Here is a 450297-nt window from a genome sequence, read left to right on the forward strand (position 1 = left end):
GACATTGCGCGGTTTTGTGAAGGGTTTTATCGATTTGATCGTGGAACACGAAGGGTGCTTCTGGATCGTCGACTGGAAGTCGAATCACCTGGGCCTGACACCGGCCGATTACGGCGCGGCGTCGCTTGCCGCTGCAATGGCTTCGCATGCGTACCATTTGCAGGCGCTGTTTTACGTCGTCGCGTTGCATCGTTATTTGCGCTTACGCTTGCGTGATTACGCGTTCGAGCGGCACATAGGCGGCTATTTGTATTTGTTTGTTCGCGGCGTGCGCCCACACTGGCGCGATGGCGGCGAACCCGCGGGAGTTCATGCCGGCAGGCCGTCCTTTGAACTGATCGAGGCGCTCGACCGCCTGATGCAGGGAGTCGCCGCATGAACGCGCCAGATCTGAATCTGATCCCCGACGAAAGCCTGGCGCTCGCCGATGGGTTTGCCCGCAGGATCGGCATGCTGTCAAAGCGCCTGCAGGCCGACGCGAACCATACCCGGTGGGCGCAGCGTGCGGCGTTCGCGGTCAGCCGGGCGACGGCACAAGGCCACGTATGCATCGCGCTCGGCGCCTTGGCGCGGCGCTACGGCGAACAGCCCGGCGCTGTGCGTGCGGCCTTGCTTGCGAGCGGCGTCGTTTGTGATGGCAAGGAAGTCGCGGCAGACCTTCTGCCGCTTGTTATCGATTCCGGCGAGCGCATTTATCTCGCGCGTTATTTCGATTATGAACGCCGGCTCGCGCAGGCGTTGGTCGAACGGTCGCGAACCGATTTCGCCGCGGTCGCGCCGGAGGAACTGAAAGCGCGTATAGGGCGATATTTCGCGGCTTCGAAGAGTCCGGACAATGGCATCGACTGGCAACGCGTGGCGGCGCTGGTGGCGTTATCGGGGCGCCTGACCATCGTCAGCGGCGGCCCCGGGACCGGTAAGACAACCACGGTCGTTGGCGTGCTTGCCTGTCTGCTCGATCAGAACCCCGCCTTGCGTGTCGCACTTGCCGCGCCGACAGGGAAGGCGGCGCAGCGCATGCAGGAGGCGCTGGCCGAGCGCGCCGGCGGTCTGCCGCCAGAGGTCGCCGCGCGCTTGCCCAACACGTCGTTCACATTGCAGCGGCTGCTCGGCACGCAGACGAACGGGCGCTTCCGTCATCACCGGGACAATCCGTTGCCGTTCGACGTAATCGTGATCGACGAGGCATCCATGATCGACGTCGCGCTGGCGGCGCATCTTCTGGAAGCGGTTGCGCCGGATGCGCGGCTCATCATGCTCGGAGACAAAGACCAGTTGGCGGCCGTGGAAGCGGGTGCGGTGTTCGCGGAATTGAGCGCGCGGCCGGTTTTCAGCGAGGCCGCCGCCGCGCGGATTGCCACAGCGCTAGCGGTGCCGGTGGAGCGGTTTATCGGCGAGTTGCCCGGTGCTGAAGAAGATCGGGCGCCATTCACGCCAGACCCCGAACCCGCATGGTTCGATGAACCAGGTTATTTGGTTCCCGAGGGCGATGCCTATGCTGAACTCAAGTGGCAACCGCCCGCGCCCACTGTCGTTATGGCAGATATCCAAAGTCCGCTCACCGATTGTGTTGTCTGGCTGCAGCGCAACTACCGGTTCGGACTGGAGTCGGATATCGGCAGATTGTCGGTTGCCATTCGCGGCGGTTCGGTGGACGAAGCACTTGCCACGTTGACGGAAGCGGGCACTGCAACGCTTATCGAAGATTCTGGGCAGCATCTCGCCGACCGCACGCTCGCGCGCCTGAACGCCGGATTCGAACCTTACGCCCGCGCGCTCGCCCAAGCGCTTGCGGCAGGTAGTGACGCAACGCCGCTATTCGATGCGCTCAACCGGTTTCGCGTGCTTGCAGCAACGCGCCACGGACCGCGTGGTGTCGATGAAATCAACGCTCGCGTGTCGGCGTGGGTGAGGGCGGCGGCATCGGTGACATTGGGCGCGGGCGCGCAATGGTTCGCGGGACGCCCGGTGATTGTCACGCGCAACGACTATGCGCTCGGTGTATTCAATGGCGACATCGGTATTGCATTGCCAACGGCGAGTGGCGCCATGCAGGTCTGCTTCCGCATGGCCGACGGGACGCTGCGCGCCATCTCGCCCGCCGCCTTGCCGCCTCACGACACAGCCTTCGCGCTGACGGTCCACAAATCGCAAGGCTCGGAGTTCGATCACGCTGCGCTCGTGCTGCCGAGCACTTTTGGCCGGGTATTGTCGCGGGAACTGGTTTATACGGCGATCACGCGGGCGCGCAGCCGCGTGGACGTGATTGGATCGGCGGCCGTGTTTGCACAGGCCGTCCAGACGCCAACGCGACGCGACTCGGGTCTGGCTGCGCGCATTGTGGAGGCAGCATCGTGAATCATGTGATCGGCCATGCGATCCAGCCGAACGAGGTCGAACTTATCGCCGTGCGCTCGCAGGGCGCGGGCGGGCAGAACGTCAACAAGGTATCGAGCGCAATCCACCTGCGCTTCGACATCCGAGCGTCGTCGCTGCCGGAAGCCATCAAGATGCGCCTTCTCGCGTTGCGCGACAACCGTATCACGCGCGACGGCGTGATCGTCATCAAGTCGCAGGAACACCGGACGCAGGACATGAATCGCGCCGCCGCGCTCGCGCGGCTCGACGAGATGGTCCAGCGCGTGAGTATTGTCCGGCGTACACGCGTCGCGACAAAACCGACGCGTGCATCGCAGCTGAGAAGGGTGGAGGGAAAAGTGCGCCGCGGCGCCGTCAAGGCGACGCGCGGCCGAGTGGTCGGGGAGTAAGGCGCCAGAGAGCCTTCAATGCGGGATCATCCAGGTCAGCAGGTTTTGCTGCAGCCAGACGAGGACGCCGAGCAACACAGTCAGCAGGATCGAGTGCTTGAAGGTCTTCGCGAACACCACGCCTTCCTTGCCTTTGAGTTCGGTTGTGGCAACGCCCGTCGAGATGTTTTGCGGCGAGATCATTTTCCCCATCACGCCGCCGGACGAGTTGGTCGCCGCCATCAGGATCGGGTTGAGATTGAGCTGGCGCGCCGCGACCACCTGCAAGTTGCCGAATAGCGCATTGCCGGATGTATCGCTGCCGGACAGGAACACGGCGACCCAACCCAGGAACGCCGATACCAGCGGGAAAAACGCGCCTACCGACGCCACGCCCAGGCCAAGCGTGTAGTTCATGCCGGAGTAGTTCATCAGGTACGCGAGGCCTACGATCGTCGCCACGGTCAGGATGGCGATGCGGGTCTGAATCCATGTGTCGGCGATCGATGCCCCGAACTCACGCGCCGGCAGCCGCACGATCAACGCGGTGATGATCGCCGCGACCAGGATCGCCGTGCCTGTGGCGAGCGGCTGGAAATCCCAGATTGCGGCGTACGGCTGATTGTAAAGCGTGATGAAGACGGCTTTATCGAGTCCGGGCCAGGCGACCTTTACATCGCCGATCATGAAGATCTTGGCGACCGTCCACACGATCACGACCACCGACACCACAATCCACGGCACCCAGCCATGCCCACCGGAAAGTTTCCCGCGCGTCTGGGCGACGCGGTCCACGTTCACGGCGAAGCGCTCGTCCGGCGCGGGTTTCCAGACGCGCAAGAACGCAATGGTGAGGATGAGCGAGACAAGCGACGACAAAACGTCGGTGAGCGAATAACTGATGAAGTTCGACGTCACGAATTGCGTAAGCGCGAATGACCCGCCGGCTACCAGAAGCACGGGCCAGATCTTGAGCATGTTGCGAAAGCCCGCGTACACGCCAATCACATAGAACGGCAGCAGCAGCGCGAAGAATGGCAACTGGCGACCAACCATCTTGGCCAAGGCATCGGTCGGAAGATGGGTAACAGCGCCGAGCACGGTGATCGGCACGCCCAGCGCGCCGAATGCGACAGGCGCCGTGTTGAAGATAAGGGTGAAGGTCAGCGCTTCCAGCGTGGGAAAGCCGAGCAGGATCAACAATGAACTGGTGATCGCGATCGGCGTGCCGAACCCGGAAATGCCTTCCAGCAGCGCGCCAAAAGAAAAACCGATCACCACGAGCACGATGCGGCGGTCGTTCGGCAGGTTATCGATCATCCACGTGCGGAACGCTTCGAAGCGCCCGGAGCGCTGCGCGATGTTATAAAGCAGGATGGCCGCAAAGACGATCCACATCACGGGCCAGACGGCGAACACAGCGCCTGCCGCCACGGAGTCGATCGCCAGTCCCACTGGAAAATGCCATACGGCAATCGCCACGACGATTCCAACGATGAGTCCCGCGAGCGATGCCTGCCACGCGGGCCTGCGCGCCCATCCGAGTAACACGAGCACTACAACGATGGGCAACGCCGCCACAAGAAAAGACCAGCCGAGCGAACCGCCGACTGGCGTCAGAATCTGATGAAACATGAAAGTCTCCTGGTTTTTATTGTGAATAAGGCGCAGCGGTCCCGATTCTGGCGATCGGTATTGCGGTTTCAAACGTCAGCGCCTCTGGACGCTTTAGACAAATTGGCTTTAAGCAAGCGACCTTAAGCAGGCAACCTTAAGTAAGCGGTCGCCTAATGTGCATCGACTAAGAATAGAGCGATGTGGACAGAGGTCAAGGAATGAATACCCATGCCCTAATGGCTTCAGCGACCGGCCGGTTCGCGTGCAGGACTGGTCGGCGAGACGTCGTCCGCCGACGCATCGCGCAGTACCCAGACAGAAAGCACGCCGAGACAAGCTGCAAGCCAGAGCAGGATCAGCGCGAAGACAAGCATATGAGGATTTCCCTGACAGAGCGCGCAACGCGGCGCTTTCGTGGGTGGCATAAGCCAAAAACGTGCCAGATCAAGCCGAATGACATACAAGGCGCTTTGGCGAGCGAAAGGCTTTCTGCAAACAAAACAGGCCGCGCTGCTGCAGCGGGGCCTGTGTGAAAGCCTTACATCGATTGCGTAAAGGGTACGTAATACAAAGGTGGGTAATGCAAGGGTGCTAATGCAGCACTTGAATTACCCGTTACTTAGTGATGGTAATGACCGTGCCCACCGCCGCCGCCCCACCATCCAAAGCCAATCGACACCGAGGGGCCACCATAACCATAGCCATACGGATAACCGTAATACGCTGGGTAGGGCGCATAGACCGGGTAACTCGGATAGTAGGCCGGCGCGTAGACCACGGGCGGGGGCGCAGCGACGGCATATGTGCCGGAGCTTGATTGAGCGTTGGCTTGCGTGTCGGCCTGAGCGTTGTCATATGCCTGCGCGGACGCCGCATCGGAAGCGCCGTTGGGCGCAACGGGAATTTCTCGCTGCGTTTGTGCTGTGCTGACCACGGGCGCGCCGGGATAAGCGGGGTATGCCGTCGGATAATAACCGTAAGGGACGTAATAACAGCCGCTCAGACTCAAAGCGCCAATAAGGGCAGCGGCTGCGAGCTTCGGGTTCATGATGCCACTCCTGGGTTGCGTCGAACGCGATGTTCGGAAGAACAATGACTGGTATCAGGAGCCTAGCGCATCGAAGAAATGCGGGGAAGCATTCACGCAGATGCCAATATTTCGACGTGTTTCAATATCGTGAAGGGTTTGCGGGAAAAGGGCGCACGGCCGCCTATAGGGAAGGGAAGCAGGCCGCGCGGCGGATACGAAGAACCGTCTCCTCAGGCTTACTTGCCGACCTGATTGCCAATAATCCCACCAGCGGCGGCGCCGCCGACAGTCGAAAGCGCATTGCCGCCAATGGCCGCGCCCGCAACGCCGCCAACGCCGGCGCCGATGGCTGTATCGCGTTGACGGGTACTCATTTGATCGCAGGCAGACAGGCCGCCGAGAAGTGCGACAACGAGAGCAGCAGCGCCAATCTGTTTGATCTTGTCCATTTCAACTCTCCAAATCGATGATCCACGAAGATGTGACAGGGTGTTGCGGAAACGGCTCGCTCCGGTCTTGCGTCCACCCCGGGCGACGAGACCGGTTTCTGCCGATTCTTTCAATCATTAAGCAGAAACAGTGCCTGATCGCCGTATTCCGCAGACATTAGCCAAATCGCGCGCGTGCCAATCTAAAACGGCCCGCCACACGCAACGTACGGCAGGCCGTTTCTTACGTAGCCCGGAGCAGGCTTGAGCGTCAGCGTTGAGGCACGCGTCTTTCTTACGTGCGCTGGTAAATCTCCGCGCCCTTCTTCACGAACTCAATCGCCTTGGTCTGCATGCCCTGCTTCAGCGCCTCGACATCCGATACCCCTTGTTTCGCCGCATATTCACGCACGTCCTGGGTGATCTTCATCGAGCAGAAATGCGGGCCGCACATCGAGCAGAAATGTGCGACCTTGGCGGAATCCTTCGGCAGGGTTTCGTCATGGAATTCGCGGGCCTTGTCCGGATCGAGTCCGAGATTGAACTGGTCGTCCCAGCGGAATTCGAAGCGCGCCTTGGACAGCGCGTTGTCCCGGACCTGCGCGCCCGGATGACCCTTCGCCAGGTCGGCGGCGTGCGCGGCGAGCTTGTACGTGATGATGCCGGTCTTCACGTCGTCCTTGTTCGGCAAGCCAAGGTGTTCCTTTGGCGTCACGTAGCACAGCATGGCGGTGCCGAACCAGCCGATCATCGCAGCGCCAATGCCTGACGTGATGTGGTCGTATCCCGGCGCAATGTCCGTTGTGAGCGGTCCGAGCGTGTAGAACGGCGCTTCGTCGCACCATTCAAGTTGCAAATCCATGTTTTCCTTGATGAGTTGCATCGGCACGTGGCCCGGGCCTTCGATCATCACTTGCACATCGTGCTTCCACGCAATCTGGGTCAGTTCGCCGAGTGTCTTCAGTTCGCCGAGCTGGGCTTCGTCGTTGGCGTCGTAGATGGAACCCGGGCGCAGGCCGTCGCCAAGCGAGAAGGCCACGTCGTAAGCCTTCATGATTTCGCAGATGTCCTCGAAATGCTCGTACAGGAAGCTTTCCTTGTGGTGCGCGAGACACCATTTGGCCATGATCGAACCGCCGCGCGAGACAATGCCGGTCATGCGGTTCGCGGTCATCGGCACGTAGCGCAGCAGGACGCCCGCGTGAATGGTGAAGTAGTCCACGCCCTGTTCGGCCTGTTCGATCAGCGTGTCGCGGAAGATTTCCCAGGTCAGGTCTTCAGCCTTGCCGTTGACCTTTTCGAGCGCCTGATAGATCGGCACGGTCCCGATCGGTACCGGGCTGTTGCGGATGATCCATTCCCGCGTCTCATGAATGTGCTTGCCGGTGGACAGATCCATCACCGTGTCGCCGCCCCAGCGGATCGACCACGTCATCTTGTCGACTTCCTCGCCAATGGACGACGTCACCGCCGAATTGCCGATATTCGCGTTGATCTTCACCAGGAAGTTGCGTCCGATGATCATCGGCTCGCTTTCCGGGTGGTTGATGTTGTTCGGGATGATCGCGCGTCCGCGGGCAATTTCCTCGCGCACGAATTCAGCGGTGATCTCCTTCGGCGCGCCTTCACCGAACGCCTTTGCGCCGAACGCCTGGCCGGGATGCTGGCGGCCCATCATCGCGGCGAGTTTTTCACCGTTCGGGCCGCTTTTCTTAAGCGACTCGAGATATTCGGCGCGGCGCTGGTTTTCGCGGATCGCGACGAACTCCATCTCCGGCGTGATGATGCCCTGACGCGCGTAGTGCATCTGCGTGACGTTCTTGCCCGCAGCGGCGCGGCGCGGCGTGCGGTGCAAGCCCTTGAAACGCAGGTCGGCCGTGGCGGGATCGGCGGCGCGTTCACGGCCGAAATCGCTTGAGAGACCGCTCAGCGATTCGGTATCGCCGCGTTCTTCAATCCACGCCTGACGCAGCGCCGGCAAGCCCGAACGGATGTCGATGTGCGCTTGCGGGTCGGAGTAGGGACCGGAGGTGTCGTAGACGTAGACCGGCGGGTTCTTCTCGCTGCCGAAGCTCTCGTTGGTGTCCGATTGCGTGATTTCGCGCATCGGCACGCGGATGTCCGGGCGCGAACCCGTCACATAGATCTTGCGCGAGTTGGGCAGCGGCGCGATGGCGGCGGCATCGACGACGGCGTCGGCGGACAGGAATTTCGGGTTGGCATTCATGCGGTTTCTCCTGTGTCGGCCGGAGTTGGCGCGTGCGCGCCTGACTCCGGTCCCATGCAGATGGTTGCGGGGACGGCTGTTCCCAGCCGCCGGCGTGAATGCATACAGATGCACGACGCACGAAAAACGGCTGGATCAAACGCTAGCTACGGGAGACCGAAGAAAAAGCAGAGAGAGGAGGCGGCGGATTCGGCGAGGATGCGCGAGAAGAAGAGAAAAGACCCCGGCGCGGCAAAATCCGAACGCTTCCCTGCGCTGGCATTATCCAGATCAGGTTCAAAGGGTATTTCTCACCCGCGACACACGGACAATCCAGACAGACGGATTGCGATGTGCAGCGCAGGACCCCCGCGTTAGCAGCCGCAACAATACACCTCGGCGTAGCGAGTTGGCAACCATCTGTAACGTTCTCGCGTGTGCGTACTGCGCTTACTGCATAATGGCGTCCACCGCGTGGCGGCCACGGTGTTTTCCCGGATGCGCATGGATTTTTTTCGTGCTGTCCGGCCCGGGCCCGTTGATCGCGGCGGTTCGCGCCGGTTTTCAAGCTGGTATCGAGCTTCGGCATGGTGATGCCCGACCCTTTTCTGCTGCTTCCGACATGTTGTTCTGCCTTGCCCGTTTTGCCGCGATGTCCAGGCGGCATGCGTGCCGTTCATCGGTTCACCGGTTGCCGGCCGGGCCGGTTCCGGCTGTCCTGAACGCTGTCCCGGGCGTTTTCTCGCGCTTGGCCGCCTGGCCAGCCAATTTTGCTGTTGGTACGGAGTAACGGATGTCTACGTCGTTGCCGCCGCCGCAGTCGTCCTCGTCGTCTCCGCAATACATTCCGCCCGCGCCGCAGGCTTCGGCGGAGGTGTTGCCGTTCCCGCAGCCAGCGACTGACGCACAAACGCCGGACGCCATACAGACGAATGCGTTCCCGCCCGGCGCAACGCAGCCGCAAGCAGGAATCGACGTCCGCCCGCGCCGGCCATTCAATCTTCCTGGCTATTTCCCTTTCCGCCTGCCGGCAACGCGCGGCGGCAGGATCGCGCTTGCACTGTGCGTGGTTTATCTGGTGTGGGGCTCGACCTATATGGCCGTGCACTTGTCGCTGGAGGCCTTTCCGCCGCTGATGCTTTCCGGCTTGCGCAACCTGTTCGCCGGAATCGGCTTGTTTATCTTCGCCGCGCGGCGCAATCCGGTCTGGCCAAAGGCTGCGGAAGTCCGCAATGCGGCGCTGGTCGGCACGCTGCTCGTGGGGTTATCCAGCGGGATGCTCGCGTTCGGCATGCGGACCGTCGAAACCGGAACAGCCGCTGTCATGGTCGCGACCGTGCCGCTGTTCGCCACGGTGATCGCCGCGATTGCCGGGCGCAAGGTGGCGAAGGGCGAATGGGTCGCGGTCGGGCTCGGGCTGGTCGGTATTGCGTTGCTGAATCACGGCGATCCGTCGTCCGGTTCCACCGCCGGCAGTCTCGCGATTCTATGCGGCGCAATCTTCTGGGCCGGCGGCTCTCATCTTGCGAGCCGGCTCAAGCTGCCTTCGGACCTGCTGGTGTCGACGGCTCTTCAAATCGGGCTCGGCGGCCTGATGGCGACAATCGTTGCATGGGTGTCGGGCGAGCGCATCGTGAGCATGGCGTTCACGCCGTTCCTGTCGTATCTCTACTTGATGCTGGTCGGTTCAATGGCCGCCTACGTGGCCTATGCGTACCTGATTCGCCACACGAGCCCGATTATCGCGAGCAGTTGCATGTACGTGAATCCGGTCGTGGCCGTGGTGATCGGCGCGCTGTTCCTGGGCGAGGTAATCACGAAATGGACGGTGATGGCGACGCTGATCATCCTTGCTAGCGTGGGTTTGTCGTTCTGGTTCGATTACAAGAGGCGCGGGCTGGTTTGACACATGGATGCATGAAAAAGAGCCTCCCTTGGGAGGCTCTTTTTCATGCATCCGGACGCGTTTCAATTACTCGGGGTTGTGCTTGTCGGCCGAATTCGTGATTGCATTGCCGGCCTTCGAGATGTCCTGGCCAGCGCCAGCAGTCGTATTGCAGCCTGCAAGCGCGGCGGTTCCTGCGATCAGCAACAAAGCGATGAGTCGAGTCATGAGCAATTCCCCTTGAGTATGCTGCGATTGATATGGGCATTGCGGCGTATGCCGCACATGCCCGAAGTTCGAATCCCCGCCACGCCGCGCTGATGAAAAAGCGCGTTCCAGCGAAATACATCGTGGCTTTTGGTTACGACCGATCACGAAACGTCTTCGCCTGAATCAATTATTGGCTGGACAGTTTCCATCGACCGCACCGGTCTGAAGAATCTTAAAAAATTGCCAGTCGCGAGGCTGTAGGCGCGAATGTTTTAATTGTGTAGGAGCGCTCTGCAACCGATGTCGGCGCACTCCTACGCGAACGATCACTGCGCAAAGTTGCGCACGCGGGGCATGGTCACGCGGATGTCCGTGCCGTGCGGCTCACGCCGCTCTATCTCGATGCGCCCGCCGCGTGCGCTGACCCGCTGCCGCATGCCCAGAAGCCCATGCGTATGCGTGCGCAGCAAATCCTGCGGGCGAATACCGACGCCGTCGTCCGCAACATGCATGGACACACGCTCCTCATCCAGCGCCAGCGCAATGGAAACACGCGATGCGCGTGCGTACTTCGCTGCATTCGTCAGCGACTCCTGCGCGACGCGAAACAACGCGATTTCCACTTCTTCGCCGAGCTTGATGTCGTCCTCGGGCAGGGCGAGTTCCAGCGTCCAGCCGGTGCGCTGCGCGGTTTCGTCGGCAAGGGTGCGCAGCGCCGTGACGAGGCCGAAGTTGGCGAGCACTGTAGGCCGCATGTCTTCGATGATCCGCCGCTTCAACGCAATACCCTGATCCAGATTGGCCAGCGCGCGGCCGAGCTTTTCGGCCACGGCGGGTTCTATCGCGGGCTTCACGTTCCTCAGCTTGTTGTTGACCCAGGCTACGTCCATCTTGCTGGCAGTGAGTATGGAGCCCAGTTCGTCGTGGAGTTCACGGGCGAGTTCCGTCTTCTCGTTTTCACTCACCGATTGCAAATGCCAGGCGAGCGCTTCGAGTTGCCGCGTACGCTCGAACACGAGTTGATCCAGTTCTTCCTGTTGCGTAATCAGCTTTTGCTGCACGCGATCCTGCTTGTCGAGTTGAATGCCGAGGTTGCGAAACAGCAGCAGGAACAACACGATGTTCAGCGCGCACAACGCGCCCACGCAGAAGGTGGAGATACGCTGGTCGGCGCGGCTTGCCTCGAGCGCGGCTTGCGCCCGGCGCTCTTCGTTAAGACGCAACAGGGCGAGGCTGGGCGCGAGCGTGTCCGGATTTGCGGCGGCCTGCGCGGTCGGTCCAGCATTGATGCGGGTATCGAGGATCGTGCTGAGTTGCTGGAAACTGGCGAGCGCGGTGTCGTCGGCCTTGCGGCGGTAATAGGCGTCAAGCGACGTCACCGCGCTGCGAATGCGGCTTGCCGCAGCCTTGTAATCCGCGATAGCCGCCGCGTCCGGCGCCGAAGCGAGCGCCCGTCCGTCGGCGCTGAGCGACGCAATATCGCCATTCAGCGCCGTCAGCAGCGTGGTCGCGCCCTTGGCTTCGAGCGCGGTCTCGTATTCCGCCGCAATGCGCATGCGTCCCGACTCGAGGATCACGAGTCCGCCGACCGTAATCACAATGGCCACGGTCATGGCGACGGCCCAGCTCCAGCGGCGCATCCAGCCGTTGATCCGCAGGTTGAGCCGGGCGGCGTGGCGCGCGACGTTCCGGGGCGGACTCGCTGCGCTGCGATCATGCAAGGAGGAAGTCATAGGGATCGTCGTGTTTTCATGCAGCCAGTGTAGCTTTTCAATCCGATGCAAGGCCTTCGAATCGATACCGATCAATACGAAACGCAGCAATCCAAGACGTTTGAAAGCAATTGTCGGCGCTGTCCTACAACAAAAACGGCCAGCGTCCGGATGGAAGTCAGCGGCGCCGCCGCTACCATCCGGTTAGTAATCAACTCTTTGGGGTAGCGATCATGTTGAAATGGGCACTGTTTTTCGCCATTATCGCCGTCGTTGCGGGTTTGCTCGGCTTCACCGGCGTTGCAGCGGGCGCGGCCAGCATTGCGAAGTTCCTGTTCGTGCTGTTCCTGATCCTGTGCGTTGTGTTCCTCGTGCTCGGCTTTGTGGTGACAAAGAAAATAGTCGATTAGCGACGCGCGTTCCTTTGGTTTTGCCCGCTGATTTTTTTATGCGGTTTGTGGGTTGAATGGAACGCTCAATTGAAGCGTTCCGTTCGCGCCCTGTCAGGCAAAGCAGTCCGACGCCTGAAAATTCGTCCAGACGGAGAGGCCACCATGCTTCATTACGCCGTCATTTTTTTCGTCATTGCGATTATTGCCGCAGTGTTCGGATTTACAGGAATTGCCGCTGGCGCGGCTGAAATCGCGAAAATCCTGTTCTACATTTTCCTGGTGGTGTTTGTCGTGACCTTGTTGCTTGGCGTGTTCCGAACGTGATGACCGGTCACGTTCGATGAAGACCAGGCACGCCGTATGCGGACGATGAAAAGAGCGCCGCATACGATCTGCCCCGGCCATCTGCAAGCCCCGATATCTGTTCGGTATCCGTCAGTCGCTGAACGCAAAACCCTCAATCTGGAGTACATCAATGTCGAAATCGTCTGCTGTCAAAGCCGCACCGGTCCAGTCGAATCAAGCGGGTCAGAAGTCCGATCCGTTCGTGCTGGACGTGGAAAAGATTCGAGCCGACGCCCGTCAGCACATGGACGATGGTCCGATCACCTCGACCTACGGCGCCGACAAGGAAGTCGTGCTCAAGCTGCTGAACGACGCGCTTGCCACTGAAATTGTGTGCACGTTGCGCTACAAGCGCCATTACTTCATGGCAAAGGGCATCCATTCGGAAGCCGTCGCCACCGAATTCGCGGAACACGCGACCGAAGAGCAGGAACACGCCGATACGCTCGCTGAACGCATCGTCCAGTTGGGCGGCGAGCCGAATTTCGCGCCGGAAAGCCTGGCTTCGCGTTCGCATTCCGAATACAAGGAAGGCGGCAATCTTATCGACATGATTCGCGAGAACCTGATCGCCGAACGCATCGCCATTGATACGTATCGGGAAATTGTCCGGTATCTGGGCGAGAAGGACGTCACCACACGCCGGATCTTCGAAGAAATTCTGGCAGTCGAAGAAGAGCACGCTGACGACATGGCCGATCTGCTCGACGGCCTTGACGGCTGATATTGAATTTCGATTGCAGGCGGCCGGAAGCAATGACCGGAAGTAATACATGACGCGCGGCGGGATGATTCCCGCCGCGCGTCGTCAGTACAATGAGTCGTTATTAATCGATACCAAGGGGCCGCGGGCAGCGCAGATGATTCGAGTGTTGATAGCGGACGATCACGCCATTGTGCGAAGCGGGTTCCGGCAGTTTGTTGCCGATGAACCCGATATGGAAGTGGCCGGCGAAGCGTCCACCGGGGACGAGACCATCGCGCTCGTGCGCGAAAGCGCATTCGACGTGGTGCTGCTCGATATTGCAATGCCGGATAAGAATGGCATCGACACGTTGCGCGTAATCAAGCAGATTCGTCCGGAGCAGGGCGTGCTGATGCTCTCCGGTTACCCGGAAAGCCAGTACGCGATCAATCTGCTGCGCGCCGGCGCGAATGGTTACCTGAACAAGGACGCGGCGCCCGACGAGATCGTGCGCGCCATTCGCACGGTTGCGCGCGGGCATAGGTATCTGTCGGAATTCATCGCCGATGCGCTCGCGGACAAGCTGGAAAAACCTGCTGCCGAGCGTCCGCACGAAACATTGTCGGAGCGCGAATTCCAGATTTTCTGCAAGCTCGCCGGCGGACAACTGCCGACAGAAATAGCGGACGAGCTGCATTTATCGGTTAAGACGATCAGCACGTATCGCGCGCGGGTGCTCGAAAAAATGCGTCTTGCGAACAATGCCGATCTGACGTATTACGCCATCAAGAACGGGTTGATCGAGTAGGAGGATGCCCGCCGTGGGCCAACAAACAATCGCCGACGAAACCGGCCTCGCGCAGAAGCGGCCGCTGAGCGTCTTGCTGATAGAGGATTCGCCGCTGATCCGGCGTAGCCTCGTGGAGGCTATTGATGCGTCGGGCGAGCTGAAGGTGAGCGCCTGGGCCGATACGCCCGAGGGCGCGATTGCGTTGCTGGCATCGGCGAGATTCGACGCGGTGATCGTCGACCTGCAATTGAAAAGCGGCTCTGGCATAGAAGTGCTGTCCTACTTGCAACGTACCGGTATCACCGATTCAACTTTCGCCGCCGTGTTGACCAACCATGCGTTGCCAGCTTATCGCGAGCGCTGTTTGCAATATGGCGTGCGCCATTTCTTCGATAAATCCCTCGAATTCGATCGCGTTCTCGACGCGCTGCATCTTTACGCGCGCGCCCGGGCCTGAACGCGTCTGCGCGCCATCATTGCGCGTCGGCCTGATCGGGTTGCAACGGATATTTCTGCGCGAGACTGGCGGGTGTCAGCCATTGAAACGTGCGTAGTTGGTCACCGGCAAAAGTGCACTCGACAGCGGCCGGTACGGCGGACTTCGTGGTTTTGATCGGGGTCGCGCCCGCCGGCGCAACTTTCATTGTGTATGTGCCTTCCACCACCACGCGTGTGCCGCGATAGGACACGCGCGGGATTTCGTAGGTCAGCTTCGGGCTGGAGGCAGGATAGGTCTCGACCATCTTCGCCTTGCATAGCTGGGCGTTCTGGTAGGCCGTGGTGCAGCCGGCGGTTCCAACGAGAATGGCCGCGGCGGCGACGGTATAGAAGCTTCGATATTTCATGTGGGCTCGCGCCAATAGAGAAGCTTGATGAAACGCGCAGTCTACTTCAGTCGGCGGGCATTGGCAGATTGACCGGAGCACAGCGCGCGGACTCGGGCGCCCGCCCGTCCCTGCCCGTTATTTCGAAGAAGTTTCGGGTGGCTGGTAGCGGGGACCGGACTTGAACCGGCAAGCCGTTAGGCGGCGGATTTTAAGTCCGCTATGTTTACCAATTTCATCACCCCGCCAAGCGGACGGCATTCTACCATCGGACGGCGCGGGGGCCAATCCGGAGCATTGCCGAACGCTTGCGGCGTGTCCGTTTCACGTGCTTTACCGCTTGCGCTCATTAAATCGAAGAAACCCGTTCAAGGGTTGACCCGCCCCCGCTTTAAGAAAGAAACAGAAATATATTCGCAACCGGATGCATCCATTCAATTGCAGCTTCGCGTATCTAGCTTTGTGAAGATCAGCCGTCCTGATGGCATTGGGATTCCTCGCTCCGGCCTGTCTTCATTACCTCGTCCTCATGTTTCATGCATCACGGCACCTTGTTCCAGGGCGCAGCCGCTGCTTTCGCTCGGCTGTGGACGACGCGGTGTCGTACGGTCAATTACTCAAAGTGCAGGTAAGGAGATAGTCATGGCAGAAGAAATTGCGATCCTCGATATCCTCGAACGCCGAGCCAGCAAACTGGCCAAACGCAGGCAGTTTTTCAGAAGCGCGGGCGGGCTGGGATTGGGGCTCGTCGGCGGCACGATACTTGGCGCGTGCGGCGGGAGTTCCGGCGATAACGCCAATGCCCAGACAGGTCCGAGCGATGCCGATATTCTCAACTTCGCGCTCAACCTCGAATACCTCGAAGCCAGCTTCTACGCCTATGCAGTGACGGGCGCGGGTTTGCCGGCTAACTTGATGAGCGGCGCGGGCACGCCCGGCACGGTGATCCCGGGGCAAAAGGTCGATTTCACCGGCGACCCGCTGGTCGGCGCCTACGCTGCCGAAATCGCCCGCGATGAACTCGAACACGTCACCTTCCTGCGTACGGCGCTGGGCGCCTCCGCCGTGGCAATGCCGGCGCTCGACGTCGGCGGCACCAGCGCGACGGGCGCGTTTTCGCTGGCGGCGCAGGCAGCAGGCGTGATCGGCCCGGGTCAGGTGTTCAATCCGTACTCGAGCCCGACCAACTTCCTGATCGGCGCATTCATCTTCGAAGACGTGGGTGTGACGGCTTATAAGGGCGCATCGCCGCTGATCACGAACAAGACGTATCTGGAAGCGGCCGCCGGCATTCTCGCGGCCGAGGCATACCACGCGGGCCTTGTGCGCACCGTGCTGTTCTCGCGTGGCATGACGACGCCTTCCATCTATACGACCGTGCAGCAGATTTCCGACGCCCGCGATTCCCTCGATGCCTCCACGGACGTGGATCAAGGCATCACCGGCGCGACGGCGGGAAGCTCGAACATTGTGCCGCTCGATGCGAACGGTCTCGCGTTCAGCCGCAGTTATGACGATGTCCTTAACATCGTGTATTTGAACAAGGGCGCGGTGACGCAGGGCGGGTTCTTCCCGGCGGGCGTCAACGGCACGCTGCACATGAGCAGCGCGTTCGCCTGAGCGTTGAGTTGTGGTGTGGGGTGTGCTTAGGTGAAGTGAGCGGCGCCGGTTCTCGCATGTGGGGTCATGCGGAACCCGGCGCTTCTTCGCGATGAACATCGGATTTCAGGAGGCGATCATGAAAAACGTTTCTATTGGCGCATGGCGCGAGCGTACGCGGCTCGGACTCGGCTTGTCGATCATCGCGGCGGGTGCGGGCCTGCAACTGCTTCAGTGGCTTCATACCGCGATGCCCGGGTAAAACCCGTGCGGTCATCGCACGCTTTACCTCCTTCACGTTAAATCGACAATGCCGGCACGCTCGCGCATAATTTGCAGCGCGCGCGTGCGCCGCCGTACAGCGCCACGCTGCGCGTTCAGGTCGGTTCAGTCATGTAACGAGCGAGGACGCAGATGGGTACGAACCGGATCGAAGCATTCAGCGACGGCGTGATCGCCATCATCATCACGATCATGGTGCTGGAACTCAAGGTGCCGCATGGCGCCGATCTCGCCGCACTCGGCACGCTGATTCCCGTTTTTTGCGCTTATGTGCTGAGCTTCGTGTATGTCGGGATCTACTGGAACAATCATCATCACCTGATGCACGCGGCCAAGCGGGTCAATGGCGGCGTCCTGTGGGCGAACCTGCACGTATTGTTCTGGCTGTCCCTGCTTCCGTTCACCACCAACTGGATGGGCGAGAATCACCTCGCGTCCTGGCCCACCGCGCTATACGGTTTCGATCTCTTCATGACGGCGGTCGCGTGGTTCATCCTCACGCGTGCACTGATAGGCTTGCATGGCGCGAACTCCATGCTCGAGCGCGCAATCGGATCCGACATCAAGGGCAAGCTCTCGGTAGTCCTTTATCTCGTTGCAATCGCGGCGTCCTTTGGGGAGCCATGGATCGCGGCAGCCTTGTACGCGATCGTGGCTATCGTCTGGCTCGTGCCCGATCGCCGGGTGGAAAAAGTGCTGATGACCGAGGAGCCATGAGAGCCGCTGAGACCGGCATGATCGGTGCTACGCTTCGGGCGTGAAGTCCTGTGAGCGAAGCCCATGTCATCTACCGTTCGTGCCATTCGCATCGGCGTCATCTCCGATACTCACAACCTCGTGCGCCCCGAAGCGCTTCACGCGCTGCGGGGCTGCGAGCACATCATTCACGCGGGCGACATCTGCAGTCCCGCCGTGCTCGATACGCTCAACAAACTCGCGCCTGTCACCGCCGTTCGCGGTAACAATGACTCAGGCGCGCGTATCGATGAACTCCCGGAAGCCGTGACCCTGCGCTTGGGCGAGACGGCGATTCATGTCGTGCACGATATCGCCGATGTCCCCAGGCGGCTCGACGGCATCGATGTTGTTATCACCGGTCATTCGCACAAGCCGCTGGTCGAGCGCCGTGGCGCGACGCTTTTCGTCAATCCGGGCAGCGCCGGTCCGCGCCGCTTCAAATTGCCGATAACGCTCGGGATCATGGTGTTAGAAGGCGGCGCGGTGGACGTCGAGATCGTGACGCTGGTGGAGTGACACCTGCGCCGCTGGATTTCTCTTACGCGTGCGCGGTCGCGTCCGTCAAGCGCTCGTCCATCTCGGCGGCTTGCCGCACCCCACGTAACACGGCGTGCGCCTCCGAGCGCGAGCCAACCGACGGCGGCGAACCCTTCAACGGCTTTCTTGCGGTTTCGTGCAGCGCGAGGACCGAAACAACGCCGATCACCGACGCGCCCATCAGATAGTACGCGGGCATCATCAGGTTTCCGGTCGATGAAACCAGCCACGCCGTCACGAGCGGCGTCGTGCCGCCGAAAAGCGACACCGAGACATTGAAGCCGATTGCGAGCGCGCCATAGCGGATCTTCGTCGGGAACAGCGCGGGCAGTGCCGAGGGCATCGCGCCGGTAAAGCACGACAGCAGTACGCCCAGAATCAGCATGCCGCTGAAAATCGGCAGCACGTCGCCCATGCGGATCAGCGTGAGCGCGGGCATCGAAAGCAGCAGGAGTCCGACGCATCCGAACAGCATCACGGGCTTGCGGCCAATCTTGTCGGAAAGATGACCGGCGAACAGCGTCATCGGCATCATCAGCACCATCACGATCAGCACAATGAACAGGCCGTGCGTTTCGTTGAATTTGAGCGTGGCCGACAGATAGCTCGGCAGATAAGACAGCGCCATGTAATCCGTGACGTTGAAGATCAGCACGAGCCCGACGCATTGCAGCATTGGCTTCCAGTTTTGCAGCAGCATGTCGCGGAACTGGTCTTTCGGCGTGCTGTGCGCCTCGGTTTCGCGCTTGTCGGCTTCGCGTTGAAACGCTGGCGTTTCCTCAAGCTTCAGCCGGATATACAAGCCGATCAAACCAAGCGGCCCGGCGATCAAAAACGGAATGCGCCAGCCCCACGAAAGCAGCGATTGCTCGGACATGGTCGCGGTCAGTATCGCCACGCAACCGGCGCCCAGCACATAACCCACAAGCGTGCCGAATTCCAGGAAACTGCCGAGGAAGCCACGCCGCTTGTCCGGCGCGAATTCCGCGATGAAGGTCGCCGCGCCGCCATATTCGCCGCCGGTCGAGAAGCCTTGCAGCAGCCGCGCGACGAGCAACAGGATGGGCGCAAAGATGCCGATGCTGCCATAAGCTGGAATCAGGCCGATGCAGAAGGTGCCAACGGCCATCATTATCATGGTCATGGCGAGTACGCGCTTGCGGCCGATGCGGTCTCCAAGCGGCCCGAACACCATGCCGCCGAGCGGGCGCACGAGGAACGCGGCCGCGAAAGTGCCGAAGGTGGCGATCAGTTGCGCACCCGGATTGCTCGACGGAAAGAACACCTTGCCGAGCGTCACCGCAATGTAGCTGTACACGCCAAAGTCGAACCATTCCATAGCATTGCCGATCGCCATGGCGCCGACAGCGCGCTTGAGAAGCGCCTTGTCGACGATGGTGATATCGGCGAGCGCCAGGTCTTTTTCGGTTTGAGGTTGTCGCCAGAGGCCGTCGTTCGGTGTTGCCATGAAGAAAAGCTCCAGGTGTGTCGCCGATCCGCCCCGCGGACGGTCAGCCTGTGCGCTTGGGCGCACGTTGCCGGGAAAGTGCAGTTTCGCGACGAGGCGAGGGGCAGTGCCTTGGATTTCGCCAACGGATTGAGGCGCTGTGCATGCGCCGACAATGCTCTTGAGCCAAGCTCATGACCCGCAACGATGGTCGCGAAATGACACTTCGTGGTACCGCTTGAATTGAAGGCTGGACGCAACGAAACCCGTTCAGGCGCCGCGTTTTTTGCGGCGGTACGGCGGTTTGCTGTATCGCGGATTGAGAAGGCCTGGGAACAACGTCCACGGACAGATCAGGACCCGTGGAAGCCTCCAAAATCACTTGCCGGTATCTCTTGAATGACGCTTGGGGCAAAGGCTTCAGCGCTTTGCTTCGGGCTCGGTCTTGAGAAATTGACTTTGAATTGCAGTTGGAAAGAAGGAGATGTTAGCACGATGCAAGAAGATGCGCAAATGGCCACGCAGCGGGACCTTTTTCGAGACAGCGTTCCGGGCGTCCTGAAATGGAAAAGCCGGTCTCGGGAGACCGGCTTTCATCACGCACTTTCCGCCTCGGGCAAGGCGGCCGTGGACTAGCTTTGCGCAGGCGGAACGTAGCCTTGAGCGGTATCGGCGCCTTCACCGAAGAAGTACTTTTCCGTCTGCTTCAACAAATACTGGCGCGCGCGCGGATCGGCCATGTTCAGGCGGTTCTCGTTGATCAGCATGGTTTGCTGCTTGAGCCAGCCTTGCCACGCTTCCTTCGATATCGTTTCGTAGATCCGCTTGCCGAGTTCTCCCGGCAGCGGCGGAAAGTCGAGTCCTTCGGCTTCCTTGCCGAGCTTTGCGCATTGAATCATTCGAGCCATCTGTCATTCTCCTGTAGCGGGTTATCTGGACGCTTCGTTTTGCGGCGCGTGACTTGCGCTGGCAGCCGGTGCAAAGCGTCTCTGATTAAAGTTGTTAGAGCTGTTTCATCAATACGAGCGATTTGCGTTGCCAGTTGTAGAGGCGGCGCCGGTCTTCCGGCAAATCGTCGACGGTCACCTTCACAAAACCGCGCTTGAGAAACCAGTGTTCGGTACGCGTCGTCAGCACGAAAATATGCGTGAGACCGCGCGCCCGCGCGCGTTGTTCGACGCGCTTGAGCAGCCGCTCGCCGTCGCCCGCGCCTTGCGCTTCGGGCGAAACGGTGAGGCAGGCCATTTCGCCAATGCGTTCCTGCGTGTACGGATACAGCGCCACGCAGCCGAACAGCACGCCGTCGTGCTCGATCACCGAGAAATGATCGATGTCGCGCTCGATCTGATGCCGGCCACGCCGCACGAGCGTGCCGTCCATTTCCAGCGGCTCGATGAGCGTCAAAATCCCGCCGACATCATCTGGCGTGGCTTCGCGCAGGCTTTCCAGATTCTCATACGAGATCATCGTGCCAACGCCGTCGTGCAGGAACAGTTCCAGCAGAATGCTGCCGTCGAGCGCGTAGGGAATGATGTGCGCCCGCGCCACGCCGCCGCGGCACGCGCGAATGGTGTGCTTCAGGTAGAACGCGGCGTCGCCCTGCAATTCACCGCTTTCGTGCAGGCGGTAGGCGTCATCGAGCGACATTTCCCGCACGAGCTCGTTGTTTTCATCGACCAGACCCGGGGTTTCGGTCAGGAAAATGATCTTGTCGGCCCGCAGTGCGATGGCTGCCGCCGAAGCGACATCTTCCATCGATAAATTGAATGCCTCGCCCGTGGGAGAAAAGCCGAGCGGCGAGAGCAGGACAAGCTTGCTGCTGGTGAGCGAATGGCGGATGGAATCGCCGTCGATCTTGCGGACCACGCCCGTATGCTGGAAATCGACGCCATCCAGAATGCCGACCGGCCGCGCTGTCACGAAATTGCCCGATACCACGCTGATGTGCGCGTGCGCCATGGGCGTATTGGGCAAACCCTGGCTGATCGCCGCTTCGATATCGAGGCGCACTTCGCCAGCCGCTTCTTTCGCGGATTCGAGCGCGCGGGCATCGGTGATTCGCAGGCCGTGCGAAAACTCCGACTCCACGCCATGCAGGTTCAATTGTTCTTCGACCTGCGGTCGCGAGCCGTGCACGAGCACGACGTGAATACCCATGGCGTGCAACAGTCCGACGTCCTGAACCAGGGCGTTCAGCCTGCCTTCCTGCACCAGCTCCCCGCCGAACGCGACCACGAAGGTCTTATTCCGGAACGCGTGGATATAAGGGGCGACGGAACGCATCCAGTCGACAAACTGGGCGTGTTGATCAGGCGCTTCTGGCTCGGCGGAAACCGGCGGCTGCGCGGCGGGGAGGTCGGTCTGAGTATTCATGCCGGGATTATAATGCTGCGCTATGCCGAATGTTTCTAAACGTCCCGCCGATGCGGACAAGCTTGACCCCCAGGAGCAGTTGAAAAAGCTGCGTGAAGCCCTGCTGCGCGATGCCGCGGCACGCGAAGGCGATGGGGAAAACGACGTGGAAGATTCTGCCGGTAACGCCCAGAACCGCAAGAAGGAAGCGGCCGCGCGGCGGTTTGCGGGGGCATCGGGGACGTCTGGCGGTAGCGGAAAACCGGCTGCGGGACCAGGAACGACTCGGGCGGTATCGAAAAAAAATGTTGCGACAGTGGCGACAGGTGGAAAGGGGCCGGGAAATTTGCCGGCCGTTTCGACCGGTAAGCCGAAAGGATCGCCGGCTTCCGCCCAGAAAAATGAAGTGCGCGGCGGGTTGTCGGTGTTGTCGTCTTTGGCGGAGCTGGCTGGGTTGACCAGCAAGGCGGCATTGCCTGAGTCCTCGACGGCTAGTGCGCGAGGACTCGCGGAATCGGCGGAAAAGCCAGCCGCAAAAAAAGTAGTCCGGCCACCCTCGACTCCACCAGCCGTGCGGCAAGCTCCCAGCACGATCGATTCTTCGCCGCCTCGGCGCGAACATGCGCCTGCGGGCGAGTCGGCACGTGGGAAACAGGTGTCGCGCGGCCGCGAACACGACGTTACCGAGAGAAAAGAACCAAAAGTTTCGCTCGGAACCGAGAGGAAGCAGGGCGCTTCCGTGCCTCCCATGGTGGAGCGCGTGCACGAGTTTCGAGCAGCGCCGCCGAGGCGCGACGCGAAGCCGGATAGCAACAACAGCGGTGATCGCCGTCATGCCACGTCGCTGCAGAGCGCAGGGGCGATTGCAACTCACAATCCGCGGCCCGGGTCGGCCGAGAATTCTTCCGTCGTTGATCAGAGCAAACGTACCGCCGCGGATGCTGTAGCCGGAGACGACTTCTCGGCAAAGCGCAGCCAGCCCAGGGGCATCGTTCGCGATCGCACTGAAACCGGTGCTGGCCAACCGCGTGCGACTCATAACGCCCCGCGAAGCACGCGGCCCGACCTTACTCCTGCGCGTCCCAACGCCCGCCCGCAAAACCACGACAATCCGCGCCCGGTCCGGGTGATCGCGCCGAATCCGATTCCACCGATTCATTTTCCTGAAGCGCTCCCCGTTTCGGCCCGACGCGATGAAATTGCCGCCGCGATCCAGGCGAACCAGGTCGTGATCGTCAGCGGTGAAACAGGATCGGGCAAGACCACTCAATTGCCGAAAATCTGTCTCGCGCTCGGCCGTGGCCTCGGCGCGGGCGGAACGGGCCTGATCGGACATACGCAGCCTCGACGGATCGCGGCATCGGCGACGGGACGGCGGATCGCCGAAGAACTCGGCACGCCTTTTGGCGAGGTTGTCGGCTACAAGGTCCGATTTACGGACAACCTGTCGCCCGGCGCCTCCGTGAAACTGATGACGGACGGCATCTTGCTGGCGGAAACGCAGACCGACCCGCTGCTCGCCGCATACGACACCATCATCATCGACGAAGCGCACGAGCGCAGCCTGAACATCGATTTCCTGCTTGGCTATCTGCGCGAAATCCTGCCGCGGCGACCGGATTTGAAGGTGATCGTGACATCGGCAACCATCGATGCCGATCGGTTCGCGCGGCACTTCGGCAGCGATGAAAAACCCGCGCCGGTGATTGAAGTAAGCGGGCGCCTGTATCCGGTGGAAGTGCGGTATCGGCCGATTGAAGAGACAAGCGCCGCGGTGAAGTCGGCGCAGGGAACGAACGGCCCAAATCCAGGCGCGACTAGTGCCAACGCTCAGAAAGACCGTCCGAAAAACCAGCGTGAAAACGATCGCGACCTGATGGAAGCCATCGTGGACGCCGTCGACGAACTGTGTCGCGAAGGTCCTGGCGACGTCCTCGTTTTCCTGCCCGGGGAGCGCGAAATTCGCGAAGCCGCCGAGGCGTTGCGCAAGCACCATCCGCCGCACACGGAAATCCTGCCGCTGTTCGCGCGCTTGTCGGCGGCCGATCAGGAGCGGGTGTTCAAGGCGTCGAACGCGCGGCGCATCGTGCTGTCGACAAACGTTGCGGAAACATCGTTGACGGTGCCGGGGATTCGTTATGTCGTCGATACCGGCCTCGCTCGCGTAAAACGCTATTCGTATCGCAACAAGGTGGAGCAGTTGCAGATCGAGCCGATCTCGCAAAGCTCGGCGAATCAGCGCGCGGGCCGCTGCGGTCGGGTGGCCGACGGCGTGTGCATTCGCCTTTACGAAGAAGACGACTACGCCCTGCGCGCGCGATTCACCGATCCGGAAATCCTGCGCTCGTCGCTCGCGTCGGTGATCTTGCGGATGAAGTCGCTGCACCTGACGGCCATCGAAACGTTTCCGTTTCTCGAGCCGCCGCCCGGCCGCGCGATCGCCGATGGCTATCAGTTGCTGAACGAACTCGGCGCTGTCGACGACGACAACGCGCTCACGCCGCTTGGCCGCGAACTCGCGCGTTTGCCGCTCGACCCGCGCGTTGGCCGGATGATCCTGGCCGCCCGGGATCACCAGTCGTTGCGCGAAGTGTTGATCATTGCGAGTGCGTTGTCCGTGCAGGACCCGCGCGACCGGCCGATCGAGGCGCAGGAGCAAGCCGATCTCGCACACAAGAAATTCGCCGATGAACGCTCGGAATTCCTGCAGTGGACGAAAATCTGGGCATGGTTCGACGACGCGATCGCGCACAAGAAGTCGAACAAGCAACTCACCGACGCCTGCCGCGCAAACTTCCTGAACCACGTGCGCTTGCGTGAATGGCGCGACGTGCATTCGCAACTGCTGACTGTCGTGCGCGAACACGGCTGGCGGTTGAACGAACCGGAAGCCACGTTCGAGCAGATTCATCTCGCGCTGCTGACGGGTTTGCTCGGCAACGTCGGTCTTAAGGCCGACGACGAGCCGTATTATCTCGGCGCTCGCGGCATCAAGTTTTATCTGTGGCCGGGGTCAGCGCTTTTGAAGAAGGCAGGGCGGTGGGTCGTCGCGGGTGAACTTGTCGAGACGAGCCGTTTGTACGCGCGCTGCATTGCGAAGATCGAGCCCGAGTGGCTTGAACAAGTCGGCGCACATTTGTTGCGCAAATCGATCGCCGAGCCTCATTGGGAGAAAAAAGCCGCTCAAGTTGCGGCCTTCGAGCGCGCCACGCTGCACGGCCTGACGGTTTACGCCCGTCGCCGTGTGAGTTTCGGCAAACAGGATCCGGAACGTGCGCGCGAGTTGTTCATTCGCGGCGCGCTGGTTGATGGCGAGTTCGAAACGCGTTTGCCCTTCTTTGCGCATAACCGCAAATTGCTCGCGGATATTGAACAGTTGGAGCACAAGTCGCGCCGTCAGGACGTGCTCGTCGATGACGAACTGATCTTCGGTTTCTACGATTCGCTGATTCCCAAAGGTATTTATTCGGGCGCGGCATTTGAACGGTGGTACCGGGACGAAGAGAAAAAAGAAGGGTCATCGCGCCTGCTGTTCCTGTCTCGCGACGACCTGATGCGTCACGAAGCTGCAGGCATCACGACTGATCTGTTCCCGAAACGGATGACCATGGCCGGTATCGAAATGACGCTGACCTATCACTTCGAGCCTGGTTCTCCGCGCGACGGCGTGACGCTGACGGTGCCTTTATTCGGCTTGAATCAAGTCGATGCCCGGCGTTCCGAATGGCTCGTGCGTGGCATGCTGAAAGAGAAAGTGCAGCTGCTGCTGAAGTCGTTGCCGCAAAAACTTCGACGCCATCTTGTGCCGCTGCCCGAATTTTCGGCGGGCGTGGTCGAGCGGCATAGCGGAAAGACATTCGGCGCGGGTGGATTGCTCGAAGCGCTGATCACCGATATTCGCGAACAGACGCAGATCGCGATGAAACCGTCGGACTTCAAGCTCGAATCGCTGCCGGCGCACTTGTTCATGAATTTCAAGGTCATCGACGAACACGGCCGGCAACTCGCGATGGGCCGTAACCTCGCGCAGTTGCGCTCGGAACTCGGCGGCCAGGCTCAGCAGCATTTTCAAAAGCTTGCAGCGGCCGCGACGCTGGACATCGGCAGCGACGCAGCCGTACCGATTACGCGAAACACCGCCGCATCGGATTTGTCGGGCAGCAGTTCGAGTACCGCGCTGTACGAAAACCTGACCACTTGGGACTTCGGAAAACTCCCTGAACTACTCGAAATTCGACGGCGCGGGCAGACACTTTTTGGGTATCCCGCGTTGGTCGATCGCGCGACGCATTGCGACGTCGAGGTATTCGATTCGCCGGAAGAGGCAGCGAGAATTCATCGCGCGGGTTTGCGCCGACTATTCGCGCTGCAGTTGCGCGAGCCGATCCGCTATCTCGAGCGCAACCTTGGCGGCTTGCGCGAGATGTCCTTACATTACATGGCGCTCGGGACGCAGGAGGAGCTGGCGAGCCAGATCATTGAAACAGCATTGGATCGCGCGTGCCTGCAAGACCCGCTTCCCGATAACGACGTGGATTTTTATGCACGGCGCGATCAGGGGAAAAACCGGCTGACGCTGCTGGCTCAGGAAATTGCCCGGCTCGCCGCGCAGATTCTGATGGACTACGCAATGGTGACGAAGAAGCTGGCGCAGGCCAAATCGTTCGGCACGCCGTATGCGGATATGGCCACGCAGCTGAACGCGTTGATAGGCAAGCGTTTTATTATCGATACGCCTTATGCGCAGCTATCCCATTTCCCGCGATACCTCAATGCAATGGCATTGCGTATCGACAAGTTGAAGGCGGATGCGGCGCGAGACGCGCGGTTGTCGGCGGAGATTGCGCCGCTGCTGCAAAATTATCAGAGGGCGATTGCACAACGCGGCGGGGTAGCGGATGCGCGACTGAGCGAATACAGATGGTTGCTGGAGGAACTGCGGGTGTCGCTATTTGCGCAAGAGCTTCGCACGCCCATGCCAATATCAGTCAAGCGCTTGTATAAGGTCTGGGATTCAATGCAGCGATAAGCGATAGGGAAAATAAAAAGCGCGAGACACGGCTGAATGCCGGCTCGCGCCTTGAAAGTCCTGCAGAATTATTTTGCTGTTTCCACTTCAATACTGAGTGGCGCGCCGGAAAGAACAACAGGTTCGGTGCTAACCGGACCGCTTGCCTGCGTGCTGACTTGCGCTACAACGTACTTCTGCCATTTACCATCGGCAAGCGTTTCCACGTTGTCACCGCATTTCCGATAGAAATTACGAGCTTCATCTCGCGAAGTGAACACCGCTTTCAACTGACACACCATTTGCGGCGCGCCGGCGTCATTTGTGACGTTCAACACATAGTCCCATTCGCGAACGCCGAAGAAACCCTCGCTGAATTGCGGATTACCGAGAAGGCTCGCAACCTGGTTCTTGGTCATGCCGGGCTTGAGTTTTCGCAACGCTTCGGTCAGGGGGTAGCTGCCGCCGATATTCGACGCCGACGAAGGCGCCGGAAACACCAGTTGGTCTTGACCGCCGTTGTTCGAAAGGCGGCTGCCCGTGCCGCACGCTGACAACCCAAGCGCCACGACGAGCGCGGCTGCGAAGGGAAGTGCACGCGATGGTTTGCTGAGAGTGAGGTTCATCTCTTGATCGGATTCCGTTGTTTTCGTTAATTCGATGTCGCGGGCTTCCAGCCTGCCCGCGACACACATCCTTTTACTGACTGGCTTTACCAGTGCATGCCTGCGCCCACCGACACGCCGAACTGACCGCGCGTGCTCGTGGTGCCGCTTACCTTGTAAGCCCAGACGCCGTTGTCAGAAAGCTGCGATACACCGATCGCCACTGCCGACTGCCCGCCATACGTACCACCGCCGATCGCTACCATGCCGCGGCCGGGCAACACGGCTTGCGGCAAACCTGCGACCGCGAGTGCCGATGCCGTGCCAGCGTAGGCGTCGCGGCGCGTGCCTTCGGTCTTCGAGTCGGTGTAGTCGTTGGCCGACTTGAGCGTGCTGCCGGTGCTCTGGTTCAACTGATTCACGTTGACCGCGTCGGTACCCTGCGTGCCGGCCGCGACGTTCGTGATCTGACGTTCGCTGCCGGCGGCGCCGACCGAGACCGTATTCGCGCGATCTGCAACCGAGTTCTGGCCGAGCGCCACGGTGTTTGCGGCCGATGCTTGCGCGCCGTTGCCCATTGCCACCGAACCGGAGCCGCTCGCCAAGGCGTTTTGGCCAAATGCTGCTGCGTTGTCAGCGGTAGCTTGAGCGCCGCTACCCACGGCGACGGAACCCGCTCCTGTAGCGACTGCCTGTGCGCCCACAGCAATCGAGTGCACGCCGGTTGCCGATGCTGCGTCCGTGTCTCGCGAACCGTCGGCGCTGAATAGCGGATCTTTTGCATCGATGACAGCGTTATTGACCGCGCTTGCGACTGCGTTGTTGACTGCGTCGCCCATGGACGCATTCACTTGACCGATGGCGTCGTTCAACTGGCCAACGTTCACAGCGTCGGTTGTATCCACGCCTGCCGCGACGTTGTGGATACTCGTGCCGCCATTGCCTTCCAGCGTCGCGTTTTGATGGTCCACCGAGCCGTCCGCGTTTCGGTCGTACTTGACTGCACCGTCGCTCGCTGCCGTCGCAGCCGCGATCGCCGCAGAAGACTGGTCGCTTACTGCCTTCAATTGGGCGACGTTGACGGCGTCATTGTCTGCGGCACCGGGCGCAACACCGCTGATGGTTCGGCCACCAACGTTGACTTCACCGGTCGAGCTCTGCGATCCGGACAAGCCGTAAGCCGCGTAACCGGACTGAGCGCCGATGATTGTCGCTGATCCCGCACCGAGCGCTACGCTGTTGTCGTGATTTGCAATTGCGTTGTTGCCAATTGCAATGGAGTTCGCGAATGCTGCGTTCGCGGCGTTGCCGACTGCGACAGCATTCTCTCCCGCTGCATTAGCCTTGTTGCCGGCAGCGAATGAATTAAAGCCCTGTGCTTGTGCAGACGTACCAAGGGCAACGGCATCGGCTGCGGAAGCAACAGCAGAGCGACCGACGGCGATCGACTCAGTTTGGCTCGCCGATGCACTGGGGCCTACCGCGATCGCGTTTTCAGCGGCTGCTGAGTTGGTGCCGACGGCAACTGCTCCGATTTGGGCAGCATATGCAAACGAACCAACCGCGACGCTGCTCAGACCGGCGGCGGTAGCACTGGTGCCAAGTGCGCTTGATTGGAGGCCGGATGCCACGGCATTCGAACCCAGTGCGGCGGAATTGGTGCCGGAGGCGATCGACGACACACCTGCTGCGACTGCATTGTCGCCTGCTGCGTTTGCTTCATAACCTGCAGCAAACGAGCTTGCGCCCTGCGCTTGTGCAGAAGTGCCGAGGGCAACCGCATCGGCTGCCGAAGCAACGGCAGAGCGCCCGACGGCGATCGACTCTGTTTTAGTCGCCAATGCACCGGCCCCTACCGCGACAGCGTCTTGGACAGCTGCTGACATGGTGCCTACTGCAACAGCCCTGTCTTGGGCTGCATACGCGAACGATCCGACCGCGACGCCGCCGACACCGCTGGCCGTAGCACCGGTACCAAGTGCGCTTGACTCGACGCCGGATGCCAGAGCGTTCGAGCCCAGCGCGGTCGCGATTGGGGCTTGGGCCTGAGCCGAAGCCCCAATCGCCGTTGCCCCCTGGCCAGCCGCAGTGGCGTTAGCGCCCAGCGCGGTCGCGATTGGGGCTTGGGCCTGAGCCGAAGCCCCAATCGCCGTCGCTCCCTGGCCAGCCGCAGTGGCGTTAGCGCCCAGCGCATTGGAAGCTTCTCCTGAAGCCACGGCGTTCATGCCTATCGCGCTCGCCTGTGCTGCTGAAGCTGTGGCTTTGCTTCCAAGAGCAACGGTGTAGTCACGCTGTGCCAAGGTGTTATCGCCGATAGCCACCGAGCTAGTTGCCGATGACATTGAATAGTTACCAACAGCCACCGCGTTGACGCCTTGAGCTGTAGAGTAGGTGCCGGCAGCTGTACCGTTTGCACCGTTCGCTCGTGCTCCCGTTCCGATGGCGGTTGCTCTGCTCGCGGGAGCTGTGGCCTCGTTGCCGATCGCCGTGGAGCGGTCGCCGGCAGCTACTGCATCTTCCCCGGCGGCATACGCGTTAGCTCCCGTCATTACGGGGGCAGCCGCTAATCCTACTGACGGGGAAGTCCAGTCGTCGCTGACCTGCGCATGTGCGGACGACGCGACCATCAGGCCGCCGATCATCGCGACTTGCGCAATAACCAGCTTGCCCGCTGTTGACGAGCGCTTGCTCTTCGATTTCGATGTCTCGGAGGCCGCAACCCATGTCCCCGAGGTTTCGTTCCAGACCGCTTTAAAAATTCTATTCATAAAAGAAGGATGTCTAACAATTTGACAAATACATGTCGGATTGATTGGTAGAACATTCGCGTTTGTGCCCGCACTCCTGGGGCACTGAACGTGAGCATTCCCGATGACGGGGATTTCCCGTCTGCAAATTCTGGCCCGCTTGGGCGTTAAACAGGGTGCCTACGTTGCTGCGCTTCGGACTCAGAAGCTCAGGATCATCCGTGTTGTAGCGCTGGCGATATACACGATCTTTCCTAAATTGATCGAGTAATCCAATAATCGATTCGGATTACAAAACAAATGAAATTAGTGTGGAATTTGATGGTTTTTGATGGATTTTTGTCACAACTTTTCGGTCCCACCCAACTTCTTTTTCAAAGCCAGTGGCCGGGCGATGTGCGCCGCGTTCCGCGAAGCAGCGCCTCAAAATCGGGCCACCGTGGCATTCACGCAGCATTGCTGAAAAAATGCGCGAAACCTGCGCCGGCTCAACCTCTTGGAAGCGCAATCGTTCTACAATGGTGGCTGTTTTTCGACTTGAGTTTTCATGCGTAATCCTTCCCGTATTCTTTTCTCGCGCTGTTCTTCTCGCGCGACTGCTGCAACTGCCGTATTGATCGCTGCCTTTTCAATGGGCGCGCCGGCCCACGCCAACAACGTGATCGTGCTGAATTCCGGCGAAGCCACGCTGAGTCTCATCGACGAGGCTACACGTCAGGTCGTGTCCACCATTCCGACCGGCAAGGAACCGCACCACTTGATGGCGACGCCCGACAACGCGTCGCTGATCGTCGCGAACTCGGTGTCGAATAACCTGATGTTCGTCGATCCCAAGACGGGAAAACCGCAGCGCTGGGTCGAAAACATCGAGGACCCGTACCAGGTTGGGTTTTCGCCTGACAACAAGTGGTTTGTGTCGACCGGCTTGCGGCTCGACCGGCTGGACATCTACCACTATGACGGCAAGAACATTTCGATCGCGAAGCGCATCCCGCTCGCCGTCATGCCGAGCCATATCGCGTTCACGAACGACAGCAAGACCGCCATTATTTCGCTTCAGGTATCCGGCGAGATAGCGGCGATCGATCTGCCCACGCAGACGGTGAAATGGAAGATGAAGGTCGGCCCCGTGCCTGCCGGCGTCTGGATGACACCCAACGACAAATACCTGCTGGTCGGCATGACGGGCGCGGACTATGTCGCGGTGGTTGACTGGCGTAACCAGAAGGTCGTCAAGACCATCAAGACGGGTAATGGCGCGCACAATTTCCGCTCGATGGCGGACGGCAAGCACGTCCTGGTGTCGAACCGGGTTGCGAGCACGATCAGCATCATCGACCAGGATTCGCTCACGAACGCGGGGGACATCACCGGACTGCTTCCAGGTCCGGACGACATGGAACTTTCCGCGGACAAGCGCTATCTTTGGGTTACGTTCCGGTTCGCAAAGAAGGTCGGGATTATCGACCTGACAAATCGTAAGCTTATCCAGACAATTGCAGTCGGCCGATCACCGCACGGGATTTATTTTTTCGACCGGGCTCCGGTGTTTGGCCCGAATGGCGGCTGAAACGGTGGACGGATTCACCGCCTGCATTGAAGATTGAATGGCGGTCTTTTGTTAGGGCGCCTGGTAACGATTGCGGAGTTTCATGTTTCATTCCATCCTTTCCATGCTCGACACGGTCGTCTCGACAATGCAGACATGGCTGTACATAGACGTGGTGCAGCCATTCCTGTTCAAGGTCGGCCTGATGGGTTACGACGAGGACACATATGACGCGCTTTATTGGGTGATCGTCGGTGTGCTCGAAGTTCTGGTCATGTACGCCATCCTTCGGCCGCTGGAGGCGCTGCGTCCCGCTGAAAAATGGCCGGACCGCAAAGGCGTTCGCGTGGACGCGCTGTACACATGGATTGTCAAGCTGGGCATCCTGAACCTGTTTTTCTTCTTCACGTTCCAGCCGTTCTTCGACAGTTTTCAAAGTTGGCTGCGGCTGCGCAACATTTCCAATATCGAACTCGATAATCTGTGGCCGGGCGTGACTTCCCAGCCGATTGTCGCGTTCTTCATCTATCTGCTCGTGCTCGATCTCGCCGGTTATTGGTATCACCGGATGGAGCATCGGATCGGCATCTGGTGGGAATTGCACGCGGTTCACCACAGTCAGCAGAAAATGTCGCTATGGACCGACGACCGCAACCATCTGCTCGACAATATCCTGCAGGCGGGTTTCTTTGCCGCGGTCGCATTGGTGATCGGCGTGCAACCGTCGCAGTTCGTGGTGCTCCTGGCGATCACGAACCTGATGCAAAGTGTCCAGCACGCAAACATCCGGGTGCATTTTGGGTGGCTTGGCGAGCGTCTCCTTGTCAGCCCGTCGTTTCACCGGCGGCATCATGCGATCGGCTACGGTCACGAAGGCACAACGTACGGGTGCAACTTCGGCGTACTGTTTCCGTGGTGGGACATGCTTTTCCGAAGCGTGTCGTGGAATCGCGATATCGAGCCCACGGGCATTCGCGATCAGTTGCCGGTGGCCGACGTCCCAGGGCGCGATTATGGCGATGGCTTCATCGCGCAACATCTGCTCGCGTTTAAACGCATTGGTGGGCGCATCAGGTCGCACCGCGCGACTCGTGCTCCAAATTCGGATTCGGACGCTGCTGCCGTCTGATTGCCGATTGATCGCGCCTCCCTCGGTAAGGCATTAGGTCTTGTTCGCCGGCTCTCGCCGGCGAATTGCGTTTCCGTCCAGCGTTAGCCATCCGGACGAGCAGCGCGTCATGCGCTCTCTGGTTTATCCTGTCTTCTTTCCATCTCAAACGACCTTTGCATGAATGACTTGTTGCGTTCGTTCGTGCGCGCTCTCGCGAACGCTTTTCATCCGAGAATGCTTTGGCTTACCTTCATGCCGTTCGCCGTGGCGTCGGTTGCATGGGGCGCTGTCCTATGGTTTTTCTGGCAGACGCTGACGGGTGCCGCGCGTAACTGGCTTGACGGCTGGGCGCTTACATCGGCCATGTACCGGCTTTTCGACTCTGTCGGTTTTTCGTCGCTGCATGCGGTGATCGCGCCGTTTTTTATCGTGGTCATGGCAATTCCGTTGATCGTCGTGACCATTTTGTTGCTCATTGCGACGCTTTCGATGCCTTCAGTGATCAAGTTACTGACACGGCATCAATACGCATCGCTTGAAATGCGGCGTGGCGGATCGTGGTACGGCAGTCTTGGGCATTCGGTCATTACCACGGTCGTTTGTCTCGTACTGTTGATCGTCACGCTGCCGCTTTGGCTGATTCCGCCGTTTTTCGCGATCATTCCGCCTGTATTGTGGGGATGGCTTACGTACCGTGTAATGACTTACGACGCACTCGCATTGCACGCGAGCGCTACAGAGCGGCGCGCTATTGTGCGGCGCGCACGTTGGCCGTTGTTCGGTATCGGCGTGATCAGCGGTTTGCTCGGGTCTCTGCCAACCATGCTGTGGGCCTGGTCGGTCTGGCTGTTGCCGTTGTTTCCGGTCGTGGCCGCGGCGACGATCTGGATCTATGCATTCATTCTAGTTTTTTCGGCGCTCTGGTTTGGGCACTATTGTCTGCACGCCCTCGAGCGCCTGCGGGCGGAAACCACGTCCGCGTCGCCTCCGCTGAGCGGTTCCAGCGCGCCTGCCGAGCTGCGAATTTCCGGCTAATTTCTAAGATCAGGGAGCATTCATGGGCTTTGGCGTGATCATCATTGGCGACGAAATATTGTCCGGGCGAAGATCCGACAAGCATCTGCCAAAAGTTATCGAATTGTTGTCGGCGCGCGGATTGTCGCTGGATTGGGCGGAATACATCGGCGACGACCGCGAACGCATCACGGCCACGCTCAAGCGGGCGTTTGCGTCTGGCGACATCGTGTTCTCGACGGGCGGTATTGGCGCCACACCCGACGACCATACGCGTCAGTGCGCGGCTGCGGCCTTGGGTGTACCGCTTGAATTGCATCCGGAAGCGGCGGAGCTGATCCGTGCGCGCATCCGGGAAACGGCCGGCGACAAACCCGCCGACCTGAATGCGCCGGACAACCTGCACCGGTTGAACATGGGCACGTTCCCGAAGGGCGCGAGCATCATTCCGAACAGCTACAACCGCATTCCAGGCTTCTCGGTCGGCAATATCCATTTCGTGCCTGGATTTCCGGTCATGGCGTGGCCCATGATCGAATGGGTGCTCGACACCCAATACGCCCAATTGCATCATGCGACGCCTTATGTCGAGCGGTCCTTGTTCGTTTTTGGCTTGCCGGAGTCGCGGATTACGCCGCTGATGGAATCCATCGAACGTGATTTCGCGGGCGTGCGCGTTTTCAGCTTGCCAAGCGTAGGCGATACCGCCCGCGGCGCCGTGTTTGGGCGTGCCCACATCGACCTGGGCGTCAAGGGTGAGCCGGAGACGGCGAATGCGGCGTTTGAACGATTGCGCGAAGGCGTAACGGCGCTGGGCGGCGAGATAGTGGAAGTCGAGCCGGGCGCGGCGCAATAAGCCTTGCTGACGGTCCGGCCGATATCGCTTATGCGCCGAGCCAGGGCAAGCCGCGAAAGCACCATCCGGAAATGGTCTTGCGGTGACCTTGTCCGTCCTTGTCGCCCTCGAAGCCTTCGAGCAGGTCGAATGCCTTTGTGAAGCCTGCCTTTTGAGCAGCTACGGCTGCGAGCTTCGAGCGTGCAGCACTTCGGCAGAGAAACAGAATCGGTGTATCGGGTGCGGCGAGCTCGCCTAGCTGCTGAATAAAGGCGGTGTTGGGAACAGAGCCCGGATATTGAATCCACTCGATATGCGCGTATTGGGCGGTGTCGATGGCGGGTCGCCCGACCCAGTCTAATTCAGCGCGTGTGCGGACGTCGACGAGGCGTACGGAAGGATCGAGTTGCAGTAGTTCGAAGGCCTCGGCAGGAAGAACAGCGCCAGCGTACGGAAGCTGGTTCTCGACTGCGCGGGCGGTACTTCTGGCATACAACTGTTCGAGTGTGCTCATGGACGAAGGTCTCCAACCGGACATTTTAATCAGGCATTCTAGCGTGCCAATCACTGGTTGATAGATGCATCAGCATGGTGCGCAGAGTTTGAATCGCCCTGAATCAGTGCTAACGTTATGGGTCGCACCGCCGCATGCACGAAATTGGTGCGTTATGGCGAGTGCACGGATTCCAAGAGAATCTCGGGTCCCCGAAAAAGCGCGCAGCTTCAATCGCTTAGCGCAATAATGGTGCGTTTGGCATGGAAGCTGCTTTTGACTGTACCGATGGTTTCGAATCGGTTAGGCGGCGAATGAGTGTTCGTCGATTTTGTTAATCAGGAGATAGGTAATGAGCAAATCCGTGGCCGACGTCATGCAACTCGTCAAGGACGAGGACGTCAAGTTTGTCGACTTCCGTTTCACCGACACGCGCGGTAAAGAACAACACGTTTCGGTGCCGGTCTCGGCATTCGACGAAGACAAATTTGAAAGCGGCCACGCTTTCGACGGTTCGTCTATCGCCGGATGGAAGGGCATTGAAGCGTCGGACATGCTGTTGATGCCGGATGCGGATACTGCTTTTGTCGATCCGTTCTACGAAGAGTCGACGCTCGTGATGTCGTGCGACGTCGTCGAGCCGTCGGACGGCAAGGGTTACGAACGCGATCCGCGCTCGCTCGCGAAGCGCGCTGAAGCGTATTTGAAGAGCTCGGGCCTGGGCGACACGGCTTTCTTCGGTCCGGAACCTGAATTCTTCATTTTCGACTCGGTGCGCTGGAGCGCGGACCAGTCGGGCTGCTTCGTCAAGGTCGGTTCGGAAGAAGCGCCGTGGTCGTCGTCAATGGAATTCGAAGGCGGCAACACCGGTCACCGTCCAGGCACGAAGGGCGGCTACTTCCCGGTTGCTCCGGTCGACACGTTCCAGGACATCCGTTCGGAAATGTGTCTGCTGCTCGAGCAGATCGGCATTCCGGTCGAAGTGCATCACCACGAAGTGGCGGGTCAAGGCCAGAACGAAATCGGCACGAAATTCTCCACGCTGGTTCAGCGCGCAGACTGGACGCAACGACTGAAATACATCGTTCAGAATGTGGCGCACACCTATGGCAAGACGGCGACGTTCATGCCGAAGCCGATCGTTGGCGACAACGGTTCGGGCATGCACGTTCACCAGTCGATCTGGAAGGACGGCAAGAACCTGTTTGCCGGCGACGGATACGCAGGCCTGTCGGAATTCGCGCTGTTCTATATCGGCGGGATCATCAAGCACGCGCGCGCGCTGAACGCCATCACGAACCCGTCGACGAACTCGTACAAGCGGCTCGTTCCGCACTTCGAAGCACCGGTGAAACTGGCTTATTCGGCCAAGAACCGTTCGGCGTCGATCCGCATTCCGCACGTGGCGAATCCGAAGGGCCGCCGCATTGAAACGCGTTTCCCGGATCCGATGGCGAATCCGTACCTGTGCTTCTCCGCGCTGATGATGGCCGGTCTGGACGGCGTGCAGAACAAGATTCACCCGGGCGAAGCAGCGGACAAGAACCTGTACGACCTGCCGCCGGAAGAAGATGCAAAGATCCCGACCGTGTGTGCCGGCCTGGATCAGGCGCTCGACGCACTCGACGCTGACCGCGAGTTCCTGACGGTGGGCGGCGTGTTCACGGATTCGATGCTCGACGCGTATATCGAACTGAAGACGACGGAATTGCAGCGCTATCGCCAGGCTGTGCATCCGATCGAATTCGAGATGTACTACTCGCTGTAAGCGGATGGCGCGCGCACTTCGTTTTCCGGCAGCCGGGGAAGTGCGCCGCTCGACGCGAAGCAGAAGTGTCAGGTGAACAAAAAGGGACGGCGCGCCGTCCCTTTTTTTAATCGCCGGATCTTCGTCTCACAGTTTCAAGACCGGGTCTCACAGCACGATGGTTCTCAAGAATCTCATCAAGGCGAGAAAGAGTCCTCCCGACAATTCGCTGTCCGACGACGCCACGCTCGTCGCCACCAATCTGCTGCCGGGCATGGAAGCATTGCCTACGGTCGTGCTTGTGCTGGACAAGTCGACGCTGAAGATCGCATTTGCGAATCCGTCGGCCGAAGCCATGCTCGAACGTTCGCGCAAGCAGTTGGCTCAAACCGCGTGGCCCGAATTGTTCGCCAATGCGGACGAACTGGTATCGACGATTGCGTCGATTGCCGATCACAGGTTCAACGCGACCCATCTGGATGCCGTGCTGGAACGTCCCGGCCGCGAGCCGCTGCATGTACATGCAATCGTCGCGTATCTGGAGGCCGCGCCCAATTACGTGCTGCTCGAACTGTTCGAAAACGAGCGGCATCTGAAGACCGATCGCGAAGAGCGCATTCATGATCTGACCGCGGTCAACAAACAACTGATTCGCAACCTCGCGCACGAAATCAAGAATCCGCTTGGCGGCATCCGGGGCGCGGCGCAACTGCTCGAGTTCGAGCTGGGCGCGCGTGAACGTGACGAACTGCGCGAATACACGCAGGTCATCATCAAGGAATCGGACCGGCTGCAGACGCTTGTCGACCGGTTGCTGGAGCCGCATCGTCATCCGCATATCGTGGGCGATGTGAACATCCATGAAGTCTGCGAGCGCGTGCGCGCCGTGATCCTTGCCGAGTTTCCCCGTGGCCTCACGCTCGATCGCGACTACGACGTGAGCGTGCCCGACCTGCGCGGTGACAAGGAGCAGTTGATCCAGGCGTTGCTCAACATCGTTCGTAATGCAGCGGAAGCGTTGCGCGAACGCATTTCACAAGGCGATGCGCGCATCGAACTGCGCACGCGTATTGCACGCAAAGTGACGATTGGCAAACGCTTACACAAACTGGCACTGGACTTGCATATCACTGACAATGGTCCAGGCATTCCGGAGGAAATACGTGACAGGATCTTTTATCCGCTCGTATCCGGGCGGGAAGACGGCAGCGGGCTTGGCCTTACGCTCGCACAGACCTTCGTGCAGCAGCACGATGGATTGATTGAAGTGGAAAGCAAGCCGGGCTGCACCGAGTTCACCATCCTGTTGCCGTTTGAAGGATAAGCGGCCCTGCCCGGCAATCGTGGCCAATCATTCAACGATCAATCACGAGGGTTCATCGATATTTTTGAAGCGCTGATGCGCCTGACCGTTTCGACGGGCTTAAACCGAACCACACGAAGATATCTCGCCGAACTTTTATGAAGCCGATCTGGATAGTAGACGACGACCAATCCATCCGCTGGGTGCTTGAAAAAGCCCTCGCAAGAGAGAACTTCGCGACGCGCAGTTTTTCCGGTGTCCGCGATGCGCTGACCGCGCTCGAACAGGAAAGCCCGCAAGTGCTCGTGTCCGACATCCGCATGCCGGGTGGATCGGGTCTTGAATTGCTGCAAACCGTGCGCGACAAGCTGCCCGGTCTGCCGGTCATCATCATGACTGCGTTCTCCGATCTCGACAGCGCGGTTGCCGCATTTCAGGGCGGCGCGTTCGAGTATCTTGCCAAGCCTTTCGATGTCGACAAAGCGGTGGAACTGATCCGCCGTGCTGTCGACGAAAGCATGCGCGGCGAAGCGGCCTACGACAACAGTGTCACGGAAACGCCTGAAATGCTCGGCCAGGCGCCGGCGATGCAGGATATGTTTCGCGCTATTGGCCGTCTGTCGCATTCCGCCGCCACTGTGCTCATCACGGGCGAATCAGGCACCGGAAAGGAGCTTGTGGCGCGCGCGCTGCACCGCCATAGCCCGCGCGCGAACGGACCCTTCATTGCGTTGAACACGGCGGCGATCCCGAAGGATCTGCTCGAGTCCGAGTTGTTCGGGCACGAACGCGGCGCGTTCACGGGCGCGCAGGCCATGCGTCAGGGACGTTTTGAGCAGGCGGAAAACGGCACGCTGTTCCTCGATGAGATCGGCGATATGCCGTTCGATCTTCAAACGCGCTTGCTGCGGGTGCTGTCCGATGGGCAGTTTTATCGCGTGGGCGGGCATAACCCGTTGAAGGCGAATGTTCGCGTGATCGCGGCGACGCACCAGAATCTCGAATCGCGCGTGCGCCAGGGTCTGTTTCGCGAGGACTTGTATCACCGGTTGAACGTGATCAGATTGAGGTTGCCCGCTTTGAGGGAGCGCAGCGAGGACATTGCGCTGCTCACGCGCCACTTTCTGCAAAAGAGCGCGCGCGATCTGGGCGTGGAACCGAAGCGTGTATCCGAAGATGCGCTTGCGTTTCTTGCATCGCTGCCGTTTCCCGGGAATGTCCGGCAGTTGGAGAATCTATGCAACTGGCTGACCGTGATGGCGCCGGCGCAGACCATCGAACGCAAGGACCTGCCGCCAGACCTTACGCCGACGCAGGAATATGCGGGCGAAAGTACGTCCTTGACGGCTTCCGCGACGGAGGGCGGGGCGTCGAGCGCAGCCGTGGCGAGCGGTTCGAATGGCTTGCCTGTTGCGCTCGGCAGTGCGCCTGCAGGCATTCCCGCGAGTATCTGGGAGAACGGCTTGCGCACGGAGGTCGCGCGCCTGCTGCGGGAGAACACCGCCGACGTCATGGATGAACTCGCGCGGCGGTTCGAGGCTGCAGTGATCCGCGAAGCGCTCGATTTCACGCGTGGCCGCAAGGTCGAAGCGGCCGAACGTCTGGGTATTGGCCGGAATACGATCACGCGCAAGATCCAGGAATTGCATCTGGATGCTTGACGTATAGCGGGAACGGCAACGTTCCCGCTTCCTCTAGCCAATGGTCGCAATCACCGGCGCATGATCCGATGGTTGCTCCCACGTCCTCGGCACTTTATCTACTTCACAGGCCGTGCAGCGCGCGGCGAGTTCGGCCGTCACCAGAATGTGATCGATGCGCAATCCCGCGTTGCGCCGGAACCCGAGCATGCGGTAATCCCACCACGTAAAGAGTTTTTCCAGTTGCTCGAATTTGCGAAAGGTATCAGTGAGACCGAGTTCTATGAGTTGCACGAAATGCGCGCGTTCATCGGGTGAAACAAGGTTCTGGCCTTCCCATGCTTTCGGGTCGTGCACGTCGCGATCTTCCGGCGCGATGTTGTAGTCGCCGAGCAGGGCCAGTTGCGGATAGCTTTTCATTTCGACTTGTATCCAGTCGCGCAGCGCTTCCAGCCAGCGCATCTTGTAGGCAAATTTCTCGGTGCCCGGCGCCTGTCCATTTGGGAAATAGGCTGAGATGATCCGGACGCCTTCTACCGTCACGGCAATCACGCGCTGTTGCGGATCTTCGAAAGCGGGGATATTGCGCACGATTGTGGTTTCGTCGACCGTGAGACCGCTGCGCACCAGGATGCCCACGCCGTTGTAGGTCTTCTGTCCGGCGTACCAGCTCTTGTAGCCCGCGGCCTCCAGTTCGGCGACGGGGAATTTGTCGTCGGTCAGCTTGAGTTCCTGTAGGCACAGCACGTCGACGCCGCTCGTCGCCAGCCAGTCGATGACATGTTGCTGACGGACTTTGAGCGAGTTGACGTTCCAGGTGGCAATTTTCATTTAGTGGATGCTCGGAATGTATTCTGTACGGTGATGAGTTCTAGCGCGAACGCAGCTTCGTGCATACGTAGCTTGAGCTTCAAGTCACTTTGACTCAAGACGCCATTCTATGACGTGCCGCGCTTAAATCATCCGAAGCCGTAGTTTCGCGTGCATCGTCTGGCGCTTGAAGTAGACCGAATGGCTAACGTGCTTCACGCGCTCGAAATTCCGTTTTCCGGGCCGCTACAATGTCCCGAATACATCAGCAAAAGGACAGCCCCATGGACCTGATCATTCGGCGAGCCGTGCTCGCACATTCGCGCGATCCTGTGGATATCGGCGTTAAGGATGGCCGGTTTGCCGCCATCGAACCGCGACTTGACGCGACGGCCCCCGAAGAAATCGAGGCTGCGGGCTCACTTGTCACAGCGCCGTTCGTGGATGCGCATTTTCATATGGACGCCACGTTGTCCTATGGGCTGCCGCGCGTGAACGCGTCGGGAACGCTGCTGGAAGGCATCGCGTTATGGGGAGAACTGAAACCCGTGCTCACCCAAGAGGCGCTGATTGACCGGGCAATGCAGTATTGCGATTGGGCCGTCGCACGCGGCTTGCTCGCGGTCCGCTCGCATGTCGACGTGTGCGACCCGCGTCTGCTCGCAGTGGAGGCGCTGCTCGAAGTGAAGCGTCGAGTAAAACCGTATCTCGACTTGCAACTTGTTGCGTTCCCACAAGACGGCGTTCTGCGCAGCGAGGGTGCGTTTGAGAACCTGAAGCGTGCGATATCGATGGGTGTCGACGTCGTTGGAGGAATTCCGCATTTCGAGCGCACGATGGCCGATGGAGCGCAATCCGTGCGACTGCTATGCGAGTTCGCGGCGCAGAAGGGTTTGCGCGTGGACATGCATTGTGACGAGTCTGACGACCCCATGTCGCGGCACATTGAAACGCTGGCGGCAGAAACGCATCGGCTAGGTTTGCAGGGCCGTGTCACCGGTTCGCACGTTACATCGATGCATTCCATGGACAACTATTATGTGAGCAAGCTGATTCCGTTGATCCGCGATTCCGGCGTGGCTGTGATCGCCAATCCACTGATCAACATCACCCTGCAAGGACGCGCCGACACATACCCGAAGCGCCGCGGCATGACGCGCGTGCCTGAACTGATGGCAGCAGGCGTCGACGTGGCGTTCGGCCACGATTGCGTGATGGACCCGTGGTATAGCCTCGGTTCGGGCGACATGCTTGAAGTCGCGCATATGGGATTGCACATCGCGCAGATGACGGGCGTGGATGCAATGCGTGCCGCATTCGAGGCAGTGACCACAACGCCCGCGAAGATTCTGGGTATTGAAGGATATGGAATTGCGGTGGGCAACAACGCGGACTGCGTGATGCTGGATGCGCGCGATCCTATTGAAGCAATCAGATTGCGGGCTGCCCGTACCGCCGTACTTCGGCGCGGCAAGGTAGTCAGCCGAGCGCCTTCAATGCGAGCAAGCCTGAGCCTGGAAGGGCGTCCGGACCAAGTCGATTTCCGGCTGGACAGATAGGAATGTCGGGGTAAAAAAAGCGGTCCCGGCTTGCGCCGGAACCGCCCTGCGAACTCGGGAGGCCTGCTCGATCAATGCGCAGCGGCAGGCGACATGCCGTTATGCCTCAACAGCGCGTCGATATTCGGCTCACGGCCGCGGAATGCCTTGAACGAGTCCATCGCTGGCCGGCTGCCGCCAACTTCGAGTATCTCGCGACGGTAGCGGATTCCAGTCTCAGCATCCAGCACCGATCCGCCGCCAACCTTCGCGGCTTCTTCAAATGCTGCATACGCATCGGCCGACAACACTTCCGCCCATTTGTAGCTGTAGTAACCCGCGGCATACCCGCCTGCGAAAATGTGCGTGAAGGTGTTGGTCCAGCGTGAGAACGGCGCTTGTGGCACGACGTGGAAACGTTCGTTGATCTCGCGTGCGAAATCGTTGACGTTCGTGGCGCCTGCCGGATCGTAGTTGCTGTGAAGCTGGATATCGAACACGGAAAGGACGATCTGTCGCAAGGTGCCGAGGCCGCTCTGGAAGTTCTTTGCGGCCAGCATCTTGTCGAAGAGCTCACGCGGCAAGGTGGCGCCGGTGTCGACGTGACCGGACATGTCGGTGAGAACGTCCCATTCCCAGCAGAAATTTTCCATGAACTGCGACGGCAGTTCGACAGCATCCCATTCCACGCCGTTGATGCCGGATACGCCGAGTTCATCGACGCGCGTGAGCATGTGGTGCAAGCCATGGCCGAACTCATGGAACAGGGTGATGACTTCGTCGTGCGTGAAGCAGGCTGGCTTGCCACCCACTGGCGCCGAAAAGTTGCAGGTCAGGTACGCAACCGGCGTCTGTACCTTGCCGTCCTGATTCTTGCGGCGCGAGCGGGCGTCATCCATCCATGCGCCGCCGCGTTTGCCTTCGCGTGCATACAGGTCCAGGTAGAACTGCGCGACGAGCGAGCCATCCTTGTTTTCCACGCGGAAAAAGCGCACGTCCGGATTCCAGACGGGGGCTTCGTCGCGACGAATCGAAACGCCGAACAGGGTCTCCGTGACCTTGAACAAGCCCTTCAACACCGCCTCCTGAGGAAAATACTGCTTCACTTCGTTTTCGGAGAACGAATAGCGTTGCTGGCGCAGCCGTTCGGCGGCGAAGGTCGAATCCCACGGTTGCAGTTCGGGCATGCCCAGCTCGGTCGCGGCAAACGCGCGCAACTCCATCCAGTCCTGTTCCGCGTGGGGCCGCGCGCGCACTGCGAGATCTTCGAGGAACGAGACCACTTGGGCGGGCGACTCGGCCATCTTCGGCGCGAGCGAAACCTCGGCGAAGTTCTGGTAGCCGAGCGCGTGCGCTTCTTCGTCGCGCAGTTTCAATTGCTCGACCACGTTCGCCGTGTTGTCCCATTCTGGCTTGCCATGGCCGTAGTTCGGCCCCAACTCGGACGCCCGCGTCACATAGGCGCGATACATCGCTTCACGCAGCGGCCGATGTTCGGCGTATTGCATGACCGGAAAATACGACGGAAAGTGCAATGTGAATTTCCAGCCTTCGTTGCCTTCTTTTTGCGCGGCTTCGCGCGCCGCCTGGATCACGTCTTCCGGCAAACCTGCAAGCTCGCTTTCATTCGTCACGATGTACGAAAACGCGTTAGTGGCATCGAGGACGTGATCGGAAAATGCTTTCGATAACGCCGCCTGTTCTTCCTGCAAGCGCGCAAAGCGGGGCTTCTTGTCTTCCGGCAATTCGGCGCCCGACAAGCGGAAGCCACGCAACTCGTTGCTGAGCAACTTCTTTTGTTCGGCCGTCAGCGCCTCATGTTCCTTGCTCGCGGCGATCGCCTTGTATTTCTCGTAGAGCGCCAGATTCTGTCCAACGCTCGCGGAAAACTCCGTAACGCGTGGCAAATTTTCCGCGTGGGCGGCGCGCAACTCGGGGGTGTCGGCGACGGCGTTCAGGTGGCCGATGACGCCCCACGCGCGCGAAAGCCGTTCGCTCGCGCGCTCCACGCTTTCCACAATGTCATGCCACGTCGCTGGCGTGTCCGGTGCGGCGGCGTGATCGACGGCGGCTTTTGCATCGGCGAGAAGCACGTCCAGCGCGGGCGTGACGTGTTCCGGCTTGATGTCGTTAAAAAGGGGCAGGTCGGAGAAGTCGAGCAGCGGGTTGCCGTGGACTTGGGACTGAGCGTGATTCGCGGTATTCGATGGTGTCGAACTGGACATGACTCTCCCGGTCTCGGATGAAAATTTCAAAGAAGAAACGCGAAGACGCGCCGCGAAACACGACGCGCCAAATCGGCGGTGACAAGTCTATTGTGGGGATGCCTTGGCCGATTCTCAAATCGTTTCTGACTACGGCCGCGATTGACGCAATGCGCGCGATCGTTGCGCGGAAGGAAATCAGTCGCGCTCTTGCTGCATGGCGCGCTCGGCGGCTTCGATGGTATTCACGAGCAGCATGGTGATGGTCATTGGCCCAACGCCGCCTGGCACAGGCGTGATGAATCCGGCGACTTCCTTCACGTTTGCGAAATCCACGTCGCCGCACAGCTTGCCATTTTCGTCGCGGTTCATGCCCACGTCGATTACCGTGGCGCCTGGCTTGACCATGTCCGCGGTCAGGATGTTGCGCCGGCCGGTTGCCGCCACGACCACGTCTGCATTGCGGGTGAGCGCCGCGAGATTGTGCGTTTTGCTGTGCGTGATGGTGACGGTCGCGCCGGCTTCGAGCAGCAGCATGGCCATGGGTTTGCCGACAATGTTCGAGCGTCCGATCACCACGGCATTAGCGCCTTCGAGCGGGATCTGGTGGGCTTCGAACATTTTCATTACGCCGTATGGCGTGCAGGGGCGGAACAATGGCTTGCCGGTCATCAGGGCGCCGGCGTTCTCGACGTTGAAGCCATCGACGTCTTTGGCAGGCGCGATTGCTTCGATGACTTTATGGCTATCGATATGTTTTGGCAGTGGTAACTGAACCAGGATGCCGTGAATATTGGGGTCGTTGTTCAGGTCATCGAGACGGGCGAGCAGTTCGCTTTCCGTGAGCGATGACGGAAAGCGGTCGAATACGGAATGCAGCCCGTTGTCCTGACACGCCTTCACTTTGTTGCGCACATAGACTTCGCTGGCCGGATTCTCGCCGACAAGAACGACGGCCAGGCCGGGTTGCTGTCCGCGGGCGGTCAGGGCGGCGGCGCGGGAGGCGACATTGGCGCGAAGGGTTTTGGAGAGGGCGTTGCCGTCGATGATTTGGGCGGTCATGGAAGATTTCGGCGGGGGAAAGTCCGCCGCTTTTCGGAAAAGTGCGGGAGGGCAGGCTGCGTGACGCAGGACTGCATCAAGCTCAAATTATACCGGACAGCGTTTTACTGGCACGAAGGCTGCCGCTGACAAGGTGCTCAACGAGCCGGTTGATCTAGCCCGAGAACGCTGGTGGCGAAGCGTGTGGATGTAGTGATACGGAGGGGGAGGGTTTCAGCTAACGGTGATTACGGCGGCAACCGTTCTTTTGAAGTCCCAAGCAGATATCACTGCACGCTTGGTCCACTTAAGAATTAGCGGTTGGAAGGCGTTTTCTTTGCTTCGTTTCTTTTTCGCCGTTGGAAAAAGAAATGAAGTCCCGCCACGGACAGTGGCTAACAGTGCTAAAGAGGAACAACGAACAGGGAATGCGCAAAGCCCTAAAAAGCAACCTTGGCCTAGGGCTGCCCAAGTCCATCAAAGCACCTGGGCGCCCATAAAACCCCCTACTGAGCCTGCTGGGTCTGCGGCTTATTAGAAAGCGCGAGTCTCAACAAATCGGCGACGGTATTCACAGAAAGTTTCTCCATGATATTAGCCCGATGGGCCTCAACCGTCTTGATACTAATCCCCAGATCATCGGCGATCTGCTTATTAAGCCGCCCCGCGATAATCCGCTCCAGCACCTGATGCTCCCGCGCCGTAAGCTTGCCCAAGCGCTCTGCCGCGGCGCGCTGCTGCTGCACGCTTGAACTCTCGGTCCGCGCCTTATCCAGCATGCGTTCGACCAGCTTCCTCAACTCGGCTTCATCGAAAGGCTTTTCGATAAAATCCATCGCACCTTTCTTCATGGTCGACACGGCCATTGGCACGTCCCCATGACCCGTGACAAAAATGATCGGCAGCAGCGAATTCTCCGCAATCAGCTTTTCCTGCAACTCGAGCCCGCTCATGCCCGACATGCGCACATCGAGTATCAGGCACGAGATCGCGCCGGAATGGGCGATCGGGAGGTACGCATCGAGGTACGCTTCGGCGCTCGCAAAACACGAGACGCGGTAGCCATTGGCTTCAAGCAGCCAGCGCAAAGAATCACGCACGGCTTCGTCGTCATCGACGACAAAGACGGTTTCCTGAGTGGTGACTGTGCTCATAGCTCTCCCGTAACAGTTTGTTGTGTGGGTTGATGGCTGAGAGCCTCCGGTCCGCTATTACCCGGACCATCGGCTTCTCCGATTGGCAAACTGCAATGGAATGTCGCGCCCGTGACGTTTCCGGCGGTGTCGATATTGTTCACCACCCAAAGTCGTCCACGATGCGACTCGATGATCGACCGGCAAATATTCAGGCCCATGCCCATGCCGTCGGACTTCGTGCTGTAGAAGGGCTCGAACAGGCGTTCCGCAGTGGCTTCGTCCACGCCCGGACCCTGATCGACCACGCTGATGCAGACAAAACCGCCATCGGTACGCTGCACGATCACGCGGATCACCGGGTCGATGGCATTCGGCTTGGCGTCATGCATGGCTTCCGCGGCATTCTTGAGCAGGTTCACAAGTACCTGTTCGATCAGCACCGGGTCCACATGGATCACCGGCATACGCGAACGGATCTCGGTCAATATCCGGATCTTGCGTTTGCGCGCTTCGATTTCCGCGAGACCGACGGCGTCCGCGACGATATCGCTGACACGCGTGGGCTGACGCTTCGGCTCGCTGCGCTTCACGAATTCACGAATGCGCTTGATGATCATGCCCGCGCGCACGGCCTGCTGCGCGGTTTTTTCAAGTACCGGCAACAGCGCGTCCTGCGTCATGCGGCCCGATTTCACGAGCGCGACGCAGCCCGAACAGTAATTGTTGATTGCGGCGAGCGGCTGATTCAGCTCGTGCGCGAGCGACGACGCCATTTCCCCCATCGTCATCAAACGGCTGGTGAACTGGAGCTTTTCTTCTTGCTGGTCGGCGAGTTCCTGCGCCTGCTTGCGTGTGGTGATATCGGTCGCGATCTGCATCTGCGCGAGATGACCGTCGACCCATTGAATGTACTGGCGGCGCACTTCGAACCACTTCTGGATGCCTTCCACATAGACTTCCTGCGCGTCCGACGTACTTTCGGTCAGCGCGGTGGCGGGCAGGCCGGCGTAGGTATCGACCATGTCGATGGAATCCGACGACGCCTGCGCCGTATCGAAACCCGCGCCCGCAAGCTCGAGGTGACCGTCCGGACGAATCCCGAACAAGTGCCGGTAATAGCGGTTTGCGAACAGCAGTTCGGCTTCGTCGGCTGCAAGCACGGACACGGCCGCGTCCAGGCTTTCGAGCACCGTCGTGAAGCGCTCGTGCGCGGCGGCGAGATCTTCGCGCGCGCGGCGCGGCTCGGTAATGTCGGTCATCGACGACATCCAGCCCGTCTGGCGTCCCGAACTGTCGATCAGCGGCGACACGTAGAGCCGTGCGTGGAAGAACGAACCGTCCTTGCGGCGCACGCGCAGCTCGAACCCGGACGAAGGCGCCTTGCCGCGCAGCGTCATGTCGAGTTGCCGCTGCATTTCCGGATAAGCGTCTTTCGGCCAGTACGGAAAGGGCGCCACCTTGCCGACGAGATCGCTTTCGTCCCAGCCCGTCATGCGGCAAAACGCGGGATTCACGTGCGTGATCCGGCCGTGCATGTCCAGCACACGCATGCCGATCAGCACCGAATTTTCCATGGCGCGGCGAAAGAACGCCTCGGCGTACAGGGCTTGCTGCGCTTCAAAACGCTGGCGCGTGTGTTTCCACAGGCTCCACAAGCTCCACAACACAAAACATGACAATCCGGCCACAAGCCAGACAAGCGTGTTGTTGGTGAAATTCGTCAGTTGGGGATACGAATAAACGCGTACCGATACCCCTTGTCCCGGCGGATCGAGCGGCAAGTCGTAGAACATGTCGCGCGGCAGACGCGGCCGGGTGGAGGTCGTGGCGAGTTCGCGATTGTTCAGGTCGGTAATGGAAATCTTGTACTTCGCCGAAAGCTCGCCGGGAATGTCGTGCTTGAGAATCCCTTCGATGGAAAACACCGCCGCGATCGAGCCCAGGAATTCGCGGTCACGATAAACCGGCGTTTGCAACGTGATGTAGCCGTTGCCAATATCGTCGTAGAGCAGCGGGGAGTAGATCTGGCGGCGCGTGGTGCGGGCTTCGTCGAAGGCGGCCTGGACCGCGTCGTCCATTTGCGCGTCGGTCGGTTTCGCAAGCCGCGAGCCCAGCACGGGCAAGGGCGTATTGGGCCAGCGCGGCTTGTGCTGCGCCGTGTACCAGTTCATGTAGAGGATCTCGGGATGCCCCTGCATGATGTCGCCAGTCGAACTCTGGAATGACTGGGGATCGCCGTGACCCGACGCAATGTCGCGTGCAAGCGCCTGGATCTGTTCCTGCGCGCCGGTCATGGACAGCCGGATCTGCTGCTGTGCCCATGCGACATTTCGATACAGCGTGTCCTCTTGCTGCTGCTGCTCGCGCCGGTTGAGACTCCATAAAATGAGGCTCATCACGACGAGAAAGACCAGAATGGATATCAGCGGCGTGAGCAAATACGAGTTCGACCACCACGGTCCGTGGTGCCAGCGGGTCGGCGCCGTGTCGTTGAGTTTCTTCGACGAGCGGGCCGAGCGTGCGAAAAGCCGGTCGGTCAACATGCGCGCAATTGTAACGCAGCGAAGGACTGTTAAAAGGCGTAAAAAGGCTTCAAAACCTCGGCATTTGATCGCAAGGACACTAAACCTCTCTCAAAAAGTCCTTATCCCACGGTGCGTTGCAGCATTTTTCCGTATTATGAGATTGACTCTCATGATTCGAAAAATTGCTTGCTTTACCGTTTAGAGCCTCTTTAGAATTGCCGCACGCGCGCTTGTCCCCATCGTTTTCCGCGGTTGATCCTGCGGTTTTCAACAAGGCTCGCGTCGACTGTTCACAGAGCGTTCCTCAAATCAGGAGACGAGCATGTCAGCTGTACCCGACGAAGTGATGAAATATGTCGCCAACGCCAAGGACGACGAAGATCCCCAGGAAACTGCCGAGTGGCTCGAGGCTCTCGATGGCGTGATTTCGGCGGAAGGCCCGGATCGCGCGCATTACCTGATCGAAAAGCAGATCGAATTCGCTCGCGTGCACGGCGAACATCTGCCGTTTTCAGCCAATACCCCATACATCAATACGATCCCGGTTGCTGCGCAGGCGAAGATCCCCGGCGACCAGGACATCGAGCACAAGATTCGCTCGTACACGCGGTGGAACGCCATTGCCATGGTGCTGCGCGCGGGCAAGGACACGAACGTGGGCGGTCATATCGCTTCGTTTGCCTCCGCCGCGACGCTGTACGACGTCGGCTTCAACCATTTTTGGCACGCGCCGTCGCCCGAACACGGCGGCGATCTGGTGTTCGTACAAGGCCACTCGTCGCCGGGCGTATATGCCCGCGCTTTCCTGCTCGGCCGCCTGAAAGAAAGCCAGCTCGACAACTTCCGTCAGGAAGTGGGCGGCGAGGGCATTTCGTCGTACCCGCATCCGTGGCTGATGCCGGACTTCTGGCAGTTCCCGACTGTATCGATGGGTCTTGGCCCGATCATGGCGATCTATCAGGCGCGCTTCATGAAGTACATCGATGCGCGCGGTATCGCGAAGGCGGGCGACCGCAAGGTCTGGGCGTTCCTCGGCGACGGCGAGACGGATGAACCGGAATCGCTCGGCGCGATCGGCATGGCCGGACGCGAGCGCCTGGACAATCTGGTCTTCGTGATCAACTGCAATCTGCAGCGTCTTGACGGTCCGGTGCGCGGCAATGGCAAGATCATCCAGGAACTCGAAAGCGAATTCCGTGGCGCCGGCTGGAACGTGATCAAGGTGGTGTGGGGCAGCCGCTGGGACTCGCTTTTCGCCCGCGATAAAACCGGTGCGCTGATGCGCCGGATGATGGAAGTGGTCGACGGCGAATATCAGACCTACAAGTCGGAATCGGGCGCGTACGTACGCGAGCATTTCTTCAACACGCCGGAACTCAAGGCGATGGTCGCGGAATGGTCCGACGAGGACATCTGGAACCTGAATCGCGGCGGCCATGATCCGCACAAGATCTACGCGGCTTACACGGAAGCATCGAAGACGAAGGGCCAGCCGACCGTCATCCTCGCCAAGACCATCAAGGGTTATGGCATGGGCGAAGCCGGACAGGCCATGAACATCACCCATCAGCAGAAGAAGCTGCACACGGATCAGCTGAAGAAATTCCGCGATCAGTTCAAGCTGCCGATCCCCGACGACCAGATTGCCGACGTGCCGTATCTGACGTTCGAAGAAGGGTCGAAGGAACTCGAGTACATGCGCGCCCGCCGCCAGGAACTCGGTGGATATCTGCCGGCGCGCCGTCAGAAAGCCGAGTCGCTGCCGGTGCCGGATCTGTCGGTGTTCGAACCGGTGCTGAAGGGCACGGGTCCGGGCCGCGAGATCTCCACGACCATGGCGTTCGTGCGGATTCTGAACATCCTGTTGAAAGACAAGGCGCTCGGCAAGCGGATCGTTCCGATCGTGCCCGATGAATCGCGCACGTTCGGCATGGAAGGCCTCTTCCGCCAGATCGGTATCTGGAATCAGGACGGCCAGAAGTACGTGCCGGAAGATTCCGACCAGTTGATGTTCTATCGTGAATCGGAAACCGGCCAGATCCTGCAGGAAGGGATCAACGAAGCGGGCGGCATGTGCGACTGGATTGCGGCGGCGACGTCGTACTCCACGCATAACGAGATCATGATCCCGTTCTACATCTTCTATTCCATGTTCGGCTTCCAGCGCATTGGCGACCTGGCGTGGGCCGCCGGCGACATGCGCTCGCGTGGCTTCCTGCTCGGCGGCACGGCCGGACGCACGACACTGAACGGCGAAGGCCTGCAGCACGAAGACGGCCACTCGCTGATGTGGGCGGCATCCGTGCCGAACTGCGTGAGCTACGATCCGACCTTCGGCTACGAACTCGCGGTGATCATGCAGGACGGTCTGCGCCGCATGGTGGCCGAACAGGAAGACGTGTACTACTACGTCACGGTCATGAACGAGAACTACGAGCATCCGGCGATTCCGCAGAGCGATTCCGTCGCAAGCGATATCGTCAAGGGCATGTACGCGTTCCGCAAGTCCGATGCCGACGCAAATGCGCCGCGCGTTCAACTGTTGGGCGCGGGCACGATCTTCAATGAAGTGATTGCCGCCGCCGACCTGTTGAAGAACGACTGGAACGTCGCTGCCGATCTGTGGAGCGTCCCGAGTTTCACCGAACTGGCGCGCAATGGCATGGACGTGGAGCGCTGGAACCTGTTGCATCCGACAGAAGAGCGCCGTGTCGCTCACGTGACGAAGTTGCTGAAGGACGCGAAGGGTCCTGTGGTTGCATCGACGGATTATGTGCGTGCACTTGTCGACCAGATTCGCGGTTTCGTGCCGAACAAGTTTGTCGTGCTCGGCACGGACGGTTATGGCCGTTCGGACACGCGCGAAAAGCTGCGCCATTTCTTCGAAGTCGACCGCTACTGGGTCACCGTCGCGGCGCTCAACGCGCTTGCCGACGAAGGCACGATCGACCGCAAGGTCGTCGCCGAAGCGATCAGGAAGTATGAGCTCGACCCCGCCAAACCCAACCCGATGACGGTTTAACGCATCGGCCCCCGAGTGTTGTTGCGCGAAGTCGCCCGGCCTTTGACTGGGCGATTTTCGTGTCGCGACCCAGGAGACAATAAACAATGAGTCAAGCGATCGAAGTCAAGGTGCCGGATATCGGCGATTACACGGACATTCCGGTAATCGAAGTGCTGGTGAAAGCGGGTGATACGGTTGAGAAAGAGCAATCGCTCGTTACGCTCGAATCGGATAAAGCGACCATGGACGTGCCGAGTTCGGCAGCCGGCGTGGTGAAGGAAGTGAAGGTCAAGGTGGGCGACAACGTGTCGGAAGGATCGTTGATCGTCGTGCTGGAAGGCGGTGAAGCCGCAGCTCCCAAGGCCGCCGAAAAGCCCGCGGAACCGGCCGAGGAAAAGGCGCAGGAAAAAACTACGGAAGCCGCTGCGCCCGCAGCCGCGTCAGGTGGCGGAGCGGTCGAAGTGAAGGTGCCGGATATTGGCGACTTCAAGGACATTCCGGTTATTGAAGTGAACGTGAAGGTCGGCGACAAGGTCGAGAAAGAGCAATCGCTCGTCACGCTCGAATCCGACAAGGCCACCATGGACGTGCCGTCGCCCGCGGCGGGCACGGTCAAGGAACTCAAGGTCAAGGTCGGCGACGCCGTGTCGGAAGGCACGCTGATCCTGGTGCTGGAAGGTGGCGCTTCGTCGCCCGCGCCGGCACCTGCTGCAGCGCCTTCTGCGACAAAACAGGAAGCACCGAAGGCGGCCGCGCCTGCTCAAGCTGCGCCGGCGCAAAAAGAAGCGCCGTCCGCGCTCGCGCTCGCGCCGGCGATTCCTGCAGGCGAAGGCGGCACGCGCACGTCGAGCCATGCGTCGCCGTCCGTGCGCAAGTTCGCGCGCGAGCTTGGCGTCGACGTGTCGAGCGTTACGGGCACGGGCCCGAAGAACCGCATCACGCAAGCGGATATCACCGCGTTCGTGAAGGGCGTGATGACGGGCCAGGGCAAGGCGCCTGCGGCAACCGCGGCCGCCGCGCCGGCCGGTGGCGGCGAGCTGAACCTGCTGCCGTGGCCGAAGGTCGATTTCACGAAGTTCGGTCCGGTCGATCCAAAGCCGCTCTCGCGCATCAAGAAGATTTCGGGCGCCAATCTGCATCGCAACTGGGTCATGATTCCGCACGTCACGAACAACGACGAAGCCGATATCACCGACCTCGAAGCGTTGCGTGTGACGCTGAACAAGGAAAACGAAAAAGCCGGCGTGAAGTTCACCATGCTCGCGTTCGTGATCAAGGCGGTTGTTGCCGCGCTCAAGAAATTCCCGACGTTCAATACGAGCCTTGACGGCGATGACCTCGTGTTCAAGCAGTATTACAACATCGGTTTTGCCGCCGATACGCCGAACGGTTTGATGGTTCCGGTGATTCGCGACGCCGACAAGAAGGGTCTCGCCGATATCGCGAAGGAAATGGCCGAGCTCTCGAAGGCCGCGCGCGAAGGCAAGCTGAAGCCGGATCAGATGCAGGGCGGATGTTTCTCGATTTCGTCGCTGGGCGGGATCGGCGGAACGCATTTCACGCCGATCATCAATGCGCCGGAAGTGGCCATTCTCGGCTTGTCGCGCGGCGCAATGAAGCCGGTTTGGGACGGCAAGGCGTTCGTGCCGCGATTGATCCTGCCGTTGTCGCTGTCTTACGATCATCGGGTGATCGATGGCGCCGAGGCCGCGCGGTTCAATGCCTATCTTTCCGCTGTGCTGGCGGATTTTCGCCGGGTAAGTCTGTGATTTTTTAGTGCCTGGCAGGCCGCTGATTGTGTGGTCTGCCGCGCTTCTCATTGAACTTGCCTCGCACTGCATCTTGTCAGTCGCCCTTCGCGTGGGCGGCACTTGTTTTCTTTAGCGATTGCCAAAAGAAGATAAGCAAAGAAAGGCAAGTCTGCCGACGGCAGAACCGATCGCTACGCTTTGCGTTTCAAGAGGGTTCTGCCAGCTTCCTATTTAGGGGACAACATGAGTCTCACCGAACTTAAAGTACCCGATATCGGCGATTTCAAAGACGTCGACGTCATCGAAGTCAATATCAAGGCCGGCGACGCCATCGAAAAAGAACAAGGCGTGCTGACACTCGAATCCGACAAGGCGTCCATCGAAGTGCCCAGCGATCTTGTCGGCACAGTCAAGGAAGTCAAGGTCAAAGCCGGCGATAAAGTCTCGCAGGGCACCGTGATCGCAATCGTGGAAACCGCCGACGCAGGCAGCGAGAAACCGGCCGAAAAACCCGCTGCTCCGGCCAAGGCCGAAGCTGCTGCGCCCGCGCCGAAAGAAACGGCTGCCGCCGCACCCAAGTCCGCAGGCGGTGGATCGCAGGACGTCAAGGTGCCCGACATTGGCGATTTCTCGGACATTCCCGTTATCGAAATCCATGTGAAGGCCGGCGATACGGTCGAGAAAGAGCAGTCGCTCGTCACGCTCGAATCCGACAAAGCCACCATGGACGTGCCGTCGCCCGTGGCGGGCACGGTCAAGGAAGTGAAGGTCAAGATTGGCGACAACGTCTCCGAAGGCTCAGTGATCCTCACGCTCGAAGCCCAGGGCGGCGGTGTCAGCCAGGTCGAGGAAAAGCCGCAGACCGCCGCGCCGCAGCCCGCCGAAAAGGCGAGCGCCGCGCCCGCGCCAAAGGCTGCATCGTTCGCAGGTTCGGCCGATATCGAATGCGACATGCTCGTGCTCGGCGCTGGTCCCGGCGGGTACTCCGCCGCGTTCCGCGCGGCCGATCTGGGCATGAACACGGTCATTGTCGAGCGGTATGCGACGCTTGGAGGCGTGTGCCTGAATGTGGGCTGCATTCCGTCGAAAGCCTTGCTTCACGCCGCATCCATCACCGAAGAAGCGAAGGCGCTCGCGCATCACGGCATCTCGTTCGGTGAACCGACGATCGATCTCGACAAGCTGCGTGACTTCAAGTCAGGCGTCGTCAAGAAACTGACGGGCGGTCTCGCCGGCATGGCGAAGGCGCGCAAGGTCCAGGTCGTGACCGGCGTTGGCAAGTTTGTCGGCCCGAATCACATGGAGATCGAAGGCGAGGGCGGAAAGAAGGTCGTGCAGTTCAAGAAGGCGATCATCGCGGCCGGTTCGCAAGCCGTGAAGCTGCCATTCATGCCGGAAGATCCGCGTGTGGTCGACTCGACCGGCGCGCTCGAATTGCGGCAGATTCCGAAACGCATGCTGGTGATTGGCGGCGGCATTATCGGCCTGGAAATGGCAACGGTATATGCGGCGCTGGGCGCGCAAATCGACGTGGTCGAAATGCTCGATGGCCTGATGGCCGGCGCGGATCGCGACCTGGTGAAGGTGTGGGAGAAGTTCAACGCCAAGCGCTTCTCCAACGTCATGCTCAAGACGAAGACGACCAAGGCGGAAGCCAGGGACGACGGCATCTACGTGAGCTTCGAGGGCGAAAAAGCGCCCGCCGATGCACAACGCTATGACCTCGTGCTCGTGGCCGTCGGGCGCAGTCCGAACGGCGGCAAGATCGGTGCGGACAAGGCCGGCGTGGCGGTGACGGATCGTGGTTTCATCAACGTGGACAAGCAACTGCGCACGAACGTGGAGCATATTTTTGCTATCGGCGATCTGGTAGGTCAGCCGATGCTCGCGCATAAAGCCGTGCACGAAGGCCATGTTGCCGCCGAAGCGGCGCATGGCGAGAAGGCGTACTTCGACGCGTTGCAGATTCCGTCGGTTGCCTACACCGATCCGGAAGTGGCATGGGCTGGCAAGACCGAAGACCAATGCAAGGCCGAAGGCATCAAGTACGGCAAGGCGGTGTTCCCGTGGGCTGCATCGGGACGCGCGATTGCCAATGGCCGCGACGAAGGCTTTACCAAGCTCATCTTCGACGAAGAGACGCACCGGATCATTGGCGGCGGTATTGTTGGAACGAGCGCGGGCGACCTGATTAGCGAAGTGTGCCTCGCGATCGAAATGGGCGCGGACGCGGAGGATATCGGCAAGACGATCCACCCACATCCGACGCTCGGCGAGTCAATCGGCATGGCCGCGGAGTTGTACGAAGGCGTGTGTACGGACTTGCCGCCGCAGCGCAAGAAATAAACGCTGGCGGTTGAACAATAGAAGCGGAGCATTCTGTGAAGAATGCTCCGCTTTTTGTTTGTCCCAGGGCGCGCACGCAGAGGCGACGGCACGTAAAAAAGCCGCTCCAACACAAGCTGGAGCGGCTTTTGACTTCTACGCCAGATTCATTTATTCACACCGGATTTTCCATGCGTGAATGCTTGAAAGACAGGTTTAGACGGTCTTCTTTACAGCAGCGCGCGAAGCTTGAGCTGTTGCTTGCGATGCAGCCTTCGTGGCGGCCGTAGCGGCTGCGTTGAAGTTGCTTTCCGCGATCTCAACGGCTTGCTTGCTTGCCTTGTGAATCGTTTCGTACGTGGTGTTGGCGGCGGTGATAGCCGACTTCATCACGGCGACAGCCGTTTCCGAACCTGCAGGTGCGTTCTTGGCGACGTTGTCGACAAGTGCCTGAACCTTGCGGTTTTGGTCTTCATATTGAGCTTCGGCAACGCGCGCAAATTCAGCTTGCGTGGACGATGCGATTTCGTACAGATGACGGCCATACGACAGGGCCTTCTCCGCGACCGGCTGAGCCAGGCTGGCTTGCAGTGCGAGCAGTTCTTGCGCATCTTTCACCGACAACACGCGTTGCGTATTTTCCTGGCTCTCGGCCAGCGTCGACTTCACGACTTGCAAATTCAGCTCAAGCAGCTTTTCCATGCCTTCGAACGCCTTGTTCGTCAGACCGAACAGCGTGTCGAATTGAGCTTTGTTGGCGGCGGCGAATTGTTCCGGGGTCAAAAGGGTCATATCACGCTCCTGAAGGTCGACCCATCATCAACGCGGGTCGTGGGTTTTGTGGTGCCCGAGACCGGGCAACCTTATGAGGCGAACGGCTATTGGTGCGTCGCAACATGGAACCCATTTTAGGCATATTCCTAAAGTTGTCAAGTATCTTTTTGTGCGTCGCAACATCAGATGAAATCTTATTAAACAAAGGCTTACGTGAGCTCCCGGCCAGATATGGAACTATATTTCATTATCGCCTGCACCAGATTGGGGCGGGGTGCACTTGCGATTCAGATGCTAGGATTGCGTCTCAAAAAATTGGAATTTCATTTCAGTGAAGGGTTGTCGCGGTAACTGTTCGTGCTTCCATTTGCGCGCGAACGCCGCGCCAATGCGCACGGCGCGCTTGGCTGTCGCGTCGTCATGGCGAATGGCTGTGACATCGTCTGCATCACCCCGACCACTCGGTCGCGGCGAGGTCGGAGAGTGGTGGAGCACGCCGCGCTTACCGGTTAACACCGGTATTTGAAAAGGTTTGAAACGCGGTACACCAAAAATGTTAAACAAACGTTAACATCCGGGATCGGCTGGATATCGTGAAATTTTGTATGAACAAAATGGGATGAGCACGGTCGAATTGCCGGTTGAGCTGCGGTACGTCACATCCAAAAGCTTCACTTCTGTCGTCGCACTCGCCTTTTACGAAATTATTCGCTTTCAACGTGGACGCCATGTTTTAGTGGACCCCTTTCGGGCTGCCTCAAAAAGTGTCTCAAGTTTCACCAACTATTGCCGTTAGCCCGCTGATAGTCATGGCTTGGCAATTGCTTATGGCGATCGCATCGATTGTGCTGATTGTCATGTTTTTTTACGCTTAGACCTGAAACGGTATTGCCCTTTCGACCCGTCTCTTACAATCCGGTTTAAGTACTGCCTATAAGTGCTTAATATTGCTAATTTTTCGAAGCTTTACTACACTGGCGACACTCTCTCGCCGGTCCAGAAAAGAACACTAATGAAAACCGAAATGTTTTCGTCGCTCAGGGTGATCCACGGCGTTGCAGTCCGCACCGCGCTGTCGGTTGCCGTATCGGTAGCGCTCGCGACGTCTTTCGCGGCCGCACCGGTCGACGCTCTCGCCAAGACCTCCACTTCCAAGTCTTCCAAGAAAGCCGCAAAACCGGTTACCGCACCGCAAGCGAAACCCGCCAAGCCGTTAAAGGTTGCGGCGCGCGCGCCGAAGGGTGCGAAGGCCGCGAAAGCTGCCGTCGTTGCGGCCGCGGCTGATGACGAGGCGGCGCCCGCCGCACGCGGTGCGCGCCGGCATCGGGTGAGTTATCGGATGGACGCTCACGGCCGCCGCGCCGCTGTGCGTTCGGTGGCGTATCAGCCGCGTCCGCCGACTGTCGGGCAGGCGTTCGGATTGCACGAAACGCCGGATAGCCTTGCGTTGCGTTCGAGCGTCGCCTACGTGGTAGACCAGAATACGTCGGAAACCCTGTTCGATAAAAACTCGCGCGCCGTTGTGCCCATTGCGTCGATCACGAAACTGATGACCGCCATGGTCGTGCTGGATTCGAAAGCGCCGCTGACCGAGGAAATCAGCGTCACGGACGAAGACCGCGACTACGAGAAGTACACCGGTTCACGTCTGGCCGTTGGCTCCGAATTGAGCCGCGAAGACATGTTGCATATTGCGTTGATGGCGTCCGAGAATCGCGCCGCTGCGGCGTTGTCGCGTTATTACCCGAATGGCCGGCCTGGCTTTATTGCCGCCATGAACGCAAAGGCGAAGATGCTCGGCATGACCGACACGCACTTCGAAAACTCGACGGGATTGACGAGCCTGAACGTGTCGAGCGCGCGTGATCTCGTAAAGATGGTCAATGCTGCCTATCAGTATCCGTTGATCCGCAAGTTCTCGACCGACCGCAGCTACGACGTATTTACCGGCAAACGCAATCTGGCCTACAACAGCACGAATGCGCTGATCCGCAATCCGAATTGGGACATTGGCTTGCAGAAAACGGGCTTCATCAACGAAGCGGGCGAATGCCTTGTGATGCAAACGACCATCCATGGCCGTCCGGTCGTCATTATTCTGCTGGATTCGTCAGGCAAGTATTCACGTTTCGCCGATGCCGGCCGTCTGCGTGGTTTCCTTGAAACTGCCGGCGAGCCGCATATCACGAGCGCGGATGTGGGCGGCGGGGGCACCTGAGCGGCACGTGAATCCGCAAATGTAAAACCCGGTTTTATCGAAGGATAAAACCGGGTTTTTACTTTGGCGAATTCAAGATAGCAGACGTCTAACGCTGCTGAGAGTCGGCGCCCGGTTCCGGCCGATAACCCAGCGAACGCGAAATTTCGAGCGCGGTGCCGCTCAGTTGGCTTAGCCAGGAATCCTGCAGCCGGTCTGCCGGTGCCGATAGCGATAAACCCGCCACCAGCCGCCCCGTATCGTCATAAATGCCGGCTGCGATGCAGCGCACGCCGAGTTCCAGTTCCTCGTTATCCCGCGCGCACGCCTGACTGCGCACGAACGACAATTCCCGTTCGAGCTTGGCGAGATCCGTGATGCTGTTCTGCGTGTGGCCTGAAAGACCTGTGCGCGTGGCGTACGCGCGCACTCGCGCAGATTCGTCGGCGGCGAGAAAGAGTTTTCCTACCGATGTCAGATGCAAAGGCGCCCGTCCGCCAATGGCCCGCACGACCTGCATGCCCGAGCGCTCCGAATAAGCGCGCTCTATATAGACGATCTCGTCGCCTTGGCGCACCGACAGGTTTACCGTCTGTCCGGTTTCGCGATGCAGCTCGCGCATAGGCGGCATGGCGGCTTCACGAACCGATAACCGCGCCTTGACCAGATTGCCGAGTTCCAGCAGACGCATGCCGAGCCGGTACGTGCCCGGGTCGGAGCGGTCGACAAGACGACAGGTCACCATGTCGTTCAGGATACGGTGCGCAGTCGAGGGGTGCAGCGACGTGCTCTGCGAGAGTTCCTTGAGGCTGACGGGGTCGGTGTGCGCGGCAAGCGCGTCGAGCAGGCGCATCATGCGCTCGATCACCTGTATGGACGTTCTGGATTCCGGGTTCGTATCGCTCATGGAAAAAATCAGTTGATACGTCAAACAGCGGAAATGTGATTGTATCTCGTATTGTGAAAAGTGCGAAAGACGGGCGGCATCGTCCGTGGTCGCGTTTTTTGGAACGAATACGGCGCTACATGGAACAAGCCGTCCTGGACCAGATGATTGGGGACGGCTTGCTGAGAAATATGCGATAGGTGTTAGTGGTTTCGTTCCGAGCCTTGCGGTCCCTGAACCGGCGACGGCTTATTCCAGTTCGAGCGGCCGACGTAAGGCGTACGCGCCTGCTGCTGTTGCGGTGGCGGCGACGCCACCGGCTGGCCAGCCTGAGGCGGCCGGCCGCCTTGCGGACTACCACCACCGGCTTGCTGGCCGCCGCGGCCGCCGTGGTCTCCTCTGTCGCCGCCACGGTAATTGCCACGATCACCGCCACGGTCGCCCCATCCACCCGGCGGTGGACGGCGATATCCGGGACCGTCATCCCAGTATCGCGGGCCGGGACCACCGTAATATCCGCCGCCGATGACCACGCCCGATTGCACGACCGGAGCGCCGTAGTAGCCGGGATCGTATCCGCCCGGATACGCTGGATAAGAAGAATAACCGCCGGTCGCGTAGGCAGGCGTGCCGTCGGGATAAACGGCACAGCCCGCAACGAGTGCGGACGAAACGAGGACCAGGCCTGCAGCTACGAGTTTCATGGTGGATTACAAACGGTGATTGATTACCGTATCTGACAGCATTGAAGGCAGGATGTCGCAAGAAGTTTGTAAAGTTTTATCTTTTCGGTAACGGGCACGCGCGAGCTGAAATCTATTGACGGCGCGGGTTACATAGAAACTCAACGCCGATCCGGCATGCGCTGTTGACACAACTGCAACAATGCTTTGTATTGCAGCGCCTTTATCGGATCAGGACTAACCCTTAAAATTCAAACATCCTGCAGTGGGCCCGTCAGCCCATGGGATACAAGAAAGGGTTAGAAATGAAAAAGACAATATCGACCTATTGGCCCGTCGCCATGCTTGTGCCGCTCGTGCTTGCGAGTTATTGCCATGCGGTTCATCCGGTGGCCCGGACTGCGACGCATCCTCAAAGCGCTGCGACCGTCAGCGCTGAATTTGCGCGTGCTATTTCTTTAGGCTTGGTTGAGCCAGATGGTGCGGTCCCGGCGAACTCGTCAGCAGGCACAGTCTCACAAACGTTCTGAACGCATGGTTTGGGCGTGAAAGCGTGGTCCTTTGTATAATTCGGGACTGTTCGCGTACGCTTGCCTGGCAACATGCGGGAAGGTAGCGAAGCTGGATCGATGCTTCTGTTGAAGCCTGTCGACGCCTGATGCCAACGTTGCCTGGAATCCGATGAACACTATCGCCATCTGCTTTGTGTGCCTTGGCAACATTTGCCGTTCGCCCAGCGCTGAAGTGGTGATGCTGCATCAGGTAGGGAAGGCGAAGCTTTCCGACCGTGTCGTCGTTGATTCAGCCGGAACGGGCGACTGGCATGTTGGTCAACCTCCCGACGAACGCGCCCAGCGTGCGGCCAAAGCGCGTGGTTACGACTTGTCGGTCCTGCGCGGCAGGCAGATTTGCGAGGAAGACTTCGCGCGATTCGACCTGTTGATCGCAATGGACGACGCCAACGCCGCCGCACTCGCGAAAGCGTGTCCGCCTGAGCACCGCGACAAGATTCGCCTGCTCATGGAATTCGCCACCCGTGACGACAGTCGCGTTGTCGTGGATCCGTATTTCGGCGGCGACGAAGGCTTCGAGCGCGTTCTCGATCAGTGCGAAGACGCTTGCGAGGGATTGCTCAAGGCGCTTCGGACGCAACTGGTGGCTTGAAGCCGCGCGCGAGCCGCATGCAGATTCTGTCGGGCAAACATCTCAGTAATTTCCTAATAAAAAGAGCTTGAGATACTTGACTAAATCCGTAGGTTATTTATACTTGAGCAAAATCATCGAGTATTAGCAGTCGCCCCCGGTAGCTTACAAACTATGAGACTCACCACGAAAGGCCGTTTCGCCGTCACGGCGATGATCGACCTGGCATTGCGCCAGGAGCAGGGCCCGGTGACGTTGGCCGGAATCAGCCAGCGCCAGCACATCTCGCTTTCCTATCTCGAGCAGTTGTTCGGCAAGCTGCGCCGCCACGAAATCGTGGAGTCGGTGCGGGGTCCGGGTGGCGGATACAATCTCGCGCGCCGTGCCGAGAACGTGACGGTGGCGGACATCATCATTGCGGTGGACGAGCCTATCGACGCCACGCAGTGTGGCGGGAAGGGCGCATGCGAAGGCACGAAGCAGCATGACGGCCACTGCATGACCCACGAGCTCTGGTCCACGCTCAATCAGAAGATGGTCGAGTATCTCGACTCGGTATCGCTGAAAGATCTTGTCGACCAGCAGCGCGCACGCGATGGATCGCCGGCGGTACTGCGCGATCGCCGTGCCGACACCGCTGGAGTAGAGCCTGCGCGCGTGGCGCCGAAAGGACCGAATTCCGTTTTCAACCTGGCTGGCTGACCGTTGCCGCATGCCTGAAGAACCGGCGCGGCTGTGTCGCCTGAAAGAGCCAATTGAGTTAATCCCCGGAGCAACTGATGAATAACGACATTCCCCACCTGCCCATCTACATGGACTACAGCGCAACGACTCCGGTCGACCCGCGCGTGGTGGACAAGATGATCCCGTATCTGCGCGAGCAGTTCGGCAATCCGGCATCGCGTAGTCACCAGTACGGCTGGGATGCGGAGCGGGCGGTCGAAGAGGCGCGCGAAAACGTGGCGAAGCTGGTCAATTGCGACCCGCGTGAAATCATCTGGACGTCGGGCGCAACGGAATCGGACAACCTTGCCATCAAGGGCGCGGCGCATTTCTACCAGAGCAAGGGCAAACACATCATCACGGTGAAGACCGAGCACAAGGCCGTGCTCGATACCTGCCGCGAACTCGAACGCGAAGGATTCGAAGTCACGTACCTGGATGTCAAGGACGACGGTTTGCTCGATCTGGAGAAGTTCCAGGCCGCGATCCGGCCCGACACCATCCTTGTGTCCGTGATGAACGTGAACAACGAAATCGGCGTGATTCAGGACGTCGCGGCCATTGGCGAGATCACGCGGGCAAAAGGCATTGTGTTTCATGTCGATGCCGCGCAAGCCACCGGCAAGATCGAAATCGACCTGCAGAAGCTGAAAGTCGACCTGATGTCTTTTTCGGCGCACAAGACGTATGGCCCGAAGGGTATCGGCGCGTTGTTCGTGCGTCGCAAACCCCGCATCCGTATTGAAGCGCAAATGCATGGCGGCGGTCACGAGCGCGGCATGCGCTCGGGTACGCTCGCGACCCATCAGATTGTCGGGATGGGTGAGGCTTTCCGCATCGCGCGTGAAGAAATGGCGACAGAAAACGAACGCGTGCGCATGTTGCGCGACCGCTTGTTGAAAGGCCTGTCTGAGATGGAAGAGGTGTATGTGAACGGCGACATGGAAACGCGCGTCCCGCATAACCTCAACATCAGCTTCAACTTTGTTGAAGGCGAATCGCTGATCATGGCAGTGAAGGATGTGGCGGTGTCTTCCGGTTCGGCTTGTACATCGGCTTCGCTGGAACCGTCGTATGTGTTGCGCGCGCTTGGCCGCAACGACGAACTCGCGCACAGCTCGATCCGCTTCACGGTCGGGCGCTTCACGACCGAGCAGGACGTCGACTACGTGATCAATTTGCTGAAGGGCAAGATTCAGAAGCTGCGCGATTTGTCGCCGCTTTGGGAAATGCATAAGGACGGCATCGACATTTCGTCGATCCAGTGGGCTGCACACTGAGCAACGAGTTGCGCCCGCGTTCGAGCGCACACGCATACGAATTCAAGGAGTTTGAATCATGGCTTATAGCGACAAGGTTCTGGACCACTACGAAAACCCGCGCAACGTCGGTTCGTTCGGCAAGGACGACGATACGGTCGGCACCGGCATGGTCGGCGCGCCCGCGTGCGGCGACGTCATGAAGCTGCAGATCCGCGTGGGCGCGGACGGCGTGATCGAAGACGCGAAGTTCAAGACGTATGGCTGCGGTTCGGCCATTGCTTCAAGCTCGCTCGTGACCGAGTGGGTCAAGGGCAAGACGCTGGATCAGGCGCTGACGATCAAGAACACCCACATTGCTGAAGAACTGGCATTGCCGCCGGTGAAGATTCACTGTTCGATCCTCGCTGAAGATGCAATCAAGGCCGCCGTTGCCGACTACAAGCAACGTCACGGTGCGGGCGCTGCCGAAACCGCTCCGGTTGAAGCGAAGCAACACGCGGCGTAAGCGCTTCACGCAGTCAGTTATCAGGGAAGGGCGCTGTGGTTTCAAGAATGCTCAGGCGCCCTGGTTTTCGATTCAAAGCAAGGCTGCAGCGTACGAGACCGGAAATTGGTTCACCGGGCACAACCGCTGCCGATGAGAGACTATGGCAATCACGTTGACGGACAAGGCAGCACAGCACGTGCAGAAGTATCTGGTTCGACGCGGCAAGGGCCTCGGCCTGCGCCTTGGCGTGCGCACGACCGGCTGCTCGGGCCTCGCCTACAAGCTCGAGTACGTGGATGAACTCGCGCCGGAAGATCAGGTGTTCGAGTCGGCGGGCGTGAAGATCATTGTCGATCCGAAGAGCCTGGCTTATATCGATGGCACCGAACTGGACTTCGCGCGCGAAGGGCTGAACGAAGGATTCAAGTTCAACAACCCGAATGTGAAAGACGAGTGCGGCTGCGGCGAATCGTTTCGCGTCTAGCATCTTGAAAGAACAGCAAAGAGGCGGCGCGTGCCGCCTTTTTCTTTAGCGTCACTGCTTTTTGAGTCTATCAACTTCTCCTTCCATGGCTACGCTCAACGACAGTCACTTCGACCTGTTCGGTCTTCCGCCGGCTTACGCCATCGATTCCGCCAAGCTGGACGAAGCGTATCGCACGGTGCAGGCGCAGGTTCATCCCGACCGGTTCGCAGCGGCGGGCGATGCGCAAAAGCGCGTTGCCATGCAGTGGGCCACGCGGGCGAACGAGGCCTACCAGACGCTGCGCGATCCGCTCAAACGGGCGACGTACATTTTGTCGCTACGTGGCGTACACGCCGACGCCGAGAGCAACACGGCGATGGAACCCGCCTTCCTGATGCAGCAAATGGAATGGCGCGAGAATATTGAAGACGCGGCGGCCGCAAGGAACGTAGGCACGCTCGAAACCCTGCTTGACGAACTGCGCGACCAGGAGCGTATCCGCTTCGAAAAACTGGCGGCTTTGATCGACGGTCACGCCGATCAGGCCGCGAGCGAAGCGGTGCGTCAGCTCATGTTCATTGAGCGCGTGGCGAGCGAGATCGGCAACCAGATCGAAAAGCTCGACTGATCCAGACGCGCAGCCTCGCATTAAAACCAGACGACACCAACCCCATAGATCAACGATGGCTTTACTCCAAATTTCAGAACCCGGCATGGCGCCGGCGCCGCATCAGCGACGCATCGCCGTGGGTATCGATCTCGGTACGACCAATTCGCTGGTGGCCGCCATGCGCAACAGCGTGGCCGAAGTGCTGCCCGACGAAGAAGGTCATTACCTGCTGCCTTCGGTTGTCCGGTATCTGGAGAAGGGCGGACGGCGTATCGGCCGGATCGCGAAGGAAGAAGCGGCGCTCGATCCGCGCAATACGATCGTGTCGGTGAAGCGCTTCATGGGCCGCGGCAAGAGCGAGGTGGAAGGCGCCGAAAACGCGCCCTACGATTTCGTCGATGCGCCGGGCATGGTGCAGATTCGTACTGTCGATGGCGTGAAAAGTCCGGTGGAAGTGTCGGCGGAGATTTTGGCCACGTTGCGGTATCGCGCGGAAGATTCACTTGGCGACGACCTGGTCGGCGCGGTGATCACGGTGCCCGCCTACTTCGACGAAGCGCAGCGCCAGGCCACCAAGGACGCCGCGAAACTCGCCGGCCTGAACGTGTTGCGCCTGCTCAACGAACCGACTGCCGCTGCCATTGCTTACGGGTTGGACAATGCATCGGAAGGTTTGTACGCGGTCTACGATCTTGGCGGCGGCACCTTCGACCTGTCGATTCTCAAGCTCACTAAAGGCGTCTTCGAAGTGCTCGCGGCGGGCGGCGACTCGGCGCTCGGCGGCGATGATTTCGATGTCGCGGTGTATCGGCACGTGTTGGCGAAAACCAATGTGAAACCGGCAACGCCCGAAGACGTGCGCCTGCTTCTGGATCACGTGCGCACGGCCAAGGAGGCGTTGTCGTCCGCGCCCGAAGCGCGGGTCGAGGCTACGTTCTCCGACGGTCAGAAGATCGATTTGACGATCACCGAAAGCGAGTTCGCCACGCTCACCGCCGCACTGGTCGCCCGCACGTTGACCCCGACGCGTAAGGCGCTGCGCGACGCGAAGGTCTCGGCGTCGGAGATCAAGGGCGTCGTGATGGTCGGCGGCGCAACGCGCATGCCGGTGATCCGGCGCGCGGTCGAGGAGTATTTCGGCCAGCCGCCGTTGATCAATCTCGATCCCGACCAGGTCGTGGCGCTCGGCGCCGCGATCCAGGCCGATATGCTCGCGGGCAATCGCAGCGCGGAGGGTGATGACTGGCTGCTGCTCGATGTCATTCCGCTGTCGCTTGGCGTCGAAACAATGGGTGGCTTGACGGAAAAAATCATCCCGCGCAATTCGACCATTCCAGTCGCGCGCGCGCAGGATTTCACGACGTTCAAGGACGGCCAGACCGCGATGGCAATTCATGTGGTGCAAGGCGAACGCGAACTCGTGTCCGATTGCCGGTCGCTTGCGCGTTTTGAACTGCGTGGCATCCCGCCGATGGCCGCTGGCGCCGCGCGTATTCGCGTGACCTATCAGGTGGACGCCGATGGTTTGCTGTCCGTATTCGCGCGTGAACAATTGTCGGGCGTGGAGGCGTCGGTGGTGGTCAAGCCTTCCTACGGTCTCGCCGACGACGACGTCGCCCGCATGCTGGAAGAAAGCTTCACCACGGCCGAAGTCGACATGCACGCCCGCGCGCTGCGTGAAGCGCAGGTCGATGCACAGCGTCTGGTCGAGGCATCGCAAGCCGCGTTGAGCGCCGACAGCGAATTGCTCGATGCGGCCGAGCGCGCGAATATCGAAGCATTGATTACCCGACTCGCGACCGTGACGACAGGCGACAGCACCGACGCCATCGAAGCGGCGACCAAGGAACTGGCTGCCGCCACCGATGAATTCGCCGCCCGCCGCATGAACAAGAGCATTCGCCGCGCGCTCGCCGGCCGCAGGCTCGACGAAGTCTGAGCCCATAACGACATAGAACGGAAAGAAGTCATGCCCCAGATCGTAGTTTTACCCCACGTCGAGTTGTGCCCGGATGGCGCGGTGATCGACGCGGATACATCGAAGAGTATTTGCGACAATTTGCTGGATAACGGCATCGAGATCGAGCACGCGTGCGAGAAATCGTGCGCGTGCACGACGTGCCACGTAATCATTCGCGAGGGCTTCAACGCGCTGGTTCCGTCGGAAGAAGACGAGGACGATTTGCTCGACAAGGCATGGGGACTCGAACCGACGTCGCGGTTATCATGTCAGGCGATGGCGCCCGCTGACGAGGATCTCGTGGTTGAGATCCCGCGCTACACCATCAACCACGCAAAAGAGAATCACTGAACGTATCAGGGACCTTGAGACAGGAGCGCTTGCCATGAAGTGGACAGACACGCAGGACATCGCGATGGCATTGACCGACGCGCATCAGGACGTCGATCCGCAGTTTGTGCGGTTTACGGATTTGCATCGGTGGGTGACGGAGTTGGTGGGCTTCGACGACGATCCCGAAAAATCCAACGAGCGCATTCTCGAGGCCATCCAGGCAGCGTGGATTGAAGACGCGGATTATTGAATTCAGTGCTCGCTGGAAAATAAAACGGCGGCTCCAAGTGGAGTCGCCGTTTTGCTTTTGCAGCGGTGTGGGTTAGCCAGCCGCAAGCGTGCCGTTTTCGATGCGCACGCGTTGGCCCTGGCTGAACGGCGGCGGCTGACGATACGTGAAGTAGCGGGTCTTGCCGTTTTCCATGTGTACGCGTACCGAATAATCGGTTTCGCTGCGCAGATGTTTTTCGACCGCGTTGCCGCCGAGACCGCCGCCGAGCGCGCCGAGAATCGTCATGCCGGTACGACCGCCTCCGCGGCCAAACTGGTTACCGATAAGGCCACCCGCCACCGCACCGCCGACTGCGCCGATACCCGTGCCGTGACCTTCGCGCTTTACTGCCGAGATGGCTTCAACGGTGCCGCACGTCGAGCAATACGCAGGTTGCGCCGGTTGCTGTTGCGCGTAGTTTGGCTGTTGCACGGGCTGTTGCTGCGCTACCTGGCGAGCCTGCTGCTCTTGCGCGGCTTGCTGCTGAGCAAGCTGCGCCTGTTGGGCCTGCTGTGCTTGCTGCTGAGCGGCTTGTTGCTGCGCTTGAACCTGAGCAGCCGTGGGCGCGGCTGGCTGCGTTGCGACTTGCGCCGCTTGCGTCTGGTCGTTCACGGGCGACGTGCTGGACGCTTTCGGAAACAGGCCGGTTACGGCAGCCGTTGCAGCCAGACTGGCGATGATGACCGCGCCCGCAGCGGTGGCGACCAATGGATGAATCTTGCGGTTCGGCGAATTGGGTGTGGTCATGTTGTTGCTGCTGTTATCCATTTTTGAACCTCCGTCTCAAGGCAGAGTGTGACGTTGCTCGATGTGACAATAGAAGTGTGGCGCACATCGGAATGCCAGGTTTATCAATTTGTAACGTTTTAGATGTGAACGGATAATGCAAGAAACGCACCGGGAGCGCGGTGTGCTGAGAAACTCGCTCCGCCAAGGGTTTTCGCCCATATAAACTCATTGACGCAGCCGCTCAAATGTCAGTTTTTACCTATAGTTACAAACTCTGCCGCATGCCATGACGCAAAAAAGGCGCTTTCGCGCCTTTTTTACAAACGTGCTGTCACTAAGCGGATCAGTCTTCCCGGCGCAAATGCGGGAACAGGATCACGTCGCGAATGCTTGGGCTATCGGTGAGCAGCATCACCAACCGGTCGATACCAATTCCGCAACCGCCGGTTGGCGGCATGCCGTGTTCGAGCGCGCGAATGTAGTCGGCGTCATAGAACATGGCCTCTTCGTCGCCGGCATCCTTCTGGTCGACTTGCTTCTGAAAACGCGCGGCCTGATCTTCGGGGTCGTTCAACTCGGAAAAACCGTTCGCAATCTCGCGCCCAGTGATGAACAACTCGAAACGCTCGGTGATGCCCGGAGCCGTATCCGACGCCCGCGCCAGCGGCGACACCTCCAGCGGATAGTCGACAATGAACGTCGGCTCCCACAATTGCGACTCCGCTGTTTCCTCGAACAACGCAAGCTGCAGCGATCCAACGCCGGCATTCAGGAACTGCGGCTGCGACGCATCCACGCCAAACTTCCTCAACTCCGTGCGCAGGAACGCGGCATCGGCGAGTTGTTCGTTCGTGTATTGCGGCGCGTACTTCTGAATCGCTTCGCAAATCGTCAGCCGGTGAAACGGCTTCCACAAATCGAGTTCGCGCCCCTGATACGTGATATTCGCGGTGCCGCGTGCGTCAATAGCCGCCTGGCGAATCAGCGCTTCGGTGAAGTCCATCATCCACGTGTAATCCGTGTACGCGGCGTAAAACTCCATCATGGTGAACTCGGGGTTGTGTCGCGGCGACACCCCTTCGTTGCGGAAATTGCGGTTGATCTCGAACACGCGTTCAAAACCGCCGACGACCAGCCGCTTCAAATACAGCTCAGGCGCAATACGCAGGAACATTTGCATGTCGAGCGCGTTGTGATGCGTGACGAACGGCTTTGCCGCCGCGCCGCCCGGAATCGGGTGCAGCATGGGCGTTTCCACTTCCATGAAATTCGCCTTCGCCATGAAACTGCGGATCGACGCGAACGCCTTCGTCCGAGCAATAAACGTCTGGCGCGTTTCCGGCGTCACGATCAGATCGACATAACGCTGGCGATAGCGCATTTCCTGATCGGCAAGACCGTGGAATTTGTCGGGAAGAGGGCGCAGCGCCTTGGTCAGAAGGCGCAACTCCGTACACCGGACGGACAATTCGCCCTTGTTGGTGCGAAACAGGACGCCCTTCGACGCGACGATGTCACCCAGGTCCCACTTCTTGAACGCGTCGTAGACATCCTGGCCCACGTCGGCGGGCGTGATGAAGAACTGGATCTGGCCGCTGCCGTCCTGCACCGTCGCAAAGCTCGCCTTGCCCATTACGCGTTTGAGCATCATCCGGCCGGCTATCGCGACTTGCAGCGGCTCGGCTTCGAGCGCCTCCTTGTCTTTGCTGGCGTAGTCGGATTGCAGCGCGGCGGCTTGATGCGTCGGACGGAAGTCGTTCGGATATGCGACGCCAAGCTCGCGCAGCGCACGGAGTTTGTCGCGACGCTCGGCGAGGATCTGGTTCTCTTCCAGTTCGGGAGCGACGCCCGGCTGAGTCGGTTCGGTCATGATGTCTTCGGCGATGAATGCGGTGAATGCGACGGTGAATGCGGCCGGCCTGGGAATGTGTCGCGATGGCAAACGTGGTCCGGTGGAGGGCCGCAAAAAAAAACGCTGTGAGGCTGCCTTGAATCAGGCGCCTCGCTTACACGCCCTGTTTCAGGCTGGCGCTGATGAAGTCGTCCAGATCGCCATCGAGCACGGATTTCGTGTTGCTGATTTCCACGTTCGTGCGCAGATCCTTGATCCGGCTGTTATCGAGCACGTACGAGCGAATCTGGTGACCCCAGCCCACGTCGGTCTTGCTGTTTTCCAGGTTGTCTTTCTCGACCTGGCGCTTGCGCATTTCGAACTCGTACAGCTTGGCCTTCAACATCATCATGGCTTCGGCGCGGTTCCGGTGCTGCGAGCGGTCGTTCTGGCACTGCACGACAATGCCCGTCGGCCCGTGCGTCAAGCGCACCGCGGAATCGGTCTTGTTGATGTGCTGGCCGCCGGCGCCCGACGCGCGATACGTGTCCGTGCGAATGTCGGCCGGGTTGATATCGATTTCGATGGAATCGTCGACTTCCGGATAAACGAAGATCGATGAAAAAGACGTATGGCGTCCGCCCGACGAATCGAACGGCGACTTGCGCACGAGCCGGTGAACGCCTGTTTCCGTGCGCAGGAAACCGTATGCGTACTCGCCTTCCACCTTGATGGTCGCGCTTTTGATGCCGGCTACGTCGCCGTCGGATTCTTCCAGCACTTCGGTCTTGAAACCCTTGCGCTCGCAGTAGCGCAGATACTGGCGCATCAGCATGGCCGCCCAGTCGCACGCTTCCGTGCCGCCGGCGCCTGCCTGGATGTCGATAAAGCAATTGTTCGGGTCGGCCGGATTCGAGAACATCCGGCGGAATTCCATGTCTTCGACACGTTTTTGGAGCGCCGCCGCGTCTGTTTCGCACGAGACGAGCGTGTCTTCGTCGTTTTCTTCGCGGGCCATGTCGAAGAGATCCTGCGTGTCGCGAAGATCGTTATCGAGGTCCGTGATGGTAGTGACGACACCGTCGAGCAGTTTCTTTTCGCGCCCTAGCGCCTGGGCGTTTTTCGAATCGTTCCAGACGTTCGGGTCTTCCAGAACCCGGTTGACTTCGTCCAGGCGTAAAGCCTTGGCGTCGTAGTCAAAGATACCCCCGGAGCTCGCCAGCGCGATGGCGCAGGTCGGCGAGGAGGTTCTCGATTGCGTTTAGGCGTTCCGCTTCCATTTGATCGTTTTCAGGTTTTTTGGCTAAGAGCGAAATTATAACTTAGCCGCAACGCGTGCCGGGCGGGCGCGCAGGATGGGCATACGCGTTTCATCCCAGCGCATGTTCCACGATCATCTGCACGCGCGCCACGCCGTTCCACGTGTCGGAAACCAGCCGGTATGCCACCATCGCCCGGTTCGGCAACGTGTCCGTGTGGTTGAACCAGATGGCGTTGAAGCGCTGCTGGCCGCGCCGCAATTGCAGCTTGAGATGCTTGTCCTTTACCAGCGCCTGCGACGCCACCTCGAACTCGCCGGAAAACACGGGCGCGGGAAAGCCTTGGCCCCACACCGCGTTATCGATCAGTTCGACGAATTGCGGCGTGAAATAGGCGTCTTCGAGTTCGCCGTCCGTTTCAACCACGCGCGATAAAGCGTCCGTTGTCAGCCACTCACGCCCGACTGTTTCAAACGCGGCGGTAAAGCGCGGGATATCGGCCGTGACAATGGTCATTCCCGCGGCCATCGCGTGACCGCCGAATTTCACGATCATTCCCGGTTCGCGTTTGGAAATCAGGTCCACCGCATCGCGCAGGTGAAATCCGGCGATCGAGCGCCCCGATCCCTTCGATAAAACCCCGCTTTCGTCCGCATGGGCAAACGTGAACGACGGTCGATGAAATTTCTCCTTCAAACGCCCGGCGACGATCCCGATCACGCCTTGATGCCACGCCGGATTGAAGAGCGTGAGCGTTGCCGAATCGGCTGGATCGATACTCGCCAGTTCTTCCAGCGCCTGCTCCTGCATGCCGGCTTCGATTTCGCGCCGCTCGCGGTTGATGGAATCCAGTTGCTGCGCGAGTTCCCACGCGCGGCCAATGTCGTCGGTGATCAGGCATTCAATGCCGAGCGACATATCGGAGAGCCGTCCGGCCGCATTCAGCCGAGGGCCGAGCGCAAAGCCAAGATCGAAGCTCGATGCGGCGCGCGCGTCGCGTGCCGCCGCGCGAAACAGCGCCGCGATGCCCAGCTGCATGCGTCCCGCACGAATCCGCTTCAGGCCCTGCGCCACCAGGATCCGGTTGTTCGGATCGAGCTTGACCACGTCGGCGACCGTTCCGAGCGCGACCAGATCGAGCAGGCCGTCAAGGCGCGGTTCGGGCGCGTCATCCGTGAACGCGTTGCGACGGCGCAATTCTGCGCGCAACGCGAGCAGCACGTAGAAGATCACGCCCACGCCCGCGATGCATTTACTCGGAAATCCGCAACCTGGCTGGTTGGGATTCACGATGGCGCGCGCAGGCGGAAGCTCGTCGCCGGGCAGGTGATGGTCAGTGACGAGGACATCGATACCCAGTGCATTCGCCGCTTGCACGCCGTCCACGCTGGCAATGCCGTTGTCCACGGTAATCAGCAAATCGGGCTTGCCGCCCGGGCCACTGGCAGCCAGCGCAACGATTTCGGGCGTCAAGCCGTAGCCGTATTCGAAGCGATTTGGCACCAGATAATCGATCTGCGCACCGAACATCCGCAGACCGCGAACGGCGACCGCGCAGGCGGTCGCGCCGTCGCAATCGTAATCGGCTACCACGAGCATGCGGCGTTTCGCCGTGAGTGCATCGGCGAGAACGAACGCAGCTTCATCGCAGCCCTTCAGTCCCACAGGCGCGTGCAGTTTCTTCAGTTCGGTTTCGATTTCCTCCGGCGAACACACGCCGCGCGACGCATACAGGCGCGCAATAACCGGGTGAACGCCGTGGCGCACGAGGACGGCGGCGTCGGCGGGAGAGGGGGCGCGGGTGACGATTCGGGTCATTCGTTTGAACTTCTTATTCGATGAAAAGCGCGGCAATCGGGCGTCGCCGCCAGAATTTGCGCAGCGCGCCGCGGGTGACGGTGAGGGAAACGGAGCCTGTATCGCTGCACAAGGTCAGGCGCAACGTGCCGAGCGCGCCGTTTTCAAGCGCAGCAAGGGCCGGCGCGAACCAGTCACGTTCAAGCGTTCCGAGAGCGTCATTCCAGCGCGCCCAGTCCTGTTCGATAAACGGCGCCGAGAACGGATCGAGTTCGACGAGCGTGCGTCCGTCGGGCTGGAGTTGAGCGGTTTCCAGCGCTGCGTACGAAACCGGTGGCGCTTCAGGAACCATGCCGGCGGCAAGCGCCAGACCGCGCGTGGCCGCCGCGTTCGACATTACTCGCGCGAACGGGCTCCTTACGTTGTGCATGGCGCCCTGCGCGTGCAGCCAGATCGAGTTGATCGCCGGCAGGCCGCGGGCTTCGCGCGCTTCGTTGAGCGGATGCTCGAACCACGCCATCTGAACTTCGTTCTGCAACTTCATCCATGCCCGCGAGCGCTCGCCGGTGCCGGCCTCGTGCGGCAGCCAGATCTCGATGTTGCGCCCGCTCGCGCGTAATGGTGATGCTCCGGCGAGCGTGCCGAGACTTTCCCCGCTGACGTACCAGCGCACCGGCTGCGGCGCCTGGATGGTCAGGCCGAGATCTTCTATCAGGGGCTTGACGACATCGAATAGCGTGCGTGCTTCGTGATCCTCGACACCCAGCGTCGCCGGGTCGATCAGCACCAGATGATCACGCGCAATTCGCACATGCACCGGCTCGACGCACGCCCACGTCATGTTGCCGGGAGAACCTCCGTCGGCGAGCAGCATGTAGGGCGCGAGCGGCGCTTCATCGCTGGCGGACTTAGACGAAGCGCGATTCGAGGGCGCGTGCGAGAGCTCGTTCACCACGCCGAATTGCCGCGCAATCCAGCGTTCGTGCGGCAAGGTGCGCTGGAAATCCTCGCCGATCACGCGTTCGTCGAGCGTCGCGCGTGCGAGCAGGCGATCGAGCGCGGGGCGCGCGAGGGTATGCAGCGCAGTTGCCGCGTCAGCGGCCGATGGCAGCGCGAACGGCAGTAGAAGGTGGAGATCGTGGAGCTTGGGCGTAGGCATGATGCTGGGCATTGTAGGGCAAAGGGCCCGGCGCTTCTGCTGCCTGGATCAGAGCTTCACGCGCGAGTGGCCTCGCGCGGTTCGACCTTGCGATCGATTTCACTGCGCGTTGGCAGGGTCTTGAGGTCGTACATGGCCTGAAGATTCAGCCAGAATTCGGGCGTTGTGTCGAAGTAGCGTGCGAGGCGATAAGCCGTGTCCGCCGTGATGCCGCGCCGCTCCTTCACGATTTCATGCAGCCGCGTGGCGGGCACGTTGAGCGCCAGCGCCAGCGCGTTCACGCTCATTTCCAGCGGGACCAGATAATCTTCCCGGAGGATTTCGCCTGGGTGGACTGCGCGCATTCCGTTCTTGGACATGGTGAATAAACCTGCTCAGTGATAGTCAATGATTTCGACGTCGACCGGACCTTTCGTCGTCCATTTGAAACAAACGCGCCACTGGCTGTTGATGCGGATGCTGAGCTGGCCGCGGCGATCACCGGAGAGCCGTTCGAGGCGGTTGCCAGGCGGCGATTTCAGGTCACGCAGCTCGTGCGACGCATCCAGCGCCGAGAGCCTTCTGGTCGCCATGTCCGCGATTGCCTGAAACCGTTTCGGCGTTTGGCCTTCGTACAGTGCCTGAGTGTCCTTGCATCGGAACGTTTGAATCATTATGGTCATCGTATTACGTTTTGCGTAATACGTAAAGAGTTAAGTTGGTGGATCCACGTGAAAGCCGGGATGGGTGTTTGAAGGCAATCGTGCGGCGCAAGAGCCAGACGAGTATGAACGGCGGCGCGAAGGCGCGAAATCGTCCGAGTGGCCTGATTGACGCGTTTCGCACGCGTTTGCGCATGCGCTGGGTGCTTCGCGCTAAAGGAGTGCCTAAGAATTGTGTGGCAAACTTCGCGCTTGATCGATGCGCAAGGATTCAGGAGGCGACGTTGCCGCCGGCCTGAAAAACAGTATCGGGTTATAAAAACGGCGCGAATCACGACGGTTCCGGCCTCGGATCGAATGCGCGATGTGAAGATCGAAGAACGTTAGACGCTGAAAGGAATCGCTTGAAACTTCCCTATGAATGGCAGATCGGCTGGCGTTACACCCGCGCCGGCAAACGCACTACCGGTAACGGCTTTATTTCGTTCATCGCGCTGGTTTCGATGTCCGGCATCGCGCTCGGCGTGGCCGCGCTGATCGTGGTGCTTTCGGTCATGAACGGTTTTCAGAAAGAGGTTCGCGACCGCATGTTGTCGGTGCTCGCGCACGTGGAAATCTTCTCGCCGACCGGCTCCATGCCGAACTGGCAACTGACCGCGCAGGAAGCGCGCAAGAACCCGGAAGTGATCGGGGCGGCGCCCTATGTGGACGCGCAGGCGCTGCTCACGCGGCAAGGCTCGGTCAGCGGCGTGGCGTTGCGCGGTGTGGAACCGTCGCTCGAACCGCAAGTATCCGATATTGGCCGCGAGATGAAGGGCGGCAAGCTCACCGATCTCGTGCCGGGCGGCTTTGGCATCGTGCTCGGACGCGATCTCGCGAGCAATCTCGGGGTGGGCACGGGCGACAAGATCACGCTGGTCGCCCCCGAAGGGACGATCACGCCGGCCGGCATGTTGCCCCGGCTCAAGCAGTTCACGGTCGTCGGCGTGTTCGAGTCAGGGCATTACGAATACGATTCTTCGCTCGCACTGATTGCCATCTCGGACGCGCAGGCGCTTTTCCGCTTGCCCGCGCCCACGGGCGTGCGCCTGAAGTTGAAGGACATGCAGCGCGCGCCGGAAGTTGCACGCCAGCTTTCGCGCACGCTCTCCGGCGACCTTTACATCCGCGACTGGACGCAGCAGAACAAGACGTGGTTCTCGGCCGTGCAAATCGAAAAACGCATGATGTTCATCATCTTGACGCTGATCATCGCGGTCGCGGCGTTCAACCTGGTTTCGTCGCTTGTGATGACCGTGACCGATAAACAAGCGGACATTGCGATTCTTCGCACGCTCGGCGCGCAGCCCGGATCGATCATGAAGATCTTCGTGATCCAGGGCGTGACGATCGGGTTTATCGGCACGGCAATCGGCGTGACGCTCGGATGCCTGATCGCGTGGAGCATCCCTTGGCTCGTGCCGGGTATCGAACATCTGTTTGGCGTGCAGTTCCTGCCGCCTTCGGTGTATTTCATCAGCGAATTGCCCTCCGAACTCGTCCCCGCCGACGTGATCCGGATCGGGCTGATTGCGTTTGTATTGTCATCGCTCGCGACGCTCTATCCGAGCTGGCGCGGAGCGAAGGTCCGGCCGGCGGAGGCGTTGCGGTATGAGTGATGTGTCGAACAACATCGTGCTGGAAGCATCGGCTATTTCGAAGACGTTCGTGCAGGGCGGCTTCAACGTGCAAGTGCTGGACAATGCCGAACTGCAGGTCCATCGCGGCGAAAAGCTGGCGATTGTCGGCGCGTCGGGATCAGGAAAGAGCACGCTGCTTCACGTGTTGGGCGGTCTCGACGAACCCAGCGCTGGCAAGGTCTCGCTGCTCGGCAAGCCATTCACCGCGTTGCGCGAACGCGAGCGCAACGAACTGCGCAATCGCGCGCTTGGATTCGTGTATCAATTCCATCATCTGCTCGCCGAATTCAGCGCGCTCGACAACGTCGCCATGCCACTGCGCATCCGCCGCATGACCGAGGCCGATGCACGCAAGCAGGCCATGGACGTGCTGGAACGCGTGGGCATAGGGCATCGGGCGAAACATCGGCCGGGCGAGTTGTCCGGAGGGGAGCGCCAGCGCGTGGCGATTGCACGGGCGCTGGTGACGCACCCGGCCTGCGTGCTCGCCGACGAACCGACCGGCAACCTCGACGGCGGCACGGCCGATACGGTGTTCAACCTGATGCTGGAGTTGTCGCAGACGCTCGAAACGAGTTTCGTGATCGTCACGCACGATCCCGACCTGGCCGCGCGCTGCGACCGCATCATGCGCCTGCGCGACGGCGTGCTGTTCGAGGAGCCGGTCGTTCCTGTCTAGCTGTCCGGAGGCGTTCATGTGGATCGATACGCACTGCCATCTCGATGCTTCGGAATTCGATGCCGACCGCGATGACGTTGCGGCTGCGGCGTTGAAAGAGGGCGTCAAGCGCATCGTGATTCCGGGTGTCGAGCGCCAGAATTTCGACACTGTGCGTGAGCTTGCGCATCGGATTGAAGGCGGGGCGTACGCGCTTGGCATTCATCCACTGTTCACGCCGCGCGCGCAAGACGACGACCTGCACTTGTTGCGCGAGCGGATCGCGGCAAGCATGGATGACCCGCGGTTCGTGGGTATTGGTGAGATCGGACTGGATTACTTCGTGCCCGGTCTCGACGATGCACGCCAGACCTTCTTCTACTACGAGCAGCTCAAGCTCGCGCGTGATTTCGATCTGCCCGTCATCTGTCACGTGCGCAAATCGCAGGACAAAGTGCTGAAAGGGCTGCGCATGCATGGCGTGAAAACCGGCATCGCGCACGCATTCAACGGCAGTTTTCAGCAGGCCGAGGCGTTTATTGCGCACGGCATGCGGCTTGGTTTCGGCGGCAACCTCACGTTCGAACGCGCGCGGCAGATTCGGCGTCTGGCAGTTGACTTGCCTATCGATGCAATCGTGCTCGAAACCGATGCGCCGGATATCGCGCCCTCGTGGATCTACAAACGCCGTAATGCGCCGGATCAGGTCGCGGGTATTGCACGCGTGCTGGCTGAGCTTCGCGGCATCAGCGAGGAGACGCTTTCTCTCGGTACAACGGCTAGCGCACACGCCGCGTTGCCGCGGCTTGCGCTTATCCCGGCATAAACGGGTCCATTATCAAAGTTTATAGAGATGCCCCGGCGTGCATTGCATCCCGACCGCTTGCGTAACCGCCATTCCGCGTTCATACGAGAAATTCTTGTCGGTCGTTGGATGGAAGAACTCGATGAAATCAAGACTTCTCTTGCCAAGTACAAACCCGCCGACCAGCGGTGCGTTGACTGCGTACATGTACGGCATTAACGCCATCATTGATGACGCGGGAACGCCGATCAAATGTTCCTCCAGGTCGCCGCTCTGTATGTTCCCTTGCGGGTAGAACCACAAAGGCGTACTGATAAACAGGTAGGAGTCTTCTCCCATGCCTGTGAGCAATGTACGCAAAAGCCACCGGGCTGTATCCAGCGTGAGGTGCTCGATTACATCCAGAAGGCAAATAATCTTGTATTTTGAAAACATATCCGACGGCATTGACTGCGCTAGTCCATGCCAGACATTTCGGTATAGTTTTTTCCCAAATAAATTCTGGTTATGGCAGTTCGGAAGAAATCCGTCTATGCCATCGACCGACCAATGTGAAGTGTCCGGATTACGTCGAATCATTTCGCCCAAATTGCCGCCCCCGAATCCAATGTCAAGCACCTCGGTATCGATTTTATTGTCCTGCAGGATGTGAAAAATCACTTCTTTCGGCGAGGCGGAGTCTCCACGCGCGACGAGATTCGAATCCGCGATGTGCGAAATGACAGAATAATTTTTAACAGTTTGATGGAGCATTGTGTTCTTTGATGTAGATTCTGATCGGACCAATCAGGGGAATTCTATTAAGCTTTACTACATTATTCGCAAAATCTGGAGGATTGGAAATATCCTAAAAATCACGCGAAGCGCACTCACACTATATCCGCTCACTGCTCGCGGTTTCCGTTACTTTCCCGTTAAAAATTGTGTGAACGTGTAGGTGTCAATTGCATACGCGTCCGAAGCCTGTTGATGTCGGCTTCGAGTTGCAAATGTTGGGTTGCCCGCAATTTTCTAGGCACAACGGCTAACGCGGTCGGCGTGCTGTCCCGGCACGCGTTTATCTCAGCATAATCAGTTTTTATAATTGTTCGATTGCAGGCATCGGAGGGAATGCGCCCTTCGATGCATTTGCGCTCGCATCAAGGTTCTGAGGAGCGGGCGTGCGGAGAATGCTGGTCGGATTTGCTCTTGGCATTGTGTGGCTGCAACAGCGGACTGCGTTGCCGAGCATGTTGTTTATTTGCGCCGCTTTATGTGCTTTTGCGTGCACCTGTCTGCTCTCGTTTTACGTGCCGCGCTCGCGTAACACCTGCTTGATCGTCGCCGCGTTTATCGTGGGTTTCACCTATGCCGCGTGGCGCGCCGATGCGCGTTTGCAATACACGCTGCCCGTGGCGTTCGAGAACCGCAATATCGAGTTGACTGGGTTTGTGCGTGGTTTGCCGCTGGAGGGCGAGGACGGAACGCGTTTTCTATTCGAAGTCGAGTCGAATGAAACGGAAATCGCGAATTTTCCGCGCGTTGTGCAGTTGTCCTGGATGGCAGTCGACGCATCCAGGCGAGGGCCGGCCGCCGCGCCGCCTCCGCCGCTCTGGGCAGGCCAGCGCTGGACGTTGGTCGCGCGGCTCAAGCGCCCGCATGGGAACGCAAATTTCCGTGGCCGTGATGCTGAAGCGGCGTTGCTTGCCCGGAACATTCGTGCGACCGGCTATGTATCGATGCCGGAGTCGGCCCGCCGCCTGAGCGCCGACGCACGCGGTTTTGCATTGACCATCGACCGCTGGCGTGCCCGGTTGCGTGAACGCGTGCTGGCGGCGCTGGTTGGCGCGCCGCATCGGGGAATCGTGGTCGCGCTTGCGGTTGGCGCACAAGACGTGGTCAGCGACGCCGACTGGGCCTTGCTGCGCGCAACGGGCACGAGCCATCTGGTGGCGATCTCCGGACTGCACATTGGATTTGTCGCGGGGCTTGCGGCGTCGATCGGCGGATGGTTGTGGCGACGCTTGCGATGGCGCGGCATGCCGTTACCGCTGATCGTATCGGCGCAAAAAGCGGCTGCAGCGACCGCGGCCGCATTCGCGGCCTTTTATGCCGCGCTGGCGGGCTTCAACGTGCCCGCGCAACGGTCGATGTGGATGCTGTGCTTCGTTGCGCTCGCTGTGTTGAGCGGGCGCAGGCCTGCTTCGTCGCTGGTGCTCGCGTGGGCATTGGCGCTCGTGCTGCTGCTCGATCCATGGGCGGTCACGGCGGCGGGATTCTGGCTGTCGTTCTGCGCGGTGTCCGCTATTTTGTTTGCGATTGCATCGAGAGGAAGGAGGGCGTCGGTCGGCATTGCGGACGAGCCGGCCGAATCCGGGCGTGACGAAGACCTGATCCCGGATATTGCGCATAGTCAGCCACGAGCGCGCCGGCTTTGGCGCGACCGGATCGTGGATGCGATTCATCGATCAAGCGCTCGTTCGAGATCGTGGCTCAAGCGTGCCGCGCGGAGCGTTGGCCGCCGGATTGCTGCAAGTGCGCGCGTGCAGTACGCCATCACCATCGGGCTTGCGCCGCTTACGGCGTACTGGTTTTTTCAGATCCCGTTGCTTGGTCCGCTCGCCAATGCGTTCGCGATTCCGTGGGTCAGTTTCCTGGCTACGCCAACAGTTTTGATCGCCGTACTGCTGCCTGCGCCATTCGATGGTTTCGCCTACCGTGCCGCCCACAGTTTGCTGACGCTCATGTGCGACGTGCTCGCGCATATGTCGGGCCCTCAATGGACGCTCTGGCGCCTGCCGCAGCCAGATGCCTTCGCTATGACCGCCGCTGCTTTCGGCGTGGCCTGGGCACTGGCCCCACGGGGCTGGCCGTTGAGATTTGCCGCGCCGCTGACGTGGCTGCCGCTGGTTTTTCCTCCGTCGCACGCGCCTCAAGGCGGCGCGTTCCGCGTGACGGCGCTCGATATTGGACAGGGATCATCGGTCGTCGTGGAAACGGCGCGTCACACCTTGCTCTTCGATGCAGGCCCGGGTCCGGAATCGACCCGCGCCGGCGAGCGGCTGGTCGTGCCATACCTTCTTGCTCATGGTCTTTTCACGCTCGATACACTGATGATCAGCCACTCGGATTCCGACCATTCCGGAGGCGCGCCTGCCGTGCTGGAAAGCATTCGTGCGCGTCAGTTCGTGGCATCACTGCGACCGCACGAGACTCTCTGGCAGACGGCTCGTGAAAAAGGCAGCGACTCTTTGCGATGCGTCGCGGGTCAGCGCTGGCAATGGGATGGCGTGGTCTTCGACGTGCGGTGGCCGCGCGCCGGCCCGCTTGCCACGAAGCCGAATGCGACTTCGTGCGTACTGAAAATAACAAGCGCGGCAGGGCGCTCGGCGCTGCTTGCGGCGGATATCGAGTCAGACGTCGAGCGCCAGCTATTGCAACAAGATCCGGCGTTGCTTCGGGCGGATGTGTTGATCGTGCCGCATCACGGCAGCAAGACGTCTTCTTCCGAGCCTTTCCTCGACGCTGTCGCGCCGCGCGTCGCTGTATTTCAGGTAGGCTACCGCAACCGTTTCAATCACCCAAACCCGACTGTGTTCGAACGATACCGGCTGCGTCATATCGAGTTGTCTCGCAGCGACGAAGACGGAGCGGCGCGCATGGAGGTCTCGGCGGACGTTTCCATCGAACGGTTCCGGCAAACGCACGCGCGCTACTGGATGGGGCGGTAATAAAAGAAGAGGGCACGAGGCTTGAAAGACATCCTGCATTTTTCACACGCCAACGGATTTCCGGCGTCGACGTATCGCACGATCTTCGCCGAACTCTCGGACGACTACGTGATTCGCGCCGTCGAACGCTTCGGCCACAATCCGCGGTTGCCGGTCACGCGCGACTGGCCTCATCTCGTGGACGAACTCCTTGAAGATATCGAAGCGACCCGCCCTCACGACGTCAAAGTCTGGCTGGTGGGGCATTCGCTCGGCGGCTATTTGTCGTTGATGGCGGCGCTCAAACGGCCGCACTGGGTGAAGGGCGTCGTCATGCTGGACTCGCCCGTGATTGCGGGCTGGCGCAGCCATCTACTGCGGATATCCCAATGGACCGGGCTCGATACACGGTTGTCACCCGCCGCCGCCACAAAAAATCGCCGCGTGCAGTGGTCAAGCCGCGAAGAAGCGTGGCGCCATTTCCATGCAAAAAGAGCGTTCGCGCGATGGGACGAGCGGATGTTGTCCGACTACATCGACTTCGCTATTCCGGCTGACCACGAAAACCTGGGTGCTTCAGGCAGCCCGCGCAGGCTCGCTTTCGATCGCGAGGTCGAATTTCGCATTTACAAGACCTTGCCGCGCACGTTGGGCGCGCGGGTGGCGCATGGCGTGCCGGTGCCCGTCGGGTTTATTGCAGGAACGCATTCGCGCGAAGTGAGGCAGGTCGGGCTGGATATGACGCGGCGGATCGTGGGCGGCCATCTGGAATGGATGGAAGGCAGTCATCTGTTTCCAATGGAACATCCGGTGGAAACCGCGCGTGCAGTGCAACGCGTGCTTAACAGGCTGCGGACATAGGAACTGCGAACACCGGTTGGACTTCGCCGGGCCGGCATTTAATTCGCCCGTAAATATGCGTCGCACAATGTAATTTGGCCGATCCGGCGCTGGGTCCGGAGGCGCCTTTCGGGTATAATCCGTTTTTCCCGCGAGCACCTAGCGATGACCAAATATGTATTCGTCACCGGCGGCGTAGTGTCTTCCCTCGGCAAGGGTATTGCCGCCGCTTCCCTCGCCGCGATCCTCGAATCGCGCGGTCTGAAAGTCACCCTCCTCAAGCTCGATCCCTACATCAACGTCGACCCCGGCACGATGAGCCCGTTCCAGCACGGCGAAGTGTTCGTGACGGAAGATGGAGCGGAAACGGACCTCGACCTCGGCCATTACGAGCGCTTCATCAGCACGAAGATGCGCAAGGCCAACAACTTCACGACCGGCCAGATTTACGAATCGGTGATCCGCAAGGAACGCCGCGGCGAGTATCTCGGCAAGACGGTGCAGGTCATTCCGCATATTACCAACGAGATCCAGGCGTTCCTGCAGCGCGGCGCGGCTGCGGCCACCTGCGGCGAGCCGGATGTGGCTATCGTGGAAATTGGCGGGACAGTGGGTGACATCGAATCGCTGCCGTTTCTCGAAGCCGCGCGCCAGATGAGCCTGCGCCTCGGACGCAACAGCGCGTGTTTCGTGCACCTGACGCTCGTGCCGTACATTGCCACGGCGGGCGAACTGAAGACCAAGCCAACGCAACACAGCGTGCAGAAGCTGCGCGAGATCGGTATCTCGCCGCACGTGCTGCTGTGCCGCGCGGATCGTCCGATTCCCGTTGACGAATGCCAGAAGATTTCGCTGTTTTCCAATGTGCCGGAAGACGCGGTCATTTCGGTGTGGGACGTGGACAGCATCTACAAGATTCCGCAGATGCTGCACGACCAGGGTCTCGACAACATCATTTGCGAAGAGCTCAAGCTCACGGCAAAACCGGCCGACCTCAGCATGTGGGCGGGACTCGTGCAGAAGCTCGAGAATCCGCAGAGCGAAGTCACCATCGGCATGGTCGGCAAGTATGTGGAACTGACCGAGTCGTACAAGTCGCTGATCGAGGCGTTGAAGCACGCGTCCATTCATACGTCGACGAAGGTCAACATCGAATACATCGATTCAGAACAGATCGACACGGACGGCGTTGCGGCCTTGAAGCACCTGGACGCCGTGCTCGTGCCGGGCGGTTTTGGCGCGCGCGGCACGGAAGGCAAGATCAAGGCGATCCGGTACGCGCGTGAATCGAAGACGCCGTACCTCGGCATTTGTCTCGGCATGCAGTTGGCCGTGATCGAATTCGCGCGTGACGTGGCGGGGCTCGCGGACGCAAACAGCACGGAATTCGATACCTCGACCGCGAACCCGGTCGTCGCGCTCATCACCGAATGGTATGACCGTGCTGGCCGCGTCGAAAAGCGTACGGAAGAGTCGGATCTGGGCGGCACAATGCGCCTTGGTTCACAAAAATGTCCGATCAAGCCGGGCACCATGGCGGCGCGCATCTACGGCACGGATGTGAACGAGCGTCATCGTCATCGCTATGAAGTGAACAACCGGTTCGTGCCGCAACTCGAAGCGGGCGGGCTGGTGATCAGCGCGCGCACGCCGAGCGAGGATTTGCCCGAAATGATGGAACTGCCGCAATCCATGCATCCGTGGTTTGTCGGCGTGCAGTTTCACCCGGAGTTCACGTCGTCGCCACGTGACGGCCACCCGCTTTTCAAGGAATTCGTCGAAGCGGCGCGCGCCCGTCATCAGGCGCTCCAGGCGAACGGTCAGGCCGCAATCGCGGCCGATCCGGCTCCGGCCGTTGCGGTCTCTGTTGGAGCGCAAGCATGAAGCTGTGTGATTTCGAGGTCGGTCTCGACCAGCCGTTCTTCCTGATCGCGGGCACGTGCGTGGTCGAATCGGAACAGATGACAATCGACGTTGCCGGGCGGCTGAAGGAAATCTGCGCCAAGGTTGGCGTACCGTTCATCTACAAATCGTCGTACGACAAAGCCAACCGCAGTTCCGGCAAATCGTTTCGCGGCCTGGGCATGGACGAAGGCTTGCGGATTCTCGGCGAAGTAAAAAGACAACTCGGTTTGCCCGTTCTCACCGACGTCCATTCGGAACACGAGATCGAAGCGGTGGCATCGGTCGTCGACGTGCTGCAGACGCCCGCGTTCTTGTGCCGTCAGACTGACTTCATTCACGCCTGCGCGCGCTCGGGCAAGCCGGTCAATATCAAGAAGGGCCAGTTTCTCGCGCCGCACGACATGAAGAATGTCATTGACAAAGCCCGCGACGCCGCGCGCGAAGCCGGCTTGTCCGACGACCGTTTCATGGCCTGCGAACGCGGTGTGTCGTTTGGTTATAACAACCTGGTTTCCGATATGCGCTCGCTTGCGATCATGCGGGAAACCCATGCGCCGGTTGTTTTCGACGCCACGCATTCCGTCCAGTTGCCGGGCGGACAGGGCACGAGTTCCGGCGGCCAGCGCGAATTCGTTCCGGTGCTCGCGCGAGCGGCGGTCGCAACGGGTGTTTCGGGCGTGTTCATGGAAACTCATCCGGATCCGGCAAACGCAAGGTCCGATGGTCCGAACGCCGTGCCGCTGCACAGAATGGAAGCGCTGCTGGAGACGCTCGTCGCGCTGGATCGCGCCGTGAAGAGCGGCCCGTTCCTCGAGAACGATTTCAGCTAAAAGAACAAGGCAAGGCGTCACGCTTGGATATTCAGGTGCGGCGCCTGTATCGCATCGGGAGGAAAGGAAATGGCAAAAGGCTATGTCATCGTGAACGCCAACGTTACGGATCCGGAGAAATACGCGGCGTATCGGCCGCTGGCGGCTGCGGCAATCGAAGCATTTGGCGGGCGCTACCTCGCTCGCGGCGGTAAGAGCGAAACCCTCGAAGGTTCGCTGCTCCCGCGCGGTGTCGTGATCGAATTCGACGATTACGACAGCGCCGTCAAGTGGTACCACTCAGCCGGGTATGAAGCGGCGCGAAGCGTGCGAGACGGCGCGGCCGAGATGCACATGATGGTTGTCGAAGGCGTCTGAGGCGCCTGGCACAATCTTTCCGCGCGCAAACTGTTGAACCCGACCTGCTGTCTGACCTGATTCAACGTCATTTCTTGAGGAAACCATGAGTGCTATCGTAGATATCATCGGTCGCGAGATTCTCGACTCGCGAGGCAACCCCACCGTCGAATGCGACGTCCTGCTTGAATCCGGCACGATGGGCCGCGCAGCGGTGCCATCCGGCGCATCGACCGGATCGCGTGAAGCAATCGAACTGCGCGACGGCGAAGCCGGCCGCTACGGCGGCAAGGGCGTGCTGAAAGCGGTCGAGCACATCAACACCGAAATCTCCGAAGCCATTATGGGCCTCGATGCATCGGAACAGGCGTTTCTCGACAAGACCCTGCTCGAACTCGACGGCACCGACAACAAGTCGCGCCTCGGCGCCAACGCCATGCTGGCCGTTTCCATGGCCGTAGCCAAGGCTGCGGCCGAGGAAGCCGGCTTGCCGCTGTATCGATACTTCGGCGGTTCGGGCGCCATGCAATTGCCGGTTCCCATGATGAACATCGTGAACGGCGGCGCGCACGCCAACAACAGCCTGGACATCCAGGAATTCATGATTGTTCCGATCAGCCAGCCGACGTTCCGCGAAGCGTTGCGTTGCGGCGCTGAAGTGTTCCATGCGCTCAAGAAGATCCTGAGCGACCGCGGCATGAGCACGGCCGTGGGCGACGAGGGCGGTTTCGCGCCCAACTTCGGCAGCAATGACGAGTGCCTGTCGACTATCGTGCAGGCGATCGAAAAAGCCGGTTATCGCGCGGGGGAAGATGTCGTGCTGGCGCTCGACTGCGCCGCGAGCGAGTTCTATCACGACGGCAAATATCAGCTTGCGGGCGAAGGCCTGCAGTTGTCGTCGGCGGAATTTACCGACTATCTGGCTACGCTCGCCGACAAATTCCCGATCGTGTCGATTGAAGACGGCATGCACGAAAGCGACTGGGACGGCTGGAAAATCCTCACCGACAAACTCGGCAAGAAGATCCAGCTGGTGGGCGACGATCTGTTCGTGACGAACACGCGCATTCTGAAAGAAGGCATTGAAAAGGGCATCGCCAATTCGATCCTGATCAAGATCAACCAGATCGGCACGCTGACGGAAACTTTTGCAGCAATCGAAATGGCGAAGCGCGCGGGTTACACTGCGGTTATCTCGCACCGGTCGGGTGAAACGGAAGATTCGACGATTGCGGATATCGCAGTCGGTCTGAATGCCGGCCAGATCAAAACGGGTTCGTTGTCGCGTAGCGACCGTATCTCGAAGTACAACCAGTTGCTGCGTATTGAAGAAGATCTCGGCGATATTGCCAGCTATCCTGGCAAGTCGGCCTTCTACAATTTGCGTTAAAGCTTTCATCAAAACGGACGATAGTCACGCAGTAGTCCGGAAGTAGCCGATTGATTCAGTCCGCCGCCCCGGGTTTTAGCAAACCCGGGGCGGCGCCGAAATACCCGTTGAGTTCCAGCGTTTTTCTCTCGCCTCTTAAATGCGGATTGTCACCTTTGTCCTGATCCTGCTGCTGGCGATGATCCAGTATCCGTTGTGGTGGGGACACGGTGGCTGGTTGCGCGTTCACGAACTGCAGCAGCAACTGGTGAATCAAACGAAGAAGAACGCTGATTTGAAGCTGCGCAACGAACGCGTGCAAGGCGAAGTCGCGGATCTGCAGAATGGCACGGCGGCCGTTGAAGAACGCGCGCGTTACGAGATGGGCATGATGAAGGACAGTGAGGTATTCGTGCAGTTCGTCTCGCCGAATTCTCCTGCGCCGGCCAACTCGGTGAACGCACAATCGAATGCGTCGACGCGTGGACAGGTATCGGCTGCGCCGTTGCGTGTCGTGCCGAATCCAGTGTCGCGGTCGAAGGAAGAACGCCGCGCGTTCGAACGGCAAGCAACCAAGGACAAGCAGGACGCAGCGAAGAAGAAAGCCGGCGGTTGAACAGGTCTGGACGATTGAAAAAAAGCCGTTTCAACGCGAGTTGAAACGGCTTTTTCTTGTCGGTGCAGCGCTTATGAAGCGGTCAAGAACCGCTCGTGCTACCAGTAATATCCCGGATAACCGAACCCAATACCCGTGCCCCACCGATTACCCCATCCGCCGCTCGAATACCCGCCGTACACCGTCACAGGCGGCCGATAGTACTGCGAGTACGCCTGGGCCGCAGCCTCCGCCGCCATGGCTTGCTGCTGTTCGGCAAGCACCTGCCGGTCGATCTGGTTGTAGCGCTGCTGCTCTTCTGCTGAAAGCGGTTGCGCCGCCTGATTCTGTGCGGCGGGCAAACGGCTATAAACCGGCGATGGTCCCGGCGGATCCATCATGCATCCGGCAAGCGAGAACACCGCAACGCCACACATCACAACAACCAGTTTCTTCGATACACATCCAAGGGGTTTCATGTCGACCTCCAGCGGGCCGGGCTACTAATCGGACAGGGATCATGCCACGTCGAAGAACGGCCAGGCGCTATCCCGCGACGTCTTGTTACAGACAACAAAACTCTTGCCCCATCAACCTTGTTCAGTGCCGCTGATCTGGCGCGGGGCTTACACCCTGTGAGATTTCTCCCGCGACAAAAAGTTGCGCCACGTCCACCGGATCGAATTCGTAGCGCTGGTTGCAGAATTCGCAGTGCACTTCCACGCTGCCTCGCTCTTCAATCACGCTGTCGACTTCTTCACGACCCAGCATCTTCAGCATACCGCCGACTTTTTCGCGCGAGCACGTGCATTCGAAACGCGCCTGGGCCGGCTCGAAATGCTGCACGTTTTCCTGCCAGAAGAGGCGCTTGAACACAGTTTCCGGTTCTTCCTTCAGCAATTCCTCGTTGGACAACGTGCCTCCGAGATGACAGACGCGCTGCCACGTATCGGCATCGTGCTCGCCCGGATGCGGAACGATACCGCCATCGCCCGGAAGTTTTTGCAGCAGCATGCCGACAGCACGTTCGGTGTTCGCGGCAAGCCACATGCGCGTGTCGAGCTGCTCGGAATGATGCATATAGTGTTCCAGCACTTCGGCCATCGACGCGAGCGGGCCGTGCTCGCCGCTCAACGGCACAATGCCCTGGTACGCCTGCTGTCCGGGCTGCTTGTCCCGCGGATCGAGCGTGATAACGCAACGGCCGCGGCCGTTGCGGTTCAGCAGCTCGGGCAGCGTCATGTCGTCGGTGATGGGCACGGGCGTTTCGCTCGCGCCTTCGATGGATTCCGCCAGTTTCGCCGTCGCCCGCAGCGACAGGTCGGAATTGCACTGCACGACGAGCATGGTCACCGGCCCGTCGCCGTAGATCTGCATGATCAATGTGCCGTCGAACTTGAGATTCGCCGAGAGCAGCGCGCAAGCGGCCATCATTTCGCCCAGCACATTGCGAACGGGCGCCGGATAGGAGCGGCGCGTGAGCACTTCCTGCCAGGTGTCGCGCAACGAGACGATCTCGCCGCGCACCGGCGCCGCATTGAACATGAATTTTTGCAGTTGATCGTTTACCACGCTGAGTCCTTTGATCGATTTCGCGCGAGGCGTACAAAGCGGCGCTCAGCCGATCCGTACGAGTTGCGCCTTGTAGTATTCGCGGCGTTCCACGTAACCACGCGTGCCGGCCTGCATCTTTGCAATATCCGCGTCCGTCAGTTCACGCACGGCTTTCGCGGGCGCGCCAAGGATCAGGGTGTTATCGGGGAAAATCTTGCCCTCGGTCACCACGGCGCCTGCACCAACTAAGCAGTTGCGGCCAATGACCGCGCCATTCAAGACCACGGCCTGAATTCCGATGAGCGCGCCTTCCTTGATCGTGCATCCGTGCAGCATCGCCTGATGGCCTACGGTTACGTTCGCCGCAATGTTCATGGGAAATCCGGGATCGGTATGAAGCACCGCGCCTTCCTGAATGTTGCTGCCGTGGCCGAGCACAATGGGTTCGTTGTCCGCGCGCAGCGACGCGCCGAACCAGACACTCGAGTTCTCTTCGAGCGTCACGTGGCCGATGATGGTCGCCGTATCGGCAACGAACACGCTTTCATGAATGGTCGGGGCGGCGTCGCCGAGCTTGTAGATTGCCACTGTGTCTCCTGTTGGCTGAACGCGGGATTGGCCGGCAGGCCTGGTGCCGCGGCTGGACAATACAACCAGTTTCAAACTGTTGAAGATCGCTGCCGTCGATGCTTTAGACTGCGGCCCCGGCGCGCTTCATGCCGAAAAAACGGAAAATTGCTGCGGAAAAGCGCTATTTTAGCCGGTTGCGGCGAACCTACGCGCGAGCGCGGGTGACCGGCGGGATCGCTTGATTTCAGCGGTTCATCGGCTTGCATGTCGCGCGCCGTCATAAGCCATGTCAAAACACACGGGAATCATGTCCGAACAGTTCGACCTTTCCACCTGCAAGAGCGTGCGCCACGCCGCGCTGGCGCTGCTGCGGGAACACGATCCTGTCACCAAGGCCGGCGCTGCACAGCGGTTTTATGAACGCGTGCTGTCCGGTGCGGGCGAAACAGCGCTGGACACAGAAGCTGTAATCGCCGAGCCACTCGATCTGCCGGGACGGCCTACGGTGCCCGAACTGGTCGCACCTTCCTCGCTGAAACGGCGCAGCATGCAGTCCGACGCCGGCCGCGCCGTGCTTTTGCACGCGCTTGCGCACATCGAGTTCAACGCGATCAATCTGGCGCTCGATGCCGTCTGGCGGTTCTCCTCGATGCCCGAGGCGTTTTATTTCGACTGGTTCAAAGTGGCGGCGGAGGAAGCGCGGCATTTTTCATTGCTCAGCGCCAGGTTGGCGGAATTCGGCCACGCGTATGGCGATTTCCCCGCCCACGATGGCCTCTGGGAAATGGCCGAACGCACACGCGGCGACGTGCTGGCGCGCATGGCGCTCGTGCCGCGAACGCTGGAAGCGCGCGGCCTCGACGCAGCGCCGCCCATCCGCCGCCGTCTGGCGCAGGCGGGCGACCACGCATCGGCGGCGATTCTGGACGTGATCCTGCACGATGAAATTGGCCACGTGCTCATCGGCAATCGCTGGTTCCGGCACTTGTGCGACGAAATCAGCGCCGACCCGCACGTCACGTACGAGCAACTCGCCGAGCGTTATCGCGCGCCGAAACTGCGTGGACCGTTTAATTTCGAAGCGCGCCGCGACGCCGGTTTCGACGAAATCGAACTGCGCGTCCTGGCTGGCCTTGACGATTCCAACTCCCCATGAACTCTCCGATGAAAGCCTCCGTTTCCGATTTTGTCGCCGCACGCGGCACGCGCCTTCATGTGCGCCGCTGGGGCCGGCCCGACGCGCCCACCCTGTTCATGCTGCACGGATGGATGGACGTTTCGGCATCGTTCCAGTTCGTCGTCGATGCGCTTGCCGGCGATTGGCAGGTCATTGCGCCCGACGCACGCGGTTTTGGGCTGTCGGACTGGCCGGTGGCGCAAGGCAGGAGCGGACATTACTGGTTCCAGGATTATCTCGCCGACCTCGACGCGCTGATTGACCACTACGTGACCACTACGCGCCCCCGCGCGAGCCGGTGAATCTGGTCGGCCACAGCATGGGCGCAAACGTGGTTTGCCTGTACGCGGGCGTGCGGCCGGAACGTGTGCGTCGGGTGGTCGATCTCGAAGGCTTTGGAATGGCCGCAACGAAGCCTGCACAAGCGCCCGCGCGCCTTGCGCAATGGCTGGACGATTTGCGCGCGCCGCCAGCGCTCAGCACATACGCCACGCTCGACGCCGTCGCCCAGCGCCTGATCCGCACGAATCCGCGGTTGCCGCTTGCGAAAGCGCGTTTTTTGGCGGAGCACTGGTCGAAACCGGACGATGCCGGCCGTTTCCATCTTCTCGCCGATCCTGCCCATAAGCTGCGCGGGCCGCTGTTGTATCGGCTGGATGAGGTGATGGCCGTCTGGTCGAAGGTCGCGGCGAAAGTGCTGCACGTGGAAGCGGTTGGATCGCCGACGTTGGCTGCGATCGCGGCGGACGTGCCCATCGATGAGTTCAAGCAGCGTTTTACGGCTTTCCCGGACTGGCGCGAGGAATTCATCGATAACGCCGGTCACATGTTGCACCACGATCAGCCCGAGCGCGTTGCGGCGCTGGTCGAGGCGTTTTGCGCCTGAATTTGACGGTTCGGCGTCCCGAACCGCGTTGACGCGTTGCAGTAGAATGAACGTATGACTCCAGAGTTCTCACGATGAACGCCGACCTGCATTGCCATTCCACCATTTCCGACGGCCAGCTCGCTCCAGCCGAGGTTGCCGCGCGTGCGCACGCGGGTGGTGTGACGCTGTGGTCGCTTACCGACCACGATCAGCTTGGCGGCCAGCGCGAGGCAAGCGAAGCGGCCAAGGCGCTCGGCATGGACTACGTTGGCGGTGTCGAAATTTCGGTTACCTGGGCGGCGCGCACGGTACACGTTGTCGGGCTGAATGTGGACGCGCAATGCCAGGCGCTTATCGACGGCCTGATTGCCACCCGCAGCGGGCGCGCTGCGCGCGGCGAGGCAATAGGCGAGGCGCTCGCCGGTATCGGCATTCCGGGCGCATACGAGGGCGCGCTGACATACGTGAACGACCCCGCCATGATTTCGCGTACCCATTTCGCCCGTTTTCTCGTCGATAAAGGCTACGCGGAGTCCACCTCGGACGTGTTCTCGAAATATCTCGGAGAGGGAAAGCCGGGTTTTGTCGGACATCGCTGGTCGAAACTCAGTGACGCCATGAAATGGATCAAGGCGGCCGGTGGCGAAGCGGTCATCGCGCATCCGGGGCGCTACGATTTCTCGCAGGTCGAGTTCGCCGCGCTTTTCGACGAATTCGTTCAACTTGGCGGCCGCGCCATTGAAGTGGTGACAGGCAGCCATACGCCGGATCAGTATCGCGAATATGCGGACGTCGCGCGCCGTTATGGTTTCTATGCGTCGCGCGGTTCGGATTTTCACGCGGCGGGCGAAGGTCGCATCGATCTGGGCCAACTGCCGCCGCTTCCCGCCGATCTCAAACCCGTTTGGGAATGCTTTCGCTAGGCGTTCAAGTGTCTTGCGCTGAGCGGACAGACCCAATCTCCCAGATCATCGTTCCGGCTCGGACGCGGTGGCGTGCCGCGCGATGAAGCACGGCACGGTTTGTCGCGCAACTGCATTCATTTGCGAGTATTCTGCCGAGTTCCCATGGAAACCTTGGGCGAACCGGCGGACGGTCCGCCGAGCAATTTTTCAAGTCCTTTGGTCATGTCTCAATTCTTTCGCATTCATCCGGATAATCCGCAGCCGCGCCTCATCAATCAGGCGGTTCAGATCATCAACGACGGCGGTATCGTCGCGTTGCCGACCGATTCCAGCTACGCGCTCGCCTGTCATCTCGACGACAAGAATGCCGTCGAGCGCATTCGCCGGATTCGCGGGCTCGACGAGAAGCAACTGCTTTCGCTGCTGGTGCGGGATTTGTCGGAATTGTCGAATTTCGCAATTGTCGATAACCGGAATTATCGTCTGATCAAATCCGTGACGCCGGGTCCATACGTTTTCGTCCTGCAGGCGACGAAGGAAGTGCCGCGGCGTCTTTCGCACCCGTCGCGCAAGACGATCGGCCTGCGCGTGCCGAATCACGCCATCACGCTGGCGCTGCTTGAAGCGCTCGGCCAGCCGCTCCTGGGTTCCACGTTGATCATGCCGAACGACACGCATCCGCTCAATGACGCCGAAGAGATCCGCGAAAAACTGGAGAAACAGATCGACTTGGTGATCGATGCCGGAGCCTGCCCGATGGAACCATCGACTGTGATCGACCTGACCGGTGAAGAGCCGGTGCTCGTGCGGCCGGGGCGCGGCAGCCTGGAGCCGTTTGGCCTCACGGAAGACAGCGCGCAATGAAGCAGATTCGTCGCGTTTCCTTCACTTCATTTTCAGCGTTTTGACACAATGGGCGCCGCTGCGCTTCGCCCGCGAATGCTCGCAAACACCCGCCATGGGTGGCGCCGCAACTGCTTGATACAATAGCGAGCTATGGATTCCTCCCTGATACAAACCATCGCGGTCTACGCGCTCCCCGTGATCTTCGCGATCACGCTGCATGAGGCCGCGCACGGTTATGCAGCGCGCCTGCTGGGCGACAATACGGCGTACGTGCTTGGCCGCGTTTCGCTCAACCCCATGCGCCACATCGACCCGATCGGCACGCTGGCCATTCCGTTGGTGCTGTATTTCGTCACGAGCGGCGCATTCATGTTCGGCTACGCGAAACCCGTTCCGGTTGCGTTCGGCAACCTGCGCAATCCGCGCTGGGGTAGCCTGTGGGTCGCGGCCGCCGGTCCGGCGAGCAACTTCGTGCAGGCGCTGATCTGGGGCGTGGTCGCCGTGCTGCTCGCTGCCTTCGGTGTCCATGAACCGTTTTTCACGCGCATGGCCCAGGCGGGCGTTGGCGTGAACCTCGTGCTCGGCGTGCTCAACCTGTTCCCCCTGCCGCCGCTCGACGGCGGGCGTGTGCTGATGGCGTTGCTGCCGGTGCGCGCGTCGGTCATGCTGTCGCGGCTCGAGCCGTATGGATTCTTTATCGTGATGGCGCTGGTCATGACCGGCACCCTGACGCGTTTCTGGCTCGGACCGCTGGTGAGCGCCGGGTATGTCGCGGTGTCGGCTGTCCTGAATCCCCTTGCTTCGCTCTTTCAATAAAACCATGTTCCCTGACCGTATCTTCTCCGGCATGCGGCCTACCGGCTCGCTGCACCTAGGCCACTATCACGGCGTGCTCAAGAACTGGGTGCGGCTGCAGTCCGAATATCCGTGCTTTTTCGCGGTCGTCGACTGGCACGCGCTGACGACGCACTATGAAACGCCCGAGGTGATCGAGAAGAACGTGTGGGAAGTGCTGATCGACTGGCTCGCGTCCGGCATCGATCCGGCGCAAGCCACGCTGTTCATCCAGAGCCGGGTGCCCGAACACGCCGAGCTGGCCTTGCTGCTCGGCATGGGCACACCGCTTGGCTGGCTCGAACGCGTGCCGACCTACAAGGAACAGATCGAGAAGCTGAAGGAAAAGGATCTGACCACGTACGGTTTTCTCGGTTATCCGGTATTGATGGCCGCCGATATCCTGCTGTATCGCGCGTCGCTTGTGCCGGTGGGCGAGGACCAGGTGCCGCACGTCGAAATGACGCGCGAAATCGCGCGGCGTTTCAATTACCTTTACGGTCGTGAAGCGGATTTCGAAGAGAAGGCGCTCGATGCCGCCAAGAAGCTCGGCGGCAAGCGTTCGAAGCTTTATCACGAGTTGCGCGTGGCGTACCAGCAGGAAGGCGACGACGAAGCGCTCGAACAGGCACGCGCGATGTTGCAGGAATCGCAGAGCTTGTCCATGAACGATCGCGAACGGCTCTTCGGCTATCTCGAAGGCGCGCGCAAGATCATCCTGGTCGAACCGCAAGTCTTGTTGACCGAAGCGTCGCGCATGCCCGGCCTCGACGGCGCCAAGATGTCGAAGTCGTATGGCAACACCATCGGCTTGCGTGAAGATGCCGAAAGCATCACGAAGAAAGTGCGCACCATGCCAACCGATCCGGCGCGCGTTCGCCGCACCGATCCAGGCGATCCGGACAAGTGCCCGGTGTGGCAACTGCATCAGGTCTACACCGACGAAGCCACGCACGAATGGGTACAGAAGGGTTGCCGCACGGCGGGAATCGGCTGCCTTGAATGCAAGCAGCCGGTGATCGAAGGGATCTTGCGCGAGCAGCAGCCCATGCTCGAGCGCGCCCAGAAGTACATGGACGATCCTTCGCTGCTGCGCGCAATCGTCGCCGACGGTTGCGACAAGGCGCGCAAGTTCGCGACCGAAACCATGCGCGACGTTCGCGACGCGATGGGCTTGTCCTACAACTGACGCTTCAGAGATGTCGACTTCCGCGCCGCATACGCCTCCGACCACCGCCAGTGCATGGATCGAACAATGGTCCCATCTGGTGGAGCGGGGCGGCGCGGTGCTCGATGTCGCAGCTGGAAATGGCCGTCACACGCGCCATTTCGCATCGCGCGGACACGACGTTCTCTCACTTGATCGCGATGAAGTGGCCCTTGCGAATCTTGCTGCCCTGCAACATGTAAGCACGCGCTGCGCCGACCTCGAAAATGCGGCTTGGCCATTACGCGACGACGAGAAGTTCGCCGCCGTGGTGGTCACGAACTACCTGCATCGGCCGCTGTTTCCATTTCTTATCGATGCCCTCGCGCCCGGCGGCGTGCTGCTCTACGAGACCTTCGCGGCAGGCAACGCACGCTTTGGCAAGCCATCGAATCCGGACTTCCTGCTCACTCCCGGCGAACTGCTCGACGCTGTTCGCGGACGCCTGCGGGTCGTCGCTTTTCAGGATGGTTTCATCAGCGTGCCGCGTGCATCCTGCGTACAGCGCATCTGTGCTGTAGCCGAGCCGGCGCACGAGTCCACATGCCTTACGGACCGTAACAATGCCGTACCCCCGGATCGTTACGTTCTGCAGGGCTAATCCGCTACAATCGCGGTTTACCGACCAATTTCATAGCGTTTCATGACAAACGGAACACACGGCGGCATCCAGATCCGCGGCAGCATTCCTGCCATCGTCACCCCGATGCACGAGGACGGTAGTCTCGATCTGCCGGCGTTTCGAAAACTGATCGACTGGCACGTGGAAGAGGGTTCGAACGGGCTCGTCGTCGTTGGCACGAGCGGCGAATCGGCCACGCTCTGCGTTGAAGAACATGTGCTGATGGTGAAAACAGCCGTCGAGCATACGGCGAAGCGTTTCCCGATCATCGCGGGCGCGGGCGGAAATTCCACGTCGGAAGCCATCGAACTGGCGCGTGCGGCAAAGGAAGTCGGCGCGGACGCCACGTTGCAAGTGGTTCCTTACTACAACAAGCCCACGCAGGAAGGCATGTATCAGCACTTTCGCAAGATTGCGGAATCGGTTGACCTGCCGGTGATCCTGTACAACGTGCCGGGCCGCACCGTTGCGGACATGAACCACGACACCGTGCTCCGCCTGGCGAACGTGCCGGGGATCATCGGCGTGAAGGAAGCAACGGGCAACATCGACCGTGCGGCCAACCTGATCAAGGAAGCGCCCGACCATTTCGCCATCTATAGCGGCGACGATCCGACCGCCATCGCGTTGATGCTGCTCGGCGGCCACGGCAACATCTCGGTGACCGCCAATGTCGCGCCGCGAGCAATGAGCGAACTCTGCCGTGCGGCGCTCGCGGGTGACGCCATCACGGCACGCAGGATCCACCTGAGCCTGTTGTCGTTGCATAAAAACATGTTTTGCGAGTCAAACCCGATTCCCGCGAAGTGGGCGCTGACTGCGCTTGGCCGCATGGAAAGCGGGATTCGCCTGCCGCTGACGCCGCTCGACGCGCGTTATCACGACGTCGTGCGTAACGCGTTGCGCGAGACAGGGCTTTTGGCCTGACTTTCCGCGGACGTACGTGCCCGAATACGCGCATGTACGTCCGCAATGCAGTGCATCCCGGCCGCGCTACCGTTCGGCCAGCCAGCGAGTGTCATCAACCCGTCGTTCATCGACCCGTTCCCGGCTTAGCTTCCAGGCAACGCGCATTCAGCATCACGAAGGACCTCATGAAACGTTCCGCCTTATTCAATAACGCTCGCAGCCTGGGTGTGCTGTCGCTTGGAATCGGCACGCTGATCTCGCTTGCCGGCTGTGACACCCTGAACGACTGGCTCGCGCCGGACCGTGTGAACTACAAGGGCGCTGAAACCGCGCCTGCGCTGGCGGTGCCGTCGGATCTGACTACGGCCGACATCAGCCAGCGTTACGCTGCCCCGCCCAAGCTGAATTCGCTTGGCGGCGCCGCGCCCCGTTCGCTGACGCCGGCAGGCAACGCGACGGTTGGTTTGCCGACGCCACAGGATCCGTTCGGCATGCACGTGGAACGCGATGGCGATCGCAGGTGGTTGGTGGTCGACGGCCGTTCGCCCGACCAGCTCTGGCCGCAGTTGCAGGAGTTCTGGGAAGAAAACGGCTTCACGCTCAAGACCGATGCGCCTGCCACCGGCATCATGTCGACGGACTGGGCGGAAAACCGTGCCAACATTCCGGACGACTGGTTCAGGAAAAGCGTGGGCAAGCTGATCGACTTTGCGTATTCGTCGGGTACGCGCGACCAGTTCCGAACGCTGGTGGAGCGTGGTTCGAACAACTCCACGGATATTTCGATCAGCCACAGCGCAATGGAAGAAGTGCTGACCGGACAGGACAAGACGTCGTCGAAATGGGAAGAGCGGCCGCGCAATCCGGCGCTTGAAGCCGCGTTCCTCGCGAAGCTGATGCAAAAGTTTGGTCTCACCGACGACCAGGCCAAGCAACTGCTGACCGACGCACGCCCGGCCGAGCCGGCGGTCGCGCTGGATCAAACGGGCGGCACGTCCACGCTCGATATCTCCGAGCCATTTGATCGCGCATGGTTGCGCGTGGGTCTGGCGCTCGACCGCACGAACTTCACCGTGGACAACCGCGACCGCGAAAAAGGTGTGTACTACGTGCGTTTCTCCGACTCCATGGCGGAATTGAAGAAGGAAGGGCTGCTTGGCAAGTTGTTTAGCGGCGGGACGCCAAAGCCCTCGCGTGAATTCATGGTGAATGTGCGTCCGAAGGCGGATACCGTAACGCAGATAGCCGTGGTCGATGCGAACGGTCAGGTCGATACCTCCACCGACGCGCAACGAATCGTCGCGTTGTTGCACGCGCAGTTGAACTAGGCGTATTGCCAATGCGTTTTGCCAGTCTTGGCAGCGGTAGTGAAGGCAACGCGCTGCTGGTCGAGTCGACGAGCGGCACGACCACCACGCGCGTGCTGCTGGATTGCGGTTTCTCCGCCAGGGAGGTCGAGCGGCGCCTTGCGCGGCTCGAGCTTCGCGCCGATCAGATCGACGCCATTTTCATCACGCATGAGCACACGGATCACATTGGCGGCGCGCTGACGCTGGCGCGCAAATGGTCCATTCCGCTGCACATGAGCTGGGGCACGGCGCGCGCGGTAGGCGCCGACGACGCGCCGGTCGATCTGCACGTTGTCTGGGGCGACGAGAGCGTCGCGGTGGGCAACCTGCACATATTGCCCTACACCGTGCCCCACGACGCGCGCGAACCGCTTCAGTACGTGTTTTCCGACGGCGCAAGCCGGTTGGGCGTCCTGACGGATGTGGGCGTTGCCACGCCGCACATCACCAGCACGCTGAGCGGTTGCGATGCGTTGGTGCTCGAATCCAATCACGACGTGGAGATGCTCGCGACGAGCCGGTATCCGGCGTCTCTGAAAGCCCGCATTGGCGGCATGCACGGGCATTTGAACAACGATGCGGCGGCCGCCATCCTTGCGTCGCTGGATCGATCGAAACTGCGGCATCTGGTCGCCGCGCATTTGAGCCAGCAGAACAACCTGCCCGAACTGGCGCAGGCGGCGCTTGCAGCGGTCCTTGGCGCTACGGCAGCCGATGTGATGGTCGCTACACAGGCTGATGGCTTCGACTGGCTCTCCCTTTGACGCCCGTTCGTTTATAGCGCCTGATGCACCTGATCCAGCCTGTACGCAGCGCGTGATCTCATCAATCCAGCAGACATAAAAAAACCGGCCCGAAGGCCGGTTTTTTCGTAAGCCTACAAAATCGTCCTTGTGGGCTTACTGCTGAGGCTTCGTTTCCTGCTGGATGTGTACCGCCAAGAGCAGGAAACTAGGCCTCTGACTGTGTTGCTTACTGGCTCGCGCCCGAAGCGGCAGCAGCCGGAGCAGCAGCGTCCGATGCCGTTGCAGCAGCCGAAGCTGCGTCGCTTGCAGCAGCCGTAGCGCTCGATGCTGCGTCCGTTGCGGAAGCCGCAGCGTCCGAAGCAGCAGCAGCCGGTGCCGAAGCAGCCGACGTATCGCTAGCAGCGCCCGGAGCAGCCGTATCGCTAGACTTGTTGCATGCAGCAAGAGCAACAGCAGCCAACAGGGATGCTACGAGGAGAGATTTCTTCATGATCACGTCCTTTTATGGTTAAAGGTAAGCAACAGCGCAAAGTACCGGTAATGTGTGCTCCAACACCGACCCAGGCCGTTGTGGACTCACATTATGTATGGTTGTGAGACTTCCTACGGCTTGGGCGGAAATTATATGCACTTTCGTATCGACCGTCGATCAAAGCGGGGACAATACGTTGTCTTTCTCATACATTTTTAAAGCGTGGAACAGCAAGACAGCTCAAACAACACTAGGCGTCTGCGTCGACTTGTATCCAGCCCGCACAATACCACTCGTGCAGTAGCACTGTCATTGACGAATCCCCAGAGAGTGTTACAAACCGTTTCCCCTCCAGATATCGCTTGTCGGCCAGTTCCGGCAGCCATTTTCTGGCTTTCGGCGACATTAATGCGCGTTCGCCATTCAGAAAATAAGCGTGCTTGTCATAAAGCAGCACGGTTTTTTTATCGAGCTTCAAACCGGACTGCTTCGCACGCTCGATAAACCGTTTTTCATTCAACGGGCGCTGCGGCGGATCAAATACGACATTCGCCTTCGGTTCACTCAGGTAACTCCCGAGAAAATCGGCAACGTCTTTTTCATTCCATTGAATATCCGCAAGGATCGCGCCTACCCGCTCCACGAGCAGCGGCGGCAATAGGGCGGGGTTCACCACGGCCGGTTGCGACGGATCCCGGTAACGTTGTTCGCTCTTGCCACGCAAGCCGGTCACGTCTTCCATGCGCTCGGCCAAGTGATACAGGAACTGCCCGGACAGTTCGGCCGCTGACGGCGCCCGAAAGCCGATGGAGCAGGTCATGCATTCGCCCTCGGCCACGCCGTCGTGAGCAATATGGGGCGGCAAATACAGCATGTCTCCGGGTTCCAGCACCCATTCTTCGGTCGCTTCGAAGTGCTGTAAAACTTTCAATGGCAATCCCTCTTTTAGCGAAAGATCGCGCTGCGCACCGAAGCGCCAGCGCCGTTTGCCATGAACCTGGAGCAGGAAGACATCGTAGGAATCGAAATGCGCGCCAACGCCGCCCCCGTCGGTCGCGTAAGAAATCATGAGGTCGTCAAGGCGCGCGTCGGGAATAAATCGGAAGCGGTCCAGCAGCGCGCGGGCGCGGTCGTCGTGCAGGTTCACCCCTTGCACGAGTAATGTCCAGTCACGCTTTTTTACGGATGGCAATTCATCCGGTGCGAACGGGCCGTGCTCCATTGCCCAGGATTGGCGAAAATGGGTGATCAGGCGCGATTCGGCGTCGTCGTTGTCGGCGAGTTCGAACAGTTCGTCGCGGGACAAGGGCGCTTGAATGCCGGGAATCGCCTGACGGATCAGCAGCGGCTTTTTCTGCCAGTGCCGGCGCATGAACTGGGCGGGCGTGAGGCCGCCAAGAAGGGTTGCAGGTTCGTCGGGAAGCGGCACCGCGAAAGGACTTGAGGGAACGTTAGGGGACCGCGCTGGCATCGTATAATTGAGGCTTGTATCTTGGAGAATCCAATGAAAATCGCAAAAGACACCGTCGTATCAGTCGCCTATAAGCTCTCTGACGCACATGGCAACCTGATCGAGGAAAGCGACGAGCCGATGGTCTATCTGCACGGCGGCTATGATGGCACGTTCCCCAAGATCGAGGAAGCGCTCGACGGTCAGGAAGCCGGCTATCAGACGCAATTGCAGCTCGAACCGCAAGATGCGTTCGGCGAGTACGATCCTGACCTCGTCAAGGTAGAGGAACGCGGCCGCTTTCCAGAGCCGCTCGAAGTTGGCATGCAGTTCGAAGGAACGCCGGAAGATGGCGAGGACGAACTCGATTCGCTGATCTATACGGTCACCGACGTCGCGGAAGATAAAGTCGTGCTCGACGGCAATCATCCGCTTGCCGGCATGGCGTTGCGCTTTGCATTGAACGTGCAGGAAGTGCGTGAAGCCACCGAGGACGAAAAAGAGCATCAGCATGCGCACGGCCTGGACGGTCTCGAAGTCCTCGACGAGGACGACGAAGAACCCGGCAAGGACGCGGGTCCCACCTTGCATTGAGGCGCTGATCTCGTCAGTAAAAGTGCGGAATAGAACAGGGCGCAGGCATGATGCTGCGCCTTTGTTTCATTGCGCGCCGCCTGGATTGGATGTGCTGCTTGCTGGCGTCGCCGCATTCGAAGGCACGCTCAGGATTGGAGGCAAAGCCGGCGCTGGAGTAGCGGGAGTCAGCAGGGGCGGAACCTGAGGTGCGGCGTTGGACGCCGGGTTGTCATTGTTCGGTGCAACTGACGGATGTTGCTGCAGGGGTTGCGCAGGCTGGACAGGTTGCATTTGCTGAAAAAACGATGATGGTCCCGGCGCACCGTCCTCTACGGCTGGAAAAGACGACACAGCCGGAGTCGACGCCTGGCTTGCACCCTGGACGGTTGCCGGAGCCTGCGTATTCGGCCGGGCGATCACGTCGCGCACACGAACGCGAAAGGGTGGTCGCCAATTCAGATCGGACTCCACCTCAAGCCATTGCGAGTGCGGGTTTTTCAACCCGATTGCTATACGTGTCAGATTCGTGATCACGGCGCCCTTGTCATTGCGCAAGGGCTGATCGATACGAAAGCCTTTGGGAAGAGGCGTGTCGGAACCGTGAATCACGATCATCGGACCACGAAACGACTCGGCGGCTTTTACCAGGCTGCGCTTAAGTTCGAGAAAACCATCGCGTGTGGTGTCGCCCCGGGAAAAGCGCAACCACGCGAAACGATCGCGCCGTTCGTAGCGTGCGAAATCCGGGTCGCCTTGAAGGATCACCACGATTGCGTGCATGTCGGCGCGACGCGCGTTTTCGACTGCGTGTTCGATCCAGAAAGCATTGGCGACCGAGCGATCCTCGAACTCGCCGTTGCGTCCGCCGGCAGTCAAATAATGATTGTTCGGTGAGGGCGCGTTCAAGCCTATGAACGCAATCCCGTTCGCCTGCCATCGGACATTTTCCCGGAAGGGGCGAAAGCGTGCGACGTCACTTTCGCGGATCACGTTCATGGGCGTCTGGCCGAGGGAATTCGAATCGCCAAAGAACAACTGGCGGATAAAGTCGAGCCGTTCGACCGGATCGTAACTGCCTGCCCGGGGCAGATTGCACGATGCCCAGTCGTTGCCGCCAGGCAGCAGGATGACGGGTTTGCGCGAGCTATCGAAGACTTGTTGGCGCGCGTTGTACAAGGCGTCCCGGCAGGGCTCCGCTTCGCTCTTGAGATTGCCGTCGTAGACCACGAACGACGTATTTCGCTCGCGTCCGATCGCATCGAGCATCTGTTGCAGCGCGGTTTCGCCGCCCGGTTTGTCGAGCACGTTCGAGGCAATCGCGAAGCTCATGGGCTGGGCTTCGGCATGCGCGGACTGCGATGCCACGGCTGCCCCGATAGCCGCGATGCAAACGACCACACGAGCGGCGATGAACGTACGCGACATGTGCCGCGTGCGAAGCCACTGAGCGCGAACCCCGCAGTTATCGAGATGCATCCGGAGCGTGCGACGCCAGCTCATGTAGTTCGTACAGCAGATCGAGTGCGTCGCGCGGGCGCACGTCGTTAGGATCGATTGCGCGGAGCCGGTCGAGCGCCGGATGAAGCGCCGCTGGCTCATCGCGCGCCTCGGCCTCAGTGAGATCGGCGTGGCTGGCGAGATCCACAGGCGGCGGTGCGAACAAGTCGAATTGCGGCGAAGCCTGTCCAATGGACTGCTGCTCCAGATGCGCCAGATGCTTTCTGGCAGCCTTGATCACCGCTGGCGGGACGCCGGCGAGTTGCGCCACTTGCAAGCCGTAACTCTGGTTCGCCGGCCCCTCGTTGACCGCGTGCAAGAACACAATGCCGTGATCGTGCTCGACCGCCGAGAGATGCACGTTCGCGGCATGCGCAAACTCGGCTGGCAACTGTGTCAACTCAAAGTAATGCGTGGCGAACAACGTGTGGCAACCGTTGTGCGAGAGAAGATGCCGCGCAATTGCCCAGGCGAGCGCGAGGCCGTCGAAGGTGGACGTGCCGCGGCCAATCTCGTCCATCAGCACGAGACTCGAGGGTGTTGCGTCGTTGAGAATGGCCGCGGCCTCGGTCATCTCGACCATGAAGGTCGAACGTCCGCCCGCGAGGTCGTCGGCCGCGCCAATGCGCGTAAAAATCCGGTCGACGGGACCAAAGCTCGCACGTTTCGCCGGCACATAACTGCCGACATAAGCGAGCAGCGCGATCAACGCCGTCTGGCGCATGAACGTCGATTTACCGCCCATGTTCGGGCCGGTGATCAGCAACAGCTTGCGCTCGGTGTGCAGGCAACAATCGTTGGCGATGAACTGCTCGACCTGCGCTTCGACGACCGGATGACGGCCCTGTTCAATATCGATTCCGGAGTCGTTTGCAAAGTCTGGTGCGACCCAGTCGAGCGCAAGCGCGCGTTCGGCGAATGCGCTCAGCAGGTCCAGTTCAGCGAGCGCCGCGGCCACGCGCTGGCAATCGCCAATATGCGGCAGCAGCGTTTGCAGCAGCGCGTCGTAAAGCATGCGCTCCCGGGCAAGCGCACGGTCTTGCGCGGACAGCGCCTTGTCCTCGAAAGTCTTCAGTTCCGGCGTGATGTAACGCTCGGCGTTCTTGAGCGTCTGGCGGCGCCGGTAATCGTCCGGGACCTTTTCCGTCTGGCCGCGCGTGACTTCAATGTAGAAGCCATGCACCTTGTTATATTCGACGCGCAGGTTTGCGATACCCGTACGTGCGCGCTCACGCGTTTCCAGGTCGATCAGGAACTGGTCGCAGTTCTCCGAAATGTCGCGCAATTCGTCGAGGTCAGCATCATAACCGCGTGCGATCACGCCGCCGTCGCGAATCAAAACGGCGGGTTCGCGGGCGATTGCGCGAGTCAGCAGTTCGAGACATTCCGGCGGCGGCTCGAGCGAGGTATCGATATGATCAAGCCGTTCTGCATGAATCTTGACCGGAGCAAGCCGTTCGCGCAATTGCGGCAGGGCCGCAAACGTATCGCGCAGGCTCGAGAGATCACGGGGCCGCGCCGACAGCAGCGCAAGCCTGCCCGTGATTCGTTCGATATCCGAAATCTGGCGCAGCGCCGCGCGCAGTCCGTCGAGGCTCGCGTTGGGAGGTGCGTCGAGCAATGCGCCGATTGCACGCTGCCGTGCCTGTGCGATGGCCGAATCGCGCGGCGGATGATGCAGCCAGTGACGCAGCAAACGGCTGCCCATGGTCGTGCAGCAGGTATCGAGCAGAGAACACAGCGTCGGCGATTCCGTGCCGCGCAGCGTCTCGGTCAATTCGAGATTGCGTCGCGTGGCGGGGTCCAGTCCGATGTACTCTGACTCGTACTCGACCTTCAGGCTACGGACGTGCCGCAGTTGCTGACCTTGTGTCGCGGCGGCGTATAACAGCAACGCGCCGGCTGCCCCGCATGCACACGTCAGTGAATGGGCGCCGAAACCGTCGAGACCCGCGACATCGAGTTGCTCGCACAGGCGCTGGATACCGGAATTGATATCGAAATGCCACGCGGGCACGCGCGTGGTCGCGCCAATGTTCGGTACCTGGAATGGCGCGTTCGCTTCCGAAAAGGAATCCGCCATCAGCGTCTCGGCTGGCCGGATGCGTTCGAGCGCGGCGCTCAACTGGTCCGGTGCGACTTCGGCAAGACGCAACGCACCGCTCGCAAGATTAAGCCACGCGAGCCCGACGCTCGTCACTACACCACGACGGTTGTGCGTGGGACACAGCGCCAACAGGAAGACGTCGTTCTTGTCGGAAAGGAGGGCGGCGTCCGTCAGCGTGCCGGGCGTCACCACGCGCACGACCTTGCGTTCGACCGGTCCCTTCGATGTCGCCGGATCGCCGATCTGCTCGCAAATGGCGACCGATTCACCCAGCTTCACGAGTTTCGCCAGATACTGCTCGCACGAGTGATGCGGGATGCCGGCCATCCTGATCGGGTTGCCGCCGGACGCACCGCGCTGGGTCAGGGTCAGGTCCAGCAGGCGTGAGGCTTTTACGGCGTCGTCGAAAAACAGCTCGTAGAAGTCGCCCATGCGATAGAACACGAGCGTACCCGGATGCTCCGCTTTTATGCGCAAGTACTGCTGCATCATGGGCGTGTGATGCGACAGGTCGACTGTCGCAGCGGAGTCGGGGCCGATGCGATGCGAGTCGTGTGCCGAGGAGGAAACGGAGGTTTGAGTGCCCATCGTGATTGCGTGATTTTGCGAATGTCCAAGGGCACGAGTGTACCGCGTTGGGGGCGGCACGAACCCCTGACCAGGTGGCTAACGAAGACATTCATTCACTCGTCACGAGCGTTCGCTGGCCAGATCTGCCGTCGCGTCAAGACGTTCTCATCGCGTTTACGCAAAAACGCCGGCAAGCCGGCGTTTTTTCCTCGATTTGGCTTCTGCTTTTACGAACGTCCCGCCAGGAAACCGACCAGCAGCGCCAGACCCGCGACCGCGCCCAGCGTATGCCACGGCTTTTCGTGGACGAACTCGTCGGCGTAACCGGCGGCGTCGTTCAGACGCTCCGCAATCGCCGAGGACGAGCCGTCGAACTGCGAACGTGCCGCCTTAAGCTTCGCCTGCAAATCCTTGCGCAACTGGTCCACATTGACATCTTTCGCATCGCGGATCGAACTGTCGAGCTCGTCGAGCAATCCACGCAGCTGCGTGCTGGCCGAATCGACCACGTCGCTTGCGCCACGCACAGCACGTCGGCCGACTTTGGCGGCGTCATTGATGTTGCTATCGAGTGTAGAACGTGTAAACAGACCCATTTGCAGCTCCTTTGACGTATCCCTGGTTTGTATCGGTCCGCGCATCCCGCTGCGCGGCTTTTAGGCAATCGAACAGAGCATCCAGCACATATCGTTCCCGCACCTTGCGTTTTATCACTCTTCGACCAGTGAGCCAAGGTCCACTGTGCGCTCGTTGCGAGCGTGCCGCCGCATTGCCAGTCCCATCATCAGGCAAATAAAGACGCCGAAGACCACGATGATCCATTCCACCGGTAATCGGGTCGTGAGCAGGAGTGCGTAAGCGCCGAGCATCGATAAAACCGCAAGGTTCTGGTTGAAGTTCTGCACGGCGATCGACGCTCCCGCGGACAAAAGCGTCGCGCCACGATGCTGCAGGATCGCATTCATTGGTACGATAAAAAAGCCCGACAACGCGCCAAGCAGGATCATCAGCGGGTATGCACCAAGGATATAGAGCGGCGCAAACAGCGGCCCGATGTGCACGCCGGAACCGGCCGGGAACAGATCCTTGTTGTAGAACGCCATGCAGATGGCGACCGCGCCGGTCACCAGTCCCACCGGCAGCACCTTGAGCGAACTGCGCAACGGCACCCACGCCGCCGCCGCGCCCGCGCCGATCGCAATGCCCAGGCCCGTCACGCCTTGCAGCACGGCCGCTTTCGATAAGGACAGGCCCAGGTTCGCGTCAGCCCATTTGAGGACGAGCAGTTGCAGCGTCACGGCGGCGCCCCAGAGCAACGTGGTCACCCACAACGCAATCTGCGCGAGCTTGTCGCCCCACAAGACCTTGAACGCATGCGTGAAATCGCCGACGAGTTTCGACGGCTCCTTCAGCCGGTTCCGATACCGCGCGCCGGTGTCGGGAATGCCGATGTTGATCACGGCGGCGAGCGCATACACCACCATGACCGCGAACATGGCGGCGTCGGCGGCGGAGCGGATCAGCACGAGGTGCGCCGCGCTGACGATATGCCCGACATACTGGCTGACGAGCGCCCCTCCGATCACCGTCCCGAGAATGGTCGAACCCACAGTCGCCGATTCCAGCCACGCGTTGGCCGGGATAAGCTTCTCGGGCGGCAGAAGTTCGGTGAGGATGCCGTATTTGGCGGGTGAATAGGCGGCCGCACCGAGACCGACGACACCGTACGCGATCATCGGATGCACGCCGAGGATCATCAGCGCGCAGCCTCCAGCCTTCAGCGCATTCGAGATGAACATGACGTGGCGTTTTTGCATGGAGTCGGCGAACGCGCCCACGAACGGCGCGAGCAGTACATACGATATCGTGAAGAAAATTTGCAGCAGCGGCGTGACCCATGACGCGGAATGCATCACCGAAAGCATTGCGATGGCGGCAATGAGCAGCGCGTTGTCGGCAAGCGACGACACGAACTGCGCGGCTATGATCGTATAAAAGCCTTTTTTCATGTGGCGGGCAGGGCGGCAGCAAAAGAGGAGGGAGTGCCGCGAGCGGCCGAACGGAACACTTTAGCGGAGCCGGCCGCCGTGCGCAGGAACGCCGGCGAACCGGGGAGCAAACCTCATTGCCTGTACGCCGACAGAATTCCCTGCGCCAACGAAAAAGGCGGCCACAGCCGCCTTTGTTTCTCAACCGTTACGCGTTGGTTCGCGTGGTGGTGAACGGATCAAGGATCTTGATCATTTGCGCATAGACCTTCGGGTTTGCCGCGACGATCTCGCTCTTGTGCAGGAAGTCCGACTCGCCCGTGTAGTTGCCGACCAGTCCGCCAGCTTCGGTGATCAGCAAGCTGCCTGCGGCCACGTCCCATGCGCTGATGCCTTGTTCGAAGAATGCGTCGAGGCGGCCCGCCGCCACGTTTGCCAGATCCAGCGCGGCCGCACCCGGGCGTCGCAGTCCGGCGCACGCTTCGGTCATCTCCTTGAAGAGCTTGCCGTATGCGTCGAGTCCGTCACCATTACGAAACGGGAAACCCGTGCCAACGAGGGCATCGGCGAGACGATCCAGCTTGCCCACGCGAATACGCCGCTCGTTCAGGTAAGCACCGGAGCCGCGCGAGGCGGTGAACAGGTCGTTGCGGGTGGGATCGTAGACGACTGCCTGCGTGATGATGCCCTTGTGGACGAGCGCAATGGAGACGCAGTAGTACTGGAAGCCGTGAATGAAGTTGGTCGTGCCGTCGAGCGGATCGATGATCCACTGGAACTCGGAGTTTTTGTCCATTTCGCCCGATTCCTCGGCAAGAATGGAGTGCTTCGGATAAGCGGTCGTCAATGTTTCGATGATCGCGGCTTCGGAAGCCTTGTCGACTTCCGTCACGAAGTCGTTGTGCTGCTTCTTGCTGACCTCGATCCGGTCAAGGTCGAGCGACGCGCGGTTGATGATCTGTCCGGCGCGGCGGGCGGCCTTGACAGCAATATTGAGCATTGGATGCATGAATAGAGTCCTTTGCCCGGCGGCTGCGCTCCACGCAATGCGCGTGAAGCCGGAACCCCGAGCGGAACATGCCCAACCGGCGGGCAAAAATACACGTGCAATGACGTGTATTGACGGCAACGAATTGAAGAAGAGCGATGCACGTGCCTTTTTCAAACCGCGATTCTGGTTGAAAACCCGCAAATTGCAGCAAAAAGCGCGTGCGAACAGCGTATTTTACCCGAGTTGGCCAACGCGCGGGTCGGGAGCGTTTCGAATAAATGTGACCGCATCCGGCGGTATCCGAGGTCGTCCCAAATGCGTTGTGGCGATACCATGACGTTTTCCCGTTCTCTTTTGCAAGCGTTCACCCTCTTGAACACGAACCTTTCCCCGGCCCGACCTTCCGATCAACCCGTCGATACATTCGCATCGACCCGTTTCGTGCTTGTCGAGCCGAGCCATCCGGGCAATGTCGGCGCGGCGGCGCGCGCGCTCAAGACCATGGGATTTTCCCGGCTGATCGTGGTCGCGCCGAAAATCCCGTTCGTCACACGCGAGCCGGAAGCCATCGCGATGGCTTCCGGCGCTGACGACGTGCTGGCATCGGCGCAAGTAGTCGAAACACTCGCCGATGCACTTAGCGGCGTTCATTGGTCCATCGCGCTCACGGCCCGCACGCGGGAATACGGACCGCCGCAGATGGCTCCGCGCGCGGCCGTGCAGAAAGCGTGCGAGCAGGGTGAGGGCGGCGGCGCGATTGCGCTCGTATTTGGCAATGAACGCGTGGGGCTATCGAATGCGGATGTCGAGCGATGCAGCGCGCTTGCCCATATTCCGGCCAACCCGGCGTATAGCTCGCTCAATCTGGCGCAGGCGGTTCAGGTTCTGGCCTATGAGTTGCGGCTTGCGTTGCTCGACCGGGCCGCGGCAACGCCGGCAACGTGCGCCACTTCTGCTGCGAGCACCACGGCGAGCGCGCCGATCGACGAGATCGAGGGCATGTACAGTCATCTCGAGCAGGCGCTCGTTGCGCTCGATTTCCTTGATCCGGCCAATCCGAAGAAGCTGATGTCGCGGTTGAGGCGCCTCTTTTCGCGCTCGGGCCTGGAGCACGAGGAAGTCAATATCCTGCGCGGAATTGCCAAGCACATTCTTTTGCGGATCAAGCGGTAGCGAATCGCTGACCGCTTTGCCAGCGTGGGCATAAAAGCGCGCCCCGGCAGCTCGTCCTACAATCTGCAAAAGCAAGCTATCGATTCCCGAATTCGTGCTGAGCCGAACGGCGGCGCACGTTCGCGATAAACCCCCGCAGATCACTGACCGAGCCACCGCCATGTTCAACCGACTTCGCGAAGACATTGCCGCCATCCGCGAGCGCGATCCCGCCGCCCGCAGCGGTTGGGAAGTCGCGACGTGTTATCCGGGCTTTCACGCGATCGTCCTGCACCGGATTGCTCATGTGTCATGGATGTCGGGCGCGCGCTGGCTCGGACGCTTCGTCTCGCAGTTCGCGCGATTCATGACGGGCATCGAAATTCATCCGGGCGCGACGCTTGGGCGGCGCGTGTTTATCGATCATGGCATGGGCGTCGTGATCGGGGAAACAGCGGTGATCGGCGACGACTGCACGATCTACCAGGGCGTCACGCTTGGCGGCACGTCGCTCGCGCGCGGGGCCAAGCGGCATCCGACGCTCGAACAAGGCGTGATCGTCGGCGCGGGTGCAAAAGTGCTCGGCGCATTCACGGTCGGCGCGCAGGCAAAGATAGGTTCGAACGCGGTGGTGGTGAAACCCGTTCCGGCAGGCGCCACGGCAGTGGGCAATCCCGCGCGTGTGGTCATGCCCGCGGCCGCAAGGCCAGCTCAAAAGGACTGCGCGCCTGAGCGCCCGGCTTTTTGCGCCTATGGCATTACGCCGAACGCCGATGATCCCGTATCGCTCGCAATCCACGGCCTGATCGATCATGCATCGACGCAAACGCATCGCGTGGATGAGATCGTTGCGGCGCTGGAAAAGCTGGGTACGCGCATTGATGCGATCAGCGGGGTGGAGAACGCCGCGTTCATTGACCTGAAGCGGCTGTCCGATGTCATGAAAGGCGAAGCCGCGCGCCGTTAGACGCTTGCTTCCAGCGGCAGCGCCCGAATCCCGTTGGCGTCCACGCGCAAATAACCGCCGCGTGGCTCGCCATGATCGAGTTCCCAATCCGGTATGACCCACCGGACGCCATCGTTTTCACGATGCCGCGCGGGCAGATGCGTGTGGCCGTGAATCATCGTGCGCGTGCCCGTGTTCGCAAACAGTTGCGCCACGGCTTCCCGGGTCACGTCATATTTGGCTTGCGCGGGACGCATCCGTCCATCTTCGCTGGTCGAGCGCATGCGCTCCGCAATCGATAAACGCAGCTTCAGCGGCAAGCTCAGGAACATCCGCTGCGCGACCGGGTTTCGCGCGAAGCGTCGAAAACGCTGGTACGCGGGGTCGTCGGTGCACAGCGCGTCGCCATGCGCGATCACGATGCGTGTTCCGAACGCGGTGATCACGAACGGATCGGGCAACGGCATCGCGCCGGCCGCGCGCATGAAGCGCTTGCCGAGCAGGAAATCGCGATTGCCGTGCATCACATACAAGCCGATGCCACGCTCGGACAACGTGTGCAGCAGCGCCGTCATGCGCCTTGCAAATGCAGCGCGCGGACCGGGAACGGATGCATCCAGCACGTCGTCTCCAACCCAGAATTCGAACAGGTCGCCGAGGATGAACACCGAGTCGGCGTCGTTCGCCGTCACTTCCATGAAATGTTCGAACGCTGCCACGGTATGTGGAATGGCGTCGCTCAAATGGAGATCGGAAATGAAAAACAGCGGGCGCGCTGTAGCTTTCGCGCCCGCTGTTTCCAATGAATCGATCACACCGTGCGTCAAGTCAGTCATTAACCAACGACGACAGCCTTCTCGATTACGACGTCATCCGCCGGCACGTCCTGATGAAAGCCCTTCGAGCCGGTCTTCACCTTGCGGATCTTGTCGACAATGTCCATGCCGTCCACGACCTTGCCGAACACCGCGTAACCCCAGCCTTGCGACGTCGGCGCAGAGTGGTTCAGGAACTCGTTGTCGCCCACGTTGATGAAGAATTGCGCGGTCGCCGAATGCGGATCGTTGGTGCGCGCCATGGCGACCGAACCGACTTCGTTTTTCAGGCCATTGTTGGCTTCGTTGTCAATGGGCGCGTCCGTCGGCTTTTGCTTCATGCCCGGTTCGAAGCCGCCGCCCTGGATCATGAAGCCGTCGATCACGCGATGGAACACGGTGTTGTCGTAGTGGCCTTTCTTCACGTAGTTCAAGAAATTCTCGACTGACTTCGGCGCCTTCTCGGCGTTCAGTTCGATCTTGATGATGCCGTGATTCGTATGGAGTTCGACCATGATGAATTACTTTCCTGTTCAAGAGTTGATGGAGCATTACGCGACGCGCACGGCGTATGCCTGCCGCTACTGCTTTTACTTGCCGACCACGCTCGCCGACTCGATCACGACATTCGATTGCGGCACATCGCCCATGGGTCCGCGCGTGGTGGTGGGTGTGGCTTCGATCTTCTTGACCACGTCCATGCCCGAGATCACCTTGCCGAATACGGCATAACCGTTGCCGTCGCCGTTGGGGTAATCGAGGCCGGTGTTGTCGACGGTATTGATGAAGAACTGCGACGTGGCCGAATTCGGATCGCTCGTACGGGCCATCGCGAGGGTGCCGGTGCTGTTCTTCAAGCCGTTCTTGCTTTCGAGCGGAATGGGCGCGCGCGTGGGCTTCTCAGCAAAGCTCGTGGTGTACCCGCCGCCCTGGATCATGAAGCCCGGAATCACACGATGAAAAATCGTGCCGTTGTACTGCCCGGACTTCACGTAGTCGAGAAAGTTGGCGACGCTCTTGGGCGCCTTCTCAGGATAAAGCTCGACCTTGATGTCGCCTTGCGATGTCTTGAGCAGCACGTTCGGATGCGCGGCTGCCGGTGACGACTGGGCAAAAGCAGGCGCCTGGGCGATAAGTGCGGCGCTGCCGAGCGCCAACAACAAACTTTTCATGAGCAATCGATCCTCTGGTTGGAGCTGCATCGTGTGATGGCTCGTACGGGTTTTCAGACCTCGCGGCCTGGAAGTCCGTACAGGCCGGATCACGGTTTCGCGGAAGGTGCGAAGTAAGGCGTGTTCGAGAGCGGCACGCTCGGTCCACCGAAAGGCGAATAGAGCGGGGCGGACATGTCGGTCGAGGACGAAGACGAGCCGGTTGTGCCGGTATTCGGGCCGCTCCAGTCGCTGTTGCTCGATGTTCCCGACGACGCCACCGGCGCGGAAGCCGCTGACGTTGACGACGCCGAGGAAACGCCCGATGCGCCGGAAGCCGCCGCCGCGGCTGCAGCAGCGGCCGCTTCCGGACGACGTCGCGGCGGCGGCGAGACGATCTGCTGAATGCTGTTCACGCGCTGCGCGGTCAGCGGGCTTCTCGATCCCAGCGTCTGAGCGCGCTTGTACGATTCGCTTGCGAGCCGCAGATACAGGTCGCCGAGATTCTCGTACGCGAGCGCATAACTCGGATTTGCCTTCGTGGCGGTTTCGAGCGCGACGCGTGCTTCGTCGTAGCGGCCTTTCTTTGCGTAGAGCGCGGCAAGGTTGTTGTACGGCTCCGGCAACTCCGGATACGTTTGCGTGAGCTCCGTGAACGCAGTAATGGCTTCGTCGTCGCGATTCAGGCGAGCCAGCACGGTGGCGCGCTTGAATTTCGCCTGCACGTCGCGCGGATTCGTCTTGAGGCGCGCGTCCAGTTGCGCGAGCGCGCTCGGCCATTGCTTCTGCGCAATGGCGGCGTCGATGGCGGGCGTGTCATCGGCGGTGGCGGTGGAGACTTGCGCAAGTGCCGGCATGGTCGGCCACAACGTTGCGCCAACTCCGAATACGATGGTGGCGGCGGTTGCAAGTGCGGTCGCCGCGAGCTTGGCAACGCTTGGTACGCGGCGGCTTGAAGGTTTCATAGGCTCGTTTCTGAATGTTATACTCCGGCCCATTCTAACAAAACGTCCGCAACGTTCCGACGAACGTCAGGACAGTCTTTACGCCACTCGCGGCCGCCTCCGTTTCGATTCGCATGACCGGGGTGTTGTTGCGGTGCTGCGATCCTGGTTCCCGGGCTTCTCATCCGGTCGCCATCGGGTTCCCATCGTTCCGGTTTCCAGCCGAACATGTCTTCGTCCTTATGCGTTCGTCATTATGTTGTTGCCGGTCAAGCTGTCGTTCTAGTTCTTGTCGCTGGTCGACGGCTACCTGTAGCATGATCGTCTCGGTGCCGACCTTGCGGTTCGCGCGGTTTGTGCAGGCACTTGTGTGACTCGCAGCAACGCCAAGGCGCGCTGACGAATCTGTGGAAACTGTGGAATCTATGATTACGCAGCATGCTCGCCAAATCGGCCAGCAATCGAAACATTCGGATGTCCCGGCCCACGCACCATCGTTTATGAACTCATTGCGCATCTACAACACGCTCGCGCGTGACAAGCAACCTTTTGTGCCGCTCCGTGCCGGAGAAGTGCGCATGTATGTCTGCGGAATCACGGTGTACGACTACTGTCACGTCGGGCACGCGCGCATGATGATCGTGTTCGACATTGTCCAGCGGTGGCTTCGCACGATTGGTTACGACGTGACATACGTGCGCAACATCACGGACATCGACGACAAGATCATTCGCCGCGCCGTGGAGAACGGCGAGCCGATCAAGACGCTGACCGCGCGGTTCATCCAGGCCATGTACGACGATCTCGACGCCCTGGGTGTCGAGCGTCCCGACCATGAACCGCGCGCGACCGATTTCGTGCCGCAGATGCTCGGCATGATCGAGACGCTCGTGAACAACGGTTACGCGTATCAGGCGAGCGATGGCGACGTGAACTACGCCGTGCGCAAGTTCGAGGGCTACGGCAAACTGTCCGGCAAGTCGATCGAAGACCTGCGCGCGGGCGAGCGCGTGGCCTCCAACGATGCGAAGCAGGACCCGCTCGACTTCGTATTGTGGAAGCGGGCGAAAGAGGGAGAACCGCCTGATACGGGCTGGGACTCCGCCTGGGGGCGTGGGCGGCCGGGCTGGCACATCGAGTGTTCTGCTATGGGATGCACGCTTCTGGGCGATCGCTTCGACATCCACGGTGGCGGCCAGGACCTGCAGTTTCCGCACCATGAGAATGAAATTGCGCAGAGCGAGGCGGCAACCGGCGTTCAGTTCGTGAACTACTGGATGCATAACGGCTTTGTGCAGATCGACAGCGAAAAGATGTCGAAGTCGCTTGGCAACTTCTTCACCATTCGCGAAGTGCTTGAAAAATTCGATGCGGAAGTCGTGCGCTTTTTTATTGCGCGGGCACACTATCGGTCGCCGCTCAACTACAGCGACGTTCATATAGATGATGCACGTGGGGCGCTCACGCGCTTGTACACCGCATTGAAAGACGTGAGCCCGGACACGGACCCGCTCGACTGGAACGAAGTGCATGCGCAACGTTTCCAGGCCGCCATGAACGACGACTTCAATACGCCTGTCGCGATTGCGGTGCTGTTCGAGCTGGCAAGCGAAGTGAATCGCTCGCAGGACGCGGTACTTGCGCGGCAGTTGAAAGCGCTTGGCGGCGTGCTCGGCTTGTTGCAGCGCGAGCCGCGCGCGTTCCTTCAGGATGCGCCGGGCAGTAGCAGGAATAACGGCGAGGAAGGCGCGGTCGGCCTCACGCCTCTCGATATCGAGACGAAGATCGCTGCTCGCGTTGCTGCGAAGCAGGCGAAGAACTATGCCGAAGCAGACCGGATTCGCGCTGAGTTGCTCGAAGCCGGAATTGCACTTGAAGACAAACCGGGTGGGTCGACCGAATGGCGTCGCAGTTGAACGTCTTTCGTATTCTCTGATCGACTCACCAGGCAGGAGGCATGATGGCAACGGCCAGAAAGACGCCGGCTAAACGAGCCGCGTCCGGAAGTACCGCAGCGACCGAAACGACGGTCGCGCGGCGTGCAAAAGTGAAGACGGCGACGGCGTCCAAACCCCTGGGCAAGCGGCTCAATGGTACGGCTGACGATGTGCCGGTCAAGGCGGCATTGAAGAGACGGGTCGCCAATGGCGCCGCGCATGATGACGCGCCAGCACCCAACGGCACCGTGCGCGCGCGCAAGACGGCGCGTGCGGCCGTGTCCAGGACATCGCTCAAGAAAGGGAACGGCGAGGGCGCAAAGGCACTCGACGTGAAAGCCACCGAAGCCGATGTCACTGCTGACGCCGCGCAAGCGCTCGTGCGCGACCCGCAGGCCGATGGCGAAATCGTCCGCAAATCGCGCGCGATCACGACCGATAAAGCTGTCGCTGCGAAGACGGTGCCGGTGCAGACACCTGGGCTTTCGCCCGAAGCGGCACGTCCCGAGTATTGGGACAAGGCGTGCGCGGATCTCGTCAAGCGCGACCGGATTCTCAAGAAGCTGATTCCGAAGTTCGGCCCGGTGCATCTGGTGAATCGCGACGATCCGTTCACTACATTGGCGCGTTCCGTTGTCGGTCAGCAGATTTCGGTGGCCTCCGCGCAAGCCATCTGGAAGCGCGTGGAAGGCGCATGTCCCACGCTCGCGCCGCAACAGTTCATCAGGGTGGGGCCGGCGAAGCTGCAGTCGTGCGGCTTATCGAAGAGAAAGTCCGAATACATTCTCGATGTCGCGCAGCATTTCGTGTCGGGCGCATTGCACGTCGACAGCTGGACGTCAATGGAAGACGAAGCGGTGATCGCGGAATTGACGCAGATCCGCGGTATCGGGCGGTGGACCGCGGAAATGTTCCTGATCTTCAACCTGTCGCGCCCTGATGTCCTGCCGCTCGACGACCTGGGCCTGATTCAGGCCATCAGCGTCAACTATTTCAGCGGTGAACCCGTCACGCGCAGCGAAGCACGCGAAGTCGCGGCCAACTGGGAGCCGTGGCGAACCGTCGCGACCTGGTATATGTGGCGCAGCCTCTATCCCGTGCCAGCCGACCACTGACGTGCGCGCCCACGGTCGTCACGCTATTAATATCCTATAATCGATAGTTTCGACCCGAAATTTAGTGAGGCCGGCGCGGTTAGAATACGCGCTGCCCGATGCTCTAGGATTCGAACATATGAAGACCACTTTTCTGGATTTCGAACAGCCGATCGCTGAACTCGAAGCGAAGATCGAAGAATTGCGCTTCGTTCAGGACGATTCCGCTGTCGATATTTCGGAAGAAATCGAGCGGCTGTCGAAGAAGAGCCAGCAACTCACCAAAGACTTGTACGCGAACCTGACTCCGTGGCAGGTTTCTCAGATCGCGCGCCATCCACAGCGCCCGTACACCCTCGACTATGTGAACGAACTCTTCACCGATTTCCACGAACTGCATGGCGACCGTTCGTATGCTGACGACCTGGCCATCGTCGGCGGTCTGGCGCGGTTCAACGGTCAGGCCTGCATGGTGATCGGACAGCAGAAGGGGCGCGACACGAAAGAGCGCGCAGCGCGCAATTTCGGCATGCCGCGCCCTGAGGGATATCGCAAGGCTGAGCGCCTGATGCGTCTGGCGGAGAAGTTCGGCCTTCCGATCTTCACGTTTATCGATACACCCGGCGCGTATCCCGGAATTGGCGCCGAAGAGCGCGGCCAGTCGGAAGCAATCGGCCGCAACCTGTACGTGATGGCTGAACTGAAAACGCCGATCATCGCTACCATCATTGGCGAAGGCGGTTCCGGCGGCGCGCTGGCGATTGCCGTGGCGGATAGCGTATTGATGCTGCAATTTTCAACGTATTCGGTGATTTCACCTGAAGGCTGCGCATCCATCTTGTGGAAAAGCGCGGCGAAAGCGCCCGAAGCGGCCGAAGCGCTGGGATTGACTGCGCACCGGTTGAAGGCGCTGGGGCTGATCGACAAGATCGTAAATGAGCCGCTTGGCGGCGCGCATCGCGATCCGAAAGGCATGGCCGCATTGCTGCGCCGTGCATTGGCCGACACGCTGCGCCAGTTCCACGGCATGAACGCACTCGATGTCCGTGCGCGTCGTTTCGACAAGCTCATGGCGTACGGCAAGTTCAAGGAAAACCTGCCGGGCGCGTGAGGTGAAAACCTTCGCTCACCGTGGTGCAGGAAAGCGATTCCTGTGACTTCCGATTCCGAAACGCCCGCCAGCCGCCTCGTGATCGATGCGGTGCGCGCGGCGTTGGCCAATCTGCCGGCATCGGCTGACAGTCCCATAGCCGTCGCGTTCAGCGGCGGTCTCGATTCCACCACGTTGCTCGATGCCGCCGTCCGTTGTGCGGGCGAGGCGCGCGTGATCGCGTTGCACGTTCATCACGGCTTGAGCCCGAACGCCGATGCCTGGGCCGCGCACTGTCACGCGTTCGCCCGGGCGCTGGGCGTGCGGTTTGCATCGCGTCAGGTCGATGTCGTGCGTGAAGGTGGCGAAAGTCTTGAAGCGGCGGCGCGTGATGCGCGGTATCGGGCGCTTGACGCGCTATGCGACGAGCAGGGCGCCACCACGTTATGGCTCGCGCATCATGCTGACGATCAGGCGGAGACCGTGTTGCTGCAATTGCTGCGCGGCGCGGGCGTGGCGGGGCTCGCCGCCATGGCGCCGCAGCGCGCCGACGGACTGTCCGTGCCGCGCGTGCGCCCCTTGCTGCATGTATTGCGGGCGCAACTGGAGCATTACGCACACCAGCGCGACCTGCGCTGGATCGACGACGAATCCAACACCGATACCCGCTACGCCCGCAACGCGTTGCGTCATGATGTCCTGCCGGCGCTCGCCGTGCACTTCCCTGGTTTTCGCGATGCGCTTGCACGGACCGCATCGCACGCGGCGTCGGCGCAACGGTTGCTGGATGAGCTTGCGCGCATCGACTTGCAGTCGGTCACGCAAACGGACGATGAAAACGCGCTGACGTTGCCGGCCGTGCTCGCCCTCGACGACGAACGCGCGGTCAACCTGCTGCGCTACTGGATGCGTGCGCTCGGATTGCAGGCGGCGTCGGCGGCGCGCATGGGCGAGATCTTGCGTCAATTGCGCGATGCCGCCACTTCCCGCAATGGCCATGCGTTGCGTATCGATCATGCGGGACATTGTTTGCGGGTGTATCGCGAGTGCATCTTCTGGGAGACGGGCGACAGCGCCGATCCCATGGATCTGGACAATGGCGTTGAAGCGCCGCGTACTGCGAGCAGACTCGACTGGACCGGTGAAACCATCTGGCGTTTGCCCGAGTGGCGCGGCACTTTCGTGTTTGCGCCGGTGACTGAAGGAGACACCGAAGCCAGCGCTCTTGCCGATGCTGTTCCCGAAGCCACGCTGCGCGCGGAGCCGCTTACCGTGCGTTCGCGTGTGGGAGGCGAGCGCGTGCGCTTGTCGGCGCAAGGACCGAGCCGCACGCTCAAGAACCTGTTTCAGGAGCAGGGCATACCGGGCTGGAAACGCGATGTGCCGCTTCTGTTCTCGGGCGAGACGCTATTGTTCGTGCCGCTGATCGGAGTCAATCGGGCGTGCTGGCAACCGGACCATGCAAGCGGTCCTTGGCGGCATATAACGTGGCAGCCGGATCTCGTGATCGCCTGAAGCGAGGCGTCTCTGCACAGGGGCCGGATCGTGAAATCAACCGGTAAAATTTTACTTTTGCAGGCGTCGGGAAGCTGCCGATCCAAGTCGGTTTGCCCGTTTTGGCTTGTGTTTTAGCCCCCGATCGGGTACGTTTACCGGTTTCCCGCATCGCCTTTCAAGCAGCTTTTCCGTCCAGAAGACGCGTTTTTAGCCGCTGGAATTGCATTTTGCGCGTGAGCGAACCTTGCGCGCGCGGCAACCGCGTTTCGTCGTCACGCTTAAGTCGTCGATCGCACCAGAGCAGATTTCGCCCGAACCCAGGCTCGAGGCCGACTTCTGACGCAATACGTGAACCACGTGCGGTACGCGGCGCATTACACGGCGCGCAGCGCGGCTTTTCCTCCAGTTCAAAACGACAATGGCACTCATCGTACATAAATACGGCGGCACTTCGATGGGCTCGGTCGAGCGCATCAAGAACGTCGCCAGGCGCGTCGCCAAATGGCACAAGGCCGGGCACAAGATGGTCGTGGTCCCGTCGGCCATGTCCGGCGAAACGAACCGCCTGCTTGGCCTCGCGCGCGAAATCACCACGAACCCCGACCCGCGCGAACTCGACATGATTGCCTCGACGGGCGAACAGGTCAGCGTCGGCCTGCTGGCCATCGCGCTGCATGCCGAAGGGCTCGAAGCCGTCAGCTATGCGGGCTGGCAAGTTCCCATCAAGACAGATAGTGCGTTCACGAAAGCGCGCATCAGCGACATCGACGGTACGCGCGTGCTTGCCGATCTCGACGCGGGCAAAGTCGTCGTCATCACCGGCTTCCAGGGCGTCGATCCGGAAGGCCATATTGCAACGCTCGGCCGCGGCGGCTCGGATACGTCGGCGGTGGCCATCGCGGCCGCAATGAAAGCCGATGAATGCCTGATCTATACGGACGTCGACGGTGTCTACACCACCGACCCGCGCGTGGTGGAAGAAGCGCGCCGTCTGGATCGCGTGACGTTTGAAGAAATGCTGGAAATGGCGAGCCTCGGATCGAAGGTGCTGCAGATCCGTTCGGTGGAATTTGCCGGTAAATATCAGGTGAAGACGCGTGTGCTGTCGAGCCTGACAGACCCGATGATTCCTCTCGAAACCGAAATGCGCTCGGGCACCCTGATTACTTTTGAAGAAGACGAGACCATGGAAAAAGCTGTTATCTCGGGCATCGCATTCCAGCGCGACGAAGCGCGTATTGCCGTAATGGGCGTGCCCGACAAGCCGGGTATTGCGTACCAGATCCTGGGTCCGGTGGCGGATGCGAACATCGATATCGACATGATCATCCAGAACACGAGCGTGGACGGCAAGACCGACTTCACGTTCACGGTGGGCCGCGGCGATTACGCGCGCGCCATGGAGATCCTGACGAACCAGGTGAAGGAACACGTGAAGGCCGAGCAGGTTCGCGGCGACCCGAAGGTGTCGAAGGTATCGGTAGTCGGCGTTGGCATGCGGTCGCACGTGGGCATTGCCAGCACGATGTTCCGTACGCTGGCGGAAGAGGGCATCAATATCCAGATGATCTCGACCTCCGAGATCAAGATTTCCGTGCTTATCGACGAAAAGTACACCGAGCTTGCGGTACGTGCGTTGCACAAGGTGTTCGAGCTCGATCGCGCCTGATGGCCCGGGCTGGTCCCGACAGGAACGAATAGCAGTAAACCCGGTTCTTTGTTGCAGTTGAAGCCATGATGCGTGCTGCTTTTGATGCGCATCTGCAAGCAGTCAGCAACACGAAAAATTTTGTCTCATGAAATTGACCGGTAGCTGCTAACCCGCTATCATCTTGGCTTCGTCGCGCTGACTCCCGCGCGGCAGAAAGTGCAGGAGACGTGGCCGAGAGGTTGAAGGTACTCCCCTGCTAAGGGAGCATCTGGGCTAAAACCTGGATCGAGGGTTCGAATCCCTCCGTCTCCGCCAGAAGCATGCAAACCCCCGTAAGTTTTTGACTTACGGGGGTTTTGTTTTAAGTCACGGATTCTTCCTCTTCGTGCTGCCAGCCTTTTTCAGTCTCACGCATGACGATTGTCAGTGCCCTTTCGGTCACATTGAGCGCTTCGACAAGATCTTTGACTTTCTGATTGCCTCCGGCGTGTTCCATGTAGATAGCGCGCATGGCGAACTCAGCGAGCTTGGGCAGTGGCACTTGTTTCTTTTCCCATTTCGCAACCGCTTGGTCGGTTATGCCCATCAAGCGTCCAACCGACGTTTGCGATAGACACAGCGCTTGTCGCAGATAACGGAACTCCTCTGCGCTCAGCGGTGAACGCTTGCTTGCAAGTGCGAGGCAGATGGCCTTGATCAGGCCATCCAGATCGTGAAACGAAACGCCTGGGCCAAATTCGGTGTCGTGCTCTTCATAGCCGTTCGCCAAGACAATGTTGGTCAAGCCGCCATCGGTGTAGCTGTACATTGTTATTCCTCTCTGTCCCTGTCAAATGCCGTGACGACTACGGTGCGCGTGGCGTTCATATCCGTCACGGCGGCAATGACCTTGATTTCGTCCCCGCCGCAGTCGTACTCCATCCGGCACTTTGTATGGCCGCTTGGTGTAAGTGCAGGAGGACGGACAATACGCCCACGACGCAGCGTTTCCAGCACCATGGCTTTCGTAATGCATCGTGCTGCCATCATCTCGTCCGCATGCCTCGTGAAGATCACATTGATGGTGTTTTGCGCTATCTCATGAATGAGGTTTTCCCAATCCCGGTTAGTTGCCATAATCTATAAAAAGTATAGGTTGTTGTGGTTGAAAACACAACCGAAACTTTCATGTCGGTTGCCTCACCCGCGCCGAGGCTTGACCTATACACTCGCCTGCCCGATGCGATTCTGGCAAGTCACCAATGTGCACATTGATGAGATTTGACGCGCGTGTACGCTCAAGGGGCAGCGCCCGGGTCTTGAGCGCGACTCCTTGAATACTGGGGCAATTGGTTAGTTAAGCTATCGAGCGCTACCGTTTCAATGCTGCGGCCGTGGCTTCGTCGGCGGGGAAAAACATCTCGATGGCCAATTCCGAGAGCGTCACATCAATCGGTGTGCCAAATATCAGGGTGGTGCTGATGAACGACAAGTTTCCCGCCGCCGTGCTCAGCACAAATGGAATGGCAATAAATGATGTCATCGTCCGTTCGTCACTGACTTCCCCTGGATAGCTCGACAACTCTTCGCGTAACGCGACCAGTTGTGTATCGCCACTCGCTCGTATCTGGCCGTCGAGACGTTCGAGCAAGTGCCTTCGCCATTGTCCGAGATTCACGATCTTCGACGCCAGCCCCAGCGGATGAAGACTCAAGCGCAGCACGTTGACAGGTGGCTTGAGCAGGGCCGCGTCGGCATCGGCGATAAGCGCCGCAACCGCACCATTCGCCAATATCAAATTCCAGTGCCGGTCGATCGCAAGCGCGGGATACGGCTCGTGTCCCTTTAACACCTGCTCCATGGCGAGTCGCGCGGGCGCCATCGATTGATCGTCGAGCGAACGTTCCTGGAAGACGGGCGCGAAACCGGCTGCCGCAAGCAATTGATTACGCTCGCGCAGCGGGACATCGAGGTATTCGGCCAGACGCAATACCATCGCGCGGCTAGGCGCGGCGCGCCCGGTTTCGATGAAACTAAGATGCCGGCTCGAAATCTCCGCTTCATTTGCGAGCAAAAGCTGGCTCATGCGCCGCCGTTCGCGCCAATGCTTGATCAAGCTGCCGATAGACACGGCCGTCGAGGTCAGTGTGTTCATGTGCTTACCTTAGCAAAGCGCCGTGCGCGCAGCCATTACCTCGCGCGTAATCGACACGCGGCATGTCTCTCCCGATGATGACTTCCAGACCGCGCCGCGCCGACTCGGCCCGGTCCCACTCAATAAGTCGATTACGTTTAAATGGAGAGCATCATGACCGAGCATGAGATTCTGGTGGGCCGTTATTTCGATGCCTGGAACGAGGCGGATGCGTCCCGCCGCGAAGCGCTCGCCGCGCAGCTTTTGACGGAGAACGGCCGCTACCTTGACCCGATGATGAACAGCACCGGCCCGATGGAATTCGCCGACATGATCGGCGCGTTTCGGTCGGCCATGCCGGGTATGCGACTCCAGCCCGTTGGCGGTATTGACGCGACGGGAAAGATGGTGCGCTTCAGTTGGCGTTTGATCGATGCAACCGGGCGGCAGTTTGCGAGCGGCACAGATATCGGCGAATTCAGCATTGACGGGCGCTTCGCCAGCATTACGGGTTTTATCGACAGTGCGCTGACAGGGCGCGACTGGAGCGTCGAGAAATACGCGGCGTTCTGGGCGGCGCCGGATTTCAGCAAGCCGACGAACGAACTGGCTGCGAACATCGAGGGATATTGGCCGGGACTCGATACGCCGTTAAAAGGCGTTGAAGCATATGTTCGTCCGCTGCACGAATTGCTGCGTCGCATCCCCGATTTCAGGCTTCAAGTCGCCGATCACGCAAGCCGCGGCGACATGGTCTTCATTCGATGGATAGCGACAGGCACGCACGGCGATACGCCGCTGCGGTTCGAGGGCGTGGACTGCGTGCGCCATGAGAACGGACAGGTCTACGAGAACCGCATTTATTGCGACCATCCGTTGGTGCATGCGCTCAATCGCTGAAAAAAACCGTTGCCGCGTTATTCGTCATCGTCCGGGGCATCGCGCGGATCCTCGCCACCCTCTGGCAGGCCCCGTACGGTGCGACGCTTTTGCTTTGCGTGGTAAGCGCTCAATACTGCGTGGACGACCATGTCGAGCGCGGGCTTTGCATTGCCTTGCTTGTCGGTCCATACCTTCGGCGTCAATGCGCCGGCAAGCGCTACGCTATCGCCGTCGTCAAGCGCCTGCAGTGCTTCCTTGGGGGAATCGTCGAAGGCAATCACGTTTATGAACAGACTTTCGCCGTCGCCCGCAGTGGCGCGAACGCGGCAGGTTACGAAGTGCGTGCCATGCTGGCCGGTGCGCACTTGCGCCGTACCGTAAAGTCGCCCGGAAACGAGGCCGTCGATCATCGTTTGCTCCTTCGAAATCGCGGATTGTCTCATCGGGAGCGAAGACGCGCTTCGGGCTATGCAGGTCTGTCAAGGCAACGAAATTTTCTCGGCCCGATCAGCCTTGTTTGCGCTTTGCTTCTTCCAGGCAGTCGGCGAGTTTCTCGAAATAGTCGAGCGCCTTGCGCGTGGGAATGACGGTCTTGGTTCTCAGGTCGGTACTCGATTCGTCGACCGAAACCAGCCCTTCCTGCCGTAACCGCGTGAGTTTCCGGTGCACCGTCGCAGGCGCGCCCGCTGCCGACAGCGCCATTGTTTCCGTTACGGTAAGGGAATGCCCTGCGTGCCAGGCGGCAGTCAATGCTTCAAGCAAGCGTTCTTCGGCGGCATCGAGTTTTGGAACGGAGGGTAACGCCTGAACGGCCTGAGCCAGGTTCAGAAAGCGGAAGTAGGTATCAACCAGATGTTTTTTTGCCATTGCTGCGGACTCGGGAAACGTCCGGCAATCATAGCATCGGCTGTGGACGAGGCTTGCGCGTTGCTTACTTGATGGCTTGAGAAAGCGGGTGCGAGCGTTCATGAAAGAGATACTGAAATCGCTTATCACTTTGATAATAAAATGATAGGATTATCGAAAGAGGGCGCTCTATTGACGTAATAGGGCAACGCCACTAGACCTGAGAGTATAAAAAGAGCGCGTTACCCTGCTTAGAAAAGGAGGGTAACGACGCTTGTATAAATTGGGGCTGATTCATAAGAATGTTCGAATATGGCATTAACTGGAACTCAATCGTTCGCCATAAGCGCCAGATATTGATAGACCATTGCCTCGCGGTGAACAGGAGCGAAGAAGCGAAACCGCCTTCAGCGAGAAGTTCCGTGAGCCGCCCCATGCATTCTGGTAATCAGCCACAGGCTCAGCTTCAGCGTATAGACCACAATGAGCGTACCGCCCAGATCGCCGATCATCATTACCACGAACCGCTCGCCCGCATTTTCCGCGTTGTCAGTCAACATGCTCCATGATTGCTGCATCGCGGGACCCACAATCGAATAAAGCAAAACAAGCAGGAGCAGGCGCTTTGCTGTGAGGTTATCCAGCGAAGGACGAATGCCCAGTTTGCGTATGGCGAATAGATAGGCCAGATAGGGTGCGAGCGCCGAGATAATCCCGGCGAACAGAGCGTGTACCGGGTCGTTCGGAAAATAATAGAAAAAGCAGCTAATCAGCGATGCCATCAATATACCGATTGCGCCCACGCCCCCGAATACCAATGTGCAGAGCAGCCGCATCCCCGCTGGCAGATAGACCCAGTTCACGCCACGAACGTACTCGGAATGCCGGAAGATCCACTCATTCGCCACCAGGGTCAGCAGAAAAATGAATGCAGTGCCGAAAATCACCGCAAGATAATGGCGGACAGCGTTGGGTAGCGTTAGCGGCAAAGCTTACTTACCTCTGGCACGATGCATAAACTCGAAGCTGTCTGCGCGCGCAGCTGTGGCGCGTGTCAGGCAGAGTTGTTGAAGCGGTGGCGGATGTTGGCCATATTCTATCAGTGAGCAGGCGTGCAACCGCGCTTGCGCGCGTCTGTTTGTGAGCTCGCGTTCGCGCTCAATTGGCTGATTGAAATTTTGCGTCACATTCAGTCGTCGGTCGTAATTCTGGGTTACCGCCTTGAAACAATACCGCCGGGCCATTCGGCTAAGATTATCTCAACGAAACTGAATCCGTTGAGGTACACGTCAAATGAACAATAAGCTCAAGACCATGTTTGCCGGGGCAGTCGCCTTTGGGGCGCTGGGATTATCCGGCGCGGCAATCGCGCAGGTGCGTCTGGGTGTCAATATCGGCGTTCCTGCCCCCGTGTATGTTGCACCGCAGCCTGTCTACGCACCGCCTCCGCCGCCCGCTGTCTATGCACCGCCGCCACCGCCGGTTGTCTACGCGCCGCCTCCGCCTCCGGTCTATGCGCAACCCGCTATCGTTATCGGCTGGCACGGTGATCGGTATTACGACGGCCATCGCTACTGGGCTCGTGACGACTGGTATCGCCATCACGGCGGACCGCGGTACGGCGATCATCGTGGCTGGCATTGAGCGATGAAAACCGCGCAATAGTCTGGAGCCTGCATTGAACGATGGCCATCCGGCGCAAGCCGGATGGCTTTTTATATAACCGGGTTGGCCCTCCGATTGGCGCTCATTGGCCGCTTTTCTTCATGTAACAAAGAGTAAGCTTTCGGCAGACGATAACGCCCCGTCGATGAACAACTTACAAAGTTGAAATACTGGATCGTGCGTGATCCGCTATATTCGCTTCCACCTGAACAATGACGGCCCGAGGCGCGCCTTTACATGAAAACGATCAAAAGCATTCGCAGTCTTGCTGGCATTGCCGGCATATGCCTCGCCACAGTCTCCGGCGCGGCCCACGCGGGTCACGTGAACCTGGGTATCAATATTGGAATTCCCGCGCCGGTATATGTGGCGCCCCAGCCATACTACGCACCGCCTCCGCCGCCCGTCGTCTATCAGCCCGCGCCCGTGTATGTGCGCCCGCCTGTAGTGATTGGCTGGTACGGCGACCGATACTACGATGGCCGGCGCTATTGGTCTCGTGACGACTGGTATCGCCACAACGGCGGACGTGGTGGCTATTATGGTTCGCCGCGTGGTCATGGCGGCCCATCGCACGGTGGTGGCAACGGTCATGGCGGCGGTCACGGAAACGACCACCACCGGTAAGCACCCGTAACCGCGCATCGAAATAAGGCCGTCCTGCATGCGCAAGACGGCCTTTTGATTTGGTGCAAGCCTGGCAGGAGCCACGCGGCGCGTGTTTCGGCGGTCTTTATTCCGCTGCGCTCGGGACCGTCATGCCGCCAACGACTGCATTAAAGCCGCTGTCCACATGAATGATCTCCGCGCTCACGCCACTCGCCAGATCCGACAGCAGGAACGCCGCCACGTTACCGACCTGATCGATGGTCACATTGCGTCGCAACGGCGCGTTATTCTCAACGAACTCCAGAATCTTGCCGAAACTCTTGATGCCGCTTGCCGCCAGCGTCTTGATCGGACCGGCCGAGATGCCATTGACGCGCACGCCTTTGTCGCCCAGCGATTCGGCCAGATATCGCACGCTGGCTTCAAGCGATGCCTTCGCCAGACCCATGGTGTTGTAGTTCGGGATTGCGCGCTCGGCACCCAGGTAGCTCAGCGTGAGCAGCGAAGCGTCCGGAGAAAGCATGGACTGTGCGGCCTTGGCGAGCGCCGGGAAGCTGTACGCGGAAATATCGTGGGCGATGCGGAAATTCTCGCGCGTCATGCCATCGAGGAAATTACCGGCAATCGCATCGCGCGGCGCAAAGCCAATGGAATGCACGAGACCGTCGAGCGTGTCCCAGCGTTCTTTCAACGAGGCGAAGAGGGCGTCGATGTCCTCGTCGCTTGCCACATCGCAGGGAAATATCAGATCGCTGCCGAATTCCGTCGCGAACTCAGTGATGCGATCCTTGAAGCGCTCACCCACGTAGGTGAAAGCGAGTTCGGCGCCTTCGCGCTTGCACGCCGCCGCAATGCCATAGGCAATCGACCGGTTCGACAACAAGCCCGTCAGCAGAATCCGTTTTCCAGCGAGAAATCCCATAGATGCTCCTTAATAAGTCAGTATCGCGCTTGGCCCGGATGAATGCGCGAGAAGCGTGTGCGCCTCGTTACAATGCCCGGGGCAATTGTTTTAAGTAGAATTCTCTCACACTGCGGGGTCAGGGCTGCAGGCCAAGGCGGCGTTGCGGGCGATGCTGGCAACATGTTTTTTCAATCATCGTGGAATGGTACGCATAAAGGCACTCATGACGACTGGCTCCCGACGGGTCCTCGGTCCACTGCTCGCGAGCCTGGCTATTGGTTTCGGCGGGTTCGCGGTTTCTAATCCGGCATGTGCCGTGTATGCCATCGCGCAATATGGCGAACCAAAATATCCGGCTGGTTTCACGCATTTCGATTACGTCGATCCCAACGCGCCGCGCGGCGGCACGCTTGTGCTGGCCAATCCGAACCGGCTGACCAGCTTCGATAAATTCAACCCCTTCACGCTGCGAGGCAATGCGGCGCCCGGGCTCGGCTATCTTTTCGAGAGCCTGACAACGGGCAGCCTCGATGAGGTATCGACGGCATATGGTCTTCTTGCTGACGATATCAGCGTGGCGTCCGACGGACTTTCGGCCACTTTCCATATCAATCCGAAAGCGCGGTTTTCGAACGGCGACGCGGTCACGGCCGAAGACGTCAAATACTCGTTCGAAACGCTCAAAAGCCCACAGGCCGCGCCGCAGTATTCGGTGTACTTCGGGCAGATATCGCGGGCTGTCGTGGTGGATCCGTTGACCATTCGTTTCGAGTTCAAGGAGCGCACGCGCGAAATGCCGTTTATTGCGGGCGGAATTCCGGTGTTTTCGCGCAAGTGGGGCATGAAGCCGGACGGCAGTCACGTGCCCTTCGATCAACTTGCGTTTCAGAAGCCCATAGGCAGCGGACCGTATCTCATCGAGCAATACGACAATGGCCGCACCATTACGTATAAACGCAATCCTGCCTATTGGGGCAGCGCGTTGCCCGTGCGCGTGGGCACCTACAATTTCGAGCGCATCAGTTACAAGCTGTATTCGGATGGCGTCGCGCGGCTGGAGGCCTTCAAGGCCGGCGAATATGATGCGCTCGTGGAATATATTGCGCGTAACTGGGTGCGTCGTGATATTGGCAAACGCTTCGATAATGGCGAACTGATCAAGCGCGAATTCCGCAATCACAACGGCACGGGCATGCAGGGATTTTTCATTAACCTGCGCCGGCCCTTGTTCAAGGACGTGCGCGTGAGACAGGCGCTCGATCTCGCCTTCGATTTCCAGTGGCTCAACCGGCAATTGTTTTTTAACCAGTACACGCGCATCGACAGTTTTTTCGCCAATACGGATCTGGCGGCGACCGGCACGCCAAGCGCGGGGGAACTCGCGATCCTTTCGCCATTGCGCGCGCAACTCGATCCCGCTGTCTTCGGTCCGATGGTCAGGCAGCCAAGTACCGACGCGCCCGATTCGCTGCGGGCAAACTTGATCAAGGCGCGCCAGCTTCTTGCCGACGCGGGCTGGACTTATCGCGACGGTGCGTTGCGCAATGCGAAGGGCGATCCGTTCGTGTTCGAGATACTCGATGACTCGGGCAGCGGCGCTTCCATGGAGCCCGTGGTCGCCACTTTCCAGCGCAACTTGCAGAAGCTCGGGATCGTGGCGAACTTTCGCACGGTGGATTTCGCGTTGATCCAGAAGCGGCTCGACGCCTACGACTTCGATGTCACCAGCATTCGCATGCCCGACGTGCAGATACCCGGCACGGAACAGGAAACGCGTTTTGGCAGCAAGTCGGCGGACCAGCAGGGCTCGGACAATTACATCGGCCTGAAGTCGCCGGCGGTTGATTCGATCGTGCATACGCTGATCGGCGCGCAGACACGCGAGCAACTTCTCGATTCCACGCATGCGCTCGACCGGGTCCTCATGCACGGCTACTATGTGATCCCACATTGGTACACGGCGTCGCACCGGGTGGCGTATCGCAACACGCTCGCGTATCCGGCGACCTTGCCGCTGTACTACACCGCCGAGGACTGGATCACGTCGACATGGTGGTTCAAGCCAGACCCGGCCGCGCCGGCCGCCGCGACAAAATAATTCGAAGCATTCAACCGGAACGCCGCCCATGTGGAGCTACATCCTCAAACGCATTCTGCTGATGATCCCGACCTTGCTCGGCGTCCTCACGCTCACGTTTGCCGTGATCCAGTTCGTGCCGGGCGGACCAGTCGAGCAGGCGGTGCACGAACTGCGCCGCGGCGAGCAAGGCACGAGCTTCGGCATGCGCCAGCATACGGGCGTGGACGCGCAGCAGATCGCCCAACTTCGCGCGCTGTATGGCTTCGACAAACCGCCGCTCCAACGCTACTTCCTGATGCTCGGCCGCTTCGCGCGCTTCGATCTCGGCGACAGCTACTTCCGGCATCAAAGCGTGTGGTCGCTGATTGTGTCGAAGCTGCCTGTATCGATCAGTATTGGCTTGTGGACGTTTTTTCTGACCTACCTGATTTCGGTGCCGCTCGGCATTGCGAAGGCGATACGCAACGGTTCCACTTTCGATGTCACCACGAGCCTGCTTGTACTGATCGGATTCGCGATTCCGGGGTTTGTACTCGGCGTGTTGCTGCTCGTGCTTTTCGGCGGCGGTTCGTTCTGGCAACTGTTTCCGCTGCGCAATCTCACGTCCGACAACTGGGCAACGCTCAGTCTCGGCGGCAAGATCGCGGACTATCTGTGGCATATCACGTTGCCGATCGTCGCTTCGGTGGTGGGCAGTTTCGCGGTGATCACCATGCTGACCAAGAACGCATTCCTCGATGAAATCCGCAAGCAATATGTTCTGACCGCGCGGGCCAAGGGGTTGTCGGAACGAACGGTGCTGTGGAAGCACGTGTTCCGCAATGCGTTGCTGCCGTTGATCGTGGGATTTCCCGGCGCGTTTATTGGCGCGTTTTTTACGGGCAGCCTGCTGATCGAAACGCTGTTTTCACTCGATGGCCTCGGACTGCTTTCCTATGAATCCGTCGTGCGGCGCGATTATCCGGTCGTGCTGGGCACGCTGTATCTGTTCACACTGATCGGGCTTGCAACCAAGCTGGTGTCCGACCTCTGCTACGTGTGGGTCGACCCGCGCATTCAATTCGAACAACTGGAGCGTTGAGTTGAACCAGTCCATGCTCCGCACGCCCCGCGACAGCGACGCACAACCGTTGAGCACACCCGTTTCAGTCACGCCAGGCCGGCGCGTCTGGCAGCGATTCAAGCGCAACCGGCTCGGTTACTGGAGCCTCGTGATCTTCGTGATCGCATTCGCGATCAGTCTGGCGGGTCCCTTGTGGTCCAACGACAAACCGCTCGTGGTCCGCTATCAGGGACACCTCTATTTCCCGCTGGTGAAGACGTATGCGGAAACCACGTTCGGCGGCGATTTCCCGACGCCCGCCGATTATCTCGATCCCTACATTCGCGACCGCTTCAGCGAGGGGGGCAACTTCTCTGTGTATCCGCCGAATCATTATTACTACGACACACTGAACTATTTTTCGAAGGGCTCGAATCCGGCGCCGCCATCGCGTGAAAACTGGCTCGGCACCGACGACCGCGGCCGCGATGTCTTCGCGCGGCTGCTCTACGGCTTTCGCGTCTCGGTGATCTTCGCGCTGGTGCTCACTGCAATCGGCACGGTGCTCGGCATGCTCGCCGGCGCGGTCCAGGGCTATTTTGGCGGACGTACCGACCTGACCGGACAGCGCCTGATCGAAATCTGGAGCGCGCTGCCCGAGTTGTATCTGCTGATCATCTTCGCGTCGATCTTCGAGCCGAGCTTGTTGCTGCTGGTTGTGCTGCTCTCGCTTTTCGGATGGATTGGCCTGTCCGACTACGTGCGCGCCGAATTCCTGCGCAACCGCACTCAGGACTATGTGCGCGCGGCGCGGGCGATGGGTTTGTCGAATGCGCAGATCATCTGGCGGCACATCCTGCCCAACAGCCTCACGCCCGTCATCACGTTCCTGCCGTTTCGCATGAGCGGCGCCATTCTCGCGCTGACGAGCCTGGACTTTCTTGGCCTTGGCGTCCCCTCGCCGACGCCATCCCTGGGCGAACTGCTCGCGCAAGGCAAGGCAAACCTGGACGCCTGGTGGATATCGTTATCGACGTTCGGCGTGCTGGTTGCAACCCTGTTGCTGCTCACGTTCATGGGCGACGCGCTGCGTAACGCCCTCGACACGCGCATCTCCGATGCCATCAAGGCCGGAGGTGGAAAATGAGCGCGCCGCTGCTGGACATTGCCGATTTGCGCGTGCGTTTTGGCGACACCATGGCGGTTGATGGCGTCAATCTCAGGATCGAGGCCGGCGAGCGCGTGGCGCTGGTCGGCGAGTCGGGATCGGGCAAAAGCGTGACCGCGTTGTCCATACTGCGGCTTCTGCGAGACGCCGATCTCACCGGCTCGATCCGCTTCGATGGCGAGGAACTGCTCTCGAAGAGCGAAGGCGCGATGCGCAAGCTCCGCGGCTCCGACATCGCGATGATCTTTCAGGAGCCGATGACCGCGCTCAACCCGCTTTTCACCATTGGCGACCAGATCATCGAGACCATCGTGCTGCACGACGGCGTATCGGTGCGCGACGCGCGCCGCCGTGCAATCGACCTGCTTGCGCGCACGGGCATCACGGAGCCGGAAACGCGCATCGACCGGTATGCGCATCAGCTCTCGGGCGGACAACGCCAGCGCGCGATGATCGCCATGGCGCTCGCATGCCGCCCGCGCCTGCTTCTCGCCGACGAACCCACCACCGCGCTCGACGTCACGATTCGCGCGCAGATCGTGGAGTTGCTGCTCGAACTCCAGCGCGACGAAGCCGCATCGCGCGGCATGGCGGTGCTGCTGATCACGCACGATCTCAACCTCGTTCGCAAATTCGCACAGCGCGTGGCGGTGATGGAGCAGGGCGTGCTGGTCGAAAGCGGCGCGGTGGAATCGATTTTCGCGTCGCCGCAGCATCCGTACACCATTCGCTTACTGGAGAGCAAACCGGAGCGCACCGTCTTGCCGGTGCTGCCGTTGTCACCGGTTCTGCTCGATGCAAAAGAAGTATCGGTGGAATTCGCCACGAAGATCGCGGGCGTTGGCGGCTGGTTCCGGCGCGGCGCGTTCAAGGCTGTCGACGGCGTTTCGGTGACCGTGCGCCAGGGCGAGACGCTTGGCATTGTCGGCGAATCGGGTTCAGGCAAATCCACCCTGGCCATGGCGTTGCTTGGTTTGCAGCGCATATCGCACGGAAAGGTCGAATTCCAGGGGCGTCAGCTCGCTGATTACCGTGGCCGCGAGCAAACCGTGCTGCGCTCGAACATGCAAGTGGTGTTTCAAGACCCGTACAGTTCGCTCTCGCCACGCCAGACCATCGAGCGGATAGTTGGGGAAGGGCTCGCGCTTCACCGTCCCGAACTCGACGCCGCCGCCCGCCACGCAAAGGTGATCGCGGTCCTGCGCGAGGTCGGCATGGACCGGACGTGCCTGAATCGTTACCCGCACGAGTTTTCCGGCGGCCAGCGTCAGCGCATTGCAATTGCGCGTGCGCTGGTGCTCGAACCGCGCATCCTGATCCTCGATGAACCCACGAGCGCACTCGATGTCTCAATTCAGCATCAAGTTTTGCGTCTGCTTGCCGATATACAACGGAAGTACAACCTGGGCTACGTTTTCATCAGCCACGACCTGGAAGTCATCGGCGCGATGGCGCATCGGGTGGTGGTCATGCAGAACGGAACTGTCGTGGAAACCGGCGATGTGGAGAATATTTTTGCAATGCCGTCCCACGAATACACAAGAAAGTTACTGAAAGCCGCGATCGTGGCCTAATTTTCACCAATTAGGTGCGCATCTCAATTGTATTTTTCTATGCCTTTTGACATGTAAATAATATCTGGCTAGTATCGAGCAAAGTTTTCTCGCATGATCCTGATTTTTCAGACTTTTTTACCCAAACCTACCGACCGATGCAGCCATTAACCTTGACTCAGACATGCGCGCGCGCAGCAGCCAGCATGTTGATCGGCCTGATGATGACAGCAGCTAGCGGTGCGTTCGCCGACGAAGTCAACAGTTCAAGTCAAAATGCCAGCAATGGCATTTTTTCGTCGCCGAAAGCAGCTAATGACATCTATCCCGTTGCCGGTTCAGGCAATGTGACAAGCACCTCTTCAGCAACCCCGACCGCTACGCGTTCTTTCCTCTCCGGCATGGCGAGCAAAGCGGGTGACGTGGTTGTCGGCGCGCTCAATATGATTGGCGTGCGGTATCGCTGGGGCGGTAATACACCCGATTCCGGCCTGGATTGCAGCGGTTTTGTGCGCTACGTATTCCAGGACACGCTCGGCATGACGCTGCCGCGCCGTGCGGAAGAAATGAGCCGCGTTGGCGAGAAGGTTCGCGTGAGCGAGCTCAAACCGGGAGACCTCGTGTTTTTCAACACGATGCGCCGTTCGTTCTCCCATGTCGGCATCTACATTGGCGACAACAAGTTCGTCCATTCGCCTTCCACGGGCAGCACCATCCGTGTTGACGACATGGACAACAGCTATTGGGAAAAGCGCTATACGGGTGCTCGTCGAATAGAAGCGACGTTCCCGATCGATGGCGTCGATCTGCGTCAGCGTGTCAGCGCCACGATCGGTGGCAATCCCGACAACTAAATCGTTCTAATGAACTGACCAGCCAGTCACGCTGCGCGCCGGTCAGCTACAAAGCCTGCCTTCCAACAGAAGGCGGGCTTTTGTCGTTGGTCAAGCATAACCATGCATGGTTATGCATTCAGCACAAAACTTGACACCCTGATCGCTGCTCACAGGCAACCTTGCCACGTACAATCGCCAGCTTTCCGTGGTGACTGCGGCCTCCCGCCGCAGTCCATTGCGTGAACGCAGCCAAGGTGTTTCGAAGTGAACAACAGCGCGCGTTAAACCCCGAAACAGGCTGCTGCAAATCCCTGCACCCTGACCACTCGAAGTGCGTTTAGGATCGGAACGCGCCAGGATCCGTCGTAACAAGTCATTCTCTTCAATCAAAACGAAGAACACGGCTGTTTCAGAAAGTTAATAGTTTCGGAATCCGAAATAAATTTTGGGATTCGAATGAATGTGACCTGGGGGTGAAAAGCCGCCCGGGTGAGGAGAGTGATATGGGAGAACTCGACCGATCGCGTCGCGGTTTTCTTAAGGCGAGCACCATTGCAGGACTGACTGTCATTATCGCGCCGCTTGGCAGTCGTGCTTTCGCCGCGTTGTTTGAAGAGAAGGTTCTCACGCCGATCCAGTGGGATACGGCTAGCGGCCGGGCGAAATTCCGTATCGACGGAATCGCGAAGGTGACGGGGTCGAAGGTGTTCGCCCGCGACGTGCGCGCCGCCGACATGCCGCACTGGCCGAAACAGCAATCCCATGCGTTCATCTTGCGTACGACGCAAGCCGACAGAATCTATGAAGGTATCGACCTCGGTCTTCTCGGCGACGAACTGCAACCGGACCGGATTGTCACGGCAGAGGATCTGACGCGCGATGGCCTCGCATTCCCGGCGTTTTATGGTGACGACATGCTCTTGCCCGCGGGCAAGACGCCGGCTTATCTGGGTCATGCGGTCGCAATATTGATCTATCACGACTTCGCGCGTTTTCGATTCGCGAAGGACACGCTTCAGTTCCACGATGAAGTCATTCGCTACGGCGCCAAGACCGGGCCACTCGAGCGCGATCCGTGGGGCACGTTTCGCTTCGTGCGGGTCGGCGGCGCGACGCCGTATGACGACGATACCTTCTCGAGCCTGAAGAACACCATGCTGTTCCCGAGCGCGATGCGCAAGCACGAGCCTGTCTGGGCTGCAGGTAATGCCAGCGGCAAGCTCGATCAGCAGGGCATGTTCCACGCCGAAAAGCTGCGCGACGAACTGGACCATCCGCCCGCGGATTGGCTCGTGCTCGATCGCAACTACACGACTCAGTCCATCGATACCGCTGCGCTCGAAGCCGACAACGCGAACTGCTGGTATGACGCGTCGACGCAATCGCTGCACATGGTCGTGCCAACGCAAGGTCCGAGCGAAGTCGCCCAGAGCGCGGCGGGCATGGCGGCGAAGTGCCGTTTTCCGGTGAAGAACCTGTTCGTGCATCCGGTTTCGACTGTCGGTTATGGTTCGAAGGATCACTACAACGTGCCGTTCTACGGCCTGGTTGCAGCCATGTATGGCGACGGCCGGCCAGTGCGGCTCGCCTTTGACCGCTACGAGCAGTTCCAGACATCGATCAAACGGCATGCATCGAAAATGCATTACCGGATTGGCGTCGATAAAAAAACCGGCCTGCTGCAATCGTTCAATGCAGAGCTTGAAGTCAACGGTGGCGGGCGCTCCAACTTTTCTCCATCGGTGGCAATGGTGGGCGCGTCGGCCGCGCAATCCATCTATTACTTCCCGAAAAGCGATCTGACGGGCATCGCTACGGCGTCGCGTGCAATCGACGCCGGCTCCGCTCGTGGCTACGGCACCTTGCAGACCATGGCCGCAACGGAAATGCTGATCGACGAACTGGCCGGCCAGCTTGGACTCGATGCTATCGACTTGCGGCTGAAAAACGCGCTGCGCTCCGGCATGAAGAACACGCAGGGTGCGATCCCGGCAGGCGCGATCCGCGTCGATGAAATCCTTCAGAAGGCGAAGGTTCATCCGCTGTGGACCGATCGCGCGAGGAAGAAGGCCGAGTATGAGCTGACGCATCCGGGCAACCGCTATGGCGTGGGCTTCGCATGTGTGCAAAAAGACTTCGGGACGGGCGCGGAGGCATCGTTTGCGAAGGTCGAAGTCGCGGCCGACGGCAAGATCACGCTGCATCACACCGCCGCTGAAATCGGCACGGGAGCGTCGACGTCTCAGGCCATTGCGTGCGCGAAGTGGCTCGGCAAGCCGGCTGCGGAAGTGCGCATGGCGATTGTCGACTGGCCGGAGTTGCCGATGATCACGAGCGGCGATCCGTACACGATGTCGCAAGCGGAGCAGGACAAATTGTCGGCGAATCCACGATGGTCGCCGGGGATGGTATCGCCATCGAGCGCGACGAATTCGGCGTTCTATTTCACTCACAGCACGCACGAAGCGGCGCGCGTTGTCTTCACGCAAGGCCTGTGGCCGGCAGCCATGTCGATCTGGAGCGCGGGCATTGGCGGCGGTCAGGCGGCGCCTTTGGTCGTTCGCCGCGAGGATGCGCGCTGGGTCGACGGCAAGCTGACGGCAGCAGGGCTTGAGCCCTTGCCGCTTGAACAACTTGCGAAAAAAGCGCACGAACTCGGGGTCGTCACGGGTGCGGTCGTGCACGTGTTCAACCGCTGGCAATGGACCGAGGCGGAGTTCGATATCCGGGGCGTGACAGAGCGCTTGCCGATTGACGGTTTGTCACTGCTTTATGGCGCGGGGAAACCCAAGGATGATGGCAAGGGCCCCGCTCCAGTTGCTCCGGCGTATCGCGCGCTCGATCGCAAGCGGGTTTTCATCCCGCCGGTCCAGCGCAACAACGCGGCCGTGACCTATTACAGCGCGGTGGCAACGCTGGTCGAACTCGCGGTGAACGAAGCGAGCGGACGTGTCGAATTGCTCTCGCATCACTCCATTGTGGAGTGCGGCAACATGCTCGCGCCGGAACTCGTGTCAGGTCAGTTGCAGGGCGGACTGGCGATGGGCATCGGCCATGCGCTGCACGAGTACCTGCCGCTTTACGAAGAGGGCCCCGGCAACGGCGCGTGGAACTTCAATCGCTATCACCTGCCGCGCGCAAGCGATGTCGCCGTCTGGACCCAGACCGGCGAACTGCTGCCGCCGCTGTCCGAAACGGATCCGCCGAAGGGCATCGCAGAAGTGGTGATGATTCCGGTAGTGGGCGCCATAGTCAACGGCATTGCGCACGCGATCGGACGCCGGTTCAACGACTTGCCTGTGACGCCTCAAACCATTCAGGAGGCGCTCGCATGACGGCCCCCAATCAAGCAAAGCCTGCCATGATCCAGATGAAGCCTCTTTCGCTCACCATCAACGGCGTGGCAACCGGTCCGATCCAGACGCCCGACGGTCTGATGATGATCGATTTCCTGCACGAATACGTGGGCCTGACGGGTTCGCGCCTTGGCTGCGGGCAAGGTGTCTGTCACGCATGCGTGGTGATTCTGGACAAGCAGGACGGAACCAGCGAAGAAGTGCGCTCCTGCATCACGGGCGCGCATTTTTTCGATGGCAAGAAGATCCGGACCATCGAAGGGCACGGCACGCGCAATGAGCAGGGCGAAGTCGTCGAACTCACGCCGGTGCAGCAAAAATTCCTGGAGCACTTCAGTTTTCAGTGCGGCTATTGCACGCCGGGATTCGTGAACGCGGCGACGGTCTTCATTGAGCGGCTGAAGCGCGAGCCCATTGCGAAGGCGTCGGTGGACAGCGAGATCATGAAGGCGCTCGACAGCCATCTGCCGATGCACGGGCTATGTCCGCTATTACGAAGCCGTAAAAGACGTCGTGATGAACACGCCCGGACTCGTGAAGGATTCCGCATGAGCTACGCATCGACACTTCGTATCGGCGCGCTCGCCTTGTGTATTGCGGCGTTATCGGCGTGTAGCAAGGGTCCCGACAATGCGCCGGCGGACGCGCGCACATCGACCCCCGAACAGATCGCGCGCGGCCGTTATCTCGCGAAAGCCGCCGATTGCGCCGCCTGTCACACGATCCCCGGCGGCGCGCCGTTCGCGGGCGGCGTGAGACTCGGTTCGCCTTTCGGCACGTTCTATGGCACGAACATCACGCCCGATCCTGAACATGGCATCGGCAAATGGACCGCCGCCGAGTTCTACAAGACGCTGCACGACGGCGTGACGCCCGATAAGCAGCTTTATCCGGCGATGCCCTACACGTCATACCGGACCATGTCGCGTGCCGACAGCGACGCCATCTACGCGTACCTGATGGCGCAAAAGCCGGCCGCCGTGCCTGACCGCAAGCCCGATCTCAAATTTCCGTTCAACGTCCGGTTTGCCGTCATGTTCTGGAACATGCTGTTCCTGAAAGACAGCTTGCCGGATGCATCGGTTGGAACGTCGGCGGACTGGACACGCGGGAAATATCTCGCGAACGCGCTTGGCCATTGCGCTGAATGCCACACGCCGCGCGGCCTGTTCGGCCAGATGAACGGGGCAAAGGCGCTCCAGGGGTCGGATCTGGGCCGTGTGATTCCGCCGGATATCACGCCTGCCGGACTTGCCGCGCGCGGATGGACGGGCGCCGACCTGCAGACTTTCTTCGCAACCGGAATCAGCCGTCAGGGACCCGCGTTTGGTGAAATGCATCCGGTGGTCTTTCTGAGCACGCAATACTTGTCGCCGGGCGACTTGCGCGCGATGTCCGTCTACCTGCTCGGCGATGCACCGCCGCCGCCCACGTCCGTACAGCCGGTTTCCGCCGACGCCGCTCAGGTCAACAAGACGGCTGCCGGCCGTAACACCTACATTGCCGTGTGCGCGGGATGTCACGGGCTGGGAGGCGAGGGCAAGCCGCACGTGGCGGTGTCGATGCGAGGCAGTTCCACGCTGCGCCAGACCGATCCGCATAACCTGATCGCCGTGATGCTCGATGGCATGGCCGCCGCGGATTTCGCCGGCACGGAGAGCTTGCAGGCAATGCCTGGCTTCGCTGCTACGCTCGACGACGAGGAACTCGCGCAACTGGCGAACTATCTGCGCTCGAACTGGGGCGGCCAACCGGGCGACGTCACCGCGGCAACAATCAAGGCGCTGCGTGACTCGACGCCTCATGTGACATCTCACGCGCCGTCCTACTAGGATCCCGAGGCGTTGCCGTTTTCCTAAACGGCAACCCCCTTGGTCGCCATTTGGCGTTGCAGATCGGGCCAGATTCTGGCTACGGCTTCCTCGCCGGCCAGAATGGCCGCGTTACGCTGGCTGAAGTCGCTGCCGCTCATGGCGGCAAGATTCGGGCGGATGACGAAGTCGGCGTATTTATCGAGTTCGTAGGCCTTGATGGTCTGGCCCATGATGGTGAAGGTCTGCATCAGGACGTCGAACGAATTTTGCGTCAGCGCCGTCTCCGGGCGTGCCGAGATGTCCACCGCGATCACAAAATCCGCGCCCATCTTGCGCGCGAATGCGGCCGGCACCGGGCTCACCAGGCCGCCGTCAACGTACTCGTGGCCGCCTATCTTCACCGGTTCGAAGATGGACGGCACGCTGCACGACGCACGCACGGCAACGCCCGTATTGCCGCGCTGAAACAGGATCGGCTGACCGGTTTTCAGATCCGTTGCGACAATCCCGAGCGGTTTCGCCATCTTCTCGATTGGCCTGTTGTCGAGCGTCTTGTTCAGGTAGTTCTGGAGCGCCACGCCTTGCAGAAAACCGCGCGTGCGAAACGGCATGGCCCAGTCGCTGATCGACGCTTCGTCCATGGTCAACGCAAGCTTGTTGATCGCAATCCCGTTCATTCCCGACGCCGATAACGCCGCGATCACCGATCCCGCGCTCGTCCCGCTCAAAAGATCCACCTTGACGTTGCGCGCTTCGAGCGCCTTGATCACGCCGATATGCGCAAACCCGCGCGCCGCGCCGCCACCGAGCGCGAGACCGATCCGAACCGGGCGCTGCGGTGAAGCGGCGACAGGGGAGGCGGGCGTCGCGTTCGAGGCTGACGGCGAAGTGACCGTCGGAGCCGTTGTGCATGCACTGAGCAAGGCGGACGCGCAGCCGAGGGAAAACGCCCGGCGCGACAATGCAGGCAGGCGAGGCAAAGGACGAAGCGGCGATTTCAAGAAATTCTCCTGCAATACGGCGGACGAGGCGAATGAGACGGGACGGAACAACCCACGGGCGAACCTGACCATTCGGATAAGTCTTCCCGTAGCGGCGGACATGATAAAACATGATGGCCCCGCGCGAAGGGTCGAAGGCTCCTGGCGGGTATAATTCCATCTCGTATTGACCGCTTGCAGTGTTATCCGCACAGGGCGCAGAAGCACGCTGCCCCAAGCCGTTCCCCGATCTATCGCCTGCCTGGCAGTCCGTGCCGGCACGCGCATTTGAGCTATCGAGCACACCGCACATGACCCAAGTCCGTACCCGTTTCGCTCCCAGCCCCACAGGCTTCATCCACCTCGGCAACATTCGCTCCGCGCTTTACCCGTGGGCGTTCGCGCGCAAGATGAAGGGCGTTTTCGTGTTGCGCATCGAGGACACCGACCTGGAGCGTTCCACCGACGCATCCGTGGACGCCATCCTTGAAGGCATGGAATGGCTCGGCCTAGACTACGACGAAGGCCCGATCTACCAGATGCAGCGTATGGACCGGTATCGCGAGGTGCTCAAACAGATGCTCGACAAGGGCCTCGCGTACCCCTGCTACATGTCGACGGAAGAACTCGACGCATTGCGCGAACGCCAGCGCGCGGCCGGCGAAAAACCGCGCTACGACGGCACGTGGCGTCCCGAAGAAGGCAAGGTGTTGCCGCCCGTTCCAGAAGGCGTGTCTCCGGTCATTCGCTTCCGGAACCCGATTGGCGGCGTGGTCAGCTGGGATGACGCGGTGAAGGGCACCATCGAAATTTCGAACGACGAACTCGACGATCTGGTGATCGCGCGCCCGGACGGCACGCCCACGTACAATTTCTGCGTGGTCGTGGATGACCTCGACATGAAGATCACCCACGTGATTCGCGGCGACGATCACGTGAACAACACGCCGCGCCAGATCAACATCCTGCGCGCGCTGGATGGCGACGTGCCCGTATATGCTCATTTGCCGACCGTGCTCAACGAGCAAGGAGAGAAGATGAGCAAGCGCCACGGCGCGATGAGCGTGACGGGGTATCGCGACAGCGGATACTTGCCGGAAGCGGTGCTGAACTATCTGGCGCGACTTGGCTGGTCGCATGGCGACGCGGAAATATTTTCGCGGGAACAGTTCGTGGAGTGGTTCGATCTCGACCATCTGGGCAAGTCGCCGGCGCAATACGATCCGGACCGTTTGAACTGGCTGAATGCGCACTACATCAAGGAGGCCGACAACGCGCGGCTCGAGATGCTCACGAAGCCGTTCCTGCTCGAATTGGGTATCGACGCCGCCATGGTCGAGCAAGGGCCGCCGCTGGAACTGGTGATCGGCTTGTTGAAAGATCGCGCCTCGACGGTGAAGGAAATTGCCGACAACGCCGCCATGTTCTATCGCGAACCGGTGATCGACCCGGCCGCACTCGCGCAGCACGTCACTGAAGCCGTACGTCCGGCGCTGGCCGATCTGCGACAAGCGCTGAGCGAAGCCGAATGGAGCAAGGAAGCAATCTCGGCAGCGTTCAAGGCCACGCTGACAAGCCACAAGCTCAAGATGCCGCATCTGGCCATGCCGGTGCGTCTGCTCGTGGCGGGCACCACGCATACGCCTTCTATCGACGCCGTGTTGATGTTGTTCGGGCGGGAAACGGTGCTGGCGCGGTTGGAAAAAGGCATTGCGTGAACCAGGGAGGCGCTCGGGTTGGCAACACGGCGTGCATAGCAAAGGCGACCGGCTCGCACCCTGAAGACCATTTATTTTTAGAAGCGGCGGCAAAAGGTATTTACAACTTCAAAAGCGCCCTTTAAAATCTCGTTTCTGTTCTGCAAGGGGGTATAGCTCAGCTGGGAGAGCGCTTGCATGGCATGCAAGAGGTCAGCGGTTCGATCCCGCTTACCTCCACCACCTAGTGGGCCGCAGACAGTCAAGAAGTCCGAAAAGCCTTGAGAAATCAAGGCTTTATCTTTTTCTGCGATCGCTGATTACGCATGCCTGTTCCGGCAAATTCCGCAACGCGCAAATACCCCGCTCGTACTCCAAGCCGAATCGTGTGATTCCGGTGTTGCTTGTCGTCGTCCCGACGTAGTTCCATCCATCTGCTTCCTCTCCGAAACACCTCGTTCATCTTCATCTCCGCGTTTTTGCCCCGGGCTGGCTGCGCCGGTTAGCTCGACCTGTTAATCGCCGGACCAGAGTGTTTGTCCCAATGGTCCTTGGCTGATTGTGCGTGGCCGCTCCATGCCAAAGGGCTCGCCGACGTGCTTGCTGATCGTCAATGGGCTCATTCAAATAATGAATTTTCTCAAGCTTACGCGCGCAACTAGCATCGTTTAAACACGAAGCCGAGCCATAGAGCCATAAGGAGGCTGTTTGCACGCAGGAAAAATGACGCAATGGATCAAGGTTGCGCGCGCGGAAGATATCGAAGAAGGCGACGTGCAACGGTGCGACGCAGCCGGAACCTGTATAGCGGTCTTTAACGTCGGGGGGGCATTCCATGCAACGAGCGATATCTGCACCCACGCTTACGCTCATCTGTCCGACGGGTACATAGACGGCGAAACCGTTGAATGTCCATTGCACCAGGGACTGTTTCACATCCCCACCGGACGGGCGATGTCACCGCCCGTGACCGAGAACCTGAAGACGTTTGCGACGCGGCTGGAAAATGGAAATGTTTTCGCTGAAATAGAAATAAAGGAGGATCGCTAAGTTAATAGAGGTGGTTAGTGCAGCAAATGAATTGCCATAAATAGACAGACCGCCGACCTGGCGGCATTCCATCGAAGCATGGAGGAGCACAACAATGATTGGCTATAAGAAAAGCGCCTTGCGCATGGCTGCGGCGCTGGCTGGGTATGCGTGCGTGTCCTTTGCCAGCGTGAGCGCAGATGCGCAGGAATCCGTCCACACGCAGTTAAACGGGATCATCAAGCAATATAGCGGCGTGACAGGCGCGTCGATGACGAACCCCGACGTCAAGAAACTGTTCGACAAAGACGGTTTCTCCGACTATCTGGCCGACTATCCGGTGGGCAATCTCGCCCTCGGTTATGTTTGGAAGGTCGGGATGGGCGCGACCTTCACGGGCCACTACAGCAAGGTCAAGATCAAGGCGCCGTTCACGGATTATGTGCCGTTGCCCGACGGCCCGGTTTTCAATCCCAAGAAGACCTATCGCATTGGCTTTGTGTTTCACGGCTTCAACAACCCCTGGCTGATGAGCCTGGCGGACACCGCTGCATGGGAAGCCGCGCGTCATCCGAACGTGCAGATCGATATTGTCGACGCACAATTCGACGATAACCGCATGTCCCAGGTCATCGACGGATGGATCGCGAAAAAATACGACGGCATCGTGCTATGGCCCAATCGTGAAGCGCCGATGGGACCGCCCGTGGACCGCGCGATCGCTGCGGGTATTTCGGTGGTCAGCGTGGACCGTAGGACATCGTCGACCAAGATCAGTTCTGAAGTGATGGGTAACTTCTACGCGAACGGCGTGCAGCAGGGCATCTATCTTCAGCAGGCGACGGGCGGACAGGGCAACCTCATCATGAACCGGAAGGATCTCGGCAGCACGGCCGACGCAATCCGTTCGGGTGCGTTCCTGCAAACCATTGGCAAGAGTAACGGTTATCACATTCTCGCCTCTTATCAGGTGAACAGCGACCGCACGCTCGCGTTCAAGGCGACGGCCGACGCGCTGCAGGCGTACAAGAATATTTCCGTGGTGTTCAACGCGGGCGGCGAGGAAGCCATGGGCGCCCTCGATGCAATCCGCGAAGCCAAGCGGCTCAACAGTGGACCGGGCGGCAAGAAACTCGTGATTCTCGCGGACGACGACGCCAACGAAGTCCTCAAGGAAGTGAAGGACGGCAATATCGATATGGTGGCGCCCTACACGCCGCTTATTGGCGATGTGGGCGTGCGCGTCGTACTCGAACACATAGGCTTCAAGGAAGGCCTGATCAAGCAGGCGCCGCCCAAGCTGGTGCTCACTCCCAATCTTCCCATGATTACCAGGACGAAGATGAAGATTGGCGGTATTGAAACGGTGACGCCTGACGAATGGCCCTACGGCTACGGCCCCGGGAAATGAGTACCTGACCTATAGCAGCGTTCGCCCTATGCGCCACGGTGAACCGGGCGTATATGGCGCGATCACCGCGCGCATATTGCGGGCAATTGCAGGAGACAAACAATGAATCAGCCCACTGTCCCGGCTGCGGCCTCATCGTTCAGGCGGCGCCATGGCGGCCATGCGATCGCGCCCGCGGTGCCGCGGCTCGGACTGCTCGCGCTGCTCGTGCTCGCTGGATATCTGATCAATCCGCATTTTGTCAGCAGCGACAACCTGCGGGTCGTGCTGCTGGCGGTATCGACGGTAGGTGTGATGGGACTCGGAATGACGCTGGTGCTGCTCGCCGGTGAGATCGATTTGTCGGTCGGTGGCGTCGCAGTGCTGGCAGGCGTCGTGGGCGGCCAGTTCGTGCCGGGAGGATCGGTGGCCGCCGTGCTTGCGGCGACGCTGTTGACCGGCGTTGGACTCGGCCTGATTAATGGGCTGTGCGTCACCGTATTGCGGGTGCCGTCGCTTATTGTCACGCTCGGTTCGCTCGGCATTTCCCGGGCGCTCGCCAACCTGCTGTCCGGCGGACAGGCTATCTTCCCATCGAAGCTCGACGGTTTCATATGGCTCGGACGCGGCTCCATTGCGGGCGTTCCCGTGCCGGTCATTATTCTGATCGTGGCAATCGTGCTTGCGCTGGTGGCCACGCGCCATACGGTCTTTGGACGCGCGCTTTATGCGGCGGGTGGCAACCCTCGTGCGGCGGCTCTTTCAGGCGTGAACGTAGGCGGGATCAAGCTGCTCGTTTTCGCGCTGAGCGGCGCTGCCGCGGCGCTCGCGGGCATGCTCGAAAGCGCGCGGCTTTCGTATATTGATCCGGCGGCGTTCGGCGGCATCGAGCTGAGTGTGATCGCGGTCGCGACGCTTGGAGGCGTGTCGCTTGCCGGCGGCCGCGGCACGATAGGCGGCATGGTTGTCGCGGCGTTGATTATCGGCGCCATGAACAATGCGCTCAACATGCTCGGCATGAGCAGCTACTTGCAGCAGATCGTGACAGCCGGCGTCATTCTTGCCGTCGTGCTCCCCGACAGCCTGCAGCGCAAGGAGCGTGAAGCATGAGCAGCGTCTCCGATACCGAACGCGGCGCCGCCCGCCGCTTCGTCAGTTTGCCGGTGAGGCAGACCGTGCGCGCCGTTATCGCGCAACCGTTGATCTGGCTGCTCGCTGGCTTGCTCGCGCTCGCGTATTTCACGTCGGAGTATTTTTTCAGCTCCGCAAACCTCGATACGCTGATGCGCGATATCGCCGTATTCGGCTTTCTCGCGATGGGCATGACGCTCGTGCTGCTGACGGGGCGCATCGATTTATCGGTGGCGGCCGTGATGATTTTCAGCGTGATCGGCGCAATCCAGTTGATGTCGCTGATCGGTTCGCTCTTCGATGTCCGTATGATCGCGCGTGGCGGCACGTATGTAGGGCCCGCACTGCCGCTGATCGGACTCACGCTGTTGCTGGGCGCGCTCGCTGGGCTCGTCAATGGGGTGGGTGTCGCTTATGGGCGGGTCGCGCCGTTTGTCATGACCCTCGTCACCTTGAGTGCGCTGCGCGGACTGAGTTACACGCTCACTAACGGGCACGCGTTTTATGTGCGCTCGGACGCGTATCAATGGCTCGGCGAGGCGCATCTTCTGGGTATTCCACTGGGTACTGTCGCTTATTTTGCGCTCTTTCTGGCGCTTGCATGGCTGCTTCACATGCATGTGATCGGCAAGCGCATCTATGCAATAGGTGGCGACGAGAAAACCGCGCGCTTCGCCGGCATCAATGTGCGCGGCTGGATCGTGCTGGTGTATGTGGCGAGCGGCCTGTGCGCCGCCTGCGCGGGTGTTCTGTTCACATCGCGGCTGATGTCGGTCGACGCACCGCTTGCCAACGGGTACGAACTCAACGCGATCGCGATCGCCGTGCTCGGCGGTACGAGTCTCGCGGGCGGCTACGGCTCGCCGTTTCGCACGTTGTGCGGCGGTCTCATCTTCGCGATCGGCCTGAGCCTGCTGAACATGTGGGGCGTGGGCGCGTGGTACCAGAACCTGATCGTGGGCGGCGTGCTGATTGCGGCGGTGGCGCTGGTGCAATGGCTGCGGCGCGGCGCAGGCTGAACGCGCGCCTCGGCCGGTAACGCTGATTTCCATAAAAAACCAAGGAGACGAAGATGGCGGCGAACCTTACTCTCGGTATCGACATTGGCACGACCAACGTCAAGGCAACGATCCTGGATACAGACACGGGCAAGATCGTCGCGCATGCTTCGCGCGAACACCCGCTATTTCATCCGCGGCCAGGATGGGCCGAACAGGACGCCGACAACTACTGGGGCGCGGTAACTGCCTCGATTCGCGCGTGCCTGGAGCAGGGCGCGTTTGCCAACGCCATTCGTGGCGTGGCCATGTCGGGCCTTGTTGGCGTGACGATTCCGGTCGATCAGAACGGCAAGCCGCTGCGTCCCGCGCCGATCTGGATGGACGCGCGTTCCGAACGCGAATGCGCCGAGATTCGCGAGCGGGTAGGCGAGGAAACCATCAATCGCAACAACGGCAACCGGATTGCGCCGTGGTTCATCGAACCGAAGGCGCTATGGATCAAGAAGCACGAGCCGCACATATTCAACGCAACGCACAAGTTCGTTTCGCCGACCGGCTATTGCACGTTGAAGATGACCGGGACGTTTTCGATCAATACGGGTGACGCGGGCCTGTTCTATCCGTTCGATTACCGGCGCGAATGCTGGAATGAAGACGTGGCGGCGGCGATCGGGATTCCTGTCGATAAATATCCGCGAATCTATCGTTCGCATGAAGTGGTCGGAGAAGTGACGCGCCAGGCGGCGGCCGAGACCGGCCTGAGTGCGGGCACGCCCGTGGTGGCGGGCGGTACGGACATCAGTTCGGCCGCGCTCGGTGCAGGCGTCACCGAGGCGGGGCAGGCGTATTACTCGATGGGCACTGGTTCCAATCTCGGCATCATGATTCCGACGGAGCAGGACGTCGACGAGTTCCGCATTCTGAAGTGGCCGCACGTGCTGCCCGGCCTCACGATGTTCGACGCTCCCATGGCGTTCACCGGCGCCTCGCTCAAGTGGTTTCGCGACCAGTTTGGCGACTATGAGTGGCGGCTCGCGGAGCGCATTGGACAGAATGTGTTCGACCTGTTCACGGCCGAAGCTGGGCGCATCGCGCCCTGCGCCGACGGCTTGCTGTATCTGCCGTATCTCGGCAACTCGCTCGCGCCCAACTGGAATTCGAACGCATGCGGCAACTTCTTCGGCGTGCGCCCGGATACCACGCGCGGGCATTTCATTCGCGCGCTGGTTGAAGGCGTGGCGTTCGACCTGTATTCGAACGTGAAGATCGCGCAGCAGGCGGGGGTCAAGCTCGATCGCCTGATCCTGAACGGCGGGCCGGCCAAGAGCCGGCTGTGGACGCAGATCACGGCGAACGTGGTCAACCTTCCGCTGGCGATTCCGGACATTGGCGAAGCGGCGCCTTTTGGCGATGCGATTCTGGCTGGCGTTGGCGCGGGCATCTACCCGGATCCGGTGACGCCGGTCAAGACCATCGTCACGATTCGCGAGACCATCGAGCCGGACGCGCGGATTCATGACCGGTACGACGAATTCTTCGGACTCTGGAGCCGCGTCTACGAGAACCTGCGCGGTTCGATGGACGAGCATCGGGCATTGCTCGAGCGTTATCAGATCGGGCAGGAGCACTGATTCATGCAATCGGACATTTCCCCGCAACCTCCGCTGCTCGAAGTCTCGAACATCTGCAAGCAGTTCGGCAGCGTTGTAGCGCTGGATAAAGTCAGCTTCGACATTCGCGCGGGAGAAGTGCATGCGCTGGTTGGAGAGAACGGCGCCGGCAAGTCGACGCTGCTCGCCATCATGAATGGCCTGCAGCGTCCCGACCGTGGAGAGATGCGGCTGGACGGGACCGCGCTGGCGCTCGATGGCCCTGCGGCAGCGCGCGGCCATGGCGTCGTGCTCGTTCATCAGGAACTGGCGTTGTGCCCGAACATGACGGTTGCGGAGAACATCTTTCTTGGCAACGAACCGCGGTCACGGCTTGGCAATATCGACACCGCGCAGATGGAAGAGCGCGCAAGACAGTTGTTGAGCGCAATGCATGTTGCCATCGACTGCCGTGCGCAAGTGTCGTCGCTCGGATTGAGCCAGCGGCAACTCGTGGAGATCTGCAAGGCGCTGGCGTCCAAACCGCGTGTCCTGATCCTCGACGAACCCACCGCTTCGCTTACGAGCGAGCATGTCGATACGCTGCTTGCCATGCTGGATCGCCTGCGCTCGGCGGGGCTCGGGATTGTGTACGTGTCGCATCGGCTGGAAGAAGTGCTGCGCGTGGCCGACAGAATCACGGTGCTGCGTGACGGAAAATCGGTCGCGCACTTTGGCGCGCACGGCACGACGCCCGAACAACTCGTGCAGGCAATGGTAGGCCGCGAACTCGGCGAACGCTTTGCGCCGCGCCGCGCGAACGCGCCCGGCGCATTGTTGCTCGAAGTGGATGGACTGGGCGCGAAAGGACGATTCAGCGATGTGTCGCTCCATTTGCGCGAGGGCGAGATTGTCGGGATCGCGGGGCTGCTTGGCTGCGAACGCGAATCGGTGATTCGTGCGCTGTTTGGATTGCAGCGCGTGGACAAGGGAGAAATCCGGATTGGCGGCGTCATGCAACGGCTAACCACGCCGAGGCGCGCGATCGCTTGCGGACTGGCATACCTACCGGCGGACCGCAAGGCCGAAGGCCTGGTTCCCGCCATGTCCGTGCATGACAATCTCGCGCTCACCACGTTGCGCCGGATCACGCGCGCGGGGCTGGTGTCGAGGCGCCGGCGCGACCTGCTCAGCCGCGGCCTGATCGAGCGGCTTGCGATCAAGGCACGAGACCCGAATCGAGGCGTGGTCAATCTATCGGGCGGCAATCAGCAGAAAGTCGTGCTTGGAAAATGGCTGGCACGGGACGCCCGGCTGTTTGTCGTAGAAGAGCCCACCCGCGGAGTGGATGTGGGCGGCAAGCCGCAGATCTGGGAAGCGCTGCAATCGGTGACCGACGAAGGCAAGGGCATCTTGCTGGTATCGAGCGAATTGCCGGAATTGATGGCTTTGTGCGACCGGATCGTGGTCATGAGCCGGGGCCGCGTCACCGGCCATTTCGCGCGTGCCGATTTCGATGCCGAAGCCATCGCGCACTGCGCCGTGAGCGCCGTGAACGCGATTTGAGCCGCGCGCGCGGCGCGCATTGACGCGTCCGGTCCCTCTTAAGGCTTCATGAATGGACGCGTTCAAACAATGAATTGGTCAGAGGTCAAGCGAATCCCTACGATGACATCAATGGCGCCGGGCGCGATACAAGCGTCCGGCGAAAGTGAAATCAAGTGTCTCGCAGGTGGACGAATGACAAACGATGGATTGAACGCAAGCAGACTGGGCAGCGAGGAATGGCCGCTCACTGGCGGCGCGATGGTGCCGAAGAAAAGCCTTAAGGTGCTGCGCGAACGCAGCAACGTTCCCGGCTTGCTGCATCTCGTGGCTCACATTGGCGCGTTGCTTCTGACAGGCAGCATGATTTACCTGTCGATCGGAACGCTGTGGATCATTCCTGCAACCTTGCTGCACGGCGCGATCATCGTCCTTCTGTTCGCGCCCTTGCATGAATGCTCGCACGGCACCGCGTTTCGCTCGCGCTGGCTGAATACGACGGTCGGCATGTTCGCCGCGGTGGTCAGCATGAGGCCGTTCCTGTATTTCAAATATCGTCATACGGCGCACCATACCTACACGCAGCACGAACATCTGGACCCGGATATCGTGCCGTTTCCGTCCACGCTGCGCGAGTATGCCCTGCTGATCCTTGGCGTGTCGTTCTGGCCGAAGATGATCGGAACATACTGGCGCGGTTTGACTGGCCGGTTTTCGCCAGTGGAACTCAGCTTCATTCCCGCGAGCGATATTCGCCGCGTGCGCCGCGAGATCGTCCTTACGCTGGCTTTGTATGTTGCCGTGGCCATGATTTCTATCGCGCTTCATTCGTGGGCCGCGGTGATCTACTGGCTTCTGCCGCGCTTTGTCGGCGAACCGGTGTTGCGCGCAATCCGCATGGCCGAACACACCGGCGCAGAAGAAAGTCCGGACCTGCTGGCGAACACCCGCACCACGCTCGCCAATCCGGTTTTCCGGACGCTGTACTGGAACATGCCGTTTCACGCCGAACATCATGTGGCGTCGTCGGTGCCGTTTCATGCGCTGGCGCGCTTGCACAAGGAAATGCGCCCGCATCTGAATTGCGTGGCGAACGGTTACGTTGAAGTGCATACGCAGATCATCCGGGAAATCCTGGCCCGCAGGCGTTTTGCACGGCAGTCGTCCACAGGCGGTCCGGCATGACGGATGGGACATCGCAGGCGGTCGTGATAGTCGGTGCGGGACACGCGGGCGGCCGCGCCGCGATCAATCTTCGCCAGCACGGTTTTACCGGGCGCATCACGCTTCTTGGCGACGAAACGCATCCGCCTTATGAGCGCCCGCCTTTATCGAAAGACGTGCTGACCGGCGTGGCGCAGCCGCAATCGACGCATCTCGTTGCCGCAGGTGGCTGGGATGCCATTGACGTGCAGCTGAAATCCGGCGATGCGGTTGTCGAAATCGATCGTGGACGCGGTGTGGTACGGCTCGACGGCGGCGAAAGCATTCCATACGACACGCTGATTCTCGCAACCGGCGCGCGAGCGCGGACTTTCCCAGGCCGCATTGAAGCAGGCGCGCCGGTGTATACGCTGCGTACGCTCGCAGATGCCGCCGCGCTCGCGCCTCGCCTGCGCCGCAACGCGCGAATCGCTGTGCTCGGCGCGGGTTTTATCGGACTGGAAGTTGCGTCCAGCGCGCTGCAAAAGGGCGCGCGCGTGACGGTGATCGAAGCAGCGCCGCGTCCGCTCATGCGCTTGCTGCCCGCCGATTTCGCATATTGGATGACGTGGCTTCACGCGTCCCATGGAGTCGATCTTCGGTTCGATAGCCGCGCCGCGCGGCTGCGCGCGAATGGAATCGAGATGGAGCAGGGCGCCGCGATTGCCGCCGACGCGATCGTGGTCGGAATCGGTGCTCAGCCAAATGATGAACTTGCGGCGCTCGCGGGTCTGGATGTAGAGGACGGCGTGCTCGTCGACGAAGATTGCCGCACGGAAGATCCACGCATCTTTGCCATTGGCGATGTTGCGCGACTGCGCGCCACGCAAGCGCAGCCGACATCGCGGATCGAATCGTGGCGCAAAGCCGAAGACGATGCTGGCAGGGTAGCAGCGGTGCTGTGCGGCGTGCCGGCGCGCACACGCGATGTTCCCTGGTTCTGGACGGATCAGTTCGGGCGCAACATCCAGTTGGCGGGCGAACCGTCCGACCGCTTCACGCCCGTGTTGCGAGGCAATCCCGACTGCGGTTCGTTTGTGATCTATTACCTCGAAGGCGACGTGCTGCGCGGCGTGATCGGGGTGGATTGCGGACGCGACGTGCGCTCGGCCCAGAAGCTGATTCAGTCTCGCGCCGGCATCGATCCGTCGACGCTTCCTGCGCCGAAAGCGAAGGCCGCCAAGACCGTTTCAGCGTGATATTTCCCTCTAGAGATCCATGATAAAAAGTCTTGCCGCAATTTGCGTGGCCCCTCATTTGCCTTTTGTCATCGATGAAATCCTGGTCGATGGTCCAGGAGCGGGCGAAGTGCTGGTCGAAATAGCGGCGAGTGGCTTGTGCCACACGGACCTCACTGCAATCGAAGGCAGCAATTCGAGTTGCGTATATCCGGCTGTGCTGGGACATGAAGGCGCGGGACGGGTGATCGAAACGGGGCCGGGCGTCGGCACGCTGCGTCCAGGCGATCACGTGATCCCGCTCTATGGTCCGGAATGCGGCGTATGCAAGATGTGCCTGAGCCGGCGCACGAACCTGTGCTGGTCGATCAAGTCCACGCGCGACCGTGGCGTCATGCCCGACGGCTCGCCGCGCTTTCGATGGCAAGGCGAGCCGTTGCACCATTTCATGGGAACGTCGACGTTCTCGCGCTACACGGTGGTGCCCGAGATCGCACTGTGCAGAATCCGCGAGGACGCGCCGCTCGACACCGTCTGCCTGCTGGGTTGTGGCGTAACCACGGGCGTTGGCGCTGCGCTCGCCGACGTCCGCGAGGGCGACAACGTGGTGGTGTTCGGCCTGGGCGGTATCGGCGTGAATATCGTGCAGGGTGCGCGCATTGCAGGGGCACATGCAATCATCGGCGTGGACCTGCATGCGTCGAAAGCGCAAATAGCGCGGGAGCTTGGAATGACGCATTACGTCGATGCCAGCGCGGGACGGGTTCTCGAAGAAATCCGCGATGTGTGCGACGGTGGCGCCGACGTCGCTTTTGAATGCACGGGTCATGTGGCCGTGATGCGCCAGGCGCTCGATTGTTGCCATGCCGGATGGGGTACGTGCGTGCTGCTCGGCGTGGAACCGCGCGACGCGCTTATGCAGGTGCCACCGGTTGCCGTGCGCTATGGGCGCACCGTGAAGGGCAGTTATTTTGGCGGCGTGCGCGGGCGTACGGGCCTTGGACGCATTGTCGATCTATACATGGACGGGCATATCGACATCGACCGTCTCGTCACCCATCGCCTGCCATTCGAGCAGATCAACCGCGGCTTTGAACTGATGGTTTCGGGCGAGTCGCTCAGAAGCGTGGTGTCGTTCACGTGACGACGGATCCTGCTGCAGATCCCGAAATCGAGTCGCAATATTTCTTCTCCGCGCGCTATCCCGAGAGGCAACGAGTGTATGACGCGATCGACCGCTTGAGTGCGGATGTTCGCGACACGCACGCGTGCACGCTCGACGTACCCTATGGCGGCCACGAACTGGAAAGGGTGGATTTGTTCGGAGGCCGACCCGGCGCTCCCTTGCTCGTTTTCATTCACGGCGGTTACTGGCGTAGCATGGACAAACGTTCTTTCTCGTTCGTCGCCGGGCCGTTCACCAAGCTGGGTTATTCTGTCGCGGTGTTGAATTATCCGCTTGCGCCTGAAACGCCCTTGCCGGGCATTGCGGCAAGCATCGACCGTGCGCTTCGCTGGTTGAACGACGCAGGGCGGCTACGGTTGCCGCGTTTTTCCTCGATCGTGCTGGCGGGACATTCCGCGGGCGGACACCTTGCCGCGCTGGCTGCGACGTTGTTCGAAAGCTCGGCCCGCGATGCTTCGCCCGTCGCGGGATGTGCTTGCATCAGTGGGATCTTCGACCTTGAGCCTTTGATGAAAACAAGCCTTGCTTCACACATAGGGTTGGCATCGGCCGATGTCGAAACGCTCAGCCCGATCGCATTGCAGCCTTTCGAGGGCTGGATGATTCTCGGCGTGGGGGCAGAGGAGACGGCCGGGTTTATCGACTCGCAGACCAAGCGCTTTGCGGCCTGCCGTGATTCACACGGGCTGGAGACCACGGTCACGTTGCTCGCCGCCAGCAACCACTACACGGTACTCATGGACCTCGCCCGCGACGACGGGCTGATCTTGAGTGCTATCGAAGCCCGCGTGAACGGGGCGAATCATACGGGGTGCGAACCGGCATGACGCCCGAACGGCCGCGCGAGCGTAAGCTCGCTTTCGTCAACTTCAACCAGCTACGGTCTTTTTACGCTGTTGCTCAGGAGATGAGCTTCACGAAAGCGGCGTTGCTGCTTCATATTGGCCAGCCGACCCTGACCGTCCAGGTCAAGCAACTCGAAGAAAATTACGGCGTCGAACTTTTCATTCGTTCTTCGAAGGGCTTGCAGCTCAGCGAAACGGGAATGGCGCTGTTCGCTGTTGCACGGCAAATTTTCGAACTGGAGGAACAAGCGGTCGACCTGCTGTGTTCGACTGGCGAAGCGGTGTCGGGATCGATACGCATCGGCACCGTTGGCCCGTTTTTTGTGATGAAATTGCTGGCTAAGTTCACGCAACGATATCCGCTGGTTCAGGTTTCCATCGACAGCGACAATTCCGATGGCGTGCTCAGGAAGATCCTGGATTCAAGTACGGACGCCGCGATCACCGGCAGCATCATTAACGATGCGAGGCTTTACTCAAGACACCTCGGTTCTCACGAGATTCTCGTCTTTGTGAATTCTTCTCATCCGTGGGCGCTCCTTGACAGTATCAAGCTCGCGCAACTCGACGGCCAGCGCATGATCATGCGCGAGCGCGGGTCGATGACACGTACCGCTTTTGAAAAGGAACTGACGCAACATCGCGTGAACCCGAAAATCGTCATGGAGGTGTCGCGTGACGCAGTCCGGGAGGCGGTGATGGAGGGCCTGGGCATTGGCATCGTGTCTCAGGCGGAGTATCGGTCCCACGACAATCTTCACGTCCTGCACATTTCAGATCACAAGAGCTTCACGCATTCCTATGTTGTGTGCTTGCGGTCGCGAAGAGGCGCGAAAGCGATTGCTGCCTTTACGGATCTCGCGGAGTCCAGCATCGAAGCCCGGTGATTTTGTAGTACGAGTAATTGCTATAGCCGCCGCAGCGTTCACCGCGCACGCGAGGTACTTGAACCGCCGATTGCGCGGGCAGTCTCGAGGACTTGCGGTCCAATCTCGTCGATGACTTTTGACAGCGTCCAGCGGCTCGAAGGCGCGGAGACGTTCACGGAGCCGACGGGTTTGCCGTTGGGCGCCAGAATTGCCGCGCTGACATTGATATCGCCGTTGTAATACTCGCCGTTCGCCCAGGCGAATCCGTTCGTGCGCGCCTCGGCCAGCAGAGCTTCGAGTTTTGCCAGGTCGGTGATGGTCTCCGTGGTGTAGGCGACCCGCGTGCACGCCGCCAGCATCTCCGACGCGCGCTCCGGCTCGAGCCGTGAAAGCAGGGCGCGTCCCGACGCCGTGCAATAGACCGGCAGCCGCATGCCGATCGGCATGTTGACGAACATTTCTTTTTGCGCCGGAAACCGCGAAACGTACACCATGTCGAGACCGTCGAGTTCGGCAAGGCTGCATGTTTCCTGACATGCCCGATTCAACGAATGCAGATAAGGGTTCGCATTACTGATCAACTGGCTGGTTTGCAGATAACGCAACCCAACTTCCAGCGAGCGCGGCGCGAGTGAATACTCCTTGCTGACATCGTTCTTGCGTAGGTAGCCGAGCGTGACGAGCGTATGCGTGAAGCGTTGGGCTGCGCTCTTGCTCATGTTCGCGGCAAGCGCCAGGTCGGCGAGTTTCATCGACGAATGGTCTTCCCGGAAGGCTGCCAGTAGATGCAATCCGCGTGCGAGCGACGTAATAAAAAGACGCGAATCTTCTGGATTGTCCTGTTCGCTCATGCTAGTTCCGTGGTCAAGGTCATACCAGGATCTGGCCGAGAAATTCGCGGGCGCGCGGTGTCTGCGGAGCGCGGAAGAAATCCGCGGGCGTGCCCGTTTCCACCACCTCCCCGCGGTCCATGAAGACAACGCGGTCGCCTACCTCGCGTGCAAAACCCATTTCGTGTGTGACGCATACCATGGTCATGCCGTCGCGCGCGAACTGAACCATGGCGTCCAGTACTTCCTTCACCATTTCCGGATCGAGCGCGGAGGTCGGCTCATCGAACAGCATGACTTTCGGCTCCATGCAGAGGCTGCGCGCAATCGCTACACGCTGCTTTTGGCCACCCGACAACTGGCCTGGGTATTTGCCTGCGTGCTGCGCGATTCTAACGCGCTCGAAATAGCGCATGGCGCGCTCTTCGGCTTCGCGAACGGGCATCTTCTTGACGAGCCGCAGCGCCACCGTGCAGTTCTGCAGCGCGGTCAGGTGAGGAAATAGATTGAAGTGCTGGAACACCATGCCAACGTCGGCGCGAATGCGCTGGATGTTGCGGATGTCGCTGTTCATCTCGATGCCGTTCACCCTGATCTGTCCTTCCTGATGTTCCTCGAGCCGGTTCAGCAGCCGGATGGTGGTCGACTTTCCCGAGCCGGACGGTCCGCAAAGGATCAGCTTTTCGCCTGGCTGCACATGCAGGTCGACCCCGTTCAGCACCTTGAAGTCGCCATACCATTTCGACACGCCTTTCATCGCGATCATCGGATCTTGCATGGCGTCGCTCATATCTTGGTAATGGGGTTGTGTTCGGATGCGCCGTCCCAGTAACCGGGTACGGTCAGGCGCTTCTCAATACGGCGAAACACGTACGACAGCACGCTGCACATCAGAAAGTAGATCGCACCGACCATCGAATAGACGAGCAGCGAGCGGAACGTGGCGCCAGCCAGCATCTGACCAGCGCGCATCAGTTCATACACGCTGATTACGGCGACGAGTGACGTGTCCTTGACGAGGACGAGTGCGTAATTGCCCAGAGCGGGGAAAATCGTGCGCAGCGCTTGCGGCATGACAATCACACGCAGCCGCTGGATGCGCGTAAGGCCGAGCGCGCGCGAAGCCTCGAACTGGCCGTTATCCACGGACTGAATCCCGCCACGGAACAACTCCGCGAGATAAGCGCCAAAGTTGATCGTAAGCCCGAGCACACCGGCGGGAAAACCGGGCATGACAATACCCAGTTCGGGCAAGCCGTAATAGATGAAAAAGAGCTGCACGAGAAGGGGCGTGCCACGCACGATTTCGATGTACGTCTTCGCCGACGTGCGCAGCCATGCATGCCCGGACATGCGGGCGAAACAGACCAGAAGCCCGACGGCGACCGCAAGCAGCGCTGACGCAAAGAACAGCGCCAGCGTCCACGTCGCGCCTTCGGATAGTGGCTCCAGATAGGTTTTTAACGTATCCCAGGTCATCGGATGCCTTTGTTCTTGTCCTGCCACGTGCACCAGATCATTTCGCTTCCAGATTGGCGACGCCCCATTTAGTGAGGATGGCACGCAGTTCGCCATCCTGCTTCATCGTGGCGATAGCGTGGTTGATCGCATCCAGCAGGGGCTGATTGTTCTTTTGCACCGCGCCAGCCACAAACCAGCTCTTTTGCGGGTGGTAGGCGTCGTCCAGCTTCACGCCCGGAATGGACTTCAGCTTGATCTGGTACAAGACGCTAGGCGGATCCACCACGCCGAGATCCACCCGGCCTGCGCGAATGTCCGCGAGCAGCGAAAAGTAATCGGGATAAGTCGATACCTGCGTGCCCGGCAGATCCTTGATCATTTTGTACTGCACACTGTCCACGAGCGTGCCGACCTTTTCACCCTTGAAGTCATCGAGGCGGCCGAAGTGCTTCGGCTGTTTGTCGCTGACTACCACGCCTTCGCCCCAGCCATATACGGGTGTCGTGAAATCGACCACCTTGCTTCGTTCATCGGTTACGAAAAGAGGGGCCGACATCAAGTCCGCGCGACCCGAAGTCAAGGTCGGGATGAGGCCGTCGAAGGGCACATCGATGAGTTTGACCGTCACGCCCATCTGCTTGCCGATCCCTTGCGCGAGATCGACCATGATGCCCTTGAGCGTGTTCGATGCCGGATCCATGAAGCCATGCGGCGGACTTGATGCAGTCGTGACGACAGTGAGCGTTTTGCTTGCGAGCACTTCGTCGAGCGAATGAGCGTGCGCTGCATGAGCAAGCAGGCTCGCCGACACGACGATGACGGACGCCAAAATTGATTCGGATTTTCTCATGAAAGATCCTGTTGATCGGTCAAGGGCATTGGAAGAGGGCTTCACGAAGCGTGGCGCGTTGCAGCCAGCCGCGGCGTTTGCGCAGCCAGCGCGCAGCATTCATGCATGACGGTTGCGGCGAGGAAGGCTGTGGTCTCGCCGATATCCTGTGCGGGAGAGACGGTATTCACGTCGAAGGCGACGAAGTTCAAGCCAGCGAGCGCACGAAGCAGCGCCAGTCCTTCCTTCGCATTCAGTCCGCCCCATTCGGGCGTGCATACGCCTGGCGCACATGACGGATCGAAGATGTCCATGTCGAAGCACAGGTAGACCGGTCGTGTCCCGATCCGCTGCCGGATCCGCTCGATACATGCTCGCGGGTCGGCATCGAATTCGGCGAATGGAATCACGTTATATCCAAGGGACCGGCCGAACCCGAGTACGCCGTCCATGAATGTCGTGCCGCGTGCGCCAACGTGAAAGCTGCGTTCGACATCGAGCAGCTTTTCTTCCGCCGCGCGGGTGAAGGTCGTGGCTGTGTTGAAACCTTCAATTGCGTAGGTATCCGTATGAGCGTCGATATGAAGCACCACGAAATCGGGGTGATGCTTCGCGACGGCGCGAAGCTGCGGAAGCGTGACCGCACCATCGCCTCCCATCGAAATGGGTACGGCGCTGGCCGCGATGATCGCGTCGATTGCGGACTCGATCAGCGGGTAGCTCCTCTCGATTTCTCCAGGATGGCAGTTGACATTGCCGAGATCGATCAGGCGCAGGAAGTCGACTGCGTTTGCGTGAGCTCCCGCTGCGTCGACAAAGAACGGGCGAAGCAGATGGGACTGACGGCGAATGGCGTCGGGGCCTTCGCGTGAACCGACCCGAAACGGATGCGTCCCGCAGTCGAAAGGAATGCCGATCACGCATGCGAGCGCGGGCGATTCGTCCGCACCGCGCCGCGTGGGCACGTTCATGAAACTGCGATGGGATGTGAGGTGTTCAATGTCGTTTGGAAACATCAGGTTCGGTCCTTTCGCGTTGCGGCACACAACAGAAAAGAGCGTATCCGCGCCTAATTAATTGCACAACGGATCATAATTATCGCTATGCGATACAAATTCCCTGATTTGCCGATGTCCCCTCGATTTCCACTGAGAATAGGCGAAGATTTTCACGCCGGTAGAACGGCGTTCAAGGAGCGGTGTTCGAGTAACTCGCGAACAAGGGTTCCGCTTTAAATCGCGGGAATACAAGACTTGCGAAGGGACATTGTCATCAAAACTCTTCGCCGACCACTTCGATGGGAATCCTGATTATTTATTTGCGCCGGCAAGCATGGACTTACCACGCACTAAAGCATCGACACGCGATATCGAGAAAGCATTCCCGCGTCAGAATGTTCCATCGATACCACGCGACAGCAGCATTGCCATGTCATCGGCTGTTGGATAGCGCGGGTTGACTGCAACGTTGCCTGAAGTCATCGCTTCGCCGATGACTGCGTCAAAGCACGCCGGCGTGACGCCGAAGTCCGCGAGCGTCTGCGTGATGCCGATATCCTGCCTGAGCACGTGTACCGCCTGCGCTGCGTGATTGGCTGCCTCGCTGTTCGACAAGCCCGCAACGTCATGACCGAGCAAAGCCGCGACGCGGGCATATGCGTCCGGATTGGCGGAAGCGTTGTACGCCATTACCGCGGGAAGCATGATCGCATTCACCAGACCGTGCGGAATTCCGAACTTATTACCGAGCGGCAATGCAAAAGCGTGTACCAGTCCCAAACGGGTTGCATTGAAGGCAATACCGGCCATGGCGCTGGCGAGCAACATGTCGCCGCGTGCATCGATGTCGTCTCCGTGATGCGTGGCTCGCCGCAGGCTTTTGTGGATCAGAGCGATAGCCTGGTATGCCAGTGCTTCGGTGAACGGTTGATTCGCCTTGTTGACACACGATTCGATTGCATGAGTAAGCGCGTCCATGCCAGTGGCCGCAGTAAATTTCGCGGGCAGACTGACCGTGAGTTCAGGATCAAGCAGGCCGATGCGCGGCAGGTTGTGAACGCTTCCAATTGAAATCTTGACGTCGGCGTCGGTGTCGGAAAGAACCGACCAGATTGTCAATTCACTTCCGGTGCCGGCCGTCGTCGGTATGGCAATGACAGGCGCACCGGCATGCGGCACCTTGCCAATGCCGACGTAGTCACGAATAGTGCCCGCGTTACGCAACATCAAGCCAATCGCCTTTGCCGTATCGAGCGCACTTCCACCGCCGACGCCAACGATCAGGTCGCACGACTTGTCGCGTGCCAGCGCAATGCCATCCGTTATGGACTGGACTGCCGGGTCGCTCTCGACGTCCGTAAAAGCGAAGGCAGCAATGTTGGCTGCTTCGAGCGTGCTCGTGACCCGCCCGACAATTCCCGCGGCCTTGACACCGGGATCCCCAACCACGAGCACGCGCTTACCGCCAAGCTGTCTGACGAAGTCCGGCAACCTGGCCAGATTGCCGCGACCGTATTCAATGATGGTCGGCACGTTGAAACTGAACGATGCACCTTGAAGCATGGTTTTTTCCCGAACCTTGAGTTTAAACAGTTGCGTCGGCACGGTCGCGCAGCGCGGCTATCCACAAAAGACCGTTGAGCGCGGCTGAAGCCAGTAGGGCGTATCCAGCCACATAGAAACCGCTGCCCGCGTTTCCGCCACGCGCAGCCCAGCCAACCAGAATAGGTCCGACCGCGCCGCCCCAGTTGCCGATGAAATTCACCAAGCCTGCTGACGAGCCGATCTGGTTGCGGGGTACGAGGCTCAGGGTCCACGACCACCAGATACCGATACCGGAGTAAAGACAGATGCCGGTCACGACCAGCATGGCCATGGACGCGAAGAGGTTGTCGCGAATAAGCGGCTGCAACAGGATGGCGATACCGCCAATGACCAGCGGAACAATGAAATGCCAGTTGTCCGCGTGGCCGGCACGGTTCGACCAGCGAGTGTTCAGATACAGGCCGAGCGCGGCGAAAGCAAATGGAATCGCCGTCAGGACTGAAACATTGCCAATGCCGGTCGCCGACAACTGTTTGATCAGTGCCGGAAGCCACAATCCAAAGCCGTATAGGCCTGTAAGCCAGAGGAAATACGCTGCGCCGATACCCCAGATCAGCGGGCGGCGCAGCACTGCGGAAAACGGAGCGGCATCTCCGGTCGACACATCGCGGCTCGACAGGATCATGCTGCGTTCAGCGGCGGAAATGCGCGTGTCATGCTCGGGTGCGCTATTGCCGAGCCACGCCCAGGCGAGAGCGAGCGCAAGCAGCGGAACGCCCTGGACAATGAACATGACGCGCCAGTCCGTCAGATGGATCAGTGCGCCTGCGATTGGCGCCATCAACGCTGACGAGAGAGGCAGTACGTACTGCGCGAGATTGACCGCCCGGCTGCGTTCGCTGCTGGGAAACCATCGCATGATGATGGTCGCGAAGCTCGGCCAGATTGCGCCTTCGGCCACGCCCATCACAAAGCGAATGCCGACGATCTGGTCGTAAGTGCTCGCCACGCCAGACGCTATGCCCGTGACGCCGACAACCGCCAGACTCGTCACGATGACCCATTTCGGGCCAAAGCGATTCGCCAGCCAGCCGCCGGGTATCTGCATCACCACGTAGCCCCAGAAGAAGGCGGCCAGCAGAAAGCCGGTGACCACGCCAGTCATTCCGAACTCGCGGATCATCTCGGGTGCAGCCACGCTGATATTGCTGCGGTCAACGTAGCAGCCAAGATAGGCGAGAAAGATCAGTGTGCCCATTCTGATCCAGCGCGCACGCGCAACGCGTGTGCCGGCTGCGGAGGCAAGCGCACCGTGCCGGGTCATATCGGCGTCCGCCGGTTTAGTGAGGGTGTCTGCCATGACGTCTCCAGATAACTATTTTTTGTAGGTGCGACGCGAATCGTGGATGAACGGGAGGTTAATCGAAGAGGTCAGGCTCATTGCGCGCAATGGCGTCATAGATCGGCTGAAAGTGCAGCCATGCCATGAATGGCGTTGCAAGATGATTGCGCGAATGGATCGCCGCCTCGCGGCCGATTACCTTGAGCGGTGAGCCCGTGGACTCGGCTTTGATCTGTATCTCGCATGCCCGCTCAAGCGCGATGAACCACCAGGCGGCTTCATCGACACTTTCACGGCCCGCGGAAAACAGGCCGTGATTCTGATGAATGGCGGCCTTGTTGTCGCCGAATGCGGCCGCAACCGCTGCGCCGGCGTCGCGCTCGACCACCACGGCGCCCGCTTCCTCGGTAATCACGACATGGTCTTCAAAAAAGCTGCATGCGGTTTGCGTGATGGGATCGAGCGGACGTCCGAGCGCGGCCCACGCCATGCCGTTGGTCGTGTGAGCGTGGCAGGATGCGACGATATGCGGGTTCGCCTGGTGAATGGCCGAATGCAGCACGAAGCCGGCGCGGTTGACCGCCCATGTCCCCTCTACGACGTTGCCCTCGTGATCGACTAGCAGAAGATCCGAAACCCGCACCCGGCCGAAGTCCATGGCAAATGGATTGGTCCAGTAGAGGTTGGTGTGCTCCGGGTCGCGAACGGTGATGTGCCCGGCGAAGCCGTATTCGTACCGGTATTTGGCGAAGACCCGGCACACGGCGGCGAGACGTTGCTTACGGTGGAGGCGCTCTTCGGCCACGCTCGCAAATTCCGGGTATTGCGGAAAATACAGGCCCTTTTGATCCGGGCGGTAGACGGTGCTGGGTTCGGCGCGTTGAAGCATGAATGGACTCCGCTTTGATGGGTCCGTTCAGTTTAAAAAAGCGCGAGGGGATTAACTAATCACCAAATCGCGCCAGTCCATAAGCGCAGGTAATGTCTCAGGGTTCACCCTATTACTTTTGCCATGCCGCCTTCGCCGGCGAGCTCGCGAACGTGATCGATAAAGTCGAGCATGAGCTGCGAGCGCGGCGCGGACCGGTTGATCATTAAAAGACTCTTGAATTCGACACGCGGAATAAGCGGACGGCTGACGAGACCCGGTAGCGGCAGTTCGCGAAGCAGATCGGGCTCGACCAGCGCGATGCCTGCGCCATTGAACGCCAGCATGATTCCGGTTATCGACAGGCCGACGCCCACCGTGATGTTCAGTGCGACCCCGGCGTCGCTCATTGCCTTATCCACGTAGGGCCGCAAAAGGGCCTGCGGAAGGTACGTGATGATGGGGTAGGGCATCAGATCATGCGGTGAAATGGACTCCAACGCCGCGAGCGGATGAGAGTCTTTAAGCACGCAGGCGATGCTTCCGCTTGAAAGCACTTCCGTCTCCACGTATGCGCTGATTACCGGTTCGTAGGACACGCCAATGTCCGCCTCGCGATTGATGACGCGCTCCAGAACCACGGGCGAGCCGAGTGCCTGGATTGCGATGCGTGCGTGAGGCCGGTCGTGCAAAAAGCTCGCCACTGCCCGCGCAAGGAGACCGTTGGCAAGCGGCGATGTCGCGGCAACAGATAGCGAGCCGCGCAGGCCGCCTGCCAGATCGCGTGAAAGCCGTTCGACCGCTTCCAGTCGATTGAAAATCTCGGCGACGTCGGGTAGCAAGGCCTCGGCTTCCGGTGTGGGGCGTAGCCGACCATTGACCCGGTCGAAAAGCGACATCTGCAGCCGGCTTTCGAAGTGCTTGAGCACGGCGCTGACCGCAGGCTGAGTCACGTTGAGTGACTCAGCCGCGCCCGTGATCGATCCCGTTCTCATGATTGCGTGAAAAACCTCGACGTGCCGCAGATTGAGCATGATTAGTCGCGCGGGGAAGTGGGGTGAAAGTCAAATTCTAATGTTTCACAATGCCGCCTCTTTCGGAATTGCGAAATAGATTCGTTCAGTAACCACCATGCCGCGCTCGCAACAATGCTCGATCACTCTCTTCGGCCCCGCTTGGCTCCCGAGCTTTATGCCTATAGGGAATGAGTGTTATCGACAGCACGTGCCTTCTGGAAGGATGGCAAGCCCTCCATCATTTGCTCACGTTATTCAACACCAAGGAGCAAAACGATGAGCACATTCCAAACCTACACGATCGAAACCGCACCCGATGGATCGAAGGCCGGTCTCGACGGCGCAAAGCGGGCTTTCGGCTTTGTGCCGAACCTTCAGGCGCATATGGCCGAGTCACCGGCACTTCTCGCTGGCTACTCGGCGCTGTGGGATCTGTTTTCGAAAAGCTCGCTGACACCGCACGAGCAGCAAGTCGTCTATCTGACCTCCAACTTCGAAAACAACTGCCATTACTGCATGGCGGGTCACAGCGCGCTCGCCAAGATGATCAAGATGGACGCGGGCGTGATTGCGTCCCTTCGTGCAGGGACGCCGTTGCCCGATGCGAAACTTGAAGCCCTGCATCTGTTCACCACGCTCGTGGTCCGTCAGCGGGGCTTTGTTCCTGATGCAGATGTCGATGCCTTTCTCGCTGCCGGGTACACCCGCCAAAACGTGCTCGAAGTCGTACTGGGCGTCGCGACGAAGGTGATGAGCAATTACACGAACCATATCGTCCATACCGAACTCGACGCCTTCATGAGCGGCAACGAGTGGACGAAGCCGGCTACGGTCGCCGCGTAACCCATCCTGCTCAACCGGAGAATGCTCATGTCACTGCAAGACAAGCTCGACGCCTTCAGGGCCGACTTCAAGGCGGGAAAACCGCCGTTCAACGCGCCGCCGGAGATTCATCCCGTCATGGAGCGGGCCACGGCCGAACTGATCGCGAGCGGCCAGGCGAGCCGCGCCATCAAGGCGGGAGACCGTGCGCCTCAATTCATCCTGAAAGATCAGGACGGCAACGATGTTTCGTCAGCCGCGTTGCTCGGGAAGGGGCCACTGGTGGTCACGTTTTATCGTGGCGTGTGGTGTCCGTATTGCAATATCGAATTGCAGGCAATCAACGAAGTGCTGCCCAAGATCCAGTCATACGGCGCGAACGTCGTGGCCATCTCGCCGCAGATCGCCGTCAACAGCCGAAAGTCCGTGCGGACCAACGATCTGGGATTTCCTGTATTGAGCGACGCGAAAGGCCAGACGGGCGCTGACTTCGGACTGCGGTTTGCGTTGCCGGATTATCTGATCGATCTGTACAAGAAGCTCAAGAACGATCTACCGGCTTTCAACAACGACCCCGGCTGGACGTTGCCGATGCCCGCACGTTACGTCATTGGCCGCGACGGCATTGTGTTGTATTCGGAAGTCAATCCGGACTACACGCGGCGTCCCGATCCATCGGACATGTTTCCGGTTCTGGAAAAGGCCATAGCCAGGGCGTGAACGCATGTCTTCCCGCGCCGCTCGATGCGGCGCGGCCCGGACTGCTCAAAGCAAGGGAGATAATTAATGACGCATCGAACCTTTTTGATCACCGGCGCGACCAAGGGCATTGGCCGCGCATTGACCGAGCGCCTGCTTCATGCCGGCCACCATGTTGTCGGGCTCGCGCGCGAAGCAACCGAATTTCCGGGCGAACTGATTCGTGTCGATCTCGCTGACCGCGCCGCAACAGCCGCCGTGCTGCAGGATGTGTCGGCCCGCTACACGTTGGACGGCGTTGTCAACAATGTCGGATTGGTAAAACCGCAGCGTCTTGGCGAGATCAGTCTCGACGACCTCGACGATGTCTTCGCGCTCAACCTGCATCCAGCGGTGCAGATCGTTCAGGCGCTGCTGCCCGGCATGCGCCAGCGTGGCTGGGGCCGGGTCGTCAACATATCGAGCCTGACGGTGCTCGGCATGACGCAGCGCACGGCCTACGCCGCCGCGAAAAGCGCGTTGGTAAGCTTTGCGCGCACCTGGGCGCTGGAGCTTGCAGATAGCGGTATTACGGTCAACTCGGTGTCTCCGGGTCCCACCGAAACTGAATTGTTCCGAGCGAACAATCCGGTAGGCAGTGAAGGTGAGCAGCGATACCTCTCGGCCGTTCCAATGGGCCGTTTCGGCAAACCCGATGAGATCGCGGCGGCCATTGCGTTCCTGCTCTCGGACGAGGCCGCATTCATCACGGGGCAAACGCTTTACGTCGATGGCGGCGCGTCAATCGGCAAGCTCGGTTTCTGACGGACCGGCAGCGTTTTTGGCCGACGCATTGCTTAGTATTTCTTCCACGAATGCGACGAAGGCCCGGGCCTTCGCGCTTACAAGGCGGCCAGCGGGGAACACGGCCCATAGGTCTATCGATGGCAACTCCCAGTCGCTGAGCACTTCCTTGACTGTGCCATTTCCGAGTTCAGGGGAGAACATCCATTCCGAAGCAATGGCAATTCCCATATCTCCCAGCACGGCGGTACGCATGCCCTCGGCAGCGCTCACGCTGACACGGCCGGACACGACCACGGCAACCTCCTTGCCGTCCTGGCTGAACGACCACGATTCCCCGCCGCCGCGCAACGAATACACGATCGCCTGATGCTGACTCAGGTCAGCCGGTGACTTTGGCAATCCCGCGCCGGAAAAATAGGCCGGCGTACCCACCACCACGCGCCGGCTTCGTGAAATCCGGCGCGCGGTCATGGCGGAATCGTCGAGCGAGCCCATGCGCAAGGCGACATCCACCCCGTGTTCAAGCAGGTCGATAGTGCGATCGTCGAGCACGATATCGATTTGCAGCCTCGGATGGCGCTGCAGAAAAATCTTCAGGGCGGGCAAAATGTGCAGCCGTGCGAACGTCACGGCGGCGCTGACGCGCAGCGTGCCAGACAGTGCCGCCGACGTTTCGCGTACGGCCTGTTCGGCGAATTCCACCTCTTCGATGGCACGCCGCGCATGTTCATAGAAGCGCTGGCCCGCGTCGGTTGGCGTGAGGCCGCGTGTCGAGCGCAGCAGGAGGCGCACGCCTAGACGTGTCTCAAGTTGTGCAATCGACTTCGACACAGCCGGCTGGCCAAGCTTGAGCCGCTTGGCGGCGGCGGAAAACGAGCCGGCTTCCACGACGCTGACGTATGTTTCCATTGCTGCCATCCGGTCCATGCGAGTGTCTCTCCTTCAGCGGCTTGCAGATATATGGAAAGTCTAGCGCGCTTGCGCGACAGGGCTTGCCTCCCGTGTTTGCGCGATGCTCATGCGCGTAGGCTGCAATTCGAACCAAGCCAACCCACGATAGAAAATTCTTGCGCGGTGAAAAGGTCACTGCGTATAATTGCGTTCTTCGCTGCCGTGACTTTCCGAGATGGGTTGTTCAAGACTGTTTCAGCGCGAGATGTTGCTGGAAAGAGGCAATTCGTAGATCAAGTACTGCGCTCGCACGAGATGGACTACCGGGTCCGCGGGAGCCGAGTGGATCTGCTTCAAACTCCAAGGCATCGGATAAAAAAGGCTTCACAAGATTCAAAAAGCTGTTTATAATGTCGTTCTTCGCTGATCACTGAAACAAAACTGATTAAGCAATTCGAATGATCAAGAAGTTTTTAATCTCGATTAATCGGAAAATAGTCAGGTGTTAAGCGGAAGTAGTTAAAGACATTAACTGAAAAGTTTATGTCCCCTTCGTCTAGAGGCCTAGGACATCACCCTTTCACGGTGAGTACAGGGGTTCGAATCCCCTAGGGGACGCCAAAACATCGGCGGCTGCTAGAAGCGCTGCAAGCTTGATGAGTCGACCAACCTCTCAAGCCGATGAAAAGAAGTGGAGCGGTAGTTCAGTTGGTTAGAATACCGGCCTGTCACGCCGGGGGTCGCGGGTTCGAGTCCCGTCCGCTCCGCCAACGCGTTGTAAAGAAAAAATCCAGCTTATGCTGGATTTTTTTCGTTGGGCGTCAGGTTTTCGGGTTGGCGCGCTTTACGTTGCGTGGCGTCGTGGGGCATGCACATGCGGCGCCTACGTCAACAAAATTACGTGCCCGGAAAACTCTCCATTGCCAGCGCGCGCCGCCTGACTTAGTGTGATGACCTGATTCAGTGCTTTCATCGCGCAATGCTCGACCCCACCGAAGCCCTCTCGCCATTCATGTTGCGCCTTGCGTCGATGGACGATTTTTCGTTCGCCGAAGCGCTCACGCGCAGCAACATGAACGGGTACTACCGCCGTCACAATCTCGTGTGGCGCAGCGATCTGTTCCTCGGGAGCTGGCGGGAATCCGAAAACTTCGTGCTCGAGTGCGATGGAAAAGCCATCGGCGTGATGCGAGTGACCGAAGAAGACGAATCGCTTCATATCCGCGATGTCCAGGTCATCGAAGGCTGGCGCCGGACCGGTGCAGGGACGTTTCTTCTGGACACGGCGCATCGATGGGCGCGTGCACGCGGATTGAAGGAAACGCAGTTGCGTGTTTTCGTCGATAACCCCGCGGCCCGGCTTTACATTCGCATGGGATACAAGCCCGCGGGTTCGCGGCTCGCGCAGTTTGGCGCGATCCGGCATATGGTGCGCAGCGTCTGACGGACCGTGTCAGCGTTCGTGCGGTTCGCTATCGCGGACGAAAAACGCGCGCGGACTTTCACCGAACGCACGCCTGAACATCGCGGAAAATGCGCTCTGGCTCTGGTAGCCCAGTAGCAGCGCGACCTGTGCGAGCGGTCTGCCCTGGCTCAGCAACGGAATGGCGCGCGCCAGCACTGCCTGTTGCCGCCATTGCGAAAAACTTACCCCCAGTTCCCTCCGGAACAGCCGCGCGATCGTGCGCGTACTCGCGCCCACCAACGTTGCCCAATGTTCGAGCGAATCGGCGGAGGCGGGATCTTCCAATACGGCTTCGCATAGCGCGAGCAGGCGCTTGTCGGTGGGCATTGGAATGGAAAGCGGAAGCGGGCGGGAGCGCGTGATTTCATCGAGCGCGAGTGTTCCCAGCAGCCGCTCGCGTTCACGCGAAATGGATGTGTCGTTCAGCGCCACCGCCACTTCCCGCAAGAGCGGCGACACCTCGACTACGCGACACGCATCCAGACCTTCGGGTACGACGCTTTCATCGATATAAAGCGTGCGCAAGAACGCATCTTCCACAATCACCACTTCGTGCGTGACGTTCGGCGGAACCCAGATCGCCCGCGATGGCGGCACCATCCACGTGGAACCTTCCGCGGCGATCCGCAACACGCCGCGTGTTGTGCACGCGACCTGCGCCCAGGCGTGCGTGTGGCGCGCTATCCTCACGCCTGCCGGCACCGGTCGCGAGCGAACACGGATCGGGTGCGCCGGCGTAGGCGACGACTCGGCCGGAATGTCGAGGTGCTCGACTTCCTCGGTAGCGGGTCCTTCAGTCTGCTGGCTAGTGGAAATGAGCATGTGGTGTCTCGGCGAATATCGTCATGATAGTCAATGCGTTGCGGTTTTTGCTCTTGGCATAATGCGCGCTGACTTGTTCGCAATCGTTCGTTCGAGGAATCAAGCGCATGCAACACGTATTCGTATACGGCACGCTGCGGGCCGGGGAGAGCAATGACATTCGCCAAGCGGCCAGGCGCAGCGGCATCTCGGATCCTGTGCTGATCGGCTCGGGCCATATCAATGGCCGGCTTTATGATTTCGGCGCATATCCCGGCGTCGTTCCCGATGCCGGTGCTTCACCGGTTCATGGCGACGTTTATCGGATAGAAGATACGCTTGTTCCCGTGCTCGATGAAATCGAGGAAGTCGTGCCGGGTATCAGCGGGCTTTTTCGTGGGGAGCATATGCATGTGACGGTCGAACTCGATGGACGCGCCGAGAAGATCGAATGCCTGGTTTATCCAGTGAGCGACGCGGCCGTGCAGGGATTGCCGCGAATCGATCATGGCGACTGGGTGAGTTATCGGCGCTCGCGATAAACACCGGCATGGGCCACGCGTAAGCCGATTCCGTTACTACAATGGAAGAGCGTACACACGCGCGCCAAGGGAGCCTGCCATGTTCAAGCACATTCTTGTCCCGACAGACGGGTCGGTTCTGTCGCAAAAGGCAATTGATGGCGCGATCGACCTTGCGCAATCGGTGGGCGCGCGGATTACGGCATACGCGTGCTTGCCGCTCTATCCCTATTCCCCTTTCGCCGATGTCGCCGTCGAGCCGCCGAGCGATTTTCACGAGCGCTCGGAAAAAGAAGCGCGCGAGCATCTGGCCGCGGTTGAAGCGGCGGCTGCCGCCGCCGGTGTTTCCTGCGATGCGGTGACAAGTGTCGAATCGGCGCCGTATATCGGAATCATCGATATTGCCGAACGCGACGGATGTGACGTGATCTTCATGGCGTCGCACGGACGCCGTGGATTGGGAAGCTTGTTGATCGGAAGCGAAACGCAGCGGGTGCTCACGCACACCAAGATTCCGGTCATTGTGTATCGGTAAATAAAATGAAAAAGGGCATAAGGCTTTTGACCGTATGCCCTTCGCCAGCATCAAACCAATCGCAGCCGTTTAAGCCACGTTCGCTTCGAAGAACTGCTCGTCTTCGGTCGAGCCATGCAACGCCGTGGTCGACGCTTCTTTCTCAACCGCTTGCGTTACAGCATCGAAATAACCCGTGCCCACTTCACGCTGGTGCTTCACAGCAGTGAAGCCCTTTTCGGCGGCAGCGAACTCTGCTTCCTGCATCTCGACGAACGCGCTCATCTGGTTGCGAGCGTAGCCGTGGGCGAGGTTGAACATCGAATAATTCAACGCGTGGAAGCCGGCGAGCGTAATGAACTGGAACTTGTAGCCCATCGCGCCCAGTTCCTTCTGGAATTTGGCGATGGTCGCATCGTCCAGGTTCTTCTTCCAGTTGAACGAGGGCGAGCAGTTATACGAGAGAAGCTTGCCCGGAAATTCACGATGAATTGCCTCGGCGAATTTCTTCGCATACGCGAGATCCGGCTTGCCGGTTTCGCACCAGATCATATCGGCGTACGGCGCGTATGCAAGGCCGCGCGATACCGCTTGTTCCAGACCCGGTTTGGTACGGAAGAAACCTTCGACCGTGCGTTCGCCGGTCAGGAAGGGCCTGTCGTTTTCGTCCACATCCGATGTCACCAGATCGGCCGCTTCCGCATCTGTCCGGGCAAGCAGGATGGTACGCGTGCCGGACACGTCGGCGGCGAGCCGCGCGGCCGTAAGCTTGGCAATGTTTTCACGCGTCGGCACCAGCACCTTGCCGCCCATGTGCCCGCATTTTTTCACCGATGCCAGTTGGTCCTCGAAGTGCACGCCCGCAGCGCCTGCTTCGATCATCGCCTTCATCAGTTCGAACGCGTTCAACACGCCGCCGAAACCTGCTTCCGCGTCGGCCACGATCGGCTGGAAGAAGTCGAGATAACCATCGTCGCCGGGATTCTTCCCTTCCGACCACTGGATCTGATCCGCGCGCGTCAGCGTGTTGTTGATGCGCTTGACAACCAGCGGCACCGAATTCGCCGGATACAGCGACTGGTCCGGATACATCTCGCCCGCGACGTTGGCGTCGCCCGCGACTTGCCAGCCGGACAAGTAGATTGCCTTCAAACCTGCTTTCACCTGCTGCATGGCCTGATTACCCGTCAGCGCGCCGAGTGCATTGACGAACGGCTCTTCATGAATCGATGCCCACAGCTTTTCCGCGCCGCGCTTGGCGAGCGTATGTTCCACCGGCACCGAGCCGCGCAAACGCACGACATCGTCAGCCGAGTAACTGCGCGTAATGCCTTTCCAGCGCGGATCGGTATCCCATTGCTTCTGAAGTTCCTGAGCTTGCTGTTGGCGCGACATGGCGTTTCTCCTTTGATTGCCTGACTAATGAATAAGCAGTTGGTCGTCTGGTTGAGCGCGTTGTTTTTTGTTTGCTCAACTCTTATATAAGAGTCTATGGAACCAGGAGCGTACGATCCAGCCATTAGTTGAAGTTTATGGAGAAAAATTGCTGTTTAAATTCAATTAATTACTGGATAAATTTCACATTAAGAAAAGTCCTTTTTCATCCTGATATGACATGATTTGTGCCTTGCACCAACGATTTCGTCGCCCGCAACCACTTTCCACATCGTGAAACGCCGACAGCGGACGAAAAAAAACCGATGCTCGGAGGCATCGGTTTCTTCACTCAACGAAGCGCGCAAGTCACGCGCCGCGCTTTAACTATATTTAGCTGCCACGACGCGGAGCACGCGGACCGTCGTTGCGACGTGCTGCATAACCGTCGCGCGAACCGCCGCCGAAGCCCGAACCGCCGTCACGCGATCCACCGCCGCTGCGGTATCCATCACGCGAACCGCCGTCACGCGAGTCACGCGCACCCGCGCTTGCCGGCTTGTTGCCCCAGCCGCCCGGCTTGCCCGAACCGCTGCTGCCGCCGCCATTGCCAAAACGACGGCCTGCGCCAGCGCCCGCTCCGCCGCCCGGACGGCCACGACCGCCAAAGCCCGGACGACCACCGCCAGCCGGCGCCGAACGGCGCGGCTCGAAGCCTGCAATAACGCTCACTGCCAGCGGCAGACGCACGAAACGCTCGATGCGCTTGAGCGCCCCTTGTTCAGCGTGGTGCACAAGGCTGATTGCCGTGCCTGTGCGGCCCGCGCGGCCCGTACGGCCGATACGGTGAACGTAGTCTTCCGCAAACTTCGGCAGATCGTAGTTGAACACGTGCGTGATGCCGGGAATGTCGATACCGCGAGCCGCGACATCGGTCGCAACCAGCACGCGCACCTTGCGTTCACGCAGCGCACGAATCGTGCGGTTACGCGCGCCTTGCGGCAGATCGCCGTGCAGGGCGGCCGATTCGAAACCCGCGTCCGACAAACGGATAGCCAGTTGATCGGCGTCGTTCTTGGTTGCCGTGAAAACGATAGCCTGGTCGAGGCCTGCGTCGCGCAACAGATGGTCGAGCAGACGATCCTTGTGATCGCGGTCGTCGACGTAATGCACGGTTTGCGCGATGTTGTTCTGCGCTTCGAGCTTTTGAACGATCTCGATACGTTCCGGGTTCTTCAACAGGCGGCCGGTCAGCGAGCTGATCTTGCCGTCGATGGTCGCCGAGAACAGCAGCGTCTGACGCGAAGCGGGCGTAGCGGCGACAATGGTTTCGATATCGTCGATGAAACCCATGTCCAGCATGCGGTCGGCTTCGTCGAGCACGAGCATTTGCAGTTGCGACAGGTCAATACGGCCGCGTTCCAGGTGATCCAACAAGCGGCCAGGCGTAGCAACCAGGATTTCCGGGTTCTTCGCGAGCAGCATCAATTGCTGGCCATAAGCCACGCCGCCCAGAATGCTGACCGTGCGCAGCCGGCGCAGATGCTTGCCGTACGTGGTCGCGGCGGCGGTCACCTGCATGGCTAGTTCGCGAGTCGGCGTCAGAACCAGCATGGTCGGACGGGCGACCGGCTGCTGGCGGCGCGCCGGACGTGCGTTCGGGTCATGCGGTTCGCGCGGAGCCGTAGCCTTGGCTTTTTCAAGCTGCGAAAAACGTTCGATAGCCGGGAGCATGAACGCTGCCGTCTTGCCCGAACCGGTCGGGCTGGAAACCAGCAGGTCGCGGCCGGCGAGCGCTGCGGGGATCGCGCGCTGCTGAACCGGCGTGGGCACCTGATAGCCAGAAGCGGTCAGCGCAACCACGATCTCCGGCGACAGGCCGAGCGATTCGAAGCTCGGGCCGGTCTGGACCGCGATCGCGGCGCCAACGGGCGCGACTGAAGAAATGGGGGCGGGGATAGCGGGCGAAACAGATGCTGTCGGCGCCGGGGGTACGTCCGTACCGAGTGCCACTGCAGCGATGGAGTCCAGCGGGCTATGGGTGTTGCTCGAAGTCATGTCGATCCTTGAAACGGGGAATAAGGCGTGTGGCGCCAATCGGCATACCCAAGTCGTCAGATTCAGCGAGCAAAGAAGCAGCGAGCAAATCGAAAAACGGGGGCAGCTCGCAACAATAAAGGCGAGCTTTTCGTTAGAAGCTGTATCGGATTCGACAGGCCGAGGCGGCGTTGTCGTCAGCCTGATGCATGATCGGCCGAAGAAGGCCTAGCAGGGAGGGGACAGTTTCTAAACTGGATTGGAGCAAAACGCTACGAGGCGCCGCGCTGCGTGCGATGAACCGACTTTCAACGTCAATCCACCCGGTCACAGTGAAGCGCAGGCGACAGTATATCGGGAATTGTTGCGCTGCGCCAGATTTTAAGACAGATTGATTCGATTATTTTACGGCGTCCCGTCAAGTCGATGCGCCGGTTTTCAGCGAATCGACCAGTTCCACATAGTGCTGCTTGGCAGTGTCTTGCGGCGTGCCGGCGAGTGCGGCCCATGCGTCATATTTGTACTTGCCGACAATATCGGCGAAGCCGGGTTTATCGCCGCTGGCGTCACCTTCGCTGGCCTGCTTGAAGAGCGCGTAGAGTCGCAGCAGCGTGAGATTGCCTGGACGTTCGGGCAATTCCTTGACATCGGCCTGGGCTTTTGCAAACTGCGCGTCGAGATCGCTCATTCGTTTCTCCGTAAATACGTGAACAGGATGGACGATCATAGCAAGCGCGCGCCGCGTGAATTTCGAAGGTTTCTTCCAGATTTGTCCGTGAGCCAGGGCAGTTCGACGGTTCGCCAACCGAGCCCCGTGCGCGTTCAGCCATTACATCAAGCATTACAATAGCGGCCATGACACGTACTGTTCTGCTCGCCCTCGATACATCGACCGAATTCTGTTCGGCCGCGCTGCTGGTCGCCGGTCCGGCGGCCGCCACGGATCATCGAAACCCTCCGCAGCATGATTCTGGCGAAATCCGCGTGTGGTTCATCCATGAGCCAACGGGACCGGTATCCAGCACGCGCTTGCTGCCCGCCATCCGCGAACTGTTCGATCAAGCCGGTCTCAAGCTCGCCGATTGCGGCGCGGTCGCCTTTGGCGCCGGGCCGGGATCGTTCACGGGCTTGCGCACGGCGACCGGCGTGGCGCAAGGCCTTGCGTTCGGCTTGAAACTGCCGGTCGTCCCGGTAAGCACGTTGCTCGCGTGCGCCGAATTCGCGCGCCTGCACGATGCATCCGTTTCGCGCGTGCTCGCCGCGCTCGATGCGCGCATGAACGAGGCGTATTGGGCCGATTTCCGCTGGGATGGCATTGCGGGCGAATGGATCACGGTCCAGGCGGCATCGCTGGACGCACCCGGCGTGATTCCGGCTCCCGACGCCCCGTTCACGCTCGCGGGCAATGCGGCCGCAGCGTTCGGCGAGCTGTTGCCTATCCAGCATTCAGCCGCTTGCCATGTCGACTCCGACGCGGTTCCGCACGCCTTGCCCGTGGCGCTCGCCGGCCTTCGCGCGTTTCGCGCTGGACGCACCGTGGCCCCGGACCAGGCCGCGCCGGAGTACGTGCGCAACAAGGTCGCCCAAACCACTGCCGAGCGCCTGGACGCGCGCGCGGCCAAAGACGCCGCCGCCCAGGCCGATTCCGCCGCGGAGCCCTTACGGTGAGCGGCGTATTGCTCGCCGATCGATATCTGTCTCCCATGACGGAGGCGGATCTCGATGAAGTCGCCGCTATCGAGAAGATTGCGTACGAATTCCCGTGGAGCCGCGGCAATTTTCAGGACTCGTTGCGCAACGGCTATTTCGGCGTGTGCTTGCGGCACGTCACCGGCATGCTGCTGGGATACTGCGTGCTGATGCCCGTCGTCGACGAAATGCATCTGCTGAACCTTTGCGTCGCGCCGCAAGCGCAACATGCCGGCGCCGGGCTCACGCTGTTGCGCGAGGCGGTTCGCATCTCGCGGCATCAGAAGCTCGATGGCGTGCTGCTGGAAGTGCGGCCATCGAATCCGCGCGCCATTGCGCTGTATGAGCGCTTCGGATTTGCGACCATCGGGCGGCGGAAGAACTATTACCCCGCGCGCCACCGGTCGCGCGAGGATGCGCTCGTGATGCGTCTCACGTTTTCAAAGGAGCCAGCCGATGGCGCTGCGTAAGTCGATGCTCGACGAGTTCGGACTCGGAACGATCTGGGTAAGGCGGGGAGCGCAGCCGGTTGAATCGGCGGGGGGCGCGGATTCTGTCGTGGAAGCCGCTTCGAGTGCGCCGAGGCACAATGCGGGCGAGGCCAGCGAGACGCTGGGCGCACTCGACGCCGCGCTCATGGCCGCGCAACAAAGCCATGGCATCGCGCGGCAAGCGCCGCCGGTCAAACCCCGGCCTGCGCCGCAAGAAACGCCGGTCGTCAAATCCGACTCGCTGGAACCTCCCGTCTTCGATGACATCCCGTGGCTCGACGATCTTCCCGTGCACAAGCCGCCGGAACCGGAAATCACTGATGACACCGCGAACGACATCGCATCGCTCGACTGGGATGCACTCGCCAGCCGCGTCTCCGTGTGCGAGCGTTGCAAGTTGTGCGAGCGGCGCACGAACGCGGTGTTCGGCGTGGGCGACCGCGACGCCGACTGGATGCTGATCGGTGAAGCGCCGGGCGAAAACGAAGACAAGCTGGGCGAGCCGTTCGTCGGGCAGGCGGGCAAATTGCTCGACAGCATGCTGCATGCGGTGGCGTTGTCGCGCGAGGACAATGTGTTCATCGCGAACGTGATCAAGTGCCGGCCGCCCGGCAACCGTAATCCTGAAGTCGATGAAGTCGCGCGTTGCGAGCCGTACCTGAAGCGGCAGGTCGAACTCGTCAAGCCGAAGCTGATCGTCGCGTTGGGACGTTTCGCGGCGCAAAGCCTGCTCAGGACCGAAGCGAGCATTGCGTCCCTGCGCGGCCGCGTGCACGACTATCAGGGCGTGCCGGTGATCGTGACGTATCACCCGGCGTATCTGCTGCGCAGTCTCCCCGACAAAGCCAAGGCCTGGGCCGATCTGTGCCTGGCGCAAGCTACTTATCGCGAGTCGCAGAAGGTAGCGGGCGGCGCGTGAACGTCCCGGACACGGCTTCGCAATTCAACGATCCAGCCGTCCGGGATCTCGCGTGGCTGCTGTTTTCGCCCGGCTTGCTGAACGCATTGCATGCGGGGGCGCCGCTCGCGCGCCCTGTGGCGGAAGATGAGCGCGAGAGGACGTTGCAGTGGCTCGCGGCGCTCGATCGCAAGCCTGTCGCGCTGCACGCGCACGTTCACAAGCCATCGCTTAAACGTCTTGGTCTTTATGCCGAAGCCTTGCTCGAATACTTCCTTCAGCATGGGCCCGGCGCGCGGCTGATCGCGGCGAACGTGCCGTTGCGCGCGTCCGGAACGACATTGGGCGAAGTCGATTTTCTTTTGCAAAGCGCTCGACGTGAGCGATTGCATTGGGAGCTTGCGGTGAAGTTCTATCTGCACATCGGCGAAGGCAGGGCGGCGCTATCGGATTATGTCGGTCCGAATCTGCAGGATCGATTCGATCTGAAGCACGACCGGCTCTTGAATCACCAACTGGGATTGAGCGCGAGAGATGAATTCGCATCGCTCGGTTTTGAAGGTCCGTGGCGCGCCGAGTTGTTCGTCAAAGGCCGGCTGTTTTATCGGCGAGAAAGCATGCCAGCGCTGCCTTCCGAACTCGCGGAAGATCACTTGCGCGGCTGGTGGATGACGGTGTCGGAGTGGCGCGAGTCGAAAGGCGACGGCGCCTTCGCTGTGGTGCCGCGGCTCGCCTGGCTGGCCGAACGGAGCTTATTCAAGCAAGACGCCGAAGCGTTGAAGCTCCACGCCGGCACGCTTGCCAAACTGACGTCGCCGATAATGGTCGCGAAGTATGACATCGGCGCTGGCGATGTCTGGCCCGAGCATTCACGCGGTTTTGTCGTGCCGGATGAGTGGCCCGAGCGCGCATTGCACTATGCGCGCCTCACCACCACCTGAAGAAATGATGCACCGGTCCTACACCGCGCCCGACGTCAAGCCGCGCACTCTGTTCTATCGCGCCCGTCAGATAAAGCTTGGCATCGGCGGTGGCGGTGGCGAGCGACTCGCGTTGCGGCAGCAATGCGGCGATGGCCGACGACAACGTGCAACCCGTGCCATGCGTGTTTTTCACCGCCACGCGCGGACCGCCCAGCCGCAATGAACCGCTGGCTTCAATAAGCCAGTCGGGACTGTCGGCGGCGCTCAGGTGGCCGCCTTTCATCAGCACGGCTCGCGCGCCCAGCGCTCGCAGCGCTTCGCCCTGGCGCACCATCGTATCTTCGTTTTCTGCGGACGCGTCGTTCAAAAGCGCTGCGGCTTCCGGCAGATTCGGGGTAACCAGCGTGGCCAGCGGCAACAGTTCGTCGCGTAACGCGGCGACGGCTTCCGGTGCGAGCAACGCGTGATGGCTCTTGGAAATCATGACCGTATCGAGCACGACATGCGCCGGCTTATATCGACATAACGCTGCCGCCACCGCGCGCACTACATCGGCGTTCGCTAGCATGCCGATCTTCACGGCATCGATACGGATGTCGTCGAAAACAGCGTCCAGTTGCGCCTTGACGAACGACGCGTCCGGCGTGTGGATGGCCGTCACGCCGCGCGTGTTTTGCGCGGTGAGGGCGGTGATTGCGGACAAACCGTACGCGCCGAGCGCCGAAAACGCCTTGAGGTCAGCCTGTATGCCCGCGCCGCCGCCCGAATCGGAACCGGCGATGGTGAGAACGTTGGGTATGGAATGGGTCATGTTTTCAGAGGGTTTGCATCACGTGATTTCACGCAATTGCCGCGTGGCAAGACGTGGATCGGCGGCTCTGCAAATCGCCGATACCACCGCAATTCCGCCGGGTCCGGCGCGTTTGACATCGGCGGCGTTGCCGAGCTGGATTCCACCGATCGTCACTGCCGGATGCAACGATCGCGCGCATAGCGACGCAGTGCCGTCAATGCCTAGCGCCGCTGATGCATCGGGCTTCGTGGGGGTATCGAACACCGGTCCCACGCCCACATAATCGATCACGGAGCCGAGCAGATTCGCGTCATCGACTTCGCGCTCATTCGATACCGACAAGCCAATCAACGCCTCCGGCCCGAGCAACTTGCGCGCGAACTCCGGCGGCAGATCCTTCTGGCCGATATGAACGCCGTCTGCACCACAAGCAAGCGCAACATCCACGTGATCGTTGATGATCAACGGCACGCCATGGCGGCGCGTGATCGGCAGCAGATCGGAGGCAAGCGCGAGCCATGCGCGCTTGTGCCATTCGGGCGCGCGCAGTTGCACGATCGTCGCGCCACCTTCGAGCGCGGCCTGCGCCACTTCCAGCGAACGCGCATGACCGCCGCACTGAACGGGATCGAGCACGAGATAAAGCGAGAGATCGAGGTCCATCATCAGGCGGCCGGAATATCACGATGCACGAGCGTCGCGGCAAACGTGTTTTCATCGAGCGAGGCCAGCTTGTCCAGATAAGCCACCGCGAAACTGCCGGGCAACGCGGCATCGCGGGCGGCGAGTTCGCCCGCGATGCTCGAATAGGCGACCGCCGCAACGGTGGCGGCCCAGAAGTCTTCGGCCTGCGCAATGCCGACGAACGCCGCCACCGTGGCCGACAACGCGCAGCCCACGCCGGTCACGCGCGTCATCAAGACCGATCCATTCGATAACGCCACCGTGCGGCGGCCATCGGTCACGTAGTCGGTTGCGCCCGTCACGGCCACCACCGCGCCCGTTTTCAACGCGAGCAATTGCGCGGCATCGAGTGCGGTTTCGGCCAGCGCCGTGCTGTCCACGCCGCGTCCGCTCGACACACCGCCCGACAAGCTGATGATTTCCGACGCATTGCCACGGATCACGGCAGGACGTGCATCGAGCAGATCCAGCGCGAATTCGGTGCGAAAGCTCAACGGGCCGACCGCGACCGGATCGAGGATCCACGGTGTGTTCGCGGTGTTGGCGGCATCGACAGCTGCGCGGATCGCCCGGCTTTGCGGCAGGTCGAGCGTGCCGAGATTCACCGATACCGCGTTTGCCATCGGCGCGAATTCGCTGACTTCCTCGCGCGCCACGACCATCGCCGGCGCGGCGCCGAGCGCGAGCAGAACGTTGGCCGTGAAGTTCGTGACGACGAGATTCGTCAGGCAATGGACGAGCGGCGCGCGTTCGCGCACGCTGCGTGCGAACAAAAAGAGATCGGCGGCGAGCATGGAATCTGACGTGAGGGAAATAGATAATCGGATTATCGCGCGTTGGCGGCGAAGCCGTTCCGCGAGTCTCGCCTAGTGTCCGGATGGATGCCTTGACTCGCCGATCAGCGCGACCGAATCGAAGGCGCGCTGGTTGGCCTGATGCCGTCGCATGACGAAATACATCATCAGGCAGACGAAGGTTCCGAACAGCACGATGACAAACTGGATCGGCACGTCGAGCCAGACAAGCACCGCGTAGAGACACAGCATCACGAGCACGGAAAGATTTTCGTTGAAGTTCTGCACCGCGATGGAATGTCCCGCCGAAAGCAACACGTGTCCGCGATGCTGCAGCAACGCGTTCATGGGCACCACGAAAAAGCCCGACAGGCCGCCCACGATCATCAGGAAGATGTACGCAACGATCAGATATCCCGGAATGTGCATGCGGCCAAAATAGATGCCCCAGTGCACAGGGAAAAGATGCTTCGAATAGAACGCGAGGAGCATTACCGCGACGCCCATCATGATGCCCACCGGCAGCACCGAGAGCGACTTCTTCAGCGGCACGCGCGCGGCCGCCAGAATTGCGCCGACTGCAACGCCGACCGCGATGATTGCCTGCAGGATCGCCGCTTCCGACAGCGACATGCCAAGCGACACTTCCGCCCACTTCAGCACGATGAATTGCAGGGTCGCGCCCGCGCCCCAGAAGAGCGTGGTCACGGCAAGCGAAATCTGCCCGAGCTTGTCGCGCCATAGCGCGTTGAAACAATCGGCGAAGTCGGTGATGAGTTTGAGCGGACGGTGTTCCTGCTTCGGATAACGCGCGCCGGTATCGGGGATTCGCAGGTTGAAGATTGCCGCGACAATGTACATGAGCACGATCACGAGCATGGCCGCTTCGGCGGGTGTATCGACTTTCGGAATATGAAGCGCTAGCAAATGCGAAGCAATGTGCGGACTGATCAGCGCGCCGCCCATGACCGTGCCTAGAATGATCGACCCGACCGTGGTGCCTTCAATCCAGCCGTTGGCCGCGACCAGGCGGTCGGCAGGCAGCAGTTCGGTCAGAATGCCGTACTTGGCGGGCGAGTATGCCGCCGCGCCGAAACCGACAATGCCGTACGCGAGCAGCGGGTGCGCGCCGACGAGCATGGTGAGGCAGCCGACCACCTTGATGGAGTTGGTGACGAACATCACGTGGCCCTTCGGCCGCGAATCGGCGAAGGCACCCACGAAAGCAGCCAGAACCACGTATGACAGCACAAAAAACAGCTTGAGCAGCGGCGTCATCCAGTTCGGGGCATGAAGATCTTTCAGCAGGGCGATCGCAGCGATCAGAAGGGCGTTGTCGGCCAGCGACGAGAAAAACTGCGCGGCCATGATGGTGTAAAAACCTTTTTTCATCTGATCCGATGCTAGTCCGCACTGCGGGTGATCCGCCCCGTATCCGCACTCAGGCTCCCGTTCAGGCAATTTCTGTTTGAAATGGGTTGTGTGCACGGCTTTATAACACGAAAATAGGCGCATTCTGACTAGCAGTAACCTCCATGACAGTCACCTGGCGCTCATGTGACATTCGTTCTGCAATGTCGACTGGCAGCAGGGTGACGATAAAGTATTGATTCGAAACATGTGTTCTTTTCGAATTTCGTGCCGGGTTCGTGGTCTCAGGTTTGCCGGCGTACCGGACGGCTCGCGCACAGATTTTTCCGATCAGCCGTAGCGCGGCAGCCGGTTACCGCCGGTTCAACGAAGAGAAGAGTGAGAACACGAGCCGTGCACTTCCGCTGCCGCCTCGCCGACCCTGACACGCACCGTCTGCCTTGACGGCCAGCTCCGCGGAATCATCCGTTTCATCCAACAGAACCTTCCATGCCGCGCCCTTTATCCGCTACCGTCCACACCGCCGCACTCGCCAGCAACCTAGCCATCGCGCGGGCCCACGCGCCGAAATCCAAGATATGGGCCGTCGTCAAGGCCAATGCTTATGGCCACGGATTGGCGCGAGCGTTCCCCGGATTGCGCGCAACAGATGGTTTCGGTCTTCTCGACCTCGAGGAAGCGGTCAAGTTGCGTGAGCTGGGCTGGGCCGGTCCCATTTTGCTGCTGGAAGGCTTTTTTCGTCCGACAGATGTCGATGTAATCGACCGGTACAGCCTCACGACCGGCGTTCATTGCGAAGAGCAGTTGCGCATGCTGGAAATGGCGCGTCTGTCGAAACCGGTCAATATCCAACTGAAAATGAACACGGGCATGAACCGTCTCGGCTATACGCCGGAGCGTTTTCGCGCAGCGTGGGAAAGGGCGCGGGCGGTGCAGGGTATTGGGCAGATCACGCTGATGACCCATTTCTCCGACGCCGATGGTCCGCGCGGCATCGATCATCAAATGGAAGCGTTCGAGCGTGGCGCCGAGGGCATTTCCGGAACGCGAAGCCTGGCGAACTCGGCGGCCACGCTCTGGCACGCGCGGTCGCATTTCGACTGGGTGCGCCCGGGGATCATGTTGTATGGCGCGTCGCCCACGGGCAAGACCGCGGATGTGGCGAACATCGGCTTGCGGCCGGCCATGACGCTCGCCTCCGAACTGATCGGCTTGCAGAACGTGGCCGCGGGACAGACGGTGGGCTACGGTTCGTCGTTTTCCGCCACCGGGCCTATGCGCATTGGCGTAGTGGCGTGCGGTTACGCGGACGGTTATCCTCGATGCGCGCCCGAAGGCACGCCCATCGTGGTCGATGGCGTGTTGACACGGATTGTCGGGCGCGTCTCCATGGACATGATCACGGTAGATCTGACGCCGGTTCCGACCGCGAGCATCGGGACGCGCGTGGAATTGTGGGGCGCGAAGCTGCCTATCGACGACGTTGCCGCCGCGTGCGGCACGGTCGGCTACGAGTTGATGTGCGCGGTTGCGCAACGCGTACCGATGAGAGCCGAATAAGCGCGTTGAACCCAGGCGTATTGGTGTTTGTAAATGATATTCAGGAAGGCGAGTGGCGAAACTAGCGAAGGTCAAAACGCTGTACGTATGCACCGAATGCGGCGGCCAAGCGCCGAAATGGCAAGGTCAGTGCCCGGCTTGCGGTGCGTGGAACACGCTGGTTGAATCCGTGGCGGAGTCGCCCTCCGCGCATCGCTTCCAGGCGCTGGCGAAGACATCGCCCGTGCAGCGTTTGTCGGAGATCGAAGCGGCGGATGTGCCGCGTTTTACCACGGGTATCGGCGAATTCGACCGGGTGCTGGGCGGCGGCCTGGTCGCGGGCGGCGTGGTGCTGATTGGCGGCGATCCGGGTATTGGGAAGTCGACGTTGCTGCTGCAATCCCTGGCGGAAATCGCGCGCGAAAGGCCCGCGCTTTATATCAGCGGCGAAGAGTCCGGCGCGCAGATCGCATTGCGCGCGCAACGGCTGGGTTTGCTTGGCGACTCGGGCAACGCCGCGCCCGACTTGCGTTTGCTCGCGGAAATCCAGCTTGAGCGGATTCAGGCGACCATCGATGCCGAACGCCCGGAAGTCGCGGTCATCGATTCCATTCAGACCGTGTACTCCGAGGCGCTGACGTCCGCGCCGGGATCGGTTGCGCAGGTGCGCGAATGCGCGGCGCAGCTTACGCGGATTGCAAAGCAGACGGGAACGGCCATCATCATGGTCGGGCACGTGACCAAGGAGGGCAATCTCGCAGGTCCCCGGGTGCTGGAACATATCGTGGATACCGTGCTGTATTTCGAAGGCGATACCCATTCGTCGTTCCGGCTCGTGCGCGCATTCAAGAACCGCTTTGGCGCGGTGAACGAACTCGGCGTGTTCGCAATGACGGAGCGCGGTTTGCGCGGCGTGACCAATCCGTCCGCGCTGTTTTTATCGCAGCATGAGCAGAGCGTGCCCGGATCCTGCGTGCTCGTCACGCAGGAGGGATCGCGGCCGCTGCTGGTGGAAGTGCAGGCGCTTGTTGATACCGCGCATGTTCCCAATCCGCGGCGTCTGGCCGTGGGGCTGGAGCAGAACCGGCTGGCGTTGCTGCTGGCGGTGTTGCATCGGCATGCGGGCATTGCCTGTTTCGATCAGGACGTGTTCCTGAATGCCGTAGGCGGCGTGAAGATCACGGAGCCCGCCGCCGACCTGGCCGTGCTGCTCGCAATCCAGTCTTCGCTGCGCAACAAGCCGTTGCCGAAGGGCCTGATCGTATTTGGCGAAGTGGGTCTGGCGGGCGAAATCCGGCCGTCGCCGCGAGGTCAGGACCGGCTCAAGGAAGCCGCCAAGCTCGGGTTTTCTGTCGCGCTGATTCCTAAGGCGAACGCTCCGAAGCAGCCTATCGATGGGCTGGAAGTGATTGCGGTGGACCGGATCGAAGAGGCGATCGACCGGGCGCGTTCGTTCGACTGATAATGCGCAAATGATGCGGTTGGATCAGGCCCTTTCGTAATGTTGCGTAAAAATCGGTGCAGTCCCTGTAACCCACGCGGCGCATCCTTTTTCTATGCTTCTATCGCGACAAACCCCGATACGAGCGGAAAAGGACGGCGCCTTGAAACACGCAAATCAAACTTCGTCAGCCCCTTCATTTCATCTGCGTGGCTGCCGTGTGTCGGCGCCCATTCCGCAGCCGTGGGGCGGCGGCTGCCGGATCGTCGAATGGATCGATTCGGAAGGGCAGATATCCCGTCGCGTGGTGGCTGAAAACGTGACGGAGGACGAGGTCGTGGCTACGATCCGCTGCCACGTAAAAGGCCGCAAGCACATGCTGCACGACGACGAAGGCATGCCACGGCAGACCTTGCCACGCCGCTAGCCGATCTGTTCGAGTTCTTCGTGCGCCTCGAGCCATTGTGCTTCGAGCGTCTCCAGTTGTGTGTTCACGTCTGCCTGACGGCGAATCGACTCCGTCAGCTGGGTTTTCATCGACGGTTCGTAGCTGGCGGAATCGGCTACGAACGCGTCGAGCTGCGTCTTTTCGGCGTTCAACTTGTCCATTTCTTTCTCGATCCTGGAAATCCGCGATTGCAGCGGTTTTTTGAGGTGCGAGAGCTTTTGGCGTTCCTGCGCTTCCTGCCTGCGCTGTTCCTTGCGATTCTGGCCGGAATCGAGCGTGTCGTCGGCGCCGTTCGTCCCATTCGCGCTGGCCTCCCTGGCTGCCGCCCGTTGCTCGGCCGCGTGCTGGAGCAGCCAGTCGCGGTAATCGTCGAGATCACCATCGAATGGCTGAAGCCTGTGCTTTGCCACCAGCATGAATGTGTCCGTTGTTGCACGCAGCAAGTGGCGATCGTGCGAAACCAGGATCAGCGTGCCCTCGAATTGCGCCAGCGCCATGGTCAGCGCGTGACGTGTTTCGAGGTCCAGGTGGTTGGTCGGTTCGTCGAGCAGCAGCAGATTCGGCTTTTGCCAGATGATCAGCGCGAGCGCGAGCCGGGCTTTTTCCCCGCCGGAAAATGGGGCGATCTTCGTTGTCGCCATCTCGCCCGAGAAATTGAATCCGCCCAGAAAATCGCGCAATTCCTGTTCGCGAGTATCGGGTGCGAGCCGGGCGACGTGTTGCAGCGCCGAGTCATCGGGACGCAAGGTTTCGAGTTGATGCTGCGCGAAATAGCCAATCCGCAATCCCTTGCCTTCGCGCACTGTGCCGCTCAATGCTTCCAGCGTGCCGGCAAGCGTCTTGATCAGGGTCGACTTGCCCTGGCCGTTCGCGCCGAGCAAGCCGATCCGCTGGCCGTTCTGAATGGACAGCGTGACGCCTTCCACAATCGGCACTTCGCCCGCGTCCGTGTGGTATCCGCAGCGTACGCCCTCCATCACCATCATGGGATTGGGGGCGGAGTCAGGCGTGCGGAATTCGAACGTGAACGGGGAAGAAGCGTGCGCCGGCGCGATGATTTCCATGCGTTCGAGCGCTTTCACGCGGCTTTGCGCCTGCTTGGCCTTGGTCGCCTGCGCCTTGAAACGGTTGATGAAGCTCTGCAAATGCTCCACCGTTTTTTGCTGCTTCTCGTACGCGCTTTGCTGCAACGCGATTTGCTGCGCACGCAGGATTTCGAACTGGCTGTAATTGCCGCCGTAGCGCTTGATCTGGCGGTTTTCCAGATGCAGCGTGACATTGCACACCGAATCAAGGAACTCGCGGTCGTGCGAGATCACGATCAACGTGCCCGGATACCGGTGCAGCCAGTCTTCCAGCCAGATGATGGCATCGAGATCCAGGTGGTTCGTCGGTTCGTCGAGTAGTAGCAGGTCCGAACGGCACATCAGCGCCTGCGCGAGGTTCAGGCGCATGCGCCAGCCGCCCGAAAAGCTCGTGACCGGCTCCCTGGTCTGCGCGAGCGTAAAACCCAGACCGATCAGCAGGGTCTCGGCGCGTGCGGGCGCCGTGTAACCGTCGGCATCGGCGAAAGCGGCGTGCGCTTCGGCTTCGGCCGCGCCGTCGTGAGCCGCCGATGCCGCCGCGATCCGCGCTTCAATGCCGCGAAGCTGCATGTCGCCGTCGAGCGTGTATTCGAGCGCGGTTCGGTCCACGGCCGGCGTTTCCTGCGCGACGTGAGCGATCTGCCATGACGGCGGCATCGAAAAATCGCCGCCGTCTGCATGCAGATCGCCCCGCAGCACGGAGAAAAGCGTGGATTTGCCCGCGCCGTTCGCGCCGACAAGGCCCGCTTTTTCGCCTGGATTGAGCGCGAACGTGGTCTGTTCGAAGAGCGGTTTCGTGCCGCGGGCAAGGCTGAACTGATTGAAGCGAATCACGGCGTGACGACCCAGGCGAGTACGGGAAAACGCTATTTTAGACCGCCGCCGCCGCGTGCCGCGCGCTCATTCATCTGCGGTGCGCCGTTGGCAACGTCAGAGTCGCCATTAGCCATTTGGCCGAATGTTCTTTGTGCGGCGTTTCGCTTAGACTGACTTTTTTAAAGCGGAGCTTCGAATGAACCCTATCTATTCGTTTTCGGCGGAAACCCTTGGCGGTGAAACCGTCAGCCTGGAGCAATTTCAAGGCAAGGTATTGTTGATCGTGAATACCGCAAGCGAGTGCGGATTCACGCCGCAGTACAAGGGTTTGCAGGAGCTTTATGACAGGTACAAGGACCGGGGTTTCGCGGTGCTCGGTTTCCCATGCAATCAGTTCGGCAAGCAGGAACCGGGCGACGCGGCCCAGATCAGCAGTTTCTGCGAAAAGAACTTCGGCGTTACGTTCCCGATGTTCGCCAAGGTCGATGTGAACGGCGCGAACGCGCATCCGCTGTTTCGTTATCTGACCGAAGAAGCGCCGGGCGTGCTCGGAACCGAGGGCATCAAATGGAACTTCACGAAATTTCTGGTCGACAAGGAAGGCAACGTGACCAACCGGTTTGGCTCGGTAACAAAGCCTGACGCGCTTTCCGGCGATATCGAAAAGCTGCTTTGATTGCTGGGGCTGCGGCGCGCGCCCTGGTCCAAGCCTAAAGAATCGGCGAAAACAGCCGCGCCACATGCATTGCCATGCGTCGCAATGCGGGCGCACCGAGGTAGTCGTCGCGGCTGATTTCCCATGATTGGGCGAAATCGTCGAGCAGCATTTTTTCGACTTCTGCGGCAAAGCTCTGGTCCACCATCAGCACCATGATTTCGAAGTTGAGGCGAAACGAGCGGTTGTCCAGGTTCGCGCTGCCAATAGCCGCAGACATGTCGTCGACCAGCACCACTTTCTGGTGCAGGAAACCCGGCTTGTAACGGAAAATCCGCACGCCGGCGAGCAACGCATCGTAGGCATAAAGCGTCGATGCAGCGAACACCACGCGGTGATCGCGCCGGCTTGGAATCAGGATGCGCACGTCCACACCGCGCAGCACGGCAAGACGCAGCGCGGAGAACACGGCTTCGTCGGGGATGAGGTACGGCGTAGTGATCCAGATTCGCGAACGCGCCGCGTTGATCGCTTCCACGAAGAACATTGAACATGTTTCCTGCATGTCGGCGGGGCCGCTTGCGAGCACGAGGCAACTCATGTCCTTTTCGGAAGTTTTCGAGGCTTCCACTTCGGGAATGCGTTGGGTCGCCCAATACCAGTCTTCAATAAAGACAAACTGGATACTCGCTACCGCAGGCCCGCGCACTTCTATGTGCGTGTCGCGCCACGGTGACAAGCGTGGATTGCCGCCGAGATACTCCACGCCAACGTTATGTCCGCCGACAAACGCACATTCGCCGTCCACCACGACGATTTTTCGATGATTGCGGAAGTTGATCTGAAAACGATTGACGAATTTTCGCTTGGTGGCGAATGGATGCGTCCGCACGCCACCGGCGCGCAGCGCGTTCACATAGCGATGCGGCAAATCGAAACTGCCAATGCTGTCGTAGAGAAAATAAACGCGCACGCCTTCTTGCGCCTTTTTGATAAGCAGGTCTTTCAGCTTCAGCCCGAGTTCGTCCGCTCGAACGATGAAAAACTGCACGATCACATAGGTCTTGGCGCTTCCGATGGCTTCGAAAATGGCATCGAAGGTGGTGGTGCCGTTGATCAGCACACGTACCGCATTGCCGCGCAGGAACGGCATGCCGCTCAAGCGCGTCAACGCACGGATGGTCGGATGTCCGAGGTATTCGGCCGGATCTCCCGGCGCGACGCCGCGAAGCCGGGCGGCTTCATCGGGGAAATTCCATTCCGTCGGATGCGCGCTCTTGCGCAGGATTTCATTCTCGAGCCGCCGCGCGTCTATGTACCCGGCGAACTTGCTGCGCCCAAGAAACAGATACGGGATCAGCGTGAAGTAGGGCATGGCGACGAGCGACACCGCCCACGCGACCGCGCCTTGCGACGTGCGGGTGTTGAGCACCGCGTGGCACGCCGCCGCCACGCCCAGCAAATGGGCGATGATGACAAACGTGCCAAGATGAAGCCAGTCCTGCCATTCGATGTGCATGTGCGCAGTCGGCCCGTAGTCGTGCGTTGCGCGTTCAGGCCGGCAAGTCTGCGGCCTGGATGAGGAACACGTTGTCGTCGCCGGCGCTGGTCGAGAGCCAGACCATGTCGAGGCCTCCAAGGGTTGCTTCCACGTTCGCCCGTTCGTTGCCGATCTCGACCACGAGAACGCCGTCTTCGGTCAACCACTTGCGCGCTTCGCCAACAATCCGCTTCACGATATCCATGCCGTCCGCGCCGCCGGCGAGCGCCAGTTCCGGCTCGTGGCGATATTCGGCCGGCAGCGACTGCATGGCGAGCGCGTTGACATACGGCGGGTTCGTGACGATGACTTCGTAGCGGCCGCCGGGCAGCGGCGCGAACAAATCGCCTTCATAAAGCGCAATGCGCGAATCCAGATCGTAGTCGTCCACGTTCCGGTGCGCGACTTCCAGCGCGGGCGCGGAGATATCGACGGCGTCGATGTCCGCGTTCTGGAACGCCTGCGCCGCGAGAATCGCGAGGCAGCCCGAGCCCGTGCAGAGTTCGAGCACGCGCGAGACTTCGTCCGGATCCTGCACATAGGGCTGCAAGCCGTCCTGCAACAATTCGCCGATGAACGAGCGTGGCACGATCACGCGCTCGTCCACATAGAAACGCTGCCCGTGCATCCACGCTTCGTTCGTAATGTACGCTGCGGGCACGCGGTCTTTTGCGCGCCGCTCGATGACTTTCATGATGGCGTCGATTTCGGTGTCGAGCAGACGTGCGTCGAGGAACGGGTCAAGCGTGTCGAGCGGCAGGTGCAACGTGTGCAAAACGAGATACGCGGCTTCATCGAATGCGTTCGACGATCCATGACCGAACGACAACTTTGCCTCGGTGAATCGCGAGACGGCAAAGCGCAGCAGATCGCGGACGGTGGTAAAGGGAAGCGCCATCGCAGGCTCCTTAAAGAATGAGTTTGTTCAGGCGAGCAGCGTTTCGAGCACGCGCCGGTACACGTTTTTCAACGGATCGATAAACGCGATTTCGACATGCTCATCGATCTTGTGGATGCTTGCGTTCGGCGGCCCGAATTCGACTACTTGCTCGCAAATCTGCGCGATGAAGCGGCCATCGGACGTGCCTCCAGTAGTCGAGAGTTCGGTGCGCACGCCGGTTTCGTCGAAAATGGCCTGTTCCACTGCGTTCGACAACGTGCCGCGCGGCGTGAGGAACGGCAGGCCGCTGACATTCCAGGTGAGGTCGTACGTGAGCGCGTGTTTGTCGAGGATGGCGTGGACGCGGCTTTGCAAGCCTTCCACTGTGCTCGCCGTGGAAAAGCGAAAATTGAACATCAGCTCGATGTGACCCGGGATCACGTTCGTTGCGCCCGTGCCGCTGTGCAAGTTGGAAACTTGCCACGTGGTCGGCGGAAAATACTCGTTGCCGTTGTCCCAATGCGTCTGGACGAGTTCGGCCAGCGCTGGCGCAAGCAGGTGGATCGGGTTGTTCGCGAGATGCGGATAGGCAATATGACCCTGCACGCCTTTCACGATCAGCTTGCCGGACATCGATCCCCGCCGGCCATTCTTGACCATGTCACCGAGCGTGGCGCTGGACGTTGGTTCTCCGACGATGCAGTAGTCCAGGCGTTCGCCGCGTGCCTTCAGCGCTTCGATCACCTTGACGGTGCCGTCCGTGGCGGGACCTTCCTCGTCGCTCGTGATCAGGAATGCGAGCGAGCCGCGATGCGCCGGATGGGCCGCGACGAATTCTTCGCTCGACACCACGAAAGCCGCTATGGACGTCTTCATGTCCGCGGCGCCGCGGCCATATAGCTTGCCGTCGCGATGCGTCGGCTCGAATGGCGGCGAAGTCCATTGTTCGAGCGGGCCGGTCGGCACCACGTCGGTGTGGCCAGCAAACGCGAGCAGCTTGCCGCCGGTGCCTTGCGTGCCGCGTTTTACGGCCCACAGGTTCGTCACGCCGCCCGACGCAATGGTTTCACACTCGAAGCCAATTGCCGACAAGCGCTCGATGAGCACGTTCTGGCAATGTTGATCGTCTGGCGTGACGGACGGCCGCGCGATAAGTTGTTCGGAAAGAAGAAGGGTGCCGGACATGGATTCGAGCCACTTTCAATAAAAAATGCCGGCGCGGCGGCCGGCAGGAATCAAACATTACACTCATGCAAAAAAGCGGCGATGCTGTGTTCAAGCTGAGACTTCAACCAAACAGCGTTTCGTACTTTTCTGCGTCGAAACCGAGCGACTTCACGCGGCCATTCACCACGAGCACGGGCCGCTTGATGATCGACGGCTTGTGGATCATCAACGCAATCGCGCCGGCGGTCGAGCCCGCTTCGTCCTTGTACGTATCCGACAAGCCACGCCAGGTCGTGCCGCGACGGTTGATCAGTTCGTCGAGCGTGACATCCTTCAGCCAGTCCTGCAACAACGCCGTCGATACCCCGGCCTTCTTGAAGTCGTGGAATTCGAATGGCACGTCATGTTCTTCCAGCCACACGCGCGCTTTTTTTACGGTGTCGCAATTCGGAATCCCATATACGACGATCTTTTTCGCGGTCATGGATCAATCGCCTCGCAGCAACTCGTTCAAGCCGACCTTGGCGCGCGTCTTCGCGTCCACCTTCTTCACGATTACCGCGCAGTACAGGCTGTGCGAACCGTCTTTGGAAGGCAGGTTGCCCGCGACGACTACAGACCCCGCCGGAATGCGTCCGTAGGTGACCGAGCCCGTTTCGCGGTCATAGATTTTCGTGCTCTGGCCGAGATACACGCCCATGGAGATAACCGAATTCTCTTCCACGATCACACCTTCAACCACTTCCGAACGCGCGCCGATGAAGCAGTTGTCTTCAATGATCACGGGATTTGCCTGGAGCGGTTCCAGCACGCCGCCAATGCCCACGCCGCCCGACAGGTGCACGTTCTTGCCGATCTGCGCGCATGAGCCAACGGTGGCCCAGGTGTCGACCATCGTGCCTTCGTCCACATACGCACCAATGTTCGTGTACGACGGCATCAGTACCACGTTCTTCGCGATGAACGAACCGCGGCGCGCAATAGCGGGCGGCACGACGCGAAAACCGCCGGCCGCGAAATCCTCGGCGGTGTAGCTGGCGAACTTCGACGGCACCTTGTCGTAGAACTGGCTGTAGCCGCCAGCGGGCATGGGCGCATTGTCTTCGAGCCGGAACGACAGCAGTACGGCTTTCTTCAGCCATTGATTGACCACCCATTCGCCATGTTGCTTTTCGGCCACGCGCAGCGCGCCTTTATCGAGTTGCTCGATTGCGTGAGCAACGGCTTCGCGCACCTCGGCGCTTGCCGCTTTCGGCGACAGCTCGGCGCGGTTGTCCCAGGCGGTATCGATGATCTGCTGAAGTTGTTGCGACATGGTCGTGACTTGAAGTGAGTGCTGTGATTAAGGAGGGGTTACCGGGACAGCGAGCGGCAGAATTCGACGATCCGCTGCGCGCCTTCGACACATTCGTCGAGCTCGGCGACGAGCGCTATGCGGATGAAACCGCTGCCGGGGTTCGTGCCGTGGGCATCGCGCGCCAGGAACGAGCCTGGCAAAACCGTCACATTATAGTCGGCGTAAAGGTGTGCGGCGAACTCGGTGTCCGAGAGGCCGGTGCGCAGTACGTTTGCCCAAAGGTAGAACGCGGCGTCAGGCAGACGCACATCCAGCACCTCGGCAAGCATGGGCGTCACCGTGGTGAATTTCTTCAGGTACAGCGCGCGGTTCTCGCGAACGTGGACTTCGTCCTTCCATGCCACTACGCTCGCCGCCTGGAACATCGGCGAAAGCGCCGCGCCGTGATACGTGCGGTAGAGCAGGAATTGTTTGAGAATGGATGCGTCGCCAGCGACAAAACCCGAGCGCATGCCGGGTACGTTTGATCGCTTGGACAAGCTCGACAGCATCACCAGCCGCTCGAAACCGCGCCCAAGCCTGTGCGCCGCTTCGAGACCGCCGAGCGGCGGCGTATCTTCGTTGAAATAGATCTCGGAATAACATTCGTCGGACGCGATCACGAAGCCGTGCCGGTCCGACAAGGCGAACAATTCGCGCCAGTCGTCAAGCGTAAGCACCGCGCCGGTCGGATTGCCCGGCGAGCAAACGAAGAGCAGTTGCGTGCGCGCCCAGATGGCGTCGGGCACGGTCGCGTAATCGCAGGCGAAATTGCGCGCCGGATCGCTGTTCACGAAGTACGGTTCGGCGCCAGCCAGCAACGCCGCGCCTTCGTAGATCTGATAGAACGGATTCGGGCACACCACAGTGGGCGGCTCGGCGCCTCCGCGGCTGTCTACCACCGTTTGCGCCAGCGAAAACAAGGCCTCGCGCGAACCCGAGACCGGCAGGACCTCCGTGGCCGCATCCACGGCGGGAAGCGCGTAGCGCTGCTTTGTCCAATCCGCGATTGCCCGGCGCAGCGGTTCGCTTCCGGCCGTGGCGGGATATGAAGCGAGGCCGGCCATGGCGTTCACAACGGCGTCGCGGATCAGTGCAGGCGTTGCGTGTTTCGGCTCGCCGATACCGAAGCTGATTGGCGCAAAGTCCGCTCGCGGCGCGATGTCCTTGAACAGCGCGCGCAGCTTTTCAAACGGATACGGCTGAAGTTTCTGGAGTAGTGAATTCACGGCTTGGGTCGCGGCTGAAAAAGGGGGCGGCAAAGGGGACGGCAAGAGGACAACAAGGCTGCGATTATATCCCCGTGCGGTTTGCCAGCGGCCGCGGAACTTCAACGTGGGGGCCATTCGGCCGGTAAAAACGCCGGTAAGGAAAGCCGTCCGGTTGCGAATAAAACACAGACAGAACCCGCATACAAAACGCCGGCCGCAAGCGAAAAGAAATCATTCCGGGCGATGGTATGATTGTCACCGTTCGCTGGGCAGCGTGCTTGGGGTCGTTGGCAAGGTCGTCGAGCAGGCCCGCCGCGGTTCCACCCGGATCAACGGGCCCGATCCGCACCGCCCGAGCGTTTTCGACCGGCGTTTGATGCCTTCCGCTGCACGAACATGCGTGCATACGAGGTTCGCCGGCCCGTTTCCAGCATTCATTCCAATCAGCGATATCGCCGTGCGTCTGACCTCGATAAAACTCGCTGGCTTCAAGTCCTTCGTCGATCCCACCCATTTCCAGGTCCCAGGCCAGCTTGTCGGCGTGGTGGGCCCGAACGGCTGCGGAAAATCCAACATCATTGACGCCGTGCGCTGGGTGCTGGGCGAATCGCGCGCCTCGGAACTGCGCGGCGAGTCGATGCAGGACGTCATCTTCAACGGCTCCACGGCGCGCAAGCCGGGCAGCCGGGCCAGCGTTGAACTGATCTTCGATAACGCCGATGGCCGCGCCGCCGGCCAGTGGGGCACCTACGCCGAAATCGCCGTCAAGCGCGTCCTCACGCGCGACGGCACCTCGAGCTATTACATCAATAACCTGCCGGCCCGCCGCCGCGATATCCAGGACATTTTCCTGGGCACGGGTCTCGGGCCGCGTGCATACGCGATCATCGGGCAGGGCATGATCGCGCGGATCATCGAGGCGAAGCCCGAAGAACTGCGTGTGTTCCTGGAAGAAGCCGCGGGTGTATCAAAGTACAAGGAACGTCGCCGCGAGACCGAAAACCGCCTGCACGACACGCGCGAAAACCTGACGCGCGTTGAAGATATCGTGCGCGAACTGAGCGCGAATCTCGAAAAGCTGGAAGCGCAGGCGATCGTCGCGACGAAATATAAAACGCTGCAGGCCGAAGGCGAGGAAAAGCAGCGGCTCTTGTGGCTCTTGCGCAAGAACGAAGCCGGCAATGAGTCGGAGCGCCAGCAACGCGCCATCAGCGACGCACAGATCGAACTCGAAGCGCAAACCGCGAAGCTGCGCGAAGTCGAAGCGCAACTTGAAACGCTGCGCGTGGCGCACTACAGCGCCAGCGACGCCATGCAGGGCGCCCAAGGCGCGCTCTACGAAGCGAATTCCGAGGTCAGCAAGCTCGAAGCGGAAATCCGCTTCATTGTGGAATCGCGTAACCGCGTGCAGGCACAGATCGCCGCGCTGACCGCGCAACGCGAACAATGGCAGATGCAGGCGGAGAAAGCGCGCGGCGAGATTGACGAGGCCGAAGAAGCGCTGGCTGTCGGCGAGGAAAAGGCGGCCATCGCGCAGGAAACGGCCGCCGCGAAGCAGGACGAATTGCCCGCGCTCGAAGCGCGTTTTCGCGATGCCCAGAATGAGCTGAACGACGAGCGCGCGACGATCGCGCGCACGGAACAAGCCTTGAAACTGGAGGCCGCGCATCAGCGCAATGCCGACCAGCAACTGCAGCAACTGCAGCAGCGCCACGAACGCCTGAAAGGCGAAGCAGGCGGCCTGGATGCGCCCGACGAAGCCCAGCTTGAAGAGTTGCGCATGCAGATGGCCGAGCACGAGGAAATTCTCGCTGAAGCTCAGGCCCGTCTCGCCGACGCACAGGACACCGTTCCGCGTCTGGACGGCGAGCGCCGCGCCGCGCAAGAGAAGGTGCAGGCCGAAAGCGCGCAGATTCACCAGCTCGAAGCGCGCCTCGCCGCGCTCAAGCAGTTGCAGGAAAATGTGCAAACAGAGGGCAAGATTCAGCCCTGGCTGGATAAGCACGAGCTGGGCTCGCTGCCGCGCCTGTGGAAGAAACTCCACGTGGAAGCGGGTTGGGAAACGGCGCTGGAATCGGTTCTGCGCGAGCGGATCGCGGCGCTGGAGGTATCGAATCTCGATTGGGTGAAGGCGTTTGCGACCGATGCGCCGCCAGCGAAGCTCGCGTTCTACGCGCCGCCCAATGCCGGCCGGCTGCATGAAGCGCCGGCGGGCTTGCGCCCGCTGCTGGCGTTGATCCGTATCGACGATGCGGGTTTGCGTGCGGTGCTGACCGACTGGCTGGGCCAGATGTTTGTTGCTGATGACATCGCCCAGGCGCTTTCTTCGCGTGCTCAATTGCCCGATGGCGGCGCGTTCGTGGTGAAGGCCGGCCATGTGGTGACGCGGGTCGGCGTGCAGCTTTACGCAGCCGACTCCGAGCAGGCGGGCATGCTCGCGCGCCAGCACGAAATCGAGAACCTCACCAGGCAGGTCCGCGCGCAAGCACTGCTCGCCGACGAAGCCAAGGCCGCCGCCGTTCGCGCGGAAGCGGCGCATACGCAGGCATCGGGTGCGCTGGGCGACGCGCGTTCTGCCGCCGAACGCGCGACCCAGCGCGTGCACGCATTGCAGATGGACGTGCTGAAGCTCACGCAGGCGCACGACCGATACATGCAGCGCAGCACGCAGATCCGTGAGGAACTCGCGGAAATCACGGCTCAGATCGACGAACAACGCGCGTTGCGTGCTGAATCGGAGGCGAACTTCGAGCGTCACGATGGCGAGCTGGCCGAATTGCAGGCGCGTTTCGAAGATCATCAGCTTGCGTTCGAAGCGCTGGACGAAGCGTTGACCGATTGCCGGCAGGAAGCCCGCGATCTGGAGCGCGCGGCCACCGACGCCACCTTTGCCGCACGAGGACTCGCGGCGAAGATCGAGGAATATCGTCGCAATATCGAAACGGCGAAAGAGCAGAGCGAACGTGTGGCAGGCGCGCTCGAAGACGCGCGCGCCGAGCTCGAAACCATCAACGAACAGACGGCGCATACCGGCTTGCAGGACGCGCTCGAACTGCGCGCGGCCAAGGAAGAGGCGCTGCAGTCGGCGCGTATCGAACTGGACGATCTCACCGCGCGCCTGCGTCAGGCCGACGAGTTGCGGCTGATCGCCGAGCGTTCGCTGCAGCCGCTGCGTGACAAGATCGGCGAATTGCAATTGAAGGAGCAAGCCGCGCGCATCAGCGGCGAGCAGTTCGTCGAACAACTGGCGGCGGCGGGCGTGGACGAAGCCGAGTTGCAAGCCAAGCTCACGCCGGACATGAAGCCTTCGTACCTGCAAGGCGAAGTCACCCGGCTGAACAACGCGATCACGGCGCTTGGCGCCGTCAACATGGCGGCGCTCGACGAACTCGCGGCAGCCACCGAACGCAAGTCGTTCCTCGATTCGCAGTCGGCGGATCTGAACGACGCCATCGGCACGTTGGAAGACGCGATCCACAAGATCGACCAGGAAACGCGCTCGTTACTGCAAGGCACGTTCGACGAAGTGAACCGTCATTTTGGCGAGCTGTTCCCGCGTTTGTTCGGCGGCGGTCAGGCGAAACTCGTCATGACCGGCGACGAAATTCTCGATGCGGGCGTGCAGGTTCTCGCGCAGCCGCCGGGCAAGAAGAACTCGACCATTCACCTGCTTTCGGGCGGTGAAAAAGCGCTGACGGCGACTGCGCTCGTGTTCGCCATGTTCCAGTTGAATCCGGCGCCGTTCTGTCTGCTGGACGAAGTCGATGCACCACTCGACGACGCCAACACGGAACGTTTTGCGAACCTTGTACGGGCAATGTCGGAGAAGACGCAATTTCTCTTCATCTCGCACAACAAGATCGCGATGGAGATGGCGCAGCAACTGATCGGCGTGACAATGCAGGAACAGGGGGTATCGCGCATTGTTGCCGTGGATATGGAATCCGCGGCGGGTTTTGCCCAGAATGCTTGAATGTTTCGCCGGATCAACGCAATTCCGGCGATAAAAACAGTGTGAAGAACCGGGCCGGGAGGCCGGTTCCGGCGCGCCAGGCGCGGAGTGACGCATGAGGGTTTCGCATTCGAAATGTCATGCAACGCAGATCGCGCGGCGTAACTTAAAACAAGCGCTCGGCACCGATTCGGCAACCATAAACGATCGCGAGCGAGCGCAAAACAGAAAGTATGACGGAGCGTGCATGGACGAGTTGACACTCGGGTTGATTGGAGCGGGAGCCGTGGTGGTGGGCGGCGTGGTGGTCTATAACGCATGGCAGGGCGCAAAAGTGCGCCGCAGAATGCCCCGTCCCATGCCCGACGAAGCGGCGGAATCGCTCGCCCGTCAGGACGCGGAGGACGAGCAGCCGTTTATTGAACCAACGCGTCCGGTCAGGCGCGAACCCGCGCTGGGCGAGGGCGACAAGTCCGACCCTTCGGACTCGCGCGTGGAACCGAGCTTTGGCGGCGCGCCCATGTCCACGGTGGCGCCGGCGGACACCGCGGTGGATATCCAGGCGGAATCGACTTCGGTAAATGGGGATTTCGATGAACCGGATTCCCCTCCCATCATTGCCGATGACGACGAACCGGTGCTGCCGGCCGCGACCACGATTTCATCGGCGCCGCCGGCAATCGTGGATCGGCGGATCGACTGCGTGGTGCCGATCCGCCTGGTTGCGCCCATACCCGGCGACAAGCTGATTCCGAGCGCGCAGAAGTTGCGGCGGGCGGGCGCGAAGCCGGTGCACATAGAAGGCAAGCCGGAAGGCGGCACGACCTGGGAATTGCTCAAGAACGGTGCGCGTTACGAAGAACTGCGCGCGGCGGCCCAGCTTGCGAATCGAGGCGGCCCGCTGAACGAACTGGAGTTCTCGGAGTTCGTGACGGGCGTGCAGCGTTTCGCCGATGGTATCGACGGTTCTCCCGAGTTTCCGGACATGCTGGAAACGGTCGGCATGGCGCGCGAACTCGACGCGTTCGCGGCCCAGTGCGACGCCCAGTTGTCCATCAACATTCTCTCCGACGGCGCGCCGTGGTCGGCCAACTACGTGCAGGCGGTGGCGTCGCAAGATGGCTTGCTGCTCTCGCGCGACGGCACGCGCTTCGTCAAGCTGGACGCGCGGCAGAACCCGGTCTTCATGCTGCTTTTCGGCGATACCAACTTTCTGCGCGACGACCTGACCTACAAGGGCGGCCAGATGATCACGCTGGTGCTGGACGTGCCGGTGGCCGACGAAGACATCCTGCCGTTTCGCCTGATGTGCGATTATGCAAAATCGCTGTCCGAGCGCATCGGCGCCCGGGTCGTGGACGACCAGCGCCGGCCGTTGCCGGAAAGCTCGCTGCTCGCCATCGAAAAACAGTTGATGACGCTCTACGCGAAGCTGGAGCAGGCTGGCATTCCGGCCGGATCGCCCGCCACGCGGCGCTTGTTCAGTCAATAGATAGGATCGTACGGCAGCCGTGCGGAATCAGTGAACGAATTCGCAGGCATCGGCCGTTTGGCCGATGCCACGTTCCGCCGTTCTCTGAGACAATCGACAGGTCAGTTTCTCTTAACTCTTTAGCCTGTCCTGCCGCATGTCCGCCAAACCTAAAGCCGCTGCCAAAGCAGAGAAAGCAGCGCCCGCTGTTTCCACTGCGCCCATTCCGGGCGCCGATCGGCCCGCCGAGCGCGCCGAATGGTTGCGCGCGGAACTCGAGCGCGCGAACCACGCGTATTACGTGCTCGACCAGCCGGACCTGCCCGACGCCGAATACGACATTCTGTTCAAGGAACTACAGCAGATCGAAGCGGCCGAGCCCGAACTGATCACGCCGGATTCACCTACCCAGCGCGTTGGCGGACAGGTTTCAACGGGTTTTCAGCCGGTCACGCACGACGTGCCCATGCTGTCGTTGAATAACGGTTTCGCTGACGAAGACGTTGTTGCATTCGATAAACGCGTCGCTGACACGCTTGGCCACGCGCCAGTTGAATACGCTTGCGAGTTGAAATTCGACGGGCTCGCCATCTCGCTGCGTTACGACGACGGCGTATTTGTGCAGGCAGCCACCCGCGGCGACGGCGCGACGGGCGAAGAGGTGACGGAAAACGTCCGTACCATCCATTCGATCCCACTCAAGCTCAAAGGCAAGAACATCCCGAAGCGGCTCGACGTGCGCGGCGAAGTGCTGATGTTCAAGCGCGATTTCGAGCGGTTGAACGCCCGCCAGCGCAAGGCGGAACAACGCGAATTTGCGAATCCACGAAACGCGGCTGCGGGAGGTCTGCGCCAGCTCGATCCCAAGATGACCGCGCAGCGGAAGCTATCCTTCTTTGCTTATGGCATCGGCGTTCTGGAGGGCGCGGAGATGCCTTCGTCGCACTCGGCGCTGCTCGACTGGTATAAGGAGATGGGCCTGCCGGTCAACGCAGAACGCGGCGTGGTGCAGGGAGCGGACGGGCTGCTGGAATTTTTCCACAAGACGGGCGAGAAACGCGACGGTTTGCCGTATGACATTGACGGCGTGGTTTATAAAGTCAATCAGCGTGAGGAACAGGACAAGCTCGGCTTCGTCTCGCGGGCTCCGCGCTTCGCGCTCGCGCACAAGTTTCCGGCGCAAGAAGCGTTGACGCAATTGCTTTCCATCGACGTGCAAGTCGGACGTACCGGCGCGATCACGCCGGTCGCACGCCTTACGCCGGTGTTCGTTGGCGGCGCGACGGTGACGAATGCGACCTTGCACAACGAAGACGAAGTGCGGCGCAAGGACATCCGGATTGGCGACACCGTGATCGTGCGGCGCGCCGGCGACGTGATTCCTGAAGTGGTCGGCGCGATCCTCGACCGGCGTCCTGATGACGCGCGCGAATTCGTGATGCCGACCGAATGCCCGGTGTGCGGGTCGAAGATCGAGCGGCTGCCGGACGAAGCTATCGCGCGCTGTACGGGTGGGCTGATTTGCCCGGCTCAACGCAAGCAGGCGTTGTGGCATTTCGCGCAGCGGCGCGCGCTGGATATCGACGGGCTGGGTGAGAAGATCATCGACCAGTTGGTCGAGCAGAACATTGTGCGCACGCCGGCGGATCTGTTCAATCTGGGCGTCGCGAAACTCGCGGCGCTAGACCGTTTCGCCGATAAATCCGCTCAGAATCTCTACGATTCCATCGAAAAGGCGAAGCACACGACCTTGCCGCGTTTTCTCTATGCGCTGGGCATCCGGTACGTGGGCGAATCCACGGCGAAGGATCTGGCCAAGCATTTTGGCTCGCTCGACCCGATCATGACTGCAAGCGTCGAGGAATTGCTGGAAGTGAACGACGTGGGCCCGGTCGTCGCCGAATCGCTGCACAACTTTTTCAGCGAAGAGCACAACCAGATGGTGATCGAGCAGTTGCGTGGCTCCGGCAAGGTGACGTGGCCCGAAGGCCCGCCCGCGCCCAAGGCGCCGCAGGGCGTGCTGGCCGGCAAGACAATCGTGCTGACTGGCACGTTGCCCACGCTCTCGCGCGAAGACGCCAAGGAAATGCTCGAGGCGGCGGGTGCGAAGGTGGCAGGGTCGGTATCGAAGAAAACGGATTACGTGGTGGCTGGAGCGGAGGCGGGCAGCAAGCTCGTCAAAGCCGAGGAACTCGGTGTCCCAGTGCTCGACGAAGACGGTATGCGCAAGCTTTTGGAGGGAGAAACCCCATGATTCGCGAAATCCTCAAGATGGGCGATCCGCGTTTGTTGCGTATCGCAGAGCCTGTCGATCATTTCGATACCCCCGAACTGCACGCCCTGGTGGAGGACATGTTCGACACCATGCGCCATGCAAACGGCGCGGGACTCGCGGCGCCGCAGATTGGCGTCGACTTGCAGGTCGTGATCTTCGGCTTCGCTCACAACGAGCGTTATCCAGATGCGCAACCCGTGCCGGAAACGGTGCTGATCAACCCGATCATCACGCCCGTGTCGCATGACATGGAAGAGGGCTGGGAGGGCTGTTTGTCGGTGCCGGGATTGCGCGGGGCCGTGCAGCGGTATTCCATGATCCGCTATCAGGGCTTCGATCAATATGGCTCGCCGATCGAACGGCTCGCTGAAGGTTTTCATGCGCGGGTCGTCCAGCATGAGTGCGATCATTTGATCGGCAAGCTTTATCCCATGCGGGTCACGGACTTTTCGAAATTCGGATTCACCGAGATCCTGTTCCCTGGACTGGATCCGAATACCGACGACTGAGGAAGGCGGCGCGTCGGAGGGACCGATCCAAATTCATAGGTCTATGCGCTGCGTCAACGCTTCAATCACGAACGAGCCGCCGCAACTGGCGGCTTTGTCGTTTTGGCTGCTTGATATGCTTCAGGCGAAACTCTTGCTGCCCGAAGCGGCCTCCGGTTGGCGAAACAGCTTGATGTGTTCCGGGTTTGCCGATGCCTGCAAACGTCCATCCGGCAAACGCGCAATGACTACTTCACCAATGCCAGGGCTCATCACCACGACTTCGTCGCGCAAGGCGAGCAGTGCGTCGAGGCGGCGTCGGCCGCTGACGATTTCGAGGCCGGTTTTTGTTTCGCGAACAATGATCTCAACGGACATGGCAATTCTCCAGTAGCTTTCGCAAAGCACACGCGGCGTAAAACGGTAAATTGCACGTGTACCTGCCTATCGGTCATGGGTCATATTTTCTTTAACCAAAAATCGGTCAAAAAAATCGATGTGTTCGGCAGGTGCCGTTCACATCGATTTGTGCCAATTCCGTCGTTTTTCCGCGACGCCCTTATCAGATCGCTGGCGCCGCGTGTCTCGTAGATTCGCCTAAAACGCCTCGTCTGCGCCGAGATAACGCCATTGTCCCGGCGGTAGTGCACCAAGAGTCACGCGTCCCATCCGGATCCGTTTCAAGCCGACCACTTCCAGGCCAACCAGCTCGCACATCCGCCGAATCTGGCGTTTTTTGCCTTCCCGCAAAACAAAGCGCAGTTGTTCACCGTTTTGCCAGCTTACTTGTGCGGTCTTGAGCGGAACATCGTCGAGCGCCAGTCCGTGGCGCAACAGGGCCAGACTTTCAGGCGGGAAATGCGATTCAATATCGAGTTCGTGCTCGCCGAATTTCACCCGCACGAGATATTCTTTATCGACTTCCGAATGGCCCCCAATAAGCTGCTTCGCCACACGGCCATCCTGTGTCAGCACGAGAAGACCCGTGGAATCGATATCCAGACGTCCCGCGGGTGCGAGCGTGCGCAGATGCGCAGGCGAGAAGCGGATGCCGGACTGGTCATCGGCCCAGTGGTTCGACGGGTTGACCAGCGTGACTGCCGGTTGATATCCGTCTTCCGCCTGGCCCGAAACATAGCCGACCGGCTTGTGAATCAGGATGGTCACCTGCTGCATTTGCGCGGCGTGCGCGGCTTGAGCGATCTCGATGTTTTGATCCGGACGGATCTTGGTGCCGAGCGTATCAATGACTTCGCCGTCCACCAGCACCCAGCCTTTTTCGATCCATTCGTCGGCTTCGCGACGTGAACAAAGGCCAAGTTCCGACATCACCTTCGACAATCGCACGAGCCCGTCTTCACCTTCGCGTGCGATGCGTGCCGGAGAGGGTGGTGCGTCGGCGGCGCGCGGTTTCGAGGGTTTTGCTGCCGGCTTGCGTACTGGCTTGCGCTCGTCGCCAAAGCGTTCCGGCGATGCCGCGCGTTTTGCAAACGGCCGATCGCCTGCGGGACGCTGGCGGTCGAAGGAGGCTGGACGCGGGCTGCCGTCGTGCGCGTGGTTGCGCTCGCGGCGTGGTGCGCCATTGTCGTTGAATGAGGGTCGCGGCGCGCGATCGCTGCCGGGGCCGCGAGAATCTTCGCGAGGCTTGAACGGGCGTCGCTCGCCTCCGCCAGCCGGACGATCGCTGCGTGGAGCGCTTCGATCGCCGAAAGATGGACGTGGTCCGCGATCGGTGCCCGGGCTGCGCTGACCACCACGGTCGTTGAATGCCGGGCGGGGCGTGCGGTCACTGTTCGCACCACGCGGTGCGTCGTCGCGAGGGCTGAACGGACGGCGCTCGCTGTTGCCCGAAGGACGGTCGCCACGCGGCGCGCCACGATCGCCAAACGAAGGACGCGGCCCGCGATCACCGCCCGCACCGCGCGGCGCATCGCCACGAGGTGTGAACGGCCGGCGTTCGCTGTTGCCCGAAGGACGGTCGCCACGCGGCGCGCCACGATCGCCAAACGAAGGACGCGGCCCGCGATCGCCGCCCGCACCACGCGGCGCATCGCCACGCGGCGTAAACGGTCGACGCTCGCCATCTCCCGAAGGACGATCACCACGCGGAGCGCCGCGATCACCAAACGAAGGACGCGGCCCGCGATCACCGCCCGCACCGCGCGGCGCATCGCCACGCGGCGTGAACGGACGGCGCTCGCCATCTCCCGAAGGACGATCACCACGCGGAGCGCCACGTTCACCAAACGCAGGACGCGGTCCACGATCCCCGCCGGCACCACGCAATGTAGAAGGCCGATCCATCTTATCAACCCTCACAGGCCGGTCTCCGCCCGGCGCTTCCGCACGAGGCGGTTTTTTCCGTCCAACGGCACTGCCGGTACGAACGGGGGAACGCGCCGGCGAAGCCGGTCGCGGATGTTTCGCTGTCAGTTTGACGCGCATAGATTCTCAGGCTGCGATCGCGCGCAGCAGCTCGGTTTCGACCTGGATTTGCGTCCGGTTGTCGGATAGGGTTTTGCCGTCGAGCAGGAACACGTCTTCCACGCGTTCGCCAAGCGTGTTGATCCGCGCCGCATGGACGCCGATCCGGTGCTGGGCGAGAACCCGCGCGATCGAATAAAGGAGGCCCTGCCGGTCGTTGGCCGACACGGACAGGATGTAATACTGACCACGTTCGTCGGGACGCAAATCCACGCGCGGCGTGATCGGGAAAGTGCGCACCAGCCGCGAAACCCGTCCTTTCGACGGCTCCGGCAAGATGCCCTCGGCGGTCAGCAACGTGCTCAGTTGCTGTTCGACGAGGTTTGCAATGTCGCGATAATGCCCGTCATGATCCGGATGCGCGACCAGAAAATTGTCGAGCGCGTAGCCATGACGGGTCGTCGTGATGCGTGCATCGAGGACTGAAAGACCGTTTTTATCGAAATAAGCGCAAATGCCGGCGAACAGATCCGGCCGGTCTTTTACGTACACGAGCACCTGAAGCGCTGCGCCAATGGGCGACGGCCGCGCCCGCACGATCGGCTTTTCGCTTTCCACATGCTTGTAGAGCACGCGGGTTTGCCAGGCAATATCGGCGGCGTCGTGGCGCAGGAAATAGCCGACATCCAGCTTGTCCCACAGCGCCTTTTCAGCGTTTTCCGGCACGGTCTCAAGGCGCAGCAAGGCAAGCGCGTCTTCTTGACGCGACTTAAGTTCCGAGTGTGCATGCATTTCCGCGCCGCCGAGCACGGCACGCGTGGCGCGATACAGATCCTCGAGCAGCTTGCCTTTCCACGCGTTCCAGACTTTGGGACTGGTGCCGCGGATATCGGCGACTGTCAGCAAATACAATGCTGTCAGCCTGCGCTCGGTCTTGACCAGCGCGGCAAATTGCTTGATGACTTCAGGATCGCTCGTGTCCTGTTTTTGCGCGACCTGGCTCATGGTCAGGTGCTGCTCGACAAGCCATACGACCAGATCGCCGTCGTCGGCATTCATATTGTGATCGCGGCAAAAACGCCGGGCGTCGGCCATGCCGAGCGTGGAGTGGTCGCCGCCGCGCCCCTTCGCAATGTCGTGGAAAAGCGCCGCAACGTACAGCACCCAGGAGCGCTCGAAATTGCCCATCAACTGGGTGCAGAACGGATATTCGTGCGCGTGCTCGGCCATTGCAAAGCGCCGGATATTGCGCAGCACCATCAGGATGTGCTGGTCGACGGTATAGACGTGATACAGGTCGTGCTGCATCTGCCCGACAATGCGCCGGAAATTCAGCAGATACCGCCCGAGCACGCTCGTCTGGTTCATCAGCCGAAGCGCGTGGGTAATGCCTTCCGGCGCTTGCAGGATCGCCATGAACAGGCGCCGGTTCTCGGGGTCGCGCCGCCAGTCGCGGTCCATCAGGTCGCGCGCGTTGTAGATTGCCCGCAGCGTTCTCGCCGATAACCCCTTCACCCCGCGCGTCTGCTCGTACAGCAGGAACGCTTCCAGAATCGCGTTCGGCTGGCGTTCGAAGACGTCGTCGCTGGCAATTTCGAGCATTCCCTGCTTTTCGACAAAGCGCTCGTTCAGCACGCGCGTAACGCCGCTGGTCGATGGAAACAGTTGCGCTTCCACGTTCTGGATCAGGATGGTGGCGAGCTGCGTCACCGCTTTCGCGGCCCAGTAATAACGGCGCATCAGTTGCTCGCTCGCGCGCTTCGACGACGTCGCCTTGTACCCAAGACTTTCCGCGAGCGCGGTCTGCAGGTCGAATACAAGGATGTCCTGCCGCCGCCGTGCAATCACGTGCAGGCGCGCGCGCAGCGTCTTGAGAAAGCCCTCGTTCCGGCGCAGCTCGCTCGCTTCCCGTTCGGTGATGAGTCCGCGTGAATCCAGTTCGCGCCAGCTGCTGCCAAAGCCCGCCGCATGCGAAATCCACAGGATCAGTTGCAGGTCGCGTAAGCCGCCCGGGCTTTCCTTGATGTTTGGCTCCAGGCTGTACGGCGTGTCCTGATATTTCGCGTGACGCTGGCGCATTTCCAGTACCTTGGCCTGAAAAAATGCACGTGGATCAAGCGTTTCCTGATAGCGCGCCTCGAACGCACCAACCAGTTTCTCGTTGCCCACGATCCGGCGCGCTTCGAGCAGCGACGTCCGGATGGTGATGTCGTTGTTCGCTTCATCAATGCATTGCGACACCGAGCGCACGCTGCTGCCAAGCTCGAGTCCGAGATCCCACGCCATGCCGATCAGCTTTTCGATGCGCTCGCCGAGCGTTTCCACCTGATCCGGCGTTTCGTGATCGGGCAGCAAGACAAGAATGTCGATGTCGGAATATGGCGCGAGCTCGCCGCGCCCGTAGCCGCCGACCGCCAGCAACGCTGCCGATGCCGGCATCCCGCACGCGTCCCACGCGCCCTTGAGGGCGTCGTCGGTGGCGCGCGCGAGGGCGTGCATGAGGCCATCGACATTGGTCGCGCTCTTGAAGCGCTCGAGCAATGTGGCTTTCGCCGTCCTGTAAGAGGCTTTCAGCGAGTCGGCGATAGGCGGGGCGTCGGCAGGTACGCTCATGGGCAGGCGGATGGTGAGGTCAGTGGTAGAACGTTGTATTCGCCGAACCGCGGGGTTCGCCGTCTTTCATTGCACCGGGTCACGCTGGACGATCCCGCGGGCCCGGCGACGCGCAATGTCGAAAATGCCCCGGAGACGAGAGCCCTCGCGGTTTATGGCCGGTTGGACTGAACTCAGGCTGTTGCCGCGATCAGTTCGGACGGCGCCTGCGTTCCCGCGGAAACTGTCAGCACTTCATACCCTGTTGGCGTGACGAGCACCGTGTGCTCCCACTGCGCCGACAGGCTGCGGTCGCGCGTCTTGACAGTCCATTGATCCGGCATGGTGCGAATATCGCGTCGACCGGCGTTGATCATGGGTTCGACGGTAAAAATCATTCCCGCCTGCAACTCGACGCCCGTGCCCGGTCGGCCGTAATGCAGCACTTGCGGGTCTTCGTGGAACACCTTGCCCACGCCGTGACCGCAATATTCGCGAACCACGCTGTAACCCTGTGCTTCGGCGTGTTTCTGGATGGCGTGCCCGATATCGCCCAGATGCGCACCTGGCTTGATCTGATCTATGCCAAGCCACATGCAGTCGAACGTGGTCTGCACCAGGCGCTTCGCCAAAATTGAACCTTCGCCGACCAGGAACATGCGGCTTGTATCGCCGAAATAACCGTCCTTGATCACCGTGATATCGATATTCAGCGCGTCGCCGTTCTTCAGCGCCTTGTCGCCCGGAATGCCGTGGCAGATGACGTCATTGACCGAGATGCACGTGGCCTTGGGGTAGGGCGGGTAGCCCGGCGGCTGGTAATTCAGCGGAGCCGGCACGGTGCCCTGTTCCTTCACCATGTATTCGTGGCAAAGGCGGTCCAGTTCGCCTGTGGTTACGCCCGCGACAATATGAGGCGTGATGAAATCGAGCACTTCGCTCGCGAGCCGGCAGGCGATGCGCATTTGCGCGATATCGTGATCGTTTTTCAGCGTGATGGACATAACAGGTATCGAAACTGCGTGTAAGCGGCTGTTTTGCGCTGAACGCGCGTAGCCAATCGCGCATTATCGCACCTTAGGCGGGGCGCCGCAGGGAAAAACCGCCGCTCGTACCGCCAAAAGTACCGCCCGGCTTGGGTCCAGCGGTGTTTTTATCGCCAAAAAACTGGCTTTAACCGACTCCTTCCGGGTGAGTCTGGCAACTTGAAACGCGACATTGGTGCGTGATATACTCGCTGGCTAAGTCTGCATCTACTTTGCAATCGTCTTTTCAATCCGGCTTTTCTGAAAACCACGCGTTTTCAGAAAAGCTGATGCGCAAAGGCCGTCAAAAAGGGATCGGACTTGAATCGCAAGCCGGCGCACCCAGGGTGTCCGGCGCCTCGTGGCGGGGAAACCCGGTCAAGAAACACGAGGCGCCCGATGCGGCAGCCGGCTTAAGACCCCAACCCTCGCGGAGAACTCTCATGGCAGTAACAATGCGTCAAATGCTGGAAGCCGGTGTCCACTTCGGTCACCAAACGCGCTTCTGGAACCCGAAAATGGCTCCGTTCATTTTCGGTCATCGCAACAAGATTCACATTATCAACCTCGAAAAAACGCTGCCGATGTACAACGACGCGCTGAAGTACGTGCGTCAACTGGCAGCGAATCGCGGCACGATCTTGTTCGTGGGCACGAAGCGTCAGTCGCGCGACACGGTGGCAGAAGAGGCGCAACGCGCCGGCATGCCTTTCGTGAACGCACGCTGGCTCGGCGGCATGCTGACCAACTTCAAGACGCTGAAAGTATCGATCAAGCGCCTGAAGGACATGGAAGCAGCGCTGGAAGCCGGTGAAACGGAACGCATGAGCAAGAAGGAAGCGCTCCTGTTCGAACGTGAAATGGCCAAGCTGGTGAAGTCGATTGGCGGCGTGAAGGACATGGGCGGCATTCCGGACGCAATTTTCGTGGTCGACGTGGGTTACCACAAGATTGCAGTGACCGAAGCCAAGAAGCTTGGTATTCCGGTTATCGCCGTGGTCGACACGAACCACTCGCCGGAAGGCATCGACTACGTGATCCCGGGTAACGACGACGCCAGCAAGGCTGTCGCGCTGTACACGCAAGGCGTGGCCGACGCAATCCTGGAAGGCCGTTCGAACGCGGTGAACGAGGTGGTGCAGGCCGTTCGCAGCGGTGAAGGCGACGAGTTTGTTGAAGTCAACGCAGAAGCGTAATTCACGGCAGTTGACGCCGATGTGATGTGTCCGGCAAGAAAGGGGGCTTTGCGAAAGGCCCCCTTTTTTTAGCCAGCCGAAGTCGCTGCAGCAAAAGTGGTCGGCGACGCATTGCGCGGCGCAACATGCGGGTCATCGAATAGTGTTGAAGTAGTGGCAGTACCCCATTCTGGCCGCGGGTGTTTTTCGCCGGCGGCGCGTGTCAATAGTGCGTTTTACGTGCCTCAGGCACGGCACAGACTCAAGGAGCAAATGATGGCGGCAATTACCGCAAGCATGGTGGCAGAACTGCGCGCAAAGACCGACGCGCCCATGATGGAATGCAAGAAGGCGCTGACGGAAGCCGACGGCGACATGGATCGCGCCGAAGAACTGCTGCGCGTGAAGCTTGGCAACAAGGCGAGCAAGGCAGCGTCGCGCGTGACGGCTGAAGGCATTATCGCGGCGCATATCGCCAATGGCGTGGGCGTTCTGGTCGAACTGAACTGCGAAACTGACTTCGTTGCCAAGAACGACGACTTTCTCGCATTCGGCAAGACAGTCGCCGAACTGATCGCGAAGAACCATCCGGCTGACGTGGCTGCCTTGTCGGCGCTGCCGCTCGAAAGCTCGACGGTCGACGCCGTGCGTCTCGCGCTGATCGGCAAGATTGGTGAAAACGTCTCGGTGCGCCGTTTCGTGCGTTTCGAATCGGCCAACAAGCTGGCTTCGTACTTGCACGGCACGCGTATTGGCGTGCTGGTCGAGTTCACGGGCGCGGACGAGCAGGTCGGCAAGGACGTCGCCATGCACGTCGCAGCAATGAAGCCGGTTTCGCTGTCGTCGAATGACGTTCCGGCCGAGTTGATCGCCAAGGAACGCAGCATCGCCGAGCAAAAGGCTGCCGAATCGGGCAAGCCGGCTGAAATCGTCGCGAAAATGGTCGACGGCAGCGTGCAGAAGTACCTGAAGGAAGTGTCGCTCCTGAACCAGACGTTCGTTAAGAACGACAAGCAGACGATCGAGCAGATGCTGAAGGCAGCGGGCGCGTCGGTGCAGAAGTTCGCGCTGTTCGTGGTCGGCGAAGGCATTGAAAAGCGTACGGACGACTTTGCGGCTGAAGTGGCTGCGCAAGTGGCCGCCGCCAAGCAAGGTTAAGGAAGCAGGTTTCAGGTCTCAAGCTTCAAGCAGCGGCGAATGTTCGTAATCGAAGGTCAGCCGGTCCTTTCAATCGGGCCGCTCGACCATTGAATAGTTCGCCGCCGTGTTGTCATCGCGTCAAAAACGCAGCAAAAAGCAGTCGGATGCGGGTCTGGCGTTCCCATCGAGGACCGTTCGTTCCGCACCCTCATAGCGGCCAGAACCGCGCCGGATGGGCAAGCCGGGGTCACCCCGTCATGCCGCCGCGGCTTGCCCAATATGGGATGCTTGCCGTAAATATCGTTTCACCCCTACAGTTCTACGTTGTTGCACTCCCTCTCGGCGCGAAACGGAAATCTCATATGCCCACAGCCTACAAACGCGTACTCCTCAAACTCTCCGGCGAAGCACTAATGGGCGACGATGCCTTCGGCATCAATCGCGCGACAATCGAAAGGATGGTGGCAGATGTTGCGGAAGTGGTGCGCATGGGCACGCAACTCGCTGTCGTGATCGGCGGCGGTAATATCTTCCGCGGCGTTGCGGGCGGCGCAGCCGGCATGGACCGGGCAACGGCCGACTACATGGGCATGCTCGCCACCATGATGAATGCGCTGGCGCTTCAGGACGCCATGCGTCACGCCGGTATCGAAGCGCGTGTGCAGTCGGCGCTGCGCATGGATCAGGTGGTCGAGCCGTATATCCGGCCGCGCGCCATTCGTCAGCTTGAAGAAGGCAAGGTCGTGATTTTCGCGGCCGGCACGGGCAATCCGTTTTTCACGACCGATACCGCCGCCGCCTTGCGCGGTGCGGAAGTCGGCGCGGAGGTCGTACTCAAGGCAACCAAGGTGGACGGTGTATATTCCGCCGATCCCAAGAAAGACGCGAGCGCCACGCGCTACAGCACGATCAGCTTCGACGAGGCGATCGGCAAGAACCTGCAGGTCATGGACGCGACGGCGTTTGCGCTGTGCCGCGACCAGAAACTGCCTATTCGCGTGTTCTCGATCAATAAACCGGGGGCGCTCAAGCGCATCATCCAGGGCGACGACGAAGGTACGCTCGTCCACGTGTAAACTCTCGCGGTAAGCAAGGCAAGCAGGCTTGAGGCGTGCGCGGGTTCTACGGGACCGGCGCCTCTCATGCCTGCACCGCGTGTAACAAGGCAAGTACGGAGGCTGAAATGAGTGTGGCTGACATTAGGAAAAGCGTCGATCAGAAGATGCAGAAGTCGATCGAAGCGTTCAAGAACGATCTCGCCAAGATTCGCACGGGCCGCGCCCATACGGGCTTGCTCGACCATATCCAGGTGGATTATTACGGCTCGAGCGTACCTATCTCGCAAGTCGCGAACATGACGCTGATCGACGCGCGCACGATCGGCGTGCAGGCATGGGAAAAGAAGATGGTGCCGGTGGTCGAAAAGGCCATTCGCGACTCGGATCTCGGCCTGAACCCGTCGAACCAGGGCGATCAGATCCGCGTGCCAATGCCCGCGCTGACCGAGGAGCGCCGTCGCGAACTGACCAAAGTGGTAAAGAGTGAAGGCGAAAACGCCAAGATCGCGATTCGCAATCTGCGCCGCGACGCGAACGAGCAACTCAAGAAGCTCGTGAAAGACAAGGAAATCTCCGAGGACGACGAGCGTCGCGCAAGCGATGACGTCCAGAAACTCACTGACAAAAACGTCGCGGAAATCGACAAGCTCGTAGTGTCGAAAGAAGCCGAAATCATGACGGTTTGAGGCCGATAACGGTCTCTTGCGTCGTGCCGGCGCGTCACTCTGTCGATACTAAGATTCAGCGGCCATGACCTATACCAGCTCTACCGTTCGCGTGCCCGATGTCGCGGCTGTCCCGCGTCATATCGCGATCATCATGGACGGCAATGGCCGTTGGGCAACGCAGCGGCGCTTGCCGCGCGTAGCCGGCCACACGCGCGGCGTCGATGCCGTGCGGGCAACGGTCGAAAGTTGCGCGCGCCAGGGCGTCCAGTTCGTGACGCTGTTCGCTTTCAGTTCCGAAAACTGGCGGCGTCCGACCGACGAAGTCTCGTTCCTCATGCGCCTGTTCGTCACGGCGCTGGAACGGGAAGTCGGCAAGCTGCACGCAAACGGCATCCGTTTGCGCGTGGTGGGCGACACCTCCATGTTCGACGACCGCATTCGCGCGCTGATCCAGCGCGCGGAGACCAAAACGGCGCGCAACACGCGCCTGACGCTGACCATTGCCGCGAACTACGGCGGCCGCTGGGACATCATGCAGGCGGCGAAAAAGCTCGCCGAGCAGTCGGTGGCGGAAGGCCGCGTGGTCCCGGTCGACGAAGCGGCATTCGAGCAGCATCTGGCCATGGCCTACGCGCCGGAGCCGGATCTCTTCATTCGCACGGGCGGCGAGCAGCGCATCAGCAATTTCCTGCTGTGGCAACTTGCCTACACAGAGTTCTATTTCACCGACACCTACTGGCCCGACTTCGACGCGGAGGCGCTTGCACGCGCGATCGAATCGTACGGCGAGCGTGAACGCCGTTTCGGACGCACGAGTGCGCAACTCGAACCGCAATCGCAGAAGGCCGATACCCTTTCATGCTAAAGACCCGTGTCATCACGGCAATCGTCTTGCTGGCAGTGCTTCTGCCGATCACCTTTCTCGCGCCGGTCGGCGCTTTTGCGGCGCTGATCGCCGTCGTCGTGATTTTCGCGGCCTGGGAATGGGCGCGGCTGCTGAAGCTTACAGGCGGGTCGCCTGTGGTGTACGCGGTGATCGCGGGCGTCGCGCTCGTGGCCAGCACGCGGCTCGGCCTCGGTTACAAACCTTTGTACCAGATGGCCGCGATTTTCTGGGTCCTGGCTGGTCCGTTTGCACTTGCTCGCAAGCCCATGCTGGCCGAAGGCGCGTGGCGCGTTTTCCTGCTGTTTGCGGGAATTGTTACGTTTATAGCCTGCTGGCATGCACTGGTGGCGGCGCGCACGGTTGGCGTAGCATTCGTGCTATCGCTTCTCCTAGTCGTATGGCTGGCTGACATTGGCGCATACTTCGCCGGAAAAGCGTTCGGGCGTCGCAAGCTTGCGCCGTCCATCAGTCCGGGCAAAACCCGCGAAGGCGCGCTGGGCGGCTGGCTGGCGGTGATGATAGTAGGTTCCGCGGCGGCTGCGACGATGGTTTTCGCGCCAACCCTTTATACGGCGCTCGTGGAGCATCTCGGCTGGCCCGGGGCGCTGCTCTCATTGACGGTGCTGACCGCGTTCAGCGTGATCGGCGATCTGTTCGAGTCGCTGCTCAAGCGCCAGGCCGGTGTGAAGGATTCGAGCGGCTTGCTCCCAGGGCATGGCGGCGTGCTTGATCGGATCGACGCGTTGTTGCCGGTCTTGCCGATCGCGCTGCTGCTGCTCGGATCGTTTGGCCGTTGAGTGGCCAGGAAAGCGGCTTGACGGTGGCCAAACGGGCGTGGCCAAAGACGGGGCTACATGCGCCAAATCGAAGCTAAATCGGCGGCCGGTTGATCGGGCCGCCAGCTAAAGAAGGATTTATGCAAAAACGTCTGACTCTGCTCGGCTCGACGGGCTCGATCGGCGAGAGCACCCTCGATGTGGTGGAACGGCATCCCGACCGTTTCAAGGTCTATGCGTTGACAGCACATCGCAATGGCGAAAAGCTCGTTGAGCAATGCGTACGATTCCAGCCCGAAGTCGCCGTTGTAGGCGACGCCAATACGGCCGCGAAAGTCGCTGCCGCCCTGCAAGCGAAGGGCTGCAAGACCGAAGTGAGCCACGGCCCGCAAGCGCTCGTGGACGTCTCGGCGAGCGCGAGTTGCGACACCGTGGTCGCCGCGATCGTAGGCGCCGCGGGTTTGGCGCCAACGCTGGCCGCGGCTCGCGCGGGCAAGCGCATTCTGCTCGCGAACAAGGAAGCGCTGGTCATGTCGGGGCAAATTTTTATCGATGCAGTGCGCGATAACGGCGCGGTCCTGCTGCCGGTCGATAGCGAGCACAACGCTGTGTTCCAGTGTCTGCCACGTGAAGTGGCGTTGCACGGCGGGGTATCGAAGATCATCCTGACCGCGTCGGGCGGCCCGTTTCGCACCCGCGAGCCATCCTCGCTCAGACACGTCACGCCCGACGAAGCCTGCAAGCACCCGAACTGGGCGATGGGCCGCAAGATTTCCGTCGATTCCGCCACGATGATGAACAAAGGCCTCGAAGTGATCGAGGCGCATTGGCTCTTCAACGTGCCGGGATCGCGCATTGAAGTGCTGATTCATCCGCAAAGCGTGATTCATTCGCTCGTGTCCTACGCCGATGGTTCCGTGCTCGCGCAACTCGGCAATCCGGACATGCGCACGCCGATCGCGCACGCCCTGGCGTTTCCGGATCGTGTCGATTCCGGCGTGGCGCAGCTCGATCTCGCGCAAATCGCAACGCTTACCTTCGAAAAACCCGACTTGAAGCGCTTCCCGTGTCTCGCGCTCGCGTTGAAGGCGCTGGAAGCCGGCGGCACCGCGAGCGCTGCGCTCAACGCGGCCAACGAAGTAGCGGTGGAGGCGTTTCTGGATCACCGTATCGGCTTCATGTCGATTGGCGAAGTGGTCGAGCGCGTGTTGAGCGCGATGCCGAATGGCAGTGCATCGACACTCGACGAAGTGCTTGCAGCCGACGCCGAAGCGCGCCGTCTCGCGAGCGAGTTCTCAGCCCTGCTGACCATGGACGCGCCGCAAGCCGAACGCGTCCTGCATTGAGGCGCACATGAACTTCCTGACTGAAATCGTTGCGTTTGTCGTGGCTATCGGCGTGCTGGTCGTCGTCCACGAATTTGGTCATTTCAGCGTTGCGCGGTTGTGCGGCGTGAAGGTCCTGCGATTTTCGGTCGGCTTTGGCAAGCCGCTCGTTAAATGGGTCAGCAAGACCACCGGCACGGAATGGACGATCTCGGCGCTGCCGCTTGGCGGCTACGTGAAGATGCTCGACGAGCGTGAAACGGAAGCAACCATTTCCGAAGCCGACTTGCCGCACGCGTTCAACCGCCAGTCCGTGTTCAAGCGTATTGCTATTGTTGCGGCCGGCCCGGTCTTCAACTTCATTCTCGCTATTCTCCTGTTCGCGGGCGTGTTCGCTGCGGGCGTCTCGGAGCCAGCCGCCATTGTCGCCACGCCAGCGGCCGGTACGGTGGCGGCGAAAGCCGGATTCGAAGGCGGCGAAACCGTTATTTCGATGCGCGACATGACGCCAGGCGGCGGCGCTACCGGCGACACGCTGCCGATCCGCTCGTGGTCCGACCTGCGCTGGAAACTCCTCGATGCATCGTTCGACCAGCGGCGCGTCGTACTCGCGGCGAAGACCAGCGAAGGCACGTTCGACTTCCCTGTGACGGTGGGCCAGGTCGACGACCAGGACATCGACCAGGACTTCATGGACAAGCTCGGCTTCGAGCCGGGCGGCGGCACGTTGTCGGTGGCGGGCGTGGAAGCGGGCAGCGCGGCGGCGAAAGCCGGTCTCCAGGCGGGCGATGTGCTGCGCGCAATCGATGGAAAGAAGATCGATAACGCCATGGGTTTTATCGACTATGTGCAGCATCGTCCGGGTACGCCGGTTTCGTTGACAGTCGAGCGCAACGGCGCGCAGCGCGCCGTGCAGATCGTGCCGGAACTCAAGGCCGATGCAACGACGAACCGCAATGTTGGCCGTATCGGCGCGTCGCTTGCCACGCGCATTCCGTCGGTCGATGTGCGTTACGGTCCCCTCGAAAGCCTGCAGCTTGGCGCGAAACGGACCTGGGACATCAGCATTTATTCGCTGCGCATGTTCGGCCGCATGATTACGGGCGAAGCGTCGCTCAAGAATCTTTCGGGACCGGTGACGATCGCGGACTACGCGGGCAAAAGCGCGCGGCTCGGTTTGTCGGCGTTTCTCTCTTTCCTCGCACTCGTGAGTATTAGCCTCGGAGTGTTGAACTTGTTACCGATTCCGGTTCTTGACGGTGGGCATCTGTTATATTATTTGGTTGAAGCCGCAACAGGCAAAGCCGTGTCGGATAAATGGCAGATGGCTTTGCAGCGAGCGGGTCTGGTTTGCATCGTCGCCTTGTCGATGATTGCGCTCTTTAACGACCTGGCTCGCCTGATTCGCTTTTGATCCGGTTTCTGATTCACCTTGATCCTTTCCATCTTGTCCGGCGGCGCTTGAACGAACGCGGTCCGGCTCGATGCAGCTATACACACTGGGGAAGCACGTTGTTCAAACCTCATCGCTTTGTTCCTAAGTCGGCTGTGGCCGCAGCATTGGCCGCTACCGGCATGGCGGCGCACGCGACAACGCCGTTTGTCGTGCAGGACATCCGGATTGACGGCCTTCAGCGCATCGAACCTGGCTCGGTTTTCGCCTATTTGCCTATCAAGCAGGGCGACACGTTCACCGACGACAAGGCTTCCGAAGCCATTCGGGCGCTTTATGCAACGGGCTTCTTCAACGATGTCCAGATCGCAACACAGGGCAACGTGGTAGTCGTGCAGGTGCAGGAACGTCCGGCCATTTCGCAGATCGATTTCTCCGGCATCCACGAGTTCGAGAAAGACAACCTGATCAAGGCGTTGCGCTCGGTCGGCCTGTCGCAAGGCCGCTCATATGACAAGGCGCTGGTGGACAAGGCCGAGCAGGAACTCAAGCGCCAGTACCTGACGCGCGGGTTCTATGCGGCGGAAGTCACGACCACGGTCACGCCGGTTGACCGCAACCGCGTGCAGATCCTGTTCTCGGTGGCAGAAGGTCCGAGCGCGAAGATCCGCCAGATCAACTTCATCGGCAACAATGCGATCAGCACGAGCACGCTGCGCGACGAAATGCAGCTTTCCACGCCGAACTGGTTCTCGTGGTACACGAAGAACGACCTGTACGCGAAGGAAAAGCTGACAGGCGACCTCGAAAATGTACGTTCGTATTACCTGAATCGCGGCTACCTCGAGTTCAATATCGACTCGACGCAGGTTTCCATCTCGCCGGACAAGAAGGACATGTATCTGACGGTCACGCTGCATGAAGGCGAGCCGTACAAGATCAGCGCCATCCAGCTTTCGGGCAATCTGCTCGACCGTCAGGCCGAGTTGAACAAGCTCATCAAGATCAAACCAGGCGATCGTTTCTCGGCAGAAAAGCTGCAGGCGACCACGAAGGCGATTGTCGACAAGCTGGGCGAATACGGTTATGCGTTCGCGCAGGTCAATGCGCAGCCGCAGATCAACCAGGCCAATCACACAGTCGACCTCACGCTGAACGTGGACCCGAGCCGCCGCGTGTATGTGCGGCGCGTGAATATTGTCGGCAACACGCGTACGCGCGACGAAGTCGTGCGCCGGGAAATGCGCCAGCTCGAAAGCTCGTGGTTCGATTCGAGCCGCCTCGCGCTCTCGAAGGATCGGGTGAATCGTCTCGGTTACTTTACCGACGTCGACGTGACGACCATTCCGGTCGAAGGCACGAACGACCAGGTGGACGTGGACGTGAAGGTCGCCGAAAAACCGACCGGCGCGATCACGCTGGGTGCGGGTTTTTCATCGACGGACAAGGTGGTGCTCTCGGCCGGCGTGTCCCAGGACAACGTGTTCGGCTCGGGAACCAGCCTCTCGGTGAACATCAATACCGCCAAGACGTACCGGACGTTGACGGTGACCCAGGTCGATCCGTACTTCACCATCGACGGCATCAAGCGCATTACCGACCTGTATTACCGTACATATCAGCCGCTCTATTACTCGACCGATTCGAGCTTCAAGATCGTGACGGTGGGTGGCGACCTGAAGTTCGGGATTCCGTTCTCGGAGCAGGACACGGTGTACTTCGGCGCGGGCCTGGAGCAGAACACGCTCGACGTCGACGCATCGACGCCGCAAAGCTACAAGGACTACGTCAACGAGTTCGGCCGTGTCGTGAACAACGTGCCGGTGACAGTGGGCTGGTCGCGGGACAATCGCGACAGCGCGCTGGTCCCGAGCCGCGGTTACTACACGCAGACGAATGCTGAATATGGCACTCCCGCGGGTAACACCACTTACGTCAAGGTCGACGCGCAAGCCCAGTATTACTATTCGTTCGCCCGCGGCTTCGTGCTGGGCCTGAACCTGCAAGGCGGCTACGGTAAGGGCCTGAAGGGCCAGACATACCCGATCTTCAAGAACTACTATGCGGGTGGTATCGGCTCGGTTCGAGGCTATGAACCAAGCTCCCTCGGTCCTCGCGATACCACCACGGGTGACCCGATCGGCGGCTCGCGCATGGCGGTGGGTAATATCGAGTTGACGTTCCCGTTGCCGGGTACCGGCTATGACCGGACGCTGCGCGTGTTCACGTTCCTCGACGGTGGTAACGTCTGGGGCGATCCGGGTCAAGGCGGCACGACCACTGGGGCGAACGGCCTGCGGTATGGTTACGGTGTGGGTCTGGCGTGGATTTCGCCAATTGGTCCGCTCAAGCTGAGCCTGGGTTTCCCGCTGCAGAAACATGAAGGCGACCAGTATCAGAAGTTCCAGTTCCAGATTGGTACGGCGTTCTAATATCGGGTCAAGCGGCTTTGGCGACCCGGTTCGAAGTGAGAGCAGGAACCGGGTCGAGACGGGACAAATCTTGCTGCAACATAAATCAAGTGGTGTAAATAAGTAACGTGAGGAAGACTTTGCGAACCGGTAAGCTTTCGAAACATGTGGCGTTGGCGCTTTTGATGTCGGTGACATTTGGACTGATGGGCGTAGCTACCGCAGACGCGCAAGAGGCCCGGATTGCCGCCGTCAATTCCGATCGTATTCTGCGCGAGTCGGCGGCGGCCAAGGCGGCGCAATCGAAGCTCGAACAGGAGTTTTCGAAGCGCGACAAAGCCCTGCAGGACATGGCCGCGCGTTTGAAGTCCATGTCGGACGCCATGGACAAGAACGGAGCGGGCATGGCGCCCGCAGATCGCGCCGCCAAACAACGTGACCTGTCGCAACTGGATCAGGATTTCCAGAGGAAGCAGCGCGAGTTTCGTGAGGACCTGAACCAGCGCCGCAACGAGGAACTTGCGGGCGTGCTGGACCGGGCCAACAAGGTCATCAAGCAGATTGCCGAGCAGCAGCATTACGACCTGATCGTGCAGGAAGCGGTGTACGTCAGTCCGCGGATAGATATCACCGACCAGGTGTTGAAGGCGCTGGCCGCGAATCAGTCGAGCCTGTCGACCAATCCGGGTACATCTAACTAAGTATCACTGAAGTTACTGAATTTGCACTGATTTGGAGCGGTAGAGCGGATGGCATCAGATAGCGCGATCACGTTGGGTGAATTGACACAGCGCTTCGGCGGAGACATTGCAGGCGATGCCGGATATCGTGTGAACGGCCTCGCGCCGCTGGATAAAGCGGGGCCCGAACAACTCGCGTTTCTCGCCAACCAGAAATATTTGTCGCAGGTAGAGAGTACGCAGGCGGGCGCCGTGCTGATCTCGCCGGCCGACCTGGAAAAAGTGGCGTCGCCGGATGGACGCAACTTTATCGTCACACCCAATCCCTATGCTTATTTTGCCCGTGTGGCGCAGGTCTTCATTGATCTTGCCACGCCGCCAGTCTTGCCTGGCGTGCATCCCACGGCGTTTATCCATCCGGCGGCCAGGGTCGCGGCGAGCGCCGTGATTGGTCCGCACGTGAGCGTGGAAGCGGGCGCGGTGATCGGCGAACGCGCGAGGCTGGATGCGGGCGTCTCGGTAGGCCAGGGCGTTACGCTCGCCGAGGACGTGCACCTTTACCCCCATGTGACCATTTATTATGGCTGCAAGCTCGGTGCGCGCGCGATCGTGCATGCAGGTGCGGTGATCGGCGCGGACGGTTTCGGATTTGCGCCTGATTTCGTGGGCGATGGCGCAGCGCGTACCGGCAGCTGGGTCAAGATTCCGCAGGTCGGCGCGGTGGTCATTGCCGAGGACGTGGAAATCGGCGCAAACACCACTATCGATCGTGGCGCCATGGCCGATACGATTATCGAGGAATGCGTGAAGATCGATAATCTCGTGCAGATCGGGCATAACTGCCGGATTGGCGCGTACACGGTGATAGCGGGTTGCGCCGGCATTGCGGGCAGTACGAACATTGGGCGGCACTGCATGATCGGTGGCGCCGTAGGTATTGCCGGCCATGTCACGCTCGCGGATTACGTGATTGTCACGGCACAGTCGGGCGTATCGAAATCGTTGTTGAAGCCTGGCATGTACACCAGCGCATTCCCCGCCGTGAATCACGCTGACTGGAACAAGAGCGCTGCCATTGTGCGTAATCTGGACAAGCTGCGCGAGCGCATCAAGACGCTGGAAGCTGCGGTTGATAAACCGCAAGGCTCGCCGTACGGCAAGCCGCAAAGCACGCCTGACGCACACTAAGACGGTAAAAACCGCCATCCCATGCGAAGTCGCCCGAGACGAAATCCACGAGCGCCTTCGCAGTCAACACCCGCGCTGTGAAGCGCGCGAGCAGAACGACTATGAGCACCGAAAAAATCAATTTAGACATTCACAAGATTCTCACGCTGCTGCCGCATCGGTATCCGATCCTGCTCGTGGATCGCGTGCTCGAAATCACGCCGCACAAGAGCATCAAGGCGCTCAAGAACGTGTCGATCAACGAACCCTATTTCCAGGGCCATTTCCCGAAGCGGCCGGTGATGCCCGGCGTGCTGATTCTCGAGGCGCTTGCGCAGGCAGCGGCGCTTTTGACGTTTGTCGAGGAAGACGAGCCGCATGATCCGGAGACGACGTTGTACTACTTCGTTGGTATCGACAAGGCGCGCTTTAAGCGCGTGGTCGAGCCGGGCGACCAACTGATCCTGAACGTGAATTTCGAGCGCTATATGCGCAGCATCTGGAAGTTCAGCGCCGTGGCGGAAGTGGATGGCGTGGTCGCAGCCGAAGCCGAGCTGATGTGCACAATAAAGAACTCGGCTACCGAAAAATAATGGCCGCAGTTCGATCGGTACGAGCAGTGCAAGCGACGCAGGCAGCACAATCCGCGCGGCAGACAAGCAACAGAACACATAGCGAGGGCGCATGAGCAAGATTCACCCTACCGCGATTATCGAACCGGGCGCGCAGCTCGACGAATCCGTTGAAGTCGGTCCGTACGCGATCGTCGGCCCGCACGTGCAGATCGGCGCGCGCACGACCATTGGCTCGCACAGCGTGATAGAAGGCCACACGGTGCTCGGCAGCGATAACCGCATTGGCCATTACTCATCGGTTGGTGGCCGGCCGCAGGACATGAAGTACAAGGACGAGCCCACCCGGCTCGTGATTGGCGATCGCAATACGATCCGCGAATTCACCACCATTCACACGGGCACGGTGCAGGATACGGGCGTGACCACCATTGGCGACGACAACTGGGTCATGGCCTACGTGCACATCGGCCATGACTGTCAGTTGGGCAGCAATATTGTCATGTCGAGCAACGCGCAGCTTGCGGGCCACGTGATCATCGGTGACTACGCGGTCGTGGGCGGCATGTCGGGCGTGCATCAGTTTGTGCGGATTGGCGCGCATTCCATGCTTGGTGGCGCTTCGGCGCTCGTGCAGGATATTCCGCCGTTCGTGATCGCGGCCGGCAACAAGGCCGAACCGCATGGCATCAACGTGGAAGGGCTGCGTCGACGCGGCTTTTCGGCTGAAGCCATCTCCGCGCTGCGCTCGGCGTACCGGCTGGTCTACAAGAGCGGCGCGACGCTCGAAGAAGCGAAGGTGCAGTTGCGCGAACTCGCGTCCGCGGGCGGTGACGGCGATGCGCCGGTCACCGCATTGGCTGATTTCATCGACGCGTCGCAACGCGGCATCATCCGTTGATCGAGCGGCCAATGACGCTCGCGCCCGCACCGTTGCGCGTTGCGATGGTCGCAGGCGAGCCGTCGGGCGATCTGCTCGCGGCTTCGCTGCTCGACGGCCTGAACGCGCGTTTGCCCGCGGGTACGCAGTTCAGCGGTATCGGCGGTCCGCGCATGACGGCCGCGGGTTTCGATGCTCACTGGCCCATGGAAAAGCTCAGCGTCCGTGGCTATGTGGAAGCGCTCAAGCACATTCCCGAGATCCTGGGCATTCGCAACGAGCTCAAGCGTCAACTGCTTGCGGAGCCGCCGTCGGTGTTTATCGGCGTGGATGCGCCTGATTTCAATTTTGGTCTGGAGCACGCGTTGCGCGATGCAGGCATTCCAACCGTGCATTTCGTGTGCCCTTCCATCTGGGCATGGCGCGGCGGCCGGATCAAGAAGATCGTGAAAGCTGTCGATCACATGTTGTGCGTATTCCCGTTCGAACCCGCGCTGATGGCGAAGGCAGGCGTGGCGTCCACCTACGTGGGCCATCCGCTCGCCGACGAAATCCCGCTGGTTCCCGACGTGGATGGCGCCCGGCGCGAGCTTGGGCTGCCTGCCGGTGGCCCGATTATCGCCGTGTTGCCGGGCAGCCGGCGCTCGGAGATCGGGCTGATTGGCCCGACGTTTTTCGACGCAATGGAACTGATGCAGCAGCGCGAACCCGGCGTGCGTTTCGTGATGCCGGCTGCGACCGCCGCGTTGCGCGAACTGCTGCAGCCGCTCGTGGCGGCGCATCCGAACCTTGCGCTGACCATCACGGAAGGCCAGGCCCAGCGTGCGATGACCGCCGCCGACGCCATTCTGGTCAAGAGCGGCACGGTGACGCTCGAAGCGGCGCTGCTGAAAAAGCCGATGGTCATCTCGTACAAGGTGCCCTGGCTCACGGGCCAGATCATGCAGCGCCAGGGTTATCTGCCGTATGTTGGCTTGCCGAATATCCTGGCGGGGCGCTTTGTCGTGCCGGAAATCCTGCAGCACTTTGCCACGCCCGAAGCGCTCGCCGACGCAACCCTCAAACAGTTGAACGACGAAGCGAACCGAGCGACACTGACGGAAATCTTCACTGAAATGCACCATGTGCTGCGCCAGAATACAGCGCGACGCGCGTCGGATGCGGTGGCGCAGGTGCTGGAAACGAGGAGGCCGCGGTAATGGCGAAGATCGTCGTCAAGGGTGTAGTTCGGCGCGCGAAACAGCCGGAGTTCGACTTCGATTCCCCGGCCGACATCATTTGCGGCGTCGATGAAGCCGGCCGCGGTCCGCTGGCCGGTCCGGTGGTTGCGGCGGCGGTGATCTTCGATCCATCGAAGCCGAAAATTCGCGGCCTCGATGACTCGAAAGTATTGAGCGCCAAGAAGCGTGAAGAGCTTTACGAGAAGATCGTCGATCGCGCGCTCGCGTACTGCGTGGCGTCGGCGAGCGTCGAGGAAATCGACACCATCAACATTCTCCATGCCGCCATGCTTGCCATGAAGCGTGCGGTGGAGGGGCTATCGGTCGCACCGACGGTCGCTAAAATCGATGGCAACCGGTGTCCGGTCTTATCGATGCGTTCCGTGGCTGTAATCGGCGGCGACGCACTGATTGCACAGATATCGGCGGCGTCGATCCTGGCCAAGGTCACGCGCGATCGGATGCTGCTGCAATTGCACGGCACCCATCCCGTTTATGGCTTCGATGCTCACGCCGGTTACGGCACGCCACAGCATCTGAAGGCCTTGCTCGAACACGGGCCTTGCGAGCATCATCGGCGATCTTTTGCGCCCGTGCGCGAGGCTCATGCACGACTCGGCTCGCCGCTGCCAGCCGTTGCTCCGGAATTGCTTGCGGCAGCCGCTGCCGAGCAGAGTGTCGACGCACCTCCGTTTTGATTCCCCTCAAGTGAAATCCATAACCTCGCGGGACAACCCGCTTTACAAGCGGTTGAAGGCGCTCGCCGGATCGACGGCGCAGCAGCGCCGCAGCGGACACGCGTTGCTGGAAGGCCTGCATCTCGCCGATGCCTATTTGCAAGCGGCCGGGCAGCCCGAAACGTGCGTGGTGACGGAGGGCGCGTTGCGGCACGATGAAGCGCGCGAGATTGTCGGGCGAATCGATCCGGCGCGGGTTTATACATTGCCCGATGCGTTGTTCGGGCAGTTGTCGGGCGTCGTGCATGGGGTGGGTATGGTGTTGCTGGTCGAGAAGCCTACACTTGTGTTGCCTGAGCGCATGGATCAAACCTGCATGATCCTCGACGGCGTTCAGGACGCTGGCAATGTCGGTTCTATTTTGCGCAGCGCGGCCGCCGCGGGCATTCAGCACGTGTTTTGCGTGCCCGGAACGGTGTACGCATGGTCGTCGAAAGTGCTGCGCGCCGGGATGGGAGCGCATTTTCTGCTGAGCATTTATGAAGATGTCGATACAGCGGATCTGGCGTCGCGACTGGATCCCAACGTGCTCGTGACCATCACGGATTCGCACGGCGCAAAGGCAATCTACGATGCTGATTTGTCCGGTCCGCTTGCGTGGGTGATGGGCAACGAAGGCGCGGGCGTTTCACCCTTCTGGCGTAATAACGCGGCGCTTCGCGTGACCATTCCTCAACCGGGCGGAATGGAATCGCTGAATGTGGCGGCGGCGGCGGCGGTGTGCGTCTTCGAGCAGTGCCGGCAGCAACGCGCATAAAAAAGCCGTTTCAACTCGCGTTGAAACGGCTTTTTGCCTACGGTCACTCAACCTAATAATACGAAGGCCGTTCCAGCCGAATCTCTTGCAGGATCGTCGTGGCAATTTCCTCGATCGACTTGTGCGTCGACGATAACCACTTGACGCCTTCGCGCTTCATCATCGCTTCCGCTTCGTTGATCTCGTACCGGCAATTCTCCAGCGCCGCGTATTTGCTTCCCGGCCGGCGCTCGTTGCGAATCTCCGCGAGCCGTTGCGGATCGATCGATAAACCGAACATCTTCTCCCGATACGGAAGCAGCGGCGTAGGCAAGCGCCCTCGCTCGAAGTCTTCCGGTATCAACGGATAGTTCGCCGCCTTGACGCCGTATTGCATTGCCAGATAGAGCGACGTCGGCGTCTTCCCGCTGCGCGATACGCCAACCAGGATCACGTCGGCGTCGACAAGATTGCGGTTGGACTGGCCGTCGTCGTGCGCGAGCGAAAAGTTGATTGCCTCGATGCGGTTCTTGTACTCGTCCGTATCGGCGTTCTGGTGAACGCGGCCCATTGCGTGCGTGGACTTGATGTCGAGTTCCATCTCGAGCGGTTCGATGAACGTCTGGAACATGTTCAGCACGAGCGCATTCGAACGCTGCACGATCTCGTTCGACTCACTGTCGACCAGCGTGGTGAAAACGATCGGACGACGGCCGTCGAGCGACACAGCCTCGTTGATTTTCGCGATCGTTGCATGCGCCTTGTCGGAGGAGTCGACAAACGGGACGCGCACAAGCCTGAATTTCTGGTCGAACTGGGAAAGGATCGAATGCGCGAAGGTCTCGGCAGTGATCCCGGTGCCATCTGAAACAATGAATACGGTTGGCGGCATCGGCGTGGGGAGCGTTGAATGACGTGAAAGAATGAGGGCGATTATCGCCGATGTATCGCCCGTGTGCGCCAGCGCGCGGAGCACGTGTGAAGGGTCTCATTGCGCAGCGGATTTGTGCCCCGTAATGAAACATTTCGAGAGCCATCACGGTAGAATAGCGACAACCTGTTCGATAAGCAATTGCGAACGATCTGGCAAGTAATCACACGAAGTTGCATATAAATCGTGTGTTTTGCGAGAAATTCCTCGATTTTATGAGCGAAGCGGATCGTTGGCGGCGAGTTTGGAAGGCTGGTTTCCGGGCATTGCAGCGTGCGTTGGGACGCCGCCCGGACAGCTTCATCGGTCTTATGCGGCTGCTTATCAAACAGGTTATGCAGGTTGCGGTATGTGCTGCCAATCGGCGCTGCCGCTATGAGCCCACTTGCATGATCGTGAATTCCATCCACCTTAGGGGCTTGTATGACTAACGAAGCTAACGTTGCAAAGGACCAGGCGTATGTAGTTCCGTTCGAGCAGTTGCGAATGACCGACGTCGACATTGTCGGCGGCAAGAATGCCTCACTCGGCGAGATGATCAGCCAGCTCGCCGAAGCCGGCGTGCAGGTGCCGACCGGTTTTGCGACCACGGCGCAGGCGTTTCGCGATTTCCTGCATCACAACAACCTGACTGAGCGCATCGCCAAGCGTCTGGAACTTTTTGACGTGGACGATGTGAAAGCCTTGGCCGAAGCCGGCAAGGAGATCCGTCAATGGATCGTCGACGCGCCGCTTCAGCCGCGCCTGGAAGAACTGATCCGCAAGGGCTTCGACACGCTTCAAGCAAGCTCGCCTGAAGAACTGTCGTTCGCCGTGCGTTCCTCGGCGACGGCTGAAGATTTGCCGGACGCATCGTTTGCGGGTCAGCAGGAAAGCTATCTGAATGTGGTCGGCATTGACGAAGTGCTCGATCGCATGAAGCACGTGTTCGCGTCGCTCTATAACGACCGGGCTATCTCGTACCGGGTGCACAAGGGCTTCACGCACGCTGAAGTGGCGTTGTCGGCGGGCGTGCAGCGCATGGTGCGCTCGGACGTGGGCGCGGCCGGCGTGATGTTTACGCTCGATACCGAATCGGGTTTCAAGGACGCGGTGTTCATCACGTCGAGCTACGGTCTGGGCGAAACGGTCGTGCAGGGCGCCGTGAATCCGGACGAGTTCTACGTCTTCAAGACCACGCTCGAACAGGGCAAATACCCGATCATTCGCCGTTCCATTGGCTCGAAACTCATCAAGATGGAATTCACGCAAGCCGGCGAAGCGGGCCGCGTGAAGACGGTCGATGTCTCGCACGAGCAGCGCAACCGCTTTTCCATCACCGACAATGACGTGATCCAGCTCGCGAAGTACGCGGTGATCATCGAAAAGCATTATCAGCGTCCGATGGACATCGAGTGGGGCAAGGACGGCCGCGACGGCAAGATCTTCATCCTGCAGGCGCGTCCTGAAACGGTGAAGAGCCAGAACGCCGGCAAGGCCGAAATGCGCTTCAAGTTGAAGGGCCAGTCGAACGTGCTCGCAACGGGCCGCGCGATTGGCCAGAAGATCGGCGCGGGTCCGGTGCGCGTGATTCACGATCCGTCGGAAATGGATCGCGTGCAGCCGGGTGACGTGCTGGTCGCCGACATGACCGACCCGAACTGGGAACCGGTGATGAAGCGTGCATCGGCAATCGTGACCAATCGCGGCGGGCGCACTTGCCACGCGGCCATTATCGCGCGTGAACTCGGCGTGCCGGCAGTCGTGGGTTGCGGCGACGCCACCGACCTGCTGAAAGAAGGGCAACTGGTGACGGTGTCGTGCGCGGAAGGCGACGAAGGCAAGATCTACGACGGCCTGCTCGAAACCGAAGTGACCGAAGTCCTGCGCGGCGAATTGCCGGAGATTCCGGTCAAGATCATGATGAACGTCGGCAATCCGCAACTGGCGTTCGACTTCTCGCATTTGCCGAACGCGGGCGTGGGTCTCGCGCGGCTCGAGTTCATCATCAACAACAACATTGGCGTGCATCCGAAGGCGATTCTCGAGTATCCGAACATCGATGCCGATTTGAAGAAAGCCGTGGAAAGCGTCGCGCGCGGTCATGCGTCGCCGCGTGCTTTTTACGTCGACAAGCTGACGGAAGGTATCGCGACGATCGCGGCGGCGTTCTATCCGAAGCCGGTGATCGTGCGTCTGTCGGACTTCAAGTCGAACGAGTACAAGAAGCTGATTGGCGGTTCGCGTTACGAGCCGGACGAAGAAAACCCGATGCTCGGCTTTCGCGGCGCGTCGCGTTATATCTCGGAGGACTTCGCTGAAGCCTTCCAGATGGAATGTATCGCGTTGAAGAAAGTGCGCGAAGAAATGGGCCTCGATAACGTCGAGATCATGGTGCCGTTCGTGCGGACCTTGAAGCAAGCCGAGAAGGTCGTTGGCCTGCTTGAGAAGTTTGGCCTCAAGCGCGGCGTGAACGGCTTGCGCCTGATCATGATGTGCGAGATTCCGTCGAACGCGATTCTTGCCGAAGAGTTTCTGGAATACTTCGACGGCTTCTCTATCGGATCGAACGACCTGACGCAGCTTACGCTGGGTCTGGACCGCGATTCGGGCATGGAATTGCTCGCGGTCGATTTCGACGAACGCGATCCGGCTGTGCAATTCATGCTGAAGCGCGCGATTGAAACCTGTTTGCGGCTGAACAAGTACGTGGGCATTTGCGGCCAGGGTCCTTCGGATCATCCGGACCTGGCCGAATGGCTGGCGAAGGAAGGCATCGCGTCGATGTCGCTTAATCCGGACACGATCATCGACACGTGGAAGACGCTTGCAGCCGCTTTGAACAAGTAGCGTCACAGCAGGTCACGCAGTGGCCAAGAAGGCGATGACCAAGCTTTCAAAACCGTAAGCGTGCTATAACACCCCGGACACCATCCGGGGTGTTTTTGTTTGGAGGTAGGCCATGGCTGCTAACGGATTTTTCTGGTGGATTGGCGCCGGCGCGCTCGTCTTGCTCGAATTGATGTCCGGCACGTTTTATCTGTTGATGATCGCGCTTGGATTTGTCGCGGGCGGCATCGCGCATTTGGTGGGAGCGGAACTTGAGATTGAATTGCTCGTGGCCGCATTGGTCGCGGTCATTGCGGGAGCGGTGTTGCGTCGGTCGAAACTCGGGCATACGGCGCGGCGCGATGCCTCGCATGACCCGGGCGTGAACCTGGACATAGGCGAGACGCTGAAGGTCAACGAATGGCATGAAGGCCGTGCGCGGGCGATGTATCGCGGCGCGGAATGGGATATAGAACTGGCGCCCGGCGAAACCGAAGGCGCGCAGCTTTACAGGATCACGGCGTTTTCCGGCAACACCTTGGTGGTGGCCGCGAAGCGCTAGGACGTTGGACCGGGGTTTGAGCTTCCGTTAGCGGAACACGCATTGTTAAGGAGTGGAGATGGACGTGACTATCATCGGGGCAATTTTGTTGATTATCGTTATTGCGATTGCCGCGCAGACGATCAAGATCGTGCCGCAGCAACACGCTTGGGTGCTTGAGCGGCTCGGGCGATATCACGCAACGCTGACACCGGGGATGACGATTGTGTTGCCGTTCATCGACCGGGTGGCGTACAAGCACGTGCTGAAAGAGATTCCGCTCGAAGTGCCGAGCCAGGTCTGTATCACGCGCGACAACACGCAGCTTCAGGTAGATGGCGTGCTGTATTTTCAAGTGACCGACGCGATGAAAGCGTCGTACGGCTCAAGCAACTTTATCTATGCAATCACGCAGTTGTCACAAACCACGTTGCGTTCGGTGATCGGCAAACTGGAACTCGACAAGACGTTTGAAGAGCGCGATTACATCAACCACAGTATTGTCACGTCGCTGGATCAGGCCGCCGCGAACTGGGGCGTGAAAGTACTGCGCTACGAGATCAAGGATTTGACGCCGCCAAAGGAAATCCTCCACGCAATGCAGGCGCAAATCACCGCCGAGCGTGAGAAGCGCGCGGTGATTGCTGCGTCCGAAGGTCGCAAGCAGGAGCAGATCAATATTGCGTGGGGCGCGCGCGAGGCGGCCATTCACAAGTCCGAAGGCGAGCGGCAGGCGCAGATCAACCAGGCCGAAGGCGAGGCGGCGGCCATTCTGGCGGTGGCCGCGGCGAATGCTCAGGCGATCGAGAAAATCGGCACGGCGATCCAGACGGCCGGTGGTATGGAAGCGGTGAACCTGAAAGTGGCCGAGCAATACGTTACGGCGTTCGGAAATATTGCGAAGCAGGGCAATACGCTGATCGTTCCGGGGAATTTGTCGGAGATGAGTTCGATGATTGCGTCCGCGCTGACAATCATCAAGGGCGACGCCGCCCCGGGCGGTGTAATCCGCAAGGGTTGACGCTGGATTGACTTGAAAGCGGGATAAATTCAAAAGGGCGTCGACTCAAGCAGTCGACGCCCTTTTTGTTTTGACATACTGATGGCGATTGACGGTCATTCGCACGGCGCTTAGTGCTTGGCGCCGCGCATGATCTGCGCTTTTTCGCGTTCCCAGTCGCGCTTTTTCTCGGTTTCGCGCTTGTCGTGCAGCTTCTTGCCCTTGGCCAGGCCGATCTCGCATTTCACGCGGCCGCCTTTGTAGTGGAAATTGAGCGGTACGAGCGTATGACCCTTTTGCTCGACTTTGCCGATGAGTTTCGAGATCTCTTCGCTATGCAGCAGCAGCTTGCGCGTGCGCACCGGATCCGGATGGATGTGGGTCGAGGCTTCCGGCAATGGGCTGATGTGCGCACCGATCAGGAACAGCTCGTTGTCACGAATGATGACGTAGCCTTCCTTGATCTGGCCGCGGCCGGCCCGCAGGGCCTTGACTTCCCACCCTTCCAGCACGAGCCCCGCCTCGTAGCGATCTTCGATGAAGTAATCGAAGAAGGCTTTTCTGTTGTCGATGATGCTCATGAATGAAAAGTGCCCAACTCGTTTAAAATCCTGATTTTAGCAGCGCGGGCGCGGTAAAGCCCGCAATGCTTCCCACTCTTGCCACGCGTTGCGCCCTTTATGGCAGATGTTCAGAAAACTGTATTGATCCGGCATTCTGCAGAGCAGATGTTCGACCTCGTCACCGATGTCCCCGATTATCCGAATTTCTTGCCCTGGTGCGGTGGCGTGGAAGTAGGCCACCACGACGAACACAGCATGGAAGCGAAGATTCACATCAATTTCAAGGGTATCAAGCAGCATTTCGCGACGCGTAACGTGCATACGCGCCCGACCAGTATCGATATGGAGTTCCTTGACGGTCCTTTCAAGAAGTTCACCGGCTACTGGCGATTCACGCCGTTGCGGGCGGACGCCTGCAAGATCGAGTTCGCGCTGCACTACGAGTTTTCGAACATCATTCTCGAGAAGATCATCGGGCCGGTTTTTAGTCATATTGCGCACACGTTCGTGGATTCGTTCGTGAAGCGCGCCGATCAGCGGTATGGGAAGTGATGACGCTCTCCATTGAGGTGTGTTACGCGTTGCCGGATGGCGAAGGGGCGGTTCGTGCGCTGTCTCTTGCCGAGGGCGCGACGGTCCAGCAGGCCATTGACGCAAGCGGGTTGCTCGCGATGTTTCCCGAGATCGATCTCGGAATGCAGAAAGTGGGCGTTTTCGGAAAGATCCAGCCGCTCGACGCAATGCTCGCCGATCACGACCGCGTGGAGATTTACCGGCCGTTGAAGGTCGATCCGAAAGTTGCGCGACAACGGCGGGTCGAAAAAACGCGGCGCGGCGGCTCGATTGAAGGGCGGCGGTGGACGCGCAAGGAAGCACGGTAAGCCGGCAACTTCGCATTTCTTTGCGTAGCGGCCGAGCGCGAGGCATTCCGCAAAACCGAACTTTGATCGAACTCGAGTCGAGCGAAAAACCGAAACAGCGAGGTTAAACCGAGGCCCACAAATTGCAAGACAAAGGGCAAACTCGACCTAAGCCGCTGTTCGGGCAGTGAAAATCCGGGGAACTATCGGTATAATTCGGTTTTGCGCCCATAGGATTTGCCATGCGTCTGATCCAGAAAGCACTCACGTTCGATGACGTGCTCCTCGTGCCCGCGTTTTCCAACGTTCTTCCGCGCGACACCAGCCTGAAAACCCGGGTTACCCGCAAGATTTCCCTGAATATGCCCCTGTTGTCCGCCGCCATGGACACGGTCACCGAAGGCCGCCTCGCCATCGCGATGGCCCAGCTTGGCGGCGTCGGCATCATTCACAAGAACCTCACCGCCGCAGAACAAGCCCGCGAAGTCGCCAAGGTAAAGCGCTTCGAATCGGGCGTCGTGCGCGATCCGATCACCGTTCCGCCGCAAATGAAAGTGCGCGACGTGATCGCGTTGACGCAACAGCACGGCATCTCCGGTTTTCCGGTTGTCGAAGGGCAGCAACTGATCGGTATCGTGACGAACCGCGATCTGCGCTTCGAGGAACGTCTCGACGACGAAGTGCGCAAGATCATGACGCCGCGCGAACGTCTGGTGACGGTCAAGGAAGGCACGCCGCTCGCGCAAGCGAAGGCGCTGATGCACAGTCACCGGCTGGAACGCGTACTGGTGGTCAACGACGCGTTCGAACTGCGTGGCTTGATGACGGTGAAGGACATCACCAAGCAGACCGAGCACCCGGACGCCTGCAAGGACGAACACGGCAAGCTGCGCGCTGGTGCGGCAGTCGGCGTAGGTCCCGAAAATGAAGAGCGCGTGGATTTGCTGTCGGCGGCGGGCGTGGACGTGATCGTCGTCGATACAGCCCACGGACACAGCCAGGGCGTGCTCGAACGCGTGCGCTGGGTGAAGCAGAACTATCCGCACATTGAAGTGATTGGCGGCAATATCGCTACGGCGGCAGCGGCCAAGGCGCTGGTGGAATACGGCGCGGACGGCGTGAAGGTCGGCATTGGCCCGGGTTCCATCTGCACCACACGGATCGTGGCGGGCGTTGGCGTGCCGCAGATCACGGCGGTGGCGAATGTCTCGGATGCGCTGCGCGGTTCGGGCGTGCCGGTGATTTCGGACGGCGGCGTGCGTTTTTCCGGCGATGTCAGCAAGGCGCTCGCGGCAGGCGCGGACGCGGTGATGATGGGCAGCATGCTGGCCGGCACGGAAGAATCCCCCGGCGACGTGTTCCTGTTCCAGGGGCGCCAGTACAAGGCGTATCGCGGCATGGGTTCGGTTGGCGCAATGAAGGACGGCGCGGCGGACCGGTATTTCCAGGACAACTCGGCGAACATCGACAAGCTGGTGCCGGAAGGGATCGAAGGGCGCGTGGCCTATAAGGGCTCGGTCAACGCCATTTTGTTCCAGGTGATCGGCGGCGTGCGAGCGAGCATGGGATATTGCGGTTGCCGCAATATCGGCGAAATGCACGACAAGGCCGAATTTGTCCAGATCACGGGTGCCGGCATGCGCGAGTCGCATGTGCACGACGTGCAGATCACGAAGGAAGCTCCCAACTACCACGTGGATTGATCATGAAACCGCTGCTGCGCGTTGTCCTTGTCATCAATGCACTGATTTTCCTCGCTTTCGGCGTGCTGTTTCTGCTGACGCCGTGGGCAGCGTTATGGGAGTCGATGCATCTCGTGAACGTGCAGCCGCCTCTGGTCGGCCAGTTGTTTGGCGTCGCGCTGCTCGGAATGTCGTGGCTTGGATTTCACGCGGCTATCGACGGCGCGCTTACCGCTACGACTGCAAAGGTTTCGGGCCATGTGGAGTGGTTGTCCGGCCTGATCCTCATTGTGTGGCTCGGGCTGCGCATGTCGGAAGTGACGGGCTTCGGCCAGTTGCTTGGAGCGTTGATAGGCGCGGCGTTGCTGATCCTGGGCCTTGGCAGCGTGCGGCTTTCCGGTGCCGTAAGACGGCGTGAGCGTGCCGCGATTGCCGGTGCGGCTGCCGCTGAACGGGCCGAGAAGCAGGCAGCGAAGACGCGGGCGGAGGAGCGTGCGGCGTCGCCCGTGGTTGTGCCTGTGCGGCCGCCCATGACGTCGGATCCTGTCGCGCCGGCAAATCCCCGGTGGGATGCGGAGCCGGTTGTAGGCGAACCGATTCCCCCGCTGTCATCCGCATCGCGGCCAGCGGCGCCCGCACCGGGTGCGACCGCGTTCGATCCAGCGACTGGACATGCCATCGATCCCATCACAGGCCGTCCGCGCGATCCGGCGACCGGCCGCGCATTCGAGCCCGTGAGCAGCGGGCATAAGATCGATCCCGAAACCGGCCGCGCGATTGACCCGGTGACCGGGCAAATCATCGATCCCGTGACGGGCGCGCGAACAGGGCCCGGTTACAGCGCCGATCCTGCTCGCCGCGATCCGCATTAAACGCTTTGAGCGGCAAATGCGCCGCTCGATCAAGTATCGGGGAACTGAGGGTGTGTTCCATCGATAAAACCTGTTTTGCCACGGTCGGCATCCTGCGCCGGCCGTTGATATTTCTGCGTGACGCGACGTGCGGGACCTCGGGCCCGCGGCTTCGCGTTTCTGTTTTGCCAACCGTTTCCGCTTACTCGCCTTCTGGCCGCTGCCATGCACGACAAGATCCTGATTCTCGATTTCGGCTCCCAAGTCACTCAATTGATCGCACGACGCATCCGCGAATCGCACGTGTATTCGGAGATTCATCCGTACGACGTCGACGAAGCGTTCATTCGCGACTTCGCGCCGAAGGGCATCATTTTGTCGGGCGGTCCGAACTCCGTCACCGAACTGGATTCGCCGCGTGCTCCGCAAGTCGTCTTCGATCTCGGCGTGCCGGTGCTCGGCATTTGCTACGGCATGCAGACGATGGCCGAACAACTCGGCGGCAAGGTCGAACTCGGTAACGTGCGCGAATTTGGCTATGCGGAAGTGTGCGCGCATAACCATACGAGTTTCCTGAACGGCATCGAAGACTTCCAGACGTCTGAAGGTCACGGCATGCTCAAGGTGTGGATGAGCCACGGTGACAAGGTGGCCGACATGCCGCTGGGTTTCAAGCTGATGGCGTCCACCCCAGCTTGTCCGATTGCGGCGATGGCCGACGACGAGCGTCATTTCTACGGCCTCCAGTGGCATCCGGAAGTCACGCACACGGTGCAGGGCCGCGCGATGCTCGACCGCTTCGTGCTTGAGCTGTGCGCGGCGCGCCCGGATTGGGAGATGGGTCATTACATCGATGAAGCCGTCGAGAAAATCCGCGCGCAAGTTGGCGATGAGCACGTCATTCTTGGGCTGTCGGGCGGCGTGGATTCGTCGGTGGCGGCGGCGCTTTTGCATCGCGCGATTGGTGCGCAACTTACCTGTGTGTTCGTTGATCACGGCTTGTTGCGATTGAACGAAGCCGAGCAGGTCATGACGACGTTCGCCGATCATTTGGGCGTGAAGGTGATCCACGTCGATGCCAGTGAAGTGTTCTTGTCGAAACTTGCTGGCGTGACGGACCCCGAGGCGAAGCGGAAGATTATTGGCGCTGAGTTTGTTGAAGTGTTCCAGACGGAAGCGAACAAGCTAAAGGACGCGAAGTGGCTCGCGCAAGGGACGATTTATCCGGACGTGATCGAGTCGGCGGGCAAGGGCAAAAAGGGTCATACGATCAAGAGCCATCACAATGTGGGCGGCTTGCCCGAAACGTTGAATCTCAAGTTGCTCGAGCCGTTGCGGGAGTTGTTCAAGGACGAAGTGCGGGAACTGGGTGTGAAGCTTGGGTTGCCGCCGGCGATGGTTTATCGGCATCCGTTCCCGGGCCCGGGGCTGGGCGTGCGCATTCTTGGCGAAGTAAAGCGCGAGTTCGCGGATTTGCTGCGTCACGCGGATGCGATTTTTATCGAGACGTTGAGGAATACGTTCGATAAGGAATCGGGCAAGTCTTGGTATGAGCTTACGAGTCAGGCTTTTGCGGTGTTTTTGCCGGTGAAAAGCGTGGGGGTGATGGGGGACGGGCGGACTTATGAGTATGTTGTTGCGTTAAGGGCCGTGCAGACGCTGGACTTTATGACGGCGCAATGGGCACATTTGCCGCATGAGCTGTTAGGGCATGTTTCTAACCGGATCATTAATGAGGTGCGCGGGATTAATCGCGTTGTTTATGATATTTCGGGGAAGCCGCCGGCTACGATTGAGTGGGAGTGAATTGACGTCCTTCGAGGACTATCGCCGGCTATCGAAAAACTGCCGTAACGTGTTGATTTTCAAGTAAATACGTCGCGGTATCTATCGGTGGCTATCGACGGCCAGCAAAATAAGTTGGCGGTAGAGCTGACGGTAAAAATCGAGGCCGGATTAAGACATTCTCGTTCACTATTCAGACTTTTACCGTCTTTGACGGTAAAAGTCTTCTCGGGAAAGCTTGTTTTACGCGGCTTTCCGGGCATCAACAGGTCTCCTGAAATCCGTTCAGCTTTTGATAAAAGTTAGTATGTCGAAGTACTTTGAGGCTAACGCTTTTAACGTGACAACGCCCCGTTCACCTTCGACGTTAATGTAGGTCTTATTCATTTGCCAACTTCGACTGACCTTTTTATTGCCCGGTCCGAATACCTTGCCGAGCGCAGGCAGCAGCTTGATAGTCCAGCCGTGCGCTGTCGAGTGATCGACTGACACTGCGGTTCAGACATTATTTCTTCCAGATGACGCCGACTCAACGGATACACCACGTGCCAACGCACGCACGGCAGCATTACATCAAGCGGTAATGCAGTCGTTGAGCGCCTTGTTCACGGTGCCGTTCGGCGCCTCGATCATTCGTGATCGTTCGTTTCAGGACCGATCACCATAGCAGATCGGTTTACTGCGACAAGACCGCCTTCGCTGCGTGCGGGCGACTCACGAGACTTTGCGCCCTGACTCTTGGCTATCTTGTCCTAGCCACCGCTTGGAAACCGCGAACTTGCGGCGTTCCTCTCGGATAAACCGGAAGTTGATAGAGATCAAAGACCGAGGTCTAGATTACCTTAGCGTATACGTTAAATACATGCTTCATGGTTGATTCTTAGTGATGGTCACAGGCGATTTCCAGGGGTGAGTCTGCGACTGGGCAACGCTCGTAGCTGTAATCAGAGGACCGATGCGGTAGAGAGTGGTCTAGATCTCGAAAGTGAACAAATCAGCCTTTTGATTGAGGATAAACAATGACGGACAGCACCGACGTAGCTGGACTTCCGCGCTCCTGGTTTCAACGCAGCGATGCCAAACAAGAGAGATTGAAAGCCGCGCGGCCCTTCAGAAGCGGCAAGATTCTCAACTCTGCGCGTCTGGTTGATGCTCTTCAGGCGATCATCAAACCGGGCGACCGCGTCGCTCTGGAAGGCGACAATCAGAAACAAGCGGACTTCCTCTCACGTTCCCTGGCAAAGGTCGATCCGGCGGCGATTCACGACGTGCACCTGCTCATTTCGACCATCAGTCGACCAGAACATCTGGATATCTTCGAGACAGGCATCGCCCGCAAGCTCGACTTTTCCTTTGCCGGACCGCAGAGTCTGCGGGTTGCCCAACTGCTCGAGGACGGCAAGCTGGAAGTCGGCGCCATCTACACGTACATCGAGCTGTATGCACGCATGTTCATTGACCTGACGCCGGATGTTGCGTTGGTCTGCGCCGTTCAGGCCGATCGCGAAGGCAACCTGTACACAGGCCCCAATACCGAGGACACGCCGACGATCGTCGAGGCAGCCGCTTTCCGGCACGGAGTCGTCATTGCGCAGGTCAATGAAATCGTCGACGTGCTGCCGCGCGTGGACATTCCGTCGTCGTGGGTGGACTTTATCGTCGAGGCAGACCGCCCGTTTGCGATCGAGCCGCTGTTCACACGCGATCCGCGACATATCACCGAGTTGCAGATCCTGATGGCCATGATGGTGATTCGCGGCATTTACGAGCGCCATAGCGTGACCGCGCTCAATCACGGCATCGGCTTCGACACGGCTGCAATCGAACTGCTCTTGCCCACCTACGGCGAGTCACTCGGCCTCAAAGGCAAGATCTGCCGGAATTGGGCGCTCAATCCCCATCCGACGTTGATCCCCGCGATCGAGAGCGGATGGGTGCAGAGCGTTCATTCGTTTGGCAGCGAGGTCGGCATGGAGGAGTACATCCGTGCCCGATCCGACGTCTACTTCGTCGGTCACGATGGCAGCCTGCGCTCGAATCGCGTGCTGTGCCAACTGGCCGGCCAATATGGTGTGGATCTTTTCATCGGATCGACCTTGCAGATGGATTCGGACGCCAACTCATCGACCGTCACCCTCGGCCGGCTGGCCGGGTTTGGCGGAGCGCCGAACATGGGGCATGACCCGCATGGCAGGCGGCATAGCAGCACGCCGTGGCTTGAGATGATCACCTCAAAGGCGCCTATTGTCAGGGGTCGCAAACTGGTCGTTCAGACCGTAGAGACGTTCAGGGAGGGCGGGGTTCCGTCATTCGTCGAACGGCTAGATGCAATTGAGGTCGGCAGGCATAGTGGAATGGCGGTCGCGCCGGTGATGATCTACGGTGACGACGTCACCCACGTCGTCACCGAGGAAGGCATTGCCTATTTGTACAAGGTTGAAGGGGAAGAAAGAAAGGCTGCCCTGGCAGCCGTCGCGGGTGTCACCGACATAGGGCGCCAGGCGGATCCGAAACGCACGGCTCGGTTGCGTGAGCGCGGCGTGGTTGCCTACCCGGAAGATCTCGGCGTGAAACGGACCGACGCCAAGCGCTCGCTGCTGGCGGCAAGAAGCATCGACGATCTGGTCGCATGGTCCGGCGGACTGTACGAGCCGCCGTCGAAATTCCGTAGCTGGTGAGCCGATGGAGTTCGCCACGCAACACGCCAGGTGCTTTGCCTTCGAAACCGGGCGACCTGCTCTTTCCGGCACCGCGCGAGCAAGTTGCCTTTTGCCTGAGGCCATGCCGTCGAAGACCCGCAGCGATGCGTCGGACTATCTCGCCCGCACCGCGGTGCGAGCACTGATCGATGAAGCAGAGCTGACACCCAAACCGGCTTTGGTGGACCGCAGGGGGAACGGTGCCCATGCGGATCTCGACCTCGCGCTGATGGTGCGCTCGGCCCGTTCGTTGCACCCTGGGTTTGCAGCGATGGCGACGGCGGCGGCCGCTGACGGCCCCACCCAGGTGTTGCGCGAAACGCTGGGTCGAATAGGCCGGGAAACAGAAAACGCAATGCTCGCCGTCACGCATGGCAGCAATACTCACCGAGGCGCGGTCTGGGTGCTCGGCTTGCTGGTGGCAGCCGCGGCCCGCGAACGCACGTGCTGCCCCCTCGAGGTGGCGGCGATCGCGGCAGACATTTCGCGCCATCGCGATCCGTTTGCAACGCTTTCTTTGTCCAACGGCTTGCGCGTCAAGCGCCGATATGGCGTTCGCGGGGCGCGTGGTGAGGCGGCAGACGGCTTTCCACACGTCGTGTCCCTTGCTCTTCCGATGCTAAGGCAGTCACGTTCGAGTGGCGACGACGAGGATGCGGCAAGGCTTGACGCGCTGCTGGCGATCATGTCGTCGCTTGACGATACCTGCCTGTTGCATCGAGGCGGCTACGAAGCGCTGTCCATCGCCAAGCGCGGCGCCGCCGAGGCGCTTGCTGCCGGAGGCGCGGGCACGCTGACGGGAAGGGTTCATCTCCACCGTCTCGACTGCGCATTGGTTGCCTGTAACGCATCTCCCGGTGGAGCGGCCGACCTGCTCGCCGCCACGCTTTTTTTGGACCGCATCGAGCGAGACGGCTCATTGTCGATATCGCCATCTTAAGGGGAACAGGTAATGGAAGTACTCAACTACGAATACCCGGCATCGAGGATAGTGAACCGCCGTGTCCATGTGGGTGTGGTGGGATCGGGCGATCTTGAAGTCCTTATCGAGCCGTTGGAAGGCAAGGTCGCGAAGATCGTGATCAACACCTGCGTAGATGGATTCGGATCGGTATGGAAAGCGGTGGTCGATCGGTTTTTTTCTCGCTTTGACGCTTGCGTGGCCATCGAGGTCAACGATTTCGGCGCGACACCTGGCGTCGTGCTATTGCGGCTTGAACAAGCCGTTGAGGAACTCGGACAATGAACGCATCAACGGATTGGAAACACTTCCTGGCTCGCAAAAGCTTTATCGAACTCAATGCGCGCGAACGTACAGTTGCTGTGCTCGATGCCGGTTCGTTTCGCGAGATCGTGGGCCCATTCGACCGGCTGAAGTCACCGTGGCTTCCCATGCAGGGCATCGTGGCGGAAGCCGACGACGGAGTTGTGATCGGTCGGGGAACGATTGACGGCGCCCCGGCTGTTGTCGCTGCTTTAGAGAGCGCTTTTCAAGGCGGCAGCATGGGCGAAGTGTCGGGTGCGAAGATAGCCGGCGCGCTCGAGCGGGCGCTCGTCGACAACCAGAGCGGCATTCCAACGCGCGCCGTCTTGCTACTCGAAACCGGCGGTGTTCGCTTGCAGGAAGCGAACCTTGGCCTTGCCGCGATCGCGGAGATTCACTCGGCCATCATCGCGTTGCGTGCCCACGTGCCTGTCGTGGGGGTTGTCGCGGGCATGGTGGGTTGCTTCGGCGGTATGTCGCTCGCGGCGGCGCTCTGCAGCTACCTGATCGTAACGCGCCAGGCCCGCGTCGGCATGAACGGTCCCGAGGTGATAGAGCAGGAAGCCGGTATCGCTGAAATCAATGCTGCCGACAAGGCGCTCATATGGAGTCTGATCGGAGGCGAGCAACGTTCGCGAGTAGGAATGGTCGACATGCTCGTGGAAGACGACGCGACGCAGATCGCGAATCACGTTCGCAAGGCTTTCCAGTGCGGCGTCCCCGGCAAATACCGCAGTGAAGATATCGACACTTATCTGCCGCGTATCAAGAACGTCGATACCGGCACGCAACTCACGGGCGCGCAACTGGCGACGCTTTGGGGCAAGGGAGATTCGAAATGAGCAACGAAGTGCCGATGCAGGATGCGTCTGCCGTCAGCCGTGGGCGAACATGGTTCGACGGGTTGACCGAACAGGCTCCGAAACGCCCCGGCGTGGCGGAATCCATATTGGTAGCGGACGCCACGCTGGGCAAGCACAACGCGCGCTTCATCGCGGTCGTGCCTGATCCGCAGAATCGTTTTCCCCGCGCGCGCCACGGCGAAGTGGGCCTCGAGCAAGGCTGGGCGCTTGCCCGGCAAGTACGCGAGACGATCGATGAAGCACAGGCAGCCGGGAGCGGCGACCATATTCCGATCATTGCGATCGTCGACGTGATCGGTCAGGCCTACGGACGTCGCGAAGAACTGATGGGCATTCACATCGCCTGCGCTGCAGCCGCCAATGCCTATGCAGACGCGCGCATGGCGGGCCACCCGGTCATTGCGCTCATCGTGGGGCACGCCATGTCGGGCGCCTTTCTCGCTCACGGCTATCAGGCCAACCGCATCATTGCTCTCGACGCGCCGGACGTGCTGGTTCATGCGATGGGGCAGGCGGCGGCGGCCCGCATCACGCGTCGTAGCGTGGAGGAGCTCGTGAAGCTGGGAGAACGCATCCCGCCGATGTCCTACGACATACGCAATTATCACAAGCTCGGGCTGCTCGATCGCCTGATCGAAAACGTCGACGCTGATGCTCCGGACGCTGCGGCGTTGGCCACAGTAAGACAGGTTCTGACCAATACGATCGAGTCAGTGCTGGCCGAGAGCACGCGCGATCTGTCTGCGCGTTACCGCTCCAAGGAGGCGCAGACGGCGCGTGCGGCTTCCATCGAAGTGCGAAAGCGTATCGCTGAACAGTGGTAGCGAGGACGTCCGCGTCAGCAAGGGCAAGAAGCACGCCGGGGATTCTTTTGGGGGCTGCAGGCCGCTCCTGCCCTTTGTGATGACCGGGACAAAAAAGTCCACACGAAAGAACCGAAAGTCCGATGGACCGCAGCGAGAATTGCATGCGCAGGCGCGGCGCGGTCCTGACAATGTCAAACCAACGGAAATCACGTGCTCAACCTTATCGTCACGGCATTGTTGCCGGTATTTCTAGTATTGGCATTAGGATATTTTGCCGGCAAACGCAAGCTGGTCGACAACCAGAACGTTTCGAGCCTGAATGTTCTTCTGATGCAGTTTGCGCTGCCGCTCACGCTATTCGTATCGATCGCGAAGACGCCGCAAACGGTGATTTTCCAGAACGGACCGCTTGCTCTGGTGCTTGCATTGGGTCTCGTCATCACCTACGCGGTCGTCGGCTGGACGCAGCGCAAGTTCTTCGGCCTGTCGCTGGGCGACGCGGCAGTCGAGACGCTCACTATCGCGTTTCCCAACTTCGCGTCGATTGGGCTTCCTTTGCTGCTACCTATCTTCGGCCCGCAGGCCGCACTTTCCGTGGCCATTGCAATCGCGGTAGGTTCAGTCACCATCTCGCCGATGACCCTGGCGCTTCTCGAACTCGACAAGGCCCGCAAGGCGGACACCGGTCATTCGGTGTCCGCCAGCCGCCAGTTTCTCATCGCGCTTGGACACTCGGTGCGAAAGCCGATTTTCGTCGGACCGATGCTCGGTCTGGTGGTCGCACTCATCGGGTTTCATCTTCCAGCGCTCGTTGCCACGGCACTGGGGCCGATCACCGCCGCGACCGCAGGCATTGGTCTATTCCTGACGGGTCTGATGCTGTCGGCACAAACGATCAAGATAACCGGTGACGTGGTGTTCGGCACGACCGTCAAGAACGTACTGCAACCGCTGCTCGTATTCGGTCTCGCGAAACTGCTAGGGCTCCCGCCGGCGATTGCGGCACAAGCCGCACTCCTCACGGCCATTCCAGCGGGCTTCTTCGGTTTGGTTTTTGGCGCCAGTAGTGGAACGAAGACCCCGGTTGCCGGCGCGACCCTGATTATCTCGTCGGTTTCAGGAATCGTCACGCTGGCGGTCGCCATCATGTTGCTCGCGCCAAAGTGAGGCGCCACGATCCTGTGCCGCGCCAGGTCGCGGCCATCAGGTGCATGGCATCGTCAAGGACAGACCATGAACATCGCATTTCTGTTTCCAGGCCAGGGAGCGCAGACCCCCGGCTTTCTGGCGCGTTTGCCGGCGCATCGCACCGTGACCGCCACGCTTGACGAGGCGAGCGATGTCCTCGCGCTCGACGCCCGCGGGTTGGATACTGAAGTGGCACTCGCTTCCACCGTCGCGGTGCAACTGTCAGCGCTCATTGCCGGGGTCGCGGTATCGAGGGCGCTGAACGAAGAAGGGGTAGAAGCGCAGGCGGTTGCCGGTTTGTCCAGCGGCGCCTACACGGCTGCGGTAGCCTGCGGTGCATTGGCATTCTCGACGGCGCTTTCGCTGATGAAGCTGCGTGCCGAGTTGATGCAAAGCGCTTATCCCCATGGCTTTGGCATGGCCGCACTCGTCGGCCTTGACGAAGCCCGTGTGGTCCGTTTGGTGAATGAACTTCATCGCGAAGATCGGCCACTGTATGTCGCCAATCTGAACGCGGAGAGGCAAATCGTGCTCGCAGGTAGCGACCAGGCGCTGGAGGTCGCCATCGAGGCTGCAAAGCGCGCCGGGGCGAGAAAGGCACAGAGGATGGCAGTCAGTGTCCCTTCGCACTGCGCGCTGATGAATGGCGTGGCCGCGAAGATGAGCGAGGCATTTGCGGGGGTGACTCTGATGCAACCCCGGATCCCCTATGTCGGCAATGTACGCGCGCGAGTCTTGCGCGACCCGCAAGACATTGCTCGCGATCTTGCAGGCAATGTTGCGCACACGGTGCGCTGGCACGACTCTATGACGATATTGTACGAGAGGGGAACACGTTATTTTGTCGAGTCTCCGCCGGGAAGCGTGCTGACCGGGCTCATTCACGAATCATTCGATGACGCGCAGGCTAGAAGCGTTGCCGATACTCCGATGGCGACCATTGCTTACCTGACCGGCCGCACCTGACTGGCTCGCGGGTTTGATCGAGTCTCACAAGAAACATGACGGTGAAGGCTAATTGCAAAGAAAACCTTTTACAGTGAATGCAGCCCTGACTTGGTCCGAGAGGTGTCAAAGTCCGGGCATTCGGCGGCGAAATTGCAATTCCAGCATGGAGATGTTTGATGAGTCATCCGCCACGCAAAAAGACATCGATTCCGGCGTTGCCTTTCTTTTGGCCAATAGTGGCTGCTTCCGCGATGTTTGAAGCAGGCGCAGCATTGACGGCGAGGAACCTTGCGTTTTTAGCCGAGGAAGAAAAGCTCCACTCGGGCCTTCAACCGTCGTTCGCAACAGCCAACCGGCCTCTATTGGATCTGCGAACGATGGTGCTACGCGATTACTCCAGTTTGGGTGCCCAGGGGCTGCCGACCATTGTGGATGCGCCTTACGCTGGCCATCGCGCAATGATCGCCGATTATCAGCCCGGTCAAAGCCTCATGGAGACGCTGCGCAATAACGGGATTTCGCGGCTCTACCTGACCGACTGGAAGTCCGCGACCGACGACATGAAAGATCTGGAGATCGACCAGTATCTGGCCGAACTCAATGTGTGCGTCGACGAGGTGGGCGGCAGGGTGAATCTCGTTGGCCTGTGCCAGGGCGGCTGGATGTCCGCGATGTATGCCGCACGCTTCCCGGAGAAAGTGGCCTGTCTCGTTTTGGCCGGTTCGCCCGTGGATACCGATGCAGGTGATGGTCCCATCAAGCGGATGGCTCATACCTATCCGGAATCGTTTTACGAGGAACTGGTCAAGCTTGGCGGCGGCCTGATGCGCGGTCGCTTTATGCTTCGTGGGTGGAAAAACATGCACCCGGAGCAGCACTACATCTCAGAACATGTCGATCTGTATGAGCACATTGATGATCCAGCGTACTTGAAGAAGGAAGAGGCGTTCGAAAGCTGGTACGAGAATCCGCTCGACCTTCCAGGGCGATGGTATTTGCAGGTCATCCGGCAGATTTTCAGGGAAAACCGGCTGGCGAAAGGTACGTTCGTAGCGCTGGGTCGCACGCTGAGCCTGAAAGCGATCACGTGTCCGGTCTACCTGCTCGCTGGAGAATCGGACGACATTACGACGCGGGAGCAGGTGTTAGATGCGACGAAGTATCTGGGTACGCCAGCCGAACACATCGTGCAGAAACTTGTGCCGGGCGGCCATATCGGTCTGTTCATGGGCTCGCGTACGCTGAAAGAGACTTGGCCCGGTATCGCTGCGTGGATTGCCGCGACCGTGTAAAGCGAGTCAATAACTGGAAGCATGCTTCCCGAGGGCTCAGGGCACGCGTGTTAGGTGCCTAAACTCGATTAACTCGATTCCGTCACGAATGGTGACAGCCTACATGATCGCACTTGCAAAGCTCGTAACGTTGTTCCTCCCCGGATCAGAGGCAGACTTCAGAGTTAAAAGCGTGCGCGGCTATTTTTGGCTTAGGACGCGTGCGGCCGACGTGCGCTACTCATATTGTCCAAGGACCGCGAGTTGGGATAAAACGCCGTCCCGAAAAAATTTCGTTGTGTGGAGACAATATGACTATCTATGTTGCAGACATCATGAATTCACCCGTCATCGGAATCGAGCCCAGCGCGGCAATCGTTGACGCCGCGAAGCTCATGCTTGGCAGCCGAATCAGCGGGTTACCCGTGGTTGATCGGGCAAAGGGACTGGTGGGCATAGTGACCGAAGGTGACTTCTTGCGCCGCAGTGAGCTGGGTACTGAGCGCCGCCGCCCGAGCGGGTTGGAGCTTTTCACCAGTCGGCCAAAAAAGCCGACGAGTACGCACGTGCCAGGGGGCGCAGGGTTGACGAAGTGATGACAACGGACGTCGTGACCATTTCGCCAGACGCTCCGCTTGACGAACTCGTCAGGCTCATGGCGTCGCACAAGGTTAAACGGGTGCTCGTTATCGAGAACGGCAAGCTGGTCGGGGTCGTTGCGCGGGCGGACCTGATGCGTGCGCTGCTGAAAGCGCTCCCAGACACGCAATCGGCGTCCACCAACGATGAAAAGATTCGCCAAGGGGTAATCGCCGGCTTAGCGAAGCAGCCCTGGTCCGGACTTGTCCGGGTCGATGTTCATCTTGGGATAGTGGACCTCAGCGGCATCATCTTCGATGAACATGCACGTGAAGCGGCGCGTGTGCTCGCCGAAAACGTCCCGGGCGTCAGGTTGGTGACCGACCAACTGGCCTGGGTTGAGCCGATCTCGGGTGTGTATCCTGCCGCTGCGCCGGCAACCGACATATAGCGACATCTGCAGACCGGGAAGTGCCCTGAGCGGATGAATTCAGGAAGGAAAGGGAAAGCGAATGGGCACGCTCATTCCATCCCGCGGGGAAAAGGGATGTCGATGTGAGCGGCGATAAAGAAATTTCGAAGGGATCATCGGCCGGGGCGACGACGTCGAACGGCGTTGGCCTGCCTGCAGGGCTGTCCAGCGCAGAGGCGGCGAGACAGCTGGCCGAAGCAGGGCCGAACGAAGTTGCAGCGGACAGGGAGCGCCCGGTCCTTCGCATATTGCGCCATTTCTGGTCGCCGGTCCCGTGGATGCTCGAGGCGACGATCGTCCTGCAAATCGTGGCGGGTGAGTGGCTGGAGGCGGCCATGGTCGTCACGCTGCTTCTGGTCAATGTTGCGATGGGCATCGTCCAGGAAGGGCGCGCGAACGCGACCCTTGCGCTTCTTCGCCAGCGTCTCGCACCGAGGGCACGCGCCCGACGCGACGGCACCTGGCAGGACATTGCTGCATCCGGTCTGGTCGTGGGCGACACCGTTCAGCTGACCCTCGGCGCGATTGTTCCAGCGGATATTCGCATTGTCTCAGGCTCGATGCTCCTTGATCAGTCGATGTTGACCGGGGAGTCGGCGGCCGTTGAACAGACGGCTGGAGCATTGGCCTATGCAGGCGCCCTGGTTAGACGCGGTGAAGCAGTGGGCGAAGTTGTGGCAACCGGCACACATACCTACTTTGGTCGCACAGCCGAACTGGTGCGTAGCGCGGACGTCGAAAGTAGTGAGCAGAGGGCCGTGCTGAGCGTGGTCAAGGCACTGACTGCGGTGAACATGACGATCGTCGTGGCGATGGTCATTTATGCACACGCTATTGGCATGACGGTGACGCAGATTATTCCGCTCGTGCTGGCCGCATTGCTTTCCGCGGTTCCGGTTGCCATGCCGGCTGTCTTTACGCTGTCGGCGACTCTGGGTGCTCGACGTCTTGCGCAGGAGGGTGTGCTGCTGGCCCGGCTTCCGGCCCTGCAGGAGGCGGCGATGATCGACGTGCTTTGCGTCGACAAGACTGGCACGTTGACGGAAAACAGTCTCGGGGTGGGCGAGGTAGTACCCCTGGTCGAACGGATGACTGCCGCCGAAGTGTTGTCCCACGCAGCAGCGGCCAGTTCCAGTGACGGGCAGGACCCGGTCGATGTTGCCATCCGTGCGGCCGCCTCGTCGAAGGATATGCCTGCGCTAGCGGTCCTGCGATTTGTGCCATTCGATCCTGCCGCCAAGATGTCCGAAGCGCGAATCGCGGGATCCAATGGGCAGGAGGTGCGTATTGCGAAGGGCTCTCCCTTTGCCATCTCCGCACTCGCACCGATGCTGGCGAAGGGCGATGCAGCACTGTCGCGTCTGAGCGCGGCTGGTTATCGGGTGCTGGCCGTCAGTGCCGGTGAACCCGGAGCTATGGCGGTCATCGGCCTCATCGGGCTAAGCGATCCACCGCGCAAGGACTCGGCGCCTTTGTTGGCCCAGTTGAAAGCGCTCGGCATCGTGCCGGTCATGGCCACGGGTGATACAACGCTTACGGCTGAAACCGTGGCTAGGCAGATCGGTCTGGATGGACCGGTGTGCCCCGCGGGCAAGATCCCGGAGAAAGTTGGCCCGCACGACTATGCGGTGTATGCCGGGGTCTTTCCCGAAGACAAGTTTGGCTTAGTTCGGGCTTTTCAAGGGGAGGGACACGCGGTCGGTATGTGTGGGGACGGCGCAAACGACGCGCCCGCACTGCGTCAAGCCCAGATGGGCATTGCAGTGTCCACGGCGACCGACGTTGCAAAGTCCGCCGCCGGACTTGTGTTGACCCAGCCTGGCTTGCGCGGCATCGTCGCCTGTATCGAGGAGGGCCGGGCCGCTTTTCGGCGAGTTTTCACGTTCACGTTGAGCACGATGGTAAACAAGGCCGTGACCTTGATTGTGATGGGAGGAGGACTAGTAATGACCGGGCATGCAGTGATGACGCCCCTGTTGCAGGTCCTGTGGATGCTGACAAGTGACGTCGCCATGATGGCCCGCGCAGGCGACAGGGCAAAACCCACACCGTACCCGAACGCGTGGCGCATCCGGGAGCTGACCCTGGCGGCAATACCGCTGGGAATGGTTAAGCTGGCGTATGTGATGGGGGTTTTGGCGGTTGGCTGGTTCTGGCTCAGGTTGGACACGGAGACGATGCGCACGCTGACCTTTCTGACCTTGGTGCTGGCCGGCCAAACGACGGGTCTCGTTTTGCGCGAGCGTAACCATGTCTGGTACTCACGTCCGGCGCCTGTGATGCTCTGGGCGATTTTCGCAGCGGCTGCACTCGCCTCAGTGTTCGCTTGGCTAGGATGGTTTATGGCGGCGCTGCCGGGCTGGCTCTTGATAACAATCTATGGGACCAATCTTTTGTTCTGTCTATTCTTGGACGCAGTAAAGGTGGTCTTGATGAGCCGGTTGCCTTTGGATCGACGGCCTGGGGTCTTGTCCGAACCAGACTTGGCAGCGACGGCGCCGGCCGTTTGAGAATAGTTCAAAAGGCCAATTAACGTGCCCTCGCTGGACCACGCGCTGTACGATGCCGAGCTGCTCGGCCTTGAACGCGTCGACGGTTCGCGCGGCAAACAAGATGTCCTTTGGCGCGAGCCGCTCACACCAAACCGCTCAACGTCACCGGTCCACCGCTGTCAGGGTACGCTCCCAACGTCATTTCAGGGAAGCCGAAACGCGCGTCGCCATCCGACTCAAGCGTCGTCCGCGCGGCGCCAATGAGCTGGCTCCGCCGACCCAGCATTGAAATGGATCACTTTTCGTGTTGTCCGCTGGCACTTCAGCTTAGAGGGGCTAGATGGTACTAGTAAAGTACCTCTGAGAAAAATTCATCGCGCAATGTCGGCGAGCGAGGCAAAAGCTGAAAATTAGTTCTGGTTTTAGAGACGCCTCATCGGCGAGGCAACGTCGGCGCCATGCGCACGACTGCCTCGGAGATTCATAGCAAGCAGCTACTTGTTCGACGCGTTCATGGATGACCGGAACCGGCTTCGGTATTCTGCCGGATTGATCCGAAGGCGACGGAAGAAGCTGCGCCGCAACGCATCGGTACCATCGAATCCGCACCTGCGCGCAATCTCGGCGATGGCCAGGTCAGTAGTCTCGAGATGCTGGCGAGCCGAATCGATGCGGGCGTCGTTCAGATACGCCATCAAGCTGATTCCGCATTCCTTCACGAAGATCCGCGAGAGATTTCGAGGACTCATGTGCAGACGTTCTGCAATCGATGTCAGCGTATGCCGCGTGCCGAGGTTGTCCAGCATGAAATGTTGAATCGACTGCACCTGCGAATCGGTTGTGGCCTGCGTTTCCAGCAGCGGACTAAATTGCGATTGTCCACCGGCGCGCCGGACATAGACGATCAGATATTTGGCGACATCGACCGACATTTTCTTGCCAAAGTCCTCTTCGATCATCACCAACGCCAGGTCTATACCCGCGGTTACGCCCGCTGTCGTGTAGATGCGGTCGTCCTTCAATGAGCTGCATGCCGAGCGAAGCCACGCGAAAATTCCACAGGAGCGCAGCGGGGAAGGTTTTCGGCACTTCGTCGATGGCCGGCAAGCCCGCCATCACGGCCGCAATGATGGCCACGAACACACCTGCGCTCAACACGGACGCGTTCCACGCGCCCCACTGCGCGACCCGTGCGCCACGAATCCTGATCGAGAACACCATGGCCGAGATGGAAATCGCGATCATCAGGAAATAGAGCGCCGTCCGATAGCCAATAGTCTCGGGATCGCCAACAGACGGAGGGTTCGCCGGATATTTGAGCGCGGGGACCAACACCAGCGCGACAAACGCCGCCGCGGCGAGCCATACCGACAACTCTCGCGCAGGTATCTTGCCGGCACGGCCATTCGCAAAGGCGAACACCAGCGAGAAGAGGCCGCCAACCGCTGTCCCATAGACGATCGCACCGGTCAGCAGACCCGCGCCGGCCTGCGTGTGGCGGCTTACGATTTCCGGTTCCGGGGGCTTCCCCTTTCGCGGCATCGGCCTGTTGTTCGAATGCAATTGCGCGGTCTACTTGCGGCTCGCCCACGACCTTCGCAAACCCGAACATGACCAAGCCCGCGACCAGCCCCGCCAGCATGCCCCGCACCAATAGTTTACCGACCATGGCGGACTCCGCTTTAATGTTGAAAAGGAGTCTGCTGCGTTCAGCCACATGGGTGTTCCGGGCTATTCGACCTCCCCTGTAATCGTCCAATGGATCGCTGATCTTAAGGCGGTTTATGGGTAATGCGATGTGCTTGCAGTTACCGTTTTACGGACATCCGTGGAAGAGCGGCGGACCGGACTGACTGTTGCTCAAGCGCAGCGGCTTTCGGGCCTTTTTTGCCTTCGCCTTTGCGCGCGAGGGAGCGTTGGCTAACATTTTTTGGCAAGTGTTCAGGATTACCAAGGAGCTCGACCAGCCGTGTCTCGCATTCGGAAAACGCGTACCCGCGCCGCTGCGAGACCATGAAAGTGAGGGCGCGCATGTGCCATGCGCGCCGTGTGAGTTCGACAAGTGCTCCACTCACCAGGTCTTCGGCAACCATATGATGCGGCATGTGCCCCCAGCACAAGCTTCCTCTCAGCAGATCGTGCTTTGCGCCGAGGTCATTCACCCACCACTGGCGTTCGCTGGCGACTCCCTGTTGCGTCTTTTCCGCATTGGGCTGATTATCGGTTACGACAAGCTGGATGTGCCGGGCAAATTCCTCCCGCGGGATCGGCGCCGCGATTGCGGCCAGCGGATGCGATGGCGCACAGACCGTCACCATGTTCGCTTCGCTTAAATGCTGCCTTTCTATGGTATTCGGGCTCAGCTCCGGCACGTCCGTGATCGTCACCGCCAACGCGCATGTGCCTTCAAGAACCAAACGCTCGCCGCCCTGCATGGTCGTCATGCGCAGATTGATTGCAACCGTTGGAAAGTCCGCCTGCAGGGTGCGCAGGCAGTCGATCAGGTGCGCACGCGGGAAATAGGTATCCACGGCAATCGAGACCTGTGGGACCCCGGCTTCAGCAATCGAAACCGCGCGCATCTTCATTTCCTCGGTGCGTGAAATCACCCCGCGAGCATCAGGCAAGAGGCTGCGGCCCGCGGCCGTAAGCGTCGCTTTGCGGGTGTTACGTTCGAACAGCAGCACGTCAAAGGCACTTTCGAGCGCGTTGATCGCGTGACTGATCGCCGACTGTGCACGCCTCAGCTCCCGTGCAGCCCCGGAAAAGCTTCCTTGGTCACACACGGCAACGAAGGCCCGAAGTTGATTGATCGTGACGTTGTCGAGCATAGGTATCTAAAAAGTAGATGGGATTTATAGATATTCAGTCAGTTGGCTTCATGAATCAAGTGTCTCAAAATCGTGTTTCCCGCTTTTTGATTCGAAGGACGCACGATATGAACAGACTGAATGGCAAGACCGCTGTGATCACCGGCGGCGCTACCGGCATTGGCCGCGCCGCGGCAAAGCGCTTCATCGAGGAGGGCGCCTTCGTCTTCATCTTCGGCCGCCGGCAGGAAGCACTCGACGCCGCCTTGACCGACCTCGGCCCCAATGCCCGCGCGGTGAAGGGCTCGGTCTCGGATCTCGCCGACCTCGACCGGCTCTACGCGGCGGTGAAGGCCGAGCGCGGCACCCTCGATATCGTCTTCGCGAATGCCGGGGCCGGAAGCCCGCTTCCGCTCGGCAAGATCACCGCCGGGCACATTGACGAAACCTTCGACACCAACGTGAAGGGCGCGATCTTCACGGTCCAGAAGGCGCTGCCGCTGATGGGCGAAGGCGGTTCAATCATTCTGACCGGATCGAGTGCTGGCACTACCGGCGCCCCGGGAATGAGTGCCTACAGCGCGAGCAAGGCGGCAGTGCGCAACCTTGCGCGGACCTGGGCGGAAGACCTGAAGGGCACCGGCATCCGGGTCAATGTGCTGTCGCCTGGGGCAACAGCGACCGAACTCGCAAAGGAAGCGCTAGGCGAGGAGGGCCAGAAGGTCTTCGCCTCGATGACTCCGCTTCAGCGCATGGCCGATCCGGCGGAGATCGCGGCGGCGGCGGCCTTTCTCGCGTCGCCGGACAGCAGCTTCATGACGGCCAGCGAGGTCGCCGTCGACGGTGGCCTGGCGCAACTCTGACATGCTACGCCCGGCCGGTCACTCCATTCGATAGTCGGAGCCCGTAGCGCGTGGTAACTCAAAGGAAAATATATGAGCTATGCAATTATTGGGTTCGGCAAGATCGGTCAGGCTCTTGCCAAGGCGTTTGTCCGAAGCGGCATTGAAGTATCCGTTGCAACCACTCGCGAACCGGAAAGTTTTGCATCCGCCGCGGCCGCGATCGGACCTGGGATCATTCCCAAAAAACTAGCGGAAGCGCTCAAGGCGGACATCGTATTTTTGGCTGTCCGTTTCGAGTCACACCAGGATGTCGCGAAGGCGCTGCCCACCTGGAAGGGCAAGACCATCATCGATGTGACGAATGCCTATGGCGTGTCCCCTGGGGAACTGGGAGGACAGCCGTCTTCCAAGGCCGTCGCGCAGGCCTTCACCGGTGCAAGACTGGTCAAGGGCTTCAACCATTTGGGCGCTGCCGTCCTTGAGCAAGATCCGGCCGTACGTGGTGGCAGGAGAGTCGTGTTCCTGGCGAGCGACGATGACGGCGCCGCCGGGGAGATTGGTGCGCTTGCGGAAAATCTAGGTTTCTCGCCGATCAAACTCGGCGGGCTTTCCGAAGGCGGCCTGCTTGTGCAGGCGCGCGGAAATAGCTGGGGTCAACTGATCTTCAAGGACCTGGTCAAGTTCGACTGATGAATCGTGATCGCGAATCCTGATGCGATCATGCCTCGTGGAACGCCTACGCTAATCGCAGATCCCACAAGACATCGAGTACGTGTTGAGTGGTGCGCTCGACATGCCCCGCGCGGTGTGCAATGCCTAGTCGACGCCACAACGCCGGGCGCAACGCACGCATGACGACGCGCCTGTCGGGTAATGGCGTTGTGGCTTCATGGGGCAAAAGCGCCGCGCCGTAACCTGCCGCTACCAGGCTCTTGACCGCGTCGTTGTAGTTGAGCTGAATGCGCGGCGCAGGATGATGTCCCGCGGCCGCAAACCACTCCGCGGTCAGGCGCGAGAGACGCGTAGTCGCGTCATTGAGAATGAGAGGCCGAGCAGCGAGCCAATCAGGCGTTACACGGGCGGGGCATCGCCAATGCGCCGGCACGAAGGCCATCACGGGGTCGCGGCGCCAAGGCTTTATCGCGAGTCCAGCCACTGGGGACTGAGGCAGCGCGACCAGCCCGACATCCAGCGTCCCATCCGCCAATCGGACCAGCGTTTCATGCGACGTGAGCACCGCAAGCTGAATATCGATTGCGGGGTGGTGCCGGCGCAGCACCTCGAGCGCTTGCGGCAACAAGTACGCAATCACGCCGGTCGATGCACTGAGCCGCACGCGACCTTCGAGCCCCTGCACCTGGCGTTGAATATCGTCCAACGCCTGCTCCGCATCGGCCAGCAGTCGACGCGCGCGCTCCACTAGCACCTCTCCTATTGCCGACGGCCTTACCTGCCCGCGCTTGCGTGACAGGAGTGGTGCCCCAATGCGCTCTTCGAGTTCAGCGATATGGAGGCTGACTGTCGGAGGCGCCAGATTCAGCGCACGCGCTGCATCGGCAAATGAGCCACGTTCGGTAATCGCAATGAGAGTGCGCAAGCGGTCCAGGCTGATCTCTCGCATATCGGCGTCCAGATTCAGAAAAACTGAATGTTTAGGTCATGAAATTTAACTTTCTCTATTCTAGCGGTTCAGCGAACATGGACGCTCGTTCTGCCCGTTACAACCACTCGGAGGATTCCGCGTATGAGCGCTCCCATTGTTTTCATCGATGGTGACCAAGGCACCACCGGACTGCAAATCCACGAACGGCTGCGCAATCGGACCGATATCAAGCTCTTCACGCTGGCTGCCGCAGAACGCAAGGATGCGCGCCGCCGCGCGGACGCCATCAACGCCTGCGACATCGCCATTCTATGTTTGCCTGATGCGGCCGCACGCGAGGCAGTGGACGCCATCGTCAATCCTGCCGTCAGAGTCATCGACGCCAGTTCGGCCCATCGCACTCAGCCGGGCTGGACGTACGGTTTTCCGGAAATGACGCCGGGACAAGCTGAGCGCATCGCAAGCGCCCGTCGGGTCACCAATCCCGGCTGCTATCCGACGGGGGCAATTGGCTTGCTGCGTCCCCTGTTGCAGGCTGGGCTCATACCGAGCAACTACCCCATCGGAATCCATGCGGTGTCCGGCTACTCCGGACGCGGTCGTGCCGGCGTGGAGGAACACGAGCGGCAAGATGCACTCAACGCGCCTTCATTCCAGGTATATGGTCTGGAACTCGCGCACAAGCACGTTCCGGAAATTCAGACGCACGCCGGACTCGCGCAGCGGCCCATCTTCGTGCCTGCATATGGTGCGTTTCGTCAGGGCATTGTGCTGACGGTGCCGCTGCAGTTGCGGCTGCTTGCACCCGATGTGGACGGCGCCACGTTACACGCATGCCTCGCACTCCACTATGCGGATGCGGTGCATGTGCGTGTCTTGCCGCCTCATGAAGCGAGTGTCTTGACGCACCTTGATCCGCAGGCGCTGAACGGCACGAACGACATGCGCTTGAGCGTATTGCCCAATGAGGAACACGGGCATGTCCTGCTGGCCGCGGTTTTCGACAATCTCGGCAAAGGTGCATCCGGCGCTGCGGTTCAGAACCTGAACCTTATGCTCACGCGGCAATAGCGAGCGATTGCTTGAGATAACGGTCGGCTGCACCTACATGCCAGCGATTGTCGCCAATCTGGTCATGACCTTCTAACGTCTGGTAGTGGCGTGCCACCCTTGACGGCTGACGATCTGGCCGGAGTTCCGGATCATTTCAATTTCCGCTTGCGACTTGATGTTCCGCGTTTCCCAGATACACGGGGAGCCATCCACGAGTTGAATGGAACCCAGATTCCTCTGGACCTGAAGGAAGTCGTTCACAGGCATCCGCAGGACGGATTCACGACCGAGTTAAAAGCCGATACGGCCAAAACGTCGCGGCAGTTCGCTCAACGTCGAAGACAGGAGCGAAACCCCTTCGTCTTGAGGACGCGGTGCGGGCCAGGTCCGAATGCTGCCGACCGCGTACGTTGCTACAACGGGCTCGCCAATTTCGGGGACGACCGCAATCGTCTCGCCTCTCGCGGGAATGACAAGGAACCAGGGGCGTGCCGGTCTTTCCCAGAACTGCGTGTCGTAGCCCGTGAAGTAGCGATAGTTTGGCGACGCGGTAATAACCAGACCGTCCAGCTAGTCGACGCGTACATCCGCTGATATAACGAGAAGCGGATTAAGGTCTCCCCCGGTTCACTCAGCCCGCTTGAATACCGGGAAAGTTTCGGGCTTGCAGCATGAACCAGTCCAAGAATTTCGCCGCATCCCCAATTGCTCAGTGCCTCACTTTCGATCAGAAAATGTCGGTCATCCCCATTGCAGGGTCGGTGACCGAGTGACGGCCAGTTTCAATACGCCCGGCGATGCGGCGCAAGAAGCTGCGATCCGTGCTGCTGGTGATCTCGAAGTCATACCAAAAGCCTGTCTTGGCGAGGTTCCAGAAGAGCGCGACCGGGAGCTGGCCGTTGGCACCGATTGTCCACGTGTGGCCTGGGTCGAAACGTTCTTCCCGACCGAACGGCGCTGGAGCCGGCCATGCGCCAAAGCCCGCCACTGGGAAGCCACCGAAGCCCAGCAGATCCCGGCCAAAGCCAGGAGTCGGCAAACCAGGAATCACCTCCAGCGCACCGTAGACTTTGTTGGACTTGACGGTGAACTGTGCGGGCCCGGCGCCGTCATTGCGCAGTTGCAGGTGAAGGCTGCCGGTCAGCGTGCCGTAACCCACGCGAATCTCCAGATTGGCGGCCCGGCGGCCTTTCAGCGCGGTGAGGTCGCCCTTGAATTCGCGATGGTAGCCGTTCGGGCCGAGCACCCAGAGATCGTATTTGCCGAGGTCCGTTGAGGTCGGCGTCCATATGTCGTCCAGCGTCTTGCCCGGCTCGACCGCGTAACGCTTCGGCAGGCGGTCCAGATGCAATTTGTCATATACATGGAACACTGCACCCTGGCGCCCCGTATTGGCGAACAGCAGCTTGACGGTGCCGGCGTTTGCGTCCACGTGCGCGCTGGAATGCAGCTCGTAGGGCAGCGCCCGCGATGGACGGAAGCCGCTCGCTTGCACAGGCATGCCGCGGTTGGCGTCCGGCACGATCTGGCCCAGCGCCTGCTGCGTGGCGCGCAGCGCATCGGCGTCGGCCTTGCTCTTTTCGCCGGCGATAGTCGGAAGCGGCTCGTTGTTGGGTGTCGCGAAGTTGAGGGCCGAGGTCAGGTCGCCGTTGATCAGCCGACGATACGGCGAGATGTTGGTTTCCGTGATGCCGAAGCGGGCTTCGAGAAAGCGCAGCACCGAAGTGTGATCGAAGGTCTGCGAGTTGACCCAGCCGCCACGGCTCCACGGCGATATCACCCACAGCGGCACGCGCGGACCTGGGCCGTATGGCTTGCCGTCTGGCCCGGGCGGCTGACTGCCGGGCGCAGCGCCGGTGTCGGCGCGGGTGACATACGGATGGGTGAAGTACTCGGCGCTCAGGTCGGCAGTGTTCAGCGTGGTCTTGCCTGCATAGGTGCCATCTCCATTCGGTGACGGGACAGCGGCCGGGGGCACGTGATCGAAAAAGCCGTCGTTCTCGTCGAAGTTGACGAGCAGCAACGTCTTGCTCCAAACCTCTGGCACGGCCGTCAGCGCATCCAGGAATTGCTGCACGAACCACGCGCCCTGTACCGGGCTCGAGGGCCCGGGATGCTCCGAGTAGACGTCGGTTGGAACAACCCACGAGACTTCCGGCAGACGGCCATTTCTCACATCATCGGCGAAAGCTTCGACGAAGGTGCCGTTGGTGTTCGGGTCGGCGTCGGTGGTTGGCAGCGTGTTCGCGTAACCCTTGATCAGCGGCTGGGCCACGGCATCGGCCGGGTTGAAGGCCGGCTCGGCAGCCTGGCTCAACGATGCATTGACCTGGCGCGCTGACGGCAGCGCCTCGTTGGCCCGGCGATACTGCCTGAAACCGAGCAACGGATTGCAGCCGTAGGTGTTCTTGATGTTCTGATACACCTTCCAGGTTACGCCGGCCTCTTCCAGGCGCTCGGCGGTAGTCTTCCAGTCGAAGTAGGCGGACGCGGACGTAGTGACGTCGAAATCGCCGCTGAAGTTGTTGACGAAGGTCTTGCCATATGCCGGACCATTCGTGCCGGTGGCGTGGATGATGCGATTCGGGTGCGTGCCGCCCAAAAACGCGCAGTGGTAATCGTCACAGACGGTGAACGCTTCAGCCAGTGCCCGCTGAAACGGGATTTCAGCCTTGTCGAAATATCCCATCGTCTGGTTTTGCTTGGACACGGGCCATGCGGCCATGCGGCCGCCATCCCACGCGTTTTGCGTGTCGACCCAGCTATGCGGCGTGCCGGTCACACGTTGTGCGTTGCCCCTGGTCTCATCCAGATGGTATGGCAGGTCCACATTGCCGTTGGCATCGATTTGCTGCCACACGTTACGGCCGTTCGGCAGCGGGATGGTGAAGCGATCGCCGTAGCCGCGCACACCCTTATAGGTGCCGAAGTAGTGATCGAACGCGCGGTTTTCCATCATCAGGATAACGACGTGCTTGACGTCCTTGATCGTGCCAGTCTCGTGATGCGCGGGGATCGCGAGCGCGCGACGAATGCTGGGTGGAAATACGCTGAGCGCCGCAGCCGAAAGTCCGGCAGTGGCAGTACTTTGGAGAAATTTGCGGCGGGAGTTCACAGTGCGGGTGCTCCTTTTTTTCTAGCTGATCGTAGAAACCTTCGGTAGCGTTCACCGCAGCCGATCCGCCCCGCGAACTGGCACGGCTTGTCACGATCGATCTGATTGCACCGGTCGCGCGCCATGCTCGAAGTCGCCAGATAGAAAAGCCGCTTGCCGAGACCCCACTCGTAGAAGCCCAAGGATGTCTTGTTGCACGTCTGTAACCTGTAGTGCGGTGATTGTCAGGTTCAGACGACTGTGGAATATAAGCAGCGAGAATGACGGTATGGTGTCGGCGCTGAAATAGTTCTTCTAGTCGAAGACAGTCGGGCGCAAAAGTCGGCATCCTTGCTTAAGGCCAAATTGTTTGCTCGCTTGTTTCGATGTCCGGCGTGCTGCCGACGAATTTTGATGACGCCTGTTAGTATTTACGCGTCACCGGAGGGAATGCCAAAGTAAAGAATGACGCTTCGTCCGGCATCCTTCATTTGTCTCGCCAAAGGCAGAAGTAACCTGCATGTTTGCCAGATTCGTTCTGCACTTTCAACAGGAGTTGCACGATGGAATATGTGAAACTTGGCCGCACAGGTCTCGATGTATCACGTATATGCCTTGGATGTATGAGCTACGGCGTGCCAGACCGTGGCCCGCACCCATGGTCGCTGGACAACGACGCCGCACGCCCCTTTATCAAACAGGCGCTTGATCTCGGTATCAATTTCTTCGATACGGCCAACGTCTATTCAGACGGTACTAGCGAAGAGATCGTTGGACGCGCGCTAAAGGAGTTTGCGAGCCGGGACGAGATCGTCATCGCCACTAAAGTACACAGCCGGATGCGTCCGGGGCCGAACGGGGCGGGGTTATCGCGCAAGGCCATCATGGCGGAAGTTGATGCGAGCCTGAGGCGCCTCGGCACCGACTACGTCGACCTGTATCAGATCCACCGCTGGGATGACACGACGCCAATCGAAGAAACAATGGAAGCATTGCACGATGTCGTCAAAGCTGGCAAAGCACGTTATATCGGCGCATCGACAATGTATGCGTGGCAATTTGCCAAAGCACTGCATGTCTCCGAACGACATGGCTGGACGCGCTTTGTGACGATGCAGAACTATGTGAACCTGCTGTATCGCGAAGAAGAACGCGAGATGTTGCCGCTGTGCGAAAGCGAAGGCATCGGGGTGATACCGTGGAGCCCGCTCGCGCGGGGGCGGTTGACTCGTGATTGGGACAGCAGCAGCGCGCGCTCGGAGACTGACGAGTTCGGCCGCACACTGTACGCGACTACCGAAGAGGCAGACCGTCAGGTCGTCGAACGGGTGAGCGAGATTGCGACGAAGCGGGGCGTGCCTCGGGCCCAGGTTGCGCTTGCGTGGGTTCTGCAGAAAAGGCCGGTGACGGCGCCAATCGTCGGCGCGACCAAGCTGCATCACCTGAACGATGCGGTCGATGCCCTCTCGCTCAAGCTGACAATGGACGAGATCCACTTGCTCGAAGAACGATACGTTCCTCATGCGGTAATGGGCTTTAAATAAGGAGACCACATCGTCCGATCGGACTGACATTAAGGGGAATAGTTTGCGAACGACACCACGAACTGGGTGCCCGATGGCGCCGGCCTGACGGAGAGCCGCCAGTCGTGTGCGATGGCTATCTCCCTGCAAATAGCGAGACCCAGGCCGGCACCATCGTGAAGCGAATCGGGAGCGCGCCAGAACCGGTCGAAAAGGCGCGGCAAATGATCCGGGTTGATGCCGGGACCTTCGTCCGAGACGCGGATCGAGTCGCCGTCCACTGAAACGACCACCATCCCGTGCGACGGCGTAGCGTTGATCGCGTTTTCTACGATGTTCTTGAGCAGGATGAAAAGCGCGCTGCGATCCGCATTCATCGCGGGCTGCGCGCTCCGCGTGTCCACATGCAGCGTCACGCGCTTTTGATCGGCCTTGCGTGCGAGATAACCCACGACGTCTTGCGCTACATCGACGCGATCAACCTCGCCGAAGTTGAAGTTCTGCGATTCGCTTACTTCGGCGAGATGCAACAACTGCCGAACCTGGCGCGCCATCAAATCGATTTCGCGATACAACAGGTCCTTGTTCCGGATCTCCGGCTGCATTTCTATCTGCCCTCGTATCAAGGTCAGCGGTGTCTGCAATTCATGCGCGGCGGATGCAAGAAACTGCTGCTGTACCGCGAAGCCGTTTTCGAGGCGAGACAGCGCGTCGTTGAAAGCGGTGAGAAGCGGCTTGAGTTCGCTGGGCACGCTTTTCACGGATAAACGCGTTCGGAGATTGCGTGGCGTGATCAACGCAGCGGCGCTCGATGCATCCCTGAGCGGCTTGAGCACGCGGCGCACGGTGAAGGTCAGCGTCAGGCTGAAAACAATGGTCGCGGTCAACAATGTGATAGCCACGATCTTCGGCAACGGTTCGATCTTCTCGCCGAGTACGGCGCGGTTGAATGCAACGCTCGTCGCGCTTTGCACATACAGCCAGTGCTGCTGGTGAGGGACCTTAAGCGTGATCATCTCGAACGGTTTGTTGCCGATCGTCACGGCGTGGCGCACGCCAACCTGTTTGGTAAAACCGGTTGTGTCCCAACCAGGACCGTTTGTGACGCCCTTCGACGCCAGCAAAATTTTCCCGGACTCATCGAGTACGCGATACAGAAGTTCGGTCGGTACGGCTTCGAACATCCATTCGGTCTTCTCGTTGAACTTGACCGATACCGGCTGGCCGCTTGCGTCAAATTCCATCGACGTCGCCACACGTTGCGCAATGCGAATGTCATCAGCGTGACGGAAGTGCTCGGGCGGCATGTGAGTCAGCCCATAAAATGCCAAGCCGGCGATGAGCGTCAGGCTGACCGCCAGCGCCGCGACGCTCGTGATCCACAAGCGTGCCGACAGACTTCGGATCCAGTAATTGAGCATGATGCTACTTCCCATATTCGCTAATGAGGACAGCCGGACGGCGTCCATGCGCGCCGCTCATTACTCCGATGCCAGCAATCCGAACCCCGCTCCCCGCACATTGGCAAGCCGCGTCGTCGAGCCGATTGTCAGCATTTTCTTGCGCAAGCGATGAATGGTCACCTCGAGCGCATTTGGCGTCACCGCTTCGGCTAGTCCCCAGGCCGCGTGTTCCAGCGCTGAATGCCGGACGGTCTGCCCTTCGGCTTTCAACAACATGGACATGACCTGCGATTCCGCCAGTGCGAGCACGACCAGCTGATCGCCGCAATGCATCGCGCGTTGTTGCGGATCGAGTGAGATATCGGCGAAGCACTGCACGAGTTTCGTCAGAACTGCGGGTCTTCGCATCAGCGTACGCACGCGGGCAACCAGCTCGCTCATGGCGAAGGGTTTGGTGACGTAATCGTCCGCGCCCGTTTCAAGCCCGTCGATCCGGTCGTGCAGCGCGTCGCGCGCCGTCAGCATCAGGCACGGTGTCATGTTTCCGGTTGCCCGCAAGCTGCGCAGGAACTCGAGCCCGTCTCCATCGGGCAATCCGCGATCAACGATCATCACCACATACTCCGCGTGGCTCAGGCCGTACGACGCTTCGGAAAGCCTGCAGAAGATATCGGTCTCCACGCCCGCCCCGGACAATGCTTGCCTGACCATCTCCGCCAGACGCGCGTGGTCTTCGATCAGTGCGACTCGCGACATGCTGCGCTGCTCATTTGAATTGATAGAGATAACCCAGCCTGACTTCAGGAACGAATTTCTTCCCGATGATCGGGCTGTCTGTAATGCCGCTGCCCAGGTGCGACACGCCCAGATCGAGCGTAGCGAGTTGATGGCGCGTGACCTGATAGTCGAATTTCGTGCCTATGGAGACGTTGTAAGCGGCGCGGCCGGTGTACTGATCCCGGCCTGCCCGTACTTCGTTGGGCCTTACGCCGTAATAATAGTCGACATATTTATGGCTCAGCCAGTCGACGCCCACATGCGGCAAGATCGAAACATTCTTGAACTGGAAGGCCTTGCCGAATTCCACGCTCGCTTTTTGCCCTTTGTTTCCGCCGGTAAGGAATTCGCCCGAGAGCGTGCCATACGCGGTGTGCCACGACAGCGCCGGACCATACCAGAACGCGCCATTACGGGTTTGCATGCCGTTGAGGGCCGAGGCGTCGGAGCCCTTGTAGCCGTCGCCGAGAGCATACCGGCCGCGCAGCGAGAACAGCACGTTACTCCACTTGCCGACCTTGAAGTCGATGGTGGTGCCGGCGGCGTGCACCCATTTATCGTCGAAGTAAAACAGCGGGAGAGGGGAAAACCTCGGGCCGTAGCTTTTGTAAGGCGACTGTTGGTAGCCTACGCCCGCGCCGAGTCCCCAGTGCGTAACGTTGGTCGCGTTGCTCAACACCGTAAATCCTGTGTCGTCCGAGTCGGACAGATCGGTAACGATACCTTCTGCCCGTGCGGCAGCGGAATATACCAACACTGATGCAATGACCAGCAAAAAGCGGTGATCACGGCAAAGTAGCTTTCTCACAGTGGTTCCTTGATAGGGAAGGGTCCGAACGGACCCGACTCTAAGACCCACTGACTTACTGGTCACTTACTGTAGTGGTCTAATTTCCGCAGAGAGGTCGATAGGCAAACGATCCTGAATCGACGAGGAAAAACAACAGATGACAGGACGGCGTTTTTCTTTTTCCGAGTCGAATAGTAGTCCGGGATTCACCGCTCCTTACAACACGCAGGTCACGCTTTCGCGCGCGCAGTTGTCGACCGCGCGGATCGTGGCGCAGCTACTTTTTACGCCGTTGACCCATGAGCTTCACGATGCCGGTCGTCGGCGCACTGGTCAAGAGGCGAGGGATGTCTTCGAGGTGGACCCAACGGCATTTGGATATCTCGTTACTCGGGCGAGCCTTGGCGCGATTCGAGATTTCGCAGGAGAACACGTGATGGTGCTTTTGCTTTCCACGAAAGTCGAAGAGATATCTGGCCGACTTCCCGGAAAGCCGCGTCTCTTCCTTGAGTTCCCTAAGTGCGGCGTCCGGGAGATGTTCTCCTCGCTTAAGGATCCCGCCCGGCAAAGCCCACTTCGACTGACTACGTGCGACCAGGAGAATTCGCTTACCTCGGCGACAGATAACGGTGGCGCGTGTCTTCAAACTGAACTCCCACTTATCTCTTCCAGGTGCCTTCGGTGCGTCGGCATGTCGCGCGACGCTTGATATAAGCGAACATGCTAATACAAAACCGTAGATTCCCGGCAAGGTCTCGATATGGGAGCGGTCCATAAGCGACAATTTGGAAGTCGTTCATCAAATCGCCACAGAGATTGTGAAGTGGAAAATATCGCTGTGGGTAATGTCGCGGGTGAAAGTTTTCTTGTCCGACTCGACGCTTGAATGGTGGGCATGGATGCTGACTGGCCGTTGCCGCAGCCAATCAATCTCTTTTAGGAAGATCGGCAGCCAGTTGTTTCATCGCTATCAAGAACGGGTTCAATCGCAAGCACCTTTTCATCACTGGCGACTCCCATTGTCGCCGAGGCTGTGCGGCGGGCGGGAGATCTGGCCACGAATCGCGATGCTGAAGAATTCAGCCAGCTTTGCGTCGTATTACTGCAACCCCGCGCGGCGGTATCAGTGAGTTACTCGGGACAGGTTCGCGCGGGCCTAGTGGCTCCTCTAACGCGCTTGCACTTTCGGTCCGCCGGGCGTGGCCGAATAGCCGTCGTTCAACGTCTGCAAAAACGCGATGACATCCCGAATCTCCGCCTCGTTCAGTGCGGGCTTGTCGCCCGGCTTCCGGTTCAGCGGAGCATCAGCCACGTCGATATTCTCGCGATAGCGGATCGGGAGATCGTCGAATTTTTCGATCTTGCCGTGGGCAAGCTTCGGATACCACTTGCGCGGATTGGTGTCGCGCTCGACGTAAAAGCGCATCACCTGTTCCAGGCTGTGAAACCGGCCGTTGTGGAAGAATACCGAGCAGGTCGCGGCGTTGCGCAGCGTCGGTGATTTGAACATACCGCAGAAGTCGGTTTCTTTCGCCAGATCATGGCGATAGGGACCGCACAACCCGAGGTCGAAATATTTCGGATCGCGATTAGCCGGAATGGCGGGATTGCGCGGCACGCCGAGCGCAGCGAACGAAAAGTCGGCGAACTGTGCCGGACGACCGCCGGGGCCCGGCATGTCCAGATGGCATTTCGCGCAATTACCCTTGTCGGGGTTGTTAAACAGCGCATAGCCGCGCAGTTCCTGCGCCGTAAAATCCGCATTACCCGACATCGCAGCGTCGAATTTGCTCGTATAGGGATGGAAACTCACGTCTTCGATCTGAAACGCTTCGAGTGCTTCGCCGATGTGCGCGAATGCCTGATCGGTTTGAGAGAAAATCTGCGCGCCGAATACTTTTTTGAAGGTATCGGCATAAGCGCTGTGTTCCACCTTCGCCACGACTGCAGCCGCGCCGGCATTGGCCATTTCGTTGGAGTTGAGCAGCGGAAGCGCCGCCTGTTCATGCAGCGAGGCTGCGGAGCCGTCCTGCATAAAGCCGCCCGTCGGCCCTTCGTCTTCGGTATCTTCCGAGGCCGGCGTGTAGAAGTGGCGGCTAAACAGCGGCGTGAAGTTCAGGTATCGCAGCGACGGCACCGAGCGGGTTCCCGGCTGGCGCATGTCGGGACCGCCTAGCTGCACGGCAAGTCCGTTAGGCGGACCATATGCATGCTCCGGGCTATGGCAGCTCGCGCACGACATTTTTCCCGATGCGGACAACGACGCATCGAAAAATATCTGCTTGCCGAGTTTGGCACTCGGGCTCAGTTCAATCGCGCTCACTGGATATCGAACCCACCTCTGAACCGATACCTTGGAGACGGCCGGCATAGCGGCAGTCGATGCCGCTGCAGGCACGCCCGCACCATTACCTGTTCCGGGGCCGCCTGCAGCCGGCGGTTGAGCCATCGCCGCCAGGCCTACGCTCAATGCAAATGCGGCTATCGTCACAATGGACAGTTGAGTCGCAGGTTTGTGGCAATGTCGAATCTTCAGCACGCTTGCGCAACCTAAAAGAAGATGGCGAAGCGAACGGCTTCGCCATTCACCTCGACGTGCAGACGCTTAGAACTTGAACATCGCCGTCAGATCGCCGATCGACGTCGTGTTGACCGGCAGATACGGACTCTGCGTTGACGTGACCGGGTTGGGCAGGCGATCGCGGCTACGTGCCGACAGCGGCTGCATGCGCCAGTTACGCTCGATGAACTTGAGCACCGACGCGTGATCGTAGTACGTGTGATCGACCATTCCGGCGCGGGCATACGGCGAAACCACCAGCATCGGAATCCGTGGACCGTCGCCGAAGAAATCGAGGTTCTGGATAGCGCCGCTGTCGAAGTGGCCGCCGCCTTCGTCGGTGGTAATCACGATTGCGGTATGGGCCCACAGCGTCGGATTGGCTTGCACGCTAGCCACCAGCTTCTTCAGGAACGCTTCGTAGGTGGCAGGCGCGGAATAGCCGGGGTGACCGCTGTCCAGATTCTTCGGCACCACGAACGACACTGCAGGCAATGTGTTGCTCGCGATGGCGTTGTTGAACGTCGTCAGATCGCTCAGGTTGGCTTTCAGCGACGCCTTGCCCATCACATTGCTGGATCCCACGAGCGGATCGCCGATCACGTTGTACTGTGCGGCTTGCGCGGCAGCGGCGGCGGCCGCCGCGGGCAAATGGTCCGCCACTTCCAGAAGCTGGGTTTCGGCGGTCACGTCCGCCGTGTCGCGTCCACCTGTGTACCAGCTCCACGACACGCCTTTCGCCGCCAGCGCCTCGGCGATAGTAGGCACGGTCTGCGGCGGATAGTTGAAGTTGTTCGGGCCGATCGGCTGGACATTGCCGTTTACGTCGAAGCCAGGGTTGTAGTTGTTCACGAGATAGTACTTGCCCGCATCGCAGTTACTCGCGACGTGTTTTGCCGCGAGAAAGCTCAGTATTGGGCTGACACCCGGTTGAGCCGCGTCTGAACAGTTGACGTAGGAGCCGCCCTCGTAGCCGTCCTGCGTATAGAAGTTCGCCGTCTGCGACATCGGATTCGGATTTTCGATCTGGTTCGCCGGCGGGGTCGCGACGGCGCCGGCAGTGTTGAAGAACGGCTCGTCGCCGGTCGCAATCGAAAAGAAGTTGGCGCCCGTGCCGCCCATGACCGACTGATGGTAGTTATCGCTGAGCGCGTAGGTCTGCGCGAGCGACTGGAAATACGGCGCATCGCCCGTCGACATATTCATGAAGCCCATCAGCTCGCCGCCCTGCGACGGATTCTGGGGCGTAATTCCGCTTGTATCGCCGCCCTGGCCGGTAGTGGTCGCGACCCATGTGAACATGTCGTGCTTGCTGTTGTCCCCGCCGGTTTGCTGCCACATCTGAAAGAATCGGTGGACCGGGTCGCCTGTCATCGAAAACAGCGTGAGCAACGGCTCGACGGAGGTGATCTCCTGCGCATACGGCACATATTTGGAGATCTGAAATGGCCCGTTCGGCAGGTTGGCCGGGAAGCGCGTATCGGGCGTGCCGCCACCTGTCGTGAAGGTCTGCAGGTTTTCGATGCCGATCTGTTCCGGCTGCGGCAGCGTCGGGAAAGCCGTCGTGCGGGTCGGATTGAGTGTGAAGGCGGTTTGCGTCGCGCCCTGGGTCTGCGCAGCCTGCGAAAAGTTCGGGCCGGGCGAGCCGTCGGCGTTGATAATGCCTTGCGACAGCAGGTTCTTGACCGTCTGGCCGGCCGGGGCCACATAGCCGCCAAACAGGCCGTCGAAAGTCTGATTCTCGCCGACGACCACGATCAGGTGCTGGATCGGCGTGGTGGTCGGGCCGTTGCTCAACGCAAGCGCCGAATTCGCAGCGGCAGCCGGCATCGCGCCGGATACCGCGCCCGCGGCTGGAATCGAAATCTGTGCGCGGCTTGCGTCGGTGCCGGCCGCGACCGTGCCGGTATGCACCGTGAAGTGCGCGATATCGAACAGGTTGTCGAGAGGATTGGTGGAATTCGCCAGATAGGGCGTACCGATCGGATCGGCGACGGCAGCGGCCGGCACGTTTAACGCGGTGAACAGCGGCTGCAGTGCGCCCGCGACATCCGCGTCGGCCTGGGCGATGCTGTTCGATGAAATCTTCGCCGCCTTGATTTGGTCGCTGGTAGGCGCGCCGTTCGGCACGATGCCCAGCACGCGTTGCGTAAGCAGCGACGTGAGCGGATTCAGATTGGCGACCAGCGACACCGGCGTACTCGATGACGAAGCCGCGGGATTAATCACTGCCGACAGTGTGGCGGGCGTGCCGTCCACGTCGTTGAAGGGCGCCGTCAGAATGAATGGTGGCTTGCCGGCCATTGAAACGGTGAACTTGCCGGTCGCGTCGGTGACGCTCGATTGCGTGCTGTTCCCGGCGCTGTCGGTGACCGTGACGCTCACGCCGACCACTGGCTCGCCGGAGGCTGCGACGCCCGTGGCGTTGATACTGGCGGTTTGCGGACTATCTTTGTCGGACCCACCGCAAGCAGCGAGCGAAAGCATGACTCCAAGGCAGGCTATTGTCGAGGCGCGCATTTTCATGATTATTATGGCTTGGTCGTGTGGGTTATCTGTCGCTGTATCTGCTTGCCATCCAGAAAGACTGCTCGTCCAGGCGAGCACCGTTGGCGCCGAGATAATCCCAACCTCACATGACAGTGTTGTGATCTGTTTTCTTTTTCATTGGCTTCGCCGCAAAAAGCCGCGGCTCACGCGTGGCCCTTAGATCATGCTCGGTGCGAGCGACCGCAAAGACCGATTTTGTGAGGCACCCGGCGCGTTTTAATGGAAGGTCAACATAAGCCGGATGCTTCGGAAAAGCCTGCGACGGCGAGAGACGCACAATGCTGTGTCGTGCGGTGGAATCCGGAATGGATCAGCCGATCGGTTCCGATTAGGGCGAAGGAAGACATCCGTGCGATGGCGGGGCTGTCGCGGGCATGAATACTCCCGTCCGGTCCTACAAAAGCCATTAAGTGCTGGCAAGAGGCAGGTGTCTTGCGAAAAGGCTCGTCCGGTTCATGTCGCGGCTACGGTTTTGATCGAACACAAGTGATTGTCATCGAGGCCCCGCCACGCCGCAGCTCGTCCGTTCATCCGCCGCGATATCCAGCATGGCCTTGGCTCCTCCTACCTGGAATTCTCCCGGCAATGTCACCCCGTTCTTGAGGGCTGTAACCTCTGCGAGTATCGACACCGCGATTTCAGGCGGCGTACGGCTGCCGATATAAATACCCACGGGGCCGCGCAACCGGCTGAGTTCATCTTTGTCGAGATCGAAATACGTCTCCAGCCGTTCGCGTCGTGCGGCATTGTTCCGGCGCGAGCCCAGCGCCCCGACATAGAACGCGGGCGTTTTGATCGCCTCCATCAACGCGAGGTCGTCGAGCTTCGGGTCGTGCGTCAGTGCAATGACCGCGCAGCGCTCGTCGAGCTTCATGTCGAGCACGGTGTCGTCCGGCATCGTACGCACGAGCGTCGTGCCGGGAACGTGCCAGGAATCGGTGTACTCCTCCCGCGGATCGCAGACGGTCACCTGATAGTCGAGCCCGAGCGCGATCTGGCAAAGATAGTTCGAAAGCTGTCCGGCGCCGATCACAAGCATCCGGTAACGCGGACCGTGAATGGTCACGAGCCGATGGCCGTCGAATGCGACGCCGTCAGTCGAGTGCGCCGGCGCGAAGCTCGCCACGCCGCTCTTCATGTCGAGCGAGCGCGCGACGAGTTCACCGGCAGCAACCCGGCGACACAACGCATCGATACCGCTCGCGCGGGTCAGTGGTTCGAGCACCAGTTCGATCGTGCCGCCGCACGGCAATCCGAAGCGGTGCGCCTCGTCGGCGGAGATGCCGTACGTCACGGCTTCCGGAAGCGTCTGCTCAATGCCGAGCCGGCGCACGCGGTCAATCAGGTCGTCCTCTATGCAGCCGCCGGATACCGAGCCGGCCACCGAGCCGTCTTCGCAGATGGCAAGCATGGCGCCTTCCGGTCGCGGCGACGAGCCCCACGTCCTGACTATCGTGACGAGCAATACCCGGTGGCCGCTTTCGATCCAGCGAACGCTCGCCTTCAGCACGTCGAGATTGACACTATCCATGAAGATACCGAGTGGTTACATGACTACGACCTTGTTGACTCTGGTGCCGGAAGAAAAGCGTCAATGCCGCGACAGTGCCGAGCGCAAGGCCATCTCCCGCGCGGCTTCCGGCGTGATGGTCCGGTTGAGCATGAAGCAGGCCACACCGGCCGCCAGCAACGGCAACGCACCGAGAAGAAAGATCGTTCCAATCGGTGTTCCGATGGCGATCAGGACACCGGCGAGCAACGGGCCGACAATGGCGCCGATGCGCGCCACAGCGAAGGACGCGCCGGTCGCGGTCGAGCGGATGAAGGTCGGGTAGATCATGCTCGAAATGGCATTGAGGCCAATGTTTCCGCCCAGGACCAGCAGGCCCGAGACCAGCGCGAGCGCCATGGTGAGACTGGCGCCCGTGCCGACGGCCAGCCCGAGGGCCGCCACTGGAATGGCGCCGAGGATCATCGTCAGCGTCATGACCCGTACACCCTTCTTGTCGATCAACCAGCCGAAGAACCAGCTGAAACCGGCACCAAGCTGGAACAGCGCCTGGCTGCGGGCCGCGTTGGCGAAGCCGATTTCGTCGGTCAGGAGCGTCGTCATCCATTGCGAGAGGAAGAAGTGCGTGACGAAGGAAAGGCCAAGCCCGAGCCACAGGAAGGCGGTCATGGCCGAGCGGCCCTCGGTGAAAAGATGCCTTACCGGCACACCCGTGCGGACCTGCTCCTGGATCGTGAAGCGCGTGTCGTCCGCGAATTGCGCGCTGGGTTTCAGCTTGCGCGCATAGGCCAGGATGCGGTCGCTGGTGGGATTGCGCAGGATCAGGTAGCGGATGGATTCAGGCAGCCCGACGAACAGGATGACGACCGCCACCACGGCGCCAGCGCCACCGAGATAAAAGACCGAGCGCCAGCCATACGCCGGGATGATCTCCGCCGCGAGAAGGCCGCCGCCGGACGAGCCGGCGGTGTAGCCGAGATAGAGCAGGGTGATGATCAGCCCGCGCTTGCCGGAGCGGGCATAGTCGGTGATCAGCGAGACCGCCATCGGCATGCCGCCGCCTATGCCGAGCGCGGCGCAAAAGCGCAGGATCGACAATTCGACCAGGTTATGGGCGAAGGGCACGGCGAACGTGAAGCTGCCGAACAGCGCGGTGGCCAGCAGGATGGCGCGACGCCGGCCAATGCGGTCGGCCAGCATGGCGAAGAGGATCGAGCCCGCCATCCAGCCCACGATACTGATGTTGAACACGGGCGTCATCAAGGCCCGGTTGATACCCCATTCCTTGATGATGCCGGGGGCGGCGTAATTCAAAGCCTGATTGTCGAAGCCGTCCGCCAGCATGACGAGCGCGCAAAGAACGAAGAGGGTGACGGTGAACCAGCTCCGCTCCTGCGTTTCGACGACTTGGGCGATATCGACGGTATTGTTTTGAGTCATGGTGTCTCCGGATGCCTTGGCTCCTGGGGTTGTTCACATTCGGCTGGCGCGTTGGCGCTCACTCGCTGTGGCCGCCTGAAGCATCGCGTACGGGCGTTTCCGGCTTTACGCCGCCGCGCCGGTTGGCCCAGGTCCTCTCGCCCGTCTCGCGCCAGCCGCCCGAGGTCGCCGCGTCGGCATACTCGTCCCAGCGCTTGTCCCAGTCGCCCAGGTGATAGCCATGCCACGGCGGCTGCGGCGCGAGTTGCGGCAGGTTCAGTTCTTCCCAGATCTTGCGTGCCGCAGTCATGTATTGCTCCTTCGGCAGGGCCAGCGGCGGCATGTCGTGCTTCAGCGTGGCATCGATCAGCAAGGTGCTTTCGAGCGGCGCGCGGCCTGACTTGGGACCATGCCCGCTCGTCCGATACGGCGTCACATGCACGTCGTGCGTGAAGTCGGAGCGATAGGCGAGCGACCAGAACACGGCGTCGGCATTTTCCGGGTTGATATCTTCCGAGACGGCGATCACCAGCTTGCCGCACTGTGCCTGCAGCGTTGCCGCTCCCTGCATGCCGCGCCATACCTCGGCCTGCGGCGTGCCGCGCGCAAACTGCACGAAGATCACCTTGCGCAGGTTGGTCAGCGGCTCATGCATCACCACGCGCTTGACGCCGCGCACGCCCATCACCTTCTGCAGGTGGTCGAGAAACAGCGGCTCATAAGCCACCTTCTTCAACACGGAGCTTTCGCTGGGCGTCACCTGGCTAATGATCGAGACGAAGACGGGCTTCTTCTTCATCGTGATCGCGGTGACGTGCATGGACATGTTGTAGTCTTCGAGCGCGATATGGCCGTGGCTTTCGCCGAACGGGCCTTCGGGTTCCAGCGCGTCGGTGTCGATCAAGCCTTCGATCACGATTTCGGCATCGGCGGGAACCAGGAGGTCGATGGTCTTGCAGCGCACCACCTCGACCGGCGCGCGCATCAGGCCGCCGGCGACAGCCATCTCGTCCTGATCGATCTGGAGTTTCTGCGGCCCGGTGAAGAGCACGGCCGGTGCGCAGCCCAGCACGATGGCGCATGGCATCTGCTGACCTTTCGCCCGGTATTTTTCCCAGTGGAGATAACCCCCGGCGCCTGACAGGCGACTCGCCATGCGCACGCCCAGCCGGTCCTCCGACTTCAGCGCGGCGCGGTAAGTCCCCATGTTCTGGACACCGCTCTCAGGATCTTTCGTTACGCACAGGGTGGCGGTGAGATAAGGCGCCGCGTCGAAACCGGGCGTGGAAACCGGCACCGGCAGGCGCGACAAACCCTTGTGCTTCAACTCGTCGCCGCTGATCACCACTTCCTGACACGGCGCTTTTTCCACCATCACTGGCGGGACGGGTTCGGCGATTGCCTCCATCCAGACCTTGCCGATCTGGTCGACCGGCAATCCGAGGCCAGTGGCATAGATCTCCGGCGAGGCCGCGAGGCCGCCGATCAACACCGGGATGTCATAAGTGTTGCCTTCGCCGTCGACCACGTTGGTGAACAGGAAAGCGCGGCGCTGATCTTCATGCAGTCCGCCCTGGAACTGCCAGCGCGCGAGCGGATGCAGTTCCGTGTCCTTGTTGATCGGCCGGTCGATGCGGATCAGCAGGCCCCGGGCCTCCAGCCGCGCGATATGTTCCTGCAAATCGCGGGGAGCGCCATCGGCAGTTTCCGGCCGCGGAAGATCGTGAAGCGTTGATGACATTCTGTCTCCTTAACGTGAGACCCAGCGGATGGGTAGCAAAGTATTATTGTATGATTGCATAGCAGTATTACGAGTGTCAATGCGGCTTTATCGGCTGCATCCAAGGCGGCTTGGCGGCGTTTACGGCTATCAAGACGTCACTGTTTAGAGGCCGCCCATGCAGAGGTATTTGATCTCCAGGTATTCCTCGATGCCGTACTTCGAGCCTTCGCGACCGAGGCCGGATTGCTTCACGCCGCCGAACGGCGCGATTTCATTCGAGATCAGGCCGGTGTTGATGCCGACCATGCCGTATTCGAGCGCTTCCGACACGCGCCAGATCCGGCCGATGTCGCGGCTATAGAAGTAGGCGGCGAGTCCGGATTCGGTGGCGTTCGCGGCGGCGATTGCTTCGTGCTCGTCGTGGAAGCGGAAAAGCGGCGCGACGGGCCCGAAAGTTTCCTCAGTCGCGAAGCGCATCGACGCAGTGACGCCATCCACCACGGTCGGCTCGAAGAACAGCGTGCCCGCCGCATGACGCTTGCCGCCGGTGAGCACGCGTGCGCCGTGCGCCACCGCGTCGGCAATATGCGCTTCGACCTTCTCGACGGCCGCCTCGTTGATAAGCGGGCCTTGCGTGACGCCGCTCTCGAAACCGTTGCCGACCTTGATGCGGTTGACCGCTGCCGTGAATTTTTCGGCGAAAGCGTCGTACACGCCATCCTGCACGTAGAAGCGGTTCGTGCAGACGCAGGTTTGGCCGGCATTCCGGTACTTCGATTCGAGCGCGCCCTCGACCGCCGCATCGATGTCGGCATCGTCGAATACGATGAATGGCGCGTTGCCGCCAAGTTCCAGCGAGAGCTTCTTGACCGTCGGCGCGCACTGGCTCATCAGCATGCGGCCCACGGGCGTGGAGCCAGTGAAAGAAAGCTTGTGCACAATCGGGTTGCTGGTCATCTCCGCGCCGATCGAGCGCGGATCGCCGACAACGACGCTGAACACGCCAGCCGGCACGCCCGCACGTGCGCCGAGTTCGGCCAGCGCAAGCGCCGACAGCGGCGTGGCTTCAGCGGGCTTCACGATCATCGCGCAACCGGCGGCAAGCGCGGGTGCGACCTTGCGCGTGATCATCGCGGCGGGAAAGTTCCACGGCGTGATCGCGGCGCAGACGCCGATTGGCTCTTTCGTCACGAGCATGCGCTTGCTGGCGGCGGGCGAAGCGAGCACATCGCCATCGATCCGCTTGGCCTGCTCGGCGAACCATTCGATGAACGACGCCGCGTAACCGATCTCACCTTTCGCTTCGGCGAGAGGCTTGCCTTGCTCGGCCGACATGATCGCCGCGAGGTCGTCCGTGTTCGCGACCATCAGCGCGTGCCAGCGCTTGAGGACCGCCGCGCGCTGCGCCGCGCTCAGCGCGCGCCAGCCGCGCTGCGCGCGTTCGCCGGCCTCGATCGCGCGGCGTGTCTCGACGCCTGTCATGAGTGGCACGTCGGCGATTCTCTCGCCGGTAGCAGGATCGTTGACGGCGAACGTGCGCGCATCGTCGGCGCCGCACCACGCGCCGTCGACATACGCGAGCGTGCGCAACAGGCTCGGGTCGGCGAGCCGGGAAAGCAGAGTGGATTCAGTCATGGTCATCGCAAAGGGCGGCCCGCCGGCGTGCGTCGCGGCGGGCCTGTTGAGGAGGGCGAGCACGCACGGACGCGCGCGTTACGGCTCTTGCTGGTGTTCTTTCCAGCGCTTGACCACGCCGGTTTCGATGTCGAACAGATCGAGCATGCGGCCAACTGTGTGATCGACAATGTCGGCGATTGTTTGCGGCTTCGAGTAAAACGCCGGGACGATCGGCGCGATGATTGCGCCCATGTCCGAGAGCTGCACGAGCGTGCGCAGATGTCCGCCGTGCAGCGGCGTTTCGCGCACGCCGAGCACGAGACGGCGGCGCTCCTTCAACACCACATCGGCGGCGCGGCTGATCAGCGAACTCGTGATGCCGGTGGCGATTTCGCTCATCGAGCGCACCGAACACGGCACGATCAGCATGCCCTTCGTCTTGAACGAACCCGACGATACAGCCGCGCCGATGTCACCCGGCGAATACCATTTCGATGCACGTGCGCGCAGATCGGCCGCGCGGATATCGGTTTCGTAGGTCATGGTCAGCTCGGCCGCCTTGCTGATCACGAGATGTGTCTCCACGCCCGCCTCGGCGAGCAGTTCGAGCGCGCGAATCCCGTAGATCACGCCGGACGCGCCGGTGATGCCGACAATGATCCGTTCCGGAGTACTGTTATTCGCCGTCACGATCACCCTCGATACCGCGCACCGGCGAATTCGGCTCGACCGCGCTGCGGCGGCGCGCCTGGTAGGACGCGTCGCGCTGCATCCATTCGCCGCGCGTCGCCTGCGCGGCGTTGCGGTCCCATTCCTCGGTCCAGTCGCCAAGCGAGTAGCCGTACCATGGCGACTCGGGCGTAAGCTTTGGCAAGCCGAGACGTTCCCACAGCAGCTTGGCGTTCTCCATGTATTCCTTCTTCGGCAGCGCGAGCGGCGGCATGGGCGTTTTCATGGTCGCGTCAATCAGCATGGCCGAATCGAGGCCGGTTGCGTGGTCCGAGCGCGGACCGTGACCCGGCTCGCGGTACGGAATCATCTTCACGTCCTCGACCGGATTGCAGCGGTAACCCATCGCCCAGAATACGGCGTCCGCGTTGTCCGGATCGATGTCGTCGTCGATCGCGATCACGAACTTGCCGATTGCGGCTTGCAGCGACATCGTGCCGTACAGCGCGCGCCAGACTTCGGTGCGTTTCGCGCCGCGCTCGAACTGCAGGAATACGAAGCGGCGCAAATTGGTCAGCGGCTCGTGCAGCGACACCTTCTTGATGCCGCGAATGCCGAGATGGTCGCGCAGGTGGCGCAGGAACATGGGTTCGTACGCAAGACGCTTGATGACGCTCGACTCGGACGGCGTGACCTGCGAGATGATCGACGTCAGCACCGCGTCCTTGCGGCGCGTGATCGCCGTGACTTCGATGGAGAGGTTGTAGTCTTCGAGCGCCACGTAACCGTGGCTTTCGCCAAAGGGACCTTCCGGTTCGAGATACTGCGGATCGACATAACCTTCGACCACGACTTCCGCCTCCGCCGGCACCAGCAGATCGACGGTGCGGCCCTTGACGACGCGGATCGGCGCACCGGCGAGGCCGCCCGCGACGCTCAGTTCATCGACGTTCGGGCGCAGCTTTTGCGGGCCTTGGAATGCGACGAGAGGTGGCGCACCAAGCACGATGGCGACCGGCATCTTCTCGCCCTTGGCTGCGTACTTGCGCCAGTGGTCGAGCCCGCCCGCGCGCAGGTTCACGAGCATCATCATGCCGAGACGCGTCGCCGATTTCAGGTGGCCGCGATACGTGCCCATGTTCTGCACGCCGGTTTCCGGGTCGCGCGAGATCACGCCGGTCATCGTCATGTACGGCGCGGCGTCGAAGCCGGGCGTCGAGATGGGCAGCGGCAGCGATTCAAGACCGTTGCCCGGACCTTCGAGATCCTTACCTTCGATCACGATGTCATGCACGGGGCCGCTTTCAACCACGACCGGCGGTACGGGATGATCGATCGCGCGGTTCCAGGCGTCGCCAATATCGTCGAGCGACGCCACGTTCATGCCGATGCGGTAGATCTCCGGATTCGCCGCAATGCCGCCCACGATAACCGGAATGTCGTACTTGCGGCCTTTGCTGTCGACGATATTCGTGAACAGGAACGCTCGGCGATCGGCTTCGGGAATGCCGCCGCGGAACTGCCAGCGCACGAGCGGATGCATTTCGGTGTCCTTATTTACCGGCTCGTCGATCCGGTACAGCAGGCCTGCCGCGTCGAGGCGGGCGATGTGTTCGTGCAGATCCGCGTAACCCGGGTTCGCGGAAGACTTGGAAGTGGTGTCTTGATCGGTCATGGCTAGAAGTCCCGTGAGACGCCGCGTTGCGGGGCGCCCTTATTGCTTGAAATGTTGCCCGACGCGGGCGAGGTAGTGCGTGTTCGATCGCGCCTTCACGTGCCGCGCGCGGTGCGAGGCACTTCGGCGCTAGGTCACTTCCATGTCAGCGGCGCATTGACGTCATTGCGTTTGCGAGCGACGCTCCCGCCACTTCACTTGCGAGCGAGAAGTCAGGAATCGTGATCTCGCGGAAGTATGTCTTCAGCGTCGCGATGGCGATCCGGTCGCGCGTGCAGATCGAGGCGACCATTGCGTCCGCGCGTTCGCTCAAGCTCGCGCCCGGCACGACTTCGGCCACGATGCCCCACTCGCGCGCGTTGGCGGCGTCGATGGTTTCCGTCAGGTAGACCATGTGTGCGGAAGCCTTCGGCGGCACCTTGTGGCGCAGCACGGACAGCACGAGCGTTGGCGGCAGGTTTTTCTGCAACTCCGGGAGGTTAAAGCGTGCGGTGTCCGAGGCGACGGCCATGTCGCATGCGGTGACGAGCGCACAGCCAAAACCCTCGGCGTCGCCTTGCACTTCGGCGAGGAGCGGCACTTCGCTTTCGTGCATCGCGCGGTAGACGTCAAGAATCGGATCGGCCACGTTGCGGCGGAACTGCGCGGACGTGGGCGGCGTGGCTGGCGGCGCGCTGGCTGCACGGCCGCGGCAGAACGCGGGGCCGGACGCACGGATGCGGATGATCTTCACGGCGCTGTCGCGGCCAGCCTTGCGGATCTCGGCGGCGAGCGCGCGCATGGCCTCGAGCGTGAGCGTGTTGCCGAGGTCCGGTTGGCCAAGGGTGATCCGGTATTCGGAATCGTGGAGCGCTGCGGTGAATTCGGTCGTCATGGAGAAAAGGTCCAAACAATGAAAACAGGGGATGGGCGCCAGCGATGAACCGGCGCCCGCGCAAGGTCAGCGCGCGTACGCGCCGGCCTCCTTGAGCTTCTGGAACACACGCTGCGGTACGAGCGGTGCTTCGGTGAATTCGACGCCGTATTCGGAGAGCGCATCCTCCATTGCCCCGACAATCGCGGCAGCGGCCGGAATCGTGCCGCCTTCGCCCGCGCCCTTGACGCCGAGCGGATTCAGCGGCGACGGCGTTTCGAGGTGCACGATATCGATGTTCGGCACGTCGGTTGCCATCGGCAGGAGATATTCGCCGAAGTTGGTCGTGGTCGGCTGCGCGTTCTCGTCGTACTGCATCCATTCGAGCGTCGCGTTGCCAATGCCGTGCGCGACCGAGCCGATCACCTGGCCGTCCACGATCATCGGATTGATGAGCTTGCCCGAGTCGTGCGCCATTACATAGTTGAGGATAGTGATGTGGCCGGTCTCGCGATCGACTTCGAGTTCCACTACAGCGGTGCCGTTGCAGTACGTCGACTGCGCGGGCGAGAAGTATTTCGTTTCTTCAAGGCCGGCGGTGAGGCCCTTCGGCATGGTGAAGCCCGGCATGCCTTGTGAGATCTTCGCGAGCTGCCCATAGCTCATGCGCTGTTCGATACCCGCGCGGCGCGCCACGTGTCCTTCCACGAGCATGAGTTCTTCCGGCTCGCACTTCCACAGGTGCGCGGCGAGCGTGAGCATCTTCTCGCCCACGGCCTGGGCGGCAATGTAGACTGAGTTGCCGGCATTGACCGTCACGCGGCTCGCGAACGTGCCAACGCCCATCGAGATGCCGCCGGTATCGCCGGTCACGACGTCGATTGTTTCGAGCGGCACGTTCAGTTGCTCGGCGCAGATCTGCGCGAAGGTCGTCTTGTGGCCCTGGCCCTGCGGCGATGCACCGGTGATCACGACAATGCGGCCGTTTGCCTGCACGCGCACCGTCGCGCCTTCGAACGGGCCCATGCAGGTGCCTTCAACGAAGCTCGCCATGCCGATGCCAACGAATCGGCCTTGGCTGCGCGCTTCGGCCTTGCGTGCGGCGAAGCTCGCGTAGTTCGCGCGGTCGAGCGCCGCTTTCTGGCAGGCGGGATAGTCGCCGCTGTCATAGCGCAGCGGGCTGCCGTCGCGATAGATGAAGCCCGCGTCGTACGGCATCTGCTCCGGCTGGATCAGGTTGCGCCAGCGCAGTTCCGCGCGGTCCATGCCGAGCGCGCGGGCGGCCTTGTCGAGGATCCGCTCCATGGCGAACACCGCTTGCGGACGGCCTGCGCCACGCACCGGCGAGGTCGCGCACTTGTTCGTGTAGACCACGTCGAGTTTTGCGCCCATCGCGGGGATCACGTAAGGGCCGGGCGTCGTGGTGATCGAGATATATGGCGTGATGATGCCCCACGGCAGGAACGCGCCGTTGTCGTGCACCATCTCGAGCTTGACGCCGCGGATCTTGCCGTCGTTTCCGAGCGCCATGCGCACGGTCCACCACTGGTCGCGTTCCTGAGTGACCGCGAGAAAGTGCTCGCGCCGGTCCTCGATCCATTTGACGGGACGCTTGAGCGCGACCGCGGCGATCGAGACCAGCGCTTCTTCTGGATAGAACGGCAGCTTCGGACCAAAACCGCCGCCGACGTCGTTCATCAGCACGCGCAGCTTCTCGGCATCCCACTCGAGCAGTTCGACGAGATTCTTTTTCTCGTGGTGCGGGGCCTGACCCGACGACCAGACAGTCAACTCGCCATTGGTCGCGTGATATTCGGCGAGATAACCGCGCGTTTCCATCGGATGCGCGGAACCGCGGTTCTGCCAGTACGTTTCCTCGACCACGTGCGGCGCGTCGTTGAACGCTGCATCGATATCGCCGAAACCCATTTCGATATGCGCGACGACGTTGTCTTTCGCGTCGGTGTGGCAAAGCGGCGACTCGGGGCGCATGGCGTCGCGGCAGTCGGCAACGGGGGGCAGCGGGTCGTATTCGATCTCGATCAGACCGCACGCATCTTCCGCGATGTAGCGGTTGTCCGCGACGACAAACGCCACCGCTTCGCCCGCGAACGTGACCTCCGTTGAGGCGAGCAGTTCCTGGGTGCGCTCGAAGCGGATTGCCGGGTTTGGCAGCATCGACGGTGCGCGCCCGCGCGCGCGGCCCGTCAGGTCCGCGTGTGTGTAGACGGCGTGCACGCCCTTGAGTTCGCGGGCAGCCGAGCAGTCTATAGAAACGATCTTCGCGTGCGCATGCGGGCTGCGCAGCACCGCGGCCTGCAGCATGTTGGGCAGATGCACGTCGTCCACATAGGAGCCCTGGCCTTGCAGCAGCTTCTTGTCCTCGGTGCGTGCAATGCGCTTGCCGATAAAACGCTGGTCGGTCGGCGCGCCCTTCAGGTCGGAAATTTCCATCGTGTTACTCCGTAGCGTGTGCAGCCGGCGTCAGCGGTGTTCCGGCACGCTGATCGCGGATGTGTTGCGCGGCGAGCAGGGCAGCGGCCACGATCGGCTGATAGCCCGTACAGCGGCACAGGTTGCCCGTGATCGCTTCGCGGATCTCGGCTTCGGTCGGCGAATCCGTCTCGTTCAACAGTTCGGTCAGCGTCATCAGCATGCCGGGGGTACAGAACCCGCATTGCAGCGCGTGCGTTTCGGTAAAGGCTTTTTGCAGCTCGTTGAGCGTGCCATCCGCATGGGCGAGCCCTTCGACGGTGGTCAGCGACCGGCCGTTCACCTGGGCGGCAAGCGTCAGGCAGGCGCGCGCGGTGCGGCCTTCGATCAGCACGGTGCAGGCGCCGCAGACGCCATGCTCGCAACCATAGTGCGTGCCGGTGAGATTGAGGTCGTGACGCAGGAAGTCGCCCAGCATGCGGCGGGGTTCCACCTCGTGCTCATAAGCAATGCCGTTGACGACGACTCTGACGGTACGTGTCTCCATGTCCATCTCCTTGTCACGCTACGAATATTTTGCGACGCGAGAGAACGCTGTCTTCAGCGCTCTTTCGGTCAGGATGCCGGCGAGATGCTGGCGGTAGTCGGTACTCACGTGCGCGTCCGTCATCACGTCGAGCGCACGCGCGGCGTCGCTGGCGATGCGCAACGCGCTTTCATCCATCGGCTGGCCGAGGAGGGCGGTCTCCACTTCGTGCATTCGCACGGGACCGGGCGCGACGCCGCAGATCGTCAGCGAAACGCGGGTCAGGTTCCCTCGCGGATCGGCGGTGCAGAGCGCCGCGACGCCGACGATGGCGTAGTCGCCATGGCGCCGCGCGAACTCTTCGAAGGCGTAGCCGTGGCCTTCGGGCCAGATTTCGAGCGAGATGCCGGAGAGCAGTTCGCCTTCTTCGAGCGCGGGCGTCATGTACATCATGGCCCAGTCGGACATGGGCAACTCGCGGGCTGTGACTGCGCCGTCTTCGTAGCGGGCGATCGTCAGTACGCCGTCGAGCGCGGCGGTGAAGCAGGGCTGCTCCGAGGACGGGTCCAGCTGGCACAGGCTGCCGCCAAGCGTGCCACGGTTGCGGATCTGCTTGTGGCTCACGAGCTGGTACGCCTCGCGGATCAGCGGCGCGCGATTCATGACGAGCGGCGACAGTTCTATGTCGCGCTGCCGCGCCATTGCGCCGATGTGAAGGCGGCCATCGCGCTCCTCGATGCGGGTCAGTGCCTCGACGCCGTTCAGGTCGATCAGGTGACTCGTCATCAGATACCGGAAGTTCATCATCGGCATCAGCGACTGGCCGCCGGCGAGCACGCGCGCATCTTCGAGCGTGCCGAGCAGTTGCGCGGCTTCGTCGACGGTGGTGGGCGCGTGATACTGGAATTCACTGGGTTTCATGCGTGCTCCGATAGTGCGGCGTGGCTTCTTCAGTGCTGCTGCTTGGTTCCGAAGAGCCGCGCGAAGAAGTTCCGGATCGACTGCCACATTGCCCCGCGCATGAGCGCGCCGGCGTCCAGTGGTGCGACAGGCGCGGGCGGCGGACGGCGCGTTTCAGTGGCGGGCCTGGGTGCGTCCGGTTCGCCGGCCGCACCCGATGCAACCGGATCATTCGCGGTGTCCGGTGCGGCTTGTGCGGAATGCGCCGCGTCTGCTTCGATGAGCGCGGTCAGATTCTTGGCGAACTGGTTCAGCAGTTGCTGCGAGAGCGCCTCGATCATCCCGGCGCCGCGGCCGTACTGCGCGACCGTGCCCGACAGGTTTACGTCCGAGACGACGTCGACCTTGGTCTTGCCGCCGCCCGCGTCGGTGACGGCTGCGTTGATCTGCGCATCCGCGCCGCCACGGCCTTTCGTGTCGGTGCCGCTTGCCGACACCACGACCGTATGGTCGGCGTCGTTTTGTTCAGCAATCTTGAATTTGCCGGCGAACTTGAGCGTGAGCGGGCCGAGCTTCACGGTGAAGCCGCCCTTGTAGCTGCCGTCGGGCTGCTGTTCCTTGAGTTCCGCGCCCGGAAAACACGGTGCGGACCGTTCGATGTCGATCATGGTCTTCCAGACGTCCGGGAGCGGTGCATCGACGGTGAAAGACGAACGGATTGTGATTGCCATACTGCCTCCTTGGGGCGCTCGGTCCGTTACGGGCGGCGCTCCACTTATCTGGTCGCTACTGAGCCACGCGGCGCGTGACTGTCCTGACGCGGGGGGCGGCCCCGCGTTTCATTTCATCGAGCGGGAGTCGATAGAAAATCGTCGAATACCGTTGTAAAGACTTCGCGCATGTCGAACGCTCCAAAATGCGCCGCGCCCGGAACCACGACGAAGCGGCTGTCCGGCAACGCATCGGCGATCTTTTGCGATACCGCGGGCGCAATGCTCGCGTCGGCGTCGCCTGCAACGACGAGCGCCGGTACCGGCACGCCCGGCAGTTCGCCGAGATTGTCGAGCAGCGAGATGGCTTGCCAGTTCGCGCTCCAGCTATACCAATCGTCCGCGGCGAGACGTTCGCGGCACTTCTGGACAAGGTCGGGGCGTGGCGTGTCTGTGGCGAACCAGCGCGCGATGGTGTCGTCGATCACTTCCGACATCGAGCCTTGCCGGCTCATGTCGCCGCGCGCAAGAATGCGCGGGCGCACTTCGTCGGGGAAGCCGCCCGCCGTGGCGCAAAGAATCAACGCGCCAACAAGCTCGGGAAACTGGATCGCGACACGCTGCGCAATCATGCCGCCCATCGATACCCCTATCAGGGTCGCGCCGGTCAGGCGCTCGTGGCGCAGCACCGCGGCGATATCGGCTGCATGATCCGCGAGCGTGATGGGGGCGGTGACAAGGCTGGAGTCACCGTGGCCGCGAATGTCGATCGCGACGACGTCATGCGATGCCGCCCAGTGCTCGACGTATTCGTCCCACCAGCTACGGTCGACGCCGATCGGATGAAGCAGAACCAGTGGCCGGCCCGTCCCGCGACGGGAATAGGCAATGCGGCCAGCCGGGATTTCGCAGAAAGTTGAATGAGACATGACGTGTACGGGTAATGCGCGGGGTGCGGCAGGTGGTTTGCGCGATCGGCCGCCGGGTCGGCAACCCGCTGCGCAAAACGCCTGCGACCCACTGGACCACCAGGCATGCGCGCCTGGGATGAGATGACAACTATCGGATGACAAACACGCGGACGCCGTCGCGAACCGCAAGCCGCTTTCAGGCCGCGGCAGCTTTCGCCTTCAGGTCGAGCACGACAGCCTTCGCGCGACGCAGCCCTTCGGCCGCGACAGGAATGCCTGCATAAACGCCGGCCTGCAGCACCACTTCGGCAATCTGCTCTTCCGTCACACCATTGTTCACCGCGCCGCGCGTATGCACTTCGAACTCGTGCCAGCGGCCAAGCGACGCCAGCATCGCGAGGTTCAGCATGCTGCGCGTCGCGCGCGTGAGACCTTCGCGATTCCAGACGTTGCCCCAGCAAACGTCTTCCGTGTACTCGAGAAACACGGTGTCGAAAAGGTGAGGGTTGGCGTTGCCTTGCGTGTGGCTCGTGCCTAGCACTTCCGTGCGAATTTTTGCACCGATAGCGCGACGTTCGGACAGCGTGATGTCTTCCATGAGTATCCTTCGATTCATCGAGGTGTTGTAGGATTGTATAATGAGAGGCAGTATCGGAGCATCGCCACGAAATGTCAATATGATTGTATTACGAAGATTGGCGCGGCTCCCGTTAATTCAAATGGCAAAGGGAAGGAATGAATACCAACAGACTGGTAGTGCGGCCGGTGGCGACGTTGCGCCAACAGGTGATCGATGGTTTGCGCTCGTGTATCAGCGACTTGACCTTCAAGCCGGGCGACCGGTTGATCGAGCGCGAGTTGTGCGAAATGCTGGGCGTGAGCCGCACGCTGGTGCGTGAGGCGTTGAGCCAACTGGTAGCGGAAGGGCTTGTGCAGATCATTCCGCACAAAGGTCCGATCGTCTCCGTAATGACCGGAGATGAGGCGAGAGGCCTTTATGAAGTGCGCGCGGTGCTGGAAGCGCTGGCGGGCCGCCAGTTCACCGAGCGGGCGACGGACGAACACCGCGCGGCGTTGAAGCTGGCGCTGACCAAGCTCGCTTTGATACGGGACATGAAGGGAGAGGACAGCACCATGCTGTTCCTGAAACAGAAGGCGCAGTTCTACGACGTAATGCTCGAAGGCGCCAGCAATCCGGTCCTCACTGAAATGCTGCGTCTGGTCCACACGCGCGTGATGATGTTGCGCGCGACGACGCTGTCTCAAGAAGGGCGCCTTCCACAAAGCTACGACGAAATCGCGACGATCGTCGATGCAGTCATGCGCAACGACGCCGACGCGGCTGCCGCGGCGTGCAAGCGCCATGTCGAGCAAGCTGAAAGGCTTGCCGTGCAGGTGCTCGCTGCGGTGACCACTTAACTCGGCGAACGCCGCGCCTGCTAATTATTCTTTTCACGCTCGACAATCTTGATACGTCGGGCATGGAAGGGCCCTTCGCGGCGCGGCGCAATTCAAGCCGCTGCTTTATCTCTCTCATCCGCGTTGTCGTTGCTTTCAGTACATCTTTTAGCCGGATTCCTGTCAGTTTGCCTGCTGTAAAAATCTCCTTTTTCTGTCGGTCTTCCCGCTTCGCTCCACGCCAAACCCTAACGACAACGGTATTACGCACGACCGTAATACAATAATCTGTATTGCAATCTAATTGCATTACGCTATACTGCGCCAAATGATGAGATCGGGCGATATGACCCGTACCACACAAATCGCTCGCCTCTCGGCGGAAGATCAGGAGACAAGAACAATGGGCACATCTCAGGGCGCCAAGCCCGTGGCGGTGGCTTCGGCCGAGCCGCAGGGATTCAAGCTGTCGCGCTATCAGTGGCTGGCGCTGATTTCAGCGTTCCTCGGCTGGATGTTCGACTCGATGGACCTGAATCTCTTCACGCTCGTGCTCGTGCCGAGCGTCAGCCAGTTGCTGCACAGCACCGACGCGGCCGAAATCAGCAAGATCGGCAGCTACATCATTGCGGGCAAGCTGCTGACGTGGGGTATCGGAGGCGTGCTGTTCGGCGTGGCCGCCGACCGCTTCGGTCGTTCGCGCATCATGGCCTGGACCATCTTCATCTATGCGGCCTTCACGCTGCTGAGCGCATTCTCGAGGACATGGAGCCAGCTTGCTGTCGCGCAGGCGCTGGCCGGTTTCGGCATCGGCGGTGAATGGGCGGCGGGCGCCGCGCTCGTTGCCGAGTCGTGGCCCGGCCGGCAACGCGCCCGCGCCATGCAGATCATGCAGATGGCGTTCGCGTTCGGCTTTCTCGCGGCGGCGCTCGACAACCTGCTGCTCGGCCGCTTCGGCTGGCGCGTCGTACTCGGTGTGGGTGCCGCGCCCGCGCTTGTCACCATTCTCGTGCGCCGCTTCGTGCCCGAGCCCCAACGCTGGGTGCAGGTGCGCGACAGCGTGATAGCCGAATCCGCGATGCAAACCTTCACCGCCATCTTTGCGCCAGGACTGCGCCGCAAGACGATCATCGGCGTGATTGTTTCGTCGGCCGCGATGCTCGGATGCTGGGGCGGCCTCACGTTCCTGCCGAGCTGGATCCATCAACTGTCGATTGCAGCCGCCGACCATGGCGACATCAGCAAAACGGTCAGCTATGCCTTCATCCTGATGATGATCGGCGCAACGCTCGGCTACCTGACGCTGATCTGGATGCTCGACGCGCTCGGCCGCCGGATGTCGTACTTCGTCTTTTCGGCCGGGTCGCTCGTGGTGTCGCTGGTGCTGTTCATGACGGTGCACGACATTGGCGGTGTGCTGTGGCTGATGCCGGTGTACGGCTACTTTGTCATCGGCGCGTTCGGCACCTTTGCGGCTTACCTGCCCGAACTCTTCCCGACCCGCGTGCGCGCGACAGGGCAGGGCTTCTGCTGGAACATGGCACGCGCGCTGACAAGTATTGGTCCGATCGCCGGCAATGCCGTGGTCGCGAAATTTGGGTCGTTTCCGGCGGCATCGGCGGCTGTATCGCTGCTCTTTATTGTTGGCATGGTGTCGATCTGGTTCGGTCCCGAGACCAAGGGTGTTCCGCTCGACAACTGAGGATCACTAAAGAAAGCTGGACGGTGAGCCGTCCGCCCCCGGAAGTGTGGGTGTTTCCTTCATGCGATAACGCCTGAAGGCAATGGAGCGCACGGCTTTGGTCCGCGTCGCCAGACAGTTTTGGTCTAATGGAACACACCTTGAGTACAGACATGCTGAAACCCGGCGCTTCGATCCAGGAGGCCGCCGCAAAAAATCCGTCCGCGCGCGTCTTCGACGTCGGGATCAACGAGCGGTTGCCACTCTCGCAACTCGCCGTGCTTGCCCTGCAGAACGTATTCGGAATGACGGGCATGTTTGTGTTCCCGGGACTTCTCGGCCGCGCATTTCATTTGCCCGATCCGCAGATTGCGTACCTGTACGGGATGACCTTCATGGCGTGCGGAATCATCACGATCCTGCAATCGGTTCTGCTGTTGCGCCTGCCGATCGCGCAGGGTCCCTACGCAGGCAGTTTCGGCGCGCTCCTGGCGGTCGGTCATTTGCAGTCGGGAGGCCTCGGTACGGCATTCGGATCGTTCTTCGTCGCGTCGCTGATCTGGTGCCTCCTCACGGTGCCGATCCGCGGACGCAGCGTGGTGGGCATGTTCGCACGGCATTTACGCCTGCCTATCATCTCCGGGATGATTGTGATGTTGATCGTGGTGCAGATCGCCAGCGTTGCGCTGCCGACCTGGATCGGCAGCGCAAAAAGCCCTGGTTTTCCGGTCGTGAACCTGCTTTCCGGCGCAATTGCGGTGGCCGGTATCGTGTTCGCGATGCTGTGGGGCGGCCGCCGGCTGCGTCGCGTCGCAATCCTGCTCGGCCTCGCGCTTGGCACGCTGGCCTACACGCTGTTCGAGCCCATTTCGTTTGCTGCAGTGGCCGCCGCGCCGCTTGTTGTGGAGCCGCGCATCTTTCCGTTCGGATTCGGCGTGCGCCCCGATTTTGTCGCGGTGTTCCTGCTCGTGCTGATTCCGGCGGGCATGGGGTCGATGGCCCTCTACCAGACCGTCGCCGAATGGGGCGAAGAAACGCTGAGTCCGGGCCGCATGTCCGAAGGACTGTTCGGTGTCGCGCTCGGCTCGGTTGTCGCGGCAGCGTGCGGTGGCTTCAGCACGATCGCGTATCCGGACAACATCGGCATTCTGCGCGCGACGCGCGTTGGTTCGCGCTTCGTGACGCTAGCCGCTGGCGTTCTTCTGATCGTCCTCGGTGGTTGCGTCAAATTCGACATGCTGCTCGTCGTTGTGCCGATACCGGTGATTTCGGCCGCCGCAACGCTGTTGTTCGGCATCGTTTTCATGCACGGCGTGCACATTCTTGCGCAGGTGGAATGGGACGATCGCCGGCTGATCGCGTCGGGGCTCGCTTTTCTCGTAGGCCTCGGCGGTCTTTTCATCTCACCCGAAGTCATTCATGCAATGCCGCTGATGCTTCAGCTCGTGCTTCAACAGCCTGTGATCTCAGGCGGTCTCACGCTCGTCGCACTGCACACGCTGCTTTGCTCCCGGCAGCCATCGAAGACGTCGCAGGCCACGCCTTCGCGCGCGGAAAAGCAGGCTTAGGGCAACGCCGCAAAAACGTCCACGCGGGCTACTGGTCGCAACAGGATCGTACAGGGGCATATTTAAAAACTCGGTAGTACAGATTTTATATTTTGTTGTACATATCAATAAAGAGAGCGAGCTTTCGGAGTGCGATTCGACACGTGCCAGCGTGTACGAAAGCGCTTCGCTTCGCAGCCAGGAATCCAGGTTTTGGAGAAGCAGGAGACATAGATGAAAATAAAGTCAGGGGTGAAAGCACTCGTTCTCGGCGCAGCTCTGTTGGCCGAGGCGGCACATGCGCAATCGAGCGTGCAGCTCTACGGACTTCTGGATGCGTTTGTCGGCTACAAGAAGCCCATGAACGGCCAGTCGAGCGTTTTAGCCGGCAGCGGCGGTATGACGGCGCCGTATTTCGGTCTGCGCGGGACAGAAGATATCGGTGGCGGCACGAAGGTCATCTTCGACCTCGAAAGTTATTTCAACATCCAGAACGGCACGATGGGACGCACCGGCTTCCCGCATGACGGCCTGTTCTCGCGTAATGCGTACGTTGGCGTGACGGGCCGGTACGGTACGGCGACCGCCGGTCTGATTCCTCCGTTGCTGTGGTTCTCGACAATTACATTCAACCCGTTCTTCAACTCGTTCGTGTTCTCGCCAATCGTGCTGCAGAGCTACGTTGGCGTGAATGGTCAGGGCGTATTCGGTAATGCGGGCGAGTGGTGGAACTCCGTGTACTACGCGTCGCCGTCGTTTAACGGTCTTGTCGGCCGCGCCATGTACTCGTTCGGCAACGAGCCGGGCCATCTTGGCCAGAACAAGTGGAGCGGCCAGGTCTCCTATACCAACGGCGGTTTCGCGACGTCGGTTGTGTATCAGCAGATCAAGTACAGCCTGAACGCCGGCGATCTCGACACCGTGCTGCCGGGACTGACGACGCAGTCAGTGGCGAACCTTGGCGTCTCGTACGACCTGAACTTCGTGAAGCTGTATGGCCAGTATCAGCACGTCTGGGATTCGATTTCGAGTGGCGACGTAGGCATCGATACAGGCCAGATCGGCTTCGCGATTCCGGTAGGCGTCGGCAGGATTTTGGGCTCGGACGCGTATTCGAAGAGTTCCAGCCATAGCTCCGTTTATCGCAACACATGGGCGCTCTCGTACGACTATCCGCTGTCCAAGCGCACCGATATCTATGCGGCGGTGCTGTCCGATCGCGCGAGCAAGCTCGCGACCGGCACCACGATCGGCGGCGGTCTGCGCACACAGTTCTGATCGACGGTCCGCGCAGACGGCGCGCGACCTTTGCTGATTGAAATGCAGCTGGAAAGGTAGGGACGCGCGAATTCAGGCAGCGCGATGGCGGGTAGTTGCACGCGGTTCGAATTCGAACTGCGTGCAATCCACGCTCGACGGCAACGGGGAGTGCAGCGCATCGCAGTTCCAGCCACCTCACGAATTCAACGATGTCAACGGAGGAGATATGTTTCAGATTGGAAGAGCAGGTCGCAGCGCGCGCAGGATTGGTCTGAGACGCTCGCTAGCCGCTATGACCCTGGTTAGCCTGTCAGGCGGCGCGGCTCACGCGCAAAGCAGCGTCACATTGTATGGCTCGCTGGACGGCGGCCTGCGTAATGTCGTGAACGGCACGAAGGCCGGCGGCGCGGCGCTGACGATGGCGTCGAACGGCGTGTACAAGTCGAATCGCTGGGGCTTTCTCGGCATCGAGGACCTGGGCGGTGGATACTACGTCCGCTTCAATCTTGAAGCGGGCTACATTCTCTCGACGGGCGCCAACAGCAGCAGCACTAACCAGTTATTCCAGCGTACGTCGACAGTGGGACTGGGTGGTCCGTTCGGCCAGGTCAACATAGGCCATCAGTTCACGCTGCAGCACCGGTTGATCAAGGACTTCGAGCCGTTCGACCTGCACTATCTGGGCATTACCGAAGCCGCGGCGATTTCGGGCGGCACCAGCGGCCGCGACGACAACGCTATCCATTACCACGGCGACTTCGGCCCGTGGACGGCCCGCGCGGTCTATGCGCCGGGCGGCGTGGCAGGCAGTCTCGCCAGCGGCACCATGCTCGCGGGCGGCTTGAACTACCACACTAAAATGTTCAAGTTCGGCGCAGGCTACACGCATCGCTCGAACCCGTTTTCGGCTACATCGAATACGTATTTCGCCAACAATCAATACACCGCTGGCGGCGCCGTGACGCTCGGTCCCGTTCAACTGATGGGCGGCTATTCGCTCGCAACACAAGACGTTCCCTCAACGGTGCACGGCGAGACGCGCAATCAATATCTGTGGGGCGGTTTCCGCTATCAGGCATTGACGGACTTCAACGTAACGGGAGCGTATTACGACAACAAGAACTCGACGGGCGGCGTGGACGGCAGGAAGGGCGTCGCCATTCTGGGCATCAGCTATTCGCTGTCGAAAAGCACGGAGCTATATGCCGATATCGACTACACGCATTTCACGGGCGTCTACGTGACGAACTCAACGCTGAATCCGTCCGGGCATGACAAACAGACGGGCGTCTCGTTCGGTATGAATCACTTTTTCTAAGCCCGATTCACTTCTGGCGAGGAGTGAAAAGAGCAGGCTTCGAGCGCGTGCGGTACATGCTCGAACGTCTGCTCTGATTTTTTTCGCGGCGGGCTAAACCGGCGCTACAACCGAAGTCGGATAGAGCAGGGTATCCGTCACGCAAATCCGGCTTTCGAAGAGGAACCGGTCGCCGTCGACCACGACGCGGTCCATATACCGCCCTGACATCACGATTTCCGTCATCCGGTCGATCATGGTCTGCAGGATAAGAAAATCCGCGCCGACGCGGTAGCCCTCGCCATCCACGCTCACCGACATGCCGCTGACGATGTGCCGCAGCGCGCGCGGCTGTGAGATCGTCGTCTCCGATGTCGTGAATGCCCGGTCCTCGATCATGTTCTTGCCATCGCAGTAAATGATGGCGATCGGCAGCCCGCGCTCATGGTTTTCCTTGGTCGTCAGCCGATACTCGGCGTGCGTGGTGAAACAATCGGCCCAGTCCTTGTAGCGGCCTTCGTCGAGTGCTGCGCTGTACTCGGCGTAAAGATCCATGATGCCAAAGCGGATGTCAGCCGGAACGGTCTGCACACGCTGCTGCGGTAACGTACTCATAATCCCATCACCTTGCGATAGTGTTGGTACAGGCCGCGCACGGCCACCTCGGTAATCGTATGGTCGTGGTCCTCGACCGTGCGTCCGGCCATCTCGGCCACGCCCGCGCGGTCGTTGTAGGGCGTGACTCCTTCCTGGGACATCACCATGACTTCGCTGTCGTCGGCCGACACGAAACCCGCCGGTCCCATCAGGTTTGCCTGGCGGATACGGTGCGCGCGCATCTCCGGCGTATCGTCCGCGTAGCCGAAAAAGGTCCAGTGCAAATCGTGGCTGTCCGGTCCACGTGGGACCAGATGGCGCATCGCGAGCGTGTTCGATTGCTGCTGGATGATCAGGTTCGGCCAGAACGTGCACATCACCGCGGTCACGTCGCCCGGGTATTCGCGGATCAGGTCGAGCACGCGCGTGTCCTTTAACTGCATGTCGCTGCGCAGCGTCGCCCGCATTTCATGCGCGGCTACTTCGTCGAGCTTGCCGCCGCGCCGGTTGATCATCGCGCCATGACGCCCGGTTTCGTCCATCTCGATTGCCGATTCTGCATCCATCCGGAAGAGACCGAACGTCACGAAGAAGACGTGCAGCAGGCTCGCGTGATAGGGGTCCTTCAGGTTCTCGAACATGAACTTCCAGTTGCCGTCGATCCGCTGGCGCATGTAGCCGAGCAGTTCGAGCTTGCGCCCGTCGAACACACGGTCGAAGTACGACAGCATCCGCGGGCCGAGGTACTCTTCAAACGGCTCGACGCTCGTGTCGAACGACGCAAAGACCGCTCCATTGCGCACGCTCACCGCGAGCGGCTGCGCGCGATGCTGGCTCAGGTCGAAGTCTTTCGGCATGCCGCCCTTGCCCTTGTAGCCGCGGCGAAAGGGCAGGCCGGTGACGTTGCCCTTCAGGTCGTAGCTCCAGTGGTGATACGGGCACGTGAACGACTTCGTGTTGCCGTGATCGCTCTGGCAGAACGCCACGCCGCGATGCGCGCAACTGTTGGCGAATGCATTGACGCTGCCGTCGGTGTCGCGCACGACGACGATCGGCAGATCGCCGACAAAGCTGCGCTTGAAATCGCCCGGATTGGGAATCTCGCATTCGAGCGCGACATAGGCCCAGTTCGGCCCGCGAAAGATCCGCTCCTGTTCGCGGCGATAGATTTCCTCGTCCGTATAGACCCAGAACGGAATGCGCGAACAGCCGCCTTCAGGCCAGACATAATCGGGCGCGGCGTGATCGCCGGCGCCGGAAGCCGCCGCGGTACGCGGAGCCCATTTGATTTCGGTTTCCATGTTTCGTCTCCACAAAATAGGAATGCAAGGCAAGCGTGCATCCGCACGCGCGTGGCGTGCGGATTCAGCTCCGGTTTAGTTGTGTGCCAGACTGGAAAGCGGCCGCGCTAGATCGCCAAGTTCTTCACAGTCGATGCGCTGCTTCGTATCGATCAGCCGTTTCACGTGGCGCCGCTCGCGTCCCGCGTTCATCAGCACCGCGCCGAGAATCGTGCTGTCGGCAACGAAGAATGCGCACCATGAAGACGCGGCGATGTCTCCCCGCATCACGACGACATCGTCGGCCTGGCGGCCGCCCAGCATCTGGATGTTGCAATCATATTGGTCAGTCCAGAACCATGGCGCAGCGGCGGCGGCCGGTGCAACGCCTGCAATCGTGCTCGCGGCGACCTGAGCCTGCAACTCCGCGTTTTCCCACGACTCGAGGCGTACGGACTCGCCCAGAGAGTGCGTGCGCTGTCGCGTGACGTCGCCAACGGCGTAGACCGAGGGCAGCGATGTACGCGCATGTGCATCGACCAGCACGCCGTCAGCGCATTCGGCCCCGGCGGCGCGGGCAAGCTCATCGTTCGCTACTGCGCCGATCGCCACGACCACGACATCGGCCGCGAGCAGCGTACCGTCGCCGAGCCTGACGGCTTCCACAGACGTATGACCCTCGAGCGCGGCAACGCTCACGCCGGTGCGAATGTCGGCCTGATGCGTGCGATGCAGGTCCGCAAGATACTGACCCAGAAAGCCGCCAAGAATCCGGGGCAACAGCATGCTGCCGCTCTCGATCACGGTTACTGCACACTGCCGTGCAATGGCCGTGGCCGCGATTTCGAGTCCGAGAAAGCCCCCGCCAATTACCACGACTTTCGCACCGGGTGTGAGCCGTGCCGACAGGTTCGTGCTATCGCCGATCGTGCGCAGCGTCAGCACGCCGTCGAGCGTCGCGCCCGGCACCATAAGCGGCCGGGGCCGCACACCGGTCGCAAGTACGAGGTTATCGTAGGCAAGGGACTCGCCGCTGGCGAGCGCGATCTGCTTGGCACGCCAGTCGAATCCGGTGACATGTACGCCAGCACGCATCGAGATCCTGTGCTCCTCGTACCACGTGTGCGCGAAGATGGTCGCTTTTGACGGCGGACCGCCATTCAGTATTTCCTTCGACAGCGGCGGCCGCTCATACGGCAACTCCTGTTCTTCGCCGAGCAGTACGATTTCCGCGGCTTCGTCCAGCCGGCGCAGCGCCGAGGCGGTTCTCGCGCCGGCCTGTCCTGCACCGACAATGACCGTGCGCCCACTCACGTCGTCACCCGCAGCGTGACCGCCATAGAGTCATTCGACATCGACAAGCACCTCATCGCCTTCGACGCGTACAGCAAACGTCTGCAGGTCCACGTCCACCGGTCCCGACACCGCCTTTCCAGTGCGCACGTCGAATAGCCCCTGGTGCAATGGGCATTCGATCTTGCCGTCTTCGAGGTAACCGTCTGAGAGGCACGCGTGAGCATGCGTGCAGATATCGTGCGTGGCGAAGAATTCGCCGTCCAGGTTATACAGAGCGATTGGGATGTTTTCGATGTGGCACGCCTTGACGGTGCCGGACGGGACGTCGGCAACGCGTGCCATTGGTTTCCATGTCATCAGGTCAGTCTCCTTATTGCCAGTCCAAAGCCGGCGATATTGGCATCACTTCATATGGGGACGCTGAAATCCGGTATTGAATGCATCGCCCGTTGATACGTTGACGACCCGTATTCTGCGCGTGCTGGTCCGGGCTCGCGTCGCTATTTCTTTGATTGAGCATTCGCCGTTCGCGAACGCTCGCGGAGAAATTGCTGCAGATCACGGATATTTGCATCGTGTGGTAACGTCGCCAGCCATACTGGGACTCGCGCCGTTGGCCGCGCACCGGTTTTGGGGACGGTTTGCCGGCGCGTGCATGGCCGAGCCCGAAGACGCACGCAACTCCTCAGCAATAAGATAGGAGACCCTGCCGATGGAGACACCATGCGGTTCGATTTGACCGATTTGAGGCTTTTTGCGGCTGTCGCCGCGTACGGAAACATCACAAAAGCGGCGGAAAGCGTGCCGATTGCCGTTGCGGCGGCGAGTTCGCGTATTCGCGCGCTTGAGGAGTCTGTCGCCGCGACGCTGTTATTGCGCCATAGCCGCGGCGTCGAGTTGACGCCCGCCGGCGAAGTGTTTTTGCAGCATACGATCTCGATGTTGCGCGAAACAACAAAGCTACGTCACGATCTGTCGCAGTTCGGCGAAGGTATGCGAGGCAACATCCGGCTTTTTGCCAACACCAATGCCATCCACGAATTCCTGCCCGCGCTGCTTGCGCGATTTCTGGCGGACAACCCCAAGATCAATGTTGACGTCCAGGAACATACCAGTCCGGAAACCGTGCGCGCGGTCGATGAAGGCAGTGCGGATCTCGGCATCATCGTCGGACTTGTGAACACCCGGAAACTCGCCGTGGCGCCGTTTCGTGAGGACCGGTTTGTGGTCATCGTCCCGAACGACCATGCGCTTGCGCGTGAGCGCGCGATCCGTTTTCATCAGGTGCTGGAGTGGAATTACATCGGGCTGAACGAGCGTTCATCCCATCAGCAGTACGTATCGAAAACTGCGTTGCTCGTGGGCCAGAGCATTCAACTGCGCACGCAGGTCGAAAGCTTCGAGGCGGTCTGTCATATGGTGGCGGCGGGTGTCGGCGTATCGATAGTGCCTGAATCGACAACCCGCCGGTTGCGAGCTACGCTGCCTTTTTCCGTTGTCGACCTTGATGAGCAATGGTCGAGCCGCGAACTGAAACTCGTCTCGCGCACGCAAGAAACCTTGGCCGCACCTGCGCTCAAGCTGTTCGATGCTCTCGCGATGCCTATGCCGTAGCGAGGATTCGCTGACGATAGGGCCCGCTGTCGCGCTGCCAATCGAGCACAGCAGCAGACGCAGTTCAGCAAGAACGGCACTTTCGCGGCCTCGACAATGCGAGCTTGTGTCGCGTCCGCATCGCGCGCGGCTACATTCTGCGCGGCTTGCGTACGGCGGTTGATTAAACGGCTTTTTTCATACGGATCAGTTTATCAACGACCGTTGAGCAAAGGCGGTGCGGAACTACCATGACGGACTGAAAAAAATCCATAGCACGATGGTTTTATCGGTGGGCGGAATAATCGCCGGCCCTGTTCCGTTACGTTCTTCTCTTTTCACTCTTCCTTTGGAGAACATAAATGAAGACATTGTCGTTTGTCGCCCGATTTGCTGCTGGTGTCGCCTGTTCCTTTGCCGTGCTGAGTTCATCTGCCGCGATCGCCGCATCCGTAAAGAATGTCGTACTGGTTCACGGCTTTTTTGCGGACGGGTCGGGCTGGCAGGCAGTTTCGAAAATACTGGCCCGCGACGGATACAACGTGTCGGTTGTACAAGAGCCCGAAACGTCTTTTGCGGACGACGTGAAGGCTACCACGCGAGTTATCGATGCGCAGGATGGTCCATGTATCCTCGTCGGCCATAGCTACGGTGGCGCGGTCGTTACCGAGGCCGGCAACGACCAGAAAGTTGCCGGGCTAGTGTACGTGGCTGCATTTCAGCCCGACGCCGGCGAAAGTCCGATGGATCTGACCAAGAAGATGCCGCCTGCAACGAAGGCAATCAAGGCAACAGCGGACGGCTACCTGTATCTCGACCGGAGTCTTTTTCATGCGGACTTCGCCGCCGATGTGCCCGCGATGGAAGCGAAATTCATGGCCATCTCGCAGGTGATGCCGGCGGCGCAGTCGTTTTCCACGCCGATCACAAATGCGGCGTGGAAAACCAAGCCGAGTTGGGCCGTCGTTGCAACGAGCGATCGCGCGATCAATCCCGATCTCGAACGGTTCATGACCAGGCGCGCCGGAAGCACAACGGTCGAGATGAAATCGAGCCACGTCGCTTATATCTCGCACCCTGTCGAAGTTGCAAAGTTGATCGAGCAGGCTGCCGCCAAGTCCGGGCAGTGATGATTGTTAATGCCGTCGGTCGATATGGGGTGCATCGCGGCCCTTGCCTGGAGTCAGCTTGGGCTGTCCGGCTCATGACGTAATCGTTGCATTGCGTCCCATTTTGCACTCCAAGGGTGCAGATGGGACGCACTCTGAACGCTTCATTCTGACAATTCCCCCTTTATCAAACTCGTCAAACTCGGCGTCTTCGACTCATTTTGAGCGAAGCTTGGGGCAAGGTCATCCGCAATAATACGTACGGTTGGACTACGAGGCTTGATAGCAATTTCAGTATCGCTTGTAGTGAAAATTTGGCAAGAATGAGTCAAATATGAAAGACGTGGTGTAGAGACCCGATAACAATGAGGTCTCATCTGCGCTTTCGCAAAACTCAGACTGTATTACCCAAAGAGTTCAACACTCCACTGGCGGGGTTACCCGGACTTGCTAATCACCCAACGACTAAACCGACGGGAAAGGCGCAAGTCCGTTCCGGTGAAGTGAATCGTATTGCCCAAGTTGGATTTGCGCCATGATCAGGATCGGCTCCCTTGAGGTAGACCTGGACGGTCGACAGTTGTTGCGCGATGGCGCTCCGTTGGCCGTCGGCAGTCGTGCATTCGACGTTCTGGCGGTCCTGCTCGAGGCACGAGGCCAACTCGTGTCAAAGAAAGATATTTTCATGCGCGTCTGGCCCTCAACCGTCGTTGAGGAAAACAATTTGCATGTGCAACTCTCGCGGTTGCGACGCCTGCTAGCCGAAAGTGGGACATTGCTTCAAACCGTATCCGGACGTGGTTATCGCCTCGCCATCCCCAACGTTCCTGATAAATCATCCGCTTCATTAATAGACACATCCTTTGAAAAAGCAGTGTCCCATGAGGGAAGCACACCGAACAATTTACCAACGTCCGCCTCTGACATCATTGGGCGCGATGACGCAATCCTCGCGATTATTGAAGCGCTGAAGCTCAGCAAACACCTCACGCTTGTCGGCGCGGGAGGAATCGGAAAGACACGGCTTGCCATAGAAGTCGCTCATCGAGCGAAGGCGCTATTTGCGGACGGTGTCTATCTGATCTCTCTTGCCTCCGCCACGGATCACGCAAGCGTTTTACAGGCTGCCGCCAGCGCGCTAGGCATTAATCCGGCAGACGGCCTGTTATCGCTCGCGCGCATAGGCGAGAAAATAAGCGGGCCGCGCATGTTGTTCGTGATCGACAACTGCGAGCAGGTATTGCGGGCAGCGGCGGAACTGGCAGAGTCGCTTACGTCTATTGGCAACGAGACTCGCGTTATCGCGACGAGCCGGGGACCGATTGCGGCCGTCAACGAACGTATATACCGCGTCGAGCCGCTTCCAGTGCCACCGCAAACCGACTTCACGGATGACGTTGTCAAATGCAGCGCCGTGCAGTTGTTCTATTCGCATGCACGCGGATTAGACGCGCTTTTTCAATCAGACGAACACAGTCACGAACTGATACACACCATCTGCCGTCGCCTTGACGGTATTCCCCTTGCAATTGAACTTGCTGCTGCGCGTGCGTCGATCCTGGGCGTCGAGACATTGGCAACACGCCTGGACGACCGGTTTCGTGTATTGACCGGAGGCAGCCGCTCGACGCTTCCTCAACATCAAACGCTAAGGGCGACATTCGACTGGAGTTACGCGCTCCTCAATGAGACTGAGCGCGCCACGCTTCGTCGTCTAAGCATATTCCCCGCTGGCTTCACGATGCCCGCCGCCGTTGCCGTGGCATCGGATGCTTCTCTTGACGAATATGCTGTTGCAGCCGCGGTCTCTGGACTTGTCGAGAAATCACTGATCGTGCGTATCAAGGGCGCAAACAAAGTTGCCTACGGCATGCTGCAAACGACCCGCGCGTTTGCGCATGAGAAACTCGATCACAACGGCGAACAGCGGCAGACGAGGTTAAACCACGCAAATTACTTTTCCGAATTACTTGGAAACATCTCGAACGCTAGTGGAACTCGTAATGGCGGATCATGGCAGCATGATATGCGCGGAATGCTTGACGACTTGCGGGCCGCTCTTACATGGGCTTTGTCCGCCCACGGAGACAAAGCCACTGGTGAAATCCTCGCCGTCCGCTTTGTGTGGCTTCTCTTCGAGCTTTCGCTAGTCGAGGAGTGCTGCAGTTGGGCACACCGTTCTCTCGAAGCGCTGGAGAAACCGCCCGGTGTCGATACAACTCAGCTAAGACGCGTCCGTATGCAACTCAACGCCGCGCTTGCAGCGGCGCTTGGCTATGTGCAAGGACCGATTGATAAGACCAGTGGAATCTGGTCCGAAGTATTGACATCGGCGATCGCATTAGGCGATTCAATTCTTGAAGCAAGGGCGCTCTGGGGGTTGTGGAACGCATCTCAGAGTTCGGGCATCATCTTTGGCGCGCTGGCGTTCGCCAGGCGTTTTGCAATACTCGAAGCTGAAAGTTGCCAGATCGAACTGGCCGAGGGCGGCAACGGTCCCGTTGTTAGTGCGCTAGGCCGTCGTCTAGTCGGCGTCGCCTCACACTACGCAGGCGACCAAGGCGAGGCTTACACGACGCTTAAACGCTTTCTCTCTGAGGCGCGCGGTATGCGAGCATGGCTGCCTCTGGGCCGCTCGATCGATCAGCACGTTGTTGCCAGCGCCACCTTTGCGCGTGTTCTATGGCTAAAGGGGGAGCGCGACGAGGCGCTGCGAATCGCCGAGCGCTGCGCTGAGAAAGCACGCGCGCAGGAGCAAGCAATCGTTACCTGCTATGTACTGATCGAAGCGGGCATCCCGATTGCGCTGCTCTCTGGCGAACGCGAACGCGCGGCAGAAGCCATTGGTTTGCTAAACGAAACATCGACTCGTGTCGGGCTTGATATCGCCCGCACATGCAGCCGAGCGTTTAATGCGTATCTTCTTTCTCTGGACAATGTAACGCCTGGACACCTAAGCGAGTTTTCTGCATCGATAGCCGATATCGACGCTATCGGGCGGGGTGCCCACGCTCCAATGCTGGTCGCGCAATATGCCATATCGCAAGCCCTTGCAGGAAGGCATGGTGACGCGCTGGTCACGATAGCAAGCGTGTTGAGTCGCTGCGAGGAAACCGGCAACATGTGGTATGCCAGCGAGCTGCATCGTATCCAAGGCGAGTTGTTGATCGAGCACTCGAACCATTCAAACGGTTCATCCCCTAACGCTACCATGCTTGCCTCAGAACGAAGCTTCATTCGAGCGATCAATATATCCGTTGATCAGGGCGCTCCATCGCTGCAATTGCGAGCCGCCCTAAGCCTTGCCCGCCTATTTCATGCACAAGGTCGTCACGACGAAACGCTTGGTTGCCTGGAGCAAGTGTCCATTCTTTTCCCCCAACAACGCGACTGGCCAGAATTTCGTGAAGCCTCACGGCTGTTGTTGCTCGCAAGGGAGGCCATCTTTTTGCGTCAGCAGCTTGCGGACGCGCCGCACATCGATAGTGCGTAGTGGTCAATTGGTATCCGATGACTTTCCCTAGCAATGCATGATAAAGAAAGGGCGTCCCCGGAGCGTCAGGGTTCAAGAAAATTAAGAACTTTTAGCGGGTGGCAAGCATACACTTCATACACGCGTGAGTGACTGCGCGAGTCTTCAATAGCGATCGGCTTGGTTCTCGGGTCCGAACCGTCCTCGCGCCGAGGCCTGCTGCCGGTCAAAAAAATGCGCGGCTATTGAACAGCAGGAGAAGTGATGAGGACACATGTGGCAGGTGTGACGATCCCGGACAGTGGAATGGCAACGCAGGCAATGACCCTAATCAAACAGGACTTACCCAGGGTTCTGATCAGTCATGCATTTCGAGTATTTCTTTTTTCGTCGCTTATTGGGCGTCGTCGAATGCTTGATTTCTCGCCGGAAATGCTCTTCGTCGCGGCCGCTTTTCATCACCACGGACTGGCGCCACGTTTCAGTGGATCTACTCGCAGATTCGAGCTGGATAGCGCGGATGCAGCAGCACACTTTCTGCATCAACACGGAATCGCGAGGCAGGAGGTCCGTAATGTACGCGATGCAATCGCGTTACATTCGACATTCGGCCTTAATGGATTTGAATCTCCACTCATTGAACTTTTGAGCGCGGGAGTCGAAACCGATTTGATGGGATGTCACTTTGACGAAATATCAGATAGTGAGCGTCGCGCGGTGGTGGAAGCCTATCCTCGTGAACGTGCGTTCAAGTCACTCGTTATAGAGGCGCTGGCCGACGGCATCATGTGGCGGCCGGCGACAAGCTTCGGAAATGTCGGCGCAGACGTACTGGAGCGCTGTAATCCCGATTTTTACCGCATTAGTTTCTGCGGCCTCGTTTTGGGTTCTCAATGGGAAACCTGAGACGTCAGGCATGATTTTCCGCCAGACTCCGAGGTTTTATGGTCTCGTTGGAAGCGCCTTGGGACTTGAATGCGGAGGGACAACCTCGGACCCGCTCTGAAAGGAAACCAACCTGGGTGCGGCGGTAGTTGCGCTACCTTGTCGTTCCTTCGATCCTCCCGTTTTTATTTCCGTATCGGAAATGAGTTCGTGTCCAATGGGGATAATTTGCCCTCCAATGACCATCCCGAGCAGTCCGACGAGGGCCACTATTGGCGGTGCTGGCGAGCGGACGCGAATCACACTGTATATGATCCCGGCGAGTACGCCAGCAAGCAGCGAAAGAATATAGGATTCCATTCTTTGTTCCAGGCCGATTTAATTCATGGATGACATTGATTGGTGCCGCCAGCGCTCAAGCTCTCAGGCATGCAGGACAACACGCAGCGGATCTGACGGATGCCGCTGCGCGCACTGCCTTCGGGACTCGCACGCCTCCGGTCAAATTCAGCTTTTTGCCGGGACAGCCGCGAGGGCTTCGTGCTGAATCTGAGTGCGCTGCGGCGCCTTGTGGACCATCGTATAGGCGTAATCGACCCCCATACCGTACGCGCCGGAGTGGTCCTTCGCGATCTTCATTACGGCGTCGTAGGTATCGCGTCGCGCCCAGTCACGTTGCCATTCGAGCAACACCTGTTGCCACGTGACCGGCACGGCGCCTGCCTGAATCATCCGCTGCATTGCATAGTCGTGAGCATCCTGCGATGTGCCGCCGGACGCATCCGCGACCATATAGATCTCGTACCCGCCCTCAAGCATGGCGCACAGAGCAAATGTCGTATTACATACCTCCGTCCAGAGACCCGCCACCACCACTTTGTTCCGGGCATTTTTCTTTAATGCGTCGCGTACCTTCTGGTCGTCCCAGGAGTTCATGGACGTTCGTTCAAGGGTGGGGTGGTCAGGAAAAACGTCGAGCAACTCAGGGTAGGTGTAGCCGGAGAATGTTTCGCTTTCTACAGTCGTGATGGTGGTGGGAATGTTAAAGGTTTTTGCTGCTTTAGCTAAGCCGACAACGTTGTTCTTCAGCGTTTGCCGGTCGATCGACTGGACACCGAACGCCATTTGGGGTTGCTGGTCAATAAAGATGATTTGACTGTTCGTCGGGGTAAGCACTTCAAGTTTCTCTTGGCTCATGATGTCATCCGGTTGTGAACTATCCAAGGGTGTTGATCGATGTTCCAGCACAGGCTTGATTAGCCGACATGTCGCGCAGAATACGAATAAACCGCTTCCTGTGAATTCAGGATCGAGACATGCGCTTGACGTCTTTCAGCCCACGATAAGCATAGTCCAGGCAGTCATGACCCTGTAGTCCTTAAAGTGCTGATTCAGATAATTTAAGAGGCTACTCGCTGGAAGTTCACTTCTCTTAAGCAATAAAAAATCATAAGCTTCCGACGGTGATAACGGCTCAAACAAAGCCAGTCCGAATTCCTTGCGGACAGCCGCCGCTTCAACATGTGCAGATGAGAGAGGTAGCCGGTATCTTCGGAGATCATTGGATGAAAGTCTACGTGCTGTCGCTTATATCAGGAATCCTGATCGGTTTGATGTATAGCTGGATTAATGTCCCTTCGCCGGCGCCGCCTGTCATCGCTTTGTTGGGCCTTCTCGGGATTCTCGCTGGCGAACAAGTGATTCCTGTCGGAAGAAAAATGCTTCGCGGCGCTGGCTTTCTTATGGCGTGGCAAGAGGAGCGTTGCAATCAACATCTTTTTGGGTCTCTGCCCGGCCGAAACTCGAATCGGCCTGGGCCAACGGCGGGAGTGTCCTCTGAGGAGAAGCGTTCATGACATCGCAGCAAGGTGCGCCAGACTTTATTTTTGTTAATGGCCGTTTCACGACGTTGGATACGTCCAATCCAACCGCCACTGCGGTGGCTATCAAGGACGGCAAATTCATTGCTGTCGGTGACGACCCCGAGATAAGCAGGCTCAGGACCGCGAACACACGTATTATCGACCTGAAAGGGCGCTCGGCCCTCCCGGGTTTGATTGATAATCATCTCCACATCATTCGCGGCGGGTTGAACTTCAACATGGAACTTCGCTGGGACGGTGTCCGTTCACTGGCAACTGCCATGGAGATGCTCAAGGCGCAGGTTGCCATCACGCCGCCGCCTCAATGGGTAAGGGTGGTGGGCGGCTTCACGGAACACCAGTTCGAAGAGAAGCGTCTGCCGACTATCGAAGAAATAAATGCCGTGGCGCCCGATACGCCGGTTTTCCTGCTGCATCTATACGACCGCGCGCTGCTAAACGCTGCGGCGCTGCGGGTGGTTGGCTACACCAAAGACACGCCCGAGCCTCCGGGCGGCGAGATCGTCCGCGACAGTTCGGGTAATCCAACGGGCTTGCTGCTAGCCAAGCCGAATGCCGGGATTTTATACGCGACGTTGGCGAAAGGACCCAAGCTTCCTCCGGAGTACCAATTGAACTCGACGCGTCACTTCATGCGTGAACTGAATCGCCTGGGCGTGACGGGCGCAATTGATGCCGGAGGGGGATCGCAGAATTTCCCGGAAGATTATGAAGTCGTCAAGAAGCTCGACAACGAGGGGCTCTTGACCATCCGGCTCGCCTACAACCTGTTCACGCAAAAGCCCAAAGGCGAGAAGGACGATTTTCTCAACTGGACAAAGACCTCGAAGTATAAAGACGGCAATGATTATTTCCGTCATAACGGTGCGGGTGAGATGTTGGCTTTCTCGGCTGCGGACTTCGAGGATTTCCGGGTGGCGCGTCCGGACATGCCTTCGGAGATGGAATCCGATCTCGAAGGAGTCATCTGTGTGCTTGCGGGAAACCGCTGGCCCTGGCGCATGCACGCAACATACGACGAGACCATCAGCCGCGCGCTCGATGTCTTCGAGAAAGTCAATCGCGATACGCCGCTCGCGGGTTTGAACTGGTTCTTCGACCATGCCGAAACCATCACGGAGAAGTCGATGGACCGTATCGCGGCGCTTGGCGGAGGCATTGCGGTTCAACATCGAATGGCCTATCAGGGCGAGTATTTCGTCGAGCGCTATGGCGAGAAAGCTGCGGAAAGCACACCACCGGTTGCACGCATGCTCGAAAAGGGAGTACATACCTCTGCCGGTACGGATGCGACCCGGGTTGCGTCCTATAACCCCTGGGTTTCGCTCTCCTGGCTTGTGACTGGCAAGACGGTCGGAGGCATACGCATATACAAGCAGCATAATTGCCTTGATCGCGAAACAGCGCTTCGCATGTGGACAGAAAAGGTCACCTGGTTTTCCAACGAAACCGGCAAGAAGGGACAGGTTATTGCGGGTCAATTTGCCGATTTCATCGTTCCTGATCGTGACTACTTCAGGTGCTCGGAGGACGACATAGCCGGCGCGTCTTCGTTGCTGACCGTTGTAGGAGGCAAGGTCGTGTACGCCGCGGGCGAGTTTGCCGAGCTGGACGATAACCCGCTGCCTCCCGCCATGCCGGACTGGTCGCCGGTTCGAAAATACGGCGGTTTTGCAGCGTGGAAGCAAGGGGGAGCGTCTGGCGCACCACTTCAGCAAGTTGCATCGTCTGCATGCGGATGCGCGCGCGCCTGCGGCTTGCATGGACACGATCATCGGCGGGCCTGGATGAGCGACGCACCGACCGCGGACCACAAAGGTTTTTGGGGAGCGCTCGGATGCGCATGCTGGGCAGTCTAGAACCGCTGCGGGCTGGGAACAGTCCGTCGTGGGTGGCGGCGCTGCTGCGCCAACCATGGGTGATGGCGCTTGTTCGCGTTTGTCTTGTCTCGGCTTACCTCATCGGGGGAATTACAAAGCTGGTGCACTTCGACGCCGCTGTCGCCGAGCAGACCCATTTCGGGCTTCATCCGGGTTGGTTGTGGGCTGCGCTCGCCATATTCGTGGAAATTGCCGGCTCTCTGTGTGCAATCTTCAACACGTTTGTGTGGCTTGGCGCGGGTGGCTTGGCGGCCTTGACGTTTGTGGCCATGCTCGTCGCAAACGACTTTTGGCATTTGCAGGGAACTGCGCGCTTTATTGCGCTGAACGGATTCTTCGAACATCTCGGACTTATTGCCGCGCTAGTGATGCTCACGTATTTGTCGAGCAGTGAGCAGCGCTCTCGTGGCTAACAACAGGGCAGGAACATCTAATCATGCGCAATATTCGAACTCTTGGTGTCGCGATTGTTTTTGCGTTCGGCGTCGTGGCAACCGCGCCGTCGCAGACTTTCGCAAAGGCTGACACTACGCAGGCAACGTCATATGCGGTGGGTCCGCAATACGACACCACGCATGTGTACGTGGCGCCTGAGGATTTCGATAAGTTCACGGATAGCTTCGTTGCAACGTTCGGCGGTCACAAATCGCAACAGGGCGTTTTCCAGGTAACGCCAACACCTAGCCAGACAATGTCGCAACTGGTCCTTACACCGGCCGGAACGATTTCGGTGTTCGGATTCAAGACGCCGATTCCTTACCCGTTTGGCGACGAGCGCACTGGCTATCTTGTCACGGACATGGACGGCGCGATGAAGTGGGCGAAGGTCCACGGTGCCGATGTCATCGTTGACACGTTCCCGGATCCGATCGGACGCGATGCAGTGGTTTCGTGGCCGGGTGGAGTACATATGCAGCTTTACTGGCATACAAAGGCGCCCAGTTATGACCCTCTTGCGACGATTCCGGAAAACCGGGTGTATGTCTCGCCATGGCGTGCGAACGATCTCATCAAGAACTGGCTCGCGTTCTCGCACGGCAAGGTGATATCGGACAATCACCGTGCACCAGGAGTAGAAATCGGGCGTCCTAACGATACATTCCGGCGAGTGCGGCTCTCTTCGGGTTTTGGCAACATGACTGTCTTCGCCACAGACGGCCACTTGCCGTATCCCTACGGCCGCGAGATGACGGGATACGAGGTCAAAGACTTAGATGAAACGCTTAACAAGGCTCAAGCGGCTGGCGTCACCATTCTCGTGCAGCCGTTTACGTCAGAACAGAGAAAATCGGCGGTCGTTCAGTTTCCAGGTGGATACGTTGCGGAAATACATGCAACGGCGAATTAGGTCGGCGTCATAGCGATGACAAAACGCGGCCGATCAAATAGCCAGTTTTCCGACGTATTTTCGCGAACCGGTCATGAATGACGACAATGTTTTATCGGCAATCGCAGGGTATGTGGACACACTCAGTTTCGTCGCTCTTTTCGGCCTGTTCACGGCGCACGTGACCGGCAACTTCGTGTTGATTGGCGGCGGCCTGGCCAGGTACGGACAGGGAATTTTTCTCAAGCTGATGGCATTTCCCGCTTTTGTCCTGGGTGTTGCGCTTAGCAGCCTGCTCATTCGGACCGCCAGCCCCGAAATGCTAGCGCGGGGTGCCTGCATGCTTTACGCGGTGCAGGCAGTTCTTCTCCTGGCATTTTCTATTGCGGGCATTCATCTTGGGTCGACTTTCAGCCCGGAAAATTGGTCGGTAGTCCTATGCGGGATGATTGGCGCGGCCGCTATGGGTGTCCAGAACGCACACAGCCGGCTTGTTGCCCGGCCGGGAGTTCCGAACACGGTCATGACAGGGAATGTGACGCAGGTCATTCTTGACGCAATCGATCTGTGTTCGTCGCGCGTTGGAATCGATAGCAAACTCGCTTCACGCGCACGTGTCGCGAAAATGCTTCCAGCAATCATTGCGTTTGCTCTGGGCGCTATTGCCGGCGCTTTCGCTTACGCTCATTTTGGCTTCTGGTCGCTATTGTTACCCGTTATCGCACTAGCTTGGCTCGCGCTGCGCTCCTTGATGCAACGAAACGCCTTGGAGAAGCGCGCCTCATGAACGCTATTACTGTGGGCGCCTGGCGCGAGCGAGAGAATAACGTGGTGCTGACTGCCGCGAAAGTGGCGGTTGACTGTATGTCGCGTGAACCGACGCGTAACCCCGATAACGGGCGGACGAAACGATGCTTAACAGGGAACGGGTCGAATGCAAGTCGCCGCATTTGTAGGGATCGCCATAGCTGTAGTCTCGCTCGGCCTGTGCTGCAAGGCGCGAGCCGATAGCAATGCGCAGTCGCCGCAGCAAACAAATACCTCAGCGGGAGTCTGTGATTCAAAGCGACCCGTGGTCATGTTCAATCGGTGGCAAGAGGACTGGTCCGTACTTGGCGACCCTTGCGTACCCAAAAAGCCTCTCGATAACCTGAAATATATTCGCCTTGGCGGCGACCCGGATTCGTATCTTTCACTCGGCGCCAATTTGCGCGAGCGCCTGGAGATCAACGAGGCTCCGCTATTCGGACTCGGTCCGGCCGCCGGATCGGATACGTATCTGATCCAACGCGCGCAGGTTCATACTGACGCGAGGATAGGGCCGCACTTACAATTCTTTGCCCAGCTTGAGGACGCGAGGGCGTTCGATAAAGATCTGGTGAGACCAACAGACAAGAATCCGTTGGATCTGGAGCAAGCGTTCGTTGCCTGGGTGAGTCCAATGGGACCGGGCACGATTAAATTTCGCATTGGGCGTCAGGAAATGGCGTTCGACCTGCAAAGATTCATCTCCGTTCGCGACGGTCCGAACGTACGCCAGGCGTATGACGCTGTATGGGCGGATTACGAATATGAAAAGTGGCGATTTATCGGATACGTCACGCGGCCCGTGCAATACCGCGACGTTGTGTCGTTTGACGACACCTCGAATCGCCATTTGACGTTTAGCGGCGTGCGGTTCGAGCGTCAGGGCGTCGGACCGGGTGACCTGTCGGGCTACTATTCCCTCTACACGCGCGATGCAGCGCAGTTCCTCGATGCGCAAGGCAACGAGCATCGTGACGTCTTCGACCTGCGATACACAGGGAAAATCGCGGCGGCGGATTACGATGTGGAGTCGATGTATCAGACAGGTGATGTCGGTAACAAGAGAATCGGTGCGTGGGCAGTCGGATCGCTGTTTGGCTACACGCTCGATTCGACGTGGACTCCGAGGTTAGGATTGCAAGTCGACGCAGCATCAGGCGACCGACATCCCGGTGATGGAAGGCTTGGCACATTCAATCCACTCTTCCCGAATGGCTATTACTTTGCATTGGCGGGCTACACGGGTTATTCAAATCTCGTTCATGTGAAACCGTCGCTCACCCTTAAGCCCTCAAGCAAGCTTACCTTGCTGTTTGCTGTAGCGCTCCAATGGAGAATGACCGCAAACGACGCGATTTATCAGCAGGGTAACGCCGTTGTTCCGGGCACGGCTGGACACGGTACGCGTTGGACTGGCGCCTACGCGCAACTTCGCGCTGACTGGACGGTCGCGGCGAACCTGATTGCGTCGGTTGAAGCGGTGCACTTCCGGATTGGAGATTCCATCAGGGAGCTTGGTGGGAGTAACTCGGACTATGTCGGCCTGGAGCTGAAGTATGGCTGGTAGCGGCACGATGCCGTGCGTTGCGCGCCACAGAAGCCCCGACCTTACTTGGAACTCGCTCGCCAACGAGCAGGTGTGTGTCCAACAATTTTCTTGAAGACAAGCGTGAAGTGACTTTGACTCTTGAACCCCAGCATGGCAGATATATCCAGCAGGGAAAGGCTGGTTTCTCGAATCAGTTGCTGCGCGCGCCCGATCTTTATTCTTAAGACGTATTCGTTTGGCGTGACGCCCGTCGCCAGGCGAAATTGCGTTGAGAAATGCATCCGGGTCAGGCCGGCGACGTTGCTCAGGTCGAAAAGATAGATCTGGTCGAACAGGTGGGCATCGATATAGTCGGTAACTCGGCGAAGACGCCATTTTGCCAAGGGGCTAATGCGTGCCTTCGTGGACGATTTTCTCGAATTGAGTGACACACATCGGGATGCAATGGCAAGACTGATGCTATCAAGGATTAAGTGATTAACGGAGAAATCTCCTTCGTTGATCTCCAGCATGGCCTGGATCAGGTGCCGAGCCGGCCCGTCGTCCAGGAAAGTGACATTGGAAAGCACTATGTCGCCGTGAGTAGGGGTTTCGAAGATGTGCTCATGGCATTCCGCGAGCAATGCTTGCGAAAGATAGAGGCGATACGCCTGTGCTGCCTCGGTGAACACAATGCGGGTGACTTCCCCGGGCGGCACCAGCAGATTGGAGTATGTGGGCACATTGCTTAAAGCAACTTCTTTCTTGCCAAAGAGAAACCTTCCGGCGCTGACACTCCGGTTGATAGTAATAGTATGCGTACCGTCAGTAAGTTCATGCTTAAACTCAAGAGGCTGCCTGGGCTGGTCGAGGCTCCACTTGGTGAGGGTCACGCGGAAATCTTGCTCCTGCGGACGCAGTACCGGCCGCTGACGCCAGTGAAGCTCTGGTACTGCCAATGAACAGTTCAAGTCGGTTTTCAAGTGAAGCCTCCTTACGCCCTTCAGTGCTTGAACCGTGTGAAATTTGAAAGCGGTTCGCTACGGGCGGTCCCGGTCGCGGGTATATCTTAATTGAAATAAAAAAGGAGAATGTAAGGATGTAACGGGTGGGTGTGGTGCTGTGTGGTGAAATGTTCCTGTCATCCGAACATGTGCCAACATCGTACGGCGCGAGCATGGCCGGCCATCCGGCTTTGATGTGCCTCGCGAACACTCGCTGCTTGCTCACGCGAATCGCTGCAGGAGTAGTTGGGTATCCTTAGAAAATAAAAATTACTGCGATTCTTGTCCAAGCTATTCAAGACGGTCCCGAAGGCACGCGCTTTGTCGGCAACGTTTAAAGGATTGAAAGGAATCAAAGACTGAGAAAAACTGATCTACATCCGCCTACGCTCATCGCATTACGGTCTAGTTACCAGGGCGATTACAACGGAAAAAAATATTTCCACAGCGAGGACGGTGCGCTTTTGCACAGTTTGATCTGTATCAATGCTGTTCGATATCAACAGGCGCTTAATCACAGACTGAATTTACACCGTCAAAGGATTAACGCCATGGATCTCCCGCTTAGTGGTATCAAGGTTATCGATTTCACCGGTGTCCAGTCTGGTCCCGCCTGCACGCAAATGATGGCGTGGTATGGCGCAGATGTGATCAAGGTGGAGCGTCCCGGTGTTGGTGATGTGACGCGCAATCAACTGCGCGACATCCCCGATCTCGATGCGCTGTATTTCACAATGCTCAATAGCAACAAACGTTCGCTGGAACTCAACACGAAGACGCCCGAAGGAAAGGCGATCATGGAGCAACTCATTCGTGAGGCCGACGTACTGGTCGAGAACTTTCACCCGGGCGCCATGGATCATATGGGCTTTACGTGGGAGCATTTGCAGGAACTGAATCCCCGCCTGATCTTTGGCTCGGTAAAGGGATTCAACGACGAGTCGCCTTACACACACATCAAGGCCTACGAAAACGTCGCTCAGTGTGCTGGCGGTTCGGCGTCGACCACCGGTTTCTGGGACGGTCCCCCAACGATCAGCGCAGCGGCACTCGGTGACAGCAACACCGGAATGCATCTGCTGATCGGTCTGCTGACTGCGCTCATCGGCCGGGAGAAAACGGGCAAGGGGCAGCGTGTCACCATCTCGATGCAGGACAGCGTGCTCAACCTTTGCCGCGTCAAGCTGCGCGACCAACAACGGCTCGAGCGCGTAGGGTATCTCGAAGAATATCCGCAATATCCCAACGGCACGTTCACCGACGTGGTGCCACGCGGTGGCAACGCCGGTGGCGGAGGCCAACCGGGTTGGATCCTTAAATGTAAAGGGTGGGAAAGCGATCCTAACGCCTACATCTACTTTACGATCCAGGAACAGAACTGGGCGGCGACCTGCGATGCAATTGGCAAGCCCGAGTGGAAGGACGACCCGGCCTACAACACTGCGAAAGCGCGGCAGTCACACATCTTCGATATTTTCGCGGATATCGAAAAGGTGCTCGCGGACAAGACCAAGTTCGAGGCGGTTGACTATCTGAGCAAGTTCGATGTCCCGTGCGCACCCGTGCTGACAATGAAAGAAATCGCCAACGACACGTCATTGCGTGCAAGTGGAACAGTGGTCGAGGTGGAGCAGAAAAAGCGCGGCAAATACCTGACTGTTGGCAGTCCGATCAAGTTTTCCGGATTCACGCCAACGATAGAAGGCGCACCGCTCCTGGGTGAACACAACGAGGAAATCCTCGTGGGGCTTGGGTATTCGAAAGAGCAGATCGACAGGTTCCGTGAGGCGAAGGTCATCTGAGCTTCGGTAGCAGTCACCACTCATTCACTGGAACGAACGCGACATGGCAGATACTCCAACGCAAGGCGAACTGACCGATGGTTTCCATCTGGTCGTAGAGGCGCTCAAGCTCAACGGCATCAATACCATCTATGGCGTCGCCGGCATTCCCATCACGGATCTTGCGCGCCTCGCGCAGGCCGAAGGTATCCGTTATCTTGGCTTTCGTCACGAACAGTCGGCGGGTAACGCCGCCGCCATCTCGGGCTATCTGAAGCAATGGCCGGGGGTGTGTTTGACTGTATCGGCGCCGGGCTTTCTTAACGGACTCGTCGCGCTTGCCAACGCGACAACGAATGGCTTTCCCATGATCCAGATCAGCGGATCGAGCGATCGCGCAATCATCGACCTGCAGCAGGGCGATTACGAGGAACTCGACCAGATGAACGCGGCGAAGCCGTTTACCAAGGCGGCGTTCAGAATCAACCGGCCCGAGGACATCGGCATTGGCGTAGCCCGGGCCATCAGGGCAGCGCTTTCGGGACGGCCAGGCGGTGTGTACCTGGATCTGACCGCTGCTGCGCTGGCCGCGACAACCGACGCCAGATCCGCGAAAGCCACGCTGATCAAGGTTGTCGATCCGGCGCCCGCGCGCATTCCGTCGCAGGAGTCCGTGGGTCGCGCACTTACGCTTCTCGCAAATGCCCAACGTCCGTTGATTATTCTGGGCAAGGGCGCAGCCTATGCGCAGGCCGACGACGCGATCCGCGGGTTTATCGAAGAAACCGGCGTTCCGTACCTGCCCATGTCGATGGCCAAGGGCCTCTTGCCGGACGACCATGCGCAATCCGCTGCTGCCGCGCGTTCCTTTGTGCTGGGACAGGCCGACGTGGTGATGCTCGTCGGTGCACGCCTGAACTGGTTGCTTGGGCATGGCAAGGCGCCGCAATGGTCGCCCGATGCAAGCCTGATCCAGATCGATATAGAGCCGACCGAATTCGACAGCAACCGTGCCATTGCCGCGCCCGTTGCCGGCGACATTGCGTCCTCGATCGCAGCGTTCAGAGCGGGCCTGTCCGCCACGCCAGTGCATGCCCCAAAGGCCTGGACAGATGCGATTAACGAACGCCGCCGGCACAACGAAGAAAAGATGGCGGCAAATCTGCTGGCCAACCCGGACCCCATGACGTTCCAGAGCGGTCTGCGCGCGGTGCGCGATGTCCTCACCCGACATCTGGAAGTCTATGTCGTCAACGAAGGTGCGAATACGCTGGATTTCGCGCGCAACATCATTGATATGCAACGGCCGCGCATGCGGCTCGACGCTGGCACGTGGGGCGTCATGGGCATTGGCATGGGCTATGCAATCGGCGCGGCGGCGACCAGCGGCCGGCCGGTCGTGGCAATAGAAGGCGACAGTGCGTTTGGCTTCAGCGGCATGGAGATCGAGACCATCTGCCGGTATCGTCTGCCGGTTGTCATTGTGGTGTTCAACAACGGCGGTATCTATCACGGCGACGACGTCAATCGCAGCGGCGGAGCCGATCCGGGGCCAACGGTCCTCATGGGTTCGGCGCGTTATGACCGGCTGATAGAAGCCTTCGGCGGCAAGGGATACCACGTGACTCGGCCTGAAGACCTGGAAGCGGCGCTCGCAGCCGCGCTTGAAGCGAAGACCCCTGCGCTGATCAACTGCGTGATCGATCCTCACGCGGGCACGGAAAGTGGGCACCTGAAAAACCTCAATCCGAAAAGCGGTCTTGCGGCTACGAAGTAGTGCATCGGCTTTTGGCGATGCATTTCGGATTTCGCTAAGGATTGCCAATCAGATTTAAACAAAGGGAAGACGATGGACGCACCCTCTGCAACAACGACCCGGCCAGCTGGCCCGTTTTCCGACGTGCTGGTGATCGACCTCACGCACGTTCTCAATGGCCCGTTCGGCACGAACATCCTGACCGATCTGGGTGCGCGCGTCATCAAGGTTGAGCAACCCGGTCATGGAGACGACACACGGCTTCTCGGTCCTTTCGTGAACGACCAGTCGCTTTACTTCAGTTTCGTGAACCGGGGCAAGGAAAGCATTGTCCTGGATTTGAAGGCGGACGCTGACCGGGAGATATTTCTGAACATGGTGCGCGAGGCTGACGTGCTGGCGGAAAATTTTCGCCCTGGAACGATGCAGCGGCTTGGGCTCGCCTACGAGGATCTTTCCCGCATCAATCCGCGGCTGATTTATGCATCGTCATCGGGCTTTGGCCAGACAGGACCAATGGCCACTTATCCGGCCTACGACACCATTGTCCAGGCCATGAGCGGCATCATGGATGCAACCGGTTTCCCCGGAGGGCCGCCAACGCGCGTAGGTACGTCGCTGTCCGATCTGTGTGGCGGTGTCTTCATGTTCAGCGGTATTGCAAGCGCCCTCTATGATCGGCAGAAGACAGGAAAGGGTGCGCATGTCGACGTGGCAATGTTCGACGCAACGCTCGCGTTTCTCGAACATGGATTCATGTCCTATGTGGCGACGGGAAAGGCCCCGGGCCGCATCGGCAATCGCCATCCATACATGGCGCCCTTCGACGTCTACGAGGCGCGCGACAGGCAGTTTGTGATCTGTGCCGGCAACGATTCGCTGTTCCTCAAGCTCTGCAACGCGATCGGCCGTCCTGAACTGTTGACGGATGCGCGTTTCATCGGAAATCACGACCGGATGGAACACGCCGATGCCTTGAAAGAAGCGCTCGAAGCGACACTGCGCGAGCGCGACGCGGCTCACTGGCTGCAGGTGATCCACGAGGCAGGCGTGCCCGTCGGTCCGCTGCTCGACATTGCAGAGGCTGCGGCGCTGCCGCAGACGGCTGCGCGTAACATGGTGATCGAAGCCGGCGGCGTCAGGATGCCCGGCAACCCTATCAAGATCAGCAGCTACGCCGACCCCGCCGTGCGGCCGGGAGCACCTTCGCTCGACCAGCACGGCGCCGCGCTGCGGACGGAGTTCGCGACGGACAAGCGTAGTTCCTGAGCGCAAGGAGCGATCAATGGACATATCTTCCGCGCCGGTGACCGCGCTCCCGCTGCACGTCAACGTGCGCCGCGTCGTGGCGCTCACGACTGTTTGCGGGTTTGTGGAGGTGATCGGGTACAAGGACGCGGGCGGGATCTACCCGGCGATCATGACCGGCAATACGGTCCAGCTTGGCTGGAGCCTGGCCCAGGGCGCGTGGTCCCGTTTTTCGCTGCTTGCTTTCGCGATCGGGGCGTTTTTCATCGGATGCATGATTGCGAGCCTCATCAGGCGTCATTTGAAGCGGCCACCGCTCGAGCTATGCATCATGGCCGTGCTGCTCGTCGTCGCCGGGGTTGTACGCGAGAATGCGGCGCTGCGTATTCCCGTCGAACTTCCCATGCTTGCGCTCGCACTCGGCATGCAGGGAGAAACGATCAGCCGTTTTGGCGCCGTCTCGCTACAGACGCTGGTGGTGACCAACAACATGGTGAAGTTTTCCGACACGTTCATCGGCCGCTATTTTGGCGGCAAGAACGCGAAGGAAAAGCGTCCGCCTCTGTCGGAGGTACTGCTGCCTGGGCTCGCGTGGCTGACTTATAGTCTTTCGGCAGCAGTGGGCGCTGTTGTTGCGGGTCTCGTGTCGGAACCGCTGATCATCCCGGCATTAATCCTTGTCCTCGTCACGCTCGATCTGATCCGGCTGCCGGATCGGTAAGCCGTTGCTTTGCGTCGTAGACGTGGCGTCGGATAAGCAGACCGGCGACACGTCCCCGACGTGCTGATCCGTTTCGATCCAAAGGAACGCCCTGCCGACCAGTTGGCGAGCGGAAATCTTGTAATTCGCAACCCGACCTGGACCGCACCCGTACGCTCATGAGCCTACCTGATCTGCCGCCTCAGCCAGAGGACATCGCTGCGGACCCGGTCGTCGGGCCGTCGAAGCCGCGTCTGCTTGGCGTGCTCGGCCCTGGATTGATCACGGGCGCCTCGGACGATGATCCCAGCGGGATCGCTACGTACAGCCAGGTCGGCGCGGCCTTTGGCTACGGTTTATCGTGGACGCTGCTCTTCAGCTATCCCCTCATGGTGGCGATCCAGATGATCAGCGCCCGAATCGGGCGCACCACCGGTCACGGCATTGCCGGCGTGCTGCGCAAGCATTATCCGAACTGGCTGCTGCAATGGGTGGTCGTGCTGCTGCTTGTGGCGAACATCATCAACCTGGGTGCGGACCTCGGCGCAATGGCCGACGCAATGGCGCTTCTTGTACCCGGCCCGAAATGGCTGTATGTGCTGTTCTTCTCGGTGGTATGTGTGAGCATGCAACTGCTTTTGCAGTACACGCGCTACGTTGCCGTACTGAAGTGGTTCACGCTTTCCCTTTTTGCCTACTTCGCCGTTCTGGCCGTTGTGCATATTGACTGGGCAAGTCTGGGACGTCATTTCTTTGTTCCGCATATTGCCTTGACGTCCGACTATCTGACCGCCGTGGTTGCAGTATTCGGCACGACGATCAGCCCTTATCTGTTCTTCTGGCAGTCCGAGGAGGAGGTCGAGGACATGCGTGCGCATCCGCGGCGTCTGGACCTTCTGCAAGCGCCGGAGCAAGGTGGAAAGGCGCTGCATCGCATAGAGATCGATACGCTGGTGGGCATGGGGCTGTCGAACCTGGTCGCCCTGGCGATTCTGGCTACGACTGCCGCGACGCTCAACGCGACCGGCATTGTCGATATCCAGACTTCCGCTCAGGCGGCGCAGGCCTTGCGGCCAGTCGCCGGCAAGTACGCCGCGCTGTTTTTTACCATGGGTATCGTGGGTACCGGATTGCTGTCCGTTCCTGTCCTCGGCGGGTCGGCCGCGTATGCGATCGGGGAGGCGCGCGACTGGCCGGTGGGCTTCACGCGCAAGGTACAGGAGGCGAAAGCGTTTTATGCGACGATCGCCATTGCAACGCTCATCGGCATGATCGTGAACTTCACGGCCATCAATCCGATTGCCGCGCTCTACTGGAGTGCGGTGATCAATGGCGTGGTTGCAGTGCCGTTGATGGTCGTGATGATGCTGATGGTGTCACGCACTGACATCATGGGTCAGTTCGCGGCTCGCGGCTGGCTTCGTCTGCTTGGGTGGGTTGCAACCGGGGTCATGCTGGTAATCGCACTGGCGATGCTGGTGACTCTGTTCTGACGCGTGGGCCGTGGCATTCCCTCGATACATAGCAGATAAGGATCTTGCACCTAACTTGTACCGTTAGACCTGACCAGCCAGCTTGCGCAGTTTCGTCGTGTCCAGCAAGGTGATGAAACGCGGGCCCTTACGGCGGATCACGCCCTGTGCTTCGAGCGCGTGCAATGCGCGACTGACCGATTCCACCGTCAAGCCCACGTAATCGGCAATGTCATGCCGCGTCATGGGCAGTATCAGTTCTCCAGCGAGCCGGCCGGGTGGCGCGTATGCGTGCTCGATCCAGAGCAGAAAACTCGCGAGACGCGCAGGTGCATCGTTTCTTGCGACCGTGATCGCGTGATGCTGGGAGCGCCGCAGTTCGTGGCACAGCTTGCAAAGCAGCCCGATATCGAGTCCCGGGTCACGTTCGAGAATAGCCTGCAGCGCGTCGAACGGAATCCTGAATGCAGTCACCGGCGTCAGCGATTGCGCGGTTGCAACGTAAGCGCCGTTTTCACTGAGCCCGATCAGATCCCGCGGAAACAGGAAGGCCGTGATGCGCTTGTCGCCATTCGCCTGCAACTGATAGGTTTGCGCGACGCCGCTGACAACGTTATAGACAAAGCGCGCCTCGCCGCCTTCCGGATAGAGGACGGTATGCCGCCGGACGCTGATCAGTTGCGATACTTCCATCAACGCGTCCTGTTCGGATCTCGACAGCAATTCCACTTCCATCCCGTCGCCGTCTTTTCGAAAAGGCGCGGCATAAATCGATGGCCGATACGGCGCCACGTCGGCAAGCTCATCTTTCATGGCGAGTCTTTGGTGTAAGCGTTGCCCGCTTGGGTCATGCTGCGAAGTCCAGCACGATCCGGCCTTCAATGTCGCCTTCGGCCATACGAGAAAATACCTGGTTGATGTTGTCCAGTTTATCGGTGGAGACCGTGGCTTTGACCTTTCCCTCGTCGGCGAAAGTGAGCGACTCCTGCAAATCGAGCCGCGTGCCGACAATCGAACCGCGGACGGTAATGCCGCCCAGCACCACGTCGAAGATCGGTAACGGAAAGTCGCCGGGCGGCAGACCGTTCAGGGAAACCGTGCCGCCACGCCGGACCATGCCGAGCGCTTGCGAGAACGCCCGGGGAGAAACAGCGGTGACAAGCACGCCATGTGCTCCGCCAATTTCCTTTTTAATGAAGGCTGCGGGATCGGTCGTGGCTGCGTTCACTGTCAGCGCTGCACCGAGACGAGTGGCAAGTTCGAGCTTTTTATCGTCGATATCCACGGCGGCTACGTTGAGACCCATCGCCTTCGCGTACTGCACGGCCATGTGCCCGAGGCCGCCAATGCCCGAAATGACGACCCAGTCGCCCGGTTTTGTATCGGTGACCTTCAATCCCTTGTACACGGTCACACCGGCGCAAAGGATCGGCGCGATATCGACGAAGCCGATGCCCTTCGGCAGATGCCCGACATAGTTCGCATCTGCAAGCGCATATTCGGCGAAACCACCGTTGACCGAGTATCCCGTGTTCTGTTGCGACTCGCAGAGCGTTTCCCACCCGCCCAGGCAATGCTCGCAGTGTCCGCACGCGGAGTACAGCCATGGAATGCCTACGCGGTCGCCTTCCTTGACATGGCGCACACCAGCACCGACTTCAACCACGTAGCCGACACCCTCATGTCCCGGAATAAACGGAGGATTTGGCTTGACCGGCCAATCCCCGTGGGCCGCGTGCAGATCAGTATGGCAAACCCCGCAAGCCTCGATCTTGACAAGCACCTGTCCGGCCGCGGCCGAAGGCACTGCAACCTCTTCGATTTCCAATGGCTGGCCGAACCCGCGCACCACAGCCGCTTTCATTGTCTTACTCATTATTCACCTCTGGTCAACACATGGTTCGGGTGGCTGCGCTACGTCGTGCCTGTACTCCATAAAGCCTCGCTGCCGCACGCTTTGCCAAGGCTCACGGTCACATGGCGGGAATCACCACCGGAAAGTCCGTATGATCCTCAACGCCTTTGACGCCCGGCACGTTTTCTGCGGCAACGCACATGGCGCGCGCCTGCTCGACCGAGGTGACAACGCCCCACAGATGGACCGTGCCTGCATTCACAATGACGTTCTCCGCAGCCAATGCCCAGCGATGATTCGCAAGTTCGCGAAGGACGGCATTGCGGATTGCCTCATCGGCATCGGGCTGAGCGGACGCGGTTTCCTTCGGCACGCTTGCCAGCGCCTTCACCAGGTTCGCCCGGCTGACGATCCCAAGAAGCTCTCCGTCGTAGACAACCGGAACCCGTTTGATTCGATGCCGCTCAAGCAGATCCGCTATTTCGCTGACCGGCGTACCTTCGCGCACGGAAATCACTTTTTCCGTCATGACGTCCCTCACCGATCGCGCGTTCTCCTTGATGTAGGTGGCGGCAAGATCTCGCGTGGAAGAAAAGAAATCGAGCCACCATGAGCGGCGCCGGGTTTGCGTGCCCGTTTCGATCCGATGAATCAGGTCGCCCTCGGTGATCATGCCGATCAAGCGGCCCTCGTCATCCACCACGGGTGCGCCGCTGATGTGATTCTCGGCGAACAAGGCAGCGGCTTCCCGCACCGATGTTTCCGGTTTGACCGTGATTACCGCACGGGTCATGACGTCAAGTGCACGCATATGCTTCTCCTGATTTCCGGCGCGGGCCGGTCTTTCTTTCAAACCTGCTAACGATAGGAATTGTGGGTCAACGGCCCGCGCTGGTTTTGACTCAAGTCAAGTATGTCGGCCTTCCTGTTCTGTACGTTTGTCCTTGATACCACGGCGCGGGCCCAGCGAATCACAGCGCGGCCGCGTATGGATATCCCTGCCGGCGGCATGGGCTAAAGTGATTCGAATCAATGCTGTTTCCGGGTTTGCGCGGCAACAATGGTGTGAGTCCCGTCAGCCTTAGGCTCACTCCATCTCATGACCCGTTCGACCCGCGCGGAACAGACGTACCCGGAGCGGCCTCCGGTTATCGACTGTCCAATCTGTTCGCTGAGCACCATCCTGATGTCGACGCGGCTGCCCGGAGCGTCGCTTGGTCAACTGGATTCCATCGTGTGCACAAGGCGGCTCGTGCGGCGCGGCGAGACGCTGTTTCGCGCCGGCGATACGTTCAAAAGCGTTTACGCGGTCCGCGTTGGCTGCTTCAAGACGATCATCTTTCGCGACGACCGCGAGCAGGTCACGGGCTTTCACATTGCCGGAGAACCGCTTGGACTGGACGGCGTGTACGCGGGCAGGCAGAACTGCGACGCGGTCGCACTGGAAGACAGCCAGGTCTGCGTGATCCCCTACGATCTGCTGGAAAACCTGTGCTACGACTTCAAGGCAGTACAACAGCATGTGCATCACATGATGAGCGGCGAGATCGTGCGCGGCGCGCATCTCATGATGCTGCTGGGCACCATGACCGCCGAACAGCGCGTGGCCACGTTCCTGATAAACCTGTCGTCGAGAATGAAGGCGCGCGGTTATTCGGCCGCGGAGTTCAATCTGCGAATGACGAGGGAAGAAATCGGCAGCTATCTCGGACTGAAACTGGAAACCGTCAGCCGTATGTTTTCAAAGCTGCAAAGGGACGGCGTGATCGTGATGAAGGGCAGGCAGGTGAAGATACTGGACAGCGGGAAACTCGCGGAGTTGTGATTTGCGCCGTTTTGATGGCGCTAGGGGAACGCGTATTGAGCAAGCGACGAACGGCCTGAATCCACCGTCGATCCCGCACACTTGATATATCATATCGAGCCATGATCATGGTGAAGCCGCGTCAAACCTGGCTTTACATCATGAAAGGTATCCCCGGATTCTCCTCATGGACGGTTTCGCCGAATGCATCAAGACAAGCTCGAACATCAAAACCTTAACGATCGGACGTACGCGATCCTTAAGGGCGGTTTGATATCAGGGACTTTTCACCCCGGGCAGGTTTTCATCATTCGCTCTCTGGCGGAGCGTTACGGCATTTCGACCACGCCGGTTCGTGAAGCGCTGCAGCGCCTCGTCGCCGAGCGTCTCCTTGTCATGTTGCCGAATCGCACCATCGTGGTGCCGTCGTTGTCGCCCGAAAACTTCGCGGAAATCTATCGTATCCGTTGCGAACTCGAAGGGCTCGCTGGCGAGGTCGCGACTGCGCATTTCCGTGCCGCCGATATTGCACGCCTGAAGAAGACGCTTGTTGCAATGGACAAGACCATCGAGCGGGGCGAGAAGACAACGTATCGCGAACTCAATGAGAAGTTTCACTTCGATATTTATCGGAAAGCGAAGCTCCCGCGGTTGCTTGAGTTGATTCAGAACCTGTGGGGGCAGGTCGGCCCGGTGTTCTACGGATTACTCGATGCCCCCGACTATGGCGGCGAGCACGCAAACCTGCATCACCGGGAGATTGTTCAGGCGATCGAGGACGGCGACGCTGCGAGAGTGCGCAAGATGATCGTGGAAGATCTGGTTGCCGCGGGCGATGCACTGCGGCCCCGCCTCGGCATGCTGGTCGTGCCGGGCGCGGAAGCCGGGTTCGAACCGGGCACCGACTTGAGCGATGCAGCCAGCGCAACCGATGCCGGCCTCGCGCCGGCTACAGGTGCGTTCGAAGAATCCCAATCCCCCAGCCGCCGGAAACGCGCGGCCAAGGCGATCGTGCATTAAATTCCAGTCTGCTCGTCGCGCAGGGTGTCTTCCATCGCGCTCAGGAAGAAATCCGCGTGTTCAATCGAGAAGGGCAGCGGCGGACGAATCTTCAATACGTGGCCTTCTGGTCCGGATGCCCCGATCAATATGCGCCGTTTGCGCAATCCATTGACAAGACGCGTGGCCAACGCCGGATCCGGCGTCGCGTTTGCCGGATCGCTGACCAGATCCGCGCCGATGAAAAATCCCGCGCCGCGCACGGCGCCTATCGACGGGAATTGCTGTGCAAGCGCCTCCAGGCCGGCCTTCATATAACGCCCGACCTTTTTCGCGTTCGTCATCAGTTGCTCTTCCTCGATGACTTCGAGCACGGCAAGCGCCGCCGCGCAAGACACCGGATTGCCGCCAAACGTATTGAAGTAGCGCGCCTTCAGCGCGAAGTCCTGCAAGACTTCCGGTTTCGCAACGAGTCCCGCGATGGGGATGCCGTTGCCCATCGGCTTGCCGAGGATCACGAGATCGGGGAGCACGCCGTGCCGCTGGAACCCCCACATGCTGTCGCCCGTGCGTCCGAAACCGGGCTGGACTTCATCGGCAATGAAAACGCCTCCCGCGCGATGGATTGCGTCGACCGCGGGCGCGAGGAAACCGGCCGGATCGGCGTAGACGCCGTCGCTTGAAAAAATCGTATCCACGATCAGGGCTGCAATGCGTACGCCGTGCCGCGCGAGATCGGCAATGGCGGCTTCCACGTTCGCAGCGAAAGTCTTGCCGACATCGGCATCGCCCATGCGCTTGGCATCGGGCGCGGGCACTGTGCGGACGTGACTGCCGAGCGGAACGTGATCGCCGAGCGACGGCGAGATTTCCGACACGGCGCTGGTGATCCCGTGATAAGCCGTCTCCGTGACGATGATCCCCGTGCCGCCCGTGAAATTGTGCGCGACTCTCAAGGCAAGGTCCGACGTCTCGCTGCCGGTGCAGGTGAACATCACGTTCGACAGTTCCGCCGGGAAGGTGGCGACCAGTTTTTCCGCGTAGTCCAGGATGAGTTCGTGCAGATAGCGGGTGTGCGTATTGAGCGTTGCGGCCTGCTTCGCAATCGCGGCCACCACGCGCGGATGGCAATGACCCACCGACGGCACGTTGTTATAGACATCCAGATAGCGGTTGCCTTCGGCATCGTACATATGGACGCCTTCTGCCCGGACCAGATGTACGGGTTCCTCGTAGAAGAGCTTGTACGATGGCCCGAGCACGCGCTGCCTGCGTTCGAGCAATGCGCGCAAGGGCGCATCGAGACGTTCGGCGTTCGCAGGGTTGAACGCATTGACCATCAAGGGCTTGACCATCGAAATCACTCCATGTTGCATGCGGCGCGCAGGCGCTGCTGCGCCTCGTCACGCCGCAGGGTTGACAGATGCGCGAGGCCGTTCCAGGCGCTGGCATTGTTCTTCAGGATATATGCGCTGTTCTCCGGATAACGCGCGGCCCGCCAGCCGGTGATGGATACCGTCAGCACAAAACGCGCTGCAATCAGGTCATACAGGAGATCCAGTTCGACCGGCTCCAGCGGCGACACCGCGTGATACGCCGCGACGAATTGTGCGACGCAATCCCATGGATCTTCAGAACCCACGCCGCTCATGTGATACGAGGCGCCCACGGCGACGTCGTTGATAAGCGCCGTATGCACCATGTCGCCAAAGTCGAGGATTCCAGCAATGCGATCGTGGTCCGCCGGATCAACCAGAACGTTGTGCGGATTGAGGTCGTTGTGTACGACTTGAGCGCGCAAGCGCGGAAGCACGTGTTGCGCGTGACGCTCGAAGTTATCCAGGAACGCCTCGACCATCTGGCGGCGCGAGGCGTCGGGAATATGCGTGATCAGCGTGCGCAGGCGGCTTGCGTTCTTGATGTCCCAGGCAAGGTCGTGGCCGGCCGCGCTATGAAAGAAGCCCCGCAACGCAAGTCCCAGCCGCGCGAGCAGTGCGCCTAGTTGCTGGCGCTGGGCGGCGCTTCGCTCGACCGTGTAGAGCGGCACGCCCGGCAGGTATGAAAGCAGCCGCACGGCGCGCTCCGCATGGTGTCCGTACGCAAGACGCAAATGCGCATGGCCGTTGAGCGCTCTCGTGACGCGCGGCACGGGCAGTGGCGGGTCGACCGACTCGACGTGGAGCAGGGCGCGGACCTGGAAATCATTGATGGTCGGATCCTCGACCGGGTTGCTGATCTTGAGCGCGTATTCGTGGCCATCGTCAGCGTCGATTTTGAAGTTCTGATCGCGCTCGCTGGTCAGCCGCGACACCGAACCGCTGATTCCATAGTGAACCGCCACGGTTTTCTGCGCGTCCTCGATAGGCACTTCCTCAGCCGCCACCCGCAGGATGTCGTTCACCGACTCCGCAAGTTCGCTGTCGACGTTCGCTTCCAGCTCGCTCATTACCTATCCCCTGAACCTTCAAAAATTGACGAGATATGATATATCATGCAACAAGAATAACACGTCAAAACCGCGTGTCGAGTCGTAAAAAATCGATGTCACCAGGAATTTTTGCGAGCTTCGTGGAGATGCGCGGTGAACGCCGGAAGCTAATGCCGTACGTGGGTTCGCCGAATTTTCATGCACCATGAAATTATTTTTTTTCAGTGAAATTGCGATATATCATATCTCATCGAAAGCAGCGAAACGTCAGCTGAAATTGCAATACTGACGCGGTGAAAGCCGCCAGACAGCGAAGGAAAGGCAATCCATGAACAAACTCACGATCAACTGCGACATGGGCGAGGCGTTTGGGATCTATCACCTCGGCGACGACGAAGATGTGATGCCCTTCGTGACTCACGCGAACGTCGCGTGCGGTTTTCATGCGTCGGATCCGAATGTCATGTGGCGGACCGTTCGAGCAGCGAAGCGCCATGGCGTCAAGGTTGGTTCGCATCCGGGATTACCGGACCGGGAAGGCTTCGGCCGGCGTGAAATGAAGTTGTCGCGTGACGAAACCGCAGCGCTCGTGCTGTACCAGACCGGCGCGCTGCGCGCGTTCCTCGACGCGGAAGGCATGCAGCTTTCGCACATCAAGCCGCACGGCGCACTGATGGGCATGGCGATGAAATATGGCCCTGTCGCCGAAGGCATCGCGGACGCCGCCATTGCGCTGGGCTTGCCGGTCATCGGCTGCTCGGACAGCGAGATGACTCGCGTATTCGACGAGCGCAAGATCAGCTACGCCTGCGAGTTCTATTCGGATCTCGACTACGACGACGAAGGCCGCCAGATCATCACCATGAAGCATGATCCTGTCGCGCCGGAAGACGCGGTGGAGCGCGTGCTGCGCGCGCTCGACGAACATACGGCGAAATCCATCAATGGCCGTACCGTCAAGGTCGCGGCGGATTCCATCTGTGTTCACAGCGACACCCCCGGCGCGGTGGCGCTGGCGAAAGCAGTGTATGACGCCGTAGCGGACAGGCTCTGACGCGCGCCGCATGAAGACCCTCCATACAAGCCCCATTCTCACTGGCGACGCCGCGCGTGCAATCGTGGTGAAGTCGCTCGCGCAGTGCGAACGGGCGATCGGCGCGTCGCTTGGACCGCTCGGGCGGGGCCTGATGTATGACGGCGGCTCGGGCGGTCCGCGCCACGCAAACAACGGTCTTGCGATCGCGCGTCAGATTGCTCAGGAGGAAGGCGCGTGGTCGGTTGCGCCACGCATTCTGCGCGACGCGTTGTGGGACGCGCAGCGAGAACTTGGCGACGGCACGGCACGTATTGCATGCATGGCCATTTCGATGCATGCCGTGGCCGCGAAACGCGTGGAACAAGGTGTCTCTCCGGGGCTGCTTGCGCGAGCGCTTGGCGAACTGGCGGCGCGTTTGCCGGAGTTGCTCGAGCGCCAGCGCCGCGAGTCGCCCGGCGCCTGTGCGATGGCGCACAGCGCCTGTAATCACGCCGATATCGCGGCGAGCGTCGCGCAGATGCCGGAGGCGCTTTGCGATGAAGGTGCGATCTCGGTTGTCGAAGGCTATCGGCCCGGCGTCGAACTCGCGCAGTTCGCGGGCTTTTGCATGGAAGTCCAGGCGGATCGCGCGGGTGTGACGGTAAGGGAACAAGGTGCGCGCATCGAGATGGATGGCGTGCACGTGCTGGTGGTCAACGAGATCCTGGACGATTTCGGGCCGCTTGCACGCGTGATGGAGCAGTTCGTTTCGCGCGCGAAGTCGCTGGTGGTGGTCGCGCGCGGCATTCAGGGCGCGGCGCGCGCCACGCTGGCCGCGAATCGCGCGGGTCTTGGCATGCATGTGTTGGGGCTGATGCCCGCGGACACGGGCCTGAGCGCAATGCATGTGCTCGAAGACCTATGCGCGATGACCGGCGCCACGCTCGTCAGCGAGGAAACGGGCATATCGATTGAACGGGTTCGTCCCGCGATGCTCGGCCGCGCCGGCCGATTGATCGTGCAGGGCGGACGAGCGATCTTTGTCGAACCGGCGGGCGAGCGCGAGACCATCGCCAACCGGCGTGACCTGATTACCCGCGAGGCGGCCGCGCAACGCTACGTGGCGCTCGATCGTGAACGGCTGCTGCGCCGCGCTGCGCGCATGGGCGGCGGCTGGGGCGAATTACGCGTGGCGGGGCGCACGGCGTGGGAGACGGCGGAATGTATCGATGGCGCGAGCGCCGCGCTTGCCGCTACGCGCGCTGCAGCGCATGGCGTTGTGGCAGGCGGCGGTATAGCGTTGATGCAGCTTGCCGATGCGCTCGTTGCCGAGCATCCCGCTCATGCGACGGCCGCACAAGATGCCGCTCTCGAAGCACTGGTGCGCGGTTGCCGCGCGATCGCCACGCGCATTGCGGGCAATGCCGGCGTGGAGCCGGGGGCGCTTCAGGTTCCACCCGATGTCGCCGATCCGCTCTCGACCACGCTCGCCATTCTTCGCCATGCAGTTTCACTGGCGATGACCCTTTTGACCATCGAGGTCCTGATATGTTGAAGGAACGCCACGACGCCGAGCGCGTGACGCCCACGTTTGTCCCGTCGCCAGCCGCCGCGCCTCGCGTGCAGCACGATGGCTCATCAGTCGCGGATCTGATCCTGCGCGCGATCGATGTCGTGCATCACTATGGTCCGGTTACCGCGCTCGACCACGTCTCTCTGGAAGTCCGTCGCGGCGAATTCCTCACCATCCTTGGCGAGAGCGGCTCGGGCAAAACAACCATGCTGCGCGTGATATCCGGTCTTGAACGGGCGTCGCACGTGGCGCAGTTGTCGCTTGACGGCGTGGACGTGACCAACGTTCCAGCAGCGCGTCGAAACTGTACGACGGTGTTTCAAAGCTACGCGCTTTTTCCGCATATGTCGGTCGAGGAAAACGTTGGTTACGGGTTGAAGCTGCGTGGCGTGCCGCGCGAAGAATGCCGCCGCCGCGCGGGCGAGGCGCTCGACATGGTGCGGCTCGGCGCGAAGGGCGCAAGGCGTATCGGCCAGTTGTCGGGCGGCGAGCGGCAGCGCGTGGCGCTGGCGCGCGCGGTGGTCACGAAGCCGGCCATCCTGTTACTCGATGAACCGCTCGGCGCTCTCGACGAACGCCTGCGCTACGACATGCAGGCCGAACTGGTGGACATCCACAAGGCGCTCGGCATGACGTTCATCTACATCACGCACAGCCAGGAAGAAGCGCTCACCATGAGCGATCGGATCGTCCTCATGCGGCGTGGGCGTATCGAGCAAAGCGGCACGCCGGAAGACCTTTTCGACCGCCCGGGCAGCCGGTTCGCCGCCGAGTTCATGGGCTACGACAACGTCCTGCCATGCACCGTAACGAGCGACGACGACGCGTCGGTCATGACCGTCGACCTGGGCGGCGCAACGGTGCGCGCACAACGCTCGCCCGGTTGTCGCGCGCGGCGTGGCGAAGCCGCCCTCGTTGCTGTACGCGCCGAACGTCTCTCGCTCATTCTGCGCGCACAGGCCGGGGCGAACCTGAACGTGCTGGCGTGCACGGCCGAAGGCCATCTTTATCGCGGCAAATACACCGATCGGACCGCGCGCATGCCGGGCGGCACGGTGCTCAAGATCCGCAGCTGGGACCAGAGCGGCGCGCAACATGGCCCCGATGCATCCGGCTTCGACGCGGTGGCCTGCCGCCCACAAGATTGCGTTGTTCTTCCACACTAACGACTAAGGCGGGAAATCATGAAAGACCGGCATTCGATTACATCGCAACTGGATCTGTCCCGCCGGGACATGTTGAAGAGCATCGCCGCAACCGGCGCCGTGGCGCTTGCGGGTTCGCTGGGTCTGAGCCGTCTTGCGCAAGCCGCGGCGTCGAACACCGTGCGCGCATATGGGGTGACCACCGCGCAATTGAAGGACTGGTCGGCGCTGACGAAAACCACCGGCCTGAAGATGGAATACGTTGGCTCGGGCAATGACGTCGGCGTTTTCATGCGCGACGTGATGGCTTCGCAAATGGGTAACAAGGTCGATATCTTCATCTTCGAAGGCGGTACGCAAAATCTGCTTGGACCGCAGGGCGCATATCTTGTCATCGATGAAAAACAGCCCGAGCTCAAGCTATGGCAGCGCACCTCCGATACGTGGAAACGCTCACAGACCGTGGTTGGCCGTGACGGCAAACAGTACGGCGTGCCTGTGATCGGCAATGCGGACAGCTTTGGCTATTTCCCCGACAAGATCGGCGTGAATCCGGACGGCAGCGCGGATGTGTCGTGGAAGATGATGTTCGAGGACGACCGCACGCGCGGCCGCGTGGGCTACGACAAGACGTGGAATTATTCCATTGGCGTGGCTGCGCTTTATTTGAATGCGACCGGTAAAGCGAAGGTGGCGAACCCTGCCGATCCCACGGGAGCGGAAGCGAAGACCGTGGTGGACTTTCTCGTTGCGCGCAAGAAGGCCGGCCAGTTCCGCACGCTGGTGTCGTCGTTCGAGGAACAGATCCAGTTGCTCTCGAACCATGAGGTGGACATTCTGAATTGCTGGGAACCCGCCGTGCGCGAAGCAAATCTCAAGCTCGGCGATGGCAAGACCCGCTACGCCTACACCACCGAAGGCTATTACAAATGGGGTCACGGCGCCTACATTGCTTCGCAGGCAAAGAGCCGTGGAAACATGGACAGCATCTACAAGATGTTGAACTACTTCCTTGACGGCGAATACCGTGCAATGCAGGCGCGGGACCGCGGTTATGCCGGCCCGAACATGGATCTCGCAGTGACGTATGCAACTGCAAACGGGTGGAAACCCGAAGACATTGCGAACCTGAAGGCGACGCAGCAGAAGGTCGACCGCAAGTTCACCAAGCCCTTTGTCAGCACGACTACGCCATCGAATTCCGATGTTATCGAAGAAGAGTGGCAGCGCTTTCTGAATGCGTAACCGACTGCATGAGTCATTCATTCAACCGGGTCCAATCATGAGCGATGCAAGCATCGGCATTGCGCGGCGCGGCACCATGCGAACGCCGCTCGAGCGTTCTCCCTTGCTGTTGCCGCTGTTTCTTTCGGTATGGCTGACGCTCGTGATCGCGCCGTTGCTGGTGCTGTTCGCCTACAGCTTCTTCGAGAGCCGCAACTTCGCGATGATCTACAAGCCGTCGCTCGCAACGTGGGAAAGTCTCTTCACGTCCGGGCGCTTCGAAGTCACGGTGCGCACGTTGCGCATTGCGCTGACGGTGACGGTGATCGAACTCGCGCTCGCTTTTCCAAGCGCGTTATGGCTCGCGAAGGGCGGCTGCAGCAAGACCACGAAGGCGCTGGTGCTGGCGTTGCTGACGATTCCGTTCTTCCTCGATTTATCGTCGCGCATCATAGTCTGGCGCGGTATTCTCGATGAAAACGGCCTCATCAATCATGTGCTGATGGCGCTGCATGTGATTGTGTCGCCCATACGCGGCATGCTCTACACCGAGCAGGCGGTGCATTTCGGCATGATCGTCTCATACTTTCCCATGATGGTCCTGCCCATCTACATGGCAATCAGCGTGATAGACGACACGCTCGTCGCGGCGGCCGCCGATCTCGGCGCGTCGCCGTGGCGCGTTCTCGCCGATATCATCCTGCCGCTTTCCATGCCCGGCATCCTGGCCGGCGTGGTCTTTACACTCGGGCCGGCGCTTGCGTCGTGGATCGAACCGAACATGCTGGGCGGCGGTTTCGTCAACTTGCTCAGCAATTCCGTGGACAGCGCTTATAGCGCATTGCGCTATCCCGTGGTGGCTGCGCTGTCGAGCTTCGTTATCCTGATGGTTGGCCTGATGCTTGCCGTGCTGATGTTCCTCACGCGCCGCTTCGCCGACCTTTCCACCTCTTTCCGGAATCTTCAGAGTTGAGCCATTCCGTCCTTCAGCTATCTGTTCGCGAACCCGCGGCGCAACCGAAGGGCGGCGCGTGGAGCTACTGGCGCGGCTGGCCGGCATGCGCGAAGTGGATCACGTTCGGCGTGCTGGGCCTGATCTACTTTCCGCTGCTGTGGCTCGCCATGATGTCCGTGAGCGCGCGTCCGCTCTCGGGTATTCCGTTTCCGTTGTCGGGCGCCAATTACGTATCGCTCTTTACGAACGACGACTGGCTTGCACCGTTCGGCATCAGCGTGATGATTGCGCTCGGCGTTGCGGTCGTGACGGCGTTGACGGCAACGCTGGTTGGCCGTGCGTTGCCCCATTCGCCACGCGCCGGAACGCTGGTCCTGCTCGCGGTGTTGCCGCTCTTCATACCCGGCATGTCGATGGGCGCCGCCCAGTTCATTTTCCTGCGGCCCATGCTCGGGCTCACGCTGGGGTTCTGGTCCATCTTCCTTGGTCACGTGGTCTGGGCGTTTCCATTTTCGTTGCTGATCGTGCTGGTGCTGACAACCCGTTTCGATAGCCGTCTTGTGGAGGCCGCGGCCGATCTCGGCGCGTCGGGCTGGCGCACTTTCTGGGACATCGAGTTGCCGATACTGCGCCCCGGCATAGTGGGTGCGGGCACGTTCGGTTTTCTCATCTCGTTCAACGAAGTGCAGCGGTCCATCTTCCTGCGCGGCACGGCGACGACCATGCCGATCTGGAACTGGGAAATGGCGTCGTCGCAACAATCGCAGGTGCCGGTGATCTTCTCGCTCGAGACAATTGTCCTCGCCGTGGTGTTGCCGTTGCTGGCCGCGCTTTTCTGGGTCTTGTTCGTGCGAATGGACAAGAATTGATCGACGTCTCTCCTTAACTCTCAAGGGCATCGCGATGCTTTATCCTGAGCCGCGCTTCGTGCCGGGCGGCGATTGTTTCATCGAAGTCGAACTCGGCGATGAAATGAGTTTCGACCTCAATGTGCGTGTTCATGCGCTTGCCGCCGCCATTCGCGCGGCGCGGATTGCGGGCGTCGTCGAGTTGATTCCCGAACTGGCATCTTTGCTTGTGTCCTATGATCCGGACCGTATCTCGTACGCTGACGCCGTCCGTGAAATCCAGGCGTTATCCGACGCGCTTTCGGGTGGCGCAATGCAGGAAATGACCAGCCGGGTCTTCCACGTGCCGCTGCTCTACTACGACCCGTGGACCGCCGAATGCGTCGATGAATATCGCAAGACGTATCCCGACAAGACGCCCGACCCCGAACTGATGTGCGAGCAGAACGGCCTCGCCGACCGCGCCGCGTTACAGCGGGTGCATTGCGCAAGCGAATACTGGGCGGCGGCGCTCGGATTCTGGCCCGGGCTGTGTTCGCTGATGCCGCTCGATCCGCGCTCGCGCCTCAATGCGCCGAAGTACAACCCGCCGCGAGGCTGGACGCCCAAGGGCGCGATAGGTCTTGGCGGCGGCCTTACGTGCATTTATCCGGACCGTACGCCCGGGGGCTACCAGATCTTCGCCCGCACTCCCATGCCGACGTGGGACCGGCATCAACGGCTGGGCGCGTTCCGCGAAAGCCCGGCGTTGTTCCGGCCAGGTGACCGCGTACGTTTCGTGCCGATCCAGCGCGACGAATACGACTTCATTGAAGAAGAAGTGAACGCGGGCCGCTACGTGCATCCGGTGATCGAATACCAGACGTTCTCGGTGCCGAAATATCAGGCCTGGCTGCAAACCCTCGGGAAGGAGTAAGCGATGCTCGATATCGTCAAACCGGGACTCGAGACCACGGTGCAGGAATTGCCCGGTCGCATCGGTCATTGGGAGCAGGGCTTTCCGCCATCCGGGCCGGCCGACGCGTGGTCATTTCGGCTTGCTAATCTTTTGGTTGGCAACGACCGCGATACGGCTGCGCTCGAATGGCAGTTCGTCGGGCCAACGGTGCGCTTTCATCGCGATGGCGCGATCGCGCTGACAGGCGCGGACATGGCCGCGAAGCTCGATGACGCACCCGTGCCAATGTGGGAAACGCTCAACGTTAAAGCAGGGCAGGTGCTGACGTGCGGCGCGGCGCGCACGGGGGCGCGGGGGTATATCGCGGTATCGGGCGGTATTGCGACGGAGCCGGTGCTTGGTTCGCGCGCGACGTTCCATATGGCCGCCATCGGCGGGATGGGCAATGGTGCGCTGAAGAAAGATGACCGCGTGCCGCTCGGCGAGCCGAGCGCGCCGTTCAAGCGGTTTTGTGTGGCAGAAAGCGCCCGCCCGCCGATCGATCCCGCCCTTCGCACCAGCGCCGCTTCAAGGCGTGTTGCCGCCATGCTCGGTCCCAACGATGCATGGCTCGACCCGCACGCCATCGACATGTTCTTCGAAAGCGAGTGGACGGTTCAGGCGCGAAGCAACCGCACGGGGTTGAGGCTGACCGGACCCGAGTTCACCTTCTCTGAGCGCGCTTATTCGAAGCGGCCCGAGCATGGGCACGAACCATCGAACATTCTTGACCACGGTTATCCGGTCGGCGGCATCAGCGTTGCGGGGCAGACGGCGATTGTGCTGATTCACGACGCGCCGAGTGCCGGCGGTTTCATCATTCCGTTCACGGTGCCGCGCTGCGATTTATGGCGCCTGGGGCAAGCGCGGCCGAATGAAAACCTGCGCTTTCGCCGCGTGACCATGGACGAAGCCAACGCGCAACGCCGGCGTATCGATGCGTTGTGCACGGCGGACGCACTGATCGAAACGACTACTCGAGCATGACCTGTAACGCAATCCAAGGATGACAACCAGATGGCCGACTTCGAAGTCAAAAGCGAAATCCCGGGGACGTTCTATCGCAGTTCCGCACCCGGCAAGCCGCCGCTCGTTGAAGAAGGGCAACACGTCACGGCCGATACGATAGTCGGGATCGTGGAACTGATGAAACAGTTCAACGATGTACCTGCGGGCGTGGCGGGTGTCGTGCGCAGCTTTGCCGTGGCCGATGGCGACGCCGTTGACGCGGACGCCGTGCTTGTGGTGATCGACACGGGAAGTGCATGACATGACGCGCACGATCAGAAAGGTGTTCATTGCGAACCGCGGTGAAATTGCGGTGCGCATCATTCGAGCGGCGCGGGAGCTTGGTTTGCAAACGGTGCTGGGTTGCAGCGAAGCCGATACCGACAGTCTCGCCGCGCGCATGGCGAACGGTGTCGAGGTGCTGGGTCCGGCGCCTGCCGCGAAGAGTTATCTCGACACGCGTGCGGTCGTTGACGCGGCGCTTCGCAGTGGTGCTGACGCCGTGCATCCGGGGTATGGGTTTTTATCGGAGAACGCGGCTTTTGCGCAGGCGCTCACGGACGCGGGGCTAATCTTCGTGGGACCCTCGCCGGAGACCATTTCGTTGATGGGCGACAAGGCTGCAGCGCGTGCCTGTGCGCGGCGCGCGGGCGTTCCGACCGTACCCGGCAGCGACGGCGTGGTCGAACACGTTGGCGAGGCGCAGCGTGAGGCGCTCAAGGTCGGCTATCCGGTGATGTTGAAAGCGGCTTCGGGCGGCGGCGGACGCGGCATTCGCGTTGCGCAGGACGCAGACGAACTCGCCGCTGAATTCGACAAGGCCACCCGCGAAGCCGAAAGCGCTTTCGGCTATGGCGGCCTTTATCTCGAGCGCTTCGTCGGGCATGCACATCATGTAGAAGTGCAGATCATGGGCGACGGCGTACGCGCGATCCATCTGTACGACCGCGAATGCTCGCTGCAAAGGCGCAGGCAGAAACTGATGGAAGAAGCGCCGTCGCCGTCGCTTGATGATGAAGTTCGCGGACGCTTGTGCGCGTCGGCGGTGGCGCTGGCTGAATCGGTGGGCTACGTGGGCGTAGGCACGATCGAATATTTGTTCGACGCCACGACCTCCGAGTTCTTTTTCATTGAAATGAATACGCGCGTGCAGGTCGAACATCCAGTAACCGAAATGGTGACGGGCATCGATATTGTGCGCGAGTCGCTGCGCCTGGCGACAGGGGAAGCGCTTGGGTTCGCGCAGGAAGACATCGTATTGCGTGGCGCCGCCATCGAATGCCGGATCAACGCGGAGGACCCGGTCAGAAACTTCATGCCGTCGCCGGGGGTTATCGGCAATGTGCGCTTGCCTGGTGGGCCAGGGGTGCGTACGGACACGCATATCTTCGACGGCTACCGCGTGCCGCCATTCTACGATTCGCTGCTTGGCAAGGTGATTGCGTGGGACGTGAATCGCGACGCGGCGATCAGCCGGATGAAACGCGCGTTGACCGAACTGCATGTGGACGGTGTGAAGACCACGCGGGCGCTACATCTGGCATTGCTCGACGACCCCGGCGTGGCGGCGGGCGTTTATGAAACGAGTTACCTGGAAGAGAACATCGAGCGGATCATTCAGGCGATTGCCTGAGCAAAAATGCGGCCCTCGTTATTTGAATGACGCGGATAGACGATCCTTGATGTGCGGATCTAGCATTTCTTCACGGCCGCTATATCAAACACCGCTCGCACGCCGAACCCCAGTTTTTCATACACGCTGGCCGCGCCGGCGTTTCCATCTCTCACGTGAAGAAAGGCGGTATCGCCGCGTTCGAGGATGTTCTCGGCGATAGCCGCGCTCAGTATTTGCGCATAGCGTTTCCCACGATGATCCGGATGCGTGCATACGCCGCTCACTTCGGTGGCGCCATCGAGCCGCATGCGCTCGCCGGCCATCGCAATGAGCATATCGTTCTCATCGAAGATACCTAGATAACGGCCCAGTGTCACTGTTCGCATTTCCATTGGCCCGGGCTGCGCCAACGTTGCAAGCGCGACCATGGCCGGACCATCCGCAAGCGTGAGCGCGCATCGATGAATGGGAAATGAAATGCGTGGGGACCTTGAACGCGGCCTTTGTGCATGTCATCTGGGCAAAGCTATAGCGCCAGTCGACAGACCATCCGTCGGGCGGCGCATGCTTCGCGATCGCAAACACGCCAACCAGCGAGCCCGCACCCGCGACGTCCGCGAGGGCCGTCCAGCAAGCCGGATTGGCGGAGTCCGCGACGGCCGCGATCGGCGAGATGGCCGGTTCATATCGGCGGGCAAGGTCGTTTCCGAAGCTGACTGAGCGTTGCAAGTGGGTTAGCGCGTTCCACGCCGGATTGTCGAGAGGATGCACAGCGCGAAGCTCCTTTGGAAGACTTTCGGGAAAGATGTTGTCTTACCATAAACATCGGACAGTCGAAAATATTCCTCGAACCTCCCTGAAAACGCGGATATCTCTGCTGCCAATAGTGCCTTCGTTGCCGGCCGTTCGCCGCTTCTGTATGGTGTTGCCAGGCGTAAGACATTTGCATGCAGATCACAAAGGGATATCGAATGACATCCGGGACCAGCACACAGACCGAGATTCCGATCCGCACCGATGTATTGATTGTCGGCGCGGGACCTGTCGGGCTTTTCGCGGCATTCGAGGCGGGCGTGATCGGCTTGTCGTGCCAGATCGTGGATACGCTTGGACGCATTGGTGGCCAATGCATCGAGTTGTATCCTGACAAACCCATTTACGACATCCCTGCCATTGCGTCATGTACGGCGCGTGAACTTGTCGACCGGCTGATGGAACAATGCCGCCCGTTCAATCCGCCAATCCATCTGGACCAGCGCGTCGAGACAGTCGAACAGCGCGATGATGGCCGATGGACGGTGACAACAGCGCAGGGCCTCGTCTTCGATACCGCCGCCATCATGCTCGCGGCCGGCAACGGTGCGTTCGTGCCGCAGCGCCTTGCATTGCCCGAAGCCACGCCGCTGGAAGAGCGCTTCGTTCACTACAGCGTGCGATCGCTCGCTGACTTCGCCGATAAAACCGTCGTGGTCGCAGGCGGTGGAGACTCGGCGCTTGATTGGGCGCTGGCCCTGCGCCGGGTTGCGCGTAAGGTGGTGCTGGTTCATCGGCGCAATGGTTTCAGCGCGGTGGCCTCGAGCGTCGACCAGATGAAGCGCGCGGTCGATGCCGGCGAAATGGAGTTCATGATCGGCTCGATTGCCGGCTTGCAGATGCTTGATGACAAGCTTGCGTCCATCGAGATCCGGCAGATTGATGGCATGGCTCAGATCGATGCGGATCATCTCGTTGTGCTTTACGGCCTTGTTGCGGATCTCGGACCAATCGCAAAGTGGGGTTTGGAAATCGTGGGCGGCCGTATCAATGTCGATACTTCGAACTACGAAACTAACCGGCCTGGAGTTTTTGCTGTTGGCGATATCGCGAATTATCCGAACAAACAGAAGCTGATTCTTTCGGGTTTTCATGAGGCATCGCTCGCGCTGCGAAAGGCGTACGCGTACGCTTATCCCGACAAGAAGCGCACGCACGTGCATTCGAGCTACGACGCGGGGCTTGCCGAGCGTATTACATCAAGTGCCGCGCACGATGCAGCTTAGACAGGCACGGCGCACGCGCGAACTTTGCATGAAGACGCGTTGTCCACACGCTCTTTTATCTTCAACTCACGTTGAAATGAACGCGAACATCCTGATGGCTTTCGACTGCTCGACCGTCCTGCATTGCCGGGAAAAAGCGCCATTTTTTCAGGGCATCGAGCAATAACGCGTTCAAGCGTGGATTGGACGTCGGCTTTGATAGTTCCACATCGACGGTTCCGTCCGCGTGAACGTCGAAGCGCGCAATTGCCACAGCTTGATAGGCGTCCTCGCGAAGTTCATCGGGGAGAGCGGGCATGGGTTGGCTGATGACTCGCGCAGCGGAACCTGCCGGCGCCGCGGGCTTTTCGCTCTCCGACGCAGGCATTGATGGCGCTGTTGCTGCAGGAGGAGCCGGTGCAAGGCTTGCGTCACGTGTGGGCGTAGGAGGATGTTCGGCCTTGACGATGGCGTGTTCATCCATAGGCGGCCGCGCTATGCGCGGTTCGGTCGTATGAACGGGCGCGGGATTTAGCCGTGGATGAACCGCTGGTGCAACAGCTTTCGGGCGGGCAGGGGCGAGCTCAGGCGAGGGCGGCGCGAGTTCGACAAGACGCATCTCCACCACCGTCTCCTGGGGCATGGCGGGTTTCGCCGAAACCCGCGAGAGCCGGCTGGCGACCTCAGCGAGCATAAATGTCCATGCCAACACGGCGATCAGAAGCGCAACGCCCAACCTGAAACGCGGTTCATCGAGCAGACCGCTCAAAGGACGCGACCATCTATTCACGATGCACTGCGATCAGAAAATGCGCGGCGCCCCCGCGCTGGGCGGCAAGCATGGCTTGAACGACGGCGCCTTGAGCGGCTTTATCGTCGGCTGCGATCACCACGTTACGATCCGACTTGAGAAGTTGCTTTACGCTGGCTTGAACCTGATCCAGGCGCACCGGATGATGATCCAGAAAGATTCCGTTATTCTGATCGATCGTCATTGTGAGCGGCTGATCTTCAGACATGCGCTCGGCTTGTCCCGACGGCAGATTGATTTTTACCGCGTCGAGTCGTTGCATGGCCAGCGAAGCCAGCATGAAGGTCGCGAGCAGGAAGAACATCACGTCGATCATCGGAATGATTTCTATGCGGCCGCGCTTCGACGCGCGTGTTCTCCTGAATTTCATCGGGCATCACCCGTCTTCGGCGCGTGGTCATCAGCAGCAAGCCGGATCTCGCTGAGACGCTGGTTGGTGTGCACCTCAAGGTCATCGATCAAACGTTCAAGGCGTCGCGAAAAGTAGTTGAACGCAAACAGCGCAAACAACGCGACGATCAACCCGATTGCTGTCGCCACCAGCGATTGCGCGACACCGCCGGTCACTCCACCGGGATTCACGAGTCCGCTGCCGCCGAAGAGCTGGAATGAATGCATCATTCCCACGATGGTCCCGAGTAATCCAAGCAATGGCGCGGCGGTGACGATCGTCTCCAATACCCAGAAGCCGCGGCTCATGTCACGCTCGATTCGCGTTGCCAGAGATTGCGCACGTGTCTCATACAGCCATAGCGGCGTGCCGGGCCGCATGACGAACGTTGCATCCAGGCGCTTGAACGCATGCTGCGCCGGAAGTGTTTCAACATGCGTTGACGGTTCGCCTGCAAAGCGCATGAATACATAAGCGCGATCTATCGTTATGGCAATCGCCAGCACGGCAAGCAGCGTCAGCGGATATACGGCCCATCCACCGACCTGGGCAGCCGCAACGATTCCTCCCCAATCCTGCATGATAAGAACCTTTATCTAGTTATCCAGTGCATTAAAAGTTCTTCGTGATACCCGCATATAACGCAATGTGCGGGCCATACTGCGGCGCACCTACGCCAATGCCCGAACCGTCGCGCAACTCGTAGACGCGATTGAATGCGTTGATGAGAAGCAGACGGCCGTCGAACTTGCCGATGAGCGGCTCCTTGAAGTCGAAGTGATGGATCACGCCCAGGTTGACTTGCGTGTACACCGGAAGGCGATCTGTGTTCGCAAAGCCGCTGCGCAGCCCGCTGCCGACAATCCCGTCGAAAGTGAATGTGGTCGCGCCCAACTGATACGCACCGCCGAACGAAGCCGTCACACGCTGGTCGTGATCGAGGAATACGAAGTGGCTGCCGATAAAGGCGAGTTCGTCCGGACCGAAGTTGAACTGTGCAGAGTCGATGTCCTTGCCCTGAGCACGGCTGAACGCCACGTTCATGTACGCAGAGACGTTGCCTTGTTTATAGTTGCTGGTAAATTCCACGCCGTACACGCGACCGTACTGGTAGTTGAACGGCGTGAAAATCAGTGCGGTGCCGAACTGGCCTTCATCGAGCAGATTGGTCGATTTCTTGTAGTACGCGTCCACACCTACGGTGATTGCGGATGTCAGCCGTTGTGTGACACCGAGATCGAAATAGTGGCTGCGCTCTGGTTGAACCGGATCGTTCTGTGTCGATGTCTGCGCGGTCGTTCCAGCAAATCTCGCAATGTCCGCGCCGGATACGAGTTCGAATGCCGGTGGCGTGAAATAGCGCGAATACCCCGCATGCACGGTCGTGGATGGCGTCAGCGCATACACCAGTCCAACGCGCGGACTAAGCTGGCTCGCGCTCACATATTCGTCCATCTTGTCGTAGCGCAGACCGTAGTTGATCGTGAGCTTGTCAGTAACCTTCCACTCGTCCTGAACGTATGCGCTGTAAAGGTAGCCCGTCTTGCTGCTGGAATCCGGTACGTTGAACGGTTGGTCGGATAGCTGGTTGCCGTCCTCATCGGCGGGAAAGACGCTCAGGTTATTGTCGAAAACCGCGTGTTCCTGCTGAAACGAAATGCCCGCGCGCAGCGTGTGTTTTGCGTTGAGCCGGTAGGTGGTATCCGCTTGTACGCCATTCGCGCTGTCACTATGAAAATCGCTCGCCGCCACGCCGTTAAAAAGCAGATCGCCGACGGGATCAGGATTGAATTGCGTGCGTGAATAACGGGTGAAGAGCGCAACCTGATAGTCGAGTGCGCCGCCGTTCGTGCCCTGCAAGGCGACTACTGCGAACTGGTTGAGTTCGGACTGTGTTTCGTTGAGCTTGCTTGAGTCGAACGTGGTGTTGCCATTCAACGTGAAGTTGGTCGGCAAACCCGCCGTGTTGGGAATGTCGAACTGGTTGCTCGTCGTGCCGAACATCAGGCTCACGCGCGTGAGCGGATTGATGATGTACGACATGAGCCCGAATGCATCGCCCTGGCGCGTGTGATCGTGAATAGCGTTTGCGCTCGACGTGGGGTTTTCGATCCCCAGGTTGTTCTCGCCCACCGAGCCGCTGAAATAGTAGCTGAATGGTCCCTTGCTGCCGAACACGTCGGCGCTGGTCTTGATGGTTTGATGACTGCCACCGAAAACATCGATGGAGCCGCCGTCGCCCTGGTCCCCGCTTTTCGTATGAATATCGACAATGCCGGCGGTCCGGTCCCCATACTGAGCAGGCAAGGCGCCAGTCAGCAGATTCAACTGGTCGATGATCCGGGTATCCAGCGATTGACCGAAGCCGCTGATTGGCTCAGGAATGATGACGCCATTGATTCGGTACTGCAGATTTGCGTGGTCCCCGCGCACGTGCAACTGGCCATACGAATCGCTCGCCACGCCCGGCGCCTGTAGCAGCACCTGATTGAGTGGCGTGTCCTGTCCGGCCGGAAGGGTATTGATATCGGCCTGACTGAACCGGTAAACACTGCTGCCCGTTTCCGGCAGCAAGCCGTTGCGCGCCCGGTCGAGTCGTTTTGCGTTGACCTGTACATCGAGCGCGTCGCTTTTTGAAAGCGATACGGACACCGAAGCATCACTGCCATCGTTCGCGGTCGCGATGCTGCTGCCGCTCGCATACCCAGGCGCGGCCACGACGACCGCATACGTGCCCGCACTCACGTTGTGGACCACGAAATGCCCGCCCGTGTCCGTGCTGGCTGTTCCAGCGGAAGCGCCGCTCGCGTTCTGCAGCATAACGTTGGCGTTCGCGACGGGTTTTCCCGCGCTGTCGGTTACAGAGCCGGATATGGTGCCATCAGGTCCGGCTGCGTAGGCTTCAGCCGCGGCTATCTGGGCGAACAGCAATAACGCTGCATGAGCGAAGAGCGTGCGATTTTTCATCGATTGTTTTTTGTGCGTGAGTGGTGGCGATGTGTGCAGCGGGTCAGGCGGTCGCATCTTCCTGAGCGCTGTTCTTGTGTCCAATGCCGCTTGAATAATGTAATGTTATAACATTCATAATCAAAACCGCCATCATTTTTCACGGTGAAATAAATGAGAAAGTTACCTGTAACTGTTTTGTCGGGATTCCTGGGTGCGGGTAAAACCACGCTTTTGAACCACATCCTGAACAATCGTGAAGGGCGAAGAGTCGCCGTAATCGTGAATGACATGAGCGAGGTCAACATCGATGCCGCGTTGATTCGCAACGGCGGCGCCGAGCTTGCACGCACGGATGAAAAGCTTGTCGAGATGAGCAACGGTTGCATTTGCTGCACGTTGCGCGAAGACCTTTTGCTCGAGGTGAACCGCCTGGCAAAGGAGGGCCGCTTCGACTATCTCGTGATCGAATCGACGGGCGTATCCGAGCCGTTGCCGGTCGCGGAGACCTTCACGTTTGCCGACGAAGAAGGGCAAAGCCTCTCCGATGTCGCGCGGCTCGATACCATGGTCACCGTGGTGGATGCGTTCAACTTCCTGAGGGACTACAGTTCGGCCGACAGCCTGCAGGCGCGCGGCGAATCGCTTGGCGGGGAAGACACGCGCACGGTGGTCGACCTGTTGGTCGAGCAGATCGAGTTTTGCGATGTCATCGTGCTGAACAAGATCGATCTTGTGAGTGGTGACGACCGTATTCGGCTCATGGCAATCCTGGGCGGCCTCAATCCTCGTGCAAGGATCGAGATAGCCGAATTTGGCCAGCTAGACCTCGACAAGGTTCTCGATACCAGCCTGTTCGATTTTGATGAGGCATCCAAAGCACCTGGCTGGCTCACGGCGCTGCGCGGCGAACATACATCCGAAGCGGAAGAGTACGGCATCACCAACTTTGTGTATCGGGCGCGCCGGCCGTTTCATCCCGGGCGATTCTGGCAACTCATCGAAAGCGAATGGCCGGGCGTGATGCGTTCGAAGGGCTTTTTCTGGCTCGCCAGCCGGCCGACATATGTTGGATCGTGGTCGCAGGCTGGCGGCGTATGCCGTCATGGCGCGATGGGATTGTGGTGGGCCGCGGTGCCGAAGTCCTATTGGCCGCAGGATGCCGAATCGCTTCAGGCGATCGATGACGACTGGGATCCGCAAGTCGGCGACGCGCGGCAGGAGCTTGTGCTGATCGGCATCGATATGAACGAAGCGGCGCTGCGCGCGCGCCTCGATGCGTGTCTTCTCACCGATGCGGAAATGGCGCAGGGACCCGAAGCGTGGCGCCGTTTCAACGATCCTTTTCCTGCGTGGCGTCACGAAGATGAAGTGGCGTATTAAGCGGAGATGAAGCCTGCGAGCGGAGCGCACGAGGCGCGCACCAGTCGCTTGATGCGTACCAGACTGGGCGCGGGTGTTCATGCGGCAAACGTTGCATTGCCTTGACCGCACAATCGCAGGCTGACAAGTCGTTTTACCAGCGCAGGAAACGCGGACCCAGCAACGCGCCGATCAAGGTGGCGAGCACCATGCCGAGCACATACCAGACGGCCCAGAATGCGACGCTCATTTCGGGGCAATGGAGGCAGTACGCCATGGTCGCGATGGTTCCCGCCAGCATGCCGCCGGCGGCGCCCGCAAGACGCAGCCGCGTGGGCGCAAGTCCGCGAATTGCCCAGAACACGGCGACAAAAGCCGGCACCGACAGCAGCACGATATTGAACGGGCATGAGCGCCACGTTGTACCCATCACGAGCGGAACACGGGCGTCGGGGGACACGAGGCACAAAACCGCCACGGCCGCGCTCCATACAACGAGGATGGGGACCGCCGGCATCGCCCAAAATGCGCCGATGCGGGTCCCCGGCCGTGACAGGCGCGCCGCCAGAAACAGTGCACACGCGGCAAGTGTCGCGGGGAATGCGAAGCGCGCCCAAAACAACGGCGTGCGAGATACCACCGCGAAGTCGTGACGCAAGCCGTAGATCGCGAGCATGAGCACGAACGAACCCAGGCCGCCCAGCAGCAACGCGCGCACGAAACGGCGTCGGGACAGGCCGGTGTCGACGGACGTCACGCCTGTCGAGAGAAGCGAAATCAGGTCCTCGGTTTTCATGCGGTGCCTCGAATCTTTGCTGCCAGCGCCTTCAGTCCACGATGGATGCCCACTTTAACAGCCGACTCCGACATGCCTGTCAGCGCTGCCGTTTCCGTGACGGAAAGCCCTTGCAGCTTGACATGGACGATCGGCAACCGGTGACGCTCGGGCAACTGATCGAGCAGCTTGCCAATGTCGCGCCTGGCGTCGGCGGGTTCTTCATCCGAGGTCGCGAAGATATCGAGCGTTTCGTCCAGCGGGTCGTTCAGTGCTTCGCGCCGCGATCTTGCACGGAAAAAATCCATCAGCTTGTAGCGCGCAATGGCGTGCACCCACGCCGTCAGCGGTTCGCCGGGACGATACGTGTGGCGGCTGTTGTGCACTGCAAGCAAGATCTCCTGCACGACGTCTTCAATATCGTCCTGAAGGTAATAAATACGTTTTCTCAGAAAACCTCGCAAATGCCGGGTCAGGTCGTCGAGGAACGCGCGATACGCGGCGGCGTCGCCATCCAGGCCGCGTACGAATAGCGCCCGGAGTCGTTCTTCAACGCCTGATACGGCACCACCTTGTGTTATTCGCTTCATCGCGGCATCGGGTTACAGCGCGCTCCAGATAAAAAAAGCGGCAGGGCGTCGAACGACCTGCCAGACACAAAACGACCGGATTGTGCCGCATCGCCTTGCCGATGTCGATGCCGCCCAGCCGCCGACGAAGGCTGAAGCGCTCAGCGTGCGGCGTCCGGATAATTCGATGGAAACAGCGCCCGGCGCGCTTCGTCATCCAGTTCACGCTTGAACGTGAGGTCCCGGCCGACGGCGCGGGCGCGCGCCACGGCCGGCCGGGCGCTGATGGTATCGAAGAAGCGGCGCAGATTCGGGAACGCCGCGAGCGGCTCCGCGTCGCCGGGCAGGACCCGCGGCGCGCGCTCGAGCCAGCCCCAGGCGGACATGTCGACAATCGAATACTCTTCGCCGACGATGTATTCGCGCCTGGCGAGATGCTCGTCGAGCACGCGGTAATGCCGCTCGATTTCCCGCCGATAACGATTGATTGCATACGGCAGTTTCTCCGGTGCGGCATGCTGGAAATGCACTGCCTGACCGGAAAACGGGCCGAGGCCTGAACTGATGAAGAAAAGCCATGAGAGCAGTTCAGGCCGGTCTGCGGGCATTGCGCAAAAGCGCTGGGTTTTCTCCGCGAGATAGAGGAGGATCGCGCTGGAATCGAACACGCGTGCTTCCTTGCCGCCAGGGCCTTCCGTGTCCACGATCGCAGGGACCTTGCCGTTCGGGTTGACGCTGCGAAACGCCGCCAGATGTTGTTCGCCTTTGCTGGTATCGACGGGGATGATTTCGTATTCCAGTCCCGACTCTTCGAGAAAAAGCGCGACTTTCGCGGGATTGGGCGTGGGATGAAAGTAGAAGCGGATCATGTCTTCCTGGAATTGGAGAGCGGTGAGGGCGGCTTGCGGGTCCGGCTGTCCGAGCTTTTGACCGGTCGTTTTAGAGTATCCGATGACGTATGGGATGGCAACCGTGCGCTGTCAGGCGAATGAATGCCGCGGTGGGAGGGCGATCAACATATGCATGACCAGAAAGCTAAGGATACCTACTAAAGTAAGCAACAAAAAATCGGCAAGCGCGCAGTACCGGTGATCGTTTTGTTCCTCAGCCTCGATCTGGCTCCTTGCAATGTCGCAACAGCGGATTTTTGGCGAGGTTTAATCCAGGTTTAAATATCGGCTGCCAGTGTAAAAACCGGGCGCAAGCGCTGACGCCAGATGTGGCGAGTCTGCACATTCACCCACAAAGCCTGTGTTTTGATAAACAATACCGGCACCGCACGTACTCGTGAGCTTCGAAACTACATCGCCGATGCCCGACCACCGTTTGCAATTAATCACGCCCGACACGCATTGCGTTGCCATCGACCTGGTCTACGCAACCGACCGCAATCTCACCGGCAAACCGATCTACAAGGCGGCACACTGCCTGCTGCTGAGCCCTGCTGAAACCGCGCTGAAAAAGGCTGTCGAACTGGCTGGGCATATTGGCATGACGCTCAGGATTTTCGATGCCTACCGGCCGCCGCAAGCGCAGCAAGTGTTGTGGGACTTCCTGCCTGACCCGACTTATATAGCGGACCTGAAGCGCGGCTCGAACCACAGCCGCGGCACGGCGGTCGACCTTACCCTGGTCGACGCCAGCGGTCAGGACCTAGACATGGGCACTGGTTTCGACGAAATGTCGGTGGCCTCCGAGCACTTCCATGCGGACTTACCCGAACATGTGCAACGCAACCGCACGCTCTTGCTTGGCGTGATGCACGGCGCGGGCTTCACGCATATTCCGAGTGAGTGGTGGCACTACGAATTGCCGGGCTCGCGCGAGCTTCCTGTTATCGATAATGCGGACAGTGGTCCTTTGCGCCTGATGTAAAAGCACAGCAGGGACACTCTCAACTTCCACGGAGCGAGTATGAAACGAGCATTGCGTGACGCGCTGGCAATCATCACGGTGATGTCTATTTTAAGCTTGACCAGCATGAGCTTTGCAAACGCGGCCACGCCGAAGGACATGCTGGTAATGGCGACCCTGCTCGATGAATTCACCACCCTCGATCCTGGTGAGATCTATGAACTGGTGCCACAGGAATACGTCGCGAACACCTACGATCGCCTGATTCGCGTTGATCTTAAAGACCCGGCGCGCTTCAATGGCGACGTGGCGCAATCATGGGCCGTGAGCCAGGACGGATTGACGTTCACGTTCAAGATCAGACCGGGTCTCAAGTTCCATTCGGGCAATCCGCTCACCGCCGACGATGTGGCATGGTCGATCCAGCGCACCGCATTGCTCGACAAAGGCGCGGCGGCCGTGCTGGCCGGCATTGGGCTGACCAAGGCAAACGCGCTGCAGAACGTGAAGAAAATCGACGATACAACGGTCTCCATCACGACCGATCAGAAGTACGCGCCGACTTTCGTGCTGAACGTGCTCGGTTCATGGCCAGCTTCCGTGCTCGACCGAAAACTGCTTGAATCGCACGCCAAGGGCAACGATTTTGGCAACGAGTGGCTGAAGACGAACGAGGCGGGATCGGGCGCGTACAAGCTCGTGAAGTGGACCGCGAACGACAGCGTCGTGCTTCAGCGTTTCGATGGTTATCGCGTGCCGCTTGCCATGAAGCGTATTGTGATGCGGCATGTGCCCGAAGCGTCGAGCCAGCGCCTGATGATAGAGAACGGCGATATTGATGTGGCGCGCGACCTGAGTTCGGATGACCTCGCCACGCTCACGAAGAGGGGCACGATTCGCGTGACATCGGTTCCGCAGGCGACGCTGATGTATCTCGGCTTGAACAACAAGAACCCGAATCTTGCGAAGCCGGACGTGCAGGAAGCCATGAAATGGCTCATCGACTACAACGGCATTCAGCACAATATCGTGCGCACGACTTACAAGGTTCACGAGGCGTTTCTGCCCGAGGGATTTCTCGGTGCGCTAAACACCAACCCGTATCATCAGGACGTTGCAAAGGCGAAGGCGCTGCTCGCGAAGGCCGGCGTTCCGAACGGATTCACCGTGAAGATGGACGTGCGCAACGACTCGCCTTATGGCGAAATCGCGCAGGCGGTGCAGGCGAATCTGGCGCAAGGCGGTATCAAGGTCGAATTGATCTCAAGCGACAACAAGCAGACGCTTGGCAAATATCGGGCGCGCCAGCACGATATCTACATCGGCGAATGGTCGGCTGACTATATCGATCCGCATAGCAATGCGCAGGGCTTCGCATGGAATCCGGATAACTCCGACAACTCCAGCTTCAAGATGCTTGCATGGCGCAATTCGTGGGACATTCCGCAATTGACGAAAGAGACGCAGGCCGCGCTCGAGGAGTCGTCGACCGCGAAACGCGCGCAGCGCTACGAAGCGATGCAAAAGGAAGTGCTTGACCATTCGCCCTTCGTGATCATGTTCCAGAAGGTCTCGCAGGTCGCGGTCCGGCCGGGTGTGACCGGACTGGAAGTGGGGCCGATCTTCGATCTGGTGTCGTATCGTGACCTGAAGAAACAATGAGCGTGGCGGCGCGGCTTACCATTTTCCAACGTGCGCGCGGTGTGCTTGCCGGTCATGCCGGCGTGCGCCGCGGATGGTTGCTGGTGCGCTGGATGTTGATGCTCGCGGTGACTTTTATTGGATTGCTGGGCGTGACGTTTTTTATCGGACGAAAGATTCCTATCGATCCGCTGCTCGCCATGCTCGGCGAGCGGGCTTCGCCGCAGGCCTACGCAGCGGCGCGTCTCGCGCTCGGGCTCGACAAGCCGTTGATCGTTCAGTTTTTCATCTATGTACGTGACGTGCTGCATGGCAATCTGGGCATGTCGCTGCTGACGTCAAACCCGGTTGTCGATGACATCAAGCGCGTCTTTCCCGCAACTCTCGAACTTGCCACGCTGTCCACTTTCATGGGCATTGTGATTGGTGTGCCGCTTGGCGTGGCCGCCGCGGTAAAGCACAACCGCTGGATCGATCACGTCGCGAGGTTCATCGGACTGGCGGGAAGCTCGTTACCGGTGTTCTGGCTTGCGCTGATGGGCCTGCTGTTGTTCTATGCCAAATTACACTGGGTATCCGGACCGGGCCGCATCGATCCGCTCTACGATGGCCTGGTCGATACACGCACCGGCAGTCTGCTGATCGATTCCATCATTGCAGGCGAATGGGACGTGCTGAAAAATGCGCTCTCGCATATCGTGCTGCCCGCTGCCATTCTCGCGTTCTATTCCATTGCATACCTGAGCCGCATGACGCGATCCTTCATGCTCGAACAGTTGAGCCAGGAATACATTGTGACGGCGCGCGCGATGGGTCTGAGCGAGCGCCGCGTGATCTGGCGTCATGCGTTCGGCAATATCGCGGTGCCGTTGCTGACCGTGATCGCGCTCGCTTATAGCTATTTGCTCGAAGGGTCGGTCCTCACGGAAATCGTGTTTGCGTGGCCGGGGATAGGTTCATATCTGACAGGTGCGCTGCTCAACGCCGACATGAACGCCGTGCTCGGCAGCACACTGGTGATCGGCGCGACATTCATCACGCTCAATTTGCTGACGGACGCGCTGTATCGAGTATTCGATCCACGCGCTCAATGAACGCCAAAGGTTCTCGACGTGCTTCCCTCTACCAATTCGACTCCAATGACGAAACTGCGCAGGGACTGGCAGGCGTGGCTGTTGACGGACACACCCGCGTCCCGCAGGCAGGCTGCGCTGGGGTTGGCGTATCGGCGCTGGCGGCGGTTTTCGAGCAATCCGCTCAGCGTGTTCGGACTCGCGATCTTGCTTTTGCTGATTGTGTTCGCCGCAATCGGTCCGTTGCTTCCACTTCACGATCCCTTGCGCCAGGTGCTTGGCGACCGTTTGCTGCCGCCGGGTTCGCCTTCGCATTGGTTCGGCACCGATCAACTCGGCAGGGATATCCTCGCGCGCCTCGTCATTGGATCGCGGCTGACGTTGAGCATTGCGATCCTGGTCGTGGTGCTGGTGGTGCCCGTGGGATTGCTGATCGGCACGGCGGCGGGTTTCTGCGGCGGATTCATCGATACCGTCCTCATGCGTCTTACCGACATTGCGCTTGCGTTTCCGAAGATCGTGCTGGCGCTCGCGTTTGCCGCCGCGCTCGGGCCGGGCGTGATCAACGCGGTGATCGCGATTTCCATCACGGCGTGGCCGCCGTATGCGCGTCTCGCTCGGGCCGAAACGTTGCGTCTCGTGCAAGCCGATTTCATTCACGTTGCGCGCCTGCAAGGGGCGTCGTCCATGCGGATCTTGTTGCGTTATATCGTGCCCATGTGTTCGTCGTCAGTGATCGTTCGCGCGACGCTCGACATGGCGGGCATCATCCTGACCGTTGCAGGGCTGGGTTTTCTGGGGCTCGGCGCGCAGCCGCCGAGTCCTGAATGGGGCTTCATGGTGGCGTCGGGACGCGGCGTGCTGCTCGATGCGTGGTGGGTCGCGACCATTCCGGGCATTGCAATTCTGCTGGTCAGCCTTGCGTTCAATCTGCTCGGCGACGGCCTGCGCGATGTCTTCGATCCTCGTCAGGGAGGCTGACATGCAAGCCGGCAAGCTTTGCGAAATCGATAACCTGCGTATTGCATTCGAGGCTCACGACGGCTCGCTGACCGAAGCCGTGCGCGGCGTTTCGCTGACGCTTGCAAAGGGCGAGCGGCTTGGGATTGTCGGCGAATCGGGATCGGGTAAATCGTTGACGGGCCGCGCGTTGCTCGGGCTCCTGCCGGCATCGGCGCGTTGGTCGGCCGACGCCATGCGCATCGACAATCAGGACCTTCTAGCCATGCATCCGAAAGAGCGGCGGCGTTTGTGCGGCACGCAGATGAGCATGATCCTGCAGGACCCCAAGTATTCGCTGAATCCGGTCATGACCGTTGCGCAGCAAATGCGCGAGGCGTTCGGGCGGCAATCGCCAAAGTCGAGTGCGAAGGCAATGCGTGAGCGCATTGTCGAGGCGCTGGCGGCCGTGCATATACGTGATCCGCGGCGCGTCGCCGGCGCTTATCCGCATGAGCTTTCCGGCGGCATGGGCCAGCGCGTGATGATTGCGATGATGGTTTCATCGGGCCCGAAATTGCTGATCGCCGACGAACCCACCAGCGCGCTCGACGTACTCGTTTCCATGCAAGTTCTCGCCGTCCTCGACGAGATGATCGCGAAGCACAACACCGGCTTGATCTTCATCAGCCACGACCTGCCGCTCGTGATGTCGTTCTGCGACCGCGTCATGGTGATGGTCGGCGGTCGCGTCGTTGAAACCTGCGCGGCGCGAGATCTCGCGCATGCGCAGCATCCGTACACGTGCGCCTTGCTCGCCGCAAGCCCGCCGCTGCGCAATCCGCCCGATCAACTGCCCGTGCTTCAACGCGACGCGGCATGGTTCGCCGAGGCCGCGCGATGATCGATGCAAACGGGGTACAGGTCCGCTTCAAGACCAAAACCGGTTTTGCCGACGCGGTGCGCTCGGCGACGTTTCATGTGGACGAAGGCGAGGTGTTCGGGCTCGTGGGTGAATCGGGCTCGGGCAAGTCGACCGTGCTGCGTGCGCTGACCGGGCTCGCGCCCATTGCCAGCGGGTCGATGCGCATCGGCCGTCATCTGCTTGGCGAGCGCATTGACCGGGCGTTCAGGCGCGAAGTGCAAATGGTGTTTCAGGATCCGTACGGGTCGCTGTATCCGCGCTTCACGGTCGACCAGACCTTGCGCGAACCGCTGTCGATCAATGGCATGAATCGCCACGACGAGCGCATCCTCGACGCACTGCGTGAAGTGGGTCTTGGACCGGCCTTTCGCTTCCGGTACGCGCATCAGCTGTCGGGCGGACAGCGCCAGCGCGTGGCCATAGCGCGGGCGCTGATTGTCGAGCCGCGCGTGCTGCTGCTCGATGAACCGACATCCGCGCTCGATGTATCGGTGCAGGCGGAAATCCTGAATCTGCTGCGGCGGCTGCATCGCGAGCGCAATCTCACCATGATGCTCGTCAGCCACAACATGGCGGTGGTCGGATTTTTATGTCAGCGCGTGGCGGTGATGCGCGATGGAGATATTGTCGAGCAGCTTCCCGTTGAAGCGGTGCGGGAGCAGAATGTGGCGCATGAATACACGCGAAGCTTGTTGCTCGCCACGCAAGGATATACGCGAAGAACGGACGATTCAGGCGGCCGCGAGCCGTTTGATAGAATAGGGCGTTAGCTGGTGGCATCCCCGAAGCGCGCGTGACGCCGGGATCGCTTTCGTGGCTATCAGGCTTTCGTGGCGGCCCGCAGGTCCTGCTGGCGCCCAACGCAGCTCAAACGCAACCCCAAACGTGACAGTCCGGCCCGACCCGCTTTATCGACTACGTTCGAAAACCGGGTTGCCGGCACCTAAAACGCCGATGAAACTGCTAGATGCCCTGGTCGAACAGCGAATTTCGGCCGCAGCCGCGCGCGGTGAGTTCGACAATCTGCCCGGCGCGGGCGAGCCGCTGGAATTCGACGACGACGCACTGGTCCCCGAAGAAGTTCGCGTTGCCAACCGCATTATGAAAAACGCCGGTTTTGTGCCTCCTGCCGTGGAACATCTGCGGGCGTTGCGCGATCTGCAAAACGAAGCGGGCGAGGCGGAAGATCCGGCGACGCGCGTCAAACTGCAGGCCAAGATGCTCGCGCTCGACATGGCGCTCGAGTCATTGCGGGGCAATTGCGCCGTGGTGCCGCTTGAGTATCGGCGGCGCATTGCGCAGCGCCTGTCCGACCGCTGGTCGGAGCAGGAAAAGACCGCCGACGCCGCCGCGCACGATCAGGCCGGGCAAAAGTGATTGCCGTCTCCAAGTCTGCATCCGCGGATGAAATCGATTCCACCGCCGCCGAGCGCGACCGCCGTTTCATGGCGCTCGCGCAAGCCGCCGCCGAAAAAGCGCGCGCGCTAGGGGAAGTGCCCGTTGGCGCGGTGCTGGTGCGCGGGGACGACGTGATCTCGACCGGTTTCAATCATCCTATTGGCGCGCACGACCCGTCGGCACACGCTGAAATGGCCGCGTTGCGCGCGGCGTCCATCGCGCTCGAAAACTACCGGTTGCCCGGCTGCGAGTTGTTCGTCACGCTTGAACCGTGCATCATGTGCGCCGGCGCGATCATGCATGCGCGTATTGCGCGCGTGGTGTTCGGTGCGCACGACCCCAAGACAGGCGCGTGCGGCAGTGTTGTCGATGCGTTTGCCATCGGCAACCTGAACCATCACACGACCGTTACCGGTGGCATACTCGGCGAAGAATGCGCCAACGCGCTACGCAGCTTCTTCGCCGAGCGCCGCCGCGAAACGAAAGCCGCGCGCGACGCCCGCAACGCCGGCCTGGCTGACCCTACAGATCCGCTTCTACCCCGCCCATGACCCTTCGCGCACGCACTATCGATCTGGTTGCTCCTTCCGGTTACCCCGCTCTGGAACCTGTTGAACGTGCGATCACGCGCCTGCAGGAGCAGGGACATACGCTCGAAAACGCGGCTTCCGCATGGCGCAGATATCAGCGCTTCGGCGGCACGGACAGCGAGCGCGCGTCGGACATCAACCGGCTCGCCGATTCATCGCGTCCGTTGCCGGAAATCGTTTTGGCGGTCAGAGGCGGTTATGGTGCTTCACGGATCCTGCACGGCCTCGACTACGACGGTTTGCAACGGCGCTTGCGTGATCGGCCTGTCGTGCTTGTCGGTCATAGCGACTTCACGGCCCTTCAGCTCGCGCTATTTGCACGCGCAGGCATCAAGACCTTTGGCGGGCCAATGCTCACCGCCGATTTTGGCGCGGAGGAGCCAAGCACGTTCACGATGGATCACTTCTGGAATGCGATCACGAAGCCGTCGCTCACAGTGACGAGCGATGCCCCACAAGCGCAATCCGCCGATGTAACCGGCATGCTGTGGGGTGGCAATCTCGCGATGATCGCGTCATTGATCGGCACGCCATACATGCCGCTGGTGGAGGGCGGGATTCTGTTTCTCGAAGACGTGAACGAGCATCCGTTTCGGGTCGAGCGGATGATTTATCAGCTTCACATGTCCGGCATTCTTGCGCGGCAGCAAGCTCTCGTGCTGGGCCAGTTCACCGGCGTCAAACTGTCTGAATACGACAACGGCTACACGTTCGAGACAATGGTCGAACAAGTGCGCTCTTTGGTTGGGATTCCGGTCGTGACCGGATTGCAGTTCGGGCATGTGCCGGATCTGTTGACGTTGCCGTTCGGTGCGACTGCGCATCTGGTCGCAAAGCCTGACGGTTTTGAACTCGCGCTTTCCGATTTTCCGCATTTGACCTGAGCGGCTTAAAAAGCCAATAACAGAAAGCGTCCCCGGGGCGCTTTTTTTGTAAGTGCGCACTTGGATTGGGCGGAAATGCACGACTTTCGTGCTTTAGATTGTCAACAAAATAAGCGTTTGAACGATGAGGGAAATTACCTAACTCGGTCGCGAACGCCTTTATTTAAAGGGTTCAGTGCAGGAACATCTCGTTGAAACTGGCAAGCATCATCGATTTCTCGTCAGAAATTGTTGACAGTTTTTATGTCCGTCATAAGATGCAATACATACAAGCGAACGCGATCATGTCCGAAGCCAAAGTGAGCGATTTATCGAAGGTAAGCGTCATCGGCAATGCGGCGCCAGCCGCAGCGGCGACGGCCGAGTCGATCGCGGCGAACATTCGCGACGCGATTCTCGAGCATCGTCTGGCGCCTGCAGCCAAGCTGACAGAAGCGCAGTTATGCGAAGTATTCGATGTAAAGCGCGGAACGGTGCGTCAAGCCCTTGCACAACTCGCGGGCGAGCGCCTGGTCGATCTTGAGCCAAACCGCGGGGCATTCGTGGCGAGCCCTTCGGTGCAGGAAGTGCATGAGGTGTTCGAGATGCGGCGCATCGTGGAATTGGCGGTGGTCGAGCGCATTTGCAGCGGTCACGGCACACGTCGTTTGAAGTCGATCAGCGCCACCATTGGGCGTGAACGCAAAGCATATGAAAGCCGCGATTTTTCATCGTGGATCAGGCTGTCTGGCGAGTTTCACAAGGAGCTTGCGCAGCTTACCGGCAATACCGTTTTGTGCGAATGCCTGTCTGGGCTCGTGGCGCGCTCCACGTTGATATCGGCGTTATACGAGTCGCTTGGCCGTAGCTCCTGCAGTTTTGAGGATCACGAAGAGATACTCGCTGCGCTGGACGCGGGCGACGCCCCGCAAGCCGCTGAACTGATGGCGCGTCATTTACAGGACGTGGAAATGAAAATGCTTGATCGACCCGCACGCGGTGCCGTCGATCTGCAGAAGTCTTTGCCAAACCGAAGGTGCCTGGGCGCGAGAAACGCGCCTGAACAGAGCCTGAGCGGTGTGATGAGCACGCGACCGCACTCGTGGGCGCGAAGCGATTGTCTTAACTGAAAGTCGAATGAACCTTAAGGTCCGCATTAAATGAATGCGTGACTTCACCATGCTTTTCCTGAGTGCATGTGCACATGCGTGCGTGCCGAATAGACATATTGCGTCGGCGCCAAGGTTTATGCGGCGACTAAGGCGCTAAACGAATCGACGAAAAGAACGCCACGCGAAGACCTTGCGAAGGCGTCTTTAGATATACGACGTTGCATCACAGTCGCTAATCCAAAGCGGCGCGATTGCCAAGTTCATTCAAGGAGAAGTCATGGTTCAATTCAGCGCGACCCCTGGCAGTGCTGCAATACCCGCTTACGACGATTCAGGACGGGACCCGGACCATCCGGCCGGATATAGCGATCGTCTTTATAACGACGACCTTGCGCCTCTCAAACATCAGACCTGGAGCGCATACAACATCTTTGCTTTCTGGATGTCGGACGTTCACAGCGTGGGCGGTTATGTGTTCGCAGGAAGTCTGTTCGCACTGGGCCTCACGAGTTGGCAAGTGCTGGTTTCGCTGCTGGTTGGAATCGGTATCGTCAATGTGTTGTGCAACCTGATCGCAAAACCGAGCCAGCAGGCCGGCGTTCCTTATCCCGTGGCATGCCGCGCAACGTTTGGCGTGTTGGGCGCAAACCTTCCTGCGGTAATCCGTGGCCTGATTGCAGTCGCGTGGTATGGCATCCAGACGTTCCTCGCGTCGAGTGCGCTCGTGATCGTGCTGCTGAAATTCATGCCGCAATGGATGCCTTACGCCGATGTACACAAATACGGTTTCGCCGGATTGTCGGCATTGGGCTGGGCTGGTTTCATGTTGCTGTGGGTTTTGCAAGCCGTCGTTTTCTGGCGTGGGATGGAGATGATCAAGAAGTTCATCGACTTCGCAGGACCGGCGGTCTATGTCGTCATGTTCATTCTTGCGGGCTACATGGTGTGGCGCGCAGGGTGGCGCAACATTGGCTTGAATCTTGGCGGCGTGAAGTATCACGGCATGGAAGTCGTGCCTGTCATGATCACGGCAATCTCCCTGGTCGTGTCGTATTTCTCCGGACCCATGCTCAATTTCGGCGACTTTTCGCGATACTGCAAAAGCTATAAGAGCGTAAAGCGTGGAAATTTCTGGGGATTGCCGGTCAACTTCCTCGCATTCTCGCTGGTCACGGTGGTGACGACAGCCGCCACGTTGCCCGTCTTCGGTCAACTGATCACGGATCCGGTCGAGACCGTGGGCCGTATCGACCAGCCGACTGCGGTCATTCTGGGCGCGCTGACTTTCACGATAGCGACGATTGGCATCAACATTGTCGCGAACTTCGTTTCACCAGCTTTCGATTTCTCTAACGTTGCACCGCGTTTGATTAGCTGGCGCATGGGCGGCATGATGGCGGCGGTGGCGTCGGTGTTCATCACGCCGTGGAATCTTTTCAACAACCCTGCTGTGATCCATTACACGCTCGACGTGCTCGGCAGTTTTATCGGACCGCTGTATGGCGTGCTGATCGTGGACTTCTACTTGATGAAGCGAGGCAAGTTCAATGTGGAAGAGTTGTACACGACGTCGGAGACGGGACGTTACTGGTACAACAACGGCGTCAACTGGCGCGCGGTTATAGCGTTGTTGCCGGCGGCGGCAATTGCGATTGCATGCGTGATGGTGCCTGCGCTGCAGGGCTCGGCGAACTTCTCCTGGTTCATCGGGGCAGGATTGGGCGGCGTGTTTTACTGGATCATCGCGGACAAGAAATCAGCGTCCAATTTTGCTTGAGAAACCGTCATGCCGCGCATTGGCTTGAGCGGCATGACAGCGATTTCCACACGTGACGAAGAAGGAAGAAATGCGCATCAAACTGATCAATCCCAATACGACCAGCCGCATGACCCAGGCAATGGATCGTTGCGCCAAGGAAGTGGTATCGAACGGAACGGAAGTCATTTCAGTCAGCGCGTCGATGGGGCCGCCGTCCATTGAGGGTTACTACGACGAGGCGCTTGCCTCGCTGGCGTTGCTGCAGGAAATAGAGAAGGGAGAGAACGATGGCATGGATGGCTATGTCATTGCATGCTTTGGGGATCCGGCGTTGTATGCCGCGCGCGAACTGGCGCGTGGTCCCGTCATAGGAATAGCTGAAGCGGCGATGCATGCGGCAAGTGTGATTGCGCCGAGCTTTTCAGTTGTGACAACACTCAAGCGCACGTGCACGATGTCGTGGCATCTGGCCGAGCGCTACGGCATGAAGCGTTTCTGCAAGAATGTCCGTGCAACCGATGTTGCGGTGCTCGACCTCGATGTTCCCGGTTCCAGGGCGCGCTCGATCATTATCGATGAATGCCGCAAGGCTTTGGTGGAAGACGGCGCGGAATCCATTGTCCTTGGGTGTGCGGGCATGGCTGAGTTTTGCCGCGAGATTGAAGATGCAATCGGCGCGCCGGTAATAGAGGGCGTGACGACAGCAGTCAAATGGGCGGAGGCGTTAATTTCGCTAAGACTTAAAACCGCTAAGCGAGGCGACTATGCGCGTCCTTTGCCCAAGCAATACGATGGAGATCTGGCGATTTACAGCCCCCGCTAAGCGCAGATCATACCTGCCGCCTGACTCGCAATATCTGCGTATGAATATGGGCGCGGCCATGCGTTTTCGCTAAACTGGTCTATCGTCGCGCAGGGTCCATCAAGGTGCTGTTGGACACCGTGCGCGGCTCCATCGACTTCAACGCACTCATCCAGCCATGTCGAACGAATCGAATTACCCACGCGACCTGATCGGTTATGGCCGAAATCCCGTGCAGCCGAACTGGCCCGGGAATGCGCGTATTGCCGTGCAATTCGTGCTGAATTACGAGGAGGGCGGAGAAAACTGCGTGCTGCATGGCGACGCGGCGTCCGAGCAGTTCTTGTCGGAGATCGTGGGCGCGGCGGCTTATCCTTCGCGTCACATGAGCATGGAATCCATTTACGAATACGGATCGCGCGCGGGCGTATGGCGCATTCTTCGCGAGTTCGAAAAGCGCGGCTTGCCGCTGACCGTGTTTGGCGTTGGCATGGCAATTGAGCGTCATCCGGATCTGGGCCGCGCGTTCGTTGAACTCGGACATGAAATTGCGTGCCATGGGTATCGATGGATTCACTATCAGGACATGTCGCCCGAGAAGGAAGCGGAGCATATGCGTCTTGGCATGCAGGCTATCGAGCGCGTAACGGGCGTGAAACCGCTTGGCTGGTACACGGGACGCGACAGTCCCAACACGCACAGGCTGGTGGCGGAGCATGGCGGCTTTCTCTACGACTCGGATTATTACGGCGACGACCTGCCGTTCTGGATGAACGTGGAAGTGAGCGGCGGCGCGAAGGTGCCGCAGTTGATCGTTCCCTACACGCTGGATACCAACGACATGCGTTTCGCGACGCCACAAGGTTTCAACACGGCGGAGCAATTCTTTGTGTATTTGCGCGATGCTTTCGACGTGCTCTATGAGGAAGGGAGTGAGACGCCGAAGATGTTGTCGATCGGCATGCATTGCAGGTTGCTTGGGCGTCCCGGGCGCTTCCGTGCGCTGCAGCGTTTTCTTGATCACATCGAGCAACATGATCGCGTCTGGGTCACGCGGCGCGTGGATATTGCGCGTCATTGGCGCGAGCATCACCCGTACGAAGCAAGCGCGTGATGACGACCGTACCAATGACACTGGAGCAGCTCAACGCGTTGAACGCGGACGATTTCGCCGTCGCTTTGTCGGGCATCTTCGAGCATTCGCGTTGGGTTGCCGAAGAAGCGGCGATGAAGCGTCCATTTGCGAGTATCGATGCGCTTTATACGACCATGGCAGCCATTGTCGATAATGCCGGCGCCACGCGTCAGCTTGCGTTGATCAATGCTCACCCGGAGCTTGCGGGTAAGGCCGCTGTGCGCGGTGAACTCACCCACGAGTCCACGCGGGAGCAGAGCGGCGCGGGGCTCGATCTTTGCACGCAGGAAGAGTTCGACACGTTGCAGGCGCTTAACGCGAGTTATCGCGAGAAATTCGGTTTTCCTTTTATTCTTGCCGTGCGCGGGTTCGATCGTCACGGCATCATCGCGAACTTCAAGGCGCGGTTGCATAACAGCCGCGATGTCGAGTTGCGCGAAAGTCTGCAGCAAATCTACCGGATAGCGCGTTTCAGGCTCGACGATCTGATCGCCGCCTGAGGCCTGCGCGCCACCTTCAATTCAATCAAGGAACCTCATGTCCATACCGACACTCGATCCCAACGCTCCTGAATTCACGCGCCGTTATGTGAATCTCGCGGACCCGCGGCTTGGTGCGCAGGCGCTCGAAGCCAGCGACGATTTTTTTGCGCCGAAGGAGCGCATGTTGAATCCTGAGCCGGCTGTTTTTATCGTGGGTAAATACGACGATAACGGCAAGTGGATGGACGGCTGGGAGACCCGCCGCAAGCGCGTGAGCGGTTACGATTGGTGCGTGGTGAAACTGGCGCGGCCTGGCGTGATCAAGGGGTTCGATATCGATACGAGCCACTTCACCGGCAATTTCCCGCCGGCGGCGTCTATTGAGGGCGCGCACGTGGCTGAGGGCGCGCCGAATCAGGCGACGAAGTGGACTGAAATCGTGCCGTCCATGACGTTGCAGGGTAATACGCATCACTATGTGAACGTCGCGAATGAGCAGCCGTTCACGCATTTGCGCGTGAACATTTATCCCGATGGCGGGATTGCCCGCTTGCGTGTTTATGGTCAGCCGCAGCTTGACTGGAGCAGCGCAAGCCGCAGTGAGTTATTTGATCTCGCCGCCATGGAGAACGGCGCGTATATCGTCGGCGCGAACAATCAGCATTTCGGCTTGGCGTCGACCTTGCTGATGCCGGGGCGCGGCGTGAACATGGGTGATGGCTGGGAGACGCGGCGGCGCCGCGAGCCGGGGAACGACTGGTGTATCGTGGCGCTGGCGCAACCGGGCGTGATCAAGAAGGTCGAAGTGGATACAGCGCATTTCAAGGGCAATTATCCTGACCGGTGTTCGTTGCAGGCTGCCTATGTGACGGGCGGGACGGATAGTTCGCTGGTTACGCAGGCGATGTTCTGGCCGGTATTGCTTGGCGAGCAGAAGCTGCAGATGGACAAGCAGCACGGATTCGAATCGGAGCTAGCCGCGTTGGGCCCTGTTACGCACGTGCGGTTCAACATTTATCCTGATGGTGGTGTATCGCGTTTGCGGTTGTTCGGCACGCTGGCGTGATGTGTTTAAAAACGAAACAGGTTCCACGATGAAAAAGTTGGCGATTGAACCGTTGACCAAAGCCGCCTTTGAGCCGTTCGGCGATGTCATCGAGCTTGAGGGTGCAAAGCAGATCCCGATCAATCTCGGGACGACTATGCGTTTTCACGATCTTGCTCGTATTGATGTGGAAGATGAGGGCGGGCGGCCGCTCGTGAATCTGTTTCGCGGGCAGCCGCGGGTGTTGCCTTTTGAGGTGTCGATGCTTGAGCGGCATCCGTTGGGGAGCCAGGCGTTTGTGCCGCTTAACGATCGGCCTTATCTGGTTGTGGTGGCGCCGGCGGGGGAGCTTGAACCTTCGGCTGTTCGGGCGTTTGTTACGCGGGGATGGCAAGGGGTTAATTATGCCAAGGGCGTCTGGCATCATCCGTTGATTGCACTTGGCGAAGTGAGCGACTTTATTGTGGTTGATCGTGGGGGGGATGGGGTTAATCTTAATGAAGTGCAGCTTGATGAACCGGTTTGGTTGATGGGCGAGGATTTTGTTCGTACTTGATTTAAGGCATGCGTGGGGGCAGGTTTCATGTCTGGGTCCTGCTTTTTAGGGTTTCGCGCGTTTCTTGTTCGTTGGTCCTATTTAGCACTGTTAGCCACTATCCGTGGCGGGACTTCATTTCTTTGTCCAACGGCGACAAAGAAACGAAGCAAAGAAAACGCCTTTCAACCGCTAATTCTTAAGTGTCCCGAGCGTGCAGTGATATCTGCTTGGGACTTCAAAAGAACCGTTGCCGCCATAACTACCAACACCTGAAACCCTTCCCCTCCGAACCCCTACATCCACACGCTTCGCCACTAGCGCTCTCGGGCAAGCACACAACTCCACAAGAACCGCCACGGCCAAACACCGCGTTTGCGTGCAAGCACGCAAACCGGCGCGCGGCGTGCGCCGCGCTTTTCTGTTTAACGGCTACTCACACTGGTGGCGAAGCGTGTGGGTATCGGTGAACGGAGCGGGAGGGTTTCAACTGTCCGGGGTTTTACGCTGGGCGTTCTTTTGAAGTCCCAAGCAGATGTACGTGCACGCTTGGTCTCCTTAAGAATTAGCGGTTGGAAGGCGTTTTCTTTGCTTCGTTTCTTTTTCGCCGTTGGAAAAAGAAATGAAGTCCCGCCACGGACAGTGGCTAACAGTGCTAAATAGGACCAACGAACAAGAAATGCGCGAAGCCCCCAAGAGCAGGACCCCCACGCATTCCCCCCGAAGTGCGAACGAAACCCTACTTCAAAGCCCCACCTTGAAACCAGGCAGCAATCTTCGCCCGTTCGCCATCGGTCATCTGGGTAACATTCCCAAGCGGCATTGCTTTCAACACAACAGCCTGCTGATAAACCCGCTGCGCGTTCAAAGAAATGGCCTCTGGCGTATCAAGCAAAACACCAGCGGGCGCCGCCCCCATCATAGTAGGATGCGCAGCATGACAGGTCGCACACCGCTGCTGCAAAATAGGCGCAATATCGGCCACACGCACACCTGGCGCACCCGCCACTGGCGCAACAGTCGGCACCCCCTTCGGCATGGTCCACGCAAACGCACCAAACATCAGCAATACGCCAATCACCGGCAAGTACCACAACACCTGCCCGCGATGCCGCATCACAAAAAACTGTCGGATCAAAGCCCCAGCCAACATGATGATCAACAACACAGCCCAGTTATACGGATGCGTATAAGTCATCGCGTAGTGATTCGATAACATCACGAACACCACTGGTAACGTAAAGTACGTGTTGTGCACCGACCGCTGCTTGCCACGCTTGCCATAAATGGCGTTGGGCACTTCGCCCTTGAGCATCGCATCGACCATTTTGCGCTGGCCGGGAATGATCACGAAAAACACATTCGCCGACATGATCGTGGCAAGGGTCGCGCCGGTAATCAAATAAGCCGCGCGTCCAGCAAACACATGGCAGGCAAGCCACGCCGCAATAATCACATACACGCCCACGCAGATGCCGAGCAACCCATCGCGATTTCCAAGGACCCGGCACAGCGAGTCATAAACAATCCAGCCCGCCAGCAAGAACCCAAGCGCCGACGACACAGCAACAACCGGCCCCATGTCGAGCACATTCTTGTCGATGAGATACGTGCTCGGCGAGAACAGATACAACACCATGAAGAGCCCAAAGCCCGACATCCACGTGGTGTAGGAAGGCCACTTCGACCAGTGCAGATCATCCGGCATGTTCGCCGGTGCGACGGTGTACTTCTGCATGTTGTAGAAGCCGCCACCATGCACGTGCCACAATTCGCCGAACACGCCGCGCTTCGTCGCGGCCGGATCTTTCGGCGGTTTCAAACTGTTGTCGAGCGCCACGAAATAAAAGGACTCGCCAATCCACGCAATCGCCACCACCACATGCAGCCAGCGCAACGCGAGATTCAACCAGTCAACAATAAAACCTTGCATGAAACGTCTCCACCACGAATTCTTTGATTAAGCCTGGAAGGCCGCCCTCGAGCGAAACTCGAACACGAGCCTCAACTCCCGCGGTATGTGCTGTAAGCCCACGGCGATACAAGCAGCGGCACGTGATAGTGCGAGGTGGCGTCGGCAATACCGAATCGCAGCACCACACGATCCACAAAGCGCGGTTCAGGCAAGTTCACGCCGCTCGCGGCAAAGTAATCGCCGGCATGGAAGACGAGTTCGTATTCGCCGGCAACAAACGCATCGTCCTGAAGCAACGGGGCGTCGCAGCGGCCATCGGAGTTTGTATGCGTGGTGAGAAGCGAGCGCCGGGCATCGCCGGCGAGCACGAAGAGTTCAACCTTGATACCGGCGCCTGGGCGGCCGTGTGCGGTATCGAGTACGTGGGTGGTTAGCTTGCCCATTCGCGTTGTCCTTGTAGTGTGCGAGGAGCGGCTGCGCATCGAACCGTCTGGAACAGACTGGAGCGGCGGATCGAGGCTCCACAATCGTGGCTACATACCCGTCGGCGTGAATGGATGCGCGCCGTGTTCAGCATTGTAAAAAGTTGCCGTGACCATGACGCGCGCGATAAGCAAGATAATCCGCAGCACATGAGCGAAAACCCTGCAGTACGCGCTGTGAACGGCTCACGTTCCCACCCTTTTTCATCGCTTCCCGCCGATCCTACCCGCGCCAAAATTCACGATCATATCGAGTCTGTGAAGACAAACATGGCGGCGTTCGCATTGTCAGGGTCTTTTTGGCTGGCGACAGTGAGGTCTTGCACAGCACGGCAGGCTGGCATCCCGAAGACGGCGATCGACGCTGGGTAACCGGGCAATCGCGCGAAGTCGAGTGATATTCTTCGCGCCCTCGGAAAAACAGTGAAGTAGCGGAGATCGACATGCAACAAAAGCTCAAGACCTTGCTGGTGAAGAACGCGCAGGTGCTCGTGACCATGGATGACGCGCGGCGCGAGATTGCCGGCGGCGGCTTGTTCATCGAAGGAAACCGGATCGTGGCCGTGGGTCCGGCGAGCGAGTTGCCGCAAGAGGCGGACGAAGTGCTCGATATGTCGGGGCATCTGGTGATTCCCGGCCTGGTCAACACGCATCACCATATGTATCAGAGCCTGACGCGCGCCGTTCCCGCCGCGCAAAACGCCGAGTTGTTCGGCTGGCTGACGAACTTGTACAAGATCTGGGCGAACCTGACGCCGGAGATGATCGAGGTATCGACACTGACCGCCATGGCCGAGTTGCTGCTCTCGGGCTGTACCACGTCGAGCGATCATCTCTACATTTATCCGAATGGCGCGCGTCTGGATGACAGCATCGCGTCGGCGCAGCAGATTGGGATGCGGTTTCACGCGGCGCGTGGAAGCATGAGCGTCGGGCAGAAAGACGGCGGATTGCCGCCGGATTCGGTGGTCGAAAAAGAAGACGCGATCCTGAAGGACACGCAGCGCCTGATTGAAACCTATAACGACGAAGGCCGTTACGCGATGCTGCGTGTCGTCGTGGCGCCGTGTTCGCCGTTCTCGGTAAGCCGTGAACTGATGCGCGATTCGGCGCTCTTGGCGCGGGAATATGGGGTGTCGATGCATACGCATCTCGCCGAGAACGTGAACGACGTCACGTACAGCCGCGAGAAGTTCGGCATGTCGCCGGCCGAGTACGCGGAGGATCTGGGCTGGGTCGGGCCGGATGTGTGGCACGCGCATTGTGTGCAACTGGACCGCGCGGGCATCGAGTTGTTCGGGCGCACGGGAACGGGCGTCGCGCATTGTCCGTGCTCGAACATGCGGCTGGCATCGGGCATTGCGCCCATCCGTGCGATGCGTGACGCGGGCGTGAGCGTGGGCATTGGCGTGGATGGTTCCGCATCGAACGATGGCGCGCAGATGGTCGCCGAAGTGCGCCAGGCGATGTTATTGCAGCGCGTGGGTTTCGGCCCCGACGCCATGAGTGCGCGCGAAGCCCTGGAGATCGCGACGCGCGGGGGCGCAAAGGTGTTGGGGCGCGACGATATCGGCGCATTGGCGCCCGGCATGGCGGCGGATTTCGTGTCCTTCGACTTGAGTCACCACGCCTTCGCGGGCGCGTTGCACGATCCGGTCGCGGCGCTGGTTTTTTGCGCGCCTTCGCAGGTGGCGACCAGTGTTATCGATGGGAAAGTGGTTGTGCGTCACGGTCAGTTGACGACCGTCGATCTGGGTCCGATCGTCGAGCGTCATAACCGGCTGGCGGGAAAGCTGATGGAAATGGCCCGCTAACGATCAAGGCACGTCGATCAGCGAGCGCGTGGCATCGGCGACGAGGTGACGGAGCCATCGCACTTCGTCGGAGTAATGGCAGCGCTCGTGCCATAGCTGGTAGTACTGCATCGGCGGAAAATCGAGCGGCGCGGGCACCACGGTCAATGGCAGGAACTTCGCGTAGTGATCGGCGAAAAGGCGCGTGGTCGTGAACACGAGATCCGACTTGATCAGCACGTACGGTGCAAGATTGAAGTAGGGCAGCGTGACGACCACATGGCGTTTCAGGCGTTCACGTGCGAGATGGACATCGATCGCGCCGCGCTGGCCCACCGAATAGGGTGTGGGTGCGAGATGCGGCGCGTTGAGATATTGATCGAGCGTGAGCGCGCCGCGACGCGCGAACGGATGATTGGAACTGACCAGACACACGATCTTGTCGACAAAAAGATTCGAGAGATGCAGTTGTTCAGGCGGTTCGGGCCAGTTGCCCACAACAATGTCGAGCTTGCCTTCTTCCAGCGCGAGTTCGTAGTCGAAAGCGGGTCCGAGAGAATGGAATTCGAGCGTGGCGTTCGGTGCGGCGATCCGGAATCGTTCGACTACCGTGGGCACGAACAACACGTTGAGGTAATCCGGGCAGCCAATCCGATAGCACCGCACGGAAGTGGAGGGCTCGAAATTATGCTGCTGGACCTTGATGCGTTCGATTTCGCGCAGCGCGTTTTGCGTGGGTTCGAGCAGGCGCAGTCCGTATTCGGTCGGCACCATGCCCGCCTTGCCGCGCACGAGCAGCGGGTCGCCGGTGATATCGCGCAGACGCCTGAGCGCCGCGCTGATGGCCGGCTGCGACTGGTTCAACTTCACCGCCGCGCGCGTGACGCTGCGTTCCATGAGCAGGGTGTGCAGGACGCGTAACAAGTAAGTATCGATTGCTTCGCGTTGCTGACTCATGTTTTCTCCAATATATGGTCAGGCTGATCGACCAGGGTGCGGGACATATCGTTTTTAATATGACACATTTATCGCGTCAAGCCAGGCATACCCGCAACCGCGCGCGTGGCAAGTCTTCAAGCCATGCGTTGTTGCTTGGAAGTGACTCCAACGCGAACTTATCGTGCGCACTATTTTGAGCAATCGACGCCCCGCACCGTTTTGGGTATCTTTTCCTCGCAGACCGCATGTTTTCCGTTGCCGTCATACCGGTCACCCCGCTTTTGCGCAATTCCGCACTTTCTGACTCCTTATGGGCGACGCTATTTCCTCATCCATTCAGCCGGGCGGTGCGCGTGTTCCGCGCCTCGCGCTACGCGGCATAAGCAAGCAATATCCGGCCGTCAAGGCTAATGACGACGTGACGCTCGTCGTGGAAGCCGGCGAGATCCACGCGGTGCTCGGCGAGAACGGCGCGGGCAAGTCGACGCTGATGAAGATCATCTACGGCGCGGTGCGTCCGGACGAAGGCGAGATTCAGTGGAACGGCGAGACCGTCGAGATCGACAGTCCGGCGGCCGCACGCAAGCTTGGCATCGGCATGGTGTTCCAGCATTTTTCCTTGTTCGATACGCTCACGGTCGGCGAGAACATCGCGCTTGCGCTCGACGACAAGTTCGATCTGAAGGGCCTGAGCAAGCGCATTCGCGAGGTGTCGGCCGATTACGGACTCGACGTCGATCCGCAACGCCATGTGCATAGTCTCGCGGTCGGTGAGCGTCAACGCGTCGAGATTGTCCGATGCCTGCTGCAGAACCCGCGTCTGCTGATCATGGATGAACCCACTTCCGTGTTGACGCCGCAAGCGGTGAAGAAGCTTTTTACAGTGCTGAGAAGGCTTGCGTCGGAAGGATGCAGCATTCTCTATATCAGCCACAAACTCGATGAAATCCAGGCGCTGTGCCAGACCGCGACGGTGATGCGCGGCGGCCGTGTGACCGGAAGCGTCGATCCGCGCAAGGAAACGCACGCAACGCTTGCGCAACTGATGGTCGGTCATTCGCTGCCCGATTACACGCGCCGTGAACACACGCCGGGCGACGTGAAACTCGCGGTGAAGAACTTGTCGGTTGCAAGCGCCGATCCGTTCGGCACGTCGCTGCAGGGCGTCTCCTTCTCCGTGCATGCGGGAGAAATTTTCGGCATCGCGGGTGTATCGGGCAATGGACAGGCCGAGTTGCTGGCCGCGCTCTCGGGCGAGATCCGCGACAAACACATCGCGCCCGATGCAATCACCATCGTCGGCCAACCGGCTGCACGCTACAGCGCCGGCGGACGACGCGCGCTCGGCTTCGCCTTCGTGCCCGAAGAGCGGCTCGGACGCGGCGCGGTGCCGGCCATGTCGCTCGCTGAAAACGCGCTCCTGACCGGGCATCGAGAACACATGGTGCGCGGCGGCTGGATCAGCACGAAGTCCATGCGCGCATTCGCCGACCGCTGCATCAACGCCTTCGATGTCCGTTGCGGCGGCAACGGCGCGCTCGCGCAAAGCCTGTCGGGCGGCAACTTGCAGAAGTTCATCGTGGGCCGCGAGATTCTGCAGGAGCCGAAGGTGCTCGTCGTCGCGCAGCCGACGTGGGGCGTGGACGTCGGCGCGGCCGGTTTCATCCGCCAGCAATTGCTCGATCTGGCGGCGCGCGGCGTGGCGATTCTGGTGATATCGGAGGAACTGGAAGAACTCTTCGATATTTGCGACCGTATTGCCGTTCTCGCGCGCGGCAAGCTTTCGCCGGTGCGTGAAACCGGTCTCACCAATGCGGAAGAAATCGGCCTTTTCATGGCGGGTCTCTTCGATGGTCATCGCGCCGAACCCGCCGCCCTCGACACCACGGCACCGACATCATGAATTTTCCATATCGACTCGAAGCGCGGCCAACGCCGTCGCGCGCCATGCAGCTTGCCGTGCCGGTGGTCGCCGCCGTGCTGACGCTGATCATCGGCTTCCTGATCTTCACGCTCGTGGGACAGGATCCGTTGCGCGCGATGCACGGGTTTTTCATCGAACCGTTGTCGAACGTGAATGGCTGGTCCGAGCTTGTGCTGAAGGCCTCGCCGTTGTGCCTGATCGCACTGGGTCTGGCCGTGGGTTATCGGGCGAACGTCTGGAACATCGGCGCTGAAGGGCAGATGCTGCTTGGCGGGATCGTGGCGGGCGGGATTGCAATTCATCTCCCCGATGCCACAGGCTGGTGGCTCCTGCCGCTGATGATGGTGGGCGGCGTGATTGGCGGCATGGTGTGGGCAGCCATTCCCGCGTTGCTCAAGAGCCGGTTCAACACCAACGAAATCCTGACGAGCCTGATGCTCACCTACGTCGCAACGCAATTGCTGATTTATCTGGTGAGCGGTCCGTGGCGCGATCCGGAAGGCATGAACTTCCCTATCTCGGCCATGTTCAGCGATGCCGCGCAATTCCCGCGTCTCTACAGCGACTGGGGCTGGGCGTGGCTGAAGGGCACGCGCATCAACGCTTCCGTGTTCCTGACGGCGATCGCCATTCCGCTCGTGTGGCTGTTCATGAGGAAAAGCTTCGCGGGGTATCGGATGAACGTGGGTGGTCTCGCGCCGCTCGCCGCGCGCTACGCCGGTTTCTCCGATAAGAAGGCCATCTGGACCTCGCTGCTCTTGAGCGGCGGACTGGCAGGTCTCGCCGGGATGGGCGAAGTCGCCGGGCCGATCGGACAATTGCAGGCCGGCTGGTCGCCGGGATATGGCTTCACCGCGATCATCGTTGTGTTCGTGGGACGTTTGCATCCGGTCGGGATCGTTCTCGCGAGTCTCTTGATGGCGCTGCTGTATCTCGGCGGCGAAGCGGTGCAGACCTCGTTGCAGCTGCCGCAAGCGCTTGCCGGTGTGTTTCAGGGATTGCTGTTGTTCTGCCTTCTGGGTGCGGACCTGTTCGTCAACTATCGCGTGCGCCGCCGGGTCGTCGCGCATGCGCATTCGTAAATACACATGGACATCAATCAAGCCAGCTCGCTTGCATCCAGCGCTGTTGTCGCGGCCATTCCATTGATGTACGCCGGTGCCGGAGAACTCGTCGCGGAGAAGTCGGGCGTGTTGAACCTCGGCGTGGAAGGCATGATGCTGATGGGCGCCGTCACCGGCTACGCCGTGACCGCGATCACCGGCAACCCATGGCTGGGCATAGCCGGCGCGGTGGTCGCGGGCGTGCTCATGTCGCTCGTGTTCGCATTCCTCACCATTACCATGCTTGCCAATCAGGTCGCCACGGGGTTGTCGCTGACGATCTTCGGCATCGGGTTTTCGGCATATATCGGCAAGCCTTATACGTCGGCGGCAGTGCGCGCTTCCATCGATGTCTTGCCCATACCCGGTCTCGCGTCCATTCCCGTTGTTGGGCCGGCGTTTTTCATGCTGACGCCGCTGGGCTATCTCGCGTTCATCATGTTCGGCGTGATTGGCTGGTTCCTGTACAAGACGCGCGCGGGTCTCGTGCTGCGCTCGGTGGGCGAGTCGCCGTCGGTTGCGCACTCGGTCGGGTTTCCGGTAGTTGGCGTGCGCTATGCCGCCACGCTTTTCGGCGGCGGCATGGCGGGCATTGCCGGCGGTTATTACTCGATCGTCTACCTGCACTTGTGGCAGGAACAATTGACGTCGGGGCGCGGCTGGATCGCGCTTGCGCTGGTCGTGTTCGCGACGTGGCGGCCGGGCCGGCTGCTTATTGGCGCGTTGCTGTTTGGCGCCGTGATGGCGCTGCAGTTCTATGCACAGGCTATCGGCGTGCCGATTCCGACTCAATTCCTCGCGATGCTGCCGTACCTTGCGACCATCGTCGTGCTGGTGCTGATTTCGCGCAATCCGAACACGATCAAGCTCAATGCTCCGGCGTCGCTTGGCAAGCCGTTTTTCGCGGCGAGTTGAGCGAGCGGTCGAAGCCGATTATTTCTGGCACCACGATTTTCATAAACAACACCAACACATCGACAGGAGAATCACGATGAAGAAAAGCTGGCTGAATACGTTGGGCGCGGCGGGCGCCGTGGGTACGATGCTCGCGCTCTCGGCCGCGATGGTTTCGGTGCCCGCGCGGGCGGCGGACGCGCCGGGCGTTGCATTCGTCTACCTCGCAAACCCCGGCGATGCAGGCTGGACCTTTGCCCACGACGCCGGCACGAAGGAAATAGAAGCCAAGTACGGCAACAAGATCAAGATCACGCGGGTAGAAAACGTGCCGGAATCAGCTGATTCCGAGCGCGTGTTCCGCGATCTCGCTGCGAAGGGCAACAAGGTGATTCTAGGGACGAGCTTCGGCTACCAGGACTTCGAATTGAAAGTGGCGCGCGACTATCCGGACATCACGTTCCTGACCGCGACGGGATATAAAAAGGCCAAGAACTTCGGCGTCTACGACAACCGGATGTATCAGGGCGCATATCTCGCGGGCGTCGCGGCGGGGTACGTGACCAAGACGAACACACTGGGATTTGTGGCGTCCGTGCCTATTCCCGAGGTCATCCGCAACATCAATGCGTACACGCTGGGTGCGCGGTCGGTGAATCCGAAGATTCACACGAAGGTTATCTGGATCAATAGCTGGTTCGATCCGGGCAAGGAAAAGCAGGCGGCCGAAACGCTGATTGGGCAGGGCGCGGATGTCTTGCTGCAGAACACCGATTCGAACGCAACGCTTGCCACTGCCGCCGAGAAAAAGGTTTATGCATTTGGCTGGGATTCGAACATGAAGAAGTTTGGTCCGAGCGCGCACTTGGGGTCCGTGGTGTCGCACTGGGGCGTGTATTACAACTCCATGGTCGAGCAGCTTCTGGCTGGCAAGGTCAAGACAGATCCGGTGTGGCTGGGGATGCCGCAGAAGGCGGTTGATATCGAGGACATGAACACGGCCGTTGTCTCGGCTAAAGCGATGCAGGCGGTCCAGGCCAAGCGTGAGGAGTTGCAAAGCGGAAAATGGGATGTCTTCATGGGACCGGTGAAGGATCAAACGGGCGCGGTGAAGATCGAAGCTGGCAAGAATCTGACTGATCCGGAATTGCAGCGAATCAACTGGTACGTGGAAGGTGTGGATGGCGCGTTGCCGAAGTGACCTGGGGTGATGAGTAGCTGTACGCGCAAGACTTACTTAATGTGTGTCAACTTTCTTGTCAAATGAAAAGACCGCGCTCGGGAAAGAGCGCGGCCTTTGTTGTCTGCGTCGCGATTAATCCTAATCGTCGATTCGCAGTCCAACTTTGAGGGTGACTTGCCAGTAGGCGACTTTCCCGTCTTCGATTTGGCCGCGGGTTTCGGTGACCTGGAACCAGTGAAGATTACGAAGTGTTTTCGATGCTTTTTCGATTGCGACGCGCACGGCGTCGTCGCTGGACTGAGTTGAGGAGCCAGTCAGTTCGATTTGCTTATAGACGTGATCGGTCATGAATTCTCCGGTTGGGTGGCGTTGCGCGGTTCAGGACATGAATCGTCATGCAGACCCAGCAAAACTCGAGCCTAAAAAACAAGAGAAGGACAAAGATACGTGGGCCTGCGAGCTTGCCCGAGAACACGTGCGGCGAAGCGTGTGGATGTAGGAATACGGAGGGGGAGGGTTTCAACTGTCAGGTGTTTTACGCCGAGCGTTCTTTTGAAGTCCCAAGCAGATGGAATTGCACGCTTGGGACACTTAAGAATTAGCGGTTGGAAGGCGTTTTCTTTGCTTCGTTTCTTTGTCGCCGTTGGACAAAGAAATGAAGTCCCGCCACGGATAGTGGCTAACAGTGCTAAAAATGACAGCTAAAACGGAACGCGCGAAACCCAAAACGCAGCACCCAAGAGCGCTCTAACACCCCAAGTGCGAAAAAAACCCCTATCTCAATCGAGAAGCCGCATCCCCCGCATCCTGACGCCTGGCCCCGCGCCTCGTCCTTGAACTCGCCGCGCCCGCGCCAAACTCGCTCAAAATCTGCGTCCTGGCCCGGCTGGCAAATACCAGAAATCCGAACCCATTAGCCTCATACCAATACCCACCGTTCTCAAGTCCATCGAGCGGCTGCTCCAGCGCATTGGTAATGCACTCAACGCACCGCCGGTGCAATTCCTCCACAGCCGGATACGGCGGCTGCGCGCCCCTCACACTGCACAAAAGCACGTCAAGTCCCGGCAGGACATGCGCATACAACACCGGCTCATCCTGCGCGCGGGCGCGTGCGATCTTCGTATCGAGTTGGCCGAACGGCTTGAAATGCCTCAGCACGGCGAGAAACGACTCGTCGCCATCGACCTTCGCGCGTCTACGCTTTTTCGGGAAGGACATAAAAATTCGCCTGAAAAAGAATTGCAAAAAACGCAGCGTCCTCATGCGGCCACTCCCGTCTGGCGGGCCGCTCGTTTGTCTGGACACGTCGATCTTTTATAGCACATCGATGTGGTGGATTCACGGCGATTCAGGATAAGGGCGCAACACTCGAGTCACTCGACCTCTCGTGCAACGCCGCACGAATCTTGCCGAAAACCCCGCTGCGGCTCGCATGGCATTCATGTCTCAATAATAGACCTACGAAACCCTGCTGCGCCAAAAATTGCGAGGAAAATTCAAGCGAATGTCACGAACGGGCGTCCCCGCAACGGTGCATGCAGAAAACACAAAGCCCGCGGCGGCCAACGCGGGCTTTGTGTATCGCGGCTGAATCAATTGCGAAGGTCGAGCTACGGCTCTGCCTCAAACGCGCGGCGAGCCCTTGAGCGAGTCACGGATTTCGCGCAGCAGAAGCACATCTTCCGGCGTTGCAGGAGCAGGCGCGGGCGCTTCGTTCTTGCGCAGGCTGTTGATGAACTTCACCATGAGGAAGATGATGAACGCAAGGATGATGAAGTTGATCAACACGGTAATGAACGATCCATAGCCAAACACGGCCACGCCTGCGGTTTGCAAATCTTTATACGAACCGGGATTTCCCTTGAATGTGGGCGGTATATCACCGAGCTTGATGAACAAATTGGAAAAGTCGAGCCCGCCTGTTGCCAGCCCGACGACCGGCATGATCAGATCCTTCACGATCGAATTGACGATGGTCGAAAACGCGCCGCCGATAATCACACCGACTGCCAGATCCATCACATTGCCCTTGAGGGCGAAGGCCTTGAATTCCTGAATCATGCTCATGCGTTGCTTCCTCCATTAAAGTTCATAAGAATCGGCAGCAAGGGATGTGCCATTGGATCGTATCCAGCGAACTTCGCGCCGCCGTTCGCGAAGACTCGCATGACTCCGGCGGCACAGTTTGAAACGAATTATGGCAATAATAGCCAATCGATTGCATTTCCGTCCCTGGTTTTTTGAGCAATAGACCCAGTTGGACGACGCTTTGCGCCGCTGTGGAGTTGGGCTACGTGGAGAAGATATCGGCTCAGCTTTCCTCCGGAGGCGCGGCTTTGACGCGACCTTGCGCGATCGCCTGCACGAACGCGGCGTGATCTGCGACGGTCTGCGTGCCGTAGAGTTCGGCCCATTGCGCATAAGCGGTATCCAGCCGATCCGAACTGCCGCAATAGCCTGCGATCAGCGCGGCATCGCCGGTACGGGCATGGGCTCGCGCCAGCAGCAATCCCAGGCACCACGCATAGAAATCGAAAGTCGCGCCGTGCAGCCAGTCGACAGGAATTGATCCGCGCATGTTTTTCATCTGCCGGACATAGAAATCGCGCCCGGAAATGGTGGTCCAGCCAAGCAACGGATCTGACGAGCTTTGCAGAAGGCGCTGTCCGTGAATCACGCGCCGTCCCTGATGGCTGAACGGCTCGGGCATGGCCGGGACAAAAGGCGCGGCGGCCGGCACAATGCCTTCCTTCACCTGCATGAACAGCGGATCGCCATGTGCGCGCCCGAGCAGCAGCACCAAATATGCGCGCGTTCCGACACTGCCGACACCGACCACCCGATGCGCCACATCCACCACGTCATAGCGTTCGAGCATCGTGCGCCACTCACCGGCGATTGTTTGCATATAACCGCGCAATCCCTGGATCACGTGGTTTGTCTCCGCTGCGTCGAGCCGCGTGAGAATGGGCGGATCCTCTCGAAAACGCCAGCTTTTGCCGTAAGGCTCGGCCACGCGCGCCAGCATCGTCGCGTGGCTTCGCTTCATTGCGCGCTCGACCGCTTTCGCAATCGTCGCCTTTTCGGCGGAATTGAGTGTGACGGGCGCTTCGATATGCAGCACGCTCGCGTAGGAACGCATCTGCCAGATATCGTAGGCAGGTATCTGCCATAGCGCGGACATGGTCGTTCGGTACCCCGCGCAGGCCGTGCGCACAGCGTGTTCGCGGCCGCTGGCATCGACCCCGTTTTCCCGCGCCGCCACGTTGATGCTCGCCGTCAGCCGCTTGAGATCCCATTCCCAGGGAGCCACGATGGTTTCGTCGAAGTCGTTCAGGTCGAACACCACGTCCTGACGCGGCGTGCGAAAAAGGCCGAAATTATTGAGATGCGCATCGCCGTCGATCATCACGTGATGTCCAATGGACGGCGTTCGCGCCAGGTCCCACGCCATCACGTTCGCCGCGCCGCGCAGGAACGCAAACGGGGAGACTGCCATGCGCGCCATGCGCAACGGCACGAGCCGTTCCTGTCGGCCGGCATTGTTTGCAAGCACGCGCTCCACGGGATCCGGCCTGTCGCTTTCGGGCTGCCAGGCGGCGTGGGCATTGAACGGAACGGTGTCGCGTAACGAGCGGCCTTGTGCCCGGCTTTCCTCGGCACTGCCATTCGGAGTGGCACCTGACGCTATCGGAGCAGAGACGGGTTGAGTGGGCAAGAGAGGTCTCCTGGTCAATAGATGGCGGTGTCCCGAGACATGTGAACAGCATGGTGCGCGCCCATTCTGCTCGACAACCTGATCAACACAGGCACGTAACCTGCTAATAGTTTCTGCCCGTGGCAATACTGGGCGATGCAGTTCGAAGTTTACCGGACTCCAATGCCCAAGCCGAAACCACGCGCACCAATTATCGATCGCATGACCCAAATACCTGGACATCCGCATACATGGCTCACGATATCCGCATTGCCGAAGGTTCGCCGTTTCCGTTGGGCGCGACCTGGGACGGCGAGGGCGTCAATTTCGCGTTGTTCTCCGCGAACGCCACGAAAGTCGAACTCTGCCTTTTCGATGAAAACGGCGAGAAGGAACTCGAGCGCATCGAACTGCCTGAATACACCGATGAAGTTTTCCACGTCTATCTGTTCGGGCTGAAGCCGGGCGCGGTCTATGGGTATCGCGTTCATGGGCCGTACGAACCGGAAAACGGGCATCGGTTCAATCCGAACAAGCTGCTGCTCGATCCGTATGCGAAGGCGCATGTCGGCGAACTCAAGTGGGACCCGGCGGTATTCGGCTACACGCTCGATGACGAAGGCGAAGACCTGAGTTTCGACGAACGCGACAGTGCGCCATTCATGCAAAAGTGCCAGGTCGTGGACCAGAGCTTTTCATGGGTTCACCCAACGCGCGTTCGCGTGCCCTGGGAACAAACCATCTTCTACGAAACCCATGTGCGCGGCTACACGAAGCGCCATCCGGCCGTGCCCGAAAATTTGCGCGGCACGTTCGAAGGCCTCGGCACGAAGGAGGTGATCGAGCACATCAAGAGTCTTGGGGTGACGTCGGTCGAACTGCTGCCCATTCACGCGTTCGTGAACGACAGCCATCTCACCGACAAAGGCCTCACGAACTACTGGGGCTATAACACCATCGGCTTCTTCGCGGCCGATCCGCGCTTTTTCGCGCAGGGCCCGGGTGCCGTTTCCGAACTCAAGCAGATGATCGACCGCTTCCACGAAGCCGGGCTCGAAGTGATTCTCGACGTGGTGTACAACCACACGGCCGAGGGTAACGAACGCGGGCCGACTCTTTCGTTCAAAGGCATCGACAACGCTTCGTACTATCGCCTGCCGGACGACAAGCGCTATTACATCAACGATACCGGCACGGGCAATACGCTCAACCTGTCGCATCCGCGTGTACTGCAAATGGTGACCGACAGCCTGCGTTACTGGGTGACGGAAATGAACGTCGATGGATTCCGCTTCGATCTTGCGACCATTCTCGGCCGTGAACCCTACGGATTCGACGAAGGCGGCGGTTTTCTCGACAGTTGCCGCCAGGACCCAATCCTGTCCAGCGTGAAGCTGATTGCCGAACCGTGGGATTGCGGCCCGGGTGGTTATCAGGTGGGCGGTTTCCCGCCCGGCTGGGCCGAATGGAACGATAAATTTCGCGATACCGTGCGCGAGTTCTGGAAGGGCGAAGAGGGCGTGGCAGCGGAACTGGCCACGCGCATTACGGGTTCGGGCGACAAGTTCAACCATCGCGGACGCCGCCCTTGGGCGAGCGTGAATTTCATTACCGCTCACGACGGCTTCACATTGAACGATCTCGTCTCGTACAACGAAAAACACAACGAGGCAAACGGCGAAGGCAACAACGACGGCAGTTCGGACAACCGGTCATGGAATTGCGGCGTGGAAGGCCCGACCGACGACCCGGAAATCCGCGCACTGCGCGAACGCCAGAAACGCAACATGCTGGCTACGTTGCTATTTTCGCAAGGCACGCCCATGATCCTCGCCGGCGATGAATTTGGCCGCACGCAGCAAGGCAACAACAATGCGTATTGCCAGGACGACGACATAAGCTGGGTGAACTGGGATATCGATGAAGACGGTCGCGCCCTCATCGACTTCGTGCGCAAGCTCACGACCTTACGTCATACGCTGCCGGTGCTGCGGCGGGGGCGTTTCCTCACAGGCGAGTTCCACGAAGACCTGCAGGTGGCCGACGTCAAATGGTTCAGTCCATCGGGCGACGAACTCACGCCCGAGCAATGGGACGATCCGGCAATGCGCTGCTTCGGTCTTGTCATTGACGGCCGCGCCCAGGCCACTGGCATTCGACGTCCGGCATCGGATGCCACCTTGTTGCTGGTCGTCAACGCGCATCACGATGTCGTGGATTACACGCTGCCCGAAATTCCGGGCAGTGACCAGTGGAGCTGCCTGATCGACACCAACGCACCAATCCGCGAGGAACTCGAAGACTTCGATTCGGGTGCGGTGTATCAGGTGACAGGACGCTCGCTGTTGCTGTTCGCGCTGCACGCCCGGGGCGCGACGAAACGCATTTTCAAGCGCCTTGAGGAAGCGCTGACAGACGAAGTGGAACCGGAAGGTAAGGAAGAGGGCAATAGCGCAAGTTGATGAACGCAGGGCGTATTCACGTCGGAGTGTAGTCACAGCGGCTATCATGCGGGTCATGAAACCTTCAAAGCCGTTGACATTCCGCTTCTGCCTGCTTTTTACAACCATGCCGCGTGTTGTTCCTCGCGCTCGTAGAACATGATGCTGGCGGCGTTTTTGCGTGTCGCCGGTTGGGATCAGCTAGAACGGATCTGGGAATTCGTGGTCGGATTCTTCAAGTTCCTGTGGGCGCTGCTGCGGTTTCTTGGCGGGGGATGAAAAAAAACGCCGGACGATGCAAATCGTCCGGCGTTTTTCGGTTTCGCGGCAAACGGTCAGCTATTGTTGTCCCAGTCGCCTGAATCGTTGCTGCCCAAATCCACGCCGCCGCCGTTATCGCTCCAGTCGTTCGAGCCGTTGCCGAAGTCGAGTCCGCCGCCGTTGTTGCCGCCGCCTCGACGGCGCAATTCGTCGTCCACATCCACGGGCACTTCGCGTTCGATCACGCGTTCACGATTGCCGCCAGAGAGCGCTTCGCCGAGCAGCACACCGCCGAGCAACCCTCCCAGGCCGCCACCGAAACCGCCGCCTTGCTGCACGATGACAGGCGGCTGCTGTTGTTGCGGATAGGGCGAGTAAGGCGGCTGACCTGGCGCGGTGCGACCGAAACGCTCAGCTTCCTGCGCATACACCGACTGGTTGTCGGCGGCGCTCGCAGCCGGCGCTGCGGCGCGCGGGTCGGGGCGTCCTTCCGAACGCGCCCGCACGCTGTCGATCTGATTCGACAGATCCTCGATCGCATACGGCGGCACGGGGTTCTTCGAGTTCGACAACGCCTCGACCATCTGGCGCAGTTGTGTCTCGATGCCTTCCACTTCCTTAAGCATCCCTTCGTGCCCCGGTTGCGTCGATAAACGCACGTCGAGCTTGAGCGAGCGTACGTCGTTGAGCAGTTCCGTCGCGCGTTTAAGCTGTGTGCGGCGATCCGCATCTGCCTGGCCGTCCTCAGTGGAACGCGCGCGCTTCAGGCCCCAGCGCAACACCAGCGCAATCCCGGCGATCACCACGGCGAGCAAGACCCACATTCCCATGGACGGGCCGTGCTTCTCGGGAGCCGCTACTGCGCCCTGATTGAACGGATTGCGCGTGACCGACGTCATCGCATTGCCGGAAGAACGCTCACTCATCTGCCCGCCCAGATTCGCCGATGAATTCACGCGGTTCGCATCCGAGCGAATCCGCGCTTCCATGGCGTTGAAGCGCGACGGATCGGTGAACTTGATTGCGGGGTCGAGCGTCCTGGCCTGCTGGATCTGGGCAAGCGCATCCGCCGGACGGCCTTCGCGATCCAGCACCTGCGCGTAGAGATAGCGCGCCTTGGCGTTGTTCGGATGCGCCTGGATCACCTCGCTCAGTTGCGAGTCGGCCTGGCTCCAGTTGCCTTGCGTCATCGACTGTTCGATCTGGCCGGCGCTCGGCACGGCAAACGCCGCGGCCGAAACCAGCATGAGCGATGCAGCCAGCGCCATCACATATTTTTTCATCTGCGGACCGGGGCGTTTGCACCCGTCTCCATTCGGTGCGACATGTCGATGCAATATCCGGACGTTGCCCGCAGAGCGCGCCGTTGAATGGCAGACCTCTGCGTCGTTTGTTCACGGCGTGGCGCGTAATGGTGCGCGAGCTTTCCTGCCTGCTTGCCGCGTGACTTTACAGCGCCCTTGTGCATGGACGGCGCAAGTTTCGCGCCGTCCATGCACGAGTGAAGCTTACTGCGCTGGCGGATTGATCTGCTTCTTCAGTGCTTCCAGGCGATCTTCGACTGACGGCCCGCGCGTAAGCGCTGCGAGTTTGTCGTCGAGCGCCTTGCCGCTCTTTTGATCGGCGGAGTTCAGCCGGGCATCCGAACGCGCGTTCGATAGCTGCACCTTGTCTTCCAGCTTCTGAAAGTCTTCCGACAGGTTCTTCCCGCCAATGCCACCCAGCGCCGTCGCGGCGACATCCTTCGCGGTCGCGATCTGCTGCTTGGCCTGCAGGATGTTCGAGCGCGAGTTGAGCTCGTTGCGGCGCTGGCGCATATCTTCGATTTGCTGCTTGAGATGATCCGTCGAAGGAACCAGCGTCGCCAGTTCAGCGGCCAGCGCGTCGCGCTCGGATTCGGCATTGGCTTGCGCGCTCAGCGCTTCGCGGGCCAGCGCTTCGTCGCCGCCTTGCAGCGCACGCTTTGCGCCTTCTTCGTACTTCTTGGCCTTTTCGGCCGCGACGTCGCGCTTGCTCTGCTGCGTGGCAACCTGCGCCTCGATTTCGATCAGCGAGTTCTCGGCTTTGGCAATGCTGTCGTCGAGTTCGCGCACGATCTGACGAGCGTCTCGCGACGGGTCCTGAACGGTGTCGGCGGCGTCGTTCAACAGGCCCTTGACGGTGCGCGAGATGGAATCCAAAAGCGACATGAGTTTCCTCCTGAAATAAGTCGGCTGCCTAGCGGTGGACCATTCGGCGGACGGTGCTGCAACGTTCACGAATATCCGATGAACGCATGCTCTAAAAGTTGCCCGAACGCGGCGCGCATTGCGTCGCCGGGCTTCGTGCGTCAGGTAAATCAGGCCGGGCGCGCCGATTGCAAGCTCGCCGATACACTTTGTTTCGAGCTTCGCAGCGAGGGCAGAGTTTCAATCTTCGGCTGGCTTTAACGGCATTTGCCGACACATCCGGGCCAACGAATTAAACCATGCATCGGCTTAAACCGGACTTAACGGGTCAACCGGCCCCGGTCAAGCACAACGGTACACCAAGCGGTTGACGGTGCGCGCACTGATGCGCGCCGGGCCAGAAAATTCACCGAGGCTTCAGCCATTCTTTACGCATTCAATGGATCGTTCATGTCGAAGACCTTTCTTGTCGCGTTTGCCGTCACCGCTGTCGTTTTCCTGATTCTCGACGCCATCTGGCTCGGCGTGGTTTCGCGAAATCTCTATCAGCGGGAAATTGGCGAGTTGCTCCTACCGAAGCCGAATTTCGGCGCGGCGGCGGTCTTTTATGTCATCTATGTCGCGGGGCTGGTTTATTTCTGCGTCATGCCGAGTGTGGCAGAGCCAAGTGTCATGCGCGGGCTGATCAGCGGCGCGTTGCTCGGGGTCGTCGCGTATGCAACCTACGACCTCACGAATCTGGCGACGCTCAAGGGCTGGAGCGCGACGCTGGTTTTTATCGATATTGCGTGGGGCGCGTTTGCGAGTGCGGCGGCTTGCGCGGTTGCAGTCGCTGTGACCGCGCGCGTGGCTGCGGCGACTTGAGGCGACCTGAAGCTGTTCAGGGACGCCCGGAGAGCGACGCGTCTTCGTCCGATGCATCCGGTGACGCAAGGTCATCGGTGTAATCCGCGTTCGATTCTTCCGCTTTTTCCGCCGCGAGCGTCTGTTTGCTGGCTTCCCTCGCGACCTGAGCGGCATCTCGCGCCTCGCGCGCCGCGGCGCGTTCGGCAACTTGCCTCAATGCAACATTCAGCGGATCGGGCGTTTTTGGCGCACGCAGCCGATCGACAAGCCCCGCGACCTTGACCTGCTCGCTGGTTGCATTGAAGCTGAGTACGGCGCGCCGCATGAGTTCGCTGACACTGATGCCGAGGCCGTCGGCCGTGTTGGTGATCGCAAGTTTCTGCGCCGGGGTGACAAAAACAACGATGCGTTCGCTGGGTTTGGTGGTCATGAGCGCCTCACATGCAGGGGCCACGCAAGCACGGCCGGTCAACGTCCGTCAGCAGCACGACAGGTAACGCTTTGAATGTGCGCTGCAAGTACGGAGTCAGGCAAAATCGCGCAATCAATATATCCATCATATCGTTTTAGCGCTGCCGCGTGCTTATGTGCGTGAACGGCGCAGCGCGCGCGAGACAGCTAAGGAAGCCTTGCGGCATCAGCAACTTGCATTGTGCAGATGAGAATGCTAAAGCCCGCTTTCCTATGCCGTGCGGCCGCGCGCGCGCACGTGCGAAAAGCGGAAAACCTTTCCGCATCAACGGTGCGTTCGGTCTGTATCAAAGGTCTCACAATGAATTTACTTACAAAAAAATCGGGGCTCCGCCGGTGCTCGTCGCTCGAATTCTTTAAAATGCGCTGTTATTCTGCGCGGGGCCGTGGGCGTTGCAGCTTTCTTACAACGCCATAATGGCCCAGCCGCGGGAACGCGCAGCCAGTCCGGGGACATCGGCGTGCAACGCATGCGACTCGCAGTCCGAGCCGCAGAGCTCATCCATGACGACGGCTGCACATTCAGCTTCAAGGCGCAAAGGGCTTTTGGCTTTGCAGCCTCAACATTCATCGTCACGCGGCAGGTTGGCGTGGCGCACCGGGCGCCCCAGAAGCGCACCGTTCAAATCCAGTCATGCCAATTATCAAACGACCAAAATCCTCGAACGCACCCCGCGATGACCGGGATCAAGACGGTCCTTACCGTTATCGCCAACCTTCCGGTCACGCCTCCGCCGGACCCTCCATAGCGCTGCGCCTCCTGCTGTGGTTTGTCGGACTGATCGCCGTCATGGCAATCGTTGGCGCGTTGATCGTGGGATATGCGCTCGTGGTGATGGGGCCGAATCTGCCTTCGCTCGACGCCATCACCGATTACCGGCCAAAAGTGCCTCTGCGCATCTATACGGCGGATCACGTGCTGATTGGAGAGTTTGGTGAGGAACGCCGGCGCATTGCGCGCTTCGACGAAATCCCGGACCAGATGAAAAAAGCCGTGCTCGCAATCGAGGACTATCGGTTCTACGAGCATGGCGGCGTGGACTTTGTCGGCATTGCGCGTGCAGGTGTGAGCGATATCCTGCATGGCGGTGCATCGCAGGGCGCGAGCACGATCACCATGCAGGTCGCGCGCAACTTCTTCCTTTCCAGCGAGAAGACCTACACACGCAAGATCTACGAAATGCTGCTCGCGTACAAGATCGAGCGGGCGCTGACCAAGGACCAGATTCTCGAGTTGTACATGAACCAGATTTATCTGGGCGAGCGCTCGTACGGATTTGCATCGGCGGCGCGGGTGTATTTCGGCAAGGATCTGAAGGATCTCACGCTCGCCGAATGCGCGATGCTCGCGGGCCTGCCAAAAGCGCCGTCCGCGTATAACCCGGTGGTCAATCCGAAGCGCGCGAAAATCCGCCAGCAATACATCCTGAAGCGCATGCTCGATCTGAAATTCATCACGCAGGAGCAATTCGATCAAGCGAGCGCCGAGGAATTGCACGCCCGAGTGGCGGGCACCGAATACAGCGTGCATGCCGAGTACGTCGCGGAGATGGTGCGGCAGATGATGTACGCGCAGTATCGCGACGAAACCTACACGCGCGGTTTCTCGGTGACTACGACCATCGATTCCGTCGATCAGGACGCGGCTTATCGCGCGGTCCGGAAAGGCGTGATGGATTACGAGCGGCGCCATGGGTATCGCGGGCCGGAAGGTTTCGTCAATTTGCCGGCGAACCCGGATGACCGCGATGAGGCCATCGACGACGCACTCGCCGATCATCCCGACAACGGCGACATCATTGCGGGCGTGGTGACGTCGGTGAACCCAAAGCAGGTTGTGGTGGAATTTGTCAACGCCGATCCGGCGACCGTTACCGGCGATGGCTTGCGTTTTGTCGCCACCGGCCTGCGTGCCAACGCGCCGCAAGCGGTGAAGATCAAGCCGGGTTCCATCGTGCGGGTGATGAGGGACGCGAAGGACAACTGGACGATCACGCAGTTGCCGCAAGTGGAGGGCGCGCTGGTTTCGCTCGTGCCGCAGGACGGGGCGATTCGTGCGCTGATTGGCGGCTTCGATTACAACAAGAACAAGTTCAATCACGTCACGCAGGCATGGCGCCAGCCGGGGTCGAGCTTCAAGCCGTTCATCTATTCGGCGTCGCTCGAAAAGGGTCTTGGACCGGCGACGATCATCAACGACGCGCCGCTATATTTCCCGCCTACATCGCCAGGTCAGCAGGCGTGGGAACCCAAGGACGACGATCAGCCGGATGGCCCGATGTCCATGCGCACCGCGTTGCAGAAGTCGAAGAATCTGGTATCGATCCGGATTTTGTCGTTCATCGGCACGAAGTATGCGCAGGATTACGTCACGCAGAAGTTCGGTTTCGATGCCGATAAAACCCCGCCATATTTGCCGCTCGCACTCGGCGCGGGTCTCGTCACGCCGCTGCAACTGGCGGGCGGTTATTCGGTCTTTGCAAACGGCGGCTCGCGAATCAATCCGTACCTGATCGGTGAGGTCGCCGATGCGCGCGGCACCGTGATCTCGCGCGCCAATCCGCTGCTGGCGGGGAACAACGCACCGCAAACCCTCGAACCACGCAATGCTTACGTGATGAACAGCTTGCTGCATTCGGTCGCAACGGCCGGCACGGGTTCGGGCACCAATGTGCTCAAGCGCAACGACCTGCAAGGCAAGACCGGTACGACCAACGACGCCAAGGACGGCTGGTTCGCGGGTTACCAGCATCAACTCGTTGCTGTCGCGTGGATGGGCTACGACCAGCCGAAGTCGCTCGGTGGCCGCGAGTTCGGTGCGCAACTTGCGCTGCCGATCTGGGTCGAGTTCATGCAGCATGCGCTCGCCAAGATCCCTCAGCAGCCAATGGAAATGCCTGAAGGCCTGACGAGCATTGACGGAGACCTGTTCTTCGCCGATAAAACCCCGGGCAATGGTTTTGTCGCGAGTATCGGCATGGATACGGCGAATCCCGCGGAAGGTTCCAGCGATGCCGTGGGTGGCGTGGGACCGGGCGGCCTGACACCGCCGCCTCCGCCACCGGATGTTGCTCCGGCTGAACGCCAGGAGATCATGAATCTCTTCAAGGGCCATTGAGCCGATATAAAAAGCCAAAAGAAAAACGCGCCGCAAATCTGATTGCGGCGCGTTTTTTATGGTGCGGCGATTATGGCCGGCAAGTTAGGCGTTGCGAACTTACTTGCCGAGCGTTGACGCCGGTTTCACGTCGCATTGAGTGCTAATGCTCGACTGGTCCGAGAACGTTAGTTTCAATGGAATTGTGGTGCCGGCTTTGAGCGGCTTGGGCGCGTCTTCGAGCATCAGGTGATAGCCGCTCGGCGCAAATGTCAGCGTGCCGTGCGCGGGGACATCGGCGGAATCAACCATTGCCATGGTCGATGTACTGCCGTTGCTGCTCGATTTATGCAGCATCGCCATGCCGAACGCGGGCGTTTCAGCGCCGGTGAGCGTAGCGGGTTTATCGCCGTTATTCGACACCACGAAGTAGCCCGATGAAGGCAAGCTCGCCGGCATCAAGCGGATCCAGCAATCGTGTGCTGAGAGTGTCGCGGCTTGCGTGCTCGATACGGCCATGGCGCTTGCTGCAAGCAAACCAGCGTGAATCAGTGTGCGTTTTTTCATGTGGGGATCACTTCACGTTGAATAGGTAGTGGCCTTGCGTACGATGCCCGTCTTCGGCCACCGCAGTCCATTCCACCTGATACGCGCCGGTCTTGAGTTCGCCGAGCGCCACGCTCATATGCTTCTTGTTAGTGGCATCGACGGCTGACTTTGCGTTGTTGACCTGCTTGCCCGCCGCATCCACGACAATCAGCGTGCTGAAGGTGGGCTCCAGGCCTTCCGAGAAATCGATAGCAACTTCGTGCGGCGCTTCTACGGTCGCGTCGGGCGCCGGACTTTGGTGCTTCGGCAGTGCATGGGCCACGGCGAATTGGGCCGTGACCAGAAGGGCAGCGGCGAGCGCGCCATGCTTGAGCACGTTTGCGGTGTTTGAAAGAGACGAGTTCATGCTGATCCTGTTTGCGCGAGAAAAAGGTGCCGGCGATACAGCCAGCGGCATTGCGGCGAATCAGGCGAAGAAAGGCGGTGCGCGAGGAAGCGCCGCGAACACGGGCGTGCAGGGCGCGGCGGGCTGAGCCGGAGCAGTGCCCGGCGAAGTCGCGGCAATGACAAGCGCTGGAAGCGCATTAAGTGAAGAGGGCGCTGCGGGCGAGTGCGCGGCGAAATTGCAGTATCCGCACGCGTCCCAATGACCTGCGGCCGAGTGCTGCGAAGGCGTTTGATCGTGAGTGCGTGTCTGCGTGTGCGGTACTGCGGAACAGTGACCGCTTAGAATGGCGTTAGCGCGAGCGCCTGAAGCAAGTGCTTGCGATACGGCCGGCGCGAGAGCCGTCATCAGAATGACGAACATTCCAACAAGGCTGCCGAACTTGCGGACGAGACGACGGCGCATGAGGCTGGCTATGGCTTCTAAAGCAATGAGCTGTTGATTATGCCACGCGCGGAGCAGGGAACTTGTGCGGTTGTGCCGCCTTAGATGCGACCGATTGCGGCACGCATTTGCGTACTCAACAATTTTTAATTGATGGACCAGACAGGCTCAGCACGATCACAGACCCAGAAACGTCAAAAGCCCGGAGAACCGGGCTTTTGACGTTTGGCATTCTTGGTTGCGGGGATAGGATTTGAACCTATGACCTTCGGGTTATGAGCCCGACGAGCTGCCAGACTGCTCCACCCCGCGAAAAAGATTATAAGACAACGGGCACCGCAGTGCAACATGTTTGTCATGTTGGTCCGGCTGATGAAGCTGATAAGCAAAAAAAAACGGCCGCATATCTCGTGGAAGAGGCATGCAGCCGCATCAGGCAGCATGCGTCAAGAACGCTTGATCGTCGCTTAGAAGCCGAACGCGAAACCTGCGCCGCCCGTGGTTTCTTCGCCGGTCGTCGAACCGCCGATTGTCAGGACCATGTTGGTTCCAAAGCGCTTCTGGAAGCCGATCGCGATTGCAGCCTTGTCACGATACACACCCGTGCCCGCAGCAAAACGATTGTCCTTGTCGGCGATTGCTGCCGCGCTGCCCGCCATCATTGCCATCGCGCTGCTCATCGCGCCAACGCTGTTGATGTGGTTGTTCGCGAGCGACAGGCCGCTGTTCATGTCGGAGCGAAGCGCGTCCGTGTAGCCTTTCGCGGACTTCACACCCGTGTTCACGGACTGCTGCATCTGGTTCACGTTGACCGCATCCGTGCCTTCCGTACCGGCTTCGACGTTCGTGATCTGACGTTGTCCGCCTGCTGCTGTGGTTCCTACTGATACGGAATTAGCACGATCTGCTACCGAACCCGCGCCGAGCGCTACCGAATTCTTCGCCGTAGCCGAAGAATTCGCGCCCACAGCGACGGCATTCGCACCGCTCGCCACCGACGAAACGCCGGAAGCGACCGAGTTCGCGCCCGAGGCCACGGCCTTCGCGCCCGATGCCACCGAGTACGTGCCGCTCGATGTCGCCGCTTCCGTGTCACGGCTGCCGTCTGCTGTGAACATCGGGTTGTACGCGCCGTTGGCGAGGTTGGTGACCTGGCCGATCATGTCGTTGATCTGCCCGAGGTTCACGGCGTCCATGCTGCTTGTGCCCGCTGCGACGTTATGCAAGGCCGTACCCGATGCATTGCCATTGCCAAGCGTTGCATTGGCGTAGTCGGGCGTGCCATCGGCGCTGGTGTCGTACTTGATTGCGCTGGCGCCAAGCGCCGTCACGCTGTTCGATACCGCGTTGAGCTGGCCGACGTTGGCGGCATCGGTGGAAGCGGTGCCCGCTGCCACGTTGGTGATCTGACGCTCGCCGCCCGCTGCGCCGACCGACACCGAGTTGTCGCGATCCGCCACCGAGTTAGAGCCGAGCGCAACCGAGTTCTTGCCCGAGGAAACAGCCGCGCCGCCAATCGCCACTGAATTCGCACCGGTAGCCGATGAATCGGCAAGCGTCGAATTGGAGTGGAAGTACTTGATGCCGCCGCCATTGCTGATGTTGTTCGTAAAATCCTGCAGTGCCGCGACGTTCGTGTTCGTGGCGAATAACTGCGAACCGTTCACGGCGTCGGTACTGTCCGCGTTCAGTCCACCGGCCTTGACGTTGGTCAATAGCGTAGGCTTCGTGGCGCCTGCGCCGCCAAGCGTGATCTTCTGGTAGTCCGGCGCACCGTTTGCGTCCGTGTCGTACTTGACCGCGAAGCTGCCGAGCGTGTCGACGTTATTCGAGACAGCCGTCAATTGACCCAGATTGACTGCATCTGTCGAAGCCGTACCCGCTGCCACGTTGGTGATCTGGCGCTCTTTGCCCGCTGCGCCGACTGAAACCGTATTATCGCGATCCGCCACCGAGTTAGAACCGAGTGCGACCGAGTTCTTGCCCGAGGACAACGCCGCGCCGCCGATGGCCACCGAATCCGTGCCTGTCGCCGATGAATCTGCAAGCGTCGAGTTCGCGTGGAAGTACTTGATGCCGCCGCCGTTGTTGATGTTCGTCTCGAACGTTTCGAGCGAGCCTACGCGCTGATTGGTCGAATACAACTGCGAGCCGTTGATGGCGTCCGTGCTGGTCGAACTGAGGTCGCCAATTTTCAGGTTCGTCAGTTTGGTTGGATTTGCGGCACCGACGCCACCGAGCGTAACCTGCGACTTGTCGGCCGTGTCATACGCGACCTTGTTGGAAAGTTCCGAATCGATCTTGGAAATTGCATCGCCTACGGTCCCGGCCTGTGCGCCTGCAACGGTATAGGTCGGCGCCTGAACCGTGCCATCGGCGTTCACTTTCGCTCCTCCGCCAAGCAGGGCGGTCACGCTCTGAAGCTGCGTCACGTTGACTGCGTCGTACGCTTGGGTACCGGCTGCAACGTTGACGATCCTTCTTTGCTTGGTGGAACTGCCGACCGAAACGGTGTTATCCAGATCGGCTACCGAGTTGGCACCCAGTGCGACTGAGTTAGCACCCGTCGCTGTCGCACGATAGCCCAGCGCAGAAGCCAGTTTGCCGTCTGCAATAGTGCTGAAGCCTACGGCTGTTGCTGAACCGTAAGCTCCGGTACCTGTGGCCTGCGCGAGTGTTCCGATCGCGACATCGCCGTTTGACGCGGCCGTTGCAGAGGTGCCGAGCGCCAGTGTTTGCATGGAGCTAGCCTCGGCGTGCGTCCCGATAGCGATCGCCGATCCAGATGAATCACTGCTTCCCGTCGCGCTTGAATAGGAGCCGATCGAAATGTCGCCGTTGCTGTTTGCCGCTGCCTCACCGCCGATTGCGACTGACTCCGTTCCCACGGCGGTCGAATCTTCCAGTGTCGAGTTGACGTGGAAGTACTTATTCGTTCCGGACGCAGCGGAAAGAGCAGTCAAGGCGTCGCCTACGTTGTCGTAACTTTTTGCGCCGATGGTGTAGCTCGGTGCGGTCATTGCGCCCTTGCTATCCAAGGCAGCCTTGCCTCCGAGCGCCGTGACAAGCGGAGACAATTGCCCCAGATTGACAGCGTCGGTACTCGACGTGCCTGCTGCGACGTTGATGATTTTTCCCGACGATACGTTGACGCCATTCGTCGAGCGCAGTGTCAGATCAGTGCCCGATACTGTAGTGCCGGAAGCGTCGATCACGACTCCGTTCGTTCCTCCCGGTCCGCTGCCGTAAAACAAACCGGACGACAAGTTTCCAGCCCAAACGCCGCCTTCACTTGTTCCGTTAAGAGAGGTGAGGTAGGCGAGACGGCTTCCAGAAACAGCTGTGAAGCCTGAACTCCAGGCTTCACAGGGTTGCATGTTGGATCCAGCTCTTGAACAGGTGTCGACACCATTGTCCTCACTACCCAGATAGGGCGCGTTTTGTGCCAGGACGCTGATTGGCGACAGCATCCCCACAGTTGCTCCCAAGGCGGCCGAAGCGGACGCGACCTTTACCGCCAATTTTTTCGCTGAGGACTTGCCGCGAGCTGGACTATTTTCCGAAGCCGCCACCCAAGCGCCAATCGATTCGTTCCAGACGGACTTATAAACCTTGTTCATTTTGCATTCCTGCGTAGAGTTGATCCGTGTCCAAGACACGAGCACGCAAACGAAATCGTTCGTTGCGTGTCGGGATCAGCGCCGGTATCGAGTCCGAATGGACCCGCCAATGGCTTTGTGGACAAAGCTTTGAACTCTACTGAGCCGGACGAAATGCTCGAATGAGTATTGTCCTAATTCAGCAGGCGGTGCAATTTAAACAACACGTTGGCATGCAGCATTAACCAGATATATCGATTAACTCAAAGAAAATTAAGAGCTATTGAGGTATTGGCTGAATCTTCAAAACTGATTGGTCAAATGATGTACTCGTCGTCGACGTGCATTTGAATGACGTACATACACAAGCCTGCTATTGAAGTCGTGTCACAATTTATGCATTCGACTCGTTCTATTCACACTTGCATACGGAAACATCGTCTATGGATATTCTTAAAGACCTGCAAACCATCGCGCACCAGGAAAAAACCCTCGTCTTTCTGCACTTCGATTTCAACCGCGCATGGCAGCTTGGCTCTCAACTTCGCGAGATGGCGGTGGCGCGAGGCTTGGCAATGGTGATCGACGTACGCACCTTCGGGCAGCCGCTGTTTTTTTGCGCACTCGATGGCGCCACACCCGACAACGTCCGCTGGGCGCAGCGCAAGGCGCGCACGGTCGAGCATTTTCGCGTGAGTTCGTATGCAATTGGCCTGGGGCTTCAACAGGCATCCGCAACACTCGCCGATAAATACTCACTCCCCGCCGCTGAATTCGCTTCCCACGGCGGTGCGTTTCCACTGACTGTGCAAGGCGCAGGCGTGATAGGCGTAGTGACGGTGTCGGGCTTGCCGCAACGAAAGGATCATGAGTTCGTGGTCGAAGCGTTATGCGCCGTGCTCGGGCACGATGCAGGCACGCTCGCGCTTGCATCGGACAAGGTGTAAGCGATGCGAACTTCCGCATACGCGCTGCTCGCCATCGCGATTGTTGCCGAGGTCGTGGCGACATCGGCCTTGCGGGCGTCGGAGGGCTTCTCGCGGCTGGTGCCGGCTGTGATCGTGGTGATCGGCTACGGCATCTCGTTCTACTTGCTCTCGCTCACGCTCAAGTCACTGCCGGTCGGCATTGTGTACGCCGTCTGGTCAGGGGCGGGCATCGTGCTGATCACGCTGGTTGCAGCGCTCCTGTTCAAGCAGATCCCCGATCTGCCCGCCGTGCTCGGCATGAGCCTGATCGTGGCGGGCGTGATCGTGTTGAACGTGTTTTCAAAGGTCAGTCCGCATTAGCGATTGCTGGCGGCGGACGCCGGGATTCAATTGCAGCGAACGACCATCGACCGATTTTTTACATTTGCCGATATCACGTTCGTAATGCCGCCGCCCGTTGGACCGCCTTCCTCGTTGTCCTTCGATACGATCGTGTAGCCGGTCGCACCGCACTTGTCGCCGGCCATGACGTAGCAGCTTGCCCACGTGGTGCTGGCGTCGGCGCCGCTGCAGTTGATCGCGTAGCCGGACTGGCCGTCGGGCAGATGGATCAGCGAAGCATCGTTGGACGATGCACAGCCGCCAAGACTCAACAGGCACGCGGTCGAAAGTGCCGCGCCCACGCTCTGCAGCGCGCGAACAATGGATTTGTCGGGCGGCATGCGCCATGCAAATTGCTTCATTCTCTTCCTTTGGTTGCCAAGCACCGGATTGTGCTCCGGGCATGTTCGTGCCGCATTTTCCCACAAGCGCACAGCCGCTGGAAAAAGCACTGTTCTTGATGCACATCAACAACGCCTGAATGGCTGGCGCGGGCCTTGCGGTAATCGTTGACAGGCTTTTAGCGCCGGTAATCAATTGATCGTTTTATCGTCCCCAACGTTCGCGCAATACCGGAAGAAAATGCAACCGGATGCAACGAACACGAACTAATTGCGGGTTGGCAGACCTTACGGTCCATGTACATCGAATAAACGTTCCATAAAACTACGAGAGGACAACCATGGCAGAACGCGTTACAGGCCCGTATCGCGGGTATTACATCAGTGCGGCTGCACGTCTTACGCCCGCGCCCGGACAAAGTGATAATCAACCGGCGCTGCCCATTTATGTCGGCACCGTCAATGTCGCGCAGGGCGGCCCGGACAACGTGCACCGGTTCGAAACCATGGTCGATCTGGGCGGGAAACAACGCTTTGCGACAGAAGACGAGGCACTCAGCCAGGTCGAAGATGCAGCGCGCGCCTACATCGACAGATTGTTGCAAAATACCTGATGCGCACGCTCAACATCCGTCACCCGGCGATGCGCTGCGTGGCCGATGCGCTGCTCGACCTGTTTCCGAGCGGCGCGGATATCAGCGAGATTGGCACGGACGCGAAGCCCTGCCTTTTTGTGAGCTGGCGTACGAGCGGCACGGCCGGGCAGCCGGGCAATATCGCCTGGGGCGTGCACTACCGCTTTGAAGCCGACGCGCTGAGCCTTTTCGATCTCGCGAGCGAGCCCGCCCAACAGCGGTTTTGCGAGCACGTGAGGGACATGAGCCGGCATCTGAAGTTCGACTACGCCGATCGTGATGCGGTCTCGCTGAAGATTGTCGATGTGCCGGCCGAGATGGTTCGCGATTGCATGAATACGGCATAGGGCCAGCCGAAGCCGTCCGCTGCGATTCATGTCAAAGTTCTTCTGTTTTTTGCGTCCGAGGCAATCATGAACATCCAGTTTCCGGCAGACGCGCCCGCGTATCGCGATGCGAATCTCACCGTGGTCTTTCCTGCATTGGTCGACGGCGAGCGCGTGCCGTGCGCGATCTCGGTTGAAGCACTGGAGGATCATTTCGGCGTGGAGAGTTGCGATAGCAACGGCTGGATTCGCGCATTCCATGCCGCTCGTCCGAAAATCGAAGCGGTGGCGCGGGAACACTTATCGGTTACGCGAGGTGCGCCCGTGCTTTTGAAAAGCGGTCATTTTCCTCCGGGCGCCGTTTCGTACTAAACAGCGTTCAGGTTTCAATTGACTTGACGGTCACCTGGCGGAAAATGCGCTGATGGCCAGTCAAAAACCACATTCGTCCGATCAACCGCTGCTTCGCAGCCATATCCTTGACGCCGCTCGCGCAATCGTAGTGCGCCAGGGTTTTGACGCGCTCTCCATGCGCAAACTCGCGGAGGTTGTCGGCTATTCGCCCGCTTCGCTTTATCTGCATTTTGCTGGACGCGATGCGATTGCTCACGCGCTTGGTGCAGAGGGTTATGCCAGGTTGCTCGCCGCGCTGCATTCCTGCGACTCGATTGCCGACGAGCTGGACCGCGTGAAGTCGATGGCGCATGGTTATGTTGAATTTGGGCGTACGCATCCGGCAGTGTACCGGCTGATTTTCATGCAGAATTGCGCTTACACCGTGGCGATATTCGGCGACACGGCAATATCCGCTGAAACGCCGCTTTCGGTTTTCGCGAAGGCGCTTGCGCCGTTCAATCTGTCGCCGGCTGCCGCTGAAACCTTGTGGACGGCATTGCATGGCATTGTGTCGCTGAGTTTGACTGCGGCGAAATATCTTTCCACGCCGACTGACGCGCTTATTGATTCAACGCTTGAACTTTGTCTGTCTGGCGTCGGAAAAAAGCCGGTGCGGTCATCAGGCTCACGCGCCGTTTGACCCCTGTGGCCATACTTTCCAGTTCCCTTTGAAATCATCGAACCCGTATTGCACATGAACGAGACCATCGACGAAATACATATTGAACGCGCGCGGGGCATTGGTTTTATTGCGCTGGACCGGCCGAAGGCGCTCAACGCGCTTTCCACGCCGATGATCCATGCCATTCATGGCGCGCTTGACGCCTGGCGCGACGACGAATCGGTGCACGCCGTGGTTATTTATAGTCGGCATGGCAGAGCGTTTTGCGCGGGTGGCGATGTCCGGTTTCTGTATCAGTCGGCGAAGGCCGGCGAGCGCGAAGCCATCGATGAATTTTTCACCGATGAATACCAATTGAATCACGCGATCTTTACGTATCCGAAGCCGTATATCGCGTTGCTCAACGGCGTGGTAATGGGCGGCGGAATGGGCATTTCACAAGGCGCGCGCCATACGGGCGGTCTGCGCGTGGTGACGGGCTCGACCAGGATGGCGATGCCGGAGACGCGTATCGGCTTGTTTCCGGATGTTGGCGTGAGCTGGTTTCTCGCACGCACGCCTGGCGCAATTGGGCGTTATCTCGCGGCGACGGGCGCGACCATCGACGCAGCGGATGCCCTCTACGCCCATCTCGCCGATGTCTACATGGACGAAGATGCGCTCGCCGCGCTAGTCGATACGCTCAAGCAGCAGAGTTTCGCGTCGGGCGGGGAGGTCGTACGGTTTATCGAGGGAGAAGGGCGGCCTGACGCAGGCGGGGAAAGTGAGCTTGCGCGCAATCGCGCGTATATCGACAAGCATTTTGCATCGGGCAACGGCGCGGCGTGTCTGAAGTCGCTCGAGAGCGCCACAAGCGGCGCCGAGCACGAATGGGCGGCGCATGTGGCGGCCGAGTTGCGCGAGCGCTCGCCGCTGTCCATCGATGTATCGCTGGAATTGATCGATCGGGCAAAAACGTCGACCATGGCCGAGACGCTTCGGCGCGACCTCGGGCTCACGCGTGCGACGTTTCATCATGGCGACGTGATGGAAGGCATCCGGGCGCGCATTGTCGACAAGGACAATCAGCCGAAGTGGAAGGTGACGCACGTGGAACACGTAACGCCCGAGGCGGTGCTGCGGATGTTCGAGAGCCCCTGGGCCGAAGTGGGGCATCCGCTTGGCCATCTTGCGGATTAATCCGCGTCGCTGCCGGCCGTGAAGGCGCGCATGAAGACGAGCGCGCCCCAGCCCCACATTGCATTCGACGCAAATCCGAGCGCGAGGCGCGGCAGCATGTTGCCGCTTGGCCAGATGCCGCGCACCGGATCGAGCACGAACACGCTCGCCGCAGTAAGCACGATCCCGCCGAACACCAGCGCGCCGATCCACGGTGCGGAGCGGTCTGGCGCAACACGCAGCAGCCACGCCATCAGAATGCCGAAAGATCCGCTCCACAATGCCGCCACGATGAATTCCGGAATGCCCAGCGGCAAAAACGGGGCCGTGGAATAACCGGCGGCATCGATTACGCCAGCCGCATGCAATAGCGCAATTGTCGATTCACGAAAGAACAGGGCGGCGAGAAAGCCCGCGACGAACGGCAAAATGACTTTTTGCATTAAAAACACCGCTTGGGACGCGAGCCGCGGCCGCGCCGATTTTTTGGAGTGGCGTCATTATAGGGGCGGGCATGCCGCGTTATGGTGCAATCAGCGGCGGCTTTGCCGCAGATGCAACGCGACGGTGTTTGTCGCTACTTTGCGATGGCGTCGCTGGCCGGATTGTTGTGCAGCATCCGGTCGCTATTGGCGGGCAACGCCGGGCGCTTGGTCGGCATGTTGTCCGGGTTGCTGGGGCGCGCCCCGCCTGCGCCTGGAGCGTCGGACGTGGCAGGTGGCGGCTTGACCATGGACGCGGAGTCGGCGGGTTTTGCGCTCTGAGCTTGCACACAGGTAGCGCCGGCGAGAAGTGTTGCCGCAACCAACGCAGCGCCAGATGATTTTCTAAGGATACTGGAATTCATAGGTATCTCCGGGGCGGCGTGCATGCCGAACGTGCTGTGCAGAGCGCTTCCATTTGCTTTTGTGACAGCACCGACCGCAGAAGATTCGAGGTATTTGTCGATGGAACATACCGCGCTGCAGTTCTCAGTCGCATTCCGGGTGTTACGGTAAAATTACGCATTCGGCGCAAATATCGCGCCTCACATCCCGAATGCAGCAGTTTTCATGTCGACAGCATCAAAATTCAGCCCGCGCCGGGTTTCGGTGGCCCCGATGATGGATTGGACGGACAGGCATTGCCGTTCGCTCCATCGCATGATTTCCCGCCACGCGTGGCTTTACACCGAGATGGTCACGACCGGTGCCTTGCTGCACGGCGACGTTGCGCGGCATCTCGCGTTCACGCCCGGCGAAGCGCCCGTCGCCTTGCAGCTGGGCGGCAGCGAACCGGCCGACCTCGCCCATAGCGCGAAGCTCGGCGAGCAATGGGGCTACGACGAGATCAACCTGAACTGCGGTTGTCCTTCCGAGCGCGTCCAGCGCGGTGCGTTCGGCGCGTGCCTGATGAATGAACCGCAACTTGTCGCCGATTGCGTGAAGGCGATGCGCGACGCTGTACAGATTCCAGTCACGGTGAAACATCGGATCGGCGTGGATGCCGTAGAAGACTACGCGTTCGTGCGTGACTTCGTCGGTACCGTGGCCGATGCCGGTTGTGAAGTGTTTATCGTCCACGCACGCAACGCGATTTTGAAGGGCTTGAGCCCGAAAGAAAACCGCGAGATTCCACCGTTGAAGTACGAGTACGCGTATCAGTTGAAGCGCGATTTTCCGCATCTGGAAATATCGATTAACGGTGGCATCAAGACGCTCGATGAGGTGGAAGAACATCTCAAGCACGTCGATGGCGTCATGCTCGGCCGCGAGGCTTATCACAATCCATACGTGCTGGCGGGTGTGGATGCGCGTTTTTACGGGGCGTCTACAACCGTTCTTTCCCGGGAAGAGATCGAGGCCGGATTGATCGAATATGCGCGCGAGGAAGTGGCGCGCGGAACCTATCTCGGCGGTATCACGCGCCACGCGCTCGGCTTGTATCGCGGTGTGGCGGGTGCGCGTGGCTGGCGTCGTGTGTTGTCGGATAGCCGCAGACTTGCCACCGGCGATCTGGCCATTTTCGACGAAGCGCGCACGCATCTACGTGAATCGATCGAAATGGTCGAATAAGGACTAGGCAAACCGAATCTTTGTTCGTATAATCTCGTTTCTCGATTCAGCAAGCAGGTTTTGTTGCGGTAGAGAAGAAGTAAGTCAGTGGTGGCTGTAGCTCAGTTGGTAGAGTCCAGGATTGTGATTCCTGTTGTCGTGGGTTCGAGCCCCATCAGCCACCCCAAAGAATTGTTATACGCAGCAAGCATTTACAAGCGGACACTGGTGATATTCACAGTGTCCGTTTTTCATTGAAATTCCACAAAATGGAATTTTCTCGTCACAGTCCCTTGCGATTGACCGTCTTGTTTCGGTCGTAAATCCGCGCGGTGGTCGCTGGATTCGCGTGCAAATCGGGGAGGGTGCCGCGCTCCGATTTGTGCTGCGTGACGTAGTACGCGCGCAAATCGTGGAACGTGAAGCGCCGGCTGATTACCTTCTGCTCCAGCGCCTCGTTCATCAGCTTTCCCCAACTCGCTTTGAACCCGCTGCTGGTGTACGCGTTGCCGAATCGGTTGCGAAAAACGTATAAGCAATCCTTCTCGGTTCGTAAAACTTGCAATCGGTCCAGCAACTCGGCAAGCCGCGGCGTGATTTCGATTTGCTCAATCACTTCGCCACGTTTCTTGCCGCGCTGCTTCGCGCGCTTAATTCGTATCGTTGCTTCGGCTCGGTCGATCTGCGGCCATGCGAGGTCGAGGAACTCCACCTTCCGATTGCCCGCCACCGCTGCGTATTCTGCCGCCATGCCGATGACTGCCTTCTGGCCGCCCTTGGCTGACAGCCAAACCGAAAACGCCTCGAATTCTTTCGGGTCAGGCGCTTCGCTGCGCGGCTGTTCCTCATTCCGGCGAACTTCGCGACATGGGTTGTGTTTCGCCTCGCCGCGCTCGATCGCCAGGCCGATCAGGTTCGATAGCAGCGCGACCTCGCGGTTGGCGCGAACCGGCGCGTCGGCGCGAGCCTTGCGCAGGTAGCGCGCAATGTCTGGCGCCTCAATGTCGGCCGCCCTGGCGTTTTTGAAGAACTTGAGCAGCATGAGGCTGCACTGCGTGTAATCGGTCCGCGTGTCGGCGGCGTATCGCTTCCACTGGCTCGTTTCTTGAAACTGCTCCCACAGCTTCCCGATTGTGCCAAGGTCGCCGCTCACGCCGATCATGTCCAGCACCTTGCGCACAGCAACGGTCTTGTCCATCCCCAGGCTGATCGGCTTGCCGCCTACAGGGTGATACCGATAGCTGATTCCCTTCTTCCGCTTGATTGCCTCCATGCGAGGCAATAAGCCGTCCCGGTGCTTCATGCTGGTTCCCAATTGATATTGGCCTTGCGGCGTGCCTCTTCGGGCTTGTGATACTGCTCCCACGTCAACAGCGGATGGCCGTCGATCTTGCGCGGGCATTTAATGCCGAGGTTCGTTTCGATCCAGCGGATCTGCGCGGCGCCTTGCTTCAGGCCGCCCGTCAGATCAATCAGATCTTGAACTGTCATCACGCCGGATTTCATGCTTCACCCCAAGATAAATAGCTGCGATTCGTAGCAGTTCGGTTATGTGCTGCGTCATTCGTCGGCCGCCCTACCGCAATAGTGCGCATACTGACTCGGCGTGAGCTTTAGGTAATCATCCGGTTCGCCTTTGAGCGTGATCGTGACGGGGCCGTTGCGCATGTCGCCGGTCATGGTCCCGTCAAGCTCGCGACGCTCCGGGCCACTGAGATTGCGCCACTTTGCGATGTCGTAGTAACCGACCAACAAACCGCGCGGCGCACCGCGCTCTGGCCGCCCAACGGCAATGCCCCGGCGCTCACACCATTCCTCAGCAGCGCGGCATGCTTCAAACTCGCGCTCGCCTTCGAATACCATTTTCATCCCAACCCCCTAATCGCCAAGACTGCTTGTATGTGCGTTACTTCAATTCTTTCTCAGCTTCAGCCAGAGCCGCATTAAGTTCGGTCATAGCCTCGTGCGTGCCGCCTTTGTCCGGATGTGCGCTGCTCGCCAGTCGCCGGTATGCCGCGCGGACTATCTCCATGTTCCGCTCGCCAGAATAAAGCCCCAAGATTTCGCGCCACGTGCGCACGGCGCTCGGCGATGGAAGAGCGGTGAATCCTGTAAAGGCCGCCTTCATCATGTCGCCAGTGCCCCAGCGTGCGATACCGCGCAACGCGTCGATGGTCTTCACGATCGCTTGCATGTTGTGCTCGACGCGGTCCCAGCGGTCACAGGCGAAGCTCATCGGCTGGCCGTCATAAGTGAAGTAGACGGCGACGCCTTCATCCTCGATCTTGCGAAAGCTGGCGTAGGGCAAGCCGTCCTGACGCAGCGGAATGTTCGTGGAGATCACGAGATTCCGGCCGCCAAGACGCCGCACTTCGGCTATCAGTTCATCGCGCGCCACGGCGAACGTTGACTCAAATCGCGCGCGTGATCGGCGATGGCTCTCTGTTCGCTTTCGACCTGTCGGCCATTGAAGCGGATATGCAGTTACGGTCATAAATCTCCCTCTCCCCGCGTAGAGCGGGATACTCGCTATCACGCGAAGTCGTCATCGAACGTGCAGCGGACCTTCTTTTGCTTGCCGCACTTGGAGCACTCGACCACATCCCAATCGCCGCCGTCACACGCAACGCAGCGCGCCTCGCCGCATCGCTCGATTCCTTTGTTGCACAATTCCGGGCGCTCTTCGGGCCAGAGCGAGAACCCGCCGACGACTCGTTCCATCATGGCCTCACCTCATCGCTTACTGGTTTCTGTGGCGGTGCTGACTTCAGGCATTGCAACGCTTGCCGAAGGAAAGTGCACATCGCCTCGGCAGAGTAAAGGCCGTCCGTTTCGATATTGCTGATCAAGCTTGAAAGTATCTCGCAGCACTCCTCGATCTCTTCTGCTTTCTCATCGCCACTCACCAATTCACACTGCACGCTACGTCCCGCCAAAACATAATCTCGAATCAGCTTCATGCACCTTGCGTCTTCTTGTGCAGTAACGCCCGTCAACCACGATTCGTGCAACGGGGAGCACATCCGGTTCAACGCAGCCATAACATCGGGCGGCACGCTTACCGCATCCCGCACGCTCTGCGCATCGGATTGCGGGGCTTGAGGCTCGCCGAAGCGTTCGAAGAACTCCTTGCCCATTGCAATACGATCACGCTCTTTCTCAGGCGTATTCATGTAATCGTGGTGACGTTGCGCTGCACCGATTACCGTAGACCATTTCACCCCAACACCAAATCGACCGTTACCAACTTGAGCGGGCTTATCGAGACGCGCCTCGATATGGTCTGCATCCTTTTGCGGGGGTTGGGGTGCGGCGGCAAGCATGGCTACCCATACTTGATGTTGAGCATCTCCGAGCGAAGACCATAGCTTCCACGCTGCGAGCTTCATGGCGTCGTCAGCACGCTTCGGAACCAATTGCCATCCTTCAGGAATCGCCACTGGCACGCTATGGTCCACTGGCGTGGCGCTAAACGATTCCGGATTTGCGCTGATCCAGTTGAGCTTATCGATTGCCGATTGAATCAATGCAGCTACATTTTCTTTATCGGCCAACGGTGACTTGGCGGTGTGGAGCTTTCCAATTGCTTCCTCGATAGCGCATTGTCCCGGCGATAGTTCTGGATCATTTTGATCGCCAGTCCTAGGCACGCTTCTATCCCGTCCAGCAGCGTCATCAACGCCTCGCGGTCCTTTTGTATCATCGCTCACCTTCATATGGGCATACCCTTGCTTGTCAATGTGGCTGAGCTTTTGCGTTAGATTTTCCGGAATGGAAAGCTCAGCAATAACCGCATCCAGTTTGAGAGAAGCGCGTTTTTCACCCTTTGCATACAGACGGAAAGATGAGTTGTTCAAAATCATCAACTGCTTGTCTGTCAAGGAGAGGCTATGGTCCGCTGGCGTGGCGCGTTCGTTGGCGGGCATGCTGTCGTAAAGCACATCCCAGAGGGTGCGGATTGCGTAGATACTCATCTTCGGCAACTTCGCGTCATCAAGCGCCTTTGCCTGATATAAGGCCCATGCCTTGTCATGGAAATGGGCTCTGTCCATACCGTTTGTCAGCTTCATCATTCACTCCGTTGCGCTTATACAACCGCATTTCTTACACTGGCCGTGCACGTAGTTATGGTTGCAGGGCGCTTGGTCCGCTGGCGTGGCGCGGGCGGCAATTGCGCGACGAGTTTTTAACGATTGGCATTCGCTTGCGCATCCATGCAATTCTGCTTTGCACTCTGTTTTGCATTGCAACGGGCACTCAGTCATTTCCATCTCCCTTCGGGGCGATTCGGATTTTTGCCTTGGGGTCGCAAATTGCTGCCCTGTACCCATTTTCGCTAATTTCAATCCAGCCGTTTCCAGGAACAAGCTGTTCGTATTTGTACTCATTGGTCTTCTTCGGCGCGCTGGCAGCGATAGCCGCATCGATTGCGTCTGAAACGGTCGCCATGGGACCGAGCCACGTTCGATCGTAGAAATCGCCGTACTCCACGTGCTCAGGGTGATCCAATAACCACCGATACCGCTGCGCATCTACCGCATCAGCACTTGCCGTGTCGCGAGTGGCAGCTTGCAGGATGGCGCACGACATCGCTATGTGGTTGCCTACGTGGTCCGGGCCTTCACCGATAAACGACAGGAGATGCGCAGCACAAGTGCGGACAATGGGCGCAACGTCATCGAAGTCGGCGATTCCAGATACATGGCTATGTCCGATGGTCAACACGTCTTCATTGTTGACATTCACAGTCACCGCCCAGCTATCAATTTTTTGTTCGGTCATGGTGGTCCTTATGCGTCTATGGCTTTAACGGCTTCTGGGCCGTGCAGCGCGTCATATACAACTCGCGGGATTCCGCCAAGGTTTGCAAACACGTGCGCGCAAACTTCCTCTTTCATACACATCGGCGTTCCATCGGTTCCGTGACATGCACCGCTCACCATAAAACCGTTGAAGCACGCATCACCACGCAATGCGGAACAAGCTTTTCGTTCAGTCATTTCCCACTCCGTCTAATTTGCACATCGCCCACCCGCATCGTGACGGGCAATCCTGATCGCTTGTTCACCAGTTCCATGACAGCGGTAAGCAACGCGTAGATCAAAACGTCTGTCGGCACGGCTGCTGCCAGGAACGCATAGAGCGCTTTGATCGCGGCGCGCGCGTATGCATCTAGGAACACCCGAACATCTCCGTCATGTTGATGACCGTCAGATCTCTATTGAACACAGCGCCAGTGTCGATAAACAGGACGTTGCCGAGGCTGGTCATGCGCTGCATGGGCGTGTGACCGACGACCAGCGCAAAGACGCCTTCGACTCCATCATCGCGCTCGTGCGAGGCGCGGTCGCGGCTCGACATCGCCATGTTCCCGATCGCCTCAATCTGCGAACCGTCGGCAACTGCCGCGCGGAAGTCATCCCACGTTGCGTGCGGGCAATCGGCGTGGACTATGCCGACAAGGCCGCCAGGCAGATCAACCTCGATACCGAGAGGCATAGCTGAGAATGCATCGGCGTATTGCTGGCGCACATGCGGTGGGTTCGTGATGTTCCAGCCACCGCCGTTGGCGTTGTAGTTGTGCACATCTTGTAAGCCGTTCGCCCAGTCGATCGCCATCTGTTCGTGATTGCCGCGCACTGCGTGAAACCACGGTTTGGCTAGGAACTCGAGTGCGCGATCGGATTCCGTGCCGCGGTCAACCAGATCACCAACACTGAACATGCGGTCGGTCGCCGGGTTGAATTCGACTTCAGCCATCTTCGCCTCGAGCTTGGCGAAACAGCCGTGGATGTCGCCGACCGCAAAGTCGCGTCCTTCGGTGTTCAGGTTGAAATGCTTCAGCATCACATGCCTCAAAGATAGGGTGTGCCGCCAGTAGTGCGCGGCATGGGGTGGGAGATCAGGCGGCTTCGGATTCTGGGAATGCGATCTTCAGAACGTCTGAGCCATCGCCGCGCATGCTCATGACACAGCCCCACGCCGGCGTTTCGCCTTCAACGATGAAAAGAACCTTGCTGTAGGCCTCATCACCCGGGCGCTCGGATTTTTTGCTGTAAAACGACACGCCGACATACGACCGAATCTTTTTCCCGCCTACGGCTTTCGCAGCGGCAATCGTGGCGTCGGCGATATAGTTGACGTTGAACGTGCCGGAGATGCCTTCAATCCACGATTCGCGCTCACCGAGAATGGTCTTCACGTCTGGGTAGTTGCCCACGACTCGGTAGTCGGTCCACTGCAAATAGATCGGCAGCTCATCGCCGTTCAAAATGGCAAGTTTCTTCGGCTCAAATTCGGTCTTAACGTACTTGCCTTTCTTCAGCGCCGCGCGTGCCGACTCATCAAGCCCAATCACCATTGTTTCGACGTCAATCGCATCGCGATCGTGAACCTGCAAGACGCGGTGACCGTCACATCCAGTGATCGCAGCGCCGCCGTTCGGATGCGGTTCGACGTGAACGCCCTGGAGGTAATAACGAACGTCGCTCTTGGCGGCGAATGAATACGCGAGGCGCACGGCATTTGCAGATAAACGCATGATTTTTCCTCAGTGGTTAGCGCGCGATGCAGCCGCGGCGCGGTTGATCAGTTAGGCCTTGGTGAACTTATGGTTGTCGTCCAAGCGATAGGCGACGTTCGCTTCGATGCCGTCTTCGCCGACATAACCGATCACTGTGCGATAGCGATCGTTCTTGTCGTCATACCAACGAACCCGAATTTCGCCTCTGTAGCCGGCCGTGGCCGTGCCTCTGTCGCCGGCCGTGGCCGTGCCAAGGGCGCCGGCCGTGGCCGTGCCGCTGTAGCCGGCCGTGGCCGTGCCTCTGTCGCCGGCCGTGGCCGTGCCAAGGGCGCCGGCCGTGGCCGTGCCTCTGTCGCCGGCCGTGGCCGTGCCAAGGGCGCCGGCCGTGGCCGTGCCGCTGTAGCCGGCCGTGGCCGTGCCGCTGTAGCCGGCCGTGGCCGTGCCGCTGTAGCCGGCCGTGGCCGTGCCTCTGTCGCCGGCCGTGGCCGTGCCAAGGGCGCCGACGATTACGGTCTGCTGGTTACCAACGGTCAGTTGCGCGCCAATCACTGCAACATCACGAGCACGCGGCTCATTCGCGAGAAGAAAATCCGTTGCGTCCTTTTTATCGCCAACAAACAAGACCTTCCCGCGCGGAAATTTGCATTTACCTCCAAGCATCACGATCGAATCCGACTCGACCTCGACTACTAGCCATTTCGATGTGCTGTCGAGATAGCTGCTGCAACCATGATCGCCATGACCGAAGAGCCATCCATGCAAACCGTGGCCGCATTCTTTGTCATTGCGCCAATCAGGCGCTTCAGCGACCTCTCCGACTTGCGGCCAGACGAAGTTGTTTTGCGATGACATGTCGGCGGCGCACGTGCGGAGCACGAGACTTGTCGGTTTTGATTTGGCTTTGGTCATTTCGATTCCGATTAAATAATTGGGGCGTTTAGTTGCCTGCTACACGCGTGCTCGCGGGCTGGTCGTCGGTTCGTGATACGAACGCTGCAGGCTTGCGCTTGCAGTCGAAACCCGCGTCGCGCATGGCGTTGTAGACCTCGGGAGTCAGTTGGCAACGCACGCCGATTGCAGCGCGGACAAGCGCGTCGTGATTGACGGGATCAACCGTCGCCTGACGCGTGAGCTCGGCGGCCGCAACTTCAAGCACGCACGTTGCGCTGTCTTTGCTCGAACCACCGCCAGCGCTGAAACCTGCGAAGGCGATGCCGCCCTGGGTCGTGCTCGAGCAATTCATCTGGCTGAAGGAGGACGCATAAGCACCGAGAATCGGCGCGGACACATTTCGCACGGTTTCCGACAGATGCTGATCGGCAGGCGACGTGCTGAAGTTGATCTGCCCTTGGGCAACGGACTGCGATTGGCTTGACTGCTGCGCGGAAGACGTCGAATCAGCTTGCGCATGGCCGACAACTCCGAATAAGATGGCAACTGCCGTGATGCTGTGTTTCATGGTGACGCTCCTCGCAGCGTGGGTTGTATGGGCCCTTACGTGTTCCTAGGCACGTAAGGGCTTTTCGTTTAGAAGCTGTAAGAACCGGCGACGTTGCTGTAGCCGTAGCCCGAAACGTCCGTGCCGGCGCCAGCCTTCGTGCTGCCGTACCCACCACCAGAGACGTAACCCGTCGACACCGAGTTCGCGCCGGATTGCGTATAGCTGCCCGATACGCTGCCTGCGCCAATTGCCGGACCCGTTGAGAAACCACCGAGAGCAGTGCCGCCAGCGGCCAAGCCGTAGCCTTGCGAGAACGACGACTGCGCCGAATAGCCGGAATCGTTCACGCCGCTTGATGCCGTCGAACCGCCAGTCGTGCTGGACGACGAGCCAAAACCGCCCGAGATGCCAAACGAGTCAGCCGCCTGGGCGTGACCGACAAACACGACTGCGAATGCTGCTACTGCAATTGCTTTGCGAAACATGTTGGAACTCCTCGAATAATTAGTTAGATACGATCTCGTCAGCGGCGTCTCTAACGCCGGACCGCCGAAGCGGTTTCGATCTTCACTGCCCCGACGCAATCCGGTCAGTCCAGGCATCGCGCTGTTCCGCTTCGCGCCGTGCTTTGTGGCCGCCGTCATCAATCGCTGCGCCGTAGATAAACAAAATCACCGCAGTCGCTGCAAATGCCCAAGCAAGTAGTACTAAATGAATGATATTCATGATGGTGAGCTTTTTCGGGTTCAGCGGTTAGCGAGCGGCCCGAACGTGCAACTCGGGGGTGTAGTGGCCGTCGTACTGCGGGTGGCCGAGCCACTTCGTTCCCAGCGTGGCAAGCCACTTCTGGCGCTTTCCTTCGTTGCGAGCCTGGAGGCGTTCTTCCGCAGTGAGCGTGTCCGGCCAGTTTTTCAAGTCTTCATTCTTGCGCGGCGTGTCCATCACAAAATCCCTCCCAGTTTTGCCACGATTACCGTTGTCAGCATCGCAACCACCGACAAGACGAGAACTGCGCTATAGATTGCTTGCGCGGCGTTGTATTCCGTTTCACTCACTGCGCGGTTCATTCCGTATCTTCCAGACCTTGAACCATCTGTTTGATTGCGTCTGGACTAACGCCGGCACCATCTCTAGAGACTGCATCAAACATGCCGACGGGCGCGCTAGCCAAATTACCTGCCGCCGCGAAAGCTGCCAGTTCATCCTCAAACCGAGCGAGCGACAGTCGATTTACTACGTTATCAATCGTCTGAGTTGCTTTGTGTAGCGCTGTGGATGCATCACAGAGCGCTATGATCAGTTCTGAATTTTTCACGCTATCCCCCCGAGAGCTTCCATCGCTGCTTTCGCGCCAGGCAATTGCTTGCCGACATCCTCAATGCGTTTTTCCAGCCGGCTTTGCGCTTTGTCCGTAGCTATCTCTGCAAGCACGCCGAACATCGAGAGAGCAGCGTTGTGTTTGGTCTGCTTTTCCTTCGGCAGCGCGTCGTAATCGACACAAATCAGCTTTCGAGCTGTGCGTTTTGCGTGGCGCCGTGCATGCTCACGTGCTTTGTCGCTAAGGTCGACGATGTCTGAATCGTTAAGGCGCTTGAGCCCAGAGCCGCGAATCGTTGAAAACACCATCCGGAACTCGCGTTGCACCACGTGCCGCGCGGATTGCAGCGCACCGCTGGCAGCGCTTTGTACGTCTCGACCGATTATTTGCGAAAGCGTTTCGTAACTCACTGTGTTTCCGACCACCGCCTTACGAAGTTCTGCGACGAGTGCGGCGCTATCCGCACTAAGCTTGAAATCAGGTTGATTGCTCATTTCGTTCCTTTAGGTGAATCCTCGTCTTGCATCGCCGCGCCAGGTCTCATCCGGTCTTGCCACACCGTGCCGAGCCGGGAGCCGCCTAAAAAATCATTTCCACTTCAGGCCTTCAACCTTGAACCGCCCATAAAACCCGTTGTTACGCGGCCGGAACCGGCCAAGTCCAATGAATGCTCCTGCCTGCTCAAGAATGTGCCGAAATACGTCTTCGGTCACCGTTTCGTCTAGCACGTGAAACGTCACGTCGCCACCCCACTGGTGGATCACGGGGAAACACTTCTCGACGCGCTTTCCAGACCCGCGCACGCCATCCGCAGGAACAAACAACCATTCGCCCGCAACGTCCTCTTTTTTGATGTTGAGCTGCAGGGCGTCCGTTACCAAAACGCCGGCCTCAATGTGTTTCGTGAAAGTGGCCTTTCCCTTGCCAGGAATTTGAATCGAGAGAAACTTTGCCGCTTCGCTCAGGCAGTTCTTGAACGACATCGGCGGAATGAACACCGTGCCATCTTCGCCAGCGTGGAGGCGGTCGCGCCAGGTGCGCGCCTCGTAGTCCTTCGCCAGTTCTTTCGGAAGCTTTTCCGTGCTGTAGTGCTTCGATTGCGAGTAGGGCGATACACCCTTGATTGTTGCAATTGCTGTTTTCATGCGTCAGTACTCCGAATTGGTTAAAAATCTTGCGTTGCCTCGCTCAGCCATGCCAAGACCCGTGCTGCCGAGCCCAACCAGGATGGGCCAAACCGATTCTTGTCAAGTCACGCCGTATCCGGCCGAGTGCTATTTGCACCGATTAGGCTTTTGCCTAATCCCTACAAACAGCCCTTGTCTTGTCTTGCCGCGCCGCGCCTAGCCATGCCGAAACCAGCCCGACCCTGCCCGTCCTAACGGTGTTAGCGCTATTCGCACCGCTTTGGCTCGAAGCCAAAGCCCTACGAACAAACCGTTGCCTCGCTTTGCCATGCGCAATCCAGTCTAGCCATGCCCCACCTAGCCAAGCCAAGTCGTGCGCCGCCGTGTTTGCGATTTGCACCGCTATAAGCCCTACGACCCATAGCCCTGCAAACAATCCATGTCATGTTTTGCGCAGTCACGATTATTTCTGGCTCGCCTTAGGATGTTCCGGCACGCCTTACTGTGCATCCCGTTGTTTGGTTCTCGGCGGTGTCCGTCAGTGCATGAGACGAATATTAGTGAACACTAAACCTTTAGTCAAGCGAAAACTAAACTTCGTTCTGACGAAATTTGTAACAGCCTTGGTTTTAGCGTGGAATGGTTGAAAAAAAAGCCCGCGAGGTGCGGGCGTGATCTAGCGGGGCGTTACTTAAGCGTCACTGTAAGCCGTCGAGGCCCGCTTTAAAATTCACCGCCATGCGCGAGGCGGCCGAGTTTGTCCACACGTCCACAATTGTCGAATCTGGCGTCCGGCAGTCTGCTCCCATGTGCGCAATGAGGTATGGATCGGTCGTTACGCCGTTCGCATCAGTCACGATTCCACGATCGACAGTACCCACGACGTATGCGAAGGCAGTTGCAGTAGCGTTGTTTTCCGCCTGAATAAGACCGTCCGACGCGGCATGTCCTGGCGGTTGATCGCAGGTCGGTATAGGTGTCAGGATGAACGTCTGCTTTGCCGCGAGATCCTGTTGGAAGATGAAGGTCGTTAGGTCGGATTGGAATTGCTCGAGCGCGGCAACCTGTTTTGGATCATCCCGGCTGGTCACCATATCGTCGAGTTGGAAGTTCACCACGGCATAGCCAGTCGGCTTAACCGTCAGTTGGTCGTTGGTCGGACGCACGCCACCATTCACACTCATGACCAGGTCGTGCAGGGCGGTTGCGGACATCGTGACTGGTGTCACGGCCGCCGTAACGCCTTGTGCGGCGAGCGCTTGCGTCAGCGTGGTTACTGTTTCGGAGGCGCCGGCGTCGGATGCTGCGGCAGCTACGGCCGCTTTGGCCGTCGCACCGCCGCTGGCTTGCGGCATGGGCGCACCATAGTATTGGATCGACATTACGGGCGCCGCTTTCGCGGGGCCGTCGCCGCCACCGCCGCACGCAGCCAGTGACAAAGCCGCCAAGAGCGGAAGGAGTGTTTTTTTCATTCTGATGGTCCCCGGAAAGGTTTTGTAATTCAGCTTTCAAGTTAACATCAGAACAATCCGCGCGCAACGTTCGAATTCAGTACAAACAGCACAGGTGGCGCTTGCGTTGTCGCGCCTCGGATTCAATGCATATGCGAAATCATGCTTGGCGGTGCGCTGGATCTGTCTCAGCCTCGGGCGACGCGTCGTTCGCGGACGCTGACGTCTGGCAGTAGCAGTTGAGGAGGGCCAGTGCTGCATCAGCGCGCTGGAACTGTGCGCGCGTTAGATGATTCGCGCAGATCAATGTGTAGAGCTTCTCGCGCCAGTAGGCGGGCGGGAGTATCGAACTCGCTTCGATCTCAGGCCGCCACCGCCGGACGATCGTCTCGATATGGGTGAGTTCCTCGTCGATCAAGTCGTACATGACGCGCCCCGGACCGTGTTTTTGTCTGTTAATTATGTTTAGTCAAGAACACGAAACAAAGTAGGGATTTACATCAGTAGCGCGGAGGTGATTTTTAAGACGTGAATCGGCCGTCAGTCTTAGGAGCAGCGCGCTTTCTGCCATCGGCTTCCCACTCGCCGTACCGAATCGCAAATTGGCAGGCTTTTTGTTCGGTCTCGAAGTAGCCGAGGATGCCGGATGCCCACTGGGCGCCAGCGGGAGTCGTCACGATAACCATTGCGGCGTAGCTGCCGGGCGAACCGACTGCCAGCGGTTTCAAGGTGTGATCCTTATAAAGGACTGGGACAGCGTGCATAGAAGCTCCTGCGCAACGGAATCGAAGATGATTGCGCAAAGCAACAACAAAAACTGTCAGAAATTGAAAAATTTGAAAGAAGCGGGGATGGCCTGCGTCCATCGAGACCGATATTGCGTAGCGGCCCGAGTCGAAACCACTGGCGACCAAAAAAACACCCGCCGAAAAGGGCGGGCGCAAGGTACTTTGGTGATCTGCCGCGCTGAGAACACGGCACCCTCATCATACGCGCCAAGCAAGCTGCTTCAGGCCTGGGACCCACAAACCTTGTGCGCGCAGATCATCCAAAAGAGATCAGATAGCCGGCTGCAGGGTCCAGATGAGCGCAAACATAACCACGAGCGCTGCTGCGACCAATGCTGCGCCCGCCGCGATGATGAAATCGTGCCAGGACGTTCGTTCTTCCCTCAATTTCATCTCATGGAGCAGTGGACTCAAAGACCGCTCCATCAACCGCACGCTGGTTGTAGACTCATTCGCCGACCGTCTCGCGCTACGTCGGATGTACCGTGGCTTTGTAAATGTCTGACGCATTTCTATCCTCGGAATCGCCGGGCATGCGCCCAACGCTCTGAGGAATGCAATTTTCAGGCCGATGGTGCGATTTAGAATTGCACACACAGCAAAAACCCCCAGAACTGGGAGTCTGGTTGTGTCGTGTCGAAGCAAACTTCTTAGTTCGATTTTTTAATGCTGGATGGGTTGGCAGAGAAGTTCTCGATCGCGGTGATGAGAGACTTGTTTATTACATCGGCGCCCGTCAGAAGCTGCTTCTTTCCTTCGTCAGTGACCAGGTTTCCGAGAAGGCCGTGAAGAAATTGATACAACGCCAACGTGGGGATGGTTAGCGTGAGATTCGCTTGCCGTTGTTCCACATCACCGGGTTTTATCGCTGGAGACGTCACGGTGTGACATACCAATTTCGTGATCGGAATGCCTATATTCATCTGTGTGATGCCGTCGATGAAAACCTCGTTGACTTGGTCCGGAAGAGTTAAGTCGTACCTCATCTGGTCTTGGCGAACTTCAACAGTTTTCGGCATAGCGATCGTCGGTGGTGTATTGATTCGCGGAGGTGTCGCCAAGCTTCTCAAAATTGATTGATGGGATTGACCATTCAACAGTGGTTGCCGAGATGGCCGGGTAGTACGTTTGGCTCGAACTTAGATCGGTTAGAACCATCATTGCGGCGTTCTTAAATTCTATGTTCGCGGTGGCTGCTTGCACACGATCAAGTTCGCCGACCGCATCTTCATCTTCAAAAGATGGTGCGTACAAGGCTGTCGGACTTACGTCGTGTGTTTCAAAAATAAACTTTGAATAGCCAACAAATTTTGTCAGCAGCGCAACATCTAATACCTCTGCAATACGCAAAAGCGTCTGAAGTGACATCTTCCCGTAAGACGGATCTTCATAACGGGCAATTGCCGATTGGCCTCGCAGCCCCAGCTTTGCGGCCAGTTGGGACTGCGTTAGGCCGCGCGCCACGCGCAGCTCCTTGATCTGGAACGCCAACCCTTGCAACGTCTTATGTTTGGCATAGGCGGTCCGGTACGGCTTCTTACGAAGCTTTCTCAGCTTGTCCTTATCCATTTAATAACTCCTGTTCGCTGGACCATGGCACCGCAGTGGCGGAGCCTGCATGTAGACTCTCTCGCCGCGTGTCGCACTTTGAGTGCCACGCCTCGGGGTAAAGCTTGTCACCTTTCTCAACGGCCCACAGTAGGAATGTGAAATCGTTGTTCTCAGGCCCGAAGTATCCAATCGGTCTTTGTTGAGCGCGGTCCGCAAAGATCCTAACCTCGAAATAGTCGCGAAAACCTTTTTTTATCCTCAGCTTCGCTGCCTGTGGCCGGGACCATTCCTGTCGCGGTCTTGTACACAAAAACTCCATTTGGACATCAAACGCAGCTTGCAGGTCATCGGATCCTCGTTGATATGCTTCTTTTGTGTCGCACTTCCCCGCTTGATTTTGGAACGCTTTCAGGAGCCACATTTCGAAGGTTATCACTTTTTTGTGATTACGACCGTTTCTATTGACCCGCAACGATGGCAACCGAACAAATACAGAACCCACTGCTGGTCGGCAAACGAAGGGATCGGCGCGGTAAATCGCGATACTGAACGTTAGAGGGAAGCGATCTGCTGTGCCACGACAAGACTCATCCCCAAACAAAAATTCCCAGCACCGCAAGCACAGCCAACATCAGCACTGCAAACCCAAAGACGATCAGCGTGTCGCCGCGCCGGTCGGTCTTCCGGAGGATCTCTAGCCGCTTTTCCATTCCTTGATCCCAGATCCTCTCAAGCTTGTGCTTGACCGTCCGCGCGCGGTTCATGTTGGTCCGACCGCTGGCTAAAATGAAGCCGTTCGTCGGGCAATCCGTGGGCCCGGCTAATACTGAACGTCAGTCACTTTGGGGCGCGAGTGTGTCACCGGAACAGCGCGAATATCGCGGCCCAGATGGAGGCCCGAACGGCAGTTTTTACGACCGTCTCGCCCATACCCTGCCTGTTCGAATGATTGCGGCTCGCAGGCGCGGCAACGTTCACGCCGAGACGTTTCTTTAGGGCATCAGGGGAACTCGAATACTCGTCAAACAAGCGGTCGCGCTCTTCTTCGACCGCCGCGAGAAATTCCTTTGAACCGGCGGGATCAAGCGTCGCGGCCTGCTTCTCGATCTTTTCATCGAATCGCTTTACCACGGCAGCACCCATTGCTTGGGACCCCTGCGCGCCAAACGTCAGTAACTGGCGCCAATTCTCTTCGACCATCAAACGTATTTCTTCTTTCGTTGGCTGCACTCGCGGTTCCATTGGCCTTCTCACTTTTTATTGTGTTGGATTACATTGCGCCGCTAACTGCTACCACTCGGGCGATGATTTCTACGTGCTCCGCATCCGCAGGCAGCACTTCCATATCCGGATACCTCGCTTTATCCGGATTGTCGGAACGTATAGTCAAGCCGCCGCCTGGGCGCTTGAATAGCCGTTTCACGTACACCTCATTCTGGTAAGCAAGGACATACACCTTGCCGTCTATAAGCGTCGTTGCCTTGTAGTCAACCACGAGCGAGTCGCCATCAATGACGCGAGGCTCCATGCTCGAGCCGTCCGCAACGACGGTCGCTGCCTGGCCTGGGTTGATACCCAACCTTGCAATCCATGACTTGCGAAATGCCTGTTTTTGGCCCTTCTCGTCGACTTCCCAGACGATCCGGCCATTGCCGGCGGACACTTTTATATCTAGTCTCGGGATCAAAACGTACTCTTCGCCTAGTTCGGACTCGTTGTCCCACTCCAAGACGGGGCGGATGTTCACAAACGATCGACCGTCCGTAAGCTTAGCGCTAGGTTCGCGCCCCATCTTTGTGAATAACAGGCTTTTGTCGCCGCTTTTCGGCGATTCAATAGGCGCAGAATTCGCTTGATCTGACGAAGGTTTGTCCAGGTAGCCGTCGCCCATGCCGTAGTCGCGCTCAATCCGCCGAGCGGCACGTTCGCCAAACGAAGCGTTACCCCCCGTCAACTGCGAGAAGTAGCTTTTTTCCTTTGCGGGCGCGGCGCGATCCTTCAGCCACTCGCGTAGGCGAGCCCGCCGATTTTCTTGAATGTCCATGTTGCAAGTTTAGTTAATTCTAAATTAGTATTCACTTGACCCACGGTTTAGCGTGAACTAAACTCCTGCCATGGACCTGAAAACCTACATTGCGACGGCACCACGAGGCACCGCATCGAAGCTTGCGACGGCCCTTGGAATTTCGCCGTCATATCTGTCTCAACTCGCGAGCGGGTTGAGTTCGATCTCGCCTGAACGGTGCGTTGCGATTGAGCGCGAGACGTTTCGCGCGGTCACTCGCAAAGACATGCGGCCAAGCGATTGGCGTTTGATCTGGCCTGAACTCGAAACACCCCGTACAGCAGAGGCTGCCTGACATGAAGCGAATTCGTGCTCGCATCTATTGGATCTACTGCGGTCTGTATGCAGACCTTCTTTTCTGGCTTGAGCAGCATCAGCCTGGCGCTGGTGGGATGAACCCCCCCAACCGCGTGATCGTCAGCCGCATTCGTTGGGATACCGGCGACGGCTGGATCATGCGGAAAGATGGGTCGATTCGGATCATCCGTCCTGGTGAGTCGCTCCGAGAAGACCAGATTGATCCGCAAGGAATGCACGGAGGGGTAATTCGTAATCATCCTGGGAGTGCGCCTGAGCCGGAACCGCAAGGAAATATTTAAAAAAGGATGCTCGATGTCTGATTCCACTCTGCGCGGCACCCTGAATTCGCTTCAAGCGCAAATCAGTGCGCTTCAGTCTCGGGTTGTTCTCTTGGAATCTGTAGTGAAGCCAGTTTCCGTAGAGGTGAAGGTAGTAGCGGCTGAGCAGGATTCCGCGCGAATCACGCGCGAGATCACCGCTGCGGTACGCCGGGTTATCCGGATGGAAGGAAAGTCATGAATGGCCTATCGAGTGTGGACAAGAAATGCATTCGAGATGCGATGGCGGCGGCCGCAGCAAATGGCGCTTCGCCGGTTCGCCTGAAAGAGATTCGTGAATCGCTGACGACCGAGCTACTTGCGATGCAAGCGGCGACAGCGAAGCCAGGAGCAGTAGCGAAGTAACTGACGACGATGGTCCTCCTGCCGGGTTCGCCCGGTCTCGTTGAGGACTACTAAACCGCCGGTCTCCGTCACGCAGGTTTGTTGTTTTCATTTTTGTTTTACCCGTCTTGTTTTTGTTGTTGACCGAAATATACGTTCCGCAGCGCAGCAATAAAACGTTCGATTGGAGATGCAGTGAACATTACCGATGCAGCTTACGCAGTTGTCCACGATTACCCGGGTGGCTCCGAATCGCTTGCGCCGCGCTTGGGTATGTCGCCCGCAATGCTTCGGAACAAGGTCAACCCAAACAACACCACGCACCATTTGACGTTGGCCGAAGCGCTACGCATATCCCAGATCACTGGCGATGTGCGGATTGCCGAGGCTATCGCTAACGAACTCGGCTACACGATGGTTCAGACGCCGCGCGTGGAAGAGTGCTGCGACTCCGCCATCGTCGAGTTGATGGGCGAGGCGTGGAGCACGCACGGCGATGTGGGCAAGGAAATCTGCAAGACGCTCGAAGACGGGCGCGTCGAGATTAAGGAAGTTGATCGCGTTGAGTCGCGGATCTACAAACACGCGCAGGTGCTTTTCAACATCTCTGCGCGCCTGCGCGGTATGGCGGAGTAATCATGCCGACCGATATTCCTGTCATCGACCGTGCTGCGCTGGACCTGCTGTGCACTGGACGCTTCTTTCTCGGCCCATTGGCCCGGGAAGTGATTCGTGACATCTCGGCGGACGCGCTGAAGCGTCACCCGAACTATCCGCGGACCTGCCTTTCGTGCGGCGCCCGCGAGTCTCTCGACGGCTCATTGCCGTGCGGTCACTGAGGTATCCATGAAGAACACCATCAAGGTCAGCCCGGTTTGGACGAAGGACCTAGTCGCGCGGCGCGCTGCTGAGTTCCTTCGGTTCGAGCAGGCGATGCGCGAAGCGCAGTTGGACTATCGCGGCGCCTGCGCTCGCTTCATTAGAAAGAATCGCATCGAGGTTCGCTTGGATACAAGCGACGAGAAGTTTCGCCGCGCGACTCGCAAACAATTCCTCGCGTTCCATGCCGCCAAGCGTTCTTTTTATAACGCGAAGCGACGCCTCCAAACCGCTGTGCGCAACTGCGCCGAACTCGCAAGGGCAATCTGATGAGCAACCAAATCACCCCGTTCGTTTTCGACGGCGCTGCGGTGCGCGTGGTCGTGGTCGACGGCGAACCAATGTTCGTGGCGCGCGATGTCGCTGCTGCTCTCGGATACGCCGTGCCGGATAAGGCGGTTCGTGACCACTGCAAAGGGGCAACCGATTCAGTCGCCCCTACGGCGGGCGGATCGCAGCGCGTGAAAGTCATTCCTGAACGCGACGTGTATCGCCTCATCATGCGATCAAAGCTTCCGGCGGCCGAGCGGTTCGAAGACTGGGTGGTAGCAGAGGTGCTGCCGTCCGTCAGAAAGACCGGCTCCTATGGGCACCAGGTAAGCGAATCGACGAAGCTGGCTGGCGAACTTGCGATTGCCGAATGCTTCACACGGCTGTTGAAACCGTCGCCTTCGAGCCAGGTCGCGATGCTAGCGCACATTGCGAAGAACCACGGCCTCGAGCCGACGTTTCTGCCGGCGTATGTCATTGATGCGGCGTCCGACTCGACGTCAGGTAGTTCGATGGATACGAAGCCGCTCACGGACTTGCTTGCTGCTAACGGAATTTCGATCTCCGCCCGTACCTACAACCGCTTGCTCGCGGAAGCAGGTATGCAGGCGGAGCGAATTCGCCGGAGCAATTCTCAGCGCGCCGTGAACGGCACAAAGCGCTTCTGGTCGGTGACGGAGGCGGGCCTGAAGTACGGCAAGAACATCACAAACCCGAACAGCCCGCGCGAGACGCAGCCGCATTGGTACGTGGATCGCTTTGCCCAGCTCCATTCGATCGTTTCTTCGCATGTGACGGGAGAGGCTGCCTGAAATGGCACTCGCAGACGTCATCCACATGCCAGAACAGCCGCGCACCGTGCAGCTTGAGAACGGCTTCACGCGCGTGGCTCACGGCATCGTCGAAGCCCTTGCGCTGGCTGACCTGAGCAAGCGCCAGTACAAGGTCATGCTGGTCCTGATCCGCCTCACGTATGGCTTCAACAAAAAATTCGACGAGATCAGCCTGTCGCAGCTTGAAGAGAAGACCGGTGTGTTTAAGGCGAACATGTCGCTGGCTATCGACGAACTGGTGTCGATGAACGTGATCATCCGTACGCCCGGCAAGCACGCTGCCTGTCTGGCGATCAACAAGGCATTTCAGCAGTGGACCGGCAAGGCGAAGGTCGATCCTTCGAAGCTGTGGAGTTATCAAAACAATAACCCAAGGGTTATTGAAACAATGTCTGAGGGTTATCAAAACGATAACGATGGGGTTATTGAAACGATAACCACAAAAGACAACTCCAAAAGAAATAACCAAAAGACAACTCCAAAAGAAAACCTTTCGGTCTCGCTTCGCGAAACCTTTGAGATTTTTTGGGCGAAGTATCCGAAGAAAAAATCACGCGCAACAGCCGAGAAGGCGTTTGCAAAGCTGAACCCGAACGAGCAACTCCTAAGCGACCTGATGATGGGACTGGAGCGGGCCGTGACTTCGGAGCAGTGGAGCAACCCCAAGTTCATCCCCCACGCAGCCTCCTGGCTGAACGCGGGCGGCTGGACGGACGAGATTCAAAGCCAATACACGGACGCCGAACGTGCCGTGATCCAGGCCTTCAACGAGGCGCTTGGGGAGCAGATCGGCGTCATCGATGCATCGGTTTTTGTCGAGTCCCGTGCTGGGGCGATCCGCGCTTTCCTCGGCGCGCGGCCTTCTGACCCGGACTTCTGGAAGCGGTATTTCCCGGCAGTCCGCGAGAAGGTCGACATGCCGCCGCACGCTGGCCTGGACTGGCTGATCAGCCCCAAGGGATTCAGCGACGTGCTCGGACGGATGGCGGTCAAGCGCAACCCGGACGGAACGAAGGCGGCCGGCGAGTGGCACAAGACTGCCAGCGGCATCAAGGCGAAAGCCAAATCCATGGGCATTGCATTCCGCGACGACGAGCCGGTTCCGGCGATCGCGTTGCGCGTGCGTGCCGCAATCGAAAAATCGGAGTGCGCATGAGCATTGAACAGGAAACGCCTTTCTGGCTTGTGTGGTCGCCGAAAGGGGAGCGACCGCCGAAATACCGGCACTTCACCGTCGGTGCAGCGACCACGGAAGCTGAGCGTCTTGCGCGACTGCACCCGGGTCAGACGTTTGTGGTTTTGCAATCGGTGGCTGCGCGCACGGTCGACGACATGGTCCGAACAGTCTATGGCACGAATGACAGCGAAATCCCTTTCTGAGGCCCAGATGAACACATGCGGAACATGCAAGTACACAACGAAAGAGCCCGGCCACGCTGGCATGTACAGCCGCGGTTTTCGCAACTGCGCGCACCTGCCCGATTGGCAGTTCATCAGCGGGATCTCGGCATGCCGATTCAATCCGTCGAAATGGGAAAGGCAGCAATGAAGACGTTCACTGAAGTCGCATGGACGAAACGGCTCAAGCCTTCGCCGAAACTATTGCTGCTCGTTCTTGCGCGCCGCTCCGAAACGACGAACGGAATTTGTTCAGTCTCGATCCCGGATCTTGCCGCCGAGCTCGGCACATCGCTCATGACGGTCTACGCAGCAATTAGGACGCTCGAAGAGCAGAACTTGGTGACGGTTCATCGCAGTGAGCACGCGGAGTCGAATTCTTATTGCTTGCGCTTGGAGACGTGGGCATGAGCAAGCGCACGCCTTGGCCGATGGTGGTCCCGGTCGGTACGAAGAACGTCGGTACCGCGCGAGTGCGCGAGTCAGATGCACGTGCGAGCGAGGAAACGGCACGGATGTCGATGACGACCGCACAGCGCCGGATCTACGAGATGAACGGAAACCCGCCGCAAAGCAGCGCGCTCGACGATCCGACCGACCCCTTTGACCGGTCATTGATTCGTCAGCATCCGGTCGCGCTCGCTGCAAAGCGGCCCGCGAAATACCGCAACACGAAGTGCGAGCACGAAGGCATCAAGTTCGACAGCCAGAAGGAGAGGTCGCATTGGTTTCACCTGGTTCAGCAGCAGGCCGCCGGACTGATCAGCGACCTGAAGTTGCAAGTGCCATTCGTGTTGACCGCTCGTAAGCAGCGCGACGACGGCAAATGGGAGCGTGCATCGAAGTACGTCGCTGACTTCACCTACGTGCGCGATGGAAAGCTGGTTGTCGAGGATGTGAAGTCGGAAGCGACGCGGAAGAACCGCACGTACATCCAAAAGCGTAAGCAAATGCTCGAAAAGCACGACATCACCATCAAGGAAATTTGATGAGCCGCTCCCAAAAACCGCGCAAGGCCTACCGCCAGCGCTTCGTGAATCGCACGGCCGGAATCGACGTGCTCGAGCGCCGCACGCCGATGGCCGTGTCGCAAACCCTTGACCTCGGTATCGCGTATCACGTAGCGCTCGACGAAATGCTGCACGGGCGCGGCACCGAAGAGCATTGGTCGACGGTCGTTTGCGCGTTGAACATCGCGCTCGTGCTTGCTGAGATGGGTTTCGGGGCTGAGCAAATCCAAATCATGAAGGCTGCGCTCGACGGCGCGGTGCGCACGCGCGACCGTGCGCGGCGTGTCGGCACGTGGGCATTCGACGGCGACGGGATGTCGGCGATCCGGCTCGCCATGGAAATACACGATCAGCAGATGGAGATCGTGACCAAAGCAACGATTCTCGCGGCGATTGCAGAAGTGCATCGTCGCATCGATACCGGAAACGCATTTCAGGAGGCAGCGTGAGCCGCAATTGGACGAAAGAAGAAGTGGAGACGATGCGCGACATCGTCATGTCAGGGAAAAGCCTGAAGAAGAACATGAATCTGCTGCCTGGGCGCTCGTACCACGGCGCCTCCACGAAATGCGTTGAGGTTGGGATCCGGGTTCCAAAGGTGGGCGAGAGGATATTGATCTTGATGTCAGACGGCGCGCCGCGCACTGCGCGCGCTATCGCCGATGCGCTGAACCTTCCTCGCAAGTCAGTTTCCGACGCATTGCGTAACGCGGTATGGCCGGACGATGGTCAGTCCATGCATATATGTGCCAGAACTGCGGAAAGTAAGGAATTTCTTTACGTCATCGGCGAAGGATTGAACGTGAACCTGTCGCCAGCCGAAGCCGAACGGCGCCGCATCGCAAAACGCGAGCGCGAAGCTGACAAGCGATATGAGTCTCGCACAACATGGTGGCCGCGCGCCGATCCAGTCGTCATCTCGGCGATCAACGCAATGGTGCATGCGGGGAGGGCTGCCTGATGGTTACCAAAGCACGTCAATGCCCAACATCCCCATCCGGATTTTGCCCTGTCGGCTGCTCTGTTGACGAGCAATGCAGAGTCGAAATGCACATGAACGTCGCGCTTGCCAATGCCGACGCTGTCAATCATCCGGCGCACTACACCCAGCATCCAAGCGGCGTTGAGTGCATCACGATCACCGAACACATGGGTTTCAATCTCGGCAACGCCGTGAAGTACGTGTGGCGCGCTGACCTAAAGGCCAATGCAATCGAGGATCTGAAAAAGGCTCGCTGGTATATCGACCGCGAGATCCAGAAGCGGGAGAGGCAATCATGAAAACCCGCACGCCGCTTCAACGCCTACGTGCCAGCGCGCAGTTCGATCAGCAACCCGACAGCGTCTCCGGATTCTGGCGCGGATATTACGTTTCGGTGGAGCGCGCTGGGCCGGACACGCTTTGGTATATCCGAGTCAATCACCCAGATGGTGGCTACCTTTACGACGGGTTTTGGGCTGACAGCGAAGCCCGTGACGGATCTGACGCTGTTGCTGAAGCGTTCGCTGGCGCTGAGTTATTGGAGGGCAAATGATGCCTCATTCGATCATTGTTTTTTGTTGCATTTGGTATGCGCTTGGCTTCCTCTCGACTTTGTATCTAGGCATCCGCAGCGGAAAGGTGACGCTTGAGGACGTGATCATGTCGATCATCGGCGGGTTTCTGGGGCTCTTTGCCGTCATCGTCGTGTTGGCGATCGTCGGCGAGTCGATAACGATCTGGAAGAAGAAATGACCTGGGCGCGCAAATCTCCGATGAAGCGCTCTGCCTTTAAGACGGCCGACCGTGCGACCAGCCTTCGCCGCTCGACGATCAAGCAGCGCCACAAGAAGCCAACCGTCGCGGAAGGCTCGAAATACCTTGCAGCATGCCGCGGCGAAGAGTGCTATCTCCGCGTGCCGGGCGTGTGCTGCAGCCTTGGTTGGTCGCACCCGTCCGTCGTGCCGTGTCATTCGAATCAGGCGCGCCACGGTAAAGGCGCAGGCCGCAAAGCCAACAACGAATTCAGCCTGCCGGGCTGCACTCCGTGTCACCAGTGGCTTGATCAGAATCGGGTAGGCACGCCCAAGCAGGTCAAGTTCGATGTTTGGGACGCTGGCTTTGAACTGTGGCTGCCGGTGCGCGAACGAAAAATGGGATTGGCGGAGGTCGAATGCGTCTGACCGTGCGATTGAAAAAACCATCGCACTACACCCGCCGGAAGGGCTGGGTTCCTGGATGGGTCAACTTCGAGACAGTCGTACTCAAGCTGTACGGCCCGGTGCGTTCGGGGCTGGGATTCGGATCTTATATCCAGGCCGACATCAACTGCCCGCCGCAATACCTCGCCTTCGCTTGTCCTTCGTGCCGCAACCCGGACGGCACCTATCGAGTTGAGGTTGTCTTGAACCACAACGGGAAAACACTGGCGCCGTTCCTCGCGAGCGGATTGAAAGAGATGGATGTGACGGAGGTGGAATCGTGAACTGCAAACCGGGTGATCTCGCTTATCTGTCGTCTGATTGCGTGAATGAAGGAGTAATCGTCGAAGTGCTCAGCGCTGGACCGCTATTTGAGGGTGATCCTACATGGCACTGCAAATCGCGGACTCCGATATTTTGTGAGATACGCAGTTGGGATGGACGGGTTCTCAAAGGCACGAGGTCTATGACTGAAATATGCGTCGCCGACAAGCATTTGCGACCGATCAGCGGCGTACCAGTCGCCGACGAAAAAACTGTCGAAACCAACATTCCGGAAGCGTTGCGACTCGCATTGGGCATTCAACCACTGGTGTGGGCATGAGCGCGCACTGCTACATCCAACTGAGCGACGTTCCTCAACCGTTGATGGAGCACAGCCACCAGCATCTGGATGGCGCGACGAGCGACAAGCTGATCGCTTTCAATGATTGCCCACTGGTCGGCCGCATTGAGGAGAGCGACGGCGTCTATGAAATTGAGTACCCATTTCCGCGCTCAACGATCCGCGATGACTTCGTTTCGTGGTTGATGCGCTGGGGAATCAGCTTTCGGGTGGAGCAATGAGGCGCTTCGAATACATGGATCCGAGCGTCGTGCTCGAGCGCAAACAGGAAGGAACGTGCCTCGGTTGCACTGAGTTGATTCGTTCGCGCTGGGGCGGCGATACGAAATTCATCTGCAACAAGGCTGTTCAGAAGGCGTCGCTGACGTGGGAAGACATGAAACGCTGCAAGAAATATCAACCGGAGTCGCCATGACCGATCAAGACTTGCCAGAGCAGGAAAGAAACGAGGCCGACGAGAAAGTAAATCGGTGGGTCTGGTGGTGCATGACTCGCAGCATCTTTGCACCGCGCGTCAAATCCAACATGCTTGCTCGTCTGATACCGCCGCAACGACCGTCGCGCGGCGAGCCTGACGCATTTCTGGATGCGGAAATGCCGTACTTCAACATGGCTGTGCATGCGCTGTGCGATCAGGCTGAACATGCGAGCGAAGCTGAATGTTTTCTCGGTCTTTATTGGTACGGCGCGAATATCAAGGCATTGGCCGGCGAGCAGCAATGCGCCCGCGGAACCGTGTACACGCGCGCACGCCGTTTCGCGCAACGCGCCAGTTCGCTTGGTGTTTCGATGAAGCGCGTACACGACGCGCACGTTCCCGATAAAGTGTTCAAAATAATTGAACAAAATAGTTGTGCTTAGAACTGAACACTTTGGGCTAAAATCGCGCACTAATAGATAGGCTGCATCGTTGCCTCCAAAGCCCGCCCGGTTATCCGCGTGGGCTTTTTCATTTATCCGGTGAAACCAATGAACCTGAAAACCATCATCGCGAAGGTTGTCTCGTGGTTCAAAGGCGAGGCAAAAGCCGTCGAGCAAACCGTTATCGAAAAGGCGCAATCCGAGTTTGGCACGCTTAAGACTGTTGTCGTAGACGGCGCGACGTACATTCAGGGCATCGGTGTTGGTATCCAAGGCCCAATCGACACGTGGTTTATCGCCAAAGACGGCAGCGTTTCAATTACTGACCCTTCAATCGAGGCACCTATGAGCACACCCGCTACCGCAGCAGCGCCGGCCGCACAAGCCACGCCAGTAAACCAAGTCAACACTGCAGTGCAGATCGCGCTTGCGCTCAAGGCTATCGACGCAACGCTGTCTGTCGAGGCAGTGCAAGCCGCAACGAACGCCGCACTCGGCGCGCTGTACCCGACAGCAGCCTAAGCCATGATGGCGTCGATTCGCACCGCGCATTGCAACGTTGTGCTCGGTGCGCCCGTCGATTGGGACGAGGAGAAGGATGGCAAATGTGGTGCATTGCCTATCTATCGTGATGCAGCAACCCAGACGATGCATTCGTTCTGGCAACCGAACGAGCAGGAGATCGCCAACATCCTCGCGGGCGTGCCGATCCGGCTCACGATCATTGGCTCGGCACATCCTCCTGTCGCTATCAACGTGACGAACAGCGTCGACGGCTGATGCCAGTTCGACCGATGCGCCCGTGCAAGCATCGAGGGTGTAGCGCTCTTGTGCCTGGTGGCAAGACGTACTGCCCGACGCATGCAAGTGAAGAGATCAAGTGGAAGCCCGACGCAGTGCGCGGCAACCGTCACGAGCGTGGCTACGGCAACGCATGGACGAAGCGCCGCGATCGCATCTTGCGTCGTGACTGCGGACTGTGTCAGGTCTGCAAGCGGGCAGGTCGCGTGACGATCGCGACTGAAGTTGATCATCGTCTGCCCAAGTCGCAAGGCGGCACAGACGATGACGACAATCTTCAAAGCATCTGCAAACCCTGTCACAAGACGAAGACAGGCAGTGAGCGCCGCTAAAGCGCTTTCCAGTTCCGCTCGTTAGAGCCAATCTCGGGACATAGCATGACGACCACGATCGAACTATTCGGTCGCGGCGATCAGTCACATCTGATCGTTGCGCACGCTGTTGTTGATGATGCTGATCTGCCGTTGGTTTCCGGTTATCGATGGACGCTCTGCAAAGACGGCTATGCAATGCGTCGTGCAGGCGGGCGTTACGTCTATATGCAGCGCGTGGTGCTCGGACTGGAGAAGGGATCGCGTCTTGTGGCCGACCACATCAACCGCGACAAGATGGACAACAGACGCGCCAATCTGCGTGCGATCACGATCGCTGCAAACACGCAGAACCGCGGCGCAGCCAAGCGCAACGCCACTGGGCATCGTGGCGTCATGCAGGTTGCAAGCGGACGTTACCGAGCGACTGCCGCTGTCGATGGTCGCATTGCGCGCCTTGGGCTGTTCGACACAGCAGAGGCCGCAGCGGAAGCAGCGCGTCGCTGGCGCATTGCGAATCAGCCTTGGAATGTCGAGCCAACAAACGTTTCAGATGAGCGAAATCGCGAAACTGTTGCGTGAAACCAACTAAATTTCACGAAATGCACCAAGCGTGTGCTTTATGTTGTGTTTTAGCAACGATAGATGAAAATAATGGGTGGGGTGTAGTGAAAGTCTATACCTATTGCGGCTAGGACCGACCGTTCCGTCAAATTTTCACGCCCGCGAAATTAAAAATTTAAAGGTTGACCGATGGGAGGGATCGCACGGGTCACCGGCCGCGGTCGAAAGCCGAAGTCGGTCGCGCAGAAGCAGGCTGCTGGGAACCCCGGCAAGCGCGTTCTGAACACGGCAGAGCCGGATTTTGGGACCGTCACGAATATCGACGCGCCCGAGTGGCTGGATGGCGAGGCCGTTGACATGTGGGAACGGGTCGCGCCGCTTTTGTGCAAGCAAAAGATTCTGCAGTTCACCGATCTGCACAACCTTGAGGTCTTCTGCTCGGCTTACGGCAATTGGCGCCGCGCACAGATTGATCTTGCGAGAAACGGCCCGGTTGTCGCCGGCGCGCAAGGTGGCCCGGTGAAAAATCCCGCGGCCACGGTCGTGAAAGAGTCAGCCGGGCTGATGGCGACGTTCGGCGCGATGCTTGGGCTCGATCCGTCCAGCCGGCAGCGGCTTATCGGTCCAAAAAAGAAGGGAGAGGGAAACCCGTTCGCCGAGGTGATAGGCAATGGCGCGTGAGGCATATCCACTGGTTGCGAAGGCGAACCAGTTTGCTCGCGACGTGTTGCGCGGGAAGATTCCGGCTTGCCGGCTGGTGCAATTGGCATGTCAGCGGCAGCTCGACGACTTGGCTGCGAGCAAGACCGCGGCGTTCAAGTACAAATTCGATCCGGCGAAGGCTGAGAAGAAGCTGCGGCTCATTCAACTCCTGCCGCACACGAAAGGCGAATGGGCATTCAAACGCCAGCTCGTCACGCTTGAACCGTGGCAGGCGTTCGGCATCGCGTGCACGTTCGGCTGGGTCAAGAAGAAGACAGGATTCCGGCGCTTCCGCGAGTCGTATTGGGAAGTGCCGCGCAAGAACGGAAAGAGCGTCATCGCGGCCGGCGTCGGTATTGCGATGTTCACTGCTGACGACGAGTTCGGCGCCGAAGTGTATTGCGGGGCGACGACAGAGCGGCAGGCGTGGGAGGTTTTCCGGCCGGCGCGGCTGATGGTCAAGCGCTCGCCGATGCTGGTCGAACACCTTGGCATTGAGGTGAACGCGCAGAACCTGAGCCGGCCGGAAGACGGTAGCCGTTTCGAGCCGATTATCGGCAATCCAGGCGACGGCGCGTCGCCCTCGTGCGCGATCAAAGACGAGTACCACGAGGACGACAGCAACGTGCAGTACGAAACGATGCTGACCGGCATGGGTGCGCGCCGGCAGCCGCTGATGTTCGTCATCACGACCGCGGGCGCAAACATTGAAGGCCCGTGTTACGACAAGCGGCGCCAGGTGATCGAAATGCTTGAGGGCACTGTGCCCGACGACGAGCTTTTCGGCTGGATCTGGACCATCGACGAGGGCGACGACTGGACAGACCCCAAGACTCTCGCGAAAGCCAACCCGAACATCGGGATTTCGGTCTATCAGGAGTACCTGGAGAGCCAGCAACAGCGCGCTATCAAATCGGCGCGCTTCACAAACACGTTCAAGACGAAGCATCTGAACGTCTGGACGTCGGCGAAAGCGGGCTATTTCAACCTCGAAGACTGGCGGAATTGCGAGGATTCGACGCTTGCGCTAGAGCAATTCGAGGGGCAGGACGTCATTCTCTCTCTGGACTTGGCGCGAAAGCTCGATTTGAACAGCATGGCGCGGCTATTTTGGCGCGACATCGACGGCCGCCGGCACTATTTCAGCGTGGCGCCGCGATTCTGGGTGCCGGAAGACACGGTGAAGAACACCGAAAACCGCCGCATGGCCGAGCGTTACCAGAAGTGGGTCAACACCGGCCATCTGCTAGAGACGGCGGGCTCCGAAATCGACTATCGCGACATTCAGCACGAAGCGACCGAGGCGAATCGGATTTGCCCGGTGCAGTGCGTCCCGATGGACCCGCACGGCGCGACCAACTTGGCGCATCACTTGGAAGACGAGGGCTTGACGCCGGTCACGATCATCCAGAACTACACAAACATGTCCGACCCGATGAAAGAGCTGGAAGCAGCGATTACATCGGGGCGGATGCATCACGACGGTAACCCGATCATGACCTGGTGCGTAAGCAACGTCGTCGGCAAGCACTTGCCGGGCAATGACGACGTCGTGCGCCCGATCAAGCAGGGTAACGACAACAAAATTGACGGCGCGGTAGCGCTGATTATGGCAATTGGCCGGGCCATGCTCGAAGGGCAGGCCGGATCTATTAACGATTTCTGGACAAGCCCCATCATCGTATGAGTGAAAGCAAGCAAAAGTCGCCAGGCCGCTTCAAGGCGAGCGTCCTGAAGTGGCTTGGCGTGCCCATTTCACTCACGGACGGATCGTTCTGGCAGTCGTTTGCCGGTTCGGAATCGTCGAGCGGTGAATCGGTAAGCGTCGAGTCCGCGTTGCAGCTATCTGCGGCGTGGGCATGTGTGCGGTTGCTCGCTGAAACGATCGCCACGTTGCCGCTGAACCTGTACCAGACGTCCGCAGATGGCACGCGCACTGTCGCGAAGGATCATCCGCTGTACAGCGTGCTCCATACCCAGCCGAATGCTGAAAATACGGCCGTCGAGTTCTGGGAGGTGATGGTTGCGAGCATGCTGCTTCGTGGCAATGGCTACGCCCGCAAGTTGCGCACATCAACTGCGATTATCGGGCTCGAATTGCTGCTCCCACAGCGCATGCAGACGCCAAAACGTCTGAAAAACGGGCAACTGCAGTACCAATATAACGAACTCGACGGGACCACCAGCACGCTTTCGGAAGACGACGTGCTGCACATCCGCGGCTTTAGCCTTGACGGCTTGATGGGGCTCACGCCGATCCGCTATGCGCGCGAGGTTATCGGCAACTCGACTGCTGCGAATAAGGCCAGCGCGAGCGTTTTCAAGAACGGGTTGCGGCCATCCGGTGCGCTTTCGACCGATCAGATTCTGCAAAAGGACAAGCGGAAGGAGATTCGCGAAGACCTCGCCGAGCAATTTGGCGGCGCCATGCAGGCTGGCAAGACGATGGTGCTCGAGGCGGGCATGAAGTACAACGCCATCACCATGAATCCCGAAGACGTGCAGCTATTGCAGACACGTTCTTTCAATATCGAGGAAATCTGCCGTTGGTTTCGCGTGCCGCCGTTCATGGTTGGCCACAGCGAGAAATCGACGAGCTGGGGCACGGGCATTGAGCAACAAACCATCGGATTTTTGACGTTTTCGCTTCGCCCGTGGCTCACGCGTATCGAGCAGGCCGTAAAGCGGTCCTGCCTTACGCCGGCAGAACGCTTGACCTACTACGCCGAGTTCTCCGTTGAGGGACTTTTGCGCGCAGACAGCGCCGGCCGCTCGGCCTTCTATTCGCAGATGACCCAGAACGGGCTGATGACGCGCGATGAGTGTCGCGTGAAGGAAAACCTGCCGCCTATGGGTGGCAATGCAGCGGTCCTGACCGTGCAATCGGCCCTGCTGCCGATAGACAAACTCGGCGAACAAAGTGCCGCCAGCAATGCGCAGGATGCGCTCAAGGCTTGGCTTCAAACGGAGAACAAGGATGAATCGTAAAAGCGCCAGGGGCGGAGCATATAAGGTCCGCGCGTTTGACCTCGACGTGAAATCAGTCGACGAAGCCGGGACTTTTTCGGGCTACGGCTCAGTGTTTGGCGTCGTGGATAGCTATGGCGAGATCGTCGCGCCGGGCGCGTTCGCGAATAGTTTGACCGCGCTGAAGAAGAGCGGCCGCGCTCTGCCGGTTTTGTGGCAGCACGACACCGCTACGCCGATCGGATCGTGGTTGGCGCTGGCCGAAGACGACAAAGGCTTGCTTGGAGATGGCGATCTGTGGCTCGACGATGCGCCAAACGCGAAGATCGCATACCGCGGCATGCAGGCCAAGGCAATTACCGGCCTTTCCATCGGCTATTACACGATCTCGTCCGATTACAACGAAAAGACGGGGATTCGCACGCTCAACGAGCTCGACCTCGTCGAAATCAGCATCGTCACCAACCCAGCCAACTCGGAAGCGCGCGTTGACGCAGTGAAGTCCGTGATTGCGCATGGTGGCGTGCCGTCCCTTTCGGAATTCGAGCGGTTCCTGCGCGAGGCAGGCTTCTCGAAATCTCAAGCCGCGGTAATCGCGAGTCGCGGCTTGAAACACCTGCTCCAGAGTGAGTCTGGCAGCGACGCGAGCGATGCAAATCGGCTGCTGGACAGCCTCAAATCAATCACTTTTTAAGGAAGCAAAAATGAAACGCAATTTGATGGGCGTCTTTGTATCGGTGATGGGCGCGATCTTCGCGCTCGCGTTCACCATCGATGCGCATGCCGCGTCGGTCGTCGCCTCGCACGTGCTGCAGCATGGCGACATTCTCGGCGCGCTCGGTGATCATGCATGGGCGATCGCAGGCGTGGGCTCGATTGCAGCCGCTCGTGAATTCGGCCGCAAGAACGACGGCGGCGGCAACCCTGAGCAGGTGATGGAGAAGGTCACCGCCGAATTGAAGCGCATTGGCGACGAAGTAAAGTCCGCCAGCGAGAAGGCATTGAAGGAAGCGAAGGACGCCTCGGGCGCGCTGAGCGCAGAGACCAAGAAATCGGTCGATGAAATGCTGCTGAAGCAGGGTGAGTTGCAGGCTCGGCTGCAGGAAGCTGAGCAAAAGCTTGCGCGTCGCGGCGATCCGGAAGAGCGCCAGGAGCTGAAGAGCCTGGGTCAACTGGTCATCGAATCCGAAGAAATGAAGGAGATGGACAGCAGCGCTCGTAAGTCCGTGCGCGTCCGGATCGATCGCAAGAACATCATGAATGTGACCGCGACCGTGGGCGCCGGGGCCAGCACGACCAACTCGCTGACTGTGGCTGATCGTCAAGCGGGTATCGTCGCACCCGTGCAGCGTACGATGACCATTCGCGATCTTCTGATGCCGGGTCAAACGAGCGCGAATTCGATCGAATACACGGTCGAGACCGGTTTCACGAATGCTGCGGCGACGGTCGCTGAAGGCGCGCAGAAGCCGCAATCGGATCTCACATTCAATCTGAAAAACCAGCCCGTTCGCACGATCGCCCACATCTTCAAGGCCTCGCGCCAGATTCTCGACGACGCGCCGATGCTCCAAAGCTACATCGACGGCCGTGCGCGGTACGGCTTGATGTACGCCGAAGAAGCGCAGTTGCTCAACGGCGACGGCACCGGCTCGAACATCCTGGGCATCTTGCCGCAAGCGTCGGCTTTCGCTCCGGCACTGACCATCGCTGGCGCCACGCCGATCGATCGCATCCGCCTCGCGCTGCTTCAGGCGCTGCTCGCGGAATTTCCCTCGACCGGCATCGTGCTGAACCCGATCGACTGGGCAGCGATCGAGCTGACGAAGGACAGCCAAGGTCGCTACCTCATCGGCAACCCGGTCAACGGCACCACGCCGCGGCTGTGGAATCTGCCGGTTGTGGAAACGCAAGCAATGGCGGCGAACCATTTCCTGACGGGTGCGTTCGCGATGGCCGCGCAGATCTTCGACCGTATGGAAGTGGAAGTGCTGCTTTCGACGGAAAACCAGGACGACTTCATCAAGAACATGGTGACGCTGCGCGCCGAAGAGCGCTTGGCGCTGGCCGTGTATCGCCCTGAAGCGTTCGTGACCGGCGAAGTGACGCCGGACGCGGGTTAATCGAGTAGGCATCGCGTAGAACGGGAGCCGCCTTCGGGCGGCTCTTTGCATTGAGGAGGCTTATATGACCAGCAACACCGATCCCAACAAGGTCTTGGTGCAACCCGTATGCACCTATGCGGGTGAGGACGGATTCAAGCATCCGAACAGTGAACCGTATGTGGTGTCTCGTGGTCGCGCCGCAGAATTGAAGGCGAATGGCCTCGTGCGGGACGCCGATGACGCGCTCGACACGAGCGGACAGAAACGCGCCCCAGACGCCGCAAACAAGAAGGCCCCGGATCCGCAGAACAAGGCGCGCGCGAAGTAATGGCCGATTCGACTCCGATCATTTCGACCGCACAGGCACTGGCGCATCTGCGCGAGGACGCCGGCGTCGCCGACGATCTCATTGCTCTGTACGTCAACGCAGCGGTGCAATCGGCATCGGATTATCTCGACCGGAAAATTTATGCCAACACCGACGATATGGCTGCAGCGGTGCTCGCGGGCACTGCAGGCGATGATCCAATCGTGATCAATGACGCCGTGCGCGCTGCAGTTTTGCTGATTCTCGGCAAGCTGTACGCGTTCCGCGAAGACGTCGTTGTCGGCACTTCATCGAGCGTCATGGAATTACCGTCAGGGTCGAAGCAATTGCTTTTTCCATATCGAACCGGATTGGGCATCTGATGCGCGCGGGCGATCTGAATCGGCGCGTGCGCATCGAGCGCAATGGCGGCGGGTTCGATGATCTCGGGCAACCGATCGAAGGCTGGACCACGGTCGTAGAGACCTGGTGCAACGTCAAGATGCTCACGGGCAAGGAAACGCTCACGGCCGATGCGGATGTCGCCAATGCGAGCGCAAGCATTCGCATCCGGTACCGCGCGGACATCGATAACGGCATGCGCGCTGTGGTGCTCAAGTACGTCGACGGGCAACCGGTCGATGACGTCGTTTTCAACATTCTTGCGCCGCTTCCGAATGTCGCCTCGCGCGAATACACGGATCTGGCGTGTAGCACTGGGAGTAACGATGGATAACCCTTCAATTCAAGACTTGGTGGCGCGCATTGCTGCACTGCAAGCCCAGGTGAATGCGCTGGCGGCACGGGTCCAGTCGGAACGATCGGCGCGTATCTCTGCTGAAAGCCGATTGGACGGTCGCATCCGAGCGCATATCCGGTAGCGCTATGCCGACCGCTGAAGCAATCGTATATGGCGCGCTGAAAACGCTCGCCGGCGGACGCGTGTATCCCGATGTCGCACCCGCTTCGCCGACGAAGCCTTATCTGGTGTACCAGAGCGTAGGAGGAGTGGACGAAACAACGTTCGACGGCCTGAATGAGCAGCAAAACAGTCGCATGCAGGTCGCCGTCTGGTCGCTATCGCGCGCCGAGGCCGCAGCCCTCATGCAACAAATTCTTCAGGCGCTGACTGCCGCGCCTGTTCGTGGAACGCCGATCGGCGCGCCGGTGAGCGTGTACGAAGACGAAACACAGCTTTACGGCAGTCGTTTGGACATCTCTTTGTGGTTCACCGTCTGAGGAAATCATGACCAGCACAGCAATCTCTTCGCAAGGCAGCACCTTCGCGATCAACACCGCCATCGATGGTGCCGCACAACCGACATGGACCAATGTCGGCAACGTTAAAAGCTATTCGGGCTTCGACGGCACGGCAACGGAAATCGACGTGACCGACCTGAACTCGACCGCCAAGGAAAAGCGGCTCGGGCTGCAGGATTGGGGTTCGTTTTCCCTGGATGCAAACATCAACTATGCGGACGCGGGGCAGGCCGCGATGCTTGCGTCGCGCAAGGCGGGAACGGCCAAGCAATACAAGCTGACGCTCCCGGACGGCTCGGCGAAGACGTTCTCGGCGTTCGTCAAATCTTTCCCGCTCGCGGGTGGCACGGACACGGTACTCACCGGCACGATCGCGCTGACGATCACCGGCGATGTGACCGACGTAGCGGAGGGCGCGTAATCCATGTTGCTCAGCAAAGACCAAATCTTCGCCGCTCAGGACATCCAGACAGTTGATGTCGATGTTCCTGAATGGGGCGGCACCGTGCGCGTTTCCATGCTTTCAGGAGCCGCGCGCGATGCGCTTCAGGCTGACTTCGCGGAAAACAAGGAAACATCGCGCGTCGAAGCCGCATTGATTGCTGCGACGGCCGTCGATGAAGCTGGTTCGCCCATCTTCGCGAAGGAAGACATTCCCGCCATTCGCGCAAAAAGCACGGCGGCATTGCAGCGTGTTTTCGACGCCGCCATCAAACTTAACAAGATGGGCGCAGCGCAAACGGAGCAGGCGGTAAAAAACTCAGACGCCGCCCAGAGCGGCGATTCTGGCATCGCCTAGCACTTCAATTGGGCATGTCTGTTCGGCGTGCCCAGCAGGAGATTGACAGTGCCGAATTCACGGATTGGCTCGCATTTTACGATCTCGAGCCGTGGGGATCCGGCATCGAAGATCTTCGTGCCGGAACCGGCATTGCGCTGTTAGCAAACGTCAATCGAGATGTGAAAAAACATCCCGAACCGTTTATGCCGCTCGACTTCTTCGGGTGGGTCGGTAGTCCTGACAAGGCGGACAAGGAGCCGATCCTCTTAGCAGATCCCAAGGCCCAGAGCGCATTGATTGTTGCAGTACTTTTCGGGAGGTGTTGAGCATGGCAAAAAAGTCCATGGTTATGCAAAACCCGGAAGCACTGACTGCGGGGCTTAGAGATCTTGCTCTAGCGGTTTCCGAATCGACTTTGCGCCAGGCCGCAGTCGCGGGCGCACGCGTGTTCCTTGAAGAGGAGCGCATTCGCATTCCTGTTCGTACGGGGAAAGGCCGCGATAGCTTGGTGGTGGCTTACGACGCAGATGTTTCACTCGAAGGCGTCATCGCCTCATACATCGTGACTTGGACGAAGGATGCGTATTACCTCCGATTTGTAGAGTTCGGGACATCCAAGATGGCGGCAAAGCCATTTAAGCGTCCAGCGTTTGAAGCAAAAAAATCCGCTTCTGCCGCGGCAGTTGACGAAGTACTGAACACAGCAATTAACGGAGCGTCTGGTGGCTAACGAAAATATCACGCGGGTCACAGCGGATGCCAGCGGGTACACGGCCGAGCTGGATCGTGCAGCACGTTCTGCTGCAGCGTTTGCTGAGAGCAATGAGGCGGCGTCGGAGCGCGTCGCAGCGGCTCAAGCGGCCGTCGCGGAAGCAACGGCGAATGGCAGCGACGCTAGCGCGCGCTCGATCAATTCGTTCATCGCATCGTTGGCCCGGCAATCCGATGCGGCCGGAAAGTCGTCGACTGAATTGTTGCGGCAGCGCGCGGCGATCCTAGGGGTGACAGAAGCTGCCGAGCCGTTTATCGCGCATATGGAGTCAGTGGCAGACGCCACGAAAGCAGCTTCCGACGCAGCAAAAGCAAAAGCAGCCGCAGACAAAGCGGCATCCGCGGAGGCTGCCCGTTCAATCGCCGACACGCAGAAATTCGTCGATGCGATAAACGCGGAGGCGGCTGCTATCGGCAAGACTCGCGCGGAACTGCTTCAGCTTGAGGCGGCGCAACGCGGCGTTACTGCCGACGTAAGCGCGGCAATATCAAAGATTCAAGCCCATGCCGACGAGACTGAAAAGGCGTCTCATAACACGCATGACTTCAGCCTGGAGTCGGCCGGCGCGCGGAAAGAATTAATTGTCCTCGGACACGAACTTTCTCAGGGCAATATCAAAAACTTCGCGGGCTCGATCTTGGTCTTAGCCGAGCGGTCGAATGCAATGGGCCTGATATTCAACAAGACAGTCGGCATCATTGCGGGATTTGGCGCAATTCTGGCGATCACAACTGAGGTGACGATAAAGACTGCAGAGGCGCTTACGCAATACGGCAATTCCGTGAATTCCATTGCGCGCACGACGGGGCTGTCTACGGACAGCATTCAAGAATTTGGGTTTGCCGCGTCAACAGTTGGCGTGAACACAAAAGACGCGGCGGCGGCACTCGACGGTCTTACGAAGTCCCAAAACGAAGCGATCCACGGTAATAAAGATGCTGCCGCTGCATATAAGGCTGTGGGGATTTCGCTCGCGGACTTGAAAACACTGTCTCCTGAAGACGTACTGGAACGGGTCGAGGATGCATTCTCGAAGACAGCCGACGGCGCCGGGAAAGCCGCAGTCGCACAAGAATTGTTTGGCTCAGGCGCTGAAGCGCTGATTCCGCTACTCGACCAAGGTTCCGCAGGTGCGCGCGAGTTATCCGAGGCGTTCGAAGCGAGCGGCGGCGCTCTCAGCGGCGACACGATACGTGCGCTTGCCGAGTATGAAGAACATTTGAAAACTAGTCAGGCTGCGATGTCAAATGTGAATCGTACGGCAAGCCTCGCCCTGTTGCCGACGATCATCAACCTGACGGAAGCGTTCACTACAAATGCCGGGACAAGCCCGCTCTTGACTGCGTTTTATGAGGGGCTCGCATTCGTTATTAAAAGCGTTGTGGCGGTGGTTGCGACCGCAGTCTCCGCGATGCTTGATTTCAGCGATCTTGTCGATACAGTTGTTGCTGTAGTCGCGCACGGCTTGCGCGGTGAATGGTCAGAAGCGGTCAAGGCTGGCGAGGACGGCTACAAAAAGCTGATGACGAACGGCAGTAATTATGCCGCGTTCATGAAGAAAATCTTGTCGGACACGGTGCCGCCAGTGAGCCAAGCGGCTGCGCCAACCTTGCCGCCGATCAAGTTCGCCAAGGGGCAAAACGGTGCGCCGAAGACAAATCAGGATGCGCTGAATTCGCAAATCAAGGATCTTAAAGAGCAACTCGATGCGCGCGAGAAGCTGATGCGCGATAGCGTCGACCACATAAAATCTCTGCAGCAGCAGGGCGTGATCGATGCGATGACAGCGATTCAGCAAGAGCACGATGCGCGCGCGGCAGGCTATTCCGACGAATTGCAGATCGCTGACAAAGAGATCGCTCTTGCGTCTCATGCTAAATCGAAAGCCGCGCTCGTCGAATGGCAAAACAAGAAGAAAGCGATTCAGGCCGCAATTGCGAAGAATGATCAGGACGAAGCTGATGCTACGGCCCTATTGCAGGCGAAAGAAACCGCGGCGACGAAAGCATATACCGATGCGCTCAACACGGCGCTTCAGGTGCGATCCGATGCTATCGCGTCGCAGCTTCAAGGCAAGACGCTTGGCGCGACTGATGCTGATGATTTGGCGCGCGCATCGGCGGCTGCGAAAGAATATAGCGACAAGTACCTGGCGCTGACGAAGTCTTTGACAGAGAACAAGATCAGCCCAGCGCAATACAGCGACGAAATTACGGCGCTTCAGGACTACGAGAAAAAGCGCCTGGAGTTGGAGTCTCAAGCGACCGCGCAAATCAAAGCGTTGAATGCTGACGGTTTTGCTGGCGCACAGAAGGCTGCGGCCGACTATGCCGAAGATGCATCGAACCGATTCAAGCAGGTCGGTTCGGCGGTGTCAGACATCGCGCGCGGGATGGAAGACGCGTTCGTCACGTTCGTGACAACCGGAAAACTCAGTTTCAGCAGCCTCGCAACCAGCGTCATCGCGGATATTGCACGGATGCAAGCCAAGGCGGCTATCTCTGGGCTGTTCAATTTTGCGATCGGAGCGGTGAGTTCGTACTTCACCGGTTCCACGAGCAGTACTTCGGCGGGTCTTGGGCTGTCGGCCGGCGCAACAAGCGCGATTCCGGCCGCCACATCCTCACTCGTCGGCTCGAATTCGTACGGTTTTTATGCGGACGGCGGGCATGTGGCCGGGCCGGGAAGCGGTACATCAGATGATGTCGCGGCCTGGCTCTCGAATGGCGAATTCGTTGTGAACGCCGCGCAAACGGCAAAGCATCGAAGCCTGCTCGAGGCAATCAACAACGGCACTCGCATCAACGGCCTCGCGAAGTTCGCCACTGGAGGCTACGTCGGACCGTCAGTGCCCGTGGCGGCCGGTGGCGGCGGAATCACAATTGCACCAAACGTGACCGTCGAGGGCGGCTCGAACGCTGCCGCAAACCAGAGCAACGGCGCCGATCTGAATAAGAAGATTGAGGCGGTCGTGCGCGCAGTGGTGGTCAATGAGCGGAAGCAGGGCGGTGCGCTCTGGAAGATGGCCCAAGGTATTAAATAATGGCCGACACGTTCATCTGGGTTCCGACTGTCGCAGGGCTGTCGGGCGATGCGACGCTGCTCGTCCGGAAAGCGCAATTCGGAGATGGATACCGCCAAAGCGTCGCAGATGGCATCAACAATCGGTCGAGTTCGTACAACCTCACCTTCGTTCGCGACGCCGCAACTATCTCGGCAATCATGGAGTTCCTCGATGCGCACGCTGGCGCAACTGCTTTTCTCTGGACGCCGCTGCTGCGCCCGCAAGCCTTATTCACCTGCGAGAAGTACTCCGAGCCCACGAAAGACGGCTTGGTCTACACCTTGTCAGCGACGTTTGATCAAACCTTCGCACCCTAAAAAATGACTGCACTTCAAAAGATCGTCCTCGGCACTCCACCTGCCGCGGTCGACGGCGATCCCGTGCGCACGGCGAGCGCGAAGATGAATGCGAACGTCGACGTTTTCAATCAGCAAGCGACGCTGACAAGCTTTGCGACGACGCTGACTGTTGCCCAAGCGCTGACCGCGGCGAACCACCTCGGCAAGCGCGTGAACATCAATCTCGCGTCGGCCGGAACGATCAATTTGCCCGCGGCTTCGACGTGCGTCGCGGACGGTCAAATCCTGCTGCGTAATCTCGGCACGACAGTTGTTTCGCTCGCCGTGACGGCCGGATCGGGCGATGGGCTCAATGCCGTGGGTACGCTGTATCCAGGCGACACCATGCTGCTAGACACGGATGGTGTGCATACGTGGTACTCGACAATACGAGGCCGGTCGAGCACTGCGAAAGAAGTCGTACCCGGAGATATGCAAGTAGGCGGAACCTTTACGGTCGGGACGATTGCAGTAACCAACCCAGCGTCGGCGCGCGCCAACCTCGGAGTGGGAAAGACGCTGATTAGCACAACCGTAATCGCCGCTAACGCCGCATTTTGCGTTGTGGCTCTGCCGGGTGGTTACTACGACTACGAAATTGAATTCGACGGGATCAACGTAACGACCGATGCAGCCAATCTATGGCTGCGACTGGCGGCGGATACATCAAACTGGATCGGTGGCACGAGCAACAGCTACATGTATCAATATCAAGCCATTGCAACACCGACTGTTCTTAGTGCCACGGGAACGGGTAATACGGCTCAAATACAACTGTTTTCAGGGTTGTCTAGTACCGCGCCGTATTCATGTCACGGAACGATAAAGATTCGAAACGCGACCGATGGAACGCGCTTTAAGCATGTCCAGTGGTCCATGGTTAGCATGACGTCGAGCGGAACATATTATCGGGTCGATGGATCTGGCCTTGTCCTGTCTGGTGCTATTTTGGGTGGGGTGCTTCTCATTCCATCGACTGGTAACTTTGCATCGGGAACGGTTTCGCTTTTCGGGGTGAACCGGTGATCACCGCAGACATCCAGTCGCTCGAGCCGGGCGCGCTTATCGAGCTGTTCGAAGTGGATTGCACGGGTATCGGCGGCGACATGCTGCGCTTTCATGGACATCTGCAATCGACATCGATCTTCTGGCAGGGCAACGAATACAAGCCGTGGCCCATCCAAGCGGCGGGATTCGAGCACACGTCCGATGCGCAGCAGCCTGAGCCTACGTTGACCGTCGGAAACGTGAACGGCACGATCTCCGCGCTGTGCGTGTTTCTCGCCGATATGGTCGGCGCACGCGTCACGCGGCATCGCACGCTTTCGAAGTACCTGGATGCTGTCAACTTCCCTAACGGCAATCCGACAGCGGACCCGGGCGAAGAGATGGCGCCGGAACTCTGGTACATCGAGCAGAAGACCAGCGAAACAAACGTGCAGGTCGAGTTCACGCTCTCGTCGGCACTCGACTTCGGCGGCCAGCAGTTGCCCGCTCGGCAGATCGTGAACATGTGCCAGTTTGAATATCGGGGACCGTATTGCGGATACACCGGGTCCGCCTATTTCACGATCAAAGACATCTCGACCGATGACCCGGCGCAGGACCGCTGCAGCAAGAAAACCACTGGCTGCGAATGTCGGTTCGGTGTCAATGAGCCGTTGCCGTTCGGCGGCTTCCTGAGCGACACCCTCTCGTAGAAACCATGAACGAAACGACGAAAAACGCGATCGCGGCACACGCGCTCGCGGGATACCCGCGTGAAATTTGTGGCTTGCTCGTGATTGAGGATGGCAAAGAGACCTACGTGCCGTGCCGAAACACCGCAGCGACGCCGACCGAGCATTTCGTGATGGCACCGCAGGATTATGCAGCGGCGGAGGATCGCGGACAGATCGTGGCCGTGGTGCATTCGCATCCAGGCGCAGCGGCGCGGCCGAGCATGGCTGACAAGTCGATGTGCGAGACGAGCGGAATACCGACGTGGATCATCGTTTCTCTCGGCATGCAGGCAGACCACACGATCGGGATTGACGACTGGTGCGAGTTCGGGCCGACCGGGTATATCGCGCCGCTGCTTGGTCGCGAGTTCTCGCATGCCGTGCTTGATTGCTATTCGCTGGTCCGAGACTGGTATCGGCTCGAGCGCGGAATCGTTTTGCCGGATTTCGCGCGACCAGATTCTTGGTGGGAAGACGGTAAGTCGAATCTGTACGTCGACAACTACGAAGCGGCCGGGTTCACGAACCGTGGCCCGGACATTGAACCGGAACCGGGCGATGTCCTGCTGATGCAGATCCGCAGCAAAAACGGCGTCCCGAATCACGCCGGCGTCTATCTGGGCGATGGCATTTTCATTCACCACATGTATGGGCAATTGTCCGGCCGCACGGTCTGGGGCGGCATGTGGGCGCGCTGCCTTCGCGCAGTACTTCGATATACAGGGGAAAAGGCGTGAGCAACAAGGTCCGGACGATACGTCTTTACGGCGTGCTCGGCACTCGCTTTGGCCGGGTGCATCGATTTGCGGTCGCGTCGGCAGCAGAAGCGACGCGCGCGCTGTGCTCGCAGGTCAAAGGATTCGAGAAATTCCTAATGGGCGCGAAGGATCAGGGACTCACGTTCGCCGTGTTCAACGGGCGCCGCAACCTCGGCGCAGACGATCTTCGGATACCTGTGGGCGACGACGAAATTCGGATCGCACCGATCCTTATCGGAAGCAAGAGCGGCGGCCTATTCACCACGCTGCTTGGGGTCGCGTTGGTCGCGACGTCTCTTGTCAACCCGGCCGGATTTCTCGGTGCGTCGGCTGCATCGACGCTGCTCGGTCTGGGTGCTTCCATGGCGCTTGGCGGCGTGGTGCAAATGCTCAGTCCGCAACAAAGCGGCCTTGCATCGAACAGCGGGCCGGAAAACGGTACGTCCTATTACTTCAACGGCGCAGTCAACAGCACTGCGGAAGGCGATCCAGTGCCGATCGTTTATGGCCGCATGCGTGTGGGTTCGAAGCGAGTCAGTTCCGCTATCTTTGCTGAGGATCAAACCTGATGCGCAGCATTTCCGGGGCGAAGGGTGGCGGCTCGGCGAGTACGCCGACGGAATCGCCGGACAGCCTTCATTCGGTCGCGACGGCGCGCGTGCTTGACGTCATCTCGGAAGGCCCGATCGTCGGATTGGTGAACGGCCTGCAGTCCGTTTTCCTCGACGACACGCCGATCCAGAATTCGGATGGATCGACCAATTTCACAAATTACAGCCTCGACTACCGGCTTGGCACGCAGGATCAGACGTTTATGTCTGGATTCCCAGCGGTAGAGAACGAAGTTGCGGTCGGCACGCAACTGACGTCCGACACGCCGTGGGTGCATCAGGTCGAGAACACACAGTTGACGGCCGTGCGCGTGCGGTTTGGCCTGCCTGAGTTCCAGCAATCAAACACGAGCACTGGCGACATCACGGGATACCACGTCGACTACGCCATTGATCTAGCCACAGACGGCGGGTCGTACTCGCAGGTTCTGACCGGCGCGTTTGATGGTAAGACAACGTCTCTATACGAACGCTCGATTCGGATAGAACTACCGCACGCGTCCAGTGGGTGGCTTGTCCGCGTGCGCCGGTTGACCGCGAACGCGCATAGCGCCGCGATCGCCGACATCATCAACATCGAAGCGATCACCGAAATCATTGATCGGAAGCTGCGCTATCCGATGAGTGCGCTGATTGGGCTTACGTTCGACGCTCAGTCGTTCAGCTCTGTCCCGACCTGCGCTTACGACATCAAGGGGCGCATTGTTTCAGTGCCGTCGAACTACGATCCGGACACGCGCGCGTACTCGGGCACGTGGGATGGCACGTTCAAGCAGGCGTGGACCGATTGCCCGCCGTGGATCTTTTACGACATTGTCACGAATGACTTGTACGGCCTCGGCAAGCGCGTCGACGCGTCGATGATCGACAAGTGGGGACTGTACGACATCGGCCGCTACTGCGATGTCATGGTCGACGATGGCAAGGGCGGCCAAGAGCCGCGCTTTACCTGCAACGCATGCATTCAATCTCAGGCTGACGCTTATAAGGTGCTGCAAGACCTCGCGACCGTGTTTCGCGGTATCGCTTACTGGGGTCCGGGCGCCGTTGTCGCGCGCGCCGACATGCCGGCCGATCCGGTCTACGTGTACACCGCGGCGAATGTGGTCGGCGGCGCATTCACCTATGTCGGTTCTGCGCTCAAGACACGCTACACCACGGCGTTGATAAGCTGGAACGATCCTGCGAACGGTTATGCGCAGGCCGTCGAGTATGTGCCTGATGACGATGGGATCGCGCGATACGGCGTCACGAAAGCGCAAATCACTGCGTTTGGCACGACATCGCAGGGTCAGGCGCATCGTCTCGGTCTTTGGACGCTGCTCACCAGCCGGTATGAGACAAATACCGTGTCATTCTCGGTCGGCCTCGACGGGACGCTCTGTGCGCCGGGGCAAATCATCGCGGTGGCCGATCCGGCGAAAGCGGGGCGGCGCACGGGCGGCCGAGTAAAGACAACCGCGGGCAACACTGTCACGCTCGACAAAGCACCGACGGCTGCAGCAGGCGATACGCTGACAGTGATCCTGCCGAGCGGCGTTGCGCAGGCGCGTACCGTGCAGTCCGTGAACGGTGACGTGGTCGCAGTCACGGCCGCGTTCGATACGGCACCCGTGCCGGGCGCAGTGTGGATGTTGGAAAGTGCTGACCTGGCATCTCAGCTATTCCGCGTGGTGAGCGTCCAGGAAAACTCGGATGATGGGCAGATCACGTACACCGTGAACGCATCGCAGTATGAGCCGGGGAAGTACGCCGCAATTGACGATGGCGCGGCCATTCAAGTGCGCCCGGTGACCGTGATTCCGCCATCCGTGCAGCCGCCGCCGTCGAACGTGAGAATCTCGACATACTCGGCGATCGATCAAGGTATTTCGAAAACCACGATGGTCATTGCGTGGGATTCGGCAGACAAGGCTGTTTCGTATATCCCGGAGTGGCAGAAGGACAACGGGGAATGGATTCCCATGAACGCCGTCGGTGGCCTACAGGCGGAGGTGCACGGCATTTATCAGGGGGGCTACATCGCGCGCGTGCGCGCCGTGAATGCGATGGGAGTTACGTCGATTCCGGCGTACAGCGTTCTCACGCAGTTGACTGGCAAGACTAGCCCGCCACCTTCAGTGGCATCGCTGACGACGGTATCGCAGATTTTCGGGATCGACGTCATATGGACCTACCCGGCGGATGGCTCTGCTGGCGACACGCAGCGCACTGAGCTTTGGTACAGCCGCACGCCCGCGCGGGCCGATGCGGTGAAGCAGTCCGATTATGCATATCCACAGGCAAAAGCCAGTCTGATGGGGCTCGCCGCAGGGCAAGTCCTTTATTTCTGGGTTCGGCTTGTTGATACCTCCGGTAACGTCGGCCCGTGGTATCCGGCGGGCGATCCAGGCGTGGAGGGCGCATCCCTCACGAATGCGGATGGTGAATACAACGTGTACTTCGCGGGCGTAATCGAGAAGTCCGCACTTGGACAAGCTTTGCTGTCCGACATTGACCTGATCCCGGGTCTTGCAATTGATGTCTCGGCGAACCAACAGGCGATCACCGACGAGGCACAAGCACGAAACGATGGTGACTCAGCGCTGACGACGCGAATCGACGGTATCTCTGCGCAAATCACCATTCCGAACATGGCCGGGGCCACGGGCGACTATGCTGGCTCGACCACCGTGTACGCGGGTGTATGGTCGGAGAGTTCGGCGCGCGCAGAGGCAGACCTCGCTCTTGCCGTCAAAACCGACACGACGGCAGCCCTTTTTCAGTCGGCCACGAGTAACATAACGGCCGCAGTGCAAACGGAAACAACGGCGCGCGCTGCAGCGGACGCGGCTTTAGCATCGCAGGTGACGACAGTTCAGGCCAGTGTTGATGCGGCAAACGCTAACACGCTTGCGCTTGTGCAAGCAGAGCAAACGGCCCGAGCAACTGCCGACTCTGCGAATGCGACGGCTATCACGAACGTCCAGGCCAGCGTTTCGGACATCAATAACAACAAGCTGCCGCCAATCAGCGCCGCGGTTCAGACGAACGCAAACGCGTACGCCGACCTGAGTGGAAAGGTTAGTGCTTCGTACACGATCAAGACGGCGGTCACGTCTGCAGGACGGACCTACATCGCTGGGATCGGTGTCGGCGTTGACAATTCCAGCGGCATCATCGAAAGCCAGGTATTGGTTACCGCCCAGCGGTTTGCTGTTCTAAGCGACACATCGGGAGCCCTTGCTGCGCCATTTGTGATTCAGGGTGGACAAGTCTTTATCAGCCAAGCGCTGATTGGCACGGCATGGATCGGTAACGCCAACATCGCGGACATCATTCAGGCGACCGCCGTCGGCGCGAATGGTCAGCCACGCTGGAAGCTGGACAAGAACGGCACGCTAACCATGAACGGTGCCAATGCTGGATCCGGATATTTGACCATCAGCGACAGCACCGTGATGGTCTATGACGGCGCGGGCACGTTGCGCGTTCGTTTGGGGCTCTGGTAATGCCGGCCGGTCTTCAGTGCTGGGATGCGTCGGGCAATCTTGTTGTCGACATTACCTCGCGCCTTCCGAGGTTCGTCGGGTCTGCGCCTGTTGGACCAGGTAACACCAGCAGCATCACGAATGCCAATCTCGCGCTCGGAACTGTTTGGTATGCCTTCCAGCCGCAACAGATTTGGGGATTTCAGAACATGGATGTGAGCCGACCTATCTTCTCGGTGTCTGGAAGCACCATTAGTTGGACCTATTCAGCCGGTGCGACCACTCGCAATATGCAGATCATCGGCACAGTGTTTTTCGGGGTTTATTGATGCCAGCCGGGTTTCAGTGCTTCGCGCAAGACGGCTCGAACGTTGCACAAGTCGACAGTGACATTGGGCTGGGCAACATGCAACTACGCCAGAAAATAACGCAGACAATGAGCTTTGCCGGATTCTTGGTCTACACGATCTCGGACGGCAGTCGGTACAGCTCTCAGGGCAATCAAACGACGTTCACGTTCACCGCCACAAATCCGTTTGTCGTGTTCGAATGCCCAGGCGGTTATTGCGTTCCGATGACGTGGACTCAGTCCGGTAGCAACTGGTCGGTCGTCGTCGTTGGGAGCGCGTCCGTGCCCGTCACTTGCTATGTGTTCGACCAGGTGAGCGCAATCCCTCTGTCGGGAAATTTTGGTGTGCAGGTGTTCAATGTATCGGCGGCGCTGGTTGCCGACGTTGTAAAGCCATTTCCCAAGATCGTGGGCTCGAATCAAGGCAACCCGAAATACGCATATGGCTCGACCGGCTACACGACCGATGGTGGCACGTGGCCGACCGACCAAGGCTCGAAGGCGTATTCCGTCGCTCAACGGGTCGGTATCGCATGCGTGCAGCCTGCATTCGGTACTGGCGGTACGTCTGGCGGCGCTAGTAACGCCGGTGTGGTGATGTCCACTTTCAATACATCCGGCGGCACGGTTAGCCAGCAGATGACGATGTTCGGCGATACCAGCAACTTCAACAATTACACCGGCTTCAAGGAAGCGCTGAGCTGGTCTTATCTCGCAGTCGACATTTCATTCCTTTAGGACGCACCATGCCCATTGCAGCCAACTACGAAACGCCTAGCACCGGCGCGTCGGCGACGTATCACGTCGTGCAGCAAATCACGCTCGATTTCGTTTCATCGATCACGAATTCGACGGTCGCTTCGTTCCTCTCGAAAGAGGCCAAGGACGCGGGCAAGTTCCCGATGTACACGCAGCAGATTCCCGTTGAAGGATTGCCGGCCGCCGGTCAGGATCCGCTGACCTATGCCGAAGGCCGGATCGTCGAGCCGATGCCGGACGGCACAGTTGTCGCGCCGTATGCAAATCGCTATGCATTCGCCGGTGGCGAGATCGTCGAGTAACAGCAACACACGCAACGCAAGCCGCCAGATAGGCGGCTTTTTTTATGCCTGCGCGCTGCGCATGAGGAGACGGGCAGATGTCGGATTTTTGGGACCCGGCGACGATCAAGGCGTTTCTAGGCGCGCTGACCAGTATTGGCTTGGGCGTGGGCGGTGCGCGTGTGTTGCGCCAGCGCGATCGCAAAGCGCAGGCGCGCAGCGTCGGTGATGCATCGGTCACGGCCGCCGAAGCAGAAGGACGGGTCGAAGCAATCAAGAGCTTTGAACGATTGGCAGAACTCGCCGACCGGCGCGCGGCAGAGGCGCATGCGACTGCTCTTGGAAATATTCAACGCGCGGAGGCGCGAGAGCTAGCCGCGGTAGCGCGCGCCGACCGTGCCGAAGAATTGATGCGGGCCGCTTTACAGCAGGCCGCCGATGAGCGCATCGCCCGGCAACGCGCCGAGGCGCGGATCGAGGAACTGGAAAACCGCGTGGTGGAACTCGAAAGCAAGATCGGAAAGAAAGGAACCAATGATGGCGAATCTTAAAGATTGGCGATGGTGGGCCTTCGTCTTGATGGCGCTCGGCGCAATCCTCGGCGCGGTCTCGTGTGGCTATTTCATAGGTCAACGCGGCGTTTCAATCGAGCGTGACAAATGGGACGCCGAGCGCAACAGCCTCAACGCTAAATTCCCTGATGTCCGTGCTGATGAACGGCTGAAGTGCACCAGGGAATATGACGCGAAGCTCGAAGGCATGCAGAAGCTTTCGAAGCAGCAAGCGGACGATATGGCCGATATGAAGAGGCTTATGCAAACCATCAATGATCTGGCGTCGTACACGCTTCGGTACTTGGGAGATAGAGCAAAGGTCGCCGACCAGCGCAATGCAGCCATGCTCAAACAAACCAAGGTGGCCGCAGCCGCGGCAATCGATGCGAAGCAGACCGCCGAGCAAGTCGACCAGAAAGTGAATGTTGCAGTCACCAAGGCGGATGAAGCAGCGAGCGCTGTGAAATCTGTCGATAAAAAGCTGGACACGGCGACACACGGCACCGCCGCAGTTCCGCCAACGCCCTGGATCGGCAACCGCCGATAAACCACCGACCCTGGAATCTGGATGCGCACAAACCTGCGCAGCGGATTCGTTTTGCCTATCGAAAGGGAATCATGACGCTCATTCCATTCACAAACCTGAAGTTGAAGCTGGCCGACGATTGGCGCCGCCTTCATACCCGCGGCACGGTCATCTGGTCGGCGACGCTCGGCGGCGTCTCCGCAGTGGGACCGATCTTGCGCGAGTCGTGGCACAGCATGCCGGATGATCTGAAGGCGGTCATTCCGGCGCACGCTCAGCAGGCGATCGCATACGCCATCCTGTTTGCAACGATCATCGGCGTTCGGTACACGTCGATCCAGCGCGTGCCGCCGCACGAGCCGGGAGCACAGCAATGAGCTGGCTCGATACGCTGCTGAGCCTCTTCAAGCGCCCGGCACCGCAAGTGCCAGCCGTACCACCGCAGACAATCCCGCCAAGTAAGCCTGCAACCGCTGCAGCGCCGGCGATCGAGGAAACCGTTGCGACGCCTGCTATGGCTTCGCCCGCATGGTATCCGCTGTGCGAAAAACTGACGAAGGCTTCCGAGGATTGTGTTCTTGTCGCGTATCCGGACCCTGCGAGCGGCGGTGATCCGTGGACGATCGGCTGGGGCGCGACTGGCGATGGCATTACGAAAGGCACAGTCTGGACGCAAGCACGTGCCGATGCTCGCCTTACCGCTGATCTGCTTCGCTTCGGCGCGGCCGTCGACAGCCTGGTCAAAGTGCCGCTTTCGCCGCAACAGAAAGCCGCACTCGTGGACTTCACGTTCAATCTCGGCTCCGGAAATCTCCAATCCTCGACGCTGCTGAAGCTGCTGAACGCCGGTGATTATGCCGGCGCGGCGAACGAGTTTGCGAAGTGGAACCTCGCGTCAGGAAAGGTCATGCCGGGACTTGTCACACGCCGCTCGCGCGAGCGCAGTCTCTTCCTGACAGGAGTATGGAAATGATCACGATCATCGTCGGATTCATCGTCGCTCACATCGGTGCGATCGGCGCGGCTCTTGTCGCCGCGGGGAGCGTTTTGTTTGCTTGGGTCAAGACCAAGGGAGCGCAGACCACTGTCGCGCAAACCAAAGAACAAGCGCAATCCAAGGTCGACGTGGCCAACGCGAACGCACAGGTCGCGATCGATAACCTCAACGCTCGCAAGACGGCCGACGTCCAGGCGGACGCCGATGCGGCAAAGACTGCGGCCGACGCCGCGCAGGAGAGAACGAATGTTGAAAACGATCAAGCTGCTCTCAGTGATGACGCTGCTCGCGAGCAGCTTAGCCGCTTGCTCCACGGCACCGACAACCCAGGGACCGGTCAGAGAGGTTCCGGGCCCCAGTAGGATCGTGGACAATTCGTGCATCTGGTTCAAGCCCGAGACGCCGACGGACAACGATGTCGCCGTCATGTCGCGCGGCTTGGTCGACCAGATCACGAACAATCTGAAGGTTGGGATTGAACACTGCGGCTGGAAGTTGGCGGCGCCAAAGTAATCATCAACGCTTCTTTGGCGCTTGCATAAGATCGATTGCCTGCACGACCAGCGCGGCGGATTTAGCTGCGCGACTCTCTAAATCTCGAATGCGAGCAAGCAAATCCGCCTGGTCCTTTGCCAAAGCATCGAAGGCTTTCAGGGCTTGGGCTTTGCTGTGCTCGAGTTCGTGCAGATCCTCGTGGTGGTGCGACTCGTCCTCGAAGAACATCTCGATGTATCGACGCAGATCTTCGTTCGTGCAGTCCATCGCCCCCTCCTGCCTCTCGGCAACTCAATCCAGTCATCCCCATACCAATATACCGAGCATTGCGAGCACAGCCAACAACAGCAATGCGAATCCGACGACGATAAGCATGTCGCCGCGCCGGTAGGTCTTCCTGAGGACAGAGAGCCGCTCCTCCACTCCGCGATCCCAGATCCTTTCCAGCTTGTGTTTAGCTGCTCGCGCGCGCTTCATATTGGCTCAGTTACTGGTAGCGCAGGTCGTTCGGGAGGATCACGCTGCCGCAAATAAATCGGCTAGTAATAGATCCATTCCTCCAAGTCCGGACGCGCACCGTATCGCGGCGACGCGAGCCACGCTGTGAGGTCAGCATGCAGACGATTGCAAGTGCGCTCGTCAAGATCAAACTTGTCGAGTAACTGGCCGCTGCCATCGCCCGAGAGTTCGGCACCTTTCGCCCACTGACCATCCCAGAACACAATGGTGTGATCATTAAGCTCTGCGGTTGTACATCGCGGCATGCCTCGAAGCAGCGTTGCCAAATGAGCCTGAAACGCCACACATCCCATATCCATTGCCTAACTCCGGTGAATTCCACAAGTGCCGGCACACGATAGCAAGGGGCATGCCTTTAATTGGCGCGGAAAGATTTGGATTGAGCGCTGCGGCTGGAGAACGCCAGCGCATTTGCGTAGCCGCTGCTTGCCTTTTCGCATAGCATCTTTTCGTACCGACGCGTGTGCGTTCAATGCAAGCACAATTCGATATTGTGCTTGCAAAGGGTCGTACGTTCGATGATAATGCAAGCACAATGTACATTGGTGCTTGCATGAAAAAATCTGATTCGAAGGTCGAAAACTCACATAAACCTGTGAGCGGGCGTGCGAAGGGAGGAATAGCTCGTAAAGAAAAACTCACTCCTGAGCGGCGTAGTGAAATTGCGCGCAATGCGGCTAAGGCTCGGCATGCGCCATCAGATCCGCCAGAGCTGCCGGTTGCCACTCATAAAGGTGTATTAACGATTGGCGACTTGAAAATTCCGTGCTTTGTCCTGAACGATGGGCGACGAGTGATCTCTGGCCGCGGTATGACAGCGGCAATTGGCATGAAAGGCCGTGGCCAAGGAATCGCGCGAATTAGTGGGTTAAGAGCGATAAATTCGTTGGAAAACAAGGCTTTGTCCTTGGCCATCGGTACGCCTATTCAATTCCTAGGTGGCTCACCAAAAATTGGAGACCCAAGCGACGGATTCGAAGCTACGGTGCTTCAAGATTTATGCGAAGCGCTGTTGATCGCCCAAGAGCAAGGGGTTTTGACGACGGAGCACGAAAAGCGATACGCGCAGTTTGCCAGCATGCTCATAAGATCTTTCGCGCGAGTGGGTATTTTAGGGTTAGTCGATGAGGCAACCGGCTATCAAGCAGTTCGACCTGGCGACGCACTGCAACAGTACTTGCAGATGCTGGTGCGCAAAGAACTGGCGGTGTGGGCAAAGAAATTTCCTGACGAATACTACGAGAATATCTATAAATTGCGTGGTTGGACTTGGCCAGGTATGGGTAAAAACCGCTACAGTGTGGTTGCGCATTACACCCGTGATTTAGTCTACGAGCGCATGGCACCGGGGCTTTTAAAGGATCTTGAAGATAAAAGTCCCAAAGACGAAAAGGGTGCCCGGGAAAACAAGCTTCATCAATGGCTTACCGGAGACATCGGGGATCCTATGTTAGCGAGTCATCTCCAGTCGATTTTGACATTGCAGAGGCTCGCGATCGCTAACGGATGGGGGTGGCAAAAATTCATGAATATGGTGGATCAGGTCATGAAGAAGAAAGGCCAAACTCTCGATCTTCCATTTTCACCCGATGAAGGAGCCTCTCCGGGTTAAACGTCTATATGTGCGCAAACTACGACCCGGCAGCCGAGATCGACTTCGAGGCATTCAGCCAATTTCCCAAGCCGAATTTTGATTACCCGATCGAAACGTGGAAGGACTATCTCGCGCCGATCCTGCGTGCGAATGCCGGCGAATGCCTGACAGACCCAGCCACCTTCGGCATGGTCCCGCGTGCGCACATCCCGGCAGGTGTGAAGTTGTTTGACACCATGAACGCCCGTGCAGAATCGGTGGGAGAGAAGCGAAGCTTTTCGGGGTCTTGGAAGAATCTGCAGCTTTGCCTGATCCCGTGTCGTAGTTTCTATGAGCCGAGCTACGAAACCGGTTCCGCGGTGCGTTGGCGCATTGGCCTGGAGTCGGGCGCGCCGTTGGCGATTGCCGGGCTATGGCGCGAATGGGTCGAGCCGCAAGGCACGGCGTTGTCGTTCACCATGCTCACAGTGAATTCCGACGATCACGAGTTGATGCGCCGCTTTCATAAGCCCGGCGCTGAAAAGCGGTCTGTCGTCATCCTTAGGCCCGAGCAATACGACGATTGGCTGTCGTGCCGGTCGACCGACGAGGCGCGCTCGTTCCTGAACCTCTACCCATCGGACGAGATGACCTCCGTGCCGGCACCGATCCCGCCGAGGCGGCGCAAGGTAGCACCTGGCGATACCGACTCGCTCTTGTAAGTCACGCTCGCCGGGCTTTGTACAGATTCACGTCTGTATTCCGGCGAACTTCCAGATCATCGTCTGCGCCGGTCGCGCGCACCCAATGTACGCAACCTCTTTCAGATTGCCCCATAACATTGAACCCAGGGCCGCGCACGCACACAGCGTGGCTCCCCGAGGTATCAAGGCCGCCCCAATGCTCACACTCAATGCAGGGATGATCGTCGCCGCGGTGCGGGTTGAAGTGATCCGCCATGGCGCACCTCTAAATACTGTATGGATGTACAGTACATGAGCGGCGCGTTGTTGGGTAAACTTTGTGGAACAAGATCGAAAAAAGTCAATGTAATCAACATGCAGTTTACAAGTTCAGTTCCACAAACCTGCCCGAACGCCTTGAATTACCTGTATAGATATACAGGATTGTGATTCCTGTTGTCGTGGGTTCGAGCCCCATCAGCCACCCCAAAAGATTCAATGACTTAGCAGTGTTTTTAGCCGCTTGGTTACTTTGCAAAAAAGCCCATCTAACCGTGGGCTTTTTTGCTTTCCGCCCGACCTTTCCTACCGCTATCAATCACCAATTTTCTTGGTCACGACATTGCTGATCGTTCACAGCGTCGCCCATACACGTCTGGCTAACAACAATGGGCTTCGATTCAAACGTATGTGGATAACACGAATCCGCAGTGCAACGTTTTGAAGAGCCGCGTTGGCTTGTATATGGACTTGCACATTTTTAACAGTTGCGAAAATTAAATCTCCTGCTGAAACCGAAGCAATGAAAATCAAACATGCTGCAATACGCTGAATAATATCCCGACGAAATAAATAATCCCCAAATCCTTACAAAAAGCATACTTAATGCTGCACCGCATTCAACTTTATCGGCCTTTAAAGCATTGTTTTCGGCAAAGGCGATTTGTCTTACCAGACTGACGGCTAATCTATCCCTTTCTCAAGAACGTGAGGCATAGTTCGAGCATACGACGAAATCGCCACTCGGTGTGGCTCCGACGGTTCGCAGAAGGGCGCTGGCATTTGCTTGGTGGCAACTGTGTACGCCCCTGCCAAGGCAAGAAACTGCTCACGATAGTCAATCTTTTATAGAACCAGCTTCGCCAACTCGAAAATGGTTTTAATGAAATCCGCTCGTGAACAAAATGCAATCAGATCCAATCATATTCCGAATAACACGGAGGCTTAGTTTCTATGCATGTGTTCCAGCGAGCCCAGAGACTTCCGAAGAGAGTTTCAGCTTTGATCAAAAACACGACGCTTGTCGACAAGCGGAAGCTTTATCCGATTTGGGAGCAAACTCATCTGTCAAAATTGCTGACTTACCTGGACGTGGATTGCGTATTCGATATAGGTGCCAATCAAGGGCAGTACGCCACGATGCTGAGAAAGAAAGCGGGCTATAAGGGATTTATATTTTCATTTGAACCGAATCCGCACGATGCCCGTATTGCGCGTGACCATGCGAAGGGCGACGACAAGTGGATCGTCGACGAGATTGCTGTATCGGAGGACGACGGCGAGGCGCAGTTCAACGTAATGCGCGCCAGCGAGTTCAGTTCCTTAAGCATGCCAAGCCACGAAGACGTTCAGCTTTTTCGTGGAATGAATTCGGTTATCGAGACTGTCGCGGTGAGAACGGAACGTCTGGAGACCGCTCTTCAACGATTGCGCGCGAAGTATTTGTTCAAAAGACCATTTTTAAAGATGGATACTCAGGGCTTTGACGTCAAGATCGTAAAATCGTCGGAGAACATCATGCGGCAATTCGTCGGGCTGCAAAGCGAATTGGCGATCGCGAAGCTGTACACTGATTCCGTGGACTTCCGTGAAGCAATTACCGTATATGAGCGTTGTGGGTTTTCCCTCAGCGCATTTGTGCCCAATAATTCCGGGCATTTCCCTCATCTCCTGGAGACCGATTGTGTGATGATCAAATCCGATTTGGCGAAAGACTGATTGTCGAAACACAGAAGATTCTCAGTCACTGAAACTCTGTGAGCGTGTCCGCCTCAAGCAATTGGATGGGACGCCGGAGCGATCATCGTTTGCATAAGCGCGAGTAGCAGGGAGGGCGGTTGTCCCTTCTGAAAATACCCGTCGAATTCGGTGTTGGGCGCCTGTTTTCGCACAGTCGCTTCGTCTAACGCTGTGAATGCGATTATCGCGATGTCCTGGGTTGCCGGGCGGCATCGAAGAAATCGAGCCGCCTCGAAGCCATTTATTTCTGGCATCGAGATGTCCATGAGGACGATATGTGGTGTCCATTCGCCAGCAATATCGACGGCTGCTCGACCGCCATATGCGACACGGCAATCCAGTCGTTCCAATGACATATAAGCAAACAGGGCATCTGCTGCACATTGATTGTCGTCGACGACCAGGACCTTGGGAATATGCCCGTTGACAGGTACTTGCCGGATTGACCAGACGCCGTAGTGTCTGACTTTTTGTATTTTCACATTCTGCCGCTAGTCGACAACGACATGCGAAGCACGCGTTTCGACCATATTATTTTCACGATGGCTGTGTTAATACCGCAATCATTGGTCCCAACGTTCCAAAACCGTTCATATAAGCGAAAAGGTAACGAGGAACCGTGATTTTTACCGGATCAGCCTCAAAATAACCGCCGCTTGATGGATGCTGATCTTGTCGGGGCAGGTTCTGCGCCGCCGGTATTGCAATAAGCCGATCAAGCCGGGAAAGCGCACGACAAGTCGCGAGCCACAGCCGTCCTCAGGGCAATAGTGAGCAGCGCGGGATGCTACTTTGGGGCGAACGGCGCCGCTGATATGATCAGACGACGGCCGTTTTCCTGCATTCATCAAGTCGTTCGCGCAATTGGAACCTGCGCACCGCCATCCAGGATTTGCCTTAATGTCCAATGAGAAAGCTGTTCTTTGTAGAGTGCTTCCCGACCCGGGCTCAAGTGGGGAGCCCGCCGAACTGCTGACCACGCTCTTCGAGCAATCACCGAGTTTCATGGCGATACTTGAAGGCCCGACTCATCGGATTGTGCGGGCCAATGCGAATTATCTGCGACTGGTGGGGGACAGGCCGATCTTGGGCCGTACCGTCGCCGACGCGTTACCAGACGCTCAGGCGCAAGGCTACGGTGAATTGCTTGACAAGGTTTTCAACACGGGCGAGGCCTATTCCGCGTTCAGCGCCAAATATGCTGTGCAGACCGTTGCGGGCGGCCCTGTCGTTGAGTGGTTCGTCGATTTCGTCTTTCAGCCATTGCGCGATTCCGATGGCACCATAACCGGCATTTTCGTGGAAGGTTACGACGTCACCGACCGGACGCAGGTTCACGCATTCCATCTTGCGCTGCTTCGCTTGAGCGACGAATTTCAGACGCTGGGTACACCGGAGGAATTCAGCTTTGCCGCTTGCCGTGTTTTGGGGGAGGCGCTGCAAGTCAGCCGCGTGGGGTACGGTACGATCGACCCGATTGCCGAAACGTTGCACGTGGAACGGGACTGGACGGCTCTCGGCATCGAGACGCTGGCGGGCGTGACGCCGCTGCGCGAATATGGTTCGTTTATCGACAGTCTCAAGAAGAACGAATTCATCAGGATCGCGGACGTCCGGGAAGATCCGAGGACCAGCTTTGCGGCGGCGGCCCTTGAGAGCAAGAGTGCCCGCTCTTTCATGAACGTCCCCGTGGTCGAAAAGGGTGTTCTGGTCGCCGTGCTGTTTGTCAATCACGCGCAACAAAGGGACTGGACCGAGACCGAGACCACCTTCATGCGGGAAGTTGCGCTTCGCACGCGCACTGCGGTGGAACGTGCACGGGGGATTCTGGATCTGCAGGAAAGCGAGTTGAGACTTCGTGCCGCCAACGAATCGCTCGAGCAGAGAGTGCAGGAGCGAACCCGCGCACTGATGGAAATCGAGGAGCGGTTTCGTCAATCCCAGAAGATGGAGGCAATTGGACAACTGACCGGTGGGATCGCGCACGACTTCAACAACCTCCTGGCCTCCATGAGCGTCAGTATGGAGGTTCTGGAGATGCGCCTGAAACAGGGCGATACTGAAAACGCGCAGCGTTACATTGGCATGGCGAAGGATTCCGTCAAGCGCGCGGCTTCACTCACTCAAAGGCTGCTCGCGTTCTCCCGGCGTCAGACG

Annotated in this window: 447 protein-coding genes, 7 tRNA genes, 8 pseudogenes and 1 riboswitch (2 of these 463 only partly in view); of the genes and pseudogenes, 279 read left to right on the forward strand and 183 right to left on the reverse strand. The window is 59.7% G+C overall.

Translation table 11 applies throughout. The features are described from left to right. The 3 genes in view from recB to arfB are tightly spaced (at most 5 nt apart) and all read left to right on the forward strand, a layout consistent with a single transcriptional unit that may run on beyond the window. Positions 1–379, forward strand: the end of a protein-coding gene (gene recB / locus ACRWA7_RS21560; RefSeq protein ID WP_438395960.1) for an exodeoxyribonuclease V subunit beta. It extends 3299 nt beyond the left edge of the window; the window shows 379 of its 3678 coding nt (coding positions 3300–3678); its start codon lies off the left edge, out of view; the stop codon is at positions 377–379. Continuing rightward, a complete protein-coding gene (locus ACRWA7_RS21565; RefSeq protein ID WP_438395961.1) occupies positions 376–2358 on the forward strand; it encodes an AAA family ATPase in 1983 nt (660 codons plus the stop codon). Before recB ends, ACRWA7_RS21565 begins: the two co-directional genes overlap by 4 nt. A gap of 5 nt (positions 2359–2363) precedes the next feature. Then, a complete protein-coding gene (arfB, locus tag ACRWA7_RS21570) occupies positions 2364–2768 on the forward strand; it encodes an alternative ribosome rescue aminoacyl-tRNA hydrolase ArfB (protein ID WP_438396738.1) in 405 nt (134 codons plus the stop codon). A 15-nt stretch (positions 2769–2783) separates the two neighbouring features. Here arfB and ACRWA7_RS21575 read toward each other — a convergent pair whose 3' ends face one another. The 5 genes from ACRWA7_RS21575 to thiC form a co-directional block, all read right to left on the reverse strand. After that, on the reverse strand, positions 2784–4382 hold the full coding sequence (locus ACRWA7_RS21575) for an L-lactate permease (protein WP_060816945.1): 1599 nt from the start codon (positions 4380–4382) through the stop codon (positions 2784–2786). Between the two features lie 224 nt (positions 4383–4606). Further along, on the reverse strand, positions 4607–4738 hold the full coding sequence (locus ACRWA7_RS21580) for a hypothetical protein (protein ID WP_279616243.1): 132 nt from the start codon (positions 4736–4738) through the stop codon (positions 4607–4609). 245 nt (positions 4739–4983) lie between these two features. Continuing rightward, the gene (locus ACRWA7_RS21585) at positions 4984–5412 is read right to left on the reverse strand and encodes a hypothetical protein (protein WP_438395962.1); all 429 of its coding nucleotides are present in this window, start codon (positions 5410–5412) and stop codon (positions 4984–4986) included. Positions 5413–5630: 218 nt separating this feature from the next. After that, positions 5631–5843 (reverse strand): glycine zipper 2TM domain-containing protein, encoded by a 213-nt coding sequence (locus ACRWA7_RS21590; RefSeq protein ID WP_060816943.1) that lies wholly within the window; start codon positions 5841–5843, stop codon positions 5631–5633. 274 nt (positions 5844–6117) lie between these two features. Next, positions 6118–8049, reverse strand: a complete 1932-nt coding sequence (gene thiC, locus ACRWA7_RS21595; RefSeq protein ID WP_438395964.1) for a phosphomethylpyrimidine synthase ThiC — start codon at positions 8047–8049, stop codon at positions 6118–6120. 229 nt (positions 8050–8278) lie between these two features. After that, positions 8279–8409: riboswitch (TPP riboswitch) on the reverse strand. A gap of 412 nt (positions 8410–8821) precedes the next feature. Between thiC and ACRWA7_RS21600 the strand changes: the two genes are divergently transcribed. After that, positions 8822–9934, forward strand: coding sequence for an EamA family transporter (locus ACRWA7_RS21600; protein ID WP_438395966.1), 1113 nt, complete (start codon positions 8822–8824; stop codon positions 9932–9934). A gap of 66 nt (positions 9935–10000) precedes the next feature. Here the strand turns inward: ACRWA7_RS21600 and ACRWA7_RS21605 are convergent, their stop codons facing one another. Both ACRWA7_RS21605 and ACRWA7_RS21610 read right to left on the reverse strand, forming a co-directional pair. Beyond that, positions 10001–10141 (reverse strand): entericidin A/B family lipoprotein, encoded by a 141-nt coding sequence (locus ACRWA7_RS21605; RefSeq protein WP_060816941.1) that lies wholly within the window; start codon positions 10139–10141, stop codon positions 10001–10003. A 308-nt stretch (positions 10142–10449) separates the two neighbouring features. Continuing rightward, the gene (locus tag ACRWA7_RS21610) at positions 10450–11856 is read right to left on the reverse strand and encodes a sensor histidine kinase (protein WP_060817170.1); all 1407 of its coding nucleotides are present in this window, start codon (positions 11854–11856) and stop codon (positions 10450–10452) included. A 212-nt stretch (positions 11857–12068) separates the two neighbouring features. Here ACRWA7_RS21610 and ACRWA7_RS21615 point away from each other — a divergent pair, with 212 nt between their 5' ends. From ACRWA7_RS21615 to ACRWA7_RS21635, 5 genes are all read left to right on the forward strand, one after another. Further along, positions 12069–12245, forward strand: coding sequence for a DUF1328 domain-containing protein (locus tag ACRWA7_RS21615; protein WP_075643218.1), 177 nt, complete (start codon positions 12069–12071; stop codon positions 12243–12245). Positions 12246–12389: 144 nt separating this feature from the next. Further along, a complete protein-coding gene (locus ACRWA7_RS21620) occupies positions 12390–12551 on the forward strand; it encodes a DUF1328 domain-containing protein (protein ID WP_075360550.1) in 162 nt (53 codons plus the stop codon). Between the two features lie 151 nt (positions 12552–12702). Then, a complete protein-coding gene (locus ACRWA7_RS21625) occupies positions 12703–13296 on the forward strand; it encodes a ferritin-like domain-containing protein (protein ID WP_060816940.1) in 594 nt (197 codons plus the stop codon). Positions 13297–13432: 136 nt separating this feature from the next. Further along, a complete protein-coding gene (locus tag ACRWA7_RS21630; RefSeq protein ID WP_060817169.1) occupies positions 13433–14065 on the forward strand; it encodes a response regulator in 633 nt (210 codons plus the stop codon). A 13-nt stretch (positions 14066–14078) separates the two neighbouring features. Continuing rightward, positions 14079–14504: a response regulator gene (locus ACRWA7_RS21635; protein ID WP_244163904.1), complete on the forward strand. Its 426-nt coding sequence runs from the start codon at positions 14079–14081 to the stop codon at positions 14502–14504. A gap of 16 nt (positions 14505–14520) precedes the next feature. Here the strand turns inward: ACRWA7_RS21635 and ACRWA7_RS21640 are convergent, their stop codons facing one another. Together ACRWA7_RS21640 and ACRWA7_RS21645 are read right to left on the reverse strand one after the other, a co-directional pair. Then, complete coding sequence (locus ACRWA7_RS21640; RefSeq protein WP_438395968.1) at positions 14521–14892, reverse strand: hypothetical protein; 372 nt, start codon at positions 14890–14892, stop codon at positions 14521–14523. Between the two features lie 142 nt (positions 14893–15034). Beyond that, positions 15035–15119: transfer RNA gene (locus tag ACRWA7_RS21645), tRNA-Leu, on the reverse strand. A gap of 394 nt (positions 15120–15513) precedes the next feature. Here ACRWA7_RS21645 and ACRWA7_RS21650 point away from each other — a divergent pair. The 4 genes from ACRWA7_RS21650 (at position 15514) to ACRWA7_RS21665 (ending at position 18006) form a co-directional block, all read left to right on the forward strand. Further along, positions 15514–16491 (forward strand): ferritin-like domain-containing protein, encoded by a 978-nt coding sequence (locus ACRWA7_RS21650; protein ID WP_438395969.1) that lies wholly within the window; start codon positions 15514–15516, stop codon positions 16489–16491. A 118-nt stretch (positions 16492–16609) separates the two neighbouring features. After that, a complete protein-coding gene (locus ACRWA7_RS21655; RefSeq protein ID WP_279616242.1) occupies positions 16610–16732 on the forward strand; it encodes a hypothetical protein in 123 nt (40 codons plus the stop codon). 152 nt (positions 16733–16884) lie between these two features. After that, complete coding sequence (locus ACRWA7_RS21660) at positions 16885–17469, forward strand: TMEM175 family protein (RefSeq protein ID WP_438395971.1); 585 nt, start codon at positions 16885–16887, stop codon at positions 17467–17469. Positions 17470–17532: 63 nt separating this feature from the next. Then, positions 17533–18006: a metallophosphoesterase family protein gene (locus ACRWA7_RS21665; protein ID WP_438395973.1), complete on the forward strand. Its 474-nt coding sequence runs from the start codon at positions 17533–17535 to the stop codon at positions 18004–18006. 22 nt (positions 18007–18028) lie between these two features. On the opposite strand, the gene proP is transcribed toward ACRWA7_RS21665, so the two are convergent. From proP to argA, 3 genes are all read right to left on the reverse strand, one after another. Then, on the reverse strand, positions 18029–19495 hold the full coding sequence (gene proP / locus ACRWA7_RS21670) for a glycine betaine/L-proline transporter ProP (RefSeq protein ID WP_060816935.1): 1467 nt from the start codon (positions 19493–19495) through the stop codon (positions 18029–18031). Positions 19496–20106: 611 nt separating this feature from the next. Continuing rightward, positions 20107–20382, reverse strand: a complete 276-nt coding sequence (locus ACRWA7_RS21675) for an oxidative damage protection protein (protein WP_062876899.1) — start codon at positions 20380–20382, stop codon at positions 20107–20109. 94 nt (positions 20383–20476) lie between these two features. Beyond that, positions 20477–21847 carry an amino-acid N-acetyltransferase gene (gene argA / locus ACRWA7_RS21680; protein WP_438395974.1) on the reverse strand — a complete coding sequence of 457 codons (1371 nt, stop codon included), beginning with the start codon at positions 21845–21847 and terminating at the stop codon, positions 20477–20479. 22 nt (positions 21848–21869) lie between these two features. Between argA and hrpA the strand changes: the two genes are divergently transcribed. Beyond that, on the forward strand, positions 21870–26855 hold the full coding sequence (gene hrpA / locus ACRWA7_RS21685) for an ATP-dependent RNA helicase HrpA (protein WP_438395976.1): 4986 nt from the start codon (positions 21870–21872) through the stop codon (positions 26853–26855). A 68-nt stretch (positions 26856–26923) separates the two neighbouring features. On the opposite strand, the gene ACRWA7_RS21690 is transcribed toward hrpA, so the two are convergent. After that, on the reverse strand, positions 26924–27460 hold the full coding sequence (locus ACRWA7_RS21690) for an outer membrane protein assembly factor BamE (RefSeq protein WP_157766563.1): 537 nt from the start codon (positions 27458–27460) through the stop codon (positions 26924–26926). Between the two features lie 86 nt (positions 27461–27546). Then, complete coding sequence (locus ACRWA7_RS21695; RefSeq protein ID WP_438395977.1) at positions 27547–30207, reverse strand: YadA-like family protein; 2661 nt, start codon at positions 30205–30207, stop codon at positions 27547–27549. 279 nt (positions 30208–30486) lie between these two features. Here ACRWA7_RS21695 and ACRWA7_RS21700 point away from each other — a divergent pair, with 279 nt between their 5' ends. From ACRWA7_RS21700 to ACRWA7_RS21720, 5 genes are all read left to right on the forward strand, one after another. Next, positions 30487–30741, forward strand: coding sequence for a hypothetical protein (locus ACRWA7_RS21700; RefSeq protein WP_438395979.1), 255 nt, complete (start codon positions 30487–30489; stop codon positions 30739–30741). Next, complete coding sequence (locus ACRWA7_RS21705) at positions 30734–31756, forward strand: beta-propeller fold lactonase family protein (protein WP_438395981.1); 1023 nt, start codon at positions 30734–30736, stop codon at positions 31754–31756. The genes ACRWA7_RS21700 and ACRWA7_RS21705 overlap by 8 nt, the downstream gene beginning before the upstream one ends. An 82-nt stretch (positions 31757–31838) precedes the next feature. Next, on the forward strand, positions 31839–32864 hold the full coding sequence (locus ACRWA7_RS21710) for a sterol desaturase family protein (protein ID WP_438395983.1): 1026 nt from the start codon (positions 31839–31841) through the stop codon (positions 32862–32864). Between the two features lie 159 nt (positions 32865–33023). Then, entirely contained in the window at positions 33024–33881 is an 858-nt protein-coding gene (locus ACRWA7_RS21715; RefSeq protein ID WP_060816926.1) for an EI24 domain-containing protein, read from the forward strand. Between the two features lie 22 nt (positions 33882–33903). Next, on the forward strand, positions 33904–34716 hold the full coding sequence (locus tag ACRWA7_RS21720; protein WP_438395985.1) for a competence/damage-inducible protein A: 813 nt from the start codon (positions 33904–33906) through the stop codon (positions 34714–34716). A 28-nt stretch (positions 34717–34744) separates the two neighbouring features. On the opposite strand, the gene ACRWA7_RS21725 is transcribed toward ACRWA7_RS21720, so the two are convergent. After that, entirely contained in the window at positions 34745–35209 is a 465-nt protein-coding gene (locus ACRWA7_RS21725) for a rhodanese-like domain-containing protein (protein WP_438395986.1), read from the reverse strand. Positions 35210–35540: 331 nt separating this feature from the next. On the opposite strand from ACRWA7_RS21725, the gene glnA reads away from it, so the two are divergent. From glnA to ntrC, 3 genes are all read left to right on the forward strand, one after another. Beyond that, positions 35541–36956: a type I glutamate--ammonia ligase gene (glnA, locus tag ACRWA7_RS21730; protein ID WP_438395987.1), complete on the forward strand. Its 1416-nt coding sequence runs from the start codon at positions 35541–35543 to the stop codon at positions 36954–36956. 157 nt (positions 36957–37113) lie between these two features. Continuing rightward, positions 37114–38259: a nitrogen regulation protein NR(II) gene (gene glnL / locus ACRWA7_RS21735; protein ID WP_060816922.1), complete on the forward strand. Its 1146-nt coding sequence runs from the start codon at positions 37114–37116 to the stop codon at positions 38257–38259. 137 nt (positions 38260–38396) lie between these two features. Continuing rightward, the gene (gene ntrC / locus ACRWA7_RS21740; protein WP_438395989.1) at positions 38397–39899 is read left to right on the forward strand and encodes a nitrogen regulation protein NR(I); all 1503 of its coding nucleotides are present in this window, start codon (positions 38397–38399) and stop codon (positions 39897–39899) included. 33 nt (positions 39900–39932) lie between these two features. Here the strand turns inward: ntrC and xth are convergent, their stop codons facing one another. Beyond that, the gene (gene xth, locus ACRWA7_RS21745; protein WP_438395990.1) at positions 39933–40709 is read right to left on the reverse strand and encodes an exodeoxyribonuclease III; all 777 of its coding nucleotides are present in this window, start codon (positions 40707–40709) and stop codon (positions 39933–39935) included. A 263-nt stretch (positions 40710–40972) separates the two neighbouring features. Here xth and ACRWA7_RS21750 point away from each other — a divergent pair, with 263 nt between their 5' ends. Further along, positions 40973–42247, forward strand: coding sequence for an amidohydrolase family protein (locus ACRWA7_RS21750; RefSeq protein WP_438395991.1), 1275 nt, complete (start codon positions 40973–40975; stop codon positions 42245–42247). 71 nt (positions 42248–42318) lie between these two features. Here ACRWA7_RS21750 and ACRWA7_RS21755 read toward each other — a convergent pair whose 3' ends face one another. The 4 genes from ACRWA7_RS21755 to fixL all read right to left on the reverse strand — a co-directional run bounded on the left by ACRWA7_RS21755 (position 42319) and on the right by fixL (position 49150). After that, positions 42319–44451: a M3 family metallopeptidase gene (locus tag ACRWA7_RS21755; protein ID WP_438395993.1), complete on the reverse strand. Its 2133-nt coding sequence runs from the start codon at positions 44449–44451 to the stop codon at positions 42319–42321. Between the two features lie 177 nt (positions 44452–44628). Next, the gene (folD, locus tag ACRWA7_RS21760) at positions 44629–45492 is read right to left on the reverse strand and encodes a bifunctional methylenetetrahydrofolate dehydrogenase/methenyltetrahydrofolate cyclohydrolase FolD (RefSeq protein WP_438395995.1); all 864 of its coding nucleotides are present in this window, start codon (positions 45490–45492) and stop codon (positions 44629–44631) included. A gap of 485 nt (positions 45493–45977) precedes the next feature. Next, positions 45978–46625 carry an oxygen response regulator transcription factor FixJ gene (gene fixJ, locus ACRWA7_RS21765; protein ID WP_060816916.1) on the reverse strand — a complete coding sequence of 216 codons (648 nt, stop codon included), beginning with the start codon at positions 46623–46625 and terminating at the stop codon, positions 45978–45980. Then, entirely contained in the window at positions 46622–49150 is a 2529-nt protein-coding gene (gene fixL / locus ACRWA7_RS21770) for an oxygen sensor histidine kinase FixL (protein WP_060816915.1), read from the reverse strand. The genes fixJ and fixL overlap by 4 nt, the downstream gene beginning before the upstream one ends. 304 nt (positions 49151–49454) lie before the next feature. On the opposite strand from fixL, the gene aceE reads away from it, so the two are divergent. The 4 genes and pseudogenes from aceE to lpdA all read left to right on the forward strand — a co-directional run bounded on the left by aceE (position 49455) and on the right by lpdA (position 56233). Then, the gene (gene aceE / locus ACRWA7_RS21775; RefSeq protein ID WP_438395998.1) at positions 49455–52154 is read left to right on the forward strand and encodes a pyruvate dehydrogenase (acetyl-transferring), homodimeric type; all 2700 of its coding nucleotides are present in this window, start codon (positions 49455–49457) and stop codon (positions 52152–52154) included. An 86-nt stretch (positions 52155–52240) separates the two neighbouring features. Next, positions 52241–53905 carry a dihydrolipoyllysine-residue acetyltransferase gene (gene aceF / locus ACRWA7_RS21780; protein ID WP_438395999.1) on the forward strand — a complete coding sequence of 555 codons (1665 nt, stop codon included), beginning with the start codon at positions 52241–52243 and terminating at the stop codon, positions 53903–53905. A gap of 225 nt (positions 53906–54130) precedes the next feature. Beyond that, positions 54131–54343 (forward strand): annotated as a pseudogene (locus ACRWA7_RS21785) (biotin/lipoyl-containing protein); the annotation flags it as partial. Positions 54344–54496: 153 nt separating this feature from the next. Then, positions 54497–56233: a dihydrolipoyl dehydrogenase gene (lpdA, locus tag ACRWA7_RS21790; RefSeq protein ID WP_438396739.1), complete on the forward strand. Its 1737-nt coding sequence runs from the start codon at positions 54497–54499 to the stop codon at positions 56231–56233. 195 nt (positions 56234–56428) lie between these two features. Here the strand turns inward: lpdA and ACRWA7_RS21795 are convergent, their stop codons facing one another. Beyond that, on the reverse strand, positions 56429–57004 hold the full coding sequence (locus ACRWA7_RS21795; RefSeq protein WP_060816912.1) for a phasin family protein: 576 nt from the start codon (positions 57002–57004) through the stop codon (positions 56429–56431). 994 nt (positions 57005–57998) lie between these two features. Here ACRWA7_RS21795 and pbpG point away from each other — a divergent pair. After that, positions 57999–59204, forward strand: coding sequence for a D-alanyl-D-alanine endopeptidase (gene pbpG / locus ACRWA7_RS21800; protein ID WP_438396001.1), 1206 nt, complete (start codon positions 57999–58001; stop codon positions 59202–59204). An 88-nt stretch (positions 59205–59292) separates the two neighbouring features. On the opposite strand, the gene ACRWA7_RS21805 is transcribed toward pbpG, so the two are convergent. Then, positions 59293–60090: an IclR family transcriptional regulator gene (locus ACRWA7_RS21805; RefSeq protein ID WP_060816910.1), complete on the reverse strand. Its 798-nt coding sequence runs from the start codon at positions 60088–60090 to the stop codon at positions 59293–59295. Positions 60091–60272: 182 nt separating this feature from the next. Further along, positions 60273–60773: a hypothetical protein gene (locus tag ACRWA7_RS21810; protein ID WP_438396002.1), complete on the reverse strand. Its 501-nt coding sequence runs from the start codon at positions 60771–60773 to the stop codon at positions 60273–60275. 660 nt (positions 60774–61433) lie between these two features. On the opposite strand from ACRWA7_RS21810, the gene ACRWA7_RS21815 reads away from it, so the two are divergent. The 9 genes from ACRWA7_RS21815 (at position 61434) to iscX (ending at position 67986) form a co-directional block, all read left to right on the forward strand. Continuing rightward, positions 61434–61916 carry a low molecular weight protein-tyrosine-phosphatase gene (locus tag ACRWA7_RS21815; RefSeq protein ID WP_438396004.1) on the forward strand — a complete coding sequence of 161 codons (483 nt, stop codon included), beginning with the start codon at positions 61434–61436 and terminating at the stop codon, positions 61914–61916. Positions 61917–62069: 153 nt separating this feature from the next. Further along, positions 62070–62597, forward strand: a complete 528-nt coding sequence (gene iscR / locus ACRWA7_RS21820) for a Fe-S cluster assembly transcriptional regulator IscR (RefSeq protein ID WP_056352494.1) — start codon at positions 62070–62072, stop codon at positions 62595–62597. Between the two features lie 77 nt (positions 62598–62674). Further along, positions 62675–63898, forward strand: coding sequence for an IscS subfamily cysteine desulfurase (locus tag ACRWA7_RS21825; RefSeq protein ID WP_060816907.1), 1224 nt, complete (start codon positions 62675–62677; stop codon positions 63896–63898). A gap of 58 nt (positions 63899–63956) precedes the next feature. Then, complete coding sequence (iscU, locus tag ACRWA7_RS21830; protein WP_438396006.1) at positions 63957–64385, forward strand: Fe-S cluster assembly scaffold IscU; 429 nt, start codon at positions 63957–63959, stop codon at positions 64383–64385. Between the two features lie 142 nt (positions 64386–64527). Beyond that, positions 64528–64851, forward strand: coding sequence for an iron-sulfur cluster assembly protein IscA (gene iscA, locus ACRWA7_RS21835; RefSeq protein WP_060816905.1), 324 nt, complete (start codon positions 64528–64530; stop codon positions 64849–64851). A gap of 85 nt (positions 64852–64936) precedes the next feature. Further along, positions 64937–65461 (forward strand): Fe-S protein assembly co-chaperone HscB, encoded by a 525-nt coding sequence (gene hscB / locus ACRWA7_RS21840; protein WP_438396009.1) that lies wholly within the window; start codon positions 64937–64939, stop codon positions 65459–65461. A 55-nt stretch (positions 65462–65516) separates the two neighbouring features. Next, complete coding sequence (gene hscA / locus ACRWA7_RS21845; protein WP_438396011.1) at positions 65517–67382, forward strand: Fe-S protein assembly chaperone HscA; 1866 nt, start codon at positions 65517–65519, stop codon at positions 67380–67382. Positions 67383–67412: 30 nt separating this feature from the next. Further along, on the forward strand, positions 67413–67754 hold the full coding sequence (gene fdx, locus ACRWA7_RS21850; RefSeq protein ID WP_060816902.1) for an ISC system 2Fe-2S type ferredoxin: 342 nt from the start codon (positions 67413–67415) through the stop codon (positions 67752–67754). A gap of 34 nt (positions 67755–67788) precedes the next feature. Beyond that, a complete protein-coding gene (gene iscX, locus ACRWA7_RS21855; RefSeq protein WP_060816901.1) occupies positions 67789–67986 on the forward strand; it encodes a Fe-S cluster assembly protein IscX in 198 nt (65 codons plus the stop codon). A gap of 72 nt (positions 67987–68058) precedes the next feature. Here the strand turns inward: iscX and ACRWA7_RS21860 are convergent, their stop codons facing one another. The 7 genes from ACRWA7_RS21860 to ACRWA7_RS21890 all read right to left on the reverse strand — a co-directional run bounded on the left by ACRWA7_RS21860 (position 68059) and on the right by ACRWA7_RS21890 (position 75444). Next, a complete protein-coding gene (locus ACRWA7_RS21860; RefSeq protein WP_438396012.1) occupies positions 68059–68775 on the reverse strand; it encodes a glycine zipper 2TM domain-containing protein in 717 nt (238 codons plus the stop codon). Positions 68776–69079: 304 nt separating this feature from the next. Then, on the reverse strand, positions 69080–70606 hold the full coding sequence (gene lysS / locus ACRWA7_RS21865; protein ID WP_438396013.1) for a lysine--tRNA ligase: 1527 nt from the start codon (positions 70604–70606) through the stop codon (positions 69080–69082). 136 nt (positions 70607–70742) lie between these two features. After that, positions 70743–71847, reverse strand: a protein-coding gene (prfB, locus tag ACRWA7_RS21870) for a peptide chain release factor 2 (RefSeq protein WP_099050469.1) whose coding sequence is annotated in 2 segments (ribosomal slippage) — positions 70743–71765 and positions 71767–71847 — 1104 coding nt in all. Because the reading frame shifts where the segments join, the coding sequence is not laid out codon by codon here. A 90-nt stretch (positions 71848–71937) separates the two neighbouring features. Then, a complete protein-coding gene (gene recJ, locus ACRWA7_RS21875; protein ID WP_438396014.1) occupies positions 71938–73644 on the reverse strand; it encodes a single-stranded-DNA-specific exonuclease RecJ in 1707 nt (568 codons plus the stop codon). A gap of 13 nt (positions 73645–73657) precedes the next feature. Beyond that, on the reverse strand, positions 73658–74794 hold the full coding sequence (locus ACRWA7_RS21880; protein WP_438396015.1) for a regulator: 1137 nt from the start codon (positions 74792–74794) through the stop codon (positions 73658–73660). Positions 74795–74838: 44 nt separating this feature from the next. Further along, positions 74839–75141 (reverse strand): HigA family addiction module antitoxin, encoded by a 303-nt coding sequence (locus ACRWA7_RS21885; RefSeq protein WP_438396016.1) that lies wholly within the window; start codon positions 75139–75141, stop codon positions 74839–74841. Between the two features lie 15 nt (positions 75142–75156). Beyond that, positions 75157–75444, reverse strand: a complete 288-nt coding sequence (locus ACRWA7_RS21890; protein WP_075643214.1) for a type II toxin-antitoxin system RelE/ParE family toxin — start codon at positions 75442–75444, stop codon at positions 75157–75159. A 383-nt stretch (positions 75445–75827) separates the two neighbouring features. Here ACRWA7_RS21890 and ACRWA7_RS21895 point away from each other — a divergent pair, with 383 nt between their 5' ends. The 3 genes from ACRWA7_RS21895 to ACRWA7_RS21905 are packed head-to-tail and all read left to right on the forward strand — an operon-like array spanning position 75828 to position 78586. Beyond that, positions 75828–77081: a lipoprotein-releasing ABC transporter permease subunit gene (locus ACRWA7_RS21895; RefSeq protein WP_438396017.1), complete on the forward strand. Its 1254-nt coding sequence runs from the start codon at positions 75828–75830 to the stop codon at positions 77079–77081. Continuing rightward, positions 77074–77781: a lipoprotein-releasing ABC transporter ATP-binding protein LolD gene (gene lolD, locus ACRWA7_RS21900; protein ID WP_438396018.1), complete on the forward strand. Its 708-nt coding sequence runs from the start codon at positions 77074–77076 to the stop codon at positions 77779–77781. Before ACRWA7_RS21895 ends, lolD begins: the two co-directional genes overlap by 8 nt. Positions 77782–77797: 16 nt before the next feature. Then, the gene (locus ACRWA7_RS21905) at positions 77798–78586 is read left to right on the forward strand and encodes a TatD family hydrolase (protein ID WP_438396020.1); all 789 of its coding nucleotides are present in this window, start codon (positions 77798–77800) and stop codon (positions 78584–78586) included. 12 nt (positions 78587–78598) lie between these two features. Here ACRWA7_RS21905 and ACRWA7_RS21910 read toward each other — a convergent pair whose 3' ends face one another. Then, the gene (locus ACRWA7_RS21910; protein WP_438396021.1) at positions 78599–79318 is read right to left on the reverse strand and encodes a class I SAM-dependent methyltransferase; all 720 of its coding nucleotides are present in this window, start codon (positions 79316–79318) and stop codon (positions 78599–78601) included. Positions 79319–79725: 407 nt separating this feature from the next. Here ACRWA7_RS21910 and ACRWA7_RS21915 point away from each other — a divergent pair, with 407 nt between their 5' ends. From ACRWA7_RS21915 to ftsB, 7 genes are all read left to right on the forward strand, one after another. Then, on the forward strand, positions 79726–82275 hold the full coding sequence (locus ACRWA7_RS21915) for a DNA internalization-related competence protein ComEC/Rec2 (RefSeq protein WP_438396022.1): 2550 nt from the start codon (positions 79726–79728) through the stop codon (positions 82273–82275). Between the two features lie 21 nt (positions 82276–82296). Further along, a complete protein-coding gene (locus ACRWA7_RS21920) occupies positions 82297–83115 on the forward strand; it encodes an alpha/beta fold hydrolase (RefSeq protein ID WP_060816890.1) in 819 nt (272 codons plus the stop codon). Positions 83116–83259: 144 nt separating this feature from the next. Then, the gene (locus ACRWA7_RS21925) at positions 83260–84978 is read left to right on the forward strand and encodes a CTP synthase (RefSeq protein WP_060816889.1); all 1719 of its coding nucleotides are present in this window, start codon (positions 83260–83262) and stop codon (positions 84976–84978) included. Beyond that, on the forward strand, positions 84975–85829 hold the full coding sequence (kdsA, locus tag ACRWA7_RS21930) for a 3-deoxy-8-phosphooctulonate synthase (protein ID WP_060816888.1): 855 nt from the start codon (positions 84975–84977) through the stop codon (positions 85827–85829). Before ACRWA7_RS21925 ends, kdsA begins: the two co-directional genes overlap by 4 nt. A 69-nt stretch (positions 85830–85898) precedes the next feature. After that, positions 85899–86186, forward strand: coding sequence for a DUF1330 domain-containing protein (locus ACRWA7_RS21935; protein WP_438396023.1), 288 nt, complete (start codon positions 85899–85901; stop codon positions 86184–86186). An 85-nt stretch (positions 86187–86271) separates the two neighbouring features. Next, positions 86272–87555, forward strand: a complete 1284-nt coding sequence (gene eno / locus ACRWA7_RS21940) for a phosphopyruvate hydratase (protein ID WP_060816886.1) — start codon at positions 86272–86274, stop codon at positions 87553–87555. Positions 87556–87694: 139 nt separating this feature from the next. Next, positions 87695–88150 carry a cell division protein FtsB gene (ftsB, locus tag ACRWA7_RS21945; protein WP_060816885.1) on the forward strand — a complete coding sequence of 152 codons (456 nt, stop codon included), beginning with the start codon at positions 87695–87697 and terminating at the stop codon, positions 88148–88150. Between the two features lie 98 nt (positions 88151–88248). On the opposite strand, the gene ACRWA7_RS21950 is transcribed toward ftsB, so the two are convergent. The 3 genes from ACRWA7_RS21950 to ACRWA7_RS21960 form a co-directional block, all read right to left on the reverse strand. Then, positions 88249–88566 (reverse strand): hypothetical protein, encoded by a 318-nt coding sequence (locus ACRWA7_RS21950; RefSeq protein WP_082850349.1) that lies wholly within the window; start codon positions 88564–88566, stop codon positions 88249–88251. A 163-nt stretch (positions 88567–88729) separates the two neighbouring features. Then, positions 88730–89674: an Hsp33 family molecular chaperone HslO gene (locus ACRWA7_RS21955; RefSeq protein WP_438396740.1), complete on the reverse strand. Its 945-nt coding sequence runs from the start codon at positions 89672–89674 to the stop codon at positions 88730–88732. Between the two features lie 72 nt (positions 89675–89746). After that, on the reverse strand, positions 89747–90271 hold the full coding sequence (locus ACRWA7_RS21960; protein ID WP_060816883.1) for a gamma carbonic anhydrase family protein: 525 nt from the start codon (positions 90269–90271) through the stop codon (positions 89747–89749). Positions 90272–90560: 289 nt separating this feature from the next. Between ACRWA7_RS21960 and ACRWA7_RS21965 the strand changes: the two genes are divergently transcribed. The 10 genes and pseudogenes from ACRWA7_RS21965 to ACRWA7_RS22010 all read left to right on the forward strand — a co-directional run bounded on the left by ACRWA7_RS21965 (position 90561) and on the right by ACRWA7_RS22010 (position 99734). Then, positions 90561–91409, forward strand: coding sequence for a ferritin-like domain-containing protein (locus tag ACRWA7_RS21965; RefSeq protein ID WP_438396025.1), 849 nt, complete (start codon positions 90561–90563; stop codon positions 91407–91409). Positions 91410–91417: 8 nt separating this feature from the next. Continuing rightward, a pseudogene (locus tag ACRWA7_RS21970) lies at positions 91418–92316 on the forward strand (alpha/beta fold hydrolase). Between the two features lie 74 nt (positions 92317–92390). Next, positions 92391–93221: a 3',5'-nucleoside bisphosphate phosphatase gene (locus ACRWA7_RS21975; RefSeq protein WP_438396027.1), complete on the forward strand. Its 831-nt coding sequence runs from the start codon at positions 92391–92393 to the stop codon at positions 93219–93221. 204 nt (positions 93222–93425) lie between these two features. Then, a complete protein-coding gene (locus ACRWA7_RS21980; protein ID WP_438396029.1) occupies positions 93426–94067 on the forward strand; it encodes an L-threonylcarbamoyladenylate synthase in 642 nt (213 codons plus the stop codon). Between the two features lie 132 nt (positions 94068–94199). Beyond that, positions 94200–94865, forward strand: a complete 666-nt coding sequence (locus ACRWA7_RS21985; protein WP_060816878.1) for a site-2 protease family protein — start codon at positions 94200–94202, stop codon at positions 94863–94865. A gap of 4 nt (positions 94866–94869) precedes the next feature. Further along, entirely contained in the window at positions 94870–96072 is a 1203-nt protein-coding gene (locus ACRWA7_RS21990; RefSeq protein WP_060816877.1) for a tryptophan--tRNA ligase, read from the forward strand. A gap of 10 nt (positions 96073–96082) precedes the next feature. Next, complete coding sequence (locus ACRWA7_RS21995) at positions 96083–96691, forward strand: class I SAM-dependent methyltransferase (RefSeq protein WP_438396031.1); 609 nt, start codon at positions 96083–96085, stop codon at positions 96689–96691. 42 nt (positions 96692–96733) lie between these two features. Then, positions 96734–97639, forward strand: coding sequence for a 4-hydroxy-tetrahydrodipicolinate synthase (gene dapA, locus ACRWA7_RS22000; RefSeq protein ID WP_438396032.1), 906 nt, complete (start codon positions 96734–96736; stop codon positions 97637–97639). Positions 97640–97806: 167 nt separating this feature from the next. Beyond that, a complete protein-coding gene (bamC, locus tag ACRWA7_RS22005; protein ID WP_060816874.1) occupies positions 97807–98949 on the forward strand; it encodes an outer membrane protein assembly factor BamC in 1143 nt (380 codons plus the stop codon). 11 nt (positions 98950–98960) lie between these two features. After that, positions 98961–99734 (forward strand): MBL fold metallo-hydrolase, encoded by a 774-nt coding sequence (locus ACRWA7_RS22010; RefSeq protein WP_060816873.1) that lies wholly within the window; start codon positions 98961–98963, stop codon positions 99732–99734. A 208-nt stretch (positions 99735–99942) separates the two neighbouring features. On the opposite strand, the gene ACRWA7_RS22015 is transcribed toward ACRWA7_RS22010, so the two are convergent. Further along, a complete protein-coding gene (locus tag ACRWA7_RS22015; RefSeq protein WP_075360448.1) occupies positions 99943–100206 on the reverse strand; it encodes a hypothetical protein in 264 nt (87 codons plus the stop codon). Positions 100207–100438: 232 nt separating this feature from the next. Further along, entirely contained in the window at positions 100439–101659 is a 1221-nt protein-coding gene (locus ACRWA7_RS22020; RefSeq protein WP_438396034.1) for a JmjC domain-containing protein, read from the reverse strand. 33 nt (positions 101660–101692) lie between these two features. Between ACRWA7_RS22020 and ACRWA7_RS22025 the strand changes: the two genes are divergently transcribed. Continuing rightward, a complete protein-coding gene (locus ACRWA7_RS22025) occupies positions 101693–102232 on the forward strand; it encodes an FKBP-type peptidyl-prolyl cis-trans isomerase (RefSeq protein ID WP_060816871.1) in 540 nt (179 codons plus the stop codon). Between the two features lie 66 nt (positions 102233–102298). Here the strand turns inward: ACRWA7_RS22025 and ACRWA7_RS22030 are convergent, their stop codons facing one another. The 5 genes from ACRWA7_RS22030 to ACRWA7_RS22050 form a co-directional block, all read right to left on the reverse strand. Continuing rightward, positions 102299–103714 (reverse strand): hypothetical protein, encoded by a 1416-nt coding sequence (locus tag ACRWA7_RS22030; protein ID WP_438396036.1) that lies wholly within the window; start codon positions 103712–103714, stop codon positions 102299–102301. Beyond that, positions 103677–106310: a DNA mismatch repair protein MutS gene (mutS, locus tag ACRWA7_RS22035; protein WP_438396742.1), complete on the reverse strand. Its 2634-nt coding sequence runs from the start codon at positions 106308–106310 to the stop codon at positions 103677–103679. The genes ACRWA7_RS22030 and mutS overlap by 38 nt, the downstream gene beginning before the upstream one ends. Before the next feature lie 305 nt (positions 106311–106615). Then, on the reverse strand, positions 106616–106984 hold the full coding sequence (locus ACRWA7_RS22040; protein ID WP_060816869.1) for a DUF883 family protein: 369 nt from the start codon (positions 106982–106984) through the stop codon (positions 106616–106618). A 114-nt stretch (positions 106985–107098) separates the two neighbouring features. Further along, on the reverse strand, positions 107099–108397 hold the full coding sequence (lplT, locus tag ACRWA7_RS22045; protein WP_060816868.1) for a lysophospholipid transporter LplT: 1299 nt from the start codon (positions 108395–108397) through the stop codon (positions 107099–107101). Positions 108398–108584: 187 nt separating this feature from the next. Continuing rightward, positions 108585–109385: an inositol monophosphatase family protein gene (locus ACRWA7_RS22050; protein WP_438396038.1), complete on the reverse strand. Its 801-nt coding sequence runs from the start codon at positions 109383–109385 to the stop codon at positions 108585–108587. Positions 109386–109700: 315 nt separating this feature from the next. Here ACRWA7_RS22050 and ACRWA7_RS22055 point away from each other — a divergent pair, with 315 nt between their 5' ends. Then, the gene (locus ACRWA7_RS22055; protein WP_438396039.1) at positions 109701–110540 is read left to right on the forward strand and encodes an RNA methyltransferase; all 840 of its coding nucleotides are present in this window, start codon (positions 109701–109703) and stop codon (positions 110538–110540) included. A 160-nt stretch (positions 110541–110700) separates the two neighbouring features. Continuing rightward, entirely contained in the window at positions 110701–111486 is a 786-nt protein-coding gene (gene cysE, locus ACRWA7_RS22060) for a serine O-acetyltransferase (RefSeq protein WP_438396041.1), read from the forward strand. Here the strand turns inward: cysE and ACRWA7_RS22065 are convergent. The 4 genes from ACRWA7_RS22065 to ACRWA7_RS22080 all read right to left on the reverse strand — a co-directional run bounded on the left by ACRWA7_RS22065 (position 111483) and on the right by ACRWA7_RS22080 (position 114396). Further along, complete coding sequence (locus ACRWA7_RS22065; protein ID WP_438396043.1) at positions 111483–112301, reverse strand: UDP-2,3-diacylglucosamine diphosphatase; 819 nt, start codon at positions 112299–112301, stop codon at positions 111483–111485. The two genes, cysE and ACRWA7_RS22065, sit on opposite strands and share 4 nt — an antisense overlap. Then, the gene (locus ACRWA7_RS22070; protein WP_438396044.1) at positions 112301–112795 is read right to left on the reverse strand and encodes a peptidylprolyl isomerase; all 495 of its coding nucleotides are present in this window, start codon (positions 112793–112795) and stop codon (positions 112301–112303) included. The genes ACRWA7_RS22065 and ACRWA7_RS22070 overlap by 1 nt, the downstream gene beginning before the upstream one ends. A 75-nt stretch (positions 112796–112870) precedes the next feature. Continuing rightward, positions 112871–113452 (reverse strand): peptidylprolyl isomerase, encoded by a 582-nt coding sequence (locus tag ACRWA7_RS22075; protein ID WP_060816862.1) that lies wholly within the window; start codon positions 113450–113452, stop codon positions 112871–112873. 89 nt (positions 113453–113541) lie between these two features. Continuing rightward, positions 113542–114396 (reverse strand): tetratricopeptide repeat protein, encoded by an 855-nt coding sequence (locus ACRWA7_RS22080; RefSeq protein ID WP_060816861.1) that lies wholly within the window; start codon positions 114394–114396, stop codon positions 113542–113544. 479 nt (positions 114397–114875) lie between these two features. On the opposite strand from ACRWA7_RS22080, the gene cysS reads away from it, so the two are divergent. The 6 genes from cysS (at position 114876) to ACRWA7_RS22110 (ending at position 121959) form a co-directional block, all read left to right on the forward strand. Then, positions 114876–116291 carry a cysteine--tRNA ligase gene (gene cysS, locus ACRWA7_RS22085; protein WP_438396048.1) on the forward strand — a complete coding sequence of 472 codons (1416 nt, stop codon included), beginning with the start codon at positions 114876–114878 and terminating at the stop codon, positions 116289–116291. 44 nt (positions 116292–116335) lie between these two features. Then, the gene (locus ACRWA7_RS22090; protein WP_060816860.1) at positions 116336–117427 is read left to right on the forward strand and encodes a DNA-3-methyladenine glycosylase family protein; all 1092 of its coding nucleotides are present in this window, start codon (positions 116336–116338) and stop codon (positions 117425–117427) included. Between the two features lie 118 nt (positions 117428–117545). After that, positions 117546–118517: an acetyl-CoA carboxylase carboxyltransferase subunit alpha gene (locus ACRWA7_RS22095; protein WP_060816859.1), complete on the forward strand. Its 972-nt coding sequence runs from the start codon at positions 117546–117548 to the stop codon at positions 118515–118517. Positions 118518–118559: 42 nt separating this feature from the next. Continuing rightward, the gene (gene tilS, locus ACRWA7_RS22100) at positions 118560–120011 is read left to right on the forward strand and encodes a tRNA lysidine(34) synthetase TilS (protein WP_438396049.1); all 1452 of its coding nucleotides are present in this window, start codon (positions 118560–118562) and stop codon (positions 120009–120011) included. Positions 120012–120411: 400 nt separating this feature from the next. Beyond that, complete coding sequence (locus tag ACRWA7_RS22105; protein WP_438396052.1) at positions 120412–121662, forward strand: aspartate kinase; 1251 nt, start codon at positions 120412–120414, stop codon at positions 121660–121662. 203 nt (positions 121663–121865) lie between these two features. Next, a tRNA-Ser gene (locus ACRWA7_RS22110) sits at positions 121866–121959 on the forward strand. 46 nt (positions 121960–122005) lie between these two features. Here the strand turns inward: ACRWA7_RS22110 and ACRWA7_RS22115 are convergent. From ACRWA7_RS22115 to ACRWA7_RS22125, 3 genes are all read right to left on the reverse strand, one after another. After that, on the reverse strand, positions 122006–122452 hold the full coding sequence (locus tag ACRWA7_RS22115; protein ID WP_438396054.1) for a helix-turn-helix domain-containing protein: 447 nt from the start codon (positions 122450–122452) through the stop codon (positions 122006–122008). Between the two features lie 2 nt (positions 122453–122454). Beyond that, a complete protein-coding gene (locus tag ACRWA7_RS22120) occupies positions 122455–122760 on the reverse strand; it encodes a DUF4258 domain-containing protein (protein WP_438396056.1) in 306 nt (101 codons plus the stop codon). 235 nt (positions 122761–122995) lie between these two features. Beyond that, on the reverse strand, positions 122996–123778 hold the full coding sequence (locus ACRWA7_RS22125; protein ID WP_438396058.1) for a helix-turn-helix domain-containing protein: 783 nt from the start codon (positions 123776–123778) through the stop codon (positions 122996–122998). 153 nt (positions 123779–123931) lie between these two features. Between ACRWA7_RS22125 and ACRWA7_RS22130 the strand changes: the two genes are divergently transcribed. Then, positions 123932–124657, forward strand: coding sequence for a nuclear transport factor 2 family protein (locus tag ACRWA7_RS22130; RefSeq protein ID WP_438396059.1), 726 nt, complete (start codon positions 123932–123934; stop codon positions 124655–124657). Positions 124658–124674: 17 nt separating this feature from the next. On the opposite strand, the gene ACRWA7_RS22135 is transcribed toward ACRWA7_RS22130, so the two are convergent. From ACRWA7_RS22135 to ACRWA7_RS22145, 3 genes are all read right to left on the reverse strand, one after another. Continuing rightward, entirely contained in the window at positions 124675–125049 is a 375-nt protein-coding gene (locus ACRWA7_RS22135; RefSeq protein ID WP_438396061.1) for a single-stranded DNA-binding protein, read from the reverse strand. Positions 125050–125146: 97 nt separating this feature from the next. After that, positions 125147–125506 carry a hypothetical protein gene (locus ACRWA7_RS22140; protein WP_060816851.1) on the reverse strand — a complete coding sequence of 120 codons (360 nt, stop codon included), beginning with the start codon at positions 125504–125506 and terminating at the stop codon, positions 125147–125149. Positions 125507–125892: 386 nt separating this feature from the next. Beyond that, positions 125893–126432: a hypothetical protein gene (locus ACRWA7_RS22145; protein WP_060816850.1), complete on the reverse strand. Its 540-nt coding sequence runs from the start codon at positions 126430–126432 to the stop codon at positions 125893–125895. A gap of 346 nt (positions 126433–126778) precedes the next feature. On the opposite strand from ACRWA7_RS22145, the gene ACRWA7_RS22150 reads away from it, so the two are divergent. Together ACRWA7_RS22150 and ACRWA7_RS22155 are read left to right on the forward strand one after the other, a co-directional pair. After that, a complete protein-coding gene (locus tag ACRWA7_RS22150; protein ID WP_438396064.1) occupies positions 126779–127129 on the forward strand; it encodes a hypothetical protein in 351 nt (116 codons plus the stop codon). Positions 127130–127396: 267 nt separating this feature from the next. Further along, on the forward strand, positions 127397–127777 hold the full coding sequence (locus ACRWA7_RS22155; RefSeq protein WP_438396744.1) for a hypothetical protein: 381 nt from the start codon (positions 127397–127399) through the stop codon (positions 127775–127777). A gap of 106 nt (positions 127778–127883) precedes the next feature. Here ACRWA7_RS22155 and fabI read toward each other — a convergent pair whose 3' ends face one another. Further along, a complete protein-coding gene (fabI, locus tag ACRWA7_RS22160) occupies positions 127884–128681 on the reverse strand; it encodes an enoyl-ACP reductase FabI (RefSeq protein ID WP_060816847.1) in 798 nt (265 codons plus the stop codon). A 205-nt stretch (positions 128682–128886) separates the two neighbouring features. Here fabI and ACRWA7_RS22165 point away from each other — a divergent pair, with 205 nt between their 5' ends. The 8 genes and pseudogenes from ACRWA7_RS22165 to ACRWA7_RS22200 all read left to right on the forward strand — a co-directional run bounded on the left by ACRWA7_RS22165 (position 128887) and on the right by ACRWA7_RS22200 (position 140530). Next, on the forward strand, positions 128887–130761 hold the full coding sequence (locus ACRWA7_RS22165; protein WP_438396067.1) for an extracellular solute-binding protein: 1875 nt from the start codon (positions 128887–128889) through the stop codon (positions 130759–130761). Between the two features lie 28 nt (positions 130762–130789). Then, positions 130790–131824 (forward strand): microcin C ABC transporter permease YejB, encoded by a 1035-nt coding sequence (locus ACRWA7_RS22170; RefSeq protein ID WP_438396069.1) that lies wholly within the window; start codon positions 130790–130792, stop codon positions 131822–131824. Between the two features lie 13 nt (positions 131825–131837). Further along, on the forward strand, positions 131838–132932 hold the full coding sequence (locus ACRWA7_RS22175) for an ABC transporter permease (RefSeq protein WP_438396070.1): 1095 nt from the start codon (positions 131838–131840) through the stop codon (positions 132930–132932). Next, positions 132929–134527, forward strand: a complete 1599-nt coding sequence (locus ACRWA7_RS22180) for an ABC transporter ATP-binding protein (protein WP_438396073.1) — start codon at positions 132929–132931, stop codon at positions 134525–134527. Before ACRWA7_RS22175 ends, ACRWA7_RS22180 begins: the two co-directional genes overlap by 4 nt. 137 nt (positions 134528–134664) lie before the next feature. After that, positions 134665–135360 carry a C40 family peptidase gene (locus tag ACRWA7_RS22185; protein ID WP_060816843.1) on the forward strand — a complete coding sequence of 232 codons (696 nt, stop codon included), beginning with the start codon at positions 134665–134667 and terminating at the stop codon, positions 135358–135360. Between the two features lie 485 nt (positions 135361–135845). Further along, complete coding sequence (locus ACRWA7_RS22190; protein WP_438396076.1) at positions 135846–138677, forward strand: xanthine dehydrogenase family protein molybdopterin-binding subunit; 2832 nt, start codon at positions 135846–135848, stop codon at positions 138675–138677. After that, positions 138674–139250, forward strand: a pseudogene (locus ACRWA7_RS22195) ((2Fe-2S)-binding protein). Before ACRWA7_RS22190 ends, ACRWA7_RS22195 begins: the two are co-directional and overlap by 4 nt. Beyond that, positions 139247–140530 (forward strand): c-type cytochrome, encoded by a 1284-nt coding sequence (locus ACRWA7_RS22200; RefSeq protein WP_438396077.1) that lies wholly within the window; start codon positions 139247–139249, stop codon positions 140528–140530. The pseudogene ACRWA7_RS22195 and the gene ACRWA7_RS22200 overlap by 4 nt, the downstream one beginning before the upstream one ends. A 23-nt stretch (positions 140531–140553) precedes the next feature. Here the strand turns inward: ACRWA7_RS22200 and ACRWA7_RS22205 are convergent, their stop codons facing one another. Continuing rightward, positions 140554–141585 carry a patatin-like phospholipase family protein gene (locus ACRWA7_RS22205; RefSeq protein WP_438396080.1) on the reverse strand — a complete coding sequence of 344 codons (1032 nt, stop codon included), beginning with the start codon at positions 141583–141585 and terminating at the stop codon, positions 140554–140556. A 218-nt stretch (positions 141586–141803) separates the two neighbouring features. Here ACRWA7_RS22205 and gltX point away from each other — a divergent pair, with 218 nt between their 5' ends. From gltX to ACRWA7_RS22270, 13 genes are all read left to right on the forward strand, one after another. Then, positions 141804–143210 (forward strand): glutamate--tRNA ligase, encoded by a 1407-nt coding sequence (gene gltX / locus ACRWA7_RS22210; protein ID WP_060816839.1) that lies wholly within the window; start codon positions 141804–141806, stop codon positions 143208–143210. A 146-nt stretch (positions 143211–143356) separates the two neighbouring features. Next, positions 143357–143432: transfer RNA gene (locus tag ACRWA7_RS22215), tRNA-Ala, on the forward strand. A 480-nt stretch (positions 143433–143912) separates the two neighbouring features. Then, a complete protein-coding gene (locus ACRWA7_RS22220) occupies positions 143913–144239 on the forward strand; it encodes a non-heme iron oxygenase ferredoxin subunit (RefSeq protein ID WP_438396081.1) in 327 nt (108 codons plus the stop codon). A 94-nt stretch (positions 144240–144333) separates the two neighbouring features. Further along, complete coding sequence (locus tag ACRWA7_RS22225; RefSeq protein ID WP_438396083.1) at positions 144334–145629, forward strand: sugar ABC transporter substrate-binding protein; 1296 nt, start codon at positions 144334–144336, stop codon at positions 145627–145629. Between the two features lie 102 nt (positions 145630–145731). Then, a complete protein-coding gene (locus ACRWA7_RS22230) occupies positions 145732–146718 on the forward strand; it encodes an ABC transporter permease (RefSeq protein WP_438396085.1) in 987 nt (328 codons plus the stop codon). Next, positions 146715–147758, forward strand: coding sequence for an ABC transporter permease (locus ACRWA7_RS22235; RefSeq protein ID WP_438396087.1), 1044 nt, complete (start codon positions 146715–146717; stop codon positions 147756–147758). The genes ACRWA7_RS22230 and ACRWA7_RS22235 overlap by 4 nt, the downstream gene beginning before the upstream one ends. A gap of 53 nt (positions 147759–147811) precedes the next feature. After that, the gene (locus ACRWA7_RS22240; RefSeq protein WP_438396090.1) at positions 147812–149371 is read left to right on the forward strand and encodes a xylulokinase; all 1560 of its coding nucleotides are present in this window, start codon (positions 147812–147814) and stop codon (positions 149369–149371) included. A 3-nt stretch (positions 149372–149374) separates the two neighbouring features. Further along, positions 149375–150895, forward strand: a complete 1521-nt coding sequence (locus tag ACRWA7_RS22245) for a sugar ABC transporter ATP-binding protein (RefSeq protein ID WP_438396092.1) — start codon at positions 149375–149377, stop codon at positions 150893–150895. A 174-nt stretch (positions 150896–151069) separates the two neighbouring features. Beyond that, the gene (locus ACRWA7_RS22250; RefSeq protein WP_438396094.1) at positions 151070–152059 is read left to right on the forward strand and encodes a fatty acid desaturase; all 990 of its coding nucleotides are present in this window, start codon (positions 151070–151072) and stop codon (positions 152057–152059) included. Beyond that, positions 152056–153276 (forward strand): NAD(P)/FAD-dependent oxidoreductase, encoded by a 1221-nt coding sequence (locus ACRWA7_RS22255; protein ID WP_438396095.1) that lies wholly within the window; start codon positions 152056–152058, stop codon positions 153274–153276. The genes ACRWA7_RS22250 and ACRWA7_RS22255 overlap by 4 nt, the downstream gene beginning before the upstream one ends. Positions 153277–153298: 22 nt before the next feature. Next, positions 153299–154399, forward strand: a complete 1101-nt coding sequence (locus tag ACRWA7_RS22260; protein WP_438396745.1) for a zinc-binding dehydrogenase — start codon at positions 153299–153301, stop codon at positions 154397–154399. Next, the gene (locus ACRWA7_RS22265) at positions 154396–155268 is read left to right on the forward strand and encodes an alpha/beta hydrolase (RefSeq protein WP_438396098.1); all 873 of its coding nucleotides are present in this window, start codon (positions 154396–154398) and stop codon (positions 155266–155268) included. The genes ACRWA7_RS22260 and ACRWA7_RS22265 overlap by 4 nt, the downstream gene beginning before the upstream one ends. Next, positions 155265–156173: a LysR substrate-binding domain-containing protein gene (locus tag ACRWA7_RS22270; RefSeq protein ID WP_438396099.1), complete on the forward strand. Its 909-nt coding sequence runs from the start codon at positions 155265–155267 to the stop codon at positions 156171–156173. Before ACRWA7_RS22265 ends, ACRWA7_RS22270 begins: the two co-directional genes overlap by 4 nt. Positions 156174–156211: 38 nt before the next feature. Here ACRWA7_RS22270 and ACRWA7_RS22275 read toward each other — a convergent pair whose 3' ends face one another. The 9 genes from ACRWA7_RS22275 to ACRWA7_RS22315 all read right to left on the reverse strand — a co-directional run bounded on the left by ACRWA7_RS22275 (position 156212) and on the right by ACRWA7_RS22315 (position 165062). Next, positions 156212–157006: an IclR family transcriptional regulator gene (locus tag ACRWA7_RS22275; RefSeq protein ID WP_438396101.1), complete on the reverse strand. Its 795-nt coding sequence runs from the start codon at positions 157004–157006 to the stop codon at positions 156212–156214. A 19-nt stretch (positions 157007–157025) separates the two neighbouring features. Continuing rightward, positions 157026–157763, reverse strand: coding sequence for an amino acid ABC transporter ATP-binding protein (locus tag ACRWA7_RS22280; protein ID WP_438396105.1), 738 nt, complete (start codon positions 157761–157763; stop codon positions 157026–157028). A gap of 8 nt (positions 157764–157771) precedes the next feature. Beyond that, a complete protein-coding gene (locus tag ACRWA7_RS22285) occupies positions 157772–158464 on the reverse strand; it encodes an amino acid ABC transporter permease (RefSeq protein WP_060816826.1) in 693 nt (230 codons plus the stop codon). A 37-nt stretch (positions 158465–158501) separates the two neighbouring features. Next, a complete protein-coding gene (locus ACRWA7_RS22290; RefSeq protein WP_438396108.1) occupies positions 158502–159296 on the reverse strand; it encodes an ABC transporter substrate-binding protein in 795 nt (264 codons plus the stop codon). Between the two features lie 41 nt (positions 159297–159337). Next, positions 159338–160246: an arginase family protein gene (locus ACRWA7_RS22295; RefSeq protein ID WP_438396747.1), complete on the reverse strand. Its 909-nt coding sequence runs from the start codon at positions 160244–160246 to the stop codon at positions 159338–159340. Positions 160247–160663: 417 nt separating this feature from the next. After that, positions 160664–161836: an iron-containing alcohol dehydrogenase gene (locus tag ACRWA7_RS22300; protein WP_438396110.1), complete on the reverse strand. Its 1173-nt coding sequence runs from the start codon at positions 161834–161836 to the stop codon at positions 160664–160666. A 22-nt stretch (positions 161837–161858) separates the two neighbouring features. Then, on the reverse strand, positions 161859–163178 hold the full coding sequence (locus tag ACRWA7_RS22305) for an MFS transporter (protein WP_438396112.1): 1320 nt from the start codon (positions 163176–163178) through the stop codon (positions 161859–161861). Positions 163179–163236: 58 nt separating this feature from the next. Further along, a complete protein-coding gene (locus ACRWA7_RS22310; RefSeq protein WP_438396113.1) occupies positions 163237–164049 on the reverse strand; it encodes a class II aldolase/adducin family protein in 813 nt (270 codons plus the stop codon). Positions 164050–164153: 104 nt separating this feature from the next. Then, positions 164154–165062 (reverse strand): LysR family transcriptional regulator, encoded by a 909-nt coding sequence (locus ACRWA7_RS22315; RefSeq protein ID WP_438396115.1) that lies wholly within the window; start codon positions 165060–165062, stop codon positions 164154–164156. Positions 165063–165320: 258 nt separating this feature from the next. Here ACRWA7_RS22315 and ACRWA7_RS22320 point away from each other — a divergent pair, with 258 nt between their 5' ends. The 3 genes from ACRWA7_RS22320 (at position 165321) to ACRWA7_RS22330 (ending at position 167369) form a co-directional block, all read left to right on the forward strand. Then, positions 165321–165887 (forward strand): carboxymuconolactone decarboxylase family protein, encoded by a 567-nt coding sequence (locus ACRWA7_RS22320; protein WP_438396116.1) that lies wholly within the window; start codon positions 165321–165323, stop codon positions 165885–165887. A 27-nt stretch (positions 165888–165914) separates the two neighbouring features. Continuing rightward, the gene (locus ACRWA7_RS22325) at positions 165915–166586 is read left to right on the forward strand and encodes a peroxiredoxin-like family protein (RefSeq protein WP_438396119.1); all 672 of its coding nucleotides are present in this window, start codon (positions 165915–165917) and stop codon (positions 166584–166586) included. Between the two features lie 66 nt (positions 166587–166652). Beyond that, the gene (locus ACRWA7_RS22330) at positions 166653–167369 is read left to right on the forward strand and encodes an SDR family oxidoreductase (RefSeq protein ID WP_060816822.1); all 717 of its coding nucleotides are present in this window, start codon (positions 166653–166655) and stop codon (positions 167367–167369) included. Here ACRWA7_RS22330 and ACRWA7_RS22335 read toward each other — a convergent pair. Then, a complete protein-coding gene (locus tag ACRWA7_RS22335; protein ID WP_438396122.1) occupies positions 167346–168278 on the reverse strand; it encodes a LysR substrate-binding domain-containing protein in 933 nt (310 codons plus the stop codon). The genes ACRWA7_RS22330 and ACRWA7_RS22335 overlap by 24 nt on opposite strands. Before the next feature lie 509 nt (positions 168279–168787). Between ACRWA7_RS22335 and ACRWA7_RS22340 the strand changes: the two genes are divergently transcribed. From ACRWA7_RS22340 to ACRWA7_RS22350, 3 genes are all read left to right on the forward strand, one after another. Continuing rightward, positions 168788–168863: transfer RNA gene (locus ACRWA7_RS22340), tRNA-Glu, on the forward strand. Positions 168864–168935: 72 nt separating this feature from the next. Continuing rightward, a tRNA-Asp gene (locus ACRWA7_RS22345) sits at positions 168936–169012 on the forward strand. A 209-nt stretch (positions 169013–169221) separates the two neighbouring features. Then, on the forward strand, positions 169222–169686 hold the full coding sequence (locus ACRWA7_RS22350) for a GNAT family N-acetyltransferase (RefSeq protein ID WP_060816820.1): 465 nt from the start codon (positions 169222–169224) through the stop codon (positions 169684–169686). Positions 169687–169695: 9 nt separating this feature from the next. Here the strand turns inward: ACRWA7_RS22350 and ACRWA7_RS22355 are convergent, their stop codons facing one another. After that, a complete protein-coding gene (locus tag ACRWA7_RS22355; protein WP_060816819.1) occupies positions 169696–170529 on the reverse strand; it encodes an AraC family transcriptional regulator in 834 nt (277 codons plus the stop codon). Between the two features lie 107 nt (positions 170530–170636). Between ACRWA7_RS22355 and ACRWA7_RS22360 the strand changes: the two genes are divergently transcribed. Together ACRWA7_RS22360 and ACRWA7_RS22365 are read left to right on the forward strand one after the other, a co-directional pair. After that, on the forward strand, positions 170637–171050 hold the full coding sequence (locus tag ACRWA7_RS22360; protein WP_438396125.1) for a gamma-glutamylcyclotransferase family protein: 414 nt from the start codon (positions 170637–170639) through the stop codon (positions 171048–171050). A gap of 79 nt (positions 171051–171129) precedes the next feature. Beyond that, positions 171130–171564, forward strand: coding sequence for a universal stress protein (locus ACRWA7_RS22365; protein ID WP_438396128.1), 435 nt, complete (start codon positions 171130–171132; stop codon positions 171562–171564). 69 nt (positions 171565–171633) lie between these two features. Here the strand turns inward: ACRWA7_RS22365 and aceA are convergent, their stop codons facing one another. The 3 genes from aceA to ACRWA7_RS22380 all read right to left on the reverse strand — a co-directional run bounded on the left by aceA (position 171634) and on the right by ACRWA7_RS22380 (position 175642). Further along, positions 171634–172938 carry an isocitrate lyase gene (gene aceA, locus ACRWA7_RS22370; RefSeq protein ID WP_438396129.1) on the reverse strand — a complete coding sequence of 435 codons (1305 nt, stop codon included), beginning with the start codon at positions 172936–172938 and terminating at the stop codon, positions 171634–171636. A 372-nt stretch (positions 172939–173310) separates the two neighbouring features. Then, positions 173311–174975: a DEAD/DEAH box helicase gene (locus tag ACRWA7_RS22375; protein WP_438396131.1), complete on the reverse strand. Its 1665-nt coding sequence runs from the start codon at positions 174973–174975 to the stop codon at positions 173311–173313. A gap of 397 nt (positions 174976–175372) precedes the next feature. Continuing rightward, positions 175373–175642: an acyl-CoA-binding protein gene (locus tag ACRWA7_RS22380; RefSeq protein WP_060816814.1), complete on the reverse strand. Its 270-nt coding sequence runs from the start codon at positions 175640–175642 to the stop codon at positions 175373–175375. Positions 175643–175809: 167 nt separating this feature from the next. Here ACRWA7_RS22380 and tsaB point away from each other — a divergent pair, with 167 nt between their 5' ends. From tsaB to ACRWA7_RS22400, 4 genes are read left to right on the forward strand one after another with little or no spacing between them, the layout of a single operon-like run. After that, positions 175810–176622, forward strand: a complete 813-nt coding sequence (gene tsaB / locus ACRWA7_RS22385; RefSeq protein WP_438396134.1) for a tRNA (adenosine(37)-N6)-threonylcarbamoyltransferase complex dimerization subunit type 1 TsaB — start codon at positions 175810–175812, stop codon at positions 176620–176622. Then, the gene (gene rimI, locus ACRWA7_RS22390) at positions 176619–177113 is read left to right on the forward strand and encodes a ribosomal protein S18-alanine N-acetyltransferase (protein ID WP_060816812.1); all 495 of its coding nucleotides are present in this window, start codon (positions 176619–176621) and stop codon (positions 177111–177113) included. Before tsaB ends, rimI begins: the two co-directional genes overlap by 4 nt. Continuing rightward, entirely contained in the window at positions 177100–178053 is a 954-nt protein-coding gene (locus ACRWA7_RS22395; RefSeq protein WP_438396137.1) for a uracil-DNA glycosylase family protein, read from the forward strand. Before rimI ends, ACRWA7_RS22395 begins: the two co-directional genes overlap by 14 nt. Next, on the forward strand, positions 178050–178973 hold the full coding sequence (locus ACRWA7_RS22400) for a DUF1853 family protein (RefSeq protein WP_438396138.1): 924 nt from the start codon (positions 178050–178052) through the stop codon (positions 178971–178973). The genes ACRWA7_RS22395 and ACRWA7_RS22400 overlap by 4 nt, the downstream gene beginning before the upstream one ends. On the opposite strand, the gene thiD is transcribed toward ACRWA7_RS22400, so the two are convergent. From thiD to lplT (ACRWA7_RS22420), 4 genes are all read right to left on the reverse strand, one after another. Further along, positions 178960–179766, reverse strand: coding sequence for a bifunctional hydroxymethylpyrimidine kinase/phosphomethylpyrimidine kinase (gene thiD, locus ACRWA7_RS22405; RefSeq protein WP_438396140.1), 807 nt, complete (start codon positions 179764–179766; stop codon positions 178960–178962). The genes ACRWA7_RS22400 and thiD overlap by 14 nt on opposite strands. A gap of 18 nt (positions 179767–179784) precedes the next feature. Next, positions 179785–180414: a thiamine phosphate synthase gene (gene thiE, locus ACRWA7_RS22410; protein ID WP_438396142.1), complete on the reverse strand. Its 630-nt coding sequence runs from the start codon at positions 180412–180414 to the stop codon at positions 179785–179787. Beyond that, positions 180414–181226 (reverse strand): hydroxyethylthiazole kinase, encoded by an 813-nt coding sequence (gene thiM / locus ACRWA7_RS22415; protein ID WP_438396144.1) that lies wholly within the window; start codon positions 181224–181226, stop codon positions 180414–180416. Before thiM ends, thiE begins: the two co-directional genes overlap by 1 nt. Positions 181227–181298: 72 nt before the next feature. Continuing rightward, the gene (gene lplT, locus ACRWA7_RS22420; RefSeq protein ID WP_060816806.1) at positions 181299–182618 is read right to left on the reverse strand and encodes a lysophospholipid transporter LplT; all 1320 of its coding nucleotides are present in this window, start codon (positions 182616–182618) and stop codon (positions 181299–181301) included. Positions 182619–183086: 468 nt separating this feature from the next. On the opposite strand from lplT (ACRWA7_RS22420), the gene alr reads away from it, so the two are divergent. From alr to ACRWA7_RS22435, 3 genes are all read left to right on the forward strand, one after another. Beyond that, entirely contained in the window at positions 183087–184157 is a 1071-nt protein-coding gene (alr, locus tag ACRWA7_RS22425; RefSeq protein ID WP_438396146.1) for an alanine racemase, read from the forward strand. Positions 184158–184209: 52 nt separating this feature from the next. Next, a complete protein-coding gene (gene radA, locus ACRWA7_RS22430; protein WP_060816804.1) occupies positions 184210–185598 on the forward strand; it encodes a DNA repair protein RadA in 1389 nt (462 codons plus the stop codon). A gap of 142 nt (positions 185599–185740) precedes the next feature. Continuing rightward, positions 185741–186004 carry a DUF2866 domain-containing protein gene (locus ACRWA7_RS22435; protein WP_060816803.1) on the forward strand — a complete coding sequence of 88 codons (264 nt, stop codon included), beginning with the start codon at positions 185741–185743 and terminating at the stop codon, positions 186002–186004. Here ACRWA7_RS22435 and ACRWA7_RS22440 read toward each other — a convergent pair. After that, the gene (locus ACRWA7_RS22440) at positions 186001–187944 is read right to left on the reverse strand and encodes an ATP-binding cassette domain-containing protein (protein ID WP_438396149.1); all 1944 of its coding nucleotides are present in this window, start codon (positions 187942–187944) and stop codon (positions 186001–186003) included. The two genes, ACRWA7_RS22435 and ACRWA7_RS22440, sit on opposite strands and share 4 nt — an antisense overlap. 178 nt (positions 187945–188122) lie before the next feature. Between ACRWA7_RS22440 and ACRWA7_RS22445 the strand changes: the two genes are divergently transcribed. Continuing rightward, positions 188123–188602, forward strand: coding sequence for a glutathione peroxidase (locus tag ACRWA7_RS22445; RefSeq protein WP_438396151.1), 480 nt, complete (start codon positions 188123–188125; stop codon positions 188600–188602). 34 nt (positions 188603–188636) lie between these two features. Here the strand turns inward: ACRWA7_RS22445 and cls are convergent, their stop codons facing one another. The 6 genes from cls to dapC form a co-directional block, all read right to left on the reverse strand. Next, positions 188637–190100: a cardiolipin synthase gene (gene cls / locus ACRWA7_RS22450; RefSeq protein WP_438396154.1), complete on the reverse strand. Its 1464-nt coding sequence runs from the start codon at positions 190098–190100 to the stop codon at positions 188637–188639. A 34-nt stretch (positions 190101–190134) separates the two neighbouring features. Next, a complete protein-coding gene (gene prmB / locus ACRWA7_RS22455) occupies positions 190135–191019 on the reverse strand; it encodes a 50S ribosomal protein L3 N(5)-glutamine methyltransferase (protein ID WP_438396156.1) in 885 nt (294 codons plus the stop codon). A 27-nt stretch (positions 191020–191046) separates the two neighbouring features. Beyond that, on the reverse strand, positions 191047–192186 hold the full coding sequence (dapE, locus tag ACRWA7_RS22460; RefSeq protein WP_438396157.1) for a succinyl-diaminopimelate desuccinylase: 1140 nt from the start codon (positions 192184–192186) through the stop codon (positions 191047–191049). Positions 192187–192289: 103 nt separating this feature from the next. Further along, positions 192290–192652 (reverse strand): ArsC family reductase, encoded by a 363-nt coding sequence (locus tag ACRWA7_RS22465; RefSeq protein WP_438396159.1) that lies wholly within the window; start codon positions 192650–192652, stop codon positions 192290–192292. A 3-nt stretch (positions 192653–192655) separates the two neighbouring features. Then, positions 192656–193483, reverse strand: coding sequence for a 2,3,4,5-tetrahydropyridine-2,6-dicarboxylate N-succinyltransferase (gene dapD, locus ACRWA7_RS22470; RefSeq protein ID WP_438396160.1), 828 nt, complete (start codon positions 193481–193483; stop codon positions 192656–192658). Between the two features lie 38 nt (positions 193484–193521). After that, positions 193522–194733, reverse strand: a complete 1212-nt coding sequence (gene dapC, locus ACRWA7_RS22475; RefSeq protein ID WP_438396163.1) for a succinyldiaminopimelate transaminase — start codon at positions 194731–194733, stop codon at positions 193522–193524. Positions 194734–195172: 439 nt separating this feature from the next. On the opposite strand from dapC, the gene smc reads away from it, so the two are divergent. From smc to def, 4 genes are all read left to right on the forward strand, one after another. Beyond that, complete coding sequence (gene smc / locus ACRWA7_RS22480; protein WP_438396749.1) at positions 195173–198688, forward strand: chromosome segregation protein SMC; 3516 nt, start codon at positions 195173–195175, stop codon at positions 198686–198688. A 226-nt stretch (positions 198689–198914) separates the two neighbouring features. Beyond that, positions 198915–200159, forward strand: a complete 1245-nt coding sequence (locus ACRWA7_RS22485; RefSeq protein WP_438396165.1) for a cell division protein ZipA C-terminal FtsZ-binding domain-containing protein — start codon at positions 198915–198917, stop codon at positions 200157–200159. Between the two features lie 136 nt (positions 200160–200295). Then, positions 200296–202392, forward strand: coding sequence for an NAD-dependent DNA ligase LigA (gene ligA / locus ACRWA7_RS22490; protein ID WP_438396167.1), 2097 nt, complete (start codon positions 200296–200298; stop codon positions 202390–202392). After that, the gene (gene def / locus ACRWA7_RS22495) at positions 202389–202922 is read left to right on the forward strand and encodes a peptide deformylase (protein WP_060816792.1); all 534 of its coding nucleotides are present in this window, start codon (positions 202389–202391) and stop codon (positions 202920–202922) included. Before ligA ends, def begins: the two co-directional genes overlap by 4 nt. A 120-nt stretch (positions 202923–203042) precedes the next feature. Here the strand turns inward: def and ACRWA7_RS22500 are convergent, their stop codons facing one another. The 5 genes from ACRWA7_RS22500 to map all read right to left on the reverse strand — a co-directional run bounded on the left by ACRWA7_RS22500 (position 203043) and on the right by map (position 208921). Further along, positions 203043–203279: a hypothetical protein gene (locus tag ACRWA7_RS22500; protein ID WP_060816791.1), complete on the reverse strand. Its 237-nt coding sequence runs from the start codon at positions 203277–203279 to the stop codon at positions 203043–203045. 219 nt (positions 203280–203498) lie between these two features. Next, positions 203499–204248 carry a pseudouridine synthase gene (locus ACRWA7_RS22505; protein WP_438396170.1) on the reverse strand — a complete coding sequence of 250 codons (750 nt, stop codon included), beginning with the start codon at positions 204246–204248 and terminating at the stop codon, positions 203499–203501. Continuing rightward, positions 204230–205165 carry a hypothetical protein gene (locus ACRWA7_RS22510; protein WP_438396173.1) on the reverse strand — a complete coding sequence of 312 codons (936 nt, stop codon included), beginning with the start codon at positions 205163–205165 and terminating at the stop codon, positions 204230–204232. The genes ACRWA7_RS22505 and ACRWA7_RS22510 overlap by 19 nt, the downstream gene beginning before the upstream one ends. 187 nt (positions 205166–205352) lie before the next feature. Continuing rightward, entirely contained in the window at positions 205353–207938 is a 2586-nt protein-coding gene (locus ACRWA7_RS22515; RefSeq protein WP_438396174.1) for a [protein-PII] uridylyltransferase, read from the reverse strand. 173 nt (positions 207939–208111) lie between these two features. Beyond that, positions 208112–208921 (reverse strand): type I methionyl aminopeptidase, encoded by an 810-nt coding sequence (gene map, locus ACRWA7_RS22520; RefSeq protein ID WP_060816787.1) that lies wholly within the window; start codon positions 208919–208921, stop codon positions 208112–208114. Positions 208922–209385: 464 nt separating this feature from the next. Here map and rpsB point away from each other — a divergent pair, with 464 nt between their 5' ends. The 16 genes from rpsB (at position 209386) to ACRWA7_RS22600 (ending at position 225787) form a co-directional block, all read left to right on the forward strand. Then, complete coding sequence (gene rpsB / locus ACRWA7_RS22525; protein ID WP_056352701.1) at positions 209386–210138, forward strand: 30S ribosomal protein S2; 753 nt, start codon at positions 209386–209388, stop codon at positions 210136–210138. A gap of 255 nt (positions 210139–210393) precedes the next feature. Continuing rightward, entirely contained in the window at positions 210394–211275 is an 882-nt protein-coding gene (gene tsf / locus ACRWA7_RS22530; protein ID WP_060816786.1) for a translation elongation factor Ts, read from the forward strand. Positions 211276–211619: 344 nt separating this feature from the next. Further along, on the forward strand, positions 211620–212333 hold the full coding sequence (gene pyrH, locus ACRWA7_RS22535) for a UMP kinase (RefSeq protein WP_056352704.1): 714 nt from the start codon (positions 211620–211622) through the stop codon (positions 212331–212333). 107 nt (positions 212334–212440) lie between these two features. After that, entirely contained in the window at positions 212441–213001 is a 561-nt protein-coding gene (gene frr, locus ACRWA7_RS22540) for a ribosome recycling factor (RefSeq protein ID WP_056352706.1), read from the forward strand. A gap of 64 nt (positions 213002–213065) precedes the next feature. Continuing rightward, complete coding sequence (gene uppS / locus ACRWA7_RS22545) at positions 213066–213848, forward strand: polyprenyl diphosphate synthase (protein WP_060816784.1); 783 nt, start codon at positions 213066–213068, stop codon at positions 213846–213848. After that, the gene (locus ACRWA7_RS22550) at positions 213842–214666 is read left to right on the forward strand and encodes a phosphatidate cytidylyltransferase (protein WP_438396177.1); all 825 of its coding nucleotides are present in this window, start codon (positions 213842–213844) and stop codon (positions 214664–214666) included. Before uppS ends, ACRWA7_RS22550 begins: the two co-directional genes overlap by 7 nt. A gap of 119 nt (positions 214667–214785) precedes the next feature. Next, positions 214786–215991: a 1-deoxy-D-xylulose-5-phosphate reductoisomerase gene (locus ACRWA7_RS22555; protein ID WP_438396179.1), complete on the forward strand. Its 1206-nt coding sequence runs from the start codon at positions 214786–214788 to the stop codon at positions 215989–215991. Between the two features lie 7 nt (positions 215992–215998). Continuing rightward, positions 215999–217384: an RIP metalloprotease RseP gene (gene rseP, locus ACRWA7_RS22560; protein ID WP_438396181.1), complete on the forward strand. Its 1386-nt coding sequence runs from the start codon at positions 215999–216001 to the stop codon at positions 217382–217384. Positions 217385–217482: 98 nt separating this feature from the next. Further along, on the forward strand, positions 217483–219795 hold the full coding sequence (gene bamA / locus ACRWA7_RS22565; RefSeq protein WP_060817155.1) for an outer membrane protein assembly factor BamA: 2313 nt from the start codon (positions 217483–217485) through the stop codon (positions 219793–219795). 164 nt (positions 219796–219959) lie between these two features. Beyond that, positions 219960–220475: an OmpH family outer membrane protein gene (locus tag ACRWA7_RS22570; protein ID WP_060817154.1), complete on the forward strand. Its 516-nt coding sequence runs from the start codon at positions 219960–219962 to the stop codon at positions 220473–220475. A gap of 48 nt (positions 220476–220523) precedes the next feature. Beyond that, a complete protein-coding gene (gene lpxD / locus ACRWA7_RS22575) occupies positions 220524–221642 on the forward strand; it encodes a UDP-3-O-(3-hydroxymyristoyl)glucosamine N-acyltransferase (protein WP_438396184.1) in 1119 nt (372 codons plus the stop codon). A 101-nt stretch (positions 221643–221743) separates the two neighbouring features. Further along, a complete protein-coding gene (gene fabZ, locus ACRWA7_RS22580) occupies positions 221744–222214 on the forward strand; it encodes a 3-hydroxyacyl-ACP dehydratase FabZ (RefSeq protein ID WP_060816779.1) in 471 nt (156 codons plus the stop codon). Between the two features lie 91 nt (positions 222215–222305). Then, positions 222306–223094, forward strand: a complete 789-nt coding sequence (gene lpxA / locus ACRWA7_RS22585) for an acyl-ACP--UDP-N-acetylglucosamine O-acyltransferase (RefSeq protein WP_438396185.1) — start codon at positions 222306–222308, stop codon at positions 223092–223094. Between the two features lie 11 nt (positions 223095–223105). Beyond that, the gene (gene lpxB, locus ACRWA7_RS22590; protein ID WP_438396187.1) at positions 223106–224272 is read left to right on the forward strand and encodes a lipid-A-disaccharide synthase; all 1167 of its coding nucleotides are present in this window, start codon (positions 223106–223108) and stop codon (positions 224270–224272) included. Beyond that, a complete protein-coding gene (gene rnhB / locus ACRWA7_RS22595; RefSeq protein ID WP_438396189.1) occupies positions 224272–224991 on the forward strand; it encodes a ribonuclease HII in 720 nt (239 codons plus the stop codon). Before lpxB ends, rnhB begins: the two co-directional genes overlap by 1 nt. Positions 224992–225001: 10 nt before the next feature. Then, positions 225002–225787, forward strand: coding sequence for a TrmH family RNA methyltransferase (locus ACRWA7_RS22600; protein WP_438396190.1), 786 nt, complete (start codon positions 225002–225004; stop codon positions 225785–225787). 52 nt (positions 225788–225839) lie between these two features. Here ACRWA7_RS22600 and ppsR read toward each other — a convergent pair whose 3' ends face one another. Further along, on the reverse strand, positions 225840–226658 hold the full coding sequence (gene ppsR, locus ACRWA7_RS22605) for a posphoenolpyruvate synthetase regulatory kinase/phosphorylase PpsR (RefSeq protein WP_060817153.1): 819 nt from the start codon (positions 226656–226658) through the stop codon (positions 225840–225842). Between the two features lie 462 nt (positions 226659–227120). Here ppsR and ppsA point away from each other — a divergent pair, with 462 nt between their 5' ends. The 3 genes from ppsA (at position 227121) to ACRWA7_RS22620 (ending at position 231067) form a co-directional block, all read left to right on the forward strand. Beyond that, positions 227121–229526 carry a phosphoenolpyruvate synthase gene (gene ppsA, locus ACRWA7_RS22610; RefSeq protein WP_438396191.1) on the forward strand — a complete coding sequence of 802 codons (2406 nt, stop codon included), beginning with the start codon at positions 227121–227123 and terminating at the stop codon, positions 229524–229526. Between the two features lie 112 nt (positions 229527–229638). Next, positions 229639–230067: an NfeD family protein gene (locus ACRWA7_RS22615; protein ID WP_438396194.1), complete on the forward strand. Its 429-nt coding sequence runs from the start codon at positions 229639–229641 to the stop codon at positions 230065–230067. 58 nt (positions 230068–230125) lie between these two features. Then, entirely contained in the window at positions 230126–231067 is a 942-nt protein-coding gene (locus tag ACRWA7_RS22620) for an SPFH domain-containing protein (RefSeq protein ID WP_060816772.1), read from the forward strand. A 110-nt stretch (positions 231068–231177) separates the two neighbouring features. Here ACRWA7_RS22620 and smpB read toward each other — a convergent pair whose 3' ends face one another. After that, positions 231178–231627 carry an SsrA-binding protein SmpB gene (gene smpB / locus ACRWA7_RS22625; protein WP_056352727.1) on the reverse strand — a complete coding sequence of 150 codons (450 nt, stop codon included), beginning with the start codon at positions 231625–231627 and terminating at the stop codon, positions 231178–231180. A 99-nt stretch (positions 231628–231726) separates the two neighbouring features. Between smpB and ACRWA7_RS22630 the strand changes: the two genes are divergently transcribed. From ACRWA7_RS22630 to guaA, 5 genes are all read left to right on the forward strand, one after another. Then, positions 231727–232161 (forward strand): type II toxin-antitoxin system RatA family toxin, encoded by a 435-nt coding sequence (locus tag ACRWA7_RS22630; protein ID WP_060816771.1) that lies wholly within the window; start codon positions 231727–231729, stop codon positions 232159–232161. After that, on the forward strand, positions 232161–232490 hold the full coding sequence (locus ACRWA7_RS22635; protein ID WP_438396197.1) for an RnfH family protein: 330 nt from the start codon (positions 232161–232163) through the stop codon (positions 232488–232490). The genes ACRWA7_RS22630 and ACRWA7_RS22635 overlap by 1 nt, the downstream gene beginning before the upstream one ends. A gap of 221 nt (positions 232491–232711) precedes the next feature. Beyond that, positions 232712–234172 (forward strand): IMP dehydrogenase, encoded by a 1461-nt coding sequence (gene guaB / locus ACRWA7_RS22640; RefSeq protein ID WP_438396198.1) that lies wholly within the window; start codon positions 232712–232714, stop codon positions 234170–234172. 2 nt (positions 234173–234174) lie between these two features. Next, a complete protein-coding gene (locus ACRWA7_RS22645; RefSeq protein ID WP_438396201.1) occupies positions 234175–235023 on the forward strand; it encodes a hypothetical protein in 849 nt (282 codons plus the stop codon). A 204-nt stretch (positions 235024–235227) separates the two neighbouring features. Then, positions 235228–236808, forward strand: a complete 1581-nt coding sequence (guaA, locus tag ACRWA7_RS22650) for a glutamine-hydrolyzing GMP synthase (RefSeq protein ID WP_438396203.1) — start codon at positions 235228–235230, stop codon at positions 236806–236808. A 333-nt stretch (positions 236809–237141) separates the two neighbouring features. On the opposite strand, the pseudogene ACRWA7_RS22655 reads toward guaA, so the two are convergent. Then, positions 237142–237356: pseudogene (locus ACRWA7_RS22655) on the reverse strand (IS6 family transposase); the annotation flags it as partial. Between the two features lie 450 nt (positions 237357–237806). Between ACRWA7_RS22655 and mdcA the strand changes: the two are divergent. The 11 genes from mdcA to ACRWA7_RS22710 all read left to right on the forward strand — a co-directional run bounded on the left by mdcA (position 237807) and on the right by ACRWA7_RS22710 (position 249387). Continuing rightward, the gene (mdcA, locus tag ACRWA7_RS22660) at positions 237807–239465 is read left to right on the forward strand and encodes a malonate decarboxylase subunit alpha (RefSeq protein ID WP_438396204.1); all 1659 of its coding nucleotides are present in this window, start codon (positions 237807–237809) and stop codon (positions 239463–239465) included. Between the two features lie 4 nt (positions 239466–239469). Further along, positions 239470–240426, forward strand: coding sequence for a triphosphoribosyl-dephospho-CoA synthase (locus tag ACRWA7_RS22665; protein WP_438396206.1), 957 nt, complete (start codon positions 239470–239472; stop codon positions 240424–240426). A 12-nt stretch (positions 240427–240438) separates the two neighbouring features. After that, entirely contained in the window at positions 240439–240732 is a 294-nt protein-coding gene (locus ACRWA7_RS22670) for a malonate decarboxylase subunit delta (RefSeq protein WP_438396207.1), read from the forward strand. After that, complete coding sequence (locus ACRWA7_RS22675) at positions 240729–241592, forward strand: biotin-independent malonate decarboxylase subunit beta (protein ID WP_438396209.1); 864 nt, start codon at positions 240729–240731, stop codon at positions 241590–241592. The genes ACRWA7_RS22670 and ACRWA7_RS22675 overlap by 4 nt, the downstream gene beginning before the upstream one ends. Positions 241593–241606: 14 nt before the next feature. Beyond that, positions 241607–242437, forward strand: coding sequence for a biotin-independent malonate decarboxylase subunit gamma (gene mdcE / locus ACRWA7_RS22680; RefSeq protein ID WP_438396750.1), 831 nt, complete (start codon positions 241607–241609; stop codon positions 242435–242437). Between the two features lie 192 nt (positions 242438–242629). Beyond that, positions 242630–243586: an AEC family transporter gene (locus tag ACRWA7_RS22685; protein ID WP_060816672.1), complete on the forward strand. Its 957-nt coding sequence runs from the start codon at positions 242630–242632 to the stop codon at positions 243584–243586. Between the two features lie 66 nt (positions 243587–243652). Beyond that, entirely contained in the window at positions 243653–244573 is a 921-nt protein-coding gene (gene mdcH / locus ACRWA7_RS22690; protein WP_438396210.1) for a malonate decarboxylase subunit epsilon, read from the forward strand. Between the two features lie 158 nt (positions 244574–244731). Continuing rightward, positions 244732–245847, forward strand: a complete 1116-nt coding sequence (locus ACRWA7_RS22695) for an alpha/beta fold hydrolase (protein WP_438396211.1) — start codon at positions 244732–244734, stop codon at positions 245845–245847. Positions 245848–246137: 290 nt separating this feature from the next. Next, complete coding sequence (locus tag ACRWA7_RS22700) at positions 246138–246422, forward strand: CBS domain-containing protein (RefSeq protein ID WP_438396213.1); 285 nt, start codon at positions 246138–246140, stop codon at positions 246420–246422. Continuing rightward, positions 246422–246856, forward strand: coding sequence for a CBS domain-containing protein (locus ACRWA7_RS22705; protein ID WP_438396216.1), 435 nt, complete (start codon positions 246422–246424; stop codon positions 246854–246856). The genes ACRWA7_RS22700 and ACRWA7_RS22705 overlap by 1 nt, the downstream gene beginning before the upstream one ends. A gap of 104 nt (positions 246857–246960) precedes the next feature. Then, a complete protein-coding gene (locus ACRWA7_RS22710; protein WP_438396218.1) occupies positions 246961–249387 on the forward strand; it encodes an HAD-IC family P-type ATPase in 2427 nt (808 codons plus the stop codon). A gap of 476 nt (positions 249388–249863) precedes the next feature. Here the strand turns inward: ACRWA7_RS22710 and ACRWA7_RS22715 are convergent, their stop codons facing one another. From ACRWA7_RS22715 to ACRWA7_RS22725, 3 genes and pseudogenes are all read right to left on the reverse strand, one after another. After that, positions 249864–250196, reverse strand: a complete 333-nt coding sequence (locus ACRWA7_RS22715) for a helix-turn-helix domain-containing protein (protein WP_438396751.1) — start codon at positions 250194–250196, stop codon at positions 249864–249866. 253 nt (positions 250197–250449) lie between these two features. After that, positions 250450–251038: pseudogene (locus tag ACRWA7_RS22720) on the reverse strand (CbtA family protein); the annotation flags it as partial. Positions 251039–251177: 139 nt separating this feature from the next. Beyond that, positions 251178–252200 (reverse strand): LysR family transcriptional regulator, encoded by a 1023-nt coding sequence (locus ACRWA7_RS22725; protein ID WP_438396220.1) that lies wholly within the window; start codon positions 252198–252200, stop codon positions 251178–251180. A gap of 107 nt (positions 252201–252307) precedes the next feature. Here ACRWA7_RS22725 and ACRWA7_RS22730 point away from each other — a divergent pair, with 107 nt between their 5' ends. After that, entirely contained in the window at positions 252308–253042 is a 735-nt protein-coding gene (locus ACRWA7_RS22730; RefSeq protein WP_438396223.1) for an SDR family NAD(P)-dependent oxidoreductase, read from the forward strand. A gap of 72 nt (positions 253043–253114) precedes the next feature. Then, positions 253115–253714 (forward strand): NADPH-dependent F420 reductase, encoded by a 600-nt coding sequence (locus ACRWA7_RS22735; protein WP_438396225.1) that lies wholly within the window; start codon positions 253115–253117, stop codon positions 253712–253714. Positions 253715–253760: 46 nt separating this feature from the next. On the opposite strand, the gene ACRWA7_RS22740 is transcribed toward ACRWA7_RS22735, so the two are convergent. Continuing rightward, positions 253761–254645 (reverse strand): LysR family transcriptional regulator, encoded by an 885-nt coding sequence (locus ACRWA7_RS22740; protein WP_438396226.1) that lies wholly within the window; start codon positions 254643–254645, stop codon positions 253761–253763. Between the two features lie 123 nt (positions 254646–254768). On the opposite strand from ACRWA7_RS22740, the gene argC reads away from it, so the two are divergent. Next, a complete protein-coding gene (argC, locus tag ACRWA7_RS22745) occupies positions 254769–255698 on the forward strand; it encodes an N-acetyl-gamma-glutamyl-phosphate reductase (protein ID WP_438396229.1) in 930 nt (309 codons plus the stop codon). A gap of 273 nt (positions 255699–255971) precedes the next feature. Here the strand turns inward: argC and ACRWA7_RS22750 are convergent, their stop codons facing one another. After that, positions 255972–256250, reverse strand: a complete 279-nt coding sequence (locus ACRWA7_RS22750) for an aminopeptidase P family N-terminal domain-containing protein (protein WP_438396753.1) — start codon at positions 256248–256250, stop codon at positions 255972–255974. On the opposite strand from ACRWA7_RS22750, the pseudogene ACRWA7_RS22755 reads away from it, so the two are divergent. Next, positions 256245–256355: pseudogene (locus ACRWA7_RS22755) on the forward strand (IS3 family transposase); the annotation flags it as partial. The gene ACRWA7_RS22750 and the pseudogene ACRWA7_RS22755 sit on opposite strands and share 6 nt — an antisense overlap. 52 nt (positions 256356–256407) lie before the next feature. Here the strand turns inward: ACRWA7_RS22755 and ACRWA7_RS22760 are convergent. Next, positions 256408–258795, reverse strand: coding sequence for a phosphocholine-specific phospholipase C (locus ACRWA7_RS22760; protein ID WP_438396231.1), 2388 nt, complete (start codon positions 258793–258795; stop codon positions 256408–256410). Between the two features lie 542 nt (positions 258796–259337). On the opposite strand from ACRWA7_RS22760, the gene ACRWA7_RS22765 reads away from it, so the two are divergent. Then, a complete protein-coding gene (locus ACRWA7_RS22765) occupies positions 259338–260318 on the forward strand; it encodes an aldo/keto reductase (protein WP_438396233.1) in 981 nt (326 codons plus the stop codon). Between the two features lie 29 nt (positions 260319–260347). Here the strand turns inward: ACRWA7_RS22765 and ACRWA7_RS22770 are convergent, their stop codons facing one another. The 19 genes from ACRWA7_RS22770 to ACRWA7_RS22860 all read right to left on the reverse strand — a co-directional run bounded on the left by ACRWA7_RS22770 (position 260348) and on the right by ACRWA7_RS22860 (position 283921). Then, positions 260348–261718, reverse strand: coding sequence for a sensor histidine kinase (locus ACRWA7_RS22770; protein ID WP_438396236.1), 1371 nt, complete (start codon positions 261716–261718; stop codon positions 260348–260350). A 60-nt stretch (positions 261719–261778) separates the two neighbouring features. Continuing rightward, positions 261779–262456 (reverse strand): response regulator transcription factor, encoded by a 678-nt coding sequence (locus ACRWA7_RS22775; protein WP_438396237.1) that lies wholly within the window; start codon positions 262454–262456, stop codon positions 261779–261781. A gap of 10 nt (positions 262457–262466) precedes the next feature. Continuing rightward, entirely contained in the window at positions 262467–263285 is an 819-nt protein-coding gene (locus tag ACRWA7_RS22780) for a MipA/OmpV family protein (protein WP_438396239.1), read from the reverse strand. Positions 263286–263544: 259 nt separating this feature from the next. Then, entirely contained in the window at positions 263545–263913 is a 369-nt protein-coding gene (locus tag ACRWA7_RS22785; RefSeq protein WP_438396242.1) for an NUDIX hydrolase, read from the reverse strand. A gap of 522 nt (positions 263914–264435) precedes the next feature. Further along, entirely contained in the window at positions 264436–265806 is a 1371-nt protein-coding gene (locus ACRWA7_RS22790) for a cytochrome-c peroxidase (protein WP_438396245.1), read from the reverse strand. 66 nt (positions 265807–265872) lie between these two features. Further along, on the reverse strand, positions 265873–268314 hold the full coding sequence (locus ACRWA7_RS22795; protein WP_438396247.1) for an alkaline phosphatase family protein: 2442 nt from the start codon (positions 268312–268314) through the stop codon (positions 265873–265875). Between the two features lie 556 nt (positions 268315–268870). Next, positions 268871–269908: an XdhC family protein gene (locus ACRWA7_RS22800; RefSeq protein WP_438396249.1), complete on the reverse strand. Its 1038-nt coding sequence runs from the start codon at positions 269906–269908 to the stop codon at positions 268871–268873. A 60-nt stretch (positions 269909–269968) separates the two neighbouring features. Then, positions 269969–271327, reverse strand: coding sequence for an MFS transporter (locus ACRWA7_RS22805; protein WP_438396250.1), 1359 nt, complete (start codon positions 271325–271327; stop codon positions 269969–269971). A 58-nt stretch (positions 271328–271385) separates the two neighbouring features. Next, positions 271386–273047, reverse strand: a complete 1662-nt coding sequence (locus ACRWA7_RS22810; RefSeq protein ID WP_060816655.1) for a UbiD family decarboxylase — start codon at positions 273045–273047, stop codon at positions 271386–271388. A gap of 144 nt (positions 273048–273191) precedes the next feature. After that, positions 273192–274664, reverse strand: coding sequence for an NAD-dependent succinate-semialdehyde dehydrogenase (locus ACRWA7_RS22815; protein WP_438396253.1), 1473 nt, complete (start codon positions 274662–274664; stop codon positions 273192–273194). 78 nt (positions 274665–274742) lie between these two features. Beyond that, positions 274743–275336 carry a UbiX family flavin prenyltransferase gene (locus ACRWA7_RS22820; RefSeq protein ID WP_438396254.1) on the reverse strand — a complete coding sequence of 198 codons (594 nt, stop codon included), beginning with the start codon at positions 275334–275336 and terminating at the stop codon, positions 274743–274745. Beyond that, the gene (locus ACRWA7_RS22825; protein WP_060816653.1) at positions 275323–276990 is read right to left on the reverse strand and encodes a UbiD family decarboxylase; all 1668 of its coding nucleotides are present in this window, start codon (positions 276988–276990) and stop codon (positions 275323–275325) included. Before ACRWA7_RS22825 ends, ACRWA7_RS22820 begins: the two co-directional genes overlap by 14 nt. 145 nt (positions 276991–277135) lie before the next feature. After that, positions 277136–277864 carry an enoyl-CoA hydratase/isomerase family protein gene (locus tag ACRWA7_RS22830; RefSeq protein ID WP_060816652.1) on the reverse strand — a complete coding sequence of 243 codons (729 nt, stop codon included), beginning with the start codon at positions 277862–277864 and terminating at the stop codon, positions 277136–277138. Between the two features lie 66 nt (positions 277865–277930). Next, complete coding sequence (locus tag ACRWA7_RS22835; RefSeq protein WP_438396257.1) at positions 277931–280297, reverse strand: xanthine dehydrogenase family protein molybdopterin-binding subunit; 2367 nt, start codon at positions 280295–280297, stop codon at positions 277931–277933. Between the two features lie 4 nt (positions 280298–280301). Beyond that, positions 280302–280823 (reverse strand): (2Fe-2S)-binding protein, encoded by a 522-nt coding sequence (locus ACRWA7_RS22840; protein WP_438396259.1) that lies wholly within the window; start codon positions 280821–280823, stop codon positions 280302–280304. 18 nt (positions 280824–280841) lie between these two features. Beyond that, positions 280842–281723: an FAD binding domain-containing protein gene (locus ACRWA7_RS22845; RefSeq protein WP_438396260.1), complete on the reverse strand. Its 882-nt coding sequence runs from the start codon at positions 281721–281723 to the stop codon at positions 280842–280844. 29 nt (positions 281724–281752) lie between these two features. Further along, a complete protein-coding gene (locus ACRWA7_RS22850) occupies positions 281753–282433 on the reverse strand; it encodes an SRPBCC family protein (protein ID WP_438396261.1) in 681 nt (226 codons plus the stop codon). 113 nt (positions 282434–282546) lie between these two features. Next, positions 282547–283341: an alpha/beta fold hydrolase gene (locus ACRWA7_RS22855; RefSeq protein WP_060816648.1), complete on the reverse strand. Its 795-nt coding sequence runs from the start codon at positions 283339–283341 to the stop codon at positions 282547–282549. A 178-nt stretch (positions 283342–283519) separates the two neighbouring features. After that, positions 283520–283921, reverse strand: coding sequence for a carboxymuconolactone decarboxylase family protein (locus ACRWA7_RS22860; protein ID WP_060816647.1), 402 nt, complete (start codon positions 283919–283921; stop codon positions 283520–283522). 137 nt (positions 283922–284058) lie between these two features. Here ACRWA7_RS22860 and ACRWA7_RS22865 point away from each other — a divergent pair, with 137 nt between their 5' ends. The 5 genes from ACRWA7_RS22865 to ACRWA7_RS22885 all read left to right on the forward strand — a co-directional run bounded on the left by ACRWA7_RS22865 (position 284059) and on the right by ACRWA7_RS22885 (position 290527). Further along, a complete protein-coding gene (locus ACRWA7_RS22865; protein WP_060816646.1) occupies positions 284059–284742 on the forward strand; it encodes a GntR family transcriptional regulator in 684 nt (227 codons plus the stop codon). Between the two features lie 382 nt (positions 284743–285124). Then, positions 285125–286423, forward strand: coding sequence for an MFS transporter (locus ACRWA7_RS22870; protein WP_438396262.1), 1299 nt, complete (start codon positions 285125–285127; stop codon positions 286421–286423). 140 nt (positions 286424–286563) lie between these two features. Then, a complete protein-coding gene (locus tag ACRWA7_RS22875; RefSeq protein ID WP_438396264.1) occupies positions 286564–287970 on the forward strand; it encodes a uracil-xanthine permease family protein in 1407 nt (468 codons plus the stop codon). Positions 287971–288183: 213 nt separating this feature from the next. Continuing rightward, complete coding sequence (locus tag ACRWA7_RS22880) at positions 288184–289227, forward strand: porin (protein ID WP_438396265.1); 1044 nt, start codon at positions 288184–288186, stop codon at positions 289225–289227. Positions 289228–289501: 274 nt separating this feature from the next. Then, positions 289502–290527 carry a porin gene (locus ACRWA7_RS22885; RefSeq protein WP_244163889.1) on the forward strand — a complete coding sequence of 342 codons (1026 nt, stop codon included), beginning with the start codon at positions 289502–289504 and terminating at the stop codon, positions 290525–290527. A gap of 93 nt (positions 290528–290620) precedes the next feature. Here ACRWA7_RS22885 and ACRWA7_RS22890 read toward each other — a convergent pair whose 3' ends face one another. The 4 genes from ACRWA7_RS22890 to ACRWA7_RS22905 form a co-directional block, all read right to left on the reverse strand. After that, positions 290621–291121 carry an aromatic-ring-hydroxylating dioxygenase subunit beta gene (locus ACRWA7_RS22890; RefSeq protein ID WP_438396268.1) on the reverse strand — a complete coding sequence of 167 codons (501 nt, stop codon included), beginning with the start codon at positions 291119–291121 and terminating at the stop codon, positions 290621–290623. Beyond that, the gene (locus ACRWA7_RS22895) at positions 291118–292404 is read right to left on the reverse strand and encodes an aromatic ring-hydroxylating dioxygenase subunit alpha (protein WP_082850316.1); all 1287 of its coding nucleotides are present in this window, start codon (positions 292402–292404) and stop codon (positions 291118–291120) included. The genes ACRWA7_RS22890 and ACRWA7_RS22895 overlap by 4 nt, the downstream gene beginning before the upstream one ends. Positions 292405–292479: 75 nt before the next feature. Then, entirely contained in the window at positions 292480–293697 is a 1218-nt protein-coding gene (locus ACRWA7_RS22900) for an NAD(P)/FAD-dependent oxidoreductase (protein WP_438396271.1), read from the reverse strand. Positions 293698–293727: 30 nt separating this feature from the next. Continuing rightward, positions 293728–294036, reverse strand: a complete 309-nt coding sequence (locus tag ACRWA7_RS22905; RefSeq protein ID WP_438396273.1) for a non-heme iron oxygenase ferredoxin subunit — start codon at positions 294034–294036, stop codon at positions 293728–293730. Between the two features lie 366 nt (positions 294037–294402). Between ACRWA7_RS22905 and ACRWA7_RS22910 the strand changes: the two genes are divergently transcribed. From ACRWA7_RS22910 to ACRWA7_RS22925, 4 genes are all read left to right on the forward strand, one after another. Next, complete coding sequence (locus tag ACRWA7_RS22910; RefSeq protein WP_060816639.1) at positions 294403–295293, forward strand: LysR family transcriptional regulator; 891 nt, start codon at positions 294403–294405, stop codon at positions 295291–295293. 341 nt (positions 295294–295634) lie between these two features. Then, positions 295635–296402, forward strand: coding sequence for an alpha/beta hydrolase (locus ACRWA7_RS22915; RefSeq protein ID WP_438396275.1), 768 nt, complete (start codon positions 295635–295637; stop codon positions 296400–296402). Between the two features lie 514 nt (positions 296403–296916). Then, positions 296917–299874 (forward strand): ATP-binding protein, encoded by a 2958-nt coding sequence (locus ACRWA7_RS22920; protein WP_438396277.1) that lies wholly within the window; start codon positions 296917–296919, stop codon positions 299872–299874. Between the two features lie 285 nt (positions 299875–300159). Next, a complete protein-coding gene (locus tag ACRWA7_RS22925; RefSeq protein ID WP_438396279.1) occupies positions 300160–300759 on the forward strand; it encodes a phosphohydrolase in 600 nt (199 codons plus the stop codon). 36 nt (positions 300760–300795) lie between these two features. On the opposite strand, the gene ACRWA7_RS22930 is transcribed toward ACRWA7_RS22925, so the two are convergent. Together ACRWA7_RS22930 and ACRWA7_RS22935 are read right to left on the reverse strand one after the other, a co-directional pair. Beyond that, positions 300796–301098, reverse strand: coding sequence for a DUF1427 family protein (locus ACRWA7_RS22930; RefSeq protein WP_438396281.1), 303 nt, complete (start codon positions 301096–301098; stop codon positions 300796–300798). A gap of 147 nt (positions 301099–301245) precedes the next feature. Beyond that, positions 301246–301935, reverse strand: a complete 690-nt coding sequence (locus ACRWA7_RS22935; RefSeq protein ID WP_438396283.1) for a hydrolase — start codon at positions 301933–301935, stop codon at positions 301246–301248. Between the two features lie 368 nt (positions 301936–302303). On the opposite strand from ACRWA7_RS22935, the gene ACRWA7_RS22940 reads away from it, so the two are divergent. The 6 genes from ACRWA7_RS22940 (at position 302304) to ACRWA7_RS22965 (ending at position 308202) form a co-directional block, all read left to right on the forward strand. Beyond that, a complete protein-coding gene (locus ACRWA7_RS22940) occupies positions 302304–302594 on the forward strand; it encodes a DUF1427 family protein (protein ID WP_075643204.1) in 291 nt (96 codons plus the stop codon). Next, a complete protein-coding gene (locus ACRWA7_RS22945) occupies positions 302591–304480 on the forward strand; it encodes an amidohydrolase (protein ID WP_438396285.1) in 1890 nt (629 codons plus the stop codon). The genes ACRWA7_RS22940 and ACRWA7_RS22945 overlap by 4 nt, the downstream gene beginning before the upstream one ends. Further along, positions 304465–304914, forward strand: a complete 450-nt coding sequence (locus ACRWA7_RS22950) for a DoxX family protein (protein WP_060817134.1) — start codon at positions 304465–304467, stop codon at positions 304912–304914. The genes ACRWA7_RS22945 and ACRWA7_RS22950 overlap by 16 nt, the downstream gene beginning before the upstream one ends. A 23-nt stretch (positions 304915–304937) precedes the next feature. Continuing rightward, the gene (locus tag ACRWA7_RS22955; RefSeq protein WP_438396287.1) at positions 304938–305849 is read left to right on the forward strand and encodes a VOC family protein; all 912 of its coding nucleotides are present in this window, start codon (positions 304938–304940) and stop codon (positions 305847–305849) included. A 73-nt stretch (positions 305850–305922) separates the two neighbouring features. Continuing rightward, a complete protein-coding gene (locus ACRWA7_RS22960) occupies positions 305923–306615 on the forward strand; it encodes a YoaK family protein (protein WP_438396289.1) in 693 nt (230 codons plus the stop codon). Positions 306616–306762: 147 nt separating this feature from the next. Continuing rightward, entirely contained in the window at positions 306763–308202 is a 1440-nt protein-coding gene (locus ACRWA7_RS22965; RefSeq protein ID WP_438396292.1) for an alginate export family protein, read from the forward strand. Positions 308203–308243: 41 nt separating this feature from the next. Here ACRWA7_RS22965 and ACRWA7_RS22970 read toward each other — a convergent pair whose 3' ends face one another. Then, positions 308244–309146 (reverse strand): AraC family transcriptional regulator, encoded by a 903-nt coding sequence (locus ACRWA7_RS22970; protein WP_060816630.1) that lies wholly within the window; start codon positions 309144–309146, stop codon positions 308244–308246. A gap of 572 nt (positions 309147–309718) precedes the next feature. Here ACRWA7_RS22970 and frc point away from each other — a divergent pair. The 5 genes from frc to ACRWA7_RS22995 all read left to right on the forward strand — a co-directional run bounded on the left by frc (position 309719) and on the right by ACRWA7_RS22995 (position 316145). Continuing rightward, on the forward strand, positions 309719–310969 hold the full coding sequence (gene frc / locus ACRWA7_RS22975; RefSeq protein WP_060816629.1) for a formyl-CoA transferase: 1251 nt from the start codon (positions 309719–309721) through the stop codon (positions 310967–310969). Positions 310970–311012: 43 nt separating this feature from the next. Further along, positions 311013–312725: an oxalyl-CoA decarboxylase gene (gene oxc / locus ACRWA7_RS22980; RefSeq protein WP_438396295.1), complete on the forward strand. Its 1713-nt coding sequence runs from the start codon at positions 311013–311015 to the stop codon at positions 312723–312725. 72 nt (positions 312726–312797) lie between these two features. Beyond that, positions 312798–313973 (forward strand): CoA:oxalate CoA-transferase, encoded by a 1176-nt coding sequence (gene yfdE / locus ACRWA7_RS22985; protein ID WP_060816627.1) that lies wholly within the window; start codon positions 312798–312800, stop codon positions 313971–313973. Positions 313974–313989: 16 nt separating this feature from the next. Then, complete coding sequence (locus ACRWA7_RS22990; RefSeq protein ID WP_438396297.1) at positions 313990–314673, forward strand: YoaK family protein; 684 nt, start codon at positions 313990–313992, stop codon at positions 314671–314673. A 158-nt stretch (positions 314674–314831) separates the two neighbouring features. Next, positions 314832–316145 (forward strand): NRAMP family divalent metal transporter, encoded by a 1314-nt coding sequence (locus ACRWA7_RS22995; RefSeq protein ID WP_438396299.1) that lies wholly within the window; start codon positions 314832–314834, stop codon positions 316143–316145. Positions 316146–316208: 63 nt separating this feature from the next. Here ACRWA7_RS22995 and ACRWA7_RS23000 read toward each other — a convergent pair whose 3' ends face one another. From ACRWA7_RS23000 to ACRWA7_RS23010, 3 genes are all read right to left on the reverse strand, one after another. Then, positions 316209–316937 (reverse strand): Crp/Fnr family transcriptional regulator, encoded by a 729-nt coding sequence (locus ACRWA7_RS23000; RefSeq protein ID WP_438396300.1) that lies wholly within the window; start codon positions 316935–316937, stop codon positions 316209–316211. 34 nt (positions 316938–316971) lie between these two features. After that, entirely contained in the window at positions 316972–318000 is a 1029-nt protein-coding gene (gene adhP / locus ACRWA7_RS23005; RefSeq protein WP_438396301.1) for an alcohol dehydrogenase AdhP, read from the reverse strand. A gap of 97 nt (positions 318001–318097) precedes the next feature. After that, positions 318098–318790, reverse strand: coding sequence for a CBS domain-containing protein (locus ACRWA7_RS23010; RefSeq protein ID WP_438396303.1), 693 nt, complete (start codon positions 318788–318790; stop codon positions 318098–318100). A 288-nt stretch (positions 318791–319078) separates the two neighbouring features. Here ACRWA7_RS23010 and ACRWA7_RS23015 point away from each other — a divergent pair, with 288 nt between their 5' ends. After that, positions 319079–319804 (forward strand): helix-turn-helix domain-containing protein, encoded by a 726-nt coding sequence (locus ACRWA7_RS23015; protein ID WP_082850315.1) that lies wholly within the window; start codon positions 319079–319081, stop codon positions 319802–319804. Between the two features lie 183 nt (positions 319805–319987). Further along, a complete protein-coding gene (locus ACRWA7_RS23020) occupies positions 319988–320803 on the forward strand; it encodes a GntR family transcriptional regulator (protein ID WP_438396305.1) in 816 nt (271 codons plus the stop codon). Here the strand turns inward: ACRWA7_RS23020 and ACRWA7_RS23025 are convergent. Next, on the reverse strand, positions 320800–322137 hold the full coding sequence (locus ACRWA7_RS23025; RefSeq protein WP_438396307.1) for an aspartate aminotransferase family protein: 1338 nt from the start codon (positions 322135–322137) through the stop codon (positions 320800–320802). The genes ACRWA7_RS23020 and ACRWA7_RS23025 overlap by 4 nt on opposite strands. 5 nt (positions 322138–322142) lie before the next feature. Continuing rightward, on the reverse strand, positions 322143–323228 hold the full coding sequence (locus ACRWA7_RS23030) for a phosphotransferase (protein WP_438396309.1): 1086 nt from the start codon (positions 323226–323228) through the stop codon (positions 322143–322145). 310 nt (positions 323229–323538) lie between these two features. Between ACRWA7_RS23030 and pxpA the strand changes: the two genes are divergently transcribed. Genes pxpA through ACRWA7_RS23080 form a run of 10 tightly spaced genes read left to right on the forward strand, consistent with a single transcriptional unit; the run spans position 323539 to position 333548 of the window. Then, a complete protein-coding gene (gene pxpA / locus ACRWA7_RS23035) occupies positions 323539–324264 on the forward strand; it encodes a 5-oxoprolinase subunit PxpA (protein WP_438396310.1) in 726 nt (241 codons plus the stop codon). 10 nt (positions 324265–324274) lie between these two features. Beyond that, on the forward strand, positions 324275–325780 hold the full coding sequence (locus tag ACRWA7_RS23040; protein ID WP_438396312.1) for a hypothetical protein: 1506 nt from the start codon (positions 324275–324277) through the stop codon (positions 325778–325780). Further along, positions 325774–326964 (forward strand): ABC transporter ATP-binding protein, encoded by a 1191-nt coding sequence (locus ACRWA7_RS23045; protein WP_438396313.1) that lies wholly within the window; start codon positions 325774–325776, stop codon positions 326962–326964. The genes ACRWA7_RS23040 and ACRWA7_RS23045 overlap by 7 nt, the downstream gene beginning before the upstream one ends. 18 nt (positions 326965–326982) lie before the next feature. Continuing rightward, positions 326983–328188, forward strand: coding sequence for an ABC transporter substrate-binding protein (locus tag ACRWA7_RS23050; RefSeq protein WP_438396314.1), 1206 nt, complete (start codon positions 326983–326985; stop codon positions 328186–328188). 37 nt (positions 328189–328225) lie between these two features. Continuing rightward, positions 328226–329140, forward strand: a complete 915-nt coding sequence (locus ACRWA7_RS23055) for an ABC transporter permease (protein ID WP_438396315.1) — start codon at positions 328226–328228, stop codon at positions 329138–329140. Beyond that, a complete protein-coding gene (locus ACRWA7_RS23060; RefSeq protein ID WP_438396316.1) occupies positions 329137–329991 on the forward strand; it encodes an ABC transporter permease in 855 nt (284 codons plus the stop codon). Before ACRWA7_RS23055 ends, ACRWA7_RS23060 begins: the two co-directional genes overlap by 4 nt. A gap of 34 nt (positions 329992–330025) precedes the next feature. Then, positions 330026–330886, forward strand: coding sequence for a 5-oxoprolinase subunit B family protein (locus tag ACRWA7_RS23065; RefSeq protein WP_438396317.1), 861 nt, complete (start codon positions 330026–330028; stop codon positions 330884–330886). A 3-nt stretch (positions 330887–330889) separates the two neighbouring features. Further along, entirely contained in the window at positions 330890–331894 is a 1005-nt protein-coding gene (locus tag ACRWA7_RS23070) for a biotin-dependent carboxyltransferase family protein (RefSeq protein WP_438396318.1), read from the forward strand. A 30-nt stretch (positions 331895–331924) separates the two neighbouring features. Then, positions 331925–332176 carry an acetyl-CoA carboxylase gene (locus ACRWA7_RS23075; protein ID WP_060816611.1) on the forward strand — a complete coding sequence of 84 codons (252 nt, stop codon included), beginning with the start codon at positions 331925–331927 and terminating at the stop codon, positions 332174–332176. 1 nt (position 332177) lies between these two features. Continuing rightward, complete coding sequence (locus ACRWA7_RS23080) at positions 332178–333548, forward strand: acetyl-CoA carboxylase biotin carboxylase subunit (protein WP_438396320.1); 1371 nt, start codon at positions 332178–332180, stop codon at positions 333546–333548. A gap of 59 nt (positions 333549–333607) precedes the next feature. Here the strand turns inward: ACRWA7_RS23080 and ACRWA7_RS23085 are convergent, their stop codons facing one another. Beyond that, the gene (locus ACRWA7_RS23085) at positions 333608–333922 is read right to left on the reverse strand and encodes a GNAT family N-acetyltransferase (protein ID WP_438396321.1); all 315 of its coding nucleotides are present in this window, start codon (positions 333920–333922) and stop codon (positions 333608–333610) included. A gap of 579 nt (positions 333923–334501) precedes the next feature. On the opposite strand from ACRWA7_RS23085, the gene ACRWA7_RS23090 reads away from it, so the two are divergent. After that, on the forward strand, positions 334502–335569 hold the full coding sequence (locus ACRWA7_RS23090) for an NAD(P)/FAD-dependent oxidoreductase (protein WP_060817132.1): 1068 nt from the start codon (positions 334502–334504) through the stop codon (positions 335567–335569). A 61-nt stretch (positions 335570–335630) separates the two neighbouring features. Here ACRWA7_RS23090 and ACRWA7_RS23095 read toward each other — a convergent pair whose 3' ends face one another. From ACRWA7_RS23095 to ACRWA7_RS23110, 4 genes are read right to left on the reverse strand one after another with little or no spacing between them, the layout of a single operon-like run. Next, positions 335631–336338 carry an energy transducer TonB gene (locus tag ACRWA7_RS23095; protein WP_438396322.1) on the reverse strand — a complete coding sequence of 236 codons (708 nt, stop codon included), beginning with the start codon at positions 336336–336338 and terminating at the stop codon, positions 335631–335633. Continuing rightward, on the reverse strand, positions 336331–336729 hold the full coding sequence (locus tag ACRWA7_RS23100; protein ID WP_438396323.1) for an ExbD/TolR family protein: 399 nt from the start codon (positions 336727–336729) through the stop codon (positions 336331–336333). Before ACRWA7_RS23100 ends, ACRWA7_RS23095 begins: the two co-directional genes overlap by 8 nt. Then, positions 336726–337331 (reverse strand): MotA/TolQ/ExbB proton channel family protein, encoded by a 606-nt coding sequence (locus ACRWA7_RS23105; RefSeq protein WP_438396325.1) that lies wholly within the window; start codon positions 337329–337331, stop codon positions 336726–336728. The genes ACRWA7_RS23100 and ACRWA7_RS23105 overlap by 4 nt, the downstream gene beginning before the upstream one ends. A gap of 31 nt (positions 337332–337362) precedes the next feature. Continuing rightward, the gene (locus ACRWA7_RS23110; protein ID WP_438396326.1) at positions 337363–339717 is read right to left on the reverse strand and encodes a TonB-dependent receptor; all 2355 of its coding nucleotides are present in this window, start codon (positions 339715–339717) and stop codon (positions 337363–337365) included. 153 nt (positions 339718–339870) lie between these two features. Here ACRWA7_RS23110 and zigA point away from each other — a divergent pair, with 153 nt between their 5' ends. After that, positions 339871–341079, forward strand: coding sequence for a zinc metallochaperone GTPase ZigA (gene zigA / locus ACRWA7_RS23115; RefSeq protein ID WP_060816604.1), 1209 nt, complete (start codon positions 339871–339873; stop codon positions 341077–341079). 133 nt (positions 341080–341212) lie between these two features. Here the strand turns inward: zigA and ACRWA7_RS23120 are convergent, their stop codons facing one another. The 3 genes from ACRWA7_RS23120 to ACRWA7_RS23130 all read right to left on the reverse strand — a co-directional run bounded on the left by ACRWA7_RS23120 (position 341213) and on the right by ACRWA7_RS23130 (position 343271). After that, positions 341213–341854, reverse strand: a complete 642-nt coding sequence (locus ACRWA7_RS23120) for a DUF1109 domain-containing protein (RefSeq protein ID WP_438396328.1) — start codon at positions 341852–341854, stop codon at positions 341213–341215. Next, positions 341851–342423: a sigma-70 family RNA polymerase sigma factor gene (locus ACRWA7_RS23125; protein ID WP_438396330.1), complete on the reverse strand. Its 573-nt coding sequence runs from the start codon at positions 342421–342423 to the stop codon at positions 341851–341853. The genes ACRWA7_RS23120 and ACRWA7_RS23125 overlap by 4 nt, the downstream gene beginning before the upstream one ends. 140 nt (positions 342424–342563) lie before the next feature. Then, positions 342564–343271 (reverse strand): glutathione S-transferase family protein, encoded by a 708-nt coding sequence (locus ACRWA7_RS23130; RefSeq protein ID WP_438396332.1) that lies wholly within the window; start codon positions 343269–343271, stop codon positions 342564–342566. A gap of 442 nt (positions 343272–343713) precedes the next feature. On the opposite strand from ACRWA7_RS23130, the gene ddpX reads away from it, so the two are divergent. The 16 genes from ddpX (at position 343714) to ACRWA7_RS23210 (ending at position 358576) form a co-directional block, all read left to right on the forward strand. Next, positions 343714–344277: a D-alanyl-D-alanine dipeptidase gene (gene ddpX / locus ACRWA7_RS23135; RefSeq protein ID WP_438396754.1), complete on the forward strand. Its 564-nt coding sequence runs from the start codon at positions 343714–343716 to the stop codon at positions 344275–344277. Between the two features lie 81 nt (positions 344278–344358). Continuing rightward, positions 344359–345918, forward strand: a complete 1560-nt coding sequence (locus tag ACRWA7_RS23140; protein WP_438396756.1) for an ABC transporter substrate-binding protein — start codon at positions 344359–344361, stop codon at positions 345916–345918. 92 nt (positions 345919–346010) lie between these two features. Continuing rightward, complete coding sequence (locus tag ACRWA7_RS23145; protein ID WP_438396758.1) at positions 346011–346991, forward strand: ABC transporter permease; 981 nt, start codon at positions 346011–346013, stop codon at positions 346989–346991. A 45-nt stretch (positions 346992–347036) separates the two neighbouring features. Next, positions 347037–347951 (forward strand): ABC transporter permease, encoded by a 915-nt coding sequence (locus ACRWA7_RS23150; protein WP_438396333.1) that lies wholly within the window; start codon positions 347037–347039, stop codon positions 347949–347951. Between the two features lies 1 nt (position 347952). Next, positions 347953–348813, forward strand: coding sequence for an ABC transporter ATP-binding protein (locus ACRWA7_RS23155; protein WP_438396334.1), 861 nt, complete (start codon positions 347953–347955; stop codon positions 348811–348813). Further along, positions 348810–349604 (forward strand): ABC transporter ATP-binding protein, encoded by a 795-nt coding sequence (locus ACRWA7_RS23160; RefSeq protein ID WP_438396335.1) that lies wholly within the window; start codon positions 348810–348812, stop codon positions 349602–349604. Before ACRWA7_RS23155 ends, ACRWA7_RS23160 begins: the two co-directional genes overlap by 4 nt. Before the next feature lie 184 nt (positions 349605–349788). Further along, positions 349789–350211: a DnaJ family domain-containing protein gene (locus tag ACRWA7_RS23165; protein WP_060857092.1), complete on the forward strand. Its 423-nt coding sequence runs from the start codon at positions 349789–349791 to the stop codon at positions 350209–350211. Then, the gene (gene tadA / locus ACRWA7_RS23170) at positions 350208–350783 is read left to right on the forward strand and encodes a tRNA adenosine(34) deaminase TadA (RefSeq protein ID WP_438396336.1); all 576 of its coding nucleotides are present in this window, start codon (positions 350208–350210) and stop codon (positions 350781–350783) included. Before ACRWA7_RS23165 ends, tadA begins: the two co-directional genes overlap by 4 nt. Then, a complete protein-coding gene (gene ldcA, locus ACRWA7_RS23175) occupies positions 350780–351706 on the forward strand; it encodes a muramoyltetrapeptide carboxypeptidase (protein WP_438396337.1) in 927 nt (308 codons plus the stop codon). The genes tadA and ldcA overlap by 4 nt, the downstream gene beginning before the upstream one ends. A 284-nt stretch (positions 351707–351990) precedes the next feature. After that, positions 351991–352815 carry a GntR family transcriptional regulator gene (locus ACRWA7_RS23180; protein ID WP_438396339.1) on the forward strand — a complete coding sequence of 275 codons (825 nt, stop codon included), beginning with the start codon at positions 351991–351993 and terminating at the stop codon, positions 352813–352815. Positions 352816–353074: 259 nt separating this feature from the next. Further along, the gene (locus ACRWA7_RS23185) at positions 353075–354574 is read left to right on the forward strand and encodes an NCS1 family nucleobase:cation symporter-1 (protein ID WP_438396341.1); all 1500 of its coding nucleotides are present in this window, start codon (positions 353075–353077) and stop codon (positions 354572–354574) included. Positions 354575–354644: 70 nt separating this feature from the next. After that, the gene (locus ACRWA7_RS23190) at positions 354645–355379 is read left to right on the forward strand and encodes an aspartate/glutamate racemase family protein (RefSeq protein ID WP_438396343.1); all 735 of its coding nucleotides are present in this window, start codon (positions 354645–354647) and stop codon (positions 355377–355379) included. A gap of 157 nt (positions 355380–355536) precedes the next feature. After that, the gene (puuE, locus tag ACRWA7_RS23195) at positions 355537–356472 is read left to right on the forward strand and encodes an allantoinase PuuE (RefSeq protein ID WP_438396345.1); all 936 of its coding nucleotides are present in this window, start codon (positions 355537–355539) and stop codon (positions 356470–356472) included. Next, entirely contained in the window at positions 356472–356993 is a 522-nt protein-coding gene (gene uraD / locus ACRWA7_RS23200; RefSeq protein ID WP_438396346.1) for a 2-oxo-4-hydroxy-4-carboxy-5-ureidoimidazoline decarboxylase, read from the forward strand. Before puuE ends, uraD begins: the two co-directional genes overlap by 1 nt. 37 nt (positions 356994–357030) lie before the next feature. Next, positions 357031–358041: an allantoicase gene (alc, locus tag ACRWA7_RS23205; protein WP_438396348.1), complete on the forward strand. Its 1011-nt coding sequence runs from the start codon at positions 357031–357033 to the stop codon at positions 358039–358041. A gap of 28 nt (positions 358042–358069) precedes the next feature. Beyond that, positions 358070–358576 (forward strand): ureidoglycolate lyase, encoded by a 507-nt coding sequence (locus tag ACRWA7_RS23210; protein WP_060857100.1) that lies wholly within the window; start codon positions 358070–358072, stop codon positions 358574–358576. Positions 358577–359294: 718 nt separating this feature from the next. Here the strand turns inward: ACRWA7_RS23210 and ACRWA7_RS23215 are convergent. Both ACRWA7_RS23215 and uraH read right to left on the reverse strand, forming a co-directional pair. Beyond that, entirely contained in the window at positions 359295–360488 is a 1194-nt protein-coding gene (locus tag ACRWA7_RS23215) for a urate hydroxylase PuuD (protein WP_060857101.1), read from the reverse strand. Positions 360489–360559: 71 nt separating this feature from the next. Then, positions 360560–360913 (reverse strand): hydroxyisourate hydrolase, encoded by a 354-nt coding sequence (gene uraH, locus ACRWA7_RS23220; protein ID WP_060857102.1) that lies wholly within the window; start codon positions 360911–360913, stop codon positions 360560–360562. Between the two features lie 482 nt (positions 360914–361395). Between uraH and ACRWA7_RS23225 the strand changes: the two genes are divergently transcribed. Further along, the gene (locus ACRWA7_RS23225) at positions 361396–362766 is read left to right on the forward strand and encodes an 8-oxoguanine deaminase (protein ID WP_438396349.1); all 1371 of its coding nucleotides are present in this window, start codon (positions 361396–361398) and stop codon (positions 362764–362766) included. Positions 362767–362769: 3 nt separating this feature from the next. Here ACRWA7_RS23225 and ACRWA7_RS23230 read toward each other — a convergent pair whose 3' ends face one another. Next, a complete protein-coding gene (locus ACRWA7_RS23230) occupies positions 362770–363702 on the reverse strand; it encodes a LysR substrate-binding domain-containing protein (protein ID WP_056352995.1) in 933 nt (310 codons plus the stop codon). Positions 363703–363994: 292 nt separating this feature from the next. On the opposite strand from ACRWA7_RS23230, the gene ACRWA7_RS23235 reads away from it, so the two are divergent. From ACRWA7_RS23235 to ACRWA7_RS23250, 4 genes are all read left to right on the forward strand, one after another. Continuing rightward, positions 363995–365587, forward strand: coding sequence for an ABC transporter ATP-binding protein (locus ACRWA7_RS23235; RefSeq protein ID WP_438396352.1), 1593 nt, complete (start codon positions 363995–363997; stop codon positions 365585–365587). Continuing rightward, entirely contained in the window at positions 365584–366690 is a 1107-nt protein-coding gene (locus ACRWA7_RS23240) for an ABC transporter permease (RefSeq protein ID WP_060857106.1), read from the forward strand. Before ACRWA7_RS23235 ends, ACRWA7_RS23240 begins: the two co-directional genes overlap by 4 nt. A gap of 6 nt (positions 366691–366696) precedes the next feature. Further along, the gene (locus tag ACRWA7_RS23245; RefSeq protein ID WP_438396354.1) at positions 366697–367626 is read left to right on the forward strand and encodes an ABC transporter permease; all 930 of its coding nucleotides are present in this window, start codon (positions 366697–366699) and stop codon (positions 367624–367626) included. Positions 367627–367702: 76 nt separating this feature from the next. Continuing rightward, positions 367703–368806 carry a BMP family ABC transporter substrate-binding protein gene (locus ACRWA7_RS23250; protein WP_060857108.1) on the forward strand — a complete coding sequence of 368 codons (1104 nt, stop codon included), beginning with the start codon at positions 367703–367705 and terminating at the stop codon, positions 368804–368806. Between the two features lie 120 nt (positions 368807–368926). On the opposite strand, the gene ACRWA7_RS23255 is transcribed toward ACRWA7_RS23250, so the two are convergent. The 4 genes from ACRWA7_RS23255 to ACRWA7_RS23270 all read right to left on the reverse strand — a co-directional run bounded on the left by ACRWA7_RS23255 (position 368927) and on the right by ACRWA7_RS23270 (position 372509). Beyond that, positions 368927–369136 carry a dodecin gene (locus ACRWA7_RS23255; protein WP_060857109.1) on the reverse strand — a complete coding sequence of 70 codons (210 nt, stop codon included), beginning with the start codon at positions 369134–369136 and terminating at the stop codon, positions 368927–368929. Between the two features lie 426 nt (positions 369137–369562). Beyond that, complete coding sequence (locus ACRWA7_RS23260; protein ID WP_060857110.1) at positions 369563–370054, reverse strand: hypothetical protein; 492 nt, start codon at positions 370052–370054, stop codon at positions 369563–369565. 360 nt (positions 370055–370414) lie between these two features. Then, a complete protein-coding gene (gene mscL, locus ACRWA7_RS23265; protein ID WP_060857111.1) occupies positions 370415–370858 on the reverse strand; it encodes a large conductance mechanosensitive channel protein MscL in 444 nt (147 codons plus the stop codon). 244 nt (positions 370859–371102) lie between these two features. Next, the gene (locus tag ACRWA7_RS23270; RefSeq protein ID WP_438396357.1) at positions 371103–372509 is read right to left on the reverse strand and encodes a DUF2252 domain-containing protein; all 1407 of its coding nucleotides are present in this window, start codon (positions 372507–372509) and stop codon (positions 371103–371105) included. A 230-nt stretch (positions 372510–372739) separates the two neighbouring features. Here ACRWA7_RS23270 and glgX point away from each other — a divergent pair, with 230 nt between their 5' ends. Next, positions 372740–374950, forward strand: a complete 2211-nt coding sequence (gene glgX / locus ACRWA7_RS23275) for a glycogen debranching protein GlgX (RefSeq protein WP_438396358.1) — start codon at positions 372740–372742, stop codon at positions 374948–374950. Positions 374951–375264: 314 nt separating this feature from the next. On the opposite strand, the gene ACRWA7_RS23280 is transcribed toward glgX, so the two are convergent. Further along, on the reverse strand, positions 375265–376473 hold the full coding sequence (locus ACRWA7_RS23280) for a tetratricopeptide repeat protein (RefSeq protein WP_438396360.1): 1209 nt from the start codon (positions 376471–376473) through the stop codon (positions 375265–375267). Positions 376474–376698: 225 nt separating this feature from the next. Then, positions 376699–377379, reverse strand: a complete 681-nt coding sequence (locus ACRWA7_RS23285) for a PspA/IM30 family protein (protein ID WP_060857114.1) — start codon at positions 377377–377379, stop codon at positions 376699–376701. Between the two features lie 78 nt (positions 377380–377457). Between ACRWA7_RS23285 and ACRWA7_RS23290 the strand changes: the two genes are divergently transcribed. Continuing rightward, complete coding sequence (locus ACRWA7_RS23290; RefSeq protein ID WP_438396361.1) at positions 377458–377619, forward strand: hypothetical protein; 162 nt, start codon at positions 377458–377460, stop codon at positions 377617–377619. A gap of 189 nt (positions 377620–377808) precedes the next feature. Then, entirely contained in the window at positions 377809–378222 is a 414-nt protein-coding gene (locus ACRWA7_RS23295) for a DUF2177 family protein (protein ID WP_438396362.1), read from the forward strand. 16 nt (positions 378223–378238) lie between these two features. On the opposite strand, the gene ACRWA7_RS23300 is transcribed toward ACRWA7_RS23295, so the two are convergent. Next, the gene (locus ACRWA7_RS23300; RefSeq protein WP_060857116.1) at positions 378239–378634 is read right to left on the reverse strand and encodes a hypothetical protein; all 396 of its coding nucleotides are present in this window, start codon (positions 378632–378634) and stop codon (positions 378239–378241) included. A gap of 675 nt (positions 378635–379309) precedes the next feature. Here ACRWA7_RS23300 and ACRWA7_RS23305 point away from each other — a divergent pair. After that, entirely contained in the window at positions 379310–381793 is a 2484-nt protein-coding gene (locus ACRWA7_RS23305; RefSeq protein WP_438396364.1) for a penicillin-binding protein 1A, read from the forward strand. Positions 381794–381892: 99 nt separating this feature from the next. On the opposite strand, the gene ACRWA7_RS23310 is transcribed toward ACRWA7_RS23305, so the two are convergent. Both ACRWA7_RS23310 and copC read right to left on the reverse strand, forming a co-directional pair. Then, positions 381893–382339 (reverse strand): copper chaperone PCu(A)C, encoded by a 447-nt coding sequence (locus tag ACRWA7_RS23310; protein WP_438396366.1) that lies wholly within the window; start codon positions 382337–382339, stop codon positions 381893–381895. A 7-nt stretch (positions 382340–382346) separates the two neighbouring features. Further along, positions 382347–382727 carry a copper homeostasis periplasmic binding protein CopC gene (gene copC, locus ACRWA7_RS23315; RefSeq protein ID WP_438396368.1) on the reverse strand — a complete coding sequence of 127 codons (381 nt, stop codon included), beginning with the start codon at positions 382725–382727 and terminating at the stop codon, positions 382347–382349. Here copC and ACRWA7_RS23320 point away from each other — a divergent pair. Beyond that, on the forward strand, positions 382726–382854 hold the full coding sequence (locus ACRWA7_RS23320; protein WP_438396876.1) for a hypothetical protein: 129 nt from the start codon (positions 382726–382728) through the stop codon (positions 382852–382854). The genes copC and ACRWA7_RS23320 overlap by 2 nt on opposite strands. A 5-nt stretch (positions 382855–382859) precedes the next feature. Here ACRWA7_RS23320 and ACRWA7_RS23325 read toward each other — a convergent pair. From ACRWA7_RS23325 to ACRWA7_RS23340, 4 genes and pseudogenes are all read right to left on the reverse strand, one after another. Further along, a pseudogene (locus ACRWA7_RS23325) lies at positions 382860–383171 on the reverse strand (DUF2946 domain-containing protein); the annotation flags it as partial. A gap of 214 nt (positions 383172–383385) precedes the next feature. Beyond that, positions 383386–383462, reverse strand: a tRNA-Met gene (locus ACRWA7_RS23330). A 155-nt stretch (positions 383463–383617) separates the two neighbouring features. Beyond that, positions 383618–386365, reverse strand: a complete 2748-nt coding sequence (locus ACRWA7_RS23335) for a YadA family autotransporter adhesin (protein WP_438396760.1) — start codon at positions 386363–386365, stop codon at positions 383618–383620. Between the two features lie 276 nt (positions 386366–386641). Beyond that, a pseudogene (locus ACRWA7_RS23340) lies at positions 386642–386770 on the reverse strand (ESPR domain-containing protein); the annotation flags it as partial. A 422-nt stretch (positions 386771–387192) separates the two neighbouring features. Between ACRWA7_RS23340 and ACRWA7_RS23345 the strand changes: the two are divergent. Then, positions 387193–387696 carry a heme-degrading domain-containing protein gene (locus tag ACRWA7_RS23345; protein ID WP_438396369.1) on the forward strand — a complete coding sequence of 168 codons (504 nt, stop codon included), beginning with the start codon at positions 387193–387195 and terminating at the stop codon, positions 387694–387696. A gap of 3 nt (positions 387697–387699) precedes the next feature. Then, the gene (locus ACRWA7_RS23350; protein ID WP_060857123.1) at positions 387700–388038 is read left to right on the forward strand and encodes a DMT family transporter; all 339 of its coding nucleotides are present in this window, start codon (positions 387700–387702) and stop codon (positions 388036–388038) included. A gap of 26 nt (positions 388039–388064) precedes the next feature. Here the strand turns inward: ACRWA7_RS23350 and ACRWA7_RS23355 are convergent, their stop codons facing one another. Further along, positions 388065–388421 (reverse strand): hypothetical protein, encoded by a 357-nt coding sequence (locus ACRWA7_RS23355; RefSeq protein WP_060857124.1) that lies wholly within the window; start codon positions 388419–388421, stop codon positions 388065–388067. On the opposite strand from ACRWA7_RS23355, the gene ACRWA7_RS23360 reads away from it, so the two are divergent. The 6 genes from ACRWA7_RS23360 (at position 388406) to ACRWA7_RS23385 (ending at position 391558) form a co-directional block, all read left to right on the forward strand. Then, positions 388406–388540, forward strand: a complete 135-nt coding sequence (locus ACRWA7_RS23360; protein WP_438396370.1) for a hypothetical protein — start codon at positions 388406–388408, stop codon at positions 388538–388540. The two genes, ACRWA7_RS23355 and ACRWA7_RS23360, sit on opposite strands and share 16 nt — an antisense overlap. A 201-nt stretch (positions 388541–388741) precedes the next feature. After that, positions 388742–389014 (forward strand): hypothetical protein, encoded by a 273-nt coding sequence (locus ACRWA7_RS23365; protein ID WP_438396372.1) that lies wholly within the window; start codon positions 388742–388744, stop codon positions 389012–389014. After that, positions 389014–389382 carry a hypothetical protein gene (locus ACRWA7_RS23370; protein WP_438396373.1) on the forward strand — a complete coding sequence of 123 codons (369 nt, stop codon included), beginning with the start codon at positions 389014–389016 and terminating at the stop codon, positions 389380–389382. The genes ACRWA7_RS23365 and ACRWA7_RS23370 overlap by 1 nt, the downstream gene beginning before the upstream one ends. A gap of 66 nt (positions 389383–389448) precedes the next feature. Beyond that, positions 389449–389733 (forward strand): DUF1488 domain-containing protein, encoded by a 285-nt coding sequence (locus ACRWA7_RS23375; RefSeq protein ID WP_060857127.1) that lies wholly within the window; start codon positions 389449–389451, stop codon positions 389731–389733. 52 nt (positions 389734–389785) lie between these two features. Next, positions 389786–390397 carry a TetR/AcrR family transcriptional regulator gene (locus tag ACRWA7_RS23380; protein WP_438396374.1) on the forward strand — a complete coding sequence of 204 codons (612 nt, stop codon included), beginning with the start codon at positions 389786–389788 and terminating at the stop codon, positions 390395–390397. Positions 390398–390451: 54 nt separating this feature from the next. Beyond that, complete coding sequence (locus ACRWA7_RS23385; RefSeq protein ID WP_438396376.1) at positions 390452–391558, forward strand: enoyl-CoA hydratase/isomerase family protein; 1107 nt, start codon at positions 390452–390454, stop codon at positions 391556–391558. Here the strand turns inward: ACRWA7_RS23385 and ACRWA7_RS23390 are convergent. Together ACRWA7_RS23390 and ACRWA7_RS23395 are read right to left on the reverse strand one after the other, a co-directional pair. Beyond that, the gene (locus ACRWA7_RS23390) at positions 391555–391980 is read right to left on the reverse strand and encodes a hypothetical protein (protein ID WP_438396377.1); all 426 of its coding nucleotides are present in this window, start codon (positions 391978–391980) and stop codon (positions 391555–391557) included. The genes ACRWA7_RS23385 and ACRWA7_RS23390 overlap by 4 nt on opposite strands. A 134-nt stretch (positions 391981–392114) precedes the next feature. Continuing rightward, positions 392115–392384 carry a hypothetical protein gene (locus ACRWA7_RS23395; protein ID WP_438396379.1) on the reverse strand — a complete coding sequence of 90 codons (270 nt, stop codon included), beginning with the start codon at positions 392382–392384 and terminating at the stop codon, positions 392115–392117. Positions 392385–392589: 205 nt separating this feature from the next. Here ACRWA7_RS23395 and dusA point away from each other — a divergent pair, with 205 nt between their 5' ends. Beyond that, on the forward strand, positions 392590–393591 hold the full coding sequence (gene dusA / locus ACRWA7_RS23400) for a tRNA dihydrouridine(20/20a) synthase DusA (RefSeq protein ID WP_438396380.1): 1002 nt from the start codon (positions 392590–392592) through the stop codon (positions 393589–393591). Between the two features lie 90 nt (positions 393592–393681). Then, positions 393682–393757: transfer RNA gene (locus ACRWA7_RS23405), tRNA-His, on the forward strand. A gap of 96 nt (positions 393758–393853) precedes the next feature. Here ACRWA7_RS23405 and ACRWA7_RS23410 read toward each other — a convergent pair. The 29 genes from ACRWA7_RS23410 to ACRWA7_RS23550 form a co-directional block, all read right to left on the reverse strand. Then, complete coding sequence (locus ACRWA7_RS23410) at positions 393854–394873, reverse strand: tyrosine-type recombinase/integrase (protein WP_438396382.1); 1020 nt, start codon at positions 394871–394873, stop codon at positions 393854–393856. Then, positions 394870–395076 carry a DUF4224 domain-containing protein gene (locus tag ACRWA7_RS23415; RefSeq protein ID WP_438396383.1) on the reverse strand — a complete coding sequence of 69 codons (207 nt, stop codon included), beginning with the start codon at positions 395074–395076 and terminating at the stop codon, positions 394870–394872. The genes ACRWA7_RS23410 and ACRWA7_RS23415 overlap by 4 nt, the downstream gene beginning before the upstream one ends. A gap of 54 nt (positions 395077–395130) precedes the next feature. Beyond that, positions 395131–395439, reverse strand: coding sequence for a hypothetical protein (locus ACRWA7_RS23420; RefSeq protein ID WP_438396385.1), 309 nt, complete (start codon positions 395437–395439; stop codon positions 395131–395133). A 37-nt stretch (positions 395440–395476) separates the two neighbouring features. Then, positions 395477–395968, reverse strand: coding sequence for a hypothetical protein (locus ACRWA7_RS23425; RefSeq protein ID WP_438396387.1), 492 nt, complete (start codon positions 395966–395968; stop codon positions 395477–395479). Positions 395969–396102: 134 nt separating this feature from the next. Beyond that, positions 396103–396294, reverse strand: a complete 192-nt coding sequence (locus tag ACRWA7_RS23430; RefSeq protein WP_438396389.1) for a hypothetical protein — start codon at positions 396292–396294, stop codon at positions 396103–396105. After that, complete coding sequence (locus ACRWA7_RS23435; RefSeq protein ID WP_438396390.1) at positions 396291–397640, reverse strand: hypothetical protein; 1350 nt, start codon at positions 397638–397640, stop codon at positions 396291–396293. Before ACRWA7_RS23435 ends, ACRWA7_RS23430 begins: the two co-directional genes overlap by 4 nt. A 187-nt stretch (positions 397641–397827) precedes the next feature. Beyond that, positions 397828–398352 (reverse strand): hypothetical protein, encoded by a 525-nt coding sequence (locus ACRWA7_RS23440; RefSeq protein WP_438396392.1) that lies wholly within the window; start codon positions 398350–398352, stop codon positions 397828–397830. Between the two features lie 8 nt (positions 398353–398360). After that, positions 398361–398570: a hypothetical protein gene (locus ACRWA7_RS23445; RefSeq protein ID WP_438396393.1), complete on the reverse strand. Its 210-nt coding sequence runs from the start codon at positions 398568–398570 to the stop codon at positions 398361–398363. Continuing rightward, complete coding sequence (locus ACRWA7_RS23450; protein ID WP_438396394.1) at positions 398567–398752, reverse strand: hypothetical protein; 186 nt, start codon at positions 398750–398752, stop codon at positions 398567–398569. Before ACRWA7_RS23450 ends, ACRWA7_RS23445 begins: the two co-directional genes overlap by 4 nt. Continuing rightward, on the reverse strand, positions 398743–399417 hold the full coding sequence (locus ACRWA7_RS23455) for a metallophosphoesterase (protein ID WP_438396396.1): 675 nt from the start codon (positions 399415–399417) through the stop codon (positions 398743–398745). The genes ACRWA7_RS23450 and ACRWA7_RS23455 overlap by 10 nt, the downstream gene beginning before the upstream one ends. Positions 399418–399472: 55 nt before the next feature. Next, a complete protein-coding gene (locus tag ACRWA7_RS23460) occupies positions 399473–400111 on the reverse strand; it encodes a hypothetical protein (RefSeq protein ID WP_438396398.1) in 639 nt (212 codons plus the stop codon). A gap of 51 nt (positions 400112–400162) precedes the next feature. After that, positions 400163–401002, reverse strand: coding sequence for a DUF7666 domain-containing protein (locus tag ACRWA7_RS23465; protein ID WP_438396400.1), 840 nt, complete (start codon positions 401000–401002; stop codon positions 400163–400165). Positions 401003–401030: 28 nt separating this feature from the next. After that, a complete protein-coding gene (locus tag ACRWA7_RS23470) occupies positions 401031–401552 on the reverse strand; it encodes a hypothetical protein (protein ID WP_438396401.1) in 522 nt (173 codons plus the stop codon). 68 nt (positions 401553–401620) lie between these two features. After that, complete coding sequence (locus tag ACRWA7_RS23475) at positions 401621–402019, reverse strand: hypothetical protein (protein ID WP_438396403.1); 399 nt, start codon at positions 402017–402019, stop codon at positions 401621–401623. 82 nt (positions 402020–402101) lie between these two features. Further along, positions 402102–402260 (reverse strand): hypothetical protein, encoded by a 159-nt coding sequence (locus ACRWA7_RS23480; RefSeq protein ID WP_438396404.1) that lies wholly within the window; start codon positions 402258–402260, stop codon positions 402102–402104. Positions 402261–402287: 27 nt separating this feature from the next. After that, positions 402288–402479, reverse strand: a complete 192-nt coding sequence (locus tag ACRWA7_RS23485; protein ID WP_438396405.1) for a hypothetical protein — start codon at positions 402477–402479, stop codon at positions 402288–402290. Then, entirely contained in the window at positions 402476–402601 is a 126-nt protein-coding gene (locus tag ACRWA7_RS23490; RefSeq protein ID WP_438396407.1) for a hypothetical protein, read from the reverse strand. Before ACRWA7_RS23490 ends, ACRWA7_RS23485 begins: the two co-directional genes overlap by 4 nt. After that, a complete protein-coding gene (locus tag ACRWA7_RS23495; RefSeq protein WP_438396408.1) occupies positions 402598–402849 on the reverse strand; it encodes a hypothetical protein in 252 nt (83 codons plus the stop codon). The genes ACRWA7_RS23490 and ACRWA7_RS23495 overlap by 4 nt, the downstream gene beginning before the upstream one ends. Further along, complete coding sequence (locus ACRWA7_RS23500; RefSeq protein WP_438396410.1) at positions 402846–403346, reverse strand: hypothetical protein; 501 nt, start codon at positions 403344–403346, stop codon at positions 402846–402848. Before ACRWA7_RS23500 ends, ACRWA7_RS23495 begins: the two co-directional genes overlap by 4 nt. 93 nt (positions 403347–403439) lie before the next feature. Further along, entirely contained in the window at positions 403440–403997 is a 558-nt protein-coding gene (locus ACRWA7_RS23505; protein ID WP_438396411.1) for a hypothetical protein, read from the reverse strand. A 680-nt stretch (positions 403998–404677) separates the two neighbouring features. After that, on the reverse strand, positions 404678–405451 hold the full coding sequence (locus tag ACRWA7_RS23510) for a hypothetical protein (RefSeq protein WP_438396413.1): 774 nt from the start codon (positions 405449–405451) through the stop codon (positions 404678–404680). A gap of 139 nt (positions 405452–405590) precedes the next feature. Then, positions 405591–405857 carry a hypothetical protein gene (locus ACRWA7_RS23515; protein WP_438396415.1) on the reverse strand — a complete coding sequence of 89 codons (267 nt, stop codon included), beginning with the start codon at positions 405855–405857 and terminating at the stop codon, positions 405591–405593. Positions 405858–405951: 94 nt separating this feature from the next. Next, entirely contained in the window at positions 405952–406374 is a 423-nt protein-coding gene (locus tag ACRWA7_RS23520; protein WP_438396417.1) for a hypothetical protein, read from the reverse strand. 114 nt (positions 406375–406488) lie between these two features. After that, positions 406489–406632 carry a hypothetical protein gene (locus tag ACRWA7_RS23525; RefSeq protein ID WP_438396418.1) on the reverse strand — a complete coding sequence of 48 codons (144 nt, stop codon included), beginning with the start codon at positions 406630–406632 and terminating at the stop codon, positions 406489–406491. A gap of 236 nt (positions 406633–406868) precedes the next feature. Continuing rightward, on the reverse strand, positions 406869–407237 hold the full coding sequence (locus ACRWA7_RS23530; protein ID WP_438391118.1) for a hypothetical protein: 369 nt from the start codon (positions 407235–407237) through the stop codon (positions 406869–406871). Beyond that, positions 407221–407787, reverse strand: a complete 567-nt coding sequence (locus ACRWA7_RS23535) for a helix-turn-helix domain-containing protein (RefSeq protein ID WP_438391117.1) — start codon at positions 407785–407787, stop codon at positions 407221–407223. Before ACRWA7_RS23535 ends, ACRWA7_RS23530 begins: the two co-directional genes overlap by 17 nt. A 569-nt stretch (positions 407788–408356) precedes the next feature. Then, the gene (locus ACRWA7_RS23540; RefSeq protein ID WP_438396419.1) at positions 408357–408533 is read right to left on the reverse strand and encodes a hypothetical protein; all 177 of its coding nucleotides are present in this window, start codon (positions 408531–408533) and stop codon (positions 408357–408359) included. A gap of 94 nt (positions 408534–408627) precedes the next feature. Continuing rightward, positions 408628–408969, reverse strand: coding sequence for a hypothetical protein (locus tag ACRWA7_RS23545; RefSeq protein WP_438396421.1), 342 nt, complete (start codon positions 408967–408969; stop codon positions 408628–408630). Between the two features lie 70 nt (positions 408970–409039). After that, the gene (locus ACRWA7_RS23550) at positions 409040–409813 is read right to left on the reverse strand and encodes a S24 family peptidase (RefSeq protein ID WP_438396422.1); all 774 of its coding nucleotides are present in this window, start codon (positions 409811–409813) and stop codon (positions 409040–409042) included. A gap of 70 nt (positions 409814–409883) precedes the next feature. On the opposite strand from ACRWA7_RS23550, the gene ACRWA7_RS23555 reads away from it, so the two are divergent. From ACRWA7_RS23555 to ACRWA7_RS23660, 22 genes are all read left to right on the forward strand, one after another. Further along, the gene (locus tag ACRWA7_RS23555) at positions 409884–410129 is read left to right on the forward strand and encodes a transcriptional regulator (protein ID WP_438396424.1); all 246 of its coding nucleotides are present in this window, start codon (positions 409884–409886) and stop codon (positions 410127–410129) included. Between the two features lies 1 nt (position 410130). After that, positions 410131–410433: a hypothetical protein gene (locus ACRWA7_RS23560; protein WP_438396426.1), complete on the forward strand. Its 303-nt coding sequence runs from the start codon at positions 410131–410133 to the stop codon at positions 410431–410433. Between the two features lie 13 nt (positions 410434–410446). Continuing rightward, a complete protein-coding gene (locus ACRWA7_RS23565; protein ID WP_438396427.1) occupies positions 410447–410653 on the forward strand; it encodes a hypothetical protein in 207 nt (68 codons plus the stop codon). Continuing rightward, complete coding sequence (locus tag ACRWA7_RS23570) at positions 410650–410817, forward strand: hypothetical protein (RefSeq protein ID WP_438396429.1); 168 nt, start codon at positions 410650–410652, stop codon at positions 410815–410817. The genes ACRWA7_RS23565 and ACRWA7_RS23570 overlap by 4 nt, the downstream gene beginning before the upstream one ends. Before the next feature lie 174 nt (positions 410818–410991). Next, a complete protein-coding gene (locus tag ACRWA7_RS23575) occupies positions 410992–411432 on the forward strand; it encodes a phage regulatory CII family protein (RefSeq protein ID WP_438396431.1) in 441 nt (146 codons plus the stop codon). Positions 411433–411434: 2 nt separating this feature from the next. Beyond that, positions 411435–411635, forward strand: a complete 201-nt coding sequence (locus ACRWA7_RS23580) for a hypothetical protein (RefSeq protein WP_438396432.1) — start codon at positions 411435–411437, stop codon at positions 411633–411635. A gap of 7 nt (positions 411636–411642) precedes the next feature. Then, positions 411643–411945: a hypothetical protein gene (locus tag ACRWA7_RS23585; protein ID WP_438396434.1), complete on the forward strand. Its 303-nt coding sequence runs from the start codon at positions 411643–411645 to the stop codon at positions 411943–411945. Then, positions 411945–412757 carry a BRO-N domain-containing protein gene (locus tag ACRWA7_RS23590; protein WP_438396435.1) on the forward strand — a complete coding sequence of 271 codons (813 nt, stop codon included), beginning with the start codon at positions 411945–411947 and terminating at the stop codon, positions 412755–412757. The genes ACRWA7_RS23585 and ACRWA7_RS23590 overlap by 1 nt, the downstream gene beginning before the upstream one ends. A gap of 1 nt (position 412758) precedes the next feature. Next, complete coding sequence (locus ACRWA7_RS23595; RefSeq protein ID WP_438396437.1) at positions 412759–413934, forward strand: replication protein; 1176 nt, start codon at positions 412759–412761, stop codon at positions 413932–413934. Next, the gene (locus tag ACRWA7_RS23600) at positions 413931–414158 is read left to right on the forward strand and encodes a hypothetical protein (protein ID WP_438396439.1); all 228 of its coding nucleotides are present in this window, start codon (positions 413931–413933) and stop codon (positions 414156–414158) included. The genes ACRWA7_RS23595 and ACRWA7_RS23600 overlap by 4 nt, the downstream gene beginning before the upstream one ends. Before the next feature lie 129 nt (positions 414159–414287). After that, positions 414288–414587, forward strand: a complete 300-nt coding sequence (locus ACRWA7_RS23605) for a helix-turn-helix domain-containing protein (protein WP_438396441.1) — start codon at positions 414288–414290, stop codon at positions 414585–414587. Then, positions 414584–415165 (forward strand): DUF1064 domain-containing protein, encoded by a 582-nt coding sequence (locus tag ACRWA7_RS23610; protein WP_438396442.1) that lies wholly within the window; start codon positions 414584–414586, stop codon positions 415163–415165. Before ACRWA7_RS23605 ends, ACRWA7_RS23610 begins: the two co-directional genes overlap by 4 nt. Next, positions 415165–415635 carry a hypothetical protein gene (locus ACRWA7_RS23615; protein WP_438396443.1) on the forward strand — a complete coding sequence of 157 codons (471 nt, stop codon included), beginning with the start codon at positions 415165–415167 and terminating at the stop codon, positions 415633–415635. The genes ACRWA7_RS23610 and ACRWA7_RS23615 overlap by 1 nt, the downstream gene beginning before the upstream one ends. Further along, positions 415632–416147 (forward strand): hypothetical protein, encoded by a 516-nt coding sequence (locus ACRWA7_RS23620; protein WP_438396445.1) that lies wholly within the window; start codon positions 415632–415634, stop codon positions 416145–416147. Before ACRWA7_RS23615 ends, ACRWA7_RS23620 begins: the two co-directional genes overlap by 4 nt. A gap of 92 nt (positions 416148–416239) precedes the next feature. After that, the gene (locus ACRWA7_RS23625) at positions 416240–416467 is read left to right on the forward strand and encodes a DUF3310 domain-containing protein (protein ID WP_438396446.1); all 228 of its coding nucleotides are present in this window, start codon (positions 416240–416242) and stop codon (positions 416465–416467) included. Next, positions 416464–416721, forward strand: a complete 258-nt coding sequence (locus ACRWA7_RS23630) for a hypothetical protein (RefSeq protein ID WP_438396448.1) — start codon at positions 416464–416466, stop codon at positions 416719–416721. The genes ACRWA7_RS23625 and ACRWA7_RS23630 overlap by 4 nt, the downstream gene beginning before the upstream one ends. Beyond that, positions 416721–416921, forward strand: coding sequence for a hypothetical protein (locus ACRWA7_RS23635; RefSeq protein WP_438396449.1), 201 nt, complete (start codon positions 416721–416723; stop codon positions 416919–416921). The genes ACRWA7_RS23630 and ACRWA7_RS23635 overlap by 1 nt, the downstream gene beginning before the upstream one ends. A 20-nt stretch (positions 416922–416941) precedes the next feature. Next, positions 416942–417349 carry a hypothetical protein gene (locus ACRWA7_RS23640; RefSeq protein ID WP_438396762.1) on the forward strand — a complete coding sequence of 136 codons (408 nt, stop codon included), beginning with the start codon at positions 416942–416944 and terminating at the stop codon, positions 417347–417349. Then, positions 417340–417651: a hypothetical protein gene (locus tag ACRWA7_RS23645; RefSeq protein WP_438396451.1), complete on the forward strand. Its 312-nt coding sequence runs from the start codon at positions 417340–417342 to the stop codon at positions 417649–417651. Before ACRWA7_RS23640 ends, ACRWA7_RS23645 begins: the two co-directional genes overlap by 10 nt. After that, positions 417648–417971: a hypothetical protein gene (locus tag ACRWA7_RS23650; protein ID WP_438396452.1), complete on the forward strand. Its 324-nt coding sequence runs from the start codon at positions 417648–417650 to the stop codon at positions 417969–417971. Before ACRWA7_RS23645 ends, ACRWA7_RS23650 begins: the two co-directional genes overlap by 4 nt. Next, positions 417968–418213, forward strand: a complete 246-nt coding sequence (locus tag ACRWA7_RS23655) for a phage portal protein (protein ID WP_438396454.1) — start codon at positions 417968–417970, stop codon at positions 418211–418213. The genes ACRWA7_RS23650 and ACRWA7_RS23655 overlap by 4 nt, the downstream gene beginning before the upstream one ends. A 14-nt stretch (positions 418214–418227) precedes the next feature. Beyond that, complete coding sequence (locus ACRWA7_RS23660) at positions 418228–418407, forward strand: hypothetical protein (protein WP_438396456.1); 180 nt, start codon at positions 418228–418230, stop codon at positions 418405–418407. On the opposite strand, the gene ACRWA7_RS23665 is transcribed toward ACRWA7_RS23660, so the two are convergent. Continuing rightward, entirely contained in the window at positions 418389–419126 is a 738-nt protein-coding gene (locus ACRWA7_RS23665; protein ID WP_438396458.1) for a hypothetical protein, read from the reverse strand. The genes ACRWA7_RS23660 and ACRWA7_RS23665 overlap by 19 nt on opposite strands. A 72-nt stretch (positions 419127–419198) precedes the next feature. On the opposite strand from ACRWA7_RS23665, the gene ACRWA7_RS23670 reads away from it, so the two are divergent. From ACRWA7_RS23670 to ACRWA7_RS23830, 33 genes are all read left to right on the forward strand, one after another. Then, on the forward strand, positions 419199–419375 hold the full coding sequence (locus tag ACRWA7_RS23670; protein ID WP_438396459.1) for a hypothetical protein: 177 nt from the start codon (positions 419199–419201) through the stop codon (positions 419373–419375). A 3-nt stretch (positions 419376–419378) separates the two neighbouring features. After that, positions 419379–419633, forward strand: coding sequence for a hypothetical protein (locus tag ACRWA7_RS23675; RefSeq protein WP_438396461.1), 255 nt, complete (start codon positions 419379–419381; stop codon positions 419631–419633). After that, positions 419633–419986 (forward strand): HNH endonuclease, encoded by a 354-nt coding sequence (locus ACRWA7_RS23680; protein WP_438396462.1) that lies wholly within the window; start codon positions 419633–419635, stop codon positions 419984–419986. The genes ACRWA7_RS23675 and ACRWA7_RS23680 overlap by 1 nt, the downstream gene beginning before the upstream one ends. A gap of 45 nt (positions 419987–420031) precedes the next feature. Next, the gene (locus ACRWA7_RS23685) at positions 420032–420547 is read left to right on the forward strand and encodes an HNH endonuclease (protein WP_438396464.1); all 516 of its coding nucleotides are present in this window, start codon (positions 420032–420034) and stop codon (positions 420545–420547) included. 171 nt (positions 420548–420718) lie between these two features. Next, a complete protein-coding gene (locus ACRWA7_RS23690) occupies positions 420719–421210 on the forward strand; it encodes a phage terminase small subunit P27 family (RefSeq protein ID WP_438396466.1) in 492 nt (163 codons plus the stop codon). Further along, on the forward strand, positions 421200–422918 hold the full coding sequence (locus ACRWA7_RS23695) for a terminase large subunit (protein WP_438396468.1): 1719 nt from the start codon (positions 421200–421202) through the stop codon (positions 422916–422918). The genes ACRWA7_RS23690 and ACRWA7_RS23695 overlap by 11 nt, the downstream gene beginning before the upstream one ends. Beyond that, a complete protein-coding gene (locus ACRWA7_RS23700) occupies positions 422915–424219 on the forward strand; it encodes a phage portal protein (RefSeq protein ID WP_438396470.1) in 1305 nt (434 codons plus the stop codon). The genes ACRWA7_RS23695 and ACRWA7_RS23700 overlap by 4 nt, the downstream gene beginning before the upstream one ends. After that, positions 424209–424892 (forward strand): HK97 family phage prohead protease, encoded by a 684-nt coding sequence (locus ACRWA7_RS23705; protein WP_438396472.1) that lies wholly within the window; start codon positions 424209–424211, stop codon positions 424890–424892. The genes ACRWA7_RS23700 and ACRWA7_RS23705 overlap by 11 nt, the downstream gene beginning before the upstream one ends. A gap of 10 nt (positions 424893–424902) precedes the next feature. Then, positions 424903–426321 carry a phage major capsid protein gene (locus tag ACRWA7_RS23710; RefSeq protein ID WP_438396473.1) on the forward strand — a complete coding sequence of 473 codons (1419 nt, stop codon included), beginning with the start codon at positions 424903–424905 and terminating at the stop codon, positions 426319–426321. A 64-nt stretch (positions 426322–426385) separates the two neighbouring features. Continuing rightward, positions 426386–426631 carry a hypothetical protein gene (locus tag ACRWA7_RS23715; RefSeq protein ID WP_438396475.1) on the forward strand — a complete coding sequence of 82 codons (246 nt, stop codon included), beginning with the start codon at positions 426386–426388 and terminating at the stop codon, positions 426629–426631. Next, a complete protein-coding gene (locus tag ACRWA7_RS23720) occupies positions 426631–426993 on the forward strand; it encodes a head-tail connector protein (RefSeq protein WP_438396476.1) in 363 nt (120 codons plus the stop codon). The genes ACRWA7_RS23715 and ACRWA7_RS23720 overlap by 1 nt, the downstream gene beginning before the upstream one ends. Next, positions 426993–427346, forward strand: coding sequence for a phage head closure protein (locus tag ACRWA7_RS23725; RefSeq protein ID WP_438396478.1), 354 nt, complete (start codon positions 426993–426995; stop codon positions 427344–427346). The genes ACRWA7_RS23720 and ACRWA7_RS23725 overlap by 1 nt, the downstream gene beginning before the upstream one ends. Positions 427347–427495: 149 nt before the next feature. Next, a complete protein-coding gene (locus tag ACRWA7_RS23730) occupies positions 427496–427849 on the forward strand; it encodes a DUF3168 domain-containing protein (RefSeq protein WP_438396480.1) in 354 nt (117 codons plus the stop codon). A 7-nt stretch (positions 427850–427856) separates the two neighbouring features. After that, positions 427857–428291, forward strand: coding sequence for a phage tail tube protein (locus ACRWA7_RS23735; RefSeq protein WP_438396482.1), 435 nt, complete (start codon positions 427857–427859; stop codon positions 428289–428291). A 3-nt stretch (positions 428292–428294) separates the two neighbouring features. Then, positions 428295–428669, forward strand: coding sequence for a hypothetical protein (locus ACRWA7_RS23740; RefSeq protein WP_438396483.1), 375 nt, complete (start codon positions 428295–428297; stop codon positions 428667–428669). Between the two features lie 14 nt (positions 428670–428683). Further along, the gene (locus tag ACRWA7_RS23745; RefSeq protein WP_438396485.1) at positions 428684–428977 is read left to right on the forward strand and encodes a phage tail assembly protein T; all 294 of its coding nucleotides are present in this window, start codon (positions 428684–428686) and stop codon (positions 428975–428977) included. Positions 428978–428979: 2 nt separating this feature from the next. Further along, complete coding sequence (locus ACRWA7_RS23750; RefSeq protein ID WP_438396486.1) at positions 428980–429381, forward strand: HK97-gp10 family putative phage morphogenesis protein; 402 nt, start codon at positions 428980–428982, stop codon at positions 429379–429381. Between the two features lie 241 nt (positions 429382–429622). Then, positions 429623–432466, forward strand: coding sequence for a phage tail tape measure C-terminal domain-containing protein (locus ACRWA7_RS23755; RefSeq protein ID WP_438396488.1), 2844 nt, complete (start codon positions 429623–429625; stop codon positions 432464–432466). After that, positions 432466–432804: a phage tail protein gene (locus tag ACRWA7_RS23760; RefSeq protein WP_438396489.1), complete on the forward strand. Its 339-nt coding sequence runs from the start codon at positions 432466–432468 to the stop codon at positions 432802–432804. The genes ACRWA7_RS23755 and ACRWA7_RS23760 overlap by 1 nt, the downstream gene beginning before the upstream one ends. Before the next feature lie 3 nt (positions 432805–432807). Beyond that, the gene (locus ACRWA7_RS23765) at positions 432808–433851 is read left to right on the forward strand and encodes a hypothetical protein (RefSeq protein WP_438396490.1); all 1044 of its coding nucleotides are present in this window, start codon (positions 432808–432810) and stop codon (positions 433849–433851) included. After that, a complete protein-coding gene (locus ACRWA7_RS23770; RefSeq protein WP_438396492.1) occupies positions 433848–434525 on the forward strand; it encodes a phage minor tail protein L in 678 nt (225 codons plus the stop codon). The genes ACRWA7_RS23765 and ACRWA7_RS23770 overlap by 4 nt, the downstream gene beginning before the upstream one ends. Before the next feature lie 5 nt (positions 434526–434530). After that, complete coding sequence (locus tag ACRWA7_RS23775; RefSeq protein ID WP_438396494.1) at positions 434531–435283, forward strand: C40 family peptidase; 753 nt, start codon at positions 434531–434533, stop codon at positions 435281–435283. After that, complete coding sequence (locus ACRWA7_RS23780; protein WP_438396496.1) at positions 435280–435873, forward strand: tail assembly protein; 594 nt, start codon at positions 435280–435282, stop codon at positions 435871–435873. The genes ACRWA7_RS23775 and ACRWA7_RS23780 overlap by 4 nt, the downstream gene beginning before the upstream one ends. Beyond that, the gene (locus ACRWA7_RS23785) at positions 435873–439406 is read left to right on the forward strand and encodes a host specificity protein J (protein ID WP_438396497.1); all 3534 of its coding nucleotides are present in this window, start codon (positions 435873–435875) and stop codon (positions 439404–439406) included. Before ACRWA7_RS23780 ends, ACRWA7_RS23785 begins: the two co-directional genes overlap by 1 nt. Next, positions 439406–439714 carry a hypothetical protein gene (locus ACRWA7_RS23790; RefSeq protein WP_438396499.1) on the forward strand — a complete coding sequence of 103 codons (309 nt, stop codon included), beginning with the start codon at positions 439406–439408 and terminating at the stop codon, positions 439712–439714. The genes ACRWA7_RS23785 and ACRWA7_RS23790 overlap by 1 nt, the downstream gene beginning before the upstream one ends. Further along, the gene (locus ACRWA7_RS23795) at positions 439714–440472 is read left to right on the forward strand and encodes a hypothetical protein (RefSeq protein ID WP_438396500.1); all 759 of its coding nucleotides are present in this window, start codon (positions 439714–439716) and stop codon (positions 440470–440472) included. The genes ACRWA7_RS23790 and ACRWA7_RS23795 overlap by 1 nt, the downstream gene beginning before the upstream one ends. An 8-nt stretch (positions 440473–440480) precedes the next feature. Continuing rightward, positions 440481–440795 (forward strand): hypothetical protein, encoded by a 315-nt coding sequence (locus tag ACRWA7_RS23800; RefSeq protein WP_438396501.1) that lies wholly within the window; start codon positions 440481–440483, stop codon positions 440793–440795. A gap of 77 nt (positions 440796–440872) precedes the next feature. Continuing rightward, positions 440873–441325 carry a hypothetical protein gene (locus ACRWA7_RS23805; protein ID WP_438396502.1) on the forward strand — a complete coding sequence of 151 codons (453 nt, stop codon included), beginning with the start codon at positions 440873–440875 and terminating at the stop codon, positions 441323–441325. Further along, positions 441312–441875 carry a hypothetical protein gene (locus ACRWA7_RS23810; RefSeq protein ID WP_438396504.1) on the forward strand — a complete coding sequence of 188 codons (564 nt, stop codon included), beginning with the start codon at positions 441312–441314 and terminating at the stop codon, positions 441873–441875. The genes ACRWA7_RS23805 and ACRWA7_RS23810 overlap by 14 nt, the downstream gene beginning before the upstream one ends. A 71-nt stretch (positions 441876–441946) precedes the next feature. After that, positions 441947–442231 (forward strand): hypothetical protein, encoded by a 285-nt coding sequence (locus ACRWA7_RS23815; RefSeq protein WP_438396506.1) that lies wholly within the window; start codon positions 441947–441949, stop codon positions 442229–442231. Next, complete coding sequence (locus ACRWA7_RS23820) at positions 442228–442827, forward strand: lysozyme (protein WP_438396508.1); 600 nt, start codon at positions 442228–442230, stop codon at positions 442825–442827. Before ACRWA7_RS23815 ends, ACRWA7_RS23820 begins: the two co-directional genes overlap by 4 nt. After that, positions 442824–443213 (forward strand): hypothetical protein, encoded by a 390-nt coding sequence (locus ACRWA7_RS23825; RefSeq protein ID WP_438396509.1) that lies wholly within the window; start codon positions 442824–442826, stop codon positions 443211–443213. Before ACRWA7_RS23820 ends, ACRWA7_RS23825 begins: the two co-directional genes overlap by 4 nt. A gap of 4 nt (positions 443214–443217) precedes the next feature. Next, entirely contained in the window at positions 443218–443364 is a 147-nt protein-coding gene (locus tag ACRWA7_RS23830) for a hypothetical protein (protein WP_438396510.1), read from the forward strand. A gap of 3 nt (positions 443365–443367) precedes the next feature. On the opposite strand, the gene ACRWA7_RS23835 is transcribed toward ACRWA7_RS23830, so the two are convergent. Further along, positions 443368–443613, reverse strand: a complete 246-nt coding sequence (locus tag ACRWA7_RS23835; protein ID WP_438396511.1) for a hypothetical protein — start codon at positions 443611–443613, stop codon at positions 443368–443370. A gap of 272 nt (positions 443614–443885) precedes the next feature. Continuing rightward, complete coding sequence (locus ACRWA7_RS23840) at positions 443886–444164, reverse strand: hypothetical protein (RefSeq protein WP_438396512.1); 279 nt, start codon at positions 444162–444164, stop codon at positions 443886–443888. Positions 444165–444418: 254 nt separating this feature from the next. Between ACRWA7_RS23840 and ACRWA7_RS23845 the strand changes: the two genes are divergently transcribed. The 3 genes from ACRWA7_RS23845 (at position 444419) to ACRWA7_RS23855 (ending at position 448119) form a co-directional block, all read left to right on the forward strand. Continuing rightward, positions 444419–445477, forward strand: coding sequence for a P63C domain-containing protein (locus tag ACRWA7_RS23845; protein WP_438396513.1), 1059 nt, complete (start codon positions 444419–444421; stop codon positions 445475–445477). Between the two features lie 8 nt (positions 445478–445485). After that, positions 445486–446160, forward strand: coding sequence for an SOS response-associated peptidase (locus ACRWA7_RS23850; RefSeq protein ID WP_438396515.1), 675 nt, complete (start codon positions 445486–445488; stop codon positions 446158–446160). 1194 nt (positions 446161–447354) lie between these two features. Beyond that, positions 447355–448119: an FkbM family methyltransferase gene (locus tag ACRWA7_RS23855; RefSeq protein ID WP_438396517.1), complete on the forward strand. Its 765-nt coding sequence runs from the start codon at positions 447355–447357 to the stop codon at positions 448117–448119. 53 nt (positions 448120–448172) lie between these two features. On the opposite strand, the gene ACRWA7_RS23860 is transcribed toward ACRWA7_RS23855, so the two are convergent. Then, complete coding sequence (locus tag ACRWA7_RS23860) at positions 448173–448622, reverse strand: response regulator (protein WP_060857133.1); 450 nt, start codon at positions 448620–448622, stop codon at positions 448173–448175. A 418-nt stretch (positions 448623–449040) separates the two neighbouring features. Between ACRWA7_RS23860 and ACRWA7_RS23865 the strand changes: the two genes are divergently transcribed. Then, positions 449041–450297 carry the 5' portion of an ATP-binding protein gene (locus tag ACRWA7_RS23865; protein ID WP_438396519.1) on the forward strand. 954 nt of this gene lie beyond the right edge of the window, so 1257 of the gene's 2211 nt are visible here — the first part of the coding sequence; the start codon lies at positions 449041–449043; its stop codon lies off the right edge, out of view.

The organism is Caballeronia sp. DA-9 (genome assembly GCF_051615025.1).
Classification (GTDB): Bacteria; Pseudomonadota; Gammaproteobacteria; order Burkholderiales; family Burkholderiaceae; genus Caballeronia; species Caballeronia sordidicola.

Coding starts and splice junctions, on each gene's coding strand:
- ACRWA7_RS23360 (WP_438396370.1), top strand. CDS start 388,406: ATGCAAATTGCTTCATTCTCTTCCTTTGGTTGCCAAGCACCGGATTGT.
- ACRWA7_RS22325 (WP_438396119.1), top strand. CDS start 165,915: ATGTCACTGCAAGACAAGCTCGACGCCTTCAGGGCCGACTTCAAGGCG.
- ACRWA7_RS22445 (WP_438396151.1), top strand. CDS start 188,123: ATGAACCCTATCTATTCGTTTTCGGCGGAAACCCTTGGCGGTGAAACC.
- pyrH (WP_056352704.1), top strand. CDS start 211,620: ATGCCCACAGCCTACAAACGCGTACTCCTCAAACTCTCCGGCGAAGCA.
- ACRWA7_RS22995 (WP_438396299.1), top strand. CDS start 314,832: ATGAGCCTACCTGATCTGCCGCCTCAGCCAGAGGACATCGCTGCGGAC.
- ACRWA7_RS23055 (WP_438396315.1), top strand. CDS start 328,226: ATGAGCGATGCAAGCATCGGCATTGCGCGGCGCGGCACCATGCGAACG.
- ACRWA7_RS22310 (WP_438396113.1), bottom strand. CDS start 164,049: ATGCTTCAACGCGCCGAACCCAGCACCGTCTACCGCCCGGATCAAAAG.
- ACRWA7_RS23820 (WP_438396508.1), top strand. CDS start 442,228: ATGAGCTGGCTCGATACGCTGCTGAGCCTCTTCAAGCGCCCGGCACCG.
- ACRWA7_RS23290 (WP_438396361.1), top strand. CDS start 377,458: ATGAACGCATGCTCTAAAAGTTGCCCGAACGCGGCGCGCATTGCGTCG.
- ACRWA7_RS22020 (WP_438396034.1), bottom strand. CDS start 101,659: ATGCCAGCGCGGTCCCCTAACGTTCCCTCAAGTCCTTTCGCGGTGCCG.
- puuE (WP_438396345.1), top strand. CDS start 355,537: ATGTCGAACGAATCGAATTACCCACGCGACCTGATCGGTTATGGCCGA.
- ACRWA7_RS23805 (WP_438396502.1), top strand. CDS start 440,873: ATGTCGGATTTTTGGGACCCGGCGACGATCAAGGCGTTTCTAGGCGCG.
- ACRWA7_RS21750 (WP_438395991.1), top strand. CDS start 40,973: ATGGACCTGATCATTCGGCGAGCCGTGCTCGCACATTCGCGCGATCCT.
- glnA (WP_438395987.1), top strand. CDS start 35,541: ATGAGCAAATCCGTGGCCGACGTCATGCAACTCGTCAAGGACGAGGAC.
- ACRWA7_RS22130 (WP_438396059.1), top strand. CDS start 123,932: ATGACCGAGCATGAGATTCTGGTGGGCCGTTATTTCGATGCCTGGAAC.
- ACRWA7_RS22835 (WP_438396257.1), bottom strand. CDS start 280,297: ATGGAAATTTCCGACCTGAAGGGCGCGCCGACCGACCAGCGTTTTATC.
- alr (WP_438396146.1), top strand. CDS start 183,087: ATGCCGCGCCCTTTATCCGCTACCGTCCACACCGCCGCACTCGCCAGC.
- ACRWA7_RS21755 (WP_438395993.1), bottom strand. CDS start 44,451: ATGTCCAGTTCGACACCATCGAATACCGCGAATCACGCTCAGTCCCAA.
- ACRWA7_RS23435 (WP_438396390.1), bottom strand. CDS start 397,640: ATGAAGCTGACAAACGGTATGGACAGAGCCCATTTCCATGACAAGGCA.
- ACRWA7_RS23245 (WP_438396354.1), top strand. CDS start 366,697: ATGGACATCAATCAAGCCAGCTCGCTTGCATCCAGCGCTGTTGTCGCG.
- ACRWA7_RS23010 (WP_438396303.1), bottom strand. CDS start 318,790: ATGCGTGCACTTGACGTCATGACCCGTGCGGTAATCACGGTCAAACCG.
- dapD (WP_438396160.1), bottom strand. CDS start 193,483: ATGTCGCAACAACTTCAGCAGATCATCGATACCGCCTGGGACAACCGC.
- ACRWA7_RS22935 (WP_438396283.1), bottom strand. CDS start 301,935: ATGAGCCAAGAGAAACTTGAAGTGCTTACCCCGACGAACAGTCAAATC.
- ACRWA7_RS23440 (WP_438396392.1), bottom strand. CDS start 398,352: ATGACCGAACAAAAAATTGATAGCTGGGCGGTGACTGTGAATGTCAAC.
- ACRWA7_RS23655 (WP_438396454.1), top strand. CDS start 417,968: ATGAGCGCGCACTGCTACATCCAACTGAGCGACGTTCCTCAACCGTTG.
- glnL (WP_060816922.1), top strand. CDS start 37,114: ATGGTTCTCAAGAATCTCATCAAGGCGAGAAAGAGTCCTCCCGACAAT.
- ACRWA7_RS22695 (WP_438396211.1), top strand. CDS start 244,732: ATGAGTCATCCGCCACGCAAAAAGACATCGATTCCGGCGTTGCCTTTC.
- ACRWA7_RS22270 (WP_438396099.1), top strand. CDS start 155,265: ATGACGCCCGAACGGCCGCGCGAGCGTAAGCTCGCTTTCGTCAACTTC.
- ACRWA7_RS22255 (WP_438396095.1), top strand. CDS start 152,056: ATGACGGATGGGACATCGCAGGCGGTCGTGATAGTCGGTGCGGGACAC.
- recJ (WP_438396014.1), bottom strand. CDS start 73,644: ATGACCCGAATCGTCACCCGCGCCCCCTCTCCCGCCGACGCCGCCGTC.
- ACRWA7_RS23505 (WP_438396411.1), bottom strand. CDS start 403,997: ATGAAAACAGCAATTGCAACAATCAAGGGTGTATCGCCCTACTCGCAA.
- ACRWA7_RS23040 (WP_438396312.1), top strand. CDS start 324,275: ATGAAGACCCTCCATACAAGCCCCATTCTCACTGGCGACGCCGCGCGT.
- mutS (WP_438396742.1), bottom strand. CDS start 106,310: ATGATGCAGCAGTACTTGCGCATAAAAGCGGAGCATCCGGGTACGCTC.
- ACRWA7_RS22770 (WP_438396236.1), bottom strand. CDS start 261,718: ATGCTCAATTACTGGATCCGAAGTCTGTCGGCACGCTTGTGGATCACG.
- ACRWA7_RS22070 (WP_438396044.1), bottom strand. CDS start 112,795: ATGGTCGAACTCCATACGAATCACGGCATCATCAAGATCGAACTGAAC.
- prmB (WP_438396156.1), bottom strand. CDS start 191,019: ATGGCGCTTCCCTTTACCACCGTCCGCGATCTGCTGCGCTTTGCCGTC.
- ACRWA7_RS22285 (WP_060816826.1), bottom strand. CDS start 158,464: ATGACCTGGGATACGTTAAAAACCTATCTGGAGCCACTATCCGAAGGC.
- ACRWA7_RS22135 (WP_438396061.1), bottom strand. CDS start 125,049: ATGATCGACGGCCTCGTTTCCGGGCGACTTTACGGTACGGCGCAAGTG.
- mdcA (WP_438396204.1), top strand. CDS start 237,807: ATGACGGACAGCACCGACGTAGCTGGACTTCCGCGCTCCTGGTTTCAA.
- ACRWA7_RS23235 (WP_438396352.1), top strand. CDS start 363,995: ATGGGCGACGCTATTTCCTCATCCATTCAGCCGGGCGGTGCGCGTGTT.
- ACRWA7_RS23785 (WP_438396497.1), top strand. CDS start 435,873: ATGCGCAGCATTTCCGGGGCGAAGGGTGGCGGCTCGGCGAGTACGCCG.
- ACRWA7_RS21985 (WP_060816878.1), top strand. CDS start 94,200: ATGGATTCCTCCCTGATACAAACCATCGCGGTCTACGCGCTCCCCGTG.
- ACRWA7_RS23590 (WP_438396435.1), top strand. CDS start 411,945: ATGAGCAACCAAATCACCCCGTTCGTTTTCGACGGCGCTGCGGTGCGC.
- ACRWA7_RS23715 (WP_438396475.1), top strand. CDS start 426,386: ATGACCAGCAACACCGATCCCAACAAGGTCTTGGTGCAACCCGTATGC.
- iscR (WP_056352494.1), top strand. CDS start 62,070: ATGAGACTCACCACGAAAGGCCGTTTCGCCGTCACGGCGATGATCGAC.
- uppS (WP_060816784.1), top strand. CDS start 213,066: ATGACCTATACCAGCTCTACCGTTCGCGTGCCCGATGTCGCGGCTGTC.
- thiD (WP_438396140.1), bottom strand. CDS start 179,766: ATGACCCATTCCATACCCAACGTTCTCACCATCGCCGGTTCCGATTCG.
- ACRWA7_RS23410 (WP_438396382.1), bottom strand. CDS start 394,873: ATGAAGCACCGGGACGGCTTATTGCCTCGCATGGAGGCAATCAAGCGG.
- yfdE (WP_060816627.1), top strand. CDS start 312,798: ATGGACGCACCCTCTGCAACAACGACCCGGCCAGCTGGCCCGTTTTCC.
- ACRWA7_RS23350 (WP_060857123.1), top strand. CDS start 387,700: ATGCGAACTTCCGCATACGCGCTGCTCGCCATCGCGATTGTTGCCGAG.
- gltX (WP_060816839.1), top strand. CDS start 141,804: ATGACCCAAGTCCGTACCCGTTTCGCTCCCAGCCCCACAGGCTTCATC.
- ACRWA7_RS23185 (WP_438396341.1), top strand. CDS start 353,075: ATGGTTCAATTCAGCGCGACCCCTGGCAGTGCTGCAATACCCGCTTAC.
- ACRWA7_RS22465 (WP_438396159.1), bottom strand. CDS start 192,652: ATGACCGCGAAAAAGATCGTCGTATATGGGATTCCGAATTGCGACACC.
- ACRWA7_RS22120 (WP_438396056.1), bottom strand. CDS start 122,760: ATGGCAACTAACCGGGATTGGGAAAACCTCATTCATGAGATAGCGCAA.
- rpsB (WP_056352701.1), top strand. CDS start 209,386: ATGGCAGTAACAATGCGTCAAATGCTGGAAGCCGGTGTCCACTTCGGT.
- ACRWA7_RS22870 (WP_438396262.1), top strand. CDS start 285,125: ATGGGCACATCTCAGGGCGCCAAGCCCGTGGCGGTGGCTTCGGCCGAG.
- ACRWA7_RS23280 (WP_438396360.1), bottom strand. CDS start 376,473: ATGAAAAAATATGTGATGGCGCTGGCTGCATCGCTCATGCTGGTTTCG.
- ACRWA7_RS23690 (WP_438396466.1), top strand. CDS start 420,719: ATGGGAGGGATCGCACGGGTCACCGGCCGCGGTCGAAAGCCGAAGTCG.
- ACRWA7_RS22275 (WP_438396101.1), bottom strand. CDS start 157,006: ATGAGCGAACAGGACAATCCAGAAGATTCGCGTCTTTTTATTACGTCG.
- ACRWA7_RS23640 (WP_438396762.1), top strand. CDS start 416,942: ATGAAGCGCTCTGCCTTTAAGACGGCCGACCGTGCGACCAGCCTTCGC.
- ACRWA7_RS23130 (WP_438396332.1), bottom strand. CDS start 343,271: ATGATCCGCTTCTACTTTCATCCCACGCCCAATCCCGCGAAAGTCGCG.
- thiE (WP_438396142.1), bottom strand. CDS start 180,414: ATGATGGACCTCGATCTCTCGCTTTATCTCGTGCTCGATCCCGTTCAG.
- ACRWA7_RS21815 (WP_438396004.1), top strand. CDS start 61,434: ATGAACACTATCGCCATCTGCTTTGTGTGCCTTGGCAACATTTGCCGT.
- ACRWA7_RS23730 (WP_438396480.1), top strand. CDS start 427,496: ATGCCGACCGCTGAAGCAATCGTATATGGCGCGCTGAAAACGCTCGCC.
- ACRWA7_RS22990 (WP_438396297.1), top strand. CDS start 313,990: ATGGACATATCTTCCGCGCCGGTGACCGCGCTCCCGCTGCACGTCAAC.
- rseP (WP_438396181.1), top strand. CDS start 215,999: ATGAACTTCCTGACTGAAATCGTTGCGTTTGTCGTGGCTATCGGCGTG.
- ACRWA7_RS21980 (WP_438396029.1), top strand. CDS start 93,426: ATGTCTCAATTCTTTCGCATTCATCCGGATAATCCGCAGCCGCGCCTC.
- ACRWA7_RS23415 (WP_438396383.1), bottom strand. CDS start 395,076: ATGAAATCCGGCGTGATGACAGTTCAAGATCTGATTGATCTGACGGGC.
- lplT (WP_060816868.1), bottom strand. CDS start 108,397: ATGAAAAAAGGCTTTTATACGATCATAGCCGCGCAGTTCGTGTCGTCG.
- ACRWA7_RS23775 (WP_438396494.1), top strand. CDS start 434,531: ATGAACGAAACGACGAAAAACGCGATCGCGGCACACGCGCTCGCGGGA.
- ACRWA7_RS22320 (WP_438396116.1), top strand. CDS start 165,321: ATGAGCACATTCCAAACCTACACGATCGAAACCGCACCCGATGGATCG.
- ACRWA7_RS22075 (WP_060816862.1), bottom strand. CDS start 113,452: ATGAAAAGTTTGTTGTTGGCGCTCGGCAGCGCCGCACTTATCGCCCAG.
- ACRWA7_RS23535 (WP_438391117.1), bottom strand. CDS start 407,787: ATGGATAAGGACAAGCTGAGAAAGCTTCGTAAGAAGCCGTACCGGACC.
- ACRWA7_RS22725 (WP_438396220.1), bottom strand. CDS start 252,200: ATGCTCGACAACGTCACGATCAATCAACTTCGGGCCTTCGTTGCCGTG.
- tsf (WP_060816786.1), top strand. CDS start 210,394: ATGGCGGCAATTACCGCAAGCATGGTGGCAGAACTGCGCGCAAAGACC.
- ACRWA7_RS22090 (WP_060816860.1), top strand. CDS start 116,336: ATGGCAACGGCCAGAAAGACGCCGGCTAAACGAGCCGCGTCCGGAAGT.
- lolD (WP_438396018.1), top strand. CDS start 77,074: ATGAGTGATGTGTCGAACAACATCGTGCTGGAAGCATCGGCTATTTCG.
- ACRWA7_RS22765 (WP_438396233.1), top strand. CDS start 259,338: ATGGAATATGTGAAACTTGGCCGCACAGGTCTCGATGTATCACGTATA.
- ACRWA7_RS22555 (WP_438396179.1), top strand. CDS start 214,786: ATGCAAAAACGTCTGACTCTGCTCGGCTCGACGGGCTCGATCGGCGAG.
- smpB (WP_056352727.1), bottom strand. CDS start 231,627: ATGAGCATCATCGACAACAGAAAAGCCTTCTTCGATTACTTCATCGAA.
- ACRWA7_RS22925 (WP_438396279.1), top strand. CDS start 300,160: ATGGCAACGCAGGCAATGACCCTAATCAAACAGGACTTACCCAGGGTT.
- ACRWA7_RS23255 (WP_060857109.1), bottom strand. CDS start 369,136: ATGACCGATCACGTCTATAAGCAAATCGAACTGACTGGCTCCTCAACT.
- ACRWA7_RS22290 (WP_438396108.1), bottom strand. CDS start 159,296: ATGAGAAAATCCGAATCAATTTTGGCGTCCGTCATCGTCGTGTCGGCG.
- ACRWA7_RS22665 (WP_438396206.1), top strand. CDS start 239,470: ATGGAGTTCGCCACGCAACACGCCAGGTGCTTTGCCTTCGAAACCGGG.
- ACRWA7_RS21655 (WP_279616242.1), top strand. CDS start 16,610: ATGAAAAACGTTTCTATTGGCGCATGGCGCGAGCGTACGCGGCTCGGA.
- ACRWA7_RS21690 (WP_157766563.1), bottom strand. CDS start 27,460: ATGAACCTCACTCTCAGCAAACCATCGCGTGCACTTCCCTTCGCAGCC.
- ACRWA7_RS23070 (WP_438396318.1), top strand. CDS start 330,890: ATGCTCGATATCGTCAAACCGGGACTCGAGACCACGGTGCAGGAATTG.
- ldcA (WP_438396337.1), top strand. CDS start 350,780: ATGACCCTTCGCGCACGCACTATCGATCTGGTTGCTCCTTCCGGTTAC.
- ACRWA7_RS23225 (WP_438396349.1), top strand. CDS start 361,396: ATGCAACAAAAGCTCAAGACCTTGCTGGTGAAGAACGCGCAGGTGCTC.
- ACRWA7_RS22360 (WP_438396125.1), top strand. CDS start 170,637: ATGCAACACGTATTCGTATACGGCACGCTGCGGGCCGGGGAGAGCAAT.
- dapE (WP_438396157.1), bottom strand. CDS start 192,186: ATGTCCGGCACCCTTCTTCTTTCCGAACAACTTATCGCGCGGCCGTCC.
- ACRWA7_RS23345 (WP_438396369.1), top strand. CDS start 387,193: ATGGATATTCTTAAAGACCTGCAAACCATCGCGCACCAGGAAAAAACC.
- kdsA (WP_060816888.1), top strand. CDS start 84,975: ATGAAGCTGTGTGATTTCGAGGTCGGTCTCGACCAGCCGTTCTTCCTG.
- ACRWA7_RS21860 (WP_438396012.1), bottom strand. CDS start 68,775: ATGGATAACAGCAGCAACAACATGACCACACCCAATTCGCCGAACCGC.
- ACRWA7_RS22115 (WP_438396054.1), bottom strand. CDS start 122,452: ATGTACAGCTACACCGATGGCGGCTTGACCAACATTGTCTTGGCGAAC.
- fabZ (WP_060816779.1), top strand. CDS start 221,744: ATGAGCACCGAAAAAATCAATTTAGACATTCACAAGATTCTCACGCTG.
- ACRWA7_RS23825 (WP_438396509.1), top strand. CDS start 442,824: ATGATCACGATCATCGTCGGATTCATCGTCGCTCACATCGGTGCGATC.
- ACRWA7_RS23555 (WP_438396424.1), top strand. CDS start 409,884: ATGGACCTGAAAACCTACATTGCGACGGCACCACGAGGCACCGCATCG.
- uraH (WP_060857102.1), bottom strand. CDS start 360,913: ATGGGCAAGCTAACCACCCACGTACTCGATACCGCACACGGCCGCCCA.
- ACRWA7_RS23500 (WP_438396410.1), bottom strand. CDS start 403,346: ATGAGCAATCAACCTGATTTCAAGCTTAGTGCGGATAGCGCCGCACTC.
- ACRWA7_RS23740 (WP_438396483.1), top strand. CDS start 428,295: ATGTTGCTCAGCAAAGACCAAATCTTCGCCGCTCAGGACATCCAGACA.
- ACRWA7_RS22730 (WP_438396223.1), top strand. CDS start 252,308: ATGAACAGACTGAATGGCAAGACCGCTGTGATCACCGGCGGCGCTACC.
- ACRWA7_RS22095 (WP_060816859.1), top strand. CDS start 117,546: ATGAAGACCACTTTTCTGGATTTCGAACAGCCGATCGCTGAACTCGAA.
- ACRWA7_RS23850 (WP_438396515.1), top strand. CDS start 445,486: ATGTGCGCAAACTACGACCCGGCAGCCGAGATCGACTTCGAGGCATTC.
- ACRWA7_RS22080 (WP_060816861.1), bottom strand. CDS start 114,396: ATGAAACCTTCAAGCCGCCGCGTACCAAGCGTTGCCAAGCTCGCGGCG.
- ACRWA7_RS23705 (WP_438396472.1), top strand. CDS start 424,209: ATGAATCGTAAAAGCGCCAGGGGCGGAGCATATAAGGTCCGCGCGTTT.
- iscX (WP_060816901.1), top strand. CDS start 67,789: ATGAAGTGGACAGACACGCAGGACATCGCGATGGCATTGACCGACGCG.
- ACRWA7_RS22485 (WP_438396165.1), top strand. CDS start 198,915: ATGGACGAGTTGACACTCGGGTTGATTGGAGCGGGAGCCGTGGTGGTG.
- ACRWA7_RS23835 (WP_438396511.1), bottom strand. CDS start 443,613: ATGGACTGCACGAACGAAGATCTGCGTCGATACATCGAGATGTTCTTC.
- ACRWA7_RS22895 (WP_082850316.1), bottom strand. CDS start 292,404: ATGGAAACCGAAATCAAATGGGCTCCGCGTACCGCGGCGGCTTCCGGC.
- lpxD (WP_438396184.1), top strand. CDS start 220,524: ATGGCATCAGATAGCGCGATCACGTTGGGTGAATTGACACAGCGCTTC.
- ACRWA7_RS22930 (WP_438396281.1), bottom strand. CDS start 301,098: ATGGAATCCTATATTCTTTCGCTGCTTGCTGGCGTACTCGCCGGGATC.
- ACRWA7_RS22030 (WP_438396036.1), bottom strand. CDS start 103,714: ATGAGCTGGCGTCGCACGCTCCGGATGCATCTCGATAACTGCGGGGTT.
- ACRWA7_RS22250 (WP_438396094.1), top strand. CDS start 151,070: ATGACAAACGATGGATTGAACGCAAGCAGACTGGGCAGCGAGGAATGG.
- ACRWA7_RS21675 (WP_062876899.1), bottom strand. CDS start 20,382: ATGGCTCGAATGATTCAATGCGCAAAGCTCGGCAAGGAAGCCGAAGGA.
- adhP (WP_438396301.1), bottom strand. CDS start 318,000: ATGAGTAAGACAATGAAAGCGGCTGTGGTGCGCGGGTTCGGCCAGCCA.
- ACRWA7_RS23000 (WP_438396300.1), bottom strand. CDS start 316,937: ATGAAAGATGAGCTTGCCGACGTGGCGCCGTATCGGCCATCGATTTAT.
- thiC (WP_438395964.1), bottom strand. CDS start 8,049: ATGAATGCCAACCCGAAATTCCTGTCCGCCGACGCCGTCGTCGATGCC.
- ACRWA7_RS22890 (WP_438396268.1), bottom strand. CDS start 291,121: ATGAGTACGTTACCGCAGCAGCGTGTGCAGACCGTTCCGGCTGACATC.
- alc (WP_438396348.1), top strand. CDS start 357,031: ATGTCCATACCGACACTCGATCCCAACGCTCCTGAATTCACGCGCCGT.
- ACRWA7_RS22915 (WP_438396275.1), top strand. CDS start 295,635: ATGAAGACATTGTCGTTTGTCGCCCGATTTGCTGCTGGTGTCGCCTGT.
- ACRWA7_RS22630 (WP_060816771.1), top strand. CDS start 231,727: ATGGCAGATGTTCAGAAAACTGTATTGATCCGGCATTCTGCAGAGCAG.
- ACRWA7_RS23075 (WP_060816611.1), top strand. CDS start 331,925: ATGGCCGACTTCGAAGTCAAAAGCGAAATCCCGGGGACGTTCTATCGC.
- ACRWA7_RS23765 (WP_438396490.1), top strand. CDS start 432,808: ATGACTGCACTTCAAAAGATCGTCCTCGGCACTCCACCTGCCGCGGTC.
- ACRWA7_RS21580 (WP_279616243.1), bottom strand. CDS start 4,738: ATGCTTGTCTTCGCGCTGATCCTGCTCTGGCTTGCAGCTTGTCTCGGC.
- ACRWA7_RS23540 (WP_438396419.1), bottom strand. CDS start 408,533: ATGAACCGCGCGCGGACGGTCAAGCACAAGCTTGAGAGGATCTGGGAT.
- aceF (WP_438395999.1), top strand. CDS start 52,241: ATGAGTCAAGCGATCGAAGTCAAGGTGCCGGATATCGGCGATTACACG.
- glgX (WP_438396358.1), top strand. CDS start 372,740: ATGGCTCACGATATCCGCATTGCCGAAGGTTCGCCGTTTCCGTTGGGC.
- ACRWA7_RS21620 (WP_075360550.1), top strand. CDS start 12,390: ATGCTTCATTACGCCGTCATTTTTTTCGTCATTGCGATTATTGCCGCA.
- ACRWA7_RS22055 (WP_438396039.1), top strand. CDS start 109,701: ATGACGTTTTCCCGTTCTCTTTTGCAAGCGTTCACCCTCTTGAACACG.
- ACRWA7_RS23855 (WP_438396517.1), top strand. CDS start 447,355: ATGCATGTGTTCCAGCGAGCCCAGAGACTTCCGAAGAGAGTTTCAGCT.
- ACRWA7_RS22845 (WP_438396260.1), bottom strand. CDS start 281,723: ATGAAACCCAGTGAATTCCAGTATCACGCGCCCACCACCGTCGACGAA.
- aceE (WP_438395998.1), top strand. CDS start 49,455: ATGTCAGCTGTACCCGACGAAGTGATGAAATATGTCGCCAACGCCAAG.
- ACRWA7_RS22010 (WP_060816873.1), top strand. CDS start 98,961: ATGCGTTTTGCCAGTCTTGGCAGCGGTAGTGAAGGCAACGCGCTGCTG.
- fixL (WP_060816915.1), bottom strand. CDS start 49,150: ATGTTGACCGACCGGCTTTTCGCACGCTCGGCCCGCTCGTCGAAGAAA.
- eno (WP_060816886.1), top strand. CDS start 86,272: ATGAGTGCTATCGTAGATATCATCGGTCGCGAGATTCTCGACTCGCGA.
- ACRWA7_RS23300 (WP_060857116.1), bottom strand. CDS start 378,634: ATGACCACCAAACCCAGCGAACGCATCGTTGTTTTTGTCACCCCGGCG.
- ACRWA7_RS23550 (WP_438396422.1), bottom strand. CDS start 409,813: ATGGACATTCAAGAAAATCGGCGGGCTCGCCTACGCGAGTGGCTGAAG.
- ACRWA7_RS23145 (WP_438396758.1), top strand. CDS start 346,011: ATGTTGATGCTCGCGGTGACTTTTATTGGATTGCTGGGCGTGACGTTT.
- ACRWA7_RS23020 (WP_438396305.1), top strand. CDS start 319,988: ATGCATCAAGACAAGCTCGAACATCAAAACCTTAACGATCGGACGTAC.
- ACRWA7_RS23420 (WP_438396385.1), bottom strand. CDS start 395,439: ATGAAAATGGTATTCGAAGGCGAGCGCGAGTTTGAAGCATGCCGCGCT.
- ACRWA7_RS23635 (WP_438396449.1), top strand. CDS start 416,721: ATGCCTCATTCGATCATTGTTTTTTGTTGCATTTGGTATGCGCTTGGC.
- ACRWA7_RS23295 (WP_438396362.1), top strand. CDS start 377,809: ATGTCGAAGACCTTTCTTGTCGCGTTTGCCGTCACCGCTGTCGTTTTC.
- ACRWA7_RS22550 (WP_438396177.1), top strand. CDS start 213,842: ATGCTAAAGACCCGTGTCATCACGGCAATCGTCTTGCTGGCAGTGCTT.
- ftsB (WP_060816885.1), top strand. CDS start 87,695: ATGCGGATTGTCACCTTTGTCCTGATCCTGCTGCTGGCGATGATCCAG.
- ACRWA7_RS23585 (WP_438396434.1), top strand. CDS start 411,643: ATGAAGAACACCATCAAGGTCAGCCCGGTTTGGACGAAGGACCTAGTC.
- ACRWA7_RS22050 (WP_438396038.1), bottom strand. CDS start 109,385: ATGCATCCAATGCTCAATATTGCTGTCAAGGCCGCCCGCCGCGCCGGA.
- ACRWA7_RS23025 (WP_438396307.1), bottom strand. CDS start 322,137: ATGGTCAAGCCCTTGATGGTCAATGCGTTCAACCCTGCGAACGCCGAA.
- ntrC (WP_438395989.1), top strand. CDS start 38,397: ATGAAGCCGATCTGGATAGTAGACGACGACCAATCCATCCGCTGGGTG.
- ACRWA7_RS22945 (WP_438396285.1), top strand. CDS start 302,591: ATGACATCGCAGCAAGGTGCGCCAGACTTTATTTTTGTTAATGGCCGT.
- map (WP_060816787.1), bottom strand. CDS start 208,921: ATGTCCATCACGCTGAAAAACGATCACGATATCGCGCAAATGCGCATC.
- thiM (WP_438396144.1), bottom strand. CDS start 181,226: ATGCTCGCCGCCGATCTCTTTTTGTTCGCACGCAGCGTGCGCGAACGC.
- ACRWA7_RS22880 (WP_438396265.1), top strand. CDS start 288,184: ATGAAAATAAAGTCAGGGGTGAAAGCACTCGTTCTCGGCGCAGCTCTG.
- ACRWA7_RS21665 (WP_438395973.1), top strand. CDS start 17,533: ATGTCATCTACCGTTCGTGCCATTCGCATCGGCGTCATCTCCGATACT.
- ACRWA7_RS21565 (WP_438395961.1), top strand. CDS start 376: ATGAACGCGCCAGATCTGAATCTGATCCCCGACGAAAGCCTGGCGCTC.
- zigA (WP_060816604.1), top strand. CDS start 339,871: ATGAGAAAGTTACCTGTAACTGTTTTGTCGGGATTCCTGGGTGCGGGT.
- ACRWA7_RS22740 (WP_438396226.1), bottom strand. CDS start 254,645: ATGCGAGAGATCAGCCTGGACCGCTTGCGCACTCTCATTGCGATTACC.
- ACRWA7_RS23015 (WP_082850315.1), top strand. CDS start 319,079: ATGACCCGTTCGACCCGCGCGGAACAGACGTACCCGGAGCGGCCTCCG.
- ACRWA7_RS22705 (WP_438396216.1), top strand. CDS start 246,422: ATGACAACGGACGTCGTGACCATTTCGCCAGACGCTCCGCTTGACGAA.
- ACRWA7_RS23065 (WP_438396317.1), top strand. CDS start 330,026: ATGCTTTATCCTGAGCCGCGCTTCGTGCCGGGCGGCGATTGTTTCATC.
- ACRWA7_RS23475 (WP_438396403.1), bottom strand. CDS start 402,019: ATGTTTCGCAAAGCAATTGCAGTAGCAGCATTCGCAGTCGTGTTTGTC.
- ACRWA7_RS23510 (WP_438396413.1), bottom strand. CDS start 405,451: ATGAAAAAAACACTCCTTCCGCTCTTGGCGGCTTTGTCACTGGCTGCG.
- ACRWA7_RS21950 (WP_082850349.1), bottom strand. CDS start 88,566: ATGTGTGGCGTTGCGGTGTTCTCGCTTGCCGGATGCATGATGGATCCG.
- oxc (WP_438396295.1), top strand. CDS start 311,013: ATGGCAGATACTCCAACGCAAGGCGAACTGACCGATGGTTTCCATCTG.
- ACRWA7_RS23710 (WP_438396473.1), top strand. CDS start 424,903: ATGAAACGCAATTTGATGGGCGTCTTTGTATCGGTGATGGGCGCGATC.
- ACRWA7_RS22185 (WP_060816843.1), top strand. CDS start 134,665: ATGCAGCCATTAACCTTGACTCAGACATGCGCGCGCGCAGCAGCCAGC.
- ACRWA7_RS21705 (WP_438395981.1), top strand. CDS start 30,734: ATGCGTAATCCTTCCCGTATTCTTTTCTCGCGCTGTTCTTCTCGCGCG.
- lpxA (WP_438396185.1), top strand. CDS start 222,306: ATGAGCAAGATTCACCCTACCGCGATTATCGAACCGGGCGCGCAGCTC.
- ACRWA7_RS22350 (WP_060816820.1), top strand. CDS start 169,222: ATGCTCGACCCCACCGAAGCCCTCTCGCCATTCATGTTGCGCCTTGCG.
- mdcE (WP_438396750.1), top strand. CDS start 241,607: ATGCAGGATGCGTCTGCCGTCAGCCGTGGGCGAACATGGTTCGACGGG.
- ACRWA7_RS22180 (WP_438396073.1), top strand. CDS start 132,929: ATGAGCGCGCCGCTGCTGGACATTGCCGATTTGCGCGTGCGTTTTGGC.
- lpxB (WP_438396187.1), top strand. CDS start 223,106: ATGACGCTCGCGCCCGCACCGTTGCGCGTTGCGATGGTCGCAGGCGAG.
- ACRWA7_RS21640 (WP_438395968.1), bottom strand. CDS start 14,892: ATGAAATATCGAAGCTTCTATACCGTCGCCGCCGCGGCCATTCTCGTT.
- ACRWA7_RS23355 (WP_060857124.1), bottom strand. CDS start 388,421: ATGAAGCAATTTGCATGGCGCATGCCGCCCGACAAATCCATTGTTCGC.
- ACRWA7_RS23445 (WP_438396393.1), bottom strand. CDS start 398,570: ATGACTGAACGAAAAGCTTGTTCCGCATTGCGTGGTGATGCGTGCTTC.
- guaA (WP_438396203.1), top strand. CDS start 235,228: ATGCACGACAAGATCCTGATTCTCGATTTCGGCTCCCAAGTCACTCAA.
- ACRWA7_RS22380 (WP_060816814.1), bottom strand. CDS start 175,642: ATGAGCGATCTCGACGCGCAGTTTGCAAAAGCCCAGGCCGATGTCAAG.
- ACRWA7_RS22175 (WP_438396070.1), top strand. CDS start 131,838: ATGCTCCGCACGCCCCGCGACAGCGACGCACAACCGTTGAGCACACCC.
- ACRWA7_RS23840 (WP_438396512.1), bottom strand. CDS start 444,164: ATGGATATGGGATGTGTGGCGTTTCAGGCTCATTTGGCAACGCTGCTT.
- ACRWA7_RS23215 (WP_060857101.1), bottom strand. CDS start 360,488: ATGCAAGGTTTTATTGTTGACTGGTTGAATCTCGCGTTGCGCTGGCTG.
- proP (WP_060816935.1), bottom strand. CDS start 19,495: ATGGCAACACCGAACGACGGCCTCTGGCGACAACCTCAAACCGAAAAA.
- ACRWA7_RS23395 (WP_438396379.1), bottom strand. CDS start 392,384: ATGAATTCCAGTATCCTTAGAAAATCATCTGGCGCTGCGTTGGTTGCG.
- ACRWA7_RS22170 (WP_438396069.1), top strand. CDS start 130,790: ATGTGGAGCTACATCCTCAAACGCATTCTGCTGATGATCCCGACCTTG.
- ACRWA7_RS23745 (WP_438396485.1), top strand. CDS start 428,684: ATGTCTGTTCGGCGTGCCCAGCAGGAGATTGACAGTGCCGAATTCACG.
- ACRWA7_RS22815 (WP_438396253.1), bottom strand. CDS start 274,664: ATGACTGAATCCACTCTGCTTTCCCGGCTCGCCGACCCGAGCCTGTTG.
- ACRWA7_RS21885 (WP_438396016.1), bottom strand. CDS start 75,141: ATGTCCAAGAACGGAATGCGCGCAGTCCACCCAGGCGAAATCCTCCGG.
- argC (WP_438396229.1), top strand. CDS start 254,769: ATGAGCGCTCCCATTGTTTTCATCGATGGTGACCAAGGCACCACCGGA.
- ACRWA7_RS23210 (WP_060857100.1), top strand. CDS start 358,070: ATGAAAAAGTTGGCGATTGAACCGTTGACCAAAGCCGCCTTTGAGCCG.
- xth (WP_438395990.1), bottom strand. CDS start 40,709: ATGAAAATTGCCACCTGGAACGTCAACTCGCTCAAAGTCCGTCAGCAA.
- ACRWA7_RS22840 (WP_438396259.1), bottom strand. CDS start 280,823: ATGGAGACACGTACCGTCAGAGTCGTCGTCAACGGCATTGCTTATGAG.
- ACRWA7_RS21725 (WP_438395986.1), bottom strand. CDS start 35,209: ATGAGCACACTCGAACAGTTGTATGCCAGAAGTACCGCCCGCGCAGTC.
- ACRWA7_RS23560 (WP_438396426.1), top strand. CDS start 410,131: ATGAAGCGAATTCGTGCTCGCATCTATTGGATCTACTGCGGTCTGTAT.
- ligA (WP_438396167.1), top strand. CDS start 200,296: ATGTCCGCCAAACCTAAAGCCGCTGCCAAAGCAGAGAAAGCAGCGCCC.
- ACRWA7_RS21965 (WP_438396025.1), top strand. CDS start 90,561: ATGTCCGAACAGTTCGACCTTTCCACCTGCAAGAGCGTGCGCCACGCC.
- ACRWA7_RS23790 (WP_438396499.1), top strand. CDS start 439,406: ATGCCGGCCGGTCTTCAGTGCTGGGATGCGTCGGGCAATCTTGTTGTC.
- ACRWA7_RS23645 (WP_438396451.1), top strand. CDS start 417,340: ATGCGTCTGACCGTGCGATTGAAAAAACCATCGCACTACACCCGCCGG.
- ACRWA7_RS23565 (WP_438396427.1), top strand. CDS start 410,447: ATGTCTGATTCCACTCTGCGCGGCACCCTGAATTCGCTTCAAGCGCAA.
- ACRWA7_RS21805 (WP_060816910.1), bottom strand. CDS start 60,090: ATGAGCGATACGAACCCGGAATCCAGAACGTCCATACAGGTGATCGAG.
- ACRWA7_RS23390 (WP_438396377.1), bottom strand. CDS start 391,980: ATGCAAAAAGTCATTTTGCCGTTCGTCGCGGGCTTTCTCGCCGCCCTG.
- ACRWA7_RS23365 (WP_438396372.1), top strand. CDS start 388,742: ATGGCAGAACGCGTTACAGGCCCGTATCGCGGGTATTACATCAGTGCG.
- ACRWA7_RS21615 (WP_075643218.1), top strand. CDS start 12,069: ATGTTGAAATGGGCACTGTTTTTCGCCATTATCGCCGTCGTTGCGGGT.
- ACRWA7_RS23380 (WP_438396374.1), top strand. CDS start 389,786: ATGGCCAGTCAAAAACCACATTCGTCCGATCAACCGCTGCTTCGCAGC.
- ACRWA7_RS22315 (WP_438396115.1), bottom strand. CDS start 165,062: ATGCTCAATCTGCGGCACGTCGAGGTTTTTCACGCAATCATGAGAACG.
- ACRWA7_RS23675 (WP_438396461.1), top strand. CDS start 419,379: ATGATGGCGTCGATTCGCACCGCGCATTGCAACGTTGTGCTCGGTGCG.
- ACRWA7_RS22500 (WP_060816791.1), bottom strand. CDS start 203,279: ATGTCCGTTGAGATCATTGTTCGCGAAACAAAAACCGGCCTCGAAATC.
- ACRWA7_RS22125 (WP_438396058.1), bottom strand. CDS start 123,778: ATGAACACACTGACCTCGACGGCCGTGTCTATCGGCAGCTTGATCAAG.
- guaB (WP_438396198.1), top strand. CDS start 232,712: ATGCGTCTGATCCAGAAAGCACTCACGTTCGATGACGTGCTCCTCGTG.
- ACRWA7_RS21700 (WP_438395979.1), top strand. CDS start 30,487: ATGAAATTAGTGTGGAATTTGATGGTTTTTGATGGATTTTTGTCACAA.
- ACRWA7_RS23800 (WP_438396501.1), top strand. CDS start 440,481: ATGCCCATTGCAGCCAACTACGAAACGCCTAGCACCGGCGCGTCGGCG.
- ACRWA7_RS22735 (WP_438396225.1), top strand. CDS start 253,115: ATGAGCTATGCAATTATTGGGTTCGGCAAGATCGGTCAGGCTCTTGCC.
- ACRWA7_RS21630 (WP_060817169.1), top strand. CDS start 13,433: ATGATTCGAGTGTTGATAGCGGACGATCACGCCATTGTGCGAAGCGGG.
- ACRWA7_RS23165 (WP_060857092.1), top strand. CDS start 349,789: ATGAAACTGCTAGATGCCCTGGTCGAACAGCGAATTTCGGCCGCAGCC.
- copC (WP_438396368.1), bottom strand. CDS start 382,727: ATGAACTCGTCTCTTTCAAACACCGCAAACGTGCTCAAGCATGGCGCG.
- ACRWA7_RS23610 (WP_438396442.1), top strand. CDS start 414,584: ATGAGCAAGCGCACGCCTTGGCCGATGGTGGTCCCGGTCGGTACGAAG.
- ACRWA7_RS21880 (WP_438396015.1), bottom strand. CDS start 74,794: ATGCCCAGCATCATGCCTACGCCCAAGCTCCACGATCTCCACCTTCTA.
- ACRWA7_RS22280 (WP_438396105.1), bottom strand. CDS start 157,763: ATGCAAGATCCGATGATCGCGATGAAAGGCGTGTCGAAATGGTATGGC.
- ppsA (WP_438396191.1), top strand. CDS start 227,121: ATGACTAACGAAGCTAACGTTGCAAAGGACCAGGCGTATGTAGTTCCG.
- ACRWA7_RS23685 (WP_438396464.1), top strand. CDS start 420,032: ATGACGACCACGATCGAACTATTCGGTCGCGGCGATCAGTCACATCTG.
- ACRWA7_RS21955 (WP_438396740.1), bottom strand. CDS start 89,674: ATGTTCAATGCGGCGCCGGTGCGCGGCGAGATCGTCTCGTTGCGCGAC.
- ACRWA7_RS23570 (WP_438396429.1), top strand. CDS start 410,650: ATGAATGGCCTATCGAGTGTGGACAAGAAATGCATTCGAGATGCGATG.
- ACRWA7_RS21825 (WP_060816907.1), top strand. CDS start 62,675: ATGAATAACGACATTCCCCACCTGCCCATCTACATGGACTACAGCGCA.
- ACRWA7_RS22805 (WP_438396250.1), bottom strand. CDS start 271,327: ATGACTCAAAACAATACCGTCGATATCGCCCAAGTCGTCGAAACGCAG.
- ACRWA7_RS22850 (WP_438396261.1), bottom strand. CDS start 282,433: ATGGCAATCACAATCCGTTCGTCTTTCACCGTCGATGCACCGCTCCCG.
- ACRWA7_RS21710 (WP_438395983.1), top strand. CDS start 31,839: ATGTTTCATTCCATCCTTTCCATGCTCGACACGGTCGTCTCGACAATG.
- ACRWA7_RS22225 (WP_438396083.1), top strand. CDS start 144,334: ATGATTGGCTATAAGAAAAGCGCCTTGCGCATGGCTGCGGCGCTGGCT.
- ACRWA7_RS23050 (WP_438396314.1), top strand. CDS start 326,983: ATGAAAGACCGGCATTCGATTACATCGCAACTGGATCTGTCCCGCCGG.
- ACRWA7_RS21935 (WP_438396023.1), top strand. CDS start 85,899: ATGGCAAAAGGCTATGTCATCGTGAACGCCAACGTTACGGATCCGGAG.
- ACRWA7_RS22825 (WP_060816653.1), bottom strand. CDS start 276,990: ATGACCGATCAAGACACCACTTCCAAGTCTTCCGCGAACCCGGGTTAC.
- ACRWA7_RS22220 (WP_438396081.1), top strand. CDS start 143,913: ATGACGCAATGGATCAAGGTTGCGCGCGCGGAAGATATCGAAGAAGGC.
- ACRWA7_RS23430 (WP_438396389.1), bottom strand. CDS start 396,294: ATGATGGAACGAGTCGTCGGCGGGTTCTCGCTCTGGCCCGAAGAGCGC.
- ACRWA7_RS23120 (WP_438396328.1), bottom strand. CDS start 341,854: ATGAAAACCGAGGACCTGATTTCGCTTCTCTCGACAGGCGTGACGTCC.
- fabI (WP_060816847.1), bottom strand. CDS start 128,681: ATGGGATTTCTCGCTGGAAAACGGATTCTGCTGACGGGCTTGTTGTCG.
- ACRWA7_RS23460 (WP_438396398.1), bottom strand. CDS start 400,111: ATGCGTTTATCTGCAAATGCCGTGCGCCTCGCGTATTCATTCGCCGCC.
- ACRWA7_RS23670 (WP_438396459.1), top strand. CDS start 419,199: ATGAGCACACCCGCTACCGCAGCAGCGCCGGCCGCACAAGCCACGCCA.
- ACRWA7_RS21585 (WP_438395962.1), bottom strand. CDS start 5,412: ATGAACCCGAAGCTCGCAGCCGCTGCCCTTATTGGCGCTTTGAGTCTG.
- ACRWA7_RS23605 (WP_438396441.1), top strand. CDS start 414,288: ATGCCGATTCAATCCGTCGAAATGGGAAAGGCAGCAATGAAGACGTTC.
- aceA (WP_438396129.1), bottom strand. CDS start 172,938: ATGTCGCGCCAACAGCAAGCTCAGGAACTTCAGAAGCAATGGGATACC.
- ACRWA7_RS21990 (WP_060816877.1), top strand. CDS start 94,870: ATGTTCCCTGACCGTATCTTCTCCGGCATGCGGCCTACCGGCTCGCTG.
- ACRWA7_RS22395 (WP_438396137.1), top strand. CDS start 177,100: ATGGCGCTGCGTAAGTCGATGCTCGACGAGTTCGGACTCGGAACGATC.
- ACRWA7_RS22295 (WP_438396747.1), bottom strand. CDS start 160,246: ATGAACGTGCCCACGCGGCGCGGTGCGGACGAATCGCCCGCGCTCGCA.
- ACRWA7_RS22190 (WP_438396076.1), top strand. CDS start 135,846: ATGGGAGAACTCGACCGATCGCGTCGCGGTTTTCTTAAGGCGAGCACC.
- bamC (WP_060816874.1), top strand. CDS start 97,807: ATGAAACGTTCCGCCTTATTCAATAACGCTCGCAGCCTGGGTGTGCTG.
- ACRWA7_RS22330 (WP_060816822.1), top strand. CDS start 166,653: ATGACGCATCGAACCTTTTTGATCACCGGCGCGACCAAGGGCATTGGC.
- ACRWA7_RS23490 (WP_438396407.1), bottom strand. CDS start 402,601: ATGAACCGCGCAGTGAGTGAAACGGAATACAACGCCGCGCAAGCAATC.
- ACRWA7_RS23250 (WP_060857108.1), top strand. CDS start 367,703: ATGAAGAAAAGCTGGCTGAATACGTTGGGCGCGGCGGGCGCCGTGGGT.
- ACRWA7_RS23110 (WP_438396326.1), bottom strand. CDS start 339,717: ATGAAAAATCGCACGCTCTTCGCTCATGCAGCGTTATTGCTGTTCGCC.
- argA (WP_438395974.1), bottom strand. CDS start 21,847: ATGAATACTCAGACCGACCTCCCCGCCGCGCAGCCGCCGGTTTCCGCC.
- ACRWA7_RS23760 (WP_438396489.1), top strand. CDS start 432,466: ATGGCCGACACGTTCATCTGGGTTCCGACTGTCGCAGGGCTGTCGGGC.
- ACRWA7_RS22570 (WP_060817154.1), top strand. CDS start 219,960: ATGTCGGTGACATTTGGACTGATGGGCGTAGCTACCGCAGACGCGCAA.
- def (WP_060816792.1), top strand. CDS start 202,389: ATGATTCGCGAAATCCTCAAGATGGGCGATCCGCGTTTGTTGCGTATC.
- ACRWA7_RS22365 (WP_438396128.1), top strand. CDS start 171,130: ATGTTCAAGCACATTCTTGTCCCGACAGACGGGTCGGTTCTGTCGCAA.
- folD (WP_438395995.1), bottom strand. CDS start 45,492: ATGACCGCCCAAATCATCGACGGCAACGCCCTCTCCAAAACCCTTCGC.
- ACRWA7_RS22205 (WP_438396080.1), bottom strand. CDS start 141,585: ATGGTCAGGTTCGCCCGTGGGTTGTTCCGTCCCGTCTCATTCGCCTCG.
- ACRWA7_RS23810 (WP_438396504.1), top strand. CDS start 441,312: ATGGCGAATCTTAAAGATTGGCGATGGTGGGCCTTCGTCTTGATGGCG.
- ACRWA7_RS23845 (WP_438396513.1), top strand. CDS start 444,419: ATGAAAAAATCTGATTCGAAGGTCGAAAACTCACATAAACCTGTGAGC.
- ACRWA7_RS23230 (WP_056352995.1), bottom strand. CDS start 363,702: ATGAGTCAGCAACGCGAAGCAATCGATACTTACTTGTTACGCGTCCTG.
- ACRWA7_RS21910 (WP_438396021.1), bottom strand. CDS start 79,318: ATGCTCCATCAAACTGTTAAAAATTATTCTGTCATTTCGCACATCGCG.
- ACRWA7_RS22015 (WP_075360448.1), bottom strand. CDS start 100,206: ATGAAGAAATCTCTCCTCGTAGCATCCCTGTTGGCTGCTGTTGCTCTT.
- hscB (WP_438396009.1), top strand. CDS start 64,937: ATGGCTACGCTCAACGACAGTCACTTCGACCTGTTCGGTCTTCCGCCG.
- iscA (WP_060816905.1), top strand. CDS start 64,528: ATGGCAATCACGTTGACGGACAAGGCAGCACAGCACGTGCAGAAGTAT.
- ACRWA7_RS23725 (WP_438396478.1), top strand. CDS start 426,993: ATGCGCGCGGGCGATCTGAATCGGCGCGTGCGCATCGAGCGCAATGGC.
- ACRWA7_RS21715 (WP_060816926.1), top strand. CDS start 33,024: ATGAATGACTTGTTGCGTTCGTTCGTGCGCGCTCTCGCGAACGCTTTT.
- fixJ (WP_060816916.1), bottom strand. CDS start 46,625: ATGAGCACAGTCACCACTCAGGAAACCGTCTTTGTCGTCGATGACGAC.
- ACRWA7_RS23375 (WP_060857127.1), top strand. CDS start 389,449: ATGAACATCCAGTTTCCGGCAGACGCGCCCGCGTATCGCGATGCGAAT.
- ACRWA7_RS23085 (WP_438396321.1), bottom strand. CDS start 333,922: ATGGAAATGCGAACAGTGACACTGGGCCGTTATCTAGGTATCTTCGAT.
- cls (WP_438396154.1), bottom strand. CDS start 190,100: ATGCACATCGAATGGCAGGACTGGCTTCATCTTGGCACGTTTGTCATC.
- ACRWA7_RS21610 (WP_060817170.1), bottom strand. CDS start 11,856: ATGACTTCCTCCTTGCATGATCGCAGCGCAGCGAGTCCGCCCCGGAAC.
- ACRWA7_RS23125 (WP_438396330.1), bottom strand. CDS start 342,423: ATGAAGCGAATAACACAAGGTGGTGCCGTATCAGGCGTTGAAGAACGA.
- ACRWA7_RS21925 (WP_060816889.1), top strand. CDS start 83,260: ATGACCAAATATGTATTCGTCACCGGCGGCGTAGTGTCTTCCCTCGGC.
- ACRWA7_RS23700 (WP_438396470.1), top strand. CDS start 422,915: ATGAGTGAAAGCAAGCAAAAGTCGCCAGGCCGCTTCAAGGCGAGCGTC.
- ACRWA7_RS23600 (WP_438396439.1), top strand. CDS start 413,931: ATGAGCATTGAACAGGAAACGCCTTTCTGGCTTGTGTGGTCGCCGAAA.
- ACRWA7_RS23320 (WP_438396876.1), top strand. CDS start 382,726: ATGCTGATCCTGTTTGCGCGAGAAAAAGGTGCCGGCGATACAGCCAGC.
- ACRWA7_RS22855 (WP_060816648.1), bottom strand. CDS start 283,341: ATGTCTCATTCAACTTTCTGCGAAATCCCGGCTGGCCGCATTGCCTAT.
- ACRWA7_RS23750 (WP_438396486.1), top strand. CDS start 428,980: ATGGCAAAAAAGTCCATGGTTATGCAAAACCCGGAAGCACTGACTGCG.
- ACRWA7_RS21795 (WP_060816912.1), bottom strand. CDS start 57,004: ATGACCCTTTTGACCCCGGAACAATTCGCCGCCGCCAACAAAGCTCAA.
- ACRWA7_RS23625 (WP_438396446.1), top strand. CDS start 416,240: ATGAACGTCGCGCTTGCCAATGCCGACGCTGTCAATCATCCGGCGCAC.
- ACRWA7_RS23140 (WP_438396756.1), top strand. CDS start 344,359: ATGTCTATTTTAAGCTTGACCAGCATGAGCTTTGCAAACGCGGCCACG.
- ACRWA7_RS22700 (WP_438396213.1), top strand. CDS start 246,138: ATGACTATCTATGTTGCAGACATCATGAATTCACCCGTCATCGGAATC.
- lysS (WP_438396013.1), bottom strand. CDS start 70,606: ATGACCGAACCGACTCAGCCGGGCGTCGCTCCCGAACTGGAAGAGAAC.
- ACRWA7_RS22940 (WP_075643204.1), top strand. CDS start 302,304: ATGAAAGTCTACGTGCTGTCGCTTATATCAGGAATCCTGATCGGTTTG.
- ACRWA7_RS23455 (WP_438396396.1), bottom strand. CDS start 399,417: ATGCTGAAGCATTTCAACCTGAACACCGAAGGACGCGACTTTGCGGTC.
- dapA (WP_438396032.1), top strand. CDS start 96,734: ATGACAAACGGAACACACGGCGGCATCCAGATCCGCGGCAGCATTCCT.
- ACRWA7_RS23100 (WP_438396323.1), bottom strand. CDS start 336,729: ATGAAATTCAGGAGAACACGCGCGTCGAAGCGCGGCCGCATAGAAATC.
- ACRWA7_RS23545 (WP_438396421.1), bottom strand. CDS start 408,969: ATGGTCGAAGAGAATTGGCGCCAGTTACTGACGTTTGGCGCGCAGGGG.
- ACRWA7_RS21975 (WP_438396027.1), top strand. CDS start 92,391: ATGAACGCCGACCTGCATTGCCATTCCACCATTTCCGACGGCCAGCTC.
- ACRWA7_RS21650 (WP_438395969.1), top strand. CDS start 15,514: ATGGCAGAAGAAATTGCGATCCTCGATATCCTCGAACGCCGAGCCAGC.
- ACRWA7_RS21660 (WP_438395971.1), top strand. CDS start 16,885: ATGGGTACGAACCGGATCGAAGCATTCAGCGACGGCGTGATCGCCATC.
- ACRWA7_RS23180 (WP_438396339.1), top strand. CDS start 351,991: ATGTCCGAAGCCAAAGTGAGCGATTTATCGAAGGTAAGCGTCATCGGC.
- ACRWA7_RS23465 (WP_438396400.1), bottom strand. CDS start 401,002: ATGACCAAAGCCAAATCAAAACCGACAAGTCTCGTGCTCCGCACGTGC.
- ACRWA7_RS23470 (WP_438396401.1), bottom strand. CDS start 401,552: ATGAAACACAGCATCACGGCAGTTGCCATCTTATTCGGAGTTGTCGGC.
- ACRWA7_RS23660 (WP_438396456.1), top strand. CDS start 418,228: ATGGATCCGAGCGTCGTGCTCGAGCGCAAACAGGAAGGAACGTGCCTC.
- ACRWA7_RS22810 (WP_060816655.1), bottom strand. CDS start 273,047: ATGTCATCAACGCTTCACGATCTTCCGCGGCCGGAAACTGCCGATGGC.
- ACRWA7_RS21810 (WP_438396002.1), bottom strand. CDS start 60,773: ATGAAACTCGTAGCTGCAGGCCTGGTCCTCGTTTCGTCCGCACTCGTT.
- ACRWA7_RS23530 (WP_438391118.1), bottom strand. CDS start 407,237: ATGCCGAAAACTGTTGAAGTTCGCCAAGACCAGATGAGGTACGACTTA.
- ACRWA7_RS21995 (WP_438396031.1), top strand. CDS start 96,083: ATGTCGACTTCCGCGCCGCATACGCCTCCGACCACCGCCAGTGCATGG.
- ACRWA7_RS22200 (WP_438396077.1), top strand. CDS start 139,247: ATGAGCTACGCATCGACACTTCGTATCGGCGCGCTCGCCTTGTGTATT.
- ACRWA7_RS23630 (WP_438396448.1), top strand. CDS start 416,464: ATGAAAACCCGCACGCCGCTTCAACGCCTACGTGCCAGCGCGCAGTTC.
- ACRWA7_RS23305 (WP_438396364.1), top strand. CDS start 379,310: ATGCCAATTATCAAACGACCAAAATCCTCGAACGCACCCCGCGATGAC.
- ACRWA7_RS22335 (WP_438396122.1), bottom strand. CDS start 168,278: ATGGACCGGATGGCAGCAATGGAAACATACGTCAGCGTCGTGGAAGCC.
- ACRWA7_RS22065 (WP_438396043.1), bottom strand. CDS start 112,301: ATGACTGACTTGACGCACGGTGTGATCGATTCATTGGAAACAGCGGGC.
- ACRWA7_RS23090 (WP_060817132.1), top strand. CDS start 334,502: ATGACATCCGGGACCAGCACACAGACCGAGATTCCGATCCGCACCGAT.
- ACRWA7_RS22305 (WP_438396112.1), bottom strand. CDS start 163,178: ATGGCAGACACCCTCACTAAACCGGCGGACGCCGATATGACCCGGCAC.
- pbpG (WP_438396001.1), top strand. CDS start 57,999: ATGAAAACCGAAATGTTTTCGTCGCTCAGGGTGATCCACGGCGTTGCA.
- ACRWA7_RS22865 (WP_060816646.1), top strand. CDS start 284,059: ATGAATACCAACAGACTGGTAGTGCGGCCGGTGGCGACGTTGCGCCAA.
- ACRWA7_RS23735 (WP_438396482.1), top strand. CDS start 427,857: ATGACCAGCACAGCAATCTCTTCGCAAGGCAGCACCTTCGCGATCAAC.
- ACRWA7_RS23795 (WP_438396500.1), top strand. CDS start 439,714: ATGCCAGCCGGGTTTCAGTGCTTCGCGCAAGACGGCTCGAACGTTGCA.
- mdcH (WP_438396210.1), top strand. CDS start 243,653: ATGAACATCGCATTTCTGTTTCCAGGCCAGGGAGCGCAGACCCCCGGC.
- hrpA (WP_438395976.1), top strand. CDS start 21,870: ATGCCGAATGTTTCTAAACGTCCCGCCGATGCGGACAAGCTTGACCCC.
- ACRWA7_RS22800 (WP_438396249.1), bottom strand. CDS start 269,908: ATGGATAGTGTCAATCTCGACGTGCTGAAGGCGAGCGTTCGCTGGATC.
- mscL (WP_060857111.1), bottom strand. CDS start 370,858: ATGAGCATGATTCAGGAATTCAAGGCCTTCGCCCTCAAGGGCAATGTG.
- ACRWA7_RS22645 (WP_438396201.1), top strand. CDS start 234,175: ATGAAACCGCTGCTGCGCGTTGTCCTTGTCATCAATGCACTGATTTTC.
- ACRWA7_RS22635 (WP_438396197.1), top strand. CDS start 232,161: ATGACGCTCTCCATTGAGGTGTGTTACGCGTTGCCGGATGGCGAAGGG.
- ACRWA7_RS22040 (WP_060816869.1), bottom strand. CDS start 106,984: ATGGGTCTGTTTACACGTTCTACACTCGATAGCAACATCAATGACGCC.
- ACRWA7_RS22515 (WP_438396174.1), bottom strand. CDS start 207,938: ATGAGCGTACCTGCCGACGCCCCGCCTATCGCCGACTCGCTGAAAGCC.
- ACRWA7_RS22230 (WP_438396085.1), top strand. CDS start 145,732: ATGAATCAGCCCACTGTCCCGGCTGCGGCCTCATCGTTCAGGCGGCGC.
- ACRWA7_RS21905 (WP_438396020.1), top strand. CDS start 77,798: ATGTGGATCGATACGCACTGCCATCTCGATGCTTCGGAATTCGATGCC.
- ACRWA7_RS23240 (WP_060857106.1), top strand. CDS start 365,584: ATGAATTTTCCATATCGACTCGAAGCGCGGCCAACGCCGTCGCGCGCC.
- ACRWA7_RS21625 (WP_060816940.1), top strand. CDS start 12,703: ATGTCGAAATCGTCTGCTGTCAAAGCCGCACCGGTCCAGTCGAATCAA.
- ACRWA7_RS22025 (WP_060816871.1), top strand. CDS start 101,693: ATGAAAATCGCAAAAGACACCGTCGTATCAGTCGCCTATAAGCTCTCT.
- frr (WP_056352706.1), top strand. CDS start 212,441: ATGAGTGTGGCTGACATTAGGAAAAGCGTCGATCAGAAGATGCAGAAG.
- ACRWA7_RS22620 (WP_060816772.1), top strand. CDS start 230,126: ATGGACGTGACTATCATCGGGGCAATTTTGTTGATTATCGTTATTGCG.
- ACRWA7_RS23385 (WP_438396376.1), top strand. CDS start 390,452: ATGAACGAGACCATCGACGAAATACATATTGAACGCGCGCGGGGCATT.
- ACRWA7_RS21600 (WP_438395966.1), top strand. CDS start 8,822: ATGTCTACGTCGTTGCCGCCGCCGCAGTCGTCCTCGTCGTCTCCGCAA.
- ACRWA7_RS23815 (WP_438396506.1), top strand. CDS start 441,947: ATGACGCTCATTCCATTCACAAACCTGAAGTTGAAGCTGGCCGACGAT.
- ACRWA7_RS23155 (WP_438396334.1), top strand. CDS start 347,953: ATGCAAGCCGGCAAGCTTTGCGAAATCGATAACCTGCGTATTGCATTC.
- ACRWA7_RS22905 (WP_438396273.1), bottom strand. CDS start 294,036: ATGACATGGAAACCAATGGCACGCGTTGCCGACGTCCCGTCCGGCACC.
- ACRWA7_RS22860 (WP_060816647.1), bottom strand. CDS start 283,921: ATGGAAGACATCACGCTGTCCGAACGTCGCGCTATCGGTGCAAAAATT.
- ACRWA7_RS21720 (WP_438395985.1), top strand. CDS start 33,904: ATGGGCTTTGGCGTGATCATCATTGGCGACGAAATATTGTCCGGGCGA.
- ACRWA7_RS23515 (WP_438396415.1), bottom strand. CDS start 405,857: ATGTACGACTTGATCGACGAGGAACTCACCCATATCGAGACGATCGTC.
- ACRWA7_RS22920 (WP_438396277.1), top strand. CDS start 296,917: ATGATCAGGATCGGCTCCCTTGAGGTAGACCTGGACGGTCGACAGTTG.
- ACRWA7_RS23720 (WP_438396476.1), top strand. CDS start 426,631: ATGGCCGATTCGACTCCGATCATTTCGACCGCACAGGCACTGGCGCAT.
- ACRWA7_RS23580 (WP_438396432.1), top strand. CDS start 411,435: ATGCCGACCGATATTCCTGTCATCGACCGTGCTGCGCTGGACCTGCTG.
- ACRWA7_RS22965 (WP_438396292.1), top strand. CDS start 306,763: ATGCAAGTCGCCGCATTTGTAGGGATCGCCATAGCTGTAGTCTCGCTC.
- ACRWA7_RS22960 (WP_438396289.1), top strand. CDS start 305,923: ATGAATGACGACAATGTTTTATCGGCAATCGCAGGGTATGTGGACACA.
- ACRWA7_RS23285 (WP_060857114.1), bottom strand. CDS start 377,379: ATGTCGCTTTTGGATTCCATCTCGCGCACCGTCAAGGGCCTGTTGAAC.
- ACRWA7_RS23595 (WP_438396437.1), top strand. CDS start 412,759: ATGGCACTCGCAGACGTCATCCACATGCCAGAACAGCCGCGCACCGTG.
- ACRWA7_RS22150 (WP_438396064.1), top strand. CDS start 126,779: ATGAACAATAAGCTCAAGACCATGTTTGCCGGGGCAGTCGCCTTTGGG.
- ACRWA7_RS22795 (WP_438396247.1), bottom strand. CDS start 268,314: ATGCTTTCGCTCGCTGCTTGCGGTGGGTCCGACAAAGATAGTCCGCAA.
- ACRWA7_RS21695 (WP_438395977.1), bottom strand. CDS start 30,207: ATGAATAGAATTTTTAAAGCGGTCTGGAACGAAACCTCGGGGACATGG.
- ACRWA7_RS23150 (WP_438396333.1), top strand. CDS start 347,037: ATGACGAAACTGCGCAGGGACTGGCAGGCGTGGCTGTTGACGGACACA.
- ACRWA7_RS22240 (WP_438396090.1), top strand. CDS start 147,812: ATGGCGGCGAACCTTACTCTCGGTATCGACATTGGCACGACCAACGTC.
- tsaB (WP_438396134.1), top strand. CDS start 175,810: ATGACACGTACTGTTCTGCTCGCCCTCGATACATCGACCGAATTCTGT.
- ACRWA7_RS23190 (WP_438396343.1), top strand. CDS start 354,645: ATGCGCATCAAACTGATCAATCCCAATACGACCAGCCGCATGACCCAG.
- ACRWA7_RS22105 (WP_438396052.1), top strand. CDS start 120,412: ATGGCACTCATCGTACATAAATACGGCGGCACTTCGATGGGCTCGGTC.
- cysE (WP_438396041.1), top strand. CDS start 110,701: ATGTTCAACCGACTTCGCGAAGACATTGCCGCCATCCGCGAGCGCGAT.
- ACRWA7_RS22615 (WP_438396194.1), top strand. CDS start 229,639: ATGGCTGCTAACGGATTTTTCTGGTGGATTGGCGCCGGCGCGCTCGTC.
- ACRWA7_RS23030 (WP_438396309.1), bottom strand. CDS start 323,228: ATGAGCGAGCTGGAAGCGAACGTCGACAGCGAACTTGCGGAGTCGGTG.
- ACRWA7_RS22245 (WP_438396092.1), top strand. CDS start 149,375: ATGCAATCGGACATTTCCCCGCAACCTCCGCTGCTCGAAGTCTCGAAC.
- ACRWA7_RS23680 (WP_438396462.1), top strand. CDS start 419,633: ATGCCAGTTCGACCGATGCGCCCGTGCAAGCATCGAGGGTGTAGCGCT.
- fdx (WP_060816902.1), top strand. CDS start 67,413: ATGCCCCAGATCGTAGTTTTACCCCACGTCGAGTTGTGCCCGGATGGC.
- ACRWA7_RS23615 (WP_438396443.1), top strand. CDS start 415,165: ATGAGCCGCTCCCAAAAACCGCGCAAGGCCTACCGCCAGCGCTTCGTG.
- ACRWA7_RS22885 (WP_244163889.1), top strand. CDS start 289,502: ATGACCCTGGTTAGCCTGTCAGGCGGCGCGGCTCACGCGCAAAGCAGC.
- ACRWA7_RS22955 (WP_438396287.1), top strand. CDS start 304,938: ATGCGCAATATTCGAACTCTTGGTGTCGCGATTGTTTTTGCGTTCGGC.
- ACRWA7_RS22355 (WP_060816819.1), bottom strand. CDS start 170,529: ATGCTCATTTCCACTAGCCAGCAGACTGAAGGACCCGCTACCGAGGAA.
- ACRWA7_RS21890 (WP_075643214.1), bottom strand. CDS start 75,444: ATGACCATAATGATTCAAACGTTCCGATGCAAGGACACTCAGGCACTG.
- ACRWA7_RS22775 (WP_438396237.1), bottom strand. CDS start 262,456: ATGTCGCGAGTCGCACTGATCGAAGACCACGCGCGTCTGGCGGAGATG.
- ACRWA7_RS22830 (WP_060816652.1), bottom strand. CDS start 277,864: ATGACGACCGAATTCACCGCAGCGCTCCACGATTCCGAATACCGGATC.
- ppsR (WP_060817153.1), bottom strand. CDS start 226,658: ATGCCGCCAACCGTATTCATTGTTTCAGATGGCACCGGGATCACTGCC.
- pxpA (WP_438396310.1), top strand. CDS start 323,539: ATGAACAAACTCACGATCAACTGCGACATGGGCGAGGCGTTTGGGATC.
- ACRWA7_RS23310 (WP_438396366.1), bottom strand. CDS start 382,339: ATGAAAAAACGCACACTGATTCACGCTGGTTTGCTTGCAGCAAGCGCC.
- ACRWA7_RS22675 (WP_438396209.1), top strand. CDS start 240,729: ATGAACGCATCAACGGATTGGAAACACTTCCTGGCTCGCAAAAGCTTT.
- ACRWA7_RS23080 (WP_438396320.1), top strand. CDS start 332,178: ATGACGCGCACGATCAGAAAGGTGTTCATTGCGAACCGCGGTGAAATT.
- ACRWA7_RS22910 (WP_060816639.1), top strand. CDS start 294,403: ATGCGGTTCGATTTGACCGATTTGAGGCTTTTTGCGGCTGTCGCCGCG.
- lplT (WP_060816806.1), bottom strand. CDS start 182,618: ATGAAAAAAGGTTTTTACACCATCATGGCCGCGCAGTTTTTCTCGTCG.
- uraD (WP_438396346.1), top strand. CDS start 356,472: ATGACGACCGTACCAATGACACTGGAGCAGCTCAACGCGTTGAACGCG.
- ACRWA7_RS23160 (WP_438396335.1), top strand. CDS start 348,810: ATGATCGATGCAAACGGGGTACAGGTCCGCTTCAAGACCAAAACCGGT.
- ACRWA7_RS23370 (WP_438396373.1), top strand. CDS start 389,014: ATGCGCACGCTCAACATCCGTCACCCGGCGATGCGCTGCGTGGCCGAT.
- ACRWA7_RS22950 (WP_060817134.1), top strand. CDS start 304,465: ATGCTGGGCAGTCTAGAACCGCTGCGGGCTGGGAACAGTCCGTCGTGG.
- ACRWA7_RS22165 (WP_438396067.1), top strand. CDS start 128,887: ATGACGACTGGCTCCCGACGGGTCCTCGGTCCACTGCTCGCGAGCCTG.
- ACRWA7_RS22375 (WP_438396131.1), bottom strand. CDS start 174,975: ATGACTTCGAGCAACACCCATAGCCCGCTGGACTCCATCGCTGCAGTG.
- frc (WP_060816629.1), top strand. CDS start 309,719: ATGGATCTCCCGCTTAGTGGTATCAAGGTTATCGATTTCACCGGTGTC.
- dusA (WP_438396380.1), top strand. CDS start 392,590: ATGTCGACAGCATCAAAATTCAGCCCGCGCCGGGTTTCGGTGGCCCCG.
- ACRWA7_RS23260 (WP_060857110.1), bottom strand. CDS start 370,054: ATGAGGACGCTGCGTTTTTTGCAATTCTTTTTCAGGCGAATTTTTATG.
- ACRWA7_RS22300 (WP_438396110.1), bottom strand. CDS start 161,836: ATGCTTCAAGGTGCATCGTTCAGTTTCAACGTGCCGACCATCATTGAA.
- ACRWA7_RS23045 (WP_438396313.1), top strand. CDS start 325,774: ATGTTGAAGGAACGCCACGACGCCGAGCGCGTGACGCCCACGTTTGTC.
- ACRWA7_RS22140 (WP_060816851.1), bottom strand. CDS start 125,506: ATGGCAAAAAAACATCTGGTTGATACCTACTTCCGCTTTCTGAACCTG.
- ACRWA7_RS23480 (WP_438396404.1), bottom strand. CDS start 402,260: ATGAATATCATTCATTTAGTACTACTTGCTTGGGCATTTGCAGCGACT.
- ddpX (WP_438396754.1), top strand. CDS start 343,714: ATGCCCGACCACCGTTTGCAATTAATCACGCCCGACACGCATTGCGTT.
- cysS (WP_438396048.1), top strand. CDS start 114,876: ATGAACTCATTGCGCATCTACAACACGCTCGCGCGTGACAAGCAACCT.
- rnhB (WP_438396189.1), top strand. CDS start 224,272: ATGGCGAAGATCGTCGTCAAGGGTGTAGTTCGGCGCGCGAAACAGCCG.
- hscA (WP_438396011.1), top strand. CDS start 65,517: ATGGCTTTACTCCAAATTTCAGAACCCGGCATGGCGCCGGCGCCGCAT.
- ACRWA7_RS22670 (WP_438396207.1), top strand. CDS start 240,439: ATGGAAGTACTCAACTACGAATACCCGGCATCGAGGATAGTGAACCGC.
- ACRWA7_RS21605 (WP_060816941.1), bottom strand. CDS start 10,141: ATGACTCGACTCATCGCTTTGTTGCTGATCGCAGGAACCGCCGCGCTT.
- ACRWA7_RS22235 (WP_438396087.1), top strand. CDS start 146,715: ATGAGCAGCGTCTCCGATACCGAACGCGGCGCCGCCCGCCGCTTCGTC.
- ACRWA7_RS23105 (WP_438396325.1), bottom strand. CDS start 337,331: ATGCAGGATTGGGGAGGAATCGTTGCGGCTGCCCAGGTCGGTGGATGG.
- ACRWA7_RS21575 (WP_060816945.1), bottom strand. CDS start 4,382: ATGTTTCATCAGATTCTGACGCCAGTCGGCGGTTCGCTCGGCTGGTCT.
- iscU (WP_438396006.1), top strand. CDS start 63,957: ATGGCTTATAGCGACAAGGTTCTGGACCACTACGAAAACCCGCGCAAC.
- ACRWA7_RS21590 (WP_060816943.1), bottom strand. CDS start 5,843: ATGGACAAGATCAAACAGATTGGCGCTGCTGCTCTCGTTGTCGCACTT.
- ACRWA7_RS23695 (WP_438396468.1), top strand. CDS start 421,200: ATGGCGCGTGAGGCATATCCACTGGTTGCGAAGGCGAACCAGTTTGCT.